General features: G+C 42.7%; 438 protein-coding genes, 6 tRNA genes and 4 pseudogenes (2 of these 448 only partly in view). 280 read left to right on the plus strand and 168 right to left on the minus strand.

Annotated features, from left to right (window positions below):
• From QGN29_RS10375 to QGN29_RS10390, 4 genes are all read left to right on the plus strand, one after another.
• On the plus strand, positions 1-542 hold the 3' portion of the coding sequence (locus QGN29_RS10375; RefSeq protein WP_310797783.1) for a hypothetical protein. The gene continues 532 nt to the left of window position 1, outside the view; 542 of the gene's 1,074 nt are visible here — the last part of the coding sequence; its start codon lies off the left edge, out of view; it ends in the stop codon at positions 540-542.
• Positions 543-587: 45 nt separating this feature from the next.
• Positions 588-2,297: an AMP-binding protein gene (locus QGN29_RS10380; protein ID WP_310797784.1), complete on the plus strand. Its 1,710-nt coding sequence runs from the start codon at positions 588-590 to the stop codon at positions 2,295-2,297.
• Positions 2,298-3,056: an SDR family NAD(P)-dependent oxidoreductase gene (locus tag QGN29_RS10385; protein WP_310797785.1), complete on the plus strand. Its 759-nt coding sequence runs from the start codon at positions 2,298-2,300 to the stop codon at positions 3,054-3,056.
• A 122-nt stretch (positions 3,057-3,178) separates the two neighbouring features.
• Positions 3,179-4,801: an ATP-binding protein gene (locus QGN29_RS10390; RefSeq protein ID WP_310797786.1), complete on the plus strand. Its 1,623-nt coding sequence runs from the start codon at positions 3,179-3,181 to the stop codon at positions 4,799-4,801.
• 69 nt (positions 4,802-4,870) lie between these two features.
• On the opposite strand, the gene QGN29_RS10395 is transcribed toward QGN29_RS10390, so the two are convergent.
• Positions 4,871-6,346 carry a S10 family peptidase gene (locus QGN29_RS10395; protein ID WP_310797788.1) on the minus strand — a complete coding sequence of 492 codons (1,476 nt, stop codon included), beginning with the start codon at positions 6,344-6,346 and terminating at the stop codon, positions 4,871-4,873.
• A gap of 104 nt (positions 6,347-6,450) precedes the next feature.
• Complete coding sequence (locus tag QGN29_RS10400) at positions 6,451-7,242, minus strand: MipA/OmpV family protein (protein ID WP_310797789.1); 792 nt, start codon at positions 7,240-7,242, stop codon at positions 6,451-6,453.
• 275 nt (positions 7,243-7,517) lie between these two features.
• Between QGN29_RS10400 and groES the strand changes: the two genes are divergently transcribed.
• From groES to QGN29_RS10440, 8 genes are all read left to right on the plus strand, one after another.
• Positions 7,518-7,805, plus strand: a complete 288-nt coding sequence (gene groES, locus QGN29_RS10405; RefSeq protein WP_310797790.1) for a co-chaperone GroES — start codon at positions 7,518-7,520, stop codon at positions 7,803-7,805.
• Positions 7,806-7,854: 49 nt separating this feature from the next.
• The gene (gene groL / locus QGN29_RS10410) at positions 7,855-9,510 is read left to right on the plus strand and encodes a chaperonin GroEL (RefSeq protein WP_310797791.1); all 1,656 of its coding nucleotides are present in this window, start codon (positions 7,855-7,857) and stop codon (positions 9,508-9,510) included.
• Positions 9,511-9,683: 173 nt separating this feature from the next.
• Complete coding sequence (locus tag QGN29_RS10415) at positions 9,684-9,845, plus strand: hypothetical protein (protein WP_310797792.1); 162 nt, start codon at positions 9,684-9,686, stop codon at positions 9,843-9,845.
• Positions 9,808-10,386: a GNAT family N-acetyltransferase gene (locus QGN29_RS10420; RefSeq protein ID WP_310797793.1), complete on the plus strand. Its 579-nt coding sequence runs from the start codon at positions 9,808-9,810 to the stop codon at positions 10,384-10,386. The genes QGN29_RS10415 and QGN29_RS10420 overlap by 38 nt, the downstream gene beginning before the upstream one ends.
• Before the next feature lie 48 nt (positions 10,387-10,434).
• Complete coding sequence (locus tag QGN29_RS10425; RefSeq protein WP_310797795.1) at positions 10,435-10,980, plus strand: DUF1285 domain-containing protein; 546 nt, start codon at positions 10,435-10,437, stop codon at positions 10,978-10,980.
• Positions 10,973-11,599, plus strand: coding sequence for a CoA pyrophosphatase (locus tag QGN29_RS10430; RefSeq protein ID WP_310797796.1), 627 nt, complete (start codon positions 10,973-10,975; stop codon positions 11,597-11,599). The genes QGN29_RS10425 and QGN29_RS10430 overlap by 8 nt, the downstream gene beginning before the upstream one ends.
• Before the next feature lie 55 nt (positions 11,600-11,654).
• Positions 11,655-12,020 carry a hypothetical protein gene (locus QGN29_RS10435; protein ID WP_310797798.1) on the plus strand — a complete coding sequence of 122 codons (366 nt, stop codon included), beginning with the start codon at positions 11,655-11,657 and terminating at the stop codon, positions 12,018-12,020.
• A 16-nt stretch (positions 12,021-12,036) separates the two neighbouring features.
• Positions 12,037-13,203 (plus strand): CCA tRNA nucleotidyltransferase, encoded by a 1,167-nt coding sequence (locus QGN29_RS10440; RefSeq protein ID WP_310797799.1) that lies wholly within the window; start codon positions 12,037-12,039, stop codon positions 13,201-13,203.
• On the opposite strand, the gene dtd is transcribed toward QGN29_RS10440, so the two are convergent.
• From dtd to QGN29_RS10465, 5 genes are all read right to left on the minus strand, one after another.
• On the minus strand, positions 13,169-13,618 hold the full coding sequence (gene dtd, locus QGN29_RS10445) for a D-aminoacyl-tRNA deacylase (RefSeq protein WP_310797800.1): 450 nt from the start codon (positions 13,616-13,618) through the stop codon (positions 13,169-13,171). The genes QGN29_RS10440 and dtd overlap by 35 nt on opposite strands.
• An 8-nt stretch (positions 13,619-13,626) precedes the next feature.
• The gene (locus QGN29_RS10450) at positions 13,627-14,436 is read right to left on the minus strand and encodes an acyl-CoA thioesterase (protein WP_310797802.1); all 810 of its coding nucleotides are present in this window, start codon (positions 14,434-14,436) and stop codon (positions 13,627-13,629) included.
• A gap of 65 nt (positions 14,437-14,501) precedes the next feature.
• The gene (locus QGN29_RS10455) at positions 14,502-15,425 is read right to left on the minus strand and encodes a hypothetical protein (protein WP_310797803.1); all 924 of its coding nucleotides are present in this window, start codon (positions 15,423-15,425) and stop codon (positions 14,502-14,504) included.
• Between the two features lie 166 nt (positions 15,426-15,591).
• Entirely contained in the window at positions 15,592-16,353 is a 762-nt protein-coding gene (locus tag QGN29_RS10460; protein WP_310797804.1) for a calcium-binding protein, read from the minus strand.
• Between the two features lie 315 nt (positions 16,354-16,668).
• A tRNA-Thr gene (locus QGN29_RS10465) sits at positions 16,669-16,744 on the minus strand.
• 730 nt (positions 16,745-17,474) lie between these two features.
• Here QGN29_RS10465 and rnhB point away from each other — a divergent pair.
• Complete coding sequence (rnhB, locus tag QGN29_RS10470) at positions 17,475-18,152, plus strand: ribonuclease HII (RefSeq protein ID WP_310797805.1); 678 nt, start codon at positions 17,475-17,477, stop codon at positions 18,150-18,152.
• Between the two features lie 367 nt (positions 18,153-18,519).
• A complete protein-coding gene (locus tag QGN29_RS10475) occupies positions 18,520-19,638 on the plus strand; it encodes a site-specific DNA-methyltransferase (protein WP_310797806.1) in 1,119 nt (372 codons plus the stop codon).
• Between the two features lie 143 nt (positions 19,639-19,781).
• Here QGN29_RS10475 and QGN29_RS10480 read toward each other — a convergent pair whose 3' ends face one another.
• The 3 genes from QGN29_RS10480 to QGN29_RS10490 form a co-directional block, all read right to left on the minus strand.
• Positions 19,782-20,555, minus strand: coding sequence for a cyclic nucleotide-binding domain-containing protein (locus QGN29_RS10480; RefSeq protein ID WP_310797807.1), 774 nt, complete (start codon positions 20,553-20,555; stop codon positions 19,782-19,784).
• Between the two features lie 70 nt (positions 20,556-20,625).
• Positions 20,626-21,237, minus strand: coding sequence for a uracil-DNA glycosylase (locus QGN29_RS10485; protein WP_310797808.1), 612 nt, complete (start codon positions 21,235-21,237; stop codon positions 20,626-20,628).
• A 65-nt stretch (positions 21,238-21,302) separates the two neighbouring features.
• Complete coding sequence (locus QGN29_RS10490; RefSeq protein ID WP_310797809.1) at positions 21,303-21,848, minus strand: LabA-like NYN domain-containing protein; 546 nt, start codon at positions 21,846-21,848, stop codon at positions 21,303-21,305.
• A 144-nt stretch (positions 21,849-21,992) separates the two neighbouring features.
• Between QGN29_RS10490 and folK the strand changes: the two genes are divergently transcribed.
• The 10 genes and pseudogenes from folK to parC all read left to right on the plus strand — a co-directional run bounded on the left by folK (position 21,993) and on the right by parC (position 31,742).
• Complete coding sequence (gene folK / locus QGN29_RS10495) at positions 21,993-22,550, plus strand: 2-amino-4-hydroxy-6-hydroxymethyldihydropteridine diphosphokinase (protein ID WP_310797810.1); 558 nt, start codon at positions 21,993-21,995, stop codon at positions 22,548-22,550.
• A 96-nt stretch (positions 22,551-22,646) separates the two neighbouring features.
• A pseudogene (rpoZ, locus tag QGN29_RS10500) lies at positions 22,647-22,931 on the plus strand (DNA-directed RNA polymerase subunit omega); the annotation flags it as partial.
• Between the two features lie 155 nt (positions 22,932-23,086).
• A complete protein-coding gene (locus tag QGN29_RS10505; RefSeq protein WP_310797812.1) occupies positions 23,087-25,225 on the plus strand; it encodes a RelA/SpoT family protein in 2,139 nt (712 codons plus the stop codon).
• A gap of 17 nt (positions 25,226-25,242) precedes the next feature.
• Entirely contained in the window at positions 25,243-25,827 is a 585-nt protein-coding gene (gene pyrE, locus QGN29_RS10510) for an orotate phosphoribosyltransferase (protein WP_310797813.1), read from the plus strand.
• A gap of 156 nt (positions 25,828-25,983) precedes the next feature.
• Positions 25,984-26,418: a DUF2062 domain-containing protein gene (locus QGN29_RS10515; RefSeq protein WP_375164602.1), complete on the plus strand. Its 435-nt coding sequence runs from the start codon at positions 25,984-25,986 to the stop codon at positions 26,416-26,418.
• 3 nt (positions 26,419-26,421) lie between these two features.
• On the plus strand, positions 26,422-27,162 hold the full coding sequence (locus QGN29_RS10520) for a pyridoxine 5'-phosphate synthase (protein ID WP_310797815.1): 741 nt from the start codon (positions 26,422-26,424) through the stop codon (positions 27,160-27,162).
• A complete protein-coding gene (gene rnc, locus QGN29_RS10525; protein WP_310797816.1) occupies positions 27,156-27,812 on the plus strand; it encodes a ribonuclease III in 657 nt (218 codons plus the stop codon). The genes QGN29_RS10520 and rnc overlap by 7 nt, the downstream gene beginning before the upstream one ends.
• Entirely contained in the window at positions 27,812-28,717 is a 906-nt protein-coding gene (gene era, locus QGN29_RS10530; protein WP_310797817.1) for a GTPase Era, read from the plus strand. The genes rnc and era overlap by 1 nt, the downstream gene beginning before the upstream one ends.
• On the plus strand, positions 28,717-29,490 hold the full coding sequence (gene recO / locus QGN29_RS10535; protein ID WP_310797818.1) for a DNA repair protein RecO: 774 nt from the start codon (positions 28,717-28,719) through the stop codon (positions 29,488-29,490). Before era ends, recO begins: the two co-directional genes overlap by 1 nt.
• Positions 29,487-31,742, plus strand: a complete 2,256-nt coding sequence (gene parC, locus QGN29_RS10540) for a DNA topoisomerase IV subunit A (protein WP_310797819.1) — start codon at positions 29,487-29,489, stop codon at positions 31,740-31,742. Before recO ends, parC begins: the two co-directional genes overlap by 4 nt.
• Here the strand turns inward: parC and mutY are convergent.
• Positions 31,739-32,785 carry an A/G-specific adenine glycosylase gene (gene mutY / locus QGN29_RS10545; protein ID WP_310797820.1) on the minus strand — a complete coding sequence of 349 codons (1,047 nt, stop codon included), beginning with the start codon at positions 32,783-32,785 and terminating at the stop codon, positions 31,739-31,741. The genes parC and mutY overlap by 4 nt on opposite strands.
• 64 nt (positions 32,786-32,849) lie before the next feature.
• Here mutY and QGN29_RS10550 point away from each other — a divergent pair, with 64 nt between their 5' ends.
• The 13 genes from QGN29_RS10550 to QGN29_RS10610 all read left to right on the plus strand — a co-directional run bounded on the left by QGN29_RS10550 (position 32,850) and on the right by QGN29_RS10610 (position 45,732).
• Positions 32,850-33,359, plus strand: coding sequence for a DUF721 domain-containing protein (locus QGN29_RS10550; protein ID WP_310797821.1), 510 nt, complete (start codon positions 32,850-32,852; stop codon positions 33,357-33,359).
• A gap of 13 nt (positions 33,360-33,372) precedes the next feature.
• A complete protein-coding gene (locus tag QGN29_RS10555) occupies positions 33,373-33,984 on the plus strand; it encodes a thioredoxin domain-containing protein (protein WP_310797822.1) in 612 nt (203 codons plus the stop codon).
• Between the two features lie 53 nt (positions 33,985-34,037).
• Positions 34,038-34,697, plus strand: coding sequence for a thioredoxin domain-containing protein (locus QGN29_RS10560; protein ID WP_310797823.1), 660 nt, complete (start codon positions 34,038-34,040; stop codon positions 34,695-34,697).
• Positions 34,698-34,768: 71 nt separating this feature from the next.
• Positions 34,769-38,227: a chromosome segregation protein SMC gene (smc, locus tag QGN29_RS10565; RefSeq protein ID WP_310797824.1), complete on the plus strand. Its 3,459-nt coding sequence runs from the start codon at positions 34,769-34,771 to the stop codon at positions 38,225-38,227.
• 3 nt (positions 38,228-38,230) lie between these two features.
• Positions 38,231-39,235, plus strand: a complete 1,005-nt coding sequence (locus QGN29_RS10570) for a lipid A deacylase LpxR family protein (protein ID WP_310797825.1) — start codon at positions 38,231-38,233, stop codon at positions 39,233-39,235.
• 1 nt (position 39,236) lies between these two features.
• Positions 39,237-40,436, plus strand: a complete 1,200-nt coding sequence (locus QGN29_RS10575; RefSeq protein WP_310797826.1) for a hypothetical protein — start codon at positions 39,237-39,239, stop codon at positions 40,434-40,436.
• Positions 40,437-40,440: 4 nt separating this feature from the next.
• Positions 40,441-41,874, plus strand: a complete 1,434-nt coding sequence (locus QGN29_RS10580) for a cytochrome P450 (RefSeq protein WP_310797827.1) — start codon at positions 40,441-40,443, stop codon at positions 41,872-41,874.
• 216 nt (positions 41,875-42,090) lie between these two features.
• Entirely contained in the window at positions 42,091-42,393 is a 303-nt protein-coding gene (locus tag QGN29_RS10585) for an AtpZ/AtpI family protein (RefSeq protein ID WP_310797828.1), read from the plus strand.
• A gap of 122 nt (positions 42,394-42,515) precedes the next feature.
• A complete protein-coding gene (locus QGN29_RS10590) occupies positions 42,516-43,265 on the plus strand; it encodes a F0F1 ATP synthase subunit A (RefSeq protein WP_310797829.1) in 750 nt (249 codons plus the stop codon).
• A 62-nt stretch (positions 43,266-43,327) separates the two neighbouring features.
• The gene (locus QGN29_RS10595; protein WP_310797830.1) at positions 43,328-43,552 is read left to right on the plus strand and encodes a F0F1 ATP synthase subunit C; all 225 of its coding nucleotides are present in this window, start codon (positions 43,328-43,330) and stop codon (positions 43,550-43,552) included.
• 127 nt (positions 43,553-43,679) lie between these two features.
• A complete protein-coding gene (locus QGN29_RS10600) occupies positions 43,680-44,231 on the plus strand; it encodes a F0F1 ATP synthase subunit B family protein (protein ID WP_310797831.1) in 552 nt (183 codons plus the stop codon).
• A 2-nt stretch (positions 44,232-44,233) separates the two neighbouring features.
• Positions 44,234-44,734, plus strand: coding sequence for a F0F1 ATP synthase subunit B family protein (locus QGN29_RS10605; RefSeq protein ID WP_310797832.1), 501 nt, complete (start codon positions 44,234-44,236; stop codon positions 44,732-44,734).
• Positions 44,735-44,853: 119 nt separating this feature from the next.
• Entirely contained in the window at positions 44,854-45,732 is an 879-nt protein-coding gene (locus QGN29_RS10610) for a cation diffusion facilitator family transporter (protein WP_310797833.1), read from the plus strand.
• 9 nt (positions 45,733-45,741) lie between these two features.
• Here the strand turns inward: QGN29_RS10610 and QGN29_RS10615 are convergent, their stop codons facing one another.
• A complete protein-coding gene (locus QGN29_RS10615; protein ID WP_310797834.1) occupies positions 45,742-46,554 on the minus strand; it encodes a LytR/AlgR family response regulator transcription factor in 813 nt (270 codons plus the stop codon).
• A 129-nt stretch (positions 46,555-46,683) separates the two neighbouring features.
• Here QGN29_RS10615 and QGN29_RS10620 point away from each other — a divergent pair, with 129 nt between their 5' ends.
• From QGN29_RS10620 to QGN29_RS10635, 4 genes are all read left to right on the plus strand, one after another.
• Complete coding sequence (locus QGN29_RS10620) at positions 46,684-48,024, plus strand: PDZ domain-containing protein (protein ID WP_310797835.1); 1,341 nt, start codon at positions 46,684-46,686, stop codon at positions 48,022-48,024.
• Between the two features lie 163 nt (positions 48,025-48,187).
• Complete coding sequence (locus tag QGN29_RS10625) at positions 48,188-48,547, plus strand: Spx/MgsR family RNA polymerase-binding regulatory protein (RefSeq protein ID WP_310797836.1); 360 nt, start codon at positions 48,188-48,190, stop codon at positions 48,545-48,547.
• A gap of 26 nt (positions 48,548-48,573) precedes the next feature.
• The gene (locus QGN29_RS10630; RefSeq protein ID WP_310797837.1) at positions 48,574-49,389 is read left to right on the plus strand and encodes a PhzF family protein; all 816 of its coding nucleotides are present in this window, start codon (positions 48,574-48,576) and stop codon (positions 49,387-49,389) included.
• Between the two features lie 60 nt (positions 49,390-49,449).
• On the plus strand, positions 49,450-49,929 hold the full coding sequence (locus QGN29_RS10635; protein ID WP_310797838.1) for a glutathione peroxidase: 480 nt from the start codon (positions 49,450-49,452) through the stop codon (positions 49,927-49,929).
• A 176-nt stretch (positions 49,930-50,105) separates the two neighbouring features.
• Here QGN29_RS10635 and QGN29_RS10640 read toward each other — a convergent pair whose 3' ends face one another.
• Together QGN29_RS10640 and QGN29_RS10645 are read right to left on the minus strand one after the other, a co-directional pair.
• Positions 50,106-51,923, minus strand: coding sequence for a lytic transglycosylase domain-containing protein (locus tag QGN29_RS10640; RefSeq protein ID WP_310797839.1), 1,818 nt, complete (start codon positions 51,921-51,923; stop codon positions 50,106-50,108).
• Positions 51,923-52,843 (minus strand): uracil-DNA glycosylase, encoded by a 921-nt coding sequence (locus QGN29_RS10645; protein WP_310797840.1) that lies wholly within the window; start codon positions 52,841-52,843, stop codon positions 51,923-51,925. The genes QGN29_RS10640 and QGN29_RS10645 overlap by 1 nt, the downstream gene beginning before the upstream one ends.
• 187 nt (positions 52,844-53,030) lie before the next feature.
• On the opposite strand from QGN29_RS10645, the gene QGN29_RS10650 reads away from it, so the two are divergent.
• The 3 genes from QGN29_RS10650 to QGN29_RS10660 all read left to right on the plus strand — a co-directional run bounded on the left by QGN29_RS10650 (position 53,031) and on the right by QGN29_RS10660 (position 57,402).
• A complete protein-coding gene (locus tag QGN29_RS10650; RefSeq protein WP_310797841.1) occupies positions 53,031-54,689 on the plus strand; it encodes an electron transfer flavoprotein-ubiquinone oxidoreductase in 1,659 nt (552 codons plus the stop codon).
• A 78-nt stretch (positions 54,690-54,767) separates the two neighbouring features.
• The gene (locus tag QGN29_RS10655; RefSeq protein ID WP_310797842.1) at positions 54,768-56,507 is read left to right on the plus strand and encodes a tetratricopeptide repeat protein; all 1,740 of its coding nucleotides are present in this window, start codon (positions 54,768-54,770) and stop codon (positions 56,505-56,507) included.
• A 7-nt stretch (positions 56,508-56,514) separates the two neighbouring features.
• Positions 56,515-57,402 (plus strand): 4-(cytidine 5'-diphospho)-2-C-methyl-D-erythritol kinase, encoded by an 888-nt coding sequence (locus QGN29_RS10660; protein ID WP_310797843.1) that lies wholly within the window; start codon positions 56,515-56,517, stop codon positions 57,400-57,402.
• Here QGN29_RS10660 and QGN29_RS10665 read toward each other — a convergent pair.
• Positions 57,383-58,354, minus strand: a complete 972-nt coding sequence (locus QGN29_RS10665) for an NAD-dependent epimerase/dehydratase family protein (RefSeq protein ID WP_310797844.1) — start codon at positions 58,352-58,354, stop codon at positions 57,383-57,385. The genes QGN29_RS10660 and QGN29_RS10665 overlap by 20 nt on opposite strands.
• Positions 58,355-58,538: 184 nt before the next feature.
• On the opposite strand from QGN29_RS10665, the gene QGN29_RS10670 reads away from it, so the two are divergent.
• Positions 58,539-58,613 (plus strand) — tRNA-Gln (locus QGN29_RS10670).
• A gap of 367 nt (positions 58,614-58,980) precedes the next feature.
• On the opposite strand, the gene QGN29_RS10675 is transcribed toward QGN29_RS10670, so the two are convergent.
• Complete coding sequence (locus tag QGN29_RS10675) at positions 58,981-60,135, minus strand: helix-turn-helix domain-containing protein (RefSeq protein WP_310797845.1); 1,155 nt, start codon at positions 60,133-60,135, stop codon at positions 58,981-58,983.
• Positions 60,136-60,278: 143 nt separating this feature from the next.
• Between QGN29_RS10675 and QGN29_RS10680 the strand changes: the two genes are divergently transcribed.
• From QGN29_RS10680 to QGN29_RS10690, 3 genes are all read left to right on the plus strand, one after another.
• Positions 60,279-60,929 carry a DUF4386 family protein gene (locus QGN29_RS10680; protein WP_310797846.1) on the plus strand — a complete coding sequence of 217 codons (651 nt, stop codon included), beginning with the start codon at positions 60,279-60,281 and terminating at the stop codon, positions 60,927-60,929.
• 471 nt (positions 60,930-61,400) lie between these two features.
• Positions 61,401-62,144: a hypothetical protein gene (locus tag QGN29_RS10685; protein WP_310797847.1), complete on the plus strand. Its 744-nt coding sequence runs from the start codon at positions 61,401-61,403 to the stop codon at positions 62,142-62,144.
• 78 nt (positions 62,145-62,222) lie between these two features.
• Positions 62,223-62,345 (plus strand): hypothetical protein, encoded by a 123-nt coding sequence (locus QGN29_RS10690; protein ID WP_310797848.1) that lies wholly within the window; start codon positions 62,223-62,225, stop codon positions 62,343-62,345.
• A 55-nt stretch (positions 62,346-62,400) separates the two neighbouring features.
• On the opposite strand, the gene QGN29_RS10695 is transcribed toward QGN29_RS10690, so the two are convergent.
• The gene (locus QGN29_RS10695; protein WP_310797849.1) at positions 62,401-63,603 is read right to left on the minus strand and encodes a pyrophosphate--fructose-6-phosphate 1-phosphotransferase; all 1,203 of its coding nucleotides are present in this window, start codon (positions 63,601-63,603) and stop codon (positions 62,401-62,403) included.
• A 286-nt stretch (positions 63,604-63,889) separates the two neighbouring features.
• Here QGN29_RS10695 and QGN29_RS10700 point away from each other — a divergent pair, with 286 nt between their 5' ends.
• The 3 genes from QGN29_RS10700 (at position 63,890) to QGN29_RS10710 (ending at position 67,834) form a co-directional block, all read left to right on the plus strand.
• Entirely contained in the window at positions 63,890-64,309 is a 420-nt protein-coding gene (locus tag QGN29_RS10700; protein WP_310797850.1) for a cupin domain-containing protein, read from the plus strand.
• Between the two features lie 139 nt (positions 64,310-64,448).
• Positions 64,449-65,663: a serine hydrolase domain-containing protein gene (locus QGN29_RS10705; protein ID WP_310797851.1), complete on the plus strand. Its 1,215-nt coding sequence runs from the start codon at positions 64,449-64,451 to the stop codon at positions 65,661-65,663.
• A gap of 143 nt (positions 65,664-65,806) precedes the next feature.
• A complete protein-coding gene (locus QGN29_RS10710; RefSeq protein ID WP_310797852.1) occupies positions 65,807-67,834 on the plus strand; it encodes a TonB-dependent receptor plug domain-containing protein in 2,028 nt (675 codons plus the stop codon).
• Between the two features lie 10 nt (positions 67,835-67,844).
• On the opposite strand, the gene QGN29_RS10715 is transcribed toward QGN29_RS10710, so the two are convergent.
• Entirely contained in the window at positions 67,845-68,315 is a 471-nt protein-coding gene (locus QGN29_RS10715; RefSeq protein WP_310797853.1) for a MarR family winged helix-turn-helix transcriptional regulator, read from the minus strand.
• A gap of 153 nt (positions 68,316-68,468) precedes the next feature.
• On the opposite strand from QGN29_RS10715, the gene QGN29_RS10720 reads away from it, so the two are divergent.
• From QGN29_RS10720 to QGN29_RS10750, 7 genes are all read left to right on the plus strand, one after another.
• Positions 68,469-70,484: a BCCT family transporter gene (locus QGN29_RS10720; protein WP_310797854.1), complete on the plus strand. Its 2,016-nt coding sequence runs from the start codon at positions 68,469-68,471 to the stop codon at positions 70,482-70,484.
• Between the two features lie 89 nt (positions 70,485-70,573).
• Positions 70,574-73,108 (plus strand): TonB-dependent receptor, encoded by a 2,535-nt coding sequence (locus QGN29_RS10725; protein ID WP_310797855.1) that lies wholly within the window; start codon positions 70,574-70,576, stop codon positions 73,106-73,108.
• A 77-nt stretch (positions 73,109-73,185) separates the two neighbouring features.
• Positions 73,186-75,153, plus strand: a complete 1,968-nt coding sequence (locus tag QGN29_RS10730; protein WP_310797856.1) for a tetratricopeptide repeat-containing sulfotransferase family protein — start codon at positions 73,186-73,188, stop codon at positions 75,151-75,153.
• Between the two features lie 225 nt (positions 75,154-75,378).
• A complete protein-coding gene (locus tag QGN29_RS10735; protein WP_310797857.1) occupies positions 75,379-75,618 on the plus strand; it encodes a DUF4212 domain-containing protein in 240 nt (79 codons plus the stop codon).
• Positions 75,619-75,627: 9 nt separating this feature from the next.
• Positions 75,628-77,403: a sodium:solute symporter family protein gene (locus tag QGN29_RS10740; RefSeq protein WP_310797858.1), complete on the plus strand. Its 1,776-nt coding sequence runs from the start codon at positions 75,628-75,630 to the stop codon at positions 77,401-77,403.
• A 287-nt stretch (positions 77,404-77,690) separates the two neighbouring features.
• Positions 77,691-78,344 (plus strand): hypothetical protein, encoded by a 654-nt coding sequence (locus QGN29_RS10745; RefSeq protein WP_310797859.1) that lies wholly within the window; start codon positions 77,691-77,693, stop codon positions 78,342-78,344.
• A 132-nt stretch (positions 78,345-78,476) separates the two neighbouring features.
• Complete coding sequence (locus QGN29_RS10750) at positions 78,477-78,800, plus strand: hypothetical protein (RefSeq protein WP_310797860.1); 324 nt, start codon at positions 78,477-78,479, stop codon at positions 78,798-78,800.
• 48 nt (positions 78,801-78,848) lie between these two features.
• On the opposite strand, the gene QGN29_RS10755 is transcribed toward QGN29_RS10750, so the two are convergent.
• The gene (locus QGN29_RS10755; protein WP_310797861.1) at positions 78,849-78,980 is read right to left on the minus strand and encodes a hypothetical protein; all 132 of its coding nucleotides are present in this window, start codon (positions 78,978-78,980) and stop codon (positions 78,849-78,851) included.
• A 174-nt stretch (positions 78,981-79,154) separates the two neighbouring features.
• On the opposite strand from QGN29_RS10755, the gene QGN29_RS10760 reads away from it, so the two are divergent.
• Entirely contained in the window at positions 79,155-79,808 is a 654-nt protein-coding gene (locus QGN29_RS10760; RefSeq protein ID WP_310797862.1) for an MBL fold metallo-hydrolase, read from the plus strand.
• A gap of 40 nt (positions 79,809-79,848) precedes the next feature.
• The gene (locus QGN29_RS10765; RefSeq protein WP_310797863.1) at positions 79,849-81,129 is read left to right on the plus strand and encodes a DUF3667 domain-containing protein; all 1,281 of its coding nucleotides are present in this window, start codon (positions 79,849-79,851) and stop codon (positions 81,127-81,129) included.
• Between the two features lie 10 nt (positions 81,130-81,139).
• Here QGN29_RS10765 and QGN29_RS10770 read toward each other — a convergent pair whose 3' ends face one another.
• Positions 81,140-81,769, minus strand: a complete 630-nt coding sequence (locus QGN29_RS10770) for an FMN-dependent NADH-azoreductase (RefSeq protein WP_310797864.1) — start codon at positions 81,767-81,769, stop codon at positions 81,140-81,142.
• A 222-nt stretch (positions 81,770-81,991) separates the two neighbouring features.
• On the opposite strand from QGN29_RS10770, the gene QGN29_RS10775 reads away from it, so the two are divergent.
• Positions 81,992-82,444 carry a phasin family protein gene (locus QGN29_RS10775; protein ID WP_310797865.1) on the plus strand — a complete coding sequence of 151 codons (453 nt, stop codon included), beginning with the start codon at positions 81,992-81,994 and terminating at the stop codon, positions 82,442-82,444.
• Between the two features lie 153 nt (positions 82,445-82,597).
• On the opposite strand, the gene QGN29_RS10780 is transcribed toward QGN29_RS10775, so the two are convergent.
• On the minus strand, positions 82,598-83,620 hold the full coding sequence (locus QGN29_RS10780) for an isoaspartyl peptidase/L-asparaginase family protein (protein WP_310797866.1): 1,023 nt from the start codon (positions 83,618-83,620) through the stop codon (positions 82,598-82,600).
• A gap of 80 nt (positions 83,621-83,700) precedes the next feature.
• Between QGN29_RS10780 and QGN29_RS10785 the strand changes: the two genes are divergently transcribed.
• Entirely contained in the window at positions 83,701-85,467 is a 1,767-nt protein-coding gene (locus QGN29_RS10785; RefSeq protein ID WP_310797867.1) for a DUF885 domain-containing protein, read from the plus strand.
• Here QGN29_RS10785 and QGN29_RS10790 read toward each other — a convergent pair.
• Entirely contained in the window at positions 85,452-85,907 is a 456-nt protein-coding gene (locus QGN29_RS10790; RefSeq protein ID WP_310797868.1) for an Lrp/AsnC family transcriptional regulator, read from the minus strand. The genes QGN29_RS10785 and QGN29_RS10790 overlap by 16 nt on opposite strands.
• Positions 85,908-86,068: 161 nt before the next feature.
• On the opposite strand from QGN29_RS10790, the gene ald reads away from it, so the two are divergent.
• Both ald and QGN29_RS10800 read left to right on the plus strand, forming a co-directional pair.
• The gene (ald, locus tag QGN29_RS10795; RefSeq protein WP_310797869.1) at positions 86,069-87,184 is read left to right on the plus strand and encodes an alanine dehydrogenase; all 1,116 of its coding nucleotides are present in this window, start codon (positions 86,069-86,071) and stop codon (positions 87,182-87,184) included.
• A 38-nt stretch (positions 87,185-87,222) separates the two neighbouring features.
• Positions 87,223-88,191 carry an asparaginase gene (locus QGN29_RS10800; protein ID WP_310797870.1) on the plus strand — a complete coding sequence of 323 codons (969 nt, stop codon included), beginning with the start codon at positions 87,223-87,225 and terminating at the stop codon, positions 88,189-88,191.
• Positions 88,192-88,208: 17 nt separating this feature from the next.
• Here QGN29_RS10800 and QGN29_RS10805 read toward each other — a convergent pair whose 3' ends face one another.
• Both QGN29_RS10805 and QGN29_RS10810 read right to left on the minus strand, forming a co-directional pair.
• On the minus strand, positions 88,209-88,688 hold the full coding sequence (locus QGN29_RS10805) for a MarR family winged helix-turn-helix transcriptional regulator (protein ID WP_310797871.1): 480 nt from the start codon (positions 88,686-88,688) through the stop codon (positions 88,209-88,211).
• Between the two features lie 67 nt (positions 88,689-88,755).
• Entirely contained in the window at positions 88,756-89,217 is a 462-nt protein-coding gene (locus QGN29_RS10810) for an Lrp/AsnC family transcriptional regulator (protein WP_310797872.1), read from the minus strand.
• 137 nt (positions 89,218-89,354) lie between these two features.
• Here QGN29_RS10810 and hppD point away from each other — a divergent pair, with 137 nt between their 5' ends.
• The 4 genes from hppD to maiA are packed head-to-tail and all read left to right on the plus strand — an operon-like array spanning position 89,355 to position 92,727.
• Positions 89,355-90,431, plus strand: a complete 1,077-nt coding sequence (hppD, locus tag QGN29_RS10815; protein ID WP_310797873.1) for a 4-hydroxyphenylpyruvate dioxygenase — start codon at positions 89,355-89,357, stop codon at positions 90,429-90,431.
• 42 nt (positions 90,432-90,473) lie between these two features.
• Positions 90,474-91,016, plus strand: coding sequence for a VOC family protein (locus QGN29_RS10820; protein ID WP_310797874.1), 543 nt, complete (start codon positions 90,474-90,476; stop codon positions 91,014-91,016).
• A 24-nt stretch (positions 91,017-91,040) separates the two neighbouring features.
• Positions 91,041-92,051, plus strand: a complete 1,011-nt coding sequence (locus tag QGN29_RS10825; RefSeq protein WP_310797875.1) for a fumarylacetoacetate hydrolase family protein — start codon at positions 91,041-91,043, stop codon at positions 92,049-92,051.
• A gap of 28 nt (positions 92,052-92,079) precedes the next feature.
• A complete protein-coding gene (maiA, locus tag QGN29_RS10830; protein ID WP_310797876.1) occupies positions 92,080-92,727 on the plus strand; it encodes a maleylacetoacetate isomerase in 648 nt (215 codons plus the stop codon).
• Here the strand turns inward: maiA and QGN29_RS10835 are convergent.
• Complete coding sequence (locus QGN29_RS10835) at positions 92,724-92,924, minus strand: hypothetical protein (protein ID WP_310797877.1); 201 nt, start codon at positions 92,922-92,924, stop codon at positions 92,724-92,726. The genes maiA and QGN29_RS10835 overlap by 4 nt on opposite strands.
• Positions 92,924-93,565: an XRE family transcriptional regulator gene (locus QGN29_RS10840; protein ID WP_310797878.1), complete on the minus strand. Its 642-nt coding sequence runs from the start codon at positions 93,563-93,565 to the stop codon at positions 92,924-92,926. The genes QGN29_RS10835 and QGN29_RS10840 overlap by 1 nt, the downstream gene beginning before the upstream one ends.
• A gap of 189 nt (positions 93,566-93,754) precedes the next feature.
• Between QGN29_RS10840 and QGN29_RS10845 the strand changes: the two genes are divergently transcribed.
• From QGN29_RS10845 to QGN29_RS10960, 24 genes are all read left to right on the plus strand, one after another.
• Positions 93,755-94,237 (plus strand): hypothetical protein, encoded by a 483-nt coding sequence (locus QGN29_RS10845; RefSeq protein WP_310797879.1) that lies wholly within the window; start codon positions 93,755-93,757, stop codon positions 94,235-94,237.
• Between the two features lie 170 nt (positions 94,238-94,407).
• Positions 94,408-94,839, plus strand: a complete 432-nt coding sequence (locus tag QGN29_RS10850; protein ID WP_310797880.1) for a hypothetical protein — start codon at positions 94,408-94,410, stop codon at positions 94,837-94,839.
• Positions 94,787-96,091, plus strand: coding sequence for a DNA-packaging protein (locus QGN29_RS10855; protein ID WP_310797881.1), 1,305 nt, complete (start codon positions 94,787-94,789; stop codon positions 96,089-96,091). Before QGN29_RS10850 ends, QGN29_RS10855 begins: the two co-directional genes overlap by 53 nt.
• A 32-nt stretch (positions 96,092-96,123) precedes the next feature.
• A complete protein-coding gene (locus QGN29_RS10860; RefSeq protein ID WP_310797882.1) occupies positions 96,124-97,299 on the plus strand; it encodes a phage portal protein in 1,176 nt (391 codons plus the stop codon).
• Positions 97,292-97,822, plus strand: coding sequence for an HK97 family phage prohead protease (locus QGN29_RS10865; RefSeq protein ID WP_310797883.1), 531 nt, complete (start codon positions 97,292-97,294; stop codon positions 97,820-97,822). The genes QGN29_RS10860 and QGN29_RS10865 overlap by 8 nt, the downstream gene beginning before the upstream one ends.
• 82 nt (positions 97,823-97,904) lie before the next feature.
• Positions 97,905-99,044 carry a phage major capsid protein gene (locus QGN29_RS10870; RefSeq protein ID WP_310797884.1) on the plus strand — a complete coding sequence of 380 codons (1,140 nt, stop codon included), beginning with the start codon at positions 97,905-97,907 and terminating at the stop codon, positions 99,042-99,044.
• A 223-nt stretch (positions 99,045-99,267) separates the two neighbouring features.
• Positions 99,268-99,579: a hypothetical protein gene (locus QGN29_RS10875; RefSeq protein WP_310797885.1), complete on the plus strand. Its 312-nt coding sequence runs from the start codon at positions 99,268-99,270 to the stop codon at positions 99,577-99,579.
• A 70-nt stretch (positions 99,580-99,649) separates the two neighbouring features.
• On the plus strand, positions 99,650-100,279 hold the full coding sequence (locus tag QGN29_RS10880; RefSeq protein ID WP_310797886.1) for a head-tail connector protein: 630 nt from the start codon (positions 99,650-99,652) through the stop codon (positions 100,277-100,279).
• Positions 100,276-100,665, plus strand: a complete 390-nt coding sequence (locus QGN29_RS10885; RefSeq protein WP_310797887.1) for a phage head closure protein — start codon at positions 100,276-100,278, stop codon at positions 100,663-100,665. Before QGN29_RS10880 ends, QGN29_RS10885 begins: the two co-directional genes overlap by 4 nt.
• Entirely contained in the window at positions 100,662-101,111 is a 450-nt protein-coding gene (locus QGN29_RS10890; RefSeq protein ID WP_310797888.1) for a DUF3168 domain-containing protein, read from the plus strand. The genes QGN29_RS10885 and QGN29_RS10890 overlap by 4 nt, the downstream gene beginning before the upstream one ends.
• Before the next feature lie 65 nt (positions 101,112-101,176).
• On the plus strand, positions 101,177-101,587 hold the full coding sequence (locus QGN29_RS10895; protein ID WP_310797889.1) for a phage major tail protein, TP901-1 family: 411 nt from the start codon (positions 101,177-101,179) through the stop codon (positions 101,585-101,587).
• Between the two features lie 9 nt (positions 101,588-101,596).
• Positions 101,597-101,938 (plus strand): hypothetical protein, encoded by a 342-nt coding sequence (locus QGN29_RS10900; RefSeq protein WP_310797890.1) that lies wholly within the window; start codon positions 101,597-101,599, stop codon positions 101,936-101,938.
• Positions 101,939-102,272: 334 nt separating this feature from the next.
• Positions 102,273-102,812 (plus strand): hypothetical protein, encoded by a 540-nt coding sequence (locus QGN29_RS10905; protein WP_310797891.1) that lies wholly within the window; start codon positions 102,273-102,275, stop codon positions 102,810-102,812.
• Between the two features lie 33 nt (positions 102,813-102,845).
• Positions 102,846-103,358, plus strand: coding sequence for a hypothetical protein (locus tag QGN29_RS10910; RefSeq protein ID WP_310797892.1), 513 nt, complete (start codon positions 102,846-102,848; stop codon positions 103,356-103,358).
• A 66-nt stretch (positions 103,359-103,424) separates the two neighbouring features.
• Entirely contained in the window at positions 103,425-104,669 is a 1,245-nt protein-coding gene (locus QGN29_RS10915) for a hypothetical protein (protein WP_310797893.1), read from the plus strand.
• Positions 104,670-104,772: 103 nt separating this feature from the next.
• Entirely contained in the window at positions 104,773-105,336 is a 564-nt protein-coding gene (locus QGN29_RS10920) for a hypothetical protein (protein ID WP_310797894.1), read from the plus strand.
• Entirely contained in the window at positions 105,333-105,887 is a 555-nt protein-coding gene (locus QGN29_RS10925) for a hypothetical protein (protein ID WP_310797895.1), read from the plus strand. Before QGN29_RS10920 ends, QGN29_RS10925 begins: the two co-directional genes overlap by 4 nt.
• A complete protein-coding gene (locus QGN29_RS10930; protein WP_310797896.1) occupies positions 105,887-108,652 on the plus strand; it encodes a phage tail protein in 2,766 nt (921 codons plus the stop codon). The genes QGN29_RS10925 and QGN29_RS10930 overlap by 1 nt, the downstream gene beginning before the upstream one ends.
• A gap of 39 nt (positions 108,653-108,691) precedes the next feature.
• Positions 108,692-109,048, plus strand: a complete 357-nt coding sequence (locus tag QGN29_RS10935; RefSeq protein ID WP_310797897.1) for a hypothetical protein — start codon at positions 108,692-108,694, stop codon at positions 109,046-109,048.
• Between the two features lie 75 nt (positions 109,049-109,123).
• Positions 109,124-109,333: a hypothetical protein gene (locus tag QGN29_RS10940; protein ID WP_310797898.1), complete on the plus strand. Its 210-nt coding sequence runs from the start codon at positions 109,124-109,126 to the stop codon at positions 109,331-109,333.
• A 23-nt stretch (positions 109,334-109,356) separates the two neighbouring features.
• On the plus strand, positions 109,357-109,779 hold the full coding sequence (locus tag QGN29_RS10945; protein WP_310797899.1) for a 3TM-type holin: 423 nt from the start codon (positions 109,357-109,359) through the stop codon (positions 109,777-109,779).
• A 109-nt stretch (positions 109,780-109,888) separates the two neighbouring features.
• Positions 109,889-112,006: a flagellar hook-associated protein FlgK gene (gene flgK / locus QGN29_RS10950; RefSeq protein ID WP_310797900.1), complete on the plus strand. Its 2,118-nt coding sequence runs from the start codon at positions 109,889-109,891 to the stop codon at positions 112,004-112,006.
• 10 nt (positions 112,007-112,016) lie between these two features.
• Entirely contained in the window at positions 112,017-112,940 is a 924-nt protein-coding gene (locus QGN29_RS10955; protein ID WP_310797901.1) for a flagellin, read from the plus strand.
• Between the two features lie 75 nt (positions 112,941-113,015).
• Positions 113,016-113,789, plus strand: coding sequence for an enoyl-CoA hydratase (locus QGN29_RS10960; protein WP_310797902.1), 774 nt, complete (start codon positions 113,016-113,018; stop codon positions 113,787-113,789).
• Between the two features lie 66 nt (positions 113,790-113,855).
• Here QGN29_RS10960 and QGN29_RS10965 read toward each other — a convergent pair whose 3' ends face one another.
• A complete protein-coding gene (locus QGN29_RS10965; protein WP_310797903.1) occupies positions 113,856-114,629 on the minus strand; it encodes an MlaA family lipoprotein in 774 nt (257 codons plus the stop codon).
• A gap of 194 nt (positions 114,630-114,823) precedes the next feature.
• On the opposite strand from QGN29_RS10965, the gene QGN29_RS10970 reads away from it, so the two are divergent.
• The 3 genes and pseudogenes from QGN29_RS10970 to metH all read left to right on the plus strand — a co-directional run bounded on the left by QGN29_RS10970 (position 114,824) and on the right by metH (position 120,390).
• The gene (locus QGN29_RS10970) at positions 114,824-115,798 is read left to right on the plus strand and encodes an ArsR/SmtB family transcription factor (protein WP_310797904.1); all 975 of its coding nucleotides are present in this window, start codon (positions 114,824-114,826) and stop codon (positions 115,796-115,798) included.
• Positions 115,795-116,706, plus strand: coding sequence for a methylenetetrahydrofolate reductase (metF, locus tag QGN29_RS10975; RefSeq protein WP_310797905.1), 912 nt, complete (start codon positions 115,795-115,797; stop codon positions 116,704-116,706). The genes QGN29_RS10970 and metF overlap by 4 nt, the downstream gene beginning before the upstream one ends.
• Positions 116,707-116,708: 2 nt before the next feature.
• A pseudogene (gene metH / locus QGN29_RS10985) lies at positions 116,709-120,390 on the plus strand (methionine synthase).
• Between the two features lie 55 nt (positions 120,391-120,445).
• Here metH and QGN29_RS10990 read toward each other — a convergent pair.
• The 3 genes from QGN29_RS10990 to serB all read right to left on the minus strand — a co-directional run bounded on the left by QGN29_RS10990 (position 120,446) and on the right by serB (position 126,199).
• Positions 120,446-121,567, minus strand: coding sequence for a Glu/Leu/Phe/Val family dehydrogenase (locus tag QGN29_RS10990; protein WP_310797908.1), 1,122 nt, complete (start codon positions 121,565-121,567; stop codon positions 120,446-120,448).
• Positions 121,568-121,578: 11 nt separating this feature from the next.
• Positions 121,579-125,067, minus strand: coding sequence for an indolepyruvate ferredoxin oxidoreductase family protein (locus QGN29_RS10995; protein WP_310797909.1), 3,489 nt, complete (start codon positions 125,065-125,067; stop codon positions 121,579-121,581).
• 211 nt (positions 125,068-125,278) lie between these two features.
• On the minus strand, positions 125,279-126,199 hold the full coding sequence (gene serB / locus QGN29_RS11000) for a phosphoserine phosphatase SerB (RefSeq protein WP_310797910.1): 921 nt from the start codon (positions 126,197-126,199) through the stop codon (positions 125,279-125,281).
• 30 nt (positions 126,200-126,229) lie between these two features.
• Between serB and miaA the strand changes: the two genes are divergently transcribed.
• From miaA to speB, 13 genes are all read left to right on the plus strand, one after another.
• Positions 126,230-127,165: a tRNA (adenosine(37)-N6)-dimethylallyltransferase MiaA gene (gene miaA / locus QGN29_RS11005; protein ID WP_310797911.1), complete on the plus strand. Its 936-nt coding sequence runs from the start codon at positions 126,230-126,232 to the stop codon at positions 127,163-127,165.
• 373 nt (positions 127,166-127,538) lie between these two features.
• Positions 127,539-129,284 carry an acetolactate synthase 3 large subunit gene (locus QGN29_RS11010; protein WP_375164704.1) on the plus strand — a complete coding sequence of 582 codons (1,746 nt, stop codon included), beginning with the start codon at positions 127,539-127,541 and terminating at the stop codon, positions 129,282-129,284.
• A gap of 14 nt (positions 129,285-129,298) precedes the next feature.
• Positions 129,299-129,823: an acetolactate synthase small subunit gene (ilvN, locus tag QGN29_RS11015; RefSeq protein ID WP_310797913.1), complete on the plus strand. Its 525-nt coding sequence runs from the start codon at positions 129,299-129,301 to the stop codon at positions 129,821-129,823.
• A 53-nt stretch (positions 129,824-129,876) separates the two neighbouring features.
• Complete coding sequence (gene ilvC / locus QGN29_RS11020; RefSeq protein WP_310797914.1) at positions 129,877-130,896, plus strand: ketol-acid reductoisomerase; 1,020 nt, start codon at positions 129,877-129,879, stop codon at positions 130,894-130,896.
• 170 nt (positions 130,897-131,066) lie between these two features.
• Positions 131,067-132,464 (plus strand): hypothetical protein, encoded by a 1,398-nt coding sequence (locus tag QGN29_RS11025; protein WP_310797915.1) that lies wholly within the window; start codon positions 131,067-131,069, stop codon positions 132,462-132,464.
• A 9-nt stretch (positions 132,465-132,473) separates the two neighbouring features.
• Entirely contained in the window at positions 132,474-133,535 is a 1,062-nt protein-coding gene (locus QGN29_RS11030) for a zinc-dependent alcohol dehydrogenase family protein (RefSeq protein WP_310797916.1), read from the plus strand.
• A 95-nt stretch (positions 133,536-133,630) separates the two neighbouring features.
• On the plus strand, positions 133,631-133,771 hold the full coding sequence (locus QGN29_RS11035) for a hypothetical protein (protein ID WP_310797917.1): 141 nt from the start codon (positions 133,631-133,633) through the stop codon (positions 133,769-133,771).
• A 100-nt stretch (positions 133,772-133,871) separates the two neighbouring features.
• A complete protein-coding gene (locus tag QGN29_RS11040; RefSeq protein ID WP_310797918.1) occupies positions 133,872-135,413 on the plus strand; it encodes a 2-isopropylmalate synthase in 1,542 nt (513 codons plus the stop codon).
• 47 nt (positions 135,414-135,460) lie between these two features.
• Positions 135,461-137,137, plus strand: coding sequence for an NAD+ synthase (locus tag QGN29_RS11045; protein ID WP_310797919.1), 1,677 nt, complete (start codon positions 135,461-135,463; stop codon positions 137,135-137,137).
• A gap of 5 nt (positions 137,138-137,142) precedes the next feature.
• Positions 137,143-138,474, plus strand: a complete 1,332-nt coding sequence (gltX, locus tag QGN29_RS11050; protein ID WP_310797920.1) for a glutamate--tRNA ligase — start codon at positions 137,143-137,145, stop codon at positions 138,472-138,474.
• An 11-nt stretch (positions 138,475-138,485) separates the two neighbouring features.
• Positions 138,486-139,814 carry a cysteine--tRNA ligase gene (gene cysS / locus QGN29_RS11055; protein WP_310797921.1) on the plus strand — a complete coding sequence of 443 codons (1,329 nt, stop codon included), beginning with the start codon at positions 138,486-138,488 and terminating at the stop codon, positions 139,812-139,814.
• Positions 139,814-140,548 carry an RNA methyltransferase gene (locus QGN29_RS11060; RefSeq protein WP_310797922.1) on the plus strand — a complete coding sequence of 245 codons (735 nt, stop codon included), beginning with the start codon at positions 139,814-139,816 and terminating at the stop codon, positions 140,546-140,548. Before cysS ends, QGN29_RS11060 begins: the two co-directional genes overlap by 1 nt.
• 68 nt (positions 140,549-140,616) lie before the next feature.
• Positions 140,617-141,537: an agmatinase gene (speB, locus tag QGN29_RS11065; protein ID WP_310797923.1), complete on the plus strand. Its 921-nt coding sequence runs from the start codon at positions 140,617-140,619 to the stop codon at positions 141,535-141,537.
• On the opposite strand, the gene QGN29_RS11070 is transcribed toward speB, so the two are convergent.
• The 3 genes from QGN29_RS11070 to QGN29_RS11080 form a co-directional block, all read right to left on the minus strand.
• Positions 141,534-142,904 carry an aminotransferase gene (locus QGN29_RS11070; protein ID WP_310797924.1) on the minus strand — a complete coding sequence of 457 codons (1,371 nt, stop codon included), beginning with the start codon at positions 142,902-142,904 and terminating at the stop codon, positions 141,534-141,536. The genes speB and QGN29_RS11070 overlap by 4 nt on opposite strands.
• Before the next feature lie 8 nt (positions 142,905-142,912).
• Entirely contained in the window at positions 142,913-144,274 is a 1,362-nt protein-coding gene (locus QGN29_RS11075; protein WP_310797925.1) for a glutamine synthetase family protein, read from the minus strand.
• Between the two features lie 158 nt (positions 144,275-144,432).
• Positions 144,433-145,287, minus strand: coding sequence for a hypothetical protein (locus tag QGN29_RS11080; protein ID WP_310797926.1), 855 nt, complete (start codon positions 145,285-145,287; stop codon positions 144,433-144,435).
• A gap of 126 nt (positions 145,288-145,413) precedes the next feature.
• Here QGN29_RS11080 and QGN29_RS11085 point away from each other — a divergent pair, with 126 nt between their 5' ends.
• The 4 genes from QGN29_RS11085 (at position 145,414) to QGN29_RS11100 (ending at position 152,109) form a co-directional block, all read left to right on the plus strand.
• Positions 145,414-146,763, plus strand: coding sequence for a glutamine synthetase family protein (locus QGN29_RS11085; protein WP_310797927.1), 1,350 nt, complete (start codon positions 145,414-145,416; stop codon positions 146,761-146,763).
• An 18-nt stretch (positions 146,764-146,781) separates the two neighbouring features.
• A complete protein-coding gene (locus QGN29_RS11090; protein ID WP_310797928.1) occupies positions 146,782-148,098 on the plus strand; it encodes an NAD(P)/FAD-dependent oxidoreductase in 1,317 nt (438 codons plus the stop codon).
• Position 148,099: 1 nt separating this feature from the next.
• A complete protein-coding gene (locus QGN29_RS11095) occupies positions 148,100-149,701 on the plus strand; it encodes a tetratricopeptide repeat-containing sulfotransferase family protein (protein WP_310797929.1) in 1,602 nt (533 codons plus the stop codon).
• 92 nt (positions 149,702-149,793) lie between these two features.
• Positions 149,794-152,109, plus strand: a complete 2,316-nt coding sequence (locus tag QGN29_RS11100) for a TonB-dependent receptor (protein ID WP_310797930.1) — start codon at positions 149,794-149,796, stop codon at positions 152,107-152,109.
• A gap of 91 nt (positions 152,110-152,200) precedes the next feature.
• On the opposite strand, the gene QGN29_RS11105 is transcribed toward QGN29_RS11100, so the two are convergent.
• On the minus strand, positions 152,201-152,473 hold the full coding sequence (locus QGN29_RS11105; RefSeq protein ID WP_310797931.1) for an Lrp/AsnC ligand binding domain-containing protein: 273 nt from the start codon (positions 152,471-152,473) through the stop codon (positions 152,201-152,203).
• Between the two features lie 332 nt (positions 152,474-152,805).
• Between QGN29_RS11105 and QGN29_RS11110 the strand changes: the two genes are divergently transcribed.
• The 12 genes from QGN29_RS11110 to QGN29_RS11165 all read left to right on the plus strand — a co-directional run bounded on the left by QGN29_RS11110 (position 152,806) and on the right by QGN29_RS11165 (position 165,451).
• Complete coding sequence (locus tag QGN29_RS11110) at positions 152,806-153,090, plus strand: STAS domain-containing protein (protein WP_310797932.1); 285 nt, start codon at positions 152,806-152,808, stop codon at positions 153,088-153,090.
• A 3-nt stretch (positions 153,091-153,093) separates the two neighbouring features.
• Positions 153,094-153,459, plus strand: coding sequence for a response regulator (locus QGN29_RS11115; protein WP_310797933.1), 366 nt, complete (start codon positions 153,094-153,096; stop codon positions 153,457-153,459).
• A gap of 34 nt (positions 153,460-153,493) precedes the next feature.
• Complete coding sequence (locus QGN29_RS11120) at positions 153,494-155,887, plus strand: chemotaxis protein CheA (RefSeq protein WP_310797934.1); 2,394 nt, start codon at positions 153,494-153,496, stop codon at positions 155,885-155,887.
• A 31-nt stretch (positions 155,888-155,918) separates the two neighbouring features.
• On the plus strand, positions 155,919-156,461 hold the full coding sequence (locus tag QGN29_RS11125; RefSeq protein WP_310797935.1) for a chemotaxis protein CheW: 543 nt from the start codon (positions 155,919-155,921) through the stop codon (positions 156,459-156,461).
• A 61-nt stretch (positions 156,462-156,522) separates the two neighbouring features.
• The gene (locus tag QGN29_RS11130; RefSeq protein ID WP_310797936.1) at positions 156,523-159,234 is read left to right on the plus strand and encodes a methyl-accepting chemotaxis protein; all 2,712 of its coding nucleotides are present in this window, start codon (positions 156,523-156,525) and stop codon (positions 159,232-159,234) included.
• 66 nt (positions 159,235-159,300) lie between these two features.
• Positions 159,301-160,209 (plus strand): CheR family methyltransferase, encoded by a 909-nt coding sequence (locus tag QGN29_RS11135; protein ID WP_310797937.1) that lies wholly within the window; start codon positions 159,301-159,303, stop codon positions 160,207-160,209.
• Positions 160,206-160,823, plus strand: coding sequence for a hypothetical protein (locus QGN29_RS11140; RefSeq protein ID WP_310797938.1), 618 nt, complete (start codon positions 160,206-160,208; stop codon positions 160,821-160,823). The genes QGN29_RS11135 and QGN29_RS11140 overlap by 4 nt, the downstream gene beginning before the upstream one ends.
• An 8-nt stretch (positions 160,824-160,831) precedes the next feature.
• Positions 160,832-161,881, plus strand: coding sequence for a protein-glutamate methylesterase/protein-glutamine glutaminase (locus QGN29_RS11145; RefSeq protein WP_310797939.1), 1,050 nt, complete (start codon positions 160,832-160,834; stop codon positions 161,879-161,881).
• A gap of 5 nt (positions 161,882-161,886) precedes the next feature.
• On the plus strand, positions 161,887-163,002 hold the full coding sequence (locus QGN29_RS11150) for a methyl-accepting chemotaxis protein (RefSeq protein WP_310797940.1): 1,116 nt from the start codon (positions 161,887-161,889) through the stop codon (positions 163,000-163,002).
• 21 nt (positions 163,003-163,023) lie between these two features.
• Positions 163,024-163,320 (plus strand): STAS domain-containing protein, encoded by a 297-nt coding sequence (locus QGN29_RS11155; protein WP_310797941.1) that lies wholly within the window; start codon positions 163,024-163,026, stop codon positions 163,318-163,320.
• Positions 163,321-163,329: 9 nt separating this feature from the next.
• Complete coding sequence (locus QGN29_RS11160) at positions 163,330-164,523, plus strand: SpoIIE family protein phosphatase (RefSeq protein ID WP_310797942.1); 1,194 nt, start codon at positions 163,330-163,332, stop codon at positions 164,521-164,523.
• 4 nt (positions 164,524-164,527) lie between these two features.
• Positions 164,528-165,451, plus strand: coding sequence for an ATP-binding protein (locus QGN29_RS11165; RefSeq protein ID WP_310797943.1), 924 nt, complete (start codon positions 164,528-164,530; stop codon positions 165,449-165,451).
• On the opposite strand, the gene QGN29_RS11170 is transcribed toward QGN29_RS11165, so the two are convergent.
• Genes QGN29_RS11170 through QGN29_RS11180 form a run of 3 tightly spaced genes read right to left on the minus strand, consistent with a single transcriptional unit; the run spans position 165,452 to position 167,159 of the window.
• On the minus strand, positions 165,452-165,862 hold the full coding sequence (locus tag QGN29_RS11170) for a DUF6691 family protein (protein WP_310797944.1): 411 nt from the start codon (positions 165,860-165,862) through the stop codon (positions 165,452-165,454).
• 11 nt (positions 165,863-165,873) lie between these two features.
• Positions 165,874-166,290, minus strand: coding sequence for a YeeE/YedE family protein (locus tag QGN29_RS11175; RefSeq protein WP_310797945.1), 417 nt, complete (start codon positions 166,288-166,290; stop codon positions 165,874-165,876).
• Entirely contained in the window at positions 166,287-167,159 is an 873-nt protein-coding gene (locus QGN29_RS11180; protein ID WP_310797946.1) for an MBL fold metallo-hydrolase, read from the minus strand. Before QGN29_RS11180 ends, QGN29_RS11175 begins: the two co-directional genes overlap by 4 nt.
• Positions 167,160-167,223: 64 nt before the next feature.
• On the opposite strand from QGN29_RS11180, the gene QGN29_RS11185 reads away from it, so the two are divergent.
• From QGN29_RS11185 to QGN29_RS11210, 6 genes are all read left to right on the plus strand, one after another.
• Positions 167,224-167,523, plus strand: coding sequence for an ArsR/SmtB family transcription factor (locus QGN29_RS11185; protein ID WP_310797947.1), 300 nt, complete (start codon positions 167,224-167,226; stop codon positions 167,521-167,523).
• A 99-nt stretch (positions 167,524-167,622) separates the two neighbouring features.
• Positions 167,623-169,098, plus strand: a complete 1,476-nt coding sequence (locus QGN29_RS11190) for an alpha/beta hydrolase (protein ID WP_310797948.1) — start codon at positions 167,623-167,625, stop codon at positions 169,096-169,098.
• Positions 169,099-169,110: 12 nt separating this feature from the next.
• Entirely contained in the window at positions 169,111-169,839 is a 729-nt protein-coding gene (locus QGN29_RS11195; RefSeq protein WP_310797949.1) for an ABC transporter ATP-binding protein, read from the plus strand.
• Positions 169,840-169,850: 11 nt separating this feature from the next.
• Complete coding sequence (locus tag QGN29_RS11200) at positions 169,851-171,044, plus strand: ABC transporter permease (protein ID WP_310797950.1); 1,194 nt, start codon at positions 169,851-169,853, stop codon at positions 171,042-171,044.
• Positions 171,045-171,052: 8 nt separating this feature from the next.
• On the plus strand, positions 171,053-171,535 hold the full coding sequence (locus tag QGN29_RS11205; RefSeq protein WP_310797951.1) for an RNA polymerase sigma factor: 483 nt from the start codon (positions 171,053-171,055) through the stop codon (positions 171,533-171,535).
• A gap of 2 nt (positions 171,536-171,537) precedes the next feature.
• Complete coding sequence (locus QGN29_RS11210; RefSeq protein ID WP_310797952.1) at positions 171,538-172,152, plus strand: hypothetical protein; 615 nt, start codon at positions 171,538-171,540, stop codon at positions 172,150-172,152.
• On the opposite strand, the gene mnmC2 is transcribed toward QGN29_RS11210, so the two are convergent.
• Positions 172,146-174,074 (minus strand): tRNA (5-methylaminomethyl-2-thiouridine)(34)-methyltransferase MnmC2, encoded by a 1,929-nt coding sequence (mnmC2, locus tag QGN29_RS11215; protein WP_310797953.1) that lies wholly within the window; start codon positions 174,072-174,074, stop codon positions 172,146-172,148. The genes QGN29_RS11210 and mnmC2 overlap by 7 nt on opposite strands.
• An 88-nt stretch (positions 174,075-174,162) precedes the next feature.
• Here mnmC2 and QGN29_RS11220 point away from each other — a divergent pair, with 88 nt between their 5' ends.
• The 3 genes from QGN29_RS11220 to QGN29_RS11230 are packed head-to-tail and all read left to right on the plus strand — an operon-like array spanning position 174,163 to position 176,351.
• Positions 174,163-174,684 carry a gamma carbonic anhydrase family protein gene (locus QGN29_RS11220; RefSeq protein ID WP_310797954.1) on the plus strand — a complete coding sequence of 174 codons (522 nt, stop codon included), beginning with the start codon at positions 174,163-174,165 and terminating at the stop codon, positions 174,682-174,684.
• A 54-nt stretch (positions 174,685-174,738) separates the two neighbouring features.
• Complete coding sequence (locus QGN29_RS11225) at positions 174,739-175,740, plus strand: DUF2336 domain-containing protein (RefSeq protein WP_310797955.1); 1,002 nt, start codon at positions 174,739-174,741, stop codon at positions 175,738-175,740.
• Between the two features lie 17 nt (positions 175,741-175,757).
• Positions 175,758-176,351: a 1-acyl-sn-glycerol-3-phosphate acyltransferase gene (locus QGN29_RS11230; RefSeq protein WP_310797956.1), complete on the plus strand. Its 594-nt coding sequence runs from the start codon at positions 175,758-175,760 to the stop codon at positions 176,349-176,351.
• Between the two features lie 16 nt (positions 176,352-176,367).
• On the opposite strand, the gene QGN29_RS11235 is transcribed toward QGN29_RS11230, so the two are convergent.
• Positions 176,368-177,060: a hypothetical protein gene (locus QGN29_RS11235; protein WP_310797957.1), complete on the minus strand. Its 693-nt coding sequence runs from the start codon at positions 177,058-177,060 to the stop codon at positions 176,368-176,370.
• 213 nt (positions 177,061-177,273) lie between these two features.
• On the opposite strand from QGN29_RS11235, the gene QGN29_RS11240 reads away from it, so the two are divergent.
• The 5 genes from QGN29_RS11240 (at position 177,274) to scpA (ending at position 185,611) form a co-directional block, all read left to right on the plus strand.
• Positions 177,274-179,700: a S8 family peptidase gene (locus QGN29_RS11240; protein WP_310797958.1), complete on the plus strand. Its 2,427-nt coding sequence runs from the start codon at positions 177,274-177,276 to the stop codon at positions 179,698-179,700.
• A gap of 199 nt (positions 179,701-179,899) precedes the next feature.
• Positions 179,900-180,511 (plus strand): 30S ribosomal protein S4, encoded by a 612-nt coding sequence (gene rpsD, locus QGN29_RS11245; RefSeq protein WP_310797959.1) that lies wholly within the window; start codon positions 179,900-179,902, stop codon positions 180,509-180,511.
• A gap of 140 nt (positions 180,512-180,651) precedes the next feature.
• Entirely contained in the window at positions 180,652-181,458 is an 807-nt protein-coding gene (locus tag QGN29_RS11250) for a sulfite exporter TauE/SafE family protein (RefSeq protein WP_310797960.1), read from the plus strand.
• Between the two features lie 126 nt (positions 181,459-181,584).
• Positions 181,585-183,477, plus strand: coding sequence for a methylmalonyl-CoA mutase family protein (locus QGN29_RS11255; RefSeq protein WP_310797961.1), 1,893 nt, complete (start codon positions 181,585-181,587; stop codon positions 183,475-183,477).
• Entirely contained in the window at positions 183,470-185,611 is a 2,142-nt protein-coding gene (gene scpA / locus QGN29_RS11260) for a methylmalonyl-CoA mutase (protein WP_310797962.1), read from the plus strand. Before QGN29_RS11255 ends, scpA begins: the two co-directional genes overlap by 8 nt.
• Before the next feature lie 476 nt (positions 185,612-186,087).
• Here scpA and QGN29_RS11265 read toward each other — a convergent pair whose 3' ends face one another.
• The 7 genes from QGN29_RS11265 to QGN29_RS11295 all read right to left on the minus strand — a co-directional run bounded on the left by QGN29_RS11265 (position 186,088) and on the right by QGN29_RS11295 (position 193,760).
• Complete coding sequence (locus tag QGN29_RS11265) at positions 186,088-186,825, minus strand: SDR family NAD(P)-dependent oxidoreductase (protein ID WP_310797963.1); 738 nt, start codon at positions 186,823-186,825, stop codon at positions 186,088-186,090.
• A 32-nt stretch (positions 186,826-186,857) separates the two neighbouring features.
• Entirely contained in the window at positions 186,858-188,321 is a 1,464-nt protein-coding gene (purF, locus tag QGN29_RS11270; protein WP_375164705.1) for an amidophosphoribosyltransferase, read from the minus strand.
• 150 nt (positions 188,322-188,471) lie between these two features.
• Positions 188,472-189,146: a CvpA family protein gene (locus QGN29_RS11275; RefSeq protein WP_310797965.1), complete on the minus strand. Its 675-nt coding sequence runs from the start codon at positions 189,144-189,146 to the stop codon at positions 188,472-188,474.
• A 39-nt stretch (positions 189,147-189,185) separates the two neighbouring features.
• A complete protein-coding gene (radA, locus tag QGN29_RS11280) occupies positions 189,186-190,547 on the minus strand; it encodes a DNA repair protein RadA (protein WP_310797966.1) in 1,362 nt (453 codons plus the stop codon).
• A gap of 1 nt (position 190,548) precedes the next feature.
• Positions 190,549-191,325 carry an ABC transporter ATP-binding protein gene (locus QGN29_RS11285; protein WP_310797967.1) on the minus strand — a complete coding sequence of 259 codons (777 nt, stop codon included), beginning with the start codon at positions 191,323-191,325 and terminating at the stop codon, positions 190,549-190,551.
• The gene (locus QGN29_RS11290) at positions 191,325-192,125 is read right to left on the minus strand and encodes an MlaE family ABC transporter permease (protein WP_310797968.1); all 801 of its coding nucleotides are present in this window, start codon (positions 192,123-192,125) and stop codon (positions 191,325-191,327) included. The genes QGN29_RS11285 and QGN29_RS11290 overlap by 1 nt, the downstream gene beginning before the upstream one ends.
• Positions 192,126-192,257: 132 nt before the next feature.
• A complete protein-coding gene (locus tag QGN29_RS11295; RefSeq protein WP_310797969.1) occupies positions 192,258-193,760 on the minus strand; it encodes a DEAD/DEAH box helicase in 1,503 nt (500 codons plus the stop codon).
• A 138-nt stretch (positions 193,761-193,898) separates the two neighbouring features.
• On the opposite strand from QGN29_RS11295, the gene QGN29_RS11300 reads away from it, so the two are divergent.
• Positions 193,899-194,603 (plus strand): alpha/beta fold hydrolase, encoded by a 705-nt coding sequence (locus QGN29_RS11300; protein WP_310797970.1) that lies wholly within the window; start codon positions 193,899-193,901, stop codon positions 194,601-194,603.
• A gap of 92 nt (positions 194,604-194,695) precedes the next feature.
• Positions 194,696-196,279, plus strand: coding sequence for a peptide chain release factor 3 (locus QGN29_RS11305; RefSeq protein WP_310797971.1), 1,584 nt, complete (start codon positions 194,696-194,698; stop codon positions 196,277-196,279).
• Positions 196,280-196,281: 2 nt separating this feature from the next.
• On the opposite strand, the gene QGN29_RS11310 is transcribed toward QGN29_RS11305, so the two are convergent.
• Complete coding sequence (locus QGN29_RS11310) at positions 196,282-196,896, minus strand: LysE family translocator (protein WP_310797972.1); 615 nt, start codon at positions 196,894-196,896, stop codon at positions 196,282-196,284.
• An 89-nt stretch (positions 196,897-196,985) separates the two neighbouring features.
• On the opposite strand from QGN29_RS11310, the gene QGN29_RS11315 reads away from it, so the two are divergent.
• Both QGN29_RS11315 and QGN29_RS11320 read left to right on the plus strand, forming a co-directional pair.
• Positions 196,986-197,369 carry a VOC family protein gene (locus QGN29_RS11315; protein ID WP_310797973.1) on the plus strand — a complete coding sequence of 128 codons (384 nt, stop codon included), beginning with the start codon at positions 196,986-196,988 and terminating at the stop codon, positions 197,367-197,369.
• Positions 197,370-197,384: 15 nt separating this feature from the next.
• Positions 197,385-198,455: an SMP-30/gluconolactonase/LRE family protein gene (locus QGN29_RS11320; RefSeq protein ID WP_310797974.1), complete on the plus strand. Its 1,071-nt coding sequence runs from the start codon at positions 197,385-197,387 to the stop codon at positions 198,453-198,455.
• Positions 198,456-198,488: 33 nt separating this feature from the next.
• Here the strand turns inward: QGN29_RS11320 and fliP are convergent, their stop codons facing one another.
• Genes fliP through QGN29_RS11335 form a run of 3 tightly spaced genes read right to left on the minus strand, consistent with a single transcriptional unit; the run spans position 198,489 to position 200,000 of the window.
• Positions 198,489-199,280: a flagellar type III secretion system pore protein FliP gene (gene fliP, locus QGN29_RS11325; RefSeq protein WP_310797975.1), complete on the minus strand. Its 792-nt coding sequence runs from the start codon at positions 199,278-199,280 to the stop codon at positions 198,489-198,491.
• A 6-nt stretch (positions 199,281-199,286) separates the two neighbouring features.
• A complete protein-coding gene (locus tag QGN29_RS11330) occupies positions 199,287-199,622 on the minus strand; it encodes a flagellar biosynthetic protein FliO (RefSeq protein ID WP_310797976.1) in 336 nt (111 codons plus the stop codon).
• Between the two features lie 3 nt (positions 199,623-199,625).
• Complete coding sequence (locus QGN29_RS11335; protein WP_310797977.1) at positions 199,626-200,000, minus strand: EscU/YscU/HrcU family type III secretion system export apparatus switch protein; 375 nt, start codon at positions 199,998-200,000, stop codon at positions 199,626-199,628.
• A 222-nt stretch (positions 200,001-200,222) separates the two neighbouring features.
• On the opposite strand from QGN29_RS11335, the gene flgB reads away from it, so the two are divergent.
• The 11 genes from flgB (at position 200,223) to QGN29_RS11390 (ending at position 211,452) form a co-directional block, all read left to right on the plus strand.
• Positions 200,223-200,654, plus strand: a complete 432-nt coding sequence (gene flgB / locus QGN29_RS11340; RefSeq protein ID WP_310797978.1) for a flagellar basal body rod protein FlgB — start codon at positions 200,223-200,225, stop codon at positions 200,652-200,654.
• 12 nt (positions 200,655-200,666) lie between these two features.
• Entirely contained in the window at positions 200,667-201,074 is a 408-nt protein-coding gene (flgC, locus tag QGN29_RS11345; protein WP_310797979.1) for a flagellar basal body rod protein FlgC, read from the plus strand.
• Positions 201,075-201,091: 17 nt separating this feature from the next.
• Positions 201,092-201,430: a flagellar hook-basal body complex protein FliE gene (fliE, locus tag QGN29_RS11350; protein WP_310797980.1), complete on the plus strand. Its 339-nt coding sequence runs from the start codon at positions 201,092-201,094 to the stop codon at positions 201,428-201,430.
• A gap of 23 nt (positions 201,431-201,453) precedes the next feature.
• Positions 201,454-201,717, plus strand: a complete 264-nt coding sequence (gene fliQ / locus QGN29_RS11355; RefSeq protein ID WP_310797981.1) for a flagellar biosynthesis protein FliQ — start codon at positions 201,454-201,456, stop codon at positions 201,715-201,717.
• A gap of 26 nt (positions 201,718-201,743) precedes the next feature.
• Positions 201,744-202,502, plus strand: coding sequence for a flagellar biosynthetic protein FliR (gene fliR / locus QGN29_RS11360; RefSeq protein ID WP_310797982.1), 759 nt, complete (start codon positions 201,744-201,746; stop codon positions 202,500-202,502).
• Positions 202,503-202,504: 2 nt separating this feature from the next.
• Positions 202,505-203,590, plus strand: coding sequence for a flagellar biosynthesis protein FlhB (gene flhB / locus QGN29_RS11365; RefSeq protein WP_310797983.1), 1,086 nt, complete (start codon positions 202,505-202,507; stop codon positions 203,588-203,590).
• A 14-nt stretch (positions 203,591-203,604) separates the two neighbouring features.
• Positions 203,605-205,989, plus strand: coding sequence for an ATP-binding protein (locus QGN29_RS11370; protein WP_310797984.1), 2,385 nt, complete (start codon positions 203,605-203,607; stop codon positions 205,987-205,989).
• Positions 205,990-206,115: 126 nt separating this feature from the next.
• Positions 206,116-207,183: a recombinase RecA gene (gene recA / locus QGN29_RS11375; protein WP_310797985.1), complete on the plus strand. Its 1,068-nt coding sequence runs from the start codon at positions 206,116-206,118 to the stop codon at positions 207,181-207,183.
• 181 nt (positions 207,184-207,364) lie between these two features.
• On the plus strand, positions 207,365-210,013 hold the full coding sequence (gene alaS, locus QGN29_RS11380) for an alanine--tRNA ligase (RefSeq protein ID WP_375164706.1): 2,649 nt from the start codon (positions 207,365-207,367) through the stop codon (positions 210,011-210,013).
• A gap of 15 nt (positions 210,014-210,028) precedes the next feature.
• Positions 210,029-210,877 carry an alpha/beta hydrolase gene (locus QGN29_RS11385; RefSeq protein ID WP_310797987.1) on the plus strand — a complete coding sequence of 283 codons (849 nt, stop codon included), beginning with the start codon at positions 210,029-210,031 and terminating at the stop codon, positions 210,875-210,877.
• A 17-nt stretch (positions 210,878-210,894) separates the two neighbouring features.
• Positions 210,895-211,452, plus strand: a complete 558-nt coding sequence (locus tag QGN29_RS11390; protein ID WP_310797988.1) for a DNA-3-methyladenine glycosylase I — start codon at positions 210,895-210,897, stop codon at positions 211,450-211,452.
• Positions 211,453-211,519: 67 nt separating this feature from the next.
• Here the strand turns inward: QGN29_RS11390 and QGN29_RS11395 are convergent, their stop codons facing one another.
• Complete coding sequence (locus QGN29_RS11395) at positions 211,520-212,743, minus strand: NADP-dependent isocitrate dehydrogenase (protein ID WP_310797989.1); 1,224 nt, start codon at positions 212,741-212,743, stop codon at positions 211,520-211,522.
• A gap of 189 nt (positions 212,744-212,932) precedes the next feature.
• Complete coding sequence (locus tag QGN29_RS11400; protein WP_310797990.1) at positions 212,933-213,526, minus strand: LOG family protein; 594 nt, start codon at positions 213,524-213,526, stop codon at positions 212,933-212,935.
• A gap of 240 nt (positions 213,527-213,766) precedes the next feature.
• Between QGN29_RS11400 and QGN29_RS11405 the strand changes: the two genes are divergently transcribed.
• Positions 213,767-214,768, plus strand: a complete 1,002-nt coding sequence (locus QGN29_RS11405; protein WP_310797991.1) for a LysM peptidoglycan-binding domain-containing protein — start codon at positions 213,767-213,769, stop codon at positions 214,766-214,768.
• A gap of 13 nt (positions 214,769-214,781) precedes the next feature.
• Here the strand turns inward: QGN29_RS11405 and QGN29_RS11410 are convergent, their stop codons facing one another.
• Entirely contained in the window at positions 214,782-215,195 is a 414-nt protein-coding gene (locus tag QGN29_RS11410) for a hypothetical protein (RefSeq protein ID WP_310797992.1), read from the minus strand.
• 211 nt (positions 215,196-215,406) lie between these two features.
• Here QGN29_RS11410 and QGN29_RS11415 point away from each other — a divergent pair, with 211 nt between their 5' ends.
• From QGN29_RS11415 to QGN29_RS11425, 3 genes are all read left to right on the plus strand, one after another.
• Entirely contained in the window at positions 215,407-216,075 is a 669-nt protein-coding gene (locus QGN29_RS11415) for a phosphatidylserine decarboxylase (RefSeq protein ID WP_375164707.1), read from the plus strand.
• Positions 216,076-216,094: 19 nt separating this feature from the next.
• Positions 216,095-216,853 (plus strand): CDP-diacylglycerol--serine O-phosphatidyltransferase, encoded by a 759-nt coding sequence (gene pssA / locus QGN29_RS11420; RefSeq protein WP_310797994.1) that lies wholly within the window; start codon positions 216,095-216,097, stop codon positions 216,851-216,853.
• A 152-nt stretch (positions 216,854-217,005) separates the two neighbouring features.
• Positions 217,006-217,743, plus strand: coding sequence for an SPOR domain-containing protein (locus QGN29_RS11425; protein ID WP_310797995.1), 738 nt, complete (start codon positions 217,006-217,008; stop codon positions 217,741-217,743).
• Between the two features lie 81 nt (positions 217,744-217,824).
• Here QGN29_RS11425 and QGN29_RS11430 read toward each other — a convergent pair whose 3' ends face one another.
• Positions 217,825-218,007, minus strand: a complete 183-nt coding sequence (locus QGN29_RS11430; protein WP_310797996.1) for a hypothetical protein — start codon at positions 218,005-218,007, stop codon at positions 217,825-217,827.
• 188 nt (positions 218,008-218,195) lie between these two features.
• Between QGN29_RS11430 and QGN29_RS11435 the strand changes: the two genes are divergently transcribed.
• The 6 genes from QGN29_RS11435 (at position 218,196) to QGN29_RS11460 (ending at position 224,567) form a co-directional block, all read left to right on the plus strand.
• Positions 218,196-219,506 carry a Ppx/GppA phosphatase family protein gene (locus QGN29_RS11435; protein ID WP_310797997.1) on the plus strand — a complete coding sequence of 437 codons (1,311 nt, stop codon included), beginning with the start codon at positions 218,196-218,198 and terminating at the stop codon, positions 219,504-219,506.
• A complete protein-coding gene (locus tag QGN29_RS11440) occupies positions 219,499-220,263 on the plus strand; it encodes an RlmE family RNA methyltransferase (RefSeq protein WP_310797998.1) in 765 nt (254 codons plus the stop codon). The genes QGN29_RS11435 and QGN29_RS11440 overlap by 8 nt, the downstream gene beginning before the upstream one ends.
• On the plus strand, positions 220,263-221,042 hold the full coding sequence (locus tag QGN29_RS11445; protein ID WP_310797999.1) for a phytanoyl-CoA dioxygenase family protein: 780 nt from the start codon (positions 220,263-220,265) through the stop codon (positions 221,040-221,042). The genes QGN29_RS11440 and QGN29_RS11445 overlap by 1 nt, the downstream gene beginning before the upstream one ends.
• A gap of 174 nt (positions 221,043-221,216) precedes the next feature.
• On the plus strand, positions 221,217-222,689 hold the full coding sequence (guaB, locus tag QGN29_RS11450) for an IMP dehydrogenase (RefSeq protein ID WP_310798000.1): 1,473 nt from the start codon (positions 221,217-221,219) through the stop codon (positions 222,687-222,689).
• Between the two features lies 1 nt (position 222,690).
• Positions 222,691-223,998 carry an RsmB/NOP family class I SAM-dependent RNA methyltransferase gene (locus QGN29_RS11455; protein WP_310798001.1) on the plus strand — a complete coding sequence of 436 codons (1,308 nt, stop codon included), beginning with the start codon at positions 222,691-222,693 and terminating at the stop codon, positions 223,996-223,998.
• Between the two features lie 71 nt (positions 223,999-224,069).
• A complete protein-coding gene (locus QGN29_RS11460) occupies positions 224,070-224,567 on the plus strand; it encodes a tetratricopeptide repeat protein (protein WP_310798002.1) in 498 nt (165 codons plus the stop codon).
• Positions 224,568-224,647: 80 nt separating this feature from the next.
• On the opposite strand, the gene QGN29_RS11465 is transcribed toward QGN29_RS11460, so the two are convergent.
• The gene (locus tag QGN29_RS11465; RefSeq protein WP_310798003.1) at positions 224,648-226,051 is read right to left on the minus strand and encodes a M20/M25/M40 family metallo-hydrolase; all 1,404 of its coding nucleotides are present in this window, start codon (positions 226,049-226,051) and stop codon (positions 224,648-224,650) included.
• A gap of 11 nt (positions 226,052-226,062) precedes the next feature.
• On the minus strand, positions 226,063-227,433 hold the full coding sequence (gene trmFO, locus QGN29_RS11470; RefSeq protein ID WP_310798004.1) for a methylenetetrahydrofolate--tRNA-(uracil(54)-C(5))-methyltransferase (FADH(2)-oxidizing) TrmFO: 1,371 nt from the start codon (positions 227,431-227,433) through the stop codon (positions 226,063-226,065).
• 101 nt (positions 227,434-227,534) lie between these two features.
• Here trmFO and QGN29_RS11475 point away from each other — a divergent pair, with 101 nt between their 5' ends.
• Positions 227,535-228,701, plus strand: coding sequence for a M28 family metallopeptidase (locus QGN29_RS11475; RefSeq protein WP_310798005.1), 1,167 nt, complete (start codon positions 227,535-227,537; stop codon positions 228,699-228,701).
• Positions 228,698-229,252 carry a DUF924 family protein gene (locus QGN29_RS11480; RefSeq protein ID WP_310798006.1) on the plus strand — a complete coding sequence of 185 codons (555 nt, stop codon included), beginning with the start codon at positions 228,698-228,700 and terminating at the stop codon, positions 229,250-229,252. The genes QGN29_RS11475 and QGN29_RS11480 overlap by 4 nt, the downstream gene beginning before the upstream one ends.
• Here the strand turns inward: QGN29_RS11480 and QGN29_RS11485 are convergent.
• Positions 229,249-231,183: an ABC-F family ATP-binding cassette domain-containing protein gene (locus QGN29_RS11485; RefSeq protein ID WP_310798007.1), complete on the minus strand. Its 1,935-nt coding sequence runs from the start codon at positions 231,181-231,183 to the stop codon at positions 229,249-229,251. The genes QGN29_RS11480 and QGN29_RS11485 overlap by 4 nt on opposite strands.
• Before the next feature lie 134 nt (positions 231,184-231,317).
• Here QGN29_RS11485 and ndk point away from each other — a divergent pair, with 134 nt between their 5' ends.
• Both ndk and QGN29_RS11495 read left to right on the plus strand, forming a co-directional pair.
• The gene (gene ndk / locus QGN29_RS11490; RefSeq protein ID WP_310798008.1) at positions 231,318-231,740 is read left to right on the plus strand and encodes a nucleoside-diphosphate kinase; all 423 of its coding nucleotides are present in this window, start codon (positions 231,318-231,320) and stop codon (positions 231,738-231,740) included.
• 92 nt (positions 231,741-231,832) lie between these two features.
• Entirely contained in the window at positions 231,833-232,285 is a 453-nt protein-coding gene (locus QGN29_RS11495) for a nuclear transport factor 2 family protein (RefSeq protein WP_310798009.1), read from the plus strand.
• Between the two features lie 3 nt (positions 232,286-232,288).
• Here QGN29_RS11495 and purN read toward each other — a convergent pair whose 3' ends face one another.
• Positions 232,289-232,939 (minus strand): phosphoribosylglycinamide formyltransferase, encoded by a 651-nt coding sequence (gene purN / locus QGN29_RS11500; RefSeq protein ID WP_310798010.1) that lies wholly within the window; start codon positions 232,937-232,939, stop codon positions 232,289-232,291.
• Positions 232,940-232,960: 21 nt separating this feature from the next.
• Positions 232,961-234,055, minus strand: coding sequence for a phosphoribosylformylglycinamidine cyclo-ligase (gene purM / locus QGN29_RS11505; RefSeq protein WP_310798011.1), 1,095 nt, complete (start codon positions 234,053-234,055; stop codon positions 232,961-232,963).
• 159 nt (positions 234,056-234,214) lie between these two features.
• Between purM and QGN29_RS11510 the strand changes: the two genes are divergently transcribed.
• From QGN29_RS11510 to QGN29_RS11530, 5 genes are all read left to right on the plus strand, one after another.
• Complete coding sequence (locus QGN29_RS11510; RefSeq protein WP_310798012.1) at positions 234,215-235,378, plus strand: hypothetical protein; 1,164 nt, start codon at positions 234,215-234,217, stop codon at positions 235,376-235,378.
• Positions 235,379-235,390: 12 nt separating this feature from the next.
• Positions 235,391-236,494: an AI-2E family transporter gene (locus QGN29_RS11515; protein WP_310798013.1), complete on the plus strand. Its 1,104-nt coding sequence runs from the start codon at positions 235,391-235,393 to the stop codon at positions 236,492-236,494.
• A gap of 50 nt (positions 236,495-236,544) precedes the next feature.
• On the plus strand, positions 236,545-237,201 hold the full coding sequence (locus tag QGN29_RS11520; RefSeq protein ID WP_310798014.1) for a P-loop NTPase family protein: 657 nt from the start codon (positions 236,545-236,547) through the stop codon (positions 237,199-237,201).
• A 117-nt stretch (positions 237,202-237,318) separates the two neighbouring features.
• The gene (locus QGN29_RS11525) at positions 237,319-239,499 is read left to right on the plus strand and encodes an RNA degradosome polyphosphate kinase (protein ID WP_310798015.1); all 2,181 of its coding nucleotides are present in this window, start codon (positions 237,319-237,321) and stop codon (positions 239,497-239,499) included.
• A gap of 16 nt (positions 239,500-239,515) precedes the next feature.
• Complete coding sequence (locus QGN29_RS11530; RefSeq protein ID WP_310798016.1) at positions 239,516-241,045, plus strand: Ppx/GppA phosphatase family protein; 1,530 nt, start codon at positions 239,516-239,518, stop codon at positions 241,043-241,045.
• On the opposite strand, the gene rnd is transcribed toward QGN29_RS11530, so the two are convergent.
• Positions 241,042-242,190 (minus strand): ribonuclease D, encoded by a 1,149-nt coding sequence (gene rnd / locus QGN29_RS11535; protein WP_310798017.1) that lies wholly within the window; start codon positions 242,188-242,190, stop codon positions 241,042-241,044. The genes QGN29_RS11530 and rnd overlap by 4 nt on opposite strands.
• Before the next feature lie 197 nt (positions 242,191-242,387).
• On the opposite strand from rnd, the gene aspS reads away from it, so the two are divergent.
• From aspS to QGN29_RS11560, 6 genes and pseudogenes are all read left to right on the plus strand, one after another.
• On the plus strand, positions 242,388-244,169 hold the full coding sequence (aspS, locus tag QGN29_RS11540; RefSeq protein ID WP_310798018.1) for an aspartate--tRNA ligase: 1,782 nt from the start codon (positions 242,388-242,390) through the stop codon (positions 244,167-244,169).
• Positions 244,170-244,272: 103 nt separating this feature from the next.
• On the plus strand, positions 244,273-245,838 hold the full coding sequence (gene guaA, locus QGN29_RS11545) for a glutamine-hydrolyzing GMP synthase (RefSeq protein ID WP_310798019.1): 1,566 nt from the start codon (positions 244,273-244,275) through the stop codon (positions 245,836-245,838).
• Between the two features lie 124 nt (positions 245,839-245,962).
• Entirely contained in the window at positions 245,963-246,820 is an 858-nt protein-coding gene (locus tag QGN29_RS11550) for an FkbM family methyltransferase (protein ID WP_310798020.1), read from the plus strand.
• Positions 246,821-246,907: 87 nt separating this feature from the next.
• Positions 246,908-247,036 (plus strand): annotated as a pseudogene (locus tag QGN29_RS14500) (hypothetical protein); the annotation flags it as partial.
• A 246-nt stretch (positions 247,037-247,282) separates the two neighbouring features.
• The gene (locus QGN29_RS11555; protein WP_310798021.1) at positions 247,283-248,239 is read left to right on the plus strand and encodes a class I SAM-dependent DNA methyltransferase; all 957 of its coding nucleotides are present in this window, start codon (positions 247,283-247,285) and stop codon (positions 248,237-248,239) included.
• Positions 248,240-248,330: 91 nt separating this feature from the next.
• Entirely contained in the window at positions 248,331-248,597 is a 267-nt protein-coding gene (locus QGN29_RS11560; RefSeq protein WP_310798022.1) for an NINE protein, read from the plus strand.
• A 3-nt stretch (positions 248,598-248,600) separates the two neighbouring features.
• Here the strand turns inward: QGN29_RS11560 and glgA are convergent, their stop codons facing one another.
• Positions 248,601-250,037: a glycogen synthase GlgA gene (gene glgA / locus QGN29_RS11565; RefSeq protein ID WP_310798023.1), complete on the minus strand. Its 1,437-nt coding sequence runs from the start codon at positions 250,035-250,037 to the stop codon at positions 248,601-248,603.
• 28 nt (positions 250,038-250,065) lie between these two features.
• Entirely contained in the window at positions 250,066-251,325 is a 1,260-nt protein-coding gene (gene glgC / locus QGN29_RS11570) for a glucose-1-phosphate adenylyltransferase (protein ID WP_310798024.1), read from the minus strand.
• A 188-nt stretch (positions 251,326-251,513) separates the two neighbouring features.
• Here glgC and panB point away from each other — a divergent pair, with 188 nt between their 5' ends.
• From panB to cutA, 6 genes are all read left to right on the plus strand, one after another.
• The gene (panB, locus tag QGN29_RS11575) at positions 251,514-252,359 is read left to right on the plus strand and encodes a 3-methyl-2-oxobutanoate hydroxymethyltransferase (RefSeq protein ID WP_310798025.1); all 846 of its coding nucleotides are present in this window, start codon (positions 251,514-251,516) and stop codon (positions 252,357-252,359) included.
• A gap of 171 nt (positions 252,360-252,530) precedes the next feature.
• A complete protein-coding gene (locus QGN29_RS11580; RefSeq protein WP_310798026.1) occupies positions 252,531-253,220 on the plus strand; it encodes a tetratricopeptide repeat protein in 690 nt (229 codons plus the stop codon).
• Complete coding sequence (locus tag QGN29_RS11585; protein WP_310798027.1) at positions 253,217-254,548, plus strand: PQQ-binding-like beta-propeller repeat protein; 1,332 nt, start codon at positions 253,217-253,219, stop codon at positions 254,546-254,548. The genes QGN29_RS11580 and QGN29_RS11585 overlap by 4 nt, the downstream gene beginning before the upstream one ends.
• Before the next feature lie 34 nt (positions 254,549-254,582).
• Positions 254,583-256,079 carry a ribosome biogenesis GTPase Der gene (gene der / locus QGN29_RS11590; RefSeq protein ID WP_310798028.1) on the plus strand — a complete coding sequence of 499 codons (1,497 nt, stop codon included), beginning with the start codon at positions 254,583-254,585 and terminating at the stop codon, positions 256,077-256,079.
• A 123-nt stretch (positions 256,080-256,202) separates the two neighbouring features.
• Positions 256,203-257,240: a COX15/CtaA family protein gene (locus QGN29_RS11595; RefSeq protein ID WP_310798029.1), complete on the plus strand. Its 1,038-nt coding sequence runs from the start codon at positions 256,203-256,205 to the stop codon at positions 257,238-257,240.
• A 12-nt stretch (positions 257,241-257,252) separates the two neighbouring features.
• Positions 257,253-257,576 (plus strand): divalent-cation tolerance protein CutA, encoded by a 324-nt coding sequence (gene cutA, locus QGN29_RS11600; protein ID WP_310798030.1) that lies wholly within the window; start codon positions 257,253-257,255, stop codon positions 257,574-257,576.
• Between the two features lie 48 nt (positions 257,577-257,624).
• Here cutA and QGN29_RS11605 read toward each other — a convergent pair whose 3' ends face one another.
• Positions 257,625-258,635, minus strand: a complete 1,011-nt coding sequence (locus QGN29_RS11605; protein WP_310798031.1) for an NADP-dependent oxidoreductase — start codon at positions 258,633-258,635, stop codon at positions 257,625-257,627.
• A gap of 276 nt (positions 258,636-258,911) precedes the next feature.
• Between QGN29_RS11605 and rplM the strand changes: the two genes are divergently transcribed.
• The 7 genes from rplM to QGN29_RS11640 all read left to right on the plus strand — a co-directional run bounded on the left by rplM (position 258,912) and on the right by QGN29_RS11640 (position 265,381).
• Positions 258,912-259,370, plus strand: coding sequence for a 50S ribosomal protein L13 (rplM, locus tag QGN29_RS11610; RefSeq protein WP_310798032.1), 459 nt, complete (start codon positions 258,912-258,914; stop codon positions 259,368-259,370).
• 5 nt (positions 259,371-259,375) lie between these two features.
• A complete protein-coding gene (gene rpsI / locus QGN29_RS11615) occupies positions 259,376-259,855 on the plus strand; it encodes a 30S ribosomal protein S9 (RefSeq protein WP_310798033.1) in 480 nt (159 codons plus the stop codon).
• 135 nt (positions 259,856-259,990) lie between these two features.
• Positions 259,991-262,060, plus strand: a complete 2,070-nt coding sequence (locus QGN29_RS11620; protein WP_310798034.1) for a protein-disulfide reductase DsbD family protein — start codon at positions 259,991-259,993, stop codon at positions 262,058-262,060.
• Position 262,061: 1 nt separating this feature from the next.
• Positions 262,062-262,667 (plus strand): redoxin domain-containing protein, encoded by a 606-nt coding sequence (locus tag QGN29_RS11625; protein WP_310798035.1) that lies wholly within the window; start codon positions 262,062-262,064, stop codon positions 262,665-262,667.
• 71 nt (positions 262,668-262,738) lie between these two features.
• A complete protein-coding gene (gene motA, locus QGN29_RS11630) occupies positions 262,739-263,608 on the plus strand; it encodes a flagellar motor stator protein MotA (RefSeq protein ID WP_310798036.1) in 870 nt (289 codons plus the stop codon).
• An 80-nt stretch (positions 263,609-263,688) separates the two neighbouring features.
• Positions 263,689-264,762 carry an N-acetyl-gamma-glutamyl-phosphate reductase gene (argC, locus tag QGN29_RS11635; RefSeq protein ID WP_310798037.1) on the plus strand — a complete coding sequence of 358 codons (1,074 nt, stop codon included), beginning with the start codon at positions 263,689-263,691 and terminating at the stop codon, positions 264,760-264,762.
• Between the two features lie 16 nt (positions 264,763-264,778).
• Positions 264,779-265,381, plus strand: coding sequence for a gamma carbonic anhydrase family protein (locus QGN29_RS11640; RefSeq protein WP_310798038.1), 603 nt, complete (start codon positions 264,779-264,781; stop codon positions 265,379-265,381).
• 71 nt (positions 265,382-265,452) lie between these two features.
• Here QGN29_RS11640 and QGN29_RS11645 read toward each other — a convergent pair whose 3' ends face one another.
• Positions 265,453-266,013, minus strand: a complete 561-nt coding sequence (locus tag QGN29_RS11645; protein ID WP_310798039.1) for a urate hydroxylase PuuD — start codon at positions 266,011-266,013, stop codon at positions 265,453-265,455.
• A 150-nt stretch (positions 266,014-266,163) separates the two neighbouring features.
• Between QGN29_RS11645 and QGN29_RS11650 the strand changes: the two genes are divergently transcribed.
• Positions 266,164-266,985, plus strand: coding sequence for a squalene/phytoene synthase family protein (locus tag QGN29_RS11650; RefSeq protein WP_310798040.1), 822 nt, complete (start codon positions 266,164-266,166; stop codon positions 266,983-266,985).
• A 4-nt stretch (positions 266,986-266,989) separates the two neighbouring features.
• On the opposite strand, the gene QGN29_RS11655 is transcribed toward QGN29_RS11650, so the two are convergent.
• Positions 266,990-267,631 carry an alpha/beta hydrolase gene (locus QGN29_RS11655; protein ID WP_310798041.1) on the minus strand — a complete coding sequence of 214 codons (642 nt, stop codon included), beginning with the start codon at positions 267,629-267,631 and terminating at the stop codon, positions 266,990-266,992.
• Between the two features lie 129 nt (positions 267,632-267,760).
• Here QGN29_RS11655 and QGN29_RS11660 point away from each other — a divergent pair, with 129 nt between their 5' ends.
• The 6 genes from QGN29_RS11660 to QGN29_RS11685 all read left to right on the plus strand — a co-directional run bounded on the left by QGN29_RS11660 (position 267,761) and on the right by QGN29_RS11685 (position 272,663).
• Complete coding sequence (locus tag QGN29_RS11660) at positions 267,761-268,885, plus strand: cysteine desulfurase family protein (RefSeq protein ID WP_310798042.1); 1,125 nt, start codon at positions 267,761-267,763, stop codon at positions 268,883-268,885.
• Position 268,886: 1 nt separating this feature from the next.
• Complete coding sequence (locus QGN29_RS11665; protein WP_310798043.1) at positions 268,887-270,032, plus strand: cysteine desulfurase family protein; 1,146 nt, start codon at positions 268,887-268,889, stop codon at positions 270,030-270,032.
• A 2-nt stretch (positions 270,033-270,034) separates the two neighbouring features.
• Positions 270,035-270,361 carry a 2Fe-2S iron-sulfur cluster-binding protein gene (locus QGN29_RS11670; RefSeq protein ID WP_310798044.1) on the plus strand — a complete coding sequence of 109 codons (327 nt, stop codon included), beginning with the start codon at positions 270,035-270,037 and terminating at the stop codon, positions 270,359-270,361.
• Between the two features lie 66 nt (positions 270,362-270,427).
• On the plus strand, positions 270,428-271,078 hold the full coding sequence (locus QGN29_RS11675; protein WP_310798045.1) for a hypothetical protein: 651 nt from the start codon (positions 270,428-270,430) through the stop codon (positions 271,076-271,078).
• 2 nt (positions 271,079-271,080) lie between these two features.
• Positions 271,081-271,929: an alpha/beta fold hydrolase gene (locus QGN29_RS11680; protein WP_310798046.1), complete on the plus strand. Its 849-nt coding sequence runs from the start codon at positions 271,081-271,083 to the stop codon at positions 271,927-271,929.
• A 59-nt stretch (positions 271,930-271,988) separates the two neighbouring features.
• Positions 271,989-272,663, plus strand: coding sequence for a hypothetical protein (locus tag QGN29_RS11685; RefSeq protein ID WP_310798047.1), 675 nt, complete (start codon positions 271,989-271,991; stop codon positions 272,661-272,663).
• A 56-nt stretch (positions 272,664-272,719) separates the two neighbouring features.
• Here QGN29_RS11685 and purL read toward each other — a convergent pair whose 3' ends face one another.
• The 4 genes from purL to purC all read right to left on the minus strand — a co-directional run bounded on the left by purL (position 272,720) and on the right by purC (position 276,708).
• Complete coding sequence (gene purL / locus QGN29_RS11690; RefSeq protein WP_310798048.1) at positions 272,720-274,921, minus strand: phosphoribosylformylglycinamidine synthase subunit PurL; 2,202 nt, start codon at positions 274,919-274,921, stop codon at positions 272,720-272,722.
• Positions 274,922-274,932: 11 nt separating this feature from the next.
• Positions 274,933-275,595, minus strand: a complete 663-nt coding sequence (gene purQ / locus QGN29_RS11695) for a phosphoribosylformylglycinamidine synthase subunit PurQ (protein WP_310798049.1) — start codon at positions 275,593-275,595, stop codon at positions 274,933-274,935.
• 4 nt (positions 275,596-275,599) lie between these two features.
• Positions 275,600-275,842, minus strand: coding sequence for a phosphoribosylformylglycinamidine synthase subunit PurS (purS, locus tag QGN29_RS11700; RefSeq protein WP_310798050.1), 243 nt, complete (start codon positions 275,840-275,842; stop codon positions 275,600-275,602).
• A gap of 101 nt (positions 275,843-275,943) precedes the next feature.
• Entirely contained in the window at positions 275,944-276,708 is a 765-nt protein-coding gene (purC, locus tag QGN29_RS11705; protein ID WP_310798051.1) for a phosphoribosylaminoimidazolesuccinocarboxamide synthase, read from the minus strand.
• Between the two features lie 249 nt (positions 276,709-276,957).
• On the opposite strand from purC, the gene QGN29_RS11710 reads away from it, so the two are divergent.
• Positions 276,958-277,281 (plus strand): DUF1476 domain-containing protein, encoded by a 324-nt coding sequence (locus QGN29_RS11710; protein WP_310798052.1) that lies wholly within the window; start codon positions 276,958-276,960, stop codon positions 277,279-277,281.
• A 71-nt stretch (positions 277,282-277,352) separates the two neighbouring features.
• Here the strand turns inward: QGN29_RS11710 and QGN29_RS11715 are convergent, their stop codons facing one another.
• The 3 genes from QGN29_RS11715 to tyrS form a co-directional block, all read right to left on the minus strand.
• Positions 277,353-278,438, minus strand: a complete 1,086-nt coding sequence (locus QGN29_RS11715) for a hemolysin family protein (protein WP_310798053.1) — start codon at positions 278,436-278,438, stop codon at positions 277,353-277,355.
• Between the two features lie 71 nt (positions 278,439-278,509).
• On the minus strand, positions 278,510-278,878 hold the full coding sequence (locus QGN29_RS11720; RefSeq protein ID WP_310798054.1) for a hypothetical protein: 369 nt from the start codon (positions 278,876-278,878) through the stop codon (positions 278,510-278,512).
• Between the two features lie 6 nt (positions 278,879-278,884).
• On the minus strand, positions 278,885-280,126 hold the full coding sequence (gene tyrS, locus QGN29_RS11725; protein ID WP_310798055.1) for a tyrosine--tRNA ligase: 1,242 nt from the start codon (positions 280,124-280,126) through the stop codon (positions 278,885-278,887).
• Positions 280,127-280,229: 103 nt separating this feature from the next.
• Here tyrS and QGN29_RS11730 point away from each other — a divergent pair, with 103 nt between their 5' ends.
• Positions 280,230-281,372 carry an anhydro-N-acetylmuramic acid kinase gene (locus tag QGN29_RS11730; protein ID WP_310798056.1) on the plus strand — a complete coding sequence of 381 codons (1,143 nt, stop codon included), beginning with the start codon at positions 280,230-280,232 and terminating at the stop codon, positions 281,370-281,372.
• 5 nt (positions 281,373-281,377) lie between these two features.
• Here QGN29_RS11730 and hemB read toward each other — a convergent pair whose 3' ends face one another.
• Positions 281,378-282,367: a porphobilinogen synthase gene (hemB, locus tag QGN29_RS11735; protein WP_310798057.1), complete on the minus strand. Its 990-nt coding sequence runs from the start codon at positions 282,365-282,367 to the stop codon at positions 281,378-281,380.
• Positions 282,368-282,560: 193 nt separating this feature from the next.
• Between hemB and QGN29_RS11740 the strand changes: the two genes are divergently transcribed.
• The 3 genes from QGN29_RS11740 (at position 282,561) to QGN29_RS11750 (ending at position 284,762) form a co-directional block, all read left to right on the plus strand.
• Positions 282,561-283,034: a MarR family winged helix-turn-helix transcriptional regulator gene (locus QGN29_RS11740; RefSeq protein WP_310798058.1), complete on the plus strand. Its 474-nt coding sequence runs from the start codon at positions 282,561-282,563 to the stop codon at positions 283,032-283,034.
• Between the two features lie 283 nt (positions 283,035-283,317).
• Entirely contained in the window at positions 283,318-284,535 is a 1,218-nt protein-coding gene (gene hemA, locus QGN29_RS11745) for a 5-aminolevulinate synthase (RefSeq protein WP_310798059.1), read from the plus strand.
• Between the two features lie 59 nt (positions 284,536-284,594).
• Positions 284,595-284,762, plus strand: a complete 168-nt coding sequence (locus tag QGN29_RS11750) for a DUF6898 family protein (RefSeq protein WP_310798060.1) — start codon at positions 284,595-284,597, stop codon at positions 284,760-284,762.
• A 51-nt stretch (positions 284,763-284,813) separates the two neighbouring features.
• Here QGN29_RS11750 and QGN29_RS11755 read toward each other — a convergent pair whose 3' ends face one another.
• Positions 284,814-285,218 (minus strand): Ros/MucR family transcriptional regulator, encoded by a 405-nt coding sequence (locus QGN29_RS11755; protein WP_310798061.1) that lies wholly within the window; start codon positions 285,216-285,218, stop codon positions 284,814-284,816.
• 318 nt (positions 285,219-285,536) lie between these two features.
• Between QGN29_RS11755 and rpiB the strand changes: the two genes are divergently transcribed.
• From rpiB to QGN29_RS11810, 11 genes are all read left to right on the plus strand, one after another.
• Positions 285,537-285,971, plus strand: coding sequence for a ribose 5-phosphate isomerase B (gene rpiB, locus QGN29_RS11760; RefSeq protein WP_310798062.1), 435 nt, complete (start codon positions 285,537-285,539; stop codon positions 285,969-285,971).
• A gap of 15 nt (positions 285,972-285,986) precedes the next feature.
• A complete protein-coding gene (glyA, locus tag QGN29_RS11765; protein WP_310798063.1) occupies positions 285,987-287,276 on the plus strand; it encodes a serine hydroxymethyltransferase in 1,290 nt (429 codons plus the stop codon).
• Between the two features lie 69 nt (positions 287,277-287,345).
• Positions 287,346-287,813 carry a transcriptional regulator NrdR gene (gene nrdR / locus QGN29_RS11770; RefSeq protein WP_310798064.1) on the plus strand — a complete coding sequence of 156 codons (468 nt, stop codon included), beginning with the start codon at positions 287,346-287,348 and terminating at the stop codon, positions 287,811-287,813.
• A complete protein-coding gene (gene ribD / locus QGN29_RS11775) occupies positions 287,814-288,905 on the plus strand; it encodes a bifunctional diaminohydroxyphosphoribosylaminopyrimidine deaminase/5-amino-6-(5-phosphoribosylamino)uracil reductase RibD (RefSeq protein WP_310798065.1) in 1,092 nt (363 codons plus the stop codon).
• A gap of 9 nt (positions 288,906-288,914) precedes the next feature.
• On the plus strand, positions 288,915-289,532 hold the full coding sequence (locus tag QGN29_RS11780) for a riboflavin synthase (RefSeq protein WP_310798066.1): 618 nt from the start codon (positions 288,915-288,917) through the stop codon (positions 289,530-289,532).
• Between the two features lie 34 nt (positions 289,533-289,566).
• Positions 289,567-290,691, plus strand: a complete 1,125-nt coding sequence (gene ribB / locus QGN29_RS11785; protein ID WP_310798067.1) for a 3,4-dihydroxy-2-butanone-4-phosphate synthase — start codon at positions 289,567-289,569, stop codon at positions 290,689-290,691.
• A gap of 15 nt (positions 290,692-290,706) precedes the next feature.
• Complete coding sequence (gene ribH / locus QGN29_RS11790) at positions 290,707-291,144, plus strand: 6,7-dimethyl-8-ribityllumazine synthase (RefSeq protein ID WP_310798068.1); 438 nt, start codon at positions 290,707-290,709, stop codon at positions 291,142-291,144.
• Between the two features lie 12 nt (positions 291,145-291,156).
• On the plus strand, positions 291,157-291,615 hold the full coding sequence (gene nusB / locus QGN29_RS11795; RefSeq protein WP_310798069.1) for a transcription antitermination factor NusB: 459 nt from the start codon (positions 291,157-291,159) through the stop codon (positions 291,613-291,615).
• Positions 291,616-291,626: 11 nt separating this feature from the next.
• Complete coding sequence (gene thiL, locus QGN29_RS11800; protein ID WP_310798070.1) at positions 291,627-292,562, plus strand: thiamine-phosphate kinase; 936 nt, start codon at positions 291,627-291,629, stop codon at positions 292,560-292,562.
• Between the two features lie 11 nt (positions 292,563-292,573).
• A complete protein-coding gene (locus QGN29_RS11805; protein WP_310798071.1) occupies positions 292,574-293,071 on the plus strand; it encodes a hypothetical protein in 498 nt (165 codons plus the stop codon).
• Positions 293,072-293,309: 238 nt separating this feature from the next.
• On the plus strand, positions 293,310-295,388 hold the full coding sequence (locus QGN29_RS11810) for a sodium-translocating pyrophosphatase (RefSeq protein WP_310798073.1): 2,079 nt from the start codon (positions 293,310-293,312) through the stop codon (positions 295,386-295,388).
• A gap of 313 nt (positions 295,389-295,701) precedes the next feature.
• Here the strand turns inward: QGN29_RS11810 and QGN29_RS11815 are convergent, their stop codons facing one another.
• On the minus strand, positions 295,702-296,178 hold the full coding sequence (locus QGN29_RS11815) for an outer membrane protein assembly factor BamE (protein ID WP_310798074.1): 477 nt from the start codon (positions 296,176-296,178) through the stop codon (positions 295,702-295,704).
• Positions 296,179-296,362: 184 nt separating this feature from the next.
• On the opposite strand from QGN29_RS11815, the gene QGN29_RS11820 reads away from it, so the two are divergent.
• The 6 genes from QGN29_RS11820 (at position 296,363) to QGN29_RS11845 (ending at position 299,764) form a co-directional block, all read left to right on the plus strand.
• On the plus strand, positions 296,363-296,920 hold the full coding sequence (locus QGN29_RS11820) for a ubiquinol-cytochrome C chaperone family protein (RefSeq protein WP_310798075.1): 558 nt from the start codon (positions 296,363-296,365) through the stop codon (positions 296,918-296,920).
• A gap of 5 nt (positions 296,921-296,925) precedes the next feature.
• A complete protein-coding gene (locus QGN29_RS11825; protein ID WP_310798076.1) occupies positions 296,926-297,477 on the plus strand; it encodes a YceD family protein in 552 nt (183 codons plus the stop codon).
• Positions 297,478-297,550: 73 nt separating this feature from the next.
• Positions 297,551-298,606, plus strand: a complete 1,056-nt coding sequence (gene plsX, locus QGN29_RS11830; protein ID WP_310798077.1) for a phosphate acyltransferase PlsX — start codon at positions 297,551-297,553, stop codon at positions 298,604-298,606.
• A gap of 126 nt (positions 298,607-298,732) precedes the next feature.
• A complete protein-coding gene (locus QGN29_RS11835; RefSeq protein WP_310798078.1) occupies positions 298,733-299,038 on the plus strand; it encodes an integration host factor subunit alpha in 306 nt (101 codons plus the stop codon).
• 66 nt (positions 299,039-299,104) lie between these two features.
• Positions 299,105-299,620: a MerR family transcriptional regulator gene (locus QGN29_RS11840; protein WP_310798079.1), complete on the plus strand. Its 516-nt coding sequence runs from the start codon at positions 299,105-299,107 to the stop codon at positions 299,618-299,620.
• Between the two features lie 67 nt (positions 299,621-299,687).
• Positions 299,688-299,764, plus strand: a tRNA-Pro gene (locus tag QGN29_RS11845).
• An 84-nt stretch (positions 299,765-299,848) separates the two neighbouring features.
• Here the strand turns inward: QGN29_RS11845 and mazG are convergent.
• The gene (gene mazG / locus QGN29_RS11850; RefSeq protein ID WP_310798080.1) at positions 299,849-300,652 is read right to left on the minus strand and encodes a nucleoside triphosphate pyrophosphohydrolase; all 804 of its coding nucleotides are present in this window, start codon (positions 300,650-300,652) and stop codon (positions 299,849-299,851) included.
• A 215-nt stretch (positions 300,653-300,867) separates the two neighbouring features.
• Here mazG and QGN29_RS11855 point away from each other — a divergent pair, with 215 nt between their 5' ends.
• The 6 genes from QGN29_RS11855 (at position 300,868) to QGN29_RS11880 (ending at position 308,740) form a co-directional block, all read left to right on the plus strand.
• Entirely contained in the window at positions 300,868-301,251 is a 384-nt protein-coding gene (locus QGN29_RS11855) for a hypothetical protein (RefSeq protein WP_310798081.1), read from the plus strand.
• Positions 301,252-301,518: 267 nt separating this feature from the next.
• Positions 301,519-303,138 carry an Ig-like domain-containing protein gene (locus tag QGN29_RS11860; RefSeq protein WP_310798082.1) on the plus strand — a complete coding sequence of 540 codons (1,620 nt, stop codon included), beginning with the start codon at positions 301,519-301,521 and terminating at the stop codon, positions 303,136-303,138.
• Positions 303,139-303,236: 98 nt separating this feature from the next.
• A complete protein-coding gene (locus QGN29_RS11865) occupies positions 303,237-306,353 on the plus strand; it encodes a hypothetical protein (RefSeq protein WP_310798083.1) in 3,117 nt (1,038 codons plus the stop codon).
• A 49-nt stretch (positions 306,354-306,402) separates the two neighbouring features.
• Positions 306,403-307,125: a hypothetical protein gene (locus QGN29_RS11870; RefSeq protein ID WP_310798084.1), complete on the plus strand. Its 723-nt coding sequence runs from the start codon at positions 306,403-306,405 to the stop codon at positions 307,123-307,125.
• A 57-nt stretch (positions 307,126-307,182) separates the two neighbouring features.
• A complete protein-coding gene (locus QGN29_RS11875; protein ID WP_310798085.1) occupies positions 307,183-307,902 on the plus strand; it encodes a hypothetical protein in 720 nt (239 codons plus the stop codon).
• Between the two features lie 598 nt (positions 307,903-308,500).
• Entirely contained in the window at positions 308,501-308,740 is a 240-nt protein-coding gene (locus QGN29_RS11880) for a hypothetical protein (RefSeq protein ID WP_310798086.1), read from the plus strand.
• 112 nt (positions 308,741-308,852) lie between these two features.
• Here QGN29_RS11880 and QGN29_RS11885 read toward each other — a convergent pair whose 3' ends face one another.
• From QGN29_RS11885 to coaD, 17 genes are all read right to left on the minus strand, one after another.
• Positions 308,853-309,482, minus strand: coding sequence for a dUTP diphosphatase (locus QGN29_RS11885; RefSeq protein WP_310798087.1), 630 nt, complete (start codon positions 309,480-309,482; stop codon positions 308,853-308,855).
• Positions 309,483-309,648: 166 nt separating this feature from the next.
• Complete coding sequence (locus tag QGN29_RS11890) at positions 309,649-310,467, minus strand: retropepsin-like aspartic protease family protein (RefSeq protein ID WP_310798088.1); 819 nt, start codon at positions 310,465-310,467, stop codon at positions 309,649-309,651.
• Between the two features lie 60 nt (positions 310,468-310,527).
• On the minus strand, positions 310,528-311,298 hold the full coding sequence (locus tag QGN29_RS11895) for an MBL fold metallo-hydrolase (protein ID WP_310798089.1): 771 nt from the start codon (positions 311,296-311,298) through the stop codon (positions 310,528-310,530).
• Positions 311,295-312,122: a TatD family hydrolase gene (locus QGN29_RS11900; RefSeq protein WP_310798090.1), complete on the minus strand. Its 828-nt coding sequence runs from the start codon at positions 312,120-312,122 to the stop codon at positions 311,295-311,297. Before QGN29_RS11900 ends, QGN29_RS11895 begins: the two co-directional genes overlap by 4 nt.
• A gap of 23 nt (positions 312,123-312,145) precedes the next feature.
• Complete coding sequence (gene metG / locus QGN29_RS11905; protein WP_310798091.1) at positions 312,146-313,693, minus strand: methionine--tRNA ligase; 1,548 nt, start codon at positions 313,691-313,693, stop codon at positions 312,146-312,148.
• 20 nt (positions 313,694-313,713) lie between these two features.
• Entirely contained in the window at positions 313,714-314,826 is a 1,113-nt protein-coding gene (locus QGN29_RS11910) for a DNA polymerase III subunit delta' (protein ID WP_310798092.1), read from the minus strand.
• Positions 314,823-315,458, minus strand: coding sequence for a dTMP kinase (tmk, locus tag QGN29_RS11915; protein WP_310798093.1), 636 nt, complete (start codon positions 315,456-315,458; stop codon positions 314,823-314,825). Before tmk ends, QGN29_RS11910 begins: the two co-directional genes overlap by 4 nt.
• 5 nt (positions 315,459-315,463) lie before the next feature.
• A complete protein-coding gene (locus QGN29_RS11920) occupies positions 315,464-316,633 on the minus strand; it encodes a D-alanyl-D-alanine carboxypeptidase family protein (protein ID WP_310798094.1) in 1,170 nt (389 codons plus the stop codon).
• Between the two features lie 42 nt (positions 316,634-316,675).
• On the minus strand, positions 316,676-317,491 hold the full coding sequence (locus tag QGN29_RS11925; RefSeq protein ID WP_310798095.1) for a septal ring lytic transglycosylase RlpA family protein: 816 nt from the start codon (positions 317,489-317,491) through the stop codon (positions 316,676-316,678).
• Positions 317,492-318,517 carry a lytic murein transglycosylase gene (locus QGN29_RS11930; protein WP_310798096.1) on the minus strand — a complete coding sequence of 342 codons (1,026 nt, stop codon included), beginning with the start codon at positions 318,515-318,517 and terminating at the stop codon, positions 317,492-317,494. It abuts the gene before it with no gap.
• A 129-nt stretch (positions 318,518-318,646) separates the two neighbouring features.
• Positions 318,647-318,722: transfer RNA gene (locus QGN29_RS11935), tRNA-Lys, on the minus strand.
• 21 nt (positions 318,723-318,743) lie between these two features.
• A tRNA-Lys gene (locus tag QGN29_RS11940) sits at positions 318,744-318,819 on the minus strand.
• A 181-nt stretch (positions 318,820-319,000) separates the two neighbouring features.
• Positions 319,001-320,176, minus strand: a complete 1,176-nt coding sequence (gene tgt, locus QGN29_RS11945) for a tRNA guanosine(34) transglycosylase Tgt (protein ID WP_310798097.1) — start codon at positions 320,174-320,176, stop codon at positions 319,001-319,003.
• A 3-nt stretch (positions 320,177-320,179) separates the two neighbouring features.
• Entirely contained in the window at positions 320,180-321,238 is a 1,059-nt protein-coding gene (gene queA / locus QGN29_RS11950; RefSeq protein WP_310798098.1) for a tRNA preQ1(34) S-adenosylmethionine ribosyltransferase-isomerase QueA, read from the minus strand.
• Between the two features lie 100 nt (positions 321,239-321,338).
• Positions 321,339-321,812: a peptidylprolyl isomerase gene (locus QGN29_RS11955; protein ID WP_310798099.1), complete on the minus strand. Its 474-nt coding sequence runs from the start codon at positions 321,810-321,812 to the stop codon at positions 321,339-321,341.
• 180 nt (positions 321,813-321,992) lie between these two features.
• On the minus strand, positions 321,993-322,586 hold the full coding sequence (locus QGN29_RS11960) for a peptidylprolyl isomerase (protein ID WP_310798100.1): 594 nt from the start codon (positions 322,584-322,586) through the stop codon (positions 321,993-321,995).
• Positions 322,587-322,598: 12 nt separating this feature from the next.
• Entirely contained in the window at positions 322,599-323,108 is a 510-nt protein-coding gene (coaD, locus tag QGN29_RS11965) for a pantetheine-phosphate adenylyltransferase (RefSeq protein WP_310798101.1), read from the minus strand.
• A gap of 101 nt (positions 323,109-323,209) precedes the next feature.
• Here coaD and QGN29_RS11970 point away from each other — a divergent pair, with 101 nt between their 5' ends.
• Positions 323,210-323,833, plus strand: coding sequence for a LysE family translocator (locus tag QGN29_RS11970; protein WP_310798102.1), 624 nt, complete (start codon positions 323,210-323,212; stop codon positions 323,831-323,833).
• A 64-nt stretch (positions 323,834-323,897) separates the two neighbouring features.
• On the opposite strand, the gene gyrA is transcribed toward QGN29_RS11970, so the two are convergent.
• Positions 323,898-326,672, minus strand: a complete 2,775-nt coding sequence (gene gyrA / locus QGN29_RS11975) for a DNA gyrase subunit A (RefSeq protein WP_310798103.1) — start codon at positions 326,670-326,672, stop codon at positions 323,898-323,900.
• Between the two features lie 311 nt (positions 326,673-326,983).
• On the opposite strand from gyrA, the gene QGN29_RS11980 reads away from it, so the two are divergent.
• Positions 326,984-327,073 (plus strand) — tRNA-Ser (locus tag QGN29_RS11980).
• Between the two features lie 58 nt (positions 327,074-327,131).
• Here QGN29_RS11980 and QGN29_RS11985 read toward each other — a convergent pair.
• Together QGN29_RS11985 and QGN29_RS11990 are read right to left on the minus strand one after the other, a co-directional pair.
• Complete coding sequence (locus QGN29_RS11985) at positions 327,132-328,400, minus strand: FGGY family carbohydrate kinase (RefSeq protein ID WP_310800033.1); 1,269 nt, start codon at positions 328,398-328,400, stop codon at positions 327,132-327,134.
• On the minus strand, positions 328,330-328,626 hold the full coding sequence (locus QGN29_RS11990; RefSeq protein WP_310798104.1) for an FGGY family carbohydrate kinase: 297 nt from the start codon (positions 328,624-328,626) through the stop codon (positions 328,330-328,332). The genes QGN29_RS11985 and QGN29_RS11990 overlap by 71 nt, the downstream gene beginning before the upstream one ends.
• A gap of 69 nt (positions 328,627-328,695) precedes the next feature.
• Here QGN29_RS11990 and QGN29_RS11995 point away from each other — a divergent pair, with 69 nt between their 5' ends.
• Positions 328,696-329,031 (plus strand): TraR/DksA family transcriptional regulator, encoded by a 336-nt coding sequence (locus QGN29_RS11995; RefSeq protein WP_310798105.1) that lies wholly within the window; start codon positions 328,696-328,698, stop codon positions 329,029-329,031.
• Here the strand turns inward: QGN29_RS11995 and QGN29_RS12000 are convergent, their stop codons facing one another.
• Positions 329,032-329,325: a chorismate mutase gene (locus QGN29_RS12000; RefSeq protein ID WP_310798106.1), complete on the minus strand. Its 294-nt coding sequence runs from the start codon at positions 329,323-329,325 to the stop codon at positions 329,032-329,034.
• Between the two features lie 78 nt (positions 329,326-329,403).
• Complete coding sequence (locus tag QGN29_RS12005) at positions 329,404-330,285, minus strand: tetratricopeptide repeat protein (protein WP_310798107.1); 882 nt, start codon at positions 330,283-330,285, stop codon at positions 329,404-329,406.
• Positions 330,286-330,410: 125 nt separating this feature from the next.
• Here QGN29_RS12005 and QGN29_RS12010 point away from each other — a divergent pair, with 125 nt between their 5' ends.
• On the plus strand, positions 330,411-330,590 hold the full coding sequence (locus QGN29_RS12010; RefSeq protein ID WP_310798108.1) for a hypothetical protein: 180 nt from the start codon (positions 330,411-330,413) through the stop codon (positions 330,588-330,590).
• Positions 330,591-330,650: 60 nt separating this feature from the next.
• Here QGN29_RS12010 and QGN29_RS12015 read toward each other — a convergent pair whose 3' ends face one another.
• On the minus strand, positions 330,651-334,001 hold the full coding sequence (locus QGN29_RS12015; RefSeq protein ID WP_310798109.1) for a YhdP family protein: 3,351 nt from the start codon (positions 333,999-334,001) through the stop codon (positions 330,651-330,653).
• An 80-nt stretch (positions 334,002-334,081) separates the two neighbouring features.
• Between QGN29_RS12015 and QGN29_RS12020 the strand changes: the two genes are divergently transcribed.
• The 5 genes from QGN29_RS12020 to QGN29_RS12040 all read left to right on the plus strand — a co-directional run bounded on the left by QGN29_RS12020 (position 334,082) and on the right by QGN29_RS12040 (position 340,199).
• Positions 334,082-336,979 (plus strand): bifunctional [glutamine synthetase] adenylyltransferase/[glutamine synthetase]-adenylyl-L-tyrosine phosphorylase, encoded by a 2,898-nt coding sequence (locus QGN29_RS12020; protein WP_310798110.1) that lies wholly within the window; start codon positions 334,082-334,084, stop codon positions 336,977-336,979.
• Positions 336,980-337,008: 29 nt separating this feature from the next.
• Positions 337,009-337,473 (plus strand): thioredoxin-dependent thiol peroxidase, encoded by a 465-nt coding sequence (bcp, locus tag QGN29_RS12025; RefSeq protein ID WP_310798111.1) that lies wholly within the window; start codon positions 337,009-337,011, stop codon positions 337,471-337,473.
• A gap of 2 nt (positions 337,474-337,475) precedes the next feature.
• Entirely contained in the window at positions 337,476-338,279 is an 804-nt protein-coding gene (locus tag QGN29_RS12030) for a ferritin-like domain-containing protein (RefSeq protein WP_310798112.1), read from the plus strand.
• Positions 338,280-338,479: 200 nt separating this feature from the next.
• Positions 338,480-339,766, plus strand: a complete 1,287-nt coding sequence (locus QGN29_RS12035) for a M23 family metallopeptidase (RefSeq protein WP_310798113.1) — start codon at positions 338,480-338,482, stop codon at positions 339,764-339,766.
• A gap of 37 nt (positions 339,767-339,803) precedes the next feature.
• Entirely contained in the window at positions 339,804-340,199 is a 396-nt protein-coding gene (locus QGN29_RS12040; RefSeq protein WP_310798114.1) for a bactofilin family protein, read from the plus strand.
• 47 nt (positions 340,200-340,246) lie between these two features.
• Here the strand turns inward: QGN29_RS12040 and prfB are convergent.
• The 4 genes from prfB to QGN29_RS12060 all read right to left on the minus strand — a co-directional run bounded on the left by prfB (position 340,247) and on the right by QGN29_RS12060 (position 346,019).
• Positions 340,247-341,375 (minus strand): peptide chain release factor 2 gene (gene prfB / locus QGN29_RS12045; protein ID WP_310798115.1). Its coding sequence is split into 2 segments (ribosomal slippage): positions 340,247-341,305 and positions 341,307-341,375, totalling 1,128 coding nucleotides; the frame shifts between segments, so codons are not numbered across the junction.
• Between the two features lie 68 nt (positions 341,376-341,443).
• Complete coding sequence (locus QGN29_RS12050; protein ID WP_310798116.1) at positions 341,444-343,993, minus strand: penicillin-binding protein 1A; 2,550 nt, start codon at positions 343,991-343,993, stop codon at positions 341,444-341,446.
• Between the two features lie 161 nt (positions 343,994-344,154).
• Entirely contained in the window at positions 344,155-345,351 is a 1,197-nt protein-coding gene (locus tag QGN29_RS12055; protein ID WP_310798117.1) for an N-acetylmuramoyl-L-alanine amidase, read from the minus strand.
• A 485-nt stretch (positions 345,352-345,836) separates the two neighbouring features.
• Positions 345,837-346,019 (minus strand): hypothetical protein, encoded by a 183-nt coding sequence (locus tag QGN29_RS12060; RefSeq protein WP_310798118.1) that lies wholly within the window; start codon positions 346,017-346,019, stop codon positions 345,837-345,839.
• A 14-nt stretch (positions 346,020-346,033) separates the two neighbouring features.
• Between QGN29_RS12060 and QGN29_RS12065 the strand changes: the two genes are divergently transcribed.
• The 3 genes from QGN29_RS12065 (at position 346,034) to QGN29_RS12075 (ending at position 351,528) form a co-directional block, all read left to right on the plus strand.
• A complete protein-coding gene (locus QGN29_RS12065; RefSeq protein ID WP_310798119.1) occupies positions 346,034-349,177 on the plus strand; it encodes an Rne/Rng family ribonuclease in 3,144 nt (1,047 codons plus the stop codon).
• A gap of 132 nt (positions 349,178-349,309) precedes the next feature.
• Positions 349,310-350,728 (plus strand): M48 family metalloprotease, encoded by a 1,419-nt coding sequence (locus QGN29_RS12070; protein ID WP_310798120.1) that lies wholly within the window; start codon positions 349,310-349,312, stop codon positions 350,726-350,728.
• A gap of 62 nt (positions 350,729-350,790) precedes the next feature.
• A complete protein-coding gene (locus tag QGN29_RS12075) occupies positions 350,791-351,528 on the plus strand; it encodes a DsbA family protein (RefSeq protein WP_310798121.1) in 738 nt (245 codons plus the stop codon).
• A gap of 86 nt (positions 351,529-351,614) precedes the next feature.
• Here QGN29_RS12075 and thiS read toward each other — a convergent pair.
• Positions 351,615-352,596, minus strand: a pseudogene (gene thiS / locus QGN29_RS12080) (sulfur carrier protein ThiS).
• A gap of 89 nt (positions 352,597-352,685) precedes the next feature.
• Here thiS and aroQ point away from each other — a divergent pair.
• The 4 genes from aroQ to aat all read left to right on the plus strand — a co-directional run bounded on the left by aroQ (position 352,686) and on the right by aat (position 355,793).
• Positions 352,686-353,138, plus strand: a complete 453-nt coding sequence (aroQ, locus tag QGN29_RS12090) for a type II 3-dehydroquinate dehydratase (RefSeq protein WP_310798124.1) — start codon at positions 352,686-352,688, stop codon at positions 353,136-353,138.
• 82 nt (positions 353,139-353,220) lie between these two features.
• Positions 353,221-353,700: an acetyl-CoA carboxylase biotin carboxyl carrier protein gene (gene accB, locus QGN29_RS12095; protein ID WP_310798125.1), complete on the plus strand. Its 480-nt coding sequence runs from the start codon at positions 353,221-353,223 to the stop codon at positions 353,698-353,700.
• A gap of 51 nt (positions 353,701-353,751) precedes the next feature.
• Positions 353,752-355,107, plus strand: coding sequence for an acetyl-CoA carboxylase biotin carboxylase subunit (gene accC / locus QGN29_RS12100; protein WP_310798126.1), 1,356 nt, complete (start codon positions 353,752-353,754; stop codon positions 355,105-355,107).
• Positions 355,108-355,133: 26 nt separating this feature from the next.
• On the plus strand, positions 355,134-355,793 hold the full coding sequence (gene aat, locus QGN29_RS12105) for a leucyl/phenylalanyl-tRNA--protein transferase (protein WP_310798127.1): 660 nt from the start codon (positions 355,134-355,136) through the stop codon (positions 355,791-355,793).
• On the opposite strand, the gene QGN29_RS12110 is transcribed toward aat, so the two are convergent.
• The 3 genes from QGN29_RS12110 to QGN29_RS12120 all read right to left on the minus strand — a co-directional run bounded on the left by QGN29_RS12110 (position 355,730) and on the right by QGN29_RS12120 (position 357,096).
• Complete coding sequence (locus tag QGN29_RS12110) at positions 355,730-356,155, minus strand: DUF2155 domain-containing protein (RefSeq protein WP_310798128.1); 426 nt, start codon at positions 356,153-356,155, stop codon at positions 355,730-355,732. The genes aat and QGN29_RS12110 overlap by 64 nt on opposite strands.
• 3 nt (positions 356,156-356,158) lie before the next feature.
• A complete protein-coding gene (mlaD, locus tag QGN29_RS12115; protein ID WP_310798129.1) occupies positions 356,159-356,614 on the minus strand; it encodes an outer membrane lipid asymmetry maintenance protein MlaD in 456 nt (151 codons plus the stop codon).
• A gap of 92 nt (positions 356,615-356,706) precedes the next feature.
• Complete coding sequence (locus QGN29_RS12120; protein WP_310798130.1) at positions 356,707-357,096, minus strand: NADH:ubiquinone oxidoreductase subunit NDUFA12; 390 nt, start codon at positions 357,094-357,096, stop codon at positions 356,707-356,709.
• A gap of 798 nt (positions 357,097-357,894) precedes the next feature.
• Here QGN29_RS12120 and QGN29_RS12125 point away from each other — a divergent pair.
• Entirely contained in the window at positions 357,895-359,664 is a 1,770-nt protein-coding gene (locus QGN29_RS12125) for a putative bifunctional diguanylate cyclase/phosphodiesterase (RefSeq protein WP_310798131.1), read from the plus strand.
• A 139-nt stretch (positions 359,665-359,803) separates the two neighbouring features.
• Complete coding sequence (locus QGN29_RS12130) at positions 359,804-360,385, plus strand: DUF4389 domain-containing protein (RefSeq protein WP_310798132.1); 582 nt, start codon at positions 359,804-359,806, stop codon at positions 360,383-360,385.
• A gap of 160 nt (positions 360,386-360,545) precedes the next feature.
• On the opposite strand, the gene QGN29_RS12135 is transcribed toward QGN29_RS12130, so the two are convergent.
• On the minus strand, positions 360,546-361,487 hold the full coding sequence (locus QGN29_RS12135) for a glycerophosphodiester phosphodiesterase family protein (protein WP_310798133.1): 942 nt from the start codon (positions 361,485-361,487) through the stop codon (positions 360,546-360,548).
• 86 nt (positions 361,488-361,573) lie between these two features.
• Between QGN29_RS12135 and QGN29_RS12140 the strand changes: the two genes are divergently transcribed.
• From QGN29_RS12140 to QGN29_RS12150, 3 genes are read left to right on the plus strand one after another with little or no spacing between them, the layout of a single operon-like run.
• On the plus strand, positions 361,574-362,023 hold the full coding sequence (locus QGN29_RS12140) for a hypothetical protein (RefSeq protein ID WP_310798134.1): 450 nt from the start codon (positions 361,574-361,576) through the stop codon (positions 362,021-362,023).
• A 4-nt stretch (positions 362,024-362,027) separates the two neighbouring features.
• Positions 362,028-362,957, plus strand: coding sequence for a sterol desaturase family protein (locus QGN29_RS12145; RefSeq protein WP_310798135.1), 930 nt, complete (start codon positions 362,028-362,030; stop codon positions 362,955-362,957).
• Entirely contained in the window at positions 362,954-363,715 is a 762-nt protein-coding gene (locus QGN29_RS12150) for an SDR family NAD(P)-dependent oxidoreductase (protein ID WP_310798136.1), read from the plus strand. Before QGN29_RS12145 ends, QGN29_RS12150 begins: the two co-directional genes overlap by 4 nt.
• A gap of 11 nt (positions 363,716-363,726) precedes the next feature.
• Here the strand turns inward: QGN29_RS12150 and QGN29_RS12155 are convergent, their stop codons facing one another.
• Entirely contained in the window at positions 363,727-365,937 is a 2,211-nt protein-coding gene (locus QGN29_RS12155; RefSeq protein ID WP_310798137.1) for a penicillin acylase family protein, read from the minus strand.
• A gap of 243 nt (positions 365,938-366,180) precedes the next feature.
• Between QGN29_RS12155 and QGN29_RS12160 the strand changes: the two genes are divergently transcribed.
• Complete coding sequence (locus QGN29_RS12160; RefSeq protein ID WP_375164605.1) at positions 366,181-366,738, plus strand: YkgJ family cysteine cluster protein; 558 nt, start codon at positions 366,181-366,183, stop codon at positions 366,736-366,738.
• Positions 366,739-366,781: 43 nt separating this feature from the next.
• Here QGN29_RS12160 and QGN29_RS12165 read toward each other — a convergent pair whose 3' ends face one another.
• A complete protein-coding gene (locus QGN29_RS12165; protein WP_310798139.1) occupies positions 366,782-367,162 on the minus strand; it encodes a VOC family protein in 381 nt (126 codons plus the stop codon).
• A gap of 166 nt (positions 367,163-367,328) precedes the next feature.
• Between QGN29_RS12165 and QGN29_RS12170 the strand changes: the two genes are divergently transcribed.
• A complete protein-coding gene (locus tag QGN29_RS12170; protein WP_310798140.1) occupies positions 367,329-368,366 on the plus strand; it encodes a nucleoside hydrolase in 1,038 nt (345 codons plus the stop codon).
• 6 nt (positions 368,367-368,372) lie between these two features.
• Here QGN29_RS12170 and QGN29_RS12175 read toward each other — a convergent pair whose 3' ends face one another.
• Positions 368,373-369,182 carry a c-type cytochrome gene (locus QGN29_RS12175; protein WP_310798141.1) on the minus strand — a complete coding sequence of 270 codons (810 nt, stop codon included), beginning with the start codon at positions 369,180-369,182 and terminating at the stop codon, positions 368,373-368,375.
• Between the two features lie 22 nt (positions 369,183-369,204).
• Positions 369,205-369,366, minus strand: a complete 162-nt coding sequence (locus QGN29_RS12180; RefSeq protein ID WP_310798142.1) for a hypothetical protein — start codon at positions 369,364-369,366, stop codon at positions 369,205-369,207.
• A gap of 238 nt (positions 369,367-369,604) precedes the next feature.
• Here QGN29_RS12180 and QGN29_RS12185 point away from each other — a divergent pair, with 238 nt between their 5' ends.
• Together QGN29_RS12185 and QGN29_RS12190 are read left to right on the plus strand one after the other, a co-directional pair.
• Complete coding sequence (locus tag QGN29_RS12185; protein ID WP_310798143.1) at positions 369,605-370,783, plus strand: thiolase family protein; 1,179 nt, start codon at positions 369,605-369,607, stop codon at positions 370,781-370,783.
• A gap of 23 nt (positions 370,784-370,806) precedes the next feature.
• Positions 370,807-371,934 (plus strand): acyl-CoA dehydrogenase family protein, encoded by a 1,128-nt coding sequence (locus tag QGN29_RS12190; protein ID WP_310798144.1) that lies wholly within the window; start codon positions 370,807-370,809, stop codon positions 371,932-371,934.
• Positions 371,935-371,954: 20 nt separating this feature from the next.
• On the opposite strand, the gene QGN29_RS12195 is transcribed toward QGN29_RS12190, so the two are convergent.
• Positions 371,955-372,767, minus strand: coding sequence for a patatin-like phospholipase family protein (locus tag QGN29_RS12195; RefSeq protein ID WP_310798145.1), 813 nt, complete (start codon positions 372,765-372,767; stop codon positions 371,955-371,957).
• A 164-nt stretch (positions 372,768-372,931) separates the two neighbouring features.
• Here QGN29_RS12195 and QGN29_RS12200 point away from each other — a divergent pair, with 164 nt between their 5' ends.
• On the plus strand, positions 372,932-374,506 hold the full coding sequence (locus QGN29_RS12200; protein ID WP_310798146.1) for a replicative DNA helicase: 1,575 nt from the start codon (positions 372,932-372,934) through the stop codon (positions 374,504-374,506).
• Positions 374,507-374,553: 47 nt separating this feature from the next.
• On the opposite strand, the gene QGN29_RS12205 is transcribed toward QGN29_RS12200, so the two are convergent.
• Positions 374,554-376,023 (minus strand): oligosaccharide flippase family protein, encoded by a 1,470-nt coding sequence (locus tag QGN29_RS12205; protein WP_310798147.1) that lies wholly within the window; start codon positions 376,021-376,023, stop codon positions 374,554-374,556.
• Between the two features lie 193 nt (positions 376,024-376,216).
• Between QGN29_RS12205 and QGN29_RS12210 the strand changes: the two genes are divergently transcribed.
• Together QGN29_RS12210 and grxD are read left to right on the plus strand one after the other, a co-directional pair.
• Positions 376,217-376,447: a BolA/IbaG family iron-sulfur metabolism protein gene (locus QGN29_RS12210; RefSeq protein ID WP_310798148.1), complete on the plus strand. Its 231-nt coding sequence runs from the start codon at positions 376,217-376,219 to the stop codon at positions 376,445-376,447.
• A 44-nt stretch (positions 376,448-376,491) separates the two neighbouring features.
• Positions 376,492-376,812: a Grx4 family monothiol glutaredoxin gene (gene grxD, locus QGN29_RS12215; protein ID WP_310798149.1), complete on the plus strand. Its 321-nt coding sequence runs from the start codon at positions 376,492-376,494 to the stop codon at positions 376,810-376,812.
• A gap of 50 nt (positions 376,813-376,862) precedes the next feature.
• Here the strand turns inward: grxD and QGN29_RS12220 are convergent, their stop codons facing one another.
• The 12 genes from QGN29_RS12220 to dusB all read right to left on the minus strand — a co-directional run bounded on the left by QGN29_RS12220 (position 376,863) and on the right by dusB (position 392,516).
• A complete protein-coding gene (locus QGN29_RS12220; RefSeq protein WP_310798150.1) occupies positions 376,863-377,621 on the minus strand; it encodes a class I SAM-dependent methyltransferase in 759 nt (252 codons plus the stop codon).
• Between the two features lie 143 nt (positions 377,622-377,764).
• Positions 377,765-379,594: a phosphomethylpyrimidine synthase ThiC gene (thiC, locus tag QGN29_RS12225; protein WP_310798151.1), complete on the minus strand. Its 1,830-nt coding sequence runs from the start codon at positions 379,592-379,594 to the stop codon at positions 377,765-377,767.
• 270 nt (positions 379,595-379,864) lie between these two features.
• Entirely contained in the window at positions 379,865-380,359 is a 495-nt protein-coding gene (locus tag QGN29_RS12230; RefSeq protein WP_310798152.1) for a GNAT family N-acetyltransferase, read from the minus strand.
• Positions 380,360-380,364: 5 nt separating this feature from the next.
• Positions 380,365-381,765, minus strand: a complete 1,401-nt coding sequence (gene hflX, locus QGN29_RS12235) for a GTPase HflX (protein WP_310798153.1) — start codon at positions 381,763-381,765, stop codon at positions 380,365-380,367.
• A 4-nt stretch (positions 381,766-381,769) separates the two neighbouring features.
• Complete coding sequence (gene hfq, locus QGN29_RS12240) at positions 381,770-382,015, minus strand: RNA chaperone Hfq (protein ID WP_310798154.1); 246 nt, start codon at positions 382,013-382,015, stop codon at positions 381,770-381,772.
• 147 nt (positions 382,016-382,162) lie between these two features.
• Entirely contained in the window at positions 382,163-383,620 is a 1,458-nt protein-coding gene (locus QGN29_RS12245; protein WP_310798155.1) for a potassium transporter TrkG, read from the minus strand.
• A 12-nt stretch (positions 383,621-383,632) separates the two neighbouring features.
• Entirely contained in the window at positions 383,633-385,009 is a 1,377-nt protein-coding gene (gene trkA / locus QGN29_RS12250) for a Trk system potassium transporter TrkA (RefSeq protein ID WP_310798156.1), read from the minus strand.
• A 43-nt stretch (positions 385,010-385,052) separates the two neighbouring features.
• On the minus strand, positions 385,053-386,447 hold the full coding sequence (gene ntrX, locus QGN29_RS12255) for a nitrogen assimilation response regulator NtrX (RefSeq protein WP_310798157.1): 1,395 nt from the start codon (positions 386,445-386,447) through the stop codon (positions 385,053-385,055).
• A 28-nt stretch (positions 386,448-386,475) separates the two neighbouring features.
• Positions 386,476-388,836, minus strand: coding sequence for a sensor histidine kinase NtrY-like (locus QGN29_RS12260; protein WP_310798158.1), 2,361 nt, complete (start codon positions 388,834-388,836; stop codon positions 386,476-386,478).
• A 130-nt stretch (positions 388,837-388,966) separates the two neighbouring features.
• On the minus strand, positions 388,967-390,433 hold the full coding sequence (gene ntrC, locus QGN29_RS12265) for a nitrogen regulation protein NR(I) (protein WP_310798159.1): 1,467 nt from the start codon (positions 390,431-390,433) through the stop codon (positions 388,967-388,969).
• A 17-nt stretch (positions 390,434-390,450) separates the two neighbouring features.
• Positions 390,451-391,527, minus strand: a complete 1,077-nt coding sequence (locus QGN29_RS12270; RefSeq protein ID WP_310798160.1) for a two-component system sensor histidine kinase NtrB — start codon at positions 391,525-391,527, stop codon at positions 390,451-390,453.
• A 2-nt stretch (positions 391,528-391,529) separates the two neighbouring features.
• Entirely contained in the window at positions 391,530-392,516 is a 987-nt protein-coding gene (gene dusB, locus QGN29_RS12275) for a tRNA dihydrouridine synthase DusB (protein ID WP_310798161.1), read from the minus strand.
• 101 nt (positions 392,517-392,617) lie between these two features.
• Here dusB and QGN29_RS12280 point away from each other — a divergent pair, with 101 nt between their 5' ends.
• The 4 genes from QGN29_RS12280 to QGN29_RS12295 are packed head-to-tail and all read left to right on the plus strand — an operon-like array spanning position 392,618 to position 395,779.
• Positions 392,618-393,781, plus strand: a complete 1,164-nt coding sequence (locus QGN29_RS12280) for a bifunctional 2-C-methyl-D-erythritol 4-phosphate cytidylyltransferase/2-C-methyl-D-erythritol 2,4-cyclodiphosphate synthase (protein ID WP_375164606.1) — start codon at positions 392,618-392,620, stop codon at positions 393,779-393,781.
• 8 nt (positions 393,782-393,789) lie between these two features.
• Entirely contained in the window at positions 393,790-394,287 is a 498-nt protein-coding gene (locus QGN29_RS12285) for a phosphatidylglycerophosphatase A family protein (RefSeq protein ID WP_310798163.1), read from the plus strand.
• A 12-nt stretch (positions 394,288-394,299) separates the two neighbouring features.
• The gene (locus QGN29_RS12290) at positions 394,300-395,289 is read left to right on the plus strand and encodes a YeiH family protein (RefSeq protein WP_375164709.1); all 990 of its coding nucleotides are present in this window, start codon (positions 394,300-394,302) and stop codon (positions 395,287-395,289) included.
• Between the two features lie 13 nt (positions 395,290-395,302).
• Positions 395,303-395,779, plus strand: a complete 477-nt coding sequence (locus QGN29_RS12295) for a CinA family protein (RefSeq protein ID WP_310798165.1) — start codon at positions 395,303-395,305, stop codon at positions 395,777-395,779.
• Here the strand turns inward: QGN29_RS12295 and QGN29_RS12300 are convergent.
• The 11 genes from QGN29_RS12300 to QGN29_RS12350 all read right to left on the minus strand — a co-directional run bounded on the left by QGN29_RS12300 (position 395,771) and on the right by QGN29_RS12350 (position 406,327).
• A complete protein-coding gene (locus QGN29_RS12300) occupies positions 395,771-396,208 on the minus strand; it encodes a type II toxin-antitoxin system RatA family toxin (protein ID WP_310798166.1) in 438 nt (145 codons plus the stop codon). The two genes, QGN29_RS12295 and QGN29_RS12300, sit on opposite strands and share 9 nt — an antisense overlap.
• Positions 396,209-396,221: 13 nt before the next feature.
• The gene (gene lipA, locus QGN29_RS12305) at positions 396,222-397,145 is read right to left on the minus strand and encodes a lipoyl synthase (protein ID WP_310798167.1); all 924 of its coding nucleotides are present in this window, start codon (positions 397,143-397,145) and stop codon (positions 396,222-396,224) included.
• An 89-nt stretch (positions 397,146-397,234) separates the two neighbouring features.
• Positions 397,235-398,629 (minus strand): dihydrolipoyl dehydrogenase, encoded by a 1,395-nt coding sequence (gene lpdA, locus QGN29_RS12310; RefSeq protein ID WP_310798168.1) that lies wholly within the window; start codon positions 398,627-398,629, stop codon positions 397,235-397,237.
• 24 nt (positions 398,630-398,653) lie between these two features.
• Positions 398,654-399,013, minus strand: a complete 360-nt coding sequence (locus QGN29_RS12315; RefSeq protein ID WP_310798169.1) for a cupin domain-containing protein — start codon at positions 399,011-399,013, stop codon at positions 398,654-398,656.
• Positions 399,014-399,039: 26 nt separating this feature from the next.
• Positions 399,040-400,347 (minus strand): pyruvate dehydrogenase complex dihydrolipoamide acetyltransferase, encoded by a 1,308-nt coding sequence (locus QGN29_RS12320; RefSeq protein WP_310798170.1) that lies wholly within the window; start codon positions 400,345-400,347, stop codon positions 399,040-399,042.
• Positions 400,348-400,466: 119 nt separating this feature from the next.
• Entirely contained in the window at positions 400,467-401,846 is a 1,380-nt protein-coding gene (locus QGN29_RS12325; RefSeq protein ID WP_310798171.1) for a pyruvate dehydrogenase complex E1 component subunit beta, read from the minus strand.
• A 1-nt stretch (position 401,847) separates the two neighbouring features.
• Positions 401,848-402,882, minus strand: coding sequence for a pyruvate dehydrogenase (acetyl-transferring) E1 component subunit alpha (pdhA, locus tag QGN29_RS12330; protein WP_310798172.1), 1,035 nt, complete (start codon positions 402,880-402,882; stop codon positions 401,848-401,850).
• Between the two features lie 220 nt (positions 402,883-403,102).
• Positions 403,103-403,411, minus strand: coding sequence for an FtsB family cell division protein (locus QGN29_RS12335; protein WP_310798173.1), 309 nt, complete (start codon positions 403,409-403,411; stop codon positions 403,103-403,105).
• A gap of 74 nt (positions 403,412-403,485) precedes the next feature.
• A complete protein-coding gene (locus tag QGN29_RS12340; protein WP_310798174.1) occupies positions 403,486-404,301 on the minus strand; it encodes an alpha/beta hydrolase in 816 nt (271 codons plus the stop codon).
• A 98-nt stretch (positions 404,302-404,399) separates the two neighbouring features.
• A complete protein-coding gene (locus QGN29_RS12345; protein ID WP_310798175.1) occupies positions 404,400-404,849 on the minus strand; it encodes a DNA polymerase III subunit chi in 450 nt (149 codons plus the stop codon).
• A gap of 5 nt (positions 404,850-404,854) precedes the next feature.
• Positions 404,855-406,327, minus strand: a complete 1,473-nt coding sequence (locus QGN29_RS12350) for a leucyl aminopeptidase (RefSeq protein ID WP_310798176.1) — start codon at positions 406,325-406,327, stop codon at positions 404,855-404,857.
• A 182-nt stretch (positions 406,328-406,509) separates the two neighbouring features.
• Between QGN29_RS12350 and QGN29_RS12355 the strand changes: the two genes are divergently transcribed.
• The 4 genes from QGN29_RS12355 to rsmA all read left to right on the plus strand — a co-directional run bounded on the left by QGN29_RS12355 (position 406,510) and on the right by rsmA (position 411,973).
• Complete coding sequence (locus tag QGN29_RS12355) at positions 406,510-408,681, plus strand: LPS-assembly protein LptD (protein WP_310798177.1); 2,172 nt, start codon at positions 406,510-406,512, stop codon at positions 408,679-408,681.
• A gap of 76 nt (positions 408,682-408,757) precedes the next feature.
• Positions 408,758-410,080: a peptidylprolyl isomerase gene (locus QGN29_RS12360; protein WP_310798178.1), complete on the plus strand. Its 1,323-nt coding sequence runs from the start codon at positions 408,758-408,760 to the stop codon at positions 410,078-410,080.
• A gap of 23 nt (positions 410,081-410,103) precedes the next feature.
• Positions 410,104-411,120: a 4-hydroxythreonine-4-phosphate dehydrogenase PdxA gene (gene pdxA, locus QGN29_RS12365; protein ID WP_310798179.1), complete on the plus strand. Its 1,017-nt coding sequence runs from the start codon at positions 410,104-410,106 to the stop codon at positions 411,118-411,120.
• The gene (gene rsmA, locus QGN29_RS12370; RefSeq protein ID WP_310798180.1) at positions 411,113-411,973 is read left to right on the plus strand and encodes a 16S rRNA (adenine(1518)-N(6)/adenine(1519)-N(6))-dimethyltransferase RsmA; all 861 of its coding nucleotides are present in this window, start codon (positions 411,113-411,115) and stop codon (positions 411,971-411,973) included. Before pdxA ends, rsmA begins: the two co-directional genes overlap by 8 nt.
• Here rsmA and gmk read toward each other — a convergent pair whose 3' ends face one another.
• The 8 genes from gmk to fabD all read right to left on the minus strand — a co-directional run bounded on the left by gmk (position 411,974) and on the right by fabD (position 419,556).
• Entirely contained in the window at positions 411,974-412,633 is a 660-nt protein-coding gene (gene gmk, locus QGN29_RS12375) for a guanylate kinase (protein WP_310798181.1), read from the minus strand.
• Positions 412,634-412,855: 222 nt separating this feature from the next.
• On the minus strand, positions 412,856-413,962 hold the full coding sequence (locus tag QGN29_RS12380) for a serine hydrolase domain-containing protein (protein ID WP_310798182.1): 1,107 nt from the start codon (positions 413,960-413,962) through the stop codon (positions 412,856-412,858).
• Between the two features lie 69 nt (positions 413,963-414,031).
• Complete coding sequence (locus QGN29_RS12385; protein WP_310798183.1) at positions 414,032-414,919, minus strand: YicC/YloC family endoribonuclease; 888 nt, start codon at positions 414,917-414,919, stop codon at positions 414,032-414,034.
• Positions 414,916-415,893 (minus strand): endolytic transglycosylase MltG, encoded by a 978-nt coding sequence (mltG, locus tag QGN29_RS12390; RefSeq protein WP_310798184.1) that lies wholly within the window; start codon positions 415,891-415,893, stop codon positions 414,916-414,918. Before mltG ends, QGN29_RS12385 begins: the two co-directional genes overlap by 4 nt.
• 76 nt (positions 415,894-415,969) lie before the next feature.
• Positions 415,970-417,232, minus strand: coding sequence for a beta-ketoacyl-ACP synthase II (gene fabF / locus QGN29_RS12395; protein ID WP_310798185.1), 1,263 nt, complete (start codon positions 417,230-417,232; stop codon positions 415,970-415,972).
• Between the two features lie 177 nt (positions 417,233-417,409).
• Positions 417,410-417,640 (minus strand): acyl carrier protein, encoded by a 231-nt coding sequence (locus tag QGN29_RS12400; protein WP_310798186.1) that lies wholly within the window; start codon positions 417,638-417,640, stop codon positions 417,410-417,412.
• 221 nt (positions 417,641-417,861) lie between these two features.
• Positions 417,862-418,602, minus strand: coding sequence for a 3-oxoacyl-[acyl-carrier-protein] reductase (gene fabG, locus QGN29_RS12405; RefSeq protein ID WP_310798187.1), 741 nt, complete (start codon positions 418,600-418,602; stop codon positions 417,862-417,864).
• A 12-nt stretch (positions 418,603-418,614) separates the two neighbouring features.
• Complete coding sequence (fabD, locus tag QGN29_RS12410; RefSeq protein WP_310798188.1) at positions 418,615-419,556, minus strand: ACP S-malonyltransferase; 942 nt, start codon at positions 419,554-419,556, stop codon at positions 418,615-418,617.
• 257 nt (positions 419,557-419,813) lie between these two features.
• Between fabD and rpsF the strand changes: the two genes are divergently transcribed.
• Genes rpsF through rplI form a run of 3 tightly spaced genes read left to right on the plus strand, consistent with a single transcriptional unit; the run spans position 419,814 to position 421,053 of the window.
• Positions 419,814-420,188, plus strand: coding sequence for a 30S ribosomal protein S6 (gene rpsF, locus QGN29_RS12415; RefSeq protein ID WP_310798189.1), 375 nt, complete (start codon positions 419,814-419,816; stop codon positions 420,186-420,188).
• Positions 420,188-420,418, plus strand: coding sequence for a 30S ribosomal protein S18 (gene rpsR / locus QGN29_RS12420; RefSeq protein ID WP_310798190.1), 231 nt, complete (start codon positions 420,188-420,190; stop codon positions 420,416-420,418). The genes rpsF and rpsR overlap by 1 nt, the downstream gene beginning before the upstream one ends.
• Before the next feature lie 14 nt (positions 420,419-420,432).
• On the plus strand, positions 420,433-421,053 hold the full coding sequence (gene rplI, locus QGN29_RS12425; RefSeq protein WP_310798191.1) for a 50S ribosomal protein L9: 621 nt from the start codon (positions 420,433-420,435) through the stop codon (positions 421,051-421,053).
• Positions 421,054-421,126: 73 nt separating this feature from the next.
• Here rplI and ssb read toward each other — a convergent pair whose 3' ends face one another.
• A complete protein-coding gene (gene ssb, locus QGN29_RS12430) occupies positions 421,127-421,657 on the minus strand; it encodes a single-stranded DNA-binding protein (RefSeq protein WP_310798192.1) in 531 nt (176 codons plus the stop codon).
• Between the two features lie 185 nt (positions 421,658-421,842).
• Between ssb and QGN29_RS12435 the strand changes: the two genes are divergently transcribed.
• From QGN29_RS12435 to uvrA, 3 genes are all read left to right on the plus strand, one after another.
• Entirely contained in the window at positions 421,843-423,021 is a 1,179-nt protein-coding gene (locus QGN29_RS12435; protein ID WP_310798193.1) for an acetyltransferase domain-containing protein, read from the plus strand.
• Positions 423,022-423,036: 15 nt separating this feature from the next.
• Complete coding sequence (locus QGN29_RS12440) at positions 423,037-423,555, plus strand: hypothetical protein (protein ID WP_310798194.1); 519 nt, start codon at positions 423,037-423,039, stop codon at positions 423,553-423,555.
• A 163-nt stretch (positions 423,556-423,718) separates the two neighbouring features.
• A complete protein-coding gene (gene uvrA, locus QGN29_RS12445) occupies positions 423,719-426,580 on the plus strand; it encodes an excinuclease ABC subunit UvrA (protein ID WP_310798195.1) in 2,862 nt (953 codons plus the stop codon).
• Positions 426,581-426,638: 58 nt separating this feature from the next.
• On the opposite strand, the gene QGN29_RS12450 is transcribed toward uvrA, so the two are convergent.
• Positions 426,639-427,022 carry a hypothetical protein gene (locus QGN29_RS12450; RefSeq protein WP_310798196.1) on the minus strand — a complete coding sequence of 128 codons (384 nt, stop codon included), beginning with the start codon at positions 427,020-427,022 and terminating at the stop codon, positions 426,639-426,641.
• Positions 427,023-427,115: 93 nt separating this feature from the next.
• Here QGN29_RS12450 and QGN29_RS12455 point away from each other — a divergent pair, with 93 nt between their 5' ends.
• Entirely contained in the window at positions 427,116-427,814 is a 699-nt protein-coding gene (locus tag QGN29_RS12455) for a methyltransferase family protein (protein WP_310798197.1), read from the plus strand.
• A gap of 62 nt (positions 427,815-427,876) precedes the next feature.
• Here QGN29_RS12455 and eno read toward each other — a convergent pair whose 3' ends face one another.
• The 5 genes from eno to tpiA form a co-directional block, all read right to left on the minus strand.
• On the minus strand, positions 427,877-429,151 hold the full coding sequence (gene eno / locus QGN29_RS12460; protein WP_310798198.1) for a phosphopyruvate hydratase: 1,275 nt from the start codon (positions 429,149-429,151) through the stop codon (positions 427,877-427,879).
• Positions 429,152-429,234: 83 nt separating this feature from the next.
• Positions 429,235-430,440 carry a hypothetical protein gene (locus QGN29_RS12465; RefSeq protein WP_310798199.1) on the minus strand — a complete coding sequence of 402 codons (1,206 nt, stop codon included), beginning with the start codon at positions 430,438-430,440 and terminating at the stop codon, positions 429,235-429,237.
• Between the two features lie 114 nt (positions 430,441-430,554).
• Positions 430,555-432,186: a CTP synthase gene (pyrG, locus tag QGN29_RS12470; protein WP_310798200.1), complete on the minus strand. Its 1,632-nt coding sequence runs from the start codon at positions 432,184-432,186 to the stop codon at positions 430,555-430,557.
• A gap of 136 nt (positions 432,187-432,322) precedes the next feature.
• Entirely contained in the window at positions 432,323-432,652 is a 330-nt protein-coding gene (gene secG, locus QGN29_RS12475; RefSeq protein ID WP_310798201.1) for a preprotein translocase subunit SecG, read from the minus strand.
• Positions 432,653-432,824: 172 nt separating this feature from the next.
• The gene (tpiA, locus tag QGN29_RS12480; RefSeq protein ID WP_310798202.1) at positions 432,825-433,583 is read right to left on the minus strand and encodes a triose-phosphate isomerase; all 759 of its coding nucleotides are present in this window, start codon (positions 433,581-433,583) and stop codon (positions 432,825-432,827) included.
• Between the two features lie 347 nt (positions 433,584-433,930).
• On the opposite strand from tpiA, the gene QGN29_RS12485 reads away from it, so the two are divergent.
• On the plus strand, positions 433,931-435,853 hold the full coding sequence (locus QGN29_RS12485; RefSeq protein ID WP_310798203.1) for a peptidylprolyl isomerase: 1,923 nt from the start codon (positions 433,931-433,933) through the stop codon (positions 435,851-435,853).
• Between the two features lie 14 nt (positions 435,854-435,867).
• Positions 435,868-437,382, plus strand: coding sequence for an anthranilate synthase component I (trpE, locus tag QGN29_RS12490; protein WP_310798204.1), 1,515 nt, complete (start codon positions 435,868-435,870; stop codon positions 437,380-437,382).
• Here the strand turns inward: trpE and QGN29_RS12495 are convergent.
• Positions 437,369-438,370, minus strand: coding sequence for a divergent polysaccharide deacetylase family protein (locus QGN29_RS12495; protein ID WP_310798205.1), 1,002 nt, complete (start codon positions 438,368-438,370; stop codon positions 437,369-437,371). The genes trpE and QGN29_RS12495 overlap by 14 nt on opposite strands.
• A 93-nt stretch (positions 438,371-438,463) precedes the next feature.
• Between QGN29_RS12495 and QGN29_RS12500 the strand changes: the two genes are divergently transcribed.
• The 5 genes from QGN29_RS12500 to lexA all read left to right on the plus strand — a co-directional run bounded on the left by QGN29_RS12500 (position 438,464) and on the right by lexA (position 442,145).
• The gene (locus QGN29_RS12500; RefSeq protein ID WP_310798206.1) at positions 438,464-439,051 is read left to right on the plus strand and encodes an anthranilate synthase component II; all 588 of its coding nucleotides are present in this window, start codon (positions 438,464-438,466) and stop codon (positions 439,049-439,051) included.
• Positions 439,044-440,075: an anthranilate phosphoribosyltransferase gene (gene trpD, locus QGN29_RS12505; protein ID WP_310798207.1), complete on the plus strand. Its 1,032-nt coding sequence runs from the start codon at positions 439,044-439,046 to the stop codon at positions 440,073-440,075. The genes QGN29_RS12500 and trpD overlap by 8 nt, the downstream gene beginning before the upstream one ends.
• A 3-nt stretch (positions 440,076-440,078) precedes the next feature.
• Positions 440,079-440,870, plus strand: coding sequence for an indole-3-glycerol phosphate synthase TrpC (gene trpC / locus QGN29_RS12510; RefSeq protein WP_310798208.1), 792 nt, complete (start codon positions 440,079-440,081; stop codon positions 440,868-440,870).
• Between the two features lie 5 nt (positions 440,871-440,875).
• Positions 440,876-441,355, plus strand: coding sequence for a cyclic pyranopterin monophosphate synthase MoaC (gene moaC / locus QGN29_RS12515; protein ID WP_310798209.1), 480 nt, complete (start codon positions 440,876-440,878; stop codon positions 441,353-441,355).
• An 88-nt stretch (positions 441,356-441,443) separates the two neighbouring features.
• Positions 441,444-442,145 (plus strand): transcriptional repressor LexA, encoded by a 702-nt coding sequence (lexA, locus tag QGN29_RS12520; RefSeq protein ID WP_310798210.1) that lies wholly within the window; start codon positions 441,444-441,446, stop codon positions 442,143-442,145.
• A 13-nt stretch (positions 442,146-442,158) separates the two neighbouring features.
• Here the strand turns inward: lexA and QGN29_RS12525 are convergent, their stop codons facing one another.
• Positions 442,159-444,021, minus strand: a complete 1,863-nt coding sequence (locus QGN29_RS12525; protein WP_310798211.1) for a ComEC/Rec2 family competence protein — start codon at positions 444,019-444,021, stop codon at positions 442,159-442,161.
• Between the two features lie 525 nt (positions 444,022-444,546).
• On the opposite strand from QGN29_RS12525, the gene gltX (QGN29_RS12530) reads away from it, so the two are divergent.
• Positions 444,547-445,974: a glutamate--tRNA ligase gene (gene gltX / locus QGN29_RS12530; RefSeq protein ID WP_310798212.1), complete on the plus strand. Its 1,428-nt coding sequence runs from the start codon at positions 444,547-444,549 to the stop codon at positions 445,972-445,974.
• Positions 445,975-446,058: 84 nt separating this feature from the next.
• Positions 446,059-447,330: a citrate synthase gene (gltA, locus tag QGN29_RS12535; protein WP_375164710.1), complete on the plus strand. Its 1,272-nt coding sequence runs from the start codon at positions 446,059-446,061 to the stop codon at positions 447,328-447,330.
• Positions 447,331-447,419: 89 nt separating this feature from the next.
• Here gltA and QGN29_RS12540 read toward each other — a convergent pair whose 3' ends face one another.
• The 11 genes from QGN29_RS12540 to rpsB form a co-directional block, all read right to left on the minus strand.
• Positions 447,420-447,632: a hypothetical protein gene (locus tag QGN29_RS12540; RefSeq protein WP_310798214.1), complete on the minus strand. Its 213-nt coding sequence runs from the start codon at positions 447,630-447,632 to the stop codon at positions 447,420-447,422.
• 226 nt (positions 447,633-447,858) lie between these two features.
• Positions 447,859-448,467: an OmpH/Skp family outer membrane protein gene (locus QGN29_RS12545; RefSeq protein ID WP_310798215.1), complete on the minus strand. Its 609-nt coding sequence runs from the start codon at positions 448,465-448,467 to the stop codon at positions 447,859-447,861.
• Between the two features lie 51 nt (positions 448,468-448,518).
• Positions 448,519-451,164: an outer membrane protein assembly factor BamA gene (bamA, locus tag QGN29_RS12550; protein WP_310798216.1), complete on the minus strand. Its 2,646-nt coding sequence runs from the start codon at positions 451,162-451,164 to the stop codon at positions 448,519-448,521.
• Between the two features lie 60 nt (positions 451,165-451,224).
• On the minus strand, positions 451,225-452,337 hold the full coding sequence (gene rseP, locus QGN29_RS12555) for an RIP metalloprotease RseP (RefSeq protein ID WP_310798217.1): 1,113 nt from the start codon (positions 452,335-452,337) through the stop codon (positions 451,225-451,227).
• A 5-nt stretch (positions 452,338-452,342) separates the two neighbouring features.
• Positions 452,343-453,515 (minus strand): 1-deoxy-D-xylulose-5-phosphate reductoisomerase, encoded by a 1,173-nt coding sequence (locus QGN29_RS12560; protein ID WP_310798218.1) that lies wholly within the window; start codon positions 453,513-453,515, stop codon positions 452,343-452,345.
• Positions 453,516-453,518: 3 nt separating this feature from the next.
• Positions 453,519-454,340 (minus strand): phosphatidate cytidylyltransferase, encoded by an 822-nt coding sequence (locus tag QGN29_RS12565; protein WP_310798219.1) that lies wholly within the window; start codon positions 454,338-454,340, stop codon positions 453,519-453,521.
• Positions 454,341-454,381: 41 nt separating this feature from the next.
• Entirely contained in the window at positions 454,382-455,134 is a 753-nt protein-coding gene (locus QGN29_RS12570) for an isoprenyl transferase (RefSeq protein WP_310798220.1), read from the minus strand.
• A 5-nt stretch (positions 455,135-455,139) separates the two neighbouring features.
• Positions 455,140-455,703 (minus strand): ribosome recycling factor, encoded by a 564-nt coding sequence (gene frr, locus QGN29_RS12575; protein ID WP_310798221.1) that lies wholly within the window; start codon positions 455,701-455,703, stop codon positions 455,140-455,142.
• Positions 455,704-455,705: 2 nt separating this feature from the next.
• Complete coding sequence (pyrH, locus tag QGN29_RS12580) at positions 455,706-456,431, minus strand: UMP kinase (protein WP_310798222.1); 726 nt, start codon at positions 456,429-456,431, stop codon at positions 455,706-455,708.
• A gap of 197 nt (positions 456,432-456,628) precedes the next feature.
• Positions 456,629-457,558: a translation elongation factor Ts gene (tsf, locus tag QGN29_RS12585; RefSeq protein WP_310798223.1), complete on the minus strand. Its 930-nt coding sequence runs from the start codon at positions 457,556-457,558 to the stop codon at positions 456,629-456,631.
• Positions 457,559-457,637: 79 nt separating this feature from the next.
• The gene (gene rpsB / locus QGN29_RS12590; RefSeq protein WP_310798224.1) at positions 457,638-458,483 is read right to left on the minus strand and encodes a 30S ribosomal protein S2; all 846 of its coding nucleotides are present in this window, start codon (positions 458,481-458,483) and stop codon (positions 457,638-457,640) included.
• Between the two features lie 318 nt (positions 458,484-458,801).
• On the opposite strand from rpsB, the gene QGN29_RS12595 reads away from it, so the two are divergent.
• Positions 458,802-459,173 carry a GntR family transcriptional regulator gene (locus QGN29_RS12595; protein WP_310798225.1) on the plus strand — a complete coding sequence of 124 codons (372 nt, stop codon included), beginning with the start codon at positions 458,802-458,804 and terminating at the stop codon, positions 459,171-459,173.
• A gap of 16 nt (positions 459,174-459,189) precedes the next feature.
• Positions 459,190-460,089, plus strand: a complete 900-nt coding sequence (locus QGN29_RS12600) for a hypothetical protein (protein WP_310798226.1) — start codon at positions 459,190-459,192, stop codon at positions 460,087-460,089.
• Between the two features lie 3 nt (positions 460,090-460,092).
• On the opposite strand, the gene QGN29_RS12605 is transcribed toward QGN29_RS12600, so the two are convergent.
• The 3 genes in view from QGN29_RS12605 to dnaE are tightly spaced (at most 3 nt apart) and all read right to left on the minus strand, a layout consistent with a single transcriptional unit that may run on beyond the window.
• Complete coding sequence (locus tag QGN29_RS12605) at positions 460,093-460,404, minus strand: hypothetical protein (protein WP_310798227.1); 312 nt, start codon at positions 460,402-460,404, stop codon at positions 460,093-460,095.
• The gene (locus QGN29_RS12610) at positions 460,397-461,221 is read right to left on the minus strand and encodes an NUDIX hydrolase (protein ID WP_310798228.1); all 825 of its coding nucleotides are present in this window, start codon (positions 461,219-461,221) and stop codon (positions 460,397-460,399) included. Before QGN29_RS12610 ends, QGN29_RS12605 begins: the two co-directional genes overlap by 8 nt.
• A gap of 3 nt (positions 461,222-461,224) precedes the next feature.
• Positions 461,225-461,373, minus strand: the final stretch of a protein-coding gene (gene dnaE / locus QGN29_RS12615; RefSeq protein WP_310798229.1) for a DNA polymerase III subunit alpha. Its footprint extends 3,373 nt past the window's final position; 149 of the gene's 3,522 nt are visible here — the last part of the coding sequence; its start codon lies off the right edge, out of view; its stop codon occupies positions 461,225-461,227.

A 461,373-nucleotide genomic window follows, 5' to 3' on the forward strand; every position in this document is an offset into this window, starting at 1 on the left:
GTGTGATTTATTCGATAGAAGAAAGTGGTTTACCGCTTGATCATTTGCAAGAATTTAACATGCTTCAGGGGCGAATTGTTTCGGACAATGTTGTGGATATTTTGATGGCTTCAGGATCAATACCGGGGGTTTGGGAATCTGTTGTCGATATTCCACATGGTCCTAAAGGGACAATGCGGGATGGGGGGATCACAGATTATCACTTTGATAATAAATGGGTTTTGGGAGAAGATGAAGTTGTTCTCTATCCACATTTTTATCAACATATCGTCCCCGGATGGTTTGACAAAAAACTCAAGAGGCGTCGCATGTCTGGATCAAATTGGGATAATGTGGTGATGCTTGCTCCTTCGGATGAGCTGGTTGCGTCTTTACCAGGTGGTAAGATTACAGATCGCACTGATTTTACAGCCTATTCAAATGATCAACGCTTGAAAGTTTGGAACCACGTTATTGACGCGGGGTATCGAATGGCAGACGAATTTCAAAATCTTGTCGAAAATTCAGAGTGTCTCATTGACCGAATGGAATTACCGACTTAGTTTAATAGTAGAGAAGTAATAGCTTGGGAAGGCTTGGGAAGTAGTATGAATATTGAGAACGGCGTCTATAAAAGCGCGTTAGAGTATGGACAAGAGGATAGACTTTGCAACACGCTTGGTGAACTTGTTGATTTAATTGTTGAAGAACATAAGGACAATAAAGCCTTTAGTTGCGTCTTGCCAACAGGGCATGTTGCTGACATGACTTACGCAGAATTGGGTCGGGCTTCTGATGCACTTGCATGTTATTTGAGACAGGATTTGGGCCTAGAGCGCGGTGACACAGTTGCTCTTATGTCGCCTAATATTATGTCTTATCCCATTGTTGCTTTTGGCGTGTTCAAAGCAGGTCTTAAATTGACAAATATTAACCCTTTATACACGTCTGAAGAGGCCAATCACCAGCTTAAAGATAGCCAAGCTAAAGTCATGTTTGTGATCGATGTCTTTGGGGATCGGTTAGCTAAAGCGACAGAGGGGTCAAATGTAAGTGAAGTTGTCTCTTTATCCCTAACAGATATGTATTCATGGGTACCCAGAACTCTTTTGAATTTTGCACTGAAATATTTGAAGAAAATCATACCAACACCAACTGTTTCATTCTGTGATAGTTTTATGGGGGCTTTAGTAAAAGGCCAAAAACATATGAATGCGGGCAAATGTGTTAAAGACTTTCGAGACGGGCAGACCGCAGATGAAACGGCTGTTTTCCAATATACTGGGGGAACGACAGGAAAATCAAAAGGCGCTGAGCTTACTCATGATAATTTGGTTTCAAACATCTCTCAAGCAAACAAAAAGAATTTAGATGTTCTTAAAGATGAAGATCATACATTGATGTTGGTTCTGCCGCTTTACCATGTTTATGCCTTTGCCGTTGGTTTTGTCTCAAGTTTGAAAACTGGGACGCATATTGTGCTCGTGCCAGTACCGAGACCCATGTCAAACATTAAGAAGGTTTTTGATAAATTTGACATTTCTGTCTTCCCTTCAGTCAATACACTTTACCTTGGGTTGCTGCATGAACCGTGGTTTCGTGAAAATCCGCCAAAATCTTTGAAATATTGTTTCTCTGGTGCTGCTCCTCTTCAACCCGCTGTTGCTCAAGAATGGAAAGAGTTCACGGGCTGTGACATTTACGAGGGATATGGTTTAACAGAAGGAACTTGTATTGTCTCATCTATGGATTTCAAAGCTGCTCCCGTTAAAGGCAGTGTAGGTCAACTTATTCCAGGAACCAGTGCCCGAATTGTAGACAATGGTAAAGACATGCCGATCGGTGAGAAGGGCGAATTATGGCTGGCTGGCCCTCAAATTATGAAAGGCTACCTCAATAGACCAGAAGTGAATGCGGAAAGTTTTGAAGGAGAGTGGCTCAAGACCGGAGATGTGGCTCAATTTGATGAAGAAGGCAATCTTTACATTGTTGATCGAATTAAAGACCTTGTCATTGTCTCTGGATTTAATGTTTTTCCAACAGACTTGGAAGCATGCATGACTCAATTTGAGATGATTGATGATGCGGCAGTTGTTGGGGTGCCTGATGATGAAACCGGAGAGCGATTAATTGCTTATGTGATCCCAAAAGGAGAAGGGGTCACAGCCGAGGCTATCATCGAAGAATGCCGAAAACACCTGACAGGATATAAGGTACCAAAGACCATACGCTTTGTTGATGAAATGCCAAAGTCACCTGTGGGCAAGGTTTTACGCAGAGAATTGCGTGACAAAGCGATTGCTGAGGAGTGCAAATAGATGGACCTCAATCTGAAAGGAAAGAAAGTCATCGTAACAGGCGGGACCCGTGGTATTGGGGCTGCTATTGTTGACCTTTTCCTTTCTGAAGGGGCGGAAGTGGCTTATTGCGCACGAAGTGCAGATCAGGTTACTGAAACGGTGAAGGCGCATCAACAAAAAGGATGTGTTGTCTACGGAGCCGCTGTTGATGTGAGTGATAAACAAGCCTATTTGGCCTGGCTTAGGAAGGCCGTTGATGACCTTGGCGGCCTAGATATCCTGGTTCCAAATGTAAGTGGAGGAGCTCAGCCAGGCCTTGAAGGTTGGGAAAGTGCCTTCTCAATAGATCTGATGGCATCAGTTATGGCATGTGAATCGATGCTTGAAGTGCTTTCAAAGTCGTCTTGTGGAGCCATAACAGTGATAACAACCATTAGTGGGCTCGAGCAAACAGGCGGCCCGTCCGCCTATGGCACGCTCAAAGCAGGTCTTGTAAGTTATTGTGGTCAGTTAAGTGAACTGGCTGGTGCCCACGGCGTTAGAGTGAATTGTGTATCACCAGGCCCAATCATGGTGAAGGATGGGTTTTGGGGGCAAGCGGAAGGGCAAAACCCAGACATGGTTGCTCAAGTCAAAGCACGCCATCATTCTGGGCGATTAGGGACGCCTGAAGAGGTTGCAAATGCTGTCGTTTTTCTCTCATCTCCTCAAAGCAGTTGGATAACGGGCACCAATCTCATCATTGACGGCGGTTTTACGAAACGTATTCAATTTTAAGAGTTGAAAAAGCCATTTCTGGAAGTTCTATATAGATAGTGTAGGTAAGAACAATTAGTTCTTGCACTCAGTTCGTTCGATTCCTACTATGTTTTATCTTATTATTTGATGTAGAAATGTTCATGGCATATAAAAAATGGCTTAAATTTATTGGTATCATTGTCTTTGGTGTTCTCGTTTGTACTTTTGGCAGTGCTTATCTTATTTCTGTTCACGGATTTGAGTGGCAATTCTACATTTTTGTATCGACAATGTTAGTGAGTAGTATCCTTCTATATAATACAATGGCCATACATGCAGAGTTCCTTACAGCGGATAATCTCTCAGCCGTTGAATTTGAAACACTTGAAACCGATTTAGCAAAAAGCTTAGAGAGTAAGAGACGTGTTGATGCTTTATTGAAAGAGCAAAAAAAATCATTTGCAAAGTTAGCGAATGAGCTTGCTAAAGCTAGGGATACAGCAGAACAGGCCTCTATTGCAAAGTCAGAATTTTTAGCCACGATGAGTCATGAGATTAGAACCCCTATGAATGGTGTTCTGAGTATGATTGATTTCCTTATGGAGACAGATCTGACCGAAGAGCAACAGGAAATTGCTGATACATTGAAACATTCCGGTGAGAGTTTATTGACAGTTATTAATGACATCTTGGATATTTCAAAACTTGAGGCCGGAAAAATATCAATCGAAAACCAAGCTTTTGATTTACAGTTAAATATTCAGCAAACCGCAGACTTCTTTCGTTTGAAAATGAGGGAGAAAGGACTGTATCTTACTTTTGATATTAAAGAAGATATTCCGGCATACTTTGTCTCTGATGTTACAAGAATTAGACAAATTCTCTTTAACCTGGTTGGAAATGCGATCAAATTCACTGAAGAAGGGGGAATTACAATTTCTGTGACAAAAGTTGCAGAGCTTGCTGACGATCGTATGTCGCTGAAATTTGAAGTCAAAGATACAGGGATTGGTATCGCACCTGATGCACAAGACGCTTTGTTTGAAAAATTCGCACAAGCTGATGCCTCGACCACCCGCCGATACGGGGGGACAGGATTGGGACTTGCTATTTCAAAGCAATTGACGGAGCTGCTTGGAGGCGAAATTGGCCTAGAGAGTAAACCTTATGAGGGCTCAACTTTCTGGTTTACGATCGAGGGCGGGGTCAGCAGCGGTGAAAATATTCAAGCACCTCAGCTACTGTCGTCCTTTCATCAGGCTGAATTCGATTATAAAGTTAAAAAACCACTGAAGATCTTAGTGGTTGATGATAATCAGATTAATCTGAATATTCTTTTCCGAATATTAAACAAAGGCCACGAATTAGCCAGTGCTATGAATGGGGCAGAAGCCTGTACATTGGTTGAGAATATGAAGTTTGATTTGATCCTAATGGACGTGCACATGCCCGTACTTGGGGGAGTTGATGCTGTCAAATGGATCAGAGCAATGGAACCTGAGATTGCCTCAGTCCCAATCATTGGATGTACAGCAGATGCATTTCCAGATCAGATTGAACGATTTAAGAAAATTGGTATGAATGATGTGGTGACAAAACCGATTAATAAACGGGTCTTACTCGATATTATTAATTCTGTCATGGAGCAGGAAGTTTTCGAAATTCTTTCAATAGATCCCCCCTCAGACTCTATCAGAAACATAGAAAAGCAGTCTAAAACTACTGCGGTGAAGTCCAAAAAAACTGAAGAGGATCTGATGGCAGATCTACTGGATGAATTATAAGGAGCACCGACGTATACTCCTCAATGAAAAAGGCGGGTTCCATTCCCGCCTTTTTGTTTACCCAACTGATTACTGACCGTTTATGAAAGAGCGGATGTCATCATTAAGTTGTTTGAGACTTGGATGGTGAATATACATCATGTGACCGGCTGGATAGTATGTGTATGTGACGCGGGCAGGATCAATGCCGCTGCGGTCAAGTGCATATTCAGCACCAAGCAGAGGTGTCGCAAAGTCATAATAACCTGCTGCATTAAATACCCTTAGGTCTTTATTACCCCGCATGGCTTTTCCAATGAACTGGGTCACATTCATATATGGCTCGCGCCACATGCCTGTGCCAATCTTCCAATTCCAGCTACGAACACCGCCAATGATTGTATATTCGCGATCAGGATTGAATTTTAAGCGGTCGCGAACCCAGTGATTCAGTGCTGCAGTATAACCACCATCAATGCCGTAAAAACTAGGGTCAATTTCAGGCCTTTCGCTGTTGCCAACTACTTCCTTACCTTTGAAACGACTGTCAAGGCGACCAACAGAGTAGCCTTCGTCCCTTAGAAGCTCACGGTTGAATTCTTGGTAATGGACACGGAGATTAGCCAACTCTAGATAGCGTTTGCTGAGACCCGTAAACTTCATAAGGCCTTTTAAGATTTCTTCTCTTTTTTTCCCTTTAAGTTTACTGCCAAGAAGGAGAGCAGGTGCATAGTCTTCTACTGCAAATTGTCTGGCTTGCTCTACAAAATCAGCAAGCGGAACACCTCCACCAGCTTTTCCGTGATATTGTGCGGTTGCAGCCATGGTGGGGAGTGCCGTCATATAAGCAAGCTCTGCACCTTCTGCATAGGCATAGACACTGAAATCAAGGATCGTTGAGATGAGAATAATCCCGTTTATAGAAACATCGTCATACCGTCCTTCTAAGGCATTAATCAACATGGCTGATCGTGTGGTACCGTAACTTTCGCCGCCTATATATTTTGGGCTATTCCAGCGACCATTGCGGCGCAGCCACGTTCGAATAAAAGTGGCGACAGAAGCGGCATCTTCACGAAGACCCCAGTAAGTTTTACCTTCACCGTCCCCCACTGTGTGTGAAAAGCCAGTCCCAATAGGGTCAATAAAGACCATATCAGTAACGTCAAGCAAGCTATCATTATTGGCTGCTATGTTAAAAGGCGCCGCGCCGTCATCCTTTGCATCGCTAGGTAGAATAATTTTTTCAGGTCCCCAGGCCCCCATATGTAACCAAACAGAACTTGATCCCGGTCCGCCGTTATAAAAGAAAGCGACAGGGCGTTTAGAAGTGTCCTTAACACCGTCTTTTGTATAAGTAATAGAAAAGAGTTTGGCGTCAGGCTGTCCGTCCTTGTTTAAGGTTGTGTATTGAGCCGTCGCTGTATAATTAACTTTCTTCCCTTTAATAGTCACAGAATGCTTAGTGATCGATTTATCTTCAATGGCTTGCGTTGTTTTCGTTGAATCAGCTACTACCGAACCACTGAAAGCAAGAGCAATGAAGCATGCAATTATATTCTTCATAAAATCCCCCTTTAGATGAGTTCTAATTAATCTATAAGGTTTACGGATTAGGTCAAGAAAGACCTTTGTATATTATAGAATATAACGAATATTAACGATCAGTATTAGAACCTATAAGTCAGGGCACTGATCACAGTAAAGCTGTTGTTTTTGTCCACGATAGGGCTAAGCTTAGCGCCTTTCTGAAGAAAGTTTGCATTTGCGATGAGGCTTAGGCGCCATTTATCAGAGAGTTTTTTTAAGTAAAAGAGGGACGCTGTGTACTTTTCAAGATTAGAGTCTGGTGTGTAAGCCATTAAGCCACTTGCTTGTGTATTTTCAGGGCGAATTTGATAAAAGCTATTCATATAGCTCTGATCCGCAAGGCGAGTACCTATACTGACATTAAAAATATCCTCATCTAAGCGTAATCCAAAGCCGAGGTTCAGGTCCAAATAAGCACCTTCATGCCCTGAAGCGATATCTTTCGCTGCAATTGCATTTAAAGAAAACCCATACAACTTAAAAGACCCAAACAAGCGCGCTTCAACGGCCATACTGATATCTGGCAGACCTGGAAAGTCTTCTGCATCTCTGTTTTGAAAGTTTGGGGCAATAGACCCACCAAATTCATACCCAAAACCAGGATTGCCGTATTTAACAAGATAGCCGCCAACGCCTTGTGGGACGTTTAAAAAGAAACGTTCACCGTAACGAATATCAATATAGGGTATGACTCGGGCTTTATAGGAGGAAGAACCCATATATTCTGGAGAAATAATACTTCCAACACCCATATCAAGTGTCCAATGTGTATTATTGTTATCCTCAGAGATACTAGGAAAACTGAAGAAAAAACCGATGACAAGAACAAGTTTTGAGTGCTTAAAGTATTTATTCGTATGTAGAGCTGTCATAAATATTTCCTGAAAAGCCTTTGTTATCTTTACCTAATTCTTTTTACGTGCTTATTCGGAAATGGATCAAAATCTTTAGATCTCTTTGTACCGCCTAACGCTTCAAAAAATAAATTTACAGGGCAATAGAAAAAAAATATAAAAAATCTACATCTTAACCCTTGAACTAAAGGCCTGTTCCTCTTAGATAACATTCACGCATTAGCACTCAAAGTTGGAGAGTGCTAATACCGATAATTAATTTATTTGTTCAACAGTAAATTGGGAGAAAGAAGATGGCTCTACGTCCACTTCATGACCGCGTTTTAGTAAAGCGCTTAGAATCTGAAACAAAAACAGCAGGCGGAATTATTCTTCCTGACAGCGCACAAGAAAAGCCTTCTGAAGGTGAAGTTATTGCTGCAGGCAACGGTGTTAAGACTGAAGACGGCAAAATTGTCGCTCTTGATGTCAAAGCAGGTGACAAAATTCTTTTCGGTAAATGGTCTGGCACAGAAGTTAAAGTTGACGGCCAGGATCTACTGATCATGAAAGAATCTGACATTATGGGTATTATCGAATAATCGATTTCCCACTCTACTTAAGTAAAATAAAAATTATAGGAGACCTTCAATGGCTGCTAAAGACGTACAATTTGGTGAAGACGCTCGCAAACGCATGCTTGCAGGTGTTGATACACTAGCAAATGCTGTAAAAACTACCCTTGGTCCTAAAGGCCGTAACGTTGTTCTTGATAAATCTTTTGGTGCCCCGCGCATTACAAAAGACGGCGTTTCTGTTGCAAAAGAGATCGAACTTAAAGATAAGTTTGAGAACATGGGCGCTCAGATGATCAAAGAAGTTGCTTCACGCACAAATGATGTCGCAGGTGACGGCACAACAACATCAACAGTTCTCGCACAGGCGATTGTTCGCGAAGGCATGAAATCTGTTGCTGCTGGCATGAACCCAATGGATCTTAAGCGCGGGATCGACCTTGCGACTTCTGCTGTTGTAGAAAACCTTAAAGGTCGTTCTAAAGACATCACAACAAACGAAGAGATTGCTCAGGTTGGCACAATTTCCGCAAACGGTGAAGTTGAAGTTGGTCGTATGATTTCTGAAGCTATGGAAAAAGTTGGCAAAGAAGGCGTTATTACTGTTGAAGAAGCTAAAGGTCTTGATAGCGAATTAGACGTTGTTGAAGGCATGCAGTTTGATCGCGGTTATCTCTCTCCTTATTTCATCACAAATAGTGAGAAAATGACTGTTGAGCTTGAGAGCCCACTTATTCTACTACACGAAAAGAAGCTTTCTAACCTTCAGCCAATGCTTCCTCTTCTTGAGAAAATTGTTCAAAGCTCGCGTCCGCTTCTGATTATTGCAGAAGACATTGAAGGCGAAGCCCTCGCTACGCTGGTTGTGAATAAGCTGCGCGGTGGCCTGAAAATTGCTGCTGTTAAAGCACCAGGCTTTGGTGATCGTCGTAAAGCAATGCTTGAAGATATTGCTATTCTAACAGGTGGTCAGGTGGTTTCTGAAGAGCTTGGTATCACTTTAGAAAATATGGAAATGGAAATGCTGGGTACAGCTAAATCTGTGAACATTACCAAAGACGACACAACTGTTGTAGACGGTGTTGGCGAAGCGGATGATATCAAAGCGCGCTGTGATCAGATCAAAGCGCAAATCGAAGCAACCTCGTCTGATTATGATCGTGAGAAACTTCAAGAACGTCTTGCTAAGCTTTCTGGCGGTGTTGCTGTCATTAAAGTCGGCGGTGCAACTGAAGTTGAAGTGAAAGAACGCAAAGACCGTGTTGATGATGCTCTTCATGCAACACGTGCCGCTGTGGAAGAAGGAATTGTTGCCGGTGGTGGTACAGCTCTTCTTTATGCAGTTCATGCTCTTGAGAATGTAACAGGTGAAAATGACGATCAGGATAAAGGCGTCAATATCATTCGTCGTGCTCTTGAAGCTCCAGCTCGTCAAATTGCTGAAAATGCAGGTAAAGATGGTGCAGTTGTTGCAGGAAAAATGCTAGATCAAGGTGATGTTAACTTTGGCTATGATGCGCAAAACGATCAGTATATTGATCTTGTAGGCGCAGGGATTATTGATCCAACTAAAGTTGTTCGTACAGCTCTTCAAGATGCCTCATCTATCGGTGGTCTGATGGTTACTACAGAAGCAATGGTTGCTGAAATCCCAGAAGATAAAGCACCTGCTATGCCTCCTATGGACGGCGGCATGGGCGGCATGGGCGGCATGGGCGGTATGGGCTTCTAAGCCAGCCGACACAGCATTCAATGCAAAAAATCAAAACCATCAGCCACTATGGCTGGTGGTTTTTTTATTGACAGAATTAACTTTTTGTCACATTAGTGTCGCGAAATTGAGACATAGAAGACATCAAACTATGACACATAATACTCATCAAATGGCCCGTACAAAAGTATGTGATGCCAGTAAAGGCTGCAAAAGCAAGCTCCGACGATCATTCTTTGATTGTTAGAACCAACGTTTTTGTATACCGCCACAGCTATGTGGCAAAGATGCCCAAGGGGCATATGATGGATGAGTGTGATGTTTATTTCTGCACAACAATGGGCCGATACGGCTAAAATCGAAACTTTATTGGATTGTGTTTTTGGCAAAGAGCGGATCTCTAAATCTTCTTACAGTCTTCGGCGCAATATTGAACCCGTTCGGGGTTTGAGTTACGTCTTTAGAAATAGAGAAGAAATTTTGGGGACGATACGGTTTTGGCCCGTTTTTCTACAAGATTTTATGACTGGCAGTATGGATAAGGTTTTACTTCTAGGACCTCTTGCTGTTTGCTCAACGCTGCAAGGCCAGGGGGTTGGGACAGCCCTTATCAGGAAAGGGCTTACCGCAGCAAGGTTTCAAGGATATCATAGGATCGTTCTTGTTGGGGATAAGGACTATTATGCCCGATTTGGATTTAAGCCTGTGGAGCCAAATCGAGTTAAAATGCCCAATGGAGAAGACGCTGAGCGGTTGTTATATCTAGACTTGCGTCAGGCCAGTGACCTGCCTGAACTGGGGGCTTTGGTGCCCTATGCTCCCTTGGAAAGTGGAGGTCAAGAGACTGCAGACTGTCACCAGAAGGGAAAATGGCCATTTGCACGGCTTGCCAGTTGATATCTTTCTCTCTTAGTCCTACATTTGAGAAAGATTGTAGGAATTATAATGAGCCAATTAGAAGATATACTCAAAGCTTTAGAAGGACAGAGGCATCCGCCTGTCCATTTATGGAATCCTGACTATTGCGGAGAGATCGATATGGTAATCCATAAAGATGGGACTTGGTCATACATGGGAACCCCCATTGGACGACAAAGAATGGTAAATCTTTTTGCTAGCGTTTTAAGATTTGAAGAGAATGGCCGTTATTATCTGGTCACGCCTGTTGAAAAGATTGGAATTCAGGTTGAGGATGTTCCTTTTGTTACAACACTCATGGATATTTTAGACGAATCTGAAGGCCCAGCAATTCATTTTGAGACAAATGTAGGGGATAAAGTGATTGTTGATCAAGCACATCCCCTTGAGGTGTTATATCTTGAGGGCCGGGATGAACCCCGTCCATATGTGACAGTTCGATCAAACCTCAAAGCAAAAATTAATCGAGCAAACTTTTATGAACTCGTTGAAAATGCTGTCGAAGTTGAAAATAAACTTTGTGTCAATTCGAGAGGGGGCTGTTACAGCCTAGGAGATATCTCTGATGTATGATTGGATCAAAACAGCTGTTGCTCCTATGTCAGCAGGTCGGAAAGGGTTTCGAAGTGATTTCGACCTAAATCCTTCTGTGCGCGGGAAGACTGTTAAGCCGTTTCAAGGCCGTAAAGCTGCTGTTTTAGTACCTATAATCCATCGGGATGAGGGATATAGTATCTTGCTCACTCAACGGACAGATGATCTGCCTACTCATGCGGGGCAAGTGAGCTTTCCAGGGGGGAAAATAGATCCTGTTGACAGATCGGCTCAAGATGCCGCTCTAAGAGAAGCATGGGAAGAAATTGGATTGCAGTCTGATTATGTGGATATTATTGGCACACTTGATACTTATGAAACGAGTACGGGATTTGAAGTGTCGCCCTTTGTTGGGGTTGTCCAAGAGGGCTTTCTTTTAAATCCTGACCCTTCAGAGGTAGCGGAAGTATTTGAGCTACCTTTTGATGTTTTTCTAAATCCAGAGAATCATCAAATCCATAGTCGTGAATATCAAGGCATAGAGCGGTTTTTCTATGTGATACCATTTAAAGATTTTTATATTTGGGGGGCAACAGCAGCGATGTTGGTGAACTTTTATGAAATGTTAATGGCAGCACCGGTTCAGAAAAAGGCTTGAAGCCCCTTGTCAGGTAGCCCATATTAACCTGAACGACTGCATCTGGGAGATCTACATGTTTGCACTAATATTTCGAATTATACTATTTCTTGCTCCAATTTTAGTTCTCATTCTTTGGATCCGCTGGCGCATGATCAAAGTGCAAGACGGCGAAAATCTTGATCAGGAATTTAAGAAAGTCAGAAAATATATCCTTGGCCTTCTGTTGTTGATTGTTTTGGCTATCGTAGGATTGAAATTAACAGAGAATGAAACAGCCAATGCAGGGGCTCAATATATTCCGCCACGCCTAGAAGATGGGAAAGTCATTCCTGGGAAATTCAAAGACCCTAAGGAAGAAAACCAACAGGATGACGGTAAAGGCGGCTCAAGTAAAGACGGCTCAAATAAAGACGGCTCAAATAAAGATGGGCGCAAATAATAGCATTGGGGTCTATATGGAAAACCTAGTGCAGTTTTCATGGCTGAACACTCCCGGGGTGCAAAGGGTTTCACAAGCTCTGGGCGGAGAAAACCTTCGCTTTGTAGGAGGCTGTGTACGTGATTCATTGTTGGGAAGACCTGTTAACGATTTGGATGCCTGTACACCTTTTTCGCCCGATGAGGTTATGTCTCGGCTTCAGAAAGCAGATATAAACGTTATCCCGACTGGTTTAAAGCATGGCACGGTTACCGCCGTAGCATCCGGTACGTCGATCGAGATTACGACATTAAGACGGGATGTGGAAACGGATGGCCGTCGGGCTGAGGTGTCATTTACAGAAGATTGGTCTGAAGATGCAAAGCGCCGTGATTTTACAATAAATGCACTTTATCTGACTGTTGAGGGGGCAATTTACGACCCTGTTGGGGGGCTGGGTGATTTAAAGGAGTCTCGTGTTCGGTTCATTGGTAAGCCGCGGGAGCGGATCGGCGAGGATGCCCTCAGAATTTTAAGATTCTTTAGGTTTACCCTAGGATATTCTAATGGCCCGCCAGACCCTGAAGGTCTAGCAGCCGCTCTTGAAAAAATGGCCATGTTGAAAATATTATCAAAAGAGAGAATTAGAGATGAATTGGTGAAAATCTTAGAGCATCCTGATCCAAGCTCTATTCTTGATTTGATGAGAAAATCCGGGTGTTTTCCCTATGTATTGCCTGAAAAATTTTGGGTCTCTGTCCCGCTGAAACATATGAAGAATACAAATGCTAATGTACGATTTCTATCGCTCATACGTCGGGAAAAGAAGGTCGTAAAAGAAGCGGCTAAAATTCTACGGCTAAAAAATTCTACGCGAGCGCATTTACTGAATATCCTTGATTGCCAAGATGTCTTGAAGGAGGCCGTTACGCAGTATGGTTTACTATATTGCTTATATTATTTTGGTCGCCTTGCGTTGGAAGATGCGCTGATCCTGTGCGGCGAGGAATCTAAGGTGCATAAGCTCCCGCAAAGCCTGACATTTCCCCTCAAGGGTAAAGATCTTATAGAAGCCGGAAATCAGGCGGGACCAGTCATCGGAAAAATGCTCAAGGACCTTGAAATTGAATGGCTTAAATCTGAATGTAGGAAGACAAAAGAGCAACTTCTTAAGTTGGCTGCTGCGTATCCATCCATATGGTGAATGGCCCTTCGTTAGACAGGTTAACTTGCATGGAAGCTGCAAACTCTCCGGTTTCGACAGGCACACCTGCAGCTTCTAGTTTTTTACAAAATGAGTGATATAAGGCTTTAGCTGTTTCAGGATCTGCCGCTGCTGAAAATCCAGGACGATTGCCTTTCTTCCAGCTTGCAGACAGAGTAAATTGGCTGACCACGAGAGCAGCCCCCTGGATGTCCAGAATACTTAAATTGGTTTTGCCGTTTTCATCTGGAAATAATCGACATTTAGCTATTTTAGATGCTAAATATACTGCCTCATCTTCCGTGTCTCCGTCCATTGCACAGAGCAAAATCAAAAGGCCGCGCTCCGTTCGACCAATTTCCTTATGATCGACAATAACATTGGCATGGCTTACTCGCTGCAATAAAGCTCTCATACTTACTCCTAATCGAAATAACACATACACTGACGAGATAAAGCCACCAATGTGCCGTCTTCAGCGTGAATGGTGCCACTCTGTTGGCTATACCCGTGAGCAGCAGCATCTGCCTTATAGTCTATATAAAACCAACCAGATCCATCGATTTGTTCCATAGGGGCAACCACGTCAATCATCCATGTTAAACTTGAGATCACCATCTTTGACGTATAATAGCTCATGACGGCGGCTGGAGGGATATCAGCCAAGGCCAATATCGCAGGTAAAGGATTGCAATTTAAGGCCCCGTTATGTTTGACCCACATGCCCACGCGCCGCTCTTTCATCCCAGACATAGGAATACCGCCACCAGTCCAATGAATGTCAAAATTCACGAGGAAATTTGGTAAAGGGCTATGTTGAATTAAACGACGTTCCATCACCGCTGCAGAGTCTCTTGCTTCTGCCTTCATTGGCAATTCATGAGGAATTGTTTCTCGGGTTTCTCTTGGAACGCCAAAAGCAGCCAGAGATTGAAAGCATAGTTGACCATCGGGCGCGATAATATTGGTAGAAAGTTGAGTGACATTTTTACCTTCCCGCGCCTTATTCGTTTCAATGGAAAGTTTTTCTGCAGGCGTTGGGGCGACAAAGGATCCCATAAAAGAACGCAGGGTGCGCTTGTCCTCAATTTGCTGGTGCATATGCTCGCAAGCAACAGCGGCAACAAGGCCACCAAAACCGGTTCTTCCTTGCAGCCAATTTTGGCTCAATTGAACATAATTTTCTGGAATTGTTGCCATAATATCTTTTATGGGTAAATCAGAATCGATCATTATATGTCTCCGAAATTTATTCTAAATTAGACCCGTAGGTTTGATAATTCAAGAGCGCTCTCGGTTTAACTGGTTGATTGCACTGTAATGATAAAAGTATTGCCGTATAAATTAATTTTAGCCTTTAAATTATTGTTATACAGGGATTTTTGCAAGGCTTGTCTTAATTGACTGATTGAAAGACCACTGTCATATCTGAGGATGTAATGGGTATTCTTCCGCTTTATAGTTCTGACCGTCAGGGACCGCATTTTATCCAGTGTTTTTAGGTCAGCCTCTAAGATTTCAAACAGCGCAGGTGTAATGTTGATAAATTCTACGCCGTAAATTAAGCTTTCGAAAATATCCTGAGGTATGTCTTTTCGTGAACTGGATTGCTGAGGAGATTCTGCTTTTGTTAAAGGCTCTTTTGATGCAGAATCAGACGGCTGTTCTGGGAGAATATGGGCTGAAATATACTGGGCGAGGACTTGACTTTGTTCTTCAGCCATTTGAATGAGAGTGCGGGTTTCACAGTATCCAGTACAAGCGCCCGTGAGTGTTGTTTGTTGTTCTCTCACACCAAAAGATGAAACAATTTTTCCAGTAGAGACTGTGTAGATCTCGGCGGTTGTCTTGATTTTCAGTGTCTTGTTTCGACCAAGGTGACGCGAGGTTCCTTTGACAGATACAAGGATTAGCTGTCCAATGCCTTGCTGTTTAAAAAGACGGAGTCGGTTGAGAATATCAATTTTGGATCCATACCGCTGGGTTTGTAGAGACTGAACATTGATGAATTTTTTTGCAAGATGTTGACTGAGGGCTGCTGAACTTCGGCTTTCAAGAAGTGTTTTTGGCGGCAACCCTGACTCTTTGGGAACAGGACCATTATAAAGGCTTACCACGGCATAGCTTGAGGGAAGGGCAGTAGAAGAGTTGGGCCCTTCGCTTTGGCAAGCGACAAGAACGATTGAGAGAAGACAGAGCGTGAGTAATTTTAAATCAAACATCGTCCATTCCTAATTGCGAGCTTTCAGAAACCATCTTTAATAGTGTGTTTATATAGACGTTGCTTCAAGAAGAAAGTCAAGAATAGCGATACGGCCATGCTTGGTATCCCAGAATATAGGATATCCGTAAGAGAATTTTCCTATATTCTGGATAGTCTAGTATATTTTAGAAAAAAAAGTCATCTTGCGTAATACTTGTGGCCTGGACATCTTCAAGAGTTATAGAATTCCCATTGCCGTCATAGATGACTGTATTTGCATCCTCTTGTCGTATGGTGAGATCGTCAAATTTAAGACCACTCCATGCAAGATCCAGCATATCTTCACCATCCTCGAAGTCAGTGATCACATCATCGCCCCACGGACTGTAGAAAGAAAATTTATCCTCTCCAGTCCCGCCTTCTAGAGTGTCATTGCCGCCGCTGCCTTTAATGACATCATCGCCTGCACTGCCTTTGATATGATCGTCACCTTGGCTGCCGAAGATGCGTGTCTTTTCTTCATAGCCTTCATTTATGCCTTGATCCACTTGAATCAGAGTTATGCCGTCCAATTCTACATTGCTGAAATCATAGGTATTTCCTGAGGCGAGAGTGATTGTCGTACTCTCTGCTGCAGTGCCATCAATTTTTTCAATATTTCTTAGGTCATCGATGCGAATGTCAGTAGGCCCATCATTTGTTACCACGATTTGATCATAGCCAGACCCCCCATCATAACTGTTGAATAGATCAAACTGACTGCCATCTGCCCCAGTGATCAAAATACGATCCTCTCCAAAGCCCGTAGAGATGGTGTCACTCCCATAGTTGTCATAGACATCATCGTCTCCAGCGCCTGCATTGATGATATCATTGCCGGGGGTGCCAAAGAGTGTGTCATCGCCGTCAGTTCCTGGGATATAATTAACTGTATCTTGTGTACTCATTACTTTACTCCATAAAATAGTTAGGAATACGTGTATATACTAAACTAGGAATAGAATAAAGGCGTAATGATATACTTTTTAGTTTTATAGGGGCAGTCCTTCCCCGAGAGAGGCTGTTTGGCGAGAAGTGTAAGGGGATCGGTAAAAGCTTACTAAGCGCGTTAAGGGGATAATGATCAGGCCGGTTATTGAAAGGATTACACAGAATAGTCTTAAGAGAAGAAACCGCGACTGAGAGGATCAAAAATGCTGCGAACAGCATGGCTCCCTGCAGAAGGCAATGATTTTTGTATTCTGAATGTTTTGGGAGGAGAGTGGTGCCCGCACTCGGAATCGAACCAAGGGCCTGATGATTACAAATCAACTGCTCTACCATCTGAGCTATACGGGCATTCCAACAATCGGAATTGCTTGTCAAAGGCGCTGTGCCCTGAAAGCTCGCGCTGTATAGAACAGCTTTTTAAAAGGTGCAAGAGGAAAAAATAAAAAAATGAAAAAATTTTATCTGATTCATTTTTCAGAAGCGAAAAGAGTCATAAAAAGAGTGTCTAAACCAGAAAAATTACGATGAAACGTTTCACCTCAGCCGTCTTGCGATCAACGGTTTGTCAAATGCGGTGGGCTGATATTGTATTATGACTTGAGCAGACATATATTAAGTGTGTAGCCAAGAGGTGAGAGACAAACTTCATCCAAGAGCAACCGACAGTTAAATATAAAGAGCATTTAAAAGCTCACGCCATAAAAGTATAATAAAGAGGATAGAACCATGTTTACAACTTTTGCATCGCTGAACCTAGAAGGTAACGCAACACGATCAGCATTTGCTGGTAGTTTTTCAAGCCGTCGCAATCGTCGTCAAAGACGCGCTAAAGGCTAGAGAATACGAATTGGGTGGTGGCTGAAGATTTCCCGATCTGCATTTCCTCCCTCCCTTACGGGAAATAAAGAAGCCACTAGTCAGAAGCCGAGTTAACAGCTTATACCGGATATATCCCCCCTGTACTTATCCGGTTCCTTCCCTGAGAGCTGCTAACTCGGCTTTATTATTTTTGACAACGCAGGTGCTCAGTTTCTTAATTTTATTTGCAAATATTTTATGCGCTCAGTACATAGATCTTATGACCGATTTATTCACAGCAGCAGAAATTCCCTTAAACAGTGGTCCGGATTGGTCGGCCGAACTTGCCATGCAGAAACGCGCGGGCACGGGCTTTGTTATCGGTGTCGATGAAGTGGGGCGAGGGCCTCTTTCAGGGCCTGTGGTGGCGGCTGCCGTAATTCTTGATCCACAATCCATTCCCTCAGGTCTTAACGACAGTAAAAAATTAACCGCAAAGAAGCGAGACTATCTTTACGATCTTTTGTTAGACTCTGTTGTCGATTATTCAGTTGCGGAAGTTTCTGTAGAGGTGATTGACGAGATTAATATCCTGCAAGCATCTATGCTAGCTATGAGGAAAGCTGTAGACCCTTTATCAGAAAAAGCAATCGGTGTCTTAGTGGATGGAAATAAAAATCCTGGCTTTAATCCGGCCCTGCCAACAGAAACGCTTGTGAAAGGGGATGGACGCTCGCTTTCAATTGCAGCCGCTTCTATTTTGGCTAAAGTCTACCGAGATCGATTGATGCAAGACCTTGCCAAAGACTATCCGGGCTATGGCTGGGAGACGAATGCTGGCTATGGCTCTCAAAAGCATCGAGATGCATTAAGGACTTTAGGCGTAACACCGCATCACCGAAAAAGTTTTTCCCCCGTGTCCGAGCTCTTGGCGAGTTCCCCCCAAACTTCTCCCTAAATAAAATACCACCACAGAAGCCTTTATCTATGATTTGGTTGTATCGATCGAGGCTTATGCGCCTTTAACGAGTCTGCCGTCGAGGAAATATTAAAAAAATCATATTTTTTTGAAAAAAATACGCAAAACACGATCTAGTGGGTCAGGATTCATCGGCACACTAGGTTTAGTAGGTGGGGATTCGTTATTGATTCCGATTCGGTCCTAAAAAGATGCATTTATTAGCCAACCTACTGATTCATAACAAAGAATCACTTGACGAAGAATCGGAAGCGACTCATAATGGCTTTCAGAAACGCGATGAACTATTCATAGAGAGATCATAAATGATCCAATTTATCGCGCATGCCGGGACGGAGTTGATTTTATGGCTAGTAAAGTAAAAAGCACTGCAAGAAGTAGCGCGATGAGTGAATTGCCCTTGAATAAAATTGTTCAGGGTAGCTGTGTTGATGTATTGAACAGTCTACCTGAAAAGTCTGTTGATGTGATCTTTGCGGATCCACCTTATAACCTTCAGCTGAAAGATGATTTGCATCGTCCGGATAACAGTAAGGTTGATGCAGTTACAGATAAATGGGATCAATTCAGCAGCTTTGCGGCCTATGATCAATTTACAAATGAATGGCTTGAAGCGGCCCGTCGCGTCCTTAAGGACACAGGAACAATTTGGGTGATCGGTTCTTATCACAATATTTTCCGTGTGGGCTATTCTATGCAAAATATCGGCTTTTGGGTCTTGAATGATATTGTATGGCGTAAATCGAACCCAATGCCGAATTTTAAAGGCACACGATTTACTAACGCACATGAAACAATGATTTGGGCGTCTAAGTCAGAGAATGCTAAGGGCTTTACCTTTAATTATGATGCAATGAAGGCGATGAATGATGACACACAAATGCGGTCCGACTGGGTCCTCCCAATCTGCGCGGGTAAAGAACGTCTGCAAGATGATGAAGGCAAAAAAGCGCATGCCACTCAAAAACCTGAAGCGCTCCTCTACAGGGTCATAATGTCTTCGACTAAGCCAGGAGACGTGGTATTGGATCCTTTCTTTGGGTCAGGGACAACAGGCGCCGTTGCGAAGAAGCTAGGCCGTAATTTTATCGGAATTGAAAGGGAAAGCCGTTATATCAAAGTGGCGCAGAAGCGCATTGACGCAATCAACCCACTTGAAGATGAAGTGCTTGGGTATACACAAGGTAAGCGGGCTGCACCGCGCGTGCCTTTTGGGTCTCTTATTGAACGCGGTATGATTAAGCCAGGTATGGTGCTGAAGTGCAGCAAAGGTAAATATTCTGCCAAAGTTAGAACAGATGGAACTTTAGTTTCTGATGATGTTAAAGGATCCATCCATCAGGTTGGTGCCAAAGTTCAGGGAGCCCCAGCGTGTAATGGTTGGACCTTCTGGCATATTGAAAATGAAGGTCAAATGATGAGTATTGATGTGTTTAGACAGCAGGTTAGAGCTGACATTAACTAAATAGTTTAAATAGTTTGCCCGAGATACTGACCACTCAATGCCCGAATGTTAGTATCTCTCTCCTGGGTGTGATGTTCCCAAAACATCACACCCTTTCTTTTTGTTTTTCATAGTTTTCTATTAACTGAGATGAAGCAGTGCTTTTATTTTGTCCAGGGTACAGAGACCGTAAATTCTAGTGTTTTTCCTTCCTGAGTGACAATGCTGATCAGGGATTGCCCAGGTCTAAGGGCGACAACTGCATCATCGCTGTAGCGACTATATTTGTGGCTATGTACAAATATCCCAATTTGAGAACCCAAGTCTCTAACGAAGATCTCTCCACTCCTTTTGACGATTTCAAAATGTTGATCTGCAAAGCTACTCAGTTCCGGAAGAGGGAGGAAGTACCCACTTTTTGACTGGCGAGCTTCCTCAAATCCAGCACCTAAGTTACCTATTTTAAAAGGAAAATCTTCGACCTTGATGGGAAGGTTAAAGTAGGGGGCCATTTCTGGAGAACTGCTTGTGATGGTGACGCAGTTTAAAGGGGCTTCCGTTGAGGCATCTTCAAGTGGGCTGCCTTTTGGTGTCTCGCTATAGAAACTTTTTAAGCGCGCAGAGAGTGTGTGAACCACAAAACGAACAAGGGGGTCGCTTAGGCTTTTTCTAAAAGTGTCTGCTTTGATGAAAATGACTTTTGTTGGCTTTGCAACCTTCGCAGTGACAGACCTGTTTACATTGTCAATCACACTGGTCTCACCCATGAGTTCGCCGTCAATAAGACTTGCGATCCGTGAGGATTTTCCGAGCTCATCCAAATGCCAAAGGTCAATGCGACCTTCTAATATGATGTACACACCGTGGCTGGGCTCACCTTGTTCAAAGATTATTTGCCCTGTCCGGTAAAAAATTTCTTCGCCTTCATTTAAATTCATTATAATCCTTTCGCATGCCTCGAATAGGGATAGCGTATTTTTTTACGGAGGGACTTGATTGCTATCAAGTTTATAGCCCAGCAGTTTTTTTGGCGACTCTCAAAATATTCTTGAGCATATCTTCGGTTATGCGTCCTGTATTCACATTATAGCGAGAGCAATGATAACTATCGATTAAAATAAAAGGTTGGTTGGGCAGATTGTGAATGGCACCATGCTCAAAGCGAAAGTCTCCTAATTTATAGTCATAAGCTTTAAGGATCGTCTCATGCGCGATGCGGCCGAGGGCGACCAAGACCCTTAACTTTGGTAGCTGTCTCAGCCTTGCGTGTAAGAAAGGGCGGCAATTTGAAATTTCCTCTGGCGTGGGCTTATTCTGAGGAGGAACACAACGTACCGCATTGGTGATGATTACATGATTGAGGGTGAAGCCATCATCTATGCGATTGTCGAAACTAGCATTCGAGAGGCCTTCTGATTCTAAACATTTAAAAAGCAGAGTGCCTGATTGGTCCCCTGTAAACGGTCGACCTGTGCGGTTTGCACCGTGTAAACCTGGCGCTAAGCCAATGATTGCTAGGCGTGCATCCAAGTCGCCGAATGACCCTGTTGCCTTATTGAAATAATCTGGAAATGCTTTTTTATTTTCACGACGAAAGGCAACAAGCCGTTTACACCGCAAGCATCCTGCGCGCGGTTCCCCTTGTTTTGAGTGAGAATGATCCCAAACTTGCTTGGCTTGATTAACTATAATTCTTTGTCGCTTTTGAGTTGTTCAATTTTATTATGGAGGTGTACCATATCTATAAATTGATCGGATTGGCGTCTGAGTTCATCAGCAATCATGGAAGGCTGTGTGCTGTTTGAGCTAATCACTGTGACCCGAACACCTTTTCGCTGGATTGCTTCTATTAATCGGCGGAAGTCTCCGTCGCCGGAAAAGAGGACGATGTGATCAATGGTTTCGCTTATATTCATCATATCAACGGCGATTTCAATATCCATGTTGCCTTTGATTTTTCGGCGTCCATGTTCGTCGGTGAATTCTTTCACGGGCTTTGTTATAAGAGTAAAGCCATTATAGTCTAGCCAATCGATAAGGGGCCGAAGGGGGGAATATTCAGCATCCTCTAAGATGGCAGTGTAATAGAAAGCTCTCACCAATCGGCTTCTCTTTGCGAAAAAGGCTCGGAGGCTTTTGTAATCAATTTCCATATCTAGCGCACGTGCCGTTGCGTATAGATTGGCGCCATCAATGAAAAGCGCAACTTTTTCTTGAGGATAGAAAAGCATAATAAATCCAGTCTTAAAAAATAAATAGTTTCATATATCTCACCTAGTAAAATAGTGTGAAAGGCAAGAGGGAGTCTATACAAATTTTGGGAGTTCCTATAAAAACATCCTTATGTAGTGAAAATGCAAGGACTTAACGTATATATGATAAACGATAGTATGATTATTATTGGATTGGGTGGCAATTTGTCCTACGAGGGGGCACGCCCCGAGATCACACTAAACCGTTCGATTGAGTGGCTTTCTTTACAAGATATAAAAGTTCTTGAATGGTCACCCTTCTATATCTCGCGACCTGTCCCACCCTCTGGTCAGCCTGATTTTGTCAATGCTGCCCTTCAAATTGTTACAGATATGAGCGCTGCAGAGCTTTTGGAAGTCCTTCATCAGTGTGAAACAAAGTTCGGAAGAAAGCGCTCTGATCGCTGGGAGGCCAGAAGCCTTGATCTGGATTTATTGGTTTTTAAAGGACAAATTCTACCCTCCCTTGATGCGTGGAATTCTATCGTAGAAAATCCAGACCCTTCCGCTTTTACAAATGATGTAATGGTGCCGCATCCGAGATTGCATAAGCGTTCTTTTGCCTTGACGCCGCTTCTTGATTTATGGCCTGACTTTCATCACCCAATATTAGGGGTGTCAGGAAGAGATCTTCTGAATGAAATTAAAGATCAGCCTATCGAGCTGCTTGATCAGAAATGATTATGAAAATACTGGCTTTACAGCTTTGTTTAACCACTGTATAAGCCGATTAATTGTGCGCCTGATAAGGCTGAATAAAAAATAAGGTGAACCAATATGGCACGTGTAACCGTTGAAGACTGCGTAGATAAAGTCACAAACCGCTTTGAACTCGTTCTTGATGCTGCAAAAAGGTCGCGTCAAATTTCGAGCGGCGCTCCTCTTCTTGTTGATCGTGATAACGATAAAAACGCTGTTGTTTCTCTTCGTGAAATTGCTGATGAACTTGTTGAGCCAGAAAAGCTTAAAGAGTCTATCGTGCATGACATGCGTAAAGTTGTAGAAAAAGAAGAGCAAGAAGAAGTTGATATGTCTATTCTTATGGCTGGTATGGACGCCGACCAAGAATAGTCTTTATCTTGCAAAAGATAGGGATGTATATCGCTTAACAAACCCGGTTTTATCACCGGGTTTTTCTGTTTTTATTTCTCAGGTCTATTATATTATAATAAGCCTGAATTTTGTATGATTTGTGTTTGATGTAAGGATAAATATCTGTGATCCGCCAGTATGAACTTGTTGAACTTGTTAGTGCCTATGATCCCAATGTGGATGAAGCTCTTTTGAATAGAGCTTATGTATTCGCCATGCAGGCTCATAGAAATCAAACAAGACGGTCAGGGGATCCCTATTTTTCTCATCCCCTAGAAGTCGCAGAAATTTTAACAACAATGAAGCTTGATTGCGATACAATCGCGACGGCTTTATTGCATGATGTTGTTGAAGATACAGCAGCGACAATAGAAGAGATTAGAGAGCTTTTCGGGGATAAAGTTGGTGAACTTGTCGACGGGGTAACAAAACTTTCAACTCTTGAGATGCAAACTAAGGATCAAAAGCAAGCCGAAAATTTCCGAAAATTCGTTCTGGCGATGTCCAATGATATTCGCGTTTTAATGATTAAACTGGCTGACCGTCTTCATAACATGCGTACCCTGCATTATTTTGACGATCGTCCTGATAAGCAAGAACGTATATCCCGCGAAACTTTAGATATTTATGCGCCTCTAGCTGAGAGAATAGGCATGAATGAGCTCAGTGATGAGCTGCAAAATATATCCTTTCAATATATCGACCCTGAGGCGATGAAGTCCATTACGACGCGACTTGATTATTTGGTACGTCAAAGTCCAACTCTTGAGGAAGATATTCGAAAAGAAATTGAAGACCATATGAATAGAAATGGGATTATGTGTACAGTTTCTAGTCGTGCCAAAAGGCCTTATTCAATCTGGAGAAAGATGGAAAAGCAAAATATATCCTTTGAACAGCTAGCAGACGTTCTTGCTTTCCGTGTTATTGTCGATGATGTGGAGGCCTGCTATAAAGCATTAGGCTATGTTCATATGGAATGGCCTATGGTGCCGGGGCGGTTCAAAGATTATATTTCCACCCCAAAACGAAATTTTTATCGTTCTATTCATACAGCTGTTATTGGGCCGTTTAATCGCCGCGCTGAAATTCAAATTAGAACTGAATTCATGCATAAAGAAGCTGAGTACGGCGTTGCTGCGCACTGGGCATACAAGCAAGACAGTGATCTCATGGAAGGCATGAACTATCGTTGGGTTAGAGAGCTGTTGGAAATTCTAGACAATGCCTCTCATCCTCAAGAATTCCTTGAGCATACCAAGCTTGATCTCTATCAAGATAAAGTTTTTTGTTTCTCACCAAAGGGGGAATTGGTTTCTATGCCGCGAGGCGCAACGCCTGTGGATTTTGCATATGCTGTTCATACTGAGATCGGTGACCACTGTGTAGGAGCGAAAGTCAATGGCCGAATGGTGCCTCTGCGATATGAATTGAATAATGGAGATCAGGTAGAAATACAAGTATCGAAAGGACAAGCGCCTTCTTCTCGATGGGAAAGTTTTGTCATTACCGGAAAGGCGAGAGCCTCTATTCGGAGACATCTGCGAAATAAGGAGCGTAAAGACTATATGGCTCTTGGCCGGTCTCTGATCGAAAAAGCTTGTATCCGTGGCAAGCTAGATTTTTCTGAAGTTGCTATGCGCGAAGCAAACAAAGTCCTAAACATAGATACCATTGAAGAAATGTATACGCTTGTTGGGCAAGGAACATTGCAAGAAGATGAAATTCTTAGTTCTGCCTATCCAGGGTATAAGCGTGATGCGAGAAAACAGCATTTACCGGATGTCCATTCAGAATGGGAAAAACAGAGCGAAAGCAGTATTCAAATTGGCGGGGGCAGTGAATTAGGGGGATCTATTCACTTTGCAGAATGTTGCTGTCCAGTTAAAGGCGATAGAATTGTAGGGGTGAGACTTCCTAAGCTTGGTGTAGAAATTCATAGACTGAACTGTAAAGCCCTGAATGATTACGAAGAAAATAGTGACATTTGGCTTGAGACCAATTGGAATGAGGATGATGAGGATAATGCTTATTATCTTGGGCGTCTTCTTCTTTCGGTAGTGAATGAAATTGGGGCTCTAGCAACCATTGCAGCTGATGTGGCAAAAAGAGGTGCGAACCTCTCGAATGTGATGATCACAGATCGAGATCCTGAGTTCGTTACCATGGTCATCGATGTGGAAGTTAAAGATGCTAAACACCTCACGGATGTCACCCGCGCCTTAAGGGTAAGTGCTGTATTAAGTAGTGTTGATAGAATATAAAAAGAATGGAACTGAAGATGAATACTGAAGACGTATTGAATGAATTTCGTGATGCTGGCGCTTTGTTAGAAGGCCACTTTAAATTATCAAGTGGGAAGCATAGCTCCGTTTATTGTCAATGTGCTTTGGTGCTTAAAGATACGTGGCGTGCCATGAAATTATCCGCAGCTTTTGTTGAAAAATTAAAGGCAACGGGTGTGGACGTTGATATGGTTGTTTCTCCTGCCATGGGCGGCGTTGTCATTGGCTATGAAGTGGCAAGAACACTAGGGATTCCTGGTGTCTTCACGGAAAGAGTTGAGGGTCAGTTGGAATTAAGACGCGGCTTTGAAATTCCCCGAGGGGCTAAAATACTGATGATGGAAGACATCATTACCACAGGCCTTTCTTCGCGAGAATGTATTGAATCTATCGAGGCGGCAGGTGGCCATGTTGTAGCAGCTGGCTGTCTGATTAACAGAAGCGGTGGTCGTGCTGAGGTTGGTGTTCCAATTACGGCTCTTGCCACAATTGATGCACCTATTTTCGATCCATCAGAAGTGCCTGATGAATTAAAAAATATTCCTGCAGTAAAGCCAGGTTCACGAGGTCTTAATAAATAACCTATGGTGATCGTCAGGCAATAACTATGAGTTAAAGAGTAAATGCTGTTTAAAAGAAAAAATAAATTATCCAAGTGGAAATCGTTCCTACGATATGTTTGGCCCGAGGCAGGGTTCAAGCGAGCAAACACGTACCTTTTTTATAGATTGGTTCGCTTGCCAGGGAGTACACATAGTATCGCAGCAGGTGTTGCAAGCGGGGCAGCTGTTTCCTGGACGCCTCTTTGGGGCTTGCATTTCATCTTAGCAGCAGCCTTAGCCTATGTATTACGCGGTAATATCATTGCCTCCGCTTTTGGGACAGCTGTCGGTAATCCTTGGACTTTTCCAGCGATTTGTGCCTTAAACTATCAAATTGGTTTAGAAATATTGTCTTTATATGGCATGACAAACTGGCCTGCATTTAGTATGGAGGCCGTATTAGAGGCACCCGGTGATTTTTTTATGCCTTTAATGGTTGGCGGTGTCCCGTCAGGTATCATGATTTGGTTTTTATTTTATGGTGTAATGAAGTTAGTTCTTGAAACGCATATGGAAAAGAGAGCTGAGCGAAAAGCACTGAAAGAAAAGCAACGGAACGATCAGGATTAATTTATGTCTCGAAAACTCAGATTAGGTGTCAATATCGATCATGTAGCTACCGTGCGCAATGCGCGAGGTATTGATCATCCGCATCCTGTGAGAGCAGCTGAAATTGCTCAAGCCGCTGGAGCAGATGGTATTACAGCTCATTTACGAGAAGATCGCAGGCATATCCGCGACGATGATATAGAACGCTTGATGGAGATCCTCACAGTGCCGCTCAATCTTGAGATGGCAGCGACAGAGGAAATGCTAAAAATTGCTCTTAGGCATAAGCCTCATGCAGTTTGCATCGTACCTGAAAAACGAGAAGAATTAACCACCGAAGGGGGCTTGGATGTTGTGGGGCAGGTCGCACGCTTGCACCCCTATGTACAACAATTGAAGGCCAATGGCAGTCGAGTAAGCCTCTTTATTGATCCCGATAAAAAACAGATTGATGCAGCAGTAGAGTTGGATGCGCCGGTTGTGGAATTGCATACTGGCTCTTATTGTGACTTAACAGGGGATGCTCGGGCAAAAGAACTTGATAAAATTCAAGAAGCGTCCGCATATGGGCATTCTTTAGGGATTGAAGTTCATGCAGGGCATGGACTTTCGTATGAAACTGTAACTGATATTGCTGCAATTCCAGAATTGATGGAGTTAAATATTGGACATTTCCTTATTGGTGAGGCAATTTTTATCGGGTTGGATAAGTCTATAAAAGAGATGCGAAGATACATGGATGAAGCAAGAGCAAGTTCATGGTAAATCAGATTGGTACATATAAATTTTCCGATCCAAAACTGTTGGAAGAGGCATTGTCCCATCCATCTCTTGCGGGTAAGTTAAATTATCAGCGTTTAGAGTTTCTTGGGGATCGTGTTCTTGGCTTAGTTACGGCCGAGCAACTTTTTATGACTTTTCCCAATGAAGCAGAAGGTAAGTTGAATAACCGTTTTGTGTCGCTTGTTAGAAAAGAAACATTGGCTGAAATCGCTGAAGAATCTGGTATTGTAAAAATGATTACTATGTCACATGGGGCAGAAGGAGAAGGGACGCGTAGCAAAAGTGCAGTTCAATCTGACGTCTGCGAAGCTGTGATTGGTGCTATTTATCTGGACGGTGGTTTAAACCCTGCAAGAGATTTTGTACTTAAATACATTAAGCCGCGCATGACACAAGCAGCTTGTGCTTCAAAGGATGATAAAACAATTTTACAGGAATGGGCACAAGCACGGGGGCTTGCCTTACCTGAGTATACAGAAGTGGGTCGATCAGGGCCCGATCACAGCCCCGTTTTCGAGATTATAGTATCCGTAACAGGATACGGTGAAGCTAAGGCTACTGGCACCAGTAAAAGAGATGCGCAACAGGCCGCTGCCAAAGCTTTATTACAAACATTAGAAAGTCAAAAATAATGGTCGACGTTCAGGATATGCGTTGTGGTTTTGTTGCTCTTATAGGAGCACCAAACGCAGGAAAATCCACATTACTCAATGCTTTAGTTGGTATGAAGATTGCGATAGTAACCCATAAAGTTCAAACAACAAGAACGCAATTGCGTGGCATTGCCATTCATGAAAATAGTCAGCTGATTTTTGTTGATACACCAGGTATTTTCAAGCCAAAAAGACGGTTGGATCGCGCCATGGTCAGTGCGGCATGGCAGGGTGCTGATGATGCAGAAATTATCGCTCTTCTCGTAGATGCTCGCAAAGGTCTGTCAGAAGATGTTGAACGCATCATTGAAGGGTTAGAAGAGAGTGGGAAGAAAGCTATACTGATCCTGAATAAAATTGATCTTATCAAGCGGGATAGCTTGCTAGCTCTTTCTACGAAATGTAATGAATATGATGTATTCACAGAGACATTTATGATTTCTGCTTTAAATTCTGATGGTGTTACAGATCTTAAGTCTCATCTAGCCTCTGCTGCCCAAAAAGGTCCGTGGATGTATCCAGAAGATGATCTTTCTGATGTAACCATGCGTGTGCTGGCTGCTGAGGTTACCCGTGAAAAAATCTATTTGCGCCTCCATGATGAAATTCCTTATGCCATTACAGTTGAAACAGAAAAATGGAAAGAACTGAAGGATGGTTCTGTCCGCATCGAGCAGGTGGTCCACGTAACTCGGGACTCGCATAAACAAATCGTTATTGGTAAAGGCGGGTCTATGCTTAAGAAACTGGGTTCCATGGCACGCGAAGAGCTTGAAGAAACCATGGGTCGACGGGTACATCTCTTCTTGCATGTTCGGGTGACTGAGAAATGGCAAGATGATAAAACAATGTATCAAGATATGGGGCTTGACTGGGTAGAATAATGGATTGGATCGATGAGGGTATCGTGCTCAATGTGAGCAAACACGGTGAGAATGATGCCCTTTTAGAGTGTATGACGTCGGCCCATGGGCGCCATCGTGGTTTCGTTAAATCAGGCATGTCAAAGCGACAGAAAGCTATTCTTCAACCCGGAAATCTTCTGAAATTGAGCTGGCGGTCTCGCATTGAAGAAAACCTAGGCCATTTTCGGGTCGATCCAATACATAGCCCTCTGGGGGGCATCTTATCTAATCGTGCTACTTTAAACTGTCTCTCAGCTATTGTTTCTGTTTATGGGTCAACATTGCCAGAGCGAGAGACTCATCCTGAGCTATATCTTGCCCTTCAAGCTTATATTAACCTGTTGGAAGAGGAAGGGCATGGCTTGGCGATTTTAGGAGCTGGTATCGTCAAGCTGGAGGCAGGGATTCTTTCAGCCTTAGGGTATGGCCTTAATCTTGAAGAATGTGCTGCGACAGGGGTGAAAGATGACTTAATTTACGTCTCTCCTAAGTCTGCACAGGCAGTTTCAAAAGCAGCTGGAGACCCATACAAGGCAAAAATGTTACCTTTGCCAACTTTTCTACTGGAAAATCCTGCAAATCCTATTACACATAAAGAAACGCTAAATGGATTGACTCTCACGGGCTATTTTTTAGACCGCTATATATGGGCAGTTTATAAAAAAGGGCAACCATCAGCGCGGGAAAGAGTTATTCATCAGCTTGGACAGCAGATGCGAGAGAATAAGACCGTTGGGGAAGGGCAAACATGACGGAAAAACCTGACTTTAGTGAAAAAATTATCGATGAAAGTTTCTCTGATGCGCTGAGTGAGCGCTATTTGGCTTATGCTTTGTCGACGATTATGTCGCGCTCCTTACCCGATGTTAGAGATGGCCTTAAGCCTGTCCACCGTCGACTTTTGTATGCTATGCGGCTATTGAAGCTGGACCCAAAAACAGGCTATAAGAAATGTGCCCGCGTTGTCGGCGATGTGATTGGTAAGTATCACCCTCATGGGGATCAATCTGTTTATGATGCGATGGTGCGTTTGGCACAGCATTTCTCTGTGCGCTATACCATGGTGGATGGCCAAGGGAACTTCGGAAATATTGACGGTGATAACGCAGCAGCCATGCGATATACAGAGGCACGCTTAACAGCTGCTGCCACGGCCCTCATGGACGGACTAGATGAAGATGCTGTTGATTTTCAAGAAACCTATGACGGTGAAGATAGTGAACCTCTTGTTTTTCCTGGCGCTTTTCCGAATTTATTAGCAAACGGCGCTACAGGTATTGCGGTTGGAATGGCGACATCAATTCCCCCTCATAATGTGGGAGAATTAATTGACGGCCTTCAATTGCTAATCGATGTGCGCCGTGATCCGAGTAAAAATTGCTCCAACAAAATGTTGATGCGTCGTATTCCTGGCCCCGATTTTCCGACAGGCGGCATTATCGTAGAGAATGAAGAAACTATTCTTAAGGCCTATGAGACTGGGAAAGGGTCAATGCGCGTTCGGGCACGATGGGAAATCGAAGACTTGGGACGGGCTCAATATAATATCGTTATTACTGAAATTCCATACATGGTTCAAAAATCTAAGCTCATTGAGAAGATTGCTGAACTCATAAACGACAAGAAATTACCAATTTTAGCGGATGTAAGGGACGAATCTTCAGATGATATTCGGATTGTCCTTGAACCTAAAAATAGAAATGTAGAATCGAAAGTATTGATGGAAAGTCTGTTTAAGATGACAGACTTGGAAAATCGTTTCAGCTTAAATATGAATGTGGTCACACGAGATCACACTCCGCAGGTTCTCTCGCTAAAGGATACTCTGGAACATTTCCTTGATCATCAGGTGGATGTTCTCATTCGGCGTACAAATCACCGGTTAGATAAGATTAATAGACGCCTTGAATTGCTTGAAGGCTATTTGATTGCTTATCTCAATCTGGATGAAGTCATTAGGATTATTCGGGAAGAAGATGATGCGAAGCTAAGCTTGATGCAGACCTTTAATCTAACTGATAATCAAGCCGAAGCTATTTTAAACATGCGTCTTCGAGCTCTTAGAAAACTAGAAGAAATCGAGATCCAAAATGAGCATAACAAGCTCTCTGAAGAGAAGGGCGGGCTTGAAGCCCTCCTTGCAAGTACAGACCTTCAGTGGATTGCCATTGGGGATAATTTAGCCAAAACTAAAGAAATTTTTGGTCCTGAGACTGAAGTTGGAAAACGGCGCACAAGCTTTGCTGAGGCGCCGACCATTGAAGTCATGCCTATTGAAGCAATGATCGAAAAGGAACCCATTACAGTTGTTTGTTCTAAGCGTGGCTGGGTAAGGGCTATCAAAGGGCACACTAAAGCTGAGGAAGTCTTAAAATACAAGGATGGCGATGAAGAGCGTTTCCGTTTCCATGCCTATACAACTGATAAAATATTTATGTTTGCTTCTTCTGGGAAAATGTTCACTCTTGGTGGGGATAAATTGCCAGGCGGGCGCGGTCACGGCGAGCCTATTCGGTTAATGGTGGATATGGATGCAAGTGATGAGATCGCCGCTTTGTTCCCTCATGTTTCTGGGGCAAAAATGTTTGTTGCATCGAGCATAGGTAAAGGGTTTATCACTGATATGGATGCTGCCATCGCAATGAAGAAGGGCGGCAAGCAGTTAATGAATTTACCAGGAGAAGCTGTAGCTACGCACTGTCATCTTATTGAAGCAGGGCATGATAGTGTTGCCATCATTGGAGAAAATCGTAAATTGCTTGTTTTTGGACTTGATGAAGTTTCAGAGCTAGGACGCGGGCAGGGTGTCGCATTGCAAAAGTATAAACAAGGGGGTATGTCCGATATTATGCTCTTCAAATATGAAGATGGACTTACCTGGGAAATGGGAGGCGATTCTGGGCGTATGCGGACGGAAACTGACCTTGCCCCCTGGAAAGGGAGACGCGCTACTCAGGGCCGTTTGCCACCTATGGGTTTCCCAAGGAATAATAAATTTTCTTAATCAGAAATTGACTTAATCATTTTCATAAAGACTGTAGGAAGACCTGCAGTCTTTATGTCTTTTATACGGACCCATTCCCCATTTTCAATATTAATTTTATTGGTGAGAGATGTTTTGTAAATATCTGTAATTAAATGAAAATGTGTGAATGTATGCTTTGAGGTTTCTCCTGCTTTTATAAAAGACCCTCTGCCGGGACTATAGGTCAGTGACTCGCCTAGGTCTGGGAGAGTATCTCTTTCGACCCACGGCGTGTGGGGGAGGCCGAGCATCCCTCCAAGCATGGCTGAATCATCACGTCTGACTAAGAGTATTTGATCTTCATATCGTAGAATAAAAGCTAGGCTGCGACGGGTTGGTTTTGTTTTTTTTGCTGGCTTTCTCGGGAAGGTTTCTGCATCGCCATTTGCAAATGCTGAGCATTTTGTTTGAATTGGGCAGAGAAGACATTTGGGCTTCTTAGGGCTGCAAATGGTAGCCCCCAAATCCATCATGGCCTGGGCAAAATCGCCAGGCCTATCTTTTGGCGTTAGGCTAAGCGTTTCTGCCTTAATTTCTTTCTTGGCCTGCGGGAGGAGAGTTTCAATCCGATGCAGCCTTGTTATAAAGCGTTCTACATTGCCATCGACTACAGGTGCTTTACTTTCTCCAAAAGCGATGGCGGCTATGGCCGCTGCAGTATAATCTCCAATGCCTGGCAGTTTTACTAATTCTTGATAAGTTGTAGGAAACTGACCCTGATAGTCAATTGCGACCATTTGGGCGCACTTATGTAGGTTTCTGGCACGTGCGTAATAGCCTAGACCTGCCCATTCTGCGAGGACATCTTCTTGAACGGCACTTGCAAGATCCATAACTGTCGGCCAGCGTTTTAGAAATTTATCGAAATAGCCTTTTACTGTGGCAACAGTCGTTTGCTGGAGCATAATTTCGCTCATCCAAACTTTATAAGGGTCTTGTGTTGTCGGGGGTTCAGCACGCCACGGCAATGTTCTTTTTTCTTGATCATACCAAGCTAGTAATTTTTTCGTTATGGAAGTCACGCTGAAAACCCTTGTACTCCGATCGCACTCGTCGCATACTTGGAGCAAATAGATAGGTAAGTCAATGGCAGCAAAGTCTAAAAAAGCAATAGTGGGAAATAAGCGCTCGTTTCGTAGGCAAACGGCAGGCACGCTTGCACGGGCTCTGACAGATAAAGCCATAAGACAAAAAGGCTTTATGAAGGCAGAACTTATTACAAAATGGCCACTGATCGTTGGGCGCGAGTTTGCAGACTCTGTTATGCCTGTCTCTCTAAAATTTCCTCCAGGAAAGCGACGAGGGGCTACATTAGAAGTGAGGACACAGTCAGCTTTCGCCCCAATTCTTCAGCAATCACAATCCCGAATTCTAAATAAATTGAACATTTATTTTGGGTATAGCGCAATAGAGAAGATCTCTATAAAACAGGGGGCGATGCCCCAAAAGAAAACACGACTAGAAAGACAAGTTAAGCCACTTAATCATCAAGAAACACAAATAATTGATCAGATTACAAACGGTCATGATGAAAGTGATCTTGGCAAGGCGGTAAAAAGCATGCTAACCACTGTATTCTCAACCAAAAAATTTTAGATAGGTTTTGTTCATGAAGTCTTTTTTCATTTGTGTTTTCATCGTTGTCACTTCCCTTTCTGTTACTGCGCAGGACACCACAGGATCTCCCGCTGAACAAGGTATAGGACCCTTTATAGGAGAAGTTGCTTACGGCGATCCAAAGGCGCCGGTCGAAGTGATAGAATATGCATCCCTTACTTGCCATGTCTGCGGAAATTTTGCTGAGCGAACTTTTCCAATGTTGGAAGCGGATTATATTAAAACAGGCAAAGTGCGCTTTGTTATTAGGCACTTTCTCCTCAATAGAGTTGATTTAGCCGCCAGTGTTATTGCCCGCTGTGGCACGGAAGATCAAGCACAGAAGATGGTTAAAAAATTCCTTGAAACTCAAGAGGATTGGATGCACGCAGAGAAACCACTGGATGCAATCATGGCAATTGGTAAAGATCACGGATTAATCCCCATGCAAATGCAAATGTGCATAAGAAACCAAGATCTAGCGCAAAAATTGATTGATATGACGAAGGCTGGGGCTGAGATGTATAAAATTCGCGGGACACCAACTCTTGTGGTAAATGGTATGGTCGCAGAGGATAAAAGTTATGCTGGATTAAAGAAAATGATTGAAGCAGCCCTGAAATAGTCGCAAATATAATAGAAATTGATTTTGATTAATAATTAGGAATAGGTGCAGTAATGCGTAAGAATATATTGAAACTCTCAGCGATCACATTTTTAGCACTAGGTCTTGTTGCATGCGGTGATAGCGGGGATGGTGTAACAACCGGGAATTACACCTCTGCGGAAAAAAGTCAGCTAGATAAACCTGAGGGGGCTGCAGGCCACTTTGGTGATCTTGTATACGGTGATGCCAGTGCCCCAGTAGAAATAATTGAGTATGCCTCAAAAACATGCCCGCACTGTGCGACTTTTGAGAAAACAGTTTTTGAAGAGATTAAGAAAAAATATATCGATACTGGTAAGGTACGGTTTATCTACCGTAATTTTGTCATGAATGGCCCTGACCTTAAAGCTTCAGTGTTTATGAGATGCCAAGATGAAGACTTCGCTAAGAAGACCAAAGCTATTCTCTTTGAACGTCAGCGTGTTTGGCTCGCAAGTGGCGACCCGGATGCAGGACTTGCAACTGAAGCACGCCGCTTAGGTCTGCCGCGGACACGCTTTGATAAATGTTTATCAAACAAGGCAATGCAACAACATTTGATTGACATGACTACGCAGGCACAAACTGTTTTTGAAGTGGATGCAACGCCGACCCTAATCGTGTCAGGGGGCAAAGTTACAAATCCAACACTAGAAAATATGGAAAAAGCTATTGAAGCAGCTTTAAAATAGCGTAGAGTTAAAGGCCTTGCTCTTATGGGGATAAGGGCAGGGTCTATTTTTCTTAGGGGGAACCGTCGTCTATGGATTTTTCGCGACTGCGATTATCTGGGTTTAAAAGCTTTGTGGAGCCTACTGAGCTTCACATTGAACCAGGCCTTACCGGGGTCGTGGGGCCTAATGGTTGCGGAAAATCAAACCTCTTAGAAGCCATTCGTTGGGTTATGGGTGAGAATAGGGCGAAGTCTCTCCGCGGTTCAGGCATGGACGATGTGATCTTTGCTGGGACTGGCAAGCGCCCCGCACGCAACTTGGCCGAAGTTACATTAGTTCTCGATAACTTTGAAAGAGATGCTCCTGCTGGCTATAATGATCACGATACAATTGAAGTTACGCGTCGTATTGAACGTGAAAGTGGTTCTTCCTACAGGATAAATGGTAAAGATGTGCGTCAAAAAGATGTGCAGCTTTTATTTGCTGATGCCGCAACAGGCGCGCATTCGCCCTCGCTTGTATCGCAAGGAAGAATAGGCGCCTTAATTAATGCGAAACCTCAGGAACGGCGATTAGTGCTAGAAGAAGCGGCTGGCATATCTGGCCTGCATCAACGCCGTAAAGAGGCTGAGAGTCGTCTAAGAGGGGCTGAGGGAAATCTGACGCGTCTTCAGGATGTTGTGGGCCAAATGGAAGTTCAAATCTCTAGCCTTAAACGTCAAGCACGCCAGGCAGCACGCTATAAAGCAATTGCTGGTGAGATTAGACAAGTAGAAGCCAGCCTATTGTATTTACGCTGGCAAGAAGCCTCGGAACAAGTGATCGCGTCCGAAAGTAAAATGCGCCAAGCCGGCAGTATCGTTGCTGAAATCGTTAAAAAAGTTGCTATTCTCTCTAAAGAACAAGCTCACGCAGCTTCGCTTCTGCCAAACCTTCGAGAAGCGGACGCAAGCGCTGCTGCTGCTTTGCAACGTTTAGGGCATGAGAAAGAATCACTGGAGAACGAAGTAAAACGCCGTGAAGAAACGCATAAATCATTGCTGGCAAGACGCGAGCAACTTCATGAAGATAAGGGGCGTGAAGATGAAATCGCGAAAGACGCTCAGTCTGCACTTGATAGATTATCCAAAGAAAAATCAAGCCTAGAAAAAGACAAGGAACGGGAAAAAGATAAAGAGAGTGAAGCAAGGGATCATCTTGAGTCAGCGCAAAGTGCAGCTGGGGAAGCGGAACGAGAATTTGATACGCTTTCGGAGGTCGCGGCGCAAGCTAGGGCTCGCAAGTCATCATTAGAGAGTGATTTGTTGGCGATTAATCGCCGCCTTGAAAGACTGAACTTTGACGGGGAACGGTTAAAGAAAGAACTTAAAGATTTAGAGAACGATGAGAGTGGGAAAACCGTTAAATCGGCTGAAGAAAATGTAGAAAGCTCTAAGAAAGAACGAGAAAAAATTAGCAATGCTGTTGAAGCAATTGAAATAAAGCTTAATGAAGCACGCCTCAATCTATCGCAGGCCCAGACAAGAACTGCAGAGTTTGAGAGTGCATACAAAGCGACTCTATCTGAAGTGAAAGCTCTTGAGGATCTAATTGCAAGTGCAAGCCAGAAAGGCGCATCACCTCTGAGCGAAGATATAACAGCAACAGCAGGTTATGAAACTGCTGTGGGCTCTGTTTTTGGGGAAGATATTGATGCGTCAAAAGATGCTGAAGAGACTCGCTACTGGCAAATGCTGAAACTATACAATACTGCCCCCGAGTGGCCCTTGGGAGTAAAGCCATTGAGTGAAATTGCAAAGGTGCCAGAAATTTTGTCTCGTCGGATGCTCATGACTGGTGTTCTTATGGACGAGGATGCTGACGGCTCCAGTTTGGCGGAAATGCTAAAACCTGGACAACGTATTGTTTCAAAAGATGGGCGCATGTGGCGCTGGGATGGCTTTGTGAAAAAAGCCGGCGCCCCAAGTCGAGCTGCTCTGCGATTAACCCAGCAAAATCGTCTTACAGACTTAAACTCAAAGGCCATTGACCAAGAGAAAGCCTTCTCGAAATCGACAAATGCAGTTCAAAAGGCTGAGGCCATTTACAAGGATTTACAGGAAGAGGATTCACAGGCAAGAGCAAGTCGAGGGGATGCGGAGCGCGCACTTCAGGCTTCTAGGCGAGCATTATTGGTTGCTGAACAAGAAGAGTCTAAGAAGGCGACACGGTTAAATGCCATCCAAGAACAGCAAGGCCGTTTAAAATCCGAACGTGAAGATCAGAAAGCTCGACATAAGGAAATCAGTGATAAAGTTAAAGATTTGCCTGAGATTGAAACCTTAGAGAATGATCTTAAAGAAAAACGCGCTGTTGTAGAGAAATTAAGAGCTGAATTGTCTGCGGCGCGTACAAAATACGACGGCTTGCACAGAGAAAGCACAGCACGCTTGGATCGACTGAAATCCATTACGTCTGAAATGCAGGCTTGGCAAGTCCGTAAGTCATCTGCTCAAAAACATCTTGATGATCTTTTTTCCCGTGCTGATGATCTAGAACAACAACTTGAAGCCCTTGCTAAAGGCCCAGAGAATATGGAGCAGCGACAACAACTGCTTTTATCGGCGCTCGCAAAGGCCGAAGAAAGTCGCACAATCACGAGCGATAAATTGGTCAGCGCGGAAGCAACTCTGTCAGAAGTTGATGAGCGTTTGAAGAAAGCGACTTTAGAGCAAAATGAAGCTCGGGAAATCCAAATTAGACTTGAGGCTGCTGTCGAGAACGCGGCGGATAGAAGAAGATCTATCGCTGCGCAAGTCGGGGAGCGTTTTGAATGTGCGCCAACAGAAGTTCTTGAAAAGGTAGGCGTGGAAGATATTGAATCGCTGCCAGCTATGAACAATCTTGAAGAAAATTTGGAACGAATGCGCCGCGAGCGTGATCGCATTGGAGCTGTCAATCTTAGAGCCGACGAAGAGCTCAAGGAAATAGAAGACAGTATGGGGGGAATGCTTGATGAGAGACGTGACCTTGAAGAGGCAATCGCTCGTTTACGCCATGCCATTGCAGATTTGAACAAAGAAGGACGAGAGCGACTTTTGTTGGCCTTTGAAGAAGTGAACAGTCATTTTGAAGACCTCTTTCAAACGTTATTTGGTGGGGGTCAGGCACATTTGGCGTTGACAGAATCAGATGATCCTTTGAATGCTGGTCTTGAGATCTTTGCATCGCCTCCTGGGAAGCGTTTACAAGCATTGTCTTTACTTTCCGGAGGAGAGCAGGCTCTGACAGCTTTGTCGTTGATTTTTGCTGTCTTTATTACAAACCCTTCTCCAATCTGCGTACTTGATGAGGTTGATGCCCCTCTTGATGACGCCAATGTTGATCGATTTTGTAATCTTCTTGAAGATATGATTGATCGGACCAAGACGCGGTTCATGATAGTGACCCACAATGCGGTTTCAATGTCTCGTGTGAATAGGTTATTTGGTGTGACCATGGCCGAGCGCGGCGTGTCGACGCTTGTATCTGTTGACTTAGAAAAAGCTGAAGCTCTTCTGGAAGGATAGATCATGGTATCTTTTAAAGGGGTTTTTATCGCCTCTTGTGCAATTGTCTTAGCTGGAAATGTCGCGGCTGATGAAAAGCAAGATTTTGATGATTTCATCATTTCTATCCAAACAGATAATGATTTCTATTTCTCTGATAGGGACGAAGAATATACGAACGGACAACGTCTTAATGTCAGCTTTCCTTTTCGCAAAGAACCAAAATGGCTTATGAAGGCAGTAGACTGGTTTCCCGTTGGAGAGGAAAGTAAATTTAGGCGCTATTCTCTGACTTTTGGGCAATCAGTTTTCACCCCTCGCGATGTGTCTCGCCCTGATATCGTCATAACAGAACGTCCTTATGCAGCTTATGGCTATTTAGGCGCTGGATATGCTGATCCGAAAGATTTTCACACTGACCTTTTTAATATTAATGTTGGAGTGACAGGAAAATTAGCCCTTGGAGAGGCCATTCAAAAAACATTGCATGATCTAAAGGGAAGTAAAGAGCCTCAAGGATGGGTCCATCAGCACGGCGAAGAGCTGACACTCATGGCACAGTTCGTCAGAATGCATGCAGGTCGTGAAGGCAGCCTCATAGGAGGAGACTACTGGGATGTCACGCCGCATTCTGGTTTCTCACTTGGGACGCCGAATTCACACCTCATGGGGGGAGTGACTTTCAGAGTTGGGACAGCTATAGGGCGTGAGGCAGGCGGATTACCTGTTTTGCAGCCTCAAATGATCGTTCACGATATCTATCGCTCGGACCCCAGTTTTGCCTTTAACGTAGTGGCTGGTATAGAAAGTCGTTTGGTTCTCTATGATTTTTCTCTTGATGGATCACTTTTTGGTGGCAATAAACATACTGTTGAGAAGAAAACCTTTGTAACTCAAGCCCATCTAGGGTTTGTTGCTTATTATAGAGGATGGCGTTGGGGGTATACTCACATCATTGAATCTAAGAGATATGATCTCCAGAAACGGCGTCATACTTATGGCAGTATAACCCTCTCAAGGTATTTCTAAGATGACGACAGAGAAGCCCTATAAAAGAATAGTATATTTCCTAGGTGGTCTACTGCCATATGGACCTCGCTATTATTTACCTTTCTTAAAACGAGGGGCACGGCAGCATTCAAAACTGTATGACCGCTCGATCTCATTCGAAAAGAATGGAGAATGGCAAGGATCCCCGGAAACTCTTTTACGTACAACTGAAGAAGGCTGCAGAAATGTGGAGACGCGATATCGGTTTCTGGCTTGGGATGATTTAGTCAAGGGAAGGCTAGACAGGAGTTTTATTGTTGCGACCTTGCATAGTTATTTGCTTTTTATAAGGCTAATTTTTTCAGGTGATATTTTTAAAATCTATCGATACTACTGGGGCTTTGGTAATGGAATTATGGTGCTTGCTGTTATGCAGCTTCTGATTCAATTTGGGGGGCTTGGTGTGGGGCTTCTCGCTTTTAACTACAGTTCAATTGATGTCTCTCCTGTGATTGCGTGGAGCTTGAGTTTCCTTTTTGGTTTTTTTGCGCTTGTTTTTGTTCAGTGGCGGGGGGATCCTTTTCGATTCCAGATGTCTAACGAGTTGCTAAGGATGCGTTGGGATTATGCCCATGGTCAATTCGATGATGTTAAGCCTCGATTAGAACGTTTCCGCCTGAATTTGAAAGAGAGTTTACAACAGGAAGACTGCGATGAGTTTATTCTTGTCGGTCATAGTTATGGTTCTCTGATTGCCGTTGACATGATGGCGGATTTGCTACGAGATGTGCCCGAAGAGAAAAGTAAAGCCAAAAAACTTGGCCTTGTCACATTGGGCTCTATTCATCATTTTCTAGCGGTCTTGCCTTCTGCGGTAAAATACAGAAAGTCTTTGGAAGAGGTTGGGTCCAGTAATCGTCTATATTGGTTCGAACCCTTTATTCCTCAGGATGGCATGAATTTCCCCAAATGTAATCCGATTCACGATTTTACGTCTGTTCAGCCAATTTCAGGCCCTCACCAAAAGTCTGTAAAGTATAAAGAACTCGTTCGGCGAGAAACGTATGCTAAGAAGAAACGAGATTTCTGGAGTATGCATTTTCAATATTTAAAAGAGGGTGACTATCAAGGAGATTATAGCTATTTTAGAATAATCTGTAGTGATCAGCCATTAAGTGAAAATTATGGACTCCGCGAGAAGTCAAAAAAGGGCTTTGTTAGACCGCAGGAACTAGGATAATTTTATGGCAGAAGACAATATATCCCAAAAAGCGGCTTGTCCCTTTCACCCCCCAAAACCTAAGCATAGGAAACACGGGCTCTCTTTCATTCGACGGCTTTTTTTGGGACGGAAAATGGATATGCTCGGAAACTATACGGAGAAAGCATATAGTTATCTTATGGGGAAAAATAACATGGGCTTGGGGTCCGTCTATGCTATTAACTGTCTTGAAAGTACACGCAAGGTTCTTGTCGACGAATCTGATGACTTTCCGAAAAGTGAGGTCATGTATCGGACTTTGGAACCTCTGGTTGGGCGCTCAGTCTTTTCAGTAAATGGTGAAGAATGGAAAGCTCAACGCAAGAGGCTTGCCCCTGCCTTTGCCCATCTGCATGTCCAACGCGGTTTTGGGGGGATGATGGCCGCAGTTGATCGTATGCTGAAAGAAGTAAAGGTTGCTGCTGAAGGGGACGGCCTTATCGATATCGACAAGGTTATGTCGAAAGTCACAGCAGATGTCATCTTTAGGGTGATGTTCTCTGGGTCTTTGGATGGGCCACGCGGTAATGCCATATACACTAATTTCCAACGCTACCAACAGGAGCAGAGGTATTTTAGTTTGCGGACCCTTATTAATTGGCCTCGCTGGATGCCTATCCTTGGTCACCGACAGAATAAAAAAGCAAGAGAAGCTGCATCCTCTATCAGGGAAATTCTTTTTGATATTGTTACTCAGAGGATAGCTCTGCCTGTCGCTGACCGGCCGGAGGATATGCTGACAGCTATTCTAGTTGAATATAGTAAAGATTTTAAAGATGATATTCCAGTTGTAGAGTTGGTTGATCAAATTGCTTTTTTCTTTCTTGCAGGCCATGAAACGACAGCGGCTTCAACAACGTGGGCAAGCTACCTTTTGTCTCAAAGTCCGGAAGATGAAAATCGACTTGTTCGCGAAGTGTATGATGTTACTCAAAAAGAGCCAATAGAGTTTAAAGACCTAAAGAAGCTTAGATTTGTAGATGCTGTTTTTAAAGAGTCTATGCGGCTTTATGCTCCGGTGCCTTATTTTCCTAGAGAGAGTACCAAACCAACGCAAATTAGAACGCATAACCTCAAAAAGGGATCTCAGATTACGGTGAATGCTTATTTTATCCACCGCAATACACGGTGGTGGGATCAGCCGGATCATTTTATTCCAAGCCGTTTTTTGGAGGAGGGGGGCTGCCCAGAAAATAAGCTCGCCTTTATTCCATTTTCAGCAGGTCCAAGAATTTGTCCGGGGGCTAACTTTGCTACAGTTGAAGCGACACTCATTTTGGCCTCCTTATTCAAAGAATATTCTCTCACCTTAGAAGAGGACTTTGCAGTAGAACCCTTTGCGCAACTCACTTTAAAGCCCAAAAAGGGGATTTTAATGCGCGTTTCTAAAAGAGACGAACCTTCGTCACTTGAGTGAAGAATTTCTCACGATCAACATTACGAAAACATTCTGCTATGCCTTTGTTTTTTATAGTAGTTTTTCGGCTTCACTTTGAGCAATGTAAAATGCTAGAAAAACTGTCCCGCAAAGGCTTGACAGGCTAAAATCTTGATCCTATGGTGCGCGTGCTTTTGGCAGTGATTCTGTATTGTTTTGTTCAGACACTGGCTCTTTCAAAAGGTGGTGCAGTTCATGACTGATGATGAGCAAATTAAATCTTTGGAAGAGCGGCTCAAAAAGGCCAGAAACCAAGGCGAGCCTGATGTTGATGAAGGGGGTAAACCTTCACCCATGGGACTAGCCTGGAAGCTTGGTATTGAGCTTGTCATTGGAGTTGTAGTTGGCCTCTATTTAGGCAGTTATATTGATGACTGGTTAGGAACGAAGCCAATTGTAATGATACTTTTAGTCTTGCTAGGTTTTGCCTCAGGAATTCGGAATGTTATCAAAGTCGCCAGTGAGATGAACAAAGAGACGGATGATCAAAAGCAGTGATGCCATTAATTGGCATTTTGAGTTTTTATTGGATCAATCTCGATATATCCGGGTAAGCCTAATCCGAACTTCTGTGGGGTGGCTAGCCGAGTAAATCGACAAAGTTATAAGAGACAATAGTCGTGGCAAATAGTCCTTTAGAGCAGTTTAACATCAAAACAATCTACGAGATTAATATCGCAGGTTATGATGTTTCCTTCACCAACAGCTCCCTCGTGATGACCCTTACTGTTATTGCAATTTCAATTTTCCTTCTTGGAGGAATTAGAAAGCAGTCAATGGTTCCGGGTCGGTGGCAGTCAATGGTCGAGATGGCGTATGAGTTTATCGCCAATATGGTGCGTGAAAATGTCGGTAAAGAAGGGAAACAGTATTTCCCATTTATCTTCACGCTCTTCTTGTTCATTCTAGGCTGTAACCTGGCGGGAATGATCCCAGGAAGCTTTACATCAACTTCACATATCATCGTAACATTTGCGTTGGCTGGTGTCGTTTTTGTAGGCGTAACATTGATCGGTTTTGCAAAGCATGGTCTTGGATTTTTAAAGTTGTTCGCACCGTCAGGTGTGCCAGCTCCCTTGTATGTCCTGATTGTGCCAATTGAAGTAATGTCTTACTTCACGCGTCCGATTTCACTGTCTGTGCGTCTGTTCGCAAATATGCTAGCAGGTCACATTATGATGAAAGTATTCGCAGGTTTCGTAATTTCGCTAGGCGCTCTAGGCGTTGGCGGTGTTATCGGCGCCATTGGTCCGTTTGCTTTTAACATTTTCCTGACAGGTCTGGAAATATTGGTGGCCTTCCTTCAGGCCTATGTATTCGCAATTCTTTCTTGTATCTATCTGCATGATGCTATGCATCCTGCACACTAAGGTAGACAAGAGAATAATTTTAACTGACTTAACAACTTGTAAACTTTGAAAAGGAATTCAACATGGAATTAGAAGCTGCAAAAATGATTGGCGCTGGTATCGCAACTCTTGCTCTTGCTGGTGTAGGTATTGGTCTTGGTAACATCTTTGGTTCATTCCTCAATGGTGCTCTACGTAACCCATCAGCTGCTCCAAAAGTATTCGGTAACCTTCTTCTAGGCTTCGCCCTAACAGAGGCTGTTGCTCTCTTCGCGCTTGTTATCGCGTTCTTGATCCTATTTGGCTAAGATCAGATTTCACTTTAGCCCCGCATTCTACGGAGTGCAGGGGTATACTGTGAAGGTAGTTTTGATGGTCGGTTCCCTTGGGAAAAGACAATCATTCTGATGTAACTCTAAGGAAAAGAGACAGGATATGGCACAAGCCGAAAATACTGTTGCAATGACCGAACAACCTGCCAAGCAGGCTGGTTTGCCGCAACTTGACTATACCACCTTCTCTGAGCAGGTGGCCTGGCTTTTCCTGACCTTTATCGTTCTCTATATCATCGTGTCACGCATTGCCTTACCTAAGGTAGACAAAGTGATAGAAGAGCGTGATGAGAAAATCGCTACTGATCTTGATAAGGCTGAAAAGCTACGGATTGAAGTTGATGAGATTAAAGCTTCTTACGAAGCCTCACTAACGAAAGCCCGTGCGAATGCCCAAAAGGCTTCTATGGAAACAAAAGACGCTATTCAGGGTGACATTACTAAAGCTGCGGACGAATTGGACGCAAAGCTGTCTAAAGAGGCAGATGAAGCTGCAAGTAAAATTGCGGCTGCTAAGGCTGATGTCATGGCTGATCTAGAGTCTGTTGCTACAGAAGTTGCCAATGATCTGGTTAGCAAACTCACAGGTCTGGAAGCAGACGAGAAAAGCATTAAGGCTGCAGTTGCAGCTGAGCTTTCAGCGAAAGGAGCGTAACAATGGCAGGTGATGCATTTTACCTCAGCTCAACTTTTTGGGTTGCTGGCTCTTTCGTGGTTTTTATCGGTTTAGTCGTTTATGGCAAAGCTCATAAAAAAATCGCTGATATGTTAGATGAGCGCTCGGCTGCTATCGCCAAGCAAATTGAAGAAGCACAAAGCCTTCGTGATGAAGCTGAAAAGCTGCTTGCTGATTATCAGCGTAAGCAACGTGAAGCTGAACAAGAAGCCTCTGATATTGTTTCTGCGGCCAAAGATGCTGCATCAGCTTTAAAGGCTGATGCTGAAGCTGAAATTGAGAAAATGATCGAACGTCGTACACGTATGGCTTCCGAGAAAATTGCTCAAGAAGAAGCAAGTGCCGTTAAAGAAGTGAAAGCTGCTGCCGTGGATGTCGCAATTGCTGCTACAGAAACTGTTTTGGCTGACACTCTTAAGGGGAAAGCTGGTAAGCCTCTTGTTGAGGCATCAATCGATGAGATTGAAGCAAAGCTTTCTTAAGACTCATTACTAAGAATTAAAAGGCGCTCTCTACTTATGTCGGGGGCGCCTTTTTTTATCATTTCAATATTTTTCTTATTTCATAATGACAGAATGATAGGGTCTGTTAAAACAGTGAGATGAGTGAAGAAAATCAAAGAATTGAAAAATTGATGATTTGGGCAACACGAGCAAGCAGTTTGGTTGCGCTTACTCTCGTCGTGACAAAATTCTACGCCTGGTTTTATAGCCAATCTGTGGCACTTTTTGGGTCTATGCTAGATAGTGGGCTCGACCTTGCAGCTTCGCTCATGACTCTCTTTGCCGTGAAGACAGCCATTCAGCCCGCGGATGAAGATCATCGATTTGGTCACGGCAAAGCCGAAGCCATTGCAGGTCTTTTTCAAGGATCGCTCATGGCGGGGTCTGCTTTCTTTTTGTTATTTGAGAGCGGTCGGGCTCTTTTGGCTCCGCGTCCAAGCGTGGCGCAAGACCTTATCTTAGGTGTTTCTGTATTTGCGATCGCGTTAACACTCGTGCTCGTTATTTTTCAATCCTATGTAATAAAACAGTCTAACTCTTTAGCTGTGCAGGGAGATCATCTTCACTATATGGGTGATTTAATGCTTAACTGTTCAGTTATTGCATCAGTTTTCCTTGCAAATTATGGGCTGACTTATGCTGATGGAATTTTCGGCTTTTTGATTGCAGGTTACATTCTGAAAGGATCTTACGATGTGGCCAGACCGTCTATAGATATGTTGATGGATCGTGAAGTGCCCTTTGAGGAGAGAGAGCGTATTATTCAGACAGCTTCTTCAGTTGATGGGGTGAAAGGTATACATGAAGTGAGAACTCGGCTTTCTGGGCGTTCCACTTTTATACAGATGCATATAGAAGTATCCGGCACACTTTCAGTAAACGAGGGGCATGCTATCGCAGATCTTGTTGAGAAAGCCCTAAATAAAGACTTTCCAGAGGCAGAAACTCTGGTCCATATTGACCCTTATCAGTCCTAAGAAGCCTTTTTATTTGGGCACTCTTCCACTCGTAAGCATCTCATCTGAAATTTCTTTACCGCGAGGTAGCTCGCTTTCGCCTATGGTAATATTTTCAGTATTGAATGATTTTATGTGGTTTATATTCGCTACATAAGATCTATGAATGCGCAAAAATCGTTCGGGAAGTTTCTGAGTGGCAGACTTTAGGGAGCTATAGGCTACAAGTTTTTGCCCACCTGTAAGGCAGTAGGTAACATAGTTACCCATGCTTTCGATATGCGTGATTTCATCGGGTCTTAACAGATGGGTGCGCCGTTCAGAGATAACTTCGATAAGGCTTTCTTGGGGCCTAGCATTATTTTTACTGGCTTCAAATAGATAGAAATGAAACATTTTAATAAATCCTACCACCAGGACAGTTGTATTGATTAAGAGGCTATTTCGAAAAAACTCAGCGCCTGTCCAAAAATCTACAGTCTGTCCCAGCAGGAGGGTTTCATAAAAATAATAATCTAAAAGGCGTTGAAGAAACCCAGCGAGTAAAAGCATGCCTGCATAGCTGATGAAAAAATTCTTATACTGTCGATTTAAGAGATAGCGAGGCATCAAAATATAGATCATGCAGTAGGCCGCTGCGATTCTGACAGGCAATAATATAAATTCTAAGTAGAAAGAGGCGAAATAACCTCTGTCAGGATGCATCCAGATTAAAGAGAAGCTTACATAATAGGTTAGCCAAAAGAGTAAATGAGACACAGGGCGGGATTGAAAAATATAATAGGGGCTAAGCCTTGTCTCCGGGTGACCGAGATCAGAGTCTGTTGCCGTTTTATTCGTCATGCTAATTCCTGTGTTCGTATAATTCCTACTGGATTTCATATAAAGCAGTCTTGCTGGGACGCGTCAATCTTTCCATAGATTAGGGCCACATTAACCTAAATCACGACAGCTATTGAAGGAAAAATTACCATGCTAAACTATTTTCGAACCAGTCTTATTGCAGGAGGACTTTGTATAACTGCTGTGCTGTGTTCGCCTTTGGCGGCAAAAGAATTACCGCGCCATGCCGTTTGGGGCGCAAAATTTTCTCTGAACACAAGCGCAGGCGTTACAGTTACCAGTGTCGAACCAAATATGGCGCTCTTCAAGGCGGGCCTCAGAATGGGGGATGTTGTGCTTAAAGTGAATGATCAAGCAATCGGAGGCCCTGTTTCTTGGTCAAAAATCACAGCATCATTGATTGCTGGTAGGCAATATAAACTTGTTGTGAGACGGAGCCTTGAAGAGCTGGTTTTCTCAGTAGAACTGCCACCGGTACAAAAAGAACGCTATGATCATCTGGAGACCACTTATACGTCAATCATCAATGATTATGGGATACGCCAGCAGGTAATCATTACAAAACCAAAACAAATGAAAGAAGGGGAAAAGCGGCCAGCCCTCTATATCCTCACTGGACTTAGTTGCAGCAGCGTTGAATTGACACGTCCTCCTGGCCGCAGTCACAACTGGGGTAGAACGCTAAGAGCTCTTGTCGAGGATACAGGCATGGTTGTCTTGCGTGTTGAGAAGCCAGGGCTTGGGGATAGTGAAGGGGACTGCGGCAGTACAGACTTTAAAACAGAATTGAATGGATATGAGGTAGCCTACAAAATGCTGAAATCTCTGCCCTATGTAGACGAAAATAACGTAGTTGTGTTTGGGTCGTCTATGGGCAGCGCAATTGCACCCTATCTTGCGAATAAATATGGAGCGGCTGGCGTGATCTCAGATGGAACCTTTTATCGCAGCTGGTTTGAACATATGCTTGAAATAGAACGCCGTATAAAGCGCATGCAGGGGAAGAATGACACAGAGATCACGACACTTATGACTCAGGCCTATATACCGCTTTATTATGGCATGCTCATCGAGAAGAAAAGCTACGGCGATGTGATAAACAAGACTCCAAGTCTTGCACAGTATAATTATCATGGGCCCGATCATATGTATGGACGCCCTGTGCAATATTATCATCAAGTTCAGGATTTTGATTTTGCAGGGAATTGGCAAAACCTAAAAATTCCTGTGCGGCTTCGTTGGGGAACCAATGACTGGATCATGAGCGAGTATGATAATGATTTGATTGTCAGCACCCTTAAGCGGGCCGGCAACACCGATGTGATCCTTGAAAAATATCCAGGACTTGATCATTGGAGCACAGTGCACAAAAGTGAAGAAGATAGTTTCAATGGTCGACCCGGTCAGTGGGAAGAGGCTATTGCTGGAGGACTTGTGGCATGGGCACGGGAACTTGCAGGCCTGAAATAAAGGAATTCTGATTATTAACCATAGAGCCCTTTTCCGTTTTTCCTAAAAACGAAGAAGGGCTTCTTTGTCTTAGGCGCCTATATATTAAGAAGCGCTTGGCATTTAAACGGAACTAGGGCAAATAGAGGAGAGCTGCTTTATTTCAGACGAGGACATCTATATAATGATTACAATATTCGGCATTAAAAACTGTGACACTATTAAAAAAGCTCTTAAATGGCTCGATTCGATGGATGCTGAGTATAAATATCATGATTTTAGAAAAGACGGTGTCGATGACGAGTTGGCGAAAACACTCGCTGAGGCTGTAGACACTAACTTATTGATAAATAAGAGAGGCACCACATGGAGGAAACTCGATGAGGCGACTAAAGAAAAGGTCGAATCTGGTTGTCATGATACCGTAATAGGGCTAATAAAAAATGAGCCTGCCGTTGTTAAGCGACCTGTTTGGGCTAAAGGGAATACAATATTTGTAGGATTTAAATCTGAAGAACAAGAGCGAGTTCGCACACTTCTTTAGAGGGATCCGATTGAAAAGAGGCCTGTATGGCAGAAGTGCCAATCTTTCAAGTCGACGTTTTTTCAAGTGATCAGCATTTGGGTAATCCTGCAGCTGTTTGCCCTCTCACAGAATTCCTGGAAAATGATATCTTACAGGCAGTTGCACGCGAGAGTAACCTTTCTGAGACGGCCTTTATCGTACCAACGCCAGACAAAGAAACAGACTTCGATATAAAATGGTTCACCCCCAATAGTGAAGTTGATCTTTGCGGGCATGCAACAATCGCAGCAGCGAGCATCGTGCTTAGTTTCTTGGAAACAGACTGGGAACAGGTATCCTTTGATACCATTGACGGCCCTGTCCATGTCAATCAGAGAGGAGGATTGTTTAGTATTACCCTTCCAATGATTGATGTTTCTCCTATCGAGGCGCCTACAGAACTTAAAGAGGCGCTCAATGGATTTGACTGCAAGCATATCTATCATTCAGGCACGACATATCATATCGTCTATGAAAGCCGTGAGACGCTCGCTAAGTTAGACCCAGATTTTGATCTTCTCAAACAGTCTACATCATACGGTTTTATCGCTTCAGCTCCTGATGAGACTGGGGAAACAGATTTTGTCACCCGCTGTTTCTATCCATCGCTGGATATTGAAGAGGATCCAGTCACCCTTACAGCCTACCGGATTGTTGTCGGTCACTGGGCTTCTGAAAAAGGGAAAGATACATTTATGTCCCACCAACTCTCAAATCGAGGAGGACAACTCTGGTTGAAGAAAAATGGGCGTGATCTAACCATAAGCGGTGAAGCAACGATGATCTCTCAAGGCAGTTTGTTTATTGCTGGGTTAGATTAAATCTTGATTTCTCAACCGAAAGTACCATTTTTACTATAGGAAATTTAAGGGGAATAGACGATGACAAATGTTCATGATTTTAAGGCAAATCTCTTGAACGGCACTTCAGCAGATTTAAGTGAGTTTAAAGGCAAAGTGCTCCTGATAGTGAATACAGCCAGTAAATGTGGCCTAACGCCGCAATATGAAGGCCTGGAAGCGCTTTATAAAGATATAGGGAATGAGAACTTTGAAATTTTGGGCTTTCCCTGTAATCAATTCGGCAATCAAGAACCAGGGTCAAGTGATGATATTGGTGAATTCTGCCAGATTAATTACGGAGTTTCGTTCCCAATGTTTGAAAAGATAGAAGTGAATGGTGATAATACTCATCCACTCTATCAGCATTTAAAGTCTGAAAAAAAGGGCTTGCTTGGCAGTCAAAAAATTAAATGGAATTTCACGAAATTTCTCATCAATCAGGCTGGGGAAGTAGTCAAGCGATATGCGCCCACTACAAAACCTGAAAAAATAAGGTCTGATATTGAAGCTCTTGTGTAATAGTTAAGATGTTATTTTAAAAGGCCCTGAGTATAGGGCCTTTTTCTTATGTGTGATCATTCAGACCATTCATCGGTTTCCTGAATATCTTTCTTAACTAGCATTCAAGTTCTAGAGGCTGGCAAAAAGATGGCCTTTCAATATCATCAAGAGCTTTCTTCTCTCGTTGCTTGTCTTCACCGACGAGCGAGGCGTCTATTTTTTGATTTTCTCGATTGTGGCGTGTCTAATTGAATAAGTGCAGGCCAGGCCCCTTGCGCCAAAGCTTCTAACGTCGGGGTGGCTTGACCTAGACGATTGCGGTAGAGCCATAGGTTAGCCATCACACGCTCAATATAGTCACGGGTTTCATAAAAGCTAATGCTCTCTATAAAGAGAAGAGGGTCCTGATCATATCGAGTGTCTTTTCGCCATTTCAGTAGATTTCCTGGGCCCCCGTTATAAGCAGCCAGAAGCATGAGTAAGTTGGCTTCTGTGTATTCCATCTTATTCAGGTATTCCACATATTGTTGACCTAGTGCCATATTATATTCAGGCTCAGTGAGCTTATCTCGGTTTTTTCTTAATGTTCTGTTACGGCTATAAAGAACACGCGCTGTCGCTGGCATCACTTGCATCAAGCCTCTAGCGCCGACATGACTACGGGCACGGCTTCTGAAACCACTTTCTTTCCGCATCATGGCAAAAATTAGAGCTCTGTCCACCCGCATTCCATCGGCTGGCTTCCAGTCAGGTAAAGGATATTTCACCGAAACTGGAGCTCTTTTGTCTAATCCGCCTGCATAGCCTAAACGGATTTGAATGGCTGGTAAATTCAAACGAGAGGCAAGAGCCATCAATTGCTTTTGCACGGTCACACCTTCTCGGCCCCACAGTAATCTTAACTCTTCATCTGCTAGATCATCACGGCCAACTTCAACCAATGCAATGGCACGCCTTACAGCAGGATAAGCATTTAAGCTGAACATTTCCGCGGCTGTGAGTTCAGGAAGAGACCAATCAAAAGAAGGTTCAATTCCCAGTTGGTAGCCTGCAATCATGCCGTAAAATGTTTCTTTATAGCCGGAGGCTAAGCGCAAATGTTTTTCTCCGAGAGCTGCGTTATTGTCTTGATAGGCTGTACGAGAAGCCCAAAAATGACCAGCAGATGTTAACCAACTGTTTGCATCGTCAGAAAAAGTAAGCTTTTTAAAAGAGTGATGGGCTTTATCTGTTAGGCCTTGTCTATAGGCAGAGAGGCCAGCAATCCAATCATTGAGGGCTTCTGTTTGTGAAGAGAGCGCTGAGCCATATAGAGAAATTGCGCGGGCTTTTTCATCTTTACCATCATAATAATAACTTGAAGCAATTCGGGCCAGAACTTGAGCTTTTTCGTGATCAGTTAAAACCTTTGTGGCTTCCATGGCCCAATAGCGTCTTTCAGCTCTTTCAGGTTCTCCTCTTCTGACGTGAGTTCTTATCCTCTTCTTAAAGCGATAGACAGAAGAACGAAGCGCTCTATTTCTATAAGGGACGGCAGGACTTTGGCGAGCACTTTGGCCTGTAACGCCTGGATATTTTGTTTCAACTGGGCGACGAGGCGCATTGGCACGACCACGTCTCTTCATGGCCAGTCTGTATACTGAATAGGCATAAGGATGATCAGCATAGCGTGCCATCCATGCTGCTAGTTCATGATATTTGGATCTGTATTTTTTTGGGTGCATTAATTTTTGATAGCGAACATGACCCAGTAGAATAGTATTTTCCACGCGTTTTATAAGCCGTTCTGCGCGGCGCCAATCGCCTTTCTTTTGATAGTCAAAGATTTGGCGATAGAGTTTTTCGTCACTTTTACTTAAAATTCCAGGCACATTGTTTAGGCTTTCCCCAGGTAGTGTGGAAACATCTTTGGATTTGTCTGCGCTGTAACTGACAGGGGAGAGCACAGCGACAAAGCTGAAAACAACGAACATATTTGTTAGAGAACGTGCAGCGGAGGAGAAAATAGCCATTAAGTGTTCATTTCCAATTCGTTTAATTTAAGTTGAATGGACTGCAAATCGTGCCAAGCATCTTTTTTGAGATGTGTCGCTTTCATCAGGTAAGCTGGGTGATAAAGAGGCATAGCGGCAAAAGTCTGATCCTTAAGAGATAAATCCTGCCATTTTCCGCGGTACCGAGTAATGGATCCCTCTAAACCTAACAAATGACTAGAAGCTATTTTGCCTAAGGCAATGATGATTTTTGGCTTTGCCAATTCTATATGGCGTTTCACAAACGGCAAGCACATGGCAATCATTTCAGGACTAGCAACAGGTTTCCCAATGGGACGCCATGGGACAATGTTACTTATATAACAGTTCTTTTGGCGATCTAAGTCGATGGCATTAATCATTTTATCAAAGAGTGTTCCTGCTGTAGATCCCAAAAAAGGCTTTCCTGTGCGATCTTCTTCTTGGCCAGGAGATTCTCCAATGAACATAATGGGAGCACCAACAACCCCGTCAGCAAATACAGTGTTGCGCGCAGAGCGTTTGATATGGCCTCCATCGAAATTTTTCACAGCGTCTAGAAGGGCCTCAATGGTGTCACAAGAGGCTGCTAAGGCTTCCGCTTGTTCTGGCGTGCCCCCTGTGGACGCTTGCACAGGACGAGCTGCAACAGGACGAGGAGAGGCTGTAGGCCTATTGCTCGTACGATTATCCATAAAGGCCTGAACTTGTGCATCACTAACTTTAGACGGCGCCGTTTGCGGCGCAGAAGTTGCGCCTCCTTTTGATTGAAGAGGTATAGATGTTTCCGGCTTGGTTTCAAACCAATTAACAGGTGTGTCAGAAATGGCTTCATCAGCACCCATATCCAAATGCCATTTGAGCATGTCAAATGGATCGATATCTTCATTTGCTATTAAATTGTCTACTGTTTCTGTCATGCCCACTCGATCTATAAAGAATCCAGCCCCAAAACTATCTTAAACGATGCTTATGGGACTTTGCACCCTATTTTTTATAAATATCTTCATCATCTATTTGACCAAGAGATAATTAGATTGCATAAAGTCACTAAAGACTGTTCTAAAGGCAGTCTAATCACGGAAGAGTAATTAAGGAGTGGTTCATATGGAACGCGAATCCATGGAGTTTGATGTCGTCATCGTTGGTGCAGGGCCGTCAGGATTATCGACAGCCATAAGACTTATGCAGCAAGCCCAAGAGAATGATCAGGAACTAATGGTCTGCGTGATTGAGAAAGGATCAGAGGTTGGTGCTCATATTCTTTCTGGAGCAGTCGTCGATCCACTGGCTTTGAACGAACTTATTCCTGATTGGAAAGAAAAAGGCGCCCCTATGGGTGTAGAGGTGACAGACAACCAGCACTGGGCTTTAACTGAATCAGGCAAAAAGTCTCTTCCTCATTTTATTATGCCGCCGCTGATGTCTAATACAGGGATGCATACCCTATCACTTGGGAATTTTACAAGATGGTTGGCGGAACAAGCTGAAGCCATGGGTGTTGAAGTCTTCCCAGGTTTTGCTGCTGCGGAAATTCTGTATCATGAAGATGGGCGAGTAAAAGGTGTTGCAACTGGTGACATGGGCCTTGATCGTGAAGGAAAACCTAAGGATGGAATGCATATGCCTGGTATGGAATTACATGCCAAATATACTGTATTTGCTGAAGGGTGTCGTGGTTCCCTATCTAAACAACTGGAAGAGAAATTTGATCTCAGAAAAGACTGTCAGTTCCAGACCTTTGGTATTGGAATTAAAGAATTATGGGACATTGAACCAGAAAAACATTCTGCAGGTCGTGTGATCCACACGCAAGGTTGGCCGCTTACAGAAGATGCTGGGGGGGGATTTATATACCATCAAGAAAACAACCAGATTGCGATCGGATTTGTTGTCACGCTTGATTATAAAAACCCTTATCTCAGTCCCTATGAAGAATTTCAGCGCTTTAAGCAACATCCTGAAGTCCGCAAAATTCTTGAGGGCGGACGACGGGTCGCTTATGGCGCACGGGCCATTAATGAAGGGGGACTTCAATCAGTGCCCCAGCTGCATTTCCCTGGGGGCGTCCTTGTTGGCTGTGCCGCGGGATTTGTGAACGTGCCGCGCATTAAAGGGACTCACAATGCAATGAAATCTGGCATGCTCGCAGCCGAGAGCATTTTTGAAGCTGTGACAGCAGGCAGCGAAGGCACTGTAGAGCTTACCAGCTATGCAGATAAATTCAAGAATAGCTGGATTTATAAAGATCTCCATAAAGTGCGCAATGCGCGACCTGCACTGGGTAAATTTGGTATGAAACTGGGGACGCTTTACGCTGGTTTTGATATGTGGATGAATACATTAGGGCTTGGCAGCATTATGCCAACTTTAAAGCATGCGCATAAGGATAACGAATCCACAGGAAAAGCAGTAGACTATCAACCAATTGACTATCCAAAGCCGGATGGGGAAATTAGCTTTGATCGCTTGACCAATGTTTCTTTTTCCGCAACAAATCATGAAGAAGAGCAACCGTGCCATCTGCAGCTTAAAGATGACACAATTCCCGTGTCTGTTAACTTGAAAGAGTATGCAGGGCCTGAGCAAAGATTCTGTCCTGCAGGGGTGTATGAATATCTTGAAAGTGAGGAAGAGGGCATGAAATTGCAAATTAATGCTCAAAACTGCGTTCATTGTAAGACTTGTGATATTAAAGATATCACTCAAAATATTAATTGGGTTGTTCCAGAGGGTGGTGGGGGCCCGAACTACCCAAATATGTAGACTATGGTTTTTGCCATGCAGGTTTTAAAAATTGAGGCGGTAAGCCGTCTCAATTTTTGAGTATTAAAGTAGAAGAGAATGATAAGAAATATTTCGACCCGCTCTGCGGTAGTAACGAGCCTTCTGGTTCTTCTAAGTGGCTGTGGAGCCGACACTGCTCCACTCCAAGATATTAAAACGCAGACGTCGGTTGTCGGCGGCCATTCTATTGATCGTCAGAAACAAAGAATTTCAAGCAATACTAATAAGTTATCTCCTTTTCTTGCCGGCGTGTTAGCACGAAATGATAGCCAGTATGATAATAGTGCTGCCTATTTCGCAGAAGCTCTATCTCTTGATCCTGATAGCCCCTTTTTAAAGGAAAATGCTTTTACCAGTTATTTTAATGCAGGCGATTATGAAAAAGCGACCGAATTTGCACCTGAACTTGCAGCAGGTTCAGATAATGAACTTCTCCATATTCTTATCGCTGCCGACAGTATCAAAAAACAAAAAAGCGAACTCGCTCTCGCGCAATTAGAAAAAGCACCGAAGAAAGGGTATGGCTTTATCATCTATCCTGTGATGAAAGCCTGGGCCTCTGCACAGAATGGCGATAAAGAACAAGCTTACTCTCACCTTCAAGAAATGAGTAGATCTCAAAGTCTGAAGATTATTGCATTAGAGTTATCAGCCTATGTTGCAGATTATTTGGGCGATGTGACCAAAGCAAAAAGCCTTTATAATCAACTCCTTAACGACCCTTCTTCTAAAAGTTTTCAAGTTGTGGTTGCTTATGCTTCTTTTCTGAAAAGGCATGGAACACCCGAAGATATTGTTAAGATGATCTCGCTTGCTGTGAAACGTTTTCCAAATAATCCTTATTTATCCGGAGATGGCCGCTTCCTGATACAGGGGGCGCAAAAAATACCTCTGTTTATAGATCCGATTGGCGGGGTGTCTAATGTTTTTGTGATGTTAGCAAGAGACCTCAAAAATTATCAAAATAAGCAGATGGCGTTGGCCTTTTTTAATTTAGCAATCTTCTTAGGCGGAGCGAATTCTGACTTGGTGCTTCAGCAGGCGCAATTATTAATGGACCTTAAAGACTATTCCAGTGCTGAAAAGAAATATGCTTTAATCCCACAGTCCAGTCGCTATTCTCAACTTGCTTTTATGGGACGTGTCAGAGCTTTATTTTCCGGTGAAAGAGATCAAGAAGCGTTGGTTCTTTTGAATGAAAAGTTATTAAAATATCCTAATAATATTAGTATCTTGGGACAGTTGGCAGATTATCACAGAGGCCAGCAATCCTATGCCAAGGCCTTAGAATTTTATAACCGTATTCTGGCCCAGAGGTTATCCTCCGCAGAAGGAGATTGGTATTATTATTTTGCACGAGGGATTAGCTACGAGCAATTAAAAATGTGGCCTGAAGCTGAGGCTGATCTGCTCTATGCCCTTAAACTTTCTCCGAAACAAGCTGATGTCCTGAATTATCTCGGCTATAGCTGGGTTGATCGTAAACTTAATATGATCAAAGCTAGAGAAATGATCGAAGAAGCTGCTTCTCTAAGTCCTAAAAACGGGTTTATTATTGATAGCTTAGGATGGGTATATTACCTTACAGGGCAATATACAAAGGCCGTGAAAACGCTTGAAAAAGCGGTTCTTCTTGAGCCTGGTGACGCAACGCTTCACGAACATCTCGGGGATGCTTATTGGAAAGTTGGACGTCATATTGAAGCGCGTTTCCAATGGAAGCACGCCTTGAATGCAGATCCCGATGAAGAACAGATTAAAACCATTGCGGTGAAACTGACTGAAGGCATTAGCTAGGTGATCCATGCATACGCGAACTGCCCCTGCTAAAATCAATCTTTTTCTTCATATTACAGGGCGCCGAGCCAACGGTTATCATGAGATAGAGAGCCTTTTTGTTTTTACTGAACAGGGTGATAGACTGACAGTAGAGCCCTCAAGCTCTGGACAAGATAGTTTCGCCATTAAAGGCCCTTTTGCTGACAAATTGATAGCTATGGGGGGTGGAAATGAGGAAAATCTTGCCTTCAAGGCTCTGCAGTCAATGCGACCGTATGCTCTTCATCAGCCTGCAGTATGTTTGACCTTGTTTAAAGCATTACCGGTCGCTGCTGGCATTGGCGGTGGGTCTGCCGATGCTGCTGCAACACTCCTTTTATTAAATGACTATTGGCAAACAGGATTAGATTCTGAGACGCTTCATTCGATGGCTTTGGATTTGGGTGCGGATGTCCCTGCTTGTTTATCCCAGTCGCCTCAGTGGGTGTCTGGAATAGGGGAAAGGCTAGAGCCTGTCATCATAAAGTATCAGCCTTATATATTACTAGTAAACCCCTTGGTCTCTACAGAAACCCCTTTGGTGTTTCAGGCCTATAAAGAGTCATCAGTTTCTTTTGATGACGTATATACGTCAAAAGACGGTGTCTTAAATTCTCTCGCAGATCTTTCCATCAGTACTGAAAATGCTCTAGAGGAGGCTGCCTGTGCAATTACAGGAGAAATTAGACATGTATTAAAGGCCCTCAAATCTCTTAAGGGTGCCTCACTTGTACGCATGTCTGGTAGCGGAGCCACTTGTTTTGCTTTGTTTGACGATGAAAGGGCACTTATCAAAGCTCAGAAAAGACTTCAGTCATCTCATCCGCAGTGGTGGACACAAGCTGATAAAATTATCACTGGTGATATTCTTTGAACCAAGTCACAAAATTTGTCAGACCTTCGGTAAGGCTAGTTTTGGGTTTAAAACCTGTATGTTTATTGATTTTCGTGATGTCAGCCGAGGTTTCATAGACGTCTCCTGGCTGCATGGGCATCATAATCTTTTCCGCCTCTAAGCCCAGAATATGCTCTAATGTTTCTATGAAAGTCATCAACTGGACAGGTTGATTATGGCCAATGTTAAAGATCGATTGTAGGCTGTTTTCAGGAGGGCGGTTCAAGAGGCGAAAACACCCGTCTACAATATCAGCCACATAGGTGAAATCACGGCGTAAATCGCCTTGATTGAAGACTTTGATCGGCCGACCTGCTAGGATTGCATCCGTGAAGAGCCACGGTGCCATATCAGGGCGACCATAGGGGCCGTAAACCGTAAAGAACCGCAAGCCTGTGGCTGCGATGCCGTATAAATGGCTATAGGACTGGGTCAAAAGTTCATTTGACTTTTTTGTGGCCGCATAGAGAGATTTGGGTTGCTCGGTCATCCGGTCTTCTTGGAATGGGGCAGTAGTACTGTCCCCATAGATAGAGGAAGAAGAAGCATAAATGAAATGCTTCAATTCTTTTTGGTGCCTCGCAAGCTCAAGCATATTGACATGCCCCACTAGATTAGACTGAGTGTAAGCCTGTGGGTTTGTCAAAGAATAGCGCACCCCGGCCTGAGCCGCTAAATGATATATGTGTGAAAATTGATGTCCCTTGCCCAGAGATTGAAGAGCGTATTCGTCACTTATATCCAGTTCTTTAAATGTAAATTTGTGATCATGGTCCTGCTCTGTCAGAGATTTGAGACGCGTTTTCTTCAAGGCAGGATCATAATAATCATTCAGGTTATCGATTCCGATGACTTCATGGCCTTCGCTCATCAATTTCAGGGTTAAATGATAGCCAATAAAACCCGCAGCGCCTGTGACTAATATGCTCATTTTAATTCCTTTTCCCTGTTAAAGACCATAAGGAAGTCAGGGGGTTATGGCAAGCTGAGATGGTGGGAATGTAAAAAAAAACACAAATATAGAAAAAAAATGAAGAAAGGACTTTACAGGTGGTATGTTTTTTGGCTAATACGCCTTCACGACGCTCTCGCAGTGTCCCCTTTATCTTTGATGATGGGGTGTAGCCAAGCGGTAAGGCAGCGGCTTTTGATGCCGTGCATCGTAGGTTCGAATCCTACCACCCCAGCCAAGTCTTTAAAAGCCCGTTCAGGAAACTGAGCGGGTTTTTTATTATTGCAAGCATATGTGCTTCATATTAGAGACTATGGCCCCATTGTAGCCTGCAAAAGAATGTATTGAGATTTTAGGCGTATTTTACTTTTTCTAGTGTTTCTTTTTTCGATTCATTATCAGCTTCTTTTGCTTTCTCATAATTCGGCTTCTTTTTGAGAGGTCGTATTTATATAGAAATATTTATTATTCCATGTCTAGGATTTAAAAATTGAAGAGATATATGTTCGAGCGTGACGAGATCACTAAAGAAGATTCCATCAAGCCGATGATTATATGTAGTTTTGTTAATATAAAAGTGACTATAACCAAGACTGAATATTAGATTATTCTGATATATTTTTATAAGAAGAACGATAACTCTTAGGAGTTTTCCCTGTTTCTTTTTTAAAGGCCTTGTAGAAAGATGAGCTACTATTATAGCCGACCGCGAGAGCAATATTCAGAATTGAAACATCTCCAGTCAGTAGTATTGGCTTAGCTTCTTCTATGCGCCACTGATTGATATAATCAAAGAAATTCATGCTCATGGTCTCATTAAGAGTTTGCGATACATGGTTCGTTGAAACGCCAATATGAGCAGCTAATTTTGATAATGTGATCGTTGAATCAAGATACAGCTGGTCCTTTTGCATAGATGCTTTAATCTTCTTAGCAATACGCAAAGCTTGCTCTTCACCTAAGGCAGAACGACTATATTTCAAAGTTTCAGGTTTTGAATCTGACTTACACTCTTGGCTTTCATCAAAGGCGGGCGCTTGGCGCAAACCCCACAGACCCAATGTCCAAACAAGAAGAAGGATCATGAACTTGCCCACAGTCTCACTCATTAACGTCTGGTTAAAAATATTTTCACTTAACAAAGCCAGAGATAAAAGGCCCCATAAAAGAGTAAATATAATCACTAAAGCGTTGATCCATAGTAACTCACGTTGTCCCATATTAGCGAATTGATCTTTTAAGCGATGACGATATGTATTCAAAAGTCTAATTATTTTGAAAACATATAATCCTGATTGACCAATCAATGAGAGAATAAGTAAGAAAGCAATTGTTAGCAAGATGCCGAGATAAAGACTTCCGCCCAATTTTTCTTCATTGAACACATGCTCTAATGTTTGAGTAGGAAGAATGATAATAAGGCCTGCAACCACTAAGCCCATTAGTGTTAATATGAAATGCTGAAAATGATATTTTTCTAATTTCCAGCTTTTCTCTGCAGTGATGGATTGAACATAAAGCCAGAGGGCAGGCGCCAATGTTAAATAAGCAGGCAGTTCTAACGCCAGTGTTTGAAAACGTAGCGCTGGCATTAATACGGCAAAAACTGGCTCTAGAGAAATGATTGCGCAAGCAGCAAGAAAAATCGACAATGGCACGCGTGAAGGTTTTTGAGCCGATCGAGTCATCAGCAAAGTTAAACACAAAGAAATTTGTCCAAGTGTGAAAACTGCAATAATAAAATTAACGTAGCTTGGCAAATGACCCTCCTTATAAACATCACTTTGTATCGCCTATCTATAAATTAACAAAGAAAAAGTCTCCGAGCCTACAGGATTGCACGACATATATATTTATATCCAATAATAATTAGGCTCAGTTGAAAATAATAATGGATAAGATGATGACAGCATTTCAAAAAATAGGTGGTTTAGCAGCTTGGGGCCAAGCCTTGTGTTATATTATTGGGTTTACCATATTTATATTCTTTTTAGATTTTCCGAGTTCAGATAAACCATTAGAGGCTATTAATTTTCTCATAGATAATAAAATGCTCATCCTGTCGGCTATGACCATTATATATATATTAGCGGCCTTAATCTTGTTGATTTTAGTTTTAGCTCTTCATGAAAAATTAAAATCAGATAACCCATTACTCATGCAAATCAGTACAGCTACAGGCCTTATTTGGGCTGGAGTAGTCGTTGCTAGCGGGATGATATTTACTGTAGGTGCAGAAAGTGTCATTAAAGTCTATGAATATGACCCAGATAGAGCAGCGACATTATGGATTGCTGTCGGTATTATTCAAAATGGACTTGGTGGGGGAACAGAGTTCTTAGGGGGCGTTTGGATATTGTTAATAAGTTGGGTTGCCTATAAAGGAGACCACTTATCCAAGGCGCTGAATTGGTTAGGTTTTGGAATCGGTATTATTGGTATTGCGTCTGTTGTGCCCTCCTTAAGCTTTTTTGTCGATATCTTTGGATTAAGCCAGATTATTTGGTTTCTTTGGTTGGGCACAGTTATGTTATTCACTGCAAAAACTAATTAACGCAGAAAAGAGTTTGACAAAACTGTTTCCATTCACTGAATGGTTTAGAGAACTATGTTACAAAAATTTGGACTTCTAAATATAAGAATATTAACGATGATGCCCGATATTTGCCTGATCGTTTTAGACAGGGGACTAAAGCTGCTGTTCGCAGAATTACTGACGAAGATCGAAATATACTCTGTTTCAGGTTGTGTCAGTATTCAAACCTAATATTGTCACTTACATCAGGTAGTATATGGATACTATGACACCGCTTCAGAGACCCCAAGCTACCTTGATATCTTGAAATTATTGTCTTTAAAGAAGCGACGAGGGCCTACTTAAGCTCTCGCTTTGTTTAACCAATATTTACCTTGATATAGAATTAAAATTACTTAAGCTCAGTGGCATATTATCATGTCTCATAGCCTTTTTCATGAGAATGGGGCAGATTTGAGAGCAGTAATAGAAAGTCTGGGAGAAGGATTAATGTCAAAAGAGACTGAAAAAAATAATCCAAAAGACCTTGCAACTGGCGAGATCGTTGAAGATGTCCTTGGACTGGATATGCGCGGTCTTAAATCAATCTACGCCCTATGGGTTAAACCAAGAGAGTATTTTCAGGCTGCAAAGCAGGCGAACTGGAATAATATATATACTCCGTCTGTGCGGTTGTGGTTGTTTTTCTTTGCTTTATTTTCTGTTCTTAAATTTTGGTGGTTGGAAAATAATCCAGCCATGATCGGGGCTTATATCGTGGGATTTGAAGAGGCTCGTCTTACAGAGCCTGAGGGGGTATCGTTTGAGGAAATCGCTCAAGAAATGCTTCAGCTAACCTTTGCGATCTTACCCTTTTTGCAAATAGCTGTGCTAGGGCTTTTATCTTTTGTCTATCCCTTTTGGGGACGGCCTTTGTCGCGAGCATTGCGGCAACGTTATTTTTTTGCGATCATGATCCCAAGCGCTAGTTTGATGCCCGTTCTTCTGACGGGTATGGTCTTTATCACAAGTGAGTATATAGAGTTATATTCTTATTCTCTGGCCCTTACGGCTTTTCTGTTACATTTTATGGTTAGTTATAGAGGGGTGTTCTATGATTTTACTCTTGGGAAACGCCTCTTCCTCTCTGGGCTTATGGCGTTTGTAGTTGTAGCCCTTAGTACACTTCTAGGAGTTGTGACTCAAATTGGCGGAATCGTATATATTAGTATGCAGTATGGTTTAAGCCCTTAAGGCGTTAAACCTAATGGGACTAATAGGGCTGAGGACGCGTTAGATCATTAATAATTTATAAAAGAGAAGGTAAGAGAAATGGAATTTATTGGATTTATCTTTGGCATCTTTGGGCTGATTGCCTTTGTCAGACAAGAGAAATTGATCAAAACCCTAAAAGAAAAAGGGGTTTTGGACGAAGCTTACAATGATGAAGAGTAATCCTCGTCGGCCTAAGAAATGCTGCAGGAACTAGGTTTCCCAGCCTTTTTTCTATCTAAACTGTTTGGCCTAAGTCCCGAAGTAGGGTGTTGAACCACTCGACTGTGGTATCGAAAGGTTTGCCCCCTTTAATGCGTGAAAATTCAATAGCGTGTAGTTTTCCATCTTGATCTTCATCCTCACCGATAACCCCGCTAATTCCATTCATGGCACACTCAACAGCCTTATCACAACAGGCCTTGATCAAAGCTAGATCCTCAGGGTTAGAGGGAGCAGCTCTAGAATAGTAGCCTGATTTTTGAACCAGTAATTTCTCTGCCTCTAGCAAGTGTGCAAAACGTCGTCCAAACCAAGCACCTGTATTGATAACGTCAAGCTTCACATGACCAAAGGCATCTCTAGGAACTTCTTCTCCGGCGGCTTCCATTTCTTTAACGATGGCTTTGGCACCAGCTCCTTCGGAAATGAAAATATTCACGTTATCGACTTGATCCATTATTTTTTTAAGCCGTCTGGCTTCTTGTTCAATATTGATGTCCATTTCAGGGATATAGACAGCATGCACCGCTTTACATTCTTTGCTGAGTCCAATCTGAGGTAGAAAGGTTTTTCTATCTAGATTGTCTTGATAGCATTTTGCGGTATAGGCTGTGAGCCATCCACAATCTCGCCCCATAACCTCATGCATGATAAGCATCCGTGGGTTAGCGCCTTCTTCTGCGACGATATTGGCAAAATAGCGGGCGCCTTCTTCGCCAGCTGTCCAGGCACCAAGGCTTTGTTTAATTGGAATGACATCATTATCCACAGTTTTGGGCAGTCCTACCACATTCAAATGATAATTATTTTCCGATAAATAAGCGGCAAGGCTTGCAGCCGCGATATTTGTATCATCACCGCCTATCGTATGTAGGACATCAACACCGTCACTTACCAGTTGCTGTGCTGCGACCTTTAGAGGATTATCGCCGTCTTGAATTAATCCACGTTTCATGCAGTCTGCAACGTTCGTGAGCTTTACACGGCTGTTTCCGATGGGACTGCCACCATGCTCGAACAAGACATGGGCGTTATCTCTAATTTCTTTAGATACCTCAAGTTTATCCCCTAAGAGCAAGCCTTTATATCCGTCTAAATAGCAAATGATCTCTGTTTCTGGAGAAATTTTGTTATATCTCTCAATGAGGCGGCCCATGGCTGAGGATAAACACGGGGCTAAGCCACCGGCGGTCAGGATTGCTACTTTTTTTATGGTCACGTCATGTCCCCTGCATTGAATTGTGCATAAGCTCTCTTGTTGGTTTATGCCCCATAGCTTATGTCAGTGCTCTGCTCCAGAGTAGGGTTTTTGTTCATTTTCAACAATAGTTTTTTTAAGATTTTTGGCTCACTGCATATGACCCTGTTCTTCGAGGTGGATGCTAACGAAATACTATGGTTTTGCTATCTTAAATTAGGTTTGCTCTTCTCAATATTTTCTTTATTGTGGCTTTGAAAACATTTTCAAAAAATTGAGGTGTACTGTCGATAAAATGGAGAAAACAATGCTCTTTAAAAATACTTTTACAGCCTGCCTTATTGCTGTTGTATCTCTGACCGTTGGAGCGGAAGATAATGAAACATCTGTCGTGTCAGAATCTCAGTCTCATCAACAGCAGGAAAATTGGGGAAAATTATTCACCTACTTTACTGGAAAGACAACAAGTACGAAGGATCTGTTGGTTGCAGTTGCTGACATTAAACCTGGAATGGAAATTCATCCCCCTCATGAACACGGTGAAGAAGAGATTATGATGATCCTTGAAGGGGAGGGACTGTGGCATATTAAGGGAAAAGAGTTTCCAGCCAAAAAAGGTGATATTATGTTTTCTAAGCCATGGGAAATTCATGGTATTAAGAATACTGGAGAAAAAACACTTCGCTTTGTTGTTTGGAAATGGAATCCCCATAGCCTTACCCAGTAAGAGTCTAAAAAATGAAGCCCCTTAGTCTTATTGCCCCTCAAAACTAAGTATATAGTTTAGAGAGGGATGTTCTTGGTTAGTTTTATGGCCAGCTTTTGATATGTCTTTCTTGAATTGCTTTCGAGGGAGGAAAGACATTTTGTTGATTAAAAGAAGTTTATTTGCATTCGCCTCAATCTGTATAAGTCTTTGTGGTGGCTCGCAATCTACGGTCCGTGCTGGCGACTGGCAAACGGTGGATGGTCGATATCTTGATCGTCAAGAAATAAGGGCCACTGTCGAGAGACTTATTGAAGCACATAACGTGACAGGGCTTGGCATTGGCTTGATAAGCCAAGGCAAAGTCTTCAGCCTAGAGACTTTTGGCTACAGGGACATAAGAAAAAAAGCGCCACTAGAGGTTAATACGCTAATGTATGGCGCCTCCCTCACGAAAGCGACTTTTGCTTATTATGTAATGCAGTTGGTCGATGAAGGACTTATCGATCTTGATAAGCCAATAAGTGCATATCTTCCAAAATCTCTTCATGAATATGAAGGTTATCAGGACTTAGAGGGCGATGAGCGCTGGCGCCGCCTCACATTTAGGCTTCTATTAACTCATCAATCCGGCTTTGCAAATTGGCGTTTCTTACCCCCTGAAGGAGGGTTCGATCGGACTGGAAAACTGAAATTCTTTCTGAATCCAGGGTCCCGGTATGCCTATTCTGGAGAGGGGTTTTTATTGGCCCAGAGGGTGCTTGAATATGGTCTAGGGTTAAACGTCAAAAAGGAGATGCAGTCTCGAATTTTCAATAAATACGGTATGAAGAGGACAGTCTTGGCCATTCGGGGAAAGCCTTTCAAAAATCAGGCAAATAATTATTCCCTAGAGGGCAGAAATGTGGGGAAAATGGCTTTTAAAGATGTAAATGCCGCTGGATCAATGCAAACCACTCTTTCAGAGTGGGCTACTTTTTTAGCAGCTGTAGTTCGAGGCGATGGATTATCGGATCGTAGTAAGAAAGAAATGATAAAAACCCAAATTCGAATTAAATCAGCGCGTCAATTTCCCACTTTTAGTGATCAAACAACATCGAAGTATGATTCAATTGCTCTTGGCTATGGATTAGGGTGGGGGGTTTTCAAAAGCCCATATGGTGAGGCCTTTTTTAAAGAGGGTCACGATGACGGTACTGCAAACTACAGTCTTTGTATTGAAGGCAAAAAAACTTGTATTTTATTGATGAGTAATAGTGTCAGAGCGGAAGGGATTTTTAAAGAGCTTGTGGATACCCTTTTGGGGGATGTGGGACTTCCTTGGGAATGGGAACAGTATACTCCTTATGATTATCCCTCATCAGAGGTTAAATAGAGGATATGGGATCAGCAAACTATTGATAGATCAAGCAAGGGATTCTATATAAGGGATGAATTTTTAACAGCATTATGAATTTATTCGGCAACTTTGCTCAGGACATATCAACAATGCCTTTTTCTTCAGTTATGGGATTATAGATGCTAAAAACAAAAGCTAAAGAGGATAGGCTAGCCCGTATCGCTTTTTTTTGTTTAGGCGGGCTGTTTTCTATGCCAGCAGTTGGTGAGACTGTGGAGACCACAGAAGCTTCTCTCTATGAAGAGATCGCTGTCATAGGAAAAAGACCAACCTACAATAGGGCTCTGCAATCTAGTCTTGAGCTCCCTTTTGAAAAGCACTCCTTGGTCAGTGCCGATGGCTTGATAGCACTCATGGAGGCTGTCCCAGTTGCCGGACTTAGAACAAATTCTAGAGGTGAGTTAACTCTGAGAATTAGAGGCGGAGGGGAGCGCCAAAGCCAGGTCTTTATAGATGGGGCTCCTCTAGCAGTTCCATGGGATGGGCGCGCGGACATATCAAGTGTGCCAGCCCTAGCAATAAAATCGCTTACTCTCTTCAAAAGCGGTAGTCCTCTAGAATTTGGTCCCAATGCAGTTTTCGGCGCCCTGAGCCTCAGTTCCAGAGTGACGGATCAAGATGAGCAGATCGCGGAGCCTACAATTAAAACACAAATAGGCAGTGCAAGATTAAGAAGTTTGATGGCAGACATCAGAGTTGAAAGAGCATTTCTTTCAGCCAGTTATTCAAGCCGATCTGACCTGCCAGCACCCATGATACGGGATAGGGAGGGCTATTCCCCTTATAATCCGTTTCGTTCAGGTCGGCTTTCTAATACAGATCAAAAGAATATTTCTATTTATGGAGGGTATGAATTTACGGCCGGGGACAGCGATCATGTATTTTCACTATTGTATAACAACACTGAAAAAGGTGTTCTTGCAGAAGGACACATCAATCCAAGTGATCAGTCTCCTAGATATTGGCGCTACCCACAGCGGCGATTAGTTATGGCTATTCTCAATGGGAGGGCCCCAATTTCTGCTCTCAACAGTGATTTTACCTATACGATTTGGAGCCAAAACTATGACCAGAAAATAGATCGTTATGAATCCTTAAATTATACCACCCTTATAGAAAGTCAGTCTGAACAGGATCAAACCTATGGAGGGCGTTTCATCGTGACATCGGGCTTTGAAACGAAAGGGCAGCGTTTGATTGCGACTTTTCAAGAAAGTCGACATCGTCAAAATGTAACGGACCCTTTCTTAGAAGAAACTGAAGCAATATTTACGCAGCGGACCTATAGTTTTGCCGCTGAAATAGACAGAGAGCTACCTCAGGGTATTCTGACGTCCTTAGGGCTTGGGGTTGATCATTTTGAGACACCTCTTACAGGCGGTAGAAGACAGCAAGATCGTTTGACGGCCCTCTCTTTCAATGCAGCCTTCTCGGGTTTTGTTGGCCCGAACTTGAAAATAGTAGCTGCCCTGGGTCAACGGTCACGGTTTCCAACTCTTCGTGAAGTCTACGGTACGGCGCTTGGGAGGTTTTTGTTGAATCCAGAGTTGAAGCCAGAAAAAGTAACCTCCTTAGATATCGCCTTTCAGTACAGAGCGTTAGACGAGCGGTTTTCAATTGATATCAGCCCTTGGGCAGTCACGATGTTAGACACTTTATCGCAGCGTACGGTCTCAGTGGATGATCAATCCTTTCGCCAGAGATATAATCTGAGAGGATCTAAGGGCTTTGGAATCGATACCATTCTTCAGTATGACATAACGAATCGATTGAAGTTTAATTCCTCACAGTCATGGCAATCTTTGAAATCAAAAAAGAATGAGAGCGGCGTAAGAGAAGAGTTATTGCAGCGTCCCAGCTTATCGTCTTCTATTGGCCTGCGATATAGGAATGAGGCCTTCTCAGGATCTATTGACTGGACACGTCGATCAGGAAGCTATGATCAAGACTTAGCAGGTGTGTTTATCAAATTACCCCCTTCCGATTCAGTTGATATAAGTCTGATGAGGGCATTTAAGATTGAGGGAAGGAAGAGCATCTCTCTGACCTTAGACGTGCTTAATCTATTCGATACCCTTAGCTTGGCTCAGTTAGGGCTTCCAGGATCAGGACGAGAGATACGTTTCGGAATGTCTTTTAATTTATAAAATGCCTTAGTTATTCGGCGAGGTCTCCAACATCTAGAATAGGAGAAGCATCGATGTCTTCTGCGTCCATCATCATTGCGATGCGTTGCAGGGAAGATACAAGTTGAGTTTGCTCCCATTCTTCAAGTTTGCGAAATTCTCTCAAGAAGCCACTTTGCAAAAGCTCTGGTGCTTCTGCCATTTTTTCAAGTCCTGTTGGAGTAAGGCAGGCGTGCACAACTCTTTTATCAGTCGTGCTACGATCTCTTCTAGTGAACCCAGCCTTGTCTAGGCGGTCTAGAATAGAAGTAACAGTTGCTTGTGATAAAGATATTTCTTTTGCAATAGTACTTGGCGGCAAAGTCCCATGTTTTCTCAGTGTTTGTAACACAATCAATTGAGGGGCTGTGAGGCCAGAGGTTTTATAGATTTTTTTTGAATGCAAGTCGACAGCACGCATAATTCGGCGAATTGACACAAGTATTTCATCATAATCAGACATTGATACCTCCTGAAACTTCAATAGTTTTTCATGGCACTATTTTAGGCTTATTACAATTAGATATTGCTAAATGAGTAGATAATATTCATAACTTTAGAAGTCTAATGTTTCGAATTAGAATGATAAGGCAAGACACTGAAAGGATTTACTTCTGTGCAACAAAAAAATCCACTTGAAGATCAGATGACAAAAGGGTACTTACCGGCCACTTTTCTTCCTGCAGCTATCATTATTATCATTCTCGTATCTCTTACGGTTATTTTTCCTGATCAAGCTGGAACCACCTTCTCCAATCTTAATGGATTTATCACGAAAAGTTTCGGTTGGTTTTATACACTGTCCGTCGTTATTTTCTTGAGTGTCTGTCTAATTATTGCTTTTTCAAAGTTTGGACAGACCCGCTTAGGTGCAGACAATGAAAAGCCCCGTTATAACTTTATGAGCTGGGTTGCGATGCTTTTCTCTGCAGGAATGGGTATTGGGCTTTTATTTTTCTCAGTAGGGGAGCCAATCCTTCATTATATCACACCGCCAATCGCCTTGGAAAGTCACGATCAACTGGCCAAGCAGGCAGTGAATTTAACATTTCTCCATTGGGGATTGCATGGGTGGGCGATCTATACAATTATAGGCCTCTGTCTTGCCTATTTTGGCTTTCGGCATGGATTGCCCCTCACGATTAGATCTGCTTTATACCCCTTAATCGGCGATAGAATATACGGGCCAATTGGACATATTGTTGATGTTACAGCCGTTCTAGGTACATTATTCGGTGTGGCAACTTCTCTTGGGTTTGGTGCCTCACAAATTAATAGTGGATTAAATTTCTTATTTGATGTGCCCGTATCAAATACCGTCCAAATTTTCTTGATTATTGGCATTTCTGGACTGGCAACAATTTCGGTCGTTGCAGGCTTAGATGCGGGCATTAAAAGGCTTTCAGAAATCAACCTTATCCTTGCCTTGGGTCTTCTTGTTTTCGTTGTAGCACTGGGTCCAACAGTGCTTATTTTCTCTGGGTTTACTGAGAATATCGGGAATTATTTATCAGCAATTATTGACCGGGGTATGCGTGTTGGTGTTTACAGCGATGAAGATGGATGGATAAATTCATGGACGATCTTTTACTGGGGGTGGTGGATAAGCTGGTCGCCCTTTGTTGGTATGTTCATCGCACGCATTTCCAGGGGGCGAACAATTCGCGAGTTCATCTTCGGCGTTCTATTTGTGCCGACACTGCTTGTTTTCTTCTGGATGACGACTTTTGGGAATACTGCCCTTGATATGGTTGGGAATGGCTTTGAAGAATTGGCACTGCAAGTTAAAGATAACATGCCTATAGCGCTTTTTGTCTTTCTCGATCAACTCCCTTTCTCGATGATTACGTCAATCTTGGCGCTCGTTCTTATCGTTACATTTTTCGTTACTTCTAGTGATAGTGGCTCTTTAGTCATTGATATCATCACATCAGGGGGGCGAATTGAAAATCCGGTCTGGCAGCGTATTTTTTGGGCAGTGACCCAAGGGGTTGTCGCCGCCGTGCTATTACTGGCAGGCGGGTTAGGGGCTTTGCAAGCTGCAACAGTTGCTATGGCTCTGCCTTTTACTGTTGTTATTCTATTTTCTATTGGGGGGTTACTGCGGGGCCTTTCCATGGAAGGGCGCATTGCACAAGGGGCTGAAACTGCCCCGGATATTGTCGGTGGCGGTGTGAATATGCCCTGGCGTCTGAGGCTAAATGCAATCCTGGCGCACCCATCAAAAGAAGCAGTCATCGAGTTTATTGATACTGTTGCTAGACCCGCCCTTGTGGATGTGATGGATGAGATAAAATCCCATGATGTTTGTTGCAAATCATACGTTGTAGAAGGTAAAGCCGACCTTTGGATTACCCACGAGGGCGAGCCTTCTTTCCGTTTTGCTGTTATCCCTACGTCGCATCAAGCCCCTGTTTTTGCCATCGAAGCGGCTACCGATAATGATAATATGCTAGAAAACCCAGATACTTATTATAGGGCTGAAGTCAGTCTATCAAGTGGGGGGCAGGAGTATGATATTTTTGGATATAATAAAGAGCAAATAATACATGAAGTCTTAAATCAATATAATCGTCATATGCATTATTTAAATATTTCTCGTGAATATCACAACCCTTTAGAGCAGGAATGATTTGAATTCTAATGATCTAATGTTATAGTGCGCTCTGGCATAAAGCCGAACGCTTTAATAGCGTATTATAACATAAACAGGGATCAAAAATGACTGTTAAAAATTCTTCTGCTCGCAGAAGTAAAACATTGCTCTTATCTTCAGTATCTCTTGCATTATTATCTGCCCATACTTCTGTTTCCGCTCAGGATCAGGAGTATCAAGGCCTTGAGGAAATCACTGTTACAGCGACGAAACGCGCTGCTAGTACTCAAGATGTTCCTGTCGCAGTGAATGCACTTGGAGAATCTACTTTAGAACAGAATAATATTAATGTTTTCACTGACTATTTATTGCAACTACCTGGAGTGTCTTCCGGTGGTGCAGGACCAGGTCAGGGGACAATCTATATTCGAGGTATGGCGTCAACAACGCCAAACTTAACCACAGCTGGTGTCGCAGGTCTTGCACCCAATGTTGCCCTTTATTTGAATGAGCAACCTGTTACGCAAGTCGGCCGTAACCTTGATGTTTATGCAGCAGACTTGAACCGAATTGAAGTTCTACCTGGATCGCAAGGGACACTCTTTGGGGCTAGTTCTCAGGCCGGTACCATTCGTTTGATCACGAACAAACCTGTGATGGATGAGTTCTCTGCAAGTATGAACGGCGGGATCTCTTTCACTCAAGGTGGGGAGCAAAGTGAAAAGCTTGAGGGTGTGATTAACTTCCCAGTTTCTGATAAACTAGCGATGCGCGCCGTATTCTTCATGGACAATCAGGGTGGATATATTGACAACCGCCGCGGTGTTCTCTCTGCAAGAGAAAGCGCTCGGTTTAAAGGTGTTGAGTCACGTCCAAATGGGACAGCAACGAGTGCTGGTTTCCAAGCTGGGGCTGATTTATCAGGTGTACGGTTTCTGAATGCACGCAACGAAAGCTTGATTGAAAAAGATTTTAATGATGCTTCATATGAAGGTTTACGCCTTTCAGCGCTTTATGATGTGAATGATAACTGGACAGTTAATTTATCACATATGCGCCAAACTATTGAAACTGAAGGTGTATTCTTTATAGATCCAGAGCTGGATGATAGTAATGATCTTTCCGTTCAGCGCTATTCACCGGATGAAGTTGAAGATAAATTCTCTAATACTGCCTTAACAATTGAAGGTCAGATTGGAGATCTTCAAGTGGTTTATGCAGGAGCTTATCTAGACCGAAATACTGAACAGGTAGTGGATTATACTGATTATCTTTTCGTTGGTCAGTATCTGCCTTACTATATCTGTGATGGGTCTGTTTCTTATCCTGGAGCTGCAGGACCTTCTGGGACCTGTCAAGCGCCGAATTTGTTCGTAGATAGTACTACAGAAACAGAAGTTTGGACCCATGAACTTCGTTTTGTAACACCAGAAGATAATGATTGGCGTGTGACGGCAGGTGCTTTCTATAGTGATCAAACGCTTGTAGAGCGCAATAATTTTACTTATCCTGGCTCTGTCTTTGCTGAAAGCTTTAGTCCTGGTGTTTATGGTTGGCCCAAAAATGGTCCGCTTCCTGGGTCAAGTGTCTCAGATCCAAACCCACGTCCGCTTGGTGTTATCTTCTTTAATGATATCACACGTACGGATAGCCAGTTGGGCTTCTTTGGTGAGTTAAGCTATGATCTTACTGAACAGTTTACTGTTACAGTCGGAGCACGGTATCACGATGTTGACGTGCGCCTTAAAGGGTCTGCCAACTCATCATTCTACAACTTTGGCGGCGAAGATGTGAATGCCTTCGGTACCAATCTTGATACCCAGTTTGATGGCAATCAAGTGATTAACGGTGTGCCAGTTCCAAAAGGTGCTGAAGCCAAAGGATGGGTTTTCAAAGGCAATCTTTCTTATAAGCCTTCTGATGATACGCTGATTTACTTCACCTATTCTGAAGGGTTCCGTCCAGGTCTGCCTAATCGTCCTGCAGGAGCAGGGGGCGGCGCTGTGCCGGCTGTTGTAAGAACGGATGAAGTGACTAATTTTGAATTCGGTTGGAAAATGGATCTTCTTGATAATACGTTGAGATTTAATGGATCCGCTTTCTTGGTTGATATCAAAGATCTTCAGACGACAATCTTTGACCCTCAAGTCACAAACTTATTCTTTTCTGATAACGCGGCGGATGCTCAAATTAAAGGGATTGAAGGAGATGTTACTTGGGCTCCTATGTCAGTTCCTGGACTTGTCGTGTCTGGCGCTTTCTCGATACTTGATACCGAGATTAAAGAACTTGTTGGTGCGTCCGTAGCAATTGCAGGCCCAGGCGAAGATTTATCTTATGCGCCTAGCTTCCAAGGAAACGTTAGAGCGCGTTACACATGGGATATCAGCAGTGAGTTTGAAGCCCATGTACAGGGTGCGATTACCTATTCTGGATCAAGTTACAGCGATATCGTTCTGATTAACAGAGCGAAGCAGGATAGCTATGCTTTGATAAATACATCAGTAGGCATACGTTCTGATCGCTATTCAATCACAGCTTATATCGATAATTTGACCAATAAGCGTGCGCAGTTGAATAATAACTTGAACTTTGACCGGGAAAGAATAGCAATCAACCGTCCTAGAACAGTAGGATTGCGTTTCTCAGTGGATTTTTAAGATCCCGAAGGATAGACTAAAAAAATATACAAGGCGCTATTCGTAGCGCCTTTCTTTTGAGGAACGAGTAAGTCACTATGGTAGAAGCGCAGAAACAGTTAATTCAGGCTCAAAAAAGTTTAATGGCTGGGGACTTTAAACAAGTTGAAACTATCGTTTCGAGCATATTAGAAATCGAGCCAGACCATAAAGATGCTTTGTATATGACGGCTGTGAATAACCGTTACCAAGGCCGCCTAAAAGAGGCTCTTACTCACCTGAATAGGCTCTTATCTCTCGCCCCGTCATTTGGGCGGGCACTGCAAGAACTTGGTTATGTTTATAAAGCACAAGGGCACCTTGATAAAGCCATTATGGCTTTTGAGCAGTCTGTTATATCTAATCCAGCGCTTACAGGGGCTTGGTTGCAATTAATTACTTTGTATCAAGGGAGCGGTAAGCCAGAAAAAGCCCGAGAAGCTGATAGTCAATTAACGCGTATGAAAAATTTACCGAAAGAGCTTTTGGCTGTTTCAAACTATCTTTATGAGGATAAAATATTAAAGGCTGAGACTTTATGTCGCGCTTTCTTGAAAGTGAATCCTACTCATGGAGAAGCCATGCGGTTGTTGGCAGAAATAGCCTCACGCTATGGGGTGTTGGATGAAGCGGAATTTTTACTCTCTAAAGCGATAGGATTCTCGCCAGACACCATTCAATTGAAACTTGATCTGATTCAAGTTTTGAGGAAATCACAGCAGTTTAATCAGGCCTTGCTCATTGCTGAACAGTTGGTCATGTCAGATGAAAAAAATCCTGTATTCCAATCTCACTATGCCATACAGGCTATGCAAGCTGGCCAGTATGATCTTTCTTTAGAGTTTTTTGATAAAGTATTGAAAAAATTGCCAAAAGATGCTGCCACTCATACCTCAAAAGGTCATGCGCTGAAGACATTAGGGCGTCGCAGCGACGCAATAAAAAGTTATAAGGCAGCCTGTGACTTGGCGCCGACCTATGGGGACGCATGGTATGGTTTAGCCAATCTGAAGACCTATAAATTTCAGCAAGAAGAGATTGCAGAAATGGAGGAAACTTTAGAACAAACAACGATGAATGTTCAGGCAAAAGTACAGATCCATTTTTCCCTTGGAAAAGCCTATGAGGACCAAGAGAAACATGATCAATCCTTTCATCATTATGCGCAAGGAAATACCTTGCGGTATATTGAAAGCCGATATAACCCAGATCAAATGGATGAAGAATTTCAGGAGCACAAGTCGGTGCTGTCGAAAGACTTACTCGCCAACTACAAAGGAAAGGGGTCACAAAAATCAGACCCTATCTTTATTGTTGGATTGCCGCGCGCAGGATCAACGCTTATCGAGCAAATATTAGCCTCGCACTCTCAGGTGGACGGGACGATGGAACTTCCTAATATCATAATGATCGCTCAAGAAATGCGAGGGCGTCAAAAAATTGATTCTGAGGAAGGGTATCCGAGAAATTTGAAGAATATTCAGCCGGAAAAACTTTTTGAACTCGGTGAAAAATATATAGCTGATACGAAACAACATCGAGAAACAGCGCCCTTCTTTACAGATAAAATGCCCAACAACTTCAGGCATATTGACCTCATTAAAATGATTTTACCCAATGCTAAAATTATTGATGCACGCCGAGATGCTCTTGCGTGCTGTTTTAGTGGGTTCAAGCAACTTTTTGCTGAAGGACAGGAATTTAGTTATAGCTTAGAGAGTATTGGTCGATATTACCGAGGGTATGTTGAGTTGATGGATCATTTTGATACCGTCATGCCGGGAGCCATTCACCGGATACACTATGAGGATATGATCAATGATAGCGAAGACCAAATAAGGAAGCTTCTTGCTTATTGCGAGTTACCCTTTGAAGAAAATTGCCTGAACTTTCATAAAACGAAACGAGCTGTAAAAACAGCAAGTTCTGAACAGGTTCGTGAAAAAATTAACACACGCGGTTTGAATGCTTGGAAGCCCTTCGAAAAGCATCTCGACCCTTTAAAAAGAGCCTTGGGCTTAACATAAGGGAAAGGCGTGCGCCTTATATGCTGTCACTCTTATGATTTTATGCATTCTATGAGTGTTTTCCAATAGAAAATACAGCCTAACTGCTTCGGCAAGTGAAAGTTTCTTGTTCAGCTCTTATTTCTTGGTAGAGTGTCTCTTGTCTGTGTATCCGGTGGGAGGATCCACATTAAGAAAAATGCATAGGGAGCATTCTCTTTTAAGAATGCAGGAGGACAACATCATATGTCAGATTATTGGAAAGAGAATATCTCTCTTCTTTTGAAACTATTAACCGTATGGTTCATTGTTTCATTCGGAGCGGGGATTGTGTTTGTCGATTTACTCAATTCCATAGAGTTTTTTGGATTTAAACTTGGTTTCTGGTTCGCGCAGCAAGGCTCTATTCTAACTTTTGTCGCTCTCATTTTTATTTATGCCCATAAAATGAAGAAAATTGACGAAAAATACGGCGTTGATGATTAGGAGGCGGTGATGGAAACTCAAACTTTAACCTATATATTTGTTGGACTCTCTTTTGCACTCTACATTGGCATTGCTGTTTGGTCTCGCGTCGGCTCTACTAAAGAGTTTTATGTTGCAGGCGGCGGTGTTCATCCTGTTCTTAATGGCATGGCGACGGCTGCAGATTGGATGTCGGCAGCCTCTTTTATCTCTATGGCGGGCTTGATAGCCTTTATGGGATATGATGGCTCCGTTTATCTCATGGGATGGACAGGAGGCTATGTTATCCTAGCGCTATTATTGGCGCCTTATCTGCGTAAATTTGGAAAATTTACGGTGCCAGACTTTATTGGTGACCGATATTACAGCAGGGCTGCGCGATTGGTTGCCGTTGTCTGTCTTATATTTATTAGTTTCACATATGTAGCAGGACAAATGCGCGGTACAGGGATTGTATTCTCACGGTTCTTAGAAGTCGACATTGATATGGGGGTGATGATCGGGATGGCGATCGTCTTTATGTATGCTGTTCTCGGTGGTATGAAAGGGATCACTTACACGCAAGTTGCTCAATATTGTGTCTTAATTTTTGCATATACTGTTCCTGCAATTTTTATCTCAATTTTAATTACAGACAACCCTGTGCCTTCTCTTGGCCTCGGTTCGGAACTGTCTGATGGGTCAGGGATGTCAGTTCTACAGAAACTAGACACTGTCCTCGTGGATTTGGGCTTTAACGCCTATACGGATGGGTCTAAGTCAACCATTGACATTTTTATGATTACAGCGGCTTTAATGGTCGGAACAGCGGGATTGCCCCATGTTATTGTCCGTTTCTTTACAGTCCCTAAGGTATCAGATGCTAGACGATCCGCAGGCTGGGCACTGGTTTTCATAGCAATTTTATATATGACGGCACCGGCACTAGGCGCATTTGCCCGCATTAACTTTATTAATGAAGTGAATGAGACAGCGTATGAAGCGACTCCCCAGTGGTTCAAAAATTGGGAAAATTTAGGGTTAATCGGTTGGAAAGATAAGAATGGAGACGGCAAAGTTCAATATCGAGCTGGAGCGCCATTTGAGGGGAAACCTAAATTCGAAGGGGATACACGTGGTGTGAACGGGGAGCGTCTCGTTAGCAACATGCCGACGAAATCACAAAATGAAGTTTTTGTTGATCGTGATATTATGGTCCTTGCGAACCCAGAGATTGCAAAATTACCAGGATGGGTAATGGCTCTTGTGGCTGCGGGATCCCTTGCGGCAGCTCTATCAACAGCGGCAGGCCTTTTACTTGTTATTTCTGCTGCTGTTAGTCATGATCTTATGAAGAAAACCTTCAAACCAGATATTTCAGACAAGCAGGAGTTAATTTATGCGCGGATTGCGGCTGCTGTAGCAATCCTTGTGGCAGGATATTTAGGCGTTAACCCGCCCGATTATGTCGCCGCAGTAGTTGCTTTCGCTTTCGGTCTTGCCGCTTCTAGTCTATTTCCAGCAATCTTTATGGGTATCTTTATTAAATCCATGAATAAAGAGGGGGCTATTGCAGGAATGGTGAGTGGTCTTGTATTCACTTTTAGTTACATTCTCTATTTTAAATTTATTTCTCCTGAAATGAATGTAGCAGAAAATTGGTTAATGGGTATTTCACCTGAAGGTATTGGAGCCATTGGGATGGTTCTGAATTTTGTTATTGCTTTCCTAGTTTGTAAAGTCACTAAACCTGTTCCTCAGACAGTTAAAGAGATGGTAGATACCATACGCGTACCCTCTGGGGCAGGAGACGCCCAAGGTCATTAACATTCTGAGAGGCTGGTCGTCATTTCCAGCCTCTTTATTTCATTTATAGTCTCTAACTTTTTGCTATGAAGGTCATTTTTACCATCTTGATCATGAGAAGGGAAAAACCGAAATCAAGCACTGGACTTTTATCTTTCTAATTCTAAATATTTTTAAATTTTGATCGTTGTTTAATTTCAATTGTTATGTATAGATTTATATAAAAATCTAATAAGAATAAGTATAGCTATGATCTACTTTATAAATGGGGTACGTATCAATAAGAAGAAAATCATCCGGAATAAGTTATGAGCCATTCAATTGAAAATTTTATGATTTTAACGTTCCTATTTTTAATAGGCCTGGTGACAGCAGTTATTATCAATAAAAAGTTTAAAGAGTTAGCAGGGACTGTTGAATTCATCTGTGCGACGACATGCTGGATGATAGCCTTTGCGCTGTTGACGCTCTCTATTCCTTATAAAGTTGGCGCAATGTTAAGCAGTGCAACTTCTTTAACAGGCGTGTATTATTTATATTTTAGTATGAAGAGAATGAATAATATCGGTGATATATATAATGGACATCTCTTCGCCATTGTATTTTTCAGCTTCAGCTATCTTGTCTTTTTAGAAGCTTTCCGTTCTCTCTTTGCCATACTTTATTACAGTATTAGTATGATCGGGTTGAGCGGCCTAATTCTTTGGCATATAAAACGGCAAAACCAGATGCCATTTGCGATCAAGCTGATTGGATATTGTGCATGGGGAGGGCATTTATTGACCTATCTCGCTCGTTCATATCTCTGGTCTACAGGCCAGCCTGATGTGCCCTTTTTCTTTGGGGTTCCAATAGAGACTTTGGTTTATCTAGAAGCTATCTATGTTCTATCAGGTGTGATGATTTTTTACGCCCTTGTCTACAAAAGGGCTGCAAAACTCAAGAAATTACCTGCGCGATAAAGGCGTTCTTTTATAAGGGTATATAAATGTTTATACTTACCGAGGCTCACTGAGCAAAAGCCAAAAAACTGGCGGTATGATAGAGTGACCATGTCAGAGTGATACAGCATTAATGAAGAGGACATGCTGACAATGAAAATACAGATAAATATAGCATTCACCTGTGAGAGTGACGGCGAAGCAGTGATGCATCGTATATTTACAGAGAGAGCTGGTCTCAAAGATTTTACGCGCGATCATGACATTACCTTAGATAATGGGGCAAGTGTCACCCAAGCATCGAAAACACTAGACGTTCCTTCTTGGTCGGCGGGTGTGATGGAAGCCCTTAACTTGACCAATGAATTGGGGAAGGGGTGGCATTTAAGCGGAGATGTCAGAGAAGATTTATCTTTACTCTGCACGAATAGCTTTGTTCCAGGGTTATCGAAAATTCATGTAGAACTCTCAAAATAACGCTATCAGGAGTAGTTTCTGGACTGTTTCAGAGACCCTGAAAGGCCCTTAATCTACGATATCAGCTGCAGTTTCTACAGTTTTAGCAACCACTTTTACCGGAACAGTCACAATTTTTGTAATGGCACATGCTGATGTGAAAGCGGCCAGGGCCGCAACAAGGATAATTTTTTTAACCATTTAGTTTTCTCCGTCTCTTTATGAGTGTACCATAAATTAAGGCCACATGTAGGCGATATTAAAACAAAAATCTATAGATAGTCTGAATTTCTGTAAAATTGTTGATGAAGGGTACTTGTTCTTTTTAGGGAGCAATTGTACTGTCGTTTCACTTGATAAAGGAGATAGACCTCAATGCTTAAGGCTCAGATAGTTCCTGTGACAGGATTTCAGCAAAATTGTTCCATCATTTGGTGTGATGAAACCATGGAAGGCGCCTTAGTCGATCCTGGAGGAGACTATCAAAAAATTCTGCAAGCTGTAGACAAAGTTGGTATCACACTGAAGAAAATCTTGCTAACCCACGGGCATTTAGATCATGCCGGAGGGTCAGCTGACATTAAAGATACCCATGATTTACCCATTATTGGGCCTCATAAAGATGATCAGTTTTGGCTGGACGGCATTGAAGAGCAGGCTGCAAATTACGGCATGCCGGGGTTGCGGTGTTGTACCCCCGATCAGTATTTATCCGACGGGGATCAAGTAACGCTTGGTGCCTTAATTTTTGACGTTTTTCACTGTCCCGGGCATACACCGGGGCATGTTGTCTTTCATGAACCCAAATCGAATGTTGCTTTCGTAGGGGATGTTTTATTCAAAGGCAGCATTGGTAGAACAGATTTTCCAAAAGGAAATCATCAGGACTTGTTGGATTCAATTGCACAAAAGTTATGGCCTCTGGGACCCGATGTAACCTTTGTCCCTGGACATGGTCCTCTGTCAACTTTTGGTCATGAGAGGCAATCTAATCCTTATGTTGCAGATCATGTCTTGAAAGCAGGCTAAAGAATAGTATTATAGAGAGTGTCGATTAGGGGAGGCTGAGATGCTTGGAAGGTGGATTAACCCGCATATTGAAGTGTGGACGACTAAACTGCGTCGTCGTCGTAAATTGCGCGATATGCAGCATTTACGTACTGCAAGTGGACAAGCCCTCACCATAAGAAAAAATAAAGAAGCCCGCTGTCAGAACTGTAATGCTTCTCTGAGTGGTCCTTTCTGTCATCTGTGTGGTCAGAAAGATAAAGAGATGCGCCGCCCCATATGGGAATTCACTGAAGAAATCCTTGATAATGTTTTCTCAATGGATAGTAAAACTCTTAAGACGCTTTTCTTGCTCGTTGCCATTCCTGGCGGATTAAGCCGGACCTATATGGATGGTCGTAGGGCTCGTTTTGTCCCACCAATTAGGCTGTTTGTCCTGACTTTCTTTTTATTCTTCATCCTTATGGAGGCTTTCAATATCCCGATAATTGATGTGTCGATCACGCCGGAAGAAGAATATATTAAAAGCGAAGAAAAAAGGAAAACGAACCCTGATCCAATCGTGCTAGATGAAGATGGGAAAATCGTTAGCAAAAAAGGCGCTATTACAATCCGACAAAAACCTGCTGACGTGATTGATCGGATGACTGAGGCTGAGAAAGAAGAATTGAAAAAGGCTGCAGATGCCGCAGGCTTGGAGATGGAGGAAATTCTCAAAGATAAGTCCTATTATACACCCACGGATAACACGGGTGGGTTAATGAGCCGTCTTAAATTAAAAATGCTCACGCCAATTGCTGATGAAGACGATCGAATAGCCCTCACGCGAGAGCAAATTGATCGGCTTGTTATGACAGGGACGAAAAAAGAATGGGCTGATCGTTTTAAAGACGAGCTTACGAGGGCATTGGCAGACCCTATGGTATTTAATAGAATCATCAATGAAAGGCTGCAGTGGGCTTTGATTATTTTCATGCCCCTTTTTGGCATTCTCCTAAGGATATTCCATTGGCGAAAAGATCAGCGATTAATGGATCAATTTGTTTTTTCTCTACATTATCATGCTTATTTGATGCTTTTGATGGTTATCCTCATCCCCATTGTACCGATTTTCGGCGGGGAAGTGGCCGTAGATGTCTTTTCCTTGGGGTCCGTAGGGTATCTTTTTGTCGCCTTGAAAGTAGGCCAAAAACAAGGTTGGTTTAGAACCTTCTTTAAATTTATCCTCATTATGCCAGTATATTTTATCGCCCTGACGAGTTTTGTCATGGTATGGGTTTGGATGGAGCTTGCTGGTGTTAGCTTCTTTGAACTTATATCTTCAGCAACAGCAACAAGCTAAAAGTCTTTGATTAAGAGGCCTCTCTTAGGGGTCCGTCTATGCCATTCCCTAGCTCTCTTGCGAGGGCTTTGGCCTTGGCTTTTGCAATCTCTAATGTATCAGGTTCTGTTGCCATAGCGTCTGCCGCAACAACATGAACATCCGTAATCCCAATAAATTTTAATACATGCTTCATATAGGGGACAGCAAAATCTAAAGGGCTCTCCACAGCCGTGCCACCACTGGCAACAAAAAGCACAAGTGTTTTGCCTTCGAGCAACCCTATAGGGCCGTCCGCTGTATACCGAAAGGTTTTCCGTGCGCGTGCAATGAGGTCAATCCAGGCTTTAACGCTAGCAGGAATAGAAAAATTATAGATGGGTAATGAGAGTAGAATGAGATTACTTTTTTCTAACTCTTCGATTAACGTGTCAGAAAGCTGCAGAGTCTTGGCTTGTTCTTGGCTTCGTTCTTCTTCAGGTGTAAAATTTGCGCCGACCCACTCAGGTGTGAGAAAAGGCAGACCTCTGGAAATATCTCTCTCAGTGATTGAAATATCTTTCTTTTCATTTTCGATTGTCTCTAGAAATAGCGAGGAGAGTGTAGTGGTCACGGATGCTCCTGGGTTCGCGCTTGCAGTAATTTTAAGTATAGCTGTCATAGTTTTTCTCCATATTTGCTGTTGAGTTGACTATAGGGTAGGGTGAATTAAAGGTATAGACGCATTTTATGGGAAGTCTTGTTGCATATTCTGAAACTTAAATATTTTTATGTTGCGGTGCAAAATAATCATTGACATTGCGGTGCAGCATGGATATACAGGGATAAATATTGCAATGCAGCAAAGTATGTAACCTTGCCCTAAATTGGAAAGGATCGCAAAATGCCAGCGACCAAAAAGAAAGAAACAAAAGCAAAAGCAAAGCCTGCACAAGAGTCTGTTTTTGGTTTTGATGCCTTTACGAAGATGTTTGAGACAGCACCTCAATTCGATGTACAATCCGCTCTTGATTTTCAGAAGAAAAATCTGGAAGCAATGGTTGAAGCCAATCGTGTAATGTTTGATTGTGCTAAGGAAGTTGCAACCAAACAGGCAGATTTTGCAAAAATAGTTGCTGCTGATCTTAATGACAAAGCGGTCAAAGGTTTTCAGAATGAAGCTCCTGAGTTCAATGTTAACAAGCAGATTGCTGAACTACAGGCAAACGTGAAGACACTGGGTGAAAATGTTCGCGAAGTGGCTGACATGACAACAGAAGCTGGCCAAAAAGCCTTCACAGTGCTTCAAGAGCGCTACACAGCATCTGTTGAAGAAGTTCAAACAGCTGTAAAATAATTCGGATTGCTGAGCATTCAGCATTTCAGGTGATGGTGGTTTTCTTACCTCTCCCTCTCCCCCCTCCCTCAAGTTAAGGGAAGTGCCATCACCAAAAATTAAGCCCTGTCTTTTTAAGGCAGGGCTTTTCTTATCTTTAAGAGAGCCGGCAATTTAATTGTCTTTAAAGATCCCCGTCGAAGGCTTTTCACTTTGACTTACTTTGCCGCGGTACATGCCTGCTGAGTTGAATGAATAAACAATATTCCCATCCTTATCTACAGCGATAATACCTCCATCGCCTTTCATCTCTACCAATTGTTCCATGACAATTGCATCTGCGGCTTCTTGAAGGGATAAGCCCTTATATTCCATTAAAGCGCAGATGCTTCGTGCAACGGTTGCGCGAATGAAATACTCTCCATGGCCCGTAGCTGAGACCCCGCAACTCTTATTGTTTGCATAAGTACCGGCACCAATGATTGGTACATCACCCACACGGCCATATCGTTTGTTGGTCATGCCGCCTGTTGATGTACCTGCTGCTATATTGCCCTCTTGATCGATAGCCACGGCACCCACAGTCCCAAAACGATGATCACTAAAATAGGCCGAAGATTTATCCCTGCCCTGAGCACGTAAGAGTTGCTGATAGCGACGCTCTACATAGAAATAACTTGGATCCACGGTTTCAATGCCTTGTTCGCGTGCGAATGTTTCTGCCCCATTTCCAATGAACATCACATGTCTGGATTTATCCATGACGGCTCTTGCTAGTGTGATGGGGTTCTTAATTGTGGTCACCCCTGCAATCGAACCAGCGTTAAGAGTGCGGCCATCCATGATGGATGCATCTAATTCATTTTTACCTTCAGACGTAAACACAGCCCCGTGACCAGCATTAAATTCAGGGCTATCTTCCAGGATCTTTATGGAAGCCACAATTGCATCTAAAGAAGAGCCCCCAGATTTTAGAATAGTTTCACCTGCTAGAAGGGACTTTGTAAGTTTCCCTCGAATTCTTTTTTCAATCTCCGGAGTGATGTGTTTTTTCAAAATTGTTCCTGCGCCGCCATGGATTACGAGCGAATATCTCTTTTCTTTTGCTTCAGCCTTTATGTCCAGCACTTCTGCAGTCAAGCACGGTGTCGAGACTATAAGTGCAACTGCTGTCATCGTTATGAGTTTTTTGAACATCGTTTTCCCCTTTGAATTTTCCAGAAAAAAGCATAACTTACAGTAATTAGAATGCAATAGAATGTTTTATGGGGATGATTATGAGATTTTTTATTCTAGCGACGATCGCTTTACTTTCTTCTTTTGGCGCCAAAGCACTCGACACTGAAAGTGAAAAATTCCAGTCTTTGTTAAAGGAAGAGCGGAGTTTTTTCTACGAGCAATTCCCGAGCAGAGCACCTCAGCAGAAAAAGGCAGGACCTGTTGTTAAGTTTCAGAAATCTACGCCCGATGTTTTTAAGCATAGACACGAAAAATATAAAGGCTTTATTTCTAAACTAAAAGGGATTGACCGTTCAAAGCTCACTATTAAAGAGCAATTTAACTATGATCTCTTTTTGTTCATTCAGAAAACCAAACTTTTAGACTATCGCTTTAAGACATATCGCAATCCATTAATGAGTGATAGTGGGTTCCATACATGGGTTCAGCGTACGCATTCTACTAGGCGCTTTAACGATATAGAAGACTATGAAAATTATCTAACATTATTAAGTGACCTTCCTAATTATTTCAATGATATAACGGAAAATCTTAAAGTTGGACTTCAGGATGGATTTACTATGCCACAAGTGGTGCTTAAAGGGGTCATGCCTACCTTTTCTGCGCCTATAGTTGAAGATATTTCTCAGAGTGTCTTCTATACGCCGTTCAAGCGGATGGCTGCCTCAATCTCTGAAGAGGATCAAAAGAGACTAAAAGCTCACGCTGAAACAGTCATCAGAGACAAAGTTATTGCAGCTTATGTGAAGTTAAATAATTTCATGAAGGCAACATATTTCCCGCGTGCGCGAAAAACACTGGGGGCTCGATCATTTAAGATGGGCGAAGACTATTATCCTGCAATGGTAAAATATTATACGACCCTTGAGATCGGACCAGAGGAAATTCATCAGCTTGGCTTGAGCGAAGTGGCACGTATTCGCTCTGAGATGGAAGACATAATTAAAGAGGTGAACTTCAAGGGAAGTTTCAATGATTTTCTTGAATTTTTAAGAACTGATGAGCAGTTTTACGCGAAGTCGGAAGAAGAATTGCTCATGTATGCGAGCTATGTGGCCAAAAAAATTGATGGTCGACTTCCTAAATTGTTTAAGCATCTTCCTCGCCAGCCATATGGTGTAGAAGCCGTTCCAGCAAGTATTGCACCCAACTATACAACAGGACGGTATGTTGGCGCACCAAAAGAATCCCCGCGCGGAGGCTACTATTGGGTCAATACATACAATCTCCCTCAGCGCCCCCTCTATAATATTCCTGCTTTAACACTGCATGAAGGGATGCCTGGGCATCACCTTCAATCCGCTCTCTCACGAGAAATGCAGGATGTTCCTGCTTTTAGGCGGGGCTATTATCCTCATGCCTTTGGGGAAGGCTGGGGGTTGTATAGTGAAAAACTTGGCCTTGAGATGGATATTTACACAACCCCATACGAACAATTTGGCCGGCTAAGTTATGAAATGTGGCGTGCGCTTAGGCTTGTTGTCGATACAGGTATACACTGGAAAGGCTGGACCCGTGAGGCGGCTTTGACTTTGATGGAAGAGAACTCAGCGCTCGCTAAGCACAATATACGCACAGAAGTTGACCGCTATATCGCTTGGCCAGGTCAAGCGCTTGCCTATAAGATGGGAGAGTTGAAAATCCTTGAGCTTCGGGAAAAAGCAACAAAGGCCTTGGCGAAGAAATTTGATGTACGGGATTTCCACGATCAAATTGTTAGTGAGGGCGGTATTCCGTTAAATATGTTGGAAGCGAAGATAAATGACTGGATTGAAACATCGCTTGCTAATCAAAGGGGTAAGTGAGTTCTTCGGATCACATTGCGTAAAGCAAAGGACGAGTGTACACGAGCAACTTCGGGTAGGGCAGTTAGGATGTTATGAACGCGTTCATAGTCTTGACCGTCTCTTACTATGACTCGTAACATATAGTCAACTTCACCGCTCATTAGGTAACATTCCATTACTTCTCGGACATTTTGCACGGCTTGTTCAAAGCGCTTCAATTTTTCTTCCTGCTGAGATTGAAGGGACACCCTAATGAAAACGGAACTTGTCAGTCCGATTGTCTTTGCCGAGACTATGGCTGTATACTGAGTGATTATGCCCTCCGTTTCCATTCGCTTTACACGGCGCAGGCAAGCCGACTCGCTGAGACCAACTAGGTTTGAAAGGTCTACATTTGAGAGTTTTCCATCATCTTGTAATTGCGTTAAGATCGCACGATCAATCTTATCTGTTTGCATAGTCACAATAATCCTCGATAAAATTCATATTTAACGCAATATACTGTCAATTCAGCAACAATTTCAAGTGTTCTTTGCAAGGACATGTCTCCTGAAAGTCATTATACTTTCTTTTATTGTTTTAGAGGGGTCCCATCCCTGAGAATTAGAGGAAGTAAAAGATGCTAATCGGCGTACCTAAAGAGATTAAAAACCGTGAATATCGTGTTGGGTTGACACCTATGTCAGTCCGGGAGCTTATTGCCCACGGACACCAGGTGATTGTTGAGACTAATGCTGGTTTTGAGATTGGTTTTACCAATGAATTATATCAAGCGGCTGGGGCAGTCATCCTTGAATCTGCAGCAGAGATTTTCGCAAAAGCTGACATGATTGTGAAAGTTAAAGAGCCTCAAGCCAGTGAATGTGCAATGCTTCGTGAAGGCCAGATTTTATATACTTATCTTCATTTGGCCCCAGATCCTGAGCAAACACAAGGCCTCATTAACTCGGGCTGTATCGCCATTGCGTATGAGACTGTAACAGATGCTCATGGCGGATTGCCTTTACTGGCCCCGATGAGTGAAGTGGCTGGCCGGATGTCTATTCAGGCAGGTGCGCACGCTCTCGAGATGAGTCAAGGGGGGCGCGGCATGCTTTTGGGCGGTGTCCCTGGTGTTGAGCCTGCGAAAGTAACCATTATTGGCGGCGGCGTTGTTGGCACAAATGCTGCTCGTATGGCAGTGGGCATGGGTGCTGATGTGATAATTCTTGATAGATCTGTGCGTAGAATGCAGCAATTAGACGATATTTTTCAAGGCCGCGTAAAAACTATTTATTCTAGTGCCGGCGCGATTGAAGATCATGTTCTTCACTCTGATCTTGTTGTCGGCGCGGTTCTTATCCCAGGGGCTGCGGCACCAAAACTTGTGACACGCCAGCATATCACTGATATGCAAAGAGGATCTGTCCTCGTTGATGTTGCAATTGACCAAGGCGGTTGTTTTGCGACCTCAAAAGCGACCACGCATGCGGAACCAACATATATTGTTGATGATGTTGTGCATTACTGTGTTGCGAATATGCCGGGTGGTGTTGCAAGAACATCGACGATGGCGCTTAATAATGCAACTCTTCCCTTTGCCATAACAATTGCTAACAAAGGATGGAAACAGGCGCTAGCAGAAGATACACATCTGCTCGAAGGCTTGAATGTTGCAGAAGGAAAAGTCACCTATAAAGCAGTTTCTGAAGATCAAGGGCTTGCCTATACCCCAGCCAGTGAATTTATTTCATAAGCTATTGGCTTTGCATTAAAAAAAAGCTATGAGAGGGTATGAAACATAAGCCTCTCATAGATATATTTGCCCTTGGCGGCACCATTGCCATGTCAGCAGACCCTGGTGCAAGTGAGGGTGTAAAGCCAATTCTCTCTGCGGATGATCTGATCTCTGCCATACCAGGAATTACAGATATTGCGGACATCAGAACCAAACAGGTAGCTAATGTTGGCAGTGCAAATCTATCCTATCAAGACATTGCAAAACTTATTACAATGGCAAAGGACAGCGATGCTGATGGCTTTGTTGTCACCCAAGGCACAGATACCATGGAAGAAACATCCTTTCTTGCAGGATTATACTGGCCCATTAGCAAACCTCTCGTTTTTACAGGGGCTATGCGCAATCCATCGAGTCCAGGCGCAGATGGCCCAGCAAATTTATCTGATGCTATCCGTGTCGCAGCTTCAGATAAGTCTGGTGTTTATCTTGTTATGAATGGAGAAATTCACGATCCGTGTCGGGTTCGTAAAAGTCATACATCTAATCTGTCTGCTTTTCGCAGTGATGGGGGTGAATTGGGGGTGATCACAGAAAGTGAGGCACATTTTAACCAATCTCTTTCTCGATTTGCAGTTTTAGATCTCCCTAAAGAATTACCTCCAGTCGCCCATATGATGTGCGTCTTTGATCAAGATCCCCTGATTCTTGATGGTTTTGTAAAAGCAGGCTTTAAAGGGCTGGTTGTTGAAGCTTTTGGCGGCGGGCACGTAAGTGAAGCATGGCACGATGCCTTGGCATCTTTGGCTCATGATATGCCTGTTATTCTCTCTGCGCGTCCGGGCGGCGGTCGTGTTTTGAAGAAAACTTATGGATACAAAGGGGCCGAAATTGGACTGATAGAAGCAGGTCTTGTTCCCTCTGGTCGTCTCAATGGTATGAAGGCGCGCCTTTTGCTACAGACAGCACTTGCTGCTGGATTAAATTGGCGACAGCTATTTAAAGAATATGCGGACCTTTGGTAGAATTCTGAACGACGATCCTAAGGTTTGTCACTACTAAGAGAGAGTTGCACAGTTTCAAGTTTTGTCAGAATGCTTTCTAAGGCATCATGTTCTGTTGCGGTGAATTCCTTTAGAATGTCATCTTCATATTTTTTGGCTAGTGGGACGATCTCATTATAAATGCCCCAGCCATCTTCTGACAATTTTAAGATGCTTCGTCTTTTATCTTCCTCAGAAAATTCTCTTAGAATATAGCCGCTTTCTAGAAGTTTATTCACAGCACGCGAGACAGCAACTTTGTCCATCGTCCCTACTTGCCCGATGTAGCCTGCGGAAACTTCCGGGGTGACACCCAAGACAGCAATAACCCGCCATTCAGTAACAGTTATCTGATACCGTTCAATATAATACTTTGAAATAGCTTGAGAAATCCGAGTTGATAGCGTGGCAAGCCTGTAAGGCAGGAAGGTTTCAAGCTCTAAAGCGATGGCGTTATCGGTCATCTTTTGGTCTGGCATATAAGTCGCCCTTATTTAGTTTTATATGCAACTATTATGCATAGGGTTTTTACTCAAGATCAAGTCTTTATTGAAGATTATACTCTGTTGAGTATTTTATTTCTCTTAGAGTGAAGGTTGATCTTGCAGACCGAACTGCGGGGTGGGTTAAAATGTATGTGTTTAAAAAATGATCATAAGCATCCATATTTTTTGTAGAAACCAACAAGACATAATCTCTTTCACCGGAGACAGAGAAACACTGTAATACCTGTCTTAAATTCATAATATGGCCTTCAAATTGTGATTTCGTCGTCTCGTTATGCTCAGTCATTGAGACTTCAAGATAGGCTGTGATCTCTAATCCTAATTTCCTCCTACTCAAGATAGCAACAGTCTTTTTGATTAACCCGATATCAATCATTTCTCTGATGCGGCGCCAACAGCTGCTTCTGCTCATGCCAACTTTCTCTGCGAGCTCATGTTGGCTTATGTTTGAATCCTGCTGCAATTGTTCTAAAATTGCGATGTCACCCGTAGATAGTTTCATGAAAATTTTGTCCGTTATTTTTTATATTATAATACATATGTTGTTATTATTTTAGATATCTATAGGATATATGGCAATATGTCCATATTTTTGGTGTATAATGCCATTATGTTTCAAGATGAATAAGGGAAGATATAATGGCTGATTTGTTTGAGAACCCCATGGGCCTTGATGGTTTTGAATTTGTTGAATTCACGGCTCCAAAAGAAGGCATCCTAGAACCTATTTTTGAGTGTATGGGTTTTACAAAAGTAGCGAACCATCGTTCTAAAAACGTGTCCTTATGGCGTCAGGGTGATATAAACTTTATTACAAATTATGAGAAAAAATCACATGCTGGTTATTATGCAGAAGAACATGGGCCCTCAGCTTGTGGTATGGCATTCCGTGTTAAAGATGCTCATAAAGCCTATAACGACGCTCTAGAAAAAGGCGCTCAGCCAATCCATGTTGAAACTGGCCCGATGGAACTTAGATTGCCAGCAATCAAAGGAATTGGCGGAGCCATTCTCTATTTAATCGATCGGTATGAAGAAGGTGCCAGCATTTATGATATCGACTTTGATTGGATCGAAGGGGTTGATCGGCATCCGACTGGCTGTGGCTTTCACACTTTGGATCACCTAACGCATAATGTCTATCGCGGCCGAATGGATTACTGGGCAAATTATTATGAAAGTCTCTTTAATTTTAAAGAGATACGCTATTTCGACATTAAGGGCGAATATACAGGCCTCTTATCTAAGGCCATGACAGCCCCGGATGGTAAAATTCGTATTCCGCTCAATGAAGAAGCTGCTGGAGGCGGCGGCCAGATTGAAGAATTCTTGATGCAGTATAACGGAGAAGGTATCCAACATATCGCTTTCTCCTGTGATAATTTGCTTGAGTGTTGGGATCGGTTAAAGGCAAATGGCCAAAAATTTATGACGGCACCTCCTGAAACCTATTATGAAATGCTTGATGAGCGTCTTCCAGGTCACGGTGAGCCTATTGAAGACCTTCAATCTCGGGGTATTTTGCTTGATGGAACGACAGACGGTGAGCAACCACGCTTGCTTCTGCAGATATTTAGTGAAACAATGTTAGGGCCTGTCTTCTTTGAATTTATTCAGCGCAAAGATGACGATGGTTTTGGGGAAGGCAATTTTAAAGCCCTTTTCGAAAGTATTGAGCGCGATCAAATGAACCGCGGTGTTATCGGTGATCAATAAACTAGTCTGACCTCAGCTTTGATAGCTGAAAGGGGAATAAATATGTTAAAAGGTATTCATCATGTGGCATATCGCTGTGTAAATGCCAAAGAAACGGTTGAATTTTATACCAAACATCTTGGAATGGATTTCCAGCTGGCTATTGCTGAAGATGCAGTTCCTTCAACGGGGCAAGCGGATCCTTATATGCATATTTTCTTGGATGCTGGGCGTGATAACGTTCTTGCATTTTTTGAACTACCTAATTCTCCAAAACAGGGTAAAGATCCTCATTCTCCTGAGTGGGTGCAGCATATTGCATTCGAAGTTGAGAGTGAGGCTGCACTTCTGGCAATGAAAGAGAGTCTGGTGGCTGCAGGCATTGAGGTCCTTGGCCCGACAGATCATGGGATTTTTGAAAGCATTTATTTCTTTGACCCAAGTGGGCACCGCCTTGAACTTGCAGCAAATAAAGGCACCCCAGCCATGAAACAGGAACTAAAGCGTGTTGCTTGGGAAATGTTGACTGAATGGGATGAAACAAAAAAAGCACCAAAACATGCAGCCTGGTTGCATGACGGTACTGGCTTTCCACCGAAAAAGTAATCGGTTAACGTAAGGGAATGACAAATGAAATTAGCTTCACTAAATAATGGCCGTGATGGCGCTTTAGTAGTTGTCTCAGATGATTTAAATCGGATGCTGTCAGCGGCGGATATTGCCCATACGCTCCAAGAGGCTTTGGATAATTGGGACGAAGTTTGTCCTCAGCTTGAAAAACTCGCAGAGAATTTAAATGCAAATGAAGAGGCAGGCGAGCCATTTGACCAAGCTTCCTGTGCTTCACCTCTGCCGCGGTCCTATCAATGGGCTGATGGCTCAGCTTATGTAAATCATGTGGAATTGGTACGCAAAGCGCGGAATGCTGAAATGCCTTCAAGCTTTTGGACGGATCCACTGATGTACCAAGGGGGATCTGATAGCTTTCTAGCCCCGAGAGACCCTATTGTGATGCCTCAAGATGATGGCTGGGGTATCGATTTTGAAGCAGAAGTGGCTGTCATAACCGGGGATGTGCCTATGGGCGTATCTGCAGAAGAGGCCTTATCGTATATTAAGCTGATCATGATTGTGAATGATGTATCACTGCGTGGTTTAATTCCTGGGGAGCTGGCTAAAGGCTTTGGCTTTTTCCAATCTAAGCCCTCTAGCGCTTTTTCTCCCGTTTGTGTCTCACCAGATTGCCTCGGTGATGCTTGGAAAGAGGGTGTTCTTCACCTTCCTCTTGTTTCAACCTATAATGGAGCTGTTTTTGGGCGGCCAAATGCCGGGATTGATATGACTTTCAATTTTGGTCAATTAATTGCTCATGCTGCGAAGTCAAGACCTCTGTGTAGCGGTACTATCATAGGGTCAGGTACTGTATCAAATAAGTTGAATGATGGCCCAGGCAAGCCAATCAGTGAGGGCGGTGTTGGATATAGCTGTATCGCAGAGATTAGAATGATTGAAACCATCGAAACTGGAACGCCGAAAACTTCATTTATGAAATTTGGTGATCAAGTCTCCATTGAAATGTTTGATCAAGACGGCCAGAGTATCTTTGGAAAAATAGATCAAAAAGTTGTTCAGCAGTCCTAAGATCTGCTGGCTTTCTTGAGGGAAAAACATGCGTACACTTTATGGGTATTTTAGATCGAGTGCTGCCTTTCGTGTCAGAATTTCTTTGGCTTTGAAAGGTATCGATTATGTCCAAAAGTCAGTGAATCTTCATCCTGAAGTTGCTGCAAATAAAACGGATGAATTTTTAGCACTCAACCCCCAGGGAAGGGTGCCATATTTCATCGATGGGGATCTGAAAATTAGTCAGAGCCCTGCAATTTTGGATTATCTAGAAGAGGCCTATACTGACATACCGCTCATGCCGGCTGATTTAGATGATAGAACAAAGATTAGGCAGCTTTGTAATTTGATCGCCTGTGATGTACACCCCTTGAACAATTTGTCTGTTTTGCAATATCTTAAGAAAAATTTAGAACAGGGCGATGCAGCTGTTAACGCTTGGTATCAGCATTGGATTGTTGAAGGGTTTACGGCTTTAGAAGCCTTGATGAAAACCTATGGCTGTGAAGGGAGATACTGCTATGGAAGGTCCGTTTCTCTCGCGGATGTATACTTAGTGCCTCAAGTTTGGAATGCATATCGATTCAACGTAGACCTTACTTCATTCCCGTTAATTGAGGGAGTTTATAGCGAGCTCATTAAGCATGAAGCGTTTAAAAAGTCGTTGCCTGAAAACCAAGCTGACGCTCCCTAAAGTGAAAGGATTAAGGTCGTTTCGGTCATCGCATGGCAAAGGCGAACCCTAATCCGCTTATTCCTGAACATGGGGCGAGCTCTTTCCAGTTGGCCTGGATCTAAATGTACCAATCCTAGACGTGTTAGATAGTTGCGATCCCATGGCCTAAGGCCTGTAAAAAGACCCTTTTGAAAGATTACTTCTACGTCTGGCATTAACTATCCATACTGCCTATAACCAGCATTACACGTTCGATTGAAGCCCGAGGAATTCTGAGATCCTTTGCTGGATTGAATTGACGAACAATGAGATCTGTTTCATCCCACTTTCTGAATTGCTTGATATATCCCCGTTGATCGGTGGTTTCTATTACAACATATCGGCCTTTTTTAAAAGGGCGGTTCGGGTGGATGTAGAGCAAATCACCATCTTCATATTTGGGGCTCATACTATCCCCTGTAATATAAACCGCAAAAGCCTCAGTGACGCCCAAAAGTGTTTGAGGTCTGTCTGTCCAGTCAATCGGGTCGTCATTCATTATTAAATTCCCGTCAGGGCCCCCTTGTGCGGCCCCCATAACAGGCAAATCTCTCAAAGAGTTATGGGAGGGGGCATAAGGAGGGATGCTGTCCTCTTTTAAGGTCATTAATCGGTCTGCTGTTGTGCCGTGTACAAGTTCATGGGGGTCAAGACCTAAGCTATCAGCAAGTTTGAGTAGATTGCGCGGGTTTTTAGTCGCATCGTTTTCTAACCGCTCTATAGCTTGTTGAGAAATGCCAATTTGCTTTCCTAATTCTCTTTGAGAGAGGCCTAAGATACGTCGTCGATAAGAGACGCGTTTCCCCAATGAATTCATAAGACTGTCCATTTATTCTTGCCTTTTACTATTGTCACTATGACTGTTCATAAAGAATTTTCCCTGAGAAAACAATTAAAAACATTTTATTATAACAAATAATTTTGTTATTGTTTCTCGCCGGAGAGTCTCTTGAGTGAGTTAAGAGAACTACTTCGGTGGTTTTTGTATTGAGTAAGGAGTTAAATTATGACAGGAGATATATTCACACCAAAAGAGCAGCTTGGCAGTCAATGGACCTCTGAACAGGTGGAAGCTTTTCTGGTTGAAGCGACTTGGACATTGAGATGTTTACCAGATAAAGAGCAAGGCTTTCTAAGAATGAGAAAGACCATATGGGATACAAAAAGTTCAAACTTATATAATAATAACAATACTATAAAGAAAAATTCTTATAATAAAGCCTCTTTAGATCCAAGACATATTGATCGATATATTGATATTTTGGAATGGCTAAGGTTGCTCCCAGATCCGCTTGATAGGCAATTGGTATTTTGGGGGTGTTGGCACCTCAATGGGCGAGCACGTCTATCATCGAAAGAAAAGATGCCGTGGAAAAGAGTCGCTTTCTCTCTGCGTCCAGTCCTGCTTTCGCGTATTCAATTGTGGCGCAGATATAAGGCAGCTCTCTCTTTTATGCGTGCTGTACTAGACCAACAGAGAATGAAATAACAATTAAAAACAATTAAATTGTTGACATTTGCAACCATATGTGGCATATGAAACATCCTAATTGATATAACGACTATTTTTCCCTTACTGATCAGCAGATACCTTGCTTTGATCGGTTTTTATACTCTTCAATTTGGTTTAGTCTTCTTTCTTTCATATGGATATATATGGTGCGTAATAGGAAAAAGTCCTCAGCGCGGGTGAAGCGATTTTTATCGTCACTCAGCACTGGGGCTACAGTTAGTTTTGCTGCAGAACAAGCGCGTGTTTCCCCTTCGACTGTTTATAAGTGGCGCACCTCAGATCCGGCCTTTGCTGTTGAATGGGACGCTGCGGTTGAGGCCGGAACAGATCGTCTAGAGGATGAGGCTTATAGAAGAGCTCTGGAAGGCGTAGAGCGGCCTGTCTATTTCGGTGGTAAACCTATCGGAAGTGTTCGTGACTATTCAGATAGCCTGCTGGTTTTGATGCTAAAAGCAAGGCGACCAGGTAAATTTAAAGATAAAGTGACCGAGAAGGACCCCGTTTCGGAGGGGCTGGAGCAAGCTCATGAGGCTCTTATCAGCAAACTCATTCAGAAAACTTCCAAAGCCGACCATTGAAGAGGCAATAAGAAGCCTAACAAGTACTGAAACTGAAATGTTACGCTATTCATGGGCATTTTGGGCGCGTAATGATCAATTAGCACCTGAAGGTGAATGGATACACTGGCTCCTTCTTGCCGGCCGGGGCTTTGGGAAAACCAGAACCGGGGCAGAATGGGTTCGATATCTCATCGAGACAGGGCAGGCAAGCCGGATTGCTCTGGTTGCGCCTACAGCGTCTGATGCAAGATACACTATGGTTGAAGGAGAGAGCGGGTTGCTTGCGATTTCACCGCCTTGGTTTCGGCCTTCTTATGAGCCGGCAAAAGCCTGTCTCACTTGGCCAAATGGCGCTAAAGCGTTTCTTTATTCTGCAGAAGAACCAGATCGGCTTAGAGGTCCGCAACATGATGCTGCATGGCTAGATGAACTGGCTGCATGGCGTCAATTAGATCAATGTTGGGATATGTTGCTGTTTGGGCTTCGACTGGGAAAGCGGCCACGGACCTGTATCACGACGACACCCCGTCCGCTTGGCTTAGTGAAGGCTTTGCTTGTGGACCCAGACGTGCATGTAACTCGCGGCACTACATTTGATAATTTGACCAATCTGGCGCCCAGCTTTCAACAAATGATTCTATCGAAATATGAAGGAACACGGCAAGGCAGACAGGAACTTTATGCAGAAATTCTTGAGGAACTGTCTGGGGCCCTATGGACGCAAGGTTTAATCGATCGTTATCGTGTTGACACTGCCCCTCTGTTAGAGCGAGTTGCGATAGCTGTGGATCCGCCAGTCTCAACGGGGGAAGGGGCCGATGAATGCGGGTGCATAGTTGTTGGGCTCAGCAAAAAGAAAAAGGCTTATGTCTTGGCTGATGAAACAACTCAGGGACTTTCGCCCTTAGAATGGACGGAAAAGATAGTCAAAACATATTATGCGTATTTAGCGGATGAATTGATCGTGGAAGTAAATCAAGGTGGTGATCTTGTGGAGACATTAATTCATCAAGTAGATAAGCGCGTAAAAGTCAAGCCAGTTCGTGCTTTCCAGAGTAAGTTAGCTCGGGCTCAGCCTGTAGCATTGCTCTATGAGAAAGGTCAAGTTCATCACGTTGGCAGGCTCGAAATCCTTGAAGATCAGCTGTGCCATTATGACCTTTCTGCAAATACAAGGCCGCAGAGTCCTGATCGGCTTGATGCTCTAGTATGGGCGCTTACGTCTCTCGTCTTAGAGACCAATCAGACCCTGCAAATCAAGTCACTATAACATACCCCATTCATTTAAAAGAGGAGATAGGAATGTCATTTTTGAAAAAATGGCTGCTCCGATTATCTGAGAAATCAAGAGATCATGGAAAGCCATCCCCTACGCGGAGAGTGCATTTTGTAAAACCCCCTCGCGTCGATACATCTCTCAACCGTTATGACCTCTTTAGTAAGGAGGGTTATCAGCGGAATGTTATTGTCAATCGATCAATAAACATGGTTGCCCGAGGAGTTGCTTCAATTCCGATAACTCTACACCGTTCTGGGGAAAGATTGGTTAGGCATAAGGCACTTGATCTCGTGAAAAAACCAAATCCACTGCAAAAAGGGACAGGCTTGTTATACAATATGACAGGCTATTACCTCATTGCAGGCAATAGCTATCTTTTATCGTTAGGGCCTCCTGAGGGTCAGCCTAAGGAACTTTGGTTATTAAGGCCAGATCTTGTCAAAGTGTCTTTATATCCGCAGTCCATTGATCCGCTGTTTAGTTACGGGCAAGGAGAACAACTGCGTCATTTCGACCGACAATCCGTGCTTCATTGGCATAGCTTTAATCCTCTCTGCGAATGGCACGGCTTCTCTCCTCTGGAGACTGCTGCAACGGCCATTGATCTACACAATGAGAGCAGTCGGTGGAACTTATCGCTCATTAAAAATGGGGGGTGTCCTAGCGGTGTTTTATATCAAGAAGACGCCGCGGATTCCCTTACAGAGGGCCAATTTTCGCGATTAAAGGCACAAGTCAATGATCATTATTCTGGGGCCGTAAATGCTGGACGCCCTTTACTCTTGGAAGGCGGCTTGAAGTGGCAAGATATGTCAATTTCGCCGAGCGATATGGACTGGCATCGGGGAAAGAATATGTCGGCAAGGGAAATTGCTTTGGCTTTTGGTGTTCCGTCTCAGCTTGTGGGTATCCCTGACTCTCAAACTTATTCGAATATGGCAGAGGCACGTTTAAGTCTGTGGGAAGAAACAATTCTTCCTCTGCATCAAGAAATTCTTAATCATTTAAATGCCTGGCTTCTTCCCAGATATGACGAGGACTTAGAATTTAAGGCGGATTTAGAGGCCGTTCCCGCCCTTGACTTAAAGAGAAGCCGAAAAATTGATCGCCTGAATAAAGCGACCTTTATGACCCTTAACGAAAAAAGAGAAGCCTTAGGACTTGATCCTATTCAGGAAGGAGAGCACTGCCATGACTAAGAGAGAAATGATCAGCCCCTTAGAGGTGAAATTTTGTTCTGATGAAGGAAGTTTTGTGGGCTATGGGTCTCTTTTTAATCAATTAGATCGGGACGGAGATACCATAGAAAAAGGCTGCTTTCTTCAAAGTTTGAGTAAGAGACATCCTGCATTTCTATGGCAACATTGCCATCGTGAACCAATCGGTATCTTTACTTCAATCGAAGAAGATGCTCGCGGCCTTCTTGTGAAAGGGAAATTATGTTTAACTGGCCGGGGAAAGGAAGCATATGATCTCCTTAAACTTGGCGCGCTGAATGGCCTGTCCATTGGGTTTCGTGCTCGAGAGACTTCAAAAAATACAAAGACAGGGCATAGAATAATACACAAGGCTGATTTGCTTGAAATTTCACTTGTTACGTTTCCTGCACTTGAGGAGGCCCGTATTCACCACGTGAAAACTGCGCATGTAGAACAGGGTATCAACTATCAATCGCTCATATCCCATATTGAGACACGCACAAAATCACTCTCGCATCAGTAGAGGGATTGAGTATTTTGAAAAATTTCATCAGCAGGAGAGCCCCCTCGGTTCTCCTGTTTTTTTATCACAAAAGGAGAGACATATGGAACTGACAGATATAAAATCAGCCGTGGATCAATACGCTGATGCTGCAGAAACGAGCATGAATAGTTTACAGCAAAGGCTAGAAGACGTTGAGATGAAAATGGAAAGGCCCGCCCTTTTGCATAGTCAACAGAAGGTTGGTGAGACTTCCTTGAAATCTTCTCACAAACATAGTTTTCTCAGAGACTTTATGATCAAAGGAGATGCATCTGCCCTGCGTCATGTTGAAACAAAAGCCTTATCAACCACGACGGGAGGAGACGGGGGATTTGCCGTCCCCGAAATAATTGACAGTCAAATTGAACATCTTCTGAAACAATTATCTCCGCTTAGATCACTTGTGAAAGTTAAGAATATAGAGACTTCAGATTATAAAAAATTAGTGAGTATTGGCGGTGCCTCTTCAGGCTGGATTGGTGAAACCGGCAATAGAAATGTTACTGACAGCCCCGCTTTAAAAGAAATCGCCATAACCCCAGGTGAAATATACGCTAACGCTGCTGCCACACAGAGAGCTCTTGATGACTTACAATTTGATGCGGAATCTTGGTTGATGGATGAAGTTGCAGAGGAATTTTCCCTTCAAGAATCTGCGGCTATGGTCATTGGAGATGGTCACCATAAACCAAGGGGGTTTTTGACTGCGATTATGAGTGATGAAAAGGATGAGGAACGTGATTTTGGTGCAATTCAGTTTCTGTCTTCTGGTGTCGAAGGGGCGTTTCCCAGTGAAAATCCTGCTGATCTATTGATTGATCTTATTCACTGTTTAAAAGCGCGCTATAGAAAAGGGGCTGTCTTTTTGATGAATAGTAAAACATTGTCGCTCATAAGAAAATTTAAGGATTCAGATGGTCATTTCCTTTGGAAAGCTAGCTTGAAGGAAGGGGCTCCAAGTTTGCTTCTTGGATATCCAGTTTATGAGGTTGAAGAGATGCCTGATGTTGCTAATAATAGCCTCTCTATTGCTTTCGGTAATTTCGAGCGAGGGTATCTTCTTGTAGAGCGCTCCGGCACTCGTGTTTTACGCGATCCCTATAGCAATAAACCTTATGTTCATTTTTATGCAACTCGAAGAATTGGTGGGGCAGTCATAAACAGTGAGGCGATAAAAATACTCAAATTTGGCGCAACCTAATGCCATCAATTTTTCACTAATAGAATCACCTATAGAGAGAATTTGTTATTAAAAATGCTCTTTATGGGTGTTTTGTGCTTTCTAATCAACTTTTTATGATCTTTGATTTCCATAAGGTTTATAGATATTTACACTTTAAGATATATAAAATATTATAATAAGTTGCAAAATTAATCCGCTAAGTTATACGAATTTATCCAAACATTTAACAGAAGAGGCACCTATGGAACTTACCTATACAGATATATTAAAAGTTAGAGCTCAGTCTGATATTGAAGATGGATTGATTAGTATTTTCCTGACAAATACTGTGGCACGCACATATGAAGAGGTTATGGCCTGTGCCTTAGCGGGTATTCATGACCTACATTTGAGGCTTGATATGGTTGCTTGTGATACAGTGGATTTAAAGATCTCTCAGGAAGAATTGCAAGAACAGACCTTGTATAAGCACGGGTTAGCAACATTTATCGTCTTTCTAGATGATCACGCGACAGTCGTCTGGAAGCCTCTTGTGAGGCCAATATCCGTCTAAACTTAAACAATCGTTACATATGCCGTCCACTTTTGGGGCGGCATTTTTTTTGCTTATTCAGGAGAGTTTTATGAAAAATGAACTATTACATCCGCCCGAAGATCAAGCTTTAACTCTTAAGGCCGTTCAAGATCACCTCCGGATCACTCACACGGGAGAAGACGAAACCCTGCAGCGCTTAATTGAAAGTGTGACCAGTTATTTTGAGCAGACCTATTCTCTCGCGCTGATCCGGCAAAAGTGGGGTCTATGGCTCGATCACTGGCCTCACCAAGATAAAAGTCCGTGGTGGGAGGGGGTATCTGACGGGGCTCTCCGGGATGTTTTTGATAGTAATGGAGGGGTTAAAATACCGCAAAGACCCTTACTTGAGGTTTCTGAAGTGTCCATTCTAAATTCAGAATCAGATGCTGAAGAATGGGGCCGTGACTATTATCGATGGTCAGGGGGATTGGAACCAAGACTGATCCTTAAAGAAGGTCTGATCTGGCCAGCACCAAAAATTAACACAGAAGGCATATACATCAGCTATATTGTCGGTTTTGGAGATCATAGTTTCGATGTGCCTATGTTGATTAGGCACGGGCTTTTAGAAATGATGACGTTTCTGTATAGCAATCGCGGTGGTGACTTAAGAAATGCAGAAAAAGCCAGCGGAGCTTATAGTCTCTGGTCTCCCTATCGAAGGGTTTCCTTATGATGAAACCATACTTTGAAAAAAAATCTAAAATTATTCTTGGTCATATGAATAAATCTATACGTCTTTACCGAGAAACGCACCGTACAGGGAGAGGCGGTCAAATTCTCAAAACATATGCCATTATAGAAAATGTCTGGGCAGCTGTGAGCAGTCGGTATAGTTCCTCAGTTTCTCGTGCTTCAACTCACTGGCGAGAGAGTGCGGTAAATTTCATTCTCTACAATAGTCCTACATATAGGGCGACGAAACGGATTGAATGGGAAGATACGCTTTATACAGTGTATGCATTCAGGGATCCAGATGGGGATCAACGCTTCCTTGAAGTGCAAACGACAGCCCTACCAGAGACAGCGTCTTTGAACGGTGCAGAAGAGGAGGGAGTATGAGTCCCAAAATCCTCTCAGCTGTTCACACGTCCCTCTATGAAAAACTCATGACGTCTGAGGCCTTAACTACTGCAGGAGTGCGGCTTTATGATTACCCTCCTGAAAATGCGCCATTGCCCTATGTCTGTTTTGAAGAAACGGGTTTTAGACCTGTTGATACTAAATCCAGTTCCGGGATGAAAATTACAGTAACTTTAGCCATTTGGTCTGAGAATTTAGGCCAATTAGAAGTAAAAGAAATCATGGACTCTCTTAGGGAGGTTCTGAAGGAGAGTCTCATAGTACCCTCTGAAGATGGAACAGAAGTATCTGTATCTTATTATACGGTAGACAGCGCTAAGGTTACGCAACTGCACCAAAAAAATACCATTCTAATGAAGGGGACGCTGATATTTTCAGTGACAGTCCATGCTGTCGTAGGCTCCCACTCATTAAACTTTCTATGACTTACACATAAATATGACAACATATTTCATCGATCATGATTGATGATATTTTAAAGGAGATCCAAATGATTCCACAAAAAGGAAAAGACTTTCTGTTGCTTGTTGAAGATATGTCCAACGAAGGCAGTTTTCTACAGATTGGCGGGTTCCGATCGAATAGTTTTTCGATCAATGGTGAAACTGTCGATATCACGTCAAAAAATTCCAGAGGCTATAGAGAATTGCTAGACGGGGCAGGTATTAAGTCTCTGTCTACTTCAGGCTCAGGTATTTTTATGAGTGATGAAACTATTAAATTCGTGAATGGTGTCGCTCTGACTGGAATTATACATACTTGGCAATTAGTGGTTCCTGGGATGGGCAGTTATACGGCGCCTTTTGCTCTCACGACTTTTGAAATGAGCGGTGAACATAATGGGGAAGTCACTTATTCCCTCAGCTTAGAAAGTGCGGGTTTGGTGGCTTATAGCAGATAGGAGGCTTTAATGGCGCATCATGCAGTTGGCGAAACCAGCTTAAAGGTTGGTGAAGATATTTTTACACTCAGGCTTACCCTTGGAGGGATGCAAGATCTTGAAGATTTTGGAGACTGCTCTCTTTTCACTTTTTGGGATAAAACCTTTGAAGGAAATAGCCTGAGGGTTGGTAACTTTTTGACCATCTTGGCTGTAATGTTAGGAGAAAAGGCAGGCAGTAAGGAAGCAGAACTGCAGGCTTTTAATGCCTTTCATCAGGCAGATTTATCTTTGCTTATAGAAAAAGTGGCAACTTGTTTCAACCAGACCTTAAATCCAAGGGAGGGGCCGGGAAAGCCCAAGATGAGGTAGAACAGCTTGAAGGGAAAGTGGCGTCTATAGAAGTTATTGATTGGGGCGGGCTTTATGAAATGGCCGCCCTTTGCTGCATCTCTCCTGCCTGTCTACATCAGTATACTTTCCCAGAATTACTATATAGTTACAGAGCGTGGCAACGGTCCCAGGGAATTGATCCTGATAAAGATTTAAAAGCACCACAAATGACAAGAGAGAGAATGACGACACTTTTTAAGGAATATGTGCCTTGATATTTCTAGGTCACTATTTTTATGAATAAAATTTAAAGATGTATTGACTCACTTAATAATAGTATTTAACGTTGAAGTAGTTTTAGGAGTTTAGAGTAATGATCCTGAAGACATTTTTTACTATTTTAGTAGTTCCAATTGTTATGTTGTTTGCAGCAGATTATCCGGTCAATGATCCGTTACTGTGGCAGTATAAGTGTAGGACTGAAAGACTGAAAGATTTTTCTGACATATTTGCGGATAAATCTGATCGGGTTAACTATGTATATATTAAAGAATGTCAATCAACAGCTTATCTGTTAAATGGCCCTGAAGATGATTTCTTTCTTACCTTCAATATTCGACAAAATAGTAGGGGAGATCGACGCGCTTATCTAGGGTTGCCTGAGTTAATGGAATTTGAGGATATAGAGTTCCGCTTTGACGATGATCCATTCATCAAGTTTAAGTGTATTTTGGTCATAGAACCGGCTTGCCTTCTTGCTGAAGGATTCAGAGTGAATGGTGTTATTAATAAGCTAAAAACCAGCAAATCAATGTCGCTTCTTATTCACACAACCACAAAAGATACATTTCAGATCACATTTAAAACGGCCATTGCTGAGAAGGTTAAATTTCCGCCTCTAAGTCTGGAGTAGATTGTTTTGTTACTCACCTTCAGGAATTATATAATGTTTAGAATATCGATAACTATAATCCTACTCACACTTTTCAGTCAATTTTCTAAAGCGTCTGACACTCTTCAAGATTGGGATACCTATACAATGGGCATGAAGGGGTGTGTTGATGATCCCTGGACTACCATGAAACTCTGTTTAAAGACCTATTTATTCTATTCACTGGAATTACGGGAGTATAAAGCTTACCTAGAAGTGGTGCAAATGAAGAATGGGGAAAAAATTCTTTTTATCCATGCAGTAAATTATCCTGAAAAAATGCCTGAAACTATCGAAATACTGTTGCCTGGATCCCCTGACATTACAGCTCGATGTGGTGTGATCAATATACCGCAGCTTTGTTTAATTGCTAAGGGGAATGCTATTCAGGGAATATTGAGGAAATTGTTCGAATCTAGTGCTTTAACACTCACTTTAAATTCATCTGATGATAAGCATTATTCTTTGAGTGTTATGCCGTGGAATAACATTCCGATTCTATATAAAAAAGGGCTTTTCAAAAACTAAGGTCAGGTTTGCCTATACGAAGGTAAGGAGAGCGTTGCTCTCCTTTTTTTATGGAGATATATAAGTATGAAATCCTTGTTAGTTATCTTAAAGAAAGCCGTTAAAAATAGCAGGAACATTTTAATTAGACTCAAAAAAAAATATAAAGATTTTCCTCTTGCCGAAGGATTAACTCTCCTGGATACAGTTGTAACGATAATTTCAGCGTTTGAGAAAAATGCCGCTGAACAAGCCTTAGAAGACTTTACTGTTAGAAGAAAAGCAGGGCATAAGTTTGAAGCCTTCAAGTATGCTCCAAGACAGGTTGTTAGAAATTATGCACAGAGTGAGGAGATTGAGGGATACCCACATCAGCAAGCCTTTAATGATGTTATCCATAAAATGGATGGTGCCAATCGCTGGACAGAAGAAGGGCGCGACACGCTGACCTATTTAGATAAGAATAAATCCTTATCTCACAGTGAAATTCAAGAGGATGAAGGGTATCAATCGCTTATTAACAAGCTTGATCAGTCTTTGTTAGCTTCTACCAACAACGGTGGCCCCCGGCCTCAAATTGATCTGTCTGTCTTCTCGCGACAGCTTACCTGTCTTGAAGAAATAAGAGCTGATATTGCTTCTATTCGAGCCTGTTTGGGAGAAATATTTCAGCCAAGGCAACATACTCCTTCTCTGCCATTCACTTTCTCGCAAACATCACTTTCTTCAGAACTGACTAAAGAAGATCAAACTTTACCGACTTTAGCTAAACCGTCTCAGCAATTTCTGCCACAGAGTTCCGTTGGTCAGACAATAGAGTTAAAGCAACCCACTAAGGACACGCTCTCTTCAATACTGGCCGAGACGAAAAAAGGCCATAAGCTATTGAAGGCTGAAGAGAAGGGTAAAGCTCTCTATACAGCGGGTATTGCCATGCAGGAAAATATTGCACAAGCTATGAAAGCAGGCTTTCCTCTCAATCTTGTGTTGATGGCACAAGCTGCAGCACAGGGTAAGAAAGTTATACAAACAATTAAGGGGCAATTTCACAACGGAGTATCTTTCGTTCCTGGAAGTGGTAGCTACTATCTACAGGGAGGCGAGCGTGTTTTAGCAAAGGAAACAAATTTAGATTTAAAAGCCTTTATGAAAGGGATGAAACCCCAAAGCGCTTCTCCCGCCGCTATCGATCGTTCTTTTAAACCTGATGTTACAGTGAATGTTACCGGTGATGTTTCTGAAGAAACAATTCATAAGGCACGTCAATCCTTTAAAAATCAACTCACTGAACTGTATCGAGAGCATTGTCTAATCTCTCCTTTTCCGGACTGAACAGCATATCATCCTCATTAGGGGGATATGACTATCATTTTCTCTCATCAATTCTCTTAATCAGCTGCCAATTTGGTGGCTATTTTTATAGAAGGAGTATTTTATGCCCACTCTGTCTCGTGCAGAAGTTCTGGCTTTACCAGAATTGCCCTTTGCCAGGCCGACGTCTTCTCTATCTGAAGCGCGGATCGTTTCTCAGACAATGACCAGTCACCGTCAATCTCAATTTTCACAAGCTTTAAGCGGCCGCATTATGACAAAAGCTACGGGCGCTCAATGGTTCGAAATGCACTTAACATTCTCCCCCATGCGCGCAGAACAGGCTTTAAGAATGATTGGCTTTCTAGAGAAAATGCAAGGTCGGATAGGCTATTGTCGTATCCCTCTCTTCCCAGACGCAGGGTCTTCAGATTTAACCGTAGGGAGCTATGTTAACTATAGCAATCACAGTAAGTTATACGTGGTGACAAGCCTGTCTGGCGCATCCCCCACTGTTGCGCCGAGACCTTTAAATGAAGGTGGAAGCCTCATTGTTCCGTCAACATCAAGTCGAGATGATCACCTAGTCTATATGGCCGCATCATTAAAGAGTGATCATCAGTCAATTGAGGTTAAACCCGATGGCTTAAATCACATTAATCTCACATTTATTGAAAGGTTAGAATGATGATAGCAATAACCCATGATCAGATGGTGGCTCTGAGCGCGCCGACCCTCACCTATGCCTGGTTGGTTGACCTGCCATTTGAAACCTATTTAACAACGCATGCGGATGATGTGGTTGTTGAAGATAAGTCTTATCTAGCCTCTGCTCATATTCAATCAATTCCCATGCTCTCCAGAAGTCAGGGTATCAAAGTTCAAGATCTTTCTTTAACCTTCACTCAACAGCAAACTGAGTTACAAGATTTATTCTCTCGTCCTGATATCTTTGGGCAAGGTGTTTCATTGAAGTTGGTTCTCTTCACAGAGGATGGACAGCCTGTGAGCCATAGGGCGATTGATGTTTATAAAGGCTATTTCGACCATTGGACACACCATCAAAACCCTAAAAGAGAGCTTATCACAGTGGTTTTGTCTAGTCCGTGGTCAAAACCCAATAAAACATCAGGCCGACTGGCAAATCCAGCAGAGCATCAAAAAAACCATTCAACCGATAAGTTTTTTGAATTTTCTTATGATACGAAGAAAATTTTGGGATGGGGAGGCGAAGTTTAATGGGACTTTTAAGCACTCTTTTTCGCGTTTTCTTCTCGGGGCCCAAACAGGACCGGACAGTAGGCATTGATACATCTGGGGCCACCGCTGGATTGAAAATTGTATACGGGACCGTCAAAATGACCCCGATTACTGTTTATAAATGTGTTTCAAGGGATCATATGCCAGTTCAATCAGGAAAATATGATCAAGAGTTGTTACCTCTCTCGCGCGCTTATGAAGAGCGAAGACCATATTCAGACTGGCTTTATAAAGTAGATGTATGGGGCTTAGGGCCGCTGACATCTATTGAGCAGCTATGGGTTGACGGTGAAGATAGCAGAAGCAGAAAATTTACAAGGCGACCTTATATTAGAGCCCATTCACAATTGGGGAGACCACGCCAAAAGGCTATTGTTGAGTTATCGAGGGTAGAGGGATCTCAGTGGACAACACAACACCGCGGGTTTGATATTTGCTATAGTGTACACCGTTTTTATGCCTCCAAGAATAAACCCCTTTTTAGGGCAGAACCTAGTACGGAAGCACTTGTAAAGGGCAGGGCAGTCTATGATCCAAGACAGAGAGATCAGCTCGCTTCGGACCCTTCAACCTGGGCTTATAGTGAAAATTCAATATTAATCGCTCTGGATTATCTTATGGCCGAGTATGGCATCGGGGCAAACGCGGAAGAAATTGATTGGGAGAGTTGGAAACAAGCAGCAACTTACTGTGATGCCACGCTGTTAGATATTCCCGATGTCATGCGACACGAAGAAGTTCAACCAGGAAGAATTTTTGATGATCGTTATAATGAATGGATGGAAATCAATCAGGGGGATCGTTACCCTGATTACAGGCCAAAACAAACGGCTGGGATCAGAACGCTAAGACGTCATGAGGCACACATTGCTCTGGATCCTAAGCGGCCAGCCGTCGAGAATATGCGATTGCTTCTGGAAGGACTTGCTTGGTCAATGCCATGGTCAAATGGCAAACATAAAATTATCTTAGAACATTCAGTCACACAGAATGATGTTGTAGCTCATTTTGATGGGCATGATATCATGGGGGATGTAAAGATTTCATATGGAGGCCTAAAAGACCGCTATAATCAAGTCACCATAGAATTTTTGAATGCGAATAAAAATTATGAAGCTGATGCTGTCAGCTGGCCACCTTTCAGCAAAGCATCAAATAGTATTTATCAAGGCTATCTAGCAGAGGATCAAAATCAAAAACTTCATAGTCGCCGCAAAGTTGAAGCCATTTCTGATTTTTACCAAGCGCAAGCGTTCGCAGAATTTCTTGTTCGAAAGAGTAGAGTTAAAACATCGATCAGAAGCCTACCTCTTAGTCCCCGTGCCATTTTACTAGAGCCAGGGGATGTGATTTCCCTATCTTTACCAAACTATACAGAGGCTACGGCCTTGTTTAGGGTTGAGAATATTGCTTTTGGTCATGGCCTCGATCCTGTCGTAGATCTGCATCTTTATGAGGCTTCTGTTTACGGTGTCACCTCAGAGCAAGAACCCTATTCACCTAAGGTAGGTAAAGAATGGGAAATACCTGAGAGTGTGGATGATCTGTCAGCAGCCGCTTTCAAGGAAAGAAATTCTGATGGTACAGCTCTGTTCGGATTTGATCTGACATGGACGACCCCAAGTCTAACATCGGGTATTGATTTCATTGAAATCGCGTGGCGTGCCCATAGGACGGGTCAAGCACCAGAGGCGGAAGAGGAGGCCTATACTGAAACGCTGGTTATCCCAAAAGAGGTTTCAACGGCTAAAATTAAAGGCCTGAAGGATAATAGATCTTATGATATTAGGGTATCCTATCGGACCGCGTTGGGCCAAGTCTCAGAAATTTCATTCTTGACCGCTGCACTCCCTGATTACCCCACGACAGTCATTGCGGCTGATACTGAATCTGTCGCCGGTAGAGAGGCAGGGGACGTGGATAACGATGCCCAAATAGGAAGAGAATTATCAGAGCATAATACGACCAAACTAGACCCTTCTTCAGTTGAGGGTTTGGATATCGATGTGAGAACCCTCCAAGCCAGTGGAGGCGAGTTAATTGTTTCTGCCCAAGATTCTCTCCACGAAGGTGGGCAGATCAAATTGAAAGGTGCCAGTGTTTTTCCTGACTATTACGTTGATAATTATCTGGGCCACTGCCGAGTTGTTTGGCCTAGTGAAAATAAGGAAATCTTTCGATTTCACGTGGGTGGCGGATTTTGGTTTAGTAATAAAAAGGCCTTTGAGACCTATGATCAATGGCTGCGGATTAATTCAACATCCGGATTTTCTAGCGGTATTTATACGGGCACAAGTTTGATCAGAACGGACAATATGATCCAAGTTGGATCATGGGGCGCTGCTTTTTCTGTGAATAAATATGGTTCGGGTTTTTTTGCGAAAGAGGTGACAGTCGTCGAAGAAGTTAAAGCTGGAGAGGCATATCAGCTCTCGCTGGATACGAGGCCAGAGGATGTTACCCCTCTAACGAATGGGTTGGCACTAACCCTCAGGCTCGCCGGTTACCAAAAGACGGAAGCTGCTGTTATAGGCCTACCTTCCTATGGGTTTGATTATAGCGAAGTTAGGGCGATAGCCCCTAATTTATGCATGCGGGATTCTCGGGGACGCCACTATATTGCCTATCCCAAGGTTACGGTTCTCAACACTGAGGCGATAAAAAGCCTGCATTCAAGTTATCAAGATCTTCTAAGGCGAGTGTCGATCCTAGAAGAGCGCTTAAGTCACCGTCCCTACACTTAGAGAATAACATCGTCATCGATCACGGAAAAGGAGACAAAAATGGACAAATTTATGCAATCATTTCTGGCGGAACGCGCCGCTAAAAATATACCTCAAGAGGTAAAGGAACTCTTATTAATTCGTCAGCAAGCAGAACAGACTCTCAGACGATTGGATAGGCTCTTACATCGATTTCATGAAATCATAGATACCCATGGGCCGGAGGGTCAAAGGCCTCTGTTTGACCAAGCTGATTGTCGCGCAATCCGTAAAGTTAAAAATGCTTTTCTTGAGGGGGGAATTTCAATGCCATCCCACAGCCATGAGAAAGAGGAGGGGTTTGCCTATCAAGGGTTAAAGGCGTTGGTAAAGGCCTTAAAAGGAGGGGATAGTGCTCACTTTCATCTTTCTTCTTAGTATGGGAATGGAATTCAATATTCTTCACTCTCTGTCTAAGGTCAGTGTGTTTCATGCTGCTGAATCCCCTAGCGTATGAGTAAACAGAAAAAATCAGCTGCTGATATGTCTGTGTCGACACATCAAGCCTTAGTAACAGCTACCGAGGCTCTTCTGAAAATCGATCAACATGAAAAGATATGTTCTACCCGGTGGGGACTATTAACGCGCCTTTTACTGATCACTGTATTCAAATTAGGCGCCCTTCTTTTCTTTTTACTTAGCGATAAATTAGGTTGGATTTAATCGCCACTTTAGGAGCCAGTTCTATGAGTTTATTGTCCCTACTAAAAGCCGTGAAACCGTCAGCATCACTCAAACAAATCGGAGCTATTTTAGATCAACTCTTTACAAGTGAGGACGAAAAACTCTCAAAAAAAATAATCTTGGAGAGACTTTCCCAAGAAAAATATTTAGCCCAAACACGGATTAATGAAGTCGAAGCGGCGCATGCCTCTCTTTTTGTAGCAGGATGGCGTCCTTTTGTTGGATGGATTTGTGCTTTGGCACTGGCTTGGCACTTTATCTTTTATGATATGATAAACTGGATTATGACAAGCTTCTACCCTTTGTACCCTTCTGTTCCGCCGCTCTCTAGCACAGAAACATTGATCACAGTCCTCTTATCGATTTTAGGGATTGGTGGCTTGCGTACTTTTGAAAAATATACAGGTGTGAATGCACACCACTAGAAATGGCATAACCTTTGCATATTAAAGACCGAATGGAAGCAGCAAAGCCGTTAAATAGGTAAAAAGTGCTATGCTGTTTAGGTTAATTTTGGGATCAAAGGTATAGGGTATGTCATTAAATTCGATCATTAATACCTCTTTGTCAGGGTTGTTTGTTAATCAACAGACCCTACAGGTTGCATCGAATAATATTGCTAATGTGAATACACCTGGCTATAGCCGATTGGTCGTGGAGCAAGCCCCTAACGTGGTTCAGGGCAGTTCTGCGGGGGTTATTGTCTCTGGTGTGACCCGCGTTGTTGACCGATTTTTAGAATCTGCGTTTAGAACATCTTCTTCAAATGCAGCAGAATATACAGCCCAGCGTGAATTCCAGGATCGTATTCAAGGGCTTTTGGGCGATCCCAATGCAGATAGCTCCTTGTCTCAAAGACTTTCAGATATTTATGTTTCAATTGCTGACATGTCGCTCAATCCTGCGGATACCTTGAGACGACAACAGACGCTCAATGAGATGCAGACATTTTTGGATAATATTTCTCTTATACAAGATGAAGTGCAAAATCTGAGAAATGAGACCAACCAGCAGATCGCAGAAAAAACTGACGAATTAAATGAGCTCTTTAATCGGGCTTATGAACTTAATCCGCTGATTGCAAAGGCAAGTGCGGAGGGGAATAATGCTGGGTCTCTTGAAGGAGAGATGGGGCAGGTTCTGGATAAGATATCTGAGTTTATGGATATTACAGTTCAACAAAATGATGAAGGTACATATAGAGTGACCACATCAAGCGGGATCACTGTTGTCGATAATACAACAAAAACCCGCTTAGAGTATGAAGCACCTGGTACCGTAGATTCCTCCTCTTACTTTGACCCTATTGAATTATATAGGCTCAATCCTAATACGGATGAAGTAACAAGTTCTGGTCGAGATATGAATGGTCAAATCCGGTCTGGATCGCTGAGAGGGCTCATGGACCTTAGAGATGAGCAACTTGTGAATCTTTCCACAACCTTAGGGGAGTTCTCAGCTCGTTTCACAGACCAAATGAATGCTGTTCATAATCAATATTCTGCTGTGCCGGCACCAAATTCTTTGGAGGGCAAGACCACCTTCATCGATGGCTCTCAAAATGTTAATTTTACAGGGGAAGTAACTTTTGCCGTTACGGATAGTAACAGTCAACTTGTTGCCTCCCATACAGTTGATTTTGATAGCACGGCTTTTGCTGACTACGATGCATTAGTCACAGCAGTCAATACAGGCTTGGGCGGGGCAGGGACATTGGCTTTGACAAATGGTCAGATGTCTTTGACAGCGGCCAGTAGTTCCAATGGTGTCGTTATTGCTGATAATGAGACAACACCTTCTTCCCTTTCTGGCCGGGGCTTCTCTCACTTCTTTGGTATGAATGATGTGATCAGTGGTCGAGAACAAGGAATTTACGAAACCGGCCTCACAGGCAGTGACCCTCACACGATGACCAATGGTGAAACAATTGAGTTCAGAGTTCTTGACCGAAATAATTCTGAAATTTCTACAGTCACCGTTACAATTTCAGGGACGGATATAGATGATGTCATTGCCGAACTTAATGACAATACCGGCTTGGGTGCTTATGTGACATATGCCTTAGATTCTAAGGGACAGTTAACATGGACTTCCAATAATACAATTACCGATGTTGATATTCAATTGATCTCTGATGCGACAGAGATGGGATCAACGGGGGTTGGTTTTACTAAGGCATTCGGTCTTGATAAAAGCTATCAAATTGATGCAGGCCATGAACTTTCAGTGCGGAATGAATTGAGCCAAGATCCTTCATTGTTCGCTGTGAGTGACTTCGACCTGACAGGATCAGTGGGCGATGTTGTCCTTACTTCAGGGGACCAACGCGGTGCGCTTGCATTCCAAGAGACGGAAACAGAAGTCTTTCAATTTGGCGATGCTGGCGAGTTAAGAGCGGCAGATGCTAGTCTTCAACAATATCTTGCCCAGTATCTTGGGAATGCAGGCTTGATGGCTCAGCGTTCAGAAAATTTAGAAATTGATAATTTGGCTCTTAGAGATGAGCTTGAACTGCGCCGCAGTGATGTGAGCGGTGTTAATCTGGATGAGGAATTGTCTAGCCTGGTTGTCTACCAGAATGCTTACAATGCTTCAGCAAGAGTGTTATCTACGGTTCAAAGTCTCTACGATTCCTTGTTGCAAGTGGTATAGGAGTTAATCAATGACACGTGTATCTAGCTTTGGACAGCAAACCCTTCTTTTAAGAGGGATGATGAATAATCAAGAAAGTGTCTTTAAAGCACAACAGCAGATTACCACAGGTAAAAAGTCGACGGATTATGCTGGCACTGCCGGTGATACGGCTACGATTTTAGGGGCGAAGAATTTTAAATCTCGCGTAGAGACATACCAAAGCTCAATTGCCACGATCAGAGGAAAGCTTGACGCAAACGATGTTCAGTTAGAAGGTATGTTGAACTCAATGCGCTCTTTGAAAGAGACAACTCAGACAGCTCTGGCTAACTATCAAGCAGAAGGGCTTATTCCTCTTCTGGAGCAGGGTTTCAAATTCATAGTGAATGGTTTGAACTCCAACTTGGATGGAACTTTTTTATTCTCAGGTGCAAAAACAGGCACCAAACCTGTCAATGTTGATGAAATATCTGACTTATCAAGCCTTGGTTCTATAAGTGATGCCTTTGAAAACAGTGATATTGGTTTTGAAGCGAGAATTGCCGATGGAGTAGAGTTAGAATTTGGTTTGCTAGCTGATGAAATTGCTGAAGATGCTTTTCAAGTAATGCATGATATCTATGATTACAATGTGACAAATCCTGGGGCTTTGGAAGGCGAACTTGATTCAACGTCATATGCTTTCATTCAGTCTAAAATTTCAGAGTTAGACACCGTAATTGATGATATGCTGCAAATTCAAGTATCAAACGGGCTCGCATTTGAGCGGCTCGAAGTTGTGGATAATCAACACAAAGATACTGTCAACTACTTGGAAACTTATATTGCAGATTTAGAAGATGTGGATCTTGCAGAAGCCATTACGCGATTAAATAATGACCAAGTAGCCTTAGAGGCTTCCTATCAAGCTGTGAGTTCTCTGACACAGCTTTCTTTGCTCAGATTCTTGTAAGTTTCTTATATAAAGCCTTGCGCCGCAACCTATCCTCTCCCTATATTATTAAGAAGTATGACAAGGAGGGTAGTAATGTCAGATGTTTTGATTTCACGCGAAAATAATATTATCACGATTCAGTTTAACAGACCTGAGAAGAAAAACGCCATTACAGGTGCGATGTACGACCAGATGTCTGAAGTGATTGAAGAGGCAGAAAAAGACACTGCTGTCAGAGCCATTTTGCTGAAAGGCACCGAAGGATGTTTTACTTCGGGAAATGACCTGCATGACTTCATGGCCTTCAATATGAGTGATACACGAGAAGAGCTTGAATCTATTCGATTTTTACGGGCTATCGTTCCGTCTTCCGTACCTGTGATCGCGGCTGTTGATGGGCTGGCAATTGGCATTGGGACGACAATGTTACTGCATTGCGATCAAATTGTTACAACAAGAGATGCTCTTTATAAAATGCCTTTCACTGAACTTGCACTCGTTCCCGAAGCAGGGTCATCTTATATGATTCCTCAAAAGGTCGGTCATTCTAAGGCTTCAGATTTGTTGTTAACTGGCAGGTCATTTTCTGGAGAAGAAGCACATGACTGGCATATTGCAACGCACTTAACAGAGAGTTTTGAAGACTGTCATACACTCGCGGAAAAATTAGCAGATGATTTTAATCATCGCCCCCCAGCGGCTATTAGAAAATCAAAGAAATTAATCAAGGGAGATATGAAGGACATTGTTGCACGTCTTGAACAAGAAGGTATTGAGTTTGGTAATCAATTAAAATCACCCGAATGCGCAGAAGCGATACAGGCCTTTATGCAAAGGCGAAAACCTGATTGGTCAAAATTTGGATAAGTTCAGAAAAAAGGTCAATATTCATGCGATTGACCTTTTTTCGTTTAGCGTTCGTGTCTTAGCAGTTTATTGATTTTTAGAGGAGAGAATGAGATTTAACAACTCTACTTCTTCATCATCTAATTCATCGTCAAAGAAGAGATCGTCTTCTTCATCATATTCTTTTTCTCTGCCGTCTCTTATTAGATAATCACGGCGTTGAAGGTAGGCTGATCGGGCAAGAAGATAGGGGTCAGTTTCTGAGTATAAATCATCCAAAACTTTATCAAGCTCAGCCCTAATCGTTATAATGTCTGCACCCAGTCTTGCATAGACCCACTCCCAGCCAAATTCTTTATCTATGACATAGTCTGTAGGATCTAGGAAAAGTGAGGCTGTAAAACCAACCGTGTCCCTTGTTGTAGAAGGACCAACAAAAGGTATGATGAAATAGGGCGACTCTTTAAAGCCCCAGACAGCAAGAGTTTGACCGATATCTTCTTTATGGCGCTTTAGGCCCATTTTTTCAGCGGGATTCCAGAGCCCCGCAATGCCGACAGTACTATTGATTATAAATCTTGCCAGCGTCGAAATGGCTCTTTCCGGTTTCGCCTGCAAGATGTCATTCGCAAAAGTCATTGGTTCGGAAAGATTATCAAATGCATTTCTAATGCCTTTTCGGGCAGGGGATGGCATGACAGCATTATAGGTATTTGCAACGGGATCAAGGATGACTCGATCGACTTTACGATTAAATTCAAATATTTTTCTATTCGTCTTCTCGTAGGGGTCAATTACATCTGGCGTTGTTGCACAAGCGGCAGCTGATAAAGCTACAAGAAGGAGTATCACCTTTTTCATTCTGATTATCCGTGTCGTTTTAATGTTTTTATTATCTATCTGACTTAAATGTGCCAATTTTATGATGTCTATCTAGTGTTATCAGACACCCTTTACAAGGGAAATGCACATTTTCGTGAGGTTTCTCACCGTATTTATATACTATTTTTCTATTAGTTCGTTTATCTTCTTTACATATATAAAGATATGTTTATATGTTTAACGGAAAGTCGAATCAAGCAATGGTGAATACTATGGAATTGTTGTTGTCAGCACTAAGAGCTGCAGCCGAAGTTACAAGATTAAGAATTCTTGGCCTCTTAGGTCACGGTGAACTGACTGTGAGCGAATTGGTTTCAATTTTGGATCAAAGTCAGCCTCGTGTGTCTCGTCACCTGCGTTTAATGGTCGAGGCAGGATTACTAGCAAGATTTAGGGAGGGGACGTGGGTCTTCTATCGACTTGCGGATCATGGTCTTCAACGCCAACTCATCAATGATTTATTGCCACATATTGAAAGCGATTCAGGGGATCTTGCTCGGGATCTGGAACGTCTTAAGCTATTAAGAGCTGAACGGGCCACATTGGCCGCTGAATATTTTCAGGAAAATGCAGAACAATGGAATGAAGTGAGGTCTTTATATGTGCCGGAGCTTGAGGTCGAGAAAGCTCTTATCGAGCTTGCTGGTGAGCAAAGAAACGGTAATTTACTTGATGTAGGGACAGGGACAGGACGGATCTTAGAAGTTTTTTCAGAAAGTATTTCCGCAGGTGTTGGTGTTGATTTATCAAGGGATATGCTTTCTGTTGCACGGAATGAACTGGATGCTAAATCCATTGAAAACTGTGAGGTCCGTCTTGGGGATATGTATAATTTACCTGTTGAACGTGGCAGTAAGGACTTAGTCATTTTTCATCAGGTCCTTCACTTTGCTGATGATCCCCTGATGGCAATTAAAGAAGCAGAAAAGTCTCTCAGAGCGGGCGGTGCACTATTGATTGCAGATTTTGCGCCTCATCAACATGAATTTTTACGTGATGAACACGCCCACAGGCGCCTAGGCTTTAGTGATGAAGAAGTTACTTCATGGGCCCATGGTTCGGCCTTATCTTATGCAGAAAATTTAACATTTAAAGGTGACAAACTTGATGTGAAAGTTTGGCGTCTCGAAAAAGGAAGAGAGTCATGAGTAAAATTGACCTTGGCCAGGCTATGGCGTCCTCACTTTTCACTGATCCTGTCAGTGATGCTAATATCTCCTTCGAATTTTTTCCGCCTAATACAGAAAAGATGGAAAAAACATTGTGGGACAGTATTACCCAGTTAGAAAGTCTAAACCCGAAATTCGTTTCAGTGACGTATGGTGCTGGGGGGAGTACACGAGAGCGTACCCATAAGACTGTAAAACGTATTCTTGACGAAACAACCTTAAGTCCAGCAGCACATTTAACCTGTGTTGGGCATTCAAAATCAGAGGTGAATGCCATTCTTGAACAATATTGGGAGGACGGGGTCCGTCACATTGTGGCTTTACGCGGCGACATGCCAGATATGAATCAAGACTATATACCGCATCCTCAAGGCTATCAAAATGCAGCTGATTTAGTCAAGGGTATCAAACAAATCGCAGATTTTGATATTTCGGTTGCAGCTTATCCTGAGATCCATCCAGATAGCCCTAATTTATCTGCGGATCTTGATAATCTAAAGCGTAAGATTGATAATGGGGCAAGCCGCGCAATTACACAGGCATTCTTTGAAGCTGATACATATTTTCGCTTTTTGGATCATTGCCAAAGTATGAGCATAGATGTGCCAATTCTACCTGGTATTTTGCCTGTCATGAATTATAAGTCTTTGATGAGGTTTATGGATTTATGCGGGACAAAAATCCCTAAATGGATGCAAGACCTATTTGAAGACCTTGATGATCGCCCTCAAACCCGATCAATGATCGCTGCAACAATCGCTAATGAATTATGTCGCAAGCTTTATGCTGGTGGGGTTAAAGATTTTCATATTTACACTCTGAACCGGTCGGAATTGACCTATGCGATTTGCCATATGCTTGGACACCGTCCAAAGAAGGAGGTCTAGTCATGTCACAGAGCCAACTACAGCGAATAAAGACCTTATTAAAAAGTACGCAAGACCGAATTCTTGTTATGGATGGGGCTATGGGAACCATGCTGCAAAGGGAAGGGCTAGAAGAAGCCGATTTCAGAGGCGAGGCTTTTAAAAATTGGAATTGTGATCTTAAAGGAAATAATGACATCCTTTCAATCACACAACCCGCTATCATTAAGAAAATACATGGTCAATTTCTTGAGGCGGGAGCTGATATTATAGAAACCAATAGTTTTAATGGAACGACGATCTCTCAGGCAGATTACCGTGCTGAAAGTATAACCCGTGACATTAATATTGCTGCAGCGAAAGTCGCGCGCGAAGCTGCTGATGCCTATACTGAAAAAACGCCTGACAAACCTAGATATGTCGCTGGTGCCATTGGTCCAACGAACAAGACTTTATCTGTATCACCAGATGTGAACAACCCTGGTTATAGAGAAGTCTCTTTTGACTATATGAAAGAAGCATATAGAGCTCAAATTGATGCCCTCATTGAAGGAGGAATTGATATTGTCCTTATTGAGACAGTCTTTGATACATTGAATGCCAAAGCAGCGATAGTCGCAACCATGGAGGCATTTGATGATTTGGGATACGAGTTGCCGATCATGCTGTCATGTACAGTGACTGATATGTCTGGGCGGAACCTTTCTGGCCAAACAATTGATGCTTTTTGGTATTCCGTCCGTCATGCCAAGCCTTTTTCAATCGGACTGAACTGTGCGTTTGGTGCTGAACATCTGCGCCCTCATGCAGTTCTTCTTTCTGAGATCGCGGACGCGAATGTTTGTGTTTATCCGAATGCTGGCTTGCCCAACGAAATGGGCGAATACGATGAACTTCCAGAGGACACAGCGGCCCACCTGAAACAATGGGCTGAAGATGGACTGTTAAATATCACAGGAGGATGTTGCGGTACAACACCACAGCATATACAAGCAATTGCAGAGGTTGTAGACGGTGTTCAGCCTCGTTTTATTCCCCAATTAGAGCCAACCATGCGTCTATCAGGTTTAGACCCTGTTACTATAATTAATGCTGCGGAGTAATGTGATGAGTAAACCAACAGCACAATTCATTAACGTCGGCGAACGCACAAATGTCGCTGGTTCAGCTAAGTTTAAAAAGCTCATCTATGAAGGCCTTTATGATGAAGCATTAGATGTGGCTCGTGATCAAGTGGAAGGCGGCGCCCAAATCATCGACATCAACATGGATGACGCTATGTTAGATGCCCTTGAAGCCATGGAAACCTTCTTGAAGCTTATTGCTGCTGAACCAGACATCGCCCGTGTTCCTATTATGATAGATAGTTCAAAATGGGAAGTTATTGAAACTGGCTTGAAATGTGTTCAAGGAAAGGCTGTCGTTAATTCGATCTCTCTAAAAGAAGGGAAGGAAGAATTCGTAAATTATGCTAAGCGCATCCTTCGGTACGGGGCGGCCGTTGTCGTAATGGCCTTTGATGAAGATGGACAGGCTGATACGATCGAGCGGAAAGTAGAAATTTGTGAAAATTCTTACAATATTCTCGTTCATGAAGTTGGTTTCCCCCCTGAAGATATCATTTTTGACCCAAATATTTTTGCCGTTGCTACTGGTATTGAAGAGCATGATGGATATGGAGTGAATTTCATTGAAGCCACTCGTTTGATTAAGGAAAAATTACCCTATTGTAAAATCTCAGGTGGTGTTTCAAATATATCATTCTCGTTCAGAGGAAATAATCCTGTTCGAGAGGCAATGCATAGCGTGTTTCTCTATCATGCCATCCGAGCTGGCATGGATATGGGGATTGTGAATGCGGGTCAATTAACTGTTTATAGTGACATTCCTTCAACGCTGAAAGAACGGGTTGAAGATGTCATTCTTAATCGTAGATCAGATGCGACGGACCGCCTTCTTGAAATTGCAGACGAGTATAATGGGGCTGGTAAAAAACGAGTAGAAGACCTGTCATGGCGTGAGAATGCTGTTGAAAAGCGTATCGAACATGCCCTTGTTAAAGGCATTAATACCTACATTGAAGAAGATGCAGAAGAAGCACGTCAAAAACTGGCGCGACCCCTTGAGGTGATTGAGGGGCCTTTGATGGACGGGATGAATGTTGTAGGCGATTTATTTGGCGCAGGCGAAATGTTTTTACCTCAGGTGGTTAAATCTGCTCGGGTTATGAAACAGGCCGTCGCTTACTTAAACCCTTACATTGAGGCCGAAAAATCAGCTGGACAATCCGCTAAGGGAAAAATTCTCATGGCAACAGTTAAAGGCGATGTTCACGATATTGGGAAAAATATCGTCGGGGTGGTTCTGCAGTGTAACAATTATGAAGTTGTGGATATGGGCGTTATGGTTCCTTGGGCTGATATCCTTCAAAAAGCAAACGATGAAGATGTGGACATTATTGGTCTTTCTGGCTTGATAACCCCCTCTTTGGATGAGATGTGCACGGTTGCTGCTGAAATGGAAAGAAAAGGGATGGAATTGCCAGTAATGATTGGCGGTGCTACGACGTCCAAAGTCCATACTGCCGTAAAGATTGCACCCAATTACACTGGATCAGTGGTTCATGTTTTAGATGCGTCTCGAGCAGTTGGTGTTGCGTCTCAGCTTTTATCAGCCACGGATAGGGTGCCCTATACTCAGTCTATCAGGGCGGAGTATGATGATATCAGGGAGAAACGCCTCGCCAACCCAAAAGGGGATCGATTAATTTCACTGGGTTCTGCCAGAGCTAACAAGCCCATACTTGAGTTTGATCCTATCGAGCCGTCTTTCACGGGTTTAAAAGTCTTTGAAGACTACGATTTGAATGATTTGGTTGACCGTATTGACTGGACACCCTTTTTCAGAACTTGGGAGTTGCATGGTCTTTATCCCAAAATTTTGGAGGATGAGATTGTTGGCGAACAGGCTCGCGATTTATTTGAAGATGCCAAAGCGATGCTTCAACAGATTATTGAAGAGAAATGGCTTACTGCAAAAGGGGTGATTGGTTTTTGGAAAGCCCACGCGGAAGGAGATGATATTATTCTTCCTGAAGAAAACTCAAAATTCTATTGTCTCAGACAGCAAGTTGATAAGCGAGGCAAGCGTACCAATGACTGCCTTGCAGATTTTATTGCGCCTAAAGGGCAGAATGACTGGCTTGGTGGCTTTGCAGTGACCACAGGACTTGGGATTGATGCACACGTGGAGCGCTTCAAAAAAGACAATGATGATTATAATGAAATCATGCTCAAGGCACTTGCAGACCGCTTAGCAGAGGCTTTTGCAGAGCGCATGCACGAACGTGTTCGCAAGGAGTTTTGGGCCTTTGCATCTGATGAAAAGCTGAGTAACGAAGATATGATCAAAGAGCGTTACTCTTCTATCAGACCAGCACCAGGCTATCCTGCTTGTCCTGATCACAGTATGAAGGAGACTCTCTTTCAATTGTTAAGTGCGCCTGAAAATACAGATATTTGCCTAACTGATAGCTTTGCGATGTTACCGACAGCCTCAGTTTCAGGTATGTATTTTTCCCATCCAGACAGCCGGTATTTTGGGGTGGGTAAAATTGGTAAAGATCAGCTGCAGGATTACGCTGAGCGGCGTGGTATTGACCTTGCTGAAGCTGAAAGAAATTTAAGACCAAATCTTGCGGACTAAATAAAAAAGGGAGCTATTGAAGCTCCCTTAAAATATCTCTGGTCTATAAAATGTCTTATTCAGCTGCTGCTGACAGCGTTTTATCTTGAGCTGCTTTAATTATGGCTTCGGCCATTTCATTGGCAACAATGCCACTTGGGCGCCCGTCTTTTTCAGCTGTTTCAAAGACTTCTTTTAATGTTTCCCCAATGCGCAGTACTTTTGTTTTACGCATATCCCCTTGAATTTTTTCCTTATGAACTTCAAATTCAACGGAAATGATGCCGCCGGCATTGATCACATAATCTGGGGCGTAAAGAATACCTCTCTCCATAAGAGCTTGGTCATCAACACCTTCTGTTTCAAGAACATTATTTGCAGCACCTGCGATGACTTTTGCTTTGATTTCTGGGATGGTTTTTGGGTTGATACCGCCGCCTAACGCACAGGGTGCAAATACATCACAGTCTACAGCATGAATACGACTTGGTTCGACCACCTCTGCAGGCCCGTTCTTCAAAACAGCATCAATGTTTGATTGAACAATATCAGCAATAATAATTTTTGCACCAGCATCGCGTAAGTGATCTGCAAGTACAGCACCCACATGACCGACACCTTGAATTGCGACAGTCTTTCCTTCCAGACTGTCTGAGCCGTATTTATGCTCACAGGCGGCTTTAATGCCGACAAATACACCTAAAGCAGTGTGCGGACTTGGGTCGCCAGTCGCAAATTCACCTTCTGCTAGGCCAGCAACGTAATCTGTTTCCGTATGAACAGCTTCCATCATATCAGGGCTAGTTCCTACATCTTCAGCAGCATAATACATGCCCCCAAGTTTATTAACGGCACGGCCAAAGGCAGCCATGAGTTCTGGTGTTCCAAGTTCCCTGGAATTCCCAATAATCACTGATTTTCCGCCGCCGAGACGTAGACCTGCCATTGCATTTTTATAGCTCATGCCGCGTGATAATCGCAGAACATCATAGACAGCGTCCTGTTCTCCGCGTGTTTGAGCCACATCAACTGGAGATCCTTTATGAGTTGCATAATAATCCCAAAACCGGCAACCTCCAGTCGCTGGGCCTAGGGCCGTTGAATGAACAGCAACGATTGCTTTAAGGCCAGTCTTTTCATCACTGATGAAAACAACTTGTTCATGATCTTTAAAACTTCTTGAATCAAACACAGGCATTCTCTTTTCCTTTATTCTGCTGCGGCTTTAGGGACATATTTGTCCGCACGAGGTTTGACATTCCAATTTTCAAATAATTCTTTTTTACGGGCTTTAGCTTTTGCAAGATACTCTTCCTTCACAGGACCAAATCCACGAATACCCTCAGGTAAATTAGCAATTTCAAAAGCAATGTCGTGATTGTCCGTTGACATACCTGAGATTAGAGCCTCAAGAGTGCCTTCGTAATCATGAATGAGGCTGCGCTCCATCTTGCGCTCGCTATGATAGCCAAAGATATCAAATGCAGAGCCTCGTAAGCCTTTAAATTTGGACAAAACAGAGAGAACTGGGAAAATCCAGCTGCCAAATTCCCGCTTAGCAGGACGGCCTGTTCTTGGGTCCACTTTACTGAGAAGTGGAGGGGCCAAGTTGAGTGACAATTTGAGATCTCCGTCAAAAGTAGCCTTTAATTTCTCTCTAAATTCTGGGGCAGAATAGAGACGAGCAACTTCATATTCATCCTTATAGGCTAAAATCTTGGCATATTGAGTTGCAACGGCTTTTGTGACGCTCAACTCTTCAAAACCGAGTTCAGTCTCTTTATGACGGACTTTCTGCACCATAGCAGCATATTTTTCTGCAAGAGCTTGATTCTGATAACCTGTAAGGTGCTCTTTCCTATGCTCAATAATATCATCAAGGTCTGTTAGTGGCTTTCTTTTGTCCATTGTGGAGCCTTGAAGCACCTTTTTTATGGAGTCAATGTCATGAGCAGCCATACGACCCCAGTAGAAAGCACGGAGATTAAAGTCTACTGCCACGCCGTTTAGACGAATGGCTTCTTCAATTGCCTCACGGCTAATAGGAATGAGACCTTGTTGCCATGTATAGCCCATGACAAATGTATTGTTTGCAATGCTGTCCCCCATAAGCGCTGCGGCCAGTTCAGTTGCTGGTATGCGGTATCTGGCGTCTTCTTTGGTTGAGGCGTCAAGCTGTTTTTGAACTGAAGCTTCTTTAAAATCAATATCTCGACTGCGTACAAAAGCCGCTGTGGGCGTTAGATGAGTATTAATCACGGCTGCAGTGCGATCACTGCGTTGAATATCCATGGCTTCTGATGAGGCAGCAACAATGCTATCACACGCCATGAGAAGATTGGCACGGCCTGTAACAATACGTGGAGAGCGCAGTAAATCTGATTTCTCAGCCAAACGAAGGTGAGATAGAACGGACCCCCCTTTCTGAGCAAGACCTGTGTTATCGAGAGTGCTTGAAGCAATGCCTTCAATATGGGCTGCCATACCGAGAACAGCAGATATTGTGAGAACACCTGTACCGCCGATACCGGTAAGCAGAATGTTATAATCGCCGAATTCTCCATCAAATTTTGCGAGAGAAGGTTCAGGCAGTTCTGGAAGATTAAATTGAGACAGGTCTCCCATGCCAGCTTTTGATTTACGCGGCGATCCGCCTTTAATCGTTACAAAGCTAGGGCAGAAGCCTTTGACACAGCTGAAGTCTTTATTACAGCTGGATTGATTTATCTTTCTTTTGCGTCCTAAATCAGTCTCAAGGGGTTCGATAGATACGCAGTTACTTTGAACCGAGCAATCCCCGCACCCTTCGCACACAGCATCATTAATAAAGACGCGCTTGTTTGGATCAACTAACTTACCGCGTTTCCGGCGACGACGTTTTTCTGCCGCACAAGTTTGATCATAAATAATAACTGTGGTGCCTTCGATAGCCTTGAATTCATTTTGAACATTCATTAGTTCGTTGCGGTCCTTAACCTCAACACCGGAAGGCATTTGCACAAGAGCATATTCTTCTACACGTTCAGACAAAATGACAGTCTTTTTGACTTTTTCCGCAACCATTTGGTTTGCTATGTCAACTGGTGTGAACTGTCCTTCTGCAACTTGACCACCGGTCATGGCCACAGCGTCATTGAAGAGAATTTTGTATGTGATGTTAATGCTTGCTGCTACGGCCTGACGAATAGCGAGCACACCAGAATGTGTATAGGTACCGTCACCGAGGTTTGCGAAAATATGTTTTTCTTTTGAAAAGGGCATTTGACCAACAAAAGTAACGCCTTCACCGCCCATGTGCGTGAAGTCTTCATTGTTGCGGTCCATATTTGTCGCCATAATATGACAACCGATCCCCGCAAGGGCGCGACTGCCTTCAGGCACAACTGTGGAACTGTTATGGGGACAGCCAGAACAGAAATAGGGGGTTCTTGCAACAGCTGGTGTATAGCCAACAGAAGAACGTTTTCTGTCTTGGAAATAATCAAGCTTAGCCTTCATATCGGAAGAATTATAGAGCTTAGACATGCGATCAGAGATGACTTGAGCAATTGTTCCCACATCAAGATCTCCGTCAGCACGCAGCATCCAATTATTATTTTCATCGTGTTTTCCGACAACCGTTGGGCGGACATTCTCTTTCCAGTTATAGAGCTGCCAACGCATCTGGTGTTCAATCATTTCACGTTTTTCTTCGACCACTAAGACTTCGTCCAAGCCTTCACAGAAAGCCCGAACCCCTTCAGGTTCAAGAGGCCAAGGCATGCCCACTTTATATAATCTTAGGCCAATTTCTTTCGCAACTTCTTCTGTAATACCAAGTTCATGCAAGGCTTGACGGACATCTTGATAGGATTTTCCGGTCGTAATGATGCCGAATTTTGGTTTTGGGCTATCAAAAATGAGACGGTCAATATTGTTGGCGCGCGCAAAGGCTTGTGCCGCAAAACCTTTATAGTTCTGCATCAAAGTATCTTTTTCTTTCCAGACCATCGGCCAGCGGTAATGGAGACCGCCGTCAGGTATTTCAAATTCTGGGAAAATGATCTCGCGCCCTTCACGACTTAGGTTAACAGATCCTGCTGTTTCTACTGTTTCTGAAATAACTTTATAGCCCACCCATGTGCCCGCAAAGCGCGACATTGCTAAACCGAGAAGGCCGTACTCTACAAATTCATGCACTGATGCTGGATATAATTCAGGCATGAAAGCAGCCATGAAATTGTGATCTGATTGGTGAGGTAACGTTGATGATTTACAGCCGTGATCATCGGCAGCAATAGCAAGAACACCGCCGTAAGGACTTGTACCATCAAAGTTAGCGTGTTTAAGCGCATCCATAGAACGATCAACGCCAGGGCCTTTGCCGTACCAAATACCAAAGACGCCATCATATTCAGACTGGTCTTTAGGGATTGTTTGTGAACCCCAAACAGCTGTTGCGCCAAGATCTTCATTTAGGCCCGGAACAAATTTAATATGATTCTCATCAAGAAGTTTTGTGTTTCGGCTCAACTCAAGATCATATGTACCCAGAGGAGATCCACGATAGCCTGAAATGAAACCAGCTGTATTAAGTCCAGCTTGTTCATCACGCCATCGCTGAACCATAGGCAGGCGAACTAAGGCATGGATGCCTGACATAAAGGCTGTGCCTTCACGTAGTTCATACTTATCTCTTAAACTGACTTTCTTAGACATTCTACTCTCCCGCCCCAGGTCATTTTATTGTTTCTGGGTAGTAAATATGGATGGGCCCATATGTTTCCTTCATACCTATAGTATGGCAGAAAGTAGAAGAAATTGGCTTTCTAATATCGCTAATCCCATGAGGGAAACGGATAGAAAGTTCATGTATTTTGAAATATTATTTCAAAACGCTAATTTATTGTTCCAAGAGAAACTAATGCAATCAGGGGGTTAGGATCTGATCCTCTGTGTATCCTTGGATATAGAGTATGGATTTTAGGTCTGTGTAATTGATTTGAAAATCAGCAGCAGACCGTGCCTTTTCTTTGGCTTTGTAGGCGACGCCGACACCTGCACCTTTGATCATAGGAATGTCATTCGCCCCATCACCAACAGCCATAATATCGGACGGGTTTATGTTAAATCGCTCAGCAAGTTCATGGAGCGTATCGATTTTAGTCTGGCTATCTGAAATGGGAGGGAGAATGGCCCCGGTTAGTCGGTCTTCCTTAATTTCAAGGATGTTGGCCTTATGATGTTGAAAGCCTAAATGGCTGGATACTTTTTCAGTAAAATAAGTAAACCCACCTGAGACGAGGGCAGTGACTGCGCCTTTTTTTAGCATGGTCTGGACAGATTCATACGCCCCTGCTGTAAAGGCTACTTTTTCCTCATAGCAGGCCATGAGTACCGAAGCTTTCATATCCTTGAGTAAGGCTACTCTCTCTATGAGAGCTGCGTGAAAATCGAGCTCACCCTGCATCGCTCGTTCCGTAATTTCTGATACTTTATCTTTAATGCCGGCATAATCAGCCAATTCATCTATACATTCTATGGTAATCATGGTGCTATCCATATCAGCAATAAGCATCTTCTTTTTACGATGCTCTAGAGGCTGAATAAACCAGTCAAACCCAGGCGTGTTTTCGCAAATTCCTTGGAGAGTTGACGTAATCGTGTGGTTCTCTTCAAGCTCTTTTTCAGTGAACTTGAGGTCAAAAGCTGTATTTTCTGAGAGAAGTGTGAGGGTAAAATCATCAACCATCATTCTTTTCATATGACTTGAGAAACTTTCTGTGAAGCTTTCTAGGTCTTCTGTGTGGTCATTTGGGCGAATAATTGTTAAGACATGTGTATAAGCCATAATACTACTCAATCAGCTATAGGATAATTTGTGAAACACACGATACTTATTGCAGGACCAACAGCCAGTGGCAAGTCTGCATTTGCATTAATGTTGGCAAAAAAGATGAATGGGGTCGTAATTAATGCTGACAGCATGCAGGTATACAGAGATCTACGTATATTAACGGCCCGCCCTAGCCAAGAAGAGGAGGCGGAAGCACCGCATAAACTCTATGGCTATCTTGACGCTTCGGATGTCTGTTCAGCAGCAGATTGGACTGTGGATGCAATAAAAGAAATTCGAGCCGCCCAAGCAAGAGGTCAGCTTCCCATCGTCGTTGGAGGGACGGGGATGTATTTCAGATTTTTGTTAGAGGGTGTTGCGACTATTCCAAAAATTGAACCTGCCATAAGAGAGAGCGTGCGCCAAGAGTGTGAGCAGTATGGTAGCGAAGCTCTCCATGCGCGGTTAAGAGAGATTGACCCGCCTCTGTTCAAAAAACTTCATTCAGCCGATAGTCAAAGAATTTGCAGAGCTCTAGAAGTATGGCTTTCTTCAGGGAAAGCTCTTAGTGAGTGGCAAAAGAAGAATGAGCCGGGACCGCTCCTTTCTGAAGACCAAGAAGGCGTGGTTCATAAATATGTCCTGAGTCTTGATCGAGAGACACTTTATGATCGTTGTAATCTAAGATTTGATCTCATGATGGAGCAGGGTACGATGAATGAGGTCGAAAATCTGAATAGAAGAGGTCTTGATTCGAATCTACCTTGCATGAAATCCTTAGGCTATCCAGATTTGATTCGATATCTAAATAAAGAGGTTTCTCTTGAGGTGGCAATTGAGAATAGCAAAATGCAAACCCGCAGATTTTCTAAAAGGCAACTTACATGGTTTAGAAATCAGTTTTCTCAGTGGAATTTCATCGATACGCAACAATTGGAAAGAGAATCTGATAGATTGATAAAATATATTATCAAGAAATAGGTTGACTGAGTAATTTATTAACATTATATTTTCAGAGAAGGTACCAACCAGCCCAGGTGCCTTCACCTCAAGATCATCGGCCCAGGTTGATCTTGAAATGTGACGAGACCCACCCCCCGGGGGCGCCTTCAGCGCCCCCATTTGTTTGTGAGTCTCAGATAATTTAAAAGGGTAATTTTGGATTCGTAAAAGAGTCGCATTTATGCGGCACTTTTTTTTTATTTTTAGGGTTGTTTAATTTGTGCAGTGCATGTAAAGAGTTCGTGAAATAAAATATTACTGTAGTGAGTTGTTTATGACAGATTATAACAAAAACACAGAAAATGATGAAATAAATGGCATGGATGAAGAAGCCTATATTGAAGAGAAATTGATGCTGTCAGGCGCAGAGATGGTCATTAAATCACTGACTGATCTTGGTGTGGAAGTTATCTTTGGGTATCCTGGTGGTGCTGTTTTGCCAATTTATGACGAAATCTTTAAGCAAACTAAGATCAGACATATTCTTGTGCGTCATGAGCAGGCTGCAACACATGCGGCGGAAGGTTATGCTCGATCTACGGGCAAGCCGGGCGTAGTTTTAGTGACCAGTGGACCTGGTGCAACCAATGCAGTAACAGGTCTGACCGATGCTATGTTAGACAGCATTCCGATTATTGTCTTAACGGGGCAAGTACCCCGTCACTTGATCGGGACGGATGCATTTCAGGAGGCTGATACTGTTGGTATTACACGGCCTTGTACGAAGCATAGCTATCTTATTAAGCACACGAAAAAAATTCCAAAAGCTATTTATGAAGCTTTTTGGGTTGCCACCAATGGGCGCCCTGGACCTGTTGTGATTGATTTACCGAAAGATGTTCAGGTTGAACGGGCTGAATATATAGAACCGAACGAATCTGAACATAGAACGTATCATCCTCAAACTGCAGCGCCGAACGTTGATATTAAAACGGCAGTTGAAATGTTGAAGAATGCGAAGAGACCGATCATCTATAGCGGCGGGGGTGTCATCAATGGGGGACCTGAAGCATCAGAAGTATTGAGAAAGTTTACCCGTCAAACAAATATGCCGATCACGAGTACACTGATGGGACTTGGTGCATATCCCGCCACAGATCCTCAGTGGTTAGGAATGCTTGGCATGCACGGTACATGGGAAGCAAATCACGCGATGCATGACTGTGATGTCATGCTCTGTGTGGGAGCAAGATTTGATGATCGTGTAACAGGGAATGTTGAAGAGTTTTCACCGGCCTCTTATAAAATTCATATCGACATTGATGTGTCCAGCATTAACAAAAACATTCAAGTAGACCTTCCTCTTATTGGAGATTCAGGTGTTGTAATGCAACAAATACTGGATGAATGGAATGCAACAAATAGTTCTGATCATCAGCAAGACATATCAGCCTGGATGAAGCAAATTGAAAAATGGCGATCTATAAACTGCTTGAAATATAAGGACAGCAGTGAACAGATCATGCCTCAAAAGGCCATTGAACGACTTTACGAATTGACTAAAGACCGTGATCCTATTGTTTCTACAGAGGTTGGTCAGCACCAAATGTGGGCTGCTCAATACTTTGGTTTCGATAAGCCTAATCGTTGGCTTACTTCTGGTGGACTTGGGACGATGGGTTATGGTTTCCCTGCAATCATAGGAGCTCAGGTTCCTGACGATGATCGTCTATGCCTCTGTATCGCTGGAGACGCTTCTATTCAGATGAATATTCAAGAATTATCGACTGCCATTCAACATCGATCGAATGTAAAGATTTTTATCTTAAACAACGAATATATGGGCATGGTTCGACAATGGCAGGAATTAAATTACGAAAGTCGCTATTCACATAGCTACACAGACTCTATGCCAGATTTTGTTAAGCTTGCTGAAGCTTATGGGGCGACAGGGCTTCGTGTGACGGATCCTCAGCATCTGGATGATACAATCATCACGGCCATCAAGACTGAAGGGCCTGTAGTGATTGACTTATGCGTTGCAAAGCTAGAGAACTGTTTCCCAATGGTACCCTCAGGTGCCGCGCACAATCAAATGATGTTATCTGGGGACGTTGTAGGCGATCCTAAAGATGATGAAGCGTTAGCATTGGTATAAGAGTAGGGATGATGATGGCTAAAGAAACAGGAATTAAAGCTCCGCATACAATCTCGTTAATCGTAGATAACGAGGCAGGCGTTTTGGCGCGCGTTATTGGCATGTTTTCAGGCCGAGGCTATAATATTGAAAGCTTAACTGTGGCAGAAGTTGATAAAGCACGTCAACGGTCTCGCGTGACCATTGTAACAAGCGGCACAAAAATGGTGATCGAGCAAATTAAAGCCCAGCTGGACCGGATTGTATCTGTGGCTAAAGTAGCGGATCTCACGATTGAAGGTCCACATATTAGTCGTGACCTAGCCCTCATTAAAGTCATTGGAGTTGGAGATAAGCGTGTTGAGGCTCTAAGGCTTGCAGATGTCTTCCGTGCCCGAGTTGTTGATAGTACGACCTCCAGCTTCGTTTTCGAACTTACAGGTGCTGCCGATAAGATTGATGCCTTTATTGAACTGATGCAAGACCTGGGTCTGGTTGAAGTTGCAAGAACAGGCGCCGTCGCTGTGTCACGAGGTACAACGGCTCTCATAGATGATTAATCACACATATTAAAAGTTAAAAGTTAAAAGTTAAAAGTTAAAGGAATAGTTCAATGAAAGTTTATTTTGATGCAGATACAGATATCAGTTTGATACAAAGCAAAACTGTTGCTGTAATTGGTTATGGTTCACAAGGGCATGCCCATGCTCAGAATTTGCGAGATAGCGGTGTAAAGAATGTTATCGTTTGCCTTAGAGAAGGATCGAGCACGCGAGCTAAAGCAGAAGATGCTGGCTTTACTGTCATGAGCAATGCTGAAGCTGCAAAAGAAGCAGATTTGGTTATGGTCCTTGCCCCTGATGAGCATCAGGCGGGAATTTATAAAAATGATCTCCATGACAATATGAAAGAAGGCGCGACCCTTGCTTTCGCGCATGGATTAAACATCCACTTTGGTCTGATTGAGGCACGTCGTGATCTTGATGTGATTATGATTGCGCCAAAAGGTCCCGGTCATACAGTAAGAAATCAGTATGAAATTGGGGCAGGTGTCCCTTGTTTGATTGCTGTGAATGCGGACGTTTCTGGGTCTGCTAAAGAAGTTGCCTTGGCGTATGCTTCCGGTGTGGGCGGTGGGCGCTCTGGTATTATTGAAACAAATTTCCGTGAAGAGTGCGAAACTGACCTCTTTGGAGAACAAGCTGTTCTATGTGGTGGTATTTCAAAATTAATTCAGTGTGGTTTCGAGACCCTAACAGAAGCCGGCTATGCACCAGAAATGGCATATTTTGAATGCCTACACGAGACCAAGTTGATCGTAGATCTGATCTATCAAAACGGTATTTCAAATATGCGTTACTCTATCTCGAATACAGCGGAATACGGGGATTATAAAACTGGACCACGCATTATTACTGAAGATACAAAGAAAGAAATGCACCGTGTCTTGAAAGATATTCAGGAAGGCCGTTTTGTTAAAGACTTCATTTTGGATAATCAGGCTGGCAATCCTGAATTGAAAGCCCATCGTCAAATCGAAGCAGAACATCCCATTGAGGAAGTTGGTGCAAGACTTCGTGGTATGATGCCTTGGATGCAAGAAGGTCAACTTGTGGATAAAAACAAGAACTAAATGTCTCACTGTTTATGAGATTTATAGGCGGGAAGCTTTGGCTTCCCGTTTTTTTGTATTTACGAGAAATAGCCAATCTGGCTATAAATTAATTGCTCAATTTTCGTGTGCATGCTACTCGAATGAGATGTGATTTTTATCATATCTATAATCTGGGTAGGGAGCAGGATGTGGGCGTTCAAAAAATTGGTTTAGCAAAAGAAGTTGAGTCTCCGGAAAATCCAGGAGCCCTTGAAAAACGTGTTGCATTAACGCCTGAAGATGTTGGCCATCTTGTTGCAGCAGGGCTGGATGTTGCTGTAGAAGAAGGGGCTGGAGAAGGTATTGGGTTTTCTGATGCGGAATATGCAATAGCCGGCGCAAGTTTAGAAACCCATGACGAGCTTTATGCAGGCAAAGATATGGTGATTAAATTCAAAGGGCCAAGCCTTGAGAGCATCGATAAAATGGCTGAGGGGACCATCCTCTTTTGTATGGCTCATTTCAGCAGTTATCCTGATCGCGCAAAAATGCTTGAAGATCACAAAATAACAGTTTTGGCCATGGAAGAAATCCTTGAAAGTCCAAAAGTCCAAACGGATGAAGAAATCCTTGGAAGAACAGCGATGGCTGAGGCGCTTGCACCTTTCATTGCCACAGGTGTAATGAATAAACTGAAAATCAACGTCTTGGATTGGAATCCTTTGCTGCGATATGCTATTCGCCGGGCAGGGAATAGAGATCCAAAATCCTTGTCTGTGGTGCAAAGCTCACTGGCTTTTAACGATCTATCTGATGTTGGACCGGACTGTTTATATATTTATGATGGGTCAGCCTTTAAAGATTCTCATAAAATCCTTTCAAAATTGAAAGCAAAAAAGACGCACCTCTTTGATATTGCTGAGTTTATTAGTGAGCAGGGTGAAGAATCTATAGAGGTGTATAGAGAAGATCATAATCCTTTTGACTTCGGACTTCGCCGGATACAATGTCTACATGAAACAGGTATGGCTGGGGCACGGTACGGTGTCAAACTTCTCTCTAAAGGTAAGCCCCATAAGGCAGTGAAGGATATAAAAGCTTTGGTGCTTGGCTACGGAAATGTGGCTCAGGGTGCTATTCGTGAATTGTTTGATCAAGGGGTTCGAGAAATACACATTCTTGGTCGAAAGTTAACACAGGCAGATGCCATTCTTCCTTATCTCGAAGGCGCAGACCTCATTGTGAATGGTGCCGAACAACCGCCAGAACTTCGCGGAAAGAATTTTTTGATTACAAATGATCATCTTAAACATTCTTTAGAAGAGGGCAGTGTCGTTATTGACCTCGTTGGTGGGAGCGAGACAAACCGTAGCCCGGTAGAGCCTGTCATTGCCTGCACGTTCTTAACAGACCCGCATTTTGTTCAAGATGGTGTTTATGTTTCCGCTTTATGGGGATGGCCAATGTTAGGGATGATGAAAGAAAGTGCAGTGACTTATTCTTCTCTTATTAAGGATGTCTTAATTGGTCACGAAAAAATCGCCATTTTAGAACCCAAAGACTATCCCAAAGGCGTTGAACGTGCCTTGGTTTGTGGACCATTTTAGGAGGAGAGCATGCGCTCTATTCACATTAATTCTCCATCGGAAGATTTATCGTCTTTAAGCCTAATAGAGAGCCCAAAACCGGTGCCTAAAGAAGGCCAAGTTCTTGTTAAAATGAAAATGGCCGCGATAAATCCCTCCGACATAAACTTTGTAAGAGGGGATTATGAAGAGGCATTGAGCCGCGCAATTTGGAATCAAAGCGGCGAACTCACCTTAGACCCAAATAAAGAGCAAGTTTTTCCTGGTTATCCTTTTTCCTTGGGCGGGGAAGGAGTAGGGGTTGTCGAAGAGTGTGGACGTGGCTTTATGGCTAAACGCTTAAAAGGAAAGCGTGTGGCACTTCTTGCAGGCCCCCCAAATGGGGCTTGGCAAGAATATACAGCGGTTGATGCTATTCGGTGCGCTGTTGTTCCCGATCACATTAAAGATGAACAAGCGGCCATGTTCTTCATTAACCCACTTTCTGCCTATATTATGGTCCATCATATCCTCAAGGTAAAGAAAGGTGACACAATTCTCATCAGTGCAGGTGCATCCGCCCTTGGTAAAATGGTCGTAAAAATGGGTGTTCATTTTGGCTTTAAAACAATTCCTATTGTTCGGGGTCCAGAAAATACTGATATCTTAAAATCATTGGGTGCAACCCATATCATTGAAACAGACACAGATGACCTGATTGAAGCCGTAGACCATTACACCCAAGGAGCAGGCGTTAAACATGCCCTTGATTGTGTGAGTGGTGCACTGGGATCAGCTATGGTTCGATGTCTCTCTTTGGGAGGGAAGATGGTCGTTTACGGTACATTATCAGCCGCGCCCTTAACCATTCCTTCGCGTGACCTTATGACACCGACAGCGTCAATCACTGGCTTTTTTATGCCCAACTGGATTGGGCAACAGAACCCGCTTAAAATGTTATGGATTATGAAACAAGCGGCCCGTTTATACAGGCAGGATATCCTTACAAGTCCTGTTGAGACTATTTATCCACTCGAAGACTTTAAAGAGGCGATTGCAAACACACTTCAGACGGGTAGAGTGGGTAAGTCTTTATTTAAAATTTCTGAGTAATTAAATTTCACAAAATTTCGCTTGCGTGTCTTTTAGTATAAGGATAACAATGTGCACAAGAAATAAAGTGATACACATTTTAGGCAGAAAAGACTGTGTTTGAAAATTATCGCAACTTAAATGCAAAGGCAATTGTACAGAAAGAAACTCTTTCTGAACTTAAGGCTGCTCATTTTACTTTCTCACTTCTGCTCCCTCTCCTTCTTCTCGGTGCTGGTCGACTGATCGGCCCTTAAACAATAGTGTACATGATGTACGTCTGTTTAAGGGTTAGACTGGGTTTTAATATATTTTAATAACAAAAGTCCTCAATTAGAGGAAACTAGGGTGAAGCTAATGTCTCAAAAAGATATGGTGAAAATATTTGATACGACGCTACGTGACGGGGAACAGTCACCTGGTGCGTCAATGACAATTGAAGAAAAATTGCGAATTGCTGATGTTTTAGAAGCGATGCGTGTGGATGTGATTGAAGCTGGGTTTGCGATCGCTTCAGATGGTGATTTTGAGTGTGTGAGAAAAATTGCGGATCGTATAAAGGATAGTACGATTTGCTCATTAGCCAGAGCAGCACTCGGCGATATCGATCGAGCGGGGGAAGCCCTTAAGGGAGCGAATAGCGGTAGAATTCATACTTTTATTGCCACGAGCCCTCTGCATATGAAATATAAATTAAATATGTCGCCTGAAGAAGTGCTGGAGGCTATTCATGCTTCTGTTTCTCATGCGAGAAATTTAATTGATGATGTTGAGTGGTCAGCGGAAGATGCGACGCGTACAGATTTAGATTTTCTTCATCGCTGTGTTGATACAGCGATTAAAGCAGGAGCAACTACAATAAACCTTCCTGACACTGTGGGCTATTCTACGCCAGACGAATATCGTCATATGTTTGAAAGCGTCTTTCAAAATGTTGCGAATGCAGATAAGGCCATCTTCTCAACCCACTGTCATAATGACCTAGGCTTGGCTGTGGCTAACTCCTTAGCTGGGCTTGATGGTGGTGCGCGTCAGATAGAATGCACCATTAACGGTATCGGCGAGCGTGCAGGGAATGCTGCTATGGAAGAAATTGTTATGGCACTTCGTACACGCGGGGATGCCTTGCCTTACGAGACCAATATTCAGTCCCAAGAGATCATGCGAGCCTCTCGCCTGGTTTCAACTGTAACGGGATTCACAGTTCAGAATAATAAAGCTATTGTTGGTGCCAATGCGTTTGCTCATGAAAGTGGCATTCACCAAGACGGTGTTCTGAAACATGCTGAAACCTATGAAATTATGACCCCAGAGAGTGTTGGGGTCACAGAGAGTAAACTGACCATGGGCAAACACTCTGGACGTCATGCTTTTGCTGATAAGCTTGAAGATCTAGGCTATGAACTTGGTGATAATGCATTCCAGGAATGTTTTAAAAGGTTCAAAGCCTTAGGTGACCGTAAAAAGAATATTTATGATGAAGATATTGTGGCGATTGTTGACGATCAGGTATCAACAAGTAGCAATCGGTTCCAATTGGTAAAGCTGAATACCTATACAGGGTCTGAAGGTAAATCAGTTTCCGATATGATTATGATGATTGATGGACAAGAAGTGAATGAAGTTGTTCACGGGAACGGGCCTGTTGATGCGGCTTTTAATGCCATTAAAAAAATGTTGGATTTCAATCCTTCGCTGCAATTGTTTCAAGTCCATGCAGTCACCCAAGGAACAGATGCTCAAGCAGAATGTACCGTACGCCTAGAGGAAGAGGGTAGAACTGTGAACGGGCAGGGTGCACATGAAGATACAATTACCGCTGCAGCGCGGGCGTATATTATGGCGGCTAATAAGCTCTTTATAAAAAGAGAGAAAAAGGCATTAAACGCTGCAGAATAAACCATTATCAACTTGTCATGCTTGCCAATCCATTTTAAAAGGCAGGCATGACTATTAATTTGAAAATATATATTGCACAGCTGAATCCCACTGTAGGGGCTGTTGCTTCTAATTGTGATCTCATTTCATCAGCTTATGAACAAGCTTCCCAAGCTGGCGCTGATTTAATCGTCACACCAGAATTGTCTGTTGTGGGGTATCCGATCGAAGACCTTGTCTTGAAGCCGTCTCTTGTCACCGCAGCTAGAGACGCCTTAGATCGTCTTAGTGCCTTAACAAAGGCAGAGAATGCCCCGGGATTACTTGTGGGTGTTCCTTACCTTGATCGGGGCAAATTACATAATGCAACCGTCCTTCTAGATCAGGGGAAAATCCAACAAGTTCGATATAAATATGATCTGCCAAATTATGGTGTGTTCGATGAAGTTCGTGTTTTTGAACAGGGACCTTTACCAGCACCCATAGAATTCAGAGGATGTCGTCTTGGGGTCATGATCTGTGAAGACATGTGGTTTGAAGCGTCTGCAAAATCATTGTATCAACAGAATGCGGACATTTTAATCGTCCCAACCTGTAGTCCTTTTGAAGCAGATAAACATCCTGAGCGCATGGTGCATGCCACAGCCCGTGTCGCGGAAACGAAATTGCCACTGGTGTTTTGTAACCAAATTGGTGGCCAAGATGAACTGGTCTTTGAGGGCGCATCTTTTGTTCTAAACAAAGATGGGACATGTCCTGTACAGATGAAAGCATGGCAAGAAGAGGGCGCCTTGGTTGAATTCCAACAGGGGGCTTGCATCACGCGCCTGCATGAGGCTGTGCCTTCTGAACTTGAGGCCATATACCAAGCTATGGTTTTGGGGGTGAAGGATTATGTGAATAAGAATAGATTTCCAGGTGTGCTCATTGGTCTATCAGGTGGCGTGGATAGTGCTCTGACGGCTGCCGTCGCTGTGGATGCTTTAGGCGCTGACAGAGTACGCTGTGTCATGATGCCATCGCGGTATACTTCTGGGGAAAGCCTTACTGATGCGGAGCAATGCGCCGAGGCATTGAAGGTTAGCTATGAAAATATTGCAATTGCAGAGGGGGTCGCTGCTTTTGATAAGATGCTTGAGGATGCCTTTAGCAATACAACGCCAGATACCACAGAAGAAAATATTCAGTCGAGACTGAGAGGACTCATTCTGATGAGTCTCTCTAATAAATTTGGCTATATGGTGTTAACCACAGGAAACAAATCTGAAATGTCTGTGGGCTATGCTACTTTATATGGGGATATGTGCGGTGGATATAACCCCTTAAAGGATGTCTATAAAACGACGGCTTTTGACCTGTGTCACTGGCGAAATACACATTTTCCTACAGGTGCGCTCGGACCTGACAGTGAAGTCATTCCTGTGAATATTATTGTGAAACCACCAACGGCAGAACTCAGAGATGATCAAAAAGATGAGGACAGTTTGCCGCCTTACGAGCGTTTGGACGCAATCCTCCGGGCTCTCGTAGATGAGGAAAAGTCCGTAAAAGACTTGTTAGACCAAGGTTTTGATAAGGAAGAACTTGCGCGAATTGAACACTTGCTGTACATCGCCGAATATAAAAGACGTCAAGCACCACCGGGTGTCAAAATTACAAGAAAAAATTATGGACGTGATCGCCGCTATCCTATTACCAATGGATACAGAAGCGCTCACCTTCTGAAAGAAAATAAAGTAGGATAATTTATATGTCTGTTAAAGTCCGTTTCGCCCCAAGCCCGACAGGTAAATTACACTTGGGCAACATCCGTGCAGCTCTTGTTAACTGGATGTATGCACGCCAACAAGGCGGTGACTTTATCCTCCGGATTGACGATACCGACCTTGAGCGCTCTACAAAAGAAAATGAAGAGGCCATCAAAACAGATCTAACTTGGCTTGGACTTGAGTGGGACAAAACTTTTAATCAAAGTGACCGCTTTGATCGCTATGAAGAAGTGACGGAAAAATTAAAAAAAGAAGGCCTTCTTTATCCCTGCTTTGAAACAGCTGAAGAACTTGATATTAAAAGAAAAATTCAAATGGGGCGCGGGAAACCTCCTGTGTATGATAGAGCGGCTCTTTCTTTGACAGAAGCTGAAATAGCAGCTTATGAAGCCCAAGGGCGAAAACCACATTGGCGATTCAAATTAGATTATACTAAAGCAGCAGAGTGGACAGACCTCATCAGAAATGATGTTCATATTGAACTTCAGAATGTCTCTGATCCTATTTTGATCCGTGCGGATGGATCCTATCTTTATACATTGCCGAGTGTGATTGATGATGTAGATTACGGGATAACACATATTGTACGCGGTGAAGATCATGTAACAAATTCTGCTGTGCAAATTCAAATTTTTGAATCTGTAGGCAGTCAAGCGCCTCAGATGGCTCACTTTAGCCTTTTGACAGGGAAAGACGGCGAAGGCCTCAGCAAGCGTTCTGGGGCGATGTCTATTGAAGAGTACCGCGAAACTGTTGGTGTTGAACCAATGTCAATTGTCTCTTTAGTTGCCAGAACTGGCACTTCTGATCCCATACAAGCTTTTGTTTCAGCAGGTCCTCTCATTGAAGGATTTTCTTTCAAGAAGTTTGGCCGTTCAACAGCCAAAATGGATACGGCTGAGATTGAAAAACTGAATGCATCAATTCTTCATGACCTTCCCTTCGCAGAGGTGGAAAACCGCTTAAAAGACGTGTCTGAAGATTTATGGGATGTTGTAAAAGCGAATATTACCAAGATATCTGATGTTGAAGAGTGGCAAAAAATTATCGATGGACCTGTTTCTCCTGTTATTGAGGATGCTGCCCATATGGCTATCTGTGCCTCACTTCTGCCTGAGGGATCATTTGATGATCAAACGTGGTCCGCATGGACCAACGCTATTAAGGCTGAGACGGGCGCCAAAGGAAAAGCGCTCTTCATGCCTCTGCGTCTTGCTTTGACGGGTCAAAACAGAGGGCCTGAAATGGCAACATTGATGCCTCTCCTTGGCCCAAAGAGAGTCATCGCCCGTCTAAACGGCGAGGCTGCATAACAGAGACAATCATGACAGATTTATATGTTTACAATACGCTTGCACGTGAAAAACAAAAGTTTGAGCCTATAGACCCAAAGAATGTACGCATGTATGTCTGTGGGCCTACGGTCTATGACTATGCTCATATTGGCAATGCACGCCCTGTTATTGTTTTTGACATGATGTTCAGATTATTAAATCATGTGTATGGGCCTGAGCATGTCACTTATGCTCGGAACTTTACGGATATTGACGACAAAATTATGAAGAGAGCTGTTGAGGAGGGTGTTTCCATAAAAACAATCTCTCGCCGCTATGAAAAAGTCTATACCGAAGATATGGCTACACTGGGTGCCCTAGATCCGTCGCAAACGCCGCGCGCAACTGAGCACTTACCTGAGATGATTAAAATGATGCGCCAGCTCATAGATAAAGGCCATGCATATGAAGCAGAGGGGCACGTTATGTTCCATGTGCCTAGTATGGATAATTATGGACGTCTAAGTGGCCATAGCCGTGATGAACTTGTGGCTGGTGCACGTGTTGAAGTAGCCCCATTCAAGAAAGACCCGGCAGATTTTGTTCTTTGGAAACCATCATCGGAAGATCAAGTCGGCTGGGGCAGTCCTTGGGGCAGAGGAAGACCTGGTTGGCATCTAGAGTGTTCTTGTATGACGGCTAAACATTTGGGTGAAACATTTGATATTCATGGCGGTGGTCAAGACCTCATTTTTCCTCATCATGAGAATGAAATTGCGCAATCAGAATGTACAAATGACAAAGAGTTTGTCCGATACTGGATGCATAATGGCTATCTTACAGTTGATGGGACAAAAATGTCGAAATCTCTTGGCAATTTTCACACTGTACATGACCTTATTGAAGACCATAAGGGCGAAGCTTTGCGAATGTCTTTACTGACGGCGCATTACCGTCAACCTATTGATTTTTCTCATGGATCAGTTAAGGAATGCGAGCGACGGCTGGATAAATGGTATCGCCTCACAGAAAATGTACAGGCATCTACAAATGTACCTGCCTCGGTGATTGATGCGTTATCGGATGACTTGAATTCTCCCAAAGCATTGGCAGCTCTTGATGCACTTGCGACCAATGGTCAGTTAGAAGATTTAAAGGCCGGAGCAATTTTCATGGGCTTTCTCGAAATGTCGAGTGCTGACTGGTTCCAATCTGTGGATATGGATATAGATGTGCTCAATGATCGGATTAAGGCTTATGATGATGCTCGGTCTGAGAAAAATTTCGCCACTGCGGATGCTATTCGCGAAGAGTTGAAAGAACAAGGTATTGCGCTTGAGACAAGTCCATCTGGAACCAAGTGGCGGAAAGCTGACTGATGACTGATCTCGCGCCAGCCATCATCCTTGTTCGCCCTCAGCTTGGTGAAAATATTGGGAAAGCAGCACGGGCCATGCTTAACTTTGGCCTTACAGACATGCGTCTAGTCAGTCCACGAGATGGGTGGCCTAACCCAGATGCTGGACCTGCAGCGAGCGGTGCTGATATGCTATTAGATCAAGCTAAAGTCTTTGAAACTGTGGAAGAGGCCATCGCAGACTGTCGATTGGTATTTGCTACTACCGTCAGAGAAAGAGGCATGGCAAAGTCTGTCGCAACGCCGCGTGAAGCTGCAGCTCAAATACGCCATAAAATACAGAATGGCGAACGATCAGCATACTTGTTTGGCCCAGAACGCTCAGGATTGGCAAATGATGATGTTGCCCTTGCTGATCAAATTTTAACAGTGCCTGTTAATCCTGAATTCGCAAGCCTTAATCTCGCTCAGGCCGTGATTATAGCAGCCTATGAATTTTCTCAGACTATTGACGCAACACCCGCCTACCAGCCAGCCTTTCCAGAAGGGCAAGCAAGTAAAGACTCTTTGCTTGGAATGATCAATCATCTAGAGGTTGAACTGGATAAACGAGGGTATTTCAAATCTGAGGATCGTCGTGCACATCAGCAAAGAATGATCCGAAACATGGTGACCAGCGCAAGTCCAAGCGAACAAGAAGTTCAAAGTTGGCGTGGCATTATCAAGTCCTTAGCACGCCCCCCTAAAGAGACTTAAATAAACTTCTCATTGTACTGTTTTTATATTTTGCTAGGGTGTTTCCTAAGGATTAGGAGGAAGACCATATGGCACTAGATTGGGATGATAGTTATTCAGGCGACTTAAGCTTTTTCAGGTCTGGTCGTACGGATGATCCAGAGTCTGTTGACCTGGCTATCTTAGGAATTCCCTACGATTTAGGGACAACTGGTCGTCCTGGTGCCCGATTTGGTCCCCGTGCGATCCGAGAACAATCTGTCCATGTTGGTGAATTTGAATGGGGCTTGTGGCCTTGGAATTTTGATGTGCGTGACGCGCACAAAGTCAGAGATTTTGGTGACGTTCAAGGCTTTACGGCCTATCCTGACAGACTAACTCCTGTGGTCCATGAAAAAGCAAAATCAATTCTCGCTTCTGGCGCAAATCTATTGTGCCTTGGGGGGGATCATTTTGTGAGCTATCCGCTACTAAAAGCCCATGCAGAAATCCACGGCCCTCTTGCTCTTGTGCATTTTGATGCACATTCAGACACTTGGGTTGATGGGGACCTTAACCACGGGACGATGTTTTATCATGGGATAAGGGAAGGGTGGATAGATTGCTCTCGGTCGATCCATGTTGGTTTAAGAACGCCTAATCCCGAAACACATGGCATCGAAATTATTGACGCCAATGCATGTCTTGAGATGTCTGCTCAAGCAGTGGCGGCAAGAATTAAAGATCGAGTAGGCACTGCGAAAGCCTATCTCACATTCGATATTGATTTCTTGGATCCGGCTTTTGCCCCCGCAACAGGCACCCCTGTCATTGGCGGTCCATCTGTGGCTTATGCGAGGCATGTCCTTGAAGGTTTAGCGGGATTAGATTTTGTTGGGGGTGACCAAGTGGAGGTTGCCCCTCATTATGAAGGGCCGTCACAAATAACGGCCCTTGCTGGAGCAACAATCGCTGCTGATATCTTGTATCTTCTATCTTTGGCACGAAGCCAGAGGCAAGATAAAATTTAGCCTGATACTTGCGAATAGGTTTTATCTAGAGCCTCTCTTGCTTTGGCTATGAGTTCATCAATCTGTTCAGTTGTAATGACGAGTGGGGGGCATAAAATCATCGTATTCCCAACACTGCGCATCACTAATCCACTGTCAAAGCAATGTTCACGACAAATGAATCCAACATTTTCTTCATCCGAATATCGAGCCCGTGTTGTCTTGTCCTTGACCAGTTCAATCGCCCCTAATAACCCCAGTGTTCGCGTCTCACCAACAAGAGGATGATCGTTAAGAAGAGATAGCTGTTCTGAAAAATATGATATTTTTTCATCTTGATCTGGTGTATCTATAAGGCCTTCCCGTTCCATAATTTCAATGTTTTTCAAGCCAACTGCTGTAGCCACTGGGTGGCCAGAATAGGTGAAGCCGTGAACCATTTCCCCTTCTTCTTGACTGATTGTCTCAGCGATGTCCCCGCCGAGTGCAACTGCAGAGAGGGGTTGATACCCTGACGTAAGGCCTTTGGCCATTGTAATGATATCAGGCGTGACCCCGTAATATTCTGACCCAAACCATTTTCCGGTCCGGCCCCAGCCTGTAATTACTTCATCACACCACAATAGTATGCCGTATTTACGACAGAGAGCTTCAACTTTTGTCCAGTAGCCTTCTGGTGGAATGATTAGACCACCCGCTCCCTGTATGGGCTCGCCAATAAAGGCGGCTACATTGTCGGGGCCAATTTCTAATATTTTATCTTCAATGGCTTGTACACAATGATCCCGAAATGCGTCCTCTGTCATCTCTCCTCCATTGTTGTAGTAGTGAGGTGCTGGTCCCACATGGTGGATACCGTCGATAGGGAGGTCATATTTTTCATGCATACCCGAGAGCCCGCAAAGCGATGCAGCAACCGCTGTTGATCCATGATAGGCATTTTCGCGGGCTATAAATTGCTTACGCTGAGGTTGGCCTTTTAAGTTCCAATAATATTTTACCAATTTATAGGCTGTATCCACAGCTTCTGAACCAGAACTAGCAAAGTGTATTTTGCTTATGTCCCCTGGGGTTTTCTCAGCAATTTTTTCTGCTAATCGTGCCACATTAGGATGTGTGGTATAAAAGAAGGTATTATAATAGGATAATTGACGCATTGCCTCAGCTGCGGTTTGGACCATCTCTTCCCGACCTGTGCCGATCTGTGTCGTCCACAGCCCTGCCATGGCATCTAATATTTTATGACCTGAGTCATCATAGATATAACAGCCTTCCGCTCTTGTAATGACACGCGCGCCTTTACGGGCGATGTCTGGATGAGGCATGAAGGGGTGCAAATGGTGTTTTGCATCCAAGTCTTGAATCGTTTTTTCTTGGTCAGTCATCATTCATTCTCTTATACATGAAGCATTAAATATTTCTTTTCCCACGGGCTGAGATAGTTGGCATAATCATCATATTCCATTTCTTTAACTTGAATATAAGTTCTGATGAATTCCGCACCGAAAATTTCTTTCATTGCGTCACTATTACCGAAGTTTTTTAGACCATCTAGATAATGACGCGGCAGAGCACGGCCTCGTGCTTCATAAGCAGAGCCTTTAAACTCTGCAGAGGCCTTTACGCCTTCTTTCATGCCTATATAGCCACAGGCAAGGGAAGCAGCGATTGCTAAGTAAGGATTGACGTCAGAGCCAGCAATTCGATTCTCAATTCGACGAGATTCAGGTGCACCAGAAGGAACCCGAAGTCCGACAGAACGATTTTCTCTCCCCCAATGTGTATTGGTCGGGCAGGACCAACCAGATCCAAAGCGAATGTAGCTATTCACGTAAGGGGCGAGGAGTGGTAGGCAATTTGATAAATGCTTTTGTAAGCCACCAATGTAGGATGTAAATAAGGGAGTATCGCTGCCATCGTCTTTTGAAAAGATATTTTTCCCTGTTTGTAAATCAACCACAGATTGGTGAATATGCATAGCAGAGCCAAAAGTTTCTGGATAAGGACTCGCCATAAAGCTCGCAAACATTTCATGGTGTAGAGCCACTTGACGAATAATGCGCTTAAAGAGAAAGCTTTGATCTGCAACTTTTAAAGCATCTCCGTGAATTACATTAAATTCATACTGCCCTTGACCGCCTTCATGGATCAGAGTGTCTACATCAATATTTTGATCTTCGCATGCATTATAAATGTCATCAAAATAAGAGGCGAATTCATCAAGGCTATCAATAGAATAGGGGCTTGTGCCCACGTCTCTCCTGCCGGACATGCCGACGGGGGGGCGTGGATCGGCTGTGACAGTTTCTTGTTTTTCCAATAGATAGAATTCAAATTCAGGGGCAACAATTGGCTGCCAACCTTCATCATGATAAAGTTTTATGACTTTTTGCAATATTTCGCGGGGAGCAAAATGGACTGGCGTACCATCTTCATATTCACTGGCGCAGATGACACTGGCAGTTGGCTCACTCTGCCAAGGTGTTTTACAAATGGTGGTGAGATCTGGGACAAGGATAATATCTTGTTCGGTTTCTTGCATATCATCATTCAAGGCAAAATCACCGTGAACTGTCATGCCAAAAAGAGTTTCTGGCAACCGTAGACTGCGTGTTTGAATATCATCGATGAATTTTTGACGGGGCATTGATTTCCCGCGAGCGATTCCGGCGACATCAGCCACCATACATTCTATATCATCGATATTATTGGCCTTAAGCCATTGATTTACTTCTTCGATGCTTTTGGCATCTGTCATAACACACCTATCAAGACCTGTTACCAGTGCCTTGTCCTTGTTTTTGTGTTTTTCTAAAACGGATTAATTAATCGTTTCATCTTTTTTAACCATTAAGCGTTGTTGTTGCGTATAGTATCGGCCTCTGAACCAGTGTTCGTCAAGTTCAGAAGCGATTTTTATTGTGCAGACTTTTTTGAACTTTCGTCTTGTTCTTCTTCGTGCCACTTGAATAAATTCATTTCAATAAAGAAGAAAGCCAAAATCCAGAGTACTGCATCTTGAAAGTCTAAGTAATTTCCAAACACCCACCAATAGCCAGCACAGACAAAAAGAACCACATAGAGAACCAATTTCACATAGAGGTTAGTCCTGTAAAACCCATCGGTTAGGCGCCCCATCAATTGTAGTAAGACGTCAATTTGCAATAAAACCACGATCAGCAGCCATGAACCTGCATTCACAACATCAGTCATAATTAATCTTTTAAGTAGGATGAAGATATTGTCATCAGCGATCATGCCAAATTTTTCTTGAATATAAAGGGGTGCTGTAGCGGTGCTGCAGTTAGCTGCGGTGAGCTCTACATATTCGTTCAACTCAAGAGCAATAGCTGTCACATTTGACCCGATCAGGGTGCAAGCATCTGTCACTTCTGTAAATTCAAACTGATAGATCATCAGCATTTGTTCAAAATACCCTAAAAAAGCAAGAGTGATACTTGTGTAGCATAGGGCGTAAATGGGGCGGATAATCCATTTTACCTTGTCATAAAAGTCATCATCTTCAATGACATAGGTTTCTAATTCGAATAGCATTAACAAGACATACCAAGCCAAGGTGTCGATAAATTGAGGATATGCCTGATACAAATTTGAAAAACTTATACCGTCTTTAAATGTAAACTGTGCTGCTTGATGATCCTCGATGAAGAAAGCGATGACACTATAAAGAAGCAAAATATAGATGATATATTTGAACAGTTGAAAGTAGCGTTCTTTCATTGTCATTTTCTGATGAAGAGTACTTGTCATAATTCCACTTTATCTCTGAAGCTTAACTTGTATCCGGCAATAATTTACAGTAATGATTTAACAATTAAACATTTTTTTGTTTGATTGTATAACTTTCTAATAAAAATTTTGTGGTGAGGGTAATAAGTGTCTAATTCTTTTGAAATTGAAGTGCAGGAATTTCTATCAAAGAATGCAGATATAGATACTGTTGATGTCATAATTTCTGACATGAATGGCATTTTCCGCGTCAAAAAAACAACGTTGGAGTCGTTGGAAAAACTTTCCAAGGATAAATTTTTTCTGTCATCCTCTGTTAGCTTTCTCTCCACGACAGGCGATAGTTTAGAGTGTACTTTCCGAGATTTGGGCGCGGATCCTGACAGATTATGCCGACCAGTTCTCGGAAGCTTAAAAAGAGTACCTTGGCAAAAGCATCCTACAGCTCAAGTCCAAATATATATGTGTGAGCTTGATGGCAGCCCTTGGTTTGCTGAAAGCCGCTCTCTGTTAAAGAAACAAATAGACTTACTCTCAAAACAAGGGCTAACTGCCACTGCTGCATATGAGTATGAGTTTTATCTCTTTGAGCCAAGTCTGAGTCCGCCCCAAGTGAAACATGCACCAAACGGCATGCCTGAGGCGTTCGGAGACAACTATCTTAATGCAGATATCCAAATGGATTTTGATGCCGTACTACAAGATATAAAGAAAGCCTGTGTGGTTCAGGATATCCCAGTCGACGGTATTATCACTGAATGCGCGAATGGACAATTTGAAGTGAATTTACACCATGTTTCAGATCCCATGAGTGCTGCCGATTATGCGTTGTTATTAAAACGTGTAATTAGAAATGTGGCTCAGCAACACGACATGTTAGCATCTTTTATGGCAAAACCTCTTGCAGGCCACACCGGTAGTGGCATGCACCTACATCTGAGTCTGTGTGATCAAGGCGGGCAGAATATTTTCGCGGATGATGAGGGGGATACGCTTCTAAGATATGGTATCGGCGGACTTTTAGATGTCATGGAAGATGGCCTGGCACTTCTGGCTCCTAACGCGAATAGTTACAGACGTTTCGACCCTGATATGTATGTTCCAATGCATAAAAGTTGGGGCCTGAACAATCGTCGAGTGGCCATAAGGGTGCCACTCTCTGATACAAAGAATAAACGCTTTGAATATCGAATTGCTGGGGCTGATGCTAATCCATATCATCTGATGACGATCGTTCTTTCTGGTGTAATGCATGGCTTTAATAATAAGATACAACCTATTGAAGCAATAAATGAATTTGACGATGTGATTGAGAGAATCCCTCTACCTGTCCGGTGGTTTACTGCTCTTGAAATTTATCAGAGGAGTGAATTTATGAAAGAAATTTTGGGGGAGCGGTTTCACGAGTTATATCATCGTATAAGGAAACAAGAAGAGGCTGAAACACATCAAGATTTTGCCTCACTAGAATATTCAAAATATTTAAGAATTTTATAAAGGCGTGGGGGCCTCAGTATGCAATATAAAGATAGTATTCATTCTAACGATTTATCAGATTCCTATTATTCAGCTTATCGGCGGGACATCGACATGTTTGACCGGCTTGAGGGGGCTGTAGATGTCGATGTTGCTATTGTCGGGGCTGGTTTTTCAGGTATCTCAGCGGCTCTACAATTGGCTGAAAAAGGGTTTAAAGTAGTCGTTCTTGAACAAAATCAAGTTGGATGGGGTGCGTCGGGGCGAAACGGTGGCCAATTAATTGGCGGCTACGGTCAAGATTTAGCAAATTATGAGGACATTAAAAACACCTTTGGCTCTGATAATGCCAAAGCAGTTTTTGATATGGGGATTGAATGCGTCGATATCGTCTCTGACGTAATAGAAAAATATAACATCGATTGTGATCTGAAGTGGGGCTATTTAGATGCTGCAATGAAGAAATCAGAACTGAAAGAGCTACAGGAGACTGCCGAGACCATGGAACGTCTTGGGTATCCGCATAAAATGCAGTGTTACACAGATAAAAGCTCCTTGAAAGAGGTGATAGATAGCAACCAGTATATGGGCGGCCTTGTTAATATGGGCTGGGGGCATCTTCAACCTTTAGATTTGGTGAGAGGCGAAGCGAGAGCCGCTCAACGTTTAGGGGTTAAAATCTATGAAGAAATTGAAGTAATCGAGATTGAGCGCGGTGATCGAGTCTCCTTGAAAACGAGAAAAGGGCAAGTTTCCGCAGCTCAAGTGATTGTGGCGGGCAATGCTTATCTTGGTAAATTAGAACCCAAGTTGGCGGCCAGAGTTTTGCCCGCTGGCAGTTATATTATTGCCACTGAACGCCTTGAACCTGAGGTTATTAATCGCTTGATGCCTGCTGACTATGCGGTCTGTGATCAACGATGGGCTCTTGATTATTTTAGAATGTCCGCAGACGGCCGTTTGTTGTTTGGGGGGCTTGCAAATTATTCTGCAAGGCATCCAGCTTCTATCAAGAAAGCTCTTTTACCCAATATGCTTAAAGTCTTTCCACAGCTTGATGATGTTCGTATCGATTATGAATGGGGTGGTTATATAGGTATCGGACTCAATCGCATTCCACAAGTTGGTCAACTTGATCATAATATTTATTATGCTCAAGCTTATAGTGGCCACGGCGTTGCTCCGACTCATATGTCAGCCCGCCTAATTACTGAAGCCATATCAGGTGATAAATCTCGCTTTGATATCATGGCAAAAGTCAGACACAAAGCTTTTCCCGGCGGACGTCTTTTCCGTCAACCTCTGCTCGCTGCAGGGATGTCCTTTTACAAATTTAGAGATATGATCGGGTTGTAACATGACGCAGGCCAAGTCCTCGCCAAAAATGGAAGATGTCGATGTCCGTAAATTTCTCAAACGGGGCTATGATGCTTTTAATTCTGGCTCCTTAGAGCAGGCTATTCAGTGTGCAAAACTTGTTCTGAAATACCGACCTGATGTTGCTGAAGCACATTTTCTCGTTGGTCTATTATCTCTTGAGCAGAAGAAATATAATATGGCTTCCAAGGCCTTTCAAACAGTGACGAATCTTAACCCTCAATCGTCTGCAGGATATGCGCAGTTGGCACGGGTTTTTGTTATCATGGGTCAGTATAATAACGCTCAGCTTGCGCTCGATACTTTTGAAAGCTTACCTGTATCTGAAGCCAATGTCATGGATATCGCTGGTACGGCTTATTCTTTGACAGGGCGCCAAGATAAAGCTGTTACTTGGTATACAAAAGCAATTGACACTGAAGCCCGGCCCTTGTTTAAATTAAATAGAGCCAAAGCGCTCATGTTTACAGGGGATTTTGGTCAAGCAAGGCGCGATTTAGACGAAATAATTCAAACAAACCCCGAAGCCGGCATGCCGCATTGGATGCTCTCCCGCCTGTCAAAGGCCCAAGATAAAGGTCATATTGAACAGATGCTGCCTCTCGCACAGAGTTTGGATAATTGCAGTGTTGACGCACCCTTTCTATGGTATGGGCTAGGCAAAGAATATGAAGATCTTGAGGAATGGGACTCTGCTATTCAGGCATATAAACGGGGTGCGATCGCACAACGGTCCCAAATTGCCTATGATGAAGAGGTCGAAAGAGAGCTTTTTAAAGCCTTGCATAAGACCTTCACTGCGGAATGGTTCAGTAGCAAACGGGGAGAGGGGGTTACAACCAAAGCGCCGATATTCATTATCGGCCAACCTCGAACGGGAACAACCCTAGTTGAGCGCATTCTAAGTGCTCACAATGATGTTCATTCTGCGGGTGAATTACAACAGTTTAGATTGGCATTAAGACAAATTACAAATGTCAACAGCCCCCATGTTATGGATGCCACTGTAATAGACGCAGCTAAGGATATGGATGTTACAGAACTGGGGCAGCTATATTTAGACACCAGTCAGTCCATGCGAGGCGATAAACTGCATTTTGTTGATAAATTGCCAGTTAATTATATGTATGCACCTCTAATTGCTGCGGCTTTGCCAGGTGCAAAATTTATACATTTGGTTCGTGGTGCTGAGGACAGTTGCGTTTCTAGTTTTAAACAACTGTTTGCAGATGCATATGCGCATTCTTATGATCTTGAAGAAATGGCCCGACATCACCTTCGGTATCGTCGTTTGATGGACCAGTGGAGGCATGTTCTCGGAGGAAGGATGTTCGAGATCTCCTATGAATCTCTCGTTCAAGATGTGGAAAAGCATGCTCAAGATCTCATTAAATTTGTTGGTTTAGAGTGGGAAGAGGCTTGTTTAGACTTTCATACTCAAAAAGCGGCAGTTACAACTGCAAGTGCGGCACAGGTAAGAGAAAAAGCTCACACCAATTCAGTCGAAAGGTGGCGGCGATTTGAGCAGCACCTTGAGCCGATGTTGACTATTTTGTCACAGTCTGATGTGCATAAAGGCTAAAAATAATAATTCGTATAAAATATTATTGTAAGTTTCTTTCTACTTGATAATGTTTTCATTATAGGAAGTCTTATAATATTTAGGGGAATATGATGGCTCAACTCTCAATAAAGAAATTTGGTTTATACGCTGGTGTTTCAGTTTATGCACTGGCACAAACAAGCCCTGTATTAGCACAGGATTCAGATGAATTGATGCTAGAAGAGATAGTGGTGACAGCTCAGAAAAGAAGTGAAAATGTTTCTGATGTACCGCTTTCTATCTCGGCCTTTGATGGGAATTTTACAAAACGCACAAATCTTGATGATGTGAAGGATTTGATTAAATTTTCACCAGGTTTCGCTGGCAACACCAAAGATAGTTTTATTGATTATGTGAATGTACGAGGTATCTCGACCAATGATTTTGGTGTGGGGACAGATCCATCAGTGGCTTTCTTTAAAAATGGATTTTATCAAGGCCGCAACGGGGCTGTTGTTACATCAATGTATGATATGGAACGGGCAGAGATTATGCGCGGACCTCAAGGTTTTCTCTTTGGACGGTCTGCTATTGCAGGGGCAATAAGTGTCCATACATCTAAGCCAAAAATTGGTGAATTTAGCGGGTATATTGAAGGCGGTATCGGGGAGCGCGGAATCTTTGAGGGTGAAAGCTCTTTTAACATTCCTGTTTCCGATCAATTTGCTGTTCGCATTGCTGGATATGCAAGCAAAGAGAATGGCTATCTCGAAAATGTAAAGAAGCCAAACAATAAAGACCGTGGTCATCACGGAAAAGGCGCTCTTCGACTGTCTGCCCTTTATGAAGGGGAAGGTTGGGACGCAACGCTTGTCTTAGAAGGTGAAGAGCGGAAGCAGTCAGGCTCAGTTTATCATCCTATAGAAGGCGATGAAACCCTAGAGCTCTATAAGGAGATCTTTCCAGGCGTAGATTTTACAACATTTAACGATGAACGTAAATTTAACGCCAGTGAAAGCCTCGGGAATGATGATAACAGCAGCATACTTTCTGCGACGGCGACCATCAACTATCAGTTAGATGGTGCGTTGCTCACATCAATGACAGGTTATAAGCGGCATGATTATCAATATGCAGAAGACTTTGGGGGTTTACCTGTTGCGACCAATAGCTACAAACAGACTCAATATGGAGATTACTTCGAACAAGAACTGCGCCTTGTAGGGGAGACAGATGGGGATCTTGATTGGTATGCAGGGGTCTCTTATTTTGATGAGAAGATTAGAACAAGATTCTCTCAGCAGGCGAACGAGAATGCAATCTGCGGCTATTACTATTATTACTATTATGGAACGCGCACTTGTAAGCAACTTTTTGAGTATTGGGAATATCCAGAATTTTCTGCATCAGATAAACACTTGTTTGAAGTGAATCGCGTCGAAGGTGATTACAGTGGATGGAGCGCTTACGCTGATCTAACTTACGCAGCCTCTGAGATGTTGGATTATAGTTTTGGCCTTCGCTATTCGAAAGAGACCAAAGACTTTGCGATGCGCGCTTATCCTGTCGCATCAGAACTTGGTCCTTGGTACTCAATTGGGTTTACAACAGATGGTTATATCTCTGACAGTCGCTCATGGGATGCTTTCACGCCTCGGTTTACGGCGCGCTATCGCCCTAACGACGATGTGATGCTTTTTGCAAGCATTTCTCGTGGTTACAAAGCTGGGGGCTTCAATAGTTTTGGTGCAAACCTTATAGATGCAGACGAAGATCTAATCGCGGATGCTGGCTCGACACCACAGTCTTTTGATGCTGAAAAAGTCTGGTCTTATGAAGTGGGCTATAAAGCAACATTAATGAACAGTCGCTTGAAAGTGGATGGTTCTCTTTATCATTATAACTATAAAGACTTACAGACGGTTATTTATGACCCTACGGCTTTTGTGGTGAATGTAGGTAAGGTAAAAGCTACAGGTTTTGAGGGATCTGCTCAGATGATTGTGACAGAGAACTTTGATCTCTTTGCAACGATTTCTTATAACAAAAATAAATTCTCAGGTGCTGAATCTATAGAGCCAGGCAGTACAGGCAATCGACTTCCTGGTATGCCTAAGTGGACAACGTCTGGCGTTGCAAGATATCACACCGATATTGCTGATCAGGGTGAGTTATCTGTTTCTCTAGATTGGCGTGCACAAACACAGACATTTGGCGGATTGGCAAATGAAGGACTGGGAACTGTTTCTGGCTGGTCGGATTTTTCTTTCAGGGTTGGGTTTGAATCAGATGCTGGCTGGGAAGTAACAGCTTACGTAGAAAATCTCTTTGATAAGATATACTTTGACGGGGCGGAAGAGAATGATGATTTTATTCCAGGTCATTATTTTGGAATGAGCAGACCGAGAACTGTGGGCATTAGTTTTAGCATGCCATTCGGGGATTAGGTCAAGTTGATTAGAAGGATGCTTTTTCTTCAATAATTAAATTAAAGGCCAGCTTATCGCTGGCCTTTTTGTTTTGGCATTGTTCCTTGGTTTAAATTTTGTCTGGACCTGGTGCAGCATCCTCAGTGAAGGCGTTAAGTCCGATGATCGTATACGTATCTTTTAGACCGGGGGCTGTCTGAACCTTGCTATTCACAAAGCGCCCAATTTCTTGATCGTCGCTTAATGTGAATTGGGCGAGCAAGTCGTACTGTCCGGATGTGGAATAAACACTTCTGACTTCTTCAACTTCGTCTGCAAGGTAAGCTGCAACATCATAGGTTCTACCAAGTTCACATTTTATTTGGACAAATACGGTTTTCATAACAGACCTCACATTTTTGCTTTGTTACTCAATTGGCATGGTTAGTATCATAATAGCTGTCACTCTTAAAGAGTAGTTTATAAATCGAATCCATTTTAGGGTAATTTCAACCAGCGATCATCACAGAGTCATAGGAACCTGCTCATTCCAAAAAACAACAAAAGCGGCGGACTTTCTCTTAACCAGCAGAAATTGTTTGCATTTTTAGAAATTAGGGACATTATAAACCATCTGTGAGAGGGAAACTGAATAGCGTTAAGATAATGGTAACGTTTTGTTAATCAATTTTAGCTTAATGTCTATTTAGATAATACAATAATTAGGGAATTACTGTGTCTCAATCTGAATCTGTATATACACTGCCTGCAGTGTTGGACCTACTTTGTGTGGAAAGTCTACATGAGACGTGTTCACGATTGTTGGACAATGATTGTGATGTCACACTCGATACTTCAGATGTTGTTCGAATTACGACATCTGCAATTCAAGTGTTATATGCCCTCTCTCTTTCTTTGCAAAAGCGCGGAAACCAATTACACATAATAAATCTTAACGATACAGTTAAAGAAGCATTCAAGATGATCGGTCTTGAAAATAATCTGAGTGAATGGAGTTAACTAATGGCAAAAAAGGTACTAGCTGTTGATGATAGTAAGACAATGCGAGACATGGTGTCTTTTACTTTATCAGGCGCAGGATTTGAAGTCATTCTAGCAGAAGACGGGGCGCATGCCTTGTCTGTTCTAAATGGCCAGTCGGTTGATTTGGTTATTACGGACGTGAATATGCCGAATATGAATGGAATTGAGCTTGTTGGTAAGCTTCGAGAGAATCCACTCTATAAAACAGTGCCCATTCTGATTTTAACGACAGAATCTGATGACTCTATCAAAGGCCAAGGCCGTGCTGCTGGCGCTACTGGCTGGATTGTTAAGCCTTTTGTGCCCGATAAACTTCTTAAAGTTGTTGCGAAAGTATGCCCCTAGTAGATAACCCCACCCAAGCTGAAAGATCAAATTAATGCTGCCATCTATGCAAGATGATCCATTTTATCAGTTCAAAGTCACATTCTTTGAAGAGTGTGATGAATTACTGGGAAATATGGAATCCTATCTTACTGACCTTGAAGAAGGGGATCATGACAGCGAGCTTTTAAATGCAATATTTCGGGTTGTGCATTCTATTAAAGCAGGGGCTGGTGCTTTTTCTTTCGAGCGTATGGTTAATTTTACGCATAGATTTGAATTCCTCTTAGATAAATTGAGAGATGGATCAATGACTGTGGATGATACAATCGTCCGCGTTCTCTTTGATAGTAATGACGTGTTGGTCGATCTAGTAGATTTTGCGCGAAATGGTGCTGAAACACCCAGAGAATTTGGGGCGCATGAGCTGGCTAAGATTGAAGCGCTCATTAATGGTGAGTCTCTTCCTGAGGAGGGGGCGTTGCCAGCAGCCGCAGGATCAGCTGTACCAGAAGTCGAGGGGGAAAAGTCTAAGGCAGGCACTGATGCAGGATCCAAAGTTTTTGAAATTGATTTTTCTCCTAAGCCTTCTCTCTTTCAACATGCGAATGAACCTTTGCTAATTATCCGTGAACTCTCAGGCCTTGGAGATCTTAAGGTTAGCTTGGATAGTTCTATGATTCCCGAACTCCATGTGATGGAACCGGAAAAAAGTTATTTCACATGGACGTTTGAACTGAATACAGAAGCCTCACGAGATGATATTGATGAAGTCTTTGAATTCGTTGTTGATGACTGTGACCTTACAATTGTTGAAAAGGATTGCACAGGAAAAATAACAGGCGTTGATGTGACGGCTGCAAGTGATTTAGGCGATGATGACTTTGGCTTCTTTGTGAATGAAGAGGATCTTCCAGGCAATCAGGCTTCCTCCAATCAGTCTGCAGAACCCACAGTGGATCAAGAGGACGATGATGATTTTGGCTTCTTCGTTGATGTGGATGCAGGTGAAGTTGAGGCTGGTGTCCAGACAAATGATGAAAATTCTAAGTCTTATAAAGCAGATAGCTTGCCGGTGGAAGCGCCTGCTTCCTCTGAGGCGACTGCGTCAGTAAAGCAGTCCTCTATGCCACAGGCTCCAGTGCCTCAGACAGCAAATGCGCCCGTTGCCGAAAAACCTACTTCTGTGGCAAAAGTCAGCTCAATTCGAGTGGATATTGACCGAGTTGATAAGCTTGTCAATATGGTCGGCGAGATTGTAATCACGCACTCTATGCTCGCTTCGGAACTGACAGTTTTACAAGAAGACCGTCAGACCTCCCTTGGCAGTGGTATCGAAGAAATGTCAATGCATATCCGTGAATTGCAAGATAATGTGATGGCCATTCGCATGCAGCCCGTGAAATCTGTTTTCTCGCGGATGCCACGAATTGTACGGGATGTATCAAAAAAATTGGATAAAAAAGTTAAATTGGTCACTGAGGGCGAGAATACAGAAGTCGATAAAACTGTTGTTGAAGAACTTGCTGATCCATTGACGCATATGATTAGAAACTCTCTAGATCATGGCCTTGAAACCCCTGACGAGCGCATTGCAGCCGGAAAGCCTGCAGAGGGGAAAATTCTTCTGTCTGCTGAACATAGAGGGGGGCGTATTGTCATCACTATTGCTGATGATGGGCGCGGTATAAACAGACCGAAGGTTCTTGAATTGGCAAAAGAGAAGGGTGTTGTTGAAGAGTCTCAAGTGCTTTCTGATGAGGAAATTGACAACCTAATCTTTGCACCCGGCTTCTCGACTGCAGACGAAGTGACGGACCTATCTGGCCGTGGAGTAGGAATGGACGTTGTGCGCCGGAATATACAGTCTTTAGGCGGGCGCGTATCGGTCGTGAGTGAACCTGGTGTAGGATCGCGATTCCAGTTAACTTTGCCTCTCACTTTGGCAGTGCTCGATGGTATGGTTGTTGGTGTTGGAGAGCAAAAATTTGTTATTCCAATCAATAATATCATTGAAACATTACGCCCAGAGAAAGAAGCAATAAAAACGCTTGTTGACGGCACGCATGTGATTAAAGTTCGAGGTGAATATATTCGTCTTGTGGAGACAAGAAAGACTTTTTCTGTGCTGAATGCTGAGACAGATTTAAGTAAAAATCTTGTTGTTCTTGTGGAGGCTGATGGCGATAGAACCATCGGTATCGTCGTCGACAAATTATCAGGACAACAGCAAGTTGTGATTAAGTCTTTAGAGGCTAATTTTGGACGTGTTGAAGGCATAGCCTCCGCTACAATTCTAGGGAACGGTAGTGTATGCCTCATTCTTGATATTGATGGGCTAGCGGATATGGATAGTTCAAATCAATCCGACACAGCTCACTATTTAAAATCAAATATGCTATCGAGCGGAATTTCATCTGACGTTTCAGAGAATGAAGCAGCGCAGTGAGTGTATTGAAAGGGAATTGGGAAGAAAGCTTATGGTAGAAACATCATCCATCTCTTCAGACTTTGATCCTAGAAAAATAGGGGTCATTCAAGACGATAATTCCTCCGTTGATGCAGATGGGGGAGATATTGTCCAGTTTGTATCATTCAAAGTCGGAGATTCTGAATACTGTGTAGATATTATGGCAGTCAGAGAAATCAAAGGGTGGGCAGAAGTAACAGATTTGCCTAATACGCCTGAATTTGTCAGGGGTGTCTTAAATCTTAGGGGTATCATTGTTCCTATCTTTGATCTTCGCTGTCGTTTTGGACAAGGCTTAACAGAATGTACTGCCTTGCATGTAATGATCATCTTACAAGTGGAAGATAGGATCATGGGCATCCTTGTTGATGCCGTCTCGGATATTATCACGGTCAACACAAATGAAATATTGCCCGCACCGACGCTTGATAAAAAGTCTGAACAGAAATTTATATCAGGACTAATGACGGTCCAAGAGCGAATGGTGGCGCTTTTGGAAATCGAAAAATTATTCGACCTTGAGACAATCGTCGAAGCAGCCATAGAAGAATAAAAGTCCACATCAGGCTTTAAGAAAGAAAAAAGGGAAAAGACGTAAGTCTTGGAGAAAAAAAATGAACTTTTTGAAAAACTTGAAAATATCTGCAAAATTAGCATCTGCCTTTGGGGTCTTGATTATAATTCTGCTTGTTGTCAGTGGACTAACGTTAAACAGGCTTTCTTATATTGAAGACAGGACTAATTGGACTGAACATACCTATAATGTTCTTGGCGAATTAAACGGATTGACCAAAGCGATGATCAATATGGAAACAGGGGTGCGTGGCTATCTTGTTTCAGATAATGATACTAACTTCCTTGAGCCCTACAATGCAGGTCTTGTTGCGTTCGACAAGCATTTTAAAACAGTAAAGCGACTTACCTCTGATAACCCTGGTCAACAAAAACGCCTGGATGATATCAACAAGCTTGCAAAAACCTGGATAAATGAGATTGCAAAACGTGAAATTAGTTTGATGAGCAATCCTGCAACATGGGCACAGGCGCGTGCACTTGAAGCCAGCGGGGCAGGGAAGACCAGCATGGATGCCACGCGCGCTAAGATTGATGAAGCAGCGCGTATTGAGCGGGAGTTACTTGTTGCCCGGTCTACTGAAATGCATCAAGCCTTCACAGATACCAGTAACAATACAATTATTGGGTCCGTCATTTCAGTTCTAATTGCAATGTTTATGGTGTTTACACTTTATAGAGCTATTGCACGACCTGTTAAAGAGGTTACGGATTCAATGCTTGTGCTTGCAAAGGGCGAAACCAGTGTGGAAATCCCTGAAGTTCAGAGTGCTGATGAAATCGGTGATATGATTGAAACCGTTCATGTCTTTCGTGAAAATGCCATTCAAAGTAAAAATTTGGAAGACAAAATAAAAGAAGATTCTGCTTTGTCAGAAAGCATTTTAACTGCCATCAGTCGTGCACAGGCCGTAATTGAGTTTAACTTAGACGGTTCCATCATAACGGCTAATGAAAACTTTTGTGGTGCTATGGGATATACTCTGGAAGAAATTCAAGGAAAACATCACAGTATGTTTGCGGATCCTGAATATGCTGCCGGCCATGAATATAAAGAATTCTGGGCTAAATTGAACCGCGGCGAGTTTTTTGCTGGCCAGTATCGCCGTTTAGGTAAAGGCGGTAAGGAAGTATGGATTGAGGCTTCCTATAACCCTATTTTTGATGCCTCAGGCAATGCTCTTAAAGTTGTTAAATTTGCGACTGATATTACAAAATCTCGTCAAGAAGCGGACTTTAACTTCAGAATTATGCAAGCAACGAAGGGTGCTAAAGCGAATATTATGCTTGCTGACCTGAATTATGATATCGTTTATATGAATGAAACTATGATTTCGATGATGAAAAATGCTGAAGCTGATTTAAAAACAGAGTTAAAGGATTTTGATACAGATAATCTCATGGGCGCGAATATTGATGTCTTCCATAAAAATCCTGATCACCAGCGCAAACTATTAGCAAAACTGACAGATACATTTGATACAACCATTGTTGTTGGAGGGCGGACCTTTAATCTGATTGCTATTCCAATCTTTGATTATCAAGGAGACCGTATCGGTACCTCCGTAGAATGGTCTGATATGACGGATGAGTTTGCTATTGAAGAAGAAATCAAGACTGTTGTGAATGCTTCTGTCTCTGGGGACTTCTCAAAGAGACTTGAAACAGACGGTTTGGATGGATTCTTCCTCAATGTTGCAAATGGTATAAACATGTTTGCTGAAACAACCTCGAACGGCTTGAACGATTTCTCAGTGATGATGAATGCGATGTCGAGTGGGGATCTTAATTATAGGATTACCAATGAATATCTTGGTCTGTTTGATGAATTAAAACAGGCTGCAAATGCCTCTTCAGAGAAATTAGCGGAAACCCTCTCTAGAGTAATTCTAACAGCCAATGAAGTCAGCAATGCTTCTACAGAAATTGCTTCTGGCAGTGCTGACCTTTCTCAGCGTACAGAGGAACAGGCCTCTAGCCTAGAGGAAACGGCAGCCGCAATGGAAGAAATGGCGACAGCGGTTAAGACAAATGCTGAAAATGCTCAAGAAGCCAACAACCTTGGTAAAAGCGCACGGACTGTTGCTGAAAAAGGTGGTGAAGTTGTCAATTCAGCTGTTGATGCAATGGATCGTATTGAAGATAGTTCGCAGAAGATTTCTGATATTATCGTTGTCATTGATGAGATTGCTTTCCAGACAAACCTTCTTGCCTTGAATGCGGCGGTTGAAGCTGCCAGAGCAGGGGATGCAGGAAAAGGCTTTGCAGTGGTGGCCTCTGAGGTAAGAGCTCTTGCACAGCGTTCCGCAGAAGCTGCGAAAGATATTAAGGCACTTATCGCGGATAGTACGTCTCAAGTTAAAGACGGTGTGAGCCTAGTGAATGAAGCTGGAGGACAATTGAACGAAATTGTTACTTCTATTGGACAAGTTACAGGACTTCTTGCAGATATCGCGAATGCAAATGCTGAACAGTCCTCTGGTATTGAAGAAATTAATAAAGCAGTTTCTGAGATGGATGAAGCAACACAACAAAATTCTGCTCTTGTTGAAGAAACTGCCGCGTCTGCTCAAGCAATGACGGACCAGTCTGAAGAAATGCGCGATATGGTCTCCTTCTTTAAAGTTGGAGAAGGGCAGCAGTCAGGCAGTAGGACTAAATCTCGGTCTTCAGCTTCCTCTAATGCCCAGAGTAGTGCAGCGTCTTCCATGGCTGATGTAGACAGTTCTGAAGATGACTGGGCTGAGTTTTAAGATTAATTTCGAGCTAAGCATTGATCAGTCCTTTGGGGGCTGATCACTGTATTGAAAGCTATTTATATGAGTAAATCTGCTAACTTTTGGCAATCTATAGAGTTTTCTGAGAAGGAATTTAATGAACTACGGGATGTGGTTTATGACCTTACAGGTATTGCTCTTAAAGATAACAAAAGAGAAATGCTATATTCCAGACTTTCAAAAAGATTAAGGCAGTTAAATTTAAAGTCGTTTTCGGCCTATATCACACTTCTTAAAGGTCCGAAGCAACAAGATGAACTTGGCCACTTAGTCAATGCTGTTACAACCAATTTGACTCGGTTTTTTAGGGAAAGTCATCATTATGATCATTTACAAAAAGTGGTCATTCCTCAGATTATAGCACGCGCGGATAAAGGAAATATTAGTCCCTTTCTGATTTGGTCAGCGGGGTGCTCTTCTGGCATGGAGGCATATTCTGCTGCGATGGTCATATACCGTCACTTACCAAAGAAATATCATAAACTTGTAAAAATATTAGCGACGGATATTGATACGAATATGATTAACACTGGGAAGGAAGCTTGTTATCAGACCAAACATAAAGAAACGCTGCCTTTAGAATATCAAAAGTATTTTGCACAAGATAGTAAAGACGATAAATATTCTCACATTGTTGAAGAAGTTAAAAAGTTTGTTCATTTTAAGTATTTGAATTTATTGCATAAATGGCCAATGACAAAGAATTTTGATGTTATATTTTGCAGGAATGTCATGATTTATTTTGATAAACCGACACGAAACACGCTCGTGAATAGATATAAGGATCAGCTGCTTGAAGATGGGTATATTTATCTGGGTCACGCAGAATCTTTAGTTGGGCAAGAAGTTGATGTGAAGGCTATTGGAAAATCAATTTTTCAAAAATTTAAGACGGGGGAAGAAGTCAATCGTACCTCCCAACTTGCTGCTTTTAGAAGACAATTATCATGAGTAGTCAACGTAAAGGGAATGCTGCTTTACTCCCAGAAAAGAAGCGGTATTTTGACCCTAGAACTGGCTTTATGATGGTCAAAGTCCTTCCTGGAGAGCATTATGTGACGGCTGATCCCGTTGAAGCTATCGTAACAGTTTTGGGGTCGTGCGTCGCAGCTTGTATCAGGGACCCCGAAACAGGCATTGGTGGTATGAACCATTTCATGTTGCCGGGCGATATCAATACATCCTCTGCAGGATCAGCCATGCGATACGGACATTTTGCAATGGAAGTGCTGATCAATGAGATTTTAAAAACCGGCTGCCCTAGAAACCGTCTTGAGATTAAGGTCTTTGGCGGAGCCAGCGTAATGGGTGCAGCCAATCAAGTTGGGCATAAAAATGCTGAATTCGTTTTGGATTACCTTAAAAACGAGGGCTTATCTATTGCGGCACAGGATTTAGTGGGAACTCATGCTCGGCGTATTCAATATTCGCCCATTTCTGGTAAGGTTGAAAGATTGATTTTACGTAGAAAACAAGATGATGTCGTCTTTAAAGATGAAACGAAATTTGCAGGAAAAATTAAAGATACAGCAAGTAAAGCTGGTACAGTTGAACTGTTTGATTAAGGCATAGAATGACAGAGACAATAAAAATATTGATTTGCGACGATAGCGCCCTAATCAGGTCGATCTTAACAGCCATACTATCTGCTGAAGCGGATATGGAGGTTGTAGGGACAGCCATTCATGCAAAAGATGCGCGGGAAAAAATTAAAAAATTCAACCCTGATGTGCTCACTCTCGATATTGAGATGCCGGGGATGGACGGATTGTCATTTCTAGAGAAGATAATGACTTTACGCCCAATGCCTGTGGTTATGATTTCATCCCTAACTCAAAAGGGTACAGCGTCTACGATGAAGGCCATGGAACTTGGTGTGTTTGAGGTTGTTGGAAAACCCACCCATGGTTTGAAGGAAAAGTTCGATATTATTTCGGATGATATAGTTTCCAAAGTCCGCGCTGCGGCGACAGGTAAAGTCAGCCCAATCAATAGGGATGCTTTCCTAGACAAGCCAGAAGATGGCATTAAGCAAACCTCCACTGAGTTTGATCTTATTGCCATAGGCTCGTCCACTGGCGGCGTCGTAGCAATTAAAGAGATTATTCCATATCTTTCAAAATATTCTCCGCCTGTGGTCATTACACAACATATGCCTCCAGGTTATATAGAGAGTTTGGCTAAAAGATTGAATGAGCATTCAAAAGTAACGGTAAAAGAAGCAGAGGATAACGAAACGCTTCAAACTGGCTATGTCTACATTGCGCCGGGTGATCAACATTTAGAAGTCATCCGCTCAGGGGCCATAATGAAAACCAAGCTCTCTGATGGGGAAACTGTCTCAGGTCACAAACCTTCAGTGGATGTGCTCTTTAACTCCATCGCTAATCTAAGCTTATGCAAGGCAATAGGCATTATTTTAACGGGTATGGGGAAGGACGGTGCGCAAGGCTTGCTCTCCATGCGTGAAAGAGGGTCTAAGACAATTGGTCAAGATGAAGCAACAAGTGTTGTTTACGGCATGCCAAAAGCTGCTTCTGAGATTGGTGCTGTTGAAGACGTATTGCCTTTACAGAAAATCCACACAGAGCTTAAAGCTTTGTGCTGGCCAGAACAAAGGTAGGCTTTATGTCTGAGACTGATAAAATAAGCATGCCAGAGGCCATCGCATCAGCAGATATGGAAAGGTTACTTTCACTGTGGACTGGCTTGTCGAAAGCTGAACAAAATACTTTCCGTTTTCTTATAGATGAATCTGAAAATATTAATTCACTCCTCGAAAAAGAGACCAGTGGTTTGCAGGCACATTTTTATTCGCTGATCAATATGACCAACGAGCAGAGTACGATCATTAAAAAATTGCGCGATGAACTGGCAATCATTCAATTGTCTGATCGGAAAATATCCTTATCTGAGATGGTAGATTTTTTTAATACTGTCTTCACGGAAAGTGTCTCAGCGACACTGGAAATATCCCAGACAGCCGTTGAATTAGCATTCTCTTTGGATGATACTGTGGGCAATATGGAAAATGTTGTAACACAGATCACCAGTATTGAAGCGATCAACAAGCAAACGAATCTTTTGGCTTTGAATGCAAAAATTGAATCAGCTCGAGCAGGAGAAGCAGGGAAGGGCTTTGGTGTCGTTGCTGACGAGGTTAGAGAGCTTTCAAAGAATATTAATCATGTGGCAGAAGATCTTCGGTCTAAGGTGAATACTGTTTCCGACGGGATTTCTAATAGCCATCATAAACTTCAAACCCTCGCAAACCTAGATATGTCTGATACCTTGAAGGCTAAAGATAGTATCGAAGAAATGATGCAAGGCTTAACCGATAAAAACCAAATGCTAGAGAATACTTTGGATCAATCCAGGTCTGTATCAGAGAAAATTTCAGGCGATATTTCTGTGATGGTTCAAAAATTCCAATTCCAAGACAGAGTTAGTCAACTTCTTGCGGAATTTGATTCGAGTTTGAAAGTTATTCATGAGTATCAGGAGATGATTGAGCAGGCTATTCAAAGTCGAACAGTCTCTGATTCTCAGATTATAAGTGACATTAATGAAGATTTTTACGAACTCTTGTACGAGAAAACGACTTTAGGGGAAGTGAAAAGCCGACTTTCAGAAAAGTTTGCTATAGATTCCGGTGAGGCGATAGGTCATAGTGGTCAAAATGCTAATCGCAGTGATTTATCTAGTTTAGATCTTGATGATGAAGACGATATTGAATTATTTTAATTTGATGGAAGGGGTATAACCATGGAATATTCAATTAACGATAACGGTGGCAACGCAACGGTTGCAATTAAAGGAAATATTACATTTTCTCAAAATGTAAGGTTTCGGCAAATGCTTAAAGATATCTCTGACGCGTCTGTAAAAAGCTGCCTCTTAGATATAAGTAATGTGGAAATGGTTGATTCTGCAGGCCTTGGTATGTTTCTGATTGCAAAAGAGCAATCTGATACAGAAAACTGGAAACTTTCTGTTACTGGCGCATCTGGCCATGTAGAAACTATGTTAAAATTAACGAAACTTTCAGATCTCTTAGCTTAAAAGGTATCTATGTCTGTTTCTAGTGATCATACGCTCTCAGAGCTTTTAGGCGACGTTTATTCTGCATCAATATTAATTGTTGATGATATGTTATTGATGCAGAAGATGATTGGCCAATCTTTAACCAATGCCGGATATAATAATTTATCTTATGCAAGTGATGGACTAGAGGCTGTTGAAGCTATTGAGAAAAAATGTCCTGATTTGGTTATCCTTGATTTGAACATGCCTAAAATGTCTGGCTATGATGTCTGTCGCCATGTTAGAGCGAATCCTGACTATTCAGGATTACCTATTTTAGTGCAATCCGCAGCAGAGAGTCCCAAAGAACGCACTGAAGTGTTCAATGTTGGGGGAACAGACTTTGTTTCAAAGCCAATTAATCAGCCTGAGCTTTTAGCTCGGGTGCGCATGCATCTTGAGAATAAATTTCTTATTTCTAACCTTACATCATTCCATGATCGGGTTAGAATGGAACTAGAGATTGCGCGTGAGATGCAGCAAGACATACTCCCATCGAGAGCCTATTTAGATACGCTATCAGAAAGCTGTCATGTAGACATTGAAGCTGTCTATCAGTCTTCGTCAGAATTAGGGGGTGATTTGTGGGGGATATGGCCTCTTGAAAAAGGCAAGTTCGGCTTTTTTGTGCTTGATGTATCTGGTCACGGTGTCGGTTCTGCCTTGAATACATTTAGGGCCCATTCTGCCATGGCTATCATGGAAGATCTGAAAGAGGATCCTGCTGCATTCTTAACAGAGTTAAACTCTAAAATGGTTAGCGATTTTCCCACAGGGAGCTTCGCCACGATGTTTTATGCTGTCGTAGACCCTAAAGAAGGGCAAGTCACCTTTGCCGGTGCGGGTGCTCCTAATCCTTTCATTATTTCTCAGGATGGAGCCTCACAACGTCTTGATAGTTCAGGGTATCCGATTGGTATTATTTCATCCGCTAGTTATGAAAATTTAACGGCATCTCTTAAGCCAGGCGATTTAATCTTCGCCTATTCGGATGTCTTTATCGAAGCGCCTGATGATAATGGAGAATTTCTTGGTGACGCGGGTCTGGAGCGCGTAATTCTTGACTGTCACAGTCAGGCTAATGATAAAAATGTAATTGATATCTTTATCGCGGATTTCCAGAAACGGGTGCCAGGAAATTTGCCAGATGATTTAACTGCCGTCGGCATTTATACGGGGTAAGGGTATGGCAGAAAGATCAATACATCTCAATAAAATCCTAGCCGTTCACGATGGCAGTGAGCTGTCAAAAAGGATCTGCACGCAACTGGAACAATCAATCGTAACCTCCGTATCTACGCTTGAGGCCTTTTGGCAAGAACTTAGTCACTCAGATGGTTATCAATCAGTTCTGGTCTTTGATCCGATAGCTAAAGAAAAAATATATGATTTGTTGTCGGCTTTACCTAGTTTGCCTGTATATATTAACATTCCGATCATTCTTGTTCTAAATGAAACAAATCTTCGATTTGAGCAGGACTTTGTTAAGATGGGCGCAAATTCAGTGTTAATTTCTCCTAATGAGTATCAAGATGAGAAATTTTACACACTTCTTCGTCAAGAAATTGATCTACAGACGTCTCGCTATCAAAGCCTGACACAACTGCAGCCTAATCTGCAGTCAAGAATTACAGCTATACAAAATTTAGAGGAAGGAAACTTCCGCATACGAACCCATGAGGAAGCACAGCAGCTTGCGTCTCTCCTCTCTATTTCCTCCAAAGAGCCCACTTTACTTGCTATTGGGATAACAGAATTAGCGATCAACGGCGTAGAACATGGCATGCTTGGAATTACACATAATGAGAAGAATGATCTCATTGAGAGCGGAACGCTCGCTACTGAAATTGAGCGGCTCTCGAAGTTAGATAATAATCGCCAAAAATTTGTTGAAATACATTATTTAAAGTCTCGCGAATATATTAAGTTACGGTTCATTGATCCCGGTAATGGCTTTGATTATTCTACATATCTTGATGAGAAAATATTGGAACAACAAAACCAAAAAATGGCCAAGCATGGCCGGGGCATAAGCATGGCAAAAGCGTGCTTTAACTCATTGAATTACCTTGGAAAAGGTAACGAAGTTGAGGCCACTTTTCTCTATTGATCACAGGTGCCTTTTTAATTTCCTGCCTGCAATTAAGCCAATAGCCATCGGTAGTAAAAAGTACAGTGCTTCTTCGGGTGCTGTATAAACTAGGGTGAAGGCTGGACCGGGACAAAGTCCGACCAAAGCCCATCCTATACCAAAGAGACAAGCACCGATAATCAAACTTTTGTTAATGGGGAGCTGTGCTGGCGAGAGATGCATTTTTTCAATCATGTGGAATTTTTTTAGAAGAAAATAGCCTGGAACAGTCGTAAGGATTGCGCCGATCATTACAAAAGCAAGAGATGGATCCCATTGACCTGTAATATCAAGAAAATTAATTACTTTCTGTGGGTTTGCCATTCCTGACAGTAACAGTCCAAAGCCAAAGATAAGACCACTCAGTATCGCTGTACCTAATTTACTCATGATACCATCCTTTATTTTAGAAGGTAAGTTGTCAGCATTGCTGTAGCCATGAAGAGACAGACAGCAACAAAGGAACGCTTTGAAAAACGCGAGAGACCACAAACGCCGTGTCCACTTGTGCAGCCATTTCCAAGGGAGGTGCCTAGGCCAACGAGTAGCCCAGCTGTCAGTAAATATCCTTTGTGAGTTGTGACTTCAACGAGAGGCGGAGTCGTCATCAGGTTGGAGGCGAGTGCAGCCGCACTTACGATGCCAGTAAGAAAACATAACCGCCATTTTTTATCCCCATCTAATAGCGCCGATCGAGCTATACCACTAACTCCCATAATAGCTTTATTCCCAGCCATTAATAAGATGGCAGCACATCCGATCAATATTCCACCTCCAATAGCAGTAATGGGCGTGAAATTCACTAAATCTATTGTCATTTGTCTATTTCCTTTACGATCAGTGGTATTTTCAGATAGCGAGTTTCATTCTCTTCAGGAGTAGGCAACTGGCCTGCTTTGATATTGACTTGAAGGGATGGAAGCAACAGTCGCGGCGGGCTCAATTCAGAGTCTCTTTCTGTGCGCATCTTTATGAATTTTTCCCTACTAATACACTGATTAATATGAATATTATTTTCTAAATGGTCTGCTATAGAAGCAACAAATTCATACTCTCGACCGTTGGGAGCATAGTCATGTCCGACATAGATATTGACTTTATTACCAAGGGTGAGAATTTTCTGAATAGATTCATATAACGTTTCCGCACAGCCACCTGGGAAATCACAACGTGCAGACCCAAAATCAGGCATGAAGAGAGTATCCCCTACAAATGCATTTCCTTGGATAACATAAGTCATACAAGCTGGTGTATGTCCTGGCGTCGCAAGGCATCGGATATCCATACTCCCAGCCTTTAGACAGTCGTTATCCTTAAGCAATACATCAAAGTCTGAACCATCACCCTTTATGTCTTTGATATTATATAGCTTTCCAAATATTGATTGAACATCAACTATAGCAGCGCCAATGCCTGTTTTGGCATGATAATGGTGCTTTAGATAGGCAGCGGCTGATAAATGATCAGCATGAACATGTGTTTCCAAGATATAATGTATTTTAAGTTTATTCTTATGCACATAGCTTCTTAGCTCATCGGCAGAATCTGTCGTAATAGATCCAGAGGTTAAATCTAAATTCAAAACACTGTCTATGATCACTGCATCTCTTGTCTTGTTATCGTAGACAATATAGGATGCTGTATAGGTCATTGGATCAAAAAATATCTCGATTTTTATATCTTGCATGACTAATAATTTCCATAAGGGATTGTATATTCACTTTTTTGAATATATAAAAGAAACTATGAAAATGTCAAGATCAGATCAAATGAAACATGCGGCAGGTAAGGCAGCAGCAATCATAAAATTGCTCTCTCATCCTGATCGTCTTGTTCTTGTTTGTTCGATCGTTGAAGAGGAAAAATCTGTGTCGCATCTCGTGGAAGATCTTCAGCTGAGACAAGCCACAGTCTCGCAACACCTTTCTAAGCTTAGAGAAGCAGATATCGTAAAAACACGGAAAGTAGGGCAGGCCGTCTTTTATGCATTGAAGGATGAGAAGGTGGCAGCCCTCGTACAAACTCTCTATGAGGCTTATTGCCCTGAATAGCCTTTTTCAATTTAATTATATTTTTTTGTAAGGTTTTTAGTTTTTGGCCTACTGAAGAGATGTAACGCTAATAAAAAGACATATCTAAAGAGGACACCAATGACCCGAGTTACGACATATTTAAAAACCATAGGGGCTTCTATCTTAGCCTCGACGTCGATTTTTGCTCAGCAAATGCCTGATCAATCATCTGAACTGGCAAAGAAGGCTGAAGATTGTTATATCTCTGGCATCAAGAAAAAGGCTACCTGTTATACTTTTCAGGTGCCCCTAGATTATCAAGAACCATCTGGGGTTCAGATTGATTTGCATGTCACTATTCTAAAGCCAACAGGGTCTTTAACCAAACAAGATCCCTTCTTCATTTATGCTGGAGGTCCAGGACAAGCAGCAGGCGAGTATGGTAATCTTGTAAAACTCGCGTTTCATAAAATTAATGAAGAACGCCCCATCATTCTCATGGATCAACGGGGGACGGGGAAGTCTTCTCCAATGCGATGTCGTATGGAAGGCTATTTACCTGAAGAAGGTGCCACCGAAGAATTTATAAAGAAATGCTTTGAAGAACAGCCAAATGATGTTCGTCATTTTGACAGTCTTTCAGTGGTTCATGATACTGAATTTGTCAGAAAAGAGTTTGGATTTGAGGCGTTGAATTTCTGGGGTGGCTCCTTTGGGACACGACTGAGCGCTTATTATGCTTTAACCTACCCAGACAAAGTAAGAAGTATGATTTTAGATGGGGTACTGCCGCCAGACCAAAGCTTGTTTTATACAGCTCCTTTCAGTGCAGAACGTGCCATTAATAAGTTGATTGAAAAATGTCAGGCTGAGAAAGAGTGTAATATGAGCTTTCCGAGCCTTAGAGAGGATATTCAAATACTTCTCGATCGTGCAAAAAAAGGAGAGGTACTATTTAAAGGTCCAGACCCTGTAACGGCGGAACCAATTGAATTTAGCCTGTCACGAGATATGATGGTAGAAGCTATTCGTTCAAATTTATATGCGGCTGAAACAACTCAATATTTGCCTGTGATGATTAAAAATGCTGTTGACGGGGATTTTAATGGTTTGCTAGCGGCCTTATTAAACGGAACGGGTGTCTCTGACTCTATGTATTTGGGCAGCACTCTCTCGATCCTTTGTTCTGAGGAGGTGCCCACTGTAACGGCTGAAAGTGTCAAACAGCATAGTGCCGGAACATTCGCTGAAGATAGTTATTATACCTATTGGTCGACAGCCTGTAAGAATTGGCAAGCAAAGCCATTCCATCAGCCCTTCAAAAACCCGCTGAAAACTGACATACCAACGTTGGTATTGTCAGGCGATTTAGACCCAGTCACCCCGCCCACACTAGGTGATATTCTCATGAAAGGGTTATCAAACGCACGCCATATTATTGTTAAGGGAACAGGGCATAATACAAGTCATATAGGGTGTATGCCTTCATTAATGGCTGAATTTGTGAATGACTTAAAACCTCGAGAATTGGATAGTGGATGTTTGCGCGACTATAAAGCTGCGCCAGCCTTTACTGCCTTTTCTGGTACAACAAAAAAACAAACAAAAGAATAAGCGAGGCCAATCATGATAGAAGTTAAAAATTTGGCAAAATCCTTTGGGGATGTACAAGCCATAAAAGATGTTTCTTTTAAAGCCGAAGATGGTGCCATTACAACATTGCTTGGCGCAAATGGATCAGGAAAGACAACTACACTTCGTGCCATCTCAGGCTTGTTAAAACTTGATCAAGGTCGTGCTTTTGTTGACCGGCTTGACTGCAATTTAGAAAGCCAAAAAGCACAACAAGTCATGGGGATATTCCCTGATAGTTTTGGACTTTATGTACGGCTCACGACACGCGAGCATCTAGAATATTTTGCAAAACTACATGGCATGAGCGGGACGAAAATGCACACAGCCATTGATCATGTTACAGAACTTTTACAAATGCAGGATATTCTAGACAGGAAAGCCGAGGGGTTTTCTCAGGGTCAAAGAATGAAAGTAGCGCTAGCACGAGCACTTGTTCATCAACCGAAGAATTTAATCTTGGATGAACCAACGCGTGGCTTAGATGTTATGAGTATTCGTCTTCTCAGAGGGCTTATGCATCAATTAAAAGAGGCTGGTTGTTGTATTCTCTTTTCATCACATGTGATGGCCGAAGTTTCTGCTCTTTCCGATCATATTGTGATGATCGCAGATGGGATTGTTTGTGCTGAAGGTGCAGAAACAGAACTTGTCGCCAACAGTGGATGTTCAAACCTTGAAGATGCTTTTGTGAAAGTCACAGGCATGGACAAAGCGGCGTAAGGAGAAGAACTATGTGGTATCAATTTACAGCCGTTTTCCAAAAAGAATGGAAAGATATGATCCGGGATAGACGTACAGTTATGGCAGGTCTTGCCTATGCTGTATTTGGCCCTCTCTTTTTAGGGTTCTTCATCCATTTTATGGCTGATATTCAGGACGAACAAAAGGATATAACTCTGTTTGTGGCCGGAGCAGAGAATGCACCAGGGCTTGTTCAATATTTAAAAAATAGAGGCCCTAATATTCAAGCAATTGCCTATACAAAAGACATGGAGAAAACGCCAGCCTCCATTATGGATGACTTGAATGTGAAAAATAGCATTTTACTTGTTATTAAGCCTACATATCAAAAGTCCCTGGCAGAATTTAAACCTGCCAAGCTTCATATTTTCACTCATATGGGTAATAAAGAAAATATGATTGGCTTGAGAAATGTTCAAGCCGTTGTTGGTGCATATTCTAGTCAAATCGCTTCCGTCCGAGTTATGTCTCGCGGTGTAGCTCCCTCTATCCTTGCGCCAATTCGTATGGAAGTAGGGGATTTATCCTCTAGTGGTGTACAGGGTAAAATGATCATCGAGCTCATGTTGCTTTACTTTATTCTTGCCCCTTTCTTTGCTTCTATGGCTATTGCTATTGATGTAACGGCAGGGGAAAGAGAACGACAAAGTTTACAAGTGCTCTTAGCTCAGCCGGTTGATTCTCAAACGTTGATGGCTGGAAAATGGGCAGTGGCAACGGCCTTTGGACTTATTGGCACAATCATCACTGTAGTTTTAGGAGCCATTATCCTTACAAATTCTCCTCTCGGTGCGCTCGGGGTTAGCCTTGATTTATCAGTATATAATGTTATGCGAATTATTACTGCGATGATCCCACTGGTGGCATTTGTGTCGATCACACAGATGTTGGTTTCTTTCTTTGCAAAAAGCTTTAAGGAAGCGCAAACATATATAACGATGCTGTCATTCTTTCCTGCTTTGCTCGGAATGATGCGCTCTCTGACGGGGAATGAAGCTGAAGGGATGCTAGCACATTTACCGATATTCATGGATTTAGAAGTTCTTTTTCATCTTCTTCAAGACGGTGAATGGCTTCTCTCATTCTGGAGTATCGGAGCTCTGATAACTTTTGTTCTTTCTCTTATTCTTTTTGTCTTTGCTTCGAGAAGGCTTGAAAATGAGAGATTGCTTGCGGGCGAGTAAAATAATAGATGAGTGTTGAAGCCGAAATTGAATCACATTCTAAGATGATTGGTAGAATTGCCAGCTCATATGAAAGAGACGATAGTCTTCGACAAGATCTTCTACAAGAGATTGTTATCGCGCTCCTCATCTCCCTGCCAAAATATCGCGGTGAAGGCACTAAAAAAGCCTTCATCGCCAGAGTAGCACAAAATACCTGTCTCACTCATGTAAGAAAACAGGTAAGCCAAAAAATGCAAACATATGACACCGTAGAAGTCGAAGATGATCGAATCCGTGCAGATGATAGGATCGAGCAACAACAAAAGAGTGACGCTTTGCAAGCTGCTGTAAGAGGCCTTCCTATAAAGCTGCGCCAAGTGATCATTCTTGCCTTAGAAGGTCTCAGTTATAGGGAGATCGGGGAAAGTATTGGCATTAGCGAAAATAATGTTGGGGTGCGCTTTACACGCGCAAAAGGCCAACTAATCCAGTTGATGGGTAAGGAATAACTATGAACAGTGAAAATATGCCCGACTTAAATGGCTTGAAAGATCTATGGCAGGCAGATACAGGACAGAAGGGTGTCGAACAAGATGTTGCAGAGTTCGTATCAAGAGCCCGTAAAACAGTCTTTAGGCTGAGACTTCTTTTTATGTTTGATATCATTTCTTCCCTGATAGCTATGGGGGTCCTCGGATTCGTATTAACGATTTCTACGACCGTGCCCTTCCTCTTGTTATTTGCTGTTGGTCAGATTTTTTGTCTCGTCTATCTCTGGTATGCCATCAGCACGCGGCGTGGGTTACTCTCTTTTTCTGATGTATCATCTGTTGATTTGATCGCCTTGGAAATGAAACGTGCTCAGCGCCTCATTCACTATATAAATTTCAATTTCTGGATGGTTATTCCTATGACTTTGATTACTTTTCTTGCTTTATGGGGGCTTGCTGACATGAAACAATCGTGGTCTCATGAGGATGTACTCTTTGCTATTTATGTTTATGGAGGCCTATATCTTAGCCTTTTACCCTTAGCTGTATGGGCCGAACGAGTGAAGCGAAAGCAATATATAAAAATTAATGAATACAGTATGTTAATTAAAGCAATTGAAGATAATACTTACTGACTATCACGTCGAATAATGTCTCGTTTCAGAAAACGGCCGGGGCAAAGTAAGCTCGTAATTTCTTTTGGAACTGGGCAAGGTTCACTCGTAATCAGGGCAGCAAGATAAGCAGCACAAAGCGGTGCATACTGTAGCCCCTTTGACCCTAATCCTGACAAGATATATAGACCTTTTTGATATTCTAGTGTTTCACTAGGGGGGAAGGTTTTATCTTGACTTAAGGGACGTAAAGCCTGTTCCCACTGTTTGAAATTTGGCACTTTCCCCACGCTGGGTAACTGATCAATTGTTGTGCACCGCATACCAACAAATGTGTCTGTGATTAGGCTTTCTCCAATGTTGATATCAAGGGCTTGATTAAGCTTTTGGATGATACCTAACGAATCCTCTGTATTGACGGCTTGCCAAGTATCAAGATTAGGCGCCCGGTTAAAGGAGGAGCCAGCAATTCTTTTATTTGGAAACTCTGGATCTCTGTCACTTAAATAGCCACCAAAACTATGTGTTCCTTTAGGGATGATTTTATCTGTGTCTTCAAGGGTAACGAGTTGGCCGCGGTTCGGCCTAAGTCTCATCGGAGATAGCTTATGAAACCGACTTGTTTCATAGCCGGTTGCAAGGAGGAGGTCGGAAAAGTCGTTAGGAACGTCCCCGGATGAAGACTGTAAGGACCATCTATTAGTGTCTTCCTTAAATTTATAGTCTGTAATAGTGGCAGGAATAACGTCTATATCATCCAAAAGGAAATTCAGGAGTTTTTGAGTGTTATAGCAACTGCTTGATGGCAATAGAAGTTTGCCTCCTTTGATTTGAATAAGAGTGGGCGGTAAATCCAAATGTGCAACTAGTCTTTTAAAGCGCTCTAATTCATTCTCCTTAATGGGGTATTGTTGGATACTTGAATTCCCAATACGTGCCATTCTTAGAGCAGGGTGCTGACTGCTTGTAAGATAACTTGATAATAAGAAGTCTGAGAGAGCTGTTTCTTCTAACATGAACCGGGGTGCAAGAATAGCAGCGGGCACTTGAGAGGCTGTATGGGTTGTCTCCCCTTGAAAGACTGTTACGGCAATACCCCTTTGTCTGAGTGCATAGGCGGTAAAGGCACCTGCAAAGCCAGCCCCTATAATAGCGACAGATCGTTCTTGAGCTTTCATGGGCGTCGGCCATGAATGATGGGCGGCAGTTGCGTCGCCCCTTTCAGGTGAAAAAGTTCCAAGCAACCTTTCTCGCTTGCGTCCATATCCTGGTGCTTTTCTCATATCAAATCCAACGGACTGAAGACCGCGCCGAACAAAACCTGCTGCTGTAAAAGTAGCTAACTTTGCCCCCACCTTTGATAGTCGCCCTAACTGGGCGAAGACCTCATCAGACCACATGTCAGGATTTTTAGCTGGAGCAAAGCCGTCTAAATACCATGCATCCACTTTTGCTTGAACAGTTGGAAGCATTAGAGTGATATCGCCGTAGATTAACAGCAAAGTTACTTTACCGTCATCAAAGCTGCAGACATGATATCCGCTTTTAGCAACTGGATATTGATCTCGCAGTTGATTTGAATAAGAAGCTAAGTCTGGAAGGTGGGAATGTGCTTCTTCTAAGGCCTCTTTGTCTAGAGGGTATTTCTCAAAAGATATGAACATGAGTCGGCCTTTTGGATCGAGCTCACGATATGTTTTCCAAGTTTGAAGGAAATTTAACCCTGTTCCGAAACCAGTTTCGCCAATGACATAACATGCCGAACGGCTCGATTGAGCTGCAAGAGCTTCAGGGAGATCAATGCCGTTAATAAAAACATGATTGGTTTCTGCGATACCAGATCCTTTAGAAAAGTAGACATCATCAAAGACAGGCGATACAGGGGTCCCATCTTTCCATTCTAGGTCACTAATCGTAATCTTATTTGTCTTCTTTGAGGTCATGCATCAGTCATACAAATTTAGCCGACTTTTGTCTTTATTAAATGTGCATGAATAGTTAGATTAGGGTAATTAATTTGTGGAGTGAACAATGATATTTGAATTGGATGGTATTCAACCAGTCTTAAAGGATGAAACCGTATGGATAGCAGAGACTGCTTCTGTCATAGGAAACGTGCATTTAGAGAAAAACTCTAGCATCTGGTTTAACGCTGTAATACGCGGTGATAATGATCCAATTACGATTGGCGAAAACAGCAATATTCAAGATGGATCTATTCTACATACAGACCCAGGAAAGCCGATTACCATTGGTAAAAATGTTACGGTAGGTCATATGGTTATGCTTCATGGCTGCGAAATTGGAGATAATAGTTTGATTGGGATGGGGGCCACCATTCTTAATGGAGCAAAAATCGGAAATAATTGTATTGTTGGGGCCAATGCTCTCATAACAGAGGGTAAAGAATTTCCTGATGGTACCCTGATTCTTGGATCTCCTGCAAAAGCTGCAAGAGAGGTCTCAGAACACGATAGATTATTGCTTGAAATGTCATCAAAAGTTTACGTTGCTAATGCAGATCGCTTTAAAAAGGGTTTAAAGAAAGTTTGAGTTTGATTTTCATTGAAACCTCTATATCAATACACTAATTATTAGTTCTTATTAATGAACCTCCTAACCTCAATGATTATGGTAAACAGTTTGATACAAGTTGATGAGTTAAAACACGTTGATCGCATCGCGCGCATTGAGATTGCCCGCAAGGTTGGTCGTATTATTCAACGTGAACAGAGTAAACACGATAGTGTTGACACCGATGAGAAAGAAGCAGCTGTTGAGATGGCAAGACTTCTCATTGAAGATGCTTCTATTGCTGTCAGAGAGGCGCTTTCCCTTGAACTGCGTCAGTGTCAGTACCTTCCAAAGGATTTAATTGACAGCATAGTCTCTGATATCGACCAAATTGCAATGCCTTTTCTTGTTGCCTCTGATGCAATTGATGACGGTTTTTTAGAACAGATGGTTCATGATTTCGGGGAAGCTGTTCAAGAGGCCATTGCCAAAAGAGATGGTTTGTCAGAACAAGTCAGTTTTGCAATCTGTGATGTTGCTGGTCGGGATGCCGTTGAGAATTTAATGGATAACGAGACAGCCGATGTCTCTAAGCGATCTGCAAAACGTGTTATTGATCGATTTACTGAAGATATTCCTCTTTTAGATAGGTTAGCCCAGCGGGCCGATTTATCAATCGATGTGGTCGAAAATTTAATTTTCAAATTGTCTCGTCAATATTCAGAATATTTGATGCAAAGGTTTAATCTATCAGAAGATTATTCATCTTATTTGACGACAATGGCCAATCGTACTGTCTTTATTTCTACCTTAAACATATCTCCGGTGAGAGAAATTCATAATTATATGGAGCAATTACATTCCGTAGGGCAGCTTTCTGCAGACCGACTTCTTGGCTATCTCCAGAGTAGTCATATCCGACTGTTTACTTCTGCTTTAGCTGTCATGGCTGATAGAAAATATGAAGTTGTGGATCAAGCCCTGAATGTTGGTGGAAAACAAGCCTTGAATCGTCTTATGAATGAAGCTAAAATTCCCGCAAACATTAGCGGCGTATTAAGTGTTGCTTTTGAACGTCAAGTGAATGTTCGATAAGGATTTTTACGCTTTTTATGTCTCAGCGTACGCTCATATTTGATAACCGATTTTGGTCTGCAGTCATGAAAATGATTGGTCAGACGTATATTAAAATGTCTGGTTGGAAAATAGACTTTAATGGAGTCCCAGCGAAAAAGATCGTTATCATCGCTGCACCTCATACAAGCAATTGGGATTTTCCTATTTTTATGGCTTTTGTTTTTACCCTTGGCTTGCGCATTAGATATTTAGGTAAGGATAGTCTTTTTAACATCCCTCTGATAGGCAGATTATTTTATTATCTTGGTGGATTCCCCGTTGAAAGACAATCCATCAAGGCCAATGCAATTATTGATACTGCTGTTGATCTTTTTGATCAACATGATGAATTAATCTTAGGAATTGCTCCTGAGGGGACGCGGTCAAAGGTTAAGAGATTTAAAACTGGATTTTACCGTATTGCATTACAAGCGAATGTACCTATTGGTTTTGCCTACTTAGATTCCAAGACAAAAATGGTCGGCATGAGTCAGAAAACATTCATCCCTACTGGGGATTTGGACAAGGATCTGGCCGAAATACAAGCCTTCTACGCTGATAAAACAGGTGTTAAGCCAACAAATCAATAGGTTAGACGTTTGGTGCCTATTGTTTCTTCCGCCATACAAGATACCGGATTGTAACACCATCACGTATACTTCGCCTTAATTTATGACTTTGCTCAACAATGTCTAAGGTCTTTTTTGCAAGGCTAATCGCATCATCGGCGGGCTGCCATTCATTCAAATTAAAATAAGCTTTTCTTATCTGTTCCGATGTTTGTTTGGTGACATTTACATTTTCAATCAAATCGAAATGATCAGGCAAATTATTCTTCTGTTTAGGAAGCTTATTAGAAACTTGAGAATAGAGAAAATAGCCTTTAGATTTCACCATCATCTGGATGCGGCTTGTCCATTCTTGTTGTTCTCTAAAAGATCGAAGATCATCTAAACAGATGAGTGCATCAAAACTTAGCCTCTCAATACGTATGGGGTCTGTTAAATGTTTGTCAGAATCAAGCTTTAGTCGAGGGTGAGTGCCCAGAGTATTGTACATATGGTCGAAACATTCAGCACGGCCTTCGAATGCTTCTACTTCATAACCGCGCTCAAGTAGACCTTTAACAAGGCGTCCACCACCGGGTCCAATAACTCCAATCTTGGCATTTTCAGGAAGCTGCATGCCCGTGGTAATAGTATCAATCTGGTCCAAGACAATGGGACGCTCACAGTAGTCTAAATCTTGACCATTAAACATTAAGTCTAGCGAGAGCGAAAATGCGAGTGATTCATCCATAGCGTGTTCCATATTTATACAGGCCGTTCATCTATTAAATCCATAGAAAAGCTCTATAGACAGTTTTTCAATATCCTAAATCAAAGTATTTCCATAGTTTTATCTAAAATTTTAAATAAACTTATCGCAATCTAGAGACAAATTGGATTTCCATTCAACTTTCGTTCAGCTTTATAGTCTTAGTCTATACTTATATTTGTAGGGGAGTATGGAATGAAGCATCATAAATTTCATTTATTATTCAGCGTAGCGGCTTTAACTTTATTATCGGCTTGCGGTGGAAGTGGCGGCGGAGGCAGTACGACCACTCCATTGCCGCAACCTGTTATCCCGACGCTCCCCACAGTCTCTGCGGACGATTACCGGACTGCTGAATATAATACTAATTGGGCCTTAGACGCTGTTAATGCAGCAGAAGCATACGCAAGCGGATACACGGGTAAAGGCGTAAAAATTGGAGTTGTGGACTTTAACTTTCTTTTAGAGAGTGATGATATTAACTATGCAAACTCAAGTGTGGGGCGCCAACAACAATGGGTTGATATTTACGAAGCTCAAATTGGGGATGAAGCTTCAACAACACCCCACGGTCATTCTGTTGCCATGGTTGCAGCGGGAGTGAAGGATGATCAAGGTGTGCACGGTTTGGCTTTTGATGCAGAAGTCATAGCTGTGGACTTTTTCTCTGGTGTAAATTTGGAAACTTCAACAGCAAATGGGGTTACCACATATACAGCCAACCCTTATCGTTATGCTGTCGAGCAAGGTGCTAAGGTCGTAAACAAGTCGCTTGGCTACGATGAAGACGACTTTATAACGAATCCCCCAGTCGTTTCAGAACGATTTCGGAATGAAGTTGATGCTTTTGTGGTCCTAGATGGCGGCCTATTGGTAACATCAGCTGGCAATAACAGCGACCCTGAGCCTTCCTTGTCTAATTTAGATACATTGAATACCCTAAGGGAAAATGATTTGCTGGATGGTCCTGGTGCTTTCATCATGGTCGGGGCCGTTGACGAGAATAACATTATCACCGACTTTTCAGATCGAGCAGGTACGGGTGACAGTCAAAACCATTTTATGGTAGCACCTGGCGTGCGCATTGTATCATACTGGGATACAGAGACTGAGGGTCCCGGTTTATACGAATTAAGGGGAACCTCATTCTCTGCACCGCTTGTCTCTGGTGCCGCTGCTTTACTTTGGCAGAGATGGCCAACACTGACAGCTGCTGAAATTCGTCAGATCTTATTCGATACAGCAACAGACCTCGGTGAAGCAGGTGTGGACTCGATTTACGGTCATGGTTTACTTAATGTGCAAAATGCTGTGTCTGCTCAAGGGACTGCAAAAATTGCTTCTATATCGTCGCCGTCTGGTTTTTCAGCACGAAATAGTGTCATTCAACTTCCAGGATCATTTGGAGACGGCCTTGCACTTGCGTCAGCGCTTTCAAGTGTCACTGTTTTTGATAAGTATAATCGTGATTTTCAAATGGATTTAGCAGGAGGTATTTATAGAAGCCTCTCTACGCCTCATTTAATGTCTTATCTTACACAAGGAGAAGGTTGGCATACAGACAATCTTAAAACACCGCTTGGTTATCTGAATTTTAGCTATAATTTTGATCAATCTCTTGATGCCTATATGGACCGAAGCGGCTATTTCGGAGAGCAACAAAAGAATAGGGTTCAAGAAGTATCCACTGTTTTTGAATTCAGTGCAGACTCATTGCCAATTTTAGGACCTGGTGTTTCTTACCGAATGGGCTTCGGGAGCAGTCTATCGACAGTTCTGGATCGGGAAGGGGATGTTTCCAATTCGGAAAGCTATATAGGACGTGAATTAATTCGAAAAGATAATGGTGCATTTAACTTTAGCAAAGATGTCTATGCTCTTGTTAAAAAACAGATATCTGATCATTCATTTATTCAGGTTGGCATAGCAGCAGGCTCAATACGAGAGACAAATTCTGTCTCTCAGTCTGGGCATGCCCTGAGCCCCCTTTCAGGGCTATCAGCAATCAATTCAGCCATTCATTCAGCAGTCTTTTCCTATGGATATCGCCGTAAAAAGTTTAGATATGCAGTTGATATTGGCGTTGTAAATGAACTAGGCAGTGTTCTCGGTGGCCAATCTGTTGGTGCCTTTGCTTTCGGAGAAGGGTCAGAAACTGTCTACGGTAGATTAAGATATCATCAGGCTTTAGGACAGACCTTGGCCTTTCAGGGGGCTCTTACTTTGGGCCTAAGTCAGATCAAGGGACTTAATCAATCTCTCTTTAGTGATTTTAAAGATGTAACCCTATCAAGCTGGAAAATGTCATTGGCGAAAAGTGATTTTATTCATTCCAAAGACACGTTAAAACTCTCACTTTATCAACCGCTCAGGGTTGAAAAGGCCATGGTTGATGTAACCTACGGACAGGGAGTGGACTGGGCTGTGAGTGACTCTGTGCTCTATAGCCGGGTGAATTTAGATTTAAGTCCTACAGGAAGGGAAGTATCCTCAGAAATTACTTACCAGCTCTCCCTGCTTGATTTTCAGTTTGGTTTAGCTATGGCTTATCGTGTAGATGCAGGACATCGAGAAGGCCTCAAGGATCTCTTGAGCGCTGTAACGATAAAATATAGGTTTTAAGAGCTAAATTATTAAGCATTTTAGTGCTTTTATAGTTGACAGGCGCAGGGTTTTCCTTATAACCGCGCTATCTGTTATGAGACAGTGTAAAAATTAATGAATGGTCAGGACAGTTTATGATCCTGTACCGCACAGACACTATAGTGCAGCGATTTAATGTCAGCACCCGTCTGTGGCGCAAGTTTTAAGGAGCGATTCAATGACAAAGCGTATTCAAGCGAAATATAAAATTGACCGCCGTATGGGCGAAAATATCTGGGGCCGTTCTAAGTCTCCTGTGAACACACGCGACTATGGCCCAGGCCAACACGGTCAGCGTCGTAAAGGGAAACTTTCTGACTTCGGTATTCAGCTTCGTGCAAAACAGAAGCTTAAAGGCTACTATGGTAACATTTTGGAAAAACAATTCCTTCGTTATTATAAGGAAGCTGTTCGTCGTAAAGGCGATACAGGTGAAAACTTAATTGGTATTCTTGAGTGTCGTCTCGATGCAATTGTTTATCGTTCTAAGTTTGTCCCAACAGTTTTTGCTGCGCGTCAATTTGTAAACCACGGCCATGTTTTGGTAAACGGTAAGAAATGTAACATTCCTTCTCGTCAAATCCAAGCTGGTGATGTTGTAGAAATTCGTGAGAAGTCTACTGGCATTCCAATGGTAATTGCAGCACGTGATACAGCTGAGCGTGACATTCCAGAGTATATTGCTCTGAGTGGTAACAAAGCGACATTTGTCCGTGTCCCAACACTTGACGAAGTACCTTACCCAGTTGTAATGGAACCAAATCTAGTGGTGGAATTCTACTCTCGTTAATCACGAGTTTAGACGCTATACATTTTGGAAAGGCTGTTCCTTTGGGACAGCCTTTTTCATTGTGATCTACCCTTTAAGAGATTGACTTTATCAGTGGTTATCGCCTTTATTAAAGCAATAAGACAATGTGAGAGGCGCCTGTGATACCTGAAATAGATTTAATTTTGATGCTAGCTGGTGCTGGTGTTGTTTCGGGATTTTTGGCAGGGCTCCTAGGCATTGGGGGCGGCATCGTAACAATTCCTGTTCAATTTATTATCTATAATCAGCTGGGTTTTCCTCAAGAATGGGTGATGCATATCGCCATTGCAACGTCTCTCGGCATTATCGTGGCCACGAATATCTCAAGTGTCATAGCACATCATAAGAAAGAGAGTGTTGATTGGAAAGTGATCAAAGATTGGTGGTGGATGCTCGCCATCGGTGCAATTTTGGGAGCACATTTTGCTACGACCTTAAAGACAGCAATGCTTGTCTATATTTTTGCAGGCCTTGGTTTTAGCCTTGCTCTTAAGATGTTGCTCCCACTTGATCATATTAAACTGGGCGACGCCCTCCCTACAAGGCGACCGCGATTACTGCCCCCCTTTATGATTGGTTTTCTCTCTGCTGTCATGGGTATTGGAGGAGGGAGTTTCTCTGTGCCCTATATGACCCTATATTCTGTCCCCATTCAAAAAGCTGTAGGGACGGCTGCTCTCGCCGGGCTAGTGATCTCTGTTGGTGGTGGGCTAGGCTATGTGGTGAGTGGTTTCTCTGTGCCGGGATTACCACAAGGCACTCTTGGATTTCTTCATATGCCCAGTCTTATTATAATTGCTTCAGCCGCCGTTATTCTAGCCCCACTTGGTGCTAAAGTAGCACACAAATTATCAAAAAGGGCCCTGAGTATAGTCTTTGGTTTATTCATAATCGTGGCTGTCACTCGGTTGATTTTAGCCGTATAAACAGGACTCTGATTATAATAAAATTGGCCCTACGGCTAAGGATATTCATCCATAATACCCTTGCATCTTAATGAACCCTCTACTAATGTGCTCCCCTAGTTGAGTATGATGAAAGATGGTCCCAATATGTCTTCGAAACCCCACGATTTTTTGACGGAATTCCCAAAGAGCTCAGAAGCTGAATGGAAAGATTTAGTAGAGAAAGCCCTTAAAGGGCGTGATTTTGACCGCGTAATGCAAAAAAAATCCTACAATGATTTTTTTATCCAAGGACTTTATAGCAGTAAACAAGAAGCTATTCATCATGGCGGCGAGAATAAGAGGGAAGTGCATCAGCCAGTATCATCTTCCCAAAATTGGTCAATTTGTGCACCTCATTGGAATGAGGATGCAAAAGCATCCAGTAAGGCGATCATAGATGACTTAGTGGGGGGAGCTTCTGCGATAGGTCTTCGATTTAAATCGGGCTATTTTCCCGGCATTGACCCTAAAGACCTGAAACAACTGCTTAAAGATGTATATCTAGATTATATCCATGTGAATTTGTTGCCCGGGGAGGATTTTATTCAAACCTCAACACAATATCTATCCTATGTGACGGCACACTATGACTTATCAAAACTCAAAGGGAATTTAGGATGCGATCCTATTGGAACCCTAGCGCAGACAGGACGTTTATCTCAAACTGTTGAGGCCGCTTTAGAGGGTGCAGCTAACCTTTCGAAAGTATGCATAGATAAGACACCAGGGATCAGTTGTTTCTCTGTTTCAACAACCGCTTATCATACAGCGGGAGCTAGTGAGAAGCAGGAACTGGCTCTCATGCTGTCCACAGGTCTTGAATATTTGAAAGCGATGGAAGAGGCTGGTGTTGATATAGAGAAGGCTGCAGGACAGATCCAATTCATGATTGTTGCAGACGCTGATATTTATATGACCATCGCGAAAATGAGGGCTGCTCGCCGATTATGGGGAGAAGTTCTCGCTTATTGCGGCCTTCCTAACGCGCCAATGAGATTATCCGCTATGAGTGCGGTTCGAATGGTTTCTGTTAGGGATCCCTGGGTCAATATCCTAAGATCAACAGCGGCTTGTTTCGCTGCGTCTTTAGGTGGGGCTGATGAAATAACTATTCTCCCTCACGATACAATGATTGGCATGCCAAGCGATTTTGCGCGGCGTATAGCGCGCAATGTTCAGGTTATTTTACAAGAAGAAAGTGGTCTAGGCCAAGTTGTTGATCCTGCTGCGGGGAGTTTTGCTTTCGAAACCCTTACGAGTGACCTTGTTAAGGCTGCCTGGTCTGAATTTCAACACATGCAATCCACTGGCGGGATCATGCACGGCCTTCAAATAGGGTCTATTCAAGCCAGTCTTGAAGATAATTGGTTAGAGATGCGTAAAGATATTTCAAAGCGTAAACTCCCCATTACTGGGGTCTCTGAGTTTCCAAATTTATTTGAAGACCCAATTGACACAGCTGGTCCCCAGCCGTCTTTTGTTCCTGATGCGGTTGAAGCGGCTGTTGAAATCAATCCCGTTGTTTTCCATCGCTTAGCGGAAGATTTTGAGACACTGCGCGATCAATCCGATCGGTATACAGCCGAGGAGGGGAAAAGGCCTTCTATTTTTCTTGCGAATATTGGTCCCGTTGCAGACCATACAGCGCGTGCAACATACGCAAAGAATTATTTTGAGGCAGGAGGGATCAAAGCTCTTGGAAATGATGGGTATACGGATATAGAGAAAATGGTCGCGGCCTATAAAAAAACAGGCTCTCGGGCTGTGGTACTCTGCGGTTCAGATAAAGCTTATGACCTTGGGGCTATGGACATGGTGAAGGCCTTTTATCAAGCCGGAGCAGACCTAATCTATATCGCTGGAAAAAGAAAAGAAGAGGCCGTTTTAAAAGAAGCAGGTCTCACAGATTGTATCTATATGGGGTCTGATGTTCTAACTATTTTATCTTTAGCACTTAATGAGTTAATGCAGAATGTTCAGGGAGAAGGTCATGAGTAACATTCCCAATTTTTCTACGCTGATGTTTAAGGGACAGGCAGAAGCTGCGCCTACAAAAGGGTCTCTTTGGGATACTCCTGAAGGCATTAACATTAAAGCATCCTATAATCAGAAAGACATTGAAGATATTGATGTTGAAGGGCAATACCCTGGGGCGCCCCCCTTTATACGCGGGCCTTATCCTACCATGTATGTTCAACGCCCATGGACAATTCGTCAGTATGCTGGTTTTTCTACAGCAGAAGAGTCGAACGCATTTTACCGTCGAAACTTAGCGGCAGGACAGAAAGGCCTTTCTGTCGCTTTCGATTTAGCTACTCATAGAGGCTATGATAGTGATCACCCCCGTGTCGTAGGAGATGTGGGTATGGCAGGTGTCGCCATAGATAGCATACTTGATATGAAGACCCTTTTTGATGGTATACCACTTGACCAAATGTCTGTATCTATGACTATGAATGGGGCTGTGTTACCTATTCTTGCTAACTATATAGTTGCGGCAGAAGAGCAGGGCGTTAGTCCAGACAAATTATCGGGCACAATTCAAAATGATATTTTAAAAGAATTTATGGTGCGCAATACCTATATCTACCCGCCAGCCCCTTCAATGCGAATAATTTCAGACATTTTTGCTTTTACGAGTGAGAATATGCCAAAATTTAACAGCATATCTATTTCCGGGTATCATATGCAAGAAGCAGGGGCGACCGCAGATTTGGAGCTGGCCTATACACTTGCGGACGGGGTTGATTATATCCGTGCAGGGGTTGAAGCAGGGTTAGATGTTGATAAATTTGCTCCCCGTCTTAGCTTCTTCTGGGCTATCGGTATGAATTATTTCATGGAAGTCGCAAAAATGCGTGCCGGGCGTTTATTATGGGCGAAACTTGTTAATCAGTTTGAACCAAAAAGTTCGAAGTCATTGAGTTTAAGAACTCACTGTCAAACATCAGGTTGGTCACTAACAGCACAAGATGTCTATAATAATGTAACACGTACCTGCATTGAAGCACTCGCGGCAACAGGAGGCCAAACACAATCACTGCATACCAATGCTCTGGATGAAGCCTTAGCGCTGCCGACGGACTTCTCTGCGCGCATCGCAAGAAATACACAGCTTTTCATTCAACAAGAAACAGGTGCTTGTGATGTCATTGACCCATGGGGCGGTTCTTATTACGTAGAGAAGCTCACTCATGAATTAGCCGAAAAGGCTTGGAAACATATTCAAGAGGTTGAAGAAATGGGCGGCATGGCTAAGGCTATTGAAGCAGGGATCCCTAAGTTAAGAATTGAAGAAGCTGCCGCACGAACACAAGCCCGTATTGACAGTGGCACACAGACTGTTGTGGGAGTAAACAAATATCAGCTTGAAAATGAATCTGATGTGGATGTTTTGAAAATTGATAATTCTGTGGTTAGGCAACAACAGATTGAAAAATTAGCAAAATTAAGAAGTGAACGCTGTTTGACTACTGTTGAGGGTGCTTTGACTGCGCTTACAAAATCTGCAGAAACCGGTGTAGGGAACCTTCTTGCTCTTGCTGTGGATGCTGCCAGGGCGAGAGCTACAGTTGGAGAGATCTCTGATGCATTAGAGAAAGTCTTTGGCAGGCATACAGCAGAGATTAAGGCTGTTAAAGGTGTCTATAAGCCAGCCTTGAAAGACAAGCAAGAAACACTCATTACGATTGAGGAGATGATCGCAAGCTTTACAGAAAAATTTGGCCGGGCCCCAAAAATAATGATCGCTAAGATGGGTCAAGATGGTCATGATCGTGGTCAGAAGGTTGTCTCAACTGCTTTTGCCGATCTAGGCTTTGATGTTGTTATTGGCCCCTTATTCCAAACCCCAGAAGAAGCCGCCAAAGACGCCATACAACATGATGTGCATATCATTGGGGCATCCTCTCTTGCCGCTGGCCACTTGACCCTTGTACCAGCCTTAAAAGAGCAGCTTTCTGAAGCAGGACGAGACGATATTATGATTATTACAGGAGGTGTCATTCCGCCTCAGGATTTTGCTTCATTGCATCAAATGGGCGCAGATGCAATCTTCCCTCCTGGGACAGTCATTACTGATGCTGCAATAGAGTTGCTGAGTAAGATTATGGATCGGCCAGTTTTATCGTAAGCAGTCTCTGTAGACGTTTGCTTTCTAGTTGCTGATAAGCCCTAAGGTATTGATCGCCTTGTTTAGGGCTTTCATTGTACGATCTGACACACGTTTGGCACAGGCCGCATAGTAAGGTGTGTTGGTCACAATATCTGAAAAGTGATTATGAATTCTAAGTGTCTTTTCTTGTCTCAATTCAGTATAGAGTAGCGAGCCCCTAATTGTCTCATAACCATATAATCTAAATGGCCAGATGTGATTGATCGCAGCAGGCGAAAGGTAGAAAGTTTACTTCTTTCGATGCCATTTCTATCAACATGATGATCTATGATTTCACCATATGATGTTTTAAATTGAGCAATTCCATTGAGGGGTTTTGCCGCGAAAAGAGCAGGCAAGCACTGAGGAGCATTAATATATATTTATAAATATTCATACCCTAAATTCTAGTCTAACAGTGTTAAAATTTCGGTATAAAAGGTTGGAATAAGTATTTATCGCTGAATATTAGCCCACTCATAATATTTAATCAATTCCCCCGTTTTCTCAAGGGTATCTGAAGCGAGTTCCAAAAATAAAGGAGCAATTTCAGCCGTTGTTGGGAGCGAGGAAGGATCCTCACCTGGAACGGCTTTTGCCCTCATCATTGTTCTGATGGGACCAGGATCAATCAGGTTTGCCTTAATTTTTGAGGCTTTCGTTTCTGCCGCATACGTTAATACTAATTCTTCTAATGCAGCTTTAGATACAGCGTAGCCACCCCAATATGGTTTGTGTTTATGAGCTGCTCCAGAACTTACAAAAATTGCTCTACCAGCATCAGATTGCTTCAAAAGTGGATCCATTGATCGAAGAAGACGCCAATTAGCTGTGAGATTGATGTTAAGAATATCCCCCCATTCTTTTACATCCATATGTGTGATAGGCGTGATAGCGCCCAAAATGCCTGCATTACCAACGAGAATATCTAATTTTCCCCATCGTTCATAAATCAGGGCACCTAAGCGATCTAAAGCATCCCCATCTTGAAGATCAAGAGGGGCGATCGTACAAGAGCCCCCTATCGCTTGAATTGTATCATCTAATTCTTCAAGGGCTCCTTGAGAGCGTGCTCTTGCAACAGCGATTACATGCGCCCCTTCTTTCGCATAAAGCTCTGCTACTGCACGGCCGATACCTCTGGAGGCCCCTGTAATAAGGGCGAGTTTACCTTTTAGAGAGTGTTCTGACATCTCGTCACTCCGATCTTATGCTTGGGAAAGGATTACTTTTTAGAAGCAATTAACTCTAATTGTTGTTTGCCTTCTTCAACTTCTGTTTGGTCAGTGAGGAAAGTAGGATAGTCACCGGTAAAACAGGCATCACAAAAAGCAGGGCATTTATTATTGCGACCCTCTTTTTGATCAACGGCTCTATAGAGGCCATCAATTGTTAAGAAAGTAAGACTATCAGCTTTGATATATTCGCGCATCGCTTCCACATCGCTCATACGGGCCGCTAATAGTTTATCACGGTCCGGTGTATCAACGCCGTAGAAACAACTGTGGGCAGTAGGAGGAGAAGCAATACACATATGGACTTCTTTAGCACCAGCCTCACGCATTAAATTCACAATTTTCAAAGAGGTTGTGCCTCGAACGATACTATCGTCTACCATGACAACCTTCTTACCTTTGATCATATTTTTATTTGGGTTAAGCTTTAATTTCACCCCAAGGTGTCTAATTTGATCGCTCGGTTCAATGAATGTTCGCCCAACATAGTGATTTCGAATGATTCCAAGTTCAAAGGGAACGTTAGCCTCTTGAGCATAGCCAATAGCCGCAGGGGTCCCACTGTCTGGTACTGGAATGACGACATCACATTCTATCCCAGATTCGCGCGCCAGTTCAGCACCAATCCTTTTTCTAACTTCATACACATTCATGCCGTCAACATTACTATCAGGACGGGCAAAATAGACATGTTCAAAGATACAAGGGCGAGAGCTTGCTTCGGGGAAAGGTTTATCGCTTCTCAAGCCCTCTTTGGTAATAGTTACGACTTCACCTGGCTCGATATCGCGGATATACTCTGCTCCGATAATATCCAAAGCACAGGTCTCTGAACAAAGTATATAGGCATCGTCTAATCGTCCTAGGACCAACGGCCTTACTCCCAGTGGATCTCTTACACCAATCATACCGTCTTTTGTCAGTGATACAAAAGAGTAGGCGCCTTCAATTTGACGAAGAGCATCAACAAAGCGATCCATAAGCGTTCTATAATGACTTGTGGCGATTAAATGAATAATGACTTCAGTGTCAGAGGTTGACTGAAAGATTGATCCGCGCCTGATGAGAGCACGTTTAAGGTGAGCCGCATTGGTAAGGTTTCCATTATGAGCAACAGCAAAGCCCCCTGATGCAAATTCTGCAAAGAGAGGTTGGCAGTTTCTGAGGACAGTGTCACCCGTTGTAGAATAGCGGACATGGCCGATGGCACAATCCCCAGGGAGGCTACCAATGGTTTCTTGATCAGTAAAATTATCAGAGACCAAGCCTAAGATGCGGCGTGTATGGAATTCAACATTATCGTAGGTGGTGATTCCTGCGGCTTCTTGTCCTCTATGCTGTAAAGCGTGTAATCCAAGGGCTGTGTGAGCTGAGGCGTCTGACGACCCAAAAATTCCAAAAACACCACATTCTTCACGAAGTTTATCATCGTCAAAGGGGTTAGTAGACAGCATCTCTAGCGACATATTTTTCTACCCTATATATCAATCTGATGTCTGTGCATCAGATAACTGGAACCATGGGGGCACGTATAGCCATTATTTGATTTTTTGACTAGCGTAAAATGATACAAAACCGTCAAAAATTACTTCAAAACAAGTATCCTATTGATCTTTCTTCTTTTTCTCAGCTTCTTTTGTTGCTTCTTCTACAAGCTCTTCCATCGATTTTCTGGCCTGTTCTTTATATTTTGCCGCCTCTTTCTCTAATTTTTCATTCAAATAGCTGGAAGGGACACTATCTTTGACTTTTTGCAGATACTCGCTGCCAGTCTGTTTAGTATCTTTACCAAGAATATCATCTACAAAACCCTCAACCATATTAGCGCTCCATGCAATGAGTGGTTTAGTTTGAGAGTTGCTCATCCAAGCTGGTTGATCTGTACCTGGATAGAATTTTGAGAAGGCAAGATACATAATTGAAACAACAACAATCCCTCTTAGAAGGCCAAATAAAGCACCAAGGGATCGATCCAGAAATCCGAGTGGGCCTGACTTAATCATATTTCCAATGAATTCAGCAAGTTGCTTCAAAATAAATAGAGAAAGGAAGAAAAGGACTACCAAAGTTATTAGATCGGCTAATTCATCTGGTTGAATATATTGTTTAGCGAAATCACTCGTGAGAGCAAAGCCGAAAACAGTCACAAAAAGTGCCCCGGCCCAAGCAGCAAAACTTAAGGCAACTGTTGTGAAGCCACGGCTAAAAGCCATAACGAGTGATAAGCCGATGATGACTAAAACACCAATATCGAATGCAGTTAATGCTTGAATGTCCATGCCCAAATTTCCCCTGTTAGGTTGCCCAGTCTTAGTCTATCAGCTTGGCATAAATCGGTCTACAATTTCTGCAAGGCGACTAACAATGTCTTGTGTTATATTTTGTTTTCCCGTTTTTCTTGCTTTAGGCATCAATGCTCTTACAAAACCCAATTTTTCAGCTTCCTTCAGTCTCGCGTCTGCTTGGGACACGGCTCTGACGTCCCCAGAAAGGCTTACTTCTCCGAAAACGACGGTTTCTGGGGGAAGGGGCACTTCTGCCAGTGAACTGATCAGGGCAGTAGCAACCGCTAGATCTGCAGCAGGTTCTGTCACCCGCAAGCCACCGGCAACATTCAAATAAACATCACAATTGGAGAGACCGAGACCAGCGCGTGCATCAAGGACAGCAAGAATCATTGAAAGCCGACTGCTGTCCCATCCAACGACAGCACGCCGAGGGTTTGCAGCAGAAGATTGGCTGACGAGAGCTTGGATTTCAACCAAGACAGGACGGCTACCTTCAATCCCTGCGAAAACACAGCTCCCTGGTTCGCGTTCATTTCGATCCGCTAAGAAAAGGGCAGAAGGATTTTTCACTTCTGATAACCCCAGACCAGTCATTTCAAAAACGCCGATTTCATCAGTGCCACCGAAACGATTTTTCACGGCACGCAATATTCTGAACTGATGTCCTCGGTCCCCCTCAAAATATAGCACTGTATCAACCATATGTTCTAGAACTCGAGGCCCTGCGATTTGGCCATCTTTCGTAACATGACCTACAATGAAGACTGCACTGCCAGAACGTTTTGCAAAAGAAATGAGTTCATGGGAACATAAACGAACTTGCGTCACTGTGCCTGGTGCACTTTCGACGCTATCGCCAAAAATTGTCTGAATAGAATCGATCACCACAGCAGCAGGTGCAGGCCCTTCATTTAGTGTGGTGAGAATATCTCGAAGATTTGTTTCGGCCCCTAATTTCATAGGGCTATCGGCTAGACCTAATCTTTGTGCTCGCATTTGAATTTGCGCGGTTGCTTCCTCTCCAGAAATATAAATAACATCTTCACCGCGAGAGGCCAAAGAGGCCATGGCTTGTAGGAGAAGAGTTGACTTTCCGATGCCGGGATCACCACCAATTAAGGTTGCGCTGCCCTTTACTATACCCCCACCCAGTGCACGATCAAACTCGCCAATTCCAGTGGACAATCGAGCCTGTTCCTCGTGAGGACTGTTCAAAGAAACAAGTTCTACCTTACGACCTTTTTTCCCACTCAGGCCTTTGGGCGTACCCGAGACAACGCCTGCTGTTTCTTCGATGGTATTCCACTCATTGCAACTGTCGCATTTTCCTTGCCATTTTCGATAAACGGCACCGCAACTTTGACAGGCAAATTCTTTTTGAGTTTTAGCCATCTTACGCCTTTAGGATTTGCATTTGAATAGGGCCGTCAGCTCGGCCATGGATAAACTGTTCAACATGGGCATTCTCACTTTTATCAATGTGATCTACGGGACCCTTCCAAATAATTTTTCCTTCATACAGCATGGCAATATGATCAGCTATTTTTCGAGCACTGGCCATATCATGAGTAATAGTAAGCGTTGTAGCCCCTAAGTCTTTCACGCATTCTACAATTAATTCATTAATGACATCAGCCATAATGGGATCGAGGCCAGTCGTCGGTTCATCAAAAAAGATAATTTCAGGGTCCGTTGCTATTGCCCGTGCCAGCCCAACTCGTTTTTGCATGCCCCCTGATAATTCATCAGGACGAAGGAAGGCGACATCCGGTTTTAAACCGACGCGTCTTAGCTTCTCAATGGCGATTTCCTGTGCGACATGCTTAGCCATTCCTTTGGCTTCAATAAGGGCAAAAGCCACATTTTCCCAGACGGTTAAACTATCAAAGAGCGCAGCCCCTTGAAAGAGCATGCCAAATTTAGAAAGTAGGGTTTGTCGATTTGAAGGTTTTAAATGTGTAACATTCTCTCCGCCCACAAAAATCTGCCCTTTATCTGGCGTAATAAGACCCATAATAGATTTTAACGTGACTGATTTCCCCGTTCCTGAGCCACCAATAATGACTAAGGATTCGCCTTTGTTTACCGATAAATTTACACCGTCTAATACCACTTTGGGGCCAAATGATTTATGAACATTTTTGAGTTCTATCATCGTAGTATTGCTCATTAGCTCGCCCCCCCGAATACAATCACTGTTATGATCAAATTCGCTAATAGAATTGCAATGAAGGCAGAGACTACTGCATTTGTTGTTGCTTTACCGACCCCCGCTGCGCCGCCAGAGGAATTATACCCATGATAAGATCCCATAAGGGCGATAATAAACCCAAAGACTGCCGCTTTGACCATCGAGCTAATCACATCCGCTTGTTGAAGAAAGTCAGCTGTTACAGATAGATAAGTCCCACTTGCCAGGCCCAATCGCTCTGTGCCAATGATAAAGCCACCCAGCACACCAATGATATTTGCGACGAGGACAAGAATTGGTAAAGTTATAATGCTGGCAATTAGTCTTGGCACTATTAAATATTTAAAAGGATCTGTCGATAGTGTGACCAGCGCATCGATTTGTTCCGTCACACGCATGGTACCAAGTTCTGCTGCCATCGCTGATGAAACTCGACCGGCAACCATTAATCCCCCTAGCACGGGCCCTAGCTCTCGAACAATTGCGATCACAACAACCCCGGGCACCACGCTTTCAGCATTAAATCGACTGCCCCCAACAAAAATTTGCTGAGCAAGAGCGGCGCCAGTAAAAAGAGCAGTCAGGCCTACAACGGGTAAGCTATTATAGCCTATTAACCACATTTGCTTCGCTATGAGGCGGCCATAAATTGGGGGGCGGATCATATGTGTGATGGCGGTCCATGTAAAAAGAGAAAGACGGCCTATTTCAGCAACAGCAGCCACAATGATGTGCCCAATTGCTTGCAAAAAGTTTGGTTTTTTAAGGAAGTTTAACACGTAAATGTTTCCTATATGTTCTATTTAGAGACTCAACTTAATCTGTCGTGTGAAAAAAATAAAGTGAAATCTTTTCAGGGCAAAAATAAGGCCCGCGAAGCAGGCCAAATCGTTTTTTATAATGTACCGCATCTATTCGTGAATAGGGGCTGCTTCTGCCATAAAGGTTGGCAATTCTTTCCCCATGCCCACGAAAGGTTCTTTTGGCATATCATCTGGAGCCGTCCTCACCTTCCGATTTGGGTTATCAAAATGGGCACTGTTCGGCATCGTTTCACGGCGTTGATTACGTCCATAGCGACCACGGCCATAGCGGCCTCGACCTCTGTTATCACTGCGTGTGTTCTCGTTACGATTATTCTCAGAGCGAGAAGACTCGTTTCTTGAGTGTCGATCACTGCGACCCCGTCGTTGGTGACGTGAGGAGCCAGTGTCTTCCTCAGAGCTATTTTGCTCTGTTTGTTCTGACTTAGAGTGAGAGCGTTTCTTTGAACTGTCTCCAGCAAGAGCATTCAGATCTTCATTTTGATCAAACTTTTTATTGATCAACTTTTCAATGGCATCAACAAGCTTTGCATCGGTTTTATTGGTTGCGGCAAGCGTATAAGCTGTGCCTTCACGCCCAGCCCGTCCTGTACGGCCAATTCTATGAACATAATCTTCAGCATTGATTGGAACATCAAAGTTAAAGACATGACTGACGGCCGCAACATCAAGACCTCGAGCTGCAACATCACTCGCAACAAGAATTTGAATTTCATTCGCCTTAAAACTTTCTAGAACCTTCGTTCGCTCAGATTGTTGCATGTCTCCGTGCAAAGCTTCTGCACTATAGCCATGACGTTTCAAACTATCGGCAACAATTTGAACATCTTTTTTGCGATTACAGAAAATAATGCCATTCTGAAGGTCTTTAGAATATTCAAGTAAGTTTCTAAGTGCAGCTCTCTTTTTACGGCCATCAACTTTCACGAGATGCTGAGTAATAGTCTCGGCTGTAGTATTTTGACGGGCAACCTCAATCTTTTTTGGATCCGAAAGAAATTGTTCTGTCAGTCGTGCTATGGGCGGAGCCATAGTGGCAGAAAAGAAAAGTGTCTGATGATTTTTTGTTATTAATTTGAAGATTTTCTCAATATCAGGAATGAAACCCATGTCCAGCATTCTGTCTGCTTCGTCAATCACGAGGATCTCAATGCCTGTCATCAGAAATTTGCCACGTTCAAAAAGATCAAGCAATCTTCCTGGTGTTGCGATAATCACATCAACGCCTTTATCTAAAAGCTTTTCTTGATCACCAAAATTTACACCGCCCATGATTAAGGCATGATTTAACTTGTGGTTTTTTCCGTAATTATCAAAATTCTCTGCGACTTGAACAGCTAACTCGCGTGTAGGCTCTAGAATTAGGGAGCGCGGCATTCTTGCGCGACTTCTTCCATTTGCTAGGATATCAATCATAGGCAATGTAAAACTTGCCGTCTTTCCTGTGCCTGTTTGTGCGATACCAAGAACATCTCTACCCATAAGAGCGCTTGGAATTGTTTTTGCCTGGATTTCGGTCGGTTTTGTGTAGCCTGCATCTGATACAGCGCTCAGGAGCTCTTCACTTAATCCCAGTACCTCAAAACTCATATTGTTTTGGCCTTTTTATTATTTTGCAAAAATAGTTTCAATTTCGCCGCAGAATAGGCTTAACTAGCGTAAAGTCAATCTTGGAATCATCTAATCGGATGAAAATGAAGAATTATAGAGAAATAAAGGGGTGAACTGATGCTTAAGTGTGACACTTTAGTTTTCGTACCAGGCCTTATGGGCACGCATCTTATGTGGGAAATTCAAGAAGAGGCCCTTAAAGATCATATGAATGTAATTGTCGCCAATACGCGAAAGGATACTTCCATCGCAGATATGGCCACACGCCTTCTGGATACAGTTCAGGGTAATTTCGCTATTTGCGGCTTATCCATGGGGGGGTATGTAGCCCTAGAGGTTCTCGCTCAGGCTTCAGAACGCGTATCACATTATGCTCTTTTAGACACAAATGCTCATGCCGATAGTGAAGAGGCTAAAAGCAAAAGAGAGCAGGGTATTAAACTGTCTGAAGAAGGGAAGTTCGAGGATGTTGTCAATGCGTTCTTACCGACAATCCTTGGCGAGCGTGCCCGTACTGACGATACAATCCTAAAAATGCTTAGAAAACAATGTGATGATACTGGAATGCAAGGCTTTATTAGGCAACAAAAGGCGATTATGGGCAGAAAAAACCATCTTGATTTGCTTGCTGAACATTCACAACCTTCGTTAATTTTATGTGGAAAAGAAGACATGCTTACACCGCCTCACCTTCATTATGAGATGGTTGAAAGATTACCTAATTCAGACTTTCAACTGCTTGGGGACTGCGGTCATATCTCAAGTATGGAGCGCCCGAATGCTGTTTTGAGTGCTTTGATTAATTTAATGCACCGTACATAAGAGGTTTACAGCTCTTGTAACAGGCCTTGCAAAGCGGTCTATTCTCCTCTATTACCGCTGAATTATATTGACTTCTATAGGACTTTCTTCCCATGGCGCATGAAGAGATTATTCAAAATCGACGGACTTTTGCAATTATTGCTCACCCAGATGCAGGTAAGACGACGCTCACAGAAAAGCTCTTACTTTTTGGCGGTGCTATCCAGCAAGCCGGAGAAGTTAAAGCAAAAGGCGAACGCCGTCGGGCACGTTCTGACTGGATGAAAGTTGAACAGGAACGCGGCATTTCTGTTGCCAGTTCTGTCATGACCTTCAACTATGATCAGAAGACTTTTAATCTGCTTGATACACCTGGCCACGAAGATTTCTCTGAAGATACTTATAGAACACTATCTGCTGTTGATAGTTCTGTTATGGTCTTAGACGCCGCAAAGGGGATTGAGACACAAACTCGCAAACTATTTGAAGTTTGTCGAATGCGCGATATGCCAATCATGACATTTGTGAATAAAATGGACCGAGAGGCTCTTGATCCTTTCCATTTAATTGATGAAGTCGAACAAACTCTTGCAATTGACGTTACCCCGGCATCATGGCCGATTGGAATGGGCCGCGACTTTAAAGGGTGTTATGATTTAGTGAATGATCAGTTGGTTTTGTTTGATCGCGGAAAGGGCGATGTGATTCAAGATAGCATAAAGGTCGAAGGCTTAGAGGACCCAAAGCTGGATGAACTCCTGCCTGAACATCTTGTGGAAAAACTTAGAGAAGATGTTGAAATGGTTAGGGAATTATGCCCTCAATTTGATCGACAAGCCTATCTTGAGGGAACAATGACTCCGGTATATTTTGGCTCTGCGGTCAATACTTTTGGAGTTCAAGAACTTCTTGATGGCCTTTCAAAAAGTGCCCCATCCCCTTTACCGGGAAAAGCTGTGGAAAGAAAAGTTGACCCGAATGAGAAAAAAGTAACAGGCTTTGTTTTTAAAATTCAAGCCAATATGGACCCGAAACATCGAGACCGTATGGCCTTCCTCAGAGTGGTTTCTGGCAAGTTTAAAAAAGGTATGAAACTCAAGCATGTCCGCAGTGGGAAGACCATGGCTATTCACAACGCTACTCTTTTCTTGGCTCAAGACCGTGAGATCGCCGAGGAAGCTTTTGCTGGAGATATCATGGGGATACCGAATCATGGTAATTTAAGAATTGGTGATACATTGTCTGAGAGCGAAATCCTGCGCTATACAGGCATCCCTTCTTTTGCCCCAGAAATTCTACAAAAAGTACGCGCTGAAGATCCAATGAAAGCCAAACATTTGGGGCGTGCTCTTGGTCAGTTAGCCGAAGAAGGGGCTGCAAGTGTATTCAAACCCTACCTTGGTTCAGACTGGGTTGTGGGTGTTGTCGGTGCTTTGCAATTTGACGTTTTAGCTGACCGTATTCGCACAGAATATGAAGTGCCTTGTAAATTTGAGGCGACCACACTGATGACGGCTGAATGGATAGAAGGAGAAGCGAGGGAAGTGAAAAAATTCTGTGACCTCAATCGTGCTTCCATTGCAGAAGATCACTCAGGAGCCCCTGTGTACCTTGCAAGAAATAGTTGGCATTTGGATAAAGCTAAAGAAGATTTTCCAAGTCTTAAGTTTTTGAAAACAAAAGAAGAAATATCTTGATGTTAGTTTTGTAGAGCGACTGCAAGGCCTGCGAGCATTAGCAAACTGCCCGTAATTTTATTGGGTAAAGTCGAGGTACTTTCCCGGCTGAATTTTTCTTGTATCTTTCTGGCTGTCACGATGTAGAACCCTTCAACAATAAAGGTAACAAGGACAACGATTGAAATGATGATGGTAATGTCGGTATTGCTCAGGTCTTCCAAATTTACAAAAGTTGGCAGCAAAGCTAAATAAAAGAACATTACTTTTGGGTTTCCAATCGTTACAGCTAAACCTACAAAAAAGCTTTTTAGGAGTTGTCTAGAACCTTCTCTGCTAATTGTCGTATCCTGAGCGTGAGCTTTCCAAGCTTTATATCCTAAGAAAAATAAATAAGCGCCAGCTGCATATTTAGCTAAATAAAAAGAAGATCCTAACGTCTGAGCCAGAAATTCTAAGCCGATCAAAGCAATAGTTAAATAGACCAGATCACCTAGTGTAATACCCACGAGAACGGCAAAAGCTGCGGGCATACCCTTGTTTAGGGATGTTGCAATGATCGTGAAAAATCCAGGGCCAGGTGTTGCACATAGGATTGTCATTGCAATTGTGAAAGCAATTAACGCTTCTATACTCATAATTTTACTCGTTATCTTAAATACGATAGGTTATTCATTCTTGGGTTCGGGTGATACCGGAAATTATAGCGCTAAGCAAGGAGGGAAGCATGACTGAGACAGGTAAAGTAACTGGAATTGGTGGGTTATTCTTTAAAACGGATGATGTTGACGGCACAAAAGAATGGTATCGTCGTGTACTTGGTATTCAGGAAGACCAGCCGGGATATGGTATCTTATTCCCGTATGATCAAGATAAAGATGGCCTAAAAGCCTATAGCGTCTTCAGTTTGTTTAAATCAGACACTGACTATCTGAAACCTGGTACACAAGAGTTTATGTTAAATTTCCGCGTTAGCAATCTTGAAAATCTCATAGAAAAAATTAAAGCCCAGAATGTAGATGTAGAAGGTCCCGTGGCTGAAGAAGGCTGCGGAAAATTTGCCTGGATCGTAGATCCGAATGGCATAAAACTTGAACTCTGGGAACAATAAATCTGGGACCTTGAAATGATTAAGAAGAGTTTGTTTGCTTGTATTGTCCTCATCGTTATATTCATTTTTTATCCGTCTCCTATTGAGCCAGCTTCGTGGAAAGCACCTGTGGATCAAGGTCTTACGGGTGAGTTTAGCCCGAATAATAAATTGCAGTCTAGTATAGTCATTCCCTTGCCTTTCGGCGAAGGCCCGGAAGACTTAGCATTGGATCGGGAAGGAAGGATCTACGGGGGACTACAAGACGGGCGTATAGTCAGAACGACATCTTCAGACGATTATACGATTGAAGAATTTGTCATACTGGAAGGCGGGCGCCCACTGGGCCTTCATTTTGATTCTAAGGGCCATTTAATTGTCGCAGATGCCTTTCTAGGTTTGTTAAGTATATCTCCTACAAAAGAAATCACGGTTCTCAGCACTTCTGCCGGCGGCCTTCCTTATAAATTTGTTGATGATCTAGACATAGATTCAAAGGGGATGATCTATTTTTCGGATGCCAGTTATAAATATGATCAACATGAATATAAACTGGATTTGCTGGAAATGAAGCCAAATGGTCGATTAATTGCGTATAATCCAAAAACATCAACGGCTCATGTTTTAAAGGATAATCTATATTTTGCTAATGGTATTGCCTTGAGCCAAAATGAAGATTTTGTTTTGGTGAATGAAACTTGGCAATATAGAATTACACGGGTATGGCTAAAAGGTGAGAAGGCTGGGCAAAGTGATGTTTTCATCGATAATTTACCAGGCTTTAATGACGGAATTAGCAGCAATCGGCAGGGAACATTTTGGCTTGCTCTAGCATCGGCTAGAAAAGAAAATGTAGATGCCATGCAGGAAAATATCTTTTTGAAAAAGATTATTTCCAAATTACCGAATTTCATGCAACCGAAACCAATTTATCAGGGGATCGTCATTGGATTGAATGAAGAAGGCCAAGTAACCCATAACTATCAAGATTATGACGGAGCAAAGGTTTATATGGTTACTTCCGTTCAACAAGAAGGAAATAAATTACTGTTAGGCAGTCTCGAAGCACCTCAAATGGTCATCTATGAGTTAAACGAGACGAAATAATAGAAATGTTGGGAAGGCGAGCATTTGGGCTCGTCAACCACTCCCAGGTATGATGGGGGCACCGAAAGACCGAACAAGTGTGCCGACCAGCATGTTCCACCCATCCACTAATACAAAAAAGATAATTTTAAAGGGCAGGGCGATCATGATGGGGGGGAGCATCATCATACCCATAGACATAAGTATGGATGCCACGACCATATCAATCACAATGAAGGGGATGTAGAGCAAAAAGCCAATCTCAAATGCACGCCTAACTTCACTAATCATAAAGGCGGGGACTAAGGTTGTAATGTCAATATCCATCGCATTTTCAGGCGATTCTTGTCCGCGTAGATCTAAAAATAGAATAATGTCTTTATCTCTGACTTGTGCCAGCATGAACTTCTTAAAGGGCACTTGAATGCGATTATAGGCTTCGTCTTCTTCAATTTGTTCATTAATCATGGGATTGATTGCTGTTTCCCATGCTTCATCAAAAGTTGGCTGCATCACGAAGAATGTTAAAAATAAAGCGAGAGAGACCATAACCATGTTTGGCGGTGTTTGCTGCACCCCCATCGCACTTCTTAACAAGGAAAAGACGATTACAAACCGCGTAAAACTGGTCATCATGATAAGGATAGATGGCGCGAGTGAAAGAACAGTCATCAACATAAGAAGCTGGACAACTCTACCGCTAACAGTTTCCCCGTCCCCCATACTCAAAGTCAATTCCTGCGCGGCTACAGGTGCCGCCATAAGCATGACAATTGGAAAAGCAAGAGCACTCACGATGATGAGCGATTTCTTGAAATATTTATGGGCGAAAAGAGTTCGTATCATAAGGAGCTAATTCTTTTGATCAGATTTATAGTCAAGGCCACTATCTGTTAGTTCTTGCTGAAAATCAAGTGAGGACTTCTCTGGAGTGACGTCACAATCCACGCCGATTAACGAACATCCGTTAGCGCCAGAACTTATGAGATATCGCTTATTATACCACTCCACCACATGCAGCCGATTACGGCCATCAATAAATTTTGTCTCTTTGATGACAATAGTGGCTTCCTTACTCCCTAATTGGCCAGTCATTAAACCAGACCTCTTGAGGAGCCAAGCAAGAAGATACATGACTATCAGAATGACTATAAGGCCTGTTAGGGCAAATAAAATATCAGTTTCCATTTCTTATATATCTCTATTTTTCTTTTCTGCTTCTTTGCGCTTAAGTGCATTTGCTTGATAGACATATTCCAAAATTCTTGAAACAGGAATTAATGCCTCAAGTGGGATTGGACTATTCACATCATAGACATCAAGGATATCCGTTAAAGCTTTGTCTTGTCTTACTTTTACATCTTTATCAAAAGCAATATCGAGAATACGCTCCGCCAAAAATCCACGGCCTTTGGCTACAATATCAGGCCGCATAGTGTCACGGTCACTGTCTTTTAATGCAACGGCTTTGCGCTTTAAAATATCTTCTTTTGTATGATAATTTTTTTCTGTCATGAATAAATAATGACGAGATTTGGGCATCAATGCAAGGGAAACTAGGGACATTTTTAAGAACTGTTAAATTATGGTAACACTTTATAAAGATTATTGAATTATAGTCACCATAAGAAAATCTACCTTGTTTTATAGAGGCTGTAAGTGTAGTGTTTCTCTAAGGCACAAGTGATTGTGTTTGTTTTTCGCTTAGAATTTGCGTATGACTGTTCGACAAAATGTTGACCAATTCTGTAATTTTTGGCTGTATTCTGCCAATGGAGATGATGGTTCATGGTTGATTATTCTACCTTGCCTATGCTGACAGCATTAAAAGATAAAATGCGGTGGTTAAACGCCAATCAGAGAGTGATATCTGAAAATATTGCTCACGCAGATACACCAGGTTATAGAGCGAAAGAAATAGCAGAGCAGGACTTTTCTGGATTGGTAGACAGTTTGTCTGGCAATAAAACGGCTTCAGCCTCTAGTTTTAAGCTTGCAGGGTCAGACCCCGGTCATATTGGACAAAGAGCCCAATCGAATGGTTCTTATGTTGTGAATGAGCAAAAGGGTAACGAAGAAAGTCCAACGGGTAATAGCGTTGTTCTTGAGGAAGAAATGATTAAGTTGGCAGACAATCAAATGCAATATGGTATGGCATCTCGATTATACAAGAAAAATGTTGCGCTGATTAAGGCTGCTTTAGGTAAATCTGGAAGATAGAGGAATAGTCAGATGGATTTAATGAAATCAATGTTAATTTCAGCTGCTGGCATGAGAGCCCAGTCTTCTCGTATGCGGGTTATTTCTGAAAATATAGCCAACCAAAATTCTACCGCAACAACACCAGGCGGTGAACCCTATCGTCGTAAAATCATTAATTTCTCTAACGAACTAAATCGTGAACTTGGTGTTAATCAAGTGATGGCGAATAAGATTTCCTTTGATGATAAAGCTTTTGGTAAAAATTACGATCCGGGCAATCCAGCAGCGGATGCAGAAGGCTATGTCTTAAAATCAAATGTGAATGGGTTGATTGAAATGATGGATATGCGCCAAGCACAGCGCACCTATCAATCTAATTTGAATGCTATTGAAGCCAGTCGCAGGATGGCCTCAATGACTCTTGAACTCTTAAGATAACCTGGGGGTTACTGAATATGTCTATAAAATCTTTAGATGCTGCTACTGCTTATGCACAGGCCCTAAAATCAAATGATAAAATTGGTGGTATCTCAGGCGTGAAAGGGGCGGATCCTTTTGCCACTTCCCAGTCCGACAGTTCTGCTTTTTCTAACCTGATTGAAGATGCCATTGGCGACGTTTCTGATGCAACGAAAGCATCAGAGTTAACAGGGGCTAAAGCCATTGCTAATCAGGCAGATATGGTCGATGTTGTCACCGCAGCGTCGAATGCTGAACTTGTGGTATCCACCATGACGGCTGTTCGAGATAAAGTGATTTCTTCCTATAATGAAATTATTAAAATGCCGATCTAAGGCAGAAGAGGAATTTTAGGATTATGACAGGGGCAGAGGTGATCGAAGTCGGGAGAGACGCCATTCTAACGTTGTTAGCTGTAGCGACGCCCATTGTTGGTGCTGGCCTTGGCATTGGTCTAACGATTGCGCTTTTTCAGTCCGTCACTCAGATCCAAGAGATGACTTTAACATTTGTACCTAAAATTGTTACCATCTTCCTCGTTTTGCTGTTTAGCTTACCTTACATTGGTCGCCAAATGGCCGACCTCTTTCAACGAATAATGGATCGCATTGTTTTAGGCTGAGTGTAAACTCTAGAAATCAATTCACTATGCTTGATGAAAAACTCATACCTGAGATATTCGACTATCTATTAGTTCTCGTAAGAATTTCAGCGCTTGTGATTTTATTTCCAGCCCTTGGGGATCGATCAATTCCTGGGAGAATCCGAGCTTCTCTTGGGGCTGTCATTGCTTTAATCGCCTACTTTCCCCTGAGAGACGTATTGCCTGAGATGCCAACCACCACATGGGGAATTTTTTGGCTTATCCTCAGAGAGTTTCTCATTGGTGCAATGTTAGGAACAATTGTCAGGATCATCTTATCTGCTTCGCATGTGGCCGGAACCATTACATCTTTTATGTCAGGCCTGGGGGCAGCCCAAAGCTTTGATCCAAACCAAGGGGGGCAAAGCGCTATTGTCTCGGCTTTTTTGTCTGTTTCTACCGTCGTCATGATCTTTGTGACTGATGTGCATCATTTGATGATTTTGGGACTGGTCCATAGCTATACTAAACTACCTGTGGGTGTTGAAATTGTAGCGGCTGACTTTGCGTATATGGCGACCAAATATGTTGCTTCAGCATTTAACCTTGGTGTTCAGTTAGCTTCTCCCTTCATACTCTACAGTCTTATTTTTAATACGAGCTTAGGCCTTATTTCAAGACTGATTCCGTCTTTTCAGGTCTTCTTTATTGCAATGCCATTTAACATCTTTATGGGCTGGTTGTTGTACTCAATTTTGTTTGGGAGTATGTTAACAATCTTAATCAAACATATTTCTGATTATTTAGGTGAGATTTTAGGGTAAGCATGGCAGACGAAGATCAGGACTCCAAAACCGAAGAAGCCACGCCCAAAAAGCTTGAGGACGCTAAGAAAAAAGGTCAGGTTCTTCAGTCTCAGGAAATCAAAAATTGGTTTGCCTTTTTAGGCATGGTGGTCATCTTTGTAGGCTGGATTCCTATTTTGGCCTCTGCAGTATTCACAGAGCTAAAATTTCATCTCTCTAATATTGATCTCATTCCCTTTGGAGGGCAAGCCATAACAAATTGGATGATTGATCTCATTCTAGTTCTGGCCTTATATCTTTCTGTGCCCGCAGGCGTTATTATTCTGATGACTTTAATTGCGACAAGAGCACAACATGAATTTATCTTTACTCTAGAGAAGTTAAAGCCCAACTTCAAAAAACTTGATCCAATTCAGGGATCTAAGAAGTTTTTTAGTGCTCAAATTCTAATTGAACTGGTGAAAACAATACTGAAACTGATCTTTGTAAGCACTGTAACTTTTTTGCTCATTTTTCCTCAACGAGACAAATTAGATGAGATGCTTACCACGCCCACAGCCTCGATGATTGAAACAGTCTATTACTTTGTTCTTCAGCTACTTATAGCTATGTTGTTGCTTGTAACCATCATTGCCTTCATCGATTATACCTATCAACGGTATAAGTTTTACAAGGGGTTAATGATGACCAAACAAGAGGTGAAGGATGAGCACAAGCAATCCGACGGAGATCCTCAAGTAAAAGGCCGATTAAGAAAAATTCGTATGGAGCGGGCAATGCAACGTATGATGTCTAGTGTACCAAATGCTGATGTTGTGGTGACAAATCCAACTCATTTTGCTGTGGCCTTAGAATATAAGCATGGACAGATGGATGTCCCAGTTTTGCTTGCAAAAGGTGTTGATAATATTGCGTTTAAAATTAGAGAGGTCGCCGAAGAACACGGGGTTCCAATTATGGAAGATCCGCCGTTAGCTCGATTGCTTTACGCGACAGTCGAAATTGATCAAGAGATACCACCAGAACATTACAAAGCTGTAGCCGGTATTATAAGTCGCATTATTAAACTAGGTAAAACTAGAGTGAATATGGGTCGTACTCCTTAAGGAATTGAATATTTATGTCAGATCTCATGCCAAAAATGAAACTAGCACTGAAGAATGTACATTCCACTCAGGAGCGTGAAGCTGCATCGTATATTTTGAAACCAGCAATTGGGTTGCTTTTAACGGCAGCATTTACGATGATACATTACGGGATATTTAGGGACAGTGCGCAAAGCCTCTTTTTTGTTTTGGTTATGTTTTCCATTGGCACAATTTGGCTTATATTTTCGCTCTTTTTTAAAGGGTATTCAAGACCGCGCCAAACAGCAGAACACTCCTACAGAACTTTATATAACCTAATTGAACCATGCTCAGATCCAATCGTCATTACCGATCTAGATATGACAATTATCGAAAGTAATGACTCGTTTGAGCAAGGCGAATGGTTACAGAATTCAGAATTGCAGACCCTTCCTTTTTTTGAGAAAATGGCTGCTGAGCTTGATCAACTAAAAGAGTCTCACTTTACCAAATTTCACACTAGGGGCACTGAGGTCTTTCTTGTGGGAATGAAGACCTACCAAGATATTAAGATTTGGACGTGGCAACCAGTCACTCAAGCAGGATCCACACTCAGCTCTTATTCAGAAGATGAATTTTTTATGATGAATGCCGTGCACTTTATCGAAGACCAAGGGAGAGTCTTGTACTTAGATAAAGAAGGGCTTGCTGTTTTGGGTTTCAATCTTACAGCGGACGTCTTTGACAAGTCAGTGACTTTTAATAAGGAAAAGTCGGAACTTTCTTCCTCTAGTGGGGAGAGAATTCAGGGTGACTATCGTCATTTCACAGTAAAAAATGGATTTTTGAACATCCTCACTTTTGAAGGATTTTCTTTCGTAAAAATTGAACCGCCCGAAAATACAATATTTCATGATGATAATCTAGCCCTGCTCTTTGACACTTCTCCGACTGCCATTGCCTTTTTGAATAGTGATTTAGAAGTCACGGTATTGAATCAAAAATTTAAAGAAGTCTTTCATCGTTTCTGTAAAGAAGATGAGACAACGCCCATACATATTAAACAGTTGATTACTGATGAGACATATCCAAAACTTTATAAATTGATGCAATCTGCTTTCCGCGGTGAAAACCAAAAGAAAAGGCGATATGCAGATGTCGTTTTCAATGGCGGAGATCAATTGCAGGGCCAAGTCCATATCATCCCCTTACTCACAAAGCATAATACAATAAATCTCGTTTTGTATTTTTATGATAAATCACAAGAGAGAAATCTTGAAATTCAATTTGTTCAAGCACAAAAAATGCAGGCAGTCGGTCAGTTGGCAGGGGGTGTGGCTCATGATTTTAACAACCTGCTAACAGCAATTATTGGCTTTTGTGATCTCTTGTTGACGCGCCACGTCCCGGGAGACCAATCATTTGCAGACATTAATCAAATTAAACAAAATGCCAATAGAGCCGCAAATTTAGTACGACAATTGCTCGCGTTTTCCCGCCAGCAAACCTTAAGACCAAAGGTTCTCAATATTGCAGATGTTCTTACCGAGGTATCACATTTGATCCGCCGCCTAATCGGGGAGACTATTGATTTTCAGTTAAATCTTTCTCGAGATTTACCTGAGGTGAGAGCCGATCAAGGGCAATTAGAGCAAGTGATGATTAATCTAGCTGTTAATGCCCGTGACGCAATGAATAATAATGGTACATTGATTTTATCGACACGAATGGCCTCAGAGAAAGATAAATCCATTGACCGGTTATTAAGGGACGATTCACGGGATTTTATTGTCATTGAAGTCGAGGATACAGGATCAGGTATTTCTGAAGAGGTTCAAGAAAAAATGTTTGATCCTTTCTTTACAACTAAAGGAGTTGGAGAAGGGACTGGGCTTGGATTATCAACAGTGTACGGCATTGTAAAACAAACAGATGGCTATATCTTTGTAGATAGTAAGCTGGGGTCTGGGACGACGTTTAAAATCTACCTTCCACTTTACGAGCCATCACTTTCAAAAACAGACCTTAATGAAAATACCGTGGTGGCTCAAGTTTCCAAAGCAAAGGACTTAACCGGGCAGGGGACCATCCTTCTTGTTGAAGATGAAGTACCAGTGCGCATGTTTGCAACACGGGCCTTATCCAATAAGGGCTATGTCGTGCTTGAGGCCGGTACAGGGGAGGAAGCTTTAGAAATCTTAAAGACGTCAGACAAGGATATTGATCTTCTTGTGACGGATGTCATCATGCCAAATATGGACGGCCCCACACTGTATAAAGAATCGAGGAAGCTCTTTCCAAAACTTCCAGTCATCTTTATTTCGGGTTATGCAGAGGATGTCTTTAGAGGAGATCTTGAAGGGGATGATTTTGAGTTCCTCGCCAAGCCATTTTCGCTTGTAGAGCTTGCTGAGAAAGTTAAAAATACTATAAAGTAATATATATTTCAATTAGTTACACATGAATTAGAACAAAATGAGAATTCTCTCTTGCAATGAGAACAAATATAGTACATAAACTAAGCATTGATTGATTGTATAGCCTATGGAATAAGGGGACGAACAATGGCAATGCCAGAATTACAACTCGTTAAGGGGACATCCGTGGATAAGTCTAAAGCACTTGATGCAGCGCTCGGTCAGATTGATCGTGCCTTTGGTAAAGGCTCAGTAATGAAACTGGGCCAAAAGAGCGCGAATGTTGAAATTGAATCTATTTCAACAGGCTCTCTCAATCTAGATATTGCAATGGGTATTGGGGGTTTTCCCAAAGGCCGTATTATAGAAGTTTATGGACCGGAAAGTTCTGGTAAAACGACTTTAGCTCTTCATGCAGTTGCTGAATGTCAAAAGGCAGGGGGTGTTGCGGCTTTTGTTGATGCTGAACATGCACTTGATCCAGTTTATGCGAGGAAGCTTGGTGTTGATATTAATGAGCTTTTAGTCTCTCAACCGGATACGGGAGAGCAGGCTCTTGAGATTACAGATACATTGGTTCGGTCCGGTGCTATTGATATTTTGGTTGTGGATAGTGTTGCAGCGCTCACACCGCGGGCAGAATTGGAAGGAGAAATGGGAGACACCCATGTGGGACTGCAAGCGCGTCTTATGTCTCAGGCTCTTAGAAAGTTAACGGGCTCCATATCAAAATCGAACTGTATTGTGATTTTCATCAACCAAATTCGCATGAAAATTGGGGTCATGTATGGATCGCCAGAAACCACTACAGGCGGTAATGCTCTTAAATTTTATGCTTCTGTTCGCTTGGATATTCGCCGTACAGGTCAGTTGAAAGATAAAGACGATATTGTTGGGAATGCAACACGAGTAAAGGTGGTCAAAAATAAAGTGGCGCCTCCGTTCAAACAAGTTGAATTTGATATAATGTACGGGGAAGGTATTTCCAAGACAGGTGAAATTCTGGACCTGGGCGTGAAAGCTGGTGTGGTCGAAAAGTCTGGGAGTTGGTACAGCTATGATAGTCAACGAATTGGACAGGGCCGCGAGAATGCTAAAAGATTTCTTAAGGAAAACAGTGAAATCTCAGCGACCATTGAAGGTGAAATCCGTAAAAATGCGGGGTTGGTAAATGAAGCCATGTTAATGGATCCTTCTACGGCTAAAGAAGATTAGTTGCTTTCTTTTTGTATAATATTTCTTTTGAAAACGCCCTGTCCTTGGATTGGGCGTTTTTTTATAGGAAATAAAGTTAATCTGTTACAATAATCTATTGTTTTTCTAGCGTTTGTGGTGTTAAAAGACGCTTTAAATACTATATATTTCTTTAGATTTTGAGTAGTGAAAGGCCTTGATGATGAATGGCACAAACGATATTAGGAAAACATTCTTAGACTATTTCGGTGATAATGGTCACGAAATTGTTGCTTCTGCCCCCTTAGTGCCGATGAATGATCCAACCTTGTTGTTTACCAATGCGGGAATGGTGCCCTTTAAAAACCTTTTCACTGGTGCAGAAACACGAGATTATGTGAGAGCCACGAGCAGTCAGAAATGTGTGAGAGCTGGCGGTAAACATAATGATTTGGATAATGTAGGCTATACTGCACGCCATCATACCTTTTTCGAAATGTTAGGTAATTTTTCTTTTGGCGATTATTTCAAAGAAGAAGCCATTTATCATGCATGGAATCTGATCACCAAGGAATATGGCATAGACCCAAAACGTCTTTGTGTGACTGTCTATCATGAAGACGATCAAGCCTTTGACCTTTGGAAGAAGATTGGGGGCTTTTCAGATAGCGATATTATCCGTATTGCGACCAATGATAACTTTTGGTCTATGGGCGATACAGGTCCATGTGGTCCTTGTTCCGAGATTTTCTATGATCACGGCGATCATATCTGGGGAGACCGTCCTGGCACACCTGATGAAGACGGCGATCGTTTTGTAGAGATTTGGAATTTGGTTTTCATGCAATTCGAACAAATGGCTGATGGTACAAGAATAGACCTTCCAAAGCCGTCTATCGATACAGGCATGGGACTCGAGCGGATCTCAGCTTTGATGCAAGGGACGCATAATAATTATGAAACAGATCAGTTTAAGCGTCTCATCGATTCAGCGGAAACAGCAATTGGCAAGAGAGCCAATGAAGAAACGATCGCTTCGTACCGTGTAATCGCTGACCATCTTAGATCTTGCAGCTTCTTAATTACTGATGGTGTTTTACCTGCGAATGAAGGCCGAGGCTATGTTCTCAGAAGAATTATGCGCCGGGCTATGCGTCATGCGCATATGCTAGGGGCAAATGACCTTGTCATGCATCAAGTTGTCCCTGCACTCGTATCAGAGATGGGAGCTGCATATCCAGACCTTAATCGTGCTGAGGCGTTGATTACCGAAACATTAAAGCTGGAAGAGACACGCTTTAAATCTATGCTGGGTAAAGGGCTTAAACTTCTCGATGAAGAGATGAGTAAAATATCTACAGAGTCTGCCTTACCTGGGGATGTTGCATTTAAGCTTTATGATACATATGGTTTCCCGCTTGATCTTACCCAGGATGCATTACGGTCTCAGAACAGAGTCGTCGATGTTGACGGCTTTAATAAATCTATGGATGAGCAAAGAGCAAAAGCCCGCGCTGCTTGGTCAGGTTCTGGGGACGCAGGGACTGATAAATTATGGTTTGATCTAAAAGATGAGTTAGGGGCAACTGAATTCTTGGGCTATTCCGCTACTGAGGCTGAAGGTTTTGTACAGGCTCTTGTAGTAGACGGGGAACGCGTGCAAAAAGCAGCAGCTAACAATGAGGTTCTTGTGTTGGTGAATCAAACACCATTTTATGCAGAATCTGGCGGTCAAATGGGCGATGTTGGTACGCTTATCGGCGATGGAGTAGAAATTACTGTTACAGACACCAGAAAACTTGTTGGAGATCTTCATGTTCATGTAGGGACCGTAGAGAAGGGGACCCTGTGTGAAGGGACGACACTTGAGCTGAAGGTGAATGAAGACAGACGTAATAAATTGCGCGCCAATCACTCGGCCACTCACATACTGCATGAGGTGCTTAGGCGTCATTTAGGGGATCATGTCACACAAAAGGGCTCCCTAGTGGCTGAAGACCGTCTCAGGTTTGATATTGCACACCCTAAAGCGATTGAATCAGAGGAATTGAATGCAGTTGAGCGTGATGTTAATGAAATTATTCGTGGAAATAGCCCAGTAGGTACAAGTTTGATGACTTATGATGAGGCTGTAGACGCCGGAGCTATGGCCTTATTTGGTGAAAAATACGGCGACGAAGTTCGTGTTGTTTCTATGGGCGCGGTTGAATTAAATGGTCAATCCTTTTCTGTGGAACTGTGTGGGGGCACCCATGTAAAGCGTCTTGGAGATATCGGGCTATTTGTTATTGTCTCAGAAAGCGCCGTTTCTTCTGGTGTACGTCGGATTGAGGCCTTAACGGGTGAAGCTGCACGTCAATATTACGATGACTATCTTCAGACTGTTCGTGCAACTTCAGCTTTACTCAAAACGTCACCGGCAGAGCTGAAGGATCGTGTTGCTGCGCTTCAAACGGAAAGAAAAAACCTTGAGCGGGAATTAGCTGAAGCCAAAAAACAACTGGCATTAGGCGGAGGCGGCGCAAAGGGACCAGATATTAAAGAAATTAATGGCACAAAATTCCTTGGTCAAATATTAGAGGGTGTGAATCCTAAAGATCTTCGTGGCCTTGTTGATGAAGCGAAAGCTACCGTTGGATCTGGTATTATTGCTTATGTCGCTACAAACGATGGAAAAGCAGCGCTTGTTGTCGGCGTTACAGAAGATGTTGTTGGTAATTTTAGTGCTGTTGATCTTATTCGCGCCGCGGTGCCAGCTGTTGGCGGCAAGGGCGGTGGAGGCCGGCCTGACATGGCTCAAGCTGGTGGTCCAGATGCCTCAGGGGCTCAAGCAGCTATAGAAGCCATTGAAACAATGATTACTAAGTCATAACAGAGGTAGGTTACGATGCGCGGTGTAGCTTTCATACTTGGTATTATCGGTATCTATTTTGCTAGCCTTCTGTTTATTACAGAAGAGGAAGTCGTGAGGCCACCCTCTATATCGGGAAAGGTTGTGACAAAAGAGGTGACCTTTCCCAATTTTGAAGATCCAAGGTTTCTTCGGATCTATTTACCTGCTGATTATGAAACGTCAGATAAAGAGTATCCTGTAATATATATGCATGACGGGCAAAATTTATTTGATGATGCTACTTCCTATGGTGGAGAATGGGGCATAGATGAAACGCTTCTTTCTCTAGAAAAATCTGGATTCTCAGGTGCCATTGTTGTGGGAATTGATAATTCGGGAATTGGACGTATGTCAGAATATGCTCCGTGGAGCTTCTCTTTAAAGAAATTCAATTACAGAGGTTTGGGGGCAGCGTATCTTAACCATGTAGCAGATGTCATCAAACCGGATATCGATGAAACCTATCGGACAAAAATAGGCCCAGAACATACTGTGTTAGCGGGCAGTTCGATGGGGGGATTAATCTCTCTCTATGGTGGGCTAACACGTGCGGACACGTTTGGTAAAGTCATGGCTCTTTCGTCAACTTTGATAGAAGATGTTGTTGGGGATAATTTTATCAATATGATTAAATTCCCACGGGCAACTTCTCCTTCTCTGATCTACTTGGATATCGGTGATCTAGAGGCGGATAGTCGATTAATAAATCGGACACAGATGATCGCAACTGCCATAAGAAATGAAGGTATTGAGGTGAAGTTTGAAGTGATCCAGGGTGGTCTGCATAAGGAAAGTGCTTGGCGAGATCGATTTGCAGATATTTTAGAGAAAATGGATCTATAACTTTATCGGAGGGGGTCATGACAAGAATTATGCGATGTGACTGGGCCAACAGTCATGAACTATTTTATGACTATCACGATAAAGAGTGGGGGATACCTGAGTATAATGATCAAAAACTTTTTGAGATACTCACACTCGAATCTGCTCAATCTGGTTTAAGCTGGCTGACCATTTTAAAAAAACGTTCTGGCTATAGAAAAGCTTTCTTAGATTTCGATATTCAAACAGTCGCCTCATTTGGTCAAGACAAGGTGGAAGCATTACTTTTGAATGCTGAAATCGTGCGACACCGCCAAAAAATAGAATCGACGATAAACAATGCTAAAATTATCCTATCCATGCAATCAAATGGACAGTCTTTTTCTAAACTTGTCTGGTCTTATGTTAACGGCACGCCCATGAGAGATGGAACGCAGCCTAGTAAAACGGCTCTGAGTGATAAGATGAGTAAAGAATTGAAGAAGCTTGGATTTAAATTTGTTGGATCAACAACCTGTTATTCATTTTTACAAGCTGCAGGTCTAGTTAACGATCATCAACCCCACTGTTTCATGTGTAAAGATATTTCTGAGTAACTGGCTATTAGCTTATAAAAAAAGCGGCCTCGTAGGAGACCGCTTTCTTCAAATTATCTGAAGAGTGTTAGGCGTTATAGCCAAGCTCTTTTTGTAGGTTTTCATCAACTTTGTCGAAGAATTGACTTGTTGTCATCCATGATTGGTTTGGCCCAATAAGAAGCGCCAAGTCTTTTGTCATGTGACCACTTTCAACAGTTTGTACACAAACTTGTTCAAGTTTCTCAGCAAAATCAACAACTTCTGGTGTCTCATCCATTTTACCGCGGAATTTAAGACCCCGTGTCCATGCAAAGATAGAAGCAATCGGATTTGTTGATGTTTCTTTACCTTCTTGGTGTTGTCTGTAGTGACGCGTTACAGTACCATGTGCCGCTTCGGCTTCGACAGTTTTCCCATCTGGTGTCATCAACACAGATGTCATAAGACCGAGTGAGCCAAAACCTTGGGCAACAGTATCACTTTGAACGTCACCATCATAGTTCTTACAAGCCCAAACAAATTTACCAGACCATTTCATTGCGCATGCAACCATATCGTCGATAAGGCGGTGCTCATAGTGAATACCAGCTGCTTTGAATTTGTCTGCAAATTCAGCATCATATACTTCTTCAAATAAATCTTTGAAACGACCATCATAGGCTTTCATGATTGTATTTTTTGTCGATAGATAGACAGGCCAGCCACGCTCTAAGCCATAGTTCATACAAGCCCGAGCAAAGTCTCTGATAGATGCATCAAGATTGTACATGCCCATGGCTACACCAGCTTCTGGGAATTGAAAGATTTCACGTTCAATTGGCTCGCCGCCATCTTCAGGAGTGAAAGTCATTGTCAATTTACCAGCGCCAGGAACTAGAAAGTCTGTAGCACGGTATTGGTCACCAAAAGCGTGACGACCAATAACAATCGGAGACGTCCATCCAGGAACTAGACGAGGAACATTTTGCATAATGATAGGCTCACGGAAGACTGTACCACCGAGAATGTTTCGGATGGTCCCATTCGGCGAACGCCACATTTGTTTTAGATCAAATTCTTCAACACGTTGTTCATCAGGTGTAATTGTTGCACATTTCACACCGACACCATGTTTTTTAATAGCTTCAGCGGCATCCACAGTGATCTGATCATCTGTTTCATCCCGTTTCTCTACGCTTAGATCATAATATTTAAGATCTACATCTAGATAGCGAAGAATTAATCTTTCACGGATCCATTGCCAGATAATGCGTGTCATTTCGTCACCGTCGATTTCAACGATAGGATTTTTTACTTTAATTTTTTCCATAGTACCCTCAATACAGTGAGACTGTTAATCCAGAGTTGAATATATCTTCAACCAATGAAAAGTTAGATTTTTAGCTTCTAATGGAAACTAAATTCTTTGAAATTTGGGCGCACCCTATCAAAATGACTCTGAAGAAGAAAGGAGAAAGATGCCCAAAAAGTGAAAAAAAGCACCTTTAGATATAATTCTTTACATAAATTTACTTTTTGACTGAAAGACTTCTTCATAGCCAGCTTCTATAAGAGGCGCTAATTCTTCTATTGAAGAGACAACAGTGAATAGATTTTTATTTTGTTTATCAGCAAATCCAGCATCTATTAAGTGATCAAGAAATGATAGTAAAGGATTCCAATAGCCATTCACGTTAAAAAGATAAATGGGCTTACAGTGTAAGCGCAGCTGTGCCCACGTTAGCATTTCAAAAAATTCATCCATTGATCCAAGACCGCCAGGTAAGACAATGAAGGCATCACTTTTTTCAAACATATGGTTTTTACGTTCATGCATATTTTTTGTGATGATAGTTTCATCCATTCCAGCTTGGGTGATCTCAATAGAATTTAGATGTTCTGGGATAATCCCAATCACGGGACCGCCTGCTGCCATAGTCGAGCGCGCTACAACGCCCATCAATCCGATACTTCCAGCACCGTAAACCAATGTTTTGCCGTTTTCTCCAAGCCATGTCCCTAGGTCGACAGCAGTCTTTTCATAGAAGGAGTGGTCACCCATTCTTGAGCCACAGTATACACATATAGAATTGATTTTTTTATGTTGAGCCATCAAACAGTCCTCGATTGTCACTTTCTGTGTAAATTTATGAAAATGCCCTAGTTTTGTCAAAGTTTTACAATAGATCTTACTGAGTATGATAACAGAGGTGTTTATTGTGTAAAGCTGTGCCTCATTATTAATTGTTCAGCTTTTATAGACAGATACACCTTTTCTAGCTTATAAGAGTAAAAGGACTCTTTGGGTAAAAGTCTTTAACTACAGATATTGGGTTGCTCTATGAATTCACCGATGAATTCCACACAAAAGAAAGTTGCTTTGGCTGCTGGATTAAGTCTGGTTGTTGTGGCGGGCTATTTTCTCTTTTCAGGTGATCCTGAACAGCCTCACTCAACCCCGAACGTTCAGAAGCCTATCTCTGCTGAAGGTCCCTCAGAAAGTGCGATTCCTGCTATAAAGAAGCCTACTTTTGACTTGGTTCGAATTTCACAGAGAGGCACAGGTGTTGTTGCTGGAAATAGTGAAGCAGGGGCTTTAGTATCCCTTTATGGAGATGGCTTATTGCTGTCTACTGTGAAAGCAGAAGATACTGGAGACTGGGTTGTCATTCTTCAAGAACCTTTGAAACCTGGGGCTCTTAAGTTTACAATTACTTCTGAAATACCAGGATCTGCAATCATTAAATCCGACGACGAAGTGCTTGTATCTGTGCCGACAAGGGAAGAAAATAAATTTCTCAAGGATAAAAAGTCTGGTGTTCTCGCTCTTCTTTCAAAAAAGGATGGGACTGGACCTTCTAAGGTTCTTCAAAAGCCAGGAGGTGCTGTCTTCTCGGAAGTTGGGGATTCTCTCTCAATTGATACAATTGAATACGGTGGGGGTAAAGGCTTTATCAATGGGCAATCTCTACCGCGAGTAGAAGTCCGTGTCTATCTTGATGATAAATTTCTTGGCAATGAAAAAGCGAATGATAAAGGTCAGTGGTCCCTGCAGATCTCTAATTTTAATTTATCAATGGGCCAGCACGTCATACGTGTGGATCAGACCATTAATGAAGGGGATGTAAAGCTGCGCATAGAACAGCCCTTCGAGACTGGAATTCCGCTTGACCCATCACAAGCCAAAAATGGGGTTATTGTAAAGCCCGGGAATACACTTTGGCATATTGCACGGAAACTTTATGGATCTGGCGTTCAATATACGATGATTTTTCAAGAAAATAGTGAGAAGATTGCCAATCCAGATCTGATTTATCCTGGTCAAATATTTGAATTGCCAAATAGAAATAAATAACTAAATCAGTTAGTTAATTGATTGACTTCAAGTTTGATGAAAACTCCAATAAGCCATTCTCAAGTGCTAGTAAGATATATGTCACTGCAGAAATAACTCCTACGTGATCAAGCTTATTTCTTGAGATTGTTTTCTCTTTAAAATGAATCTCATGCTTATTAACCAAATTATAGGGGCGGTGTTTGCTTCTACGGCTCATATAATACTGTGAAAGTGCGGATTTGCGCTTTGCTGCATTTTCAGCTGTGTAATAAATACGCCCTAAAGTGCCCGTCAGCGTAATTTCTGTAGAGGCTTTCCCATTTTCCACATAAGCCGTAAACGGAATGCCTTTCCACGAGAAATCTAGGCGATCCAAATCCTGAGATTCGATCATTTCTAAGTGAGATATTATTTTATCTACAGATTTATGTAGCTGTGAAGGCACTTTGATCCTCAACTCTTATACAAATTAATGCGCAGTCGTCCTTAATTTCTTAGCGTCTTTAAACAAATCATACAAATAGAAAAGCCTCATACCCCAATAAAATTTCGAAAACTGTAATTTTTTATGGTGGTTAGAGATATTTTACCGTAAAAGAGGGGCATATGCCCCACATCAAGTTTTTTGTGTTGGGGATAAGACAAATAAAGAGAGTATACCTATGAAGTCTTATGAAGTTGTCATGACTCCTATTCACCAAGAAGGGCATCGTTGGATCGCCATATTTGCTGCTGTATCCGCTTTACTTTTCCTCGTTGGTCCTACCCTTGGTTGGATTGGACTAATTCTGACCCTTTGGTGTGTCTATTTTTTCCGTGACCCAAATCGTGTCGTTCCCAAACAAGAGGGCATCCTAGTAAGCCCGGCAGATGGGACTGTTTGTGCAATAACTGAAGCCATTCCACCAAAGGAACTTGATCTTGGTGACGAGCCAATGATGCGAATCTCAGTTTTTCTGTCTGTCTTTAATGTTCATGTTAACAGAGTGCCAGCTGCAGGAACAATTAAGAAGGTTGTTCATATCAATGGCCACTATTTAGATGCAGCTGTACCTGAAGCCAGTGAAATTAATGAGCGTGTTGTCGTAAGCATGGAAACTGAAGATGGAGCGACAATCGTCTTTAATCAGGTGGCAGGTTTAGTTGCACGTCGTATTCTTTGTGATTTAGAAGACGGGGATAAAGTCGAGCGGGGCGACCGTTTTGGACTGATACGATTTGGAAGCCGTAATGATATCTATTTAGATAAAAAATACGCACCTCTCGTTGAAATTGGCCAGACTATGGTTGGCGGGGAAACTGTTATCGCTGCAATTCAGTCCTAAGGGAATTTGAGCTCTATTTATGACGGCAAAACCTAAACTTTTAAAGAATATTTCCATGCGCGCAATTGCCCCTAGTGTTGTTACACTTATGGCCTTTTGCCTAGGCATTACGTCTATCCGATTTGCCCTTGCAGGGCAGTGGGAAATGGCAATCGCTGCAATATTCCTAGCCGGTATTTTTGATGGCTTAGATGGCACAGTAGCCAGATTACTTAAAAGTACATCCCGCTTTGGGGCTGAACTTGATAGTCTCTCTGATATTGTCTCTTTTGGGGTGTCGCCGGCTGTGGTTCTTTACTTATGGACCCTTCAGTCCCTTGATAAGCTTGGATGGGCAATTGCTTTGGTCTATGCAGCTGGCATGGCTTTGAGACTGGCACGCTTTAATGCGCATATAGATGAGGACGATGAACCAAAGAAAAAGATGGGGTTCCTGACAGGGGTTCCTGCTCCCATGGGGGCTGGCTTGTTGGCCATGCCCATGCTTGTTGATTTTATCTTAATGACAGACTTTGCTCAAAGCTCGCCTTACATCGTAGCAGTCTATGTTGTTTTTGTTACCCTCTTAATGGTGTCATCTTTGCCTACACCGTCGCTAAAAGGCCTAAAAATAGCTAAAGATGCTTTCATTCCAACCATGCTCTTTATTGTAGTGCTGATTGGAACGCTTTTTGTTTATCCATGGCCTGCACTCTTTGCAATTGGGGTAATTTACTATGCATTTCTTCCTGTGTGTATTGTAAAATATAGGAAAATTGTCAAAGCACGAAATTCTTAGCCTCTAAATAATCCATGTGTAGTTAATCAAAAGCCTCCTTTTCTAGGGGGCTTTTTTGATATGTGCGATTGTACAGTCATCATTTGGCACCAAAATTGCTTATTAGTGAGGTGAAATTAGGAAGAACAGCAACTGAGCTAAAAGGAATTGTTATGACTGTAAAATCATCGAATTCAATTGTGGATGTATCCGGTCTTGGGAAATTATTCGTTATTACGGGTGTTTTATTGCTTTTGTCAGCTTGTGGTGCTCAAGACCTTTGGCAAGGCGGTGATGTAAAAACGCGCGCTTCCTCAGAAAGAAATACATTAGAGATCGCATATAATAAAGATCAAGATCGAGAGATGACCGATCGCCTAAATGCTCTTGAGGGGCTTTATATCGATCTCATGCGCGAGGTTAAAACTCAAAACGAAGCAGTTGCGACTATGACTCGTCTAATGGAAACACAAAAGCAACAATCAATAGACGCCGATGAATTAGGACGTGTTTCAAATGCTATTCGTGTGCTTGATGGTAAAATGAATCAAGCTCTAAATCGTATTTCAAAAACTGAAATGTTCTTGGGTAAATCATCTAGCCGTCAACAGCAGAATGCGACACCTCAAATGATAGGGGACGGCAATCAATTTGCTGCACGGATTGGTAATTATAGAAGCGAAGCTCAAGTAAAAGCTGCTTGGGATAAGCTTAAATCACGATATTCTAATGAATTGTCTGGTCTTACGCCCATTACATCAACAATTGAAGACCCAACAATAGGAAAACTTATTAACCTTATGGTTGGTCCATTTGCCTCCAGCTCAGATGCAAATGCTTTGTGTAACAGTTTAAAAGCAAAGGGAGAGCCTGCATGTAGTGTTGCTAAATATCAAGGGAAAGCTATCTAGCAGCATAGGATGACATTTGAAGAGCCTAACAAGAAAACACCTGAGGTTGCCTGAGGTGTTTTTGCCTTTATAAGGAAAATCCTAATGACGGGTGATAGAAGACTGTACAGGTAGGAGTGATCTTAATTCTAATTCCGATAGAGCAACAACCTTTGGAAAGCGCGGGAATGTCACAAATGATTTAAGAGTTTGAAAGATGGCGTAAATGGCAACGGCACCAATTACCAAAAAGATTGATAATGCTATTATATGTGCGAAAGTCATTTACTATCTCCTTATGATCACCTTATGTTCTTTCTATGTTCTATTATAAATCAGCCTTTCTGTCAAGAACATTATGAGAACATAGTGAAATTCCAACTATTTGTTTTCTTAAACAATAAAATAATGTACTACTCGAATTAAGTGAGCAGCACGTTTGTGGACTGCGATTAAAAAGATAGTGGTAAATTATGTCAGCTAACACCAAGGGTGACACACGCGCATCCAAAGCCAAGACCTCTGATGGAAGGTCCAGTAACGAAAGCCAATTAGATTCTAATCTAGGGAAATCTGCTTCGTCAAAAAGGCGCAATACTTCTGGGCAAAAAAGCTCTAATTCCAAACATAGACGTAGAAATAACGGTTTCAAAGGCATTCAAACTCGTAAAGATCAGTTTGGGAATAGCAGAAAAGCCATTTATTCCGCCATTGACCTTGGTACAAATAATTGTCGTCTCTTAATTGCAAAACCAACAGCGAATGGATTCAGAGTAATAGATGCCTTCTCCAGAATTGTTCGATTAGGGGAGGGATTAGAATCTTCAGGAATGCTGTCAGAGGCTGCAATGGATCGGACCATTGACGCGTTAAAAATATGTGCTGAGAAACTTGCTCGTCGCGGTGTTACAACGATGCATCATGTGGCCACAGAGGCCTGTCGTGTCGCCAAAAATAGTGACGAATTTATCAAACGTGTTAAGCAGGAAACAGGTATTAATATCGATGTCATCAGTGCAGCAGACGAGGCTCGTCTGGCAGTGATGGGGTGCCAATCCTTAATTTCACGTGGCAACCGCCATGCCTTGGTATTTGATATCGGCGGAGGCAGTACAGAACTGATATGGGTAAGCATCAGCCGGAACAATAAAACAGAGATAAAAGGCTGGACATCTGTCCCTTGGGGGGTTGTTAACCTCTCTGAGAAATATGGAACGGAAGCTGGGGATATTTCTGCCGAAGATTATCGAAGTATGGTCAATGTTGTCTATGATCATATTTTAGCCTTTGAAGAAGCGTATAAAATCAGAGATATCGTGAAGCGGAGTAAAGTTCAATTTCTGGGCACTAGCGGTACAGTGACGACATTAGCAAGTTTACATATGAATTTAGCAAGATACGATCGCAGCAAAGTAGACGGAGCATGGATGCAAGCTCGTGATATTAGAAGGCTCTCTAATGAAGTGGCGGCGATGACCTACGCCGAACGATCTGCACAACCTTGCATTGGTGAAGAAAGAGCAGATCTTGTTGTCGCGGGCTGTGCTATCATTGAAGCGGTACTTGGCATGTGGCCTGTTAATAGTCTTCGTGTTGCAGACCGCGGCATTAGAGAGGGCATCTTGAGAAATCTCATGCAGCGAGATCAAGCGCCAAATCCACAATGGCGACAGAATAGAAATAATGCTAATAGAAGTGGTGACTCTTCAAAGGATCGCAGCTACCGAAAGAAAAAGCATAGAAAAGGTTCAGCCTCTTCTCAGAGTGAGACAAAACATGACTAAAAAAAGTTGGAGCAGCCGTCAAGGAAATGAGAGAACACGTGTTTCATCTCAAACAGAATCTAGTGCGCTTGGGGATACGAGAAGCCGTGCGCGCGGTGAGAATAAGGTACGTGTGAAGACAGCAAGGGGACGGACAACTTCATCTCAGCGATGGTTACAGCGTCAATTAAACGATCCCTATGTAGCTGAAGCAAACCGGCTAGGCTATCGCTCTCGCGCGGCTTTTAAATTGAAAGAAATCGATGATAAATATGATATTTTATCAGGGGCTCGCCGGATTGTAGACTTGGGTTGTGCTCCAGGAGGCTGGACACAGTATATATGTGAAAAGCTTGCCGGGAAGGCTCAGATTATTGGCATTGATTTACAAGAAGTTGAACCAATTCAAGGGGCAAAAATGTGGGTGAAGGATTTTATGGATCCAGATGCTGAACATGAACTTATGGCTGAGCTAGAAGGCCCCGCGGATGTTGTTCTTTCAGATATGGCAAATGCGAGTACAGGTCACAAGCAAACAGATCACTTGAAAACCATCGCGCTTGCCGAAGCAGCTCTTGATTTTGCAATAAAAGTTTTGGTGAAGGACGGTCATTTTGCAGCTAAAATTCTACAAGGGGGGTCTGACAAGGTCGTCGTAGACAAACTTAATCAACATTTTCATAAGGTGAGGCATTTTAAACCCCCAAGCAGTCGTCAAGGATCCACGGAATGGTTTGTTGTCGCTCAGGGGTTTAAGGGCAGGAAAGATCCAAAGTAGTGAAGGCTTGTCTGAACAAGCAAAGCTATCTCCGTAATGGATACCTTCACCTAAAAGGTTTTTTGGACAGTTCTGAGATTAAGCAGGTTTTGCCGCTTCTCATTACACATCACTCAAATTGGTGTGATGACAACAGAATATTTTATGAAGATAAAGCTATAAATAGCTATAATCTAACAGGTTTTGATTATCTTACCGAAAAAGAAAAAGACCGATTATTCTCTTTTATTTGTCAAGAAAAAGTGACTGCAATGGTACAAGAGCTTCTTGGTTATGAAGCTTATTTTCTGGGCACTCAATTATTCTTTGATCCTTATGATGAAAAACAAAACAATTATTGGCACCGTGATATTCAATATGGTGAACTTTCTCTTCAAGATCAGAAAAGCATCCTGGGTGCATATAATCCCCTACATTTTAGATTTGCCATGCGAGATGAGAGAGGTATCGAACTTGTTCCGGGTTCTCATACAAGGTGGGATACACCAGAAGAAATGAAAGTAAGATTAGAACAAGAAGGGCACCTTTCACATGAACCGTTAAAAACGGGCCAAGTCATAGAATTAAAAAGGGGTGATCTGCTTATATTTTCTGCATTTATGATCCATAGAGGCCTATACGGCGATGATCGTCTATCTCTTGATCTACTCTATAGTGATTGGTCACCGGATGTGTCAAATTTTCTACAAAATAATTGCCTCCCCAAAAAAGCGAACCTTACGAAGTTTGAAGCCCCTGACATGCTGATAAATAGCTATTCCCTGCAAGAGCAGAAATAAATTGGCTCTCATGATACTTTTCCATTGCCTTTAGTATAAGTTCAGAGTACATGAGGGCGAACATCTTTTCCCCGATTATTATCGGAAAGTGTTACCTATGCATGGGCATGGGGCCAGATTTCTGGTTAGGTTAAAGCGACTTATAAAGTCCCAACTACCGATAGGTGTTCGCAAATGAATATACGACTTGGTCTTACTTTTGATGATGTTCTTCTTGTCCCTGCTGCTTCTGATGTGATGCCAGCTCAAGTGGATGTGAGAACACAACTTACTCAATCTATTCAATTAAATATTCCTCTTCTGTCTGCAGCCATGGATACTGTTACAGAAGCTAAAATGGCTATTGGTATGGCTCGTGATGGTGGTATCGGTGTTATTCACCGCAATATGACTGACGAAGAACAAGCGACAATGGTACGCCAAGTTAAAAAATATGAATCTGGTATGGTGGTTAATCCTGTAACGATGTACCCAGACCAGACCTTGGCTGATGCTCTTGATTTAATGAAGCGCCATAAAATTTCAGGCATACCAGTGGTAGAACGAGTGGACGGAAATATACCGAGTAAGTTGGTCGGCATTGTAACACACAGAGATGTGAGATTTGCAAGCCAGATGGCGACACCCATATCAGAATTGATGACCCGCGATGTTATTACAGTCAAAGAAGGCGTTTCTTCTGAAGAAGCCAAAAAGCTTTTCCACACACATCGGATAGAAAAATTAATTGTTGTGAATGATAACTATCATTGTGTTGGCCTCGTCACTGTCAAAGATATGGAAAAAGCAGTTGCACATCCAAACGCTGCTAAAGATACGCAAGGTCGCTTAAGAGTAGCTGCCGCCTCGACAGTAGGGGACAAAGGCTATGAGCGGGCACTTGCATTAATTGATGCGGAGGTCGATCTGCTCGTTTTAGACACAGCGCATGGACATTCAAGTCATGTTGTGTCTCAGGTTGAACGCATTAAGAAGGAATTTTCCCATGTACAAGTGGTGGCAGGTAATATAGCAACGGCTGCCGCCGCCGAAGCTCTTATTGGGGCTGGAGCTGATTGTCTCAAAGTCGGTATTGGCCCGGGATCTATCTGTACAACACGTGTTGTCGCTGGAGTGGGCGTTCCTCAATTAACAGCTGTTTCTGATGTTTCTGAAGTGGCCATTAAATCAAATATTCCTGTCATTGCGGATGGCGGCCTTCGTACATCGGGTGATATTGCTAAAGCTATGGCGGCTGGAGCGAGTGCTTGTATGGTTGGTTCGCTCCTAGCTGGTACAGAGGAAGCCCCTGGGGAAACATATTTATACCAAGGCCGCTCCTATAAAGCTTATCGCGGTATGGGCTCTGTTGGTGCCATGGCTCAAGGCTCTGCAGATCGATATTTCCAAGGCGAAATCAAAGATACACTCAAACTTGTGCCAGAAGGTATCGAAGGTCAAGTTCCTTACAAAGGGCCTGCTGGAACAATGGTTCATCAACTTGTCGGTGGTCTTCGTGCTGGTATGGGCTATACGGGCTGCCAGACTATTCCTGAAATGTGGGAAAAAGCTGAATTCGTTCGCATCACAAACTCTGGGCTCAAAGAAAGCCATGTCCACGATGTGACCATCACACGGGAATCCCCTAACTATCCGGCGGGTAAATAAAATGAGGCCCGAAGCACGCATTGCAGCAACGATAGAATTGCTTGATGAATGGTTGACATCTTTAAAGATGAGCCGACAACCAGCAGATATCCTTGTGAGTAATTTCTTCCGCGCTAGGCGCTATGCAGGGTCTAAAGACAGGCGCGCGATCACAGGTTCTTTTTATGCCATATTAAGAAACTTTGCGTCACTTGCTCACCAATGGGACCGTGAGGCCCTCACTGGGCGACAGTTGGTTCTGTCTTATTATTATGAGACAGACACTGAATCGTTGGACCTTTTTAACATTGAGAGTGATTATGCTCCTCAAAATCTGACTGCTGAAGAGAAAAAGGCGTTAGAAGATAATTCTGGAAAAGACAAAGATGAGCATATCACTTTGAATTGTCCAGAAGTCTATGCCACAGCCTTTAAAAAGCGTTTTGGCGACGACTTTAAGACAGAAATTGAAGCACTAAATGTCCCTGCAATGCTCTCTGTTCGTGTGAATCCATTGAAAGGTGATCGTCACCAAATTTTTGGAAAACTTGTAGGCCAAGGCATCCGCCTTAAAAGAACAGAATATTCTCCCTATGGCTTTATTTTTGAAGAAAAAACACCTCTTGGAAATTTAGACCTATATAAAACAGGTGTGATTGAAGTTCAGGATGAAGCTGCACAGATAGCGTCCATGCTCATAGACGCTCAAGAAGAAGACACTGTTATAGATCTCTGTGCTGGCGCTGGTGGAAAATCTCTTTTGGCAGCAGCTATTGGTCCAAAGAAAGCAAACTTCATTGCTTTTGACATCGATAACAGACGCTTAAATGATCTCAATAAAAGGGCGGAAAGAGCAGGGGTCAATATCCATGCTATAAAGCTGCCCTATACGGGCACTCGCCGGGGGAGCAAATTAACGCCTTATGTTGAAAAAGCTGATCAAGTGATTGTTGATGTGCCTTGCAGTGGAACAGGGACATGGCGTCGTAACCCAGATTTGAGAGTACGCATGGAAGCAGAAGATCTGAATCGTCTGACTGCTCAACAAACCGGTTTACTTAAAGAAGGGTCACAGCTTGTCAGACCTGGGGGATATCTCTTCTATATGACGTGCAGCCTTTTACCCCAAGAAAATGAAGATATTGTTGACCAATTCCTAGCAAAAAATACTGATTTCACTAGAATTGATGCACGCGATCGACTGAATGAAATTGAACCGTCAATTGATTTAAAATGCCCATATAGTTTGAATGAGGATGATATCTTATTGTCGCCAAACTCTCATGGCACAGATGGGTTCTATATTTCGATCCTGCAGCGTCTTGCCTGATCTTTATTTGTGATTGGACAAATATCTGTGATCGCATTAGTTTAATGATGAGTTTGTAAGGAGACTGTATAATGAAGTTAACTGTTGTTTCTATTATCGTAGCATCGATGATTGCGAGCCCCGCACTGGCCACGGATAAAAAATTACAATCAATCTCCTCAAAATTTATTCTTGAAGCTAAAAGCTTAAAAGCTAATGGAAAACTAACCGAGGCACAATTTGCATTGGAGAAAGCGCTTGTCGCTGATCCTCAGAATGCTTCTATCCTGGTTGCCCTAGGTGAAATTCACGAAGCTCAGGGCCATGTGGGCAAAGGGTTGAAATACTATAGAAATGCACTCTATGTTGACCCTGCGTCTAAGCATGCACTCAAAAATCAGGCACTCGCTTTTCTTAAAAAAGAATTGGTCACAAAGGCAGAGATCACACGCGAGAAATTACACGCAATCTGTAAAGGGACCTGTGAAGAATTGTCTTTTGTGCAGCAAGCTATTACTGCCTATAAAGAAAAGAAAACAGCTGAACTGACAGCAGAGATTGAAAAGTCAGAAGAAACTGAAAAACAATAAGACACATATATCTGAAGTTTTAATTGTATAAAAGCCCCGGAGAATATCCGGGGCTTTTTTGTTTAATTATGCAGATATATTTATTTGAACGTACCAGGCCATTCAGCTGCAATATAGGCAAAAACAGTCCATACAGCCATATTTTGACGCATCATTTTAGGGTCAACCTTATCGAGTGTATCATCTGGTGTATGATGAAGATCAAAATAATCTTCTCCATTTTGCATGAGGCCTACAGAAGGAATACCCAAAGCGTGAAGGGGGATCATATCTGGTCCTCCCATAGTCCCTCCTGAGCGACGTGTAACACCCAGCGGCCCCATGAGGCCAGCCATTGTATCAATGACATGAATGGCTTTCGGGGCCACATGCTCAGATGATTTAAGACCGTAGACTGGACCAGCGCCGAAATCTGATTCAGAGCCGATAATATGGTCCTTTAAGGTCCCATCCTCTTGACGAGCCTTCGCATAGGCCCGCGCTCCTATCAATCCAAGCTCTTCTGCTCCCCATAAGATCACACGAATAGTCCGACGAGGCCGCTCTTTGACTGTATTTTTAATAAAGTTAGCGGCAGCCATTGTAATGGCAACACCTGCACCATCATCCACGGCGCCTGTACCAAGATCCCAGCTGTCTAAGTGACCGCCAATGACAACAATTTCATTTGGCTTCTCACGGCCTGTGATTTCACCAATTACATTTTTCGTGACAATTGGACCCAAATCTTTCGTTTTGATGTTTAACTTAACTTTTGGGGTATGCCCAAGGGCAAACAATCGTTCAAGTTGATCTGCATCAGGGTTTGATAACGCTGCAACAGGAATTGAAGTGACCCCTTTAAAGATATTGGTGCCGCCTGTATGGGGATTCCGGTGGTCATCGGTGCCAATTGAGCGAATTAATAAGGCAGAAGCACCTGCTTTTGCGGCTGCCATATATCCTTTTGTTCGGGCAATGTTTGCTGGCCCATAGCCTGCACCATCGATTTTTCGCTCCATACGATTGCTAATAAAGGCTATCTTTCCTTGAAGACTGCCTTGCGCTGCTTTATCCAGGTCTGCATATGTTTCAAATTCGACGATGTCACCTTTCAGTCCTCCCTCAGGCGTTGACGAAGAGCGACCAAGAGCAGAAATAACAAGTTTTTGATAATAGGGGGCCATGACTTCTGCTGTTTCAGAAACTCTTACCCAACCATTCATCTGAACATCTTCTGTCCAAACTTTATCAAAACCTAGCTTCTTAAATGTACGAACACCCCAATCAATGCCGTTTTTCTCACCAGGTGTTCCCGGATGACGGGCACCTACTTCTGTCGTTAATGATGAAAGAATTTCATAGGCACTGTTGTTTTTTAATGCAGAATCTCTGAGCAGTGCTGCTGTTTTCTTTGTCTTTTCACTCACCGGGATCAGTTGATCATTCGCTAAAATAATTGTCGGCGATACAAGTAGTAAAAGTGATGTTATAAAAATCCGCATTAGTGTCCCCTCTAGTGGATCTGTGTTAAATCATTATCTTGGAGCCATTTCATTAGAGCTTCTTTTGCTCTTACTGTCTTGGCGACTTTCCGTTCCGCTTTTTTATATTTACGCCCAGTTTCTGGATTTTTGCCAATAATATCGGGCATTAGGCCAAAATTAATATTCATAGGTTGGAATGTTTTAGCATCGGCCCCACCAGTAATATGATGCATTAGAGCGCCAAAGGCAGTTTCTATAGGCGGAATAGAAAGTGTCTTTGAATTTCTTTCAGCTGCTGCAAACCGACCCGCAAGAAGTCCCATAGCAGCACTTTCAACATAGCCTTCAACTCCCGTAATTTGCCCAGCAAACCTAATTGACTCTTTCGACTTTAGTTTCAGAGTCGCGTCTAAAAGCTTTGGACTATTGATAAAAGTATTTCGATGCAGTCCACCGAGTCTAGCAAATTCAGCCTTTTCTAGGCCTGGGATTTTTCTAAAGACTTCTTTCTGCGCGCCCCATTTCATTTTTGTTTGAAAGCCTACAATGTTATAGAGCGTTCCAAGAGCATTATCCTGTCTAAGCTGAACAACGGCGTGCGGTTGATCCTCACTATGAGGATTAGTAAGGCCAACAGGTTTCATTGGACCAAATCTTAATGTTTCATGACCGCGCTCTGCCATGACCTCTACTGGCATACATCCATCAAAATAGGGGGTGTCTTTCTCCCATTCTTTATAATCCGCTTTTTCACTATCCGTCAGGTCAGCAATTAAAGCATCATACTGGGCTTCATTCAGTGGGAGATTAATATAATCTTTTCCGTCTCCCTTATCATAGCGACTTTGAAACCAAGCTTTTTCAAAATCGATGGTTTCTTTATAGATGATTGGGGCAATGGCATCGAAGAAAGCCAATTTGTCTTCTCCCGTCGCTTTCAAAATAGACTGAGAGAGAGCATCAGAGGTCAGGGGACCTGTGGCAATGATCACATTATCCCATTCCTCAGCAGACGGGAGATGTTCAATCTCTTCACGGCAAATGGTAATAAGGGGATGATCCTCAAGGCTTTTTTGTACATCTTCAGAAAATGCTTCGCGGGCTACTGCGAGCGCAGACCCTGCAGGGATCCGGTTTCTTTCTGCTGCATCCATAATGAGACTGTTTAACGCTCGCATTTCATAATGTAACAGCCCCACAGCATTGTTTTCATGATCATCAGAACGGAAACTATTGGAACAAACTAATTCTGCAAGCCCTTCTGTTATATGAGCATCGGTTTTTTTTACACCCCGCATTTCATGTAAGACAACCGGAATACCCTGATTGGCAATTTGCCAGGCTGCCTCTGACCCAGCGAGGCCACCGCCTACAACGTGAATTTCTTTAATATCGCTCATTATATACTCTCACATGGATGGTCATTTCATAAACTTTAACTTGCGGCTTGTTTACAGAATTTCTGCCGACTATGGTAGGGAAAAATACAAGGGTTTCTGGAATGGCTGTCAAAGCAAAGGATATTATATCGCTTTTATCACTTTATGCACACCGGGGGTGTGGCAGTGAAGAAGAAATGTATGCCAGAGAGGAACTTTTGGCTATTTTAGAAGGCGAACCTGGTGTCACGGTCAAAGAAGAAGGCTTTTATGCACCCAGCAGCTATCTTCCATTTTTTTGGATTATATTTTCCGGTGTGATCCTAGGTATCTTGATTACACCATACAGTCCCCTTGTATCCCTCATATTAACACTCTGTCTTAGCGGGAGTTTTCTTCTTTTTATGGACTGGCGATATAGCCCCTTAATCCAAGTGACTGAGCATAAAATTACAGCAAATTTAGTAGCAACAAAAACAACAGGCTATCCCTTAGATCCCTTAATCATCCTCATGGCCCATTTAGACAGCGCACCTGCTTCTTTTGCTTATAGAAAAGAACAAATATCATTCTTTAAAATAACGCTCTATTGCACAGCAGTTATTATGATTTTTTCATCTGCATTCCCACTTATGCATTTCGGAAATTACTTCATCCCAGACTATGTTCGATTTATGTATTCAACGATCTTATTTCTAATCATTTTCATAACGTCTATTGATTACTGGCGCTATGGTTATACGCCGGGTGCCAATGATAACCTCTCTGGTGTGACGGCAGCGACAACGATTGCAAGACGCTGCTTTAGAGATATGCCCGAAAATGCTGAAGTGAGATTAGTGATTACCTCAGCCGAAGAAGCTGGCATGTTAGGTGCTAAGCAATATTTAGGCTTGCACGACGAAGAGTTGATGAGCCGTCCAACCTATGTTTTAAATATTGATTCTGTAGGGGCAGGGAAGCTGTGTTATGTCAGTCATTCAGGGACTTTTTCTGAGACTCACTATAAGGGACCAGTGATAGAAACAGCTTTTAGACTTTCAAGAGACCATGATAAATTTTCACACATTCGGTCTATGAAACATCATGTTGGGGATTTTGATACTATCTGGTTCATGCGAGCTGGTATACCTTCACTCACATTAGCGGCTTATGATGAAGAAGGTGCCATGCCCCATATTCATACGCCAGAAGATACAGTGAAGCAGCTAGATCATGCGCTTATTGAAGAAGCTATTGATTACGGCGAAGCCATAGTTAGGCGACTAGCGATAAAGGAAATGACATGACACAAGAGAACGATAAGCAGTGGAATACTATTCTTCATTTTTGGTATGACGAGTGCAGTCCTGCAGATTGGTTTAAAAAAAGTGATGCTTTTGACACGCTTCTTACCGAACGGTTTGGTAGACTTCATCAAGAGGTTCTTGAGGGTGTGCACAGTGATTGGCGTCGTAGCCCCCAAGGTAGGGTTGCAGAAATTATCCTTCTTGATCAATTTAGCCGCAATATGTTTAGAGATACACCGCAAGCCTTTGCTTCAGATTATCTCTCTCTGTCCTTATCCCAAGAGCTCATCAGTCAAGGTCTTGATGTAAATCTTGAAAGCAAATATCGTAAATTTGCCTATATGCCCTTCATGCATTCTGAAAATCTAGAAATACAAAAAAGAGGTATCAAACTTTTTAAAAAACTAGGCATTGAGGATACGTTGAACTATATGATCGCTCATCATGATGTGATCGCTAGATTTGGACGATTTCCTCATAGAAATGCAATTTTGGGCCGTGAAAATAGTTGGGAAGAGCTTTTGTATTTAGAGGAAAATGGCGGCTTTTAGTCTGTAACCTCAGCCAGCTTCTCTTCCGCCTCCATCCAGGCAATTTCTGCGTCTTCTATAGCAACAGTGAGTTCACCGGCTTGTTTATTTAATTTGATAATTAACGGGCCAGCTCGGGGATCCTCGCTTTCATATAGCTTAGGGTCAGCCAACTTGCTTTCAACACGGCGCTTTTCTTTCTCAAGTTTATCAAGAGCTGCCTCAGCAACTTTGACTGCTTTTCTGAGTGGGGCGATAGCTGCCCGTGCTTGGGCACCTGATATACGGTCTTGCTTTTTAAGATCGTCTTTTTTATCTTTTCGCCTTTCTCCAGAACGCTCAGACAGTAGAAGCTTTTTATAATCCTCTAGATCTCCGTCATAAGGGGCCACATCTCCTTCTTTAACAATCCAAAGTCTATCGGCGCAGGCTTCTACCAAATGTCTATCGTGAGAGATTAAAACCACGGCACCATCGTAATCATTAAGGGCAAGTGCTAGAGCTTCACGACTATCCACATCCAAATGGTTCGTTGGTTCATCAAGAATAAGCAGTTGAGGCTTATCAAATGTACATACGGCAAACATCAAGCGGGCCTTTTCTCCTCCAGAAAGACTTTCAACTTTACGGTCGGCCTTATCAATTCCAAATCCAAACGATCCTAGTCTGGCCCTTATCTGTGCTTCAGTGGCTTCTTCCGGCATTAACCTTTGCATAATATGTAACGGTGTATCGCTGGGATTAATCTCGTCTAATTGATGCTGCGCAAAATAACCTATTTTTAATTTGCGAGGCCGTCTATAGCGACCGCCTTCCTCAAAATTTAGAGGCTTCAATTTTTCACACAACAGTTTGGCAAATGTAGATTTTCCATTACCATTTGCCCCTAATAGGGCAATTCTGTCGTCCATATCGATCCTGAGATTGAGTTTATTCAAAATTACTGTCTCAGGGTCATAACCGACTGACACATTTTCAAGCGCAATGAGAGGAGAAGAAAGTGGCTCAGGATGCGGGAATTGGAAAGGAATAGTATGTTCCTCGACTATGCTGGCTATGGGTTTCATACGCTCTAGCATTTTCACGCGACTTTGGGCTTGTTTGGCTTTGGAAGCCTTTGCTTTAAATCGATCTACAAAGCTTTGAATGTGCCGTCTCTCGGCCTCCTGTTTAGTCTTTAAGGCCATTTGTTGTTCAATTTTTAAACGACGCATTTCTTCAAATCGATCGTAGCCACCCGTGTAAAAATTAAGTTTTCCTTGTTCCAGATGGACGATTGAGTTTACGGCTTTGTTTAATAGATCTCTATCATGCGAAATGATTATGACAGTATAAGGGTAGGATTTTAAGAAGTTCTCTAGCCAGATAACACCCTCAATATCAAGATAGTTTGTCGGCTCATCAAGAAGAAGAAGGTCTGGTTCTTGAAATAACATACAAGCCAGTGCCACCCGCATGCGCCAACCACCAGAATAACTTTCACACGATCTCAGTTGTGCTACTTCATCGAAACCTAAACCAGATAAAATCTTAGCCGCTCGGGCTTCCGCAGAATGATACCCCAGATCTGTGAGGCGTGCATGAATTTCAGCAATGCGTTCTCCTTGCTCGGTCTGGGAGAGTTCCACTTTTAGGTCTGCCATTTCTCGGTGAGAGTTAAGCACAGTCTCAAGTAAAGATTGAGGGCCACCTGGTGCTTCTTGACCGACATGACCTACAATTGCGTTAGATCTAACCTTAATGGCTCCAGATTCTGGTCCAAATTCATCAAGAATCATTCTAAACAAAGTGGATTTTCCAGCGCCGTTTTTACCGACAAAGCCAACTTTATGGCCCACCGGAATGCGCACAGTTGCTTGATCAAAGAGCAATCGATCACCAATTCTATAGGTTATGTCTGTAATATGAAGCATAGATATCCATAAGCGTTGAACGGCAGAAAATTTTGTCATGCCTTTAGCATGGATAGATTCAAATGTGAATGCGGGCTTGGCTTTTTTTGTGAACTTCGTTATATAGCGCACACGAATCGAATTTTTAGACTGCGGGGTGGTCCCGCGGTCTCAACACATAAGGAATTAAGATAATGGCTATTCAACGTACATTCTCTATTATCAAGCCAGACGCAACAAATCGTAACCTAACTGGCGCTATCAATGCAATTTTTGAAAAAGCAGGTCTTCGCATCGTTGGCCAAAAGCGTATTCAAATGACACAAGCTCAAGCAGAAACATTTTATGCTGTACATTCTGAGCGTCCTTTCTTCGGTGAACTTGTTGAGTTCATGACTTCTGCACCTGTGGTTGTTCAGGTTCTAGAAGGCGAGAACGCAGTACTTGCGCACCGTGAAGTCATGGGAGCTACTAACCCAGCTGAAGCTGCTGAAGGTACTGTTCGTAAAGAATATGCACTTTCAATTGGCGAAAACTCTGTTCACGGTTCAGATTCTGAAGAAAATGCTGCTCTAGAAATTGCACAGTTCTTCTCAGGTAACGAAATCGTTGGCTAATTCTACGCTGTAGAATGAAATCATTTAGGTCTCTACTTATTTGGTAGAGGCCTTTTTTTATGGTAGGGTCCTTCAACTCTGGAGGATCAACTATGAAAATTACACCTTTATTTTTATCTTTAGGGCTTATGTCCCTTCTAGGCATGCCTTTAACTGCTGACGATAAAGCGGATGTTCAAGCTGCTATCAAAGGATATGTGCACGGCTTTTATTTGGGCGATGCATCGTTATTGGAAAAGCATGTTCATACAAGCATGCGAAAAATTGGTTGGTATCGCGGGGCCGGTGATAAAGCGTACAAAGGGCCTTATTCTATGACTCAAAAATCTGCCATGGAATTTGCACCAGGGTGGGGATCAAAATTTGACCCTGGTAAAGACGGGCATATGGTCATCACCATCTTTGAAATTATGGATAAAGTTGCCTCCGCAAAGGTTGAAGCTCATTGGGGAGTTGATTTTTTCCATTTGGCGAAATCAGAAGAGGGCCAGTGGCAAATATATAATATTATCTGGCAAAGTCATTCTGACGGAAAACTTAAATAAGCTTTATACAGCAGGGTTTATGACCCCATTGATAGGATCCTCATACCCTTTGATATGAACCACATTGTTTATCAGATTTATGCGCTTCTCAGCTATGAGTTTTACAGCGTACGGATACAGTTTATGTTCATAAGGTAGGACCTTATCGGCTAGGGTTTCATTGGTATCGTCCATACTGATAGGGATGGCGGCTTGAGAAATGATAGGGCCACTATCAAGGTCAGGCACAACATAGTGCACAGTACACCCTGTAAAACGACATCCATCCTCTAAAGCCCGTTTGTGCGTATTTAACCCTTTATACGCAGGTAAAAGAGAAGGATGAATGTTGATCATGTGATCTATCCAGCCCTTGACAAAATCCGAACCAAGAATTCGCATATAGCCTGCAAGACAGACTAATTCTACACCCATATCTCTAAGTTCAGCATCAATTGATTGTTCGTAAGCCTCTTTACTTGAATGTTTTTTTTGGGAAAAGCTAACAGCTTTAATTCCTGCCATACGTGCACGTTCTAGGCCATAAGCATCTGCTTTGTTAGAGATTACGACAACGATTTCAGCAGGAAATCCTGGATCGGCACAAGCATCGATAAGCGCTTGCAGATTAGATCCTCTTCCTGATATCATCACACCCAGTTTAAGATTTGACATTATTCAAGACCTTCAGTGGAATTATGTCTCAGAAACCCAATCAACATCGCTTCCCCATGTACCAGCACCTCCAGAGACGCGGCAAATAGGCTTGCCTGCTCCTGCTTTTATGGTGCCAAGATTATAAACATCTTCGCCTTCACTAGAAAGAAGTGCGGAAACTTCCTCTGCTTTATCAGAAGAGACGACCAAGACCATCCCCATGCCGCAGTTAAAGGTGCGTGCCATTTCTCTAGTATCAATATTGCCTTCTTCCCTTAGGAAATTGAAAATAGCGGGCAATTCCCATATGGAAGAATCAATTTCAGCCACTGTATCTTTGGGCATGACACGCGGAACATTTTCAAGAAACCCCCCACCTGTAATGTGTGAAAGGGCTTTTACATGGCCTGTTTTAACCGCTTTTAAACAGCTCTTAACATAAATTTTTGTGGGAGCAAGAAAAGCCTCACCAACTGTTTTCCCTGAAGCAAAAGGAGCAGGGTCACTGTATTTATATCCCTTGTCTTCAATAATACGGCGGACTAACGAGTATCCATTGGAATGAATGCCTGAAGACGCAAGACCAAGGAGCACATCACCTTCAGAAACTTTAGAGCCATCTAAAAGCGTACCGCGTTCAGCAGCACCAACACTAAAGCCAGCAAGGTCATAATCATTCCCCTTATACATGCCAGGCATTTCTGCAGTTTCGCCGCCAATAAGAACTGATCCACTCTGGCGGCAACCCTCAGCTATCCCAGAGACAACGTCGGCCATCTGATCAACATCTAAATGACCAGTTGCCATGTAATCCAAAAACAACAACGGTTCTGCGCCTTGGACGACAAGATCATTGACACACATGGCTACTAAGTCAATCCCGACTGTATCATGAATACCAGCCTCTAGTGCGACCTTCAGTTTCGTCCCGACCCCATCAGTTGCTGCCACTAGAATAGGATCTTCATAGCCAGCAGCCTTTAGATCAAAAAGACCACCAAATCCCCCAAGGTCAGCATCAGCACCTGGGCGCTTTGTGCTTGCTGCCATTGGTTTAATGCGATCCACGAGAGCTTCTCCTGCATCAATATCAACGCCTGCATCTTTGTAAGTATAGGATTTGTTTTCGGTCATTGGTTTTCACCCCAGATAAAAGAATTTTTCATAGCTGGTCACATTTAACTTGCCATAGAGTTGTCGTAAATGGTCTATATAGCAAGAATGAATAATCAGCAAATTTTGACTGCTTATATAGATAAATGATGAGCGTTTGAAGTGTCTAAGTTTCAATATATGAAAAAAAATATGCCATTTTATTGGTTTTTGATGGTTTTCCTTACTTTTAAGGCTTCTTTTAGCGCCTCAGGAGGCAGCTTACATGCACAAGATTTTATCAGATCGACTGAAGCGCTTGATATTCTGTTCACTATTAGGGAAATAAAAATTGATCGCTCGGACCGTTCTTCACTTATCGCTAGGGAAAAAGGACTGCAAGAGGCTCAGGAACATGCTTTTAACTCGTTGCTTAGAAAAATTGTCTCGAATGAAGATTTAGATCGTGTCCCTCAAATATCATTCAGAGAAAAAGTTTCTATGATCCGTGGTATTGAATATGTCTCTGAGCGACGATCAGGAAAACGCTATTTAGCCACTATAAATATTGGTTTTGAACCCGTGAAGCTTGCAAGCTTCTTATCGGAAAATGGAATTCCCCATGTATTGGGTGCTGGAACAGGGGTGCTCATTGTTCATACGCATAGTCACAATGGCCTTGATTATATGTGGGAAGAAACAAATCCCGCCCTTGCTGCTTGGAATAATGTGGATAGTCTTAACCGTCTTAGAAGCTATAAATCACTGGAAGACAGCCTCTCAATTCGGGCTACCATTGGCGCTGAAACAGTAAAGGGGGCTTTGCTCAGCGATAAGGAAGGGGGGGCTGCCTTCTTCCAGAAACTTGCAAAAGAAAATGGTATGGATGAAGCTGTCTTAATGCATACTAACTATAATGAATTCACTCAAACTGTTGATTTTATGTATAAACTCACGGCGACAGGGTTGAGCGGTCAAGGCACTATTCAAAAGGATATTGCTTTTACACTGCGTGATAATTCTGAAAGTAACGCTGTCAATAAATTGTCGTTTGCCCTTGATCAAATTCTTGCTGAGGTTGATGATAGTTGGCGGTCTAGGTTGTTGATAAACAGCAGTGTTGTCGGGGAAATCTCATTAATCATTCCAACGAATAGCCTTTCAGACTTGGCCACAGTCCAACGAGCCATAGATAGCTTAAGCCTAGTTCAAGAGTGGAAAGTTCTAGAGATTGGAATCCCTGTGTCTAAAGCTTTCTTGAAATATCGAGGACGAGAGGACCAATTAACGTTAGCGCTTAAGCTTGCGGGATTGAAAATCGAAGCTTATGGTGAAGAATGGCTCCTGAAACCTCTAAACCAATAGGGTAGAATTCTTATGAATAAATGGGTACTTGCGGGTATATGCATCTTTATATCCATGATTGTATATGTCTCGAAAGCTGTCTTATTGCCCTTTTTGGCTGGACTAGCGATTGCATATTTTCTTGACCCGCTTGCCGATAAGCTGGAAGAGAGAAAATTACCGAGAGGGGGAGCTGCGGCTATTGTTCTGCTCGTTTTCTTCCTTGCCTTAGGAGGCGTTGTATTTGCCTTCTGGCCTATTATTAAGGCCCAATTGGCATCAGTAAGTACAATTTTACCTAAGACTATTTCTAGTTTAGGGCCTTGGTTCGATGAATTAACAAAATCATTACATACAAATTTCGGGATTGATATTAATCAAAATGCTGAAAGTGTAATTGCAAGTGCAGCCGATAAGGCTCTCGGCAGTTTAAATCAGGCAATTTCAAGCATTTTACGAAATGGAGCTGCGGTCCTTAATTTGTTGATGTTGCTATTAATTTCGCCTGTAGTTGCCTTTTATCTACTCAGGGATTGGGACCTAATTGTTGCTCGAGTCAATGGGCTTCTTCCACCCAAAAAAGCAGCTGATATACGATCCATAATGATTAATATCGATAAGGCTTTAGCGGGCTTTGTACGCGGCCAAATGATCGTTGCTATGATTATGGGGGTGTTATACGCCGTCGGGTGGTCTCTTGCGGGATTGAATTTTTCAGTTCTATTAGGCGTTCTAGCTGGTGTTTTGGCTTTCATCCCGTTTGTCGGTGCAATCTTTGCAGCGCTGCTCGCCACCTTGGTAGCAGTCGGGCAATTTGGCTTTGACGGCGGTGCAATCGGCCTAGTGCTTCTTGTTTATGCTGTCGTTCAAATTGTTGAAGGGGCATTTCTTACGCCAAAGCTTGTTGGTGATAAAGTAGGTTTACATCCCGTCTGGGTTTTGTTTGCGATTTTTGCAGGATCAGAAGCTATGGGATTTGTGGGTGTCCTTATTTCTGTTCCTTTTGCTGCGGCTATAGCGGTCTTGGCCAGATTTTGGATTAAAGAATATGAAACCCACTATGACCTTGGAACACAAGCGCCTGTGGAAAGTACTACGACTTCAAATCAAGAAGAAATTGAGAGTCATAAAGCGTAGGTGCAGAAGGCAGTCTTGCTTTTCTAAAGGCGTTGTAATTGGATAGAAAAATGAATAATCGTTCTTCGAAACAATATCCCTTGGACTGGGATTACACACCGTCTCATTCTTTAGAGGACTATTTATTGTCTTCTTCTAATGAGCTGGCTTATGCTGCCATTAAGGATCAAAAAAGTTGGGCATCTCATGCGCTTTGTATTTACGGGCCTGCAAGTTCAGGGAAAACCCATTTGGCCTACAGTTTCAGTGAGTTAACATCTTCTTTTCATGTAAAAGGTAATGAAGAGTTATCTGACATAGAAGCGCATAATTCTTTTGTCGTGGAAGATGTTGATCAAAACATTTATGACGAACATTTGCTTTTCCATCTCTTTAACTGGTCTAAGGAAAATGGTGGGTATCTATTGCTGACTGCTCGGTCAGCCCCCTCCAAATGGAACTTTGAATTACCGGATTTGAAGTCACGTATCGGGTTAATGGATGTGAAAGAGATTGCAGAGCCAGACGATGATCTACTGGAAAAGATTTACTATAAACTTTTTTCAGACAGGCAAATCTCCATTGATCCCTCGCTTATTAAATTCTTACTTGTTCATGTAGAAAGATCATTTGAAGCCGCAGAAAATATTGTGGTTAGACTTGATCAAGAAGCTCTCTCAAAAAAATGTAAAGTTTCAAGACAATTAGCAGCTAGCCTCCTGAAATAAAGCATCTTTTCATTAAATTGTCATAGTAAGCCTGTTTATTCAGTGCTAAAAGATAGCCTCTTGTTGTTTGCCCAGAACAGGAGCGATCATATCATGAGAAGTAGGCATACTTCTTTGATGAGTACAAATACCACGGAAAGCGAGAGAAAAGTGTCTCATAAGAAGCGCATAAAGCAAATTCCAGGTTCGGAAAAATATTTAAATCGAGAGCTGAGCTGGCTTCGTTTTAATATGCGTGTCCTTGAAGAGTCGACTAATCCAAGGCATCCACTCCTAGAGCGTTTACATTTTCTTTCTATTTCAGGTAACAACCTTGATGAATTCTATATGGTCCGTGTTGCAGGTCTGCGTGGCCAGATTGATAGTGGCGTTAAAGTTTTATCTGATGATCAATTATCAGCTTCAGAACAACTAAATCAAATCAACAACCTTGCTGATGAACTTATGTCAGAACAACAGAAGATTTGGTTGAATATGGTTAATGAACTGAAGGACGAGGGTATTAACGTTCTAAAACCTAAAGATGTTTCTGATGATGAAAAAGATTGGCTACAGGACTATTTTCTAGAATATATCTTTCCTCTACTGACACCTATTGCAGTTGATCCTGCCCATCCTTTTCCTTTTATTCCAAATCTCGGCTTTACTATGGCTTTGTCTTTGAGCCATCAATCGAAAAAAAGAGAAATGGTTGCCTTGCTGCCGATCCCTCATCAAGTTGATCGTTTTATAAGACTACCTGGGGAGGGTGTTCGATTTATATCTGTAGAACATTTACTACAGTTATTTACGGAACAATTATTCCCTGACTACTCATTGAATGGCTGCGGCGTATTCAGAATAATCAGAGATAGTGACTTAGACATTGAAGACGAAGCTGAAGACCTTGTCAGGGTTTTTGAAAGTGCGCTAAAACGACGACGGCACGGGAAAGTCATACGCTTAAAAATGGATTCTGACATGCCTGATGATTTGAAACAACTCATCATCAAATATATGGATGCTAAAGAAGAAAGTGTTGTTCTCGTGAATGGCATTCTTGGTATAAATCAACTTTCTGAACTCATTGTTGATGATTATCCTGATTTAAAATTTACCCCTTACACCCCTCGGTATCCCGAGCGCGTAAAAGATTTTGGAGGTGATATTTTTAAAGCTATAGAAGCAAAGGATTTTGTCGTTCATCACCCGTATGAAAGCTTTGATGTTGTAATCGAATTTTTGCGTCAAGCTGCCCGCGACCCGGGTGTGGTAGCAATTAAACAAACGTTGTACCGTGCAGGTCCTCAGTCAATGATTATCAAAGCGCTCAAAGAGGCAGCAGAAAACGGTAAGAATGTTACAGCTGTCTTAGAATTAAAAGCACGGTTTGATGAGGAACAAAACATAAAATGGGCCCGAGAGCTCGAAAGAGCTGGGGTTCATGTGGTTTATGGCTTTATTGATTTAAAAACACACGCCAAAGTCTCTACAGTGATTAAACGCATGCCCAATAATAAATTAAAAACATTTTGTCATTTTGGGACAGGAAATTATCATCCGATTACTGCGAAAATCTATGCAGATTTATCCTATTTTACAGATAATGAAGCTTTGGGGCGTGACGTCAATCGCCTCTTCAATTATTTAACAGGCTATGTAGAGCCTCAAAATCTTGAAAAATTAGGCATGTCTCCATTCTCGGTTCAAAGCAAACTCTTGGAAGATATTGACCAGGAAATCAAGAATGCCCGCGCGGAAAAACCGGCTGCTGTATGGGCAAAAATGAATTCCCTTTTGGATCCTGTCATTATTGACAAGCTGTATGAAGCTTCCTGCGAAGGGGTTCAGATTGATTTGGTTGTCAGGGGCATTTGTACATTACGACCAGGTGTGCCAGGGCTCAGTGAAAATATCAGAGTTAAATCAATTGTAGGGCGCTTTCTAGAACACAGCAGGGTCGTCTGCTTTGGTAATGGGCGAGCACTTCCCTCTAAGAAATCAAAAGTTTACATCTCTAGCGCAGACTGGATGCCGCGCAACTTTTACCGACGAGTGGAAGCTTTGGTTCCTATTGAGAATAATACAGTTCATGATCAAATCGTAGGGCAGATCATGGCCGCAAATCTAAGAGATAATGCACAAAGCTGGCATCAGAAATCTGATGGCTCCTATGAACGCGTTAAGATGGATGATAGCGAAGCAACCTTCATTGCTCATGATTATTTTATGACAAACCCCTCAATGTCAGGACGCGGGAAAGCTTTAAGAAAAGCGGCTCCAGAAGACTTAATGACATATGTGACGGACGATAATTAATAGGGTTAAGAATAGTATGGAACTCAAGACCGCAAAAACCAGTGCAGATAATGCCATCAATGGAAAAACATATTTTGCTATCATTGATATTGGATCAAACTCGGTCCGATTGGTCACCTACTCAGGCCTTAAAAGGGTTCCCGAGATCGTTTTCAATGAGAAAGTATTATGTGGTCTTGGGGAAGAAGTAGGACGCACAGGGAAACTGTCGAAAAAAGCGATGAATTTGGCTTATTCTACGCTGAAACGCTTTAGTGTTTTGTGTAAACATGCTGGAATTAAGGAAATATATCCCTTGGCCACAGCAGCCATTCGAGATGCTTCGAATGGTCCAGACTTTGTACAAAAAATAAAAGAAGAAATAGGACTGAATATTTCTATAATTGATGGCAAAGAAGAAGGTCGATTATCTGGTTTAGGTGTCATCAGCTCTGAAGGCTCTGCCCATGGCTTAATGGGTGATCTAGGTGGGGGCTCCTTAGAGCTGGCAATCCTTAATGGCCGTGATGTTTCTGAGCGAGTAAGTTTACCGATTGGTCCTCTTAGATTAATCGCAGAATTTGGAGATGATACCAAAGCGATGAAGGCTTACCTCAAGGAAACACTTTCACGCTTAGATCTGAAGAAAAAGCTTGGCCATCCTAATTTTTATATGGTTGGCGGGGCATGGCGGAACATCATGAAGATGATGATCGCCGAAAGATCAACGCCGATCCCTTTGCTACAAGGGTTTCGAACTAATGCTAAGAATATGAACAGCTATTGCCGCCGCCTAATATCGTCAAAACCATCTGACTTACCCTATAGGCATTTAATTTCCGGCAGGCGCCTAGAGCTCATGCCTGTTGCGGCTCTGATACTCAAAGAAGTCTTAAAAGCTTTCAAAATAAAAGATTGCAAAGCTTCGACATATGGACTTCGAGAAGGCTATGTATTTGATAATTTGACAGAAGCAATGAAATCTAAAGATCCCTTCCTTTCTGTTTGTAAAGAACTCGCTAGAGAAAGAAGCCGGTTCGCGGAGCATTCAAGATTGCTCTATGACTGGACGTCAGGCTTGTTTAAGGGCGGTAAGTTTGACATTAGAAATCAAGAGGACCGTCTTCATCTTGCGATTTGTTATTTAAGCGATATAGCATGGCGCGGCCATCCAGATTATAGGTCTGTAACGGCAGTTGAGCAAATTCTACAAGGTAACTTTGTAGGTCTCACTCATGAAGATAGGGCCTATGTTGCAATTGCAGTCAATGAAGCTTACGGTGCGCCCATTAATAGTGACCCTATTCGCCAAGTCATTCAAATGCTTCCTATGAAGCAGATCGTAAAGGCACGCATTGTAGGTGCAGGTTTAAGGCTTGCACATAGACTTTCTGGAGGGACATCCCACATGCTTCAGGAAAGTTCGATTTCAGTGACAAAATCTGAGATCACACTCAGACTGAGGAAAGATCATCAAGACCTTGCCAATAATGTCGTTCGTAAAAGATTAGCAAATTTATCGCAATTGATGGCGAAGACGGCAGACATCACTTATACAGAAAATTAGTCAACTTCCACAACGGTGATTTGACCGTCCCGTGCCGTCAGAGCCATCTTGCCATTTATCATGGCAAGAGCATCTTTACCAAAGACGTCCATACGCCATCCTTGAACGGGGCGAATATCGGCTTCTGGATTTGTAGCCAGAGTTTCAATTTCTGCGGCAGACGCGACAAGACGTGGGGCAACACCGACTTCATTGCATCTGATTTTGAGCAGCACCTTGAGAAGATCTACCATGGGAGGTGGTTGCTTACGTGGTTTATTACGGTCAAGCTTTGGCAGGTCTTCATCAGACACCTCAAGGGCGGCATCAATATAGGTTTTTAGAGTTTGGCCAGCTTTTGAGCGACTAAAACCTTTTGAAAGCCCACGGATTTTGTCTAGATCTTCTGCTACTTTTGGCGGGTGAGCACAGATTTCAAGTAACACATCATCTTTACACACTCTATTCCTAGGAATATTCCGATCTATGGCTTGACGTTCGCGCCATTCAGCTATTTTTATTAGGATCCCCAAAAATCGAGGGTTATTGGTTCTGACTTTAACTCTTTGCCATACTTTGGTTGGATCAATATCATAGGTCTCTACACTTGTGAGAATACCAAGTTCATCCTGCATCCAGTCACTTCTTTCGCGTTCTGTAATACGCTTATCTAAGAAGCGATAGACTTTTCTCAGATGCGTCACGTCACCAATCGCATAATCCAATTGCTTATCGGTTAAAGGGCGCCGCGACCAGTCCGTATAACGAGATGATTTGTCGATTGATTTCTTTGCGATCTTATTCACAAGGGTTTCATAGCCAACAGAATCACCAAATCCACAAACACTGGCAGCAACTTGTGTATCAAAGATTGGTTTTGGAAGGGATTGCATCTCATTAAAAAAGATTTCCATGTCCTGACGGCACGCGTGCATCACTTTGATGACTTTTTCATTCCGCATCAATTCCCAAAAAGCCGATAGATCAATGCCATCCGCCAAAGGATCAATTGCATGAGCATCCTGATCATCAGCAACTTGAATTAAGCACAGCTTTGGATAATAAGTATTGTCTCTCAAAAATTCCGTATCAACAGTGACAAAGTCAGAGTCAGATAGTCTTTTACAAACAAGTTCTACGTCAGAAGAATGGGTAATATATTTCATAATTGATGCAAGCTTAGTATTGAGATTGGTTTGCTTTAATTTCTTTCTGTCATACACAGAAATTAGAAGATCGTCACCTTTTCTATGTAAGAAAGTGAAAAAACTTTAAATTATATGTGCTAATGCTTGACTTTCACCCCCAAAATGGGGCATTTCCGCATCAATGAATTATAGTTTATTTTATAGGGTAAAATATTATGCACGCTTTTCGTTCGCATACCTGTGATGACCTCCGCATCGACGCGGTTGGAGAAACAGTAAAACTTTCTGGCTGGGTTCACCGTAAACGAGACCATGGTGGTGTTCTGTTTATTGACCTCAGAGACAATTATGGCTTTACACAATGTGTCCTTGATACGGACAGTAAAGCCTTTGAGGCATGTGATGCTGTGAGAGCTGAAAGCGTTATCACAATCATTGGCCGGGTAAAGGCGCGCAGTGAAGAAACAATTAATTCTTCAATGAATACAGGCGACATCGAAGTTTACGTGGATGAGATGGAAGTTCAGGGCGCTGCTCAAGAACTCCCAATGCCAGTTTTTGGTGATGTAGAATATCCTGAAGATGTGCGTCTTAAGTATCGTTTCTTAGATCTGCGCCGTGAACGCTTGCATAAGAACATCTTATTACGATCTAATGTGATTAGCTCAATTCGTCGTCGCATGACAGAGATGAACTTCACAGAGTTTCAAACGCCTATTCTGACAGCCTCTAGCCCAGAAGGTGCACGTGATTTCCTTGTGCCAGCACGTCAGCATCCTGGAAAATTTTATGCTTTGCCACAAGCACCGCAACAGTTCAAACAGCTGCTTATGGTGTCTGGGTTTGATAAATATTTCCAAATCGCCCCTTGTTTCCGTGATGAAGATGCTCGTGCGGATAGATCCCCGGGTGAATTTTATCAGCTTGATATTGAAATGAGCTTTGTAACGCAGGATGATGTCTTCAATGCAATAGAACCAGTTCTTGTTGGTATTTTCGAAGAATTCTCAGATAAGAAAGTTACTCAAGCTCCATTCCCGCGTATTCCATACAAAGAATCAATGCTTAAATACGGCAATGATAAGCCTGATCTTAGAAACCCTATCCTTATTGAAGATGTCACTGAGCAATTCCGTGGTTCTGGATTTACAATCTTTGCCAATATGATTGAAAATGGGTCAGTAGTCAGGGCAGTTCCTGCGCCAGGTGCTGGTGCCAAATCACGTAAATTCTTTGATTCAATGAATGATTGGGCACGTAAAGAAGGCTATGCAGGCCTTGGATACATTAAAATTACCAATGGTGTAGCTGGTGGTCCTATCGCTAAAAACTTAGGTGAAGAGCGAACCCAAGCCATAATCGATCAACTTGGACTAGGTGAGAACGACGGTGTCTTCTTTGCTTGTGACAAAGAATCTGGCGCTGCTAAACTTGCGGGCGTTGCGAGAACCAAAGTCGGAGAAGATCTCGAGCTTATCCCTAATGACCGCTATGATTTCTGCTGGATTGTGGATTATCCAATGTTTGAATATGATGAAGACAATAAGAAAATTGACTTCTCTCATAATCCGTTTTCAATGCCTCAAGGCGGTATGGAAGCTCTAGAAACTCAAGACCCTCTTGATGTTCTTGCTTACCAATATGATATTGTTGTTAATGGCATCGAACTTTCTTCAGGCGCTATTCGTAATCACCAACCAGAAGTCATGATTAAAGCTTTTGGTATTGCTGGATACGGCGAAGACGTTGTTGAGGAAGAGTTTGGCGGTATGTTGAACGCCTTTAAATACGGAGCACCACCACACGGTGGCCTAGCCCCAGGTGTTGACCGAATGGTTATGCTTTTAGCTGATGAACCAAATATTCGAGAAGTCATCGTCTTTCCAATGAATCAGAAGGCTGAGGATTTAATGATGAATGCCCCGTCTACTGTGGAACCAAAACAACTTCGAGAGCTCCACATCAGAACTGTGGAACCGGTTAAAGAAGAAGAATAAATTTATGGGCAGGGTGATAAACCCTGCCTTTTTTGCCCCTTAGCAACTTTGTTGCTATTCATTTCCCAAGCGGCTTTTAAAGCCCCAAGTGAAAGTACATGATATGACATCTCTAATTGATACACATGAAAAAATACTTGTTTTAGATTTTGGTTCTCAAGTCACTCAGCTTATTGCACGCCGTGTGCGAGAAGCAGGCGTTTATTGTGAGATCGTGCCCTTTAATCTTGCTGCCGATATTATCGATAGTTTCAATCCAACAGGTATCATCCTTTCCGGTGGTCCTGCTTCTGTGACCCATAGCGATACTCCAAGAGCACCAGAGAAGGTCTTTACCCTTGGAGTTCCGGTGCTCGGCATTTGCTATGGACAGCAAACGATGGTGCAACAACTGGGTGGCAATGTAACCACATCAGACCACCAAGAATTTGGGCATGCTGACATTGAAATTAAAGAAGAATGCCAACTATTTGATGGTATTGGTACTGTTGGAGATCGCAAAGTAGTATGGATGAGCCACGGTGATCATGTTGATGCGCTTCCAGCTGGCTTTAAAACTATTGCAGCCTCTGAAGGTGCGCCTTATGCAGCCATTTCCGATGAAGATCGTCAATTTTACGGCGTTCAATTCCACCCGGAAGTTGCGCACACAACAATAGGTACGGCCCTAATCGGAAATTTTATCAAGAAAATTTGTGCCTGCAAAGGGGACTGGACGATGGCCAGTTTCAGAGAAGAAAAAATCAAAGAAATTCGCGAACAAGTTGGTGATAAAAAAGTAATTTGCGGTCTGTCTGGTGGTGTTGACAGCTCTGTTGTTGCCGTCTTAATTCATGAAGCAATCGGGGATCAGCTCACCTGTGTTTATGTGGATCACGGCCTTATGCGGGCAGGGGAAAGTGATCAAGTCGTTAGCCTGTTTAGAGAACACTATAATATTAATTTAGTTCATAAAGATGCATCAGATTTGTTCCTCGGCGAATTAGCAGGCGTAACAGATCCTGAGAAAAAACGGAAAATCATTGGAAAATTGTTTATTGATGTCTTTGAAGAAGAAGCTCAAGCCGTTGGTGGTGCAGACTTCTTAGCGCAAGGAACATTATACCCTGATGTAATCGAATCAGTATCTTTTATCGGCGGTCCTTCTGTTACAATCAAATCTCATCACAATGTGGGCGGATTGCCAGAGCGTATGAATATGCAACTTGTCGAACCTTTAAGAGAACTTTTTAAAGACGAAGTCAGAGCGTTAGGGCGAGAGCTAGGCCTTCACGAAGATTTTGTTGGTCGCCATCCCTTCCCAGGACCAGGCTTGGCTATTCGTATACCTGGTGAGATTACACGGGAGAAGGCAGATATTTTGCGCAAAGCAGATGCAATCTATCTGGAAGAAATCCGTAAAGCCGGATTATACGATGATATCTGGCAAGCATTTGCTGTCTTGCTGCCTGTTAAAACAGTTGGTGTTATGGGAGATAGCCGTACCTATGATCATGTTTGTGCGATCAGAGCTGTGAATTCAACGGACGGTATGACCGCTAATTATTATCCTTATCCACATGATTTCTTAGGGCGTGTTGCAACACGGATCATAAATGAAGTTCGAGGCATTAACAGGGTCGTCTATGATATTACATCAAAACCTCCTGGCACCATTGAGTGGGAATAAGCATACTTTCAGACTAGGCCTGTGAACAATCACAGGCCTTTTCTATATATAATTCATCAACTTAAGAGACTCGCTTTCATAGAGTCTGCAAATGTGCTTTACTTTTGTATCAGGAGGGAAGGCCATGACGTCTATCATGAAATACATAAAAGCATTCTTCAGAATTCATTATGAATTGATGCGGGCACCTCTTAACGCACTAGAGCGGTCTCGATTTAATAGAGTTGGCCTTCTTATTAGAAACTTAAAATCCTTGTTAAAAGGAAAATACCACCGTTTTGGATATGCCTCTGAACTAGAGTGCTTCTATATAGAAGAAAAAGGGGAGCGCTATTATTTTTCGAATTTAGTCAGAGGAATTAATTTATACAGTGAAGGATTGTCTGTTAGAAGAGATGAAATTGTCTCTTCTTATTTTATAGACCAAATAGATTTTGCTCCAGGAGACATTGTCATTGATTGTGGTGCTAATTATGGAGATTTATGGCTTTATCTTAAAACCCAGATAAATGAAAATACCTATATTCCTTTTGAACCCGGCATAGAAGAATATAAAGCCTTATCTTTGAATGCACCAAAATCACTCAAGAATAACCTTGGCTTGGGTTATGAAAACAATAAGAAAAAATTTTTTGTTAATAATAAAGATGCCGATTCAAGTTTTATTCAACCTTCAGAATATAGCGATATTATATATGTAGAAACGATGCGCCTCGACGATTTTGTCAAACAAAATAATATTGGTGAGATTAAATTGTTTAAATGCGAAGCTGAAGGATTTGAGCCCGAAGTGTTTAACGGTGTTGGATCAATTTTAGATCAAATTCACTATATAGCCGTCGACGGTGGGTATGAGAGAGGGTTCAAAAAAGAAGAAACTTTCTCTCATCAAACTAATTTGTTAATCGCTCAGGGATTTTCTATGGTGGCTATTAATTTTCAGTTAGGAAGAGCGTTGTTTCGAAATAAGAAATATATATAATATCTTTTAGAGAATATTTTATTAAATCTTTCTTCAAGAAAAATAACTGATTGAAATTAGACTATGGAACTCACGATTAAAGAAGCAATGCAGCGCGGCGTTATAGCGTATAAAGAAGGCCAGCTTCACACCGCTGAGAAGTACTTTAAAATTATCTTAAAAGAACGGCCTTTTCATCCTGGTGCAAACCATAAACTAGGCATGCTCGCTCTCTCTGCGAATAAAATTAGTACTGCGCTGATTTATTTTGAGAAAGCAGTTCATTTAAAACCATCAAAGGGACTGTTTTGGGTTAGTTATATCGATACCCTTTTAAAAGCTAAAAAGCATACTCTTGCTCAGAAAATCCTTCTAAAAGGCAAACAATATCTTTCAGATGCGGAATCTCATGCGTATGAAGAGAGTCTGAATGCACAGACTTCTCCTAGAAATATTAAACGGTCAACCCCTTCGAAGCAACAGGTGAAGAGCCTGTTAGATTTGTATAATCTTGAGCGATATAGTGATGCTGAAAAATATGCAAAATCCCTTACAAATCTTTTCCCTAATAATAATTTTGGCTGGAAAATTCTGGCCGCCGTATTTAAAAAGACTAATCGGCATTCTGCAGCAGTAGAGGCAGGGAGGAAAGCAATTGAAATTTCTCCAAATGATACTGAAGCCCACTGTAATCTAGGGAATACACTCTTAGACATAGGGCATCGGGAAGAAGCAATGAAATCTTATTTGACCGTCACTAAATTAGACCCAAATCACGCTGCAAAACATTTAGTTGCGTCGATGTCTGGTGAAAATACAAAGGGGGCTTCAAAAGATTATGTAAAGTGGCTTTTTGATGGATATGCTGAGAATTTTGAGCAGTCTTTAGTAGATACGCTCGATTATAGCGTACCTCATGTTTTAGCTGATCTCATATTTAAAGAAAATGAGGGGAAACCACTAGGCAAAGTTCTTGATTTAGGCTGCGGTACGGGATTATTTGGGCAGGAAATATTAAATCAGTATACCTATTTAGAAGGCATTGATTTATCAGTGAATATGCTCAATAAGGCTGCCGAAAAAGAAATATACGATACATTAGTGTCTCGAGATATTCTTGAATATTTAAGCCAGAAAGAGCTGTGTTATGATTATTTTATAGCAGCAGATGTTTTTGTATATATTGGGGATTTATCAGAAATATTTAAACAGATTAAAAAGCGAAATAAAAAAGGAGCTCGGCTTGCATTTTCAACAGAAGAACTTTCTGGCGACAGCTATAGACTACAGCCCTCAGGACGCTACGCTCACTCAAAAGACTATATACAAAAATTATGTAAGCAGTTTGACTATAAAATTCTTAAACATCATGAAATGGGGATAAGGAAGGATGAAAATGTAGGATATATTCCGGGAGCTTTATATTTGTTAGGCTTTTAGCACAGAAATTACTACAGTGGCTAAGCATACTTGTATTCCTTATTTAAAATACCCACATAAGGATTATAATAATAAGACAGGGAGAACTATTATGACAGATTATATCCAACGACCCGGCGAGAAAAACGCAATTATAGCATTGCTATTGTGCTTTTTTCTATTTTGGCTGGGCGCTCACAATTGGTATTTAGGTAGAAGTTTTAGAGCAATTTTACAGATTGGTTTAGCCGTTGTCGGGCTCATTCCTTTCCTTGGCTGGCCATTTGGCGCCTTGCTTGCTGTATGGGCTTTCATAGAATTTATAATGATCCTGATAGGCAATGGAAGAGATGGTCAAGGAAGACCAGTCACTCTTTAAGCATTATAAAGAATATAGATCATTATAGGCCTGAGCAGGAGACTTCCAGCTCAGGTCTTGTTTCATACCATTCTTGCGTATTTTGTTTGTGAGCTTTTTTGAATGAAAAAGTCCCAAACTGCGATCCAGGCTTTCAATAAGTGCATTCTCCGTCACATCATTCAAATGTATACCAGTCCCTAACCCTAGTTTTAGAGCGCTTTCATTACAATCGATAACAGTATCATTCAGACCACCCACCCGTGTGACCACCGGAATTGTACCGTATCTCATGGCGCAAAGTTGTGTTAGTCCACAAGGTTCAAACCGGGAAGGGATAAGGATAAAGTCTGCGCCAGCCTGTACCTGATGAGCTAAAACTTCATTATACCCAATATAAGTAGAAACACTGCCTTTATACTTATCAGCGGCTTCTAAATAACGATGTTCTAAGTCATGATCACCACTACCTAGTATCGCTATTTGAGCGCCGTTTTTGAGAAGGTGAGGGATTGCTTTCAAGACGAGGTCCAATCCTTTTTGGGTGGTCAGTCGACTAATTACACAGAAGAGTGGTTTTTTCACAGAGCGTGTCAATCCCATCTTCTCTTGAAGCGCTTTTTTGCAAAGCGCTTTCCCAGCCAAAGATTGCGCAGAATAGGAAGCTGTGATTTGTGGATCGCTTTCAGGGTCCCAAATTCCCTGATCTATACCATTTGTAATCCCGGAAACCCTATCTTTGATGGCATTTAGTAGTCCTCCAAAGCCCATTCCAAGTTCCTCAGTTTTAATTTCTGCGGCATAGGTTGGGCTCACGGTGGTCACATGATCACTGAAGACAACACCGGCTTTTAAATAGCTGACTTGCCCCCAATATTCCAATTGGTTCGAGCTGAACATGCTGGATGGTAGTCTTAGCTGAGCAAATATTTCTTTAGGGAAAAGACCTTGAAATGCAAGATTATGAATGGTTAAAATACGTTTTGGGCCCTTGGGTAAATTCTCAGCTTCTAGGTATGCAAAAGTTAACCCCGCTTGCCAGTCGTGAGCATGGACGCAATCAAAAGTATAGAGATCCGCAAGTTTTCCTATGGACAGGTCGCTGGCTGCCTTTGAAAAAGCTGCATAACGAATATGATTGCCGGCTCTATCATGCCCCTGCATATCCACATAAGGATTGCCTTCTAAGTCGAAGAGGTGAGGGGCGATCATGACAATCACATTAAGCCCTGTTGACGACGTTCCTTTGACAAGAGAGGATTTTCCTCCGGCGAGATCAGTAAATTCAGCAATTTTCTGAGTGTTTTTGATGTTTTTCAACACATCAGGAAAACCAGGAAGAAAAACTGTGGTATTTGTTATGGAAGGATCAAAAGCAAGGGGAAGGGCACCAACTACATCAGCCAATCCTCCGGTCTTTATTAAAGGGTAACACTCTGAAGATACAAAAAGTATATTCATTTCAGATCCTTACTTCTTTTTTCTGGAGTTACAGGTTATCTATCATTTTCTGAGTGATAAGACAAATACCATTCTCACTTCTATAAAATCGTCTTGCATCTTCTTCTGCATTTTGTCCAACTACCAATCCTTCAGGGATTACGACATTGCCGTCGACGACAACATTTTTAAGTCGTGCATTACGATTGACAGTCACATGTGGCAGTAAGACTGAATTTTCAATAACAGCATAAGAATGAGTTCTCACGCCTGTAGAAAGTAGAGACTTGTAGACTTGAGAACCTGAAACAATCACATCGCCGCCCACTAAAGAGCTGATTGCCTCACCGCGTCGCCCATCAGATTCGTGAATAAATTTTGCAGGCGGTGTAATTTCAGCATAGGTCCAAATCGGCCAATCACGGTCATAAAGATCAAGACCAGGGTTAAAGCTTGTTAAGTCAAGACTGGCTTTCCAGTAGGCATCAACAGTCCCCACATCTCTCCAGTAGGCTTCTTCTTCTACTTCTGATCTAACGCATGATTGTGTGTATCGATGCGCTTGGGCTTTCCCATTTTGCACAATATATGGAATAAGGTCATTTCCGAAATCCCTTGTAGACCCTTCTGTCACAGCGTCTTTCTTTAATAGGTCAATGAGATACTCTGTATTAAAAACATAGATACCCATGGACGCTAAACATCGGTCTGTTGTCCCTGGAATTGTTGGGGGATCAGAAGGTTTTTCAAGGAAATTTATAATTCCATCCTTGTCATCAACTCCCATAACACCAAACCCTTTGGCTTCTTCTTGAGATACTTCCAAGCATCCAATCGTAACATCAGCCCCACTTTCTACATGTTGCTCAAGCATTAAGCGGTAATCCATTTTATAAATGTGATCTCCGGCAAGAATAATCATATATTTTGGATCATATGATTCAATGATATCAATATTTTGATAAACCGCGTCTGCTGTACCTTCATACCACTGGGTCTCTGAGACACGCTGAGATGCAGGTAGAATATCGAAACTTTCATTTCTCTCCGCTCGGAAAAAATTCCAACCTCTTTGCAAATGACGAATGAGGCTATGAGCTTTATACTGTGTAGCAACGCCAATTCTTCTTATTCCTGAGTTAACAGCGTTTGAGAGTGCAAAATCAATGATTCTACTTTTACCACCAAAATATACAGCTGGCTTAGCCCGACGATCAGTTAAATCTTTTAATCGACTGCCTCGACCTCCGGCAAGGACATAAGCCATTGTCTGTCGTGTCAAGCTTTCTCCAGATATACGTTTTTTCATTGTTAACCCCTCTGTGTAATTCTATCCTTCTATTAGTAAGCAATAATTGAGCAATTGCAACGACTATATTTTTTTATGAAATTGAATGTATATCTACGTGTAAGCGCTTACAAATATTTTTTGATGACACCTATAGCACCATCCTTTATAACATCCGACAACGATATCAGCGCAGATAAGGATAGACGATGTCCACAACACCGAAAACAGAAAATGTAAAGTTATCACCAATGGTTCGACGTAGGACTGCGAAGGACATTGCTGCCAGAAAAAGTGGAGAGCCGATTGTCTGTTTAACAGCATACATTACACCTATGGCTGCCCGGCTTGACGATTACTGTGATTTATTGTTGGTAGGTGACAGCTTGGGTATGGTGCTTTACGGCATGGATAATACGCTAGGCGTTACACTAGATATGATGATTCAGCATGGACGTGCTGTCATGCGCGGTGCAAAGAAGGCCCTTGTGGTCATTGATATGCCTTTTGGGTCCTATGAAGAATCTAAAGAACAAGCCTTTAGAAACTGCGCCAAAGTCCTAAGTGAAACTGGGGCAGGAGCTGTTAAGCTAGAGGGCGGAATAGAAATGGCTGAAACCATAGCTTTTCTTGTGAAGCGCGGTATACCGGTTTTAGGTCACGTAGGTCTTATGCCACAAAGCGTTAACAGTTATGGAGGCTACGGCGCACATGGTAGAACGGAAAATGAATGGCAACCCATTCTTGATGATGCACAGGCTATTGCTGCAGCGGGTGCTTTTGCCACCGTATTAGAAGGCGTCGCTGCGCCTCTGGCTGATAAAATTACTGAAAAAACATCAAACCCAATAATTGGTATTGGGGCATCCAATAAATGTGACGGCCAAATCCTCGTTACAGAGGATATGCTTGGTTTATTTAGTTTTAATCCTAAATTTGTTAAGAGATACATGGAATTAGGCACAGAAATCGTTGCATCTGTTGAGGCATATGCCTCAGAAGTTCGAGCTCGAACTTTTCCTTCGGACGAATATACTTACAAAATGAAAGACTAATTAGCAGGTCCGCCTAATTCTAGCCAAAATTTGCAGTGAATTAGATGGTTGCATCTAAGTTATTTGTTGCTATTGTAGCGCAAAATTATACACACACTTTAGTGTGCCGGAATTAACCTTATTTTCAGGATGAATTTCTGAGAATAACAGGTAGTCAAGTAGGAGTTAAGCGTGGCGAAGTCACCTGAAGAAGAATTAGCAATGCAGGAAGTAGACGAAGCTCTACGCCGTGAACGTCTCGAGAAAGTTTGGGACAGCTACAAATATTGGATTATCGGTACAGCGGTGGCAATCGTTGGTCTAGTAGCGGGTAGAGAAATTTTTGTCTCACTTAAAACAAGTTCTGAAGAAGCCAGTTCGACTGCCTATGTAGAAGCATATAAAAAAGCATCATCTGAATCTGGCGAGACTAAAGCTGTTTGGGATTCTGCACTTCCTAACCTAAATGAGACCTACAAAGGGTTTGCTCAAATTCACCTTGCAGCGGATTATGTCAAAAAAGGCAAAATTACAGAAGCATTGGATGTTTATAATTCAATCAATGCAACTGAGAGTGTCGATACTCGTATAAAGAACCTTGCTCTTTTTTCTTCGTCGCTTGTGATGATTGAAAATGCAGTTGATATTAGTGCCGCTCGATCAAATCTAAATTTACTTGCTTCTGGTGACAGCTTGTTCAAAAAAAATGCAACAGAGCAGCTGGCTCTTCTTGATTACCTTGACGGTAACTATATGGAAGCTCAGCAACGCCTCCAATCTCTCTCTACTGCAACGGATTTGACTAACGAAATGAGAACACGGGTAACAAAACTCTTATCAATGGTTGAGGTACACCTCGAAGAAAACAAGGGCGAAGAATGATTAAAACAACAAAACTTATTACCCTGACAGCGATTGCACTCTGTATTTCAGCCTGCTCCCTTTTTGAAGGTGGCAAAAAAAAGGTTAAATATGACGACGGCGGAAAAGAGCGAATATCCATCTTAACCAATGTGACAGTTCTTGAAGCTGATAGTTCTATTGCTTCAGTCCCAGTTGTACTGCCAATTCCTTACAGAAATAAAAATTGGGCCCAATCAGGCGGTTCTCAATCACATGCCGTCCACCATTTGGAGACTGCGGATAGTTTATCTCGTGCATGGTCCGTGTCTAATGGGGCAGGGAATAGTAAATACGAACGTGTCATTTCCACTCCTGTCTCTGCAGAAGGTAAAGTCTTTTCCGTTGATGCCAAAGGTACAGTAAATGCATTTTCCCTATCCAATGGTCGCAAACTATGGTCGCATGACATTAAAATAGATGAAAATGTAAAAATGGGCTATGGCGGCGGTGTTGCATATGACAATGGTACTGTCTATGCGACCTCTGGTTTTGGACTGATTGTTGCTCTAGACGCGTCCTCAGGTCGCCGTGAGTGGACATATAAATATTCAGTCCCTCTTAGAGGGGCTCCAACCGTTGCTGAAGGTAAAGTCTTTGCAATCAGCCATGATAACCTTATGGTCGCTGTTGATGCCAAGTCTGGTAACTTCTTATGGGACCAAGTGGGTATTATGGAATCAGCTGGTATGCTGGGTGCAGCCAGTGCTGCCTATGAAGACGGAGCTTTGGTCTTTGCACTTTCGTCTGGAGAATTGATTGCCCGAAGAGCAACAAATGGACTGGTTCTGTGGCAGGATACTCTGCGTTCTTCTCGGAGACTGACACCGTTGGCAACCTTGACTGACATTGATGCAAATCCTGTGATTGACCGAGGTAAAGTCTATGGTCTATCCCACTCAGGCCGAATGGTTGCAATTGATATGCGATCTGGTGAGCGCTCTTGGGAAGCAGACATTGCTGGTGTAAATACGCCTTGGATTGCGGGCAATTTTGCATATGTGGTTACTGTTGACTCTCAAGTATTATGTATTTCACTTGCAGATGGTCGTATCCGCTGGGTTGAACAGCTTCAACGATTTGAAGATCAGGAAAAACGTCGTGATCTTATTAAATGGAATGGTCCTTTGCTTGCGGGCAATCGCTTATTCCTGACGTCCTCACATGGATATATGCTCACACTGTCTCCCTATACAGGAGATGTATTAAGCGGTGTGAATGTTGGCTCTGGTATGACAACAAATCCTATTATGGTGGATGGTACCTTAATAACCCTTACAGACGACGGAAAATTGATCGCTTATCGATGATCTAAGTCTGTCTTTACAGTTTAGGAGTAAAGCCGTGAATTTTACACTGGCTATCCTCGGTCGCCCTAATGTGGGTAAATCGACGCTTTTCAATCGACTGGTTGGGAAGCGTTTGGCTATTGTTGATGACACCCCTGGCGTTACGAGAGATCGTCGTGCGGGAGAGGCATCTCTGTCTGACCTGAGGTTTAATTTATTTGATACCGCAGGCCTTGAAGAAGGCGCAGAGGGTACTCTTGAAGACCGCATGCGACAGCAAACTCAAGCTGCGCTAGACGATAGTGATATTTGCATCATGTTGTATGACGCCCGTCAAGGCGTTACGCCAATGGATGAGCATTTTGCTGCATGGCTACGCCGTGCTGAAAAGCCAGTGGTTCTTGTCGCAAATAAATGTGAAAGCCATAAAGCTCAAGATGGAATTTATGAAGCTTATGGTCTTGGTCTCGGTGAGCCTATTGCTCTGTCTGCAGAGCATGGTCAAGGCTTAGCTGAGTTATATCGGGCACTTGTGGATACCCTCCAAGAAAATGGCATAGATCCCTATGCACATGAAAAAGAAGAAGAGGAAAAACGCCGCCGCAACAAAGAAGCTGAAGATGCTTTTGAAATTGAGGAAGGCGATATGGACTATGAGTTCCATGATGCAGAAATGGACTCTGAAGACGAAAAACCGCTTCGGCTAGCCATTGTCGGTCGCCCAAATGCAGGCAAGTCAACCTTAATCAATTATCTTACGCAACAAGATCGATTAATTACAGGACCTGAAGCCGGTCTGACAAGAGATAGTATCTCTGTGGAGTGGGAATGGGAAGGACTACCAGTTCGCTTATTCGATACTGCAGGTCTTCGTAAGAAAGCAAAAATTACAGATAAGCTAGAGCGTTTATCTGCCAATGATACACTGCGGGCCATTCAATTTGCTGAAGCTGTTGTTCTTCTTCTAGATGCAGAGCGAGGCATTGAAAAACAGGACTTAAAAATTGCCGAACATATCGTCAATGAAGGACGTGCTATGATTATTGCCCTCAATAAATGGGACGCAGTAGATGACCGCCTTGGCACCAAAAAACGGCTGCTTGACATATTAACACGTTCTTTCCCACAGCTTAAAGGGGTTAAGGTCGTGCAATTCTCTGCTCTCACAGGCAAAGGCGTACAATTTATGATGCCTGCCATTGAAGAAGCCTATGATTTGTGGAATTCACGAATTTCAACCGCACGATTTAATGAATGGCTAACAGATACTCTTGAAAAACATTCTATGCCATCTGTGAATGGCCGTCGTGCAAAAGTTAGGTTTGGGGCACAGATTAAAACGAGACCTCCAACATTCTTAATGTTCTCAAATCGACCTGATGATATTCCAGAAAGCTATAAACGCTATATGGAAAATGAATTGGTGCGAGACTTTGGATTGCCAGGGACACCCATAAGATTTGTCTTTAAGAAAAAAGATAATCCTTATGAAGGTCGGCGACGTGAGAAAAAAGAAAGTAAACGAGGTAAGCGTTGGAAAACAGGTAAATAGAGAAAGGGGCTTTTGCCCCTTTTTTAATTCCTTAAATCTCGAATAGACTGATGGTTCGCTCTTGAAAGCTTTACATGATCGGACTAAATATCAGGCAGATTTAGACGAAGGATGACACGCACTATGATGGTAATTCAAACCCAGGACAAAGACAGAAGAGCAATAGGGTATTGGCTGCTTTTTATGGCTTTTATGGTTTTTTTAATGGTCGTGGTTGGCGGGGCAACTCGGTTGACGGAATCAGGTCTTTCTATGACAACCTGGAAACCTATTACTGGTATTCTTCCTCCTCTGTCGGTTACTGAGTGGGAAGCAGAATTTTCGCTCTATAAAAATAGCCCAGAATTTAAGCTGAAGAATTATACGATGACTGTGGAAGAGTTTAAGTCTATCTTCTACTGGGAATGGGGTCACAGAGTGCTCGGTCGATTAATTGGCCTTTGTTTTGCACTGCCCCTTGCTTACTTTTGGGTTAGAAAGCGCATTCCAGAAGGGTATAAATCTACACTACTCTTTCTATTCTTTCTGGGCGGATCTCAAGGATTGCTGGGTTGGTATATGGTTCAATCGGGACTTGTGAATGAACCTGCTGTGAGCCACTATCGATTAACTGCGCACTTATCTTTAGCACTGGTCATCATGTCGGCACTGATCTGGAATGCTCTCAATTTATTGAACCCAGCCCCGAGCGAAACACGAAAACCAGTCAAAATACTCACCCATTGTCTTATGGCTCTTCTAGTCCTGCAAATCCTGATGGGAGGACTTGTTGCAGGTCTGAAGGCAGGCCATATTTTCAATAGTTTCCCACTGATGAATGATCAGTTTGTTCCCGATGGACTATTTAGTATGGAACCTTTCCACTCCAATTTTTTTGACAATGCGATTACAGTACAATTTGATCATCGGATAGGGGCTTACGTTCTCATCCTTCTTGTGGCATTTCTTTTTTGGAAGTCACGAACCGGTGTTTCTAAGAATGTGAAGCAGGGAATAACTTTATTGAGCTGCCTTTTAATTGCTCAGTTTATCATAGGTGTTGTCATGCTTCTAAAGCACATCCCAGTAGATTGGGGAACAGCCCATCAGGGTGGCGGTGCTGTTGTTCTTGCTTTTACGGTCTATTTAATGCACCTTCAACGTAGGTCAATTTCTAAATGAGGGTAGGGGATAATGGAAGACTTGGTAACACTTTATGTGACATTTCCAAATCATGATGATGCTTCTCGTATTTGTACGCACCTTGTATCGAAAGATATCATTGCCTGTGCAAACTTGATTGAAGGTGGTCAGAGCTTATATAAATATGATGGCGTTGTTAATTTTGAAGACGAGGTTGTGGCTTTTATGAAAACTCACAAATTCAGAGTTCAAGATGCCATAGATATGATCACAGAACTTCATAGCTATAAAGTACCTTGTATCACGCAGCTTGATATTCAAGGTGGACACCCTGATTATTTAAAATGGGTTTCTAGTAGTGTTTCACTTCAATAAAAAAAGGCGGTTTCAGAACCGCCTTTTTCATTATAAGATCTAGTTACTTTAAACTAATTTTACGACCTGTTTTCCAAAATTCTTGCCAGCCATCATATCCATAAAGGCTTGGGGCGCATTCTCTAGTCCCTCAGCAACAGATTCACGGTATTTAAGCTTCCCTTCAGTAATCCACTGACTGCCTTGTTGAATCCATTCAATACATTCTTTCGTATGATTGGAAACAATAAACCCTTGCATCTTGATCTCACGTCCAATGATAATAGGGAGGTTTCTAGGGCTTGTGGAAACGTCACTCGCACTGGCAGCGTCATAGTCAGCAATCATACCACAAGCTGCAATACGACCGTTAAAACGCATATTATTTAAAACAGCTTCCAGCATTGGTCCTCCGACATTTTCAAAATATACATCAATGCCTTTAGGGTTTGCAGTTGCGATGGCTTTATTCAAATCACCACAAGTTTTGTAATTAAAGGCCTGATCAAAGCCAAGTTCTTTCAAATAGGCCACCTTATCATCAGATCCCGCTGAGCCAGAAACATGACATCCCATTTGCTTAGCAATCTGACCAACAACTTGTCCAACGGCACCAGATGCTGCAGAGACATAGACATTGTCTCCTTCTTTACAGGCACCAATTTTTGTCAGGCCGACCCAGGCAGTCATTCCAGGCATGCCCAAAATACCAAGGAAATAGGAAAGTGGTGCTGGTCCAGAAGGCACTTGATTATAGCCTTCACCGTCCGTCACCGTATAATTCGCCCAATTACCCATACCAGATACATAACAGCCAACAGGGAATTTATCGTGATTACTTTCTACAACTTCTCCTACGATGCCTGCTTGTAATGGCTTACCAAGTTCAAAGGGAGGAATATAACTTTTTACATTTGTCATCCGCGATCTCATATAAGGATCCACTGACATATAATGTGCTTGAACCACAAATTGGCCATCACCTGCTGAAGGAATTGCCGTTTCAGCAAGTTCAAAAGTATCATCTGTTACAGGACCAACAGGGGGTTTCTTAAATAGAATTTCTTTATTTTTTGTCATTAGTTTACTCCTCAATTTTCACTACCTAATCATAAATGGTCCATCCTTGGCAAAAGAAAAGAGACTCCCCTCTATATATTTCTTCAATTTGACGCATACCGCATGGGGTACTATAATACCCAATAACTAAGCTACTGTATTTAATTGGAAATTTAGCAATGCTAATGTATAAAATGGATTGACAAGCGGTCAAATATGTCTATAACGACCGCAGAACTGATTACGGCACTAATTCTATATGTCTTGGGGCCAAACTCACTTTTATAGGATAAAGTAATGAAAACATATTCAGCAAAACCCGCTGATATTAGCAAAGAGTGGATCCTTATCGACGCAGAAGGTCTTGTCCTTGGTCGTATGGCTGCGATTGTTGCTAACATTCTACGCGGTAAAAACAAAGTGACATACACACCACATATGGATTGTGGCGACAATGTTATCATCATCAATGCAGACAAAGTAAAACTGACAGGCAAAAAACGGTCTGACAAAGTTTACTACCGTCACACAGGTCACCCAGGTGGTATTAAATCACAAACTGCTGGTGAAATCCTTGACGGTCGCTTTCCTGAGCGTGTTATTGAAAAAGCTGTTCAGCGTATGATCCCATCAGGCCCACTTGGCCGTCAGCAAATGCGTAACCTACGCGTTTATGCGGGTGCAGAGCACAAACAAGAAGCACAGAACCCTAAAGTTCTAGACGTTGCTTCTATGAACTCTAAGAATGCGAGGTAGGACCAATGGCTGATCTACAAGACCTTAAAGAAATCACAGGCGAAACAACAGAAGCTGTTGAAGTCGCTGTTGAAGACCGTAAACCTGTTGTTGACGAGCTTGGCCGTACATATGCAACTGGTAAGCGTAAAGACGCTGTTGCACGTGTTTGGATTAAGCCTGGTACAGGTACAATCACTGTAAACGGTCGTGACCAAGAAGTTTACTTCGCACGTCCAACACTTCGTTTGGTTGTCGGACAACCTTTCGACGTCACTGAGCGTGTTGGTCAATACGATGTTGTTTGTACTGTTAAAGGCGGTGGCCTATCTGGACAAGCTGGTGCGGTTAAACATGGTATCTCAAAAGCACTTCAGCTTGCTGAGCCTGAGCTACGCGGCGTTCTTAAAGCTGCTGGCTTCCTGACACGGGATGCACGTGTTGTTGAGCGTAAGAAATTCGGTCGCGCAAAAGCTCGTCGTTCTTTCCAGTTCTCAAAGCGTTAATATATATCGCTTCAAAGATTTTAAAGAAGGTCGCCTCTGGCGGCCTTTTTTGTTGTTTTAACACATTTGTGAGGTGTAGTTTATAGTATGGTGCAGTAAGAAGTGTGCACTCAATTCAAATATGGATCTTAAACTATGCGCAAAGTTGTCGGTATATTCTTTCTTCTTTTCTCTCTCTCAGGAGTCACTGAGGTCAAAGACGCTCATTCTGCTAGTCACACTTCAGTCCTTCTCCAAAGTGCTTATGAATCTGTTGAGCCAGGCCGCAGTTTCAATATCGCTTTTACAATCACTCCAAAAGAAGGATGGTATACTTACTGGGAAAATCCAGGAGATAGTGGCGCAAAGAATATCTTTGAATGGACAGTGCCAGAAGGGGTAACTGTCTCAGCTGCGGCATACGAAGCCCCTAAGCGTATACCCTATACAGGGTTAATGACCTATGGCTATAAACGACCCAGCACTGTTCTTTTTACTGTTGATATTATGTCGAATTATACAGCCAAGTCTCTTCCTATCTCCTTAGAGGCAGAGTGGCTTGTCTGTGAAGAAGAATGTATTCCTCAGTATGGTAGCTTTAAACTTAATATCCCTGTTGAGAAGGCTATCCCAAATGAAGCTGCAGCAGATACGATAGCGTCTTTTAGTACTCACCAACCAGAAATTAGTTGGTGGGATAGTCGCCTTATAATCAATGATACATCATCGGCTTTAACCATTGAAATGAGTGAAGAAGAAATTAAGGACTATACAGAAGCCTATTTTTTTCCAAAAGAAGACGGTGTTTTCACCTATAGTGCTCCCCAAACTGTCGTTGGTATGGCTGAAGGCCTTGTCCTAAATGCAGAACGTAGCAATAGTCTAAATAAACCTGAGCAGGTTACAGGCATTCTCTTTCTGAAAACGGCAAAGGGAGATCACCAGTATTTTTACTTAGCCCCCACGCTTGAAACGCCGACCATTCCAAAACTCTCGCAAATGGAAGATCCAATTGAAATGCAAAGCTTTCCCCTTTGGCAAGCCTTACTATTCGCTTTCCTGGGCGGCGCTCTTCTTAATCTTATGCCTTGCGTTTTTCCCGTTTTGTCTCTTAAAGCTTTTGCCTTTGTGTCAGCAGGCAGTTTATCAAAAGCAGACCGTCATAAAGAAGGGTGGGCCTATACAAGTGGAATTCTCGCTTCCTTCTTGGCTATCGCAGTGGTTCTTATCGCCCTTAGAAGCGGGGGCGATGCCCTCGGATGGGGTTTTCAGCTACAGGAGCCTCGTTTTGTTGGATTGATGGTAATTATTCTAACATTGGTTGCCATGTCACTGGCTGGAATATTTAATATACAGACTGGTTTTGAAGGAGCAGGGCAAACACTCACTCAAAAAAGCGGCGCTAAAGGTGCTTTCTTCACAGGCGTTTTAGCCACGCTCGTTGCTACACCCTGTACTGTGCCCCTGATGGCACCTGCCATAGGATATGCGCTGACCCAAGACAGCATTACTTTAACCATTACGCTGATGATGCTTGGCCTTGGACTCGCATCCCCTTTTCTTCTCTTATCCTATAGCGACACTCTTGCTAGCAAAATGCCACGCCCGGGTCCTTGGATGGAAAAGGTCAAACAAGGCCTGAGTTTCCCTATGATATTAACAGCCTTATGGCTGGCAACAGTTTACGGTGACCAAACCGGTCAATTGGTTCATTTATTTGCCTTTGTCACTTTTGTTGCCTTTTTGATATGGCTAAGAGAGCAAATGAGTTCTCCTCTAAAACGCATACTAATTCTCGGTGTCACTCTAGCCTTTTCAGCTTGGTTCTTAGGGGTCTCAGAAAAAGCCCCTGACCGTGCTCTCAGTGATCAGCCATCCACTTCCAACGTATGGACTGAGCAAGCTGTATCTAATCTCAGAGCTGAAGGTAAGCCTGTTTTTGTCTATTTTACAGCAGACTGGTGCATTACCTGTAAAGTGAATGAAAAAGTAGCTCTACAGCGCACTGAAACAGAGGACATGTTTAAGCGGAATGCCATCGTTGTATTGAAATCTGACGAAACTGCTGGCTTTACACCTGATACACTTAAGGTTCTAAAAAAATATGGACGGGCAGGGATTCCACTCTATCTTTACTATCCAAAAGATGGATCTGAAGCACGGTTACTCCCATCTGTAATTACAATTGATATATTGAAAGAATATATTGAGGGAAAAGGGGTTTAAAATGAATAAGCTACTCATAGCAGTATTTTTATTATTCGGTACATTCACAGTCAATGCCCTAGATGTAAAAGTGGGCAAAGAAGCGCCTGATTTTACTCTGAAATCTAGTATGGGCAAAACACTTACGCTCTCTAGTTTGCGCGGAAAGACTGTTATGCTTGAATGGACAAATCATGGTTGTCCCTATGTAAAGAAGCATTACAATTCTGGAAACATGCAAAAAACACAAAAAGCACTCACTGATGACGGTGTTGTTTGGCTATCCATTATTTCTTCAGCACCTGGCAAGCAGGGTTATGTATCGGCTGAAGAAGCGAATGATCTTTCATCTAGTAGAGGGGTTTATTCTAGTCATGTCTTACTTGATCCAACGGGTAAAGTGGGAAAGCTTTATAATGCAAAAACAACTCCAGAAATGTTCTTGATCGACCCTAAGGGGACTATTCAATATATGGGGGCAATTGATGACAAGCCTTCCGCCCGACCTTCCAGCTTAAAAGGGGCTACCAATTATGCTTTGAATGCATGGAAGTCCTTTAAGGAAGATAAGGAAATTTCACCAAATACAACAAAGCCTTATGGCTGTAGTGTAAAATACGCTGACTAAATCTAAAGCCTTGCATGTTTACATCATTCTGCTAGTATCGAAGTAGTTTATAGCAATACAGGTAACGTTAAATGTTTGTTATTATTGGTTTTGTAGTCGTTCTTGCAATGGTCTTTGGTGGTTTCATCTGGGCCGGTGGTAAATTCGATATTATCCTAAAAGCTCTTCCTGCCGAAATGGTTATGATTCTTGGTGGTTCTATTGGCGGCCTTGTTATGTCTACCGATGGACGAGGTCTTGGTAATATTGGTAAAGCATTAGGATCCGTTTTCAAAGGGCCGCACTGGAAGCCTGATGACTATAAAGATTTATTATGCTTAATGTTTCTATTAGTTAAGACGATACGATCGAAAGGGGTTGTTGCTGTTGAAGCTCACATTGAAAACCCTGAAGAATCAAAGATATTTGGCCACTTTCCTAACATCCTAGCAGATCATCATGTTCTTGATTTCATTTGTGATTATATCCGAATGATGACAATGAACTTCGAAGATCCCATGCAGATGGAAGATGCCATGAACGCTGATATTGAGCGTCACCACAAAGAAGAGCATCTAACACATCATATGCTTTCTGAAATGGCTCAAGGTCTGCCTGCTGTTGGTATTGTTGCCGCTGTTCTTGGTATTGTTAAAACAATGTCCAAAATTAATGCGCCCGTTGAAGTCTTGGGGAGTATGATTGGTGGTGCTCTTGTCGGTACTTTCCTTGGGATTTTCTTGTCTTATCTCTTTATGGGACCGATTGCACAGCGCTTTGACGCAATTCTTCAGGAAGATGCGCAATTCTACGAGATTATTAAACTGATTGTTGTTGCTAATTTGAATGGAAATGCGCCTCAGATCTCTGTGGAGATAGGCCGACGAAACTGTCCTTCACATTGTATGCCGTCCTTCCTAGAATTGGAAGAGGCAATTGCAGAGCTTCCACCTGACTTATAAGAATATTACTTATTTACAAGCCGCTCTAGACAATATGGGGCGGCTTTTTTTATGATGATGACCATGAATGGAGTCTTACTATGACGAATAATAAAAAAATAAAGGTCGGAATATTAGGGGCCAGTGGATACACAGGTAGCGATCTGGTGCGATTATTGATTAATCACCCTAATGTAGACATTAAGCTGCTAACGGCAGAACGTAAAGCTGGTCAAACAATGGCGGATATCTTTCCTCACTTTATCGGGCATGACTTGCCTATTCTTAACAAAATTGGGGAGATAGACTGGGCCACCGTCGAGGTGGATGTTATTTTTTGCGCTCTGCCTCATGCTACCAGTCAAGAAATCATCAAGGGTATCTTTGAACAAACCAGTGGTAAGAAACAGATAAAAGTCATTGATTTATCAGCAGACTTTAGATTGAGAGACCCAGATACATATAAACGATGGTACGGCAATGACCATACGGCTATAGCCCTACAGCCCCGCGCTATTTATGGTCTTACTGAATATTATCGTGAGAGCGTTAAGAGTGCCGATCTCGTTGCCTGTCCTGGATGTTATCCAACTGCTATATTACTTGCTTTAAAACCTTTGCTGAAACAAGATCTGATTAAATCTGAAGATATCATAATTGACGCTAAATCTGGCGTTACCGGTGCAGGAAGAAGCTTACGCGAAAGTAATCTCTTTACAGAAGTGAGCGAAGCGATGAACCCTTACGGCGTCGGTCATCACCGTCATATGCCAGAAATTGAGCAGGAATTGTCCGTTTCTGCAGAGTCTGCCGTTACGATGAGTTTCACCCCCCATCTTGTCCCTATGAATAGGGGGGAGCTTATTACTGCCTATGTAAAACTTGAAGAGAATAAAACCATAGAAGACCTAAGAAAAGGTCTTGCTGTCACATGCGATAAAGAACATTTCATGACACTCTTAAAGGAAGACCAAATGCCCGCAACACGGATGGTTAGAGGGTCTAACAATTTTGTTGTGAATGTCTATAAAGATCGCATTAAGGGACGTGCAATTGTCATTGCCGCTATAGATAACCTAGTCAAGGGTTCAAGTGGCCAAGCAATACAGAATATGAATGTCATGATGGGGCTGGATGAAGAGTGTGGCTTGAAGCAAGTTGCATTGTTTCCATAAACATAGGAAGAAACGAATGACGCCTCTAAAAAGAGAAACAGACCTTGGTGGTACTCTTACCCCTTTCCAATCGATATGGCCTGAAATTGAGCCCTCAGCTTATGTCTTTCACGGCGCTCAAGTTGTAGGAGATGTTCACATTAATGCTTTATCGAGTATCTGGCATAATGTCGTGATACGCGGTGATGTAAATTACATTAGAATTGGCAAACGGACGAACATTCAGGATGGTACGATCATTCATGTTTCGACGAACACTTATCCAACTCTCATTGGAGATGACGTCTTAATTGCCCATATGGCAATGCTTCATGGGTGTACACTTGAAAACAATAGCTTTGTCGGCATGGGTGCCATCGTCATGGACAATTGCATCATAGAAACAGATGGTATGCTCGCAGCAGGGGCGATGTTAACAGCCGGTAAAGTCATTAAGTCTGGTGAAATGTGGGCAGGCCGGCCTGCAAAATTTATGCGACTTCTCACACAGGATGAAATAGAGAAGAACCGATCTATGGCACACCACTATCAGCAATTGGCCGAACAACATCGCGCTGATAGTAAAGGAGAAAAAGGGGATCAATATCCCCCTAAATCTATGAAATATGCTTGGACATAAATCATAACACATCCATCTATAAAAAAAGGCCTTCATTAAGAAGGCCTTTTTGTCTAATTTTTGTATATCACTTATGAAGACATACCAACCATGCAATACAGCATAGGGATAGAAAGCAGAGTATTCGTACGACTAAAGAGCATTGCTGTACGAGCAGCAGCAGCTTTTGTATCTGCATCAGCTTCAACCATGCCTAAAGCTTTCTTTTGGTTTGGCCAAATAACGAACCATACGTTAAACCACATGATAATTGCCATATACATGCCAACACCGATCAAACGGAAACCTTCTTCAAGCATGAAAGCTTCTTTCATATAGCCGCTCACCATTGCTACATAAAGACCTGTAACTAGTGTTGCCATAGCGCCCCAACGGAACCAGAACAAAGCTTCAGGAGCAATATGCTTCCCAACAGCTGGCTTTAGCTCATCTGGAATAGAAGGCATTGTAGGTATTTGTACAAAGTTAAAATACCAAAGTAGACCAATCCACATTACTCCAGAAATTACATGTAAGTAACGACCGATGAAGTTAGATGATTGCCCATCGGCATCAAGACCGAATGATACAGCAAGCATCACAATGATGCCAACGATGACTGTATTGCGTAGTGACGATAAAATAGCGCCCATGATTATTCCCCTCAGTTGAATATTTGAGTGAGATGATTTTAACGATATTATACCTTTAGTACAAGCGAAGAATGCGCTTGACAGTATAGGTCAACTAATTAACTCGTGATTTTTGTTGAATTTTTTTGTGTATCGTTCCATATGGACATCATGACGGATATTATTTTAGATACGGCAGATATTATACGCGACCTTGTAAAAAAGAATGACCCTGATCGCTATAAGTTAATTTTGCTCTGCTCTTTTCAGGAGCAAGCACGATTACTCGCGCTTACCGCTTTAAATTACGAACTTGCACAATGTCTAACAGCGACGAATGAGCCGCTCTTAGCACAGATTAAGCTGCAGTGGTGGTACGAAGCTCTTGAAGAGGCAGCAAAGGGGGCTATTCGCAAGCATCCGTTAATAGAAGAAATTGCTAAAGCCGATATTGAAATCTCCACCTTATTGGAACTTGTGACCGCTCGACAGGAAGAAAATGAGAGTGAAAGCCCTCCGACCTTAGCGTCGACATTTGCCTATGCCGAAAAGACGGCTGGACAATTACACGTCTTTATGACTCGATCCAAGAATGCAGAGGCTATAGAAAAAGCATCCCTTATAGGCAGTGCCTGGGGATTAATTAGCCTTGTAAGAGGTATACTCTATCATGCTTCTGCTAGTGAAGGTCTCATTCCTACTGAGATACTCGCACAACAAAAATCACAAGGCGAAAAGCATTTTCAGGGTGATTTTGCAATCATAACATCGACGGCGGCTGAAAGTTTGCTGTCAGAGGCGACAGCACGTCTCTCCAAAGCGAAATCACTTAAGTGCAAGATGTCGAAAAATGAAAAAAAATTAATGAAACTGGGCTTAATAGCATCTCACTATAAGGCCATTATCCAAGATGCTGGCTATAATCCAAACAAAATAAACATGGAAAAAGGCCAACTTGCACTCATGCTAAAGCTGGCCTTTAAATCTTTTTAATCTATTATTTGCTTAAACGCTGATTAAGATAGGTATTCACAGATACCATCAACTTATCAAGGCAGCCTTCAAAGAAATGATTCGCCCCTGGCACAACCTGGTGATCAATTTCGATTGATTTCTGAGCTTGCAATTTTTCAACAAGTTTAACGACAGACGAATCTTGTACCACATCATCATGCTGAGCTTGAATGATAGAACCGCTTGATGGGCAAGGTGCTAAGAATGAGAAATCATAAAGATTAGCTGGTGGAGCTACAGATATAAATCCATTAATTTCTGGTCGGCGCATTAAGAGCTGCATTCCTATCCATGCACCAAAAGAAAATCCAGCAATCCAACTACCTGTACTGTTTGGGTTTTGTGTCTGAAGCCAGTCCATCGCTGCTGCTGCATCAGAGAGCTCTCCAATGCCGTTATCAAATTCACCCTGTGATCGGCCCACACCTCTGAAGTTAAAACGAAGTGTTGCGAACCCTCTGTGTGCAAAGGCATGATACATATAGTAGACGACTTTATCGTCCATCGTACCACCGTATTGTGGGTGAGGATGCAAAATCAAGGCAATAGGAGCATTGTCTGATTTTCCAGGTTGGTAATGACCTTCGACGCGTCCTGAAGGTCCATTAAAAATAATTTCAGGCATAATATTTTTTCTTTGTGCTTGCTGAATAACAATTGTTAACACGTTTTATATATGGCAAATAACCAAATACGCAAGAGAAGATAACGCAAAAGGCTAATTTCTATAGATTATTAGCTATGAGAACATACTATGACGTCAATATATCTGGACCATAACGCGACAACACCGTTAGCAGAGTCGGTAAAACAAGCCATGCTTGAAGCGATGACCCTAACGGGCAACCCTTCCTCAGTCCATAAAGCTGGACGGGAGGCAAAAAGAACCGTTGAAGAAGCACGGACTCGTGTAGCCGCCCTTGTTGGAGCCAGAGCCCGAGATGTGGTCTTTACTTCAGGGGGGACAGAGGCCAACAATCTTGCCCTTAAGGGGGCCCCAGCTGCATCCTACCTAATATCGCCTATAGAACATGAAGCGACAATGGCCGTAGCGAAAGAATTGGCGGGCCAAGGCAAAGAAGTCTCCTACCTCAAACTCCAGGACAATGGCCAGATTGACCTTGAAGACCTAAAAAACCAATTATCACACTTGCCGAAACCCACCTTAATCAGTGTGATGTTGGTCAACAATGAAATTGGCCTTATTCAAGACCTTAACCCTATCATTCATATCGCAAGAGAGTTTGAAGCTTTTGTGCATAGTGACTGCGTACAAGCTGCCGGTAAGATTCCTGTCAATATAGCAGAATTGGACCTTGATTATGCCAGTTTTTCTGCCCATAAAATCAATGGCCCTAAAGGGATCGGTGCTCTTGTCATCAAACCCACATCCCCAATGGCTGCACAAATCAAAGGGGGAGGTCAGGAATTAGGCCGACGATCAGGCACAGAAAACCTTATCGGAATCGCTGGCTTTGGCGCAGCTGCATTAACTGCGATGGAACAGCTCTTTGAGACTGATCGTATCAAAGCTCTCAGAGATCATTTAGAAGCAGGACTTCGCCAACATACCAATGACATCCTAATTATAGCAGATAAATTACATAGAACTGCAAATGTTTCCTGTATCGCTATGGAGGGAACAAACGGCGAGACACAAGTGATGCATATGGATTTAATGGGGATCGCAATTTCCAGTGGCTCAGCTTGTTCTTCAGGCAAAGTAAAGACCTCTCATGTGCTCTCTGCTTTGGGGTATAATGAAGCCATTAGCAATTCATCGATCCGGGTATCCTTAGGGGGTCACACGACGAAAGAGGAAGTAGACGCCTTCATCAAAGCCTGGTGCACACTTTACGATCGGAAGAAAGGCAACTAATATGGCCAATTCCATCTATCTCGATAATCAAGCAACCACACCTCTTGATCCAGCTGTTCTTGAAGTCATGTTGCCTTTTTTGACATCAAAATTTGGCAACCCACACTCGGCTAGTCATGCTTATGGCTGGGAGACAGAAGCCGCAATTGATGTTGCTCGAGCACAAGTGTCCAGCCTAATCAAGGCACAAGAGCCAAATGAGATCTACTTTACCTCTGGGGCAACAGAAGCTAATAATCTAGCCATTAAAGGAACCATGCAAGCCTATGGACGAGAACGTCCCCACATGGTGACAGTTAACACCGAGCATAAGTGTGTATTAGAAACGATGAGATATTGCGAGAGTATGGGCTTTTCTCTCACAGTTGTACCTGTTAATGCAAAGGGATTAGTAGAGATAGACTCACTAGAGAAAGCCATCACCAATAAAACAGCAATCGTATCAGTGATGGCCGTACAAAATGAAATAGGCACGATCCAAGACATTAAGACTATTGCTACTCTTGCCCACTCTAAAGGGGCTCTCTTTCATACAGATGCAGCGCAAGGGTTTGGTAAAATCCCTCTTGATGTTCAGGACATGACTATAGACCTTATGAGCATCTCCGGCCATAAAATTTACGGACCAAAGGGAGTAGGGGCTTTATACGTTAAAAAAGGGGTGAGACTTGTTTCTCAAATTCATGGAGGTACTCAAGAAGACGGCCTTAGGGCTGGGACGCAAGCCCCTGCTTTATGCGCCGGATTAGGAATGGCAGCCTCTCTCGCTGAGACCTCAATGATAACAGAGCATACGAGAATAAGACATTTACAAGAGACTCTGCTGAATGCACTAATAAACCTTTATCCTCCGCTTGTTGTTAATGGCTCGCTGGATGAAAGATGGGTTGGTAATCTGAACATAAGTTTTCCAGGTATTAATGGAGACAGGCTAATCGCCAATTTAAGAGCTATCGCTCTTTCAAGTGGGTCCGCCTGTTCTTCAGGATCCGCGACAGGGTCATTTGTCCTTAAAGCTCTCGACTTACCCAAAGAATTAATTAGCTCATCACTCCGGCTAGGCATAGGCAGATTTACAACAGAAGAAGATATTCAAATTGCAATTGAGCATTTTAAATCTGCCTTAGAAAAACTAGGTAAGTTATAGATATGAAAGTATTATTTCTTAATCACACAGGAGAATTTCAGGCCAAATGGGAAGGACCGTCTGGTCTTTCACTGCTCACGATCGCTCATGAATGTGGTTTAGAGATGGAAGGGGCCTGTGAAGGTAATATGGCCTGTGCAACCTGTCATGTCATACTTGCAGAAGCAGACTTTAAAAGAGTACCTATGGCCAGTGATGATGAAGAGGAAATGCTCGATTTTGTGCCTTTTCTTACTTCAAGATCTCGCCTTGGGTGTCAAGTCATTGTCGAGGAGTGTGAAGACGAGATGATCGTCACTTTGCCAAAGGAAACTACTAGCTTTTTATAATTTCTCTTTACTTATAAAATCTCTAATTTAGTGTAATTTTAGGGATAAAATTTTAAGTAAGGCATCATGTTTTCACATCTTCAAGAATTCTCACTTACAGTATTGATGAGTACATTAATATTCAGCACTATTGTCATCTATTTCTGTAAAGACTTATGTCGCGATAAATATTCTATCAAACATTGGCTCATTGCAACATTGTTACAAGCCTTAGGTTTAGTGATCTATGTTGTCGGCACATTTTCTGACATTCAAGCATTATTTTTTATAGGTCAAACACTCCAGATCTGGGCCGCACTATACTTCATATCTATTGTCATAAAATCATTAAACATTCAATTTAATCATACCCTTACAAGAGGCTACGGCTTATTATCCCTCATCCTTTTAATCTATTTAAATTTCTATTATGTGGGTCCGTATATCTTTAACCTAATCATTGTGACCATTCTCACAAATCTCTTTTTTCTTTATGTGCTCGTAACGAAAGGCTCAAGCTTCTGGCGAACAAATCTCTATGGTAAACTTTTCTTTATAGCCTTTCTTTATACATGCAGCGTTGGGATCATTCGCCTTTTCATTCATTATGATTATGGACTTACGGATATTGCAAATTATGGAGATATATCTGCTGTATATTTATTATTCATAATCCTATATTTTCTATTAATTACGGCAGCAATCCTAAGTTATACTTTCAGAAATCCATCGGATTAGGCATGACATCACTTCTATCCATTCAAACTGACAGTAACGTTCTAGTGCCTCTTTATGAAAACACTATTGACCACGCCAGCGATGTTATTCTTATTTTGCCCGCCATGGGCGTTAGAGCCTCTTTCTACAAAGCCCTATCCAATAGTTTTAAGGAACATCAGATAGCCAATTACATCCTTGAACAGCGAGGGCAGGGTAGAAGTATAGAAAAGCCCTCCAGACATAGTTCTTTTGGCTATAAAGACTATATTCTTAATGACCTCATGGGGGCGATAGAGCATATTAAACATAAGCATCCCAAAGCAAAAATTCACTGCATTGGGCATAGTTTAGGGGGACATATGGCTTTGACCTTAAAAGCTCTAAAACCCTGTAACTTTGACAATCTGATATTATGCGCTTCGGGATCACCATACATAGGGGCGTTTAAAGGAAAGCAATATTATGGTGGTAAATTTTTATGCTTCATTGCCCCCATGCTAATATCTATTCTTGGCTATTTTCCTGGCCAGTTTGTTGGATTTGCGGGTAAGGAATATCCACAGTTATTCAGGGACTGGCTTAACCTTGCTCGTGACGATCATTTTAATTTCAAAGGCTTAAATGACAATATAGAAGCACAGTTTAAAAGAATTGAAGGCAACATTTTGTGTTTTTCTTTTCAAGAAGATGACTTTGCACCAATAACAGCCTCCTTATGTTTCCTGGATCGACTCGATTTGATGGAAAAGAAAGTTGTTTCAGTTACTTCCGATGATATCGGCGTTAAGGCTGATCACTTTTCATGGGCAAAGTCTCCCGAATTTATAGTCTCTAAGGTTAAGCAATGGCTACAGGAAACACCGAATTAAAGTTTTTTAAAGGTTTTTCTTATACTCTAAATTTAATGCTATAGCGAAATGAGGTTCCTATGTATTTATCATTGTTTACAATGATCATCACATTACTACTCACCAGTGTGACACTCTTTGTGGTTGCGCGTGCTTTGGAGTGGCAATATGGATCAAGAGAATGGTTTATCTCTACATTTGGCTTTGCCATTGCCTTTCTTTTGATTACATCTGCCGACGATCATACTTCAGTCTATTTGGTATTCCTATCAAATTTCATCCAAGTTTTATGCTTTATAACAGTCGTAAAAGGCGCTTTAATCTATCTTGATATTGACTACTCCAATAAACTCTATGGCTTTCTGCTCTTCTCTGTTATCGCCTCTATGATGTTTGGCAGAGTGTATGAACATTCTAGCGTTGTTTATACAGGCTTTGTTGTGACGGGAAGCATCATGCTCTTATGTTTCTATGCACTCTTTAAAATCGGCAGATTACTTGTTCAAAAAGCTACTTGGCAAAAAAGTCTTCTATCTCTGGTTTTTTTACTCACCATGCTTATGTGCAGTAACCGTTTATACGACATATTCGTTAACGGCGTTCCAGAAACAACAACTTTGTTAGAATTGAATGATAAATATTATTATATCGTCTCAATCAATTCTTTAATCATCTGCTCTATTTTTGTTGTTTTGTTGTGGGCGGTTGAGGATTCAGCTCTCAATACTTTCACCAATGAAAAAGGCGACCTATAAATAGGCCGCCTCGCATCTCATTCATCCTGATCTATTGTTGATAAGGATTATTCTCGTTATTCCGCAGCCTCAGGTCCCATATACTCAGGGAACCAATTCTCACTGGCTGATACAAGGTCTTGTACTGTGAATTCTAGACCATTTACGGATAAAGCCTCACCCCCTGTGGATCCAATAACAGCCACTGGAATTTCTGCTTCTTCGGCATTACGACGAATAATTTCTGCCGATTCATTATCGGCTGCCACAAGATACCGGGCCTGCGTTTCGCTAAAGAGCATTTTATGCAAGTCTAAGTCACCTTCAAGAGCCACCTCGGCCCCTAAACGTCCCGCGACACACATATCTGCAAGGGCAGCGATTAAGCCACCATCAGACAAGTCGTGAACTGTATTTGTCTGTTCTGTCTCAATCAAACTACGAACGAAATCACCGTGAAGGCGCTCAACAACGAGATTAACATGAGGTGGATTTCCTTTATCTTCACCCAGAATATATTTCTGGTAAAGGGTTGCCCCGCATTCATCTTTCGTCTCGCCAATCAGAAGAATTGTCTGGTCTTCCTCTTTAAAGGCAACCGTTGCCATTTTTTCACTGTCGGCCATAACGCCTACACCGCCGATAGCTGGGGTAGGATTGATGCCGACCCCGTTTGTTTCGTTATATAAGGATACATTTCCTGAAACAATTGGGTAATCAAGTGCAAGACAGGCTTCACCCATCCCTTCAAGGCAGCCGACAAATTGTCCCATGATATCTGGGCGCTCTGGATTGCCAAAATTCAAACAATTTGTAATGGCTAAGGGTGTGCCACCAACTGCTGTAATATTACGCCATGTTTCTGCAACTGCTTGACGGCCGCCCTCAACAGGGTTTGCATAACAATAGCGAGGCGTTACGTCTGTAGAAATGGCCAGTGCTTTTTCTGTTCCGTGAACACGAACAACTGCCGCATCTCCACCAGGGCGTTGGATTGTATCACCCATGACCATGTGATCATACTGTTCCCAAATCCAGCGACGCGAACATAAATGCTCTGACGATAGCATCTTCATTACAGACGCTTGAAGATCCGCAGGCGCTGCAACATCTGCATAGCCACGATCCTCAGTCGCCACATAAGGACGCTCGTATTCAGGGGCGTCTTCTACAAGAGAATTGATCGGCATATCACCAACAATCTCTCCACCGAAAGTTAAGGTCAGCTTTCCAGTGTCTGTAATTTCACCTATCACGGCAAAATCTAGTTCCCATTTTTCAAATATTGCTTTTGCCATCTCTTCACGGCCCGGTTTTAGAACCATAAGCATACGTTCTTGTGATTCTGAGAGACACATTTCATATGGTGTCATATTCTCTTCACGTTGAGGGACATTATCAAGATTCAGTTCAAATCCTACACCACCCTTAGAAGCCATTTCGACTGACGAAGAGGTCAGTCCTGCTGCCCCCATATCTTGAATAGCAATAATTGCATCAGTATTCATAAGCTCTAGACAAGCTTCAATAAGCAATTTCTCTGTAAAAGGGTCCCCGACTTGAACTGTTGGACGTTTCTCTTCGCTGTCTTCAGTAAATTCTGCTGATGCCATTGTTGCACCGTGAATACCATCACGACCAGTTTTAGACCCCACGTAAACAACAGGATTCCCAACACCAGCGGCCGCACAATAAAAGATCTTGTCTTGATCAGCCAAGCCGACAGTCATAGCATTGACGAGGATATTGCCATTGTAGGATGCATCAAAGTTTGTTTCTCCGCCAACTGTTGGAACTCCTACACAGTTACCATAACCGCCAATGCCATTCACAACTCCAGCAACAAGATGTTTAGTTTTTGGATGTGACGGCTCGCCAAAGCGCAAAGCGTTCATATTCGCTACAGGGCGTGCCCCCATTGTAAACACATCACGTAGAATTCCACCAACCCCAGTTGCAGCACCTTGATAGGGTTCAATGTAGGAAGGGTGATTGTGAGATTCCATTTTAAAGATAGCGGCTTGATTGTCCCCAATATCAATAACACCAGCATTCTCACCGGGGCCTTGAATTACCCACGGAGCTTTTGTTGGTAACTTTTTCAAATGAAATCGGGAAGACTTGTAAGAGCAATGCTCTGACCACATCACAGAATAAATACCAAGCTCGGTATAATTTGGCTCACGGCCCATAGCATCAACAATCCGCTGATACTCTTCTTCAGTTAAACCATGCTCCTTAACAATCTCAGGAGTAATTTTAATGTTGTTCACGTCCATTGATCTTCTCCTTATCCGATTGTGTTTAGAACTGATTCAAACATGATACGGCCATCAGTTCCACCGAGGGCAGGCTCGATCATCCGCTCTGGGTGAGGCATCATACCGAGAACATTCTTTTTGTCATTCAGAACACCTGCTATGAGGCGCTGAGACCCATTAATGTCTTCAGCATATCGAAAAGCCACTTGACCTTCACCTTCAACACGGTCCAGAGTTTCTGTATCCGCAAAATAATTGCCGTCATGATGAGCTACTGGAATTGTGATTTCTTGCCCTGCGTGATACTCAGATGTAAAGGCAGTTTCAGCATTATCCACTACCAAAGTCACGTCTTTACAAACAAAATCCAACCCAGCATTGCGCATTAATGCCCCAGGCAATAAGCCAGTCTCTGTCAGAATTTGAAATCCATTACAAACACCAAAAGTTGGCACGCCAGCTTGTGCACGTTTGACAACTTCCTTCATGATGTTACTTCTGGCGGACATGGCACCACACCTTAGATAATCACCATATGAAAAACCGCCGGGTAGGGCGATAAAATCTACGGTCTCAAAGTCGGTTTCCTGATGCCATACCATGGCAGGCTTCGTCCCTGTGATTTTCTCTAGGGCAACAGCCATATCCCGGTCGCAGTTAGACCCTGGGAATACAATTACTGCTGATTTCATGGGATTAAGCCTCCAGCTCTATGCTGTAGTTTTCAATCACAGTATTCGCAATAAGCTTCTCACACATGTCTTTCACCGAAGCCATTGCTGCTGTTTCATTGGTTTCCTGAAGGTCCAATTCAATATATTTACCTTGGCGCGCTGCATCAACACCCCCAAAGCCCATATTACCGAGAGCATGCTCAATGGCTTTTCCTTGAGGATCAAGTACGCCGTTTTTAAGAGTTACGTGAATTTTAGCTTTCATCAGGTTGGTCCTTTGTAGTTTTGGCTGCCCCGCAAAGACGGGCATTGTTTATCCATTAACAAGAAACGCCCGTCGAAAAATCCGGGACGGGCGCTTGTCTATTATCGTTCTAAATCATCGGGTATCGTGAGGGGGTCAACATCAAATTTAACACCCAGTCGTTTCGCAACTTCAAGATAGGCTTCCATCTCACCGCCTAAATCACGGCGAAAACGGTCCTTATCCAGTTTTTCATTCGTTTCTGCATCCCAAAGGCGACAGCCATCAGGACTAATCTCATCGGCAAGGATTACTTCATATTCATCTTCAGAAATAAAATGGCGACCAAATTCAAGTTTGAAGTCAATAAGATTAATGCCATTTGCTGTAAAGAGGCCTTGCAAGAAGTCATTGATACGCAAGGTGAGGTATTTCATCTCTTCCAGTTCTTCTTCTGTAGCCCAGCCCAAGATAACGGCATGATCAGCTGAAATAACAGGGTCGCCATATTCATCTGATTTATAGCAAAATTCCACAAGTGTTTCTGAAAGGGGTTCCCCTTCAATAAGGCCTAAACGCTTACAGATGGATCCTGCGGCTGTATTTCTGACTATCACCTCGACAGGAATAATTTCGCAAGCTTTGATCAGCTGCTCTCTCGGATTAAGGCGCTCAATAAAGTGAGTAGGGACACCAATACGCTCCAGAGAAGTGAAAATATGATCTGATATGTGGTTATTGATAACACCCTTACCAGAGAGTGTACCACGTTTTTCAGCGTTAAATGCTGTGGCATCATCTTTGAAGTATTGGACAATGGTATTGTCTTCAGGGCCTTTAAAGAGAACTTTGGCCTTACCTTCATAAATCTTGTTTTGGCGAGACATAGACGTCATTTCCTTCCCGCAAAATATGTTGAACGAACCCTCAAATCAGGCAAATTGTTCGCTTAATCCGAAAATTGATGCCTTCATAGACTAGTAATGAAAGAATCACAATATTTCTTTGCTTCTACCTGCTAAAATTTTCATTCAGTTGATTGTTATCAAGACAATCCCCATATGAGAAGGATAACAAGAGCATAACCATAGAGTTAAAGGTTCATTACGACACACACTTTTGAAGGAGGATATACCATGACGACTTTTGATGCCCGAGAAAAGGCTTTTGAAGATAAATTTGCACACGACCAGGAAATGCTTTTTAAGGCTGAGGCACGCAGAAACAAACTTGCAGGTGAGTGGGCTGGCCGTAAACTTGGAAAAAGCGGGGATGACTTAGAAACTTATATTAAATCTGTTATCATCGCCGATCTAGAAGAAGCAGGGCATGATGACGTAAAACGAAAGATCCATGCTGATTTCGTCACGAATAGTCTAGATATATCCGAACACCGCATCGATAAAAAGCTCACTGATCTTTTAACAGAAGCGAAACATCAGATCATGAATGGCCTCTAAAATGATTTGACGCCTGAGTTGAGGTCTGAATTGTGGCCTGAATTGTGGCCTGACTTAAAGCATCCTGGATTTCATTCTTCTGAAGTTAAGTTAGGGGAAGGAGAGATACTATCCGGATCGATACCAATAGACTCCATTCTCGATCGCCAGCGCTGATGGGCAAGAGTTTGCATATCCTCGACAGTATCAGATTCGTCCGTTATCTCTAGACCTATAAGCGTTTCAATAATGTCTTCTAGGGATACAAGGCCTTGAACCGTGCCATATTCATCTACGACCAGAGCAATATGACATTTTTCATGCATTAATCGATCATAGGCATGAGAGGCAGACACACTATCAGGCATGATTAAAAATGACCGCTTATACGCTTCAAGTTTGGTAGAGAAATTGTCTTTTGCCTGTGCGATGAGAAGATCTGTTCTGAGAATATAACCGGTTATATCATCCTGACTGCCTTCATAAATAGGAATGCGAGAAAAAGGGCGCTCTTCATGGGCTGAAAAATACTCTTGAACAGTCATTTCTGAAGGTAATGAGAAAACCACTGGGCGCGGAGTCATAATAACGCGAACTGATAGTTTCTTTAATTTCAATAAGTTCTGAACAATTTTTAATTCTTTATCTTCAAGCATTCCTTCTTTAGCGCCTATTTCAACCATGGCTGCCATTTCTGCTCGTGTGAAGGTGGCTCCGTGGACCTTACCGCCAGAAAGAAGGTTTGTTATTTTTGATGAAACCCACACAAAAGGAGCTAACAATTGCGTTAACCTATGAATAAGAATAGCAAATAGAGGCGCTAGTTGTTGCCAGTAGGTTGCACCAAGGGTTTTGGGAATAATTTCTGAGACAACGAGAATGAGTAAAGTCAAAACTGCTGATGTGATCCCCAGATATTCACTTCCAAAAACCACCGAAGCTTGAGCTCCAACCCCTGCGGCGCCAATAGTATGTGCGATTGTATTTGCTGTAAGGATCGCTGCAAGAGGGCGGTCTAAATTACTTAGTAAGTGATCGAGAATAGGTGCACTACGACTACCCTCTTGTTTCAAGGCTTCAACATATGTTGGCCGCACAGAGAGAAGCACAGCCTCAGCTACAGAGCAAAAACAGGATACAAGCAAAGCAAGCAACAAATATGAGATCAATAATGACATGACTTTTCCTTGATACTTTTTTCAGCGTACACAGCACGCCTCATATAAATCTATAATAGACCAGGTCTTTATTAAGGGGCAATAAATGTCCATGAAAAACCGACCGCAAGGAAGATTTCAAGGCCTACACTTACAAGCATAGACGCATTCACGGCGCGTCTTTTAAATTCGTATAATCCCATCACGGCAAGGCCGACCATACCCAACGCCATCGCAAGACTGATCGCCTCTCGAAGTTCAGAGGGTTGTGCATCCTTCACTAAAATCATCATCAAAGCGATTGTTAGATAAACAACGCCAATTCTTCGGCCAACAAGTATACCATCTTGATGAGCTTCTACACCCCAACGCTGAAAGAGCCTAGATCCAGCAAAAACCCAGCCAACACCAAGAATGAAGCCTGCCAGAGCTGTAAGGGAAGCAACAAAAGAAAAAGTCATTGAAAATTATCCCTGCTTAACCAAAGCGTGTTTCTTCTTACCTGAAGAAACTTTAACAGTATTCCCATCAAGATGCGCGGATGTAATGATGACTGTTTCGTCTGCCACTCTTTGATCATTAATCTTAGCACCGCCTCCTTTGATCAGGCGTCTGATCTCACCGTTTGAGGCACCAAACCCTACAAGTTTAAAAATTTCAATAACAGGTACACCTGTTTCGAGATCAGCAGTAAAGGTAGGTAACTCTGCAGCAGCAGCGTTACCAGAAAATGTTTTCTTTGCAGTTTCAGCAGCTCGAACAGCCGCTTCTGTGCCACGACATAAACTTGTTGCTTCATTCGCTAGTATAATCTTGGCCTCATTAATTTCTTGACCCTGAAGCGCTTCTAACTTTTCAACTTCATCCAAGGGGAGTTCAGTGAAGAGGCGTAAGAATTTACCCACATCTGCATCTTGGGTATTACGCCAGAACTGCCAGTAGTCATAGGATGATTTCTTATCTTCATTAAGCCAAACAGCCCCATCTGCGGTTTTACCCATCTTCTTACCATCAGCCGTAGTAATCAGGGGTGTTGTTAAACCAAATAGCTGCTTACTAATCATCCGCCGGGAAAGTTCCATCCCGTTCACAATATTGCCCCACTGATCAGAGCCACCCATCTGTAAAAGACACCCATGACGTTTTGCGAGCTCCATAAAGTCATAAGCTTGAAGGATCATATAATTGAATTCTAAGAATGTCAGCGGCTGTTCTCGATCGAGGCGCAACTTAACACTATCAAAGGTCATCATCCGGTTAATGGTAAAATGAGGACCAACATCTCTTAATAATTCGATATAGTGCAGGCCACTTAACCAATCATCGTTGTTGACCATCACAGCATCTGTTTTCCCATCGCCAAAAGAAAGCAACTGATCAAAGACGGAGCGAATTCCTTGAATGTTGGATTGAATTTTTTCTTCTGTTAACAACTGACGACTTTCATCCTTACCAGATGGGTCACCTACCTTTGTCGTGCCACCGCCCATCAAGGCTATGGGCTTATGACCGCATTTTTGAAACCATCTGAGCATCATGATCTGCACCAATGAACCAATGTGTAAACTGTCTGCCGTTGCATCAAATCCAATATAGGCCGTCTGCGGTCCTTCCATCAGTTTTGCGTCTAAACCTTCAAGGTCTGTGACCTGATGAATATAGCCACGCGATTGCATAATATTTAGAAAATCAGATTTGATCGTACTCATAGTAATTATCCATAAAATAGAAAGTAATGCTTTTCACAAGGCGCTGATTTAGCATAGGGTAGAAAAATGGTCTAGTGTCCTTTTATCAAATAGAGGGGGAAATATGTCATCTTTGGGCGAATCAGGTGAACGAAAGACAGCAATAGGACTTATGAGCGGAACTTCAATGGACGGCATTGATGCCGCCTATATTGTCTCTGACGGTGTTAGCGTAGAAAAGATAGGCCCTTCCATTTCCATACCTATGCCTGAAGCACTACAGGATACAATTCGAACTGTCATGAACCGAGCGACAAACGCTACTTCGAGAAATGATCCAATTCCAGACTTAGAGAGTCTCTCCCATGAAATCACAGTGTTGCATGCAAAAGCGGTTCAAACCTTACTAACTACCTACGACCTTGACCCGCGCTCTATCGACATGATCGGTTTTCACGGACAAACAATCACGCATAAACCTGAAAAGGGCTGGACATGGCAAATAGGGTGCGGACAAACATTAGCCAATTTGACCGGCATTCCTGTGATAAATGACTTTAGAAGTAACGACATGAAGCACGGCGGGGAAGGCGCGCCTCTTGTACCTGTCTACCATGCAGCATTACTGAAAAACTCAAAAGATGATGAAAAAGCAAGAGCCATACTAAATTTAGGCGGCGTCGCAAATGTAACCTGGGTGAAGTGGACTGGAAATTCAGTCGACCTATTGGCTTTTGATACAGGCCCAGCGAATGCTCTCTCCAATGACTGGGCTAGAGAACATACTGGGCAACGGTATGACAAAGATGGTAACCTGGCAGCGCAGGGCACAACCCATGAAGATGTCCTTATGGGCTTAATGGCCTCTCCTTATTTTGATGAACACCCCCCTAAATCTCTAGATAGAGATGATTTTACCATCTCTTCCTTAAGGGGACTCAATGCAACAGATGGAGCCTCCACTCTGATTGACTTTACTGTTGAGGCAATTGTTTCAGCTCAAAGTCACTTCCCTGAGTCTGTCGCGGCTTGGTATGTTTGTGGGGGCGGTGTCCATAATAGAACCATGATGCGCCGTCTGCGCAAGCATATCCCGGTCATGATTGATCCCGTTGATGCTATGGGCTGGAATAGTGATAGCCTTGAAGCGGAAGCCTTTGCTTTTCTGGCCATTCGTTCACAAAGAAATTTACCTTTATCATTCCCTGAAACAACAGGGACTTCAGAAGCTGTGACAGGTGGAGTATACTATTCACCCCTCACATAAGGCTTCTAACCATTGAGATGCTTTGCAACATCAAGAGCAAAATAGGTCCAAATTCCGTCAGCACCAGCCCTTTTAAACGATAGTAGACTTTCCATCATCACAGCATCCTTATCAAGCCACCCATTCTCCACAGCAGCCATAACCATGCTATATTCACCGGAAACTTGATAAGCATAGGTTGGCATTTGGAAGGTTTCTTTTACACGGGTGATCATATCAAGATAGGGCATCCCCGGTTTTATAATGATACTATCCGCTCCTTCGGAAATATCCTGTTCCGCTTCTCTGAGGCCTTCTTGAGCGTTAGCGGGGTCAAGTTGATAGGTTTTTTTATCGCCTTTAAGAGTCCCACTGCTGCCAACGGCGTCCCTAAAAGGACCGTAGAAAGCCGATGCATATTTTACAGCGTAAGACATAATTTGCGTATTCTCAAAACCATCAAGATCAAGCCCATAACGAATGGCGTCTACACGCCCATCCATCATATCACTTGGTGCAATGATATCTGCCCCAGACTTTGCTTGAACGAGGGCTTGTTGAACTAATATTTCAATAGTTTCGTCATTCAGAATTAGGCCATCTTTAACTAAACCATCTTGCCCATGAGAGGTATAGGGATCAAGTGCTACATCCGCGGCAATACCAATATCAGGCACTGCATCTTTTATTGCTTTAATAGCTCTATTCATAAGATTATCTGAGTTAAGGGCTTCTTTGCCGTCATCAGATCTTCTGTCTGCAGGTGTGTTTGGAAAAAGCGCGACACAAGAGATGCCAAGACTTTTTGCAAGTTTTACTTGTTCAATAACTTTGTCAACTGAATAGCGAAATACGCCAGGCATAGACGGAATAGCTTCTATATCACTGTGACCATCATTAATAAATAAAGGCCAAATCAGATCATTCACCGTCACTCTATTCTCACGAACCAAATTTCTTGACCATTCTGATGAACGAACACGCCTTAACCGGCTACTTGGGTAGGAAGAAGTCATAAATTTCACCTTATATTTTAGTTATTATCCAGATAACTATCATAATTTTCACATTAAATAGCGCTGCAATATAGAAATTAGGCGAAATTTTTATCTAAAATTTTAACTAGAACTTGTTTAAATTGGATTGAAGCAGTAATTTTCGCTTAATTTACAGATTATTCCTCAGTTATTGCATAAGGATTTTAAAGATATGTCAGGCTACAATTACGATCAACCAAAAACACTGTTTTTAGACATTTTATCCTTGATAGAACGTTTACACAGACGATTACTTGATGTGATCAAAGAAGTTCTAGACCGAAAGGGATGGGAAGACCTTAATCCTGTTCAAGCACTGCTTATTTATAACATCGGCGAATCTGAGATGACAGCCGGAGAATTGAGAACACGAGGATACTATCAAGGATCTAATGTCTCATACAATCTCAAGAAGTTGGTGGAAATGGGTTATTTGAGGCATGAAAAGTCAGACTTTGATCGCCGTTCGGTAAGAATTTCACTCACGGACAAGGGATCAGAATTGATGACGTTGATTGATGAAGAATATCAAACCCACTTAACTGAACTCATGGATGATGAATTAATGGGCCAAGAAGAACTTAAGGTTTTACGAAGAAATTTAAGAAACTTAGAGAGATATTGGACTGATAAACTCCGTTTCTAAATATCACAAGAACAATAGAGAATTCAAAAGAGGGGAGTGCCCCTCTTTTTTTTAATTGATCTTAATCAAATCTCTCTTTCATTACGCCCTGTATAAGATCCTAAATTAGCCCCGAAACAAGGCCCTGTATAAGGCTCTGAAATGGGGCCTGTAAACGAGGGATATCTTAAGATTCGTTCGCAAATTCAACACTAGACCTAACAAGGTGATTGATGTATTGATAGAAAGAAGTATAAAGAGCCCAATTGTGCAAACATTGGTATGATAAGCTGGACTGAGTATAATGGACTACGAAAAAATATTTGCAGATGCAATTGAAGCCATCAAAAATGAAGGCCGATATCGGGTATTCGCAGATATCAAACGCAAAAGAGGCGACTTTCCCCGTGCGACACGCTATGAGGGAAGCGATAACACACGGACGATTACTGTTTGGTGCTCTAATGATTACTTAGGCATGGGGCAGCATTCTTCTGTACTCTCAGCTATGCACGAAGCCCTTGACGAGACTGGCGCAGGCGCAGGCGGCACAAGAAATATCGGCGGAACCAATCATTATCATGTGCTATTAGAAAAAGAACTCTCAGACTTGCATGGCAAAGAAGAAGCACTGTTATTCACTTCAGGGTATATTTCTAACGAGGCAACACTCTCTACACTTGGAAAGCTTCTACCAGGATGCATCATTTATTCTGACGCCTTAAACCATGCCTCGATGATTCAAGGCATTCGTAATTCTGGGGCTGAAAGACGCATATTTAGGCATAATGACCTTGAACATTTAGAAGAACTTCTACAGGCAGATGACCCAACAGCACCCAAGCTAATCGCTTTTGAATCAGTTTACTCAATGGACGGTGATATCGCGCCCATAGAAGAAATCTGTGATCTGGCGGATAAATACCAAGCCATGACCTATCTTGATGAAGTCCATGCTGTTGGCATGTATGGCCCCCGTGGGGGCGGCATTTCTGAAAGAGATGGCCTTGCGGACAGAATTACGGTCATCGAAGGCACACTCGGTAAAGCATTCGGTATTATGGGCGGATATATCACAGCGTCAAAACAATTGATTGATGTGATAAGAAGCTATGCTTCTGGATTTATATTTACAACAGCTCTTAGCCCTGTGTTAGCAGCGGGCGCCTTAGCCAGCGTTAAACATTTGAAAGCTTCTGCCCTTGAGAGAGACTCCCAACAAGAGCGAGCAGAAAACCTGAAAAGTCGCATGCGGCAAGCTGGCTTACCGTTGATGGAAAGCGAAAGTCATATCGTCCCTCTTTTTGTAGGCGATCCTGTTCTTTGTAAAACAGTTTCTGATATTCTACTTGATGAATATTGCATCTATGTTCAGCCAATTAATTATCCTACCGTTCCAAAGGGTAAGGAAAGATTAAGATTTACACCTGGTCCTGATCACAACGATGCTATGATGGATGCACTCATTGAAGCCTTGCTTGATGTTTGGACACGCTTGGGCCTGAAAAAGATGGTTGCTTAATGTCTCGGGCGTCGCAATCTCATGGAATAATTTTCGAATATATCCCGCAAGGAAGATATGTGAAAGTATGTGCGATCTGCACAAAAACAGGCCTTGAAGTTTCTATTGTTGGGGATATTAAAGCCACAAAAGACGAGTTGAACCGCATTGCAACACAAAAACTTCATCGCATGAAAGAAAAGAAAAATCCCAAACCGCTTGAAAGCACAAGAGGGATTATCGTCTAGGGTGAACCATCCAGATTAGACAGCTTGCTACCAGCCTTATCCCACTCCTGATTAACTTTTTCCTAGACCGTGCTTCATTGCAACTCTAGATCGACGTTCCGAATATTTTTTACACACCATAGGATAGTTTGCCGGCAAGTTCCATTTTGAACGATATTCTTCTGGCGTTAAGTCGTATTGTGTTTTTAAATATCTTTTTAACATAATCATTTTCTTACCATCTTCTAGGCAGACGAGATAATCATCATGTATCGACTCATCAGGATCCACTGCAGGGGGCTGATAGTTCATCTTAATGGGATTGTTTTCAAGCTGCAGTAATTCAGCGTGAATGGTTTTAATTAAATCTGTAATCTCTTCTTTATTCACTTGATTATTATTCAAATAAGAAGAAACAATTTTTGTAGTATAAGCGATCAAGTGCGATGTATTATGATCTTTATCTTCTAAGTTCATTTTTATACCCAACTGCCCCATTTATTGAATAATTTAAATAATTAAAGTAAGCATATAGGCTTAATTACTATATTTTGGAAGTGTCCATATTTGTCTTTTATACATTTATTAGTAAATAAATGGTTAATCACTTGAATATAAGAGCCATTCTTAATCATTATTTAATTTAATCCATGGTGTTACGCTGTTTTTGTGTAAAATCTAGTCGAAAAGAAATATTTAGTTAGATGCAGAATTCAAGGCTTTATTAAACGAAATAAATGGTGCATAAAGCCTTTTTTATTAGGTAGTCGCTTATCTAAAAAGGGTGAAAAAAAAATGACATCGAAAACAATTGCATTTGCCTGTGATCATGCTGGTCCAGCATTAAAGAATGTCTTGATGGCTTTAGCAGAAGAATGGGGTTATAAAACTCTAAATTTAGGAACTGATGGTCCAGAGTCTGTCGATTATCCCGATTTTGGCGTCGCGATGGCAAAAGCTATTGAGGATAAAGAAGCCGATCTAGGTGTTTTAATTTGCGGAACAGGCATCGGGATTTCAATCGCTGCCAATAGGAACCCAAATGTCAGAGCAGCTCTCTGTCATAGTGGCCTTACAGCTCGTCTGACACGCCAACATAACAATGCAAACGTCCTAGCCTTGGGTGCTAGAATTATTGGCGAAGAAGTAGCCATAGATTGCTTAAAAGAATTTCTAAACACTGAATTTGAAGGCGGTCGTCATGAACGCCGTGTCAATAAACTTTCTTAAAGAGGACTGTATACGATGACATCTAATCTTAATGACAGATTTTTCACCGCACCTTTAACTGAAACTGATCCAGAACTATTTGCTTCTGTTGACAGCGAAATTAAGCGTCAACAAGGCCAAATTGAATTGATCGCCTCTGAAAATATTGTAAGCCGAGCTGTGATGGAAGCACAAGGCACAGTTCTAACGAACAAATATGCTGAAGGCTACCCAGGGCGTCGCTACTATCAAGGGTGTCATTATGTGGATCAATCAGAAACCCTTGCTATAGACCGCGCAAAAAAGCTCTTCAACTGTGGCTATGTCAATGTGCAACCACACTCTGGCGCACAAGCTAATGGGGCTGTTATGCTTGCTCTTGTTCAGCCAGGAGATACAATCCTTGGTATGTCACTTGATGCTGGGGGCCACTTAACACATGGAGCTAGACCAGCTCTCAGTGGTAAATGGTTTAACGCTGTTCAATACGGTGTTCGCAAGGACACAGCCCTTATAGATTTTGAGGAAGTTGAACGTTTGGCTGTTGAACATCAACCAAAGATAATCATCGCCGGTGGATCTGCTTATCCTCGCGAGATTGATTTTGCTAAATTCCGTACAATAGCTGATAAGGTTGGTGCTTATCTTCATGTAGATATGGCTCACTTTGCTGGGCTAGTAGCGGCAGGAGTTCACTCTAATCCACTTGATTATGCGGATGTAGTCACAACTACAACGCATAAAACACTCCGGGGGCCGCGCGGTGGTATGATCCTTACAAACCGTGAAGATCTAGCGAAGAAATTTAATTCCGCAGTTTTCCCCGGCCTACAAGGGGGGCCTTTAATGCATGTTATTGCTGCTAAGGCTGTTGCTTTTGGCGAAGCCCTCACAGACGAATTTAAAGACTATGGAAAGCAAGTTGTTGAAAATGCTGTTGCACTGGCCGCTCGCTTAAAAGAAAATGGATTTGATATTGTCTCAGAAGGTACGGACACACATGTTGTCCTTGTCGATCTTAGACCAAAAGGGTTAACAGGGAAGGCCGCCGATGAAGCGCTTGAGCGATCCTTGATGACCTGTAATAAAAACGGTGTGCCCTTTGATCCTGAAAAGCCAATGATCACATCAGGTATTCGTCTAGGCACACCTGCAGGGACAACCCGTGGATTTGGAAAAGAAGAATTTATTCTCATAGCTGACTGGATCACAGAAGTTCTTGACGGCCTTGCTGCTCATCCCGAGAATAATGAAGAAGTTGAAGCCGCTGCTCGTGCAAAGGTTACTGAACTTTGTAATAAATTTCCGATCTACACCTATCTCTAAGAATGGGTTAAAATATAAATGCAGCGCTACGGGGCTGCATTCTAATGTCAATAATTTCATAGGTCTCTTATGCGCTGTCCTTTTTGCCAAAACGAAGATACACAAGTTAAAGATTCACGTCCAACCGATGATAAATCTTCCATTCGTCGTCGACGCTTCTGTGCAGGATGTGGCGCACGGTTCACGACTTTTGAACGCGTTCAACTTCGAGAATTGACTGTCATAAAGAAGGCTGGCCGCCGTGTGCCTTTTGACCGTCTAAAATTAGAACGCTCGCTTGACATTGCCCTAAGAAAACGCCCCGTTGAGAGTGAACGCGTTGATCGAATGATTAATGGCATTGTACGACGTTTAGAAAGTATGGGGGAAAATGAAGTAGAAGTAGAAGATATTGGCAATCTTGTTATGGAAGGCCTAGCTGGACTTGATCAGGTTGCTTATGTTCGCTACGCCTCTGTTTATAAGAATTTCAGAGAAGCTTCTGATTTTGTAAACTTTCTGCATAATATAAATACAAATGATGGTGAGGGTGATTAATTGACACATGAGTCTTTCACAGACATAGATTACGGCTTTATGAAACACGCCCTTTCCCTCTCTAAAAGGGGTCTAGGGACAACAGCGCCGAATCCAAGTGTTGGATGTGTACTCGTCAAAAACAATCATGTCATAGGGCAGGGATGGACACAGCCAGGTGGGCGTCCTCATGCTGAAATTCATGCCCTCACTTCAGCCGTATCATCTCCAGATGGAGCGACTGCCTATGTCACACTAGAACCCTGCGCTCACAAAGGGCAATCTGGTGCATGTACTGACGCCCTCATTCAAGCAAATGTCAAACGTGTGATTATTGCGTCTTTAGATCCTAATCCACAGGTAAACGGAAAAGGCATTGAAGACTTAAAAGCAGCAGGGATTGCTGTGCTTTCTGGGTGCATGAAAGAAGAAGCAGATAAAATTCATCGTGGTTTCTTTTTCTCTCTTCAAAAGAACAGACCTCTTTACACAGCCAAAATAGCTTCATCATTAGACGGAAAGATTGCCTTACAATGCGGTGAAAGCAAGTGGATTACAAATGATCAGTCTCGTATGCGCGGTCACAGCTTAAGAGCCAATCATGATGCTATCCTGATCGGGATAGGCACAGCTTTAGCTGATAATCCATCTTTAACATGTCGACTTAAAGGGCTAGAAAACCAGTCACCTAAAAGAATTGTCATGGACAGGCAGTTGCGGATACCAATCACTTCAGAACTCGTGCTATCCGCAGAGAAAATACCGACTTACATTTTCACTGAGGTTTCAAATTCTAAGGATTACCCACCCAGTGTAAATATTATTACTTTGAATAATATCAAAGACTTAAAAGAAGTTTCTCGTGTATTTCTTAGCCTAGGCCTTACCCGTGTCCTAATTGAAGGCGGGGCGACACTTCTGAGCGCCTTTATTGAGGAAGATTTTGTTGATGACATATATTGGTTCAGATCTAATCAGGTTATAGGAGCGGATGGCTTAAGTGCCATTAGATCTTTGGCCCTTAGGCAATTATCAGATGCCAAAAGATATAAACTTCAAGAATTATTACCTCTAGGGACGGATATACTTGAAAGACGCACTCGAAGAAGATAAAGAAAGCCTATGTTTACAGGAATTATCACAGATGTAGGTCAGGTGCGAAAGCTAGACCGTAAAGATCAAGCAAACTCAGATCTTAGAATTGAGTTTTCAACGTCCTATGAGATGAACACTGTTGAAATCGGTGCTTCAATCGCAAGCAGTGGCGTTTGTCTCACTGTGGTTGATAAGGGAATTGATAAAACGACCAATTGGTATGCAGTGGATGTGTCAGATGAAACATTACGCGTTACAAATTTGTCAGAATGGACTGTTGGTTCGGAAGTTAATCTTGAGCGTGCTCTAAAAGTTGGTGATGAATTGGGCGGCCACATTGTTACTGGACATGTGGACTGCATTGGCACAATCGTTACGTTTAAAGAGACTGCAGGCTCAATCACAATGGAAATTGAAATCCCTAGAAGTGAAGGCAATCAAGTTGCGGAAAAGGGCAGTGTATGCATTGACGGAGCGTCGCTTACTGTCAATACCATTAAAGATACGAATACAACAACAAGCTTCTCTATCAATCTTATTCCCCACACGCAGTCCGTAACAAGTTTCCGTAATTCTAAGGTTGGTGATAAAGTAAATATTGAATTTGATGTTCTAGCCCGCTATGTAGCACGCTTACAAGCGTAATTAAGATGAACCATACAGATTAAAGTAAAAAAAAATGCCAAATACTGAGTTCCAACTGTCTTCCATTGAAGAAATTATTGAAGATGCCCGTCACGGCAAGATGTATATCCTCGTGGATGATGAAGACCGTGAAAATGAAGGGGATCTAATCATTCCAGCAGAATTTGCGACGCCTAAAGCCGTAAACTTTATGGCACGCTATGGCCGTGGCTTAATTTGCTTGCCGATGTCCGAACGACGGATCAATAAGCTCGGATTGAATATGATGAGTTATAAGAATGATATGCGTCATCATACAGCTTTTACTGTTTCCATCGAAGCCCGTGAAGGGGTAACTACTGGTATTTCTGCTGCTGACCGATCTCATACCATCTTAACTGCAATCGATGAAAAAAAATCTTCTGTGGATCTCGCCACCCCAGGGCATATATTCCCACTAATGGCTCGGGACGGCGGTGTTCTTGTGAGAGCAGGGCATACAGAAGCATCTGTAGATATATCAAGACTGGCTGGGCTAAATCCATCGGCTGTTATTTGTGAAATTATGAAAGATGATGGCGAAATGGCGCGTCTGCCTGATCTCATCACTTATGCAAAAGAGCATGGCCTGAAGATTGCAACAATTAAAGATCTTATCGCCTACCGTCTAAAGCACGACAATATGATTGATCTCGCTGATGAAACCAGTTTTGTGCGTCATAGCGGGAATGAATGGACGGCACGTGCCTATAAAACAAAGGCAGACCATAAGGAAGCAACTGCTTTGATCTATGGTGATCTTAGTGAAACAGATACCTGCTTAGTACGCATGCATGTTCATAATCCTTTTGAAGATTTATTTGGAGAGAATTCACCACGTTCGGGACAGTTGCAATCTTGCATGAATGTTATTGAATCAGAAGGGCGGGGTGTCATTGTCATTTTCCCTGGTGAATATGGCGGTCATCCTTCAGCTCTCATGGCTTCAAGAAATGAAAAGCAACGCGGCATTTCAGCCAAACAAGAACATGTTGTCCGCAATATTGGGCATGGTGCTCAAATCATGATAGAATTAGGGATTAAGCATCTCACTTTACTCTCCAATACGCCTTCGACAGTAATCGGACTTGATGGCTATGGATTGGATATTAAAGAATGGCGTGCCATTCCGTCAGAATAACGAAAGAAACAGGTTATGTCTTTAAATCACTATCTTATTGTTGAAGCCCGTTTTTATGACGATTTAGCCGATGAAATGGTTCAAGGGGCCATAGAAGCCATAGAAGCCAATAACGCTACTTATGAGAGACTTTCTGTACCGGGTGCTTTAGAAATTCCAGCTGCAATGAAATTTGCTGATGTTGGAACAGCTAAAGTGTATGCCGGCTACATTGCCTTGGGCGTTGTTATCCGCGGTGAAACATCCCATTATGATTATGTTTGCGGCGAAAGTGCACGCGCCCTTCAAGAATTAGCAATTACCCATAATATGGCTGTGGGTAACGGCATTCTTACTGTAGAAGATCATGAACAAGCATGGGCAAGAGCGGACCGTAAAAGAAAAAACAAAGGCGCTGATGCCGCCAATGCAGCACTTAGAATGGCTGCATTAAAATCTGAGTTCAAAGTATAAGGGTGACCAATCATGGCGCAAAAAAATAAATCTGGTGGGGCGAGAAGTGCAGCACGTTTAGCAGCTGTTCAGGCCACATACCAACTGTTAATGTCTGAAGAGCCCAATGCTGTTCTTACAATCGATGAGTATAAGAAACATCGATTAGGTAAAGAGATTGAAGGAATTGAATTTGCAAAGGCAGATGAAAAGCTCTTTTCTGATGTCGTAGAAGGCACATGGAATAGAGCTGAAGAACTAAATTCTCTCATCGGTAGCTCTCTTAAAGACGGGTGGTCTACAGATCGCTTAGAAAAACTGATACACGCTATTTTGCTTACTGGAGCCTATGAACTTTCTGCACGTCCAGATGTACCAACAGCTGTCATCATAACAGAATATGTGGATGTAACACATGCCTTCTGTGAACGCCAAGAAGCTTCATTCGTGAACGGCGTTCTCGATAAAATCGGAAAGACAGTGAGAAGCTAGCAAAGGGTTCTATGCCATCAGAATTTGATATTATCGAGACTTATTTTGCTCCCCTTGCGGGTAAAGAAGGCGTCGGTTTAAAAGATGATGCAGCTCATTATTGCCCCTCTCCATCGAAAAAGGTCGTCCTCTCTAAGGACATGCTTGTCGAAAGTATCCACTTTTTGCCGGATACGAACGCTGAAGATTTAGCATGGAAAGCCTTGGCTGTTAACATTTCTGACTTGGTCGCAAAAGGGGCGAAACCAAAAGGCTATCTTCTAGGCCTTGGACTACCGGCCATGCCGACCATAGACTGGCTTAAAAGCTTTGCACATGGTCTTGACTGCGCACAAACGGTTTTTAAGTGCCAGTTATTTGGTGGGGATACAGTCAGGACAAATAAAGACTTAACCTTCAGTGTCACTGTGATCGGCGAAGCTGATGTCGATGCGCCGCTACGGTCTGGTGCTAAAGCAGGGGACCACATCTATGTCTCGGGCAGTTTAGGCGGGGCTTGCTACGGTCTAAAATCTTTCAGAAAAGAAATTGCGAAAAATGCTGACCTTGAGCAGACTTATTTGAGACCACAACCGCGTATGGACCTAATCTCTTTAATTTCCAACTATGCCTCTGCCAGTGCAGATATCTCAGATGGATTAGTGGCAGACATAGGTCATATTGTCGATGCCTCTTCAGTTGGGGCTCATTTGAAGGCTGAAGATATCCCTGTTAATGAATTGATTAACACTCCAAATTTGGAGGAAATCCTCACATGGGGTGATGATTATGAAATCGTCTTTACTGTTGATCCTAGTAAAGAGGAAGAGATGCTCAGCTACCATGATCGTCACTGCTCAACCCCCATTCATAAAATTGGGCTGGTCAAAAACGATCAGGGCGTTACAATAGTCGGTAAAGACGAAACAATTTTATCTTATAGTAAAAGTGGGTTTAATCATTTTTAAAGGAGTGGGTTATGTCAGATAAAGACGATGATGTTGGAGAAGACGGTGGTGGTAGTAAGATTTTACTTATTCTCGGCATTATTATTGGGATCGCTGCTGGCGGGGGCGGTGTTTTCTTTTTCCTAGGACAACAGCCTCAAAGCGCAAATGTCGAAGAAGTGGAAGAAGAAGAGGTTCCTGATCCAATAAACTATGAGTTCATTGAAATCGATAAGATGACGGCGCCCGTTTATGTTGAAAGGCGCGGCAAACCCTATGAAGCAGGGAGCTATCTCTTAGACATTAGAATTCTTGTGAAGCCTGAACATATTGGCTATGTGGCCAGTTTAAAATTAGAGATGAGACAAGCATTTCTAAGTGCACTTTATAAGAACGAGTTAATGTTAGATAAGAGTAACCGATTGGATGTTACCCGAGCATCTGAAGTGCTCACAAGAGCCGCCAAAACTGTTGTTAATGATAAATATATTCATAATGTTGTCATCCATAACAGTCACAGAATTCCTTAAAACACCTTATTCGAGGCTAAATTCAAGGCTATCCTGTCCTGCAGGATGGCCTTTATTTATAAGAGCTTGTAAAATCTCTTTAAACTGTTAGAGTTTGACTATCACATGGGAGGGAGACCATGTGTTTTGTAGTGGTCGTTTTGACCGTCTAAGAGTTTGTTTTGAGTGCGTTTGCAGACGTCTAAGTCAGTAAAACGGCCATCTTTGTACTAATCATTGTATAGAGGGGGAAATCTCTATGACTGTTTTAATCGCCGCGATTATCTGTGGCTTGTTAGCTGTAATTTATGGTATTGTAACTCGACGCTCAATCTTATCTGCCAGTGCTGGTAGTGCTGAAATGCAAGAAATTGCTGGAGCAATTCAAGAAGGCGCTCAAGCCTATCTTAATCGTCAATATAAAACTATCGCTATTGTAGGCGTGATCGTTGCTGCAATCTTATTTGTAACACTGTCATCACTGTCTGCTGTTGGCTTTATTATTGGCGCTGTCTTATCTGGTGTCGCTGGATACATCGGTATGATTATCAGCGTTAAGGCTAATGTCAGAACAACCGAAGCTGCACGGACCAGCCTACAAGGTGGTTTAGACGTGGCCTTCAAATCTGGTGCTGTTACGGGCATGCTTGTGGCTGGACTCGCTTTGCTTGCGATCGCAGGCTATTATTATTATATGACCGTAATCTTGGGCCTAGACGGCACAAGCCGTTCTGTTATTGACGCTCTTGTGGCACTTGGCTTTGGGGCATCTTTGATTTCAATTTTTGCACGACTTGGCGGTGGTATTTTCACCAAAGGGGCTGATGTCGGTGCAGACCTAGTCGGAAAAGTCGAAGCAGGCATTCCTGAGGATGACCCACGTAACCCTGCAGTAATCGCAGACAATGTAGGTGATAATGTTGGTGACTGTGCTGGTATGGCCGCTGACTTGTTTGAAACCTATGTCGTGACGATCGGCGCAACAATGGTTCTTGCTGCTCTCTTGATCTCAAATGGTGCTTCTCAAATCATGGAACTGCCCTTAATCATTGGCGGTAGTTGTATCATCACTTCAATTATTGGTACATATTTTGTGAAGCTTGGATCAAGCAACAGCATTATGGGTGCCCTTTACAAAGGATTTATTGTAACAGCAGTTCTCTCAGCAGTTGTTATGTGGTTCGCCATGAGCTGGGCTTTGGGCGGCGATATGAATTCTAACTTGTATGATATGGTCTCAGGGAGAGATCTTTATTACTGCGGCCTCGTTGGCCTGTTTCTCACAGGGATTATTATCTGGATCACTGAATATTATACTTCTACAGAATATAGACCTGTTAAATCGATCGCGAAAGCATCAGAAACAGGGCATGGTACAAATGTTATCCAAGGATTGGCTATATCTCTTGAAGCGACAGCCTTACCTGCAATTTTCATTTGTGTCGCAATTATCGTTGCCTATAAATTGGCGGGGATCATTGGCTTAGGTTTCGGTGCCACTGCTATGTTAGCTCTTGCTGGAATGGTCGTAGCGCTAGACGCTTATGGTCCTGTAACAGATAACGCTGGCGGCATTGCCGAGATGGCTGGTTTAGATGAAGAAGTTCGCGAAAGAACGGATGCTCTAGATGCTGTCGGTAATACAACTAAGGCTGTTACAAAAGGCTATGCAATTGGGTCTGCAGGCCTTGCTGCCCTTGTCTTGTTTGGGGCTTATACAGCAGATTTGGAAAAATATTTCCCAGATATGACTGTTAACTTCGATCTCTCTAATCCTTATGTTGTTGTGGGTCTCTTCCTTGGCGCACTTCTACCCTATCTCTTTGGTGCAATGGGTATGACAGCTGTTGGCCGTGCTGGTGGTAAGGTTGTTGAAGAAGTGCGAGAGCAGTTCAAAAACAACCCTGGTATCATGGAAGGCACAAGCAAACCGGATTATGCCAGATCAGTAGATTTGCTTACGAAAGAAGCAATCAGAGAGATGGTTATTCCTAGCCTTCTTCCAATTCTAGCGCCTGTCCTCACTTATTTTGTGATTAATGCCATAGCAGGACAAGCAGAAGCTTTTGCAGCGCTTGGTGCACTCTTGCTCGGTGTGATTGTTGGCGGCCTCTTCGTTGCTCTCTCTATGACTGCTGGCGGCGGTGCTTGGGATAATGCGAAGAAATATATCGAAGATGGAAACCATGGCGGAAAAGGCTCTGAAGCCCACAAAGCTGCTGTAACTGGTGATACCGTTGGTGATCCATACAAAGATACAGCAGGACCTGCGGTTAACCCGATGATTAAAATTACGAACATCGTCGCGCTCTTACTGTTGGCATTCTTAGCTCACTAATCCTCTTTCAATCCTAAGAATGAGAAGAAACGGCCTACGGGCCGTTTTTTTTACGACTTCCTATACGCTCATCGGGATGTCAAAACGTAGAACAGGCACTCTTTGAGAGGGAGGCCACTTTTATACGAGGGAGGCTACTTATATAAGAGAACGGCCACTAAATCCGAGGGAAGGCCACTCCTTGCAAAGAAGGGGCACTCTATATGAGTAGATAACTCTATCCGATGAAAGGCCAAACTGTGTTTAGGGGGCAATAAAAAACCCCGCCTATGTTAAGCGGGGTTTCCAAAATTAGATTTAAATTACTCTAGGCTTAAGACCCATTAGGTCCAGGGCCGCCAGGGCCGCCAACAGGCTGTTGACCCGAAAAGCGTCCAACGTTCATAAAGAGCTGTTGAAAGAAGCCTAATTGCTTACCTTTCGTAGGAGTCTTGTCGTCGACAGGGTCAATTGCACGCGCATGAGAGAGATCATAATTTTCGACACCCGTTACAACACCTTGTTCGTTAAAACTAACAGACATAACGCGGCGCCATTTCGGCGTGGGTAAGAATAGTGGCTTCACTTCAACATTTGTCGAGACATAATACCAAGTCTGATCACTAAAGGCCGCGAGAAGAGTAGGGGTACCCATAGTTGCTTGAACAGATTGTTTGTTATCTACACCAGGCTGAATTGCATCAGCTAATTCCTTATCGAAGATATATCCTCTTGTCTGAAGACGCTGGCCACAAGCAGTCAGAGAGACCATCAATGTCATAGCAACAACCAGTTTCATTTTTCCGTTCATCGTAAACTTACCCCGCACACACCCAGAAGTGCTTTTATAACAGTTTTCATATGGCTTTCATGATTGCTATCAGTGTTTGATCGTGATAGAGCCTCTACAAACAGAGAGACATCGTGAAAAAAGCCTCATTTGCCCTATATTGCATGGAACTGTGGCAATGTGAAGACCTAAGAGTAGATAAAAAATGATTAAAAAAATTCTAGAGTGGATTCGCGGGGATCTTACCCAACTTGAATTATATAATAAAGTTGTTACTCACTCTCGCCAAGAGCTGTATTTTACAGAGTTGAACATTGAGGATAGTGTGACAGGACGGTTTGAAAATATTGTTCTGCACCTGTTTCTAGTGATCAACAGAATAGCTGCTGAAGAGGGGGTTAAAAGCCCTCGGGTTAGAGCTCTTCAAGAAGCTTTTGTCATGGATATGGATAGAAATTTGAGAGAAATGGGCATCGGGGATATGTCTGTGGGTAAAAAAGTAAAATCAATGGCGGCTGGATGGTTTTCTACAGCAAAAATGTATGAAGCAGCTCTCCAAAGCGATGCTCCTCTAGATGCCATGACAGAAGCCCTCTTTGAGCAAGTATATAGAGAGAAAGAAAACGCACAAGCAGAACGCTTAGCGCTCCATATTCTTGCGCTCTCAAAATATCTCTTCTCTCTTAAAATTGAGACCATCACACAGAATAAATTTGAGTATCCCTCATTAACATCTGAAGAAAATGATTTGATAAAAAGATAAACAGCATGAAACAACCAATTCTCCCTTTAACAACTTTAGTCCCCCTTGGTGATTTATCAGCAGGTCAAAGAACATATCATTTAGACTGCAATCCCACTGATTTCACGGCCATAGCAGAAAGGCTTCATGTCCATGAAGTTCACTCGATTTTTGCACAGGTAACTGTAGAAGATAAAGGAAGGACAGAAGGCATCAAACTTGAAGGTTTGATTAAAACGACACTCTCTCAGATCTGCGTGATTTCACATGAGCCTTTTGAACTTAGCTTTGAAAGCCATCTCAATTTAAGATTGATCGGCGGCGAAGAGCTTGCACGATTGGATGAGGCCGAAGCTTATCTCGATCCTGAATTTGACGAATATGATGAACTGATGGGCAACGAGATTGATCTTGCTGAAATCCTTATCCAAACAATTTCAATGGATATTGATCCCTATGCTCGTTCTATTGAAATCGAAGATTTAGAAATTAAATCAAAGGCAATCAGCATTAACGAAGGTCCTGAAAAGAAACCTAACCCATTTGCTGCACTTGAAAAATTAAAGAACAAAACTTGAAGCTACTGAAAAAATCTATATGGTCAGCCATAGATACTATATTTATGTGTGTCTGTAAGGGAGAGTAAAAAGAGTGTCCAAATCAATTACTATTGCAGTTGATGCTATGGGTGGCGATAATGCCCCAGATATCGTTCTGGAAGGCATTGCATTAGCCCTTGAGCAAATTCCAAACATTCATATTTTACTTTTCGGTGATGAGAAGAAGCTCAAAAAGTCTGTGACTTCAGAGTATCCCAGCATAGAAAAAAATGTCACTTACAAACATACTGTTGATGTTGTTTCTTCCATAGATAAGCCTTCTCAGGCCCTTCGTAAGGGCAGGAAATCTTCTATGGCCCTTGCCATTCAATCTGTAAAGGCGGGAGAAGCAGCAGTGGCTGTCTCAGCCGGTAACACGGGAGCCTTAATGGCCCTTTCAAAATTTATCTTGCGCACAATGCCAAATATTGACAGACCAGCTTTATGTGCTCCAATGCCAACTATTCGCGGTGAGAGCGTTATGCTTGACCTTGGTGCGAATATTGAGTGTGATGCGAATAATCTAGTACAATTTGCGATTATGGGATCTGCATATGCGCGGACGGTGCTTGGATTAAGCAATCCCAGCGTTGGACTATTAAATGTCGGAGTAGAAGATTTAAAAGGCAAAGAAAGTATCCGCGAAGCAGCTGAGGTTCTTAAAGAAGCTACACACCTTCCACTAAAATTTGGAGGGTTTGTTGAAGGGGACGGTGTTACGTCGGGTGAATTCGATGTTATTGTCAGTGATGGATTTACAGGCAACGTTGCTCTTAAGACAGCAGAAGGGACTGTGAAATTCATTTCTCAACTGCTTAAGAATGCTTTTTCAAATTCAATCCTCTCTAAAATTGGCTATATTTTTTCCAAAGGTGCTATCAGCAATCTTAAAGAGCATTTGGACCCAAACCATCACAACGGCGCAGTTTTCCTAGGGTTAAATGGTCTCGTTGTAAAAAGTCACGGCGGTGCAAACGGGGTAGGATTTGCAAATGCACTCATGGTTGCCAGCGACATGGCCCAGAATGATATTACCAATCTAATCGGCAACGATTTGAATGAAATCACTGATTCTGAAGAGCTCGCAATCGTGAATTCTTTGAAATAATGTTACAGTTTCACCCTAAGTAAATCACTTAAGTACTTATATTCATTGCCTGCAATTGACTTTCTTATGTTTTTCAATTAGAGTTTTTTCTATTGATTGAAATCGCATGTTGAGAGAGGCGTCACCATGAGCAACAGAACATTGACACGAGCTGATTTAACAGAAAAGATCTATGATGAATTGGGTCTATCTAGAAGTGAATCTGCATCCTTGGTTGAATCTGTTCTTGATGAAATCTCTGATCGTCTAGTTGATGGAGAGAATGTCAAGATTTCCTCTTTCGGCAGCTTCATGGTGCGTGAAAAAAATGGTCGCATTGGTCGTAACCCTAAAACTGGGGAAGAAGTGCCAATTGATCCACGCCGTGTTTTGGTGTTTAGACCCAGTCAGGTCATGAGAGATCAGATCAATGAAGGCAATAAAGGCCGTTAATTTTACTTTTCCATGAAAAATACTGTTGTCTCGAGTAGCTTGCTTACTTGATGAAAGTTGTGTGTCTTGCCCCATAAAGAAAAAGCATATCGAACTATTTCAGAAGTTGCTGAACTCCTTGACCTTCAGCAACATGTGTTGCGTTTTTGGGAAACAAAATTTCCTCAAATAAAACCGATGAAAAGAGGGGGAAATAGACGCTATTATCGGCCCGATGACATTCGGCTTCTTGAGGCTCTTAAAATTCTATTGCATAAAGATGGGTATACCATCAGAGGTGTACAGAAACTCTTTAAAGAACAAGGCCTTAAAGATACAATCACAGCATGTCTCAATGAACAACCTGTGGAGCCTGTACCCTATATTAAGCCTCAAACCGAACGTGTGCCTTCTTTCAAGACTTCTCCCGCTACAGATCTGGACCAGCCAACAAACACGCCGCGCAACTCTGCCGCTGAAAATACGCCCAATCCAAAGAAAGAACCGGCTTATAACAGCGAGGAGATCGCGTCTTTTACCCATTCAAAGTCCATGAAGCAGCTCTTAGTAGAGCTCAGTAATATTCGGGATTTACTGGATTAATTGGTTCTTTTTGAAAAGTTCTGTTGCACTATAGTAAACAGATCAGTATACAGTTTTCATACCACGGCGGGATATAGCGCAGCCTGGTAGCGCACTTCACTGGGGGTGAAGGGGCCGTCGGTTCAAATCCGGCTATCCCGACCATTAAATAGGGGTTTTCATCGGTATCGTTGAAGACCCTTTTTTATTATTCAGAATGTTCTTAATCTTCTTAATCTTCTTATAACTTTATTGCTTGTCATAAGCCTTAATTTCATCCCAATAAGCATCCATTTCTTCTAGGCTACTTGTTTCTGGACTTTTTCCTTGGTCTGACAATTTCTGCTCTACGTACTGAAAGCGTCTTGTAAATTTAGCATTAGCATCTCTGAGAGCTGTTTCAACATCAACCTCTAGATGTCGGCCCAAATTCACCATGACGAACAGTAAATCACCATATTCTTCCACGATCCGCTTTTTACCCTGATCTTTTGAGTATGCTTCGTACAGTTCCATAGATTCTTCTTGAATTTTATCCAAGACATGACTGGTATCCGGCCAATCAAATCCAACACGGGCCGCGCGTTTTTGTAGTTTTTGTGCTCGCATCAATGCTGGAAGACTTGAGGACACACCGTCAAGGGCACTCAAATGCACAGCCTTGTTGCTTTGATTGGCTTCTCTCTCTTTTTGTTTCGTTACTTCCCAAGCCTCGATTTGCTCTTCACTAGTTCGTTTAGAGTCTTCAGCGAAAACATGAGGGTGTCTGCGGATCATTTTGTCACTGATGGAGGCTACAACATCAGTGAAATCAAAAGATCCTTCTTCTTTGGCCATTTGCGCATGAAAAACGACCTGAAATAGGAGATCACCCAGCTCATCTTTTAACTCGTCCTTTGTACCATCCCGAATGGCTTCATCGACTTCATAGGCTTCCTCTATCGTGTAAGGCGCTATGGTTTCAAATGTTTGCTCAACATCCCAAGGGCATCCATTTTCAGGATCTCGTAATTTGGTCATGATATCTAATAAAGCATCAATAGTGTGCGACATGAGCTTTTAAATCCTCTCGTTTTTACCTGAGGATAAAGATCCCGCATAGGTCGTCAAGTCCGATTCTTTCAATAAGAGATCAAAGTCAATTGAAGGAAGAAAGACACCGGCACATAAATGACAAAATTAGTGATTATCGTTTTGATAAAGACATTCAAAATAACTTGCACGGAAAATCTGATAGGATTAGCATAGGCTAATTAAAGGAGAGCAGGATGAAACATCTCATAGTCCCATCACTTATTGTCTTAATGTCATTGAGTATGTCTCTGCCATCCCTTTCTATTGACGACCGAGATCAAGATAGAAAAATACGTCAGCTCGAAGAAAAAGTTCGTAAGCTCGAACGTGAACTAAAAGAATTGCGCCTTCTTGTGTATGAGAAATTCAATCTCGAATCTAAGAGTAAAGCCCCAGATCTTAACCCTCAAGCAAGTTGCAAAGACCAGCTTGTTAACTTTCGCACACAAAAAGCCGACTTATTAAACAATGGATATAGAGATAAACACCCCTATATCGCAGCTGTTTCAAGAACCATTAAATCACTTGAGAAAACCTGTGGCCACGAAGTGGATTCCATGAGTTCCAAGTCTCAATAATCTCTTGGTATCTTAACCATTACATGACCACCGATTCTTTCTTTTAGTGAACAGACTATTTTTGTCTCCTCACAGTGGCGCTTGCTATTTCAATTATTTTTCTTCTCAAAATGCACCTTACTTTGCGCAATATAGAATGCAGCGTTTGGTTATGGGAAAAACATTCCCTTTCTCAATCTTACGCTTGCGATACACCTATTGGCTGTGAATACTACCACTCATGAGATTATTAATTAACTTTAACGCTGTGTTGATGGAGGGTATGTTTTGAGCATTTTTAAGGAAGTAAGTGGCGAGCAGGTCTCTCCAAAAGAAAGATCCAAAGAAAAGAGTGTTAGTCCATTAAAATCTAATGTTACACAGATTGCTCTTGAGCCTAGACTTTTATTCGATGGAGCCCTTCTAAATACCGCTGATCATATGGCTGTGACGAGGGACCAAAACGAGTCTGCTGGATACTCCGAAAATACTCAGCACTTATTACAAACGAATTCAAGGCCTGAGCATGCTATTCTGGATAAAAGCGCGTTAATTTCATACGCTGAAAGACAATGGGAGCATGTTAAAAGCCTCACGACTGATCAGCCCCAAGAAAAGGGGATCATTGACCTTGATACTCTAACACCGCCTCAAGAGTCGTCTGGGTATGACACGGTTGCGAAGGACGGGGAAAGAGTAAGCTTATTCAATGCTGAAAATGGGTTTTCATTTGAATATCAGCAGGATGTAACCTCTATTCGGATCAACTATTCAAACGTTCATGATGGCCGTGATGAAACTGTATACAATAATTTTTATGACCTGAGGCTTTCCCTTGGAAGTGGGGAAAAAATCTCTTGGATCGGATTTTGGAACGGCCGGCTTAACACTTACATTCTTGAAGATAAAGGGGATCATTTAAGCTATTATAAAGAAGATGGGTCTGCACTTAGTATTGCTGAGATGGATCATATCATCCGCTTTATAAAATATGAGCATACCGGCGAAAGCGGAACTGAAGATGTCCGCCGTTTTTCCTTTTCTATGGTAAATGCTGAGGGTGATGAAGTTTCTGAGCAAGCAACGGCCACTGTAAATGTACTCTTTACACCAGCTCTAGAGATCAGCCTAGAAGATCTAGAACTGACAACAGGAGAAGTGACCCAAGTAAGATTTACATTCACTGAAGACGTGGGAAATAGCTTTCAAATATCGGATCTAATTGCTGAAAATGGTAAGCTTTCAAACCTTGTTCAGGATGCCAAAGATCCTAAAGTTTACACTGCTTACTTTACACCGGACGCTAATATTAAAGATTTTGAGAACAGCATCACGCTTAAGGAAAACTCTGTAGAAGACTTGTCGGGTGATTTTGTAGAGCGAACCACAAGCCGAGACTATTCAATTGATACTGAAATTACCGCCTCCCTTGATCTTGATCGCAGCACTTCCGTTGCTGACTTGGCAGACCATCATACGGACTACTCCGCTGGAGAGCAGGTTAGTCTTTTTAATGTTGATCACGGCTATACCATTGAACATTTAAACACGATTAAAACCATAAGAGTTGACTATTCTGGGCTTCTCAATCAAGGCGAAGAGGCCCTTTATGATACATTTAACGGATTAAAACTCACCCTAGGAGAAGGCAATAGTATTCAATGGACCTCAGCCTGGACTGGACGCCTGAAAACCTTTGTCATGGAGGACAAGGGGGGCTATCTGGAAATTTCTGCGACGGACGGGTCTACTATGACAACCCCTGAAATTGCCCATGTCATTCGTTTCTTACAATACGGACACAGCGGCGACGTGATCAGTCATGGAGAGCGAAGCTTTGTATTTTCCTTTTTAGATTCTGATGGTGTAAGGCGTTCAAATTTGGCGACCGCCCTCGTAACGGCATAAGTCAGGCGCTATCGTGATGTTCCTCATACTCTCTCTCCCTGAAACCCCTTTAATAAAGCCGACTATATAGAGAAACGGCTCTAGTGACGAAGATGTATATGACCCAAAATTTCAACGCAAAAATACAGAGTTTAAAAGATCAACTGAAGATAAATTCTATCCTCAACATGCAGAATAATGAAGGGCTTTACCCCCCAATTCCTGCAGGAGATCTTATAATAAAATCTCAGTCTCAAGCTCTGTTGTTTCCAAGGTTTGATAAAACGGGAATTCTGGATCACTATGCCTATGCCCCCGTTAGTGAGTTGGGCACTATCATTGGGGACGCAGAAATTAGAGTTGCCGGTGCCAACACTCACTGGGTGTCAGATTTACAATCCTGTGCTGCTTCAGAGCCAGGGAAGGAACAATTTGTCATTCTAGATACCGATACTCAATATTTCTTCTCTCAATCAAAAGGGAAACAGAGCCTTAAAAAAGTTAAAAGAACAGATGACTTCATTGGCACTGATGCTGCCTTTGTTGTTTGCCCTCATTCTCATATTGATATGGCTCAATCTCTTTCTAAAATCTTGAAGCACAATGAAAATTCTTCCCCGCTACAACTAAACGAAACACCTCTAGACATAGGAGGCATCGAGAAGGAAAGCCCGCTTTCTAAAGATATACTAAAAGGAAACCTTTTACAGTCCTTAGAAATATCAACACGGTCGTTTTACTGCGGCACCTCTAAAGAGAAAGGAAAGCAAGCTTCTATTCTCTATGATTTCAATGACCCATCATTCAAGGTTCCGTTACCGTTTCACTCAGAGGCACCCTATGATGTGGCTTTAATGAATAGAATTACAAGTTACAAAACTACTTATTTAATATTTGCCTGTGTTTCTTGGGTGGCTGATGTTTATTCAACAACGCTCTATGCCATTCCAGAACAAAAATTGATTGAGAATAAGTCCTTTTTAAGCATCAAATATTTTTCTGAATTGAAGATTTCATCTAATACTTATCCTCTTAAATTCTTCACGGACAAATTTTACTATGATGATGAGAACACAGGATCTTCCCAAATTGCCCTTAGCATGACCTCTCCATTAGGTGACCTCATCACCATAAAGCTTTTCGAAATTGATCATTCTGCAAAGATCATTGAAATAACCAGTTATGAGAATAAACAAACAAATAGTTTAATTAACTTGATACCCATTGAACAACGTAAGCATCTAGTGACCTATCTCATGACAGAGCAGGGCCCCACATTTATATTGGCTTATACTGGGCATGCTATTCATGAAAGATGTTCTTTATTCCCTATCTCATGGATCAGTGGGGAACATAGAAAAACACAAGAAAACATAAGTATTGTTACAATAGGCATATTGCTTTTTGATGCTAAAACCAAAACATTTAAAGGCCATTCTTCTACAAAAGTGAATGCCCACGATCACTTATCCGGAGTTATTTGTGATTCTGAATTTGCAATTTCAAAGAATGTACGCTTTCACTCGACGATGCCCTTAATCACCTACACATCAATTCAACCCCTTACAACATTGACAACAGGGCCTGATGGATTCTTAAAGCTCGATCTAAAATCTATCAATCTTCGTTGCAGTGTTGTGCCCATACAGCCACCAGCCCTTAACAATATCTCTGGAGCTCTCGCGAAACCAGGTTCTATTGAATTTAAAAGCATCAATTTGACCTTAGATGCATCTATGAATTTTGAAAAACTACAGTCTCCTGATGGGCATAGCCTAGAAGTAAGTGGCCTTTCTGTTGTCGACTGGCTTTCTCCTTCCTCTAGTGGGACAGCCGTGACAAAATTAAAAGATTTATCAAGAGGGCACTATTTCCTTCATACAGCAGATCTTGTTGGGGATAGCATTCTGCTCGGCACACCTAATCTTACATATGCTACTGATTTAACTCAAATTTCTGCGCTCTATAGAGCATTACCTTACCAAGACGATGTCAAAAAAGCCGCGCCGCTTATTAATGTCTCTTCCTCAAGTGGGACCCTGAAAGGGCTTTCGCACTCAACCCTCTCTAATTGGCAAGCCAGTTTTAATGCCGGTGCTTCTGTTGGGAAAGCTGAAAGCCTAACATTAACAAATTCTGTCGGTGCAAATTTTGGTGGTCACAACATGACCATGGATAGTGATACGAAGAATATTTCCCTCCATTCTGTTTCAAATTTAAGCAGCTACGACCTTGTGACTGGGTATGGCGCAGATTTTTATCTGTGGGAATATCCTGTTTATCGCAAAACCCTAGATGATGCCCCGTTTAATTATCTGACAGTGCTCGTTCCAATTGGGTATAGCCAGCAAAATCTTGACGCAAAACAAGAGGATCTTGGTTATTATCAGGATTATGAAATCGGTAGTCTTTTAACCTATGTGGGTACAGAAAATCCTGGATATAAGGAAGAAGGGCTTCTTTTTACTCCTTCCACTATGACGGTAACCTCTGATACCCAAGGAGGGATGAGTTTAACCTACGATGAAAATTCGTCTACTTCTAAAGAAAAAAGCCGCAGTTTTGATATTTCTGTTAATAGCGGCTTTGGACTTAATCTTTTTGGGTTATTAAATCTTGGTGGACATTATTCAAAGACAACTATTCATAACTCTTCAGCACAGGCCACAGAAACTCAATCATTTTCAATCACCTTTCATTCAGGAACAGTGAGCGATTCAAAGTATGAATATACGCTTACCCCCTTGGTTTATCGTCATGCGCAGTCTCATGCCTTAGTTGTTACAAGTCGTATAGAACTCAGCAGTTTAGGATCCGGATGGAAAGATCATTTTTCTAGATATGATGTACGCTGCATGCGCTCTTTTCCCTTCACTGCTGATAAAACACTCAGAGCATTAACCCGCAGCATACAATATGAGGAAATTAGGGAAGGGCTAATAAATTTAAATATTCATCTCTTTAATAATTCACTCTTTGAAGCAAAAAATGTCAGCTGTTCTGTCTATTTGGGTCGTGTGAATTATAATCACACCCCGCTTGACCCCTCACATTTAAAGCTTTTGAAACAAGTAACACTACAGACAATGGCTGTGGTAGAGCGAAAAATAATAACACTGAGTGAGCAAGCCATCCCCAAGAACAGCTATATAACCGTCTGTATCATTGTTGATGACATAGCAGAATCTTCTCAATATTTCTGGGGGAGTTATCCCTATTCACATTCCAAAATTTGAGACCAAATCTTTTATTCATATCTTTCAAACCCAGTTTCGAGGACATAGCATGGCAATATCAAGCGATCTAAATAATAAAGATAAAATCAAGCAACTCATTAACAACAATCCTTATGAGAACATCTTCTACACAGAGGATTTAAATGGTTCACAAGACGCTGTAATTTCAGAAATGAATCCAGATAGCATTGATGAAGGCAGCTCTGCTACCATCATCTGTTCTGTACCGCCAGGATTAGATGCCCATGCGGGGACTTTACGATCACTGGGCGGGACTTATACTTCCACCTCTACTGGACAAGTTTTCGTAACAGATACAGTCATTATCAATGATCCAGAAAATTACACAGAATTTGCAATCGTCGCGAATGATTTACCTGAAGATGAATATATAGTGACTATTCTTCTAGGTCCATTCGGTAAAGTAGGGGACACCTATCGCCTGACGTCCGACTTCTCAATCATTGTCAAGCCTGCCATAGCTCCCCGTATCTCTACCATTACCCCTAATATGGTTAGTAAATCGGATTTGACATCTACTCTTTTCCAGGTAACTGGACGCAATCTCACTAAAATTCAAACATCTACAGGTTTCTACCTCGTCCAACCTGGATTTAAACTGCAATTTGCTGGCGCTCTCACAGAGTCGACGGCACGTGTTAGATATACAGGGGCGATCCTACCTCAAGCTGGCACTTACCGTGTTCTTGCAAAAAACTCTGAGGGTAATGTGATTTTCTCATCGGCGAATTTAACCCTTTCCGCTGACTAACTTTATTAGCTCTTTGAAACACAAAAGAGTCAGTTCAATTTTTATAAGGAATTAGCTATGAATAACAATGAGTTAAATAGTCATATTCATGTAGTAACATCTAAAATCAATGACAATAAACTTGAGAATAACATCTATGACACAGCTCTAAAAGATACCCAAGATGTCGCCATAACCCAACTAAATCCTAGATCCTTTGAAGCAGGGACCACTACGAATGTGGTTTGCTTTCTAGCCGACGGTTTACCTGCAGAACCAAGTTCTCTTCGTGTATTAAGCGGTACTTTCACGTCACTCGATACTGGTCAAGTCTATCCAACAGAAGGCGTTCTGATTAGTGACCCTGAAGAGTATAGTCAGTTTGATGTTCTATCGTCCCCATTACCTCTAGGAGATTATACTATTTCGATCCTTCTAGGACCAACTGGTAAGGGAAAAACAAAATACCGTCTTACATCGACTAACTTTGTGTCAGTAACACCCGAAATTCCCATTCGTATTTCTACAATAACGCCCAATACAGTCACTCAAACCTCCTTAAAAGAGACAAATTTTCTCATTAACGGGCTTAATTTGGATAAAATCCAAACATCCATAGGGTTTTATCTAACTAATCCAGCCTATAAATTTCAATTTGTTGGTCCGTTAACAGCAAAATCTTCACGTGTTCGCTATGCAAGTGCTTTAACACCTGAGCCCGGTACATATCGTGTGCTTGCGCGGAATAGGGACGGGAATATTGTCTATTCAATCAGCAATATGACAATTACTGAGTAACGATAGCTCTTTTAAGGACGGCCTCACTAGAGGTAGCCCAACCTGAGTAAAACAATCATAAATATTATGAAGATAAGGAAGAGGGTCATAAATCCAATTAAGTAGAGTTCTATATCTTCAGCAAATGATTGTATTTCAGGGAATATAATTTTCTCAGGTAGTTCGTATATCTTGAGATACTATCATTGCTATTCAGACGTACATTTTGTGTTTTACACCTTTTTCCATTAGTAAATCTATGGACTTTAAAAATAATCTTAGCATACATTTTCTATATTAGGAAAATCCCGTGGCGCTTAATATGTTTCAAAGTGAACAGCCTGGGACCGTGCTTAGGGATGTGAGTTACAGCCCGATCAATTCTACGAGGAGTATTTTTGGAACTATGGCGCGAGGGGTGGATCAATATACTAAGATAGGGTACTTCCATGAGGAACTAGAATAGGAATGTATTAAATCGCATAATTTATATTATGGGAAATTATGGATTTGCATATTCTTATATATATTACAATAAGCTAGTTCCAACTATTAAGTATATTGCACCTTACGGCAACACAGTTTACGATCTCTTTATACAGCTTATGGAGATCGTAACATGGATGCTTATTTACTTTTTATAATTGCTGCACTGTTGCTAAGCGCGAATATCTTACTCGCCCTGATAATCTATTTATTTCTACGTAAAGAAAATAGATACGACTCGCCGACCTTTGAAGAAATGCGATTAAACACGCATCTAACGGAACGCATGATGAATATGACCAAAGAGCAATTGGCAGTAATAGCCGAGACACTTGAGACCTTGCAAAGCTCTAATGAGAAATTCGAACCATAAAAGATGCTCACGAACCATGTGAGATACTTACCCTGGTAAAATCTGACGTCTTAGAACCACAGTCACCCGTTATTTCGCAACCCAAAATTACTTCTCTCTCTAACCATATATTTTATGATTTGGGATATATAGCTTCTAAGCCGGCATAGATAAGCTCAATAAAGTCGACTTGATCCGGCGAGATCTTTTTGGCGATGTCCATGAGATGCTCGTTATCTTCCTTGCCGTCAAATACTTTATGATAGACAATATTCGGATCTTTATAGCCTTTGTCTTGACGAAAGCTATTCAAAACATTCTTACAGACGTAAAGTTTGAACAAGTCATCAAGTGTCATTTCAACGCTATACATAGTTTGAAAAAATGCGGCTGCATCAAATCCCATGGAGACAAGTGTTCTACGCGCAAGTTCTTCAACAGCAAGCAAAGGGGCTTGGTCATCCCCTTTAAAGTCACTCCAGGCCTTCATAAGGTAGTCAGAGACTTCTTCTGAATTACCATGTTTTTCAAGTAAGTCACTGAGCGCAAAATGAAAAATGTCAACAAGTTCCAATTGAACCTGCTCTAGGTCCATCGTGCCTGACTTCCACCATTTATAGTGAATATGGTCCATCATTTCAGCGGCTTCAATCCAGATAGCTCGATACCATTCATTCCCATTTTGTCGCCAGCTTTTGCTGATTTTACTATTAATTTGATCTTGCAGATCAGCCATGGTCTTAAATTGTTCAACTGCGCTCATCGTAATAACCCTACCCTTATTAAACATTATAGTTTCTGTATAAATCATTCTCAAAAAAAGAAGAAATCATTCTTTTATAAATTTGAATATTATGGGGATGTAAATGAGTTTCATACACACTATGACATTCACAGCGGCAATCTCATTTCCTCTGAATCCAACTGGTTTAGGGGCGCAGATATAAGTAATTTTTCTTTATTTCTATGGAACTATATTGATTTAGCAAAGTATTGCCAAGCAATGACCCAGACATCTCACTACCATTGATGGTAATCGGTACATCGTAATAAGTCATCTGGCCCACTTTTATGACTTTGGCACGTGTTCTAGCAAATTTGACGCGTCCGTTTGCTGTATCTGCATAACGATCATAAACAAGTGAATTCAAGTTAATTCCGATAGCCTCAGCATCTTGAGGGCTTAGAACGATATTAGAAGCCCCTGTATCAACCATCATTCTCAGGGGTTGCCCATTAATTGATAATTTAACCCAAAAGTGACCATCTATGGATCTTTGTATCACCAATGTGCCATCCTCTCGGGATACCCCAGATGGATCAACGGCACTCATAAATCTTCCAGAGAAATCAGATTGATAGACATAAAACATACTGAGACCTCCGATAATAAGGATCCATATGCCCAAACTTTTCATAACCCTAAACAAACTTGACCGTGACCAATAGACAGCGACCCCTCCAAAAATGGCTGCTACAAGAATGCCGCGCCATAAATATGAATCGTATAAATTGGTTTCAGGAAACACGAGCGCTAATCCCCCGATTAAGAGCGAGAGTGCGATCAAAAAAACAAGAAGCCGTCCCAAATTGCCTCCTTGCGCACGAGACTCATGATCCTGCCTAAAGCCATCTGTTTTTCTGGAATAATGTAAATCTTGAGGCTTAAGTCCCTCACGCATATCATCCCAATCAGCAGAATTCTGCGGATTATCCTCTTGTGGATCCCATGGGCTTTTTTGCGTCATTTACATTCCTTATGGTTAACAGTCTAATGTAAAAAAGAACGAAGGCAAATAGTCTAATGACTATATGGTAATTTTAAGGCCGTCAAAAGCAGGAAATATGCCTTTAGGCAAAGTTTTCATAAGAGATTGATAGTCCATATCACCTGTCATGTGTGTGAGAAAAGCTTGCTCAGGACCAACACGATCTATCCATTCTAGTGTTTGCGAGAGATGACTATGGGTAGGATGTGGGTCTGGCCGCAGTGCATCAACAACCCATGTTTTAACGCCTTCTAAAGCTTCAAAAGAAGATTCGGGCAGCGCATTTAGGTCTGTGGAATAGGCGAAGTCACCTATGCGAAAGCCAAGACTCTTAATTCGTCCATGAATTTGCTCAAAAGCTAATATCGTTATATCTTTGATTTTAAACTGTTTATTACAAGTAATACCTCGTGATTCGCATATCGCAGGATAGCCTCCCTTCCCTTCAAAGGCATAAGAGAACCGATCCGTGATAATGTCTTTAGTCACGTCATTCATATAGACAGGAATGGTGGATTTTTTTGCGTAGGCATAGCCTCGCACATCGTCAAGGCCGTGAGTATGGTCCGCATGATCATGTGTCAGTAATACGGCTGTCAAGTGTTGAAGGCCCGCTGTTAAGGCCTGTTGATGAAAATCGGGTGTTGTGTCAATAACGATGGACGTATCACCCTTTTGAATGAGTATACTTGCCCGCATACGTCTATTGTAGGGTTCCTTTGGATCGCATAGACCCCAATCTTCTGGCAAAGCAGGAACGCCTCTAGATGTACCGCAGCCTAAGATAGTCACAGTGGTTGGATCGCTCATCCGGTGGCCTCAGTCCAGCTAGCAGGCGCTTTCACCTTGCGAAACAAGGTAAAATAATTACTTGAAGTAATCTCCATAAAGTCTTGATAATCAATACCTTTTAAGTCTGCGAGGAATTTTGCTGTATCCGCAGCAAAGGCAGGTTCACACTTTTTACCTCGGTGCGGTATTGGCGCTAGGAAAGGAGCATCAGTCTCTACAAGCAATCGATCAAGCGGGATCGTTTTAACAACCTCTCGTAATTCTCCTGCATTTTTAAAGGTGACAATGCCAGAAATAGAGATAGACATCCCGAGATCAAGCGCCGCATCTGCAAGGGACTGTGTCGCAGTAAAACAGTGAATAAGACCAGGTACCGCCCCCCCTGCTTTACTCTCCTCTTGCAGAATTGAAATACAGTCCGCATCCGCATCTCGTGTGTGGATAATAATTGGCAATCCTGTTTGTTGACTGGCCCTGATATGCGTTCGGAAATTGTCCTGCTGCATTTCACGAGGGGCATTGTCATAAAAATAATCCAGTCCCGTTTCGCCAATGCCCACAATTTTCGGATGCTTAGAAAGTTCTAGTAATGTTTCGAGCTTAATATCGGGTTCTTCTTCTGCCTGATGGGGATGAATTCCGACAGTGCCAAAAATATGATCATGGCTTTCCACCAAGTGAATAATCTCAGGATATTCCTTAATCTTAGTATTAATAGCCATCAAGCAGCCAATGCCAGCTTCTTTTGCATTTGCTAAAACTTCTTCTAATCGCTCACTCAGGCCGCCGTAATTTAAATGACAATGACTGTCGACTAGATAACCATATTTTTGCTTTGACATAGTAACTCTCTTGACCCTCTAAATTACTCTTCAGCAGGCAATTCAAAGCGAGGATAAACACCTTCAGGTTTGGGAATAGCTGTACCAGCTTGCATCCGGCCTTTTACACCCAGTTGATCAAAACCACGCTCTGAGACGGACATTTGGTCCAACATTTTAGCACAACTATCTGGCATGATCGGCTGCATAAGGATTGAAAGCTGACGGACTGCCTCAACACAAATATAAAGAACTGTTTCCATACGCTGAGGATCTGCTTTCTTTAATTTCCAAGGCTCTTGGGTAGAAATATACCCATCTGCTGCGGTCACTTGTTTCCACAACGCATCAAAAGCCTTATGAAAGGCCTGATTGTCCATATGTTCTGTCATTTCAGCCAGAACAGAATCAAGGCCTTCAAGAAATGCTTTATCTTCATCAGTAAACTCGCCTGGCTGCGGTACTTTTCCGTCACAATTCTTATGAACCATGGAAAGGCTGCGCTGGGCAAAATTACCAATACCATTGGCAAGAGCCGCGTTAGACCTGTTTACAAAACTTTGACGAGAGAAATCCCCATCATTTCCAAAAGGTACCTCATGTAGGAGAAAATAACGCACTGCATCCAGAGAATAACTGTCAATTAACTCAAAAGGATCAATGACATTTCCTAAAGATTTAGAGATCTTTTGACCTTCATTAGTCCACCAACCATGTGCAAAGACACGTTTAGGCAAAGGCAAATCAGCAGCCATAAGAAAAGCTGGCCAATAGACTGCATGAAACCGAAGAATATCTTTGCCAACCATATGAACGTCAGCCGGCCAAAAGGCTTTATAATCCTCATTCTCCATATCTGGATAGCCGATGGCCGTTAGATAATTAGTCAATGCATCAATCCAGACATACATAATATGTTTGTCGTTTCCAGGAACAGGAACGCCCCAACTGAAGGTTGTGCGTGAGATTGAGAGATCTTCTAGACCGCCTTTAACAAAGCTTTTTACTTCATTGAGACGTGATTTGGGCTGCACAGCACCTTCGCTTGTCTCGTACCACTCAATCAATTGATCTTCAAAAGCTGAGAGTTTGAAAAAATAACTTGGCTCTTCAACCCATTCTACAGGGGCGCCTGTGGGGGCTAGTTTTTCACTGCCCTCCCCCTCTATAAGCTCTTTTTCTGCATAAAATGCTTCGTCTCGCACACTGTACCAGCCAGCATAGCTGTCCGCATAGATGAAACCCTTTTCCTCAAGAGTTTTCCATAGATGCTGTACTGCTTTTTTATGACGGTCTTCGGTTGTACGGATAAATTGGTCGTTTGAGAAATTCATTGCCGAAGCAAGCTCATTAAAACGCGAAGAAACATTATCACAAAATTCTTGCGGAGGGATCTCTGCTGCGAGAGCAGATTTTTCTACTTTTTGGCCATGTTCATCTGTGCCTGTTAAAAACATCACATTATAGCCGCTTAATCGTTTAAATCGGGCTAAAACGTCGCAAGCAAGTGTTGTGTAGGCATGGCCAATGTGAGGAACATCGTTCACATAATAAATTGGCGTGGTAATATAGAAATTCTTCTGGTCTGACATTTGTTGTTCCCACTCACAGGTTAACGGGAAACAAGAGCCGCCATTTGTGAGAAAATATTCAAAATTACTTGTTTACGGTCAAGATTCACACGACTGGCTCGACCGATTAATTCGATTGTCTTTTCCCACAGGTCTAACTGCTGATCAAGTGTTGATTTACTTGATATGTCATGAAAAATAGCGATTTCATTAGATGAAACCGGTGTCACCTCTTCACCTGTCGCCATATAGCGGAGCAATCGCTGCCGGATGAAATATAAAAGATCCACAAAAAGATGATAGTCTGCGTCTGCTTTCACGCTTGCCAACTTTTCGGCAAATTTATGCAGTGCTGGTACATCTATACGAGGAAACTGGCCAAGAATATTCATAATGTCTTGATAGAGCGAGAGAGCATTCGATGCGGCATAACTACAGGCTTGTCCTGGTGCACCTTCGCTGAGAACAGAGAGCGCGTTCATCTCCTCAACACTTAAACTCGGATATTTGCCTGCAAGGACGGCCTTAACACTCTCGATGGGTAAAGGCTGTAACTTAAGAGCACGGCAACGACTGCGTATGGTAGGTAACAGCTTACCCGGAGAATGAGAGACAAGGAATAAAATCGTCTTAACAGGAGGTTCTTCTAGAAGCTTCAAAAGAGCATTAGCAGCAGAAACATTTAATTCATCAACAGAATCAATAATAGCAATTCTCCAACCCCCTTCGCTACTAGTCTGTGTTGATTGATTAATCAGAGCACGGATATCATCGATAACGATTTCCTTGCGCATCTTTCCGGTGTCTTTATTGGGACTTCTCATGATTTCATTTATATCTGAATGTGTACCTGCTAGGATACGAGTAACCGTATCATGATCAGCATCAACAGAAAGAGTTGAAAGCACCACAGGAGGAAGGGCATCCCCGAAAAGACTATCGCCCCCCACCTTCTGCTGTCCGTGTACCATTAAGAATTTTGCTGCTCTCCAAGCAAAGCTAGATTTACCAACGCCTTTAGGCCCTGTTACGAGCCAAGCATGATGAAGACGGTCTTCATTAAATGCATCCAGAAATAGTCTTTCTGCCTCTTCATGTCCATTTAAGGACATTGTTCGACGCGGATGAAGTATGTCTTCTGGCGAATCTGTCACGGCAATAGGGTCTCCACTTTTGACCAAATAACTTGCTGAATCTGATCAATTGACTGCGTTGCGTCAAGTGCCGTGCATCGGCTCTCTGCTTCAGCAATTTGTAGGTAGCCTTGACGGAGGTTCTCATGGAACTGACTACCTTTACGTTCAAATCGATCTTCACCGCTCGCTGTATCCGCTTCTCTTTTACCGGCACGGGCTAATCCAACAGCGGGTGGTAAATCAAAGACCAATGTTAAATCAGGCGCAAAGTTACCGAGAACTTCCTGTTGAATACGTCTAACTTTTTCTAAGCCCAATCCCCCTGCTATTCCTTGATACACTGCAGAGCTGTCATAAAAACGATCAGAGATAACCCACACACCTTTCTCAAGTGCTGGAAGAATTAAGTTTTGAACATGCTCATAACGACCCGCAGTTATGATCAAGAGTTCAGCCATGGCTGACCAATCATCAAGGTCACCTTTTACGACCAAGTCTCTCAACTTTTCTGCTGAAGGCGTACCGCCGGGCTCCCTCGTGACGAGAATCTGTACCCCATGATTTTCAAGCTTTTGCTGAAGAAGCTTAATCTGAGTGGTTTTCCCAGCCCCTTCTCCGCCTTCAAATGTGATGAATTTCCCTTTGTTCATTGGTTTTATTTTTCTGCACCAGCAGAGCCAAAGACAAGGTAAGAAAGAGCGGCGCCGATTTTACCAAATCCGCCAACACCCTCAATGGCTGATCCTGCTTTTAGGTCATAAACGCGATCTTGTGCATTGGGAACAGATACGGTCAATTTCCCAATAGCTTGACCGTTTGCTATCGGAGCAGCAACTGGCTGGGTAAACTCAACAGTTACTTTCATTTGCGCCCGTTGACTTCGGGAAAGTGTGAGAGTTATATCCTGATCGACGACGAGAGGTACAACCAATTCTTTACCAAGCCAAACTTCAGCACTATCAACCTTTTCTCCTTTTTTAAACAAAGGATAAGATTTAAACTGTCTAAAACCAATTTGCATCATACGCTGGCTTTCACTGCCCCGTACAGCAACTGATGGGAGTTTACCCATCACAAGCAGCAAACGTCGATTGTCGCGCACAGCAGAGGCCACAATACCAAACTCACTGACTTCTGGGTCTCCGCCTGTTTTCATGCCGTCAGCACCTGGAAATGGGTAGCGACTGTATAACGGATTTCGTGAGCGTGTATTGCTGGTGAAATTTTTATATAGAAATTTTCGTTCTGAAAAGAGAGGGTAATATTCTGGGAAGTCTCTGATTATACGTGCTGCTAAAAGACTCATATCTCTGGCTGATGTATATTGATTTTCATTTGGCCAGCCATTTGAATTGGTAAAATTAGTATTCTTCATTCCGAGCTTAATAGCCATTGCATTCATTTCTTGGACAAAGATCTCATGGGAGCTTGAAATATGTTCCGCTAAAACAACGCAAGCATCATTGCCAGATAGAATGACAATGCCTTTGAGCAACTGCTCGATGGTTACTTTATCTTTATGATTAAGGAACATGGTCGATCCTTTGCCCCGCCAATTCCGCCAGGCATTCGCTGAAACAACAACCTCATCATCCATTCTGAGATTACCAATCTTCAGTTCATTAAAGGCAATATAAATGGTCATTAACTTTGTTAACGACGCCGGACTAAACTGCATGTCAGCATCTTTTTCGAATAAAAGACTGTCAGAACTTAAATCCACCATAATGGCTGTTTCTGCTTGTGTACGAATTCCGGCACTCTGTGCAATAGCCGATATCGAAATAAAGGATGCTAGAAGAAGGATGCTGATTAGCTTTTTCATTATATTGCCCATGTTTAATTTTCTATGTGTGACTTGATAGCGTTATTTAACCACTTCAGACAAGACTTTTGCATCAAAAAATCCACGATTCACGATTTTTCTTAAAACTCTGTCTGCTGTTTCTCTTTCTCTAAAAGGCCCTATTCTCACACGGAAAATCTCCCGGCCTGAGATATAGACTTTACTAATAAAAGCCCTGAGACCAATATTCTTTGCCTTTTCAATATCTTGCGTTGCATTGTTCTGATCACTGTAAGCACCGACTTGAATATAATGCGCAGTATCCCCTACATACATTTTTAAATCTTGCTGACCGCGACGACCTAGCTTTGATGCTTTTTGTTGATTTTCGGGAACTCGACCGTATTGATCAACAGCTTGAACCCTGACTTTCGTGACCCCTTTTTCTGCAAAGCCCAGTATTTGTGCTGCACGCCTCGATAAATCAATTAACCTATTGCCAACATACGGTCCTCTGTCGTTCACCCTTAAGACGATAGAACGATTATTATCAAGGTTCGTGACTTTAACAAAGCTTGGCAGGGCGAGTGTTTTATGGGCTGCGGTCAGCGCATTCATATTGAATGTCTCACCATTTGCTGTTTTTTTCCCGTGAAACTGAGGGCCGTACCAAGAAGCGAGCCCTACTTCATCATAGGCTGGCTCATCTTTAGGATAATACCATTCACCTGCAATTCTGTAGGGATTACCGACTTTTTTATGCCCACCCTGTGGGCCAAGAGGAACTTGATTATCATTAGGCATCGGCGCCGTATCAGGCTTCGAAGATATAATAGGTCTTGGTCCCGAGCATGCTGCCAAAAACAAAAGTATGATCAGTAAAAAGAGACGATTCATTTATTTTATCTTGTCTGCCAAAAGTCCAACACCCAATGCATATTTAAACGACGGATTATACCGCATAATAGAGCAGAAATTTTGGTATACAAGATACCCTTGGCCATCGCCTTCATCCCCAGCAATATAAGCTGCCATGATGTCCACCTCTGGTAAATCCTGCCCATTTAAGCGTCGAAAACCTAGTTCATTCCATTCACTTAATTTACGCCATGCACCCATACTTTTAAAAGAACGGCAAACTTTGGCAGGAGTAAGGCCATCAGCCTGTATTCCGATATAATCTGTCTCTTTTCGCTCTGAAGGAGCCATTACTGGGCGTCCCCATGTATAAGCCGCAGTGATTTTGTGATGTTTTAGATATTTTGCAATAGAGGCAAAAACATCTGCTTTATTGGTCCAAATATCTTTCTTTCCATCCCCGTCCCAATCTTGAGCATGGGCTAAATATGCAGCAGGCATAAATTGAGGTTGTCCCATGGCTCCTGCCCAACTTCCTTTCATATTTTCTAAGTCAGCAAAGCCTTTATCAACAATTGTTAACACATCTAATAATTCACGGCGAAATCTTTTTGCGCGGCGGGGATCATAAGCCAGGGTGGCCAAAGCATCAAAAACTGAATAACTCAGTGGCACCGTACCATAATTTGTTTCTATTCCCCAGATTGCCGCAATAAAACGAGGTTGAACACCATAAGCAGCACCAATCTCTTTGAGCAAACTGCCGTGCTGTTGCATCATTTCTTTGCCTTTTCGAGTGCGCCACTCACTCACCCGAAGTTTCAAGTACCGAGCATAGGTTTGTTTTACTTCCGGCTGATTCCGATCTCGTTTTATGACCCGCTTTAAATATCGAATATCCTGAAAAGCCTGATCAATAGTTTCTTGAGTAATCCCTTTTTGTCGTGCTTCTTCTTTGACGCCTTCAATAAATTTCAAGAAGTCATCTGAGGGATCCTCTGGGACAATTTGAGCTGCCGCAGATAGGGAAAGAAAAAAGCCAAGAATGATAAGTAATATGCGCACAATAGATCCTCACTGTTTATTGATGCTACTATGCAGAAAGGGGCGCCGAGTTTCAAGAATTCTATGGGGAAAAATAAACTATTTTGTAAAGAAAAAGGACCTGGTTCAAAAAACCAAGTCCTTATTTATTGGTGAGCCCAACAGGGTTCGAACCTGTGGCCTACTGATTAAAAGTCAGTTGCTCTACCAGCTGAGCTATGGGCCCCAATATGAGGTGAGTGGTTAATGGTGAGCCCAACAGGGTTCGAACCTGTGGCCTACTGATTAAAAGTCAGTTGCTCTACCAGCTGAGCTATGGGCCCACATTAACCAATGCGTCGTCACTCTTCAGCGACGCGCGGAACATAGGGGCATCCCCCTAATTGGTCAAGTAAAAGATTACAGAAAATTAAAAAATAACGAAATCTTTTATGAACAACCGCTTCTGACATAATTTATTTCATAATTTAAACCAGAAAACACTAAACATTCCTGTCTATTTCCTCACAAAGGATCAATATCGCCTCTCGCATAGTCAGCGCGAAATTGCTCAGCATGCTCTTTAAGTCGTTTTTGTCCAATTGCTTCTCTCAATCCAGTCATTAAATCTTGATAAAAGGCAAGATTATGCCAGGTAAGTAAAATTGACCCCAACATTTCACCGGCTCGAATTAAATGATGAATATAAGCCCGGCTATATTTTGTGCAGGCAGGACAGCCACATTTTTCCTCAATAGGTCTTGGATCCTCTTTATGGCGAGCATTTTTCATATTTATCGCACCGCCCCAGGTAAAGGCTTGTCCTGTACGGCCAGAACGGGTGGGCATCACACAATCAAACATGTCAATGCCCCGCTCAACTGCGCCGACAATATCATCCGGCTTCCCCACACCCATAAGATAACGGGGGGCCTCTGTCGGCATCTTAGGCATGGTAAAGTCCAAAACCTTAAACATCATCTCTTGCCCTTCACCCACAGCCAAGCCTCCGACGGCATACCCATCAAAACCTATTTCAGAGAGGGCTTTGATGGATGTCTCCCTTAGATCCTCGTATACACTTCCTTGGACAATGCCAAATAAAGCAGCGATTGATGCATGGTCTTTGCCCTCATCAAAGCCATCCCGGGACCGTTGAGCCCATCTCATAGATAATTCCATCGAGTCTTTCGCTTGATCGTATGTCGCTGGATAAGGGGTACATTCATCAAAAGCCATAATAATATCTGACCCCAATAGCCTTTGAATTTCCATCGAGCGTTCCGGCGACATCATATGCTTAGATCCATCAATATGAGACTTAAACTCAACACCTTCTTCTGACATTTTCCGCAAATCTGAGAGACTCATAACTTGAAAGCCACCAGAATCAGTAAGAATTGGTTTCTGCCAATTCATGAATTTATGAAGTCCGCCAAGCGCATAAACTCGCTCTGCTGTTGGTCTCAACATTAGGTGATACGTATTCCCTAAAATTATGTCAGCCCCTAATTCTTCTACATTTTCGGGCAACATACCTTTAACCGTTCCCGCTGTCCCAACAGGCATAAAGGCTGGCGTTCTGATAGAGCCCCTTTTCATTTCAATTTCGCCTGTTCGAGCGGCTCCATCAGTTTCAGAAATTGAAAAGGAGAAGCGCTCTCGCGTTGGGTTAGGGTCTTGATAATTATCGTCTGTCATTTCTTACTCTCCAATGCCATTACCCAGTGCTCTGAATAAAAGCGAACTGTCTCCGTAGGAATAAAATCGATACTGTTGATCTATAGCCTGTTGATAGGCTTCTTGCATCAGCTCAAGTCCACAAAAGGCACTGACCAACATGAATAATGTCGATTTTGGTAAATGGAAATTTGTCATCAATACATCTATGCATTTAAATTTATATCCTGGACTGATGAATATTTCTGTATCAGCTTTAAATGGATGTGTGACCCCGTCTTCGTCTGTCGCGCTTTCAAGCACGCGAAGGGATGTCGTTCCAACAGCGATAACCTTCTTTCCGTTCTTCTTGGTCTCATTTATCAGGGCCGCGACCTCTGGGGTGACTTCTCCATACTCACTGTGCATTTTATGATGCGTTGTATCTTCGACTTTAACAGGTAAAAAGGTCCCTGCTCCTACATGCAGAGTGACTGCGGCTGTTTTCACCCCTTTTTCGGTCAGAGCCGTCATCATATCCTCTGTAAAGTGAAGGCCTGCTGTCGGGGCAGCTACAGCCCCGTCCTTTTCAGCGAAGAGTGTTTGGTAATCTTCCTTATCTCTTTCATCCACAGCCCGTTGAGCCGCAATATAGGGCGGCAAGGGCATCACACCACTTACTTCAAGAGCTTCAGTCATTTTGTCTTCTTGCACATGAAAAGTGACTAGTCGCTCTCCTGCCTCTCCTAAAGCCATAACTTCACCCGTCAGGGTCCCAAAGGTAAGATGATCGCCGAGCCTGGCTTTCTTCGCAGGTTTTGCGAAGACCCACCATGAATTTTCAGATTCTCGCTTGTGCAATGTAATTTCCATCTTAGCCTCACCGCGCTTGCCGTGAAGTCGTGCAGGAATTACCCGTGTATCATTAAAAACAAGTAAATCACCAGTTTCTATATGTTCCGCAAGGTTTCCTACGCGATCCGTTGTTAAACGTTCTGAGGCCTCAGGTTTAATGATAAGCTGCTTTGCATGATCACGCGGAGAAACAGGCCTTAAGGCAATCGCACTATTGGGCAACTCAAAATCAAATAATTGAATATCCATGAACCAAACTCTTTTTTTTACTTGCGGCGCTTTTAACTGATCGGTTTGGATTAGACAAGAAAAAGGGGCTTTTAAAGCCCCTCTTCTTAATCAAAATTCTTTATACGTCCGCAGCAACGCGGGCAGAAGCAATTTTACCAGGATAACGTGGGGGCTCTCCCTTGGGAAGGTCATCCACTAAATCCATGCCTTCTGTCACGCGACCCCAAACTGTATATTGATTATCAAGATAACTAGCATCAGCGAGACAAATGAAGAACTGACTGTCAGCGCTATCTGGATCCATTGCTCGAGCCATAGAACAAACACCGCGCGCATGAGGCTCTGCACTAAATTCTTGTTTAAGCTTTGTTCCTGATCCACTCATCCCAGTCCCTGTGGGATCTCCACCCTGTGCCATAAAACCATCAATCACGCGGTGAAATATGACACCGTCATAAAATCCTTCGCGGGCTAATTCCTTAATACGTGCTACATGATTGGGTGCAAGATCAGCCAGTAATTCAATAGTTACACGGCCTTCAGACTTTCCAGTCTCTAGATCTAGATATAAAATATTCTCTAGGTCGCTCATTGGTCTTCCTTATTCTTCTATTCATTCAACGATATTTATAACTCTTACAACTTTGGCATTCTCTACTTATACAAGTAACTCACTGCTTCATCACTCCACAAGCTGTGACAATGAATTTCTTCCTTAAAAATCTTCTTTGCGAGATCCGTGCCGTTTTTGATAAGGTTAGCAAGAAATTCCTTACTTAAAATCTTTCGACAAGCTCTCCCAGTCCTTCAGGTCACTGGCTACACTTACAGAGACCATTTTTCCTGGAACAATTGGGGGTTCTCCTTTTGGAATCATATCAACCGTCTGCATTCCAGCAATCACACGGCCCCACACTGTATATTTCATATCAAGATCTGCACGTCGTGTGAAAGTGATAAAAAATTGACTGTCGGCAGTATCTTCCGCCTCACCTCGCGCCATACCTGCCGTACCGCGTAGATAAGGTGTTCGTGTAAATTCTGGTTTGATATTCTGACCACTCCCGCCAGTCCCAGTGCCTGTTGGATCACCTGTTTGTGCCATGAAACCTGGAATAACACGGTGGAAAACATGGCCATCATAGAAAGATTGCCGTGCCAATTCTTTCACGCGTTTAACATGATTAGGCGCAATATCAGGACGCATTAAAATCGCAACCCGTCCAGTGACTTTCGACCCGTCTTGTTGAGGGGTTTCCACAGTAATAACCAAAATATTTGCTGCATCAAGAAAAGATATATCTCTTGCCACGACACATGTATTACATACAATTATTGATAGCAATACTATTACTATTTTATACATAATTTCAATCTCTTATTTTGAATTATTAATGCGTTGATTGACTTCTTCACAGATGGTTTCAGGAACGAACTGGGCAATGTCGCCCCCATATTTTGCGACTTCTTTAACAAGTTTTGAAGCGATCGTCTGAAACTTAGGATCGGCCATTAAAAAGACCGTTTCAATTTCAGGATCCAATTGATAATTCATCCCAGTCATTTGGAATTCATATTCAAAGTCTGCAACAGCTCTTAATCCACGGATGATGACTGTAGCTTCAACGCGTCTAGCAAATTTAACAAGCAGTTCATCAAATTTTACAACACTCAATTCAACCCCTGCTTCTGCAGCGAGAGGGCCACATTCTCTTGTCACCATGTCAACGCGTTCTTCAAGGCTAAACATGGGATTTTTACTAGGGTTCGTCGCAACACCGATGACAAGTTTATCGACCAATCTTAAGCCACGCTTTATAATATCAAGGTGCCCATTTGTTATTGGATCAAATGTTCCTGGATATAATCCTATTCGGTCTATACTCATGATCGCCCCATTTAATTTATTTAGAAGTGATGTTTTTATTGTACATTATTGATTACATAAAGCATAAAATTGAAATATAAAACATTTTTCAGTGAGTCTCCATGATTGATCCCGTTCTCTATAGTTTTTTTATTCTGGCATCAGCAGCGCTTGTCGCGTCCCCAGGACCAACCGTATCGCTGATTGTAGCAGAAACCCTTAAAAATGGAAAAGTCTATGGCTTTGCTACAATAACGGGGGCTTTCTTTGCGGGCAGCTTCTATTTTCTCTTATATTATTTTGGAGCAGCAGTCTTTCTTGAAGGGATGAACCCAGTTTATTTTGATCTCATGCGTTATGGGGGCATCGTCATGTTGGTCTGGATGGCATGGAAGATGTTCAAAGCATCTGGAACGTTAGAAGACACTAAGGGAATTAGAGCCGATAAATCACCTTTTTCTGCGGCACTTAGAGGATTTTTCATTTGCATCTCAAGTCCAAAATCAGTGATTTTTTTTGCTGCCTTTTTCCCCCAATTTATCAACAAAGGTCTGCCCTTTCAGCCGCAAATTCTCCTGATGGGGATCGGTTTCTTAATAGTAGGTGTGTTGAGCGACCTTCTTTGGATTTTCATTTCTTTAAAGGCAAAAGACTGGATTTATCGCAAAGGAGGGCATGGTCTAATTAATAAAATTTCTGGCTCTGTGCTCAGCCTCGGTGCCGTTGCCTTACTTTTCATAAATTAAAGTCTATTCAACAAAAAAGGCACCTGCTTGATGCAGATGCCTTTCTTCTTTTATTTATATTGCCTTACTCTTGAGAGGCCTCAGGTGTGTCTGTTTCTTCATTTTCTGAGGAAGGAGCATTCTCAGCACCCCCCTCCTCTAATGATGGTGCTTCAGATCCTTCAACCTCGTCCACGTCGTCTTCTTCACTTTCCTGAAGTTTTGCAACTGAGACGATGCTTTCATCCTCGCCGACCTTAAAGATCGTCACGCCTTTTGTCGGTCTGCCTGCAATTCGAACGTCATGAACAGGCGTACGGATCAACTTACCCTGATCCGTAACCATCATAATTTGTTCGTCAGCTGTGATTGGGAAGGCAGCAATGATATCACCAATTTGCGATCTTATTTCATCTTTACTCGGTGTATTCCAGACGCCTTGCCCGCCGCGAGACGTGATTCGATATTCATGCGTTGACGTTCGTTTGCCAAAACCTTTATCGGTAACGGTCAACAAGAACATTTCTTTCTCAGCGAGATCTGCCATCCGCTCATCATCTAAGGTTTGTTCCCCGGGTTCAGATTTCCAAGGTGCTGCTTTCAGATATTGATCTCTTTCTTCGGTTGATGCATCTGTTCCGTGAATAACACACATAGAGACAACTTTATCATCTACACCCAAGCGCATACCACGCACCCCCGTAGAGGTACGCCCTGCAAACAAACGAACCGCTGTTGAATTAAAGCGAATAGCACGGCCTTTTGCTGCAGCAAGAATGATATCATCCTCTTCAGTACACACAGCAACATTCACCAGACTGTCATCCTCTGATGAGAATTTGATCGCAATTTTACCATTAGACATCACATTCGAGAAATCTGACAATCTATTACGACGCACATTCCCCATAGCTGTAGAGAACATGACGTCATATTCGCCCCATGTGCTCTCATCTTCAGGAAGCGGAAGAATTGTTGCTATGCCTTCATCATTCTCTAAAGGAAGCAGGTTAATAACAGGTTTTCCTTTAGAAATAGGTGTACCAAGAGGCAATTTCCATACTTTGGTTTTATAGACTTTACCTTTATTGGAAAAGAATAATACGGGCGTATGGGTATGAGCGACAAAGACATTCGTCAGAAAATCATCATCTTTAGTTTGCATGCCGCTGCGGCCTTTACCACCGCGTCGCTGAGCACGATAAGTAGATAAAGGAACACGTTTAATGTAGCCTGTATTTGTCACAGTGACGACCATGTCTTCTTGTGCGATTAAATCTTCGTCGTCAAAGGCACCAGCCGCATTTAGATCAATCTCTGTCCGGCGTTCATTTGCGAATTCTTCACGAACAGCCGCCAGTTCTGTAGTCAAAACTTCGTATAATTTCTCACGTGAACCTAGAATTTCTAAAAACCCTCGGATGGCTGCAGCCAGAACTTCTAGCTCGTCACTGATATCGTCACGACCAAGCGCAGTCAGGCGGTGCAAGCGAAGATCAAGAATCGCTTTAACCTGAAGTTCAGACAACATATAGAAGTCACCATCACAATTGTCAGCTTCGGCAATCAGCTCAAGATAGGGAAGAATTTCTTTCGCATCCCATTTCTTGTTCAAAAGAGCTTCACGCGCCGCTGCAGGAGAATTCGCATTCCGAATGGTAGCGACGACTTCATCAATATTTGCAACGGCCGTAACCAAACCAACCATTAAGTGAGCACGATCACGGGCCTTACCCAATTCGAATTTAGTCCGTCGTGTAATTACTTCTTCGCGGAATTCAATGAAAGCCTCTAATACTTGTTTTAGAGTTAACTGTTGAGGTTTACCGCCCGTAAGTGCCAACATGTTAACACCAAAAGAGGTCTGCAACTGGGTGAAACGATAAAGCTGATTTAGAATTACATCTGGTACACCATCTCTTTTTACTTCAATCACGACACGTACACCGTCCCGATCGGATTCGTCTCTGATTTCAGCGATGCCTTCAACACGTTTATCCCTCACGCATTCAGCAATTTTTTCAATTAAATTTGATTTGTTAACCTGGAATGGAATTTCTGTAATGATAATTGCTTCGCGGTCCTTGCGAATCTCTTCAATATGAACGCGAGAGCGAATGACCACACTGCCTTTCCCTGTCTCAAAGGCTTGGCGAATACCGCCGCCCCCAAGAATAATACCACCCGTTGGAAAATCAGGGCCTTTGACATATTCCATTAAGCCCATCGTATCAATTTCAGGATTGTCGATCACAGCAAAGACAGCGTCGATGACTTCTCCTAAGTTATGCGGAGGAATATTCGTTGCCATTCCAACAGCAATACCAGAGGCGCCGTTAACCAATAAATTCGGAAAACGAGACGGCAAAACCACAGGTTCGTGCTCGCTGTCATCATAGTTTGGCCGGAAAGCAACCGTGTCTTTGTCGATATCCGCGAGGATCATCGATGAAATTTTATCCATCCGCGCTTCTGTGTACCGCATCGCAGCTGCACTATCACCGTCCATTGATCCAAAGTTACCCTGTCCATCAATGAGAGGTGCGCGCATAGAGAAATCCTGAGCCATACGAACCAAGGCATCATAGATAGCACTATCACCGTGGGGGTGATATTTACCCATTACATCCCCGACAATACGTGCCGATTTTTTATAAGCGCGATTCCACTCATAATGATTTTCATGCATCGAATAGAGGATTCGTCGATGAACAGGCTTCAAGCCATCTCTCACATCTGGTAAGGCCCTTGATACAATCACACTCATTGCATAATCAAGGTAAGAGGTCTTCATCTCTTCTTCGATTGTTATTGGTAAAACATCACTATTTGATGGTGGAAGAGGTGTATTATCACTCACGTGGAATATCCCTTATAATTATTATTGTGTACAAGATCTTGCTATGCCTATAGCAATTCCTGTCCCCCTTATTTTCATTTATTGAGATAATGGGAACTGAAGATTTCAGTTGCTAATCCATGACCCAATGCCCTTAGTCCTTATGTTTAGCAATTGTGCTGTACAAGTGCAACAAACAAGCGTCAAAAAAGCAGGAAAAATGATTTTTTTTTCCGATGAAATTGACTATTTTTAAAAAAGGTTGAAAAAGTACTGGACAAGACCCTGATGTGTCATTAAAAACCGCTCTCGCAACAACCAAAACATCCGATGGGCGGATGGCAGAGCGGTTGAATGCACTGGTCTTGAAAACCAGCAAGGGTGCAAGCCCTTCGAGGGTTCGAATCCCTCTCCGCCCGCCATTTAAAAAACCTCCTCTATTTTGAGGAGGTTTTTTTGTAATTTCAGAACTACTATTTTCTATAAACTGTGTTTTAAGGCTTGATGCCAACCGGCCATCTGACGCTCTATTTTTGCCTGATTCAACTCCGGCCTGATGAGAGCTTTTTGCTTCCAAAGATCCTTGATCTCAGAAACCTCTGAAAAGACACCAGCCCCTAGCCCTGCTAAAAATGCCGCCCCCAAAGCTGTTGTCTCTACGGTTGATGGCAGCTGAACTGTCGCCTGAGTAAAACTAGCCAATTGTTCAACGAACCAACGATTGTGAGCCATTCCCCCATCAACCTTCATCGATGAAATAGGCAGACCCATGTCTTTCTTGATAGCCTCAAGTAGATCACAGGTTTGATACACAATAGACTCTAGTCCAGCTCTGACCAGATGAGCTCGAGTATGGGATCGCTCAAGCCCAGTGATTGTTCCCCTCGCCTCTGCATTCCAATGCGGTGCTCCTAAGCCAGTAAAAGCAGAGACAAAGTAAACACCCTCAGAAGAAGAAACTGATCGTGCTAATGCTTCACTTTCAGCTGAAGAATCTATGATGCCAAGCATATCACGAAACCACTGAATCACAGTTCCCGCATTAAATATACTCCCCTCAAGAGCATAGGTTCGTCTCCCCCCGTGTTGCAGTGCGATGGTTGTAAGCAATCTATTTTGGCTTTTTACGACCTTGTCTTCTGTGGGGGCTAAGATAAAACATCCTGTCCCATAGGTTGCTTTCACTTGCCCCAGCTGGTAGCAGGCCTGGCCAATCGCTGCCGATTGCTGATCCCCAATGAGGGCTGTTATAGGGACACCGGAAAACGGCAGGCCCTGAGCTATAGAGCCAAAATCACCCGTATTATCTACGATCTCTGGCATAATATCTAGCGGCACCTGAAAGAGATCCAACAAGTCTGGGGCCCATGTATCATCGCGCAGACCAAGAAGACTTGTTCGACTGGCATTCGTTGCATCAGTAATATGAGCAGCACCTGCGGTTAACTTGAACGTTAAAAAGCTTTCAACTGTGCCAAATGCCAGATTAGGTCTATTTCTTAGATCACAGTAATCCAACAACCACTTTATTTTACTTGCTGAAAAATATGGATCGGCCAGAAGGCCCGTCTTTTCAAAGATAAAATCTTCTTCCCTAGCATTTTTAAGAGACTGTGTGAAATCAGCTGTCCTGCGATCTTGCCAGACGATAGCATTCGCAACAGGGTCTCCTGTCCGCTTATCCCAAAGAATGGTTGTCTCTCTCTGATTCGTAATGCCAAGAGCTAGAGGGCGCCCCCCCCAACAAATTCATTTTTGCTTCTAACTCTTGCAATACCTCTATTGTTGTGTGCCATATTTCCTTAGCATCATGCTCCACCCAACCAGAGTGAGGGTAATATTGCTTAAAATCCACCTGTGAGACTGCGAGTAAAGCCCCCTCAGTATCAAAAGCCAAGGCTCTGGTACTTGATGTACCTTGATCAAGAGCAATGATAAAATCCATGATTTTTCCTCCAAGCAGTAGTCTGTCCATTCAAGAGCTCCCTGTCAACGCTCTTGCCTGTCCTATATGAATATGCTCAGATGATGTTAGGAGATGTGAATGGATACGACAGACAAGACTTATTGGCACAAGAAACTCGTCGATCAGAGAGCGTTACTTCTCAGTTTAGACGAAGACAGCAAAAATTCTCGTAATACTGTTGAACTTGACCAAACAAAGGTGGGGCGGTTATCACGAATGGATGCACTTCAAGAGCAAGCTATGAATTCTGCTGTTTCCACAAGAAGGAAGTTAGAACTTAATCGCATAGAAGCTGCCCTTAACAGGCTTCAAGACGACGAATTTGGTTTTTGCATTGAATGCGGAGAAGACATTCATCAGAAACGATTAGAACTAGACCCTTCCATCGCAATCTGTGTTCAATGTCGATGCTAACTATTTGTGAATGTCGTCCCAAACATCAAACTCGTGGTTAATGCTCCACTCAATAATAAAACGATAAATATCTTCTACCATTTTTTCATCAGCATCTAGGCTAGACGCTGTGGCTTTGCATTTGCTAACCACATCTTCAATGCGCCAATTATCCCGAACCACATTTCGATCTTGCTTAATACGGCCTGCTTGTTTGATATACTCAAGCCGCTCAGCAAGGAGGGGGACGATCAAGCGATCGACGCGATCAATTTCTTCGCGGACTTCAGCCATAGTTGTACAAGAACGAGCCATAAGTATCTTTCTGTCGTAGTTACCCCCGCCTCTTAGCGAGAATTTCAGGGGTGTTCAAGATAAACTTACCACAAAGTATTAGTTTTTAAGGTCCACCGCTGGCATTAACCTTTTAAGAGTGTCAGGCCTAATCCGCTCAAACAATAGTGCTTCAATCTTCTCTGTCCTTGTCATCAGGGGCATTAACATAAATAAAGTACGACGTTCTTTTGCGTATTTGACATCATAAATATTCGAGAGCAGAGCTTCTGCTGGTTTCAACTGTCCTGAAAGAGCATAAATATAAGCAAGAGATTCGCGCGCTTCTTTCATGCTAGCCGGATTATTCAATGCAGGCTGTAGGAGTGCCACAGCTGTCTCAAAAGACCCATCTAGAGCAAAACTATACGCCATCAATTTCGAAAATCTTTCAGGATTTGCTTTCTCAAGATCTGCTGCTCTTTCATAATACATTCTGGCTTTAAAGCCATTCCCTTTCAATTCTTGTAATATCCCTGCTAAAGAAATAACTCTCCCGCTTGAAAGTTCAGATATTGGCTCAATAAAAGTTAGCGCTTCATCGTAAGCCTGCATATCAAGGAAAAGCTTTGCCAATTCCTCTTTCAGTGCACTGCTTAAGGCAGAGTTCCCCAAATAGCCCTTCACTTGTGCGAATGCCTCATCCCGCTTATTATACCGAAGATAAATGCGAGCAATACCGATGTCTGGCCGAATTAGAGTACCGTCTGCCGCCTTGGCCTGGTTATACACATCAAGCGCCTCTGTATAATTCCCTGCGGTCTCTAAGGCATAAGCAATCCTAATCAGGCTTTCAGGGCTTTTTCTCGCCATTTCATTCAAGGCACGTGCAGCAACTGGACCTGCATCTTTTTCGGTTGTTTTTTGGAGGCTATCCTCTGAACAAGCAGACAAGAGAAGCCCCAAAAAAGCAAGCAAACTATATTTCATCGATTTTTTCAATTTTTAGCTCCAACACCTTGTAGACAAAGGAATAATTCAATAGTAGCAATTTTCCTAAGATTATGGTAGTATAAAAATGCTGAGAAAAGGGTCAGGGGTGATCCTTTAAAATTGGGATAAAATATATGGATATTCAATCTAGCACAGCTACGGCTAATGCACCGGTTGATGCTGCAGGTCGGTCAGGTTCTGAAGCCTCTGCAACAGCCCGTAAAGATGCTGATGATTCTGCAATTGAGCGGAAAGAAGCGGAAGCTTCTGATACTTCATCTGGTGTCGGTGAGCGTGTAGACGTACAAGCCTAACTTAGGTTTTTCAAAAAAAAGATCTTAAGCTGCTATTTTAGCGGCTTTTTCTCGTTGGTATTATTTGATCTGATCTTTTTTTTCCTTTTCTTCTTGGAGTTTTTTATCTTCTTCGGCCATCTCTTCTTGGGTTTTTTCAATTTTCACGTTTTTAACAAGCCCTTTGCTGCCTTCAAAAATATTCCGAAGAAAGCCTGGTGTCACTGCAGATAGAGGATTAACAGAAAATTTCGCACCACTTCCTTGCCCTTTAAGCCGATAGGTTACCCCGAAAATGCCTTTGCCTTTACCACCCGTCAGGATCGCTCCCACGAGAGGAATATTACCAAGAAAACTATTCAATCCATAGGCCGGAACAACAACACCATTCATATTAATGCGGCGCGTTGTATCTTCATATTGCCCAGAAAGTGTAATACCCAGATTGCTACTATTCGCTTTAAAACTACTGATATCCAAAATCGTATCTTTAAAAGTGAAAGAGCCACGGGCTTTTTTCATTAACAAGCCCCCCTCATCAACAAATTCATTAATACCTTCCAAGACCGCATGTTTCACTTCAGGTCCTAACTCACTTTTACGAACGACCCGCATATCTGATATTTTAAAGGCGCCTGATACATTGAAATCTGCGCCTTTCCAGCCCATAATTTCTCCATTGAAGTCCAGAAGGCCCTGTTGACCATGTGCGAAAATACCAAGCCCTTTTAAAAGTTCTCCCCCATTTTCAGTCTTCAGGCTCATAGGATTCATCTCACGACGCTTTTTGCCCCTCCCCTTGGTCTGTCGCTCTTGAATTGTTCCTGTTATTTTGAACCCGTCTTTATCAATCGCTTCTAGGGACAAAAGATCAGGATCCCCTTTATCCATCAATAGGTCTGCACGAATGTCATTCAAAATAACGCCATTTTTCAACAAAACCCGATCTACTTTGACCATAGTTTCAATGGTTTCAAACCCTGTTGATCCACTTCCGCCCTCTTGAGATTCAACGCGCCGCCCTGTGAGAAGGTCATTTAGGTCAATTTGACTGCCTTCAATATCAGCCCTCAGATGGCCTTCTTTTTCGTTTGAAAGTGATGCCACAAGAGCATGTTCGTCTAATTGATTTGCATGGATCACTGCTTTGAACGGTAAGCTTCCACTATCAAAGGCATTCCTTTTATCCCAGTCGACACGGATAGCAATGTCAATATCTTCTCCAGTGATTGCTAGAGGCGCTAGAGTGATTGCGTCTTCACCGAATTGAATAGCTCCATTGATATTTGCAACACGCCCTATCGGCTTATTCCAGGCCAGTAAGGGTAACTTAAGAGTGGCGGGTGTTGCATCTGCAGAAAAATACCCTTCTGTAAAAGCAAAAGCACGGCCAAGAAAAGTTGCTTCAGCAGGCATTTTACCTTCAGCGAAGTCATCAAGGTTATTGATCCCAAAAGCTGACAGTTCGTGTGCTTCGAATTCTCCAGACAGGACTGTACGGGACGTAAGGGCATCAGGGGAGTTTCTCAAAGCCTTAAAATCTTCTAACCACGAAAAATTGACATCGAGGCCGTTTAATCGTCCCGATCCTTCTATGAATAAATCGTCATTGGTCACTGTTAATTCTAGTTCGCCATCCCGAAGGCCCTCTCCCCCAAGGATTTCGTCGACAGAGGCCTTTTGAATGGTTGCGGTGGTTTTAACTTTAATAGCTTCTTTAGGTATTTTAAGCACGAGAGGTAAGGTGATCGTTGTGGTTGAGCTTGTTTCCCCGTTAATTCTTTTTGGATCCATGCCAAATTTCTGAGTTAACGAAAGCGGAGGCAACGAAATAATGTCAAAGACTTCCTGAACTGATCCCTGTGACTGTATGGTAAATTCTGCAAGTGTGTCTGGGGAAGTTTTTCGGGACCAATCTATATAGGCACGACTGCCCTTCACTGGCATCTCATTCACCTGGCCACCTAACAGTGAGATTTCAATGTCTGTTTGCGTTAATACAGACGTGAGCGCGACATCCTTTAGATGGGGCATTGTCTTCATGAATCTCACTTCAGTGTCTATGGCACCGAACCGAAGCTCAAGAATACTGCCGTCTTTGAATGACCCTATGCCGTTTGGTGAGCGATCTATCAGAAACTCTAAGTTTGATGCCTTAATCTTCTTAATATTATCGGCAACCCAAGTTCTGCCAGCTTGCGGTTTTCCAGTCCTTTTTGAGGTCATAACAGGCCAAAAAGCTTTTACATGCTCGATTGATGCCTGCTTTGCTGTCGTCCTCAATTTCAAGCCAGGGATAGGGTTGCCATCCTCCCAGTATAATAATCCAGTGGCTTTTGCTCTGAAGTCCGTACCTTGAAAGAGATGAAAATCTCCTTCTGTTATTTTCATCTGTAATTTTTCTGGGTCAAATTCTACGGAGAGCGTACCTTCAAGAATTTTACCGCGTTCGGGAAAATGATAGGGATGATAAATTTCACCCTCATCGAGAGCTAACCGCATGGTCGCTTGCTCCAGCCCCTTATTAAGGGAAGACAAAAGGACAGTATCGCTGCTCACTGGAAACTTCATAGCTTTCAGAATTTCAGGAAGATCAAAACTTTCTGCCAGCTCACTAAGCACAATATTAGTTAAGCCGACATTGGTGGTTAAGACGCCTTCCTCAGGGTCAAGGTCACCTGTCATCCTAAGCTTTGCAGGCAAATCGCCAAGGTCTGTGCTCCCATCTGCTTTGAAATTTATAAGACCGTCTTGGTGGCTGACATTCAAGGTGGTGAAATGCATGTTGACCGGAACACCCGCTTCCCCAGCATTGATCAAGAGATGGAAATTATCAACATTCAAGGTTTCGAGCTGAGACTGTTGCTGTAATAAACGACGAGAAAATCTTGTCATTCCTTCTGTGAGAGGTTTGAATGAATTAGGTCCGAGAAGCGCCATCTTCGCATCTTCTCTCGTTGCACCAGCCTCTTGATGGTGTTCCGATAGTTTAGAATCTGGCGAAAGTTTGGACTCAACTGATCTTTGGGAATCATCTGAAAATCCATCGAGGTCTGTAATGGTAATGACGACGTTCTTGCTATCAAAGTTAATCAGTTTCACTGAGCCCGTATAAAGTAGAGATCTTGAAATATCCAATTGTGTAGAAGGAAAATCAGCCCTCAAACGGTCAAGACGGTCAATGAGAAAGAGCTTTTCAACAGAGACCTGCAGTCTCACACGGGACCAATCCCACTTAATATTTGCGCTTTCAAAATTCACTTGCCAGCCTGGCAAAATCAATGCTGCCTGTTCTTTCACAAAATCACGAGCGAAAGTCACATCCAGAGGGGCATAAATAATGCGAGCAATCAGCAAGAGAAATAGCGCTAGAGCAATGGTTGAAAACCACACCATAGAGCGGGCAAATATTGAGGCTGCTTTTTTGACCATAAATATTCTGCTTTACCGAACCACTGAAAATAATTAGCGTTATAGTTAATCATTTTTCTCACTACCTAAAAGGTAATGTCATGACTAGCGAGCCAAGTCCAGCAACATTTGTTTACGATCAAAAGTCTGCTGATAATATCTGGGCTTTCCTTAAGAATAGCTCTAATGGTGGCGAACTTAAGGCAGAACAAGATTATGCGGCTATTGCGCGACTGGCTGGGCACAGCCCTTATCTTACTGCGATCATGAAACGTTTTCCTGACTTTACAATCAAACTTGTAAGGTCTCCTCAGAGTAATTTCTATTCTGAATTAGTTGCTCCTCTCGAATCAGCGCGCCCGCCCGAGGAAACGAAAGACCAGCTCAGTCAAATTTTACGCGATTTGAAAAGCCAGGTCTCTCTACTAATTGCTTTCATGGATATTCATGATCACTGGACACTTGATGAGGTGACTTGGCACCTTACGGATTTTGCTGAGAAGTCTCTGGGGATTGCTGTTTCCCATGCCTTCAGCGTCTCCTATAAGAAGGGGGATCTTTCTTGGGAAGGTGCCAGTCAGCCTGTGTCACTCACTTACGCTGAGCATTCAGGCTATTTCACCTTAGCAATGGGCAAAATGGGGGGCTATGAGCTTAATTATTCATCTGACATTGATTTGATAATCTTTTACGATCCTGAAAAACTCTCTTATAAGGGTAGAAAAAGCCTTAAAGATTGCCTCATAAAACTTACACAAATGGTTGTAGAAATTATGGATCGCCGCACCATGTACGGTTATGTGTTCCGTACAGATTTAAGGCTACGTCCAGACCCTGGTTCCACCCCAATTGCAATGACAGTTGATGCAGCCCTTACGTATTATCAGTCCCATGCTCTTAATTGGGAAAGGTCAGCCATGATCAAAGCCCGACCTGTTGCCGGTGATTTAAAGGAAGGTCAGGCATTTCTGGATCAACTCTCCTCATGGATTTGGCGCAAGTCAATGGATTACGAGGCAATGGGTGATATTATTGCCATGAAGGATCAGATCAATCGCCATTTCAAGCAACACAGCCTAACCTTAAACGGATATGATGTGAAAGTTGGCCAAGGCGGCATTCGTGAAATCGAATTTTTTGCCCAAATCAACCAACTGCTTTTTGGAGGTCGTCATCCTGAATTTCGTGTTCGTTCAACTCTACAAGCCCTTGAGTCTCTTGCCAATCAAGGTCGGGTTAAAGGGTCACTCGTAAGTGATCTGACAAAAGCCTATCAGTTTTTGAGATCGGTAGAACATAGAATACAAATGGTTAATGACGAGCAAACTCATACAATTCCAGAGGAAACAGACGCCCTATCCAATTTAGTTAGTTTTATGGGCTTTTCCACAATCGACCACTTTGAAAAAGAGATCTTACGTCATACGAAAATTGTGGCAGAAATCTATGACAGTTTACTTCCAAAGCCTCAGGGGGAAAAGGAAGCATCAAATCTAGATGTTCTCACTTTACTGGAAGAAGCAGAATTTGAAAACTTTAGTGCAGCCCACGACATCATAAAAAGTTGGGAATTAGGAAAATATAAAGCCTTGCAAACCTCCCGTGCGCGCAAAATTCTGCGCGAATGCACACCTTTTCTCATAGAGGAATTTTCAAAAAACAACCACGCATATAGTGCACTCGTACGATTTGATAAATTTATTTCCAAATTACCCGCTGGTGTTCAGATTTTTTCTCTTTTACAGGCAAACCCAAGTCTCTTCCGTCTCCTTGCTCGGGTGATGAGTTTATCCTCTTCTCTTGCTGATATGCTCGCAAAACAAACAACCCTTTGGGATGCATTATTGGAACCTGACTTTTTTGCCCCTCTTCCCGATAAAGAAACGCTTAGCTCTCACCTAAATGCTCAGCTTGATCACTGTAAAACCTACGAAGATATTCTGAATACCGTAAGGCGTTGGACTAATGAAAAAAAATTCCAAATCGCAGTGCATATTCTAGAGGGCTTATCGGATATTCATGAAAGTGGGCCTGCACTCACATTGGTCGCCGATGTTGGCATACAAAACCTTATCCCGAGAGTAGAGCAAGACTTCGAGAAAAAATATGGTCGTTTTTCTGATGGTGGAATCGGTATGCTTGCCTTGGGAAAATACGGCGGCAAAGAATTAACATTCACAAGTGATATTGATGTTGTATTTCTCTATAAAGTTACAGATATGACCTCCCTCTCTTCTGGTGCCAGATCTTTAAGTCCCAGTCAGTATTTCTCCAGACTTGGGCAGCATATTATTACTGCTATAGAAGCTTTAACACCAGAAGGACGCCTCTTTGAGGTGGATACCAGGCTGAGACCAAGTGGCAGTAAAGGTCCTCTTGTGGTTACTCTTAAAACGTTTCAAGATTACTATACTGACGCGGCTTGGACTTGGGAGCATATGGCTCTGACAAGGGCACGATTAATATATGCTCCTAAAGGCATGAAATCTCCATTATTATCAACTATTTATGGAACATTGAGCACTCATAGAGATCCAGAAAAACTGCGCAACGCCGTTCAAAAAATGCGTGCAATGCTCTTCAAAGAATTTGGAAGCGAAAACATTTGGAATATAAAACATTCCCGTGGCGGTCTTGTAGATCTAGAATTTATCGTCCAATATCTTGTTCTAAAAAATGGTCACCAGAATACAGAGATTTTTATACCAGAAATTCACTTGGCCTTAAAAGAATTACTTAGAAAAGAGCTTCTCTCTGAAAAGCATTATGAAATTCTAAATCATGCACATTGGCTGCAACAGACACTTCAATCAATTGTAAGACTTTCCATGGACATACACCCCAAAAGTGGTGAGGAAATACCCCATGCCATGAGAGAAATTCTCTGTAAGCTGTGTCAGGTGGATAGATTTGAGGATGTTGAATCCACCCTACTCACCACACAAAAATCACTCCACAGTGTTTACATTGATACCATAGGGGACTATTTGTCACTGTAACAGATTTAAGAAGATAAAGGACTTAATAGATGACACTTTCCATAGGTGATAAAGCACCAGATTTTTCCCTTCCAGGAAACGGCGGGAAACCAATTAATCTATCGGATTATGCTGGTAAAAAGCTCGTTATATTCTTTTACCCTAAAGCCAGCACCCCTGGCTGCACCACAGAAGCCATTGATTTTACTGCAAATCTTGCAACTTTCGAAGCGACAGGTTGTTCAGTCATTGGGGCTTCAAAGGATAGTGTGAAGCGTCAAGACAATTTTATTACAAAGAATGACCTAGGAGTTAGGCTTGTATCTGACGAAGACGGCGCCATGCTTGAAGCCTACGGTGTATGGCAAGAAAAGAAAAACTACGGAAAGACCTATATGGGTATCGTGCGCTCTACCTTTCTTATTGATGAAAAGGGGTGTATCAGTCAAATCTGGGATAAAGTTCGAGTAAAAGGTCACGTTGACGCTGTTTTAGCAGCCGCTCAAGGCATCTAAAGATGACAAGACAAAGCCTCTCTTTTGCACTATGTGACGCCCTAGCAGAGAGCATACCAGACAAAAAGGTAGAAAAGGCGCGGCAAGTCTATTCTGATTGGATGAAGGACAGGCTGAGCTTCGATTTTTCCACATCCCCGCCAAAGCGCCCTGGAAGGCCCGATCAGCCTACCCTATTGTCCCCCTCGCAAATGCCTAAACGTCGCAAGGCTGGCTCTTTAGGTAATAGAATAGCCCTCTTGCATGCGGTTGCGCATATAGAATTTAACGCAATAGATCTCGCATTAGATATTGTTGGAAGGTTTGGCCATCTAATGCCGAAAGCCTTCACTGATGATTGGCTAAAAGTAGCCGATGATGAAGCGCGTCACTTTACAATGATCAATGACCGCCTTTGTTATTTTAATAGTTTTTACGGAGCCCTACCGGCTCATGATGGTCTATGGGAATCTAGTATGGCCACTGCCCATGATTTGGCAGCACGGCTGGCAATCGTTCCCATGGTTCTTGAAGCAAGAGGTTTAGATGTAACACCGTCTATGGTTGAAAGATTTCGTCATTTTCAAGACCCACTTTCAGCAGATATTCTTGAGCAGATCTATACGGATGAAGTGTCTCATGTAGAAGCGGGGACAGTCTGGTTTCGTTATTTATGTGAAAAAGAAAATAAAGATCATAAGGCATGGTATCAGGATTTAGTAAAAACCTATTTTAAAGGATTATTGAAGCGCCCTTTCAATGTCGATGCGCGAACAAGAGCCAACCTTCCTCACGATTGGTACGACCCTCTCGCCGACTTAATATAAAGCTCACGACCCACGATATTGTCTCTTTCATGCAACATAGAATCGGGAAACCCTGATTCTTCTTTGTCTTTCGTAGATTATTTATAGGTTTCCCTTGACCGATTTTTTCTTTTTTGGGATACAAACAGACAGATAGATTAACTCGAAATTAAGTAAAATCTTATAGAGTTAGTGAGTTGCGACATAAAAGTGGGTATGGTTTGACAGATAAAATAACCATAATAAGCCGTTTTAAAGGCTTTAAACGTAAGTACTTTCCTGAGCGGCAATTGTTTCTGCGCAGTGAAGGGCGTGTTCGTTTTGTTACTTTTGGATCCTATACTCAGATGTTTATGGCATCCGTTGCCCTAGGGACAGTCCTTTGGGGCGTTGGTTTCACCCTTGCCTATCTTACCAGTGAAGATAAATTATTTGAAAAAGAACAAGAGATGGCGGCTATTTCTGGCCGGTATCAAGAATTATCGGGTGACTTTTCAATTCTTGAAAAAGAAATAGAAAAACGGGCTAAAAACCTTGAAGAAAGACAAAAGTTACTGGAAAATGTTATCGGCCTTGAGAACCCTACTCTTACAGAAGCCAATTTACCTATAGATGCTAAACAAGACAAAGACGCCTCTCCTAAAGAAGAGAAATCAAAGCAAGCAGAGGATGGACCTTCTAGCTTCTTGAATGGCATTCTAAAAACAGACCCAGTTCACGCTGCCGAAATTCGACCCGTGACACCGCTTGAAGCAAATAAATCGCGCCGGAAAAAATTACTCTTCCGCCTAGCGCTGCTAGAAGAGCGTCAGAAAGCCTCTGTTACACAAATGATTGAAAACTATAAACAAGAATTTAATCAAGTGGACACAGTGTTTGCGAAAACAAAGGTTACATCAGACCATTTGATCAAAGCTGCCACCAAAACCACAGGCATGGGCGGTCCCTCTATCCCTGTTAATGCTAATGAATTATTCAATAAGGCTGACCGGGAAAACTTTGAGAGCTTAATGGCAATTTCTCATCAGTATGACTTAATGCAGCATGCTCTGGACAGTGTTCCCACCCACGACCCTGCAGAAAAATATTATATTTCTAGTAAATATGGGAAACGGTTTCATCCGATCAAAAAAGTTTGGGAAGGCCACAAGGCGTTGGATCTTGCAGGATGGCCAGGAACCAAGATTTTTTCAGGGGCTCAGGGCAAAATTCTCAAAGCAGGATATTACGGCGTTTATGGACGTATGATCGAAATCGATCATGGAAATGGTTTTAGGACACGATATGGCCACATGCGTAAGTTAAGAGTAAAAGTAGGTGACACAGTTGAGGCTGGTCATCATATAGGCGATATGGGAAGCACTGGAAGATCAACATCATCACACCTTCACTACGAGGTTTGGTTTAACAATAAGATACAAAACCCGCTTCCTTATATAAGGGCAGAAAAAAATGTTCAAAAAATCAAACAAAGAAAACAAAAACCAACCGAGTTCAGTGGACGCTAAAACCACGGCACGTGTTAAAAAATCACAAGGTAAATCAATGACTACTTCTACACCCTCTATTATAGCAGCCGATGTTGTCATTGAAGGCAACATCTCAACCAAAGGCGAGATCCAACTTGAAGGCAATATCAAAGGCGATCTAACATGTGGCAGTGTTGTTATGGGCGAAACAGGCTCTATTAAAGGCATTATCGAAGCGGATAGTGTCACGATACGTGGCTCTGTTAAAGGCGAAATTCGCGCTCGTAAAGTAAGGCTAGAAAAATCTGCATTGGTAGAAGGCGACGTCTTTCACGAAAATTTATCTGTTGAATCGGGAGCCCAAATTACTGGACATTTTTCCCATTCAGATAATCCGATCAAAAAGGCTGGGGACGAAACCTCCGCAGTGCCTGCTTTTGTTAAGAAAAAAGAGTCTGAAGCGGCTGAATAAAAAGCGGACTATAGCTGTTAAAAAGCCCGCTGTGAGCGGGCTTTTTTTTATTCTACATCTTCGACACTTTTTGTCTCGCCGGTAATCCGAGCAGCCAACGCAGCCATCATAAAATTATCAAGTGCGCCGTCTAGAACAGCACCAGAATTGGTACTTTCTTCTCCTGTACGAAGATCTTTTACCATCTGATAGGGTTGCAACACATAAGATCTAATTTGATGCCCCCACCCAATATCAGTTTTATTCGCATTGCTCACATTTGCTTCTTCTTCACGCCGACGTAATTCAGCTTCATAAAGCCGGGCCTTCAACATCTTCATGGCTGTTGCTTTATTCTTATGTTGAGACCGATCATTCTGACATTGTACAACGATACCGCTAGGTTGGTGCGTGATACGGACCGCAGAATCTGTTGTATTCACGTGCTGCCCCCCTGCGCCAGAAGCCCGATATGTATCAATTCTAAGCTCAGATTCATTCACTTCAATATCGATACTATCGTCGATCACAGGATACACCCATACAGAAGAGAAACTTGTATGACGGCGGGCATTACTATCAAACGGACTAATCCGCACAAGCCGATGAACCCCTGATTCAGTTTTCATCCAGCCGTAGGCATCCTCTCCTTTGATCAGAAGTGTGGCTGATTTAATGCCTGCTTCATCTCCTGCAGTTACCTGTACAGTTTCAACTTTATATCCCTTTTTCTCAGCCCAACGACTATACATACGAAGCAACATACTGGCCCAGTCACAACTTTCTGTGCCCCCGGCGCCCGCATTAATCTCTATATAGGTATGATTAGCATCAGCATCTCCGCTCATCATCGCCTTCATTTCAGCTTCTTTAGTACTCGCTGCAAGCGAAGATAACCCTTCTTCTGCTTCTAGGGCCATTTCCTCATCGCCGTCTATTTCCGCAAGTTCTAATATTTCCAAAGTATCATCTAATTCCTGCTCGATATCTTTTACGGCAGTAATACTATCGTCGAGACGAGTTCTTTCTCGCATTAATTTTTGAGCATTACTGGGGTCATTCCAAAGATCTGGGTCTTCGGCAAGAGCATTTAATTCTTCTAATTTTAAGAGAGCCTGATCCCAGTCAAAGATACCTCCTCAGCAGAGCAAGGGACTGCTGAAGGTTATCAACGGTTGCTTGAGCTTCCGCACGCATAAACATTTCCTTTTATGGATAAATAAAGTCAAAACCAGTCATAAGCAGCACAAAGTAAAAAGTCCAGACTAGTATATGCCGCCTGTGCCTTTTTTCACTTTTTTCTCTTTAGAAGCTGTTACAGCACCATCAAGAACTACGGTTTTCCCTAGGCGAGGTTCTGTGCCAGGTTTAAAAGCTTCCCAGATAACATTCTTGTCGTTAAAACCTGCTGGTTGTCCTGTCTTAGAATCAACTCGCACTAAATGAATGCCGGACGGAATTCTAAGTGGCACAGCTGGTTTGCCCTCAAGCGCTTTTTTCATAAAATCAGCAAAAATAGGAACTGGCACTGTCGACCCTTCTTCAATCTCCCCTAATGAGCGAGGGCGATCAAATCCAACGAAAACACCCACAACCAAATCTGCAGAAAACCCAACGAACCAGAGGTCTGCTGCCCTATTGGTAGTCCCTGTCTTCCCCCCTATGGATTGGTTAGGAACCCGCCATTTCAAGCTTCTGGCAGTTCCTCGTGTGGCAACCCCTTCCATCATTGAAACAAGCTGATAGGACGTCAATCCGTCAATAACGCGCTCTCTTTTTTCTGGCAAATTAGGTTCTCTTTGACTGAGTTCCCATCCGAAATTACATCCAGGACATTGGTTTAATTTTTCATCCTCATTCAAATAAGGATAAATTGTACGGCCGCGCCTGTCTTGTATTCGATCAATCATGATTGGCGAAATCTTATGCCCTCCGTTTACAAGAGTGCCGTAGGCGGCTGTAAGATCAATTAAAGTCACCTCGCCTGCTCCTAAAGATCCTGCCAGAGTTGGTTCGAGATTATCTGCTAAATCAAATTTCTGAGCATAATTAATGACATTTCTCATGCCTAAATGCTGTGCTAAGCGAACAGTCATTAAATTCCGAGATTTTTCTATACCAAGTCGAAGCGTGCTCGGGCCATAGAATTTATTTGAACTATTCCGTGGTTTCCATTTACCACGGCCTTCTCCCTGATCAATGACAAAAGGGGCATCTAAAACTAGGCTTGAAGGCGTAAAATCTTGCTCTAATGCAGCGCCATATACAAAGGGTTTAAAAGCAGAGCCTGGTTGTCTTTTAGCCTGAGTAGCTCGATTATATTGGCTGGATTTGTAATCATACCCTCCAACGAGTGCTAAAACACGACCCGTATGAGGATCCATAGCCACTAAGGCCCCTTCCACATCGGGAACTTGCTGCAGACTATATTGTGGGAATAGCTCAATGAGGCCCCCGTCAGGCGCAATGAAGCTTTCTTTTCGGAGTGCGGGTGACGCTAATTTATGAACAGCAATCACATTCCCTATGGCCACAACTTGGCCAGGATGAGTTGGTTTTCGGCCTACTCGCTCCCGGGGTAACCAGGGCCGTGCCCATTCAATTTCCTTCATCGGGATAAAACCATACCGCCCATCGATGAGACCAATAATTACGCCATCTTCTCTCACTTCATGGACCAGAGCATTTTCCCAACTTGGCATACCGAGAGGCTTACTATAATTTTTTAATCGTTGAGGCCAATCCCCTTCAACGCTAATTGTCAAGAGAGGTCCTCTCCAGCCATGTCTTCTGTCATAATTTACAAGCCCACTCCTCAAAGATTGTTCTGCAATTGCCTGTAATTTTGGCTCTAATGCTGTACGTACTGAGAGGCCTCCTTGATAAAGCTTCTTATCGCCGTAGAACCCTTTGATTTGGCGCCGAACTTCTTCCTCGTAATAGTCAGCTTTAAAGGTTGTAGCACCACTAGGCCTGGTCATAATAAGGGGCTCTTTTGCCGCCATTCTATATTCATCTTCGGAAATATAATTCAGGACACGCATTCTGCTCAAGACCCAATTTCGGCGAGCAATCCCTCGTTCATTATTCCGTAAAGGATGATAATTACTTGGGCCTTTAATAACGGCGGCAAGATAGGCTCGCTCTGCTAAAGTGAGTTGATTCAATGCCTTATCAAAGTAATTCAAGGCCGCAGAAGCTACACCGTAAGATCCATTACCAAAATAAATCTCATTGAGATAAAGCTCTAAAATACGATCCTTAGTATAAGCTTTCTCGATTCTGAGGGTAAGAATAATTTCCTTCATTTTACGATCTAGGCGCTGATCAAGGGTTAGAAGAAAGTTTTTAGCGACCTGTTGAGAGATCGTGGAGCCTCCGGCAAGGGCTCTGCCCTTCATGAGGTTATAGACATTACGGATATTCGCACGCACCATGCCCATATAATCTAAGCCAGAATGCGTATAAAAATTCTTATCCTCTGCCGCAAGGAATGCTTGGATAAGAGGTTCTGGAATGGCGTTAATCGGTACGAACAGGCGTTTCTCTGTGGCAAATTCTGCAATCATACTGCCATCACCTGCATGAACTCGTGTCGCAACAGAAGGTTCATAGTCGGCAAGCTGTCGATAATCTGGAAGATCATTTCTATAGTATAATAGCAGGCTGATGATACCAACCACAGCGACCGTCGTTCCGGTAAGACCAAGCCAAAATGACCATAATATCATACGAAACCAGAGGGCTCTTTTCGCCGGTTTAGGCGTCCCTTTCTGTGTTTCCATTGAAGTCTCTAATTTTTCGGTTTCCGTCATCGCTCATTCACTATGTAACTTACTAGAGAGTAGTGACAATTAATTGTGTCGCTGATATGGCATTCCTAGAGAAAAGCAAGTGTTTATTGTTCTCTCGCCCTCTCACTCAGGTACTTTTTGGGACAGTGCAACAGTTAGGCAACATTCGAACAGGATCATCTTTAATTCGCCATCGCTGTTTTATTGGTGCGGAAATACATCTCAATACCGCTCTTAATACCTGACGCCAATTGTCGTTGTCCCCATTTGCTGTTTAATAACTTTGCATCTTGCCGATTAGTTTGATAGCCCGTTTCTATCAGAACGGATGGGATATCGGGTGCTTTCAAAACCATTAGAGGGCCGTATCGATGACCGGTTTTGAGCATCTTAACCTTTTTGCGCATTTCACGCACAAGAACCTCTGCAAACTGTGCTGAATTGTTCAGAGTTTCTCTTTGAGCAAGCTCAATTAGAATATTAGAGACTTGCTTGTCATGCCCCTCCAAATCAACACCTGTTAGAATATCTTCCCTATTCTCTTTTGCAACCAATCGTGCTGCTTCTTTATCTGAGGCCCGTTCAGACAAGCTATAGACAGACCCCCCACGAGTTTTAGTATTATCAACGGCATCAACGTGGATAGAGATAAAAAGATCAGCATCTCGCTTTTTAGCGACTTCATAGCGCATTCTAAGATCACGGGATTTATTCCGATGTAACTGAACGTTAGAATAACGTGTTAAGTACACTTTGTAGCGGCCTGTTTTTTCTAGTTGAGTTTTAAGTTCGTTGGCAATTTTTAAAGTCAACACAGCTTCGTGAGAACCATATCGCCCCAGAGTACCTGGATCTCTTCCCCCGTGACCTGGGTCTAATACAATGATCTTCTTCCCCGTTCGTTTTCGCTTAACCTTCTTAGGTTTTGGAGGGGCTTTTGTAGCGACCGCTGTTTGCATTTTTTTTGAAGTTGCTAAGAAATTTGACCGAGACGTGGGCCGAACATCAATGACATATCGATGGCCATAACCATTTATAGGAGCTAAATAGAAATGATTGGCTACAATGCCTGCTTTATTCAGATCAAGTACAATTCTATAGACACTGGGCCTATAGACGTTATGTCGAAGCCTCGAGATGATCCCACTTGCTTTGGGAACGGGCCGAGAGCCCCACTTGCTATCAGGAATATCAACAACAACGCGATAAGGATCGGAGAGCAACGTGAGCGTTGGAGTGATTTTGCCAGACAAATCTAACACAATTCTACTTTGACCATTTGAAAGAGATCCAAAACGGACACCATTAATGGTCGTGTCTGCAATACTCTCAAAACTCATCCAACAGAGGGCAAAACAGAAAATCATTAGTCTGTGCATAGTAAGTCCAAGTCCCAACCCTAATTAACCAGTATCATCTTGTATAAAACATTGCGCCTTCATGCAAGGCAGCAATGAAGACCTTTCTATCTAAAGTTCATATTTATGACTAAAATATGCCCAAATCCTAAAATCACAATTATTTTATAGGTTTGGATAATATTTCATTTGTTTTTAATTTCTAATGGCTCTATGGTGCGATCAATGAATTTTTGATTTGATGAGTAAATTTTCTACATCGGATCATCTGATATTATAGAATTAATTCTGTCCCTGGAGGCCTACTTAGCCCCCACCCTTGAAAAAAAACAATCAAGAATGGGTGTAAAGAAACAGAATTCCTATGATGTCAGCATAAGGATAATACAATGAAGAATAATATTTTAGAGGCACTTGCCAATCTAAATGCGTCCATAGTCGAGATTTTCACCTCGCTAGGTGCGACAATTCTTGTATTTTCTAAATTCATTTCATCCAACAAAATTCTATCCACCATCATTAAAGCTAGTAATGCTCCTATGGATTTGAGCACCATTGCTTTTTCTGATGACTGGTTTTCTATCCACCGATTTTCTAAAATCACAAACAAAATGTTTCAGCGCTCCTGCCCTAAGCTCACCGTCAATCAAACGATTAGCAGCTGCAGTGATCAAGCGCGAAACAATCATTGGAGTAAATTTTTATGTCAACAAGAATGCTTATCGACACACGTCACTCGGAAGAGACACGTGTTGCCGTTGTTAAGGGAAGCCGTGTAGAGGACTTTGATTACGAATCAGTCGCTAAAAAACAGCTTAAAGGTAATATTTACCTTGCCCGCGTCACACGTGTAGAACCGTCGCTTCAAGCATGTTTCGTCGAATACGGCGGAAACAGGCATGGTTTTCTAGCCTTTAGCGAGATACACCCAGATTATTATCAAATTCCAGCAGAAGACAGAGAAGCGCTCTTAGCTGAAGGCGAAGAATATGCCGACACAGCCTCTGATTTTGATGAGGATGAGGATGAGGATTTTGATGATGCGCCAAAAGAGAAAACAAGGCCCAAGAAACAAAGGCCTCGCAGATCTTCACGTAATTCAAGAAAACGTCAAGAGCCTACAGATGATAACCCTATTGTAGAAGAAGGTGCAGATGTAATAGAGGCGTCCTCTGCATCCGACGACATGGATCTTATTGAAGAATCTGCTAAAACTGCTGAGGCCGTTGAAACAGGTGATGGTGACACGCCTGCTGAACAGACTGAAAAGAAGGCAAGAAAACCAAGACGCCCAAGAAAACCTCGGAAAAAGGCAGCTCCAGAAAAAACTGAAGAAAGCACAGAGGAACAAACAGAAGCAAAAAATTCTGAAGAGTCCTCTGAAGCGTTACCTGAGACGCCAAACACTGCTGAGAGCGAAACTTCAGCAGAGGAAAATGATGACAACAAAACCATTGGCGAAGACACCAGTGATGATGCAGTCCTTGAATCAGAGGTGATTACTGAGGATGTGGTCAACGAAGAAACAAATGATAGTGATTCACCTGATGATGAAAAAGAAGACCTCTCCTCCTCCATTCGTGAAGTCGAAGATGATGACCAATCAATTGAAGAAATTGAACATGAAGGCGCCTCTCTAGAAGAAGTTGAGACGGACACTGAAACTGAAAGTATCAATGAAAATGAGGATACTCCTGAGCAAGCAGCTCTTGATGAAGATGAAGCACGTGAACTTCGCAAACGCCGCTATTTCCTGAGAACTGTTAAGCGTCGATATAAAATTCAAGAAGTTATAAAACGTCGCCAAGTCCTCTTAATTCAAGTCGTTAAAGAAGAGCGTGGCAACAAAGGGGCTGCGCTAACAACCTACTTGTCTCTTGCAGGCCGTTTCTGCGTTTTGATGCCAAATAGCACTCATTCTGGCGGCATTAGCCGTAAAATTTCTTCTCATGCAGACCGTCGCCGCCTTAAAGGTATTATTAGCAGTCTGAACATGCCCCACGATATGGGCTTAATTGTTCGAACAGCTGGTATGAAGAGAACCAAAGTTGAGATTAAACGTGACTATGATTATATGCTGAGAATGTGGAATGCTATACGCGATCTCACACTCAAAAGCACGGCTCCTGCACTCATTTACGAAGAAGGCAATTTGATTAAACGTGCCATTCGCGACCTATACAACAAAGAAATTGATGAAATCTTAGTCGAAGGTCGCGGCTATCGTCAGGCAAAAGACTTTATGAAGATGCTCATGCCTAGCCATGCATCAAAAATTAAGCATTATAACAATCGCATCCCCCTCTTCCACCGCTATCAGGTAGAAGGCCAGCTTGCGAGCATGTATGATCCCGTTGTTCAGCTTAAATCTGGTGGATATGTTGTTATTAATCCAACTGAAGCCTTAATTTCTATTGATGTAAACTCTGGTCGAGCAACCAAAGAAAGTAGTATTGAACAAACTGCAATCAATACAAACTTGGAAGCCGCTGAAGAAGTTGCGCGTCAATTAAGACTGAGAGACATGGCCGGTCTTGTGGTGATTGATTTTATTGATATGGAAGACAGAAATAATATCAGATCAGTCGAACGTAGAATGAAAGAAGTCCTTAAAAATGACCGTGCGCGTATCCAAGTCGGTAAGATTTCTAGCTTTGGCTTAATGGAAATGTCTCGTCAACGGCTGCGCCCTAATCTTCTTGAAGCTGCTATGCACGAATGCGCACACTGTAAAGGAAGCGGTGTTGTACCTACTGTGGAATCCGCAGCTTTAACGGTCTTGAGAGAACTAGAAGAAGAAGGCATTAGAAGTCGATCTTCTATTATTAGAGCTTCTCTCCATCATGAGGTAGCCGCTTATATTCTAAACAATAAGCGTCGCCAACTTCTTGATTTGGAGTTCTTGTATAAATTTAGAATTGAGTTGTTATCTCGTACAGATTTTGGCCCGAGCCAAATTGAAATTGAACGGGAAGCCATTAAAACTGGTGAAAAACCAACTGTGACTGCTGATGAAATGGTTTCGCCAGTATCGTTTGATAGCCCGGATGACACCACTGAGACAGCAGAAGTAAAAGCATCTGATGCGGGTGAAACTGAGAATGCATCTGATGCCTCAGATAAGTCCGATTCTTCGGATGATAAACCAAAGAGACGTCGTCGCCGCCGTCGTCGCAAGTCTAGAGATCAAGAGGACGATAATGATTCTTCAGAAACAAAAGAGTCCGTGCCGACAGATGTCGAAAGTGGTGATAAAGCTGACTCATCGGACGATCCCGATCTAGAGGATGAAAATTCTGATGAAAAGTCATCTCGCCGCAGACGTGGGCGCCGTGGTGGAAGACGTCGTCGCCGTTCTGAAAAACCAGAAGACCAAGACTCTCAAGAGCAATCTGAATCGTCTGAAGACACTTCCGGTTCTGAAGAACCTAAATCAGGTGAAAAAGTGACTGAGGCAAGCGCTGAAGAAACAGAGAAAAAGCCTCGCCGTCGCGGCCGTCCAAGAAAAGAGAAAGACTCTTCAGAAACTTCTGATAATAAAGAGACATCTCAAGAGGATACAAAAGCAGAGAAGCCAAAAAGACGAGGCCGTAAACCTGCTGCGAAGAAAGAGGCCTCTTCAGACGAAGGGTCTTCAACGCCTGAGACAACAGAAAAATCAGAGAACTCTGAAAAATCTGAAAAATCTGAAAGAAAACCTTCTAGACGAGCTTCAAAAAAGCAAGAAGGGTCTGAAAAAAAGACAAGCTCTGATCCACAGAAACCTCAGGATACACAAGCTCCTCAGGAACCTGCAGATCCTAACCAGCCAAAACGTAAAGGGTGGTGGCAGAGAACATTCGGCTAGGCCTAACTCAGAATAATCTTTATAAAAGAGGCGAATTTTCGCCTCTTTTTTTATAAACTAAAGGATAGTTAATGTTCATTGACCGTTCATCAAAGAGGGGTTAGCCTCAGGGTATATAGAATAGGATTGAGAATGAAATTATATCTAACCAAAGCTATTGCCATTTTATTTGTGATTGCTCTAGCCACTACATCAATGTCATTGTCTGTAAAGGCGCAAGGCCTATCGATCCTAAGAGATGCCGAAACCGAAGCTTTCCTTAGACGGATTGGCACACCAATTTTTCAGGCCGCGAGACTCACTCCAGAAAACATCAATATTTATTTGGTTAATGATAAGTCCATTAACGCATTTGTTACAGGAGGCCAGAACATATTCTTTCATTCCGGCCTGCTAATGCGCATGGATAATGTGGATGAGCTTTTTGGCGTGATGGCCCACGAGACAGGTCATATTTCGGGCGGGCATTCTGTTAGAACGCGCGAAGCCTTTGGTAAAGCTTCTGGCTATTCAATTGCCTCTATGGTTTTAGGCGTCGCGGCCATTCTTGCAGGCAGTGCTGATGCTGGAATCGCAGCAATGATGGCGGGTCAGCAAATGACAATGGGATCCATGCTAACCTACAGCCGTAATCAAGAAGCTACAACGGACCAAGCAGGAGCCTCCTATCTTGAAAAAAATAATATCAGCGGAAAAGGCCTCATTACTTTCTTTAAAAAACTACAAGAACAAGAGTTTATTTATAGCGCTAATAGAAACCCATATATGAGAACTCACCCTTTAACCCAAGATCGTATTTCTCGCTTAGAATATGTGGTCACGACCTCTGAGAATTATAACAAACCGCCTAATCAAGACTTGAATAATCAATTTCTTCGAATTCGTGCTAAGCTTGAAGGCTATATAAACGGTCCTTTTTATACCCTAAAAAAATACCCCCTCAGTGATCAATCCATACCCGCAAAATATGCACGAATCTACGCATATCATCGTGCTCTTGAATGGGACAAGGCGCTTGCTGAGGTAGAAGATCTCATTAAAATTGAACCAGAAAATCCTTATTTTTATGAGATTAAAGGCCAAGTTCTTTTTGAGAGTGGTAAATTAGAAGAAGCTGCTGCACCCCTCAAGAAAGCGACAAAGTTAGCACCGAATGAGGCTCTAATCCTAACAGCCTATGCCCAAGCCCTCCTATCAGTCGAAGGAAAAGACGGTCTTATTAAAAAGAATAACTTACAGCTTGCCCTGCCTTTGTTGAAAGATGCTACGCGTCTTGATAATGAAAATACTTTTGCATGGTATAATTTAGCAAAAGTCTATAGTGCGCTTGATGATAAGCCCAAAGCAAGCCTTGCAACTGCGGAACGCTTTTTCAGCATGGGAGCTCTACAACAAGCAGATTATCATGCGAATATGGCAAAAAAAGAATTTCGCGAAGGAACAATCGACTGGCTAAGAGCAGAAGATATTATCCTTATTTCACAGCCCTATTTAGAAAAGATGCGAAACAGTAAGCGCCGATCATCACGAAGACGTGTGCTTCAGGAATAACTATTTACAAATCCCTTCCTGTTGATTAACAAGCTTGCATTGATCAAGCAAAGGAATAGAACGTGTTTAAAAATACCCTATCTGCCCTTTTACTTCTCGCCCTTCTGAGTCTGTCTGTACAAGCACAAGATAGAAGTAAAGAAGACATTGAAAAAATTGTTCGGGAATATATCCTAGAAAACCCTGAGGTTATTATCGAATCTATTCAGCTTATGCAAGAAAGAGAACGCCTGGCGCGTCTCGCCCCCATTCTTGAGACCTATAAAGAATTTCTATACAATGAGAGAGAGAGCAACGAAGCTGGTAATCCTAAAGGGGATGTAACCATTGTTGAGTTTTTTGATTATCGCTGCGGTTATTGTAAACGCCATTATTCTGAAGTGATGCGTCTTGTTAAAGAAGATAAAAACATACGGTTGATTTTTAAACACTACCCGATCTTAGATTATAATGACAAAAGTGGTCGGTCAAAATCTGCTGCTCTAGGGGCAATGGCTGCAGGCAAGCAAGGGAAATTTCAAGAATTCCATCATATGATGATGACCACAGACGGCGATGTTACCAAACAAAAGATTGATGCGGTTGCTCAAAAAATTGGCCTAGATATGGCCCAATTTGCCCTTGATATGAAATCCTCAGTTCTCGATAAAAAGATTATGAACGCCCTTGTTGTTGGTAATGATCTAGATTTAACAGGGACTCCTGCTTATATCATCGGAACCAATATAGTGAGCGGTGCACGTGGTTTTGAACATATGAAAAAGACAGTCGCACGAGCAAGAGCGGCACAATCTCGGTAGCCTACACACGCTTACTCAATCATACAATAAACGAAAGCCTGCCCCAAGTTATTTGAGGCAGGCTTTTCTCATATCTATAAATGGTTTTAAATAAGACCTGATAGCGGGCTTGAAGGATCTGCATAAAGTTTCTTTGGCATTCTGCCTGCTAGATATGCTTGACGACCAGCCCAAACTGCATGCTTCATCGCCGATGCCATCAAGATTGGGTCTTTAGCTTCTGCAATCGCTGTATTCATTAGAATTCCTTCACATCCCAGTTCCATGCCTGCGGCAGCATCTGACGCAGTACCAACACCTGCATCAACAAGAACAGGGACAGAGGTTTGCTCGACGATCAACCGAATATGAACAGGGTTTTGAATACCCAAGCCAGAGCCAATTGGTGCACCGAGAGGCATAATAGCTACGCACCCCATATCTTCTAACTGTTTAGCTGCGATAGGATCATCGTTACAGTAAACCATAACCTTAAACCCGTCTTTAATAAGAGATTCAGCAGCCTCAAAAGTAGCGGGCATATTCGGGTAGAGAGTTTTCTGGTCGCCTAAAACTTCCAATTTTACAAGGTCCCAGCCCCCGGCCTCTCTTGCAAGGCGCAAAGTTCTCACTGCACTATCGGCATCAAAGCAGCCGGCAGTGTTTGGTAGATAAGTAATTTTCTTTGGGTCCAAATAATCAACGAGCATCGGTTGGTTTGGGTCTGATACATTCACACGACGAACAGCTACAGTGACGATTTCTGCACCAGAAGCTTCAACCGCTGCAGCTGTTTCTTCAAAATCTTTATATTTACCGGTCCCAACGATCAAACGCGAACCATAGTCTTTTCCCGCCAAAGTCCATGTGTCTTTTATACTCATTACTTTATCCTCCGCCTATGAAATGTACGATCTCCAATTGGTCTCCGTCTTGAAGATCAACTTGGCCAAATGTAGATTTAGGAACAATCTCTCTGTTACGCTCAACAGCTACTTTTTTAGGGTCTAAAGACAAAGAAAGGAGTAAGTCGTTTAAAGACTGAGGGCCTTCCACTTCCTTTGGATCTCCGTTTAAAGTAATATTCATAGAAATTTCCTAATTAATTATGCTTTTCACATCTTAGATATGGCATTATACATAAACCTTCAAGACTGATTTAAGGGATAGAGTCACTTATGTCTAATAATACGAATAATATTCTTGTGTTGAACGGACCAAATTTGAATTTGCTGGGCACAAGAAAGCCAGAAATATATGGATCACTTACATTATCTGATATTCACGATACCTTAACCGAAGCCGCGCAAGAGTATGGCGTTACTCTCGATTTCAAACAAAGCAATAGTGAAAGCGAGATGGTAGACTGGATTCAAGCCGCAAGAGGCAAAGCAGATGGCATTATTATTAATCCTGCAGCCTATAGCCACACATCGGTTGCTATCAGGGATGCCTTAGAGGCTGTTGAAATTCCTGTTGCTGAAGTCCATCTTTCCAATATTCATGCCCGTGAAGAATTCCGCCACAATTCATATGTTTCAGCCGTTGCAAAAATGGTAATTTGTGGGGCTGGAGATGCGGGATACGAATATGCGTTAGATTTTCTTGTATCTCAGATCGGATCAGAGTAAGAAGATGCAATTCTTCATCTAGAAGATTGTTTTAATCGTTAGTAACTGCGCGCTTGAAAAAGCAGTAACAGGGGTAGGACACATGTCAAAACTTGAAAAAAGTAAAGATCTTATACGCGAGCTGGCTGAACTCTTAGATGCTAGCACACTCTCTGAAATCGAAGTGGAAGACGAAGGATTTCGCATCAGAGTAGCACGCGAAGTACCACAGAGTGTTAATTATGGCGTTGCCCCTGCTGCAGCGCCTCTTGCGGCACCTGCGGCACCGATTGCTGCGCCATCAGAAGCACCAGCTGCTGTTGATACAGCAGCCTCAGCAGCAAACCACCCAGGAGCCGTCACGTCCCCTATGGTTGGTACCATCTATACATCTCCTAGCCCTGATAGCGACGTGTTCGTCACTGTTGGCGATCAAGTAAAAGAAGGCGATACGTTGGTGATCATTGAAGCTATGAAGGTGATGAACCAAATTCCGGCTCCTAAATCAGGTACAGTAAAAGAGATTTTATTCTTCAATGAACAGCCAATTGAATTTGGCGAAGTTCTTTGCATCATTGAATAACACTCTCTGCGATGCAGTGGTTCTCTACTGCCTAAAGATAAAGGATGACAAATGTTTAAAAAAGTCCTGATTGCGAATCGCGGCGAAATTGCTCTTCGTATCCACCGTGCTTGTAAAGAGATGGGGATCCAGACTGTTGCCGTTCACTCGACCGCTGATTCAGATGCGATGCATGTAAGAGTTGCGGATGAAGCCGTCTGTATTGGACCAAATGCCAGTGCTGACAGTTATTTAAATGTAGCCAACATCATTGCTGCCTGTGAAGTGACTGGAGCAGATGCGGTACACCCTGGATATGGGTTCCTTTCTGAAAATGCTAATTTCGCTGAAATTTGTGGGGAGCACGGCATAAAATTTATTGGCCCCCTTCCCGAACATATCCGGATGATGGGCGATAAAATCACAGCTAAAGAGACCGTAAAGAAACTTGGCATTCCTGTAGTTCCTGGTTCTGAAGGCGGTGTTGATACAGATGAAGATGCTGTTAGAATTGGTGCAGAGATTGGCTATCCTGTCATCGTTAAAGCTACTGCTGGCGGCGGTGGTCGCGGTATGCAAATTGTACGTAACGAAAGTGACATTGTTACTGCAGTTAACACCTGTAAGACAGAGGCGAAGGCTGCTTTTGGAAATGAAGAAGTCTATATTGAAAAATTCTTAGAAAAGCCTCGCCATATCGAATTCCAAATCATTGGCGATCAATTTAAAAATTGTATCCACCTCGGCGAAAGAGACTGTTCTCTTCAACGCCGTCACCAAAAAGTCTTAGAAGAAGCCCCTTCTCCTGTGATTGATATGGAAACACGCATGCGCGTAGGCGGTATCGTTGCTGATGCTATGGCGAACTTTGGCTATGAAGGCGCTGGTACAATTGAGTTCCTTTATGAAGACGGAGAGTTTTTCTTTATCGAGATGAACACTCGCATTCAAGTCGAGCATCCCGTTACAGAAATGATTACAGGGATCGACCTTGTAAGAGAGCAAATCCGTGTTGCTGCTGGTAAAAAGCTTCACTATAGTCAAGACATGGTAGAATTCCACGGTCATGCTATGGAATGTCGTGTGAATGCTGAAGATCCTTTCACCTTCATGCCGAGCCCTGGACAGGTCACGCAGTATCATGCTCCAGGTGGGTTGAATGTAAGGGCAGACAGTGCTGTTTACTCAGGCTATAAAATCCCCCCATACTATGACAGTATGGTCGCAAAGCTCATTGTAAAGGGCTATACAAGAGATGGCTGTATGATGCGTCTTCTCAGGTCCCTCGAAGAATATGTTATTGATGGTATTAAAACAACAATTCCTCTGCATATTGAACTGTTACATAATAAAGATTTTCAATCTGGTGATTATGATATTCACTGGTTGGAAAAATTCTTGGATGCTCACAATAACCCAGATGACTAAACAAATAGAACGCAAAAGGTCAAGCGATGTTAGCATCAGAAATCACGCTTGACCTTTTGCTTAATGCCTATGCCTCTGGATTCTTTCCCATGTCTGATGACAGAGAAGATGAAGCGGTCTTTTGGGTAGATCCAGAAGAGCGCGGTATTTTTCCGTTGGAGCAATTTCATCTTTCTAAAAGCTTAAAAAAATTCATTCGTAAATCTCTCTACAAAATAACCTATAATCAATGTTTTCAAACGATTTTACAGCAGTGTGCAATGCCTGCGGCTGACAGAGAAAATACTTGGATCAGCCATGACATTGAGGCCCTCTATTGCGAACTTCACGCTGCTGGATTTGCCCATTCAATAGAATGCTGGCATGGCGAAACTCTTGTGGGTGGACTGTATGGTGTCTGCTTGAATGGCTGTTTTTTTGGGGAGAGTATGTTTTCAAGAAAAACAAATGCAAGCAAGGTAGCCCTTGCCTATCTGGTTGCGCGTCTCAAAGTCGGGGGTTTTTCACTCTTGGATAGTCAGTTTCAAACAGAGCATTTAAAATCTATGGGGTGTATTGAAGTGGCCCGTGCCGACTATAAGATGATCTTAAACAATGCCCTGCAAAATACCCAAGCTGACTTTTACTTGTTAGACGATGACACGCCTGCAGAAACTATTTTGCAGTTGATTACCCAGATATCATAAACCGGATGCTCCAGTGCATTTATTGCAGGATTTGATGCCATCATCCAACCAGAGAAAATACGTCGCTGTGATTTATCCGTGTTGATATCATAGATATCAAGATAGGAGAAAGTTTCTGGTTGTTCTTCAGGAGGCCGTGTTCTGCAATAAAGCGGCTTGATGTTTAAAGTTCCGAATTTAAATTCTGTTCCAACTCTCACTTCAATTTCAACAGTTCGCGCTGTGATCTTGTCCAAGGCTCTAAGGACAACGGCTTTATGCTCGATCGTCGCAGTCGATACAGCCTGTTGTAACTCTTGAACTTGAGCCGACATCCCCCAAAAAGAAGCTGTTGTAAAAAAGATAGCTAATGACTTGAACACCACTTAATCCTTGCTCTCGGATGAATCAGAATTAATAAATTTTCCAATAAGTCCAAGAAGATCAACAGAGTCCTGTGTTTCAGTAATCACATCCCCTGTCTCAAGGACATCTTCTTCTATACCTGGTTTTAGGCTGAGGTAACTGCCGCCAAGAATGCCTTCTGAAGATATAGCTGCTGCCGTATCTAAAGGAAGTTGAATTTTCGAGTCGATTGAAAATGTCACCAGTGCTTGAAAGGTTACAGGATCTAACTCTTGAGAAACAACAGAACCTACTTTGATCCCCGACAAACGAACATCGCTACCAATGGACAAGCCATCAATCCGAGAAAATTGTGCGGAAAGGACATATCCATCCCCTGTTTGCATATCAGTGCGCTCATAAGCAAAGAGAATAAACCACCCTGCTACAAGTAAAACCAAAGCCCCAATAATGCTCTCAACTAAATTTCCAGACATATTGAATTCGTCCTATCCTTTAAAAATAAACCCGCCTTAAAAATATGGCGGGTGATATATTTTGCAAGTAACTATGTCAAAACTATGGAAAATTATTCAGGCTTCCATGCTTCATAATCGCTTGTGGTCGCCGCTCTGGCCCCCTTAACAATCGGGCTGTATGCCTCTTCAGTCCCAGTGAGGGTCGGCTTGTGTTCTTTTTCCCACTCTTTCGTAGGAAGCGGTTGTTCAGTTGGCGGTGTATCCATTGTATAGTGCAGCCATCCATGCCAGTCAGCAGGGACACGGCTAGCTTCTACGGGACCATTTTTATAAATGACCCAACGACGCTTTCCTTTTTTCTCTTGATAATAAATATTTCCCTGATCATCAGAGCCAACTTTGGTTCCCTTTGTCGCAGTGAACAACCGTGTGCCAAATGTAGCACTGTTCCACCATGTAAAGATCGGAGACCCAAAAATTTTACCAAGAATTCCAGTCATCGAAAGCATCCATTCAAACAATTAACTCAGGACAGTAGTGTCCTACCGCTTACTCTAGGCATCCTATAGCATAGCTGATGAATTGTGCAAAGAGTTTGATTCATATCCAGAATATTCTTAATTGAAGTAATTCTAAGTCTCTCAATCTATCTTTGATTTTTTTTATCTTTCATTGATTTAGTGCGACTCTCAGGGTTCCCCGCGATTCGAGATTTCGTCACTCTCAGTCAACAATATTTATCATCATAATCTAAAAAAAAATACTTGTCTTAAAACTCGTCTCTTCATAGACTTAGTGTGTCAGAGGCTGGTATGTACTATATATTGTACATTTATTCTGTACCCATCACTTCTCAAGAGGTGTGCGGCACAACTAAATCTGACATGAAGGTAAGGTTTCGCAAACGGATACAAACCAAGGGGGTTGTCACTAGCTGCGTAAAGAGCGTGTATATTTGTGTTGAGGATGGCTTTTAGCCTCTTTATTACAACACTGGTATTTTCGAAATGGGCACATTGTTTAATACAATTTAGTAGAAACACGCACGCTCCCTTACTTTTATCTTTCCAGCCTCGCAAAGAATTAAGTCACTACTGTCTATGAACTGCATGAGTGACATTACAGTTCTTCTATCTACCAAACCCGTCCCGGTGGATAGAATACCTAGAGGAAGGTTTTCCCTTCCTCTCTTTTTTTGCTTTCCTTATCCGTAATTTTTTAAAGAGAAGCCCTTTTTCTTCTTTTCATAACCCTATTAGATGGTATGGTTAACCGATCGAGTTTTATATGAGAGAGATATGACAGATACAGGACCGTCAAAAATATCATCAATGTCCCTTGCTAACAAAGGCATGGTATATCCGTCGCGTATCGTAAATACCAGTGCTGTCATTGAAAAATTACCGATAGGTGTCCTTGTCTGCAGCCAAAAAGACGATCGAACTCTTGACGCACTATTTATGAATGATTTTGCAAGAGACCTCTTTCATACTCCTGAGAATGCTAAATTGCCCTGCCCTTTAGAGTTAACATGGCAAGACCAAGATCATCAATTACTTCAAGATCAAATAAAAGATGTATTCCATACTAAATTAGAACACAGCATTGACTGGAGTATTTCGCAAGGTTCCATCGAGAGACATTTATCTTCTAATCTTTTTCCTCTGATTGATCATAATGGCAGTGTCTATCAAGTGGTTTGCACTCTAGAAGATCAAACGGCCGAAAAACTAGCAGAACGAAACCTTCTACATCATGCTTTCCATGATAGTTTAACCGGTTTGCCAAACAGAGTTTTGTTCAGATCAAAGCTTGAAGAAGCTGTATCTGATTGTATCCGCAGCAGCAATACATTGGCTTGCGCTGTGTTGATCGTTAATATTGATCGATTTCAACAAATTAATGAAACTTTTGGCCACTCAGCAGGAGATCGATTTTTAGTCTCTATGGCAGCAACTCTTAGACGCTGTATACGAGCCTCTGACATTTTGGCAAGACTTTCCGGAGACGAATTTGCGATTCTAGTACCAAATTGCGTTGATATACAAGAAGTTAACATGATTGCTTCACGTATTCATACAGCGATGAAATTGCCTTATGACTTAGACGGAAATGAAGTATTTACCTCTGTTTCCATTGGTATCGCCACCACTTTCGATAGTCCTATTCATCCAGAGGATCTTATCAGAGATGCTGACTATGCAATGCATGCTGCCAAAGAAAGTGGAAAAGCTTGCAGTAAACATCATGTCAGGACAACATTCGATAATTCCCGCTCTCGCTTCCATTTGGAAACAGAGCTCCGTAGAGCCGTGGAGCGTGATGAATTAGAGCTTCACTATCAACCGATTATAAATATGAAGGATAATAGCCTGAAAGGCTTTGAGGCCCTTGCTCGCTGGAATCACAAAGAAAGAGGCTTTGTCTCTCCTGCAGAATTTATTCCGATTGCTGAAGAAACAAGCATTATTGTCGATCTTGGAAGGTGGGCGCTTGATAAAGTTTGCTCTCAGATTAAAGAATGGGATGACCTTAGGGGAAATAAGGATTCACTGAGTGTCAATGTGAATGTGTCAGGCATTCAGTTTGCCCGCGACAATATATACGAAGCTGTCACTGTTGCACTTGATCGTTATAAGACAAATCCTGAATTGTTAACAGTCGAACTGACAGAGAGCGCTATTATTAACAATCCAGCACAAATCGCCCACACTCTTGATAACTTGAGGCAAAAAGGTGTTAAAGTAGCTCTCGATGACTTTGGGACAGGCTATTCTTCTTTAAACTATCTTCATCAGTTTCCAATTGACTGCATCAAGATTGATCGGAGTTTCATTGATGATCTAGAGCATGGATCTCAAAAATATGAAATTCTAAATTTGATCGCTAAGTTTGGCCATAAAATGGGATTATATCTGGTTGCAGAAGGCTTGGAAACACAAGTCCATGTTGATCTAGTCCATGAGTTAAATGTCACGAATGCACAAGGCTACTTTTATTCCAAGCCTTTAAACATTGAGGCTGCAACCCAGTTGGTTAAAGGCGATATCCCCTGGACAAAAAGCTGATTTTATCCTCTAATTCTTCCTCAAAACGTTAATATCTAACACTTTTAGGGTCTTTCTTAAGCCCGAACCCTTGTATTTTTCTTAAGACTTCCCAATTATAAAGAATAAGAATTAAGAAAAACTGACAAAGGATACGACAATGAGTGAGGAAAAGAAGGAAGATAAGCCTAAGCCAAAGACGAAAGCTGCCCCTAAAAAGAGGGCAAAAAAGTCTCCGCCAAAGTCTGAAAAAATTATCGACGTTGAAGCAAAAACTGTTGAAACGCCTACAGAAACAAAGCCTGAAGAAGAGATCAGTCAAGCGGCAAAAGAGTCGACTAAACAAGATACAGGCTCCTCTTCAGCCTATACATCATCAAAGAACACCCATGATTTTTCGGCAAAAGACCATGCGTCACAAGCTAAAGAGAAAGTGAATGAGGCATTTGATAAAGTTAAAGGACATATTCCTGAAAGAGATTGGGGTAAACATCTCTATGATTTAGCAATGCTTGCCATCTTTGGGTTTTTGGGGATGTTCGCAGCCCACATCTTTATCATTGTTGCTGTTGTCAATTGGGTCTATGAGCTCGGTTTCCAACAGAAGAATGAAACTCTTTCAACCATTACCAGCATTCTAGGCAATTATATTAAGGATGTTGTGGATTTATTCACCGGTAATGCAGACGATTTACCTTTTCCTCTTGGAAAAGAAATTCCAAAAGCATCGCACACTGAGTAACGGCATAAATATGCAGATGAAAAGCGCTTCATAGTCTGAGGCGCTTTTTTTTAATAAAACCCAGCCATATCAAAGACCACTTCTGCAGCAAGTCTTATAACAAGAAGGGCTATGGCAGCCACGATCATGCCTTTAAACAAATCCATCATGGAAAATATCCTTATCTAAAATATTGTATAGCAGTATTTGGATTGTCTGCAAAGACACCATCGACACCGAGCATCTTAAGGTGAACCAACTCATGACCGACTGAGTTAAATGCTGTTTCAAATTGGGTATTTTTCACTGTCCATATATGTACTTTTAGATTCATAAGGTTCACTTTTCTTATGAAACCCAGGCCTTTGTCAGTGTTTGTGTATAGCAAATTTTTCTCAAGAGATATTCCTGTTATATACGAAGGCAGAGTAGAAATATCTTGCGAAGGACTGCCATTATTCCTCATATAAATCGATTGGATAAGGGGTATTTCTTCATTGTGATCAACCACATAAGAGTGGTGCAGTCGCTTTAAAAAATCTGCACGGGCAGAATGAATAAAGTAAGGTATATTTGCAGCCTGCATTATGCGCACAACAGATACAAGCTTTTGAACATCCATCCCCGCATCTGCCTTTACCTTCTGAAAGAGGATTTTAGGATAAAGACCGGCCTTCCCCCCACGCACGTTATTTAAACGCACTAAAATCATAATTTCATCTAGAGTGGGGATACTATAGTCTCCCTTAAGGATCTGACCTTTAGAGGAAACGGGGTTTACTGCGCGAAGCTTTTTTAACTCAATGAGAGTAAAATCCTCTATAAACCAATCAGAGCGTCCATGCCTTACTTTTCTGAGGCGCTGGAATTCTGGGCGCGATGCAACATCGGTTGTCGTAGAGAGGTAAATATGCCTGCGTGCGACAAAGATATTATCTTTAGTCAGTGCAAGTTCAGGTTCAATGAAATCTGCCCCCTGCTCTATGGCCTCTTTATAGGCAGAAAGAGTATGCTCAGGAAAAAGCTCGCTCGCTCCTCTACGGGCAATTACAATCCGATCCTCTGCAAAACAATAGTCACTCAATACAGCAATAAAGAGCAGAAAAGGGACTAAAACCTTCATAAGATCCTCCTAAATAGACAGCAACGCTCAAACGACACTTGACGATTTTGATATATATGTCAAAACAGTCTTGGGAGAAATAGAAAATGGTATGGGAACAAATTTTTGGATCACTGATTGCAATCGGCCTGCTTTCTTGGCTAGCAAGAGCACTATATAAACCAAAAAGTATCACATCAGAGGCCCTCTTAGCACACATTGATATCCATCCAGAGCTGAACCAAAAGGAGTATGACTTTTTTATTGACGAAAACGGTCATTACGCTTTGCTCTTTAACAAAGAGTCTGAAGCCCTCATCATTCTTAAAATGCTTGGAGATCACTTTGCGATGCATTCTCTAGATCAAGTAAAGGAGAGCCAAGTTATCATTGAAGGACAGGTAATTACGCTTATGACAGAGAGTTATACTTTTCCCACAATGAAAGCCCCCTTCAGCGATCATGACATAGGAAAAATACGCTCTTTACTTATCAACCGTTTGGATCATCCGCACGTTTTGAGCGCTGATGGTTCAATTCATTCTGAGGAAAGTTAAAATTATGGCGCTTGATAAGTTACCTGACCCTACAGTCTTAGCCGTTCCTGCCTTTGTTCTCTTTGTCCTTGCTGAAATGCTCTATGGCTGGAAAACAGGCAAAGTAAAATTTGAAGGCAGAGACACACTGACTAGCCTTTTAATGGGGTTAGGCAACACAAGTTTATGGCTTGGTACACTTGCCTTTTCGATGTTTTACGTCTGGGATAATTACCGCCTTTTTGATCTGGGAACAAACCTATGGGTATTCGCCTTTGCTTTTGTGGTCGATGATTATAAATATTATTGGCTTCACAGATTTGGCCATCGGATACGCTGGATGTGGGCGGCTCATGTTATACATCATTCAAGCCAACATTATAACCTTTCTACGGCCCTAAGACAAACATGGACAGGACGATGGACACCCGGATTTTTACTTGCCATACCATTAGTTATTTTAGGCATTCATCCTGAAATTATACTCTTTGTGGGCGGGCTAAATTTAATATATCAATTCTGGATTCACACCGAAGCCATTGATAAAATGCCTAAATGGTTCGAAGCAATTATGAATACGCCCAGCCATCACCGTGTGCATCACGGCAAAAATCCACGCTATCTGGATGCTAATTATGCCGGTGTCTTCATTCTGTGGGACAAAATACATGGCTCGTTCGTCCCTGAAATTGAGTCTGAGCCAGTAGAATATGGCCTAGTACAAGACCTTGGCACCTTTAATCCCCTTCGGGTCGCATTCCATGAATGGATCGGCATTATTCAAGACATGTGGTCAGCAAAAGGGCTAAAAAATAAACTCATGTTTTTAGTGGGGCCGCCGGGCTGGACCCCAGATGGCAGTAGAAAAACAAGTGAGATGATTAAGGCTGAATGGGCGGACGCGCATGAGGCTTCCTACGATCAAAACCCTCCGATGAAAGATCCGGCAGAATGACTGTGCTCCATTCAGGAAAAACATTTCTTGTAACTGGTGCGTCTAGAGGAATCGGTGCAGCCACAGCTTCCTGCCTTCTAAATCAAGGTGCCACTGTTATTGGCAGTTATTCTACAAAACCAGGAGCATTAGAAAGCTTTTCTCAAGAGTATGGCAGAGATAGAATACTAGCAGTTCAGGCTGATTTAACGTCTCCCTGTTCTGCTTTTACACTGTTTCAAAGTGCCCTTGCCTTCTCACCCTACTTAGATGGTATTGTTAACAATGCCGGAATCATGTCTGAAACGCCCCTCACGGCAGAGACCAGCCAATGGCACAGTGACTGGCAACAAACCATGCAAGTTAATGTGCAAGCTGTCGCTGATCTTTGCAAACAGACCGTACAATATCTTCAAGAAAGGCAGACGCCTGGCCATATTATCAATATTGCTAGTCGTGCAGCCTTCAGAGGAGACGGTCCTGATTATTGGCATTATGCAGCCAGTAAAGGCGCTGTCATAGCCCTTACACGCACAATAGCTCGTGCTTATGCTGCGGAGGACATTTATGCTTTCTCTATCTCTCCTGGGTGGGTTAAAACAGATATGGCCGCTGTGGCCTATGAGCCTGGAAACGAGCATATGCTTGAGGAAATCCCCTTAGGTCGGGCTGCAGAGCCTATAGAGATCGCTGAGATGATCAGTTTCTTACTTTCAGGAAAATGTAACAGCTCTACTGGCAGCAATTTTGATATTAACGGTGCCAGTTATGTTAGGTAACTCTCTGTAAGTTAAGTCCCTGGTTTATAGTCTTTTGTTTTTTCACTTTCCACAGCATCTAAACTAAAAGGAAACACTCTCTCCCTTTTCTTAGCAAACAAAGGCATTTGATCAGCATAATGGGGACTATTTGGCCGTGTTGAGGCGCTGCCGAAATTATGTATAGTGCGCAGAGCAACTTTGCCCTGGGCATCCCATTGAACAAACATAATATACGTATCTCCAGCTTTGATGCTCGCATGGTTTTCTTGGTCTAATGGCCAGCCATAGGCAGCGCGAAGAACATCTGGTCCTCCATCAAGAGGTAAAGAATGCTCACCTCGCTTTATACGGCTCAAAAGCCCATATTCAATGGCATAGCTTTTGTAACTCTTCATGAGAAGACTGAAGGCTTTTTTAAAAGCCTGCGTTGGATCCGGACGGTAAACGCCGTCCATATCAGCTTTCACCATTTGGGAGATATAGAGAACCCCCAGTGCCGCATGAATATTTTCAACATTCGTGCTCAAATTCCATTGCTTCAGATGCGTTAGGCCTTTTTGTTCTGACACAGTTAGGTCTGCTTCCTTTATCAGCCATATAGATTGCACTACATCCCACTGAGGATCATAATTGAGATCATATTTTATATCTCTCAGGTCTTCCATGATAAAAGTTGGCCGTTTTAATAACTGTTGTAGCCGAAGGGCACGGTTGGTCATCTTAGTCTCAATTCCAAAATGGATCGGAAAATTGACTAATTTCGGATTATCTTGTCCAAAACTAGAAATATAGGGCGTATTATTCGCATTAAAGACAACACCACTATCTGGATTTACGACTCTAGGTAAGGCATTAGCCTCCACATAACTGTCCCAAAGCAATGCCGACCTTTGCCCATTTAAAATATCTTTCCATTGCACCCCAGAAACATTCGGCCTGTTAGGCATTTTCGCATTATAATAATAAGCAATTTCTCCTGCAGAATCAGCATATATATAATTGATACTGGGCATGGCTTTCATGGCAAGGGCATTTTCAAAATCTCGGCGGTTTTTGGCGGTATTCACCCGCAAGAAAAACTCAAGGCCTCTGATTTCTCTATAGCCTGCATAAGCAACTGCATAAGTTCCATGATCAAATTCTAAAACAGGGCCAAAAATAGTTTCCTTTACTGATTTCGTTACCGTCCAATAATAGGGTCCAACAAGAGCTACTTTAAGCCGCACTTGTCTATTCTTCATAGTCATCCATGCCCCGTCCACTTCATATTCTAGCGGATTATCTGGATTCAATTTCAAACGATATATATCCACAAGATCAGGTTTGTTCACTGTACTTGCCCAGCCCATGTGAGTTCCAGCCCCGTGGAGGATCAGAGGGCTTCCAGGGAATGTTCCCCCCACCAAATCAAGACCTTCTTCAGACTTGAGGCGCGCTTCATACCAAGCAACAGCACCTGTTAAAGGCTGGTGGCTGTTTACAAGCAGATACGTAGAACCGTCCTCTGTCTTTTTTGGGGCTATAGCAATGCCTTGGCTACCACGATCAAGTCGCGGAGACTTGGTTGCCTTTAACACCGAGGAAGAGAGTTTTAAGCCTGACATACGTTCAGAATTACTTTGTTTTACCACCTCTTTATCAAAGAGCAACTTTCCAGCAGCCAAATCTGCAATAGTTTTATCAAAGCCATAAAAGAGTGGTGTTTTAAAAGCAAAGCCCGCAACAATATCTTGCCCCGTCACAGGGTATAAAGCAGCATAAACTCTCTCTGGCTCCTGAGCTGCAATCTCAGTTGCATATAAGTTAAAGCCATCTGCATAAGCCTCTGCTATCAACCGAACATCGGTAGGTAGCTCATCATAGCCAGCCCTGACAGAAGGCCAAATATCCATAAAGTGTACAAGATAATCGGTTATTGCAGCATCAGGGCCATATTTTGAGCCAAGCAGCCCTCTCCCCGCAAATAAGACGTCTTGTATAGTTTTAAAATCATCTTCTGCATGGGCATAAGCTAGCCCAAAAACAACATCAATATTCCGTTTTCCATATATATGCGGTACACCGAATTTGTCCCGCAGTATTCTAGGGGCATAGTTAGTCTCATGTTGATGAATTTTTAGAAAAGTAAGAGATTTTTTTCTCTCTACTTCAAGTGAGACACCCAACCCAAGCAGAAAAAGAAGAAGAATAGGCATAAAAGATGAGAGGTATTGACTGACAGTCTTTAGAATTCTCTTCATATAAGATCGCTCCCCTAACGATGATCATATACTATATAGCGCTTAAATCCAATCTGGAGTATATCTTTTTTTGTTTGATTTCATTTGGTTAGTTCTTAGATCTTCAATAAACTATTTGAGGGTTTGATGAAGAAGCGCTATATATAATCTATGACTATTAACAATGAATCACTTCTCTCTCAAGACGCTAATCAACTTTGTCAGTCCTGTGGTCTGTGCTGTAATGGAACAACCTTCTCCCATGTGGATATAAGTAAAAATGAAAATAAAACTCTAAAAAGCTTAGGAATACCTACAGAGCTTAGGAAAAACGGGACACAAGCAATCTTTGCACTGCCTTGTCCTAAATTATTAGACACCCAATGTTCTATATATAATGACCGTCCTAAGATATGTCGGGACTATCACTGCCGCCTTCATAAGGCTGTTAAAGATGGCTCGCTGGATAAAGATCAAGCCCTAAGCTATGTGAAGGAAATAAAAAGATTAAAATCTGAAATGGCTGACTATATTCAAAAATATGATTTAAAAATTGAAACGACTTGCAAAGACCCCTTAGCACTCCTTTCACTCTGGTCAGAAGAAAGCCCTAAGAGAGCCGTGAATTTTTATGATGCACTTGTAAGATTGGCGAAAAATTTACAAGCAAAAAGAACAACAGAATTCCTCTCAGAGGAAGATTTAACTTTCATAGATAATTCATTGAAAATAAATGATATTATACATAAACATATGTCAAAATCGAATACATTAAAAGCCTATCAGACGTTATCCAACAAGGAGAATACCCAGGAGAATTAGACACTCAAATCTCCTGGAAACCCCTTACAAATTCGAGATGTTTTTATTTGTGAACCTTCATCGCACAGATTTTATTGCCTGAAGGATCTCTTAGATAAGCAAGGTATAATGCACGCCCACTGCCCTCTCTCATACCAGGAGGGTCTTCAATCGCTGTTCCACCATGGGCAAGTCCTGCGGCGTGCCACTGATTGATCAATTCATCAGTTTCCCCTTGAAATCCAACAGTGCTTCCATTGCCTCCTGTGGCTTCTCCACCATCAATTGGCTTGCTAAGACTAAAAACGCCTTTCGGACCAAAGTAAAACACCCTTCCTTTCGGATCAATCACGCCTGGCTCATAGCCAAACACTCCAAGAATAGCATCATAAAAATTTTTAGACTCTTCAATATCATTTGCACCAAGCATAATATGACTAAACATAAACTCTGACCTTTCTTGTCATCAATTGTGATAGGTATAAAGTAGGATTCATGTATAAAAATCAAGAGATTCTACCTATAAAATACTATAATTTGAGAATTTCGACTGAATTATAAACTCAGACAAACTCAGCAATAAGAGGAATTGTTACAGGAAGGTTTACAAGATGACAAAATCACTATCGCTTATCCTATTGTTACTATTAACCTTTTTAAGTCAGGTTGTTTTTTCCGATACAAAAAAATCACCTCCCTCTAGCAAGGTAAAAATTATTTACGATACAGACTTTGGGGGAGATGCAGACGATTTAGGGGCTCTGGCCATGCTCCATTATTATCATGATAAAGAAATGATTGATCTTTTGGCTGTCATGAGTTGGTCTCATGAAACCTATGCCCTGCCTGCGATTGACGCTGTTAATAGCTTTTACGGAAAGCCTCATTTGCCACTTGCTGTCAGAAATTCGGGACAATGGCTTACAGAGTGGAATTACTCAAAAGCGATCTCAGACTCATTCCCCTATGATTTAAGCGAGCCGCATTCAGTGAAAGATGCTGTTGCTCTCTACCGAAAAATCCTTGCCTCAGCAGAGGCACATTCCATAACAATTGTCACTGTTGGTCCGCTGGCAAACATCAACAACCTTCTCTTATCTGAAGCAGATTCTGTTTCAGATTTATCAGGTAAAGACCTTGTTAATCAAAAAGTTAGAGAATTTGTCATCATGGGGGGGCGTTTCCCTAAAGATCCCAAATCCCAAGGTCCGGAGTGGAATTTTGATGGGAATATGAAAGGCGTAACAAAATCTGTTCTTTCACACATAAAAAGGCCAATCATTTTTAGCGGTTATGAAATAGGACTGGCCATAAAATCAGGCCCAGAACTCAATAAGCACCCGAAGAATACACCTCTTTATGTTGGCTATAAATATTTTAGCGAACATGCTCCGTGGATCAAACATTTGTACAAAGGAGAGATTGTTTCAAATCCTTCTTATGACCAAACAGCTGTGGTATATGCAGCTATCGGGGCGGTTGATCAATTCTGGACATTAAGCCCTGCAGGGACAGTGTTCGCTGATGAGCGGGGGTATACAACATGGACTGCTCACCCTGAAGGCCGGCATAAATATCTCATCCTCAAGCAGCCCACCGCGGCAACCGCGCGATATATATCGAAAGTTATGCGGCACAAAGACCCCTAAACCAAACTATTCATGGGTTTCTAAGAAGAGTTCCATGTTTAAATATTCAAATAAGTTTGTCATTTCCTGCTGTTTGAAGGCTGGATAATGAACGGCTCCCATGTATTTCATTAAGTCGGTGGGGCGCCCTTCAGGGGCTTCACCTAAAGTCAGGAGTTTGGTTAAGTCCGTCAGCTGATATGTTGTGACAATCCTAAGCGACGGCGCAAAGCCATCTTCCAGAGTTTGGCCGTGACACTCAGCACATATTGAATGCGCAATATAATGACCCGTCATATTCCCCTGTTCATCGTATGCTGGTCGATTATATCTCTTCTGGTTCGTTGCACCCACGACAACAGGCTGAATATCGCCGATGCTAATTTGCATCATTTTTGTAAGGCTTATCTTGCGATATGTTACCGCGTCTTTGAGGCGTGGGATAGATCTATAATATGCAATTAAATCTGATAGATCTTGATCTGTAATATACTGGAATGTTGAACTTGGCATTTTATAAAGCGCCGTTCCGTCCGCACGAATACCTTGCCTTAACACACTTTCTATGGCCTCAGCAGAATAGTCTTTAAATAGTCCTGTTAAATTTGGTGCCGCAAAACCATCATAAGGGGCGCCTTCTGAGTTCTTACCGTGACACCCTAGACTGCATCCACGCAATTGGGCCTGCCTCTTACCATTCTCCTTATCCCCACCCCTATAGGCAAATGTACGACCTTGTTTCTCATAAGTTTGAGTTGTTTTTATAAAATAACTACCAACTAGAATGCCGCCCCCTGAGAATATCAGGAAAAGACACGCAATCGATATTTTCTTCAAAATTACCACCTCAACCAAATACCTAAGACGTTGGCTGGTCTTTTTTATCTAGAATCACTGCAAGTCCAATAGCAATAATCATCCCAGCAACGGCTTCTAGGGCAGGCATGAACGGTAACCAATTTCCTATTATCGCTCCTAATATCAACCCTAAGAATGCAAAAAATCCAAGACGTGTACCCATTTATCCTACCTCTAAATATTGAATGATTTCTAGTCACTGCTGCTCGTCAGTTATTCATGCCGAGTCAGTCCCTTTGTCCCATTTCTAGTACTTTTCCGCAAGTCATCATCCCCTCTTCTTTAAAGATAAAACATCACTATGGTATAATATCCTTGCTTTTCTATGAAATATTTGCAGATTACATAGTATATGTTGCACTGCCGCAAAAAAAGTTTCAGTGCCCAAAGGAGAGAGTAAAATGACACAAGATAATATTGTAATTGTAGGAATGGCAAGAACTCCAATGGGAGGTCTTCTCGGGGATTTCTCAAGCGTTGCAGCCAGTGAATTGGGTGCGACTGCTATTAAAGCAGCCGTTGAACAATCCGGCATTGATAGCAGCCTTATAGATGAAACGATCATGGGAAACTGCCTCCCTGCTGGACAGGGTCAGGCCCCAGCCCGTCAAGCAATGCGCAGTGCAGGTATCCCTGACTCTACAGGGGCAGTGACAATTAACAAAATGTGCGGCTCTGGTATGAAAGCCATGATGCAAGCCTCTGACAGTCTTAAGGCCGGTAGCAATGATGTTGTGGTCGCTGGTGGCATGGAAAGTATGACACGCGCCCCACATATGATGGAAGTACGCCAAGGTCTTAAATATGGGTCTGGTGAAATGGTCGATCATATGGCCCTTGATGGCCTTACCGATGCTTATGTTCGTAAACCAATGGGCGGATTTGCTGAACTTGTCGCAGAAAAATATCAATTCACTCGCGAAGCTCAGGATGCCTATGCCATTGAATCTCTTAAACGGGCTCAAAAAGCCATTGCAGAAGGCTCATTCGAAGGAGAAATTAGTCCCGTAACAATCTCTTCGAGACGCGGTGATGTTGTCGTCAACGTTGACGAGCAACCCGGTAAAGCACGTCTGGACAAAATCCCAACTCTTAGACCTGCCTTTAAAAAAGATGGTACTGTAACGGCTGCCAATGCAAGTTCAATTTCTGATGGCGCCGCTGCCCTTGTTATGATGCGTGAAAGTGATGCTTCGAACAAAGGCTTAACACCTCTTGCTCGTATTGTTTCCCATGCAACGCACTCAAACGAACCAGAATGGTTTGCTACTGCGCCCATTCCTGCCATAGAGAAAGCGCTTTCCAAAGCAAACTGGTCTATCGACGATGTTGACCTTTTTGAAATTAACGAAGCATTTGCTGTTGTAACCATGGCCGCCATGAAAGAATTAGCCCTTGACCACGACAAAGTTAATGTCAATGGTGGGGCTTGTGCTCTCGGCCATCCCATTGGTGCCTCAGGTGCTCGTATCATGGTTACTCTGATCAATGCCCTCGAGAAACGCGGCAAAAAACGCGGCCTTGGTGCTCTCTGCATTGGTGGTGGTGAAGCTACGGCCATGTGTATTGAATTGGTATAAGTATTTCATAAAGGTCCCAAGAAATGATTTTATCTGAAGAACAGAGCATGATTCGTGATATGGCGCGCTCTTTTGCTCAAGAAAAAGTTGCCCCAATGGCTGCTCATTGGGAAAAAGACGGTATTCCGTCAGACATTCTCGCTGAGATGGCCCAACTCGGTTTATTTGGTATGACTGTCCCTGAAGAATGGGATGGGGCAGCCACTGATTATGTCTCGTATGCCCTAGCAATCATGGAAATTGCTGCAGGAGATGGGGGATTATCAACTTTGATGAGCGTGACTAATTCACCCTCTGCAGCCTGTATTTTAAACTGCGGCAATGACTGGCAAAAAGAAACCTATTTAAAGCCTCTAGCCCGTGGGGAGTGGATTGGGATGTTTGCCCTAACTGAGCCTCAAGCAGGCTCAGATGCTTCTATGCTTAAAACACGAGCCGTAAAAGTGGCCGAAGGCTGGAAACTAAACGGTAGTAAACAGTTTATTACCTCAGGACGGGTTGGCAAAGTAGCCATTGTTTTTGCTGTGACAAACCCTGACGCTGGCAAAAAAGGCATCTCTGCATTCATTGTGCCTGCCGATACACCTGGGTTCACCGTTGCTTCTGTCGAAGAAAAAATGGGTCAAAAATCTTCTGATACTTGCTCGTTGGTCTTTGAAGACATGATCGTCGCTGAAGAAAATATGCTTGGCAATGAAGGAGACGGATACAAAATCGCTCTCATGAACTTAGAAAGCGGTCGAATTGGGATTGCAGCACAATCCGTTGGCATGGCGAAAGCAGCTTATGACTATGCCCTGTCTTATGCCAAAGAACGTGTCGCCTTTGGGAAGCCTATTTTTGACCAGCAAGCTGTTGCCTTTCGTCTAGCCGATATGGCCACTCAAATTGAAGCCGCTGAACAGCTTGTCTTAAACGCAGCCGCTCGTAAAGATGCAGGACTCACGTGTTTGAAAGAAGCCTGTATGGCTAAACTATTTGCTAGTGAAATGGCCGAGAAGGTTTGTTCTGATGCCTTGCAAACTCTTGGCGGCTATGGCTATCTGAGCGAATATCCCATAGAAAAAATTGCAAGGGATGTGAGGGTTTGCCAAATATATGAGGGCACCAGTGATATTCAGAAAATTGTCATCTCAAGACAATTGACATAAAAGAGTTATAGCTGCTGATCTCATTCAGCAGCTATTTTTATAAGACTAAAAATTTGTTTCTCAGTCTCTTCATATCCCAATTGAATCAATTCCTCTGCTTTGGTGAAATCTGCCATCTCAACATGCCCAACTTTTGGAGTTATCACAAGATCTGCTGGAAAGCGCTGAAGGCGTTCCTGTCCTATTTGCTTCATCATAATGAAAAGAGAAGCCCGTGCAGTTTTCATAGCCTTTGCTCTTACAGGTGTTTCCTTCGTGAGACCAAGTTTGGATAAGCGCCCTGTATAATCCCCTTGTAGATCTACTGCGATGATATATTCCGCCCCCATCCTATGCAGAGATTCACAGGGTAAGGGGTCGACAACGCCGCCATCAATGAGTGTATTTTCACCGAGTTTAACTGGCGGAAACACCCCTGGGACTGCGGCCGAAGCAAGAACGGCGGAAACAACATCGCCCTCAGTCAGTTCTACACGCTCGCTGGTATATAAGTCCGCAGCAATCGCAGAGAATGAGGTCTCTAGAGAATCAAAATTCATCTCACCAAGATGGCCTCTCAACTCCCTTTCTATTTTTTCTGTTCCAAGGAAAGCCCCTTTCCGGAAACCAAATTGACCAAGAGCTAAAAGCTCTTTCACGGTCATCTTGCGGGCTACTAACTCGACTTCTTTCATTTTCCCTGCTGCTAGGCAAGCTCCCACGATAGCGCCGATTGAAGTACCTGCAATATAATCAGGATGAATATTATGATCGCTTAAACAGTTAATAACACCGATATGAGCCCAGCCAAGGCCTGCCCCCCCGCCTAAAGCAAGGCCAATTTTCTTTGTCATACACTTATCCTCACAGTTTTCTTTTTTATATCGTGATTAAAGGATGCTTTTTCAAGGGCCTATGGATTTATCCCCGTTGTTCACAGCCTGTGGATAAAAATAAGTGGATAACTCAAAAATTTTCCTTTTTTGTGTTAGAATAGGCTTTATAAGACCCTTCTCGGGTGGAAACTCAGATCACAACAGGGCAAGCGACCGTGGATGACATAAAAATTGAAAATGACGCTATTGCAGATGGTAACATTTCGCAACCAGCATACAGGCAACAACCTCATAACCTTGAGGCAGAACAAGCTCTTTTAGGGGCTATTCTCGTGAATAACGAGGCCGCTCAAAAGGTGCAGGACTTTCTGACGCCGGACCATTTTTATGAACCTGTTCACGGTCGCATCTTTGATAGTGTCTTAAAATTAATGGATAAAAATCAGATTGCTGATCCAGTTAAGTTGAAACCCTATTTTGACCATGATGAAGCCCTTGCAGATGTTGGTGGTGCATCCTACCTTGTTCGATTAGCTGCGTCAGCTGCAACCATCATAAATGCGGAAGATTACGGGCGCACCATCTATGATTTAGCCATCAGACGACATCTCATCAATATTGGGGAAGAAATGGTTCTGGATGCATATGATGCCCCTATTGATGAAGAAGCCAGTGAACAAATCTCGTCAGCAGAAAAAAGATTATTCGATCTAGCCGAGATGGGCCAAGCAGAATCAGGGGTTGTTTCCTTTTCTAAAGCATTGCGCATGGCTGTAGACAATGTTGAAACCGCCTTTAAAGATCCTGATAGTCTCTCGGGTGTTGATACTGGTTTAAAAAGTTTAAATGAAAAAATTGGCGGCATGCATGGCTCTGACCTTGTGATTTTAGCGGGACGGCCTGCCATGGGAAAAACATCATTAGCGACAAATATAGGATTTAACGCTGCAAAAAAACATGCGGATGATATTGCCGCAGGTGTAAATCCTGAAGATAGCAAAGGAGCTGTCGTTTGTTTCTTCTCTCTAGAGATGTCCTCAGATCAGCTCGCCGCGCGTATTCTGTCAGATCGTGCTAATCTTCACTATGAGAAAAAACACTCTGATGATTATATTCAATCACACAAAATGAGACAGGGTAAACTTACGCAAGATCAATTCATTGCAATTTCCAGAGCTGCAATTGAATTAGAAGAAGTCCCCCTTTTTATTGATGACACCCCAGGTCTTTCTATCGCGGCACTTAGAACGCGGTGTCGACGTCTAAAAAGACAACATGGTTTAGGTATGATCATTGTTGATTATCTCCAACTTCTAAGAGGTTCAGCAAAAGCTGGAGGGAGCGAAAATCGCGTTCAGGAAATTTCGGAAATCACAAGGGGGCTCAAAGGCTTAGCGAAAGAACTTCATGTTCCTGTTATTGCCCTCTCTCAGCTTTCTCGACAAGTTGAATCTCGAGAAAACAAACGACCAATGCTTTCTGATCTTCGTGAATCTGGCTCAATTGAGCAGGATGCGGATATGGTTATGTTTGTCTACAGAGAAGAATATTATAAAGAGAAAGATCAACCGTCTGAAGGCTCACCCGAGCATGATACCTGGCGCGCTGAGATGGAATCTTTATACGGAAAAGCGGAAATTGTTATTGGCAAACAGAGGCACGGCCCTGTCGGGAATATTCAAGTTGCCTTCGATAAATCTGTTACACGCTTTAGCGATTTGGCACCGGAAGATCATCTTCCTGAAATGATGGAATAGTCCCATTGGCTAGGGGCCAAACTTAAAGGCAGTACGTCAGCTTCTGATCAGTGTTTATTTATCACTTTAGACAGAATTTCTGTTTCTGCCCCCTCAGGTTTGCCACTTAAAATCCATAAGACAAAGAGAGTAGCCCCGTAAACGGTACTGCCAATCGCTATCTTGCTTAGGGCGAGAAAGGTTATATGCATTGGAACGTCATCAAATGGGACTATATGCAGAACATAAGCCATAGCAATAGCAGCAACGACAGGCCTAAATATGAAGCTCAATCGCCCTAAACTAATCTTAAGAGACGTGAATAGATAGATATATTCACCGAGGACAAAAGCGATCATAAACCACATATAGAGTTGGGCAATAATAAGTGCACCTTCGCCCATTAGCAAGGCAACAAGGCATGCCACCACCACGAGCCCTGCCCTGAATAATTTCAAAAAGGCATTTGTTTTCTGTTTGTCTAAGGCGAGGAAAATACCATTTAATGAATTTGAGAAAACCAAGGCCAATTTGGCGAAGGCTAAGTAAGGCAAAAATTGAATGGCAACATCCCATTGGCTACCCAGTAAAATATGAATGATTTCTTTTGATGTCATAACAATGCCTGTTGCAACAGGGAGCCCTATTAGTACTAAGACAGCAAGAAAACGAACCACAACATCCCGAAGACGATCAAGGTCATTCTTAACCCGTTGTACTGCTGAAGCAAAAGCTTCGCCGATGGGGAAAATAGTTTCCATAACAAGAAGGCGTGCGAGATCATGAGCCACATGATAGGCACCAAAAGTCTCTGAATTTGTTGACCTTTTAGCTGCCCACTCATCGAAGGCCCCACTGCCATAAGATGAAAAATTTCGGACAAGCGTCCAGAAGGAAAAACTCAATTGCTCTTTAAAATTAGTGAATGATATTTTAGGAATGTAGGCATAAAATAAAAAACTGGTGACAACCCCCAGCGATGCGACTGTTAAATTACTATAAACCAGTCCCATATAACTACGTTCAACATAGAGAACGAACAAGATTATAGATCCAACACTTAAGATTTTTTCGAGAAATCGGACCATCATCTCTTTGCCAAAAGCCATTCTTTTTCTGAAAACCTGTATCGCAGGGGAGTGGAATGCATGAAGGACAACCATCAAGCACATAATTTGCAGCACATCCTCAATCCGATCCTCTTGTAGCAAGTCTGCCATAACTGGAGCCGCAAGATACAAGGCTAAAGAAACGGCAGCGGAGAAGATAAACCTTATGGTCCAAAGGGTATGAAACTTATCATGGTCTTCCGTATCCATTCTCAGAATTGCATCATCAAAACCAATATTTTTAAAAAGAGCAAAGAGACCGATCACGAGGGCTGCAGCGCCCATAATTCCAAAATCCTCTGGCGTAAGTAAGCGGGCTGTTACCGATACAGATACGATACCGAGCAGACGAATAAGCCATCGACCAAGAACCATGATCCCTGCTCCCTTCATCACTTGTTTACCAAGAGATGGTGTCTTATCAGTCATAGAGTTTCCTTAATTAACCTTCCTTTAGCTAGACTATCTATATAAAACAAATGTGTCTAGTTCTTACCCGAGAAGACAAGAACTATTCCTGTAACTCGATAAAAACACTTAAATACTGAAAAACATTTGCCTCTAAAGCGTGGAAGACGTATTTACTATCTTTGATCAGAGAAAAATAGAAAGAGATCCCATCATGGCCATGGCAATTGATACCCTAGAAGAAATGATAAAAGAAGGTCTACCGGGTTGTTCAGTAAAAATTGAAGACCTAGCCGGTGACGGTGACCATTACGCAGCTCATATTATCTATGAAGGGTTTGCAGGAAAATCTCGTGTGCAACAACATCAGATGGTCTATAAAGCACTTAAAGGAAAAATGGGCGGAGAATTACACGCTTTAGCCTTGACAACAGCTGCTGCCTAACCCATCTCATAGGCAAATGACTTTAGTATTAGGATATAAAGATTATGACTGACATTAACGCACGTATTCAAGACTATATTACAAAAGATGATATTGTTCTGTTTATGAAAGGAACACCCATCTTCCCACAGTGTGGATTTTCATCAGTTGTTTCCCAAGTGCTTCAGCACCTAGGGGTCAACTATGAAAGCTATAATGTTCTTGAGGACATGGAACTCCGTGAAGGCATCAAAGATTTCTCTGATTGGCCAACTATTCCCCAAGTTTATATTAAGGGTGAATTCATCGGCGGATGCGACATCATTAAGGAAATGTTCGAAAGCGGTGAATTACAGCAATTGGTTACAGAAAAAGGTCTGAACTAAAGCTCAGACCCTTGTTTCCGAAGATAAAGGCAGGATTTCCCTGCCTTTTTTTATTTTTTAAACTTATAGATAAATCGGTCGGTGCTATACCGAACTTTTGCACCAAACCATGATTTATCCGCTGGATTGTCAGGATTGGCGAGCAGCTTACTCTCTTCAACGAATGTAAAACCAGCGGCTACCAGTTCGTTTTTTACTCGTGCTGGATCAATGCGATGGAGCTTACTCACGACCTCATTAGGCGCATCCTTTGGCCCCACGTGATCAATGACAACATATACTCCCCCAGGTTTAAGCGCATCATAGACAGATTTGTTAATCTTCATCACGTCTTCAGCTGTATATTTTAGATGATCCATATAATAATCATGATAAGCAAGCGCACTCAGTGCCACGTCAACACTATTCTCTTCTGCAGTCACTGCTTCATTGCCGTCATGCAGTTCAACAACATTAGGCATGGATTTAAAGCTTTCAGGAGATTGCTTTTTAATGAATCCCCAATAAGCAGGCCCATTATGGGCAATTACTTTACCATTTTTCCCAACCACGCCGGATAAAATCTCAGAGTAATAGCCTCGGCTGGCATTAATATCGAGAACGGTCATGCCGTTTTTAACGCCTGCAAATTTAAGTATTTCAGCTGGCTTCCTATTCGGATCAAAGGCCAGATGTGTTGGTGTTCTATCATTGTTTGCTAAAGCCTCAGCGATTGAATCTGCATATGTACTAGCATGACTGATCGCTATAGGACTAAGCAGTATAGTTCCTAGCACTGATGCTTTTAGGATATTTTTCATTATAGGCATCAATTTTCTCCTCTCGAAATGACACAGGATTACAGTATGCATAAAAACCTATCAGAGACTGTTCACAAGACTGTGATCTAAACTAAATACGTAAAAAGCCCCGCAAATTGCGGAGCTTTTTGTCAGTTCAAGAGTAAGATGAATTATGGCTTTGTAGAAGGTTGATAAATTTCACTACCCTCATCTTTAAATTTTTCACTCATATCTGCCATGCCTTTTTCTTTCGCTTCTAATTCTGCTGCATAGTCACGTACATCCTGTGTAATTTTCATTGAACAGAATTTTGGACCACACATAGAACAGAAATGAGCCACTTTATGAGCTTCTTTTGGAAGAGTTTGGTCATGATATTCACGCGCTTTATCTGGATCAAGTGACAGGTTGAATTGATCTTCCCATCTGAAATCAAAGCGAGCGCGTGATAAAGCATTATCCCTAAGTTGTGCAGATGGATGGCCTTTGGCAAGGTCGGCAGCATGAGCAGCCAATTTATAAGTTATAACACCGTCCTTCACATCATCACGATTTGGTAAACCCAAATGCTCTTTTGGAGTCACATAGCAAAGCATTGCTGTTCCAAACCAACCAATCATAGCAGCCCCAATAGCAGACGTAATATGATCATAGCCAGGTGCAATATCCGTTGTCAGAGGTCCAAGTGTATAGAAAGGGGCTTCATGACAATGCTTTAGCTGTTCTTCCATATTTTCCTTAATCTTATGCATTGCAACATGACCAGGGCCTTCAATCATGACCTGAACATCATGCTTCCATGCAATCTTTGTAAGCTCCCCTAATGTGCGAAGTTCACCAAATTGCGCTTCATCATTAGCATCCGCAATTGAGCCCGGGCGTAGTCCATCTCCTAGGGAAAAAGACACGTCGTATTTTTTCATGATTTCACAGATATCTTCAAAATGCGTATAAAGAAAGTTCTCTTTGTGGTGTGCAAGGCACCATTTGGCCATGATTGACCCGCCGCGGGAGACAATGCCTGTCACACGTTTTGCTGTCATCGGCACATAGCGTAAAAGGACGCCAGCATGAATGGTGAAATAATCAACGCCCTGCTCTGCTTGTTCAATGAGGGTATCCCTGAAAACCTCCCATGTCAGGTCTTCTGCAATGCCATCGACTTTTTCTAAAGCTTGATAAATTGGAACCGTACCAATAGGTACCGGTGAATTCCGTATGATCCATTCACGGGTGTTGTGAATATTACGGCCCGTGGACAGGTCCATGACAGTATCTCCGCCCCAACGTGTGGCCCAAACCATTTTGTCGACTTCTTCAGCAATGGAAGAGCTGACAGCCGAATTCCCAATATTCGCATTGATTTTCACAAGAAAATTACGACCGATAATCATAGGTTCAGCTTCAGGGTGGTTAATATTAGCCGGAATGATTGCGCGGCCCTCTGCAATTTCCTTGCGGACAAATTCTGGAGTAATCAGATCTGGAAGATTTGCGCCCATTGGATCCCCGCAGCGATCACACATATCTTCATGCAGTTCAGTGCGTCCCAAGTTTTCCCGAATAGCAATATATTCCATCTCAGGGGTAATGATCCCCTTTCTGGCATAGTGCATCTGTGTCACATTCGCACCGTTTTTGGCACGCAAAGGTTTAAGCTTCACAGGAAATTCTGGGGCAAGATATTTTTCTTCCACATTTCCATTATCTTCTGGCTTTATCGTTCGTCCTTCATAGCGTTCCACATCACCGCGGCCTTCAACCCAAGCCTCTCTTCGGCGAATCAAGCCTTTGTATATATCAATTTCTGCAGTTTCATCAGTATAAGGACCTGACGTGTCATAAACACGCACTGGTTCTTCATTAGCGGTGGGGTGTAATTCAATCTCTCTTAAGGGCACTTGAATTGATGAATCGGTATCACTTCCAACATAAACACGTTTACTGCCACGAATGGGGCCCGTTGTAATTTGAAAATCGGTGGATGCTTTATCAGGCATATTCTCTCTCCATTCCTATCTTCTGAGCCTTCAGGTAGACAGGTTCAAAGGGTCTTTTTAGGCCAATCCTAAAAACTCTCAGCCGTACTAAGTACGCGAATGGCTCCCCTTGGAATTTTGTGTTGTGAATTTAGCTTGCCGGCATCTGAGGAACAAGTAAAATCGAAAGAAAAACACCAAAAGTGTATAATTCTTCAATAACTCACTATTTTCAAATTTATCTATCACGGACCTTTGGATATCGACGAAGGGCATCGCACAGAGCAAAGCTTATAATTGCTTTCTAAATTCGAACTCTGTCGTATGTGATAAGTCGTTAAGGTCTCGCGTTTTAGGTTGTTTCTGATAGCCTTTTTTTGTGTAAAAGCCATGGGCTCGTGTAAAACGTGTATCAGACCACATAGTCATTTCAGCGGCCCCATGATCCCGTGCCCACTCTTCTATTAACTGCAATAATTTGTCAGCGATACCTTGACCACGATACCTTGAGAGCATGTAAAGGCGTTTCAGCTCACAAAGCTGAGTGCTAAGAGGCGCAACACCGACTGTCGCAATAGGTGTATGATTATCCCATAAAACCCAGAATTCACCCTTTTCTTGATCAATCTTAGTGCGCATGGCATGAAGGTCGGCATCAAGATCCTCGAGATCAATAAACACACCCTCCTCTTCATACTCTTTGAAGCAACTGTCGATGACTTGAATGAGTGCTATACTGTCTTCATCTTTGACAAGGGTTAGTTTATAGGGAGAAAAATCGACCATCGCGCTTATACTCCCGATTCCACTTTTACAAAACGACCCCACGCGATAGGATCAACAGTCACTGTAAATTTATAGCCATGCTCGTCGCATTCTTCTTCATTGATCTCAGAATTGGCTCTCAGCCATGCTTGTGTCTTACCGTCAGCCCAAGGAACCACTACACAAATGTGGATGCTATTGGCAGAAAGAGCCTCTTCTATTTTCTCAATAAGCCATTCAGAATTTTCTCCTGTCACGCCAGAAATCGGTACAATTTCAGGATGAATCTCAGCTTGATTATATAAATTCTCGAGCGCAGATTCTTCCATAAGATCAATTTTGTTGAGCGCTTCTATATACGGTACAGATTTATCACTTTCGGTTAGGTCTAATCCCAATTCTTTAATCACATCAAAGACATCTTCCCTCTGTATAGCTGAGTCAGGATGGCTCGCATCTCTCACATGTAGCACAACATCAGCAGAGATAACTTCTTCTAAAGTAGCCCTAAAGGCAGCAACAAGCATCGTCGGCAGTTCAGAAATAAACCCAACAGTATCAGATAAAATAATTTTCTTACCCGACGGCAAAGTGATGGAACGCATAGTTGGATCAAGTGTTGCAAAGAGGAGATCTTCTGCAAAAACATCTGACTGCGTTAAGAAATTAAACAGAGTGGATTTTCCTGCGTTTGTATATCCAACAAGAGCGACAACAGGATACGGTGCTTTTTGTCTCTGAGTCCTATGGAGATGCCGCGTTCTTGTTACTTGTTCAAGCAATTGCTTAATTTTGACAATGCGATCAGAAATTATACGCCGATCAAGCTCAATTTGACTTTCCCCTGGTCCTCCCAAAAACCCTGCACCCCCTCTTTGACGTTCAAGGTGTGTCCAAGACCTTACAAGCCTTGACTTCTGGTAGGTCAAATGCGCCAGTTCAACCTGCAATTCCCCTTCTTTGGTGGACGCACGGGCCCCGAAGATTTCGAGAATGAGTGCCGTTCTATCAATAACTTTACAGCCAATTTCATTTTCAAGGTTTCGTTGTTGGATAGGACTAAGCTCACAGTCAAAGACAATTAAGTCAATATCATCATCGTCAACCTTTTGATGGAGGGTTTCTAACCAACCTTTACCAACAAAGGTAGAAGGCCGAATTGTTCTTAGGGGAATAAGGTCAGAACCTACAATTTCCACGTCGATAGCTTCCGCCAGGCCAACAGCTTCATTTAAACGAGCTTCAGGACTGCGAACAACACCGTATGACCGGGCTCTCTTCTCGAACGGATAGGCAACGTAGACACGGCTTTGTACCGCATCATCCGTTAAGACGCCTTTATTTTGAATTGACCAACCAGTATTATCCTGATCATCCACATAGTCGGGCGTATCAGGGCCTTGCTGTTCATCGTCAGTGATTGACAAAGGATTATTCCATTACATCTTTTTCAGGTTCAAATAACTGAACAGGGCCACCTGGCATAATGGTAGAAATTGCATGCTTATAGACAAGTTGGGAATGTCCATCACGGCGAAGTAAAACACAGAAATTATCAAACCATGTGATCATGCCTTGTAATTTTACACCGTTAACAAGGAAAACAGTTACAGAAGTTTTGCTTTTTCTTACGCTATTCAGAAAGACATCTTGTAGATTTTGATTTTTTTCAGACATGGGATCTTCTTATTCTCTAGTTTATATGTTGTTATTATCAGACCAACTTAGTTGGCTCGGATCCTTTAACGGCAATGTACCGTTATGGCTATAATGACAAATAATTCCCTTTCTGGCTATGTCAAATTTAATTTATTTTTCTGCTGTTTATCGGCGCCAAAATATTCCTGCGAATAGAATAAATATTAATGTTGTATCTAATCGCCCAATTAACATGATCAAAGAAAGTATATAATACTCTGCAGCCTCAAGGCCGTAATATCCTGGAAAATAAGGAGAAACTATCGTTACTAAATCGCCCGATGTGGTGAGCGCAGCAATCGTCATGGCCACTGAATCCTCTACAGGGTTACCAAAAATCGACAGCAATACACTGCCTAATACAAAGGTAATTAAAAAGCCTGCTACCAAGAGCCATACTGCATGTAAATCATGGTTCTCTATTGTTCTTCGTCCAAATTTCAACGCATGAACGCCATTTGGATGGGCTAATCGAGAGAGCTCTGATCGACCCTGGGCCACCAAAATTAGAAATCGCATTTGACGCATACCGCCAGAAGTGGTCAACACGCCTCCCCCAATAAGAGCAAAGGCCATAAAAATGATTGAGCTGGACATACTGGCCGCACTCATAGGATCCCATGAAGCCAGAGAGATTCCCATCGTTGACATGCTTGAGACAAACATAAAGTAGAGATCTAAAAGAGATATCCTACTGTCGGTCAGGTAATGAATTAAGATCAAGGCACCAAGTCCCCAAAAAATAAACTGGGGTAGAACCTTAAACTCTATACTTTTATATCCTTTTCGTTTTTCCTTGGCCTGAAAAAGACCGTACAAGACATCTACATTGATAACAACGGCAGTCATGACGAGGCAATAAACAATTTGCAACCCTAATCCAGACACCGCCGTAGAGGTTTGATCTGGCATCGCGATCCCTGCTGAGGCGATCACGGATAAACCACGGATAACTGCCAGTTTAAAGGGGTCCCCTGCAAGTAAAAACATAAAGACAATAATCAGAGTGAACAATAGATAGGGCTTTAAGAGAAGCTTTCCAACAGAAGAGATACTGCCAAGAGCAGCCCCTTTATTCCCTTTCGCAAAAAAAGAGGGATACATCTGCATCGCACCAACATTAACGCGCATTAAAAAGGTGAGTGCGATCACCAAAACACCTAATCCACCACACCAACTCGCCAAGGCCCGCCACAAAACCAGCGCATAACTTTCTGTCACACCTTCTCTTAAGGCTGAAGACCCCATAGTTGTGATGAGTGATATGCCCTCAAAGACCATCAACGAAAAGGGAGTCTCTGCATAGATAAAGACAAAGGGTAATGCTGTCCCCATACCCGTCAAAGCAACGGTAAGAATGGGTAGTAAAATCATAGCTCTTAAGGATTTACTCCGCTTAGACCCTTTGAAACCGAGATAAAGAGTAGATCCCACGAATCCATTGATAAAAATCGAGAGAAGGAAGCCGCTAAAAATTGTCGTCTGCCCCATAACCAGAGCATAAAAGGCAGGTATGACTTGCAAAAGAGTAAAGAGGAGAAGCCAGCAGCCTATTAAATATAATGTCCTTGGAAGCCAGGTCACTGATGATCCTTACTAAAAATAAGTGGATCGAGCAGAGAATAATTTTTCTACTTTTGACACAGCGCCAAAGAGAGAGAGCAAAACAACCCTGTCTCCAGGTTCAAATCTTGTATCGCCGGTGGGAATTAAACAGTCATCTCCCCGGATAACAATACCAATTCGAATCTCGCCTTTTAACTTCATTTGACTAATTTTTTGACCGACCACTTCAGATCCTTCAATAACTTCAGCTTCAATGATTTCTGCTTGGCCTTCTCGGACACTATATAAATCTCGAATGCGCCCGCGACGAATATGACGCAAAATACTAGACACGGTGGTTTCGCGAGGGTCCAGAGCCACATCAACCCCTAAAGATCCCGTCAAGGTGCCATACACAGGATTATTAATAAGTGCAATCGCGCGCTCGCAGCCTTCTCTCTTAGCTAGGAGACTCGTCAGAATATTCACTTCATCATCATCCGCTACAGCCACAAGAGTTTCCGCTTCAGAAACATTCACTTCAGTTAGGATTTCACGAGAGAGAGCATCTCCGTTAATTACAAGAGAACGATCTAGATTGAGCGCAATTTTTTCTGCACGATTTGGATCCATCTCAACAATCTTGAGATTAACCTTACTGTCATTCTCTTCAAGCGAACGAGCCAGGTAAAAACCGACATTCCCGCCCCCAATAATGACAACCCGGCGGGCTTCTTTTTCCTCATGTCCGAAAACAGACATCGTGCGTTCGGTTCTTGAACTATCTACAGCCACATAAACTTCATCGCCCACTTCCATTTGATCCGCACTAGAGGGCAAAAACATCCTGCCTTTTCGGTATATGGCCAAAACACTTGTTTGTAACTTTGGGAAAAGCTCTGTTAGCTGACGCAGCGGTGTATTGACAACAGGACAATTTTCATCCAACTCCATACCAATCACGCGCACACGATCGTCAACAAATGGCATCATATTGAAAGCACCTGGAAGCTGCATGCGTCGAGCAAGCGCCTCAGCCACTTCTTTTTCAGGAGAGATGATAACGTCAATGGGCATATTGTCACGATTAAAGAGGTCAGCCCATTTATTTTTAAGATAAGACTGGTTACGAATACGGGCAATTTTAGTCGGCACCTGAAACAAAGAATGAGCCACTTGACATGCGACCATATTCACCTCATCAGAAATTGTAACTGCAACGATCAAATCTGCGTCCGTCGCATTTGCTTTTTCAAGCATATATGGATCGGACGCATGCCCTACAAGGCCTTGGACGTCAAGTGAGTCACTGATTTTTCTGACAAGTTCAGCTGACTGGTCAATTACAGTAACATCACTGCCCTGCTCTGATAATTGTTTGGCAATATTAAAGCCGACCTGGCCTGCACCGCATACAATAATCTTCATAATATCTTGCCTTCAATACTATTAGCTTAACAAGAAATAAACCTTATACAGCTTCGTCATCTGTTGTGCGACTATTATTTGAAATCCCAAGAGCCTTCAGTTTTCGATGCAAAGCAGATCGCTCCATCCCGATAAAGCTGGCTGTCTTGGAAATATTACCACTAAAGCGATTAACTTGCGTTCTGAGATATTCCCGCTCAAAGGCTTCGCGAGCATCTCGCAGTGAAGCAGACATCATAATGGTAGAGCTTGAGCTTGAAGATGCATTGCCGCCTCCTAAGATCTCAGACGGTAGCTCTGTGGCTGTAATTTGACCATCGGAGCTCTCGTCATTCATAATCACTAAACGTTCCATGACATTTTTGAGCTGTCTTAAATTACCTGGCCAATGATACGCCTGAAGCGCAGCTATTGCGTCGTCCATTATTTTAAGCCGCTGTCTCCCTGTAGCATTACAAATCATTTCAAGAAAATAATCCGCCAGTTCAGGAATGTCTTCTCGTCGGTCTTCAAGTGCAGGAATCGCTAGAGGAATAACATTTAAACGATGAAACAAGTCTTCTCTGAATCGCCCTTCAGCGATTTCCAAGGCCAAGTCTCTTGAAGTGGCCGAAATTACTCTCACATCAACTTCAACCCTAGTCATCCCGCCGACACGCTCAAAAGATTGATCCGTCAAAACTCGTAGAATTTTGGCCTGTGTCGGTAAAGGCATATCTGCGACTTCATCAATGAATAAGGTACCGCCGTGTGCGCGCTCAAATAGCCCTGTTTTCACAACACCGCCGTTTTGTTCAATTCCAAACAGTTCTTGTTCCATGCGCTGCGGCTCCATAGACGCTGCACCAATAATATGAAAGGCCCCTGTGGCACGTGTAGATTTATCGTGAATCAGTCGCGCGGCAATTTCTTTTCCTGTACCAGAAGCGCCGTTAATCATGACACGACTGTTTGTGCTCGCTACTTTTTCTATGCTTTGTCGCACTGTATTTATGGCTGAAGACTTACCTTTCAGCTGATATACAATTTGATTCTTCTTTTTTAATTCCTCATTTTCACGTCGAAGACGATCCGCTTCAGTGGCACGTTCAATGGTCAGAATAAGGTTATCTGCTTCAAAAGGCTTTTCAATAAAGTCATATGCGCCTTTTTTGATAGCGGCAACAGCTGTCTCAACATTACCATGACCTGAGATAATAATTACCGGTAAATCGCGGTGACGGCTTTTGACGAGTTCTAAAAGCTCTAGGCCATCCAGCTTGCTTCCCTGTAGCCAGACATCAAGAACAAGAAGGGATGGCAACCGTGCCTCAATTTCTGCGAGGGCTGAATCACTGTCCGATGCACTGCGGGTTGCATATCCCTCATCTTCAAGAATACCACAGACTAATTCTCTGATATCTTCTTCATCATCTACGACAAGTATTTCTAAGGCCATACAGTTTACTCCTGCTTTATTGTTTTTGTTATGATTTATTGATTTGTTCAGGTTGAATATCTTGCTCTTGGCGTTCAGCGCGCTTGACAAGAGCCGAGTGTAACAAAGTAAATTCCGCGCGCGCCCCTATATTTTGTCGATCCATAATTCGAATACGCGCTCCGTGCTCTTCAGCAATCTTCCTTACAATCGCCAACCCAAGTCCAGTCCCTGATTTTCTGGTTGTGACGTAGGGTTCCATCAGACGATCTTTTTGTTCTTGTGGCAAACCCATACCATTATCTTCAATGGTTAAAATGGTTCTATTGTCGTCTTGCTCGATAAAAACATCCACTTTACCGGGCTCAAATGTATCACTGCCATTTCGCTTATCATCATCAATACGCTGGGAAACAGATTCAGCAGCATTCTTAATCAGATTGGTTATCGCTTGCCCTAGCAAGCGTCCATCACAGGCAATATATTGAACAGGTGACTTAGACTGGAATGAAATAGCGATATCCTGCCAGCCGACATCTTGTAAGAATACTGCTTGTTTTATAACATCCACTAGGTCCGTTTCTCGGATCACTGGGCTTGGCATCCGCGCAAAAGAAGAAAATTCATCCACCATGCGTCTCAAATCGCCAACTTGACGAACGATCGTGTCTGTACATTGGACAAAAACGCCAGGATCTTCAATTGTCTTGGCGTATTTTCTTTTTATCCGTTCAGCAGATAATTGGATCGGTGTTAGGGGGTTTTTAATTTCATGGGCAATACGACGGGCCACATCGGCCCAGGCAGCAGTCCTTTGATCTGCCAATTGTTCCGTCAAATCATCAAAGGTCACCACGATCCCTACATTCTGACTGCCTTCTCTTTCGATGGCAATTCGAGCAAGTAAGGTAAGGGTTTCACCGTGTTTCTCTAAGTTTATCTGCCCTTTAGCAATCTTATCTCGATTTGAATCAGCCTGATCGAGTAATTCTTTAATTTCAGGGATTGCATCCAAAATGCTTTTACCGATCAAATCCTCTACCGTTTGACCTAAAAGGTCACATGCGGCTTTATTGGGAACAAAAATTGTCCCATCCCCGTGAACACCAATCACGCCAGTAGACACACCTGATAAAACTTCCTCAAGAAAGCGCCGACGCATATCCATCTCATCATTGGCTTTCAACAGAGCCTTTTGGTTATGCTCCAACTGATCCGTCATTCTGTTAAAGGCACGGGAAAGTGTCCCAACTTCGTCACTGGTTGCCATAGAGGGAACCCGTGCCTGCAAATCCCCTTGAGCGACCCGTTCTGACGCATCAAGAAGATTAGACAGAGGCGTCACAAGGCGACTTGAGAACCAGAGACCAACCCAAATTGCTGACATTAAAATTAACAAGGAAACCAAGATAAATACAAGGTTGAACTGAAGTAAAATATCAGACCGTTCCCCTTCTAAACTTTCATAATCAGCCACGGCATTACGTGTGGCTTCTAGGTAAGCAAGGACGCGTGGATCTAAATCTCTACTGATATAAATAAAAGTGGGTGTAATAAAACTGCTGAGCCGGATCATACCAACGACCATGCGATCAGCGACAATTGTCTCAATGACCATCTCACCGCGCTGCGCTTTTCTAATGAACTCTGGCGGAAAACGGGCAACATTCAAGCCCAAGGTTTGCTCTGCTTTAGCAATTGGAATAGCATCTGTGCCGACAACACTAAAAGCGACAATTTCTGAAAGAGATCGTCTCTGAAATTCGCTGTTTATCTTATCTCTCAAGACAGCGCTATCCCCTTGGTCCACAGGAGAGAGTTGATTAAATTCATAGGCAATTGAAATGAGGTTATTCTGTATTTCAGTCCGTCTCTCCACAACATAAGTTTCAGAAATCTGCAATGAATTATAAACTGTCGATCTGACTTTTTCACTAAACCATGTTTGCACACCAAACTCTAGAAACAAAAAGGAAAAGACAGCCATAATAATAGGCGGCACAATGGCTATAACTGAAAATACACCAATCACCCGAGAGTGAAGCCTCGATCCAGGAGCACTGTTACGTCGTGCTAGCCATACTTTAGAAATCCAACGAACAATGGACATTGACATCGCCATAATCAGGACAAGATTTACAAAAAGCAATGTCTGCATGGTCCGCCCTGAAGTCACATCAAAGGGAGTATCTTTTCGAGACATGGCTATATAAGTCGCTACAGCAGATACAATCGCAAGGATGGCAAGAAAAACTTCAATTTTGCGAGAAAGATTCACACGCCGTGCCCAGAGTAAAAACTTTGCACGGGATCGGCCGGGCAACTTTGGGCCCCCATCAATCTCTATTAAAGACGCATTTGCCTTTGATGATAGTGTTGTTGGCTTCGAATCTGTCGATAAATCTGACACGCTAATCACTCATCCTTTAGTTTCCATGCCACCCTATAATAGTGGTGCATTAATGCAACAAAAAAGCAGGGACTGTCTATGAAATACCACAAAAAAGGTGGCAAACTTATGACATTCAACAGATTAAAGTCTATTTTTTGATCTGAATTTGAAGTTCTTTAATTTTTTTACGAAGAGTATTTCTATTTAATCCTAAGATATCAGCCGCTTTAATCTGATTACCTCCCGTCAAGGTAAGTACTTTTTCGATGAGTGGAATTTCAACTTCATTAATAATATATTGATAAGCCCCTTTAATGGGCACTGTCGCTTCTTGTTGAAGCGCGAAATATCGATCAAGGTGACGTTTAATTGAAACACGGATATTTTCATCCGCAGATGCGTTTAGAAAAGCACCAGCTTGCGATTGCGAGTCACTCTGATGATGCGCCCCATCGCCTTGAATATTCAATTGCTCGATAATCATAGTGCCACTTATTTCATCTTCAGGATAAAGAACAGCCATACGCCTGATTAGATTTTCTAGCTCTCGCACATTCCCAGGCCAATTATGGACACTAAGAGCCTCAAAGGCTGAATCTAGATAGACTTTCTTCTCTAAGCCAAGATGAAAATTTTTGACATTAAAATATTCAACAAGGTCTGGGATATCGTCTTTTCTATTAGCCAAAGATGGAATTTGAAGTGGAACAACGTTGAGGCGGAAATAAAGGTCCTCCCTAAACTTCCCCTCCTCTACTGTAACTTTCAGATCCTTGTTGGTGGCTGCAATAATTCTAACATCCGTTTTTTCAAGTTTAGTCCCACCTACAGAGTGATATTCCCCTTCTTGCAACACCCTCAATAACCGTGTCTGTGCTTCAAAAGGCATATCTCCAATCTCATCTAAGAAAAGAGTCCCGCCCTTGGCTTGTCCAAAACGACCGATTGATTTTTGAGCTGCCCCCGTAAAAGCACCCTTCTCATGACCGAAAAGTTCACTTTCAATTAATTCTCTAGGTACAGCAGCCATATTGATAGCGATGAAAGGCCCCTTTCTTCTTTTGCTGTGATCATGCATCGCTCGTGCAACAAGTTCTTTCCCTGTTCCACTTTGTCCTTCGATTAAAACCGTTAAATCTGTCTCAACAACACGCGCCATAACACGGTAAACGCTCTGCATGGCAGCCGATCGACCAATAAGAGTTGTCCCATCCACAGACTCAGTGACTTCACGGGCTTGTTTATGCTTAGAAGCATTTTCAAGTGCCGCCTTAACAGATGCAATTAGTTCGTTGATATCAAAAGGTTTTGGTATGTAATCAAAAGCCCCTCTTTTGGAAGATTCCATGGCAGTAGATAAAGTATTTTGTGCACTCATAACAATGAAAGGCAGTGTCGGATATTCCTCTACGAGCTCTGCAAGTGCATCTAGACCATTGCCGCCAGGCATAAGAACATCCGTGATTGCCACATCCCCAACACCTGACCGAACAAGTGCTTTTAGTTCTTTAGCATTGGTCGCTTCATGCACCGCCCATCCCTCGTCAGTGAAGGCTTGCTCGAGTACCATTCGAATGGCACTATCATCATCAGCTATAATAATTTCTGATCGCATAAGAATTCCCTGTCCTGTTAAGCCGCCTGAAAATATAAATGCATGTTCGTTCCACTTGGATCATTGTCTTCGCATTTAATAATAGCGCCCATTGCCATCATATTTTGAGCCACAACCGCCAGTCCAAGGCCACTGCCTCCTTCTTTATTGGTTATGAATGGATCAAAGAGATGTGATTTTATCTCTGGCGATATCCCTGGGCCTTCATCTTCTATGACGACTTCAATGGGAAGCTTTTTTCTCTCCCCCTGTTCATCCCTGAGCCAAAGGCTATGTTGGTAGTTTGTCTTGATCTTGATGGTGCTGCCCTGTTCAGAGGCTTCTACAGAATTTTTGATGATATTCAGAAAAATCTGCACTAAGGCGTCATAGCTCCCCATGACAGGAGGAAGAGAAGGGTCATACAAGCGATCAAACCGGATTGACTGACCTAACCCTGCTGAAAGGTTATCAATAGCTTGATCAAGAACCACATGAACATTCACAGGTTCTAAGAGACTGACTTCTGGATTGGTAAATGTCTCTAAATCATTCACAAGCCTTGAAATGCGGTCCACTTCGTTGACCATCATAGTAGTTAATTTTTTGCTTTTCTCATCAATTTTTCTTTCAAGCAGTTGTGCTGCCCCTTTTATGCCTGACAGAGGGTTTTTGATCTCATGGGCCAACATGGCCGAAAGGCCCTTAATCGTCATTACTGCGCCGGAGAGGTCACTGGTAATATCTGTAACCTGGCCTGACATTTTGCGCGGTGAAAAGGTCAATAAATAATGACCTGTGTCACTGAGCGGCACACCGCCGACATCCATTGTCTCAAAATTTGGTAGATCTTCACCCACGTTGATATCGCGGATCATCACGCTGCTCTGCCCTTTTTCAAGACGCTGCATAATCTCATTAATCTGGCCTTCAAAGATGAGTGTTCTGACATCAGCGCCTATGAATCGATCTGCTGAGAGATGAAATATAGGTTGAAAAGCTCCGTCTATACGGATGATCTCATAGGAAGCATTAGTCACGATAAGGGCTTGCTGTATATGGGCTAAAACAGTCGCTTCTTGTATAGGGACTGACAACCTAGGTACCTCTTCCATAATTAGGCTGCTTCTTCTTCGCAAAGAGGTAAGTAGAAAGATTTAATCGCTTCAAGCACCTCAGCAGGCTTTTCAATATGATTTGCAAAATGACGGAACTCGGCTGAGCCTTGCAACCCTTTAGTATACCAACCAATATGTTTGCGAGCCATACGCACGGCAATGATTTCATCATAGTGATCAAGCATCATATTATAATGTTTAACGATGGTCTGATATTGCTCGTAAAGACTCGGCGCGGCAATCCGCTCACCTGTTCTTAAATATTGCATAACCTGATTAACAAGCCATGGTTTGCCATATGATCCACGCCCTATCATGACCCCATCTGCACCGCTATCAGCCAAGGCCTGATCTGCATCATCAAAGCAATTAATATCCCCATTCACGATCACTGGTAAATCTACAGCTTGCTTAACTGTGCCTACCTTTTTCCAGTCCGCATGCCCTTTGTACATCTGACAGCGCGTACGGCCATGAACAACAATCATCTTAATCCCAAGATCTTCAGCGATTTTTGCAAGCTCAGCAGCATTTAAACTGTTATCATCCCAACCCAATCGCATTTTCAGCGTAACGGGTAAGCTAACGGCTTTAACAGTTGCCTCGATTAATTTTCCTGCATGGTCAAGGTCTCTCATCAAGGCAGACCCTGCTTGGCCGTTTACAACTTTTTTAACAGGGCACCCCATATTGATATCTATAATCGCAGCTCCGCGATCTTCATTCAATCGGGCTGCCTCATACATCTTGTCTGGATCACATCCAGCAAGCTGAACAGACATCGGCCACTCTTCTTCACAGTTTGATGCCATTTTTTGACTACGTTTTGTCGCATTAATCATCGCATCAGATGCAATCATTTCGGACACTACTAATCCAGCGCCAAAGCCCTTGACGAGACGACGGAAGGGCATATCTGTAACACCTGACATGGGTGCAAGAATTACGGGATCTTTAATTTCTACTGGACCAATGTTAATAGCCATGCGAAAACCTGTTCACTAATTACCAAAGACATACAGGACTTGTCCTGCCTAAAATTTAGGCACTTATGCCAGATCTTTAAAAAAAAAGCGAGTAAAAAAAGATGTCTCCTGTGCAAGAAAAATCAGTTTCGATGATTGTCGTCGCCGCAGGAAAAGGTGCACGTGCAGGAGGAAGAATTCCTAAGCAATATCAAACGATTGCAGGAAAAACTATACTGCGGCACACACTTGACGCGCTTATTCGTTCCTATCCTTTTACTGAAATTGTCTGTGTCATCAACCCTGAAGATAATCATCTTTATGAAAAATCAGTTGAAGGGCTATCCCTTTCCCCTGCTGTTAAGGGGGGGAACACACGCCAAGAATCATCCTTCAATGGGTTAAAGGCACTGACTGCAAAATGCGACCTTGTGATGATTCACGATGCGGCACGTCCTTTTGTTTCTGACAACTTGATCAAGGAATTGATCGATTCCAAGGCCTCGGCAACCATTCCTGGGATCTCAGTAACAGATACAGTGAAACGTGCTGATCCGCAGATGAATATTATAGAAACAGTGAACCGAGAGGGTTTGTATTCTGTTCAAACACCTCAGGCTTTTGACTATCACATGCTTCTAAAGGCACATCAGTCTTTGACGACGGCCTCTTTCACTGATGATTCAATGATTATGGAGACTATCGGAGAAGGTGTGACTATAATTGAAGGTGATGAAGCTAACTTCAAGGTTACACACCCAGAGGATTTTAAAAAGGCAGAAATGACAATCATGAATAGACTTGCTGATATCAGAACAGGGCACGGCTATGATGTACATCGATTTGAGGAAGGATCCTCAGTAATCCTTTGCGGTGTTGAAATTCCTCATACCCATAGGTTGAAGGGCCATTCTGATGCTGACGTTGCACTGCATGCCCTGACGGATGCCATCTTTTCCTCAATAGCCGCAGGAGACATTGGGTGTCATTTTCCCCCTACAGACCCTCAATGGCAAGGTGCGGCCTCCTCTATTTTTTTAGAAAAGGCCTGTGAAATGGTCAAAGACAAAGGGGGAATCATCTCTAATATTGTTGTTACGCTCATCTGCGAAAGACCAAAAATATCACTTCACCAGGAAGCAATGCGAATGAAGCTTTCTGAGATCACTGGCCTTTGTAAAGAGCGCATCAGTGTTCAAGCAACGACCACTGAAAAGCTCGGCTTCACAGGAAGAAATGAAGGCATTGCCGCTGAAGCTCTTGCAACAGTGCGCTTACCTCTGTAGGAAAACTCATGGCCAAACACTCTCTAAAAAACTGGAATAACCGACTTAAGAGTCCTGCCTATTGGTGGTCGACTTTCTTTGGTATTGGGATGATCAAATGGGCCCCGGGAACTTGGGGGTCTTTATTTGGCGCTATGGCAGGATATGGATTGATTCTTCTAGGATTTGATTGGGTAATGTTACTGGCAGCATCTCTCGTCGTAACCCTACTTTCAGTGAGGGCCATTGATCATATAGAAAAAGAGACTGGGATCCATGATAGCGGCGAAATAGTCATTGACGAAGTCGCTGGTCAGTGGATTGCAATGATACCTTTGACCTTTGCAGGGTCTGAACTTACACTTGAAACAATTGCTTATAGTTTTGCTCTTTTCCGTCTCTTTGATATTCTTAAACCCTGGCCTATTGGCTGGCTTGACAAAAAAGTCTCTGGCGGATTTGGTGTTATGGTTGATGATATTGTGGCAGGTTTAATGGCAGCCTTCTGCCTCTATTATATTCTTTAAGGAAATGCAGTGATACATTCTATTAGACAGACAATGCCAGGATTTACAATTGCTTTGATCGTTGCTCTGGCTGCAATGTTTTTAAATGGTCATTACGGTGCCCCGACGATGCTCTTTGCTCTACTTCTTGGCCTCGCAATTGGTTTTCTTAATGACAGCCCTAAAATTCAGCCCGGTATCGCCTTCACTGCCAAAAAACTCTTAAGAATTGGCGTTGCACTCCTTGGTTTGCGCATTGCCCTAAGCGATGTGACAGCCCTCGGGCTTAAACCTGTTCTCTTAATCATTGTTGGCGTTTTTTCAACAATCGCTGTTGGGCTTGTCCTTGCAAAACTTCTTGGCTTTAGGAAAAGATTTGGGGTCTTAACGGGGGGTGCTGTTGCCATTTGCGGCGCTTCTGCGGCTATGGCCATTTCCAGTGTTATGCCCAAAGAAAAAGGATTAGAGCGCGATACAATATTTGCCGTCGTTGGTGTTACAACACTTTCGACCCTTGCTATGATTGTTTATCCGATTATCACCAATTATCTTGGATATTCAGACAGCCAAGCTGGACTATTTATGGGCGGAACAATTCATGATGTGGCCCAAGTTATTGGGGCTGGTTTTTCAGTCTCTCAAGAAACTGGTGAGCTTTCAACCTTAACAAAAATGATGCGGGTCGCAATGCTGGTTCCTGTTGTCATGATGATTGCCTTTGCCTTTCAAGCCAGGGCGAAGGCTTCAGGGTCAGCCCATTCAGGCACAGCGCCGACATTTCCTTTCTTTTTATTGGCCTTCATCGGTCTTGTCCTTTTAAACAGTTTCGTAGATATTCCTACGACGGTTAAAGACCCATTGATCAATCTTTCTAAGTTTTGTCTGGTCATTTCCATTGTTGCAATTGGGATAAAAACACGTCTCCAAGAAATTTTTGAACTGGGCATTAAACCAATCATTCTAATTGTCTTAGAAACTCTTTGGATAGCCATTCTTTTCTTGGTTGCTATTCCTTATCTTTAGGAGAAAAGTGTCGATGAAAACCCTGGCTGAACAAGTCATTGAAAAAGCATCTGAAAAATCTGTCATGATTGCAACAGTCGAAAGCTGTACAGGAGGCCTAATCATCGGAGCTCTCACCAATGTAGCTGGGTCCTCTGCTGTCGTGGACCGTGGTTTTATTACTTATAGTAACGAGTCTAAGCAAGACATGGTCAATGTGTCGATTAAGAGTTTAGAAAAATTCGGGGCAGTCAGTGAGGCTGTTGCCGGAGAAATGGCCTTTGGAGGACTAACCCATTCTAAAGCTGACCTTTCTATCTCTGTGACAGGCATTGCTGGACCAGGAGGTGGAACCGATGAAAAACCAGTCGGCATGGTATGTTTCGGTAGAGCAGAACTCGGACAACCACCCCATACAGAAACAATGATTTTTGAAGATAATGGACGAGAAAGTATACGGAAAGCTACGATAGAACATGCTCTTAAGCTCTTACTAGAGGCTTTATCTTAAGCCATACAATTCTTCGGCGCGAGATTCAAAAGCGTCAATCATTTTCTTGCTGGCTTCAGTAAAGACCGTCCCGATTAGGTTTTCTAATATTCGGGACTTAAACTCAAGATCAACTTCAAAGTCTACATGACATCCGCCGCCTGCATTCTCCGAAAATTGCCAGTGATTATATAATCTTTTTAGCGGCCCTTTAATATAATCAACATTTACAGATTTAGGCGCCGTATAAGTCACACGAGAGGTGAATGTTTCCCGAAAATTTTTAAATCCTATAATCAAATCCGCATCAAATTGCCCTTGTTTTTGAGCATAGACCCGAACTTTTTGACACCATGGTAAAAATTGATCATAGCTATTCACATCAGAGACGAGATCAAACATCTGTTCAACTGAATAAGGCAAATCTTTCTTCATGGTCAGTTTAGGCATCAAGCACCCTCGATTATTCAGCTGCACTCAATAGCTTTTTCTCACGGGCAGCTCTGAGCTTAGCAAAATCATCGCCAGCGAGATAACTAGAACGCGTTAATGGCGTCGATGAGATCATCAGAAAGCCTTTCCCTTTTGCCATCCTCTCATAGGATTTAAAGACATCAGGGTGAACGAATTCATGAACTTTCGCATGACGTTTTGTGGGCTGAAGATACTGACCTATAGTCATAAAATCAATATCAGCCGTCCGCATATCGTCCATAACCTGCGAAACTTCCATTCGTTCTTCTGACAGTCCCACCATAATACCCGACTTTGTAAAAATAGTCGGATCAAGACGCTTTACAGTTTCAAGCAAGCGCAATGAATTATAATAGCGTGCGCCCGGTCTGATCCGCGGGTAAAGCCGTGGTACCGTTTCTAAATTATGATTAAAAACATCGGGGCGTCCTTCAGCGATGATACGCTCAACTGTAATATCGTCTGCTTTATTTCTAAAATCAGGAGTCAAGATCTCTATTGTCGTATCTGGGCACATTTTCCTGATTTCTTGAACCACTTTTACGAACTGGTCTGCCCCCCCATCCTTAAGGTCATCTCGATCGACCGAGGTAATCACAATATGATTAAGCCCCATAGCTGCGCATGCTTCGGCTGTTTTCAGGGGTTCTTGGGGATCAACCGCCATTGGGCGCCCTGTTTTGACGTTACAAAAAGCACAAGCCCGTGTACAGGTATCACCAAGGATCATAACTGTGGCATGTTTTTCTTTCCAGCAGGTACCGATATTCGGACACGCTGCTTCTTCACAGACCGTATGAAGATTTTTACTCCGCATCATTTTGCGTGTTTCATTAGCCATCTGAGAAGTGGGGGCCTTGACACGCAACCATTTTGGTTTGCGCATATAGCCATCTTTTGTCACATCAGTCATACTCTATCACCTATTATCAGCGCTCATATAAACAATGAGCAGGGAGATAGCACCCCCTGCTCTGATCTCAAAGCAAATTCGGCGCTCTCTTAGAAATGGATCATTTTCCCATAAGCATCAAGAACACTTTCGTGCATCATCTCAGAGAGTGTCGGATGCGGGAAGACAGTATGCATTAATTCTTGTTCTGTCGTCTCTAGGGTTCGCCCTACAACATAGCCTTGGATCATCTCTGTGACTTCAGCACCAATCATATGGGCCCCAAGAAGTTCGCCTGTCTTCTTATCGAATACAGTTTTCACGAACCCTTCAGGCTCACCCAGTGCTATTGCCTTCCCATTCCCTTGGAAAGGAAATTTACCCACATTAATATCGTAGCCTGCTTCTTTGGCTTTGGCTTCAGTCATTCCAACCGAAGCAACTTGTGGTCGACAATAAGTACAACCAGGAATATTAGATTTATCTATAGGATGAACATCAGGCTGGCCCGTCATTTTCTCCACAGCAATAATGCCTTCATGAGAGGCTTTGTGAGCAAGCCAAGGTGCCCCTGTGACATCCCCAATAGCCCAAAATCCTTTTTGGCCTGTATAGCCGTAGCCATCCGTGACAATGTGACCACGATCCATCTTAATGCCAACTTCATCAAGGCCTAGGCCTTCTGTATTTGCCTGAATACCAATAGCAATGATCACTCGATCATAGGTTTCTTGCGTTTTCTTACCTTTTGCATCAATGGTCGCCGTAACTTGACCGTTAGCGACTTTCAAGTCAGTAACCCCGGCTTCCATTTTCAAGGTCATACCTTGTTTCTTGAATGATTTGGCAGCGAAATTAGAGACATCAGCATCTTCCACAGGAAGAATACGATCCATCATTTCAACCACTGTCACATCAGACCCAAGCTCGTTAAAAAAGCTAGCAAATTCAATTCCAATAGCCCCAGACCCAATAACCAAAAGTTTACCTGGCACTGTATCTGGTTCTAAAGCATGTTTATATGTCCAAATATGCTTTCCATCAGCCTTAAGGTGCGGTAATTCACGAGCCCGTGCCCCTGTGGCGATGACAATATCCTTGCCTTTAACATCTGTGCTTTTGCCGTCTTTAGCCTTAACAGTCAACACACCGGGCCCTTTGATCGTTGCTTGCCCTTCAATATGTGTCACTTTATTTTTTTTCAGCAAATGTGCGATACCCCCAGAAAGTTGTCCCGCAACACCCCGAGATCGTTTCACAACAGCGGCCAAATCATAATTCACTGTTGGGATTTCAAGCCCAAATTCTTTGGCATTTTTTGCAAGATGAAAGACTTCAGCCGATCGAAGCAGAGCCTTTGTTGGAATACAGCCCCAATTAAGACATATCCCCCCTAAATGTTCTCGCTCAACACAAGCAACCTTCAGCCCAAGCTGAGCTCCACGAATAGCCGCGACATACCCACCAGGGCCACCACCAACAACAACTAGATCATATTCAGACATGCTATAACCTTTTCAATAACCTGTTTATATTTTATCAGGATTTTCTACGCGTCTAGGATCCTCAACACCGCCTGTATGGTCTACAGAGGCTTTTTCAATCAATAGAACGCTACATTCTTTTTCCGCAAAGGGCTTGTGCTCAACACCCTTTGGTACGATGACCATTTCTCCTGTCTCAACCCATTCTGAGCGATCTCTATAATCCATCCGAAATCGGCCAGACAGAACAAGAAAGAGCTCATCTTCTTCCTTATGGGCATGAAAGACAAAATCACCTTCAATCTTTGCAAGCTTCACATGGTAATCATCCATCTCACCCACCAGTTTAGGTGTCCACTGTTCTGTGAAGAGGGCAAGCTTTGAAGAAAGATTGATGACATCCATAAAAAGTCTTCCTTAGATGAGAGACATTACAGAAGCATGGTCAGTGGATTTTCAATAAAGCCTTTATAAGCTTTAAGGAATTCCGCACCAACAGCCCCGTCAATGGCTCTGTGATCACAAGACAATGTACAGTTCATCACTGTGGCAACGGCTAGAGCGCCGTCTTTTACAACAGGACGCTGTTCACCTGATCCGACGGCAAGAATAGCCCCTTGTGGAGGATTAATAACCGCAGAGAATTCTTTAATCCCAAACATGCCAAGATTAGAGATTGAGAAAGTTCCACCAGACATCTCTTCTGGCATCAGCTTACCATCGCGGGCTCGTGTCGCCATGTCTTTCACTTCAGAAGCGATAGAGCCAAGCCCTTTTCCGCAGGCTCCTTTTACCACAGGCGTTACTAATCCACCGTCAACAGCAACAGCCACAGAGATATCTGCGCGGTCATACCAGTACATTTTATCACCGCCGAATTGAACATTGGCAGCAGGCACTGCTTTCAAGGCAAGGGCCACGGCTTTGATGATAAAGTCATTCACAGAAACCTTCACCCCTTCAGGCGCATTGGCATTCACTTCCTTACGCATTGCAAGAAGCTTATCAAGCTCACACTCCACAGTCAGGTAGAAATGAGGAACGGTTGATTTGGATTCAGTCAGACGTTTAGCGATAACCTTCCGCATGCCAGAAAGTTTAATCTCTTCATGTGGATTATCGTCAATTGGGCCGTATTCTGTAGCATCAACGGGCGCTGCTGATGGAGTACCTACTGATTGCGGCGCTTTGACAGTTGCAGGAGCAGAAAGAGCAGCCTCAATATCACGCTTTACAATACGACCATTTGGACCAGTCCCTGTAACTGTAGAAATATCAATCCCTTCATTCCCAGCGATACGTTTAGCAAGGGGGGATGCCTTTACACGGCCCCCTTCAGACCCTTGAACTGTTTGAGAAGCTAGAGGAGCAGCTGCTGTTTGGGCAACTTGAGGGGCAGCTTGCGGGGATGGACTTTCCTCGGCAGGTGCTTCATTACTTGATCCAGCTTGGGGTTTCGCAGATCCTGCAGAGGCAATTGCATCCGCAGCGTCCTCGCCCTCTTCTGCCATGATCGCAATTAACTCACCCACAGCAACATCTTCAGATCCTTCTGCAATAAAAATCTTAGCGATGATCCCTTCATCAATACTTTCGACTTCCATTGTGGCCTTGTCGGTTTCAATTTCAGCAATGACATCACCGCTTTCTACTGAATCACCCTCTTTAACAAGCCAGTTTGCAAGAGTACCCTTTTCCATAGTTGGGCTTAGTGCCGGCATAAAAATTTCAATAGCCATAGTTTTTGTCCTTTATTCAGACTTAACTTAAATTTGGTTTATATAGGAGAATAATGAGGCACTTGAAGTTTCATCCTAAACTAGATGATTTTGCCTTTCCTATGCATTCTCCAATCTCATTAATCCTTATAGCAAACCGCCTTGACCGCTGGAGTGATGCGTGCGGCACTCACGACAGCTGCTTTTTCTAGATTATTTGCATAAGGGAGCGGCACATCAACACTATTCACTCGTGTCACAGGAGCATCTAACCAATCAAAGGCTTGCTCCATCAGACGTGCCGATAAATCTGAGGCGACAGAACACTGCGGCCAGCCTTCTTCAGCGACAACACACCGGTTTGTTTTCTTAACAGAGGAAATGATTGTATCCATGTCGAGAGGTCGAATGGTTCTTAAATCGATCACTTCTGCACTGATGCCCTCTTGTGCAAGGTCATCGGCAGCTTTCAACGCTTCACCAACCGTGATAGAATAAGATACGATGGTTACATCTGTTCCTTCGCGCATTATCCGTGCTTTCCCAATAGGAAGCGTATAGTCTGCAAGGTCAGGAACATCAAAGCTTTCACCGTACATCAGTTCATTTTCAAGGAAGACCACAGGATTTGGATCTTGAATTGCTGCTTTTAACAAGCCTTTAGCGTCAGCGGCATCGTAAGGTGCAATAACTTTAAGGCCTGGAACATTTGCATACCAAGATGCGTAGTTCTGACTGTGCTGAGCACCAACACGACTGGCAGCACCGTTTGGTCCGCGGAAGACAATCGGACTTTCAACCAACCCGCCTGACATATAGCGCGTTTTTGCGCTTGAGTTAATTATATGATCAATGGCCTGCATTGCGAAGTTAAAGGTCATAAATTCCACGACCGGCTTCAGGCCCGCCATGGCAGCCCCGGCGCCCAGACCGGCAAAACCATGCTCTGTAATCGGTGTATCTATAACTCTATCAGCGCCGAATTCATCAAGAAGTCCCTGTGTGACTTTATAGGCGCCTTGATATTCAGCGACTTCTTCCCCCATTACGAAGACTGTATTGTCTTTGCGCATTTCTTCAGCCATCGCATCGCGTAAAGCTTCACGGACTGTAATTGTTTTATATTCTGTTCCTTCGGGCACCTCTGGATCTGAAGCAACACCAACTGATTGAATATCTGTTTGTGATGGTTCTTGCTCTGGGGCGCTAGAAACTGTCTCAGCAGAGGAAACAGAAACATCTGCTGAGGGCTTTGCTTCTATAGAAGAGGCATCTTCCCCCTCTTCAGCAACAAGTGCAATTAGCTGCCCAACAGGGACGTCCTCTGACCCCTCTTCAACCAGAATTTGAGCGACAACGCCCTCATCCACAGCTTCAACTTCCATTGTTGCTTTATCTGTTTCAATTTCAGCAATCACATCGCCGCTTTCAATTGAATCCCCTTCTTTCACTAGCCATTTAGCAAGTGTGCCCTTTTCCATTGTTGGGCTGAGGGCTGGCATGGTAATTTCAATCGCCATCTTAATACTCTCCATTCGCAAGAACGTCTGTGTAGAGCTCAGACAGATCTGGCTCTGGACTTTGTTGTGCAAATTCTGCGGCATCCGCTACTATTTGTTTTGTCGCTTTATCAAGATCTTTCAACTGAGCTTCATCAGCGGCACCAGCCTTAAGAATCTTCTCTTTTAACTGTTCGATCGCATCCCGTTCAGACCGCATCTTTTTGACTTCGTCTTTGCTGCGATATTTAGCCGGGTCAGACATTGAATGACCGCGATATCTGTAGGTTTTCATCTCAAGGATGTACGGACCTTTTCCTTCTCGGCAGTGCTTCACAGCGCGGTCAGTCGCTTCGCGCACTGCAAGAACATTCATTCCATCAACCTGCTCACCAGGGATGCCGAAACCCTCGCCTCTTCTAAACAGCTCTGTCTCCTTAGACGCTCTCGCAACTGAGGTGCCCATCGCATACTGATTATTTTCAATAATATAAATAACAGGAAGCTGCCAGAGAGCTGCCATATTATAGCTTTCGTAGACCTGTCCCTGATGTGCAGCCCCATCTCCGTAATAGGCAACAGATACACGATCTGTCTTCTTATACTTGTGCGCAAAAGCAAGCCCAGTTCCCAGAGAAACCTGTGCACCGACAATCCCGTGTCCACCGTAAAACCCATTCTCAGGATCAAACATGTGCATCGAACCGCCCTTTCCTTTAGAACAACCGCCAATGCGACCGGTCAATTCTGACATGACAGCGCGAGGTTCTGTTCCAGCAAGAATAGCGTGACCATGAGCCCGGTAGGACGTAATAACATCATCGCCTTTGTCTAGACCGGATTGAATGCCTGTTAACACGGCCTCTTGACCGATATAGAGATGACAAAAACCACCGATCAAGCCCATGCCATACATCTGCCCAGCTTTTTCTTCAAAGCGGCGGATAAGAAGCATATCTTTATAAAATTGAAGCAATTCCTCATTTGAGGCTTTATACTCTGCCGTTTTTGCAGAGCGTTTCGCGGAAGTGCGTTTAGAAGCAGTTTTAGCAACCATTAATAAGACCCTATTCACTATTATCTCTGGAATACTCTCCCACAGATGGGAAGATGCATCACAAAAATCACGCACGCGATCATCACGATCGCCTGCGCACTATGATTCCATAAGTGATACTAGTGATACTAGGAAATTTGATAAATTGCAATAGACTTTAAGTTATTGTAATATAGTGATAATATATAATTAACCTACTTTTAGTTAATGGCAAATATCTCTAATTCAAAACGACAACTTCATCGACAGCAACAAAACCAAGTTTCTGCCTAACCTGTTCTTCAAGCAAATCCGGATCAACACGCTTCTCATCCATTAACGCAACTTGTCGTTTCAATCTTTGCTTATGCGTATTAATTGTATCCAGTTGCTGTTGATAGCGTGCTTGTTGCGCTTCCAACTTATCTAAAGCTGGCAGGCCATTTTCGGCTTGAAAGGCCTCAAGAGATAACCAGGTGACGCAAACAAGCGCCAACCCGATTAACCAAACCCGTCCCAAATGAAATTTTATATTTCTTAATTGTTCCATGATTCGTATAGAATCATATTTGATTCATCGAATCAAGTTAATAATTTTGATTCGACTCATAATTTTTTTAAAATTTAATTTAAATGCCAGCGGCTATGTATATCTGACAGGACTTCAGTATGCCAAGGTATATCTAAGTGATTTTCACCTTCGATCGTTTTGAAAGAAACCGAGTTTTGATTTGACGACTCGTATAATGCCTTTCCACTCGCATAGGGCACAATTTTATCTTTCGTCCCGTGATAGATTATATAAGACTTGTCTTTGATTCGTGAAAGACGCAAGTCACTTCTCAGGGGAAATCTAGAAAACCATTCATGGACAAAATATGGATGACGTCGATATCCCATATCCACAACAGATTTGAACGGTGCAAAAACAATAAAATCTTTTATTCCTGTTTCAAGGGCAAGATGCGCTGCAAATGCACCGCCCATGGACCACGCCGCAACTTTGATATTCTCGGTGCCGTATTTCGTGGCAGCATGTTGGGACCAGTCTAGAGCATCTTCAAGCAGTCCCTCCTCTGTAAAAGCCCCTCTACTCTTTCCAAAGTTACGATAATCCATTGAAAGAACATCATATCCCAGCGCTAGAAAAGTTTTTGCCATTCTTTCTGAGTGCCCAATATTTCCAGCGTTTCCTTTAAAATAAAGCACTAGCTTTCTAGATTTTGATTTTTCTTTTACTTTAAATAACACTCCATGAAGACTTACACCCTCCTTGTCTAGAGTTATAAATTCATGCGGCGTATCATAAGCATAAACATGGTCCATTTCGACAGGTGCAAAATTAAAAATCAAATGGTGCTGAGCAAAATACACTCCTAGACAAAGAAGCAGGTAAGCCCCGGTCAATAGTTTGAGTAGTGTCTTAATAAGTTTTGGCATGAGCTTTTCCATGAAGATATGAACAGTGAATTTCTGCAGGGCTGTCGGAGACATCCCCTTACTAGCAGAGGTCTATTGATCTTTAGTTTTTTTGATCTTTAGGCTTTTTGATCCCAACCACCCCCTGGCATCTGTTGCCAGTAGGACATTTCAAACCCTTTTTCTTTAAAGGCTTTCCAGTCAAGACGAGCGGCTGTCACAACCTCTTCATTTTTCCCATCAAACATATATAGAATTCGTTTAAAAGGGTCAAAATCATCCCAATTATCTGCATCCAAAAGGATCAAACATTCGGCCTCATTTAGCCGATGTTGTTGAGTTGTAATAAGAATTGGCTGAAGACTTACCTGAGGGCTGTCTTCTGTATCATGAGGCAGAAAAGCATCTGGTTTATAGGACCAGAGAAGCTCGTCAATTAGCGCACTCTGGTCAGTATCTTTTACTTTTACAACAGCTCTTAAACCAGCACTGATCACACGTTCCATCAATTTTGGAAGAGCTCCTTCAAGTCCTTCATTCTCCAAATGATAGAATCGTATATCAGGCATCAGACCTAGCTTTCATGATTGTCTGCTACAAATCGATCTAAAAGACGCACACCAAAGCCCGTGCCGCCCTTTTCACTAAGAGGCAACCCCTTATCTGACCAGACTGTCCCAGCAATATCGATATGACACCACGGCACACCGTTCGTATATCTTTTCAAAAACTGAGCAGCCGTGATTGACCCAGCCCCTTTACCGCCAATATTTTTCATATCGGCTGTATGGGTATTGATAAGTTTATCATAATCATCATGAACAGGCATGCGCCATACTTTATCACCAGTCACTGTCCCCGCCGCATATAGGTCATCAGCGAGTTCATCGCTATCTGAGAAAATCCCAGCATATTCATGTCCTAGAGCAACAATCATGGCCCCTGTTAGCGTAGCAAGATCAATCATAAATTTCGGCTTAAATCGATCCTGTGTATACCACATAGCATCACAGAGTACTAAGCGCCCTTCAGCATCAGTATTAAGAACGTCAATAGTCTGGCCAGACATAGAGGTCACTATATCGCCTGGACGCTGTGCGTTCCCGGCAGGCATATTCTCTACAAGGCCAACGACCCCGATCACGTTCACACGTGCTTTGCGAGCTGCTAAAGCTTTCATCAATCCAACGACCGTTCCAGCACCGCCCATATCCCATTTCATGGCATCCATGCCAGCTCCAGGCTTCAGGGAAATCCCTCCTGTATCAAAAGTGACACCTTTTCCGACAAAGGCAATGGGTTGCTCGTCGCTTTTGTTCGCCCCATTCCAGCGCATAATGGCAAGTTTGGATTCTCGAACTGACCCCATACCCACAGCCAAGAGCGCTTCCATTCCCAGTTTAGTCATTTCTTCTTCACCAAGAATTTCGATATCCACCCCAAAATCTGTAAGTTTTGCGACTTCATCGGCAAAACTCTCTGGGTGAAGTTTGTTACCCGGCTCAGAAACAAGATCGCGAGTCAAGAAGACACCTTCAGCAACAGCTTCTCTTACTTTAAAGGCTCCCCCTGCTTTCTTGGTATCTTCTGCAGCTATAGAAATAGTTTTTAAAATTGGAATCTTTTTCTTGGGCTCTTTGGTTCTATATTTATCAAAGCGATAGGATCTCAGCAACGCCCCTTCACCTACCCATGCAGCCTCTTCAGCAGAAAGGCCTTCAATAAAAACAGCCGCTTCTTTGCCCGATAATTGTTGTGAAGATGTGATTGTCGCACCAAGAGTGACATAATCAATCTCTTTCATCTTAGCCTTTTTTCCTAGGCCCATAATCACTAGTTTATCAAAGCTACACCCATGAGGGGCTGGAATGGTAAAATCTGTTCCTTTTTTGCCCTGAAAGTCATGGATTTTTACAGCACGTTCCAGAGCCCCTTCCATGGTATCGTTAAGGCTTTTAACCAGTGCATTCTCTGGACAGTCTTGAGCAATTCCTACGATGACAATACCATTTTTAGGCAATGACGACGAAATAAACTTAATGTTCATGATGGTCCCTCTCGGATAGTATTATTTTTATAATGATTGAGTGTCTTTGCCCTTTTATGGGCGTATTTGCAAATTAGATCAAGATGAATAGGAATAAATTAGCTTTTTTTGGAGAAACTTCCATTGCCCTCTCTGCATGAAGACTGTATCAAAGGCAAAATTACATTTTTAAGGATCATTCCGTGTCTTGTGTATCAATGAAAAAACTGTTGCTTAAAGGGACAATACTCTCCTCACTTTGTGTGATGAGTGGTCTTGCATCAACGCCGATTTCAGCACAAGAAACAAAGGTAGTCGAATTTGAAGCAGATCAGCTCTCCCATGATGACAAAACAGGAGAAGTCCTGGCTTTGGGACGCGTCAAATTGAACCGCAAGGGGTATACGCTGGAAGCAGGTCAGATTCGGTATAATCCTAAAACAGGTAAGGCGGTTGCGACTGGTGCCGTAAAAATGACGGATCCAGATGGAAATGTCATTTGGTCTGATCGCATTGAGTTAGAAAACGACCTCCGGGATGCCTTTGTTAAAGATATTCGATTACTTTTAAAAGATGGTGCACAAGTCGCAGCCAATTCTGCCGTCCGTGATGAAGACACTGGAAAAATTACACTGAACAGAGCAGTCTATAGCCCCTGTGAAGTCTGTGAGCAGTCTGGGGAAGAACCATTATGGCAATTAAAGGCTGTCAAGGTAGTTCATGATAAAGGTAAGAGAAGGCTATATTATGATAATGCCTACTTAGAAGTTTTAGGACTTCCTCTCATGTGGCTTCCCAAATTTTCTCATCCAGATCCTACAGTTGACAGAGCGAATGGCTTCCTTCCCATTGAATTCAGCTCTAATAAACAACTCGGCTTGATCGTTGGTCTGCCCTATTACCATAGCTTCAGTAAAAGCCGTGATGCAACCATCACACCTCTTCTCACGACAAAAGAAGGCTTAGTTCTCAAAGGAGAATATCGTCAGCACGTGGGCTATGGGCGGTATGAGGTCGTCGGGTCTTTGACCTATACGGACAAGCGCGATGAATTTAATGTGGATACAGGGGCGAATGAGTTTAGGGGGCATCTTTTCTCTCATGGTTATCTCGACCATAATAAAAATTGGCGTTCAAGTTATGAAATAAACTGGGCTTCTGATGACACTTACTTAAGACGCTATGATTTCTCGGATGATGATACTTTGATGAGTGATTTCACAGTTGAAGGTTTTTATGATCAATCCTATTTAACAGCAAGGACAATTGCTTTCCAAGGCTTAAGGATTGAAGATAATTCAGGCCTTACTGGGCATGCACTGCCCCTCATTCAGGGCGAATATGTGACCAATAATACACCTCTCGGCGGCACGCTATCTCTGTCGGCAGATGGCTTAATTCTGCATCAACCTGATTGGGTGGACACAAAGCGGCTTTCTGCTCAGGCAGAATGGAAAAATAAAGAAATATTCAATAGCGGCCTTGTCTTAGAGACCACCCTATTACTACGCGGGGATCTTTATGAGTATAGGTATGAGAATAATGCCGACTTGAATTTCTTTCCTGAGCCGGAAGAAGATACTTCCTTCTCTAGAGGATTATTCTTAGCTTCAAACACACTGAGCTTTCCTCTTATTAAGGTCACTGCAGACGCACAGCATAGACTGGAGCCTCTCGTTGATATCACCTATACACCGCAAAGAGAGCAAAGCCAGAGCCAGTTCAACTTCGATAGCCAAGCTTTCGAGTTGGATCAATATACGCTTTTTTCTCCTGACCGATTTGCAGGTTATGATTTATGGGATGACACGAGTCGCTTTACGTATGGTCTCTCTTATGCCTTTCATAGTGACTCCCTGACCTTTGAAACTTTAATCGGCCAGAGTTACGCCATCAATAACCCTAGCGCAGACTTAACAGTTAACACAGGTTTGGAAGATAATTTTTCTGACTGGGTAACGGCACAGACTTTATCTTATAAAAATCATTTTACTCTTCATCAGCAACTGCGATTGGATTCTGATGATTTGTCCATTAAGCGTCATCTTGTTGATGTGGGCTATGAGGATACAAAAACAGCGATCAATGTAAGTTACTTCAAATCAAAAGAAGAACGTTGGCAGCTCTACAGGGAAAATCGTGAAGAACTGAGAGTTTCAGGACGGGTTCAGTTGAAGAACAAACTCTGGCTTTCTAGCTCTCTAGTGCAAGACCTTACGAAGGGATGGGACGGAGTCGAATATGGTGCCGGCATAGAGTTTTTAGACGACTGTTTATCCATTAGTCTTCAATATCGTAAAAATTACACACGAGACAGAGACATTGAGCCAGGAAATAGCATAATTTTTCGTATAAAATTGCTAAATTTGGGTTAGAGTAAAATTTGACTGGAAATGTGTTGAACTTTCGGGTTAAAAGCGAGCACAGATAGAAAAAGAAAAGGGTTATCACGTGATTAACAGGCCTAAAAAGGACAAACAACTTTCTGACCTTTTAAAATCATTTGCAGCAGTTATGACATTTGCTGTTCTTGTTACTGCTATTTTGCCAAACTCAGTTGCCGCTCAACAGGATCGTCAAACATTCAACGCGGTTGAAGTTTTAGTGAATGATCAGCCCTTAACAAGTTTTGACATCAATCAGCGTTTGGCCCTTGTCGTCGCAGTTTCTGGTGGCGTGAAAACTCAAGAAGAGTTTGAAAAATTGCGCACTCAAGTTATTGAGAGCATGATTGATGAAATCCTTCAACTTCAAGAAGCTCAAGAATATAAAATTAATATCCCCCAAGCCCAACTGGATGATTATTTTGCCCAGCGTGCTAGTCAAATCAACATGACCGCAGAGCAATATGAGCAAGCGCTTGTATCTATTCGATCCAGCAAGGCGACAATGATGCGCCAAATGGAAGCTGAAATTGCTTGGAGCCAAATCGTGAATGGCCTTCTTGGCCAATCTGTTGCTGTCTCAGATGAAGAAGTTGATGCGACAATTGAGCGGATTAAAGCCAACAAAGGCAAATACGAATACCGCCTTGGTGAAATAGTGCTCTTGGTCAGGAACACCGCCCAAGAAGAAAATGTTAAAACCAATGCCATGCAGATTGTGAGCCAGTTGCGCTCTTCTAAGGAAGTGCGCTTTCCAGATGTAGCGCGAAACATCTCAGCGTCTTCTACTGCAGCCGTCGGCGGGGACTTAGGCTGGATTATTGAAAGTGAACTTGCTCCAGAAATTTTTGACGCCATTAAAGATCTTGACCTTGGACAATATAGCGATCCTGTACGTACTGCAGGCAGCTATAAAGTTTTCATGCTTTCTAATCGCCGCCGTGTTCTAAGTGCTGACCCGATGGACGTGCAAGTTTCACTAAAACAAATTTATATGACAACTGAAGATTTGACAGACCCTGAAAAAGAAAAAAAATTCAGAGACATCCTTCCTATTCTTAAGGCAGAGCAACCAGGATGTGGTCAGGTTGAAAAATATGCTGAGCGTGCTGGTAGCACCAATAAAACAGAGGTCGGTATTGTTGCGTTTAAACAGATGACATCAGACTTACTCAATGGCTTGAGACATTTGAAAGACGGTGAAGCAAGTAACTTTATTAAGCTCGATGACGGCGAACGGATTATGTTTATATGTGGACGGACAGTCCCTGAGATTGCAGATCCTGACTTTGATGCCATCTTTGCTCAGATTGAAAATCAGCGTCTCAGTATGCGTGCTCGTCGTCACTTACGTGATCTTCGCCGTGAAGCTATTGTTGATGAACGTTAGACTATTGAGATTATACAGTTAAAATGACCCCTCATTCAACACTTCCTCCAATCGTCATCACCATGGGTGATCCGGGAGGTGTTGGTCCTGAGATCCTATTAAAACTATGGGCCGCGCGCACTGAATTAAAACTTCCTCCTTTTGCAGTTATTGGCACCTTGGAAGCTTTTTCAATTCTTGGAACTGACACCTCTATCGAACAAATCCAAGATTTAAAGCAAACATCAAAAATTTTCTCTAAAAGTTTGCCACTTCTGTCCATCAAAGCAGTTACAAAAACTACTCTCGGTGAAGCAGACCCTCGTAACGGCGCTGCCGTAATCGAGGCCATCGATGTGGCTATCCAAGCCTGCCTTCAGAAGGAAGCCTCTGGCATGGTGACCATGCCTATCAACAAATCCAGCCTTTATAAAGCCGGTTTTGATGCTCCTGGTCATACAGAATACCTTGCACGGCAGTGCGGATTAGAAGACGATTCTTCTGTCATGATGCTGGCCAATACGGCGTTACGTACAGTGCCCGTTACTGTGCATCAACCCTTAGAAACTGTGCCGCGTTCCTTGACAGATCAGCTGATAATCGATCGCGCCGTTAAAACCGCAACAGATTTAAGAGATTTTTTTGGCATTCGGGAACCCCGACTGGCGATAGCCGGACTAAACCCCCATGCTGGTGAAGATGGTATGATGGGGTTAGAAGATGGTGTAAAAATCGTACCTGCTGTTCGGGCCCTTCAGGAAATGGGCATCAACGCATTTGGACCTCTTCCTGCTGATACGCTTTTTCATGAAGAGGCGCGAGCCACCTATGATGCGGCTTTGTGTATGTATCACGATCAAGCATTGATCCCCGTAAAAACTCTTGATTTCCATGGTTCCGTTAATGTGACCCTAGGATTACCTATAATCCGTACAAGTCCAGACCATGGCACAGCTCTTGATATTGCGGGCCAAGATAAAGCAACAATTAAAAGCAGCCTAAACGCCGTACGCATGGCGGCTGAAATGGCAACATATGCTCTGGGAGTAAAAGATGACTGAATCAGAACTCCCGCCGCTCAGAGAGGTTATTAATAGCTTTGAACTCAGAGCAAAAAAATCTTTCGGCCAAAACTTTCTCTTAGATTTGAATTTAACCCGTCGTATCGCCCGCATCCCAGGTGACCTATCAAAGGCAGTTGTTTATGAGGTGGGCCCTGGTCCGGGCGGGTTAACGCGTGCATTATTGATGGAGGGGGCTGGCCGAGTTCAAGCCTGTGAAATGGACAAACGCTGTATTCCTGCACTGGCTGAAGTCTCTAAAGCTTTTGATGGTCGCTTAAGCGTCTATGAAGGAGATGCTTTAAAGATTGATGAGCATGAATTACTTCAAGCAAAACCAGATGAAGGCATCCATATTGTGAGCAACCTTCCCTACAATGTAGGCACAATGTTGCTTATACGTTGGCTCACCCTCAAAACATGGACCCCGTGGTGGCAAAGCTTGACTTTAATGTTTCAAAAAGAGGTTGCTGAGCGTATTGTCGCAGCACCCGGAACCAAAGAATATGGCCGCCTAAGCATCTTAGCTCAGTGGCGCTCAACCGCCAAAATCGCTATGCGTGTGCCAGCCGCTGCATTCACCCCGCCCCCAAAAGTGAACAGTGCTATCATTCACCTGAAGCCGACGCAGCCTCTTGATGACTCTATTCAGCTAAAATCCTTAGAACTGGTTGTTGAAAAAGCATTTCAACAACGACGTAAAATGCTACGGTCGAGCTTAAAAGGTCTCTCTGTAGATCCGAAAGAATTATTGAAGATGGCTGAGATCGAGGAAACTGAACGTGCTGAAAATGTATCGGTTGCTGACTTTGTAAAGTTAGCGAAGTGTTATGAACAGCTAAAAACTCACTAATTACCCTTCAGCTTTCTCTTTTCTTTCATTCATGAGTTTACGAACAAAAGGCATCAGTTTTGGCTGTCTAAAGCGTTTAGCCCGTTCAACATGTAAAATGTTTCGTAACTGCTTATATGTATCCTGAAGGTCATCATTCACCAAAACATAATCATATTCAGCCCAATGACTAATTTCACTTTCAGCTTCTGCCATACGCTTTTGAATAATTTCTTCGCTGTCTTGAGCCCTATTCCGCAATCTATTCTCTAGCTCCAGAACACTAGGCGGCAAAATAAAGACTGTTACAAGATCTGCATTCATCGGGCTTTGGGCCAGTTGCTGTGTGCCCTGCCAATCAATATCAAAAATGATATCCAGACCATCTTCCAGCGCTTCTTCAACAGGCCGTCGAGGCGTTCCGTATGAATTCTCAAAGACGGTTGCATGTTCTAGAAATCCTTGATTATCGATCATGTTATCAAAATCTTTGCGGGAGAGAAAATAGTAATCTTCTCCATCTTCTTCACCTGGGCGCGGTTCTCTTGTGGTTGCAGAGACAGACATTTTCATCTGAACATCTTCAGAGAGAAGCATACGGGTCAGGGTTGATTTTCCTGCGCCAGATGGAGAGCTCATCACCAGCATTAGCCCCCGTCTAAAATTACTAATCTCTTTCATATTGTCCTCTTCTATGTGAATATTTTCAAACTATTCTATATTTTGAATTTGCTTATGGATTGAAGAAATAGTTTCATTTAATAACAATGACTTATAAAATAATTTCAAATTATTTCGCAATCCATGTCACCACTTCTGTCACCATTTAGTTTTATTAAACACCAAAGTGTTTCAGCCAGCTCATTATAAACCGAATTGACATGCTTGATTACCCTATAAATATTATTTATTTAAACTAGAGATAATAATCTTATCTAAATTTTCTACTCTAGACGTTGGACTATCATCTCTATTATTTGTAGCGTAAAATATCATCAAATCCAATTCTGGATAATAGTTAACGTTAGCTAGAGAATAACCGTTTGACCCATTATGCCATATCTTTTTATAACCTTTATACCCATCAGATAGCCCCCATCCATAGCCATAAAATTCTGTTTCTTTCTTATTCATTGGTATATGCCGCGTTAGTATTTTCTCCCAAGACTTGTCGGTTAATAGAGACTTTCCCCGCATAACTTGGTACCACGCAAACATATCGCCTATTGTGCTAAGAAAGCTACCAGCCCCCTCCATATTCCATCTTCCACCGGGATTATCATAGTAATGCTGCATAGAATGTCCTATTGACCTGCTTTTAGGCTTTAAATTCAGAAAGCGTTCAATTATATTTGGGTCTCTGCCATAACTAATTGCGAGATTCTTCTCATCCCTTTTGATTAATCGAAATCCAGTTTGACTTAAAGATGATGGTATCAAGATGTTTTTATGAATGTATTCTTCCCATCCATTGTCTGTCACTCTTTCAATAATTAAAGCAAGAAAGCTGTAACCAATATTAGAATATAAAAAATCATTTCCAGGAAGAAATATCAAGTCAGCTTTAAATGCTTTATTGATTAAATCATTCTTCTCAAGTTCATCATATATAAAGCCGAAATTCTGCTGCCAACCAGATGAATGCGTCAATAAATGATGGATAGTGATGTTTCTTTTGTCTATTGGAACATTCTTAAAAAACTTATCAATTTTATCATCTAAAGATAATTTACCCTCTTCTGACAGCTTCAAAATAGCAACGGATACAAATTGCTTAGTTATAGAGCCAATTTCATGAACGGTACTTTGATTAAAAGCTATATTTTCTTTCCTATTTGAAAGTCCAAAATGCCACTGATGTTTAATTTTTCCAGCATGAGCAATTACAACACTTCCTGAAAAGTCAGATTTACTAAGCTCCCTTTCCCAGCCTTTTAAACTATCTATTTCATTAGCAACGGAATTAAAATGAACTAATATGAAAGCTAAAACCAAAATACTGAATCTCATATAGCTTTACCTTTCTTTAAATTGTCAATTGTTTTAATTAACACATAGTTTCAATAACTTATACTGAGTTCACTGTATATTTTGAATCTGTTCTCTAAATTGATCTATTACTGTTTTCAAGTCAATCCCAATACGTGTCAATTTTGTATCACCAGACTTTGAACATAAGGTGTTCGCTTCTCGATTAAATTCTTGTGTCAGGAAGTCTAATCGTCGTCCAACGGCCTTCTCTTCTTGTAGCAGTATCCGAGCATCTTCAATATGGCTATTAAGCCGATCAATCTCTTCTTGGATATCCGCCTTTACGGCTATAGTCGCAATTTCCTGTGCTAGACGTTCCTCTGATAAACTTTCACTGCCCTCGTAGACTTTCTCTAACTGGCTTTGAAAACGATGTTTCATGGCATCTAAGCGGTCGCCGCTGACAACAACGGCTTGCTTTACCAAATGCTCAACCTCATCGAGCTGTTTTGATAAAACAGCCTGCATTCTAGCACCTTCATCAAGGCGAGCCTCATTCAAACGCACCAGATTTTCTGACAAACTTTCCTTCAACTCTTCAAGAAGCTGTTTATTATCTTCTTCAGACCTCTCAGATGTCTTCAACTCTAGAACACCTTTTAGCCCAAGTAACCCATCAAGACTGGCAGGTGAAACTCCTTCAATTTCTGAATATTTTTTTGATATTTCAATAACTTGAGAAAGCCTTTCTTCATTGATCTGTAGACGTTCATTCATCTGTTCCATCTCAATAGAAAGACTTACAAAAACAGAACCTCTAGTCAGGGACTGCCCAACCATTTTTTTTACCTCATGCTCTAACCCTTCCAAAAAAGATGGAATTCGAGTTCGAATATCAAGTCCTTTGGCATTGACTGTTTTTATTTCCCAATACCAACTGGCAGAATCATTTAACCCCTTATGTCGGGCAAAGCCTGTCATACTCTTTAAACTCATTTCTGGGTCTCCTTTTTGTAGGCACGCCATACTCTGACGTTAACCAAATGTTCTTCATACGTCTTAGCAAAGGCATGTCCCCCTTTGCCGTCGGCAACAAAATATAAATAGTCTACAGCACCTGGATAGAAAACTGATCGGATTGACTCCAGCCCTGGGTTTGCAATAGGCGTAGGTGGTAAGCCTTTGATTCTATATGTATTATAATCAGTTTTCGTGCGCACATCCTTGCGAGTTAGGGCACGTTTAAGTGGCAAGCCTTTGGTTATTCCATAAATAATAGTTGGGTCCGACTGCAGCCGCATTTTTTTCTTGAGGCGATTGATAAACACCCCTGCAATTAAAGTACGCTCACCGGCAATAGCAGTCTCTTTTTCAATGATTGAGGCAAGGGTGAGAACTTCTTTCTTAGAAGAGAAGATAAAATCAACAGGTTTATTGCCCCAGAGAGTATCAAGAATTTCTTCTTGATTTTGCCGCATGATAGAGAGCAACGTGGACGCTTGAACCCCTCTAGGAAAATGATACGTATTAGGGGCATAAATTCCCTCTTCAGCCAAAGAAGAAACATCCATCTCTATGAAGGTGTTTTTTTCCAACAGTGACTGGATTTGCTTATTACTCAATCCTTCAGGAATAGTAATTGTTCGGTGATAGACTTTCCCCAGTTTCATCTTTTCTATCAGCGAGGCAAGCGTCTCTCCCTGCTTAGCTTTGTATTCGCCCGCTTGCAGAGATCGCGATGCCCCAAGATAAAGGGCTAAAAGTCTAAAATGCCACGCTCTTGAGACATAACCAGCTTCCTTAGCAAGGTAAGACGCACGAAGAAGGCCATGACCTCGCTTCAAATAGAGTGTTGCATCTGAAGATGACGGCGCAGAAACCAGTATGGATTTATGGGAGATATGAGCGAGAAAGCCGAACAGCCCGCCATAAAGAATACAACAGGCGGCGCATAATACCAAAAATATCACAAAAAAACGGCTCCGAATCATAAGGCTAGTTTAACCTGATTTCAGAGCCGTTTAAAAGCTTTAGATGCAATCTTCTTTAGACGGATTTAAAGATCACTGATCCGTTTGTTCCTCCAAAGCCAAAGCTATTAGAGAGAACCACATCAACTTTTTTCTGTTGAGCTTCGTGCGGCACCAAATTCATACCAGTACAGCTTTCAGAAGGATTATCCAGATTTAACGTTGGTGGCACTACATTATCGCGCATCGCTAGAAGCGAGAAGATAGCCTCTACGGCCCCTGCAGCGCCTAATAAGTGCCCAACAGCCGATTTTGTTGAAGACATAGCAACTTGCCCCGCAGCATCGCCTAAAAGACGCTTAACAGAGCCAAACTCAAGCTCATCACCTAATGGCGTAGAAGTTCCGTGAGCGTTAATATAATCGATCTTATCAACATCAAATCCTGTCCGCTTCATCGCGGCTTGCATTGCTCTAAATCCACCATTTCCGTCTGGCGCAGGTGCTGTCACATGGTAAGCGTCGCCAGAAAGGCCATAGCCAACAACTTCGCCGTAGATTTTAGCTCCGCGGGCTTTGGCATGCTCATATTCTTCAAGAACAAGAATACCGCTTCCCTCACCCATAACAAACCCATCGCGGCCCTGATCCCAAGGACGAGACGCTTTTTCAGGCGTATCATTATATTTAGTCGACAACGCTTTTGCTTGTGAGAAGCCAGCAATTGAAACAGGACAAATGGTTCCTTCAGACCCCCCCGCAAGCATAATATCTGCATCATCCAGCATAATCATACGCGCTGCGTCACCAATACAATGTGTTCCAGTGGCACAGGCTGTTACAACACAACTATTTGGTCCTTTAAAACCATGCTTAATAGAAACATTACCCGAGACCAAATTCGCTATTGATCCTGCAATGAAATGCGGGCTTACGCGGCGGGGCCCTCTGCTTTCTAGTGTCAAAACATTGTCTGCAATCCACTGAAGGCCGCCAATACCGGCGCCAATCACACAGCCAGTACGCAGTTTCTCTTCTTCCGAGAGATCATCAATACCGGCATCTTTGATCGCCATTTCTGCACCAATGAGGCCATATGTAATATGCTTATCAAAACGACGACGGTCCTTTGCCGGCACCCAATCATCAATATTGATTGTACCGTTTGTGCCATCCCCTTCGTTCACTTCACAAGCAATGTTGCAAGCAAACCCAGTGGTATCAAATTGTTTGATTTTTCCAGCGCCCGATTGACCTGCAATCAGATTTTTCCAGCTGTCTTCAAGATTATTTCCTACTGGGGTGAGCGCACCCATACCAGTAACAACAACGCGTCTCATACCATATCCTCCGTAGTCGGGACCCATAAGATGGATGATTGAAAACTATTATATTATGTCGCTTATATAAGACAAAAGAGAACAACTGTCTTCTACTATTTCAACCTTCGACATAAAAAAAGCAGCTATCGACCAATAATCGACAGCTGCCCCTTTATACATATTATCAACGCAGTATTAAGCAGCGCTGATAAAATCGATCGCATCCTTAACGGTCTGAATTTTTTCAGCAGAGTCGTCAGGAATTTCGATTTCAAATTCTTCTTCAAAAGCCATTACAAGTTCAACTGTATCTAGGCTATCTGCACCAAGATCATCAATGAAGCTTGATGTTTCAGTTACTTTATCTTCGTCCACACCGAGATGTTCAACAACGATTTTTTTTACTTTGTCAGCGATATCGCTCATCTTTAATATCCCTTTTTTATCGGAGAAAGAAACAGTCTTTCCCGCTAAAGGTTGCAATTTAACTTGGCGGCAAACTTGCCGACACAAGCAGTTGAAGGCTTCCTAACATAGTTTATAGCGCCTGTGAAGCCCCTAGGCAACATTTCTGAAATATTCATAATTTATATATATATTTCAATATGTTAGAAATAAAGAAACATCCTCATTCAAGGACACCTCCCTTAAATCATTGCCAAACCACCATTCACATGGAGTGTCTGACCAGTCACATAACTTGCTTCATCAGATGCCAGATACAAGACAGCCGATGCAATATCCTCAGGAGAACCGAGGGTTCCTGTTGGAATATTTGTTGTGATTGCAGATTTTTGTTCGTCAGTAAGAGCATCTGTCATCGGCGTAGCAATAAATCCAGGAGCGACACAGTTGACAGTAATACCGCGAGCAGCAACTTCTTGAGCCAATGACTTTGACATGCCGATCATTCCAGCTTTAGCTGCACAATAATTGGCCTGTCCAGGGTTCCCTGTCACTCCGACGATTGAGGTGATATTAATCACACGGCCCGTGCGTTTCTTCATCATGCCACGCATGGTAGATTTGATTAAACGAAAGGCACTTTCCAAATTAACTTGGAGAACACTATCCCACTCATCATCTTTCATTCTCATCGCAAGGTTATCTTTTGTTATCCCTGCATTATTAACAAGAATATCTAGGCCGCCCATTACTGCTGTTGCATCTTTTGCCAACTGATCAACACTGCTTCGATCAGAAAGATTGGCCGTTACAACATGAACATTTTCCCCGCCTAACTCTAAGGCCAACTCCTGAAGAACAGCCTCCCTTGTGCCAGACAAAGTTATTTCAGCACCTGCGGCATGCAGTGCTTTGGCGATAGAAGCACCAATGCCGCCTGTCGCGCCTGTAATTAATGCTTTTTTACCTGTTAGATTAAACATAATTCTCTCTCCTTAAAGAGTATTTAAAAAGGCGTCCAACTGCTCTGGGTCTTGTATATTGTGTCCAGAGAGTGACTTATCAATACGGCGGGTCATGCCCGATAAAACTTTACCAGCCCCCACTTCTACAAGAGTGTCAATACCAAGGTCGGCCATAGAACCCACAGATTCACGCCATCTGACTGAACCGCAAACTTGTTCAACAAGAAGGCCTCTGATCTGATCGACATCGCTTGTTGGAGCTGCAATGACATTTGCAATTACAGGAACAGATGGACTTGTCAGAGTGACACTGGAAAGCGCTTCTTCCATTTCGTCAGCGGCTGGTTTCATCAAGGGACAATGGAAAGGCGCTGAAACAGGCAGCATAACTGCTCGTCTTGCGCCAAGCTCCTTTGCAACTTCTGCCGCTTTTTCCACGGCAGGTTTCGATCCTGAGATAACCACTTGGCCGCCACCATTATCATTTGCAGGGACCACGACACCTTCCTCTTCGCCGGCGGTACAGGCCTGTTTTACTGCATCCATTTCTAGGCCAAGGATTGCCGCCATAGCACCCTCGCCCACTGGAACAGCTCGTTGCATAGCTTGTCCACGCAATTTCAGCAGCTTTGCAGTATCGCTGAGAGAAAAGGTACCGGCCGCACAAAGAGCTGAATATTCACCAAGACTATGGCCAGCCACATGACTTGCAAGGTCCGCTATAGACTGTCCGTTTGCTTCGAGAATTTTCACGATTGCAAGCGAATGCGCCATTAAAGCCGGTTGTGTATTTTCAGTCATCCGAAGAGCATCTTCCTGTCCCTCTTCCCACATGATAGCAGAAAGATTTTGTCCAAGAGCGTCGTTGACTTCTTCAAAGACCAATCGGGCAGGTTCAAAAGCATCCGCAAGTGCTTTGCCCATCCCTGTATATTGACTACCTTGACCAGGAAAAATAAATGCACGTGTCATATGTCCTACTCCTTCCATACGAACTGTGGTTTATCAAAGATTATGCTACGGCATACTGGGTTTATGCAAGAAGATCAAATAAAGATTGAAAATGTTTTAATTTCTTCGCCTTTTCCCTTGCCTTCCCTACCTTTCACGCGTATATGGAGCCATCCTTGATTCTATTCTGTTTTATTAAGAATGAAGGACTAAGAAAGCTGGAGGCTTATGCGATGGGCGTATAAGAGCGATCAGCATTATAATTTGGAGTTTATCTCATGGCATATTATGAGCATATCTTTATTGCTCGCCAGGATGTCAGCGCTGCTCAAGTTGAGAGCATCACCGCTGAATTTACTAAGATCCTGGAAGACAATGGCGCCAAAGTCGCAAAGAGCGAATACTGGGGCCTTAAGAATTTAGCATACCGCATCAAGAAAAACCGTAAAGGGCACTATGTTCTTATGAACATCGACGGTCCTCATACTGCTGTTGCGGAAATGGAGCGCATCGAAGGTCTGAACGAAGATATCATCCGTTCAATGACAATCCGCGCTGAAGAGCTTGAAGAAGGTGAAAGCATCGTTCTTCGCACAAAAGCTGACAAAGACCGCCGCAAAGGTGGTGACAAAAGAGAAAGAGGAGCAAGATAATGTCTGCACGTCGTCCTTTTTTCCGTCGTCGTAAAACTTGTCCATTCACAGGCGATAATGCACAAGTCATCGATTATAAAGATGTAAAACTTCTTTCACGCTACGTTTCTGAGCGCGGTAAGATTGTTCCTTCTCGTATCACAGCAGTATCTGCGAAAAAACAGCGTGAGCTTGCAAAAGCAATTAAACGTGCTCGTAACATCGCTCTGCTTCCATTTATTGTTAAGTAAGCAGGAGATTTGACATGCAAGTAATTCTGCTAGAACGTGTTGAGAAACTAGGCCAAATGGGTGATGAAGTATCAGTGAAGAACGGCTATGCTCGTAACTTCCTACTTCCACAAGGCAAAGCTCTTCGCGCAACTGAAACTAATAAAAAATTCTTTGAAACTCAAAAAGCTCAGCTTGAAGCTGATAACTTGAAGCGCAAAGAAGAAGCCGAAGCAGTCGCTGCTAAAGCTGAAGGTGCAAAAGTAATCATGATCCGTGCTGCTGGTGAATCTGGTCAGCTTTATGGTTCTGTGACTTCACGTGATATCGCTGAAGCTCTTGCTGATGCAGGCATCACAATTTCAAGAAGTCAGGTTTCTCTTGATCGTGCGATCAAAACAATTGGTCTTCACGAGATTAAAATTGTTCTTCACCCTGAAGTGGCAATCACAGTTACCGTGAATATTGCTCGTTCTTCTGAAGAAGCTGATGTTCAGTTTGAAACAGGTGGCGCAGTTGTTAAAGAAGACGACTTCGAATCTGATTTTGAAAGCTCTTTCGGTGATGAAGATGAAGACGAAGCTGCTGAAGACGCATCTGATGAAGAAGCATCTGAAGAAGAAGCTGAAGAAGAAGCTGAAGAAGCAAAAGAATAAGTTATTCTTTAAACGATATGAAAAAGGCCGCTCTACTATAGAGCGGCCTTTTTTTGTTCTAACTCTCAGAGACCTAGAACGGGATTTCATCATCCAAATCGCCACCAGACTGATCCCCACCAAAGCCACCGCCCTGGTTTCCACCCTGGTTTCCACCCTGATTTCCGCCGAAGTCACCGCCACCTTGGCCGCCACCGAATCCGCCATCATCATAGCCGCCGCCGAAGTCACCGCCGCCTTGACCGCTGCCACTGCGACTGCCTAACATTGTCAATTCACCGCGGTAGCGTTGCAATACGATTTCAGTTGTATATTTTTCTTGCCCACTATTGTCTGTCCATTTACGTGTTTGAAGTTGACCTTCAACATATACTGTAGAGCCCTTACGTAAATATTGTTCTGCAACACGGGCAAGATTTTCATTAAAAATCACAACTCTATGCCACTCTGTTTTATCTTTTCTCTCGCCTGTATTGCGATCTTTCCAGCTTTCACTTGTAGCAATATTCAATTGCACAACTTTACCGCCGTTGCCCATAGTTCTTACTTCTGGATCTCGCCCAAGATTCCCAACGATAATGACCTTATTGACAGAACCTGCCATAGTTAATCCCCTGTATTTTTTTGAATTACTTATAGGTCAGAAACACTAACCCAATGCCTGACTCCACATTAGCGCCGCAGTCTCAGAATGTCTAATCTAAAAGCTGTGTTACTCAATTTCTTTTTCTATGGTATGTTTATCCTCTGATACTAAGATCCATGTAGATGAGATTAAGGGGGAAATTAATGTCTCAAGAAAAAACCACTGGACCGATGCGCTTAGACTCCATTGATTTTATGCGCGGCTTCGTCATGATCATCATGGCTCTAGACCATGTTCGTGATTATGTCTTTCTGGGCTCGATTGACCCGCAAAACCTAGATGAAACGACCCCTGCACTCTTTTTCAGCCGTTGGATTACAAATTTATGTGCCCCTGTATTTATCGTGTTGGCCGGGCTTTCTGTTGGTATCATGGCCAAAAGGATGGAGAAGCCAGCCTTAACCCGATTTCTCTTAACCCGTGGGCTTTGGCTTGTTTTTATCGAAATGACAGTGATTAGCCTTGGATGGAACTTTACAAACTTCCAAAGTTGGTTCATTGGCCTTCAAGTCATATGTGCTATTGGGGTCAGCATGATAGCCCTTGCAGGTCTCATTTGGCTTCCCCGAACCGCAATTATAGGCGTCTGCGCCGTTATTCTTCTTGGACATGGTCTCATAGATGACGTTTGGCCGTCTAGTTTTAGTTTTTACACCAACCCTGTACCATTTTATCAGGTCCTGACAGATACAGGCCTTGTCATGGTAGCTGGCATCCCAATGTTTGTACTCTATCCTATTGGTATGTGGGTCGGCGTTATTGCTTTTGGCTATTTAATTGCGCCTCTCTTTGACAAAGAGGAAGGTGATCTACGCCGTACGCTTATTCGCTCAGGACTAGCAATGCTCGCCCTCTTTTTGGTTCTTCGCGGCTTCAACCTCTACGGAGATCCTTTCCCATGGACGGACCAAAACACACTAGCAAAAGATATCATGGCTTTCTTAACCATAAATAAGTATCCGCCCTCACTGAGTTTTTTACTGGTCACACTCGGTATCAGTGCTGTTTTGATGGGTTTAATTAAATCCTACTCATCTCCTTTGAAACAAGCCATTATTACCTTAGGGCGCGTTCCTTTCTTCTACTATATACTTCACATTTACCTCATTCACCTGATCGCTCTGATCATGGCAGAAATTCAAGGATTTGGATACGCGACTGCGATGCCAGGATGGTGGCTTTTACCGCCTGAACTAGGCGTAAACCTATACTGGACATGGGTCATCTGGATTGCAGTGGTTATTGGACTTTATCCTGCCTGTAAGTGGTTTGCAGGCGTTAAGAAACGGAATAAACATATTACCATTCTGAAATATCTATAAGGACAGGAAGATCTAATGAAAAATTTTATCTTGATGCTCGTGCTTACACTCTCTTTTCCTGTTCTCTCGCAACAACAACCCGTCAATGTATGCAGGCAGGACCCTCATTTTAAAGATTGGGATTTTTGGATAGGAAATTGGGACGTCTATGATAACACTTCTGGTAAAAAGGCGGGGACAAACCTCATAATAAAAACAGAGGATGGCTGCACTATAAAAGAACATTGGACCAATGGCATTGGGGGCAAAGGCTTCTCTATGAACTATTATAACCCCTTGTCTCAGAAATGGCGTCAAATATGGGTGTCTGGCCCAGGATATTTAATAGACTATCAAGGCGGTCTCAATGCCTCTGGCGCAATGGTTTTAGAAGGGCACATTGAATATTACGGGACGGGTGTAAAACAACCCTTTCGCGGGACTTGGAGCCAATATAAAAATGGTGATGTCCGTCAATTTTTCGAAGTAAAAACCAAAGAAGGTGTCTGGACAGTGTGGTTTGATGGCCGCTACACACGTCGCTCGACACCTTAAAAGATGAGTGCCTAGGAAGAAACCATCGAAAACATAAAAAATTACGCATAAATGGAGTTTTGTTCTTTATTTGTTCTTAAATAACAGCTATTGTGCTGTGTGACTAATCTAGATAGATAGATATCGTGTAAAACCATAATGATTAATCAATTGGAATTTATTTATGCTCACTGAAATTACAGTCAAAGGTGCCCGCGAACATAACCTTAAAAATGTGAATGTGACCATTCCGCGGGATAAACTGATTGTTATTACAGGGCTTTCAGGCAGTGGTAAATCTTCCCTTGCTTTTGATACCATCTATGCTGAAGGACAAAGACGCTATGTCGAAAGTCTCTCAGCCTATGCCCGTCAATTTCTTGAGATGATGCAAAAGCCTGATGTTGATCATATTGAGGGCCTCTCACCTGCTATTTCTATTGAGCAGAAAACCACAAGTAAAAACCCACGGTCTACAGTCGGTACTGTGACAGAGATCTATGATTATATGCGACTGCTGTGGGCACGCATTGGTATTCCCTATTCCCCAGCGACCGGCCTTCCCATTGAAAGTCAAACGGTTAGTCAGATGGTTGACCGCGTAATGGCGATGGGTGAAGGCACCCGCCTTTATGTAATGGCCCCGATCGTTCGAGGCAGAAAAGGTGAATATAGAAAAGAAATAAATGAGTTACAGAAACGTGGCTTCCAAAGACTTAAAGTGAATGATGAATTTTATTTAATCGAAGATTTTCCTGCCCTCGATAAAAAATACAAGCATCATATAGATGTAGTTGTCGATCGCCTTGTCATTAAAGAAGATACACAAGGGCGCTTAGCAGAATCCATAGAAACAGCATTGGATCTTGCAGACGGCTTACTAGTTATAGAGACAGCCCCAAGAGACGGTGAGCCAGAACGCACCCTTCTTAGTGCAAAATTTGCCTGTCCAGAGAGCGGATTTACTATAGAAGAAATAGAACCCAGACTATTTTCTTTCAATAATCCTTTTGGTGCTTGCCCAACATGCGATGGCTTAGGCAAGCAGCTTTATTTTGACCCACTTCTATGTGTGCCAGATGTCACAAAATCAGTAAAAGGAGGTGCCCTGGCCCCTTGGTCAAATAAATCGAAAAGCCCATCGCCTTTCTACTTTCAAGCGCTGGCTGCAGTCTGTGATCATTACGGTGTCTCCTTAGACACGCCCTGGAATAAAATCCCAGAAAAGGCACAACAAGCTATGCTTTATGGCACTGGCAAAGAAACAGTCCGAATTGTCTATAAAGACGGCAAAACAAAATTTGAGACAAATAAAGCTTTTGAAGGTGTTATTAACAATATTGAGCGCCGCTGGCGTGAAACTGATAGCAATTGGATGCGCGAAGAATTGGCTAAATATCAATCGTCTTCGGCCTGTGGTTCCTGTCATGGCGATCGCTTAAAAAAAGAGGCTCTCGCTGTCAAAATTGACGGGGAAACCATCAGTAACATCACAGGATTGTCCGTTGGGAATGCGCTGACATGGTTTACAGCCCTGCCCCATTTATTGACAGAAAAGCAAAGTCAAATTGCTGAAAAAGTCCTAAAAGAAATTCAAGATCGACTGGGCTTTCTAAATAATGTTGGTCTTGAATATCTCAGTCTTTCACGATCTTCAGGTACACTTTCAGGCGGTGAAAGTCAGCGAATTCGGTTAGCTTCTCAAATTGGATCAGGCCTCACAGGGGTCCTTTATGTCTTGGACGAGCCTTCAATCGGCCTTCACCAAAAAGATAACGATCGTCTTCTTGAAACACTAAAAAATCTTCGCGATATTGGCAATACAGTCTTAGTTGTAGAACATGATGAAGATGCTATCTTACAAGCTGATTATGTCATCGATATGGGTCCTGGTGCTGGAGAGCACGGCGGCACTGTTGTTGCTGAAGGCACCCCTGCTCAGATTATGAAGCATAAAAAGTCTCTGACTGGCGCCTATCTAACCGGTAAAAAGTCTGTCCCCATCCCAAGTGAACGTCGCTCAGGGCATAAGGGTAAAGCCATCAAGGTGAACGGCGCCAAAGCCAATAACCTCAAAGATGTTACAGGCACAATACCGCTTGGAACTCTCACATGTATTACCGGTGTATCCGGTTCTGGTAAGTCGACTTTTACAATAGAGACCCTCTATAAAGCGGTTGCCAGAAAATTAAACAATAACCGTAACATCCCTGGAGAGCATACCTCTATTGAGGGCCTTGAATTTCTTGATAAAATTGTTGATATCGATCAAAGCCCCATCGGCCGAACACCACGTTCAAATCCAGCAACCTATACAGGGGCGTTTGGTCCTATACGTGATTGGTTTGCGGGCTTACCAGAAGCCAATGCAAGAGGCTACAAACCTGGGCGATTTAGCTTTAATGTTAAGGGTGGACGCTGTGAAGCCTGTAAAGGCGACGGCGTCATCAAAATTGAAATGCATTTCTTGCCCGATGTATATGTTGAGTGCGATCAATGTAAAGGCAAACGGTACAACCGTGAAACCCTGGAAGTTCGCTATAAAGACAAGTCCATTTCTGATGTGCTGGATATGACTGTAGAGGACGGAGTTAAATTCTTTAAAGCAGTGCCCTCCATTCGTAACAAGCTTGAAATGTTAGACCGTGTAGGCCTTAGCTATATTCGCATCGGCCAACAAGCGACAACGCTTTCAGGGGGAGAAGCTCAACGTGTCAAACTAGCGAAAGAACTATCGAAGCGCTCTACAGGCAAGACTCTCTACATCTTGGATGAGCCAACAACTGGCTTACATTTTGAAGACATTCGCAAACTTATGGAAGTTATCCAAGAGCTTGTCGATCAAGGGAATACTGTCATCATTATTGAACATAATCTTGAGGTAATTAAAACCGCAGACTGGATCTTGGATTTAGGACCGAATGGAGGCGACGGCGGGGGCGAAATCATTGCCTGCGGAACCCCAGAAGACATTGCCAAGGCAAAAGGCAGTTATACGGGCACTTATCTTAAAGATCTCCTTAAGAAAACCGTAGCCGCAGAATAAAGCTTGACGGTCAAGCTTTGTCTACACTCATCTATACAGGTATATGGGAGGCTGGATATTAGAGTAATGTCCAGCCAGACGCCCAATAGATGATCAAAAAGCCTGTAGGAACAAAGAAAAGCCCAACCCATCTCATATAAGGCCCAATCAGCCCTGTGATCCACACGGCAAACTTTGAATGCCGTTCTCCGCCAAGGGCCATTAAGGCAAAAGAGACAGCCATTATAAGATATCCTAACGCCAAAAAGTCTCGTGGATGGTTCGTTTGGTCTGAAAAATAAACGAATACTGCGCCCATGAGAAATCGTGTTCCAACCTCTAAGCTCTGAAAATAAGATTTCTGACTATAGCGCAGAATGCCTTGGACCATTTTCTGAGGCCAAAGGAAGGCGGCTAAGCAAAAAAATGACATTAAAACACCGCATGCAATTATGATAATCATACCCCATCCTCCGATTGTGATTTTACCCCAAATCGCTTTTTGGGTCAAAATATGGTATGGACACTATTGCATGATTAGGAGGGGAGAAACATTATGATTGCATTTATCTATAGAATTGGAGCCTTAATGGGGCTCATGAGTGTCTTTGCTGCTTTAGCTTGGGGCTTTAGATATGAAGTGAACGCACCTATTGAGAATATCTATTTTAACATCATGATTTATGTAGGCTGGATGATCATCCATCTGGTTTCAACACGGATGTGGTTTAAAAAAGGGCTCTTCGGTGACGGGGCTGGAAAATTATTCGAGCGCCAAATTTACATCATTCAATCCGTTGCAGGTTGGGGACTCATTTTATGGTTTCATAAGCCCATGCCAGGCCTCGGTATCGAGCAACTCCTTTTACCATCCTACGTTGGGTTCGCTGGTTTATGCATTGTAATGATTGGACTTTTTGGATTTTTAGAAGAAAAATCTTTTGACTTTTTAGATCAATTTTTAGGTGTACCTGGCTCAGAAGTCAGTCATTCTCACGGCGAAGAAACACCACTTCTTACAGAAGGATCTTATGGTCGTATCCGTCACCCTATGTACGCAGGGGCCTTCATTGCAGGGGTCGGGAGCTTGCTTATTCATCCTAACATGGCGCAAGTCATCTGGGTGGGCATGGTTGGCATGACTTTTCTTCTCTTTATTCCGATTGAAGAAGCGCAGCTTTTAAGAGAACGCGGCGATGCCTACAAAGACTATATGAAGAAAGTACCTCATCGCCTTTTCAAAGGTATCTGGTAAATAATAATGCCCTGCCCCCACCATGGGGACAGGGCAAAAATATGTCGATAACGAGCGATAAATTATTTAAGAATAGATCGTCCAGCATAAACAGCCGCTGCGCCAAGCTCTTCCTCAATGCGAATAAGCTGATTGTATTTTGCCAACCGGTCAGAGCGGGCTAAAGACCCAGTTTTAATCTGACCACAGTTGAGAGCGACAGCAAGATCAGCTATGGTCGCATCCTCTGTTTCTCCAGAACGGTGAGACATCACAGAAGAATATCGTGCACGATGTGCCATATCAACAGCTGCCATTGTTTCAGAAAGCGTGCCGATTTGATTCACTTTTACAAGAATAGAATTTGCAACGCCTTTTTCAATGCCATCAGATAGACGGCTTGGGTTGGTTACAAAAAGATCATCCCCGACAAGTTGGCATCTATCGCCAATTTTATCTGTAAGAAGCTTCCATCCTTCCCAATCATCTTCATCCATACCATCTTCAATAGAGATAATTGGATAAGCATCAACAAGATCTGCCCAGTAATCAACCATTTCAGCTGACGTCAGTGACTTGCCTTCTCCTTTAAGCTCATAACGACCTTCTTTGTAGAATTCAGTCGCTGCAGCATCAAGCGCAAGATAGATCTCTTCACCTGGTTTATAGCCAGCACCTTCGATTGCCTGCATGACAAAGTCTAGGGCATCCCGTGTGCCGTTCAAATTAGGCGCGAAACCGCCCTCATCTCCAACAGCGGTACTGAGACCAGCTTTATGCAGTCTGTCTTTAAGTTCATGAAATATTTCAGAGCCAATGCGAACAGCATCAGCGATATTTTCAGCCGCCACAGGCATAATCATAAATTCTTGAACATCAATAGGGTTATCAGCATGCTCACCGCCATTGACAATATTCATCATTGGAACAGGAAGAACATGGGCATTGGCTCCGCCGATATATCGATATAGAGGTGTTGCTGAACTTTCAGCAGCAGCCTTTGCGATCGCCATAGAAACCCCAAGAATAGCATTTGCACCCAGATTGCCTTTATTGTCAGACCCATCCAGATCAATCATCGCTTGATCAATGGCTAGTTGGTCCGTGGAATCAAGACCAACAAGGGCATCAAAAATCTCTTCATTCACATTGTGAACAGCTTTTAAAACACCTTTACCCCGATAGCGAGACTTATCCCCATCACGGAGTTCAACGGCCTCGTAGGCCCCTGTTGATGCGCCTGATGGAACAGCTGCTCTGCCGAAAGATCCATCTTCTAAAAGAACATCAACTTCAACGGTGGGATTGCCGCGGCTATCAAGAACTTCGCGAGCATAAATATCAAGAATGACTGACATAATAGGTGACCTCTATTTGAGAATTAAAATCAACAGGGTTCCTATTACAGAAGGATTGTTACAAAAACAAGAGTCTTCAAAGATTATAGTTCATATGTTTCACGCACGGTTTGCATGAGGAGTTCGAATTTTTTCTTTTCCCTATATGAAAGACCTCGCTCGTGAATTCCATAGGCTAGTTTCAACTCAGAATATTTGCGTGAAAGAATGGGGCGTTTTTCTTTTATCTTCCCTGGTGCATAAGAGTGCCAAAACTGAACATCTGTGAATTTTGCCTCGAGTTTTTCTTTATCTCCTAAGCTGAAATCCTGATTGGTCACATAGAGATATTCATCAAGACTATCTTTTAAATCAGTCCATGAAACGGCACCTGAGTCTGCAAGAGCTCTGATTTTGCGGGTTTGCATCATAAAGATCTCTTTATGCGCTTCCTCCGCATAGAGCGTCTTTGCATAGACTGAAGCCCTATCATTAAAGGTATCCGCTACATCTATCATCGCAAGTTCAGCTGCTCGGTCTGCTGCTTGTGTTAATAATTCATAATAACTCTCTTGGGGCAACCTCATTCTCACCGCGGTTAAGCCTTCGTTCCAAAAGCTTTCATAATTCTTTCGATCCCCTGCAGCCCCTGCCGCACGAGCCCGATTCAAGACAAGATCCGGATAAAATGCATGGGCAGAATCAAAGTGAACAAGCAAGCTTTTTAAATTGCTTTTTATAGAACCATATTGTGATTTTAATGCTTTCTCACTTGGATCTTCATCCAGCTTTTTAAGGAGGGCTGCAACTTGAATTTGTGCTTTTTCTGCTGCTTCACGTTTTTTTGCTAAAGCTTTAGCCTTTTTTTCAGCCTCTTTCTTTGCTTTTTTTTCTGCTTTCATTGCTTTTTTAACCGCAGCAACTTCCTCTTTACTCAGGCCTGTCTGTTCAACAGCCGCAGTTTGGGGCAGTGAATTTTCAACGGGTTCATGTCTTGGTTCACCATGAGGCGTTGGATTTTTCTTCTTATCGCCAAACCCAAAAAAACCCATAACACGACCAAAGAATCCTTTGCGTTTTGCCGTCTCTGCTTTTGGCCGTTCTTCCGTCGTTTGTTTAGGCTTTTTTTCAGATGATTTTTCAGTCTTAGATTGCTGTGTCTTTTCTTCTGAAGCTGACGATGATTTCTTCTCTATTTTTTTAGCAGTCTCGCTTTTCTTGGGCGCAGGTTTATAATTTAAATCGTCATCAGCAAATCCTGCGAACGAAACAGACGCAAAAAAAGATAATAATACCAAACACTTAATCATCGGGGCCGCTCCCTGCAAAATTTTCCATATTTCATTACTTATACTAAGCAAGGATCACGCCAATCACAAAAAAAGGGGCCAAAAAGCCCCTTACTATCCCTTGAGATGGTTTTATCAAACCAACCGTGACCGTGTCACTGCTGCCTCGATAAAACTTGAGAAGAGCGGATGCGGTTCAAAAGGACGCGACTTCAACTCTGGATGATATTGCACACCAATGTACCAAGGGTGATCTGGGATTTCCATAATTTCAGGCAGCTTTCCATCTGGGGACATACCAGAAAAGAGAACGCCTGCCTCTTCAAGCTGCTTCACATAGCCAACATTCACTTCGTAGCGATGTCTATGACGCTCTTGAATATTTGTTGATCCATAGATTTGAGCCACATGAGAATTTTCACCGAGTTGCGCAGGGTAAGCCCCCAAACGCATTGTACCGCCAAGGTCTGTCTCAGAGGTGCGCTCTTCTACTGTGCCGTCATCTTTGATCCATTCAGTAATAAGGCCGACAATTGGATGTTTGGGCTCACCAAACTCTGTCGAGCCAGCCCCTTCAATTCCAGCCATATTCCGAGCCGCTTCAATCGTGGCCATCTGCATCCCGAGACAGATCCCAAAATACGGAATTTTACGTGTTCTAGCAAAATGCGCCGCGGCAACCTTACCCTCGGTACCCCGGCCGCCAAAACCGCCAGGCACTAAAATACCATCAACGCCTTCAAGGCGATCTACAGCATCTTCCTTTTCAAAAACTTCTGATTCAATCCATTCAATATTCACTTTACAGCGATTAGCGATGCCGCCGTGGACTAAACTTTCTTTCAATGATTTATAGGCGTCAGGGAGAACAGTATATTTCCCAACAACAGCAATAGTTACTTCACCTTCGGGGTTATGGATACGATCAGAAATATCAGCCCAGCGCGCTAAGTCTGGCTTATCTGTTGCCGCAAGGCCAAATGCCTTTAAAACTTCTGTATCTAGACCTTCTTCATGATAGCGACTAGGGACATCGTAAATGCTACTCGCGTCCAGAGCTGCAATGACAGAACTTTCTGGCACATTACAGAAAAGACCAATCTTACGCCGTTCACTATCGGGGATTGGATGTTCAGACCGACAGACAAGAACATCAGGCTGAATTCCGATAGACCTTAGATCCCTGACGGAGTGTTGTGTTGGTTTTGTTTTCAACTCACCGGCGGCACTGAGATAAGGAACGAGGGTTAAATGCACAAAAATAGACCGTCCACGACCCAATTCGATGTGGAGCTGCCGGATTGCTTCCATGAAGGGCATAGCTTCAATATCACCCGCAGTCCCACCAATTTCACAAATTACAAAATCTTCGCCTTTTTCATCTTCAACGACAAAATCTTTTATTGCATTGGTCACATGGGGGACAACTTGAACCGTAGCGCCTAAATAATCACCGCGTCTCTCTTTTTCGATAATTTCTTTATAGATACGCCCGGATGTTACATTATCCCCTTGGCTTGCAGACACGCCTGTAAAACGTTCATAATGACCAAGGTCCAGATCTGTCTCAGCACCGTCGTCTGTTACATAACATTCTCCGTGCTCATAGGGACTCATTGTCCCAGGATCAACATTCAAGTAGGGATCGAGTTTTCGGATTCGAACTGTATATCCACGAGCTTGTAGTAAAGCTCCAAGAGAGGCAGACAGCAGTCCCTTACCAAGAGAACTAACCACTCCACCTGTAACGAAAATATAGCGTGTCATACATGGACCTCATTCAATATCATTACTTCACTCGTCAAACGTATTGACGAGCATAAAAGCAATACTCAAAAATTCAAATTATTTTAGACTTACAGAGAAACGGGAGCCGAAGCCCCCGTGTCTAATACCCGTTATTCTAATTATCTTTATCTTTGGTTGGAAGGGTTGGAAGTTCCTTATCCTTCTCTGGCTTGGGTAGCGTATCTGCTTGCTCTGCAAGGTCTGCAGCTGTTTCCCCTTTATCTCGGTTCGCAGCGATATACCCAAGGGCTAAGGAATTAACAATAAAAATGACTGCCAGCCATTTTGTTGATTTTGTTAAAAGGTTCGCTGCACCGCGTGCTGTCATCATTCCAGAAGAATTTCCTCCGATACCAAGACCGCCGCCTTCTGATCGTTGAAGAAGTACCAAAACGACAATAGCAATTGCCACGATTAGATGAATTGCAAGCAATACGCTTTCCATAACTCTTAGCCTTATAAAGTAACTGATATTTCTATCAGATTATTTCTCACCGCACTCTCTATCCATATAGAACCAGCGGCAAACATATTCAAAGCGGGACTATTAGACGAAATACCCCGTCTTTGCCAAGTAAAATTTTCTCTTTTGCCTATAATTTTATTATAGACCTATCTTATGGTCGATAAGCATCGATAATTCCGTTGAAATCATCAGCTTTCAAACTAGCGCCCCCGACGAGGGCTCCATTAACATTTTCAGCGCCCATCAATTCTTTTGCATTTGATGGTTTGACTGAGCCGCCGTAAAGAATACTAAAGCCCGCCCCATCAGACGAAAAGCGATCAATCAGAGAATTTCTAATAGCCGTATGAATTTCTTCAACATCTGCGACGGTTGGAGTTCTCCCAGTTCCGATCGCCCATACAGGTTCATAAGCAATAATCACTGTTTCAGAGGTAGCCGTCGAAGGAACAGATTGAGAAATCTGGTCCAAAACAATTTTAACTGCATCCCCTGCATCACGTTCTGCTTCAGTCTCTCCCACACAGATAATAGCTTTCATGCCATTTTCAACCACCGAGACAGCTTTATCATGCACAAGTGCGCTCGTTTCTTGGTGATCTGCCCGTCGCTCAGAATGTCCGACGATAATATGTGACCCACCACAATCAGCAATCATCGAGGCAGAAACATCCCCCGTATGCGCACCTTTATTGTTTTGGTGACAGTCCTGCGCACCAATTTGTACTTTGCTCTGACTGGCATCGACGGCAAAAAGCGCCATCAAAGTTAAGGGAGGACAAATCAGCACCTCACAGTCAGCCGGTGCTTCCTTATCAATTTTAGTGATGAGACTATCGATCTCTTTCCAACTACCCCGTTGGCCATTCATTTTCCAATTACCGGCGACAAGTGAGACTGGTTTTGACATATATACCCCCTGTAGAGCTATCCAAGAGCATTTATTCTCTGAAGATAGACTCAAAATAGATTACGATTCTCAGATAGCTCTCTTTTTATTTGGGACCAGACAGCTATTCCGTCTAACTCTCATGTATCAAAGCCTTCTTAAAAAGGCCAGTTGAATCAACCTAATGGGCTACTTTTTTTTGACAAAAACCTTATAAAAAGCGAGAAAAGCAGAAATGCGGTTGCAGGCAAGCAAACTCTTGCTATGATGCGCCGCATTTACGCCTTGAAATATAATAAAAGGCGCTTATCTGTCTCTATATGAAGACAATAAGTATATAATCAATAACTGATTTGGGAGTTTGGGTCATGTTGGCCAATGTGCGCAGTAATTTAGATAGCTTTTTTGTAAAGCTCCTTTTGGGCCTTTTAGTTGCAGCTTTTGCCGTATGGGGCGTTGGACCAACGATGTTCGCTGGTAATACTAATATTGTTGCAAAAGTTGGCAACGAGGAAATTGACCGAGTAAAATATGAACTTGCTGTCAGAAGGCAGGCCAGAAACCTTCAGGCTCAAGCGCAACTTGCCATGTCAGAATCAGATGTGATTAAAAACTATCGCATTGATCAACGTGTCCTTGCGGAAATGATGGTTCAAGCTGCATATCGTGCCAATGCTGCTGACTTAGGCATGCGTCCTTCAAAAGAGGTTATCTCCGATGAACTTAGAAATATTGAATCTTTCCAGATGGGGGGACAATTCTCTAAGCAAGCAATGGATAACTATTTAAACTCTCTCAGAATTACCTATTCTGAGCTTGAAGATGATATTTCCGATACGGTACTGCGTAATCAAATCTCGGACGTACTTTTTGCTTATCAACCCAAAGCAACTAAACTCGCTGAGACGTTATATTCGTATGATAACGAATTACGCGATGCGACAATCATTACAATCACTCGTAGTGATATTCTTGATTTTGAGCCCGTAACAGAGGAAGATGTTGCAACCGCTTATGAAAAAGGTAAGGCTGGTTATAAGACTGACGAATTACGCACATATCAATATGTACTCCTTTCCCCAGAAGCCTTCAAAACAGGCCTTGAGGCGTCAGACGAGGAAATCAAAAGTCTCTACGATACAAAGGCTGGCGAATATATCATACCAGAAATTCGTACGTTCAATCATATTAGTTTCTCAACGGAAGAAGATGCACTTGCCTTCATTACGAGTGTTACAAGCGGCGCAGACTTTGTCACTGCTGCGACACAAGCAACCGAGTTTTCTGCTGATGAAATCTCTATTGGTGAGTTCAGCAAAGAAGCCTTAGGGCAAAGTTATTCTGAAGCCGCTGCTGAGGCGGCTTTCGCCGTTTCAGAAAATGCCCTCTCTGCCCCTGTGGCGAGCCTTGCTGGCTTTGATGTCTTCCAAGCAACGTCTATAACAGCTGGCAGCACAACCACATTGGACAGCGTTAGCGAGACTTTAAAAGCTGAGATCATTCAGGATAAAGCTGTAAGAGCCATGTATGATCGCACTAATGAGTTAGAAGATGAAATTGCCACGGGCCTATCCTTTGATGAACTCGTAGAGAAATTTAGTTTAACTGTTGCTAGCATTGAAAATACAAACCGTTTTGGCCGCGACTCCGCTGATCAACCAGCTGTGGCAACGATGGAAGGCTATGTCATTCTTAGAGATGCGTTTGAACTTGAGACGGATGAAGATCCAGAGTTAAGAGATCTTCGTCCGGGTGATGCCGAGCAAGGGATGTATATTGTTCGGGTTACCGACATCCAACCCGAACGCGAAAAAACCCTTGAAGAAATGACAGAAACACTAACAGCGACACTAACAGATGATCGGAAAATGGAAAAAGCCGGTGAGCTGATTGAGCAAGCGATGGAGCGCCTACAGAAGAATGAAGACCCTCAGGATATCATCAATGAAACTGGCGGAACGTCATTTAAGACACGATTTATTCAGCGAACTGCCGATGAAAAATCTAATCTTGCGCAAAATATAAGAGATCTTCTCTTTAGCCTACCTGTTGGCGAAATTAATGTTGAACGGACAGCCGATAATACTGGCTATGTGGTCGTCAAAAATGAAATGATTAGAACCGCGGATCTCTCAAAGCGCACTGAAAAATTTGATGAATACAGAAAACAGCTGGCTGAAGCGATTACCTTGGATATTGCAACCCAGTATCAGACAAATCTCTTTAAGCGTTTTCCTGAAACTATTAACAATGCACTGATCCAGCAAATCTTCTCTGATCAAAATCAGTAAGTAGGACATGAATGATGACTATCAACCCTGACTATTCTGTCTTTCAGGATGCTTATTCCCGACAGGAAAGTCAGGTTCTTTTCTGTCATATGGTGGCTGACCTAGACACGCCTGTCTCTGCTTATATGAAGCTGTCTGATCAAGAACGATATTCCTTCTTACTCGAATCTGTTGAAGGAGGAGAAACAAGAGGCCGTTATTCCATAATAGGAATGAAACCCGACCTTATTTGGCGATCAGACAAAGGAGTGAATCAACTCTGTCAGAATCCAGAGGAAGAAACATTGATCTTCACGGATCTGGATACGCGCAACCCCATAGACAGCCTCAGGACTGTTCAACAAGATAGTCTGTTTGACTTGCCAGACTCGCTTCCTCCAATGGCCTCGGGCCTAGTGGGATATATGGGGTATGACATGGTGCGTCATATGGAAGACATCTCTTTGATGGCAACCAAAGATGATCCCGTTGATGTCCCTGAATCTATTTTTATCCGTCCAAAAATCATGGCTATTTTTGATAGTGTAACAAATCTTATTACTCTTGTTGCCACTATTCGACCTAAGGCAGATCTCTCTGCCAAGGAAGCCTATGATCAAGCGGTTTCACTTATAAGACACACCCGCACTAAACTTCGCGGTCCCGTTTATGAGCCGATTGCCTCTGTTGCAGTAACACGCACGCTTGATCCTACTCAGTCAAACACTGAAAAAGAGCACTACAAAGCGATGGTTGAAAAGGCGCAAGAATATATCCTTGCCGGTGACATTTTTCAGGTTGTACTTTCTCAACGATTTTCCGTTCCCTTCGAGCTGCAACCGTTCGAGCTCTATCGGGCGTTAAGAAGAACAAACCCTTCCCCCTTCCTCTTTCATCTCAATTTCGATGATTTTGCCCTGACAGGATCAAGCCCAGAAATTTTAGTACGTCTCCGCGATGAGACTGTCACCATCCGCCCCATAGCGGGCACCCGCAAACGCGGGAGAGATAAGCAAGAGGATCAACAGCTCATGGAAGACCTCCTGAGTGATCCCAAAGAGTTATCGGAACATCTCATGTTGCTTGATCTTGGGCGGAACGATGTGGGCCGCGTTACGAAGTCTGGCACGGTTGAAGTGACCGACAGTCATTCTGTTGAGCTCTACTCTCATGTAATGCATATTGTCTCAAATGTAGAAGGTACAATTGAAGACGGTTTAGATTGTTTTGATGCACTAAAGGCTGGATTTCCAGCAGGTACTGTTTCAGGAGCCCCAAAAGTAAGAGCTATGGAAATCATTGACGAGTTAGAAATTGATAAACGAGGCCCATATGCAGGCAGCGTTGGATATTTCTCAGTAAACGGTACCATGGACAGCTGTATTGTTTTGAGAACAGCCATCGTAAAAGATCGGACAATGTATATTCAAGCAGGGGCTGGAGTTGTAGCTGATAGTGACCCAGAAAGTGAATATCAAGAGTGCGTCAATAAAGCGCGAGCTCTCGTGAATGCAGCCGAAGAAGCCGTTCGCTTTTCTAGTCGTTCTTAGATTTTGATAGGATAACAGCGCTTAGTGGCGCTAATTCATAGGGCAATCGATCTCGCCTCGCTGCTAAGTCTTCTAAGACATCAAGTGTTTCATCATAAGGGTGGCCTATGGCAATGGCATAGCCACGCGACATTGCGATCTTGGCGGCCTGAGTCAACTGTTTTTCGATGGCAGCCCGCGTGCGCACATTATCTAAGAAAATATCACGCGCTATGAAGGGCACATCCAATTCCTTCGCTAACGCAGGACCAAATGTTTTATTCGTGGTCAGGCTATCGAGAAATAAATAACCTTCTTTCTTTAGTTTGGCCATCACCAACGCCATTTTAGGGCCGTCAGCAGTATAGTGGCTACCCATATGGTTATTGACCCCGACATAGCCCTCAAATCGAGTTAAATTCCAATCAAGGCGGCGTTTTAATTCAGCTTGGTCGAGGGTTGTGAGCAATGCGTTGGTGCCCGGATCTACATCTTGATTTTGCGGCTCCATAGGCAAGTGAACCATCAGCTCATGTCCTGCATCTTTCACAAGGCCTGTTTGATAAGGTAAATCTAAGGCGTAAGGAAGATAAGCAAGTGTAAATGGACCTTGCATAGTCGCCAATCTATATGTGGCCTCTGTTTTCAGCCCCAAGTCATCAATTACGATCACAAGCTTTGGTTTTTGGGTCTTTGGTTGAAGAACTGAGGCATTGTCTTGCCAGGCAGGAAGAGGCTTAGCAAGCTTTGAATTTTTCTTGATTGCTGGCAAAGGAATGACCACGGGTTTCATGGCATTCAAAATATCTCTCGTTTCTTGGGATAGTTCTCTGGGTGTTTCCTTCAAACTTACAAAATCATTTTTTCCGGAAGTTATTTCTGTAGCTTTTTCTGTAGCTTTTTCTGTGGGCTTGCTAGATGTTGTCTGCCCCTCCATGAGGTGATATGCTAAAAAAACAGCTAACGCTAAGATAAGGCTAACATATCCAATGATTAAATAGCGTTTCATTTGTAACCTTTGACCCTCAAAATAGTCTCTGATAAAGAGATTGCACTATAGCTATAACTGATACAGAGAATAAGTATAGAGTTAGATAAAATTATGTTCCTTTTAATCGATAACTATGACAGCTTTACTTATAATATTTACCATTATTTAAGGGAGCTCGGTGCTGAATTAACCGTCGTCAGAAATGATCAAATTTCTGTTGAAGAAGCTTTGGCATTAAACCCGGAGGGAATCATTTTGTCTCCAGGGCCCTGCACGCCCAATGAAGCAGGTATTTGCCTCGACCTAATAGACGCTGCAAAAGGCAACATCCCAATTCTTGGAATTTGCTTAGGCCATCAATCTATTGGGCAGATATACGGCGGTGATGTGATCAGAGCCCCCTATGTGATGCATGGTAAAACGAGCGAGATTCATCACTCAACAACGGGTTTATTTGACGATATACCTTCTCCTTATAACGCGACAAGATATCATTCGCTTATTATTGATGATAAGACCTTTCCCGACTGCTTAAAGGTTACAGCCCAAACCAGTGACGGTTTAATTATGGCTGTAGAACATCAAGACTATCCTCTCTATGGCGTCCAATATCATCCCGAAAGTATCGCATCAGAACATGGTCATAAGCTATTGAAAAATTTTATAAATATTGCAAAAGGATTTGCATGCCATGGTTGATTTAAAACCTGCACTCTCCAAAGTTGCTGACGGAGAAATCCTGACTCAAGCAGAAGCTGAACTTGCTTTTTCAATGATTATGTCAGGGGCGGCAGATGTGCCCCAGGTGGCCGCGCTCTTAATGGGTATGCGTCTGCGCGGCGAACGCGTTGATGAAATTGTTGGCGGGGCGCGGGTCCTGCGCAGTAAAGCAGATCTCATTGATGCTCCTGAAAATAGTATCGACACATGCGGTACTGGCGGGGACAGCCTCGGTACTTATAATATCTCAACAACGGCTGCTATCCTTGCTGCGGCCTGTGGTGCTACAATTGCCAAGCATGGCAACCGTTCGGTATCAAGTAAATCTGGATCGGCTGATGTCTTGAATGCTCTAGGAATTAATCTAGAAATTTCACAAGCCGATAATGAAACGTGTCTCAAGCAGCACGGCATTGCTTTTATGTTTGCCCCCAGTCACCACCGTGCGATGCGCCATGTGGGCCCAATCCGGGCAAGTATGGGTCTAAGAACAATCTTTAATCTTCTTGGCCCTTTAGCCAATCCAGCGATGACAAAACGCCAATTGCTCGGAGTTTTTGATAAAAAATGGCTTCTACCCATGGCAGAAACTCTTAGAGAACTGGGCAGTGATCATGTCTGGGTGGTTCATGGCTCAGACGGTTTGGATGAACTCACGATTACTGGTGACAGTTATGTGGTAGAATTGAAGGATGGAAAAATCAGGGAATTTACAATTTCACCTAAGGACTATGGTTTAGACATTGCACCTCTTGAAGAAATTCAAGGCGGTCTTGCAGAAGAGAATGCAGAAGCCATGCTCACTCTAATGAAAGGGAAAAAGTCTGGCTATAGAGATATTGTTCTTTTGAATGCCGCAGCAACGCTCTTAGTCGCTGGCGTGGTGGATGACTTACGTGCCGGTGTAGAAATTGCCGCAAAAGCCATTGACCAAGGGACTATGTTTAAAAAATACAGAGAATGGGCTGACTTCACTCAGGCCCACAAACTTCCTGAGGAATAGAATATGCCAGCTGTTTTAGAAGAAATTTGCGCTGCAAAACGTGCGCATGTGGCTCAATCCAAAACAAAACTTTCTATCCAGGATCTTGAAGAAGGCATCAAGCAAGCATCTGCACCAAGAGGCTTTTTCAGTGCCCTAGAAAAGAAAAAAACTTCCAAGGACTACGGTCTAATCTGTGAGATTAAGAAAGCCAGCCCTTCAAAAGGACTTATTCGGCCTGATTTCAATCCAGTTGCCCACGCTAAAGACTATGAAGCCGCAGGTGCTGCCTGCCTTTCTATCTTAACTGATAAACCCTATTTTCAAGGCGATGATCAGTTTCTAATCGATGCTCGACGCACTGTATCGCTGCCCTGTCTCAGGAAAGATTTCATGATAGATCCTTATCAAATTTACGAATCTCGGGCACTGGGGGCAGATTGTATCCTCCTAATTCTTGCCGCGCTCGATAAGAGTTTAGCCACAGAGCTAGAATCGGTTGCGCTCGAGCTTGGTATGGATGTTTTAATCGAAGTGCATGATGCAGAAGAAATGAAGCGCGCCTTAACCATGAAAAGCCCCCTCCTCGGCGTCAACAATCGCAACTTAAAGACCATGGAAGTATCCACTCAGAATACTCTTGATCTAGCACCGATGGCAGGCAGTGATCGCTTATGTGTTGGTGAAAGTGGACTAGCCACGCATCAGGATCTTATTGACTGCGAGAAAGCGAATGTGTCAACATTCCTTATAGGAGAGACATTTATGCGGCAGGACAATATCATTCAAGCCGTTCACACCATGGTAGGGAAATAAACCATATGACTGAAGAGCTAACACACCTGAACAATAAAGGTGAAGCCAGAATGGTGGACATTTCTGATAAAGACTATACGAAGCGCTTAGCCGTGGCCCAGTCTCTTCTTAATATGCGTCAAGAAACACTAGACAAAATTCTATCTGGCGATCTCCCAAAGGGCGATGTTCTGGCTACAGCTCGTATTGCAGGAATTATGGCTGCCAAAAAATGTTACGAGCTGATTCCCATGTGTCACCCAATTTCTCTTACTGGTGTTGAGCTAGAGATTGAAAAAATCAGCCCTTCAAATTTGCGTATTACAGCAACTGTTAAGACCACGGGAAAAACTGGCGTAGAAATGGAAGCTCTAACTGCAGCGTCTGTTGCGGCTCTGACTATTTATGATATGGCAAAGGCAGTAGACAAAGCCATCGTTATCGCAGAAACCAAACTCATTTCTAAATCCGGCGGTAAATCTGGCGATTTCAAAGTAACGGCCTAACCTCACACGAGATGTGCCCTTGACATTCTCTGCAAAGGGAACTAAAAGAGAACATAGTATAAACAAAACGGGGTTAAAGGGGGCTTTTATGCTGACCAAAAAGCAAAATTTACTTTTGATGTTTATTCATGAAAAAGTACAAGAGAACGGTGTGGCACCTTCCTTTGATGAAATGAAGGATGCTTTAGGCTTAAAGTCTAAATCAGGTATTCATCGCCTTGTCGGCGCCCTTGAAGAAAGGGGCTTCCTGAGAAGACTTGCAAACCGTGCTCGTGCCCTTGAAGTTGTTAAGCTGCCAGATAATATGACCGCAACAGCCCAGACCCCCGTTGATAAATCTAATATTGTTACAGGAAACTTTGGCGCCCCACACCCAAGAGCAACTCAAGCCCCTTCCGCCGTTGATGTTGCAGAAGTGCCTCTCCATGGGCGTATTGCTGCAGGAACACCTATAGAGGCTCTTGAAAATGCAGACAACAACATAGCTGTTCCAATGGATATGGTTGGGCGTGGTCAAACATACGCCCTAACCGTTGATGGGGATAGTATGGAAGAAATGGGAATTATGGACGGTGATACGGTCTTGATTGAAAGTTGTACAACAGCTCGTGAGGGCGATGTTGTGGTCGCACTCCTTGACGGGGAAGAAGCAACGCTGAAAACATTTAAGAAACAAAATAATCATATTGCTCTTGTGCCTGCAAATCGTCGCTATGACACACAATTTTATGAACCAAGAAGAGTACAAATCCAAGGAAAACTTGTAGGATTAATGCGTACTTATCACTAAATATTCCCTTTATTTATTGCCAAGGCCTGCTGGAATGCGGGCCTTTTGCTTTTATAATGGTTGTCTTCCCCATCCCGGTAAAATAGACGGCGTGTGTCCCATAACGGTTCAAAGCATTCAGCGTTATTGATTGACTTATTTTACACAGCCATGGGGGATAATTATGAATGATAAGATCCACCTGCCCGCAAACCTCTAAGAGCATCTCGCGCTCCTTTACTAAAGCGATTTTCTTTTGGTTGACTGTGAGCATGCAGCCTCCAAGTCCGCAGGATCCTTTGATTTTCTTTACTTTGCTAACGTCTTTTAATCCTCCCCTCATCACGGCTTGTTCATAAACATAACTTGAGTGCCTTATATTCTTAAAGGCCACAGATTTTATGCGCCCATCAATAGTATTCTTTTCGAATGCAATCAGGGCTTTGCCAGATTTTAGAACATAAAGATCTGGTTCTTGCTGAGCTGGCAGTATAAGCATGCCACTAAGACAAAGCATGAATAGATTCAGGCCTAAAAGCTTGGGTCTGATAAAAATCATACACCCCGTACCAATCAAACCGAGTGAAAAAGCGACTGGTGTTAATACGCCGCTTCTATAATCCGTCAAAGGAGCGACAGAGAGCCTTTCACCTGTCTCAATCATCAGAGATATCGATTCTCTAAGAATAAAATTTAAACTATTCCATTCAATATCTATCAAGTGGCCGAAAAGGATGAGAAGCCCAATGGGCATAATAAGAACAGTCACAAGTGGCATCACTAAGAGATTCGCAACAATTGCTATGATAGAAATCGTATGAAAATGATAGAGGGAAAATGGCGTGATAGCCAATTGCGAGACAATTGTTGTCAAACATATCATCAAGAACCCCATACAAGTTTTCTCAACAAGCAAGACTGCTCTGCTTTTAGTAGCAAATGCCTTTTTGCTGAATCGAAGGAAACGATACTCAGCATACCAAGTATAAAATAGGATTAATCCAGCAGTTGCAGAAAATGATAATTGAAATCCAATCGTCATCAAAGCATAGGGATTTACGAGGAGAATCATGAGACCTGCGATAGCTAAAGTCCTGAGCGAAAAAGCGCGTCTATTCATGAGCAGAGCTAATAAGGCAACAAGCACCATGATATAGGCACGCTGAGTAGACACCGCAAAGCCTGATAAAATCAAATACCCTGTTGCAGTCAAGGCAACAAAGGGAACAGCCAACTTCCGCGGAGCAATTCTAAGAGCTATCATAGGGATTAACGAGAAAATGCCCTCAAAAAATAGAAAGACCAAGCCGCTGATAAGGCCCATATGCAACCCAGAGATTGCAAGGACATGACTAAGGCCGACCACCCTCATATCCTCATTAATTTGCCTCTCAATATAATCTTTTCGACCGACAAGAAGCGCAGCTGCAACACCCCCTGCCCGACGGCCCAGACTTTCAACGAGGCGATCTGCAATTACCTTTCGCCTCAAGTGAACCCACTCAAAAAGGGAGGCAAGCTGTTCTGATTTCCTAAGTAAAACAGGGGATGAAACGGCATAGCCTGTTGCGCTGAGCTTTTCAAAAAATGCTTTTCGTTGGAAATCATAACTCTGTGGGAAAACAGGGGGCGATGGATGAGACACCATCGCGGCAAACGACACGACATCGCCGACAGTGATGGCCGGGTCCATGCCTGTCTTTACTGTTGTTTTAATCGTTGCACCCCGGTGAGATTTTGGCGCCAGCACTTTAGAAATTAGCCGGTAGTGGTCCCCACCTCTTGGTTCGATTTTTTTAAGTTCTACTGTTAATTTATAATAACGGGGTGTTTGATCAAAAGAAATGGTATGAATTTTTTGTGTTTGTCCCCAGGCCAAAAGGCACCCAATAGCCATATAGACCAATCCTTTGATTAGAAAAACATACATACTGCATCTGAAAGAATTATACAAAGCAAGGGAGACAAGAAGGAATATACCGATAAAAAGCGGAGGCGGTTCTATAGGAAGGAGAAAATAAAAAATACATCCAGCTGACAAAAAAGAAAATTGAGATAGAATTTTTCTCTCATGGGATATTGTCACTTTCCCACAAGTTTTCTTAATATCCCCCCATAAGATTTGCGGAGAAATTGGCTTAATGAAGGCCTCATACACGTATAGAATACTCTTTACAAATTTATGCGTGTATTAAGCCATAAAAGACAAAGAAAAGCGAGAATTATTGCGCTCATTCATTTTAATGTGCATTTTATGTGCAGTGCAATAATATTTGTCAAACTGGTTAGTCTATGATAAAAGGCCTCAACCGTTAAACAGGTCCCTGTCCTTGGACGCTTCAAAATGTTCAAATATCATTCAAACAGAATGACTAAGGTTGTTTAACTCGGCAGGTTTTAAACTAGTAAAGAGCAGGTATTTATGCCCACTGACATGCCCACTGACATGCCAAAGGTCGTCACACGTTTTGCGCCAAGCCCTACAGGCTTTTTGCATATTGGAGGCGCACGCACTGCCCTCTATAATTGGCTATTCGCGAAACGCAACGGGGGAGATTTTCTTCTCCGTATCGAAGATACAGACCGTAAAAGATCATCAGATGAAGCTGTTGACGCCATTTTATCCGGGATGAATTGGTTAGGACTTGATCACACCGGAGATGTGATCAGTCAATTTGCAAGAGCTGACAGACATAGACAAGTGGCTGAAGACCTTCTTTCTGCAGGCAAAGCTTACAAATGTTATGCCACCCAAGAGGAACTGGCTGCTCTGCGCGAAGAAAGCCGTGAAAAAGGCCTTCCAATGCGAGGCGATATCTGGCGTGAGAGAGATCCTTCACAAGCCCCTGAAGGAGTAGCCCCAGCCATTCGCCTAAAAATGAATAGAGAGGGTGCGACAACAATATGCGATCAAGTTCAGGGTGATGTCACTGTACAGAATGACCAACTGGACGATATGATTATTCTGCGTGCTGATGGGAGCCCTACATACATGCTCTCAGTTGTTGTGGACGATCACGATATGGGTATCACTCATATTATTCGCGGAGATGACCATTTAAATAATGCCTTCAGGCAGATGCAACTCTTTGAAGCAATGGGTTGGGATGCTCCAATTTTTGCTCACATTCCCCTTATTCATGGCCCAGACGGAAAGAAGCTATCCAAACGTCACGGTGCTCTTGGCGTAGATGGCTATGATGAAATGGGATATCTTCCAGAAGCGATGCGAAATTACTTGCTACGCTTAGGGTGGAGCCATGGGGACGACGAACTTATTACAACAGATCAAGCAATTGCATGGTTTAACATGGAAAATTTAGGCAAGAGCCCATCCCGCCTGGACTTTGACAAGCTTGATTCTGTAAACGCTCATTATATTCAAACAGCAGATTCGGATGTCCTAATCGACTGGTTTAAAGCTGACTTGGCGACAGAGATTGAGCATGCTCCAACGGCTGAAGAGTTGGCACAAGTTAAACTTGCCCTATCTTCTGCAAGAGAAAGAGCAAAGAAGCGCGCAGATTTAGCTGAGGTTACAGCAATTTTTTGTAATATTCGTCCATTAACATTAACGGAAAAAGCAGCAAAAGCTGTAGCAGGCGAAATTGCTGAAATTCTCAGCGAGTTGGCCTCAACACTAGAGAATTTATCGTCTTGGGAACAAGGGGATGTTAAACAATCCATTTTTGATTTTGCTGAAAGCAAGGGGATGAAAATGGGGAAAGTCATGCAGCCCATAAGAGCCGCCTTAACTGGCGGACGTCCATCGGGTGATTTGATGGAGATTATGGAGATTTTGGGTAAGGAGGAATGCATCCTTCGACTTCAGGATATCGCTGCACAATAAATTGATTACAAATGATAGAGGATCACACTTCTGTCTTTGGGGTCATCATAAAATAAGGAGAAGAGTAACATGTCAAACGACACTATGAAAATTTCAGGCAATGGCACTGAAACAGAGAGCCAAATTTTTGAAGGAACAATTGGCCCTAAAGTCGTAGACATTCGCAAACTCTATGCAGAAACTGGGATGTTTACATTTGATCCTGGATTTACTTCTACAGCCAGTTGCGAATCTAAAATTACTTATATCGATGGGGATAAGGGTGAACTATTATATCGTGGATATCCAATCGAGCAGCTTGCGGACAAGTCTGATTTCATGGAAGTCTGCTATGTATTGCTCTACGGTGAACTTCCCTCTCCTGCAGAAAAAGAAAAATTCCTAAGCGATATTACCTACCATACAATGGTTCACGAACAAATGAGCCGTTTCTTTGCAGGCTTCCGTCGTGACGCTCACCCTATGGCCATTATGGTTGGTGTTGTTGGTGCTCTGGCATCATTTTATCATGACAGTACTGACATTAATGACCCCCATCAGCGCATGGTTGCGTCCTACCGTCTTATTGCCAAGATCCCAACGATTGCTGCGATGGCTTATAAATATTCTGTGGGCCAGCCATTTGTGCACCCAAAGAATAATCTTTCATATGCAGGGAACTTCTTGAATATGATGTTCTCTGTACCTGCTGAAGACTATAAAATTAGCCCTACACTTGAAAAAGCTATGGACCTTATCTTTATTCTTCATGCGGATCATGAACAGAATGCTTCAACATCGACTGTGCGTCTCGCGGGCTCTTCTGGGGCGAACCCCTTTGCTTGTATCGCCGCAGGTATTGCTTGTTTATGGGGGCCTGCGCACGGCGGTGCGAATGAAGCTTGTCTAAATATGCTTGAAGAAATTGGAACTGTTGATCGAATTCCTGAGTTTATTGCACGTGCGAAAGACAAATCTGATCCTTTCCGTCTTATGGGCTTTGGACACCGTGTTTATAAAAACTTTGATCCTCGTGCGACAGTAATGCGCGACACAGCTCATAAAGTACTTGATGAACTTCAGATTGATGATCCACTTCTTGATGTTGCGATGGAACTAGAAAAAATCGCCCTTGAGGACGAGTATTTCGTTGCAAAGAAACTCTACCCGAACGTAGATTTCTATTCAGGTATCATCCTGAAAGCAATGGGATTCCCAACTGAAATGTTTACGGTTCTGTTTGCTTTAGCAAGAACTTCAGGCTGGATTGCTCAGTGGAAGGAAATGATTGAAGACCCAACACAGAAAATTGGACGTCCGCGTCAGCTTTATACAGGCTCGCCTCGCCGGGAATATATCGATCTCGACAAGCGTTAAGTTAATAATAACCTAAAATTGTCTACAACACGCCTCTTCGGAGGCGTGTTTTTTTTGAGGGCTGCGTTTCAATGATAAAATACACTATCTTAGTCATCATGCTGTTTTTTTCTCCGCCTTCCGGAGAGTCTATCAATGAGATATGATGATGAAGATTGATTAACATCTTTATACTTACCTCCATTAATATAATCACTATCTCCTATGCCAATGATAGCTTCTTCTTCGCTGCTGCTGTCAAAGTCTTCTTCAATCCAGTCGTCGCGATCCGAATAGTTATTTTCCCCAGACATATCTGCCATAACTTACTCCTTTACTAATACTGAGCAATATAATCACACACTTTTTTAGGGTGAATATACTACTATAAGTTAGTATAATGGGTAATATCCTAAGATAGTCTTAAGAGAAGCAAGAAGGCCTGCATAGAGATAGGAACAATTTTCATTGAATGCTACATAGCAGTAAGACAAGAAAAAAGGGCCGACAAAAAGTCAGCCCTTAACATATAATAGTTATGAGAAACGATTATTTTTTCTCAGCATCTTTCTTAGCATCCGCTGCAGGCGCGTTGTTGTTTGCTGCAGGGCGTGTCATAGATATACTAACAGCTGGTAAGCTATTATTCAGATCTTCAATCATTTCAGTGGTTTTATCAATACCAGCTGCATGACGGATAACAGTGCCTTTATAAAGAATGATTTGAGCTTTATATTTTTTCAGCAGAGCTGTTGTAATCGGCTTAATTGCACGATCGATCTCGCGGTTAGCTTCTGTCAAAATTGACTCATACCGAGATCTTAAGATCATAAGATTACGTGCTGCTGTTTTCACTTTTGTGTCCAAAGCTTTCATGTCTTCTTCGTATTTCTTCTGGCCTGTGATCGCTTTTTTGCTTTCAATCTCTTTGGCTTCATTAATCCAACCACCCTGACGCTGATCCACATAATTATTTAGTGTGGTAATCTGGTCTCGCATGGCGGCTGTCTTAGAGAGAAGGTCTTTATATGCTTCAGCTTCGTTCTGAATACGCTGACCATCCAAAATAAGAATTTGTGCATGAGAGGCACCTGCTAGAAGTAGAGCAGAAATTAAGGCTGCAAATGACAGCTTCAGTGTCTTCATAATTTTATTCATTTTTAATCCTATAATCCTTTAAGAGATTTGTTATTCGTTTTCATACACCAATTAGAAGGATGTACCAATATTAAATTGTAGCGTTTGTGTACGATCACCAAACTGCCTGCGAAGATTTTTAGTTAAGTCGATACGGAATGGTCCGAATGGCGACTGCCAGCTAAACCCAATACCAATTGCTGCCCGTGGTTTCCAATTATCCCCTATGATACAATCTGTTTCAAAGGCAGCCCCTGTAATGTCTTCTCCAAAAGCACCATTTTGACGCCCTTCTGCGACCCGGTTAAGATAATTTTCAACTTGGCTATAGCCAAATGCACATTGATCAAGACGCACATCAGTTCCCCATAATGAGCCAACATCAAGGAAAGCACTTGCGTTAATGCCCATTTCAAGAGCCGCATCGCCAAGAGGGAAGAACAGTTCCGCTCGACCAACATATTGCTTGGTACCCCCAACAGAGTTACCTAGGTTCAACTTGCCTGCACCAAGGTCATCAAGATTAACTCCCGAAGCTGTTCCAGAGACAATCGTGCCATAAAAACGGCGCGGTCCAACAGCATTCACATCAAAACCCCGCAGTTGAGGTCCACCAAGGAAAAGACTGTCATTCAATCGAACACGTTGTCCAATCCCTTTGATCCAGCTTCCTTGAGCAGAAAGACGCAAAGTCCACCCATTGATGGGCGTCCAATAATTATCAAAATTAACACTAGATTTTAGATATTTAACATCGCCGCCTAAACCTGCATAATTTTGTGAGAAGTAAAAGGCGCGACCCGCTGTAGGACGGAGGTAGTTATTCCGAGAATCAAAGCCCAGAGTATACCCAATAATTGATTGATTATAGGTTCCAAGAGAAGAGCCATAAACAGGGTCAGTTATATTGAAATTCACAGAACCGTTAATTTGGCTACAGGCTTCTAGACGCATATCACGATCAAGCTCTAGATATCCAATTTGCTCGTCTGTCAGTTGGTCTGTATCCACATCAATATAGCGCCCCGTAGTAATATCATAACGAATAAGCCCTAGGCAGCTGTCAATCTGCGATGTAGATAGACGAACATTATCAAATCGGAATGTATAATTCCCTTGATAGGTCCAAAACTCACCAAGAGCAGCTCCCATCCTCAGGCTAAAGCCTTTACTATCACTCTCGTAAGGTGAGGCATATCTATCACTATTGGTTGTTCTGCGGTAGAATATATCTGCTCCGGCAGCAATATTTCTGTCTAAGAAATAAGGTTCCGTAAAGCTCACATTTGCAGACTGCTGATAGCCAGACAAATTCATAGAGAAGCCAAGCCTTTGGCCTTTACCCATAAAGTTTTTCTCATTAATTGAGAAATTAAAGATGAAGTTTTCAATACTAGAGAAACCAATTCCAAAGTTCAAATCACCTGTGGATTGCTCTTCAACACGTACATCTACTTCCATGCGATCAATGGCAGAGCCTTGTTTGCGCTCAACTTCAATACCCTCTGGGCGGAAGAAACCCAGACGTTTCAAACGATCTTCAGAACGCTTAATATTAAAGGAGTTAAAGGCATCCCCTTCTTGGAGACGAAACTCACGACGTATTACTTTATCAAGTGTGCGAACATTTCCATGAATATTGATCCGCTCAACATAGACACGCGGCGCTTCAAGAATCGTAAAGTTATATTCAATTGTACGCTCTTCTTTATTTCTTTTTGGCTTCGGCAAAATGTCTATGAAAGCATAACCCTGTGCACCAGCCAAATCTGTCAAAGTTTCTTGAGAATTCTCAATCGCTTCCTGGCTATAAACTTCCCCTTCTCTAACTCGAAGGAAAACTTTAAAGAGGTCAGCATTCACATCGCGAATTTGACTTTCAACAGTCACTTTACCAAATCGATAGATCTCACCCTCATCAACAGTATAGTTGATAATAAAGCTACTACGGTCTGGCACCAATTCTGCTACAGCAGAAATAATTCTAAAATCTGCATACCCTTCATTGAGATAAAAATTACGCAGCTGTTGCTGGTCATACAAAATTTTATCGGGGTCATACGTGTCGCCACTAGAGAAAATCTTCCACCAACGTGATTCTTTTGTAACGAGTACATCTCTAAGGTCGCCGTCAGAAAAAATCTTATTCCCAAGGAAGTTAATTTTTGACACTTTCGTCTTAGGACCTTCTTGAATTTCAAAGACCACATCCACACGGTTTTGAGATTGTTGGACAACTTTTGGCTCAACAATTGCGGCAAATCGACCTTTAGAGCGATAAAGTTCAAGAATGCGATTCACTTCTGCCTTCACTTTTGCACGGGTAAAGACACTTCTTGGGCGAATGCGAATTTCTTCTGTTAGCGCCTCATTATCAAGTTTCTTATTACCTTCAAAAATGATCCGGTTAATAATCGGGCTTTCTTGAACGACAACAACAAGTACCGTCCCTTGGATATCGAATTTCAAATCCGCAAAAAGACCTGTACTAAACAGGCGTTTAAAACTGTTGTTTAGTTCCGCTTGGTCAAAAGCATCACCGGCGCGCACGGTCATATACTGAAGGATGGTTGCCCCTTCGACACGCACGTTACCCTGCACTTGAATTTCAGTAATAACTGGCATCTGCTGCTGCTGAGGTGCTTGCGCAGAAACCGACAGTGAAACTGACGTAACAACTGTCAAAAGAACAAATGAGAGTGCCCAAATATTTTTCATAAAACCCAACTTATAATCCAGCCCGTATTTGTTATTGCATTCTTGGCGCCTGAAAATGGCCTAAGACACCAAGGATTGCAAGTCATTCAATGTTACAACAACCATTAAAAGTATGATCAAACCAAATCCTATAATAAAACCAGCCTCTTGAGCCTTTTTATTGATTGGTCCGCCCTTGATAGCCTCTAGTCCATAATAGAGCAGATGTCCACCATCTAGTACGGGAATCGGTAATAAATTCATAATTCCCAGACTTAAGGATAAAACGGTGACGATTGATAACCAGTCCAAAAAGCTTCTGCTCGCGGCATCACCCATAATTTGGACCATTCCTACAGGTCCTTTAACTTCTTTTATAGACCTTAAACCTAAGATCAGTTGACCAATATTTCTAACCATTAGTCCGATCTGATCCCCAGTTGATCGAGCTCCTTCTGCAAGCGCACCAAAGAGACCATACTGCACGACCTTATATGTACCCGAAGGTCTCACCCCAAGATAGCCTTTTGCATATTGGTTCCCAAAACGATCTTCCATAAAACGCTTGTCCACAATTGCTTTGAGTAAGATTGTTTGTGTGCCTCGTTGAACCGTAAAGTCCATCGGTCCACCAGGTTGCATCAATATTTCAGTTCTAACCTGAGTGAAATTCGATATCTCCCGGTCATTCACTGCTATGATCACATCGCCAACTTGGAAGCCCGCTCGATCTGCAGCAGACTTTTCTTCGACAAAAGAGACATCTGCATCAACAAATACTTTACCATTCGCATAGGTAAACCCTGCAAAGATTAAGACTGGCAGCAGTAAATTCACTGCAGGTCCAGCTGCGACAACCAAAGCTCTTTGCCATAAAGGTTTATAGTGAAGACAATCTTTCTTCTCTTCATCTGTTAACCCTTCGACATGCTCACCAGGATTAGAAGCGGCCGAAGCATCCCCAAAGAATTTCACATAGCCACCAAGAGGAATCGCGGAAAGACGCCAACGGGTACCTGATTTCGCTGTATAGCCGTATATTTCTTTTCCAAAGCCTATTGAAAAAACTTCAACGCGCACGCCGAAAAGACGGCCCACGCTATAGTGACCCCATTCGTGAACAAAAACCAGCAAACTAAAGCCCCCAATAAAGGCTAAAAGAGAGAGGGCTATAAATCCGAAATCAAACTCCATAGGTATTAATCCATTCTTAACTCAGTCAACAGAGAGCTTGTTGTTATTCTCGCCTTTTCATCAATTTCCAATAGATTTGCGATGGATTGTGGCGCTTTCATGTCGGATCGCTCTAAACATTTTTCTACCACCTTGGAAATATCTGTAAATTTAATCTTTTTGTGCAGAAAAGCTTCCACTGCCACTTCGTTTGCAGCATTCAAAACTGTCGGAGCAGCGCCCCCTATTTTGAGGGCATCCATTGCAAGTTTCAGACAAGGAAAGCGATCGTAACAAGGTTTAATGAATGTCATCTGAACGATCTCTGCCAAATCGAGCTTTTTAGCGCCGGTTTCAATTCTATTGGGATAATCAAGGCAGTATGAAATCGGAATTTTCATGTCAGGAGACCCGAGTTGGGCCAAGACAGAACCATCTCTATATTCTACCGTCGAATGAATCACAGATTGTGGGTGAATGATCACATCCAACTGATCCACTTCAATAGGAAAAAGGTGATACGCTTCGATGAGCTCTAACCCCTTATTCATCATTGTAGCACTATCGACCGATATTTTAGAGCCCATATCCCAGTTGGGATGGGCAACAGCTTCCTCGGGTGTGATCGATGAAAAACTGTTAAGATCACGTGTTAAAAATGGCCCGCCAGACGCTGTTAATGTTAGTTTGGATACGCTTTCTGAACGTTCAAAATCAAATACTTGATAAATGGCATTATGTTCGCTGTCTACGGGTAACAGAGTTGCTCCGTACGCTTTAACTTCATCCATAATTAAATCGCCAGCACAGACCAAAGCTTCCTTATTGGCTAGAGCTATAACTTTTCCTGCTCTTACAGCTTCCAGTACGGGTTCTAGTCCAGCGGCGCCGACAATTGCAGCTACGATCAAGTCCCCTTCTGCAGCCACTTTCTTTATCGCTTCTTTTCCAGACAGACATTCGCCTTTGTACCGCGTGAATAAAGCCTGATTTTCCTGAAACAGGGTTTCGTCTGCAATCACAATCTTTTCTGGTTGGAATTCTTCCGCAAGAGCTGCAAGTTTTCGGACATTTTTGTGCGCAGTTAAAGCATGCACTTTAAACTTTTGAGGATGCTGACGAATTAAATTAAGAGTACTATCTCCAATTGATCCAGTCGCGCCAAGAATAGTTATAGATTTTAAAGGATCAGCCGGCATGCCTTAGTTCACCACGTATATATCAAGGATAACAGCCATGGCTGGTGCCGCAAAGACAAGCCCGTCTACTCTGTCCAATATGCCGCCGTGTCCAGGAATAATAGTTCCAGAATCTTTCACCTGAAAAGCACGCTTGATCGCACTTTCAAATAAATCTCCAATTTGAGACAGAATTGACAAGCAAAGTGCAACAAATAAAGCCTCATAAAGCCTTTGATCACCTATAACAATAACTAAAACCCATGTTACGGCCACAGCTAAGAAACTGCCGCCTATAAAGCCGGCCCATGTTTTCTTGGGGCTTATGGTCGGCGCTAACTTTGCCCCCCCAATACCCTTTCCAAAAAAATATCCACCTACGTCTGCGGCCCAAACAATGAGAAATGTCCACAGCACGAACAGAGCGCCATCATCAATCCCTCTGATCCAAGCCATCGACATCAAAGGCAGAGCTACATAAAGCGTCCCATTACCTGACCACCGCATAATATGAAGAATAGGACTTTTATACTCATCCAAATCTTTTAAAGACGTAAGCACCAGAACTAGGGGAATTGCCATAGCTGCAATAAATGTAGAAATTGGCGTTAGCTGGTTTAGCAGATTTCCAAATAAGCAAGCAGCCAACACAAAGGCCATGGAAGAAAATCTAATCAGTAGAGGTCTTACACGTGTCATCTCGTGCCATTCAGTTGCCATAACAACCCCAGCAACCATCAAGAGGCCTGTGAACCAAAGACCTCCTTGATATAATAACCACAAGACAGGTGGCAACAAAATCAAAGCGCCAAAAATCCTCTTAAGCAGATTTTCTGAGAGTTTCACGAAACTATATTCCCTTCCCTAAATCCTGAATGATAGCAACACTACTTTCCAGGACGGCCTCCAAAGCGCCGATTTCTCGACATATACTCATTCACAGCTTGCTGGATATGATCTTCAGAAAAATCAGGCCAAAATACATCTAAAAAGAGCAGTTCACTGTATGCAATTTGCCAGAGTAGAAAGTTGGACACTCTCTTTTCACCACTTGTCCTAATCACCATATCTGGATCAGGCAGGCGTGCTGTATACAGATGATCAGTGATCAGTTGTTCTGTGACATCAGAAGATTTCAACCTTCCCGCTTCTATTGATCCTGCGATTATTTTAAAAGCATTAACCAATTCGTCGCGAGCCCCATAATTGAGGGCAATAATGAGTGTCATGCGCTCATTGTCAGCGGTTTTATCTTCAGCAGTTGTAATCATTTTCTGGATATCTGCATCTAAACGTGACCGATCCCCGATGATTTTCAATCGAATTTTCTCTTTATGGAGCGTCTTAATTTCGTTTTGAAGATAAAATCGAAGAAGCCCCATAAGGTCTGACACTTCAGCACTAGACCGATTCCAATTCTCAGTAGAGAATGCATAAATCGTCAAATAGCCAACACCGCATTTCACTGCTCCCTCAATTGCATTGCGAACAGCTTTAGCGCCTCGTCTATGGCCTTCAACACGGGGCAAGCCACGTTCTTCAGCCCAGCGACCATTGCCATCCATAATGATAGCAATATGCTGAGGACCATTGCGCTCTTGGGCACAGTCAGTTGTTAGAGAGTCTGCAGATATATTCATGAAGACTAAACCTGCATGATTTCCTGTTCTTTACTGGCAAGTGCAGCGTCAACTTCTTTGACAGATTTATTTGTCAATTCCTGCACTTCATCAGCATAAACTTTATGATCGTCTTCACTGATTAACTTTTCTTTTTCCATTTTCTTCAGCGTATCCATACCATCACGGCGAACATTCCGAATAGCAATACGAGATTGTTCTGCATATTGTCCTGCAACCTTGGCAAGGTCGCGGCGGCGCTCCTCATTAAGCTCTGGAATTGGAATACGCAGCGTTTGACCGTCAATCATTGGATTCAAGCCGAGATTTGAATTTCGGATAGCTTTTTCAACAGAACTAACATTGCTTGAATCCCAAACATTCACAGAAAGCATACGCGCTTCTGGCACTGTAACTGTGCCTACTTGATTAATCGGCATCTGAGACCCGTAAACTTCACAGACAACTGTATCAAGTAAACTGGCACTGGCACGCCCTGTTCTCAGCCCTGAGAACTCGTGCTTCAAAGAATCTAATGCGCCTTTCATGCGGCGTTCGATCTCATTTAAATCTATATCTAAATCACTCATATTTATTCCTCCTCACCCACTACGGTACATACACCTTTGCCTTGAAGCATATCCACAAGGGCATTTTCATTATGAATTGAAAAGACAACAATAGGAATATTATTCTCTCGGCTTAATGAAATTGCTGATGCATCCATTACTTTTAAGTCTTGTTTCAAAACATCCATATAACCTAATTTGTCATATCGGGTGGCTTCAGGGTTAGTTTTTGGATCATCCGTATAAACACCGTCAACCTGTGTCCCTTTAAGTAGGGCGTTACAATTCATCTCTGCAGCCCTAAGCGCAGCCGCAGTATCCGTGGTGAAGAATGGATTTCCTGTTCCCGCGGCAAAGATAACCACGCGCCCCTTCTCTAGATGACGAACTGCGCGTCGGCGGATGTAAGGTTCACTGACACTTGCCATCGGAATAGCCGACAAGACACGTGTGTCCACACCGATACTCTCTAATCCATTTTGCATGGCAAGAGCGTTCATTACAGTCGCAAGCATTCCCATATAATCAGCTGTAGAGCGATCCATCCCCTGAGCAGCGCCCTTCATGCCGCGGAAAATATTTCCACCACCAACGACCACGCAAACTTCTACGCCCGCATCCCGTGCTAGACTAATTTCTTTAGCAACTCTGCTGACCGTATTAGGATCAATACCAAAGGCCCCATCCCCCATCAGGGCCTCACCAGAAAGTTTTAACAAAACGCGCTTATACTTTGGTCCTGCAGACATTGACGGTCCTTTATTATTACAACTTTAGTTCTTTGATAAATCTGAGTGACATTAGACATATTTCAGTCAAGAAGCCATAAAGATTTTACCTATTTGACGAGTTTTTTTTCAAGAGAGGTTTAAATCCCCTCTCCTAGACATAAAAAAAGTCCAGCAACCCTAGAGCTACTGGACTAAATATAAGAGAATTTAGACGATTAAGCGCCGGCCATTGTTGCAGCAACTTCAGCAGCAAAATCTTCTTCTTTTTTCTCAATACCTTCACCAAGCTCCATGCGAACATAGTCCACAAGCTCAATCTCAGTGCCAGCATCTTTTGCCGCTTTCTTAATAACGTCTTCAACTTTTGTTTCGCCGTCAATTACGAAAGTCTGCTTTACAAGGACGATTTCTTCCAAGAATTTACGCATACGACCAACAATCATCTTCTCGATGATTTCCATAGGCTTGCCAGATTCTTTAGCTTTTTCTATTTGAACTGCTTTCTCACGCTCAACGATTTCAGGATCAAGCGATTCTTCATTCATTGAAGCAGGGTTTGTCGCCGCAATGTGCATTGCAAGCTGCTTACCAAGCCCTTCAAGGACTGAAGCATCAGCAGAAGACTTAAGAGCAACAAGAACAATGATTTTCCCCATGCCATCAGCAACTGCGCCATGAACATAAGATGTTACAACACCCTGCTCTACATCAAGAACACGTGCACGACGGATTGATTGATTTTCACCGATTTTCGCAATGTTGTCTGTTAATGTTTCTTCAACTGACTTTTCACCGCCAGGGAAAGCAGCTGCTTTAATCGCGTCTACATCCTCGCCTACGTTAAACGAAACTTCAGCAACGCCGTTGACAAAAGCTTGAAACTGCTCGTTACGAGCAACGAAATCTGTTTCAGAGTTTACTTCCGCAACAGCGCCTTTTGTCCCTGCAACATGTGCCGCTACAAGACCTTCAGCCGCAACACGTGATGCTTTTTTCGCAGCAGCAGCTAGACCTTTTGTGCGCAGCCAATCAACAGCAGCTTCAAGGTTACCATCATTTTCAGCAAGGGCCTTTTTACAGTCCATCATGCCAGCGCCAGATTTTTCGCGCAATTCTTTTACCAGTGCAGCAGTAATTTGTGCCATTGGATTTCTCCATTTATAATAAGGTAAGTACAGTTAAGAAAAGTGGGAAAGTAACCTCCCCACTCTTCTGTCAGAATTATTACTCAGTCACAGCTTCTTCAGCAGGTGCTTCTTCAGCCACAACTTCTTCAGCCACAACTTCTTCAGCCGCAACTTCTTCAACAGCAGCTTCTTCAGCAACAACAGCTTCAGCTGGAACTTCTGCAGCTTCACCAAGATCAACACCCTGTGCTGCTAGATCCGCTTGAATACCGTCAAGTACAGCTTCAGCGATGAGATCACAGTATAGGTTAATGGCACGAGCAGCATCATCATTACCAGGAACTGGGAAATCAATTCCTTCAGGCGATGAGTTACTATCAAGAATACCAATCACAGGAATGTTTAGGTTATTTGCTTCTGCAATTGCATTTGTTTCACGATTTGTATCGATTACAAAAATCAGATCAGGCAAACCGCCCATGTCCTGAATACCACCAAGTGACAAATTCAATTTGTCACGCTGGCGTGTCATCTTAAGAATTTCTTTTTTAGTCAAGCCTGCAAGGTCACCAGAGAGTGCTTCATCAAGTTGTTTCAACTGCTTGATCGACTTACTGATAGTTTGCCAGTTTGTCATCATACCACCCAACCAACGGTGGTTAACGAAATACTGTCCGCAGCGCTGTGCAGCTTCAGCAATCGCACCTGATGCTTGACGCTTTGTGCCTACGAAAAGAACACGTCCTCCACCAGCAACTGTGTCACGAACAAGCTCAAGAGCACGGTTCAAGTAACCAACAGTTTGTGATAGGTCCATAATGTGAATGCCGTTACGAACACCAAAGATATATGGTGCCATACGAGGATTCCAGCGATGTTTTTGGTGTCCAAAATGAACTCCAGCTTCTAGCAGCTGGCGCAGATTAGCTTTAGGCGCGGCCATGATTCTTCTCCTTTACCGGTTATGCCTTACGTGAACATGTATCTGAAAACCCGTTAATCTACAGGGGCTTATCAAACACCGGATGGCGTCCTCCATGCGTCAGAGACTGCCTTGTTCACGCGTGTGATAGCGCGGTCTTTACCGCAGTAAATCAGGGGATGCAAGTCTTTTTTGAAATAAAATTACCAACCATCACTGGCCTCATTTTGACAGGGTATGAAAAAACTTATTTGACAAAGATGAAAATATATGTACCCTTTGTGCTGATGGTACATATGGAACAAGCCATAATGCACCACAATAAAAGGAAAAAATAACATGCAAATACTTGTAGACATCGACAGCGAGGTTCCTTTGTTTACGCAACTTGTTGACCAAATTAAAAAGGCGATCTCTGACGATCACCTTACACCTGGGGATGCGCTGCCATCCATCCGACAACTTGCAAGTGATCTGGCCGTAAATAACAAAACAGTCGCAAAAGCATATAAACTTCTAGAACGGGACAACGTAATTATCTCTAAGGGCTATAGAGGGACTTTCGTTCATGAAGATGCTTTAAAGAATTCAAGTCATGACATCAGCGCAGACATTCAAGATTCATTACAAGATGCCATTAATAAATGCAGGCAATTAGGGGCAACTGACAGCGAAATCCGCATCACCTTCAGTGCCGCAATGCAATCATAAAACGAGGATAAGAAAAATGAATAGCTTTATTGACCCCACAGTGACCCTTGTGATCTTTTACACTATCTTTATAAGTCAGATATTTGTTCTGTCACTCTATTTCCCATATGCCATAAGTCAGAGAATTACGAATATTGTGAGCAATTACCCGCCAGATGAATACCCTAAGCTCTATCCAAACTATTCCAATAAATTTGTTGGTCGCACACTGTTTAGGATGAAAATATTCAAAACCATCAATGCGCTCATCGCCGCCCTAGGTTTTACACTTCTAGGCCTGATGCTCGGGAGTGGCTATACGCCCGCCCAGAAAGGGGGAGATGAAATCTTTGTAATGTTCTATTTCATCCTTCAGACTCTACCAATCGCCTATATTCAAATCAGTGAAGCAATGATGATGAAAGCAATGCGTAACAATTTTGATGAACGGATCAGGCGTGCTGATTTATCAGTAAGAAGATTATCTGATTATATTTCCCCTCTGTATGTGGTGATCGCGGCCTTCGCATTTGTTATCTGTATGACCTATTTCATTCTTGATAAGGGACCAATTAACCAGTGGGAGATAGAAGTATTCATCACTGTCGGTACACTATCGATCATCAATCTCGTGTATGGTTACAATATATACAGAACCATCTATGGGAAGAAGGTAGATCCATACAAAGCGACTAAAGATCAAGAAAAACTGATTAAGACTGTGGTTCAAGTCACTGTCATAAGCAGTATAATGATCAGTGTTTTCATCTTTTGTACTCAATTTGCCGATCGGAATGATTTAGAGGTTCTCGACCCGCCTTTGGTGAGTTTTTATCTACAGCTCTGTGCAATACTGGGAATGGGGCTTGCCTTTAAAAATCAGCAACTTCAAGACATCGATTTCAGTGTCTATAAAGAAGAACTGGATGACGCTTAAGGCTTAGGATTCGTCTTCCTTCTTGGCCCTAGCTTTAAAGCGAGCCATGAAAAAAATCTCATCTTGGAGAGCCTTCAGCTTTAGGTTGACGGCTTCTTCATGTGTAGCACGGATATTGTGCCCGTTGGCAGAGGAAATTTTGAGTGTCGGAAATGACCCCGCGCCCTCCCATGGAAGGGCTAAGACTTTCTCTGCCATTTCTTTTTCAGAGCTGCTTTTATAGAGAATCACATGGATTTTCTTACCCCAGAAATGTTCCTGATGCTGGTTAAAAAGCTTTTTACACTCGTGCAATGCAGTCTTTAGATCATTCATCTCTGTGCAACTGCTTTCTAGTAATCTGTTGAGCCTGTCGTGTCGCTTTCATTCGGGTCATTATTTTGGCCTCTGCAGCAATATCTTGAGCCGTTGCTTCAGTGATCCCAAAACCAGCTTCTGCAGGAATAAAGAGCTTAGGCTCTGCTTCATTACATAATTTATATTCTGGAAGGATCGGCATTACAGGATGATGAGGGGCTTGCTTGAGGGCCTCAGCAACGCTAGAGGCCTTTGATAGTCTTTCAAGATTAAGACGTGTTGGAAACATGATTGGAATATCACCCTTTCGCCAGTTCTTAAGTAATTCCTTAGGCCTCACCCAGCGTTTAGCGATCATTTCACTACCGTCCTCTACGCCCTCTTCTTCCCTGTATAGTGGTGCCAAATAAAATAAAGTGTCAAAGCGTCGGCCTGCCTGAATGGGCGTAATCCAATGCGAAAAAGGAATGAGTTGCTCTACGGCTAAATAATCTTGAGCATAAGCGAGTGCTGAACTCAAACTGGATCGTGCACCAATATGCCGCGTGCACTGGCCTTCTGTATAGAGAATACCAGCTTCTTCATAAAGCTCTCTAAGAACAGCTATGCGTAAAGCCAAATCATCAAACTGAGCCTCTGGCGAAATATACTTTCGCCAAAAATATGATCGATGATCACCCTCGTCAACCTTACCTCCAGGGAAAACATATACACCTGGTGCAAAGCGCATTGTTTCGGCCCGCTTCATCATCATCACTTCAAGCCCCCTCAAACCATCTCTGATGAGAAGGATGGAAGCCGATGGTAAGGGCGTGACGGGAGCAATGGGATCCATAACCTATTGCTCCATGACACTTGATACACCGATTTCGGCTTCAATTGCCTGAATAAGCTCGGGTGATATTTTATATTTATGGGGCAACTTAAATTCTGCGAACCGTTTATCCTCTTCTACAGGCACTTTAATTTTAACGATCCCCTTCCCCC

It is taken from the genome of Temperatibacter marinus (assembly GCF_031598375.1).
GTDB lineage: Bacteria > Pseudomonadota > Alphaproteobacteria > Sphingomonadales > Kordiimonadaceae > Temperatibacter > Temperatibacter marinus.

Coding starts and splice junctions, on each gene's coding strand:
- QGN29_RS10380 (WP_310797784.1), top strand. CDS start 588: ATGAATATTGAGAACGGCGTCTATAAAAGCGCGTTAGAGTATGGACAA.
- QGN29_RS10385 (WP_310797785.1), top strand. CDS start 2,298: ATGGACCTCAATCTGAAAGGAAAGAAAGTCATCGTAACAGGCGGGACC.
- QGN29_RS10390 (WP_310797786.1), top strand. CDS start 3,179: ATGGCATATAAAAAATGGCTTAAATTTATTGGTATCATTGTCTTTGGT.
- QGN29_RS10395 (WP_310797788.1), bottom strand. CDS start 6,346: ATGAAGAATATAATTGCATGCTTCATTGCTCTTGCTTTCAGTGGTTCG.
- QGN29_RS10400 (WP_310797789.1), bottom strand. CDS start 7,242: ATGACAGCTCTACATACGAATAAATACTTTAAGCACTCAAAACTTGTT.
- groES (WP_310797790.1), top strand. CDS start 7,518: ATGGCTCTACGTCCACTTCATGACCGCGTTTTAGTAAAGCGCTTAGAA.
- groL (WP_310797791.1), top strand. CDS start 7,855: ATGGCTGCTAAAGACGTACAATTTGGTGAAGACGCTCGCAAACGCATG.
- QGN29_RS10415 (WP_310797792.1), top strand. CDS start 9,684: ATGCCAGTAAAGGCTGCAAAAGCAAGCTCCGACGATCATTCTTTGATT.
- QGN29_RS10420 (WP_310797793.1), top strand. CDS start 9,808: ATGTTTATTTCTGCACAACAATGGGCCGATACGGCTAAAATCGAAACT.
- QGN29_RS10425 (WP_310797795.1), top strand. CDS start 10,435: ATGAGCCAATTAGAAGATATACTCAAAGCTTTAGAAGGACAGAGGCAT.
- QGN29_RS10430 (WP_310797796.1), top strand. CDS start 10,973: ATGTATGATTGGATCAAAACAGCTGTTGCTCCTATGTCAGCAGGTCGG.
- QGN29_RS10435 (WP_310797798.1), top strand. CDS start 11,655: ATGTTTGCACTAATATTTCGAATTATACTATTTCTTGCTCCAATTTTA.
- QGN29_RS10440 (WP_310797799.1), top strand. CDS start 12,037: ATGGAAAACCTAGTGCAGTTTTCATGGCTGAACACTCCCGGGGTGCAA.
- dtd (WP_310797800.1), bottom strand. CDS start 13,618: ATGAGAGCTTTATTGCAGCGAGTAAGCCATGCCAATGTTATTGTCGAT.
- QGN29_RS10450 (WP_310797802.1), bottom strand. CDS start 14,436: ATGATCGATTCTGATTTACCCATAAAAGATATTATGGCAACAATTCCA.
- QGN29_RS10455 (WP_310797803.1), bottom strand. CDS start 15,425: ATGTTTGATTTAAAATTACTCACGCTCTGTCTTCTCTCAATCGTTCTT.
- QGN29_RS10460 (WP_310797804.1), bottom strand. CDS start 16,353: ATGAGTACACAAGATACAGTTAATTATATCCCAGGAACTGACGGCGAT.
- rnhB (WP_310797805.1), top strand. CDS start 17,475: ATGACCGATTTATTCACAGCAGCAGAAATTCCCTTAAACAGTGGTCCG.
- QGN29_RS10475 (WP_310797806.1), top strand. CDS start 18,520: ATGGCTAGTAAAGTAAAAAGCACTGCAAGAAGTAGCGCGATGAGTGAA.
- QGN29_RS10480 (WP_310797807.1), bottom strand. CDS start 20,555: ATGAATTTAAATGAAGGCGAAGAAATTTTTTACCGGACAGGGCAAATA.
- QGN29_RS10490 (WP_310797809.1), bottom strand. CDS start 21,848: ATGCTTTTCTATCCTCAAGAAAAAGTTGCGCTTTTCATTGATGGCGCC.
- folK (WP_310797810.1), top strand. CDS start 21,993: ATGATAAACGATAGTATGATTATTATTGGATTGGGTGGCAATTTGTCC.
- pyrE (WP_310797813.1), top strand. CDS start 25,243: ATGAATACTGAAGACGTATTGAATGAATTTCGTGATGCTGGCGCTTTG.
- QGN29_RS10520 (WP_310797815.1), top strand. CDS start 26,422: ATGTCTCGAAAACTCAGATTAGGTGTCAATATCGATCATGTAGCTACC.
- rnc (WP_310797816.1), top strand. CDS start 27,156: ATGGTAAATCAGATTGGTACATATAAATTTTCCGATCCAAAACTGTTG.
- era (WP_310797817.1), top strand. CDS start 27,812: ATGGTCGACGTTCAGGATATGCGTTGTGGTTTTGTTGCTCTTATAGGA.
- recO (WP_310797818.1), top strand. CDS start 28,717: ATGGATTGGATCGATGAGGGTATCGTGCTCAATGTGAGCAAACACGGT.
- parC (WP_310797819.1), top strand. CDS start 29,487: ATGACGGAAAAACCTGACTTTAGTGAAAAAATTATCGATGAAAGTTTC.
- QGN29_RS10550 (WP_310797821.1), top strand. CDS start 32,850: ATGGCAGCAAAGTCTAAAAAAGCAATAGTGGGAAATAAGCGCTCGTTT.
- QGN29_RS10555 (WP_310797822.1), top strand. CDS start 33,373: ATGAAGTCTTTTTTCATTTGTGTTTTCATCGTTGTCACTTCCCTTTCT.
- QGN29_RS10560 (WP_310797823.1), top strand. CDS start 34,038: ATGCGTAAGAATATATTGAAACTCTCAGCGATCACATTTTTAGCACTA.
- smc (WP_310797824.1), top strand. CDS start 34,769: ATGGATTTTTCGCGACTGCGATTATCTGGGTTTAAAAGCTTTGTGGAG.
- QGN29_RS10570 (WP_310797825.1), top strand. CDS start 38,231: ATGGTATCTTTTAAAGGGGTTTTTATCGCCTCTTGTGCAATTGTCTTA.
- QGN29_RS10575 (WP_310797826.1), top strand. CDS start 39,237: ATGACGACAGAGAAGCCCTATAAAAGAATAGTATATTTCCTAGGTGGT.
- QGN29_RS10580 (WP_310797827.1), top strand. CDS start 40,441: ATGGCAGAAGACAATATATCCCAAAAAGCGGCTTGTCCCTTTCACCCC.
- QGN29_RS10585 (WP_310797828.1), top strand. CDS start 42,091: ATGACTGATGATGAGCAAATTAAATCTTTGGAAGAGCGGCTCAAAAAG.
- QGN29_RS10595 (WP_310797830.1), top strand. CDS start 43,328: ATGGAATTAGAAGCTGCAAAAATGATTGGCGCTGGTATCGCAACTCTT.
- QGN29_RS10600 (WP_310797831.1), top strand. CDS start 43,680: ATGGCACAAGCCGAAAATACTGTTGCAATGACCGAACAACCTGCCAAG.
- QGN29_RS10605 (WP_310797832.1), top strand. CDS start 44,234: ATGGCAGGTGATGCATTTTACCTCAGCTCAACTTTTTGGGTTGCTGGC.
- QGN29_RS10610 (WP_310797833.1), top strand. CDS start 44,854: ATGAGTGAAGAAAATCAAAGAATTGAAAAATTGATGATTTGGGCAACA.
- QGN29_RS10615 (WP_310797834.1), bottom strand. CDS start 46,554: ATGACGAATAAAACGGCAACAGACTCTGATCTCGGTCACCCGGAGACA.
- QGN29_RS10620 (WP_310797835.1), top strand. CDS start 46,684: ATGCTAAACTATTTTCGAACCAGTCTTATTGCAGGAGGACTTTGTATA.
- QGN29_RS10625 (WP_310797836.1), top strand. CDS start 48,188: ATGATTACAATATTCGGCATTAAAAACTGTGACACTATTAAAAAAGCT.
- QGN29_RS10630 (WP_310797837.1), top strand. CDS start 48,574: ATGGCAGAAGTGCCAATCTTTCAAGTCGACGTTTTTTCAAGTGATCAG.
- QGN29_RS10635 (WP_310797838.1), top strand. CDS start 49,450: ATGACAAATGTTCATGATTTTAAGGCAAATCTCTTGAACGGCACTTCA.
- QGN29_RS10640 (WP_310797839.1), bottom strand. CDS start 51,923: ATGGCTATTTTCTCCTCCGCTGCACGTTCTCTAACAAATATGTTCGTT.
- QGN29_RS10645 (WP_310797840.1), bottom strand. CDS start 52,843: ATGACAGAAACAGTAGACAATTTAATAGCAAATGAAGATATCGATCCA.
- QGN29_RS10650 (WP_310797841.1), top strand. CDS start 53,031: ATGGAACGCGAATCCATGGAGTTTGATGTCGTCATCGTTGGTGCAGGG.
- QGN29_RS10655 (WP_310797842.1), top strand. CDS start 54,768: ATGATAAGAAATATTTCGACCCGCTCTGCGGTAGTAACGAGCCTTCTG.
- QGN29_RS10660 (WP_310797843.1), top strand. CDS start 56,515: ATGCATACGCGAACTGCCCCTGCTAAAATCAATCTTTTTCTTCATATT.
- QGN29_RS10665 (WP_310797844.1), bottom strand. CDS start 58,354: ATGAGCATATTAGTCACAGGCGCTGCGGGTTTTATTGGCTATCATTTA.
- QGN29_RS10680 (WP_310797846.1), top strand. CDS start 60,279: ATGACAGCATTTCAAAAAATAGGTGGTTTAGCAGCTTGGGGCCAAGCC.
- QGN29_RS10685 (WP_310797847.1), top strand. CDS start 61,401: ATGTCAAAAGAGACTGAAAAAAATAATCCAAAAGACCTTGCAACTGGC.
- QGN29_RS10690 (WP_310797848.1), top strand. CDS start 62,223: ATGGAATTTATTGGATTTATCTTTGGCATCTTTGGGCTGATTGCCTTT.
- QGN29_RS10700 (WP_310797850.1), top strand. CDS start 63,890: ATGCTCTTTAAAAATACTTTTACAGCCTGCCTTATTGCTGTTGTATCT.
- QGN29_RS10710 (WP_310797852.1), top strand. CDS start 65,807: ATGCTAAAAACAAAAGCTAAAGAGGATAGGCTAGCCCGTATCGCTTTT.
- QGN29_RS10715 (WP_310797853.1), bottom strand. CDS start 68,315: ATGTCTGATTATGATGAAATACTTGTGTCAATTCGCCGAATTATGCGT.
- QGN29_RS10725 (WP_310797855.1), top strand. CDS start 70,574: ATGACTGTTAAAAATTCTTCTGCTCGCAGAAGTAAAACATTGCTCTTA.
- QGN29_RS10730 (WP_310797856.1), top strand. CDS start 73,186: ATGGTAGAAGCGCAGAAACAGTTAATTCAGGCTCAAAAAAGTTTAATG.
- QGN29_RS10735 (WP_310797857.1), top strand. CDS start 75,379: ATGTCAGATTATTGGAAAGAGAATATCTCTCTTCTTTTGAAACTATTA.
- QGN29_RS10740 (WP_310797858.1), top strand. CDS start 75,628: ATGGAAACTCAAACTTTAACCTATATATTTGTTGGACTCTCTTTTGCA.
- QGN29_RS10745 (WP_310797859.1), top strand. CDS start 77,691: ATGAGCCATTCAATTGAAAATTTTATGATTTTAACGTTCCTATTTTTA.
- QGN29_RS10750 (WP_310797860.1), top strand. CDS start 78,477: ATGAAAATACAGATAAATATAGCATTCACCTGTGAGAGTGACGGCGAA.
- QGN29_RS10755 (WP_310797861.1), bottom strand. CDS start 78,980: ATGGTTAAAAAAATTATCCTTGTTGCGGCCCTGGCCGCTTTCACATCA.
- QGN29_RS10760 (WP_310797862.1), top strand. CDS start 79,155: ATGCTTAAGGCTCAGATAGTTCCTGTGACAGGATTTCAGCAAAATTGT.
- QGN29_RS10765 (WP_310797863.1), top strand. CDS start 79,849: ATGCTTGGAAGGTGGATTAACCCGCATATTGAAGTGTGGACGACTAAA.
- QGN29_RS10770 (WP_310797864.1), bottom strand. CDS start 81,769: ATGACAGCTATACTTAAAATTACTGCAAGCGCGAACCCAGGAGCATCC.
- QGN29_RS10775 (WP_310797865.1), top strand. CDS start 81,992: ATGCCAGCGACCAAAAAGAAAGAAACAAAAGCAAAAGCAAAGCCTGCA.
- QGN29_RS10780 (WP_310797866.1), bottom strand. CDS start 83,620: ATGTTCAAAAAACTCATAACGATGACAGCAGTTGCACTTATAGTCTCG.
- QGN29_RS10785 (WP_310797867.1), top strand. CDS start 83,701: ATGAGATTTTTTATTCTAGCGACGATCGCTTTACTTTCTTCTTTTGGC.
- QGN29_RS10790 (WP_310797868.1), bottom strand. CDS start 85,907: ATGCAAACAGATAAGATTGATCGTGCGATCTTAACGCAATTACAAGAT.
- ald (WP_310797869.1), top strand. CDS start 86,069: ATGCTAATCGGCGTACCTAAAGAGATTAAAAACCGTGAATATCGTGTT.
- QGN29_RS10800 (WP_310797870.1), top strand. CDS start 87,223: ATGAAACATAAGCCTCTCATAGATATATTTGCCCTTGGCGGCACCATT.
- QGN29_RS10805 (WP_310797871.1), bottom strand. CDS start 88,688: ATGCCAGACCAAAAGATGACCGATAACGCCATCGCTTTAGAGCTTGAA.
- QGN29_RS10810 (WP_310797872.1), bottom strand. CDS start 89,217: ATGAAACTATCTACGGGTGACATCGCAATTTTAGAACAATTGCAGCAG.
- hppD (WP_310797873.1), top strand. CDS start 89,355: ATGGCTGATTTGTTTGAGAACCCCATGGGCCTTGATGGTTTTGAATTT.
- QGN29_RS10820 (WP_310797874.1), top strand. CDS start 90,474: ATGTTAAAAGGTATTCATCATGTGGCATATCGCTGTGTAAATGCCAAA.
- QGN29_RS10825 (WP_310797875.1), top strand. CDS start 91,041: ATGAAATTAGCTTCACTAAATAATGGCCGTGATGGCGCTTTAGTAGTT.
- maiA (WP_310797876.1), top strand. CDS start 92,080: ATGCGTACACTTTATGGGTATTTTAGATCGAGTGCTGCCTTTCGTGTC.
- QGN29_RS10835 (WP_310797877.1), bottom strand. CDS start 92,924: ATGCCAGACGTAGAAGTAATCTTTCAAAAGGGTCTTTTTACAGGCCTT.
- QGN29_RS10840 (WP_310797878.1), bottom strand. CDS start 93,565: ATGAATTCATTGGGGAAACGCGTCTCTTATCGACGACGTATCTTAGGC.
- QGN29_RS10845 (WP_310797879.1), top strand. CDS start 93,755: ATGACAGGAGATATATTCACACCAAAAGAGCAGCTTGGCAGTCAATGG.
- QGN29_RS10855 (WP_310797881.1), top strand. CDS start 94,787: ATGAGGCTCTTATCAGCAAACTCATTCAGAAAACTTCCAAAGCCGACC.
- QGN29_RS10860 (WP_310797882.1), top strand. CDS start 96,124: ATGTCATTTTTGAAAAAATGGCTGCTCCGATTATCTGAGAAATCAAGA.
- QGN29_RS10865 (WP_310797883.1), top strand. CDS start 97,292: ATGACTAAGAGAGAAATGATCAGCCCCTTAGAGGTGAAATTTTGTTCT.
- QGN29_RS10870 (WP_310797884.1), top strand. CDS start 97,905: ATGGAACTGACAGATATAAAATCAGCCGTGGATCAATACGCTGATGCT.
- QGN29_RS10875 (WP_310797885.1), top strand. CDS start 99,268: ATGGAACTTACCTATACAGATATATTAAAAGTTAGAGCTCAGTCTGAT.
- QGN29_RS10880 (WP_310797886.1), top strand. CDS start 99,650: ATGAAAAATGAACTATTACATCCGCCCGAAGATCAAGCTTTAACTCTT.
- QGN29_RS10885 (WP_310797887.1), top strand. CDS start 100,276: ATGATGAAACCATACTTTGAAAAAAAATCTAAAATTATTCTTGGTCAT.
- QGN29_RS10890 (WP_310797888.1), top strand. CDS start 100,662: ATGAGTCCCAAAATCCTCTCAGCTGTTCACACGTCCCTCTATGAAAAA.
- QGN29_RS10895 (WP_310797889.1), top strand. CDS start 101,177: ATGATTCCACAAAAAGGAAAAGACTTTCTGTTGCTTGTTGAAGATATG.
- QGN29_RS10900 (WP_310797890.1), top strand. CDS start 101,597: ATGGCGCATCATGCAGTTGGCGAAACCAGCTTAAAGGTTGGTGAAGAT.
- QGN29_RS10905 (WP_310797891.1), top strand. CDS start 102,273: ATGATCCTGAAGACATTTTTTACTATTTTAGTAGTTCCAATTGTTATG.
- QGN29_RS10910 (WP_310797892.1), top strand. CDS start 102,846: ATGTTTAGAATATCGATAACTATAATCCTACTCACACTTTTCAGTCAA.
- QGN29_RS10915 (WP_310797893.1), top strand. CDS start 103,425: ATGAAATCCTTGTTAGTTATCTTAAAGAAAGCCGTTAAAAATAGCAGG.
- QGN29_RS10920 (WP_310797894.1), top strand. CDS start 104,773: ATGCCCACTCTGTCTCGTGCAGAAGTTCTGGCTTTACCAGAATTGCCC.
- QGN29_RS10925 (WP_310797895.1), top strand. CDS start 105,333: ATGATGATAGCAATAACCCATGATCAGATGGTGGCTCTGAGCGCGCCG.
- QGN29_RS10930 (WP_310797896.1), top strand. CDS start 105,887: ATGGGACTTTTAAGCACTCTTTTTCGCGTTTTCTTCTCGGGGCCCAAA.
- QGN29_RS10935 (WP_310797897.1), top strand. CDS start 108,692: ATGGACAAATTTATGCAATCATTTCTGGCGGAACGCGCCGCTAAAAAT.
- QGN29_RS10940 (WP_310797898.1), top strand. CDS start 109,124: ATGAGTAAACAGAAAAAATCAGCTGCTGATATGTCTGTGTCGACACAT.
- QGN29_RS10945 (WP_310797899.1), top strand. CDS start 109,357: ATGAGTTTATTGTCCCTACTAAAAGCCGTGAAACCGTCAGCATCACTC.
- flgK (WP_310797900.1), top strand. CDS start 109,889: ATGTCATTAAATTCGATCATTAATACCTCTTTGTCAGGGTTGTTTGTT.
- QGN29_RS10955 (WP_310797901.1), top strand. CDS start 112,017: ATGACACGTGTATCTAGCTTTGGACAGCAAACCCTTCTTTTAAGAGGG.
- QGN29_RS10960 (WP_310797902.1), top strand. CDS start 113,016: ATGTCAGATGTTTTGATTTCACGCGAAAATAATATTATCACGATTCAG.
- QGN29_RS10965 (WP_310797903.1), bottom strand. CDS start 114,629: ATGAAAAAGGTGATACTCCTTCTTGTAGCTTTATCAGCTGCCGCTTGT.
- QGN29_RS10970 (WP_310797904.1), top strand. CDS start 114,824: ATGTTTAACGGAAAGTCGAATCAAGCAATGGTGAATACTATGGAATTG.
- metF (WP_310797905.1), top strand. CDS start 115,795: ATGAGTAAAATTGACCTTGGCCAGGCTATGGCGTCCTCACTTTTCACT.
- QGN29_RS10990 (WP_310797908.1), bottom strand. CDS start 121,567: ATGCCTGTGTTTGATTCAAGAAGTTTTAAAGATCATGAACAAGTTGTT.
- QGN29_RS10995 (WP_310797909.1), bottom strand. CDS start 125,067: ATGTCTAAGAAAGTCAGTTTAAGAGATAAGTATGAACTACGTGAAGGC.
- serB (WP_310797910.1), bottom strand. CDS start 126,199: ATGGCTTATACACATGTCTTAACAATTATTCGCCCAAATGACCACACA.
- QGN29_RS11010 (WP_375164704.1), top strand. CDS start 127,539: ATGCTGTCAGGCGCAGAGATGGTCATTAAATCACTGACTGATCTTGGT.
- ilvN (WP_310797913.1), top strand. CDS start 129,299: ATGGCTAAAGAAACAGGAATTAAAGCTCCGCATACAATCTCGTTAATC.
- ilvC (WP_310797914.1), top strand. CDS start 129,877: ATGAAAGTTTATTTTGATGCAGATACAGATATCAGTTTGATACAAAGC.
- QGN29_RS11030 (WP_310797916.1), top strand. CDS start 132,474: ATGCGCTCTATTCACATTAATTCTCCATCGGAAGATTTATCGTCTTTA.
- QGN29_RS11040 (WP_310797918.1), top strand. CDS start 133,872: ATGTCTCAAAAAGATATGGTGAAAATATTTGATACGACGCTACGTGAC.
- QGN29_RS11045 (WP_310797919.1), top strand. CDS start 135,461: ATGACTATTAATTTGAAAATATATATTGCACAGCTGAATCCCACTGTA.
- gltX (WP_310797920.1), top strand. CDS start 137,143: ATGTCTGTTAAAGTCCGTTTCGCCCCAAGCCCGACAGGTAAATTACAC.
- cysS (WP_310797921.1), top strand. CDS start 138,486: ATGACAGATTTATATGTTTACAATACGCTTGCACGTGAAAAACAAAAG.
- QGN29_RS11060 (WP_310797922.1), top strand. CDS start 139,814: ATGACTGATCTCGCGCCAGCCATCATCCTTGTTCGCCCTCAGCTTGGT.
- speB (WP_310797923.1), top strand. CDS start 140,617: ATGGCACTAGATTGGGATGATAGTTATTCAGGCGACTTAAGCTTTTTC.
- QGN29_RS11070 (WP_310797924.1), bottom strand. CDS start 142,904: ATGATGACTGACCAAGAAAAAACGATTCAAGACTTGGATGCAAAACAC.
- QGN29_RS11075 (WP_310797925.1), bottom strand. CDS start 144,274: ATGACAGATGCCAAAAGCATCGAAGAAGTAAATCAATGGCTTAAGGCC.
- QGN29_RS11080 (WP_310797926.1), bottom strand. CDS start 145,287: ATGACAAGTACTCTTCATCAGAAAATGACAATGAAAGAACGCTACTTT.
- QGN29_RS11090 (WP_310797928.1), top strand. CDS start 146,782: ATGCAATATAAAGATAGTATTCATTCTAACGATTTATCAGATTCCTAT.
- QGN29_RS11095 (WP_310797929.1), top strand. CDS start 148,100: ATGACGCAGGCCAAGTCCTCGCCAAAAATGGAAGATGTCGATGTCCGT.
- QGN29_RS11100 (WP_310797930.1), top strand. CDS start 149,794: ATGGCTCAACTCTCAATAAAGAAATTTGGTTTATACGCTGGTGTTTCA.
- QGN29_RS11105 (WP_310797931.1), bottom strand. CDS start 152,473: ATGAAAACCGTATTTGTCCAAATAAAATGTGAACTTGGTAGAACCTAT.
- QGN29_RS11115 (WP_310797933.1), top strand. CDS start 153,094: ATGGCAAAAAAGGTACTAGCTGTTGATGATAGTAAGACAATGCGAGAC.
- QGN29_RS11120 (WP_310797934.1), top strand. CDS start 153,494: ATGCTGCCATCTATGCAAGATGATCCATTTTATCAGTTCAAAGTCACA.
- QGN29_RS11125 (WP_310797935.1), top strand. CDS start 155,919: ATGGTAGAAACATCATCCATCTCTTCAGACTTTGATCCTAGAAAAATA.
- QGN29_RS11130 (WP_310797936.1), top strand. CDS start 156,523: ATGAACTTTTTGAAAAACTTGAAAATATCTGCAAAATTAGCATCTGCC.
- QGN29_RS11135 (WP_310797937.1), top strand. CDS start 159,301: ATGAGTAAATCTGCTAACTTTTGGCAATCTATAGAGTTTTCTGAGAAG.
- QGN29_RS11140 (WP_310797938.1), top strand. CDS start 160,206: ATGAGTAGTCAACGTAAAGGGAATGCTGCTTTACTCCCAGAAAAGAAG.
- QGN29_RS11145 (WP_310797939.1), top strand. CDS start 160,832: ATGACAGAGACAATAAAAATATTGATTTGCGACGATAGCGCCCTAATC.
- QGN29_RS11150 (WP_310797940.1), top strand. CDS start 161,887: ATGTCTGAGACTGATAAAATAAGCATGCCAGAGGCCATCGCATCAGCA.
- QGN29_RS11155 (WP_310797941.1), top strand. CDS start 163,024: ATGGAATATTCAATTAACGATAACGGTGGCAACGCAACGGTTGCAATT.
- QGN29_RS11160 (WP_310797942.1), top strand. CDS start 163,330: ATGTCTGTTTCTAGTGATCATACGCTCTCAGAGCTTTTAGGCGACGTT.
- QGN29_RS11165 (WP_310797943.1), top strand. CDS start 164,528: ATGGCAGAAAGATCAATACATCTCAATAAAATCCTAGCCGTTCACGAT.
- QGN29_RS11170 (WP_310797944.1), bottom strand. CDS start 165,862: ATGAGTAAATTAGGTACAGCGATACTGAGTGGTCTTATCTTTGGCTTT.
- QGN29_RS11175 (WP_310797945.1), bottom strand. CDS start 166,290: ATGACAATAGATTTAGTGAATTTCACGCCCATTACTGCTATTGGAGGT.
- QGN29_RS11180 (WP_310797946.1), bottom strand. CDS start 167,159: ATGCAAGATATAAAAATCGAGATATTTTTTGATCCAATGACCTATACA.
- QGN29_RS11185 (WP_310797947.1), top strand. CDS start 167,224: ATGTCAAGATCAGATCAAATGAAACATGCGGCAGGTAAGGCAGCAGCA.
- QGN29_RS11190 (WP_310797948.1), top strand. CDS start 167,623: ATGACCCGAGTTACGACATATTTAAAAACCATAGGGGCTTCTATCTTA.
- QGN29_RS11195 (WP_310797949.1), top strand. CDS start 169,111: ATGATAGAAGTTAAAAATTTGGCAAAATCCTTTGGGGATGTACAAGCC.
- QGN29_RS11200 (WP_310797950.1), top strand. CDS start 169,851: ATGTGGTATCAATTTACAGCCGTTTTCCAAAAAGAATGGAAAGATATG.
- QGN29_RS11205 (WP_310797951.1), top strand. CDS start 171,053: ATGAGTGTTGAAGCCGAAATTGAATCACATTCTAAGATGATTGGTAGA.
- QGN29_RS11210 (WP_310797952.1), top strand. CDS start 171,538: ATGAACAGTGAAAATATGCCCGACTTAAATGGCTTGAAAGATCTATGG.
- mnmC2 (WP_310797953.1), bottom strand. CDS start 174,074: ATGACCTCAAAGAAGACAAATAAGATTACGATTAGTGACCTAGAATGG.
- QGN29_RS11220 (WP_310797954.1), top strand. CDS start 174,163: ATGATATTTGAATTGGATGGTATTCAACCAGTCTTAAAGGATGAAACC.
- QGN29_RS11225 (WP_310797955.1), top strand. CDS start 174,739: ATGAACCTCCTAACCTCAATGATTATGGTAAACAGTTTGATACAAGTT.
- QGN29_RS11230 (WP_310797956.1), top strand. CDS start 175,758: ATGTCTCAGCGTACGCTCATATTTGATAACCGATTTTGGTCTGCAGTC.
- QGN29_RS11235 (WP_310797957.1), bottom strand. CDS start 177,060: ATGGATGAATCACTCGCATTTTCGCTCTCGCTAGACTTAATGTTTAAT.
- QGN29_RS11240 (WP_310797958.1), top strand. CDS start 177,274: ATGAAGCATCATAAATTTCATTTATTATTCAGCGTAGCGGCTTTAACT.
- rpsD (WP_310797959.1), top strand. CDS start 179,900: ATGACAAAGCGTATTCAAGCGAAATATAAAATTGACCGCCGTATGGGC.
- QGN29_RS11255 (WP_310797961.1), top strand. CDS start 181,585: ATGTCTTCGAAACCCCACGATTTTTTGACGGAATTCCCAAAGAGCTCA.
- scpA (WP_310797962.1), top strand. CDS start 183,470: ATGAGTAACATTCCCAATTTTTCTACGCTGATGTTTAAGGGACAGGCA.
- QGN29_RS11265 (WP_310797963.1), bottom strand. CDS start 186,825: ATGTCAGAACACTCTCTAAAAGGTAAACTCGCCCTTATTACAGGGGCC.
- purF (WP_375164705.1), bottom strand. CDS start 188,321: ATGCTGTCTACTAACCCCTTTGACGATGATAAACTTCGTGAAGAATGT.
- QGN29_RS11275 (WP_310797965.1), bottom strand. CDS start 189,146: ATGGACATTCAAGCATTAACTGCATTCGATATTGGTGTTTTAGTCATC.
- radA (WP_310797966.1), bottom strand. CDS start 190,547: ATGGCTAAAACTCAAAAAGAATTTGCCTGTCAAAGTTGCGGTGCCGTT.
- QGN29_RS11285 (WP_310797967.1), bottom strand. CDS start 191,325: ATGAGCAATACTACGATGATAGAACTCAAAAATGTTCATAAATCATTT.
- QGN29_RS11295 (WP_310797969.1), bottom strand. CDS start 193,760: ATGAGTTTTGAGGTACTGGGATTAAGTGAAGAGCTCCTGAGCGCTGTA.
- QGN29_RS11300 (WP_310797970.1), top strand. CDS start 193,899: ATGCTTAAGTGTGACACTTTAGTTTTCGTACCAGGCCTTATGGGCACG.
- QGN29_RS11305 (WP_310797971.1), top strand. CDS start 194,696: ATGGCGCATGAAGAGATTATTCAAAATCGACGGACTTTTGCAATTATT.
- QGN29_RS11310 (WP_310797972.1), bottom strand. CDS start 196,896: ATGAGTATAGAAGCGTTAATTGCTTTCACAATTGCAATGACAATCCTA.
- QGN29_RS11315 (WP_310797973.1), top strand. CDS start 196,986: ATGACTGAGACAGGTAAAGTAACTGGAATTGGTGGGTTATTCTTTAAA.
- QGN29_RS11320 (WP_310797974.1), top strand. CDS start 197,385: ATGATTAAGAAGAGTTTGTTTGCTTGTATTGTCCTCATCGTTATATTC.
- fliP (WP_310797975.1), bottom strand. CDS start 199,280: ATGATACGAACTCTTTTCGCCCATAAATATTTCAAGAAATCGCTCATC.
- QGN29_RS11330 (WP_310797976.1), bottom strand. CDS start 199,622: ATGGAAACTGATATTTTATTTGCCCTAACAGGCCTTATAGTCATTCTG.
- QGN29_RS11335 (WP_310797977.1), bottom strand. CDS start 200,000: ATGTCCCTAGTTTCCCTTGCATTGATGCCCAAATCTCGTCATTATTTA.
- flgB (WP_310797978.1), top strand. CDS start 200,223: ATGGTTGATTATTCTACCTTGCCTATGCTGACAGCATTAAAAGATAAA.
- flgC (WP_310797979.1), top strand. CDS start 200,667: ATGGATTTAATGAAATCAATGTTAATTTCAGCTGCTGGCATGAGAGCC.
- fliE (WP_310797980.1), top strand. CDS start 201,092: ATGTCTATAAAATCTTTAGATGCTGCTACTGCTTATGCACAGGCCCTA.
- fliQ (WP_310797981.1), top strand. CDS start 201,454: ATGACAGGGGCAGAGGTGATCGAAGTCGGGAGAGACGCCATTCTAACG.
- fliR (WP_310797982.1), top strand. CDS start 201,744: ATGCTTGATGAAAAACTCATACCTGAGATATTCGACTATCTATTAGTT.
- flhB (WP_310797983.1), top strand. CDS start 202,505: ATGGCAGACGAAGATCAGGACTCCAAAACCGAAGAAGCCACGCCCAAA.
- QGN29_RS11370 (WP_310797984.1), top strand. CDS start 203,605: ATGTCAGATCTCATGCCAAAAATGAAACTAGCACTGAAGAATGTACAT.
- recA (WP_310797985.1), top strand. CDS start 206,116: ATGGCAATGCCAGAATTACAACTCGTTAAGGGGACATCCGTGGATAAG.
- alaS (WP_375164706.1), top strand. CDS start 207,365: ATGAATGGCACAAACGATATTAGGAAAACATTCTTAGACTATTTCGGT.
- QGN29_RS11385 (WP_310797987.1), top strand. CDS start 210,029: ATGCGCGGTGTAGCTTTCATACTTGGTATTATCGGTATCTATTTTGCT.
- QGN29_RS11390 (WP_310797988.1), top strand. CDS start 210,895: ATGACAAGAATTATGCGATGTGACTGGGCCAACAGTCATGAACTATTT.
- QGN29_RS11395 (WP_310797989.1), bottom strand. CDS start 212,743: ATGGAAAAAATTAAAGTAAAAAATCCTATCGTTGAAATCGACGGTGAC.
- QGN29_RS11400 (WP_310797990.1), bottom strand. CDS start 213,526: ATGGCTCAACATAAAAAAATCAATTCTATATGTGTATACTGTGGCTCA.
- QGN29_RS11405 (WP_310797991.1), top strand. CDS start 213,767: ATGAATTCCACACAAAAGAAAGTTGCTTTGGCTGCTGGATTAAGTCTG.
- pssA (WP_310797994.1), top strand. CDS start 216,095: ATGACGGCAAAACCTAAACTTTTAAAGAATATTTCCATGCGCGCAATT.
- QGN29_RS11425 (WP_310797995.1), top strand. CDS start 217,006: ATGACTGTAAAATCATCGAATTCAATTGTGGATGTATCCGGTCTTGGG.
- QGN29_RS11430 (WP_310797996.1), bottom strand. CDS start 218,007: ATGACTTTCGCACATATAATAGCATTATCAATCTTTTTGGTAATTGGT.
- QGN29_RS11435 (WP_310797997.1), top strand. CDS start 218,196: ATGTCAGCTAACACCAAGGGTGACACACGCGCATCCAAAGCCAAGACC.
- QGN29_RS11440 (WP_310797998.1), top strand. CDS start 219,499: ATGACTAAAAAAAGTTGGAGCAGCCGTCAAGGAAATGAGAGAACACGT.
- guaB (WP_310798000.1), top strand. CDS start 221,217: ATGAATATACGACTTGGTCTTACTTTTGATGATGTTCTTCTTGTCCCT.
- QGN29_RS11455 (WP_310798001.1), top strand. CDS start 222,691: ATGAGGCCCGAAGCACGCATTGCAGCAACGATAGAATTGCTTGATGAA.
- QGN29_RS11460 (WP_310798002.1), top strand. CDS start 224,070: ATGAAGTTAACTGTTGTTTCTATTATCGTAGCATCGATGATTGCGAGC.
- QGN29_RS11465 (WP_310798003.1), bottom strand. CDS start 226,051: ATGCGGATTTTTATAACATCACTTTTACTACTTGTATCGCCGACAATT.
- trmFO (WP_310798004.1), bottom strand. CDS start 227,433: ATGAGCGATATTAAAGAAATTCACGTTGTAGGCGGTGGCCTCGCTGGG.
- QGN29_RS11475 (WP_310798005.1), top strand. CDS start 227,535: ATGGCTGTCAAAGCAAAGGATATTATATCGCTTTTATCACTTTATGCA.
- QGN29_RS11480 (WP_310798006.1), top strand. CDS start 228,698: ATGACACAAGAGAACGATAAGCAGTGGAATACTATTCTTCATTTTTGG.
- QGN29_RS11485 (WP_310798007.1), bottom strand. CDS start 231,183: ATGACAAAATTTTCTGCCGTTCAACGCTTATGGATATCTATGCTTCAT.
- ndk (WP_310798008.1), top strand. CDS start 231,318: ATGGCTATTCAACGTACATTCTCTATTATCAAGCCAGACGCAACAAAT.
- QGN29_RS11495 (WP_310798009.1), top strand. CDS start 231,833: ATGAAAATTACACCTTTATTTTTATCTTTAGGGCTTATGTCCCTTCTA.
- purN (WP_310798010.1), bottom strand. CDS start 232,939: ATGTCAAATCTTAAACTGGGTGTGATGATATCAGGAAGAGGATCTAAT.
- purM (WP_310798011.1), bottom strand. CDS start 234,055: ATGACCGAAAACAAATCCTATACTTACAAAGATGCAGGCGTTGATATT.
- QGN29_RS11510 (WP_310798012.1), top strand. CDS start 234,215: ATGAAAAAAAATATGCCATTTTATTGGTTTTTGATGGTTTTCCTTACT.
- QGN29_RS11515 (WP_310798013.1), top strand. CDS start 235,391: ATGAATAAATGGGTACTTGCGGGTATATGCATCTTTATATCCATGATT.
- QGN29_RS11520 (WP_310798014.1), top strand. CDS start 236,545: ATGAATAATCGTTCTTCGAAACAATATCCCTTGGACTGGGATTACACA.
- QGN29_RS11525 (WP_310798015.1), top strand. CDS start 237,319: ATGAGTACAAATACCACGGAAAGCGAGAGAAAAGTGTCTCATAAGAAG.
- QGN29_RS11530 (WP_310798016.1), top strand. CDS start 239,516: ATGGAACTCAAGACCGCAAAAACCAGTGCAGATAATGCCATCAATGGA.
- rnd (WP_310798017.1), bottom strand. CDS start 242,190: ATGAAATATATTACCCATTCTTCTGACGTAGAACTTGTTTGTAAAAGA.
- aspS (WP_310798018.1), top strand. CDS start 242,388: ATGCACGCTTTTCGTTCGCATACCTGTGATGACCTCCGCATCGACGCG.
- guaA (WP_310798019.1), top strand. CDS start 244,273: ATGACATCTCTAATTGATACACATGAAAAAATACTTGTTTTAGATTTT.
- QGN29_RS11550 (WP_310798020.1), top strand. CDS start 245,963: ATGACGTCTATCATGAAATACATAAAAGCATTCTTCAGAATTCATTAT.
- QGN29_RS11560 (WP_310798022.1), top strand. CDS start 248,331: ATGACAGATTATATCCAACGACCCGGCGAGAAAAACGCAATTATAGCA.
- glgA (WP_310798023.1), bottom strand. CDS start 250,037: ATGAATATACTTTTTGTATCTTCAGAGTGTTACCCTTTAATAAAGACC.
- glgC (WP_310798024.1), bottom strand. CDS start 251,325: ATGAAAAAACGTATATCTGGAGAAAGCTTGACACGACAGACAATGGCT.
- panB (WP_310798025.1), top strand. CDS start 251,514: ATGTCCACAACACCGAAAACAGAAAATGTAAAGTTATCACCAATGGTT.
- QGN29_RS11585 (WP_310798027.1), top strand. CDS start 253,217: ATGATTAAAACAACAAAACTTATTACCCTGACAGCGATTGCACTCTGT.
- QGN29_RS11595 (WP_310798029.1), top strand. CDS start 256,203: ATGATGGTAATTCAAACCCAGGACAAAGACAGAAGAGCAATAGGGTAT.
- cutA (WP_310798030.1), top strand. CDS start 257,253: ATGGAAGACTTGGTAACACTTTATGTGACATTTCCAAATCATGATGAT.
- QGN29_RS11605 (WP_310798031.1), bottom strand. CDS start 258,635: ATGACAAAAAATAAAGAAATTCTATTTAAGAAACCCCCTGTTGGTCCT.
- rplM (WP_310798032.1), top strand. CDS start 258,912: ATGAAAACATATTCAGCAAAACCCGCTGATATTAGCAAAGAGTGGATC.
- rpsI (WP_310798033.1), top strand. CDS start 259,376: ATGGCTGATCTACAAGACCTTAAAGAAATCACAGGCGAAACAACAGAA.
- QGN29_RS11620 (WP_310798034.1), top strand. CDS start 259,991: ATGCGCAAAGTTGTCGGTATATTCTTTCTTCTTTTCTCTCTCTCAGGA.
- QGN29_RS11625 (WP_310798035.1), top strand. CDS start 262,062: ATGAATAAGCTACTCATAGCAGTATTTTTATTATTCGGTACATTCACA.
- motA (WP_310798036.1), top strand. CDS start 262,739: ATGTTTGTTATTATTGGTTTTGTAGTCGTTCTTGCAATGGTCTTTGGT.
- argC (WP_310798037.1), top strand. CDS start 263,689: ATGACGAATAATAAAAAAATAAAGGTCGGAATATTAGGGGCCAGTGGA.
- QGN29_RS11640 (WP_310798038.1), top strand. CDS start 264,779: ATGACGCCTCTAAAAAGAGAAACAGACCTTGGTGGTACTCTTACCCCT.
- QGN29_RS11645 (WP_310798039.1), bottom strand. CDS start 266,013: ATGGGCGCTATTTTATCGTCACTACGCAATACAGTCATCGTTGGCATC.
- QGN29_RS11650 (WP_310798040.1), top strand. CDS start 266,164: ATGACGGATATTATTTTAGATACGGCAGATATTATACGCGACCTTGTA.
- QGN29_RS11655 (WP_310798041.1), bottom strand. CDS start 267,631: ATGCCTGAAATTATTTTTAATGGACCTTCAGGACGCGTCGAAGGTCAT.
- QGN29_RS11660 (WP_310798042.1), top strand. CDS start 267,761: ATGACGTCAATATATCTGGACCATAACGCGACAACACCGTTAGCAGAG.
- QGN29_RS11665 (WP_310798043.1), top strand. CDS start 268,887: ATGGCCAATTCCATCTATCTCGATAATCAAGCAACCACACCTCTTGAT.
- QGN29_RS11670 (WP_310798044.1), top strand. CDS start 270,035: ATGAAAGTATTATTTCTTAATCACACAGGAGAATTTCAGGCCAAATGG.
- QGN29_RS11675 (WP_310798045.1), top strand. CDS start 270,428: ATGTTTTCACATCTTCAAGAATTCTCACTTACAGTATTGATGAGTACA.
- QGN29_RS11680 (WP_310798046.1), top strand. CDS start 271,081: ATGACATCACTTCTATCCATTCAAACTGACAGTAACGTTCTAGTGCCT.
- QGN29_RS11685 (WP_310798047.1), top strand. CDS start 271,989: ATGTATTTATCATTGTTTACAATGATCATCACATTACTACTCACCAGT.
- purL (WP_310798048.1), bottom strand. CDS start 274,921: ATGGACGTGAACAACATTAAAATTACTCCTGAGATTGTTAAGGAGCAT.
- purQ (WP_310798049.1), bottom strand. CDS start 275,595: ATGAAATCAGCAGTAATTGTATTCCCAGGGTCTAACTGCGACCGGGAT.
- purS (WP_310798050.1), bottom strand. CDS start 275,842: ATGAAAGCTAAAATTCACGTAACTCTTAAAAACGGCGTACTTGATCCT.
- purC (WP_310798051.1), bottom strand. CDS start 276,708: ATGTCTCGCCAAAACAAGATTTATGAAGGTAAGGCCAAAGTTCTCTTT.
- QGN29_RS11710 (WP_310798052.1), top strand. CDS start 276,958: ATGACGACTTTTGATGCCCGAGAAAAGGCTTTTGAAGATAAATTTGCA.
- QGN29_RS11715 (WP_310798053.1), bottom strand. CDS start 278,438: ATGTCATTATTGATCTCATATTTGTTGCTTGCTTTGCTTGTATCCTGT.
- QGN29_RS11720 (WP_310798054.1), bottom strand. CDS start 278,878: ATGACTTTTTCTTTTGTTGCTTCCCTTACAGCTCTGGCAGGCTTCATT.
- tyrS (WP_310798055.1), bottom strand. CDS start 280,126: ATGAGTACGATCAAATCTGATTTTCTAAATATTATGCAATCGCGTGGC.
- QGN29_RS11730 (WP_310798056.1), top strand. CDS start 280,230: ATGTCATCTTTGGGCGAATCAGGTGAACGAAAGACAGCAATAGGACTT.
- hemB (WP_310798057.1), bottom strand. CDS start 282,367: ATGACTTCTTCCTACCCAAGTAGCCGGTTAAGGCGTGTTCGTTCATCA.
- QGN29_RS11740 (WP_310798058.1), top strand. CDS start 282,561: ATGTCAGGCTACAATTACGATCAACCAAAAACACTGTTTTTAGACATT.
- hemA (WP_310798059.1), top strand. CDS start 283,318: ATGGACTACGAAAAAATATTTGCAGATGCAATTGAAGCCATCAAAAAT.
- QGN29_RS11755 (WP_310798061.1), bottom strand. CDS start 285,218: ATGAACTTAGAAGATAAAGATCATAATACATCGCACTTGATCGCTTAT.
- rpiB (WP_310798062.1), top strand. CDS start 285,537: ATGACATCGAAAACAATTGCATTTGCCTGTGATCATGCTGGTCCAGCA.
- glyA (WP_310798063.1), top strand. CDS start 285,987: ATGACATCTAATCTTAATGACAGATTTTTCACCGCACCTTTAACTGAA.
- nrdR (WP_310798064.1), top strand. CDS start 287,346: ATGCGCTGTCCTTTTTGCCAAAACGAAGATACACAAGTTAAAGATTCA.
- QGN29_RS11780 (WP_310798066.1), top strand. CDS start 288,915: ATGTTTACAGGAATTATCACAGATGTAGGTCAGGTGCGAAAGCTAGAC.
- ribB (WP_310798067.1), top strand. CDS start 289,567: ATGCCAAATACTGAGTTCCAACTGTCTTCCATTGAAGAAATTATTGAA.
- ribH (WP_310798068.1), top strand. CDS start 290,707: ATGTCTTTAAATCACTATCTTATTGTTGAAGCCCGTTTTTATGACGAT.
- nusB (WP_310798069.1), top strand. CDS start 291,157: ATGGCGCAAAAAAATAAATCTGGTGGGGCGAGAAGTGCAGCACGTTTA.
- thiL (WP_310798070.1), top strand. CDS start 291,627: ATGCCATCAGAATTTGATATTATCGAGACTTATTTTGCTCCCCTTGCG.
- QGN29_RS11805 (WP_310798071.1), top strand. CDS start 292,574: ATGTCAGATAAAGACGATGATGTTGGAGAAGACGGTGGTGGTAGTAAG.
- QGN29_RS11810 (WP_310798073.1), top strand. CDS start 293,310: ATGACTGTTTTAATCGCCGCGATTATCTGTGGCTTGTTAGCTGTAATT.
- QGN29_RS11815 (WP_310798074.1), bottom strand. CDS start 296,178: ATGAACGGAAAAATGAAACTGGTTGTTGCTATGACATTGATGGTCTCT.
- QGN29_RS11820 (WP_310798075.1), top strand. CDS start 296,363: ATGATTAAAAAAATTCTAGAGTGGATTCGCGGGGATCTTACCCAACTT.
- QGN29_RS11825 (WP_310798076.1), top strand. CDS start 296,926: ATGAAACAACCAATTCTCCCTTTAACAACTTTAGTCCCCCTTGGTGAT.
- QGN29_RS11835 (WP_310798078.1), top strand. CDS start 298,733: ATGAGCAACAGAACATTGACACGAGCTGATTTAACAGAAAAGATCTAT.
- mazG (WP_310798080.1), bottom strand. CDS start 300,652: ATGTCGCACACTATTGATGCTTTATTAGATATCATGACCAAATTACGA.
- QGN29_RS11855 (WP_310798081.1), top strand. CDS start 300,868: ATGAAACATCTCATAGTCCCATCACTTATTGTCTTAATGTCATTGAGT.
- QGN29_RS11865 (WP_310798083.1), top strand. CDS start 303,237: ATGACCCAAAATTTCAACGCAAAAATACAGAGTTTAAAAGATCAACTG.
- QGN29_RS11870 (WP_310798084.1), top strand. CDS start 306,403: ATGGCAATATCAAGCGATCTAAATAATAAAGATAAAATCAAGCAACTC.
- QGN29_RS11875 (WP_310798085.1), top strand. CDS start 307,183: ATGAATAACAATGAGTTAAATAGTCATATTCATGTAGTAACATCTAAA.
- QGN29_RS11880 (WP_310798086.1), top strand. CDS start 308,501: ATGGATGCTTATTTACTTTTTATAATTGCTGCACTGTTGCTAAGCGCG.
- QGN29_RS11885 (WP_310798087.1), bottom strand. CDS start 309,482: ATGAGCGCAGTTGAACAATTTAAGACCATGGCTGATCTGCAAGATCAA.
- QGN29_RS11890 (WP_310798088.1), bottom strand. CDS start 310,467: ATGACGCAAAAAAGCCCATGGGATCCACAAGAGGATAATCCGCAGAAT.
- QGN29_RS11895 (WP_310798089.1), bottom strand. CDS start 311,298: ATGAGCGATCCAACCACTGTGACTATCTTAGGCTGCGGTACATCTAGA.
- QGN29_RS11900 (WP_310798090.1), bottom strand. CDS start 312,122: ATGTCAAAGCAAAAATATGGTTATCTAGTCGACAGTCATTGTCATTTA.
- metG (WP_310798091.1), bottom strand. CDS start 313,693: ATGTCAGACCAGAAGAATTTCTATATTACCACGCCAATTTATTATGTG.
- tmk (WP_310798093.1), bottom strand. CDS start 315,458: ATGAACAAAGGGAAATTCATCACATTTGAAGGCGGAGAAGGGGCTGGG.
- QGN29_RS11920 (WP_310798094.1), bottom strand. CDS start 316,633: ATGAAAAAGCTAATCAGCATCCTTCTTCTAGCATCCTTTATTTCGATA.
- QGN29_RS11925 (WP_310798095.1), bottom strand. CDS start 317,491: ATGAATCGTCTCTTTTTACTGATCATACTTTTGTTTTTGGCAGCATGC.
- tgt (WP_310798097.1), bottom strand. CDS start 320,176: ATGACAGACGATAATTATCAAGACCCTAACCCAACGCGAGAGCGCTTC.
- queA (WP_310798098.1), bottom strand. CDS start 321,238: ATGGATATTCAATTATTTGATTTTGAGTTGCCCAATAGTGCGATTGCC.
- QGN29_RS11955 (WP_310798099.1), bottom strand. CDS start 321,812: ATGAGCGACCTAGAGAATATTTTATATCTAGATCTAGAGACTGGAAAG.
- QGN29_RS11960 (WP_310798100.1), bottom strand. CDS start 322,586: ATGTATAAAATAGTAATAGTATTGCTATCAATAATTGTATGTAATACA.
- coaD (WP_310798101.1), bottom strand. CDS start 323,108: ATGAGTATAGACCGAATAGGATTATATCCAGGAACATTTGATCCAATA.
- QGN29_RS11970 (WP_310798102.1), top strand. CDS start 323,210: ATGATTGATCCCGTTCTCTATAGTTTTTTTATTCTGGCATCAGCAGCG.
- QGN29_RS11990 (WP_310798104.1), bottom strand. CDS start 328,626: ATGGACAGACTACTGCTTGGAGGAAAAATCATGGATTTTATCATTGCT.
- QGN29_RS11995 (WP_310798105.1), top strand. CDS start 328,696: ATGGATACGACAGACAAGACTTATTGGCACAAGAAACTCGTCGATCAG.
- QGN29_RS12000 (WP_310798106.1), bottom strand. CDS start 329,325: ATGGCTCGTTCTTGTACAACTATGGCTGAAGTCCGCGAAGAAATTGAT.
- QGN29_RS12010 (WP_310798108.1), top strand. CDS start 330,411: ATGGATATTCAATCTAGCACAGCTACGGCTAATGCACCGGTTGATGCT.
- QGN29_RS12015 (WP_310798109.1), bottom strand. CDS start 334,001: ATGGTCAAAAAAGCAGCCTCAATATTTGCCCGCTCTATGGTGTGGTTT.
- QGN29_RS12020 (WP_310798110.1), top strand. CDS start 334,082: ATGACTAGCGAGCCAAGTCCAGCAACATTTGTTTACGATCAAAAGTCT.
- bcp (WP_310798111.1), top strand. CDS start 337,009: ATGACACTTTCCATAGGTGATAAAGCACCAGATTTTTCCCTTCCAGGA.
- QGN29_RS12030 (WP_310798112.1), top strand. CDS start 337,476: ATGACAAGACAAAGCCTCTCTTTTGCACTATGTGACGCCCTAGCAGAG.
- QGN29_RS12040 (WP_310798114.1), top strand. CDS start 339,804: ATGACTACTTCTACACCCTCTATTATAGCAGCCGATGTTGTCATTGAA.
- QGN29_RS12050 (WP_310798116.1), bottom strand. CDS start 343,993: ATGACGGAAACCGAAAAATTAGAGACTTCAATGGAAACACAGAAAGGG.
- QGN29_RS12055 (WP_310798117.1), bottom strand. CDS start 345,351: ATGCACAGACTAATGATTTTCTGTTTTGCCCTCTGTTGGATGAGTTTT.
- QGN29_RS12060 (WP_310798118.1), bottom strand. CDS start 346,019: ATGATTGTTTCGCGCTTGATCACTGCAGCTGCTAATCGTTTGATTGAC.
- QGN29_RS12065 (WP_310798119.1), top strand. CDS start 346,034: ATGTCAACAAGAATGCTTATCGACACACGTCACTCGGAAGAGACACGT.
- QGN29_RS12070 (WP_310798120.1), top strand. CDS start 349,310: ATGAAATTATATCTAACCAAAGCTATTGCCATTTTATTTGTGATTGCT.
- aroQ (WP_310798124.1), top strand. CDS start 352,686: ATGTCTAATAATACGAATAATATTCTTGTGTTGAACGGACCAAATTTG.
- accB (WP_310798125.1), top strand. CDS start 353,221: ATGTCAAAACTTGAAAAAAGTAAAGATCTTATACGCGAGCTGGCTGAA.
- accC (WP_310798126.1), top strand. CDS start 353,752: ATGTTTAAAAAAGTCCTGATTGCGAATCGCGGCGAAATTGCTCTTCGT.
- aat (WP_310798127.1), top strand. CDS start 355,134: ATGTTAGCATCAGAAATCACGCTTGACCTTTTGCTTAATGCCTATGCC.
- mlaD (WP_310798129.1), bottom strand. CDS start 356,614: ATGTCTGGAAATTTAGTTGAGAGCATTATTGGGGCTTTGGTTTTACTT.
- QGN29_RS12120 (WP_310798130.1), bottom strand. CDS start 357,096: ATGACTGGAATTCTTGGTAAAATTTTTGGGTCTCCGATCTTTACATGG.
- QGN29_RS12125 (WP_310798131.1), top strand. CDS start 357,895: ATGACAGATACAGGACCGTCAAAAATATCATCAATGTCCCTTGCTAAC.
- QGN29_RS12130 (WP_310798132.1), top strand. CDS start 359,804: ATGAGTGAGGAAAAGAAGGAAGATAAGCCTAAGCCAAAGACGAAAGCT.
- QGN29_RS12135 (WP_310798133.1), bottom strand. CDS start 361,487: ATGAAGGTTTTAGTCCCTTTTCTGCTCTTTATTGCTGTATTGAGTGAC.
- QGN29_RS12140 (WP_310798134.1), top strand. CDS start 361,574: ATGGTATGGGAACAAATTTTTGGATCACTGATTGCAATCGGCCTGCTT.
- QGN29_RS12145 (WP_310798135.1), top strand. CDS start 362,028: ATGGCGCTTGATAAGTTACCTGACCCTACAGTCTTAGCCGTTCCTGCC.
- QGN29_RS12150 (WP_310798136.1), top strand. CDS start 362,954: ATGACTGTGCTCCATTCAGGAAAAACATTTCTTGTAACTGGTGCGTCT.
- QGN29_RS12155 (WP_310798137.1), bottom strand. CDS start 365,937: ATGAAGAGAATTCTAAAGACTGTCAGTCAATACCTCTCATCTTTTATG.
- QGN29_RS12165 (WP_310798139.1), bottom strand. CDS start 367,162: ATGTTTAGTCATATTATGCTTGGTGCAAATGATATTGAAGAGTCTAAA.
- QGN29_RS12170 (WP_310798140.1), top strand. CDS start 367,329: ATGACAAAATCACTATCGCTTATCCTATTGTTACTATTAACCTTTTTA.
- QGN29_RS12180 (WP_310798142.1), bottom strand. CDS start 369,366: ATGGGTACACGTCTTGGATTTTTTGCATTCTTAGGGTTGATATTAGGA.
- QGN29_RS12185 (WP_310798143.1), top strand. CDS start 369,605: ATGACACAAGATAATATTGTAATTGTAGGAATGGCAAGAACTCCAATG.
- QGN29_RS12190 (WP_310798144.1), top strand. CDS start 370,807: ATGATTTTATCTGAAGAACAGAGCATGATTCGTGATATGGCGCGCTCT.
- QGN29_RS12195 (WP_310798145.1), bottom strand. CDS start 372,767: ATGACAAAGAAAATTGGCCTTGCTTTAGGCGGGGGGGCAGGCCTTGGC.
- QGN29_RS12205 (WP_310798147.1), bottom strand. CDS start 376,023: ATGACTGATAAGACACCATCTCTTGGTAAACAAGTGATGAAGGGAGCA.
- QGN29_RS12210 (WP_310798148.1), top strand. CDS start 376,217: ATGGCCATGGCAATTGATACCCTAGAAGAAATGATAAAAGAAGGTCTA.
- grxD (WP_310798149.1), top strand. CDS start 376,492: ATGACTGACATTAACGCACGTATTCAAGACTATATTACAAAAGATGAT.
- QGN29_RS12220 (WP_310798150.1), bottom strand. CDS start 377,621: ATGCCTATAATGAAAAATATCCTAAAAGCATCAGTGCTAGGAACTATA.
- thiC (WP_310798151.1), bottom strand. CDS start 379,594: ATGCCTGATAAAGCATCCACCGATTTTCAAATTACAACGGGCCCCATT.
- QGN29_RS12230 (WP_310798152.1), bottom strand. CDS start 380,359: ATGGTCGATTTTTCTCCCTATAAACTAACCCTTGTCAAAGATGAAGAC.
- hfq (WP_310798154.1), bottom strand. CDS start 382,015: ATGTCTGAAAAAAATCAAAATCTACAAGATGTCTTTCTGAATAGCGTA.
- trkA (WP_310798156.1), bottom strand. CDS start 385,009: ATGAAGATTATTGTATGCGGTGCAGGCCAGGTCGGCTTTAATATTGCC.
- ntrX (WP_310798157.1), bottom strand. CDS start 386,447: ATGGCCTTAGAAATACTTGTCGTAGATGATGAAGAAGATATCAGAGAA.
- ntrC (WP_310798159.1), bottom strand. CDS start 390,433: ATGCGATCAGAAATTATTATAGCTGATGATGATAGTGCCATTCGAATG.
- QGN29_RS12270 (WP_310798160.1), bottom strand. CDS start 391,527: ATGGAAGAGGTACCTAGGTTGTCAGTCCCTATACAAGAAGCGACTGTT.
- dusB (WP_310798161.1), bottom strand. CDS start 392,516: ATGGCTATTAACATTGGTCCAGTAGAAATTAAAGATCCCGTAATTCTT.
- QGN29_RS12280 (WP_375164606.1), top strand. CDS start 392,618: ATGTCTCCTGTGCAAGAAAAATCAGTTTCGATGATTGTCGTCGCCGCA.
- QGN29_RS12285 (WP_310798163.1), top strand. CDS start 393,790: ATGGCCAAACACTCTCTAAAAAACTGGAATAACCGACTTAAGAGTCCT.
- QGN29_RS12295 (WP_310798165.1), top strand. CDS start 395,303: ATGAAAACCCTGGCTGAACAAGTCATTGAAAAAGCATCTGAAAAATCT.
- QGN29_RS12300 (WP_310798166.1), bottom strand. CDS start 396,208: ATGCCTAAACTGACCATGAAGAAAGATTTGCCTTATTCAGTTGAACAG.
- lipA (WP_310798167.1), bottom strand. CDS start 397,145: ATGACTGATGTGACAAAAGATGGCTATATGCGCAAACCAAAATGGTTG.
- lpdA (WP_310798168.1), bottom strand. CDS start 398,629: ATGTCTGAATATGATCTAGTTGTTGTTGGTGGTGGCCCTGGTGGGTAT.
- QGN29_RS12315 (WP_310798169.1), bottom strand. CDS start 399,013: ATGGATGTCATCAATCTTTCTTCAAAGCTTGCCCTCTTCACAGAACAG.
- QGN29_RS12320 (WP_310798170.1), bottom strand. CDS start 400,347: ATGGCTATTGAAATTTTTATGCCGGCACTAAGCCCAACTATGGAAAAG.
- QGN29_RS12325 (WP_310798171.1), bottom strand. CDS start 401,846: ATGGCGATTGAAATTACCATGCCAGCCCTCAGCCCAACAATGGAAAAG.
- pdhA (WP_310798172.1), bottom strand. CDS start 402,882: ATGGTTGCTAAAACTGCTTCTAAACGCACTTCCGCGAAACGCTCTGCA.
- QGN29_RS12335 (WP_310798173.1), bottom strand. CDS start 403,411: ATGGAACAATTAAGAAATATAAAATTTCATTTGGGACGGGTTTGGTTA.
- QGN29_RS12340 (WP_310798174.1), bottom strand. CDS start 404,301: ATGCCAAAACTTATTAAGACACTACTCAAACTATTGACCGGGGCTTAC.
- QGN29_RS12345 (WP_310798175.1), bottom strand. CDS start 404,849: ATGCCTGATATACGATTCTATCATTTGGAGAATGAAGGACTTGAAGGA.
- QGN29_RS12350 (WP_310798176.1), bottom strand. CDS start 406,327: ATGAACATTAAGTTTATTTCGTCGTCATTGCCTAAAAATGGTATTGTC.
- pdxA (WP_310798179.1), top strand. CDS start 410,104: ATGACCCCTCATTCAACACTTCCTCCAATCGTCATCACCATGGGTGAT.
- rsmA (WP_310798180.1), top strand. CDS start 411,113: ATGACTGAATCAGAACTCCCGCCGCTCAGAGAGGTTATTAATAGCTTT.
- gmk (WP_310798181.1), bottom strand. CDS start 412,633: ATGAAAGAGATTAGTAATTTTAGACGGGGGCTAATGCTGGTGATGAGC.
- QGN29_RS12380 (WP_310798182.1), bottom strand. CDS start 413,962: ATGAGATTCAGTATTTTGGTTTTAGCTTTCATATTAGTTCATTTTAAT.
- QGN29_RS12385 (WP_310798183.1), bottom strand. CDS start 414,919: ATGAGTTTAAAGAGTATGACAGGCTTTGCCCGACATAAGGGGTTAAAT.
- fabF (WP_310798185.1), bottom strand. CDS start 417,232: ATGAGACGCGTTGTTGTTACTGGTATGGGTGCGCTCACCCCAGTAGGA.
- QGN29_RS12400 (WP_310798186.1), bottom strand. CDS start 417,640: ATGAGCGATATCGCTGACAAAGTAAAAAAAATCGTTGTTGAACATCTC.
- fabG (WP_310798187.1), bottom strand. CDS start 418,602: ATGTTTAATCTAACAGGTAAAAAAGCATTAATTACAGGCGCGACAGGC.
- fabD (WP_310798188.1), bottom strand. CDS start 419,556: ATGACACGTGCATTTATTTTTCCTGGTCAAGGTAGTCAATATACAGGG.
- rpsF (WP_310798189.1), top strand. CDS start 419,814: ATGGCATATTATGAGCATATCTTTATTGCTCGCCAGGATGTCAGCGCT.
- rpsR (WP_310798190.1), top strand. CDS start 420,188: ATGTCTGCACGTCGTCCTTTTTTCCGTCGTCGTAAAACTTGTCCATTC.
- rplI (WP_310798191.1), top strand. CDS start 420,433: ATGCAAGTAATTCTGCTAGAACGTGTTGAGAAACTAGGCCAAATGGGT.
- ssb (WP_310798192.1), bottom strand. CDS start 421,657: ATGGCAGGTTCTGTCAATAAGGTCATTATCGTTGGGAATCTTGGGCGA.
- QGN29_RS12435 (WP_310798193.1), top strand. CDS start 421,843: ATGTCTCAAGAAAAAACCACTGGACCGATGCGCTTAGACTCCATTGAT.
- QGN29_RS12440 (WP_310798194.1), top strand. CDS start 423,037: ATGAAAAATTTTATCTTGATGCTCGTGCTTACACTCTCTTTTCCTGTT.
- uvrA (WP_310798195.1), top strand. CDS start 423,719: ATGCTCACTGAAATTACAGTCAAAGGTGCCCGCGAACATAACCTTAAA.
- QGN29_RS12450 (WP_310798196.1), bottom strand. CDS start 427,022: ATGATTATCATAATTGCATGCGGTGTTTTAATGTCATTTTTTTGCTTA.
- QGN29_RS12455 (WP_310798197.1), top strand. CDS start 427,116: ATGATTGCATTTATCTATAGAATTGGAGCCTTAATGGGGCTCATGAGT.
- eno (WP_310798198.1), bottom strand. CDS start 429,151: ATGTCAGTCATTCTTGATATTTATGCTCGCGAAGTTCTTGATAGCCGC.
- QGN29_RS12465 (WP_310798199.1), bottom strand. CDS start 430,440: ATGATTAAGTGTTTGGTATTATTATCTTTTTTTGCGTCTGTTTCGTTC.
- pyrG (WP_310798200.1), bottom strand. CDS start 432,186: ATGACACGCTATATTTTCGTTACAGGTGGAGTGGTTAGTTCTCTTGGT.
- secG (WP_310798201.1), bottom strand. CDS start 432,652: ATGGAAAGCGTATTGCTTGCAATTCATCTAATCGTGGCAATTGCTATT.
- tpiA (WP_310798202.1), bottom strand. CDS start 433,583: ATGTCAAAACCAGTCTCACTTGTCGCCGGTAATTGGAAAATGAATGGC.
- QGN29_RS12485 (WP_310798203.1), top strand. CDS start 433,931: ATGTTGGCCAATGTGCGCAGTAATTTAGATAGCTTTTTTGTAAAGCTC.
- trpE (WP_310798204.1), top strand. CDS start 435,868: ATGACTATCAACCCTGACTATTCTGTCTTTCAGGATGCTTATTCCCGA.
- QGN29_RS12495 (WP_310798205.1), bottom strand. CDS start 438,370: ATGAAACGCTATTTAATCATTGGATATGTTAGCCTTATCTTAGCGTTA.
- QGN29_RS12500 (WP_310798206.1), top strand. CDS start 438,464: ATGTTCCTTTTAATCGATAACTATGACAGCTTTACTTATAATATTTAC.
- trpD (WP_310798207.1), top strand. CDS start 439,044: ATGGTTGATTTAAAACCTGCACTCTCCAAAGTTGCTGACGGAGAAATC.
- trpC (WP_310798208.1), top strand. CDS start 440,079: ATGCCAGCTGTTTTAGAAGAAATTTGCGCTGCAAAACGTGCGCATGTG.
- moaC (WP_310798209.1), top strand. CDS start 440,876: ATGACTGAAGAGCTAACACACCTGAACAATAAAGGTGAAGCCAGAATG.
- lexA (WP_310798210.1), top strand. CDS start 441,444: ATGCTGACCAAAAAGCAAAATTTACTTTTGATGTTTATTCATGAAAAA.
- QGN29_RS12525 (WP_310798211.1), bottom strand. CDS start 444,021: ATGGCTATTGGGTGCCTTTTGGCCTGGGGACAAACACAAAAAATTCAT.
- gltX (WP_310798212.1), top strand. CDS start 444,547: ATGCCCACTGACATGCCCACTGACATGCCAAAGGTCGTCACACGTTTT.
- gltA (WP_375164710.1), top strand. CDS start 446,059: ATGAAAATTTCAGGCAATGGCACTGAAACAGAGAGCCAAATTTTTGAA.
- QGN29_RS12540 (WP_310798214.1), bottom strand. CDS start 447,632: ATGGCAGATATGTCTGGGGAAAATAACTATTCGGATCGCGACGACTGG.
- QGN29_RS12545 (WP_310798215.1), bottom strand. CDS start 448,467: ATGAATAAAATTATGAAGACACTGAAGCTGTCATTTGCAGCCTTAATT.
- bamA (WP_310798216.1), bottom strand. CDS start 451,164: ATGAAAAATATTTGGGCACTCTCATTTGTTCTTTTGACAGTTGTTACG.
- rseP (WP_310798217.1), bottom strand. CDS start 452,337: ATGGAGTTTGATTTCGGATTTATAGCCCTCTCTCTTTTAGCCTTTATT.
- QGN29_RS12560 (WP_310798218.1), bottom strand. CDS start 453,515: ATGCCGGCTGATCCTTTAAAATCTATAACTATTCTTGGCGCGACTGGA.
- QGN29_RS12570 (WP_310798220.1), bottom strand. CDS start 455,134: ATGAATATATCTGCAGACTCTCTAACAACTGACTGTGCCCAAGAGCGC.
- frr (WP_310798221.1), bottom strand. CDS start 455,703: ATGAGTGATTTAGATATAGATTTAAATGAGATCGAACGCCGCATGAAA.
- pyrH (WP_310798222.1), bottom strand. CDS start 456,431: ATGTCTGCAGGACCAAAGTATAAGCGCGTTTTGTTAAAACTTTCTGGT.
- tsf (WP_310798223.1), bottom strand. CDS start 457,558: ATGGCACAAATTACTGCTGCACTGGTAAAAGAATTGCGCGAAAAATCT.
- rpsB (WP_310798224.1), bottom strand. CDS start 458,483: ATGGCCGCGCCTAAAGCTAATCTGCGCCAGCTGCTAGAAGCTGGAGTT.
- QGN29_RS12595 (WP_310798225.1), top strand. CDS start 458,802: ATGCAAATACTTGTAGACATCGACAGCGAGGTTCCTTTGTTTACGCAA.
- QGN29_RS12600 (WP_310798226.1), top strand. CDS start 459,190: ATGAATAGCTTTATTGACCCCACAGTGACCCTTGTGATCTTTTACACT.
- QGN29_RS12605 (WP_310798227.1), bottom strand. CDS start 460,404: ATGAATGATCTAAAGACTGCATTGCACGAGTGTAAAAAGCTTTTTAAC.
- QGN29_RS12610 (WP_310798228.1), bottom strand. CDS start 461,221: ATGGATCCCATTGCTCCCGTCACGCCCTTACCATCGGCTTCCATCCTT.